A 455,164-nucleotide genomic window follows, 5' to 3' on the forward strand; every position below is an offset into this window, starting at 1 on the left:
CGACCGTCTTGTTGAGGAGGGAGACGTCGAGCGCGGTACGGAGCACGACCGCGCTCGCCTTCCCGTCGCCGCCGGCCGCGGTGGTCGTCGCAGGGGCGGCGTGGGCCGGGACCGCGACCAGGGCGGCGACGGGAGCTGCGGCGACCGCCAGGGCGGCGAGGCGGAAGGTGTTGCTGTTCAAGATGGTGGAACCCCCACAGGAGACATGGAGCCACCGGCGCGCCGTCCAATGGGGGACATCGCGGGCACCGGTGGCCTCGACTCCGTGAATCTTTACGCACAGAGGGTGAACTGGCGGACACCTGAGGCCAGTTCACTCCAAAGGGGGGTTTCCGCGCCTGTATTCGAATATTCCGGCACGTGCGTTCCTCGGGTTCACCCGTTTCACTGAGCGCCGGGGCGTTTCGGACGGCGCGAGGGCGGCCCGTACGAGGACCGTTCCGCGTACACGGAAAAGGTCCAACGAGCGGGCCGCCCCCAGGTCACTGCCGGTCAACGCGGTGCGTCAGCCGATCACGCGCCCGTTCAGGACGACCCGGCGCGGCCCGGCCAGCACCCGCACGTCCGCCCGCGGGTCCTCGTCGTACACCACGAGGTCGGCCGGTGCCCCCTCCTCAAGCCCGGGCCTGCCGAGCCAGGCCCTCGCCCCCCAGGTCGTCGCGGACAGCGCCTCCAGCGACGGGACGCCCGCCTTGACCAGCTCCGCGACCTCGTCGGCCACCAGGCCGTGCGCGAGGACCCCGCCCGCGTCGGTGCCGACGAAGACCGGCACCCCGGCGTCGTAGGCGGCGCGCACGGTGTCGTAACGGCGTTCGTGGAGCCGGCGCATATGGGCGGACCAGCGCGGGAACTTCGCCTCGCCGCTCTCCGCGAGCGAGGGGAAGGTGGCGATGTTGACCAGGGTCGGCACGATCGCCACCCCGCGCTCCGCGAACAGCGGGATGGTGTCCTCGGTGAGGCCCGTGGCGTGCTCGACGCAGTCGATCCCGGCCTCGACCAGGTCGCGCAGCGAGTCCTCCGCGAAGCAGTGCGCGGTGACGCGGGCGCCCAGCCGGTGCGCCTCCGCGATGGCCGCCGCGACCGCCTCGCGCGGCCAGAGCGCCGTCAGGTCGCCCACCTCGCGGTCGATCCAGTCACCGACGAGCTTCACCCAGCCGTCGCCCCGGCGTGCCTCCTGGGCGACATAGGCGACGAGCTCGTCCGGCTCGACCTCCCAGGCGTAGTTACGGGTGTAGCGGCGGGGCCGGGCGATGTGGCGGCCGGCCCGGATGATCTTCGGCAGGTCCTCGCGGTCGTCGATCCACCGGGTGTCGGCGGGCGAGCCCGCGTCCCGCAGGAGCAGCGCCCCGGCCTCCCGGTCGTCCAGGGCCTGCTTCTCGCTGGTCGCCGCGTCCACGGCGCCGTGGTGGTCGAGTCCGACGTGGCAGTGGGCGTCGACCAGTCCGGGCAGGGCCCAGCCGGTGACGGTGACGGCGTCGTCCGCGCCGGGCGGCCGCTCGTAGGTGATCCGGCCGCCGACCGCCCAGAGCTCGTCCCTGACCTCCTCGGGTCCGACGAGCACCCGCCCCTTCACATGCAGCACCCGCGATGCCTCGTGATCACTCATGCACAGCACTGTACGAGGGGTCCACCGCGTGCGACATGCCCTGTCCCGGCCCGGCCGGACGGTGCTGGGTAGTCTCGGAGACGCCCGGTCAGCAGGCCGGAGCCCACCGGCCGAAACCGAAGAGAGCACCGCCGTGACGCACCCCTTCCTCGACCTCGCTCCGCTGACCGCCGCGCACTTCGCGGCGATCGAGCGGCGGGTGGCCGGTCTGCTGGCCACCGAGCAGGACGTCGTCATCACGCAGGGCGAGGCGCTGCTTCCCCTGGAGGGCTGCATCCGGGGCGGCGCCCGGCCCGGTTCGACGGCGCTGAACGTGGTGACCGGACCGTACGGGCAGACCTTCGGGAACTGGCTGCGCGACTGCGGGGCCGAGGTCGTCGACCTGGCGGTGCCGTTCCACACGGCCGTCACCGCGGACCAGGTCGCCGAGGCGCTGGCCGCGCACCCGGAGATCGACTTCGTCTCGCTGGTGCACGCCGAGGCGGCGACCGGGAACACCAATCCGGTCGCGGAGATCGGCGAGGTGGTGCGGGCGCACGGCGCGCTGTTCATGCTGGACGCGGTCGCCTCGGTGGGCGCCGAACCGCTGCTGCCGGACGCCTGGGGCGTGGACCTGTGTGTGATCGGGGCGCAGAAGGCGATGGGCGGGCCCGCCGGGGTCTCGGCGGTGTCGGTGAGCGCGCGGGCCTGGGAGCGGATCGCGGCCAACCCGCAGGCGCCGCGCCGGTCCTACCTGTCGCTCCTGGACTGGAAGGAGCGCTGGATCGACGGCGGCCGCAAGGCCCTGCCGCACGCCCCGGCCCAGCTGGAGATGCTGGCCCTGGAGGCGTGCGTGGAGCGGATCGAGGCGGCGGGGCTCGAAGCGGTGATGGCCCGTCACGCGGCGGCCGCGGCGGCCACCCGGGCCGGTGCGGTGGCGCTGGGCGGCGGCCTGACCCCGTACGTCCACGAGGCCCGGGACGCGGCGCCGGTGGCGACGACGCTGCGCACGCCGGCGGGCGTGGACGCGTCCGAGGTGGTCGCGCGGGCGCTCGCGGGTGAGCCCTCGCTGCCGCTGATCGCGGGCGGGGGCGCGCTGGCCGAGGAGATGATCCGGGTCAATCACTACGGGGTGGATGCGACGCGGGGCGCGGTGCTCTCCTCGCTCGCGGCTCTGGGGGCGGCGCTGGCCGAAGCAGGCCGGCAGGTCGATCTGGAGGCTGCCCGGAAGGCCGTTTCGGAAACCTGGCCCAGCGCATAAAAGCGCATCCGATAAACAATGCGGGGAGCTGCCTGATTCAGAGCAGCTCCCCGCATTCTTATGCCCGCTTCTCCTCGGGCTAAACACCCCAGTTTTCAAGCGGTTTCCAGCACCCATTTCGGTTGTGTGTGGAGAGAGTTATGGGCTTGTGACCGACTCCACACAGTCGGGGATTTGCCCGATAAATACCGGACAGAACGCCAGAAAACGCAGGCGACTCGCGCCGGTGCGCGCACCCGCCTGATAACACAGAAGCCTGCCCCACCCAACCCCTTGCGTCGATGCAATTTAAAAACTTGCTGGGTAAATTCAATTGCCATGACCGCCGCACCAGCAGATTTTGCACGTGCCCGAAGCGAATTCCTCACGATCGACACGCCACGAGTGGAGGACGGGGCCGCGATCTGGCGCATCGCCCGCGACTCCGAGGTCCTGGACCTCAACTCCTCGTACAGCTACCTGCTGTGGTGTCGTGACTTCGCGGCGACCTCCGTGGTCGCCCGTGACGAGACCGGCTCCCCGGTCGCCTTCGTGACGGGGTACATCAGGCCGGACCGTCCCGAGACGCTCGTCGTCTGGCAGGTGGCCGTCGACCACGGCCACCGCGGTACGGGGCTGGCGGCGAAGCTGCTGGACTCGCTGACCGCGCGGGTCGCCGCCGGACAGGGCCTGGCCTCGGTCGAGACGACCGTCACCCCGGACAACACCGCGTCGGACCGCCTCTTCACCTCCTACGCGCGGCGCCACGACGTGGCCCTGGAGCGCGAGGTGCTCTTCGACGGCGGACTGTTCCCCGAAGGCACCCATCTGCCGGAAGTGCTGTACCGCATCGGCCCGTTCCACGCCTGAGCGCGCACTCCCACCACCGCAGCTTCCTTCAACGCCGCCCGTCACACCACCTCACGCAGGAGTTCCGCTGTGACCATCACCCCGCCCGCCCTCAGTGTCTTCGAGACCCTGGAGTCCGAGGTCCGAAGCTACTGCCGCGGCTGGCCCGCCGTGTTCGACCGCGCCCAGGGCGCCCGGCTGACCGACGAGGACGGCCACTCCTACCTGGACTTCTTCGCCGGCGCGGGCTCGCTCAACTACGGCCACAACAACCCGGTCCTCAAACGCGCGCTGATCGACTACATCGAACGCGACGGCATCACCCACGGCCTCGACATGGCGACCACCGCCAAACGCGCCTTCCTGGACACCTTCCAGAACGTCGTACTGCGCCCCCGCGACCTGCCGTACAAGGTGATGTTCCCCGGCCCGACGGGCACCAACGCCGTCGAGTCGGCGCTGAAGCTCGCCCGTAAGGTCAAGGGGCGCGAGTCCGTCGTCTCGTTCACCAACGCCTTCCACGGCATGTCGCTCGGCTCGCTCGCCGTGACCGGCAACGCGTTCAAGCGGGCCGGGGCCGGCATCCCGCTGGTGCACGGCACGCCGATGCCGTTCGACAACTACTTCGACGGCCAGGTCCCCGACTTCCTCTGGTTCGAGCGGCTGCTTGAGGACCAGGGCTCCGGGCTCAACCACCCGGCCGCCGTGATCGTGGAGACCGTGCAGGGCGAGGGCGGCATCAACGTCGCCCGCGCGGAGTGGCTGCGCGCGCTCCAGGACCTGTGCCACCGCCAGGACATGCTGCTGATCGTGGACGACATCCAGATGGGCTGCGGCCGCACCGGCGGCTTCTTCTCCTTCGAGGAGGCCGGCATCACGCCGGACATCGTGACGCTGTCGAAGTCCATCAGCGGCTACGGACTGCCCATGTCGCTCTGCCTGTTCAAGCCGGAGCTGGACGTCTGGGAGCCGGGCGAGCACAACGGCACCTTCCGCGGCAACAACCCCGCGTTCGTCACCGCGGCCGCCGCGCTGGACGCCTACTGGGCGGACGGCCAGATGGAGAAGCAGACGCTGGCCCGGGGCGAGCAGGTCGAGCAGACCATGCTGGCCATCTGCGGCGAGCACGACAGCGCCCGGTTCCGGGGCCGCGGCCTGGTCTGGGGCCTGGAGTTCGACGACCCGGCGCGCGCCTCCGCGGTCTGCGCCCGCGCGTTCCAGCTGGGGCTGCTCCTGGAGACCTCCGGCCCGCAGAGCGAGGTCGTGAAGCTGCTGCCGCCGCTCACCATCACGCCCGAGGAGCTGGACGAGGGCCTGCGCACGCTGGCCCGTGCCGTCCGCGAGACCGCCTGACGGTCCGGACCGCACACCTCACCCCCGTACAGAGAAAGGCATCGAACCACCGTGATCGTCCGATCGTTCGCCGACGTCGAGAACACCGACCGGCATGTCAAGGCCGCCTCCGGCACCTGGGAGAGCAAGCGCATCGTGCTCGCCCAGGAGAAGGTCGGCTTCTCGCTCCACGAGACCACGATGTACGCCGGAACCGAGACGTCGATGTGGTACGCGAACCACATCGAGGCGGTCCTGTGTGTCGAGGGCGAGGCCGAGCTGACCAACGACGAGACCGGTGAGAAGCACTGGATCACGCCGGGCACCATGTATCTGCTCGACGGCCACGAGCGCCACACGATGCGACCCAAGACGGACTTCCGTTGCGTCTGCGTCTTCAACCCGCCGGTCACCGGACGGGAGGAGCACGACGAGAACGGTGTCTATCCACTGCTGACCGAGGAGGGCTGAACCCATGACCACCGACGTACGCACCGATCTGTACCCCTCGCGCGGCGCCGCCGAGATGACCACTCCCCGCCAGGACCCGGTCATCTGGTCCGCTCCGGGCGCACCGGGTCCCATCAGCGCCAAGGAGCTCCAGGGCTACGAGCACGACGGCTTCCTGAGCGTCGGACAGCTGATCACCCCGGACGAGGTGGCCGGCTACCACGCCGAGCTGGAGCGGCTGATCGCCGACCCGGCCGTCCGCGCCGACGAGCGCTCCATCATCGAACCGAAGTCCCAGTCCGTACGGTCGGTCTTCGAGGTCCACCGGATCAGCGAGGTCTTCGCCCGGCTGGTCGCCGACGAGCGGGTGGTGGGCCGGGCCCGCCAGATCCTCGGTTCGGACGTCTACGTCCACCAGTCGCGGATCAACGTCAAGCCCGGGTTCGGGGCCTCCGGGTTCTACTGGCACTCGGACTTCGAGACCTGGCACGCGGAGGACGGTCTGCCGAACATGCGGACGGTGTCCGTGTCGATCGCGCTGACCGAGAACCACGACACCAACGGCGGGCTGATGATCATGCCCGGCTCGCACAAGTCGTTCCTCGGCTGCGCGGGTGAGACGCCGAAGGACAACTACAAGAAGTCGCTCCAGATGCAGGACGCGGGCACCCCGTCCGACGATGCGCTGACGAAGATGGCCGACCGGCACGGCATCCGGCTCTTCACCGGCAAGCCCGGTTCGGCGACCTGGTTCGACTGCAACGCGATGCACGGCTCGGGCGACAACATCACGCCGTACCCGCGCAGCAATGTGTTCATCGTGTTCAACAGCGTGGAGAACGCCGCGCAGGAGCCGTTCGCGGCGCCGGTCCGCCGCCCGGAGTTCATCGGGGCGCGCGACTTCACCCCGGTGAAGTAGGGCCTTCCGAGGGGGTGGTACGAATTTTCGTGCCGCCCCCTCCGGCGTATCCCGGTGGACCGGGAGCGGGCCCGGCGGGAACAGTGGGCGCATGACATCCCATGTGGAGCACATCACCATCGACTGCGCCGACGCTTACACCCTGGGCACCTTCTGGTCGGCGGTGCTCGGCGCCCCGCTCGCCGACGACGATCTGCCCGGCGACCCCGAGGCCCTGATCGAGATCCCGGGCACCGCCCTCCTCTTCGTCACCGTGCCCGACCGGAAGCGGACCAAGAACCGCGTCCACCTGGACCTCAAGCCCAAGGACCGCACCCGGGACGAGGAGGTCGAACGGCTGCTGGCCCTCGGCGCCACCCTGGTCGCCGACCACCGCAGGCCGAACGGACGGGGCTGGGCGACCCTGGCCGACCCGGAGGGCAACGAATTCTGCGTGGAGTGCAGCGCCGGTGAACGGGCCGCGCTCACCGGTACGCGGCTGCCGGTCACCGCGGACGATGTGACGCGGGCGGTCCGGCTCGCCGTCGACACGCTCTCCGGCGCGGCCGAGGCCGACTGGCGCGTCCCGGCCGGGACGCTGACCTGGGACTGCTGGGAGACCGCGGAGCACCTGAGCGACGACCTGTTCGCGTACGCCGTCCAACTGGGCCCGCGTACACCGTCGGTGGAGGCCGGGGTGCCGTACCACTGGAGTCCCCGGCGCGAGGGCGGCCCGTGGAACACGGTCTTCGCGGACCCGGACGCGGGTGTGCCGGGGCTGCTCCGGACCGTGGAGGCGAGCGGCGCGCTGCTGACCGCGATGGTCCGTACGGCATCCCCGGCCACCCGCTCGTACCACAGCTACGGGGTCTCCGACCCGGAGGGCTTCGCGGCCATGGGCGTCGTGGAGACCCTGGTGCACGCCCATGACATCGCCTCGGCCCTGGGCGTCGCCTGGGAGCCGCCCGCCGAGCTGTGCGACCGGGCGCTGGCCCGGCTGTTCCCCGGGGCGCCGGACGACAAGGACCGGTGGACCGTGCTGCTCTGGTCCACCGGCCGCGCCGAACTGCCCGGCCGCGAGCGGGTGACGTCCTGGAAGTGGCGGAGCGCCCCGCCGGCGTGACCCCCGCCGGCTACCGGTGGGAGAACCAGTCCGCCGCCGGCAGCAGCTTCTGGTCGTAGCCGAACAGGGCCTGGTTCTCCCAGGCGTTGCCGGAGGAGGGGTCGGCCGGGTCCCAGCCGCTGCCGCTGACGGCGGTCCAGGCCGGCTCCCAGTACACCGCGCCCAGGCCCCGGCCGCCGGGGACGGCCTCCACGACGTTCAGCACGTCCCGGAAGCTGGCCGCCTGGCCGGCCGGGGTGGCCGGGTAGCCGCTGACCAGCTGGTCCGCGGTGGCGATGTTGTTCTCCAGGCCGTCGGCGTCGGCGAGGGTGTGGGCGTAGGCGGTCTCGGCGACCAGCACCGGCTTCCCGTAGCGGGCCGCGGCGTCGTCCAGGTTGGCCTGGAGGCCGGAGAGCGGCCCGTGCCAGTAGCCGTAGTACGAGAGCGCGACGACGTCGAAGGGCACGCCGTACGCGACCGCGTTGTCGAACCACCAGCGGGTGCCCGCGTTGTCGCCGCCCTCGGCCAGGTGCAGGGCCACCTGCGTACCGGAGGAGACGGCCTTGGCCGCGTTCGCGCCGGAGGTGAGGAGTCCGGCGAGCTGGGACCAGTGGTCGGTGGAGCCCTCGGGCCAGAGCATGCCGGCGTTGATCTCGTTGCCGATCTGGACCATGTCGGCCGTGGTGCCCTGGGCCTTGAGCGCGTTCAGCACGTCGTACGTGTGGTCGTACACGTCCGTCCGCAGCTGCGCGTAGCCGTGTCCGGACCAGGCGGCGGGCTTGTTCTGCTTGCCGGGGTCGGCCCAGCTGTCGGAGTAGTGGAAGTCGACCAGCACCTTCATGCCGAGGGCCTTGGCGCGCTTGGCCATGGCCAGGACGTGGGCCTTGTCGTTGAAGCCGTCGGCCGGGTCCACCCACACCTTGAGGCGGACGTAGTTCATCCCGGCGGACTTCAGCAGGCCCATCGCGTCGCCGGCGGTGCCGCTCGCGGAGCGGTAGACGGCGCCGTGGGCCTCGTTCTTCGGGAGGGTGGAGAGGTCGCCGCCCTTGACGGTGAGGCCGGTGGCGCCGGGGGTGAAGGTGATGTCGTCGAAGTTGGCCCACTCCCCCGCGTGCGCGTCGGAGTTGAGGCTGATGGTGCAGGCTCCGCCGACCACCCGCACGGAGGTGACGAGGCGGATCCAGGCGCCGTCGGCGGTGGGCGGCAGGTCGGTGCGCTGCTCGGCGCTGCCGCAGTTGCGCAGGGCGATGTAGGCGGAGTTCTGGCCGCCGCCGGAGCGCACCCAGGCGCTCAGGGTGTAGGTGCCGTCGGTGAGGCCGGTGAGGTACTGGTACGTCTCCACCTGGTAGGCGGAGGCGGACCAGTGGCTGAGCCGGGTACTGCCGCCGTGGCCGCCGGCCTCGGTGAACGAGGCGGCGTTCTGCCCGCCCGCCGAGTAGGTCGACCAGCCGGTGGCGCCGGACTCGAAGCCGGGGTCGGTGAGGGTGGTGGCGGCGTGGGCGGACTGGGCGGGCAGGGCGGCCAGCAGGAGTCCGGAGAGCGAGGCGGCCAGCGCCGCCGCTCTCTTCCTGCCGTGCTTCGTTGCGTACATCGTCGGTGTCCCTTCGGCCGTGCGCGGGAGTTGCCTGGGGGGTGGAGCGGTGGTGCGTCCTCAGCCGCCGAGCCGGACGACGCGGACAGCTCCCGCCGGGACGGCGAGTTCGCCCGCGACGGGCTCGGCGGTGAGGAGTTCGGTGCCGGGGGCGGTGAGCGGAACCTTCGCCTCGTCCCCGGTGTGGTTGATGACGAAGAGGTACGTGCCGCTCTCGCCGGTCCGGGTGACGACCTCGACGTCGTACGGAAGCGAGGTGCGGGGCGCGATGCCGGCGTCCGCGCAGGCCCGGTCGAGGACGGCGGCCAGGTCCGCGCCGCCCAGCCGGGTGGAGATGTACCAGGCCGTGCCCGCGCCGAGGCGGTGGCGGGTGACGGCGGGACGGCCGGCCGGGATGCCGTTCGCGTAGGACCACACGGTCTCGGCGCCGCGCGGGACGACCACGTCCGACCAGAGGTCGCCGGTCAGCTCCGGGCCCTCCGGGGCGCCCTCGGGGGTGATCAGGCGGACCGTCTCCCCCTCGGCGAGGGGCGCGAACTCCTCGACGCTCAGCCCCAGCACGTCCCGGAGCGGGCCCGGGTACGCACCGGGGTGCACGGCGTCGTTCGCGTCGACGATGCCGGAGAAGTACGAGACGACGAGGGTGCCGCCGCCCTCCACGTACCGGCGCAGATTGCGGCCGGTCTCCTCGGTGGCGAGGTAGAGGGCCGGGACGACGACCAGGGGGTGGCCGGAGAGGTCGGCGTCGGGGTGGGCGAAGTCGACGGTGAGGTGGCGGTCGTAGAGCGCGGCGTAGAACGTGTCGGCGCGCTCGCGGGCGTCGTGGTCCTGGCTGGGCCGCCACTCCAGGGACTGCGCCCACCAGGACTGCCAGTCCCAGACCATGGCCGCGTCGGCGACGGTCCGGGTGGCGCGGATTCCGTCCAGCAGGCCGATGTCCGCGCCCAGCCGGGAGACCTCGCGCCAGATCCGGGAGTCGGTGCCGGCGTGCGGGACCATCGCCGAGTGGAACTTCTCGGCGCCGCGCCGGGACTGCCGCCACTGGAAGAACATCGCGCCCTCGGAGCCCCGGGCGACGTGCGAGAGGCTGTTGCGGGCCATCTCGCCGGGGCGCTTGGCGGGGTTGCGGGGCTGCCAGTTGACGCCGCCCGCGGAGTGTTCGAGGAGCAGCCAGGGGGCGCCGCCCGCCACCGAGCGGGTGAGGTCGGCGGCCATGGCGAGGTTGACGTGGGTGCGGCGGCCGTCGGTGATCAGGTAGTGGTCGTTGGTGACGAGGTCGACCTCGCGCCCCCAGGCCCAGTAGTCCACCGACTCGCACTGGCTGAGCGCGGTCATGAAGTTGGTGGTGACGGGGATGCCGGGGGCGTGCCGGTGCAGGAGGTCGCGCTCGGCGCGGAAGTTCTCGCGCATGGTGGCGTCGGCGAAGCGCGCGTAGTCCAGCTGCTGGGCGGGGTTGCCGACGGTCGGGGTGGTGCGGGGCGGGTCGATCTCGCCGAAGGCGCGGTAGCGCTGGCCCCAGAAGGCGGTCCCCCACGCCTCGTTGACGGCCTCGACGGTGCCGTGGCGGGCGGTGAGCCAGCGGCGGAAGTGGGCGGCGCAGTGGTCGCAGTAGCAGGCGCTGACCGGGACGCCGTACTCGTTGTGGACGTGCCACAGGGCGAGCGCCGGGTGGTTCCCGTACCGGCGGGCGAGCTGTTCGGTGATACGGGCCGCGGCCGCCCGGTAGTCCGGGTGGCTGTGGCAGATCGCGCCGCGTGAGCCGAAGGCGTAGCGGACCCCGTCCCTGCTGACCGGCAGGGCGTCGGGGTGTGCGCGGTAGAACCAGGCGGGCGGGGCGACAGTCGGGGTGCCGAGGTCGGCGCGGATGCCGTTGACGTGCAGTAGGTCCAGGAGCCGGTCGAGCCAGCCGAAGTCGTAGCGGCCGGGCTCGGGTTCCAGCAGGGCCCAGGAGAAGATCCCGACGCTGACCATGGTGACGCCGGCCTCCCGCATGAGGCGCATGTCCTCGTGCCAGACCTCCTCGGGCCACTGCTCGGGGTTGTAGTCGCCGCCGAAGGCCAGCCGGCGCAGACCCTTCGGGGAAGTCGCGCGAGGGGTGTGCGGCATGGGCGTCTCCTGGGCTCTTTGCTACAAATACTGGGAACGTGCACACGCCTTCTCGGCGGCGCTGACCCAACATAACCGCACAGCAACAACCATTGACAAGTGTCGGTTTCGTTTCTCTACTGTGAACGCTCACAGCGCACATCAGGCGCTGCACCCTCGCTTCTCGTCAGGGGAGACCTCCATGAAGTACCGCATCGTCGCGGCCTGTGCGGCCGCCTCGCTCGCCGCCACCGCACTGCTCACGGGCTGCGGCTCGTCGGCCGACGACGGCGAAGGACCGGCCGCGTCCGGCCCCGTCTCGCTCACCTACTGGGCCTGGGCCCCCGGCCTGGACAAGGTCGCGGACATCTGGAACAAGGGCGAGGGCAAGAAGGCCGGTATCGAGGTCACGGTGAAGAAGCAGGCGTCCGGCGACGACCTGGTCACCAAGATCATCACCGCGGCGAAGGCGCACAAGGCTCCCGACCTGGTGCAGGCGGAGTACCAGGCACTGCCCACGCTGGTCTCCAACGACGTGCTCGCCGACATATCCGACGAGGCGGGCGACGTCGAGGACCAGTTCGCCGAGGGTGTCTGGCAGCAGGCGACCGTGGGCTCGGCCGCCCTGTACGCGCTGCCGCAGGACTCCGGTCCGCTGATGTTCTACTACCGCAAGGACCTGTTCGAGAAGTACGGGCTGTCGGTGCCCACCACCTGGGACGAGTTCGCCGAGACCGCCCGCGCGCTGAAGCGGAAGGCGCCGGACAAGGACCTCACCACCTTCTCCTCCAACGACTCCGGTCTCTTCGCGGGCCTGGCCCAGCAGGCCGGCGCGCAGTGGTGGACGATCGTGGACGACGAGTGGAAGGTCGCCATCGACGACCCGGCCACCCGGAAGGTCGCGAGCTTCTGGGGCGGGCTGGTCAAGGAGGGCGCCATCGACAACCAGCCGATGTACACCCCCGCCTGGAACAAGGCGCTCAACACCGGCAAGCAGATCGCCTGGGTCAGCGCGGTCTGGGCGCCCGGCACCCTGACCACCGCGGCCCCCGACACCGCGGGCAAGTGGGCGATGGCCCCGCTCCCCCAGTGGACCGCCGGCGAGAACGTCACCGGCAGCTGGGGCGGCTCCTCCACCGCGGTCACCAACGACTCGCAGCACAAGGAGGCCGCGGCCGCCTTCGCGAAGTGGCTGAACACCGACCCGGCCGCGCTCGCCGCCCTGGTCAAGGAGAGCGGTATCTACCCCGCAGCCACCGCCGCCCAGACCGGCGGCGCGCTCGCGAAGCCGCCGGCCTACTTCGCCAACCAGCCGGACTTCTACACCGAGGCCGCCAAGATCGCCAAGGGCACCGCCCCGGCCGCCTGGGGCCCGAACGTGAACGTCGCGTACTCCTCGTTCAAGGACAACTTCGCCAAGGCCGCCAAGAACAGGTCCGACTTCGCCCCGGCCCTGACCGCGATGCAGGACGCCACGCTCGCCGACCTGAAGAAGCAGGGCTTCGGAGTCTCCGAGTGACACGCGCACGCCGCCGGAGGCCGTACGGGGTCAAGAGCGCCCCGTACGCCTTCCTGATCCCCGCCACCGTGCTGTTCCTGCTCTTCTTCGCCCTGCCCATCGGCTACGCCGTCCACCTCTCGCTGCGCCGCACCGAGGTCAGCGGACTGGGTCTCGGCAAGGGCGCGCGCAAGGAGGTCTGGGCCGGCTTCGCCAACTACCGCGCGGCGCTCGCCGACTCCGAGCTGCTGCACGGCGCGCTGCGCATCCTCGGCTACGGCGCGATCGTCGTGCCCGTGATGCTCGGTCTTGCCCTGCTCTTCGCCCTGCTCCTGGACACCGAACGGCTGCGGCTGCGCGGCTTCACCCGGCTGGCGATCTTCCTCCCGTACGCCATCCCGGGCGTGGTCGCCGCCCTGATGTGGGGCTTTCTCTACCTGCCGGACGTCAGCCCGTTCCACTTCGTGCTGGACAAGGCGGGGCTGCCCGCGCCGGACCTCCTGGACGGCGGGCCGCTCTACGGCGCGCTCGCCAACATCGCGGTCTGGGGCGGCACCGGCTTCAACATGATCGTGATCTACACCTCGCTGCGGGCCATCCCCGCCGAGATCTTCGAGGCGGCCCGCCTCGACGGCTGCTCGCAGCTGCAGATCGCGCTCCGGATCAAGATCCCGATGGTGGCGCCCTCGCTGGTGCTGACCTTCTTCTTCTCGATCATCGCGACGCTTCAGGTGTTCAACGAGCCGACCACGCTGAAGCCGCTCACCAACTCCCTCTCCACCACCTGGAGTCCGCTGATGAAGGTCTACCAGGACGCGTTCGTCAACAACGACATCTACGCGGCGGCCGCCCAGGCGGTCATCATCGCCGCCGTCACCCTGGCGCTGTCCTTCGGATTCCTCCGGGCGGCCAACTCCCGTACGAAGCAGGGGGGCTCCCGGTGACCACGACGCACCCGGGGCCCACGCCCCGTCGCCGGTTCGCTCTCGTGCCCACGGCGGCCCTGCTGCTGGGCGCCGTCTACTGCCTGCTGCCCGTCGCCTGGATTCTCGTCGCCTCGACGAAGTCCGGCAGCGAGCTGTTCTCCACGTTCACCTTCCTGCCCGGGTCCGGCTTCGCGGACAACGTCGCCGATCTGTCGGCGTACCGGGACGGGGTGTACTGGCGGTGGATGGCCAACTCGGCGCTGTACGCCGGCGTGGGGGCGCTGCTGTCCACGGCGGTCTCCGCGGTCTCCGGGTACGCCCTGGCGGTGTACCGCTTCCGGGGCCGGGAGAGCATCTTCAACATCCTGCTCGCCGGGGTGCTGATGCCGCCGGTGATCCTCGCGGTGCCGCAGTACCTGCTGATGGCAAAGGCCGACCTCACCGACTCCTACCTGTCGGTGATGCTGCCCGTGATCCTCTCCCCGTACGGGGTCTACCTCGCCCGGATCTACGCGGCGGCGGCCGTGCCGGGCGATGTGATCGAGGCCGGGCGGATGGACGGCGGCGGCGAGTGGCGGATCTTCCGCACCATCGCCCTGCCGATGATGCTGCCGGGCCTGGTGACGGTCTTCCTCTTCCAGTTCGTCGCGATCTGGAACAACTTCCTGCTGCCGTACATCATGCTCGGTGACGACGAGAAGTTCCCGGTCACGCTCGGGCTGTTCACCCTGCTCCAGCAGGGGTCCACCACCCCGGCCCTCTATACGCTGGTGATCACGGGGGCGCTGCTCGCGATCGTCCCGCTGATCGCCCTGTTCCTGGTCATCCAGCGATTCTGGAGCCTCGACCTGCTCTCCGGGGCCGTAAAGTCCTGACGGGCCCCGCCAGGACGCCACTTGATGAAAGATCACGCACCATGAGCCGCACAGAACAGACCGGTACGGGACGCCGCCGGCCGCCGACGATCCACGATGTGGCGCGGGAGGCGGGGGTCTCCCGGGGCACGGTCTCCCGGGTGCTCAACGGCGGTCACAACGTCAGCCCGGCCGCGCTCGACGCTGTCAACGCGGCCATCCGCAAGACCGGTTACACGGTGAACCGGCACGCCAGGTCGCTGATCACGGGCCGCTCGGACTCGGTGGCCTTCCTGCTCACCGAGCCGCAGGAGCGGTTCTTCGAGGACCCGAACTTCAATGTGCTGCTGCGGGGCTGCACGAGCGCGCTCGCCGCGCACGACATCCCGCTGCTGCTGATGATCGCGGGCACGGAGGCCGAGCGCCGCCGGAACATGCGGTACATCGCCGGCCATGTGGACGGGGTCCTGCTGGTCTCCAGCCACTCCGGCGACCCGGTCGCCGCCCGGCTGCACGAGGCGGGCGTCCCCCTCGTGGCGTGCGGGAAGCCGCTCGGGCAGGGCTCGAAGGTGAGCTATGTGGCGGCCGCCGACCGGGACGGCGCCCGGGACATGGTGCGCTTCCTGTACGAGTCGGGGCGCCGCCGCATCGGTACGGTCAGCGGCCCGCTGGACACCCCGGGCGGCGTCGAGCGGCTGGCCGGGTACCGCGAGATGCTGGCCGACTGCGGGCTGCCCGCCGACGACTCGCTGATCGTGCCCGGCGACTACAGCCGGGCGGGCGGCGAGACGGCGGCGGCGCTGCTCCTGGAGCGGGCCCCGGACCTGGACGCGGTGTTCGTGGCCTCGGACCTGATGGCGCAGGGCGTGCTCGCGGCCCTGGAGAAGGCCGGGCGCAGCGTGCCGCGCGATGTCGCGGTGGGCGGTTTCGACGACTCCCCCGCCGCGCTCGCCTCCCGGCCGGCGCTGACGACGATCCGTCAGCCGTGGGACCGGATCAGCGCCGAGATGGTACGGGTGCTGCTGGCGCAGATCGGCGGGGAGGACCCGGCCGCGGTGATACTGCCGACCGAGCTGGTCCGCCGCGACTCGGCATGACCGGGTGCGCGGCGGAGGCCCGTCAGCCGGCGAGCAGGTCGAGCGCGCGGTCCACGTCCGCCTCGGTGTTGTAGAGGTGGAAGGAGGCGCGCAGATTGCCGGCCCGGCCGGCGACCAGGACGCCGGCCTGCTGGAGCTCCGGTGCCCGGTCGCCGAGGCCGGGCACCGCGACGACGACGGTGTCGGAGGGGACGGTCGGGTGCCCGAGGGCCGTGACACCGGCGCGGAAGCGGTCGGCGAGCGCGAGGGCGTGGTCGTGCAGGGCGTCGATGCCGATCTCGTGGAGCAGGGCGAGGGAGTGTTCGGCGCCGTGGTACGCGAGGAAGGCCGGGGGCTCGTCGTAGCGGCGGGCCTCGGACGCCAGCTTGGTGACCGGTCCGTAGGTGCTGCCCCACCGGTCCTCGGCGGCGACCCAGCCCGCGTACACGGGTGTGACGTCCGCCTGCGCGTCCTCGGTGACGGTGAGGAACGACGTGCCGCGCGGGCAGAGCAGGTACTTGAAGCCGCCGGTGACCGTGTAGTCGTAGGCCCCCGCGTCGAGCGGCAGCCAGCCCGCCGACTGGGTGGCGTCCAGCAGGGTGCGGGCGCCGTGGGCGGCCGCGGCGGCCCGGACCTCGGCCAGGCCGGCGCGGCGGCCGTCCGCCGACTGCACCGAGGAGAAGGCGACGAGCGCGGTGGAGGGGCGCACGGCCTCGGCCAGCCCGGCCAGCGGCACATACCGCATGTCGAGGTCGCCGCGGACCGCGAAGGGGCTGACGACCGAGCTGAACTCGCCCTCGGGGGCGAGCACTTCGGCCCCCGGGGGCAGCGAGGCCGCGATCAGGCCGACGTGGGCGGCGACCGAGCCGCCGACGGCGACCCGGTCCGCCCCGACGCCGACGAGCCGCGCGAAGCCGTCCCGGGCGCGGTCCACCGCCTCGAAGTCGCCCGAGCCGGCGCGGCGGCCGGCGGCGTTCTCCTCGGCGAGCGTCTTCACCGCGTCGACGGTGCGGCGGGGCAGCAGCCCGCAGGTGGAGGTGTTGAGGTAGGTGGTCTCGGGTGCGAACTCGGCGGCGACGGCACGGCTGAGCTGAGAGATCGTCATGCGTTCAGCGTGAACCTTCACCGACCTCGGGTCAATTCACAAGAATTCACGGCCGGCCCCAAGCGATGCTTATGTTTCCAGGTGGGGTCAGGCGTTCCGGGCCGCTGCCCCTGGGACCTCGCAGGCCCCGTCGGCGTCGCAGGCCGCCGCGTCGCCGGCGGCGGTCACCGGGCGGTCCTTCCACGCCTGTTCCAGCGCCTGGGTGAACACCTCGGCGGGCTGGCCGCCGGAGATGCCGTAACGCCGGTCGAACACGAAGAACGGCACCGCGTTGGCGCCCAGCTCGGCCGCCTCCCGCTCGTCGGCGCGCACCTCCTCGGCGTACGCCCCCGGGTCGGCGAGCACCGCCCGCGCCTCCCCGGCGTCGAGTCCCGCCTCGACGGCCAGGTCCAGCAGGACGGTGTCGTCGAAGACGGACCGCCGCTCGGCGAAGTTGGCCCGGTAGGCGAGGCTCAGCAGCTCGTCCTGGCGGCCGCGGGCCCTGGCCAGGTGCAGCAGGCGGTGGATGTCGAACGTGTTGCCGTGGTCGCGGCCCTCGGTGAGGTAGCCGAGCCCTTCGGCCCGGGCGTTGGCGGCGACGTTGGCCTCCATCGAGCGGACCTCGTCGGGGGTGCGCCCGTACTTCCGCGCCAGCATGTCGGTGACCAGCTCGGTGTCGTCCTTGGCGCGGCCGGGGTCGAGCTCGAAGGAGCGGTGCACGATCTCGACGTCGTCGCGGTGGGCGAAGTCCGCGAGACCCTTCTCGAAACGGGCTTTTCCGACATAACACCAGGGGCAGGCGATGTCGCTCCAGATCTCGACGCGCATGACTCTTCTTCTCTCCGGACTCTCTCGGACGACTGCGACAGGGCGCGGAGGCTGCCTCCGCTCCCGCTCCAACGCGTGACGGGCCCGGACCATTCCCCGGCCCGGGTGTGCTCAGCCCCTCGCGGGCCCTCCCGGCACCTCTTCCCGCACCGTGAGGCGCAGCACCAGATGGTCGCCGTGCCGGGGCGTCTCCGGGTCCGCGACCCAGCCACACGCGGAGTAGAACGCCTGGGCGCGCTTATTGGGCTCGAAGACCTCCAGCCGGGCCCGCGTCACACCGCGCCGCCGCCAGTCCGCGACGCACGCGAGGTGCAGGGCGCTGCCGACGCCCTCGCGCCAGTGGGCCGGGGAGACGTGGAGCTGAGTGAGGTACGTCCATCCGTCGCGCACCGAGTGGGCGGCGATGCCGACGAGCGCGCCGTCCTCCTCGGCGACGAGCACGGTGGCGTCCTCCCGGTCCACCGCCCGCGCCCAGCCGTCCCGGCTCCGGCCCACCTCGGCCGGGCCCGCGTACTCCTCCTCGGCGAGATGGCCGCTGTAGTAGGTGGCCCTGGCCTCGGTGTGCAGGGTGACTATCGCGTCGAGGTCGTCCTGCGTCGCTGTACGAATCATGGTGGGGAGGACGTACGGGCCGGGGCGCCGGTTCCGCCGCCGGCCCGGCCCGGTCCTGTCCGGCCCCGGACGAAAGGCGTCAGCTGCCGTCGCGGAGGTCGGTCAGCCCCTCCGGCCGGAAGGCGATCCGGTCGAAGGTCACCTCGCAGCCCTCGCCCGTGGGTGACTGGGCGAGGAAGCCGACGGACGCGGTGGCCGCCTGCTCCGGGGTGCCGAGGGTGAAGACGCGGACGAAGGTCCACTTCTCGCCGTCGGCCGAGGCGTGGAAGGCGAAGGCGTGTCCCGTGCGGCTCAGGCGCAGCCAGTGGGTGTCGCCGTCCACGACGGAGGAGTTGACGTCGTCCGAGTGGCCCCGGGTGACCACCGTGCAGATGGTCGGGCGCTCCGGGGACAGCTCCAGGCAGAGCTTGGCCCACTCCCGGTCGCCGGTGTGGAGGTGGAGCACGCCCGCGTCGAAGGCGGCGGCGAAGCCCACCTTCACCCGGGCGATGAGCTGGAAGTCGCCCGCCGGGGCGGCGCCGAGCAGCCGGGGCGCGTCGCTCGCCGGGTCCAGGCTGTCGCCGCCCGGTGGGACGAAGCGGTCCTGGCGGGCGCCGGCGCGGCCGGTGAGCGTGCCGTTCTCGTACGTCCAGCCGCCCTCGGGGCCGTACGGCTGGAGCGCGAAGGGGAGTTCGGGGAGGTTCACGCGGGTCGTCCGTCCACGCGGCGGGGCAGGCCCAGCGGGTTGTCCTCGCGCAGCTCGGGCGGGAGGAGCGCTTCGGGGGTGGTCTGGTAGCTGACCGGGCGCAGCCAGCGCTCGATGGCGGTGGCGCCGACCGAGGTGGAGGTGGAGGTGGTGGCGGGGTAGGGGCCGCCGTGGTGCTGGGCGGGGGCGACGGCGACGCCGGTCGGCCAGCCGTTGACGAGGACCCGGCCGGCGAGCGGGGTGAGCGCGGCGAGGAGGTCCGCGGCGCCGCCCCCGGCCTCCTTGGCGGCGAGATGGAGGGTAGCGGTGAGGTTGCCGGGGAGGCGGGTCAGGACGGTGGTGATCTCGTCCTCGGAGGCGTAGCGGGCGACGACGGTGACGGGGCCGAAGCACTCCTCCAGGAGCGCGTCGTGCGGGCCCTCGGCGGTGAGCGCGCGGGCCGGGACGGTCAGGAAGCCGGCCGCGACGGTGTGCTCGCCGGCCGCGCCGGGGGTGACGGGCGCCTCGACCCCGGGGAGCGCGGTGCGCTCGGTGACCCCGGCGAGGAAGGCGTCGCGCATGCGGTGGTCGAGCAGGACGCCGGCCTCGGTGTCGCTGACGGCCTCGGTGAGCGCCTTGAGGAGGCGGTCGCCGCCCTCGCCCTCGGGGACCAGGACGAATCCGGGCTTGGTGCAGAACTGTCCGGCGCCCATGGTCATCGAGCCGGCCAGGCCCGCGCCGATCTCCTCGCCGCGCTCGGCGGCGGCGGCCCCGGTGACGACGACGGGGTTGAGCGAGCCCAGTTCGCCGTGGAAGGGGATGGGCGCGGGGCGGGCGGCCGCCGCGTCGAACAGGGCGCGCCCGCCGCGCACCGAGCCGGTGAATCCGGCGGCGGCGACGAGCGGGTGCCGGACGAGGGCGACGCCCGCCTCGAAGCCGTGGACGAGGGTGACGACGTCCTCGGGCAGCCCGGTGCGCGCGGCGGCCCGGCGCAGCACGGAGGCGCAGAGCTCGGAGGTCGCCGGGTGGTCCGGGTGGGCCTTGACGACGACGGGGCAGCCGGCCGCGAGGGCGCTGGCGGTGTCGCCGCCGGGCACGGAGAAGGCGAGCGGGAAGTTGCTGGCCGCGTAGACCGCGACGACGCCGAGCGGGATCTTGTAGCGGCGCAGGTCGGGCCAGGGCGGGGTGCGGGTGGCGTCCGCGTGGTCGATGTGGACGTCGAGGAAGGCGCCCTCGTCGACGACCTCCGCGAAGGCCCGCAGCTGGGCCGCGGTGCGGGCGAGTTCGCCGGTCAGCCGGGCCGGTCCGAGGGCGGTCTCGGCGTCGGCGGCCTCGATGACGTGGTCCCCGGCCTCGGTGAGCAGTTCGGCGGCCATGCGCAGGAACGCGGCGCGCGTGGTGCGGTCGGCGAGGGAGCCGCGCACCGCGTGGGCGGCGCGGACCGCGCGGTCGACCTCCTCCGCTGTGGCCTCCACCGCAACCTGCTCGCGCGGGTTCCCGGTGCGGGGGTCGACGCTCCAGACTGGTGCTGCTGCCACCGTGTTTCCTTCCGCTCCACTGCCGCACATCAGAAGTCGTCCGGTATAAGCTGTTCGGTATCCTGAACAGCGTTCCTGAACGTGAATGTGAAGCGACTCTATTTCCGGGCGTTCGGTGTTGGCAAGAAGTCGCAGGGTTTCGTCGGCGGGGTGAAAGGGGCAGGGCGATGTCGGTTCCCGAGTCGGGTGGGGCGCAGGTCAAGTCCGCGGTACGGACGGTCGAGCTGCTGGAGTTCTTCGCGGGGCGGCCCGGCATGCACTCGCTCGCCGCGGTCCAGGAGGCCGTCGGCTATCCGAAGTCCAGCCTCTATATGCTGCTGCGCACCCTGGTGGAGCTGGGCTGGGTGGAGACGGACGCGACCGGCACGCGTTACGGGATCGGCGTACGGGCCCTGCTGGTCGGCACCTCGTACATCGACGGCGACGAGGTCGTCGCCGCGGCCCGCCCCACGCTCGACCGGCTCTCCGACGACACCACGGAGACCATCCACCTGGCCCGGCTCGACGGCACCAACGTGGTCTACCTCGCCACCCGCCAGTCCCAGCACTATCTGCGCCCCTTCACCCGGGTCGGCCGCCGGCTGCCCGCGCACTCCACCTCGCTCGGCAAGGCGCTGCTCGCCACCTACAGCGACGAGCAGGTCCGCAAGATGCTGCCCGAGACGCTGCCCGCGCTCACCGAACACACCCTGACGGACCGGGAGAAGCTCATCGAGGAGCTGCACCAGATCCGCGAACAGGGGTACGCGGTGGACCGCGAGGAGAACACGCTGGGGCTGCGCTGCTTCGGCGTCGCCGTGCCGTACCGCACCCCGGCCCGGGACGCCATCAGCTGCTCGGTGCCGGTCGCCCGGCTCACGCCCGCGCACGAACAGACGGTCAAGGACGCGCTGTTCGACGCGCGCGACCGGCTGACGCTCGCCACCCGCAGGCTCTGACACCCCGGTCCGCCGACCCGGCGCGCCCACTTCCTGGGCATGCTGGGTCGGCGGGGCCGACACCGTCAGGCCAGGCCGAACCCGTCCCGCTTGACGCCCGCCACGAAGGCGGTGAAGGCGCCGGTACGGAGGTAGAGCGCGGGCCCGTCCGGGACCTTGGAGTCCCGGACGGGGATGGTGCCGGTGGAGGCGGCGAGGTTGGTGGCGACCGCGACGCATTGGCCGCCGTTCTCGCTGCACGAGGAGGTGTACCAGCGGGGGGGGGGATTCGATCGTCACTGAGTGCCCTTTCGTAACCGCTCGATCATGCGCCGACTCCGCGTAGGACATGAGCGAACGATCGGGCATCGTCAGTCGCTGGTCGGGGAGTTCCGAGGTGTCGCCGGCCCCAACTGGACGCTCCGGTCGCCGAGGGGCGGTACGGAGTGGGAGGTGCGGCCCGAGCACACCCGGGACGCGACCCCCGCCGAACGGCTCGCCGCACGCACCGCGAGGGAGAACGCCCGCAGCCGGGGCGAGGTCGCGTGAGCGCCCCGGCCCCGGAGGAACCCGAACCGTGCCGCACGTGCCAGGAGCTCGACCTCGAAGAGGCCGTCGCCCGGAGCGAGCGGGGCGGCAGCCGGGAGACGGATGCGCGGGTGCTGCGCAGGCGGAGCACGGCGAGCGCTCGTGAGGAACGCGGGACCGCCCCCGAGGGCACCACGAAGCGGCTGCACAACACCATGGCGACGGTCCCGAAGCGGGGCATCAGCACCAGCGCCCAGATCTACGGGGCCGAGGTGAGCGGCAGGACAGGCACCGCCGAGAGAGGCGTGAACAACAGCAACACCGTTCCTATTCAGTGAGCAGGGGTGGGCCTTGAGCCCAGACCTGGCCATCTGGCGCATCCCAAACGGTCGTGGATGCACTGGTTGCCCGCGTTCTCGCCGTGTCCGGTGACACGGATCGAGTCCGTGGTCCGGGGATGCGGGGGCGGGGTCCCTCACGCCCAGGGGCACCTGGTGCGGCCTGGACGGTCCGATGCCCGTGCGCATCGCTCTGGTGCGCACGGGGCGGTGTCGTCCGACGCCGGATCGGGTGTCCGAGGGCGCGTCGCCCGATCGCGATACCGGCGGCATCGTGACGGGACACCTCCCGGTGCGGGGTGGTCAGTGGCTTCTGCCAGTGCTGTCCACCCCACCGTGAGGTGTAGGCCGGGTCGACCGCGATGATCGACAGGTCCTGTTCGGCGGCCATGGAGACCAGGCGGGCCTTGAGCTTTCCGGTGGGCATACCGGAGATCAGCTGCCGGAAACGCTTCCTGCGCCCGTGCTTCTCCCGCGTCTTCTCCGCCCCGAAGTCCAGGTCCTCGATCGCGATCGCGGTGACACCGGTCCGGCGGGCCCAGTGCAGCAGGCGGGTGAGGGCGTGGCGGACCTGCGCATCACGATGTGCGGACGTTCCGCTGAGGCCGTACGGGAAGCGGCGGGGGTCGCCGACCGGGTTGCCGTGGGGGTCGAGGCGGTAGGCGGCGAAGTGGCCGGCGTTGGTGTCCACACCGATCACACCACCGGCCCTCGCAGCTTCCAACGGGACTGTCTGCACGGCGGGGCGTTGCCAGGACGCGGTCAGATACCAGCGCCCCCGGCCGGTGTCGTAGTGGATGCGGTAGGCCACAGCACGGTTGCCTTCGACACGGTCGGCCCACTCCCCACCCCGATGCGCGAACGCAACCGTCGAGGTGAGGGTGTAGCGGCCATGCGCGGCATTGGCCAGGTGGGCCAAGGGCGCGGGAAGTTTGATGCTGACCTGGCCCTCTGGGGTGACGCGGATCGTCTCGTTCCCGTACCGCTTGCCCGACTCGCCATCCGCTGCGAGGAACCACCGCTCCGCCTCCCACCGCTGACGCCACTCACCCTCGCTCAGCGCGGCCTCGGCCAGATGGTGGCGCGCGTTCAGCAGGCGCTTCCCGCCACGCACGATCCGGACCCGACCCGACCGCCAGTCAGCGACAGCAGCCGTGCGCCGATCCTCCAGAGCTTTGAGGCGGCGGGACTTCTGGAACCACTCACCCCGCGACCGGTAACCACCCGCAGCGCGCTTCGCGCCCTCCGCTCCGACGGGTAGTGACAGCCGGTGCTGCAGGGTCCTGATCCCGGCCTCCAGAGTGCGAATGTACGCAGCGAGGCCGCGCCGGGCCAGTGCCCACTGATCATGCGTGGCCTTGGTGATCGCCCCCGCAATCCGCGACGACGACACCCCCGTCAGCCCACGCTTGCGCGAAGCCCACGACTCCGCAGCGTGGTCCAGACCGACCGCACACCGGACCTTCAGATCACGCGACGCCAGCCGACCTTGGTGCGCGCCGACGGCCCGCAGCACCTCCTCGTCCTGGCCGGTCATGTGCTTGAGGCGGTCCCGCACCGCCACCCCGGACGGCCCGGAAACGACAAACGACGCCGCCACCTCCCTCACCGCGCCCACCACCACACCCCCATCGCCCCAGATCGTCACCCAGCACAACGAGTAGCCACCAACAAGGTCACCCATTCGTCCCTAGAACTCATATTCCCGCACTGGCCGTGGTCGTGGAGGACTCCGGTTCGACCGCGTCGGAGGTCAGCGGCAACGGGCTGGCGGCGCCGGTCGCCAGGAAGATGATGGAGGCGGCACTCCGGCGGTAGCCCCGGCGGCCCCCTCCTGCCGTCGAAGCGCTTGCGGTACGCTCACGCCCCGGCGGGGGCGTATCCGGACGGGCCGGGCGTGCGAGCGCAGGGGACGAGGTAGCCGTGGGCACAGCAGTCGACGATGCCGCCGCCGCCGAGTTCCATGAGTTCTTCGAGGCCCATTACGCGGAACTGGCCCGCCTCGCCCATCTGCTGACCGGTGAGGCGGACGCCGCCGACGATCTCGCGGCGGACGCCCTGCTCGCGCTCTGGCACCGCTGGGACCGGGTCCGCGAGGCCGGGCACCCGGTGGCCTATGCGCGGGGCGTCGTCGCCAATCTGGCCAGGACGCGCATCCGCAGCGCGGTCCGCGAGCGCCGCCGGATCGCGCTGTTCTGGGCGCCGCGCGGCGGCGGGGACGACGGGGCGGCGGCCGAGGGGCCCGATGTGCCGGCGGTGGTGGACGTGCGGGAGGCGCTGCGCAGGCTGCCGTTCCGCAAGCGGGCCTGTGTGGTGCTGCGGCACGCCTTCGACCTCTCGGAGCGGGACACCTCGCTGGTGCTGGGGATCTCGGTGGGTACGGTGAAGAGCCAGACCTCGCGCGCGGTGGCGGAACTGCAACGGCTGCTGGGTCCCGGGACGCCCGCCGCCGCGCGGGTCCGGGTGGCCGTCGCGGCGCAGCGCAGCGGAGGAGACCGGTGAACGACGAGGAGCTGTCCGGGCGGCTGCGGGAGGCCGCCGAGGCCCACCGCCCCGACCGGGCCCGGATGCTGGCCCGGATCGAGCGTGGGATGGCGGGCGGCCCCGCGGCCGGGGCGGTGCGCCCGCCGCGCGTGGTGCGCCCGTGGCTGCGGGTGGCCGGGGCGACGGCGGCGGTCTGCGGGGTGCTGGCGGCCGGCGCGTTCGCGGTCACCTCGGCGGGCGACGACGCCCGGGCGCGCGGCGGGCGGGTGGCGTCGGCGCCGTCCGCCACCGCGAAGACCCCGGACTCCCCGGCCCCGGACGCCCCCGCCGCGAAGACCCCGCTGCGGCCCGAGGACGGTCCGCTGTGGACCGGCGGCGTGGTCGACCCGAACAGCAACCCGTACTGGGCGCAGAGCAACGTCACCCTGCGGACCACCGAGCCGCTGTCCGCGCTCACCGTGGAGCTGCGGGTGGCCGAGACCGGCGGGGTGAACAGCACCGGCTCCTGGCGCTCGCTGCCCGAGCCGGACTTCACCGTGTCGGTGAACGAGAGCGGCGGCTATCTGGTCTACCGGTGGACGCTGCGTCCCGGCCGGACCGTGCCGGCCGGGACGCACACCTTCGCCGGGCAGTACAACCACGCGGAGGGCGACCGGGACGCCACCGGCGACTCCGTGACCGCCCACGCGGTCCGCGCCTCGGGCGGGAAGGCGGCGGTGGGCGACCGCTTCGGGCGTGCGCGGTGACCTCTACGGCCGCCAGTCGCCGAACCACGCGGCCGGGGTGTGCTCCCGCGCCTCGGCCCGAGTGAGCTGCGGCCGGTTGGCCGGGACGGTGACGCGCGCGCCGGGGCCCGTGTTGCGGTACTCCGCGAACCGCTGCTCCTGCCACGGGAAGCCGGCCGACATCGTGCCGTACGGCTCGTCCGTGTCGATGCCCGGGCCCAGGTGGCTGTCGCGGACCGTCAGCATGGGGTGCGCGGTGAGGTCCGAGGACGGCACCCAGGGGCGGGCCAGCTTGAAGTACCCGTCGGGGGCGGTACTGGTGACGCGGGAGCGCAGGACCAGGAAGCCGTGCGGGTCGGCCCCGGCGGTGCTGGGCGCGAAGACGAAGCCGTAGGGCGCACCGGCCAGGTCGGTGCGGGCCAGGGTGCGGAAGTGGCAGCGGTCCAGGACCGCCGAGGCCCGTCCGAAGACGAAGTCGACGTCCCCTTCCACGTAACAGTCGCGGTAGTACTGCCGGGCGAAGACGGTGAGCGACGCCGAGTCCGCGTACAGCGTGTCCTGGTGGCCGAGGAAGCGGCAGCCGTGGAACGCCGAGCGGTCGCCGGTCACCTTGATCGCGACGGCCTGGGTGCCGGTGTAGTCGGGGTGGCCGGCGCGCAGCCAGTCGTTGGCGAAGGTCAGGTCGCGGGCGGTGAGTCCGGCGGGCCGGGCGGTGACCGTGGCGGACCCGCTGGTGCCGTAGGTGCCCGAACCGTCCGGGCGCGGGGTGCCGTTGGCGTTGTCGTACACGATCACCGTGTCGCGCGGGTCGCCGCTCGCTCCGATCAGGGTGAGGCCGGTCCGGTCGGCGGGGATGTCGACGGTCTCCCGGTAGGTGCCGGGGGCGATGACCAGGGTGCGCCCGGTGCCGGTGGCGGCGTCCACGGCGGACTGGACGGTGGTGTGGTCGCCGCGGCCGCGCGCGTCGACGTACAGGGTGGCGCGGTCGGGGCGGCGGGCGGGCGAGCCGTGGCGGCCGAAGGGGCGGCCGTGCGCGAGGGCCGGCGAGGCGGTGGTGAGGGCGAGGGCGGAGGAGGCGAGGAGGGCCAGGGCGGTGCGTCGGGTGGGCATGGGTGCTCCTTCACGGGGGCGGGCCTCCGCCGGCGCCGCGCGGGCGCCGGCGGAGGAAGGGGCTGCTGGTCAGGCGCCGGGCAGCCGGCCCGCGCCCGCGCCGATGCCCACGACGAGCGGCACGAGCAGCGGGTGGTCGACCCGGTTGCGCAGGGTCGGGGTCCAGCCGGCGCCCGTGGTCAGCTGCTCCTCGGGGACGCCCGCGTTGTGCACGGCGACCAGGTCGGTGCGGCGGCCGTTGACCCAGTTGTCGGCGGCCGTGAGGGAGGACTCCGACCACTTCTTGAGGATCTTCGCCTTGTCGAACTCACCGCTGAGCGTGAACGCGTTGTGCTCGGCCACCAGGTGGGACTCGGCGCCGATCCCGTACGAGTAGCCGTAGACGCTGCCCTTCGTGGCGACGAAGTGGTTGTTGTACGAGTCGACCTGGCCGAAGCGGACGCGGGGCGCGCGCTCGTTGACGTCCTTGAACAGGTTGTGGTGCAGGGTGACGCGGAGCTTGCCCCGGTCGGTGGCCCCGGCGCCGTCGCTGTTGCCGAGGAGCATCGTCTTGTCGTGGTCCTTGAGGACGTTCCAGGAGACGGTGACCAGGTCGGCGCCCTTGACGATGTCGAAGAGGCCGTCGTGCTGCTGGTACAGCTCGTTGAAGTAGGAGGGCTGGTCGGCGTCCGGGCGGTCGCCGTCGCTGAAGGTGTTGTGGTCGACCCAGACGTGGTCGGAGCCGTAGACGACGAGGTTGTCGTACTCCGAGTTCCAGTGGCCGGTGTCGCCGTCGGTCGGGTCCCACTGCGGGAAACAGTCGTAGGTGTCCTCGAAGGCGAGGTTGCGGACGATGACGTTGGAAACGTTCTGGATCTGGATCGACGCGCCGATGACCGTGGCGTCCCGGCCGGTGCCGATCAGCGTGGTGTTGGACGGCACATAGACGTTGACGGCGGCTTTCTGGAGCTTGGCGGAGGCGAGCCGGGCGTCCTCCATCGGCCCGTACGGGACCTCCTCGCGGCCCCAGGTGTCGGGGTCGTAGGCGGCCAGGTAGCCGTCCAGGGTGTAGCCGTCCGTCTGGTACGCCTCGCAGTCGATCGGGTTGCCCTCGGCGTCGGCGTTGCCGTGGACGGTTCCGGCGATCTTGACGATCTTCGGCGCGTCGCCCGCGTCCTCGAAGGCGGCGATGAGTTCGGCGCGGTTGTGCACGGTGTAGACGTGGTCGGGCGTCGCTGCGGCGCCACCGGTGGTGGAGCCGTCGGCGGAGGCCCAGCCGTCGCCCTTGGCGAGGACGGCGCGCTCGACGCCCTTCGTGCCGTGGTGCCGCGGGGACGCCTGGGCGGGGAGGCTCAGGGCGAGGGCGAGCGAGGCGCAGCCCATCGCGACGGCGATGGCGCGGGCACGGTTTCTGCGTGTGGACATGACAAATCCTCGGTTCTGGTGCGGGACCTGTGGAAGGGGAAGGGAGGGGGTGGCGCGGGCGTCAGGCGGCCGGTGGCCAGCTGATCCACGTCTCGGGTACGCGTGCGCCGAGCCGGCGCAGTTCACGCGGGGCGAGCACCCGCGCGTCGAGCAGGGCGCGGGCCGTCATCCGGGCGGCCTCGATCGCACCGGCGGGCCGGAAGTGGGTGTTGTCCTGCCGCCCGTCGGGGTAGTTGGGGGACTCGCCGGGCGCCAGCCAGTTGAAGTACGCCTCGGTGCCGTCGGGGCCGAGCTCCTGCCAGCGGGCGAGGGTGCGGGCCTGCATGTCGAGCAGGGGCACCCGCTCCGCGGCGGCCAGGGCGCGCATCGCGGCCGGGTAGTCGCCGTGCGTGGGCCTGGCGGTGCCGTCGGCGGCGAACCTGCGGCGCTCGACCGGGGTGAGCAGCACGGGCCGGGCGCGCCGGGCGCGGGCCTCGGCGATGTACCGGCGCAGGCAGTCCTGGTAGGTCGTGTACGGGTCGGTGCCGCGCGCCGGGTCGTCCGTCTTCTCGTCGTTGTGCCCGAACTGGATCAGCAGGAGGTCGTCCGGGCGGACGTCCGGCAGCAGGGCGGCGAGCAGCCCTTCGTCGATGAAGCTCTTGGAACTGCGGCCGTTCATGGCGTGGTTGGCGACGGTGAGCCCGGGTCCGAGGAAGAACGGGAGGGCCATGCCCCAGCCGGTCTCGGGTGCGGCGTCGGCGTATTTCCGCGCGGCCGTCGAGTCGCCCGCGATGTGCACGGTACGGGTGCGACGGGGGGCGCCGTGCGCTGCGGCGGGGGTGGCGGCGAGTGCCGCCAGGGGCAGGGCGGCGAGGGCGGCCGCGGTCTGTCTGCGGGTGAGTGACACGGTGGTGGTACTGCCTCTCTCGTGGGTGGGTACGCAGGAGGGCAGGGGCGGCGGGGCGGGGCGGGCCGTCCGCACGACGGGCCCGCGTCCGGCCCCGCGCCGGGGGCCGGATCAGCCGTTGCTCCGCTCCTTCCACTCCTTCTGGGCCGCGTTCAGCTCGTCGGCCATCTTGTCCAGGAACGCCTTGGCCGTGATCTTGCCAAGCAGCAGCTTCTGGAACTCGGGCTCGTTGTCGGCCTTGCTGATGTTGTTCCAGTCGGGCAGGTAGTACGGCAGCTGCACGATCTTGGTGGAGCCGTCGGTGAGGGCCTTCGCGGCCAGCTCGGTGGGCGCGGCCTCGCTGATCCACGGGTCCTTGGCGGCCTCGGTGTTGGCCGGGATGGCGCCGGCGGACTCGTTCCACTTGCTGTTCGACTCGTGCGAGGCGGCGAACTCGATGAACTTCCAGGCGGCCGTCTTGTTCTTGCTCGCCTTGAACAGGCCGAGGCCGTCGACCGGGTTGGAGACCTGGACGCGGGTGCCGCCGTCGCCGACCGGGTTGGGGATGCCGGCGAACTTGTCCTTGCCGAGGGCCTTCAGATGGTCCTGGTAGGAGCCGAGGTTGTGGCTCAGCATGCCGATGGTGCCGGTGTCGAACTGGGCGACCATCTTGGTGAAGTCGTTGTTGACGTCGGCGGACGGCGTCGTCTTCTTGTAGAGGGCGACGTACTTCTCCAGCGCCGCCACGTTCTTGGGGTCGTTGAGGGTGGTCTTGTCGCCGTTCCAGAACTCGGTGATCCCGGACTGCCCGTAGGCCGCGTCGACGGCCTGGGCGATGGAGCCGGCGCCGCCTCGGATGGTGTAGCCGAACTTGTTGTTCTTGGCGTCGGTCAGCTTCTGGGCGGCCTCGTAGAACTTGGCCCAGGTGGTGGGCGCGTCGAGCCCGGCCGCCTCGAAGAGGTCGGTGCGGTACCAGAGGGCGCCGTTGTTCGCGGAGGTCGGCACGGTGTACATCTCGTCGTCCCGGCCGGCCGCGTCCTTGACGCTCTCGACCATGCCCTCCACGAGCTTGCCGTTGAGCGAGGAGTCCTTGATCCGGTCGCCCAGCGGCTCCAGGGCCTCCTGCGAGACCATGTTGGCCAGGTAGGCGGTGCCGACGCCGCCGACGTCGGGCACTCCGCCGCCCGCGATGGCCGTGTCGTACTTGGACTGCACGTCCGCGATGGGGATCGGCACGTACTTGACCTCGATGTCCGGGTACTTCTTCTCGAAGTCCTGGATGATCTCCTTCCAGACGGCGGTACGCGGACCGCCGTTGTTGTCCCAGAAGGTGATTTCGCCCTTGCCGCTGCCCTCGTCGCCGCCGCCGCTGCCGTCGTCGCCGCACGCGGTCGCCGTCAGGGCGAGCACCGCCGCGAGCGAGACGGCGGCCGCGCCGCGCCCCCGCTGCGTCTTCGAGATGTTCATGATCGGCTCTTCTCTCTCGGTTCTCTCGGGTCTCTCGGTTCGTGCGCGTGCATGGGGGGTGGTGCGCCGGACGGTGGTCCGGTCACGCGGTTACGTGGAAGCCGGTGAAGCGGGCGGTCCCGGTCGGTCCCGTCCCGGGCGGCGCGGTGGCGAACAGCCCGAGCAGCGCGCCGACCCAGCGCCACGGGGTGGCGGCGAAGACCTGTCCGGAGGGCCGGAACCCGGCCCCGTCCCCGGTGTCGGCCAGGAAGCGGCACCGGGCCCCCGCCGCCACCTCGATCCGCAGCCGCACCGTGCCCGGGGGCGCCGGCCTCGTGTGCCCGGCGTCCCGCTCGGCGGTGGCGGTCGCCTCGGCGAACCGGTGCGCCAGCAGCACCCCGCCGTCCGCCTGCCGTTCGAGCCCGATCCAGCTGAACGCGTCCCCGAGCACGGCGAACCCCGCCTTCGCCCCGGGCACCTCGCTCTCCAGGACGAGCCCGACCTCGGCGGTGAACGTCTCGGCGGGCAGCCGCTGGACCAGTACGTGGGGCAGCAGCCGCAGGTCGTGTGCGTGATCCGCCGGTACGCAGCTCAGCCGCAGCCCGTCCCCGGCGTGCTCGACGGTCCAGCCGGGGCGCGGGTTCGCCGTCCACTGCCACTGCCTGCCGTGGCGGCCGCCCGGGAAGCCGTCGTCGCAGGCCGGGGCCTCGACGGGCTGGGCGGGCAGGGCGGGCTTGCGGTGCGTGGCGACGGGTTCGCCGGCGTCGCCGATGACCGGCCAGCCGGCATCGTCCCAGCGCATCGGCTGGAGGTGCACCACCCTGCCGTACGCCCCGCGCTCCTGGAAGTGCAGGAACCAGTCCTCACCGGCCGGGGTGTCCACCCAGGCGCCCTGGTGCGGTCCGTTGACGCCGGTCCGGCCCTGGGCGAGGACGACGCGCTCCTCGTAGGGACCGAAGAAGTCCCGGGAGCGGAACGCGCCCTGCCAGCCCGTCGCGACCCCGCCCGCCGGGGCCAGAATCCAGAACTCGCCGTTGCGGCGGTGCAGCTTGGGGCCCTCCAGGGTGAACCAGCCGGGCAGCGTGTCGGCGTCGATCAGGGTCTTGCCCTCGTCCAGGAGTTCCCGCCCGTCGGGGCTCATCCGGTGTCCGGTGAGCCGGTTCTTGATCCCGGAGCGGGACTTGGCCCAGGCGTGCACGAGATACGCCTCGCCGGTCTCCTCGTCCCACAGCGGGCACGGGTCGATCAGCCCCCGCCCGGCCTTCACCAGACGCGGCGCGGTCCACGGGCCCCGGATGTCCTCGGCGCTGATCTGCCGGATGCCGTGGTCGGGGTCGCCCCAGAAGATCCAGAACCGTCCGGCGTGGTGCCGCAGCGAGGGCGCCCACACCCCGCAGTCGTGGCGGGGCACCGCGAATTCGGCAGCGGGCTCCAGACGGTCCAGGGCGTGCCCGGTCAGCGTCCAGTTGACGAGGTCGCGGGAGTGGAGCAGCGGCAGCCCGGGGGCGCGGCCGAAGCTGGAGGCGGTGAGGTAGAAGTCGTCGCCGACGCGGATCACGTCGGGGTCGGACCAGTCGGCGTCGAGGACCGGGTTGCGGTAGGTGCCATCGCCGAGGTCGGCGGTCCGGGGGCGGGTTCCGGTCACGCGGTCACCGCCCGGCGGACGAGGGCGGCGGCGCCCGCCCGGTCGAGGCGGCCGTCCGCGACGACGGTGACCACGCGGCGTACGACCGTGGCTCCTGCGGGGACGGGCAGCCGTTCGGCGGCGGCGAGGGAGGAGCCGACGCCCGGGTATTCGGTGGTGCGCACGAACCAGGGGTCGCGGCGGGTCTCCTCGGTGGCCCCGGCGAAGACCAGGGACCAGCGCTCGCCGCAGAGTGCGACCCAGTCGGCGGGCCGCCCGTGCACCGCCGCCTCGCCGTCCGCCGCCGGGCCGAACACGGCGGGCGGGGACGCCTCCTTGGGGGCGCGCCAGAAGAAGCCGCCGTATCCGGCGCCGGGGCGGCCGTTGGTGGCGGGGCTGCCGATCGACAGGTCGCCGGGGCCGGGGTTGGTGAGCGAGAAGGAGAAGTCGAGCGCCCAGGCGGTGTCGGAGAGCGCGGCGGCGGCCACCGTGCGGTGTTCGCGCAGCAGTTCGCCGCCGGCGGTCTCCCAGCCGAGCTCCTCCACGAAGCCGTCCGGGTCGCACAGCTTCCAGCCCAGGTGGCGCTGGGTGCCGTGGTTGTCGAGCGCGGTGGGCCCCTGGCCCCGGACAAAGGTGCGGCCGCCCCAGAAGTTGTGCCCGGAGACGTCCGGGACGGCGACGGAGGCGCCCAGGTGGTGGATGTGGTCGGCGGGGCGCTCCTCGGTGACGGGGATGCCGGCGAGGGTGGTGACCGGGTGGAGGTAGGGGCGGCCCGCGTCGGCGGGGAGGCAGGTGTAGCGGCCGACGGGGCGGCCGGCGCAGCTGAGCAGGACGGTGTGCGTCATGGGGAGGTCACCTCGCTGCGTGCCCAGGGGGCGCCGAGTTCGGAGAAGAGGGCGAGGGTTTCGGCGCCGGACGCGACGAGGGCGTCGATGCCGCGCACCACCCGGCGGGTGGCCCCGGTGCCGGGCACGGGGGCGGGGTGCCAGGCGCCGGACGGCAGGGGGCTCGGTTCGGGCGCGGTCCGGACGGCTTCCACGACCGCCATGAAGGCGCCGGTGCGCTCCGGCGGTACGAGGAGCGGGGCGCCGTCCGTGAGGTGGGCGGCCAGGTTCTCCAGGAGGTCGGTGCGCCCGTGCACGGTCTCCACGGGGCCGTGGCCCGCGCGCTGGACGAGGACGCGGTCCTGCTTGTACCAGAAGGTGATGCGGCCGCGGTCGCCGTGGACGATGACGTACGGCTCCCCCGGCTGTTCCGCGCAGAGGGTGACGGCGGCGGTGACGGGCGGCCCGGACGTGGTGGTGACGCGTACGCAGGAGGTGTCGTCGGCCTCGATGTCGTGGGCGCGGAAGAGCTCGGTGTCGATGGCGGTGATGTCCTCGGCGGTGGTCCCGGCGAGTTCGAGGGCCGTGGCGACGGCGTGGGCGAGGGGGTTGGTGAGGACGCCGTCGACCACCTCGGTGTCCCCGATGCGGCGCCGGCCGGCCCAGGGCGCCCGCCGGTAGTAGGCGTCGTCGCGGACCCAGGCGCCCGCCGCCGCGTATCCCCGGACGGTGCCGATGGCGCCGGTGGCGACGAGTTCCCGGATGGCGGGGACGGCGTGCGAGCCGAAGGACTGGAAGCCGACCTGGCAGGCGGTGCCCGCTTCGCGCACTCCGGCGAGGATGCGGTCGAAGTCGGCGCGGGTGGCGGCGGGCGGCTTCTCCAGGAGGAGGTGGACACCGCGCCGGGCGGCGGTCAGGGCGAGGGCGGTGTGGGTCTGGATGGGGGTGCAGACGACGGCGGCGCGGGCCCCGGTGGAGTCCAGGAGGGCGCCGAAGTCGGCGGACTGCTCAGGGGGTTCCTCCGCGAAGGCGGCCAGTTCGGTGGCGTCGAGCGGGGTGAGCTCGCAGATGCCGGCGAGGCGGACGAGCCCTTGGTGCTGGAGGCGGCGGATGTTGGCGAGGTGCCAGTGGCCGTGGCCCCGGGCGCCCGCGAGGACGATCGGGAGAGGCAGCGAGGTCATGTGCGTCACCCCTTCACGGCGCCGGCGCTGAAGCCGGTGATCAGCCACTTCTGGATGAAGGCGAAGACGATCACCACGGGCACCGCGGCGATCACCCCGCCCGCGGCGAGCGCGCCCAGGTCGACGCTGTCCGCGCCGATGAGGGTGTTCAGGCCGACCGGGATCGTCTGCTTGTCCTGCTCGCTGAGGAACATCAGCGCGAACAGGAAGTGGTTCCAGCTGTGCACGAAGGCGAAGGAGCCGACGGCGATCAGCCCGGGCCGCAGCAGCGGCAGCACGACCGCGCAGAAGGCCCGGAAGCGCGAGCAGCCGTCCACCCAGGCGGCCTCCTCCAGCGAGGGCGGCACGTTCTTGATGAATCCGCTGATCAGGATGATGGACAGCGGCAGCTGGAAGACCGTCTCGGCGATGACCACGCTCCCCAGGGAGTTGATCATCTGGAGGTTCTTGAAGATCTCGAAGAGCGGTACGAGCATCAGCGCGCCGGGGATGAACTGCGAGCAGAGCAGCGCCAGCATGAAGCCGTTCTTGATCCTGAAGTCGAACCGGGCGAGCGCGTAGCCGCCGGCCAGGGCGACGAGGGTCGTGGCGATCAGGGTGCAGACGCCGACGATCATGCTGTTCTGGAAGAAGACGGCGAAGCTGCGCTCGTTCCAGACCTTGGAGAAGTGCTCCCCGGTCATCGGCCACGGCACCAGCGAGGTGGAGCCCGCGGGCCGTACGGCGAAGAGGAACATCCAGTAGAACGGGACGAGCGTGAAGACCAGGTAGATGCCCAGCGGTACGTAGATCTGCCAGCGCGGTACGTCGTCGAAGGCGCGTTCGCGTCCTGACCTGCGGCGGGGCGCGGCGGGCGGCGGGCTCTCCGGGGCGGCCGGCCGTGCGGCACGGGTGCCGTTCTTCTCGGCGAGGGCGGCAGTCATTTGTGGTCGCCTCCGAACTTGCTCAGGCGCAGATAGACGATCGAGCAGAAGAGGAGGATCACGAAGGCGACGGTGGTGAGCGCGGAGGCGTAGCCGAAGTCGTGGCCCTCGATGCCGGTGTTGGCGACGTAGAGCGGCAGCGTGGTGGTCTCGCCGGCCGGTCCGCCGCCGGTGAGGGTGTAGAGCAGGTCGACGTTGTTGAACTCCCAGACCCCGCGCAGCAGCGTGGAGAGGATGATCGCGTCGCGCAGGTGGGGCAGGGTGATGTGGAAGAACTGCCGCAGCCGTCCGGCGCCGTCCACGGCGGCCGCCTCGTACAGCTCCTTGGAGACGGACTGGAGGTCGGCGAGGATGAGGATGGCGAAGAAGGGGACGCCGCGCCAGAGTTCGGCGACGGTCGCGGCCCAGAAGACGGTGTCGGTGTCGGAGAGCACCGAGGTGCCGTACTCGCCGATCCCGGCGTCCGCGAGGTAGCGGCTGAAGCCGGTCGAGGAGTTGTAGAGCAGAATCCAGATGGTGCTGGTCAGCACCCCGGAGACGGCCCACGGCGAGAAGACCATGGCGCGGGAGATGCCCCGGCCGATGAAGGTCTGGTTGACGATCAGGGCCAGCGCGAGCCCCAGCGTGAGCTGGAGCGCGACCTGGACGAAGACCCACTGGGCGCTGAAGCCGAGGGTGGTCCAGAACTGGTCGTCCTCGGTGAAGATCCGGGTGAAGTTGTCGAGGCCGGCGAAGCCGTTCCGCCAGGGCTTGGTGACGTTGTAGTTCTGGAGGCTGTAGTAGAAGACGCTGACCACCGGGTAGGCGATGAAGCCGAGCATCAGCAGCCCCGCGGGGGCGATCAGCAGATACGGCAGCCGGCGGGGGCTCGCGGAGCGGCGCCGGGGCACCTTGGGCGGTGTGGCCGCGGCGGAGGCTTGGGCCATGACACGTCTCCGTTCTCTGTGTACGAGGGTGTGCAAGCGCTTCCCACAGGGCGTTCGGTATGCCGAACGCGCGGGGCGCCGGAATTCCTGAGGGGCCGTTCAGCCGGCGTACGGGTCGGGCACTGCTCCCGGCCGGGCCAGGAAGGCGAAGTCGCAGCCGGTGTCGGCCTGGGTGATCTGGTCCTGGTAGAGCGCCTGGTAGCCGCGCTCGTAGCGGACGGGCGGCGGGGTCCATTCGGCGCGGCGGCGCGCCAGCTCCTCGTCGGACACGTCGAGGTTCAGCAGCCGCGCCCCGACGTCCAGGGTGACGAGGTCACCGGTGCGGACGAGGGCGAGGGGCCCGCCGACGTACGACTCGGGCGCGATGTGCAGCACGCAGGCGCCGTAGCTGGTGCCGCTCATCCGGGCGTCGGAGAGCCGGACCATGTCCCGTACCCCCTGTTTCAGCAGGTAGTCGGGGATCGGCAGCATGCCGTACTCGGGCATCCCCGGACCGCCCTTGGGCCCGGCGTTGCGCAGGACGAGCACATGGCCCGGGGTGAGCGCGAGCGCCGGGTCGTTGATGGTGCGCTGCATCTCCCGGTAGTCCTCGAAGACGACCGCGGGTCCGGTGTGGCGCAGCAGGTGCGGTTCGGCGGCGATGTGCTTGATGACGGCGCCGTCCGGGCAGAGGTTGCCGCGCAGCACCGCCACACCGCCCTCGTCCGCGAGCGGGTTGGAGCGCTCCCGTATGACGTCGTCGTCGTGCACGAGCGCCCCGTCGAGCTGGGCGCGCAGGGTGTCGTGCGAGACGGTGGGCCGGTCCAGATGCAGTACGTCGGTGAGCCGGGCCAGGAAGCCGGGGAGCCCGCCGGCGAAGTGGAAGTCCTCCATCAGGTACTTCCCGCCGGGGCGCAGGTTGGCGAGGACGGGGACGGTGCGGGCGATGCGGTCGAAGTCGTCCAGGGTGAGCCTGATCCCGGAGCGGCCGGCCATCGCGATGAGGTGGATGACGGCGTTGGTGGACCCGCCGAGCGCGAGGACGGTCGCGACGGCGTCCTCGTACGCCTCGGCCGTGAGGATCTGCGACAGCTTCCGCTGCTGCCACACCAGTTCGACGATGCGGAGCCCGGAGGCGGCGGCCATCCGGTCGTGGCCGGAGTCGACGGCGGGAATCGAGGAGGCGCCGGGGACGGTGACGCCGAGCGCCTCGGCGGCGGCGGTGAGCGTGGAGGCGGTGCCCATGGTCATGCAGTGGCCGGGCGAGCGGGCGAGGCCGTTCTCCAGCTCGCCCATCTCGCAGTCGCCGATGAGCCCGGCGCGCTTGTCGTCCCAGTACTTCCACATGTCGGTTCCGGAGCCCAGGACCTCGTTGCGCCAGTGCCCCGGCAGCATCGGCCCGGCCGGTACGAAGACGGCCGGCAGGTCCGCGGACGCGGCGCCCATCAGCAGCGCCGGGGTCGACTTGTCGCAGCCGCCGAGCAGCACCGCCCCGTCGACCGGGTAGGAGCGCAGCAGCTCCTCGGTCTCCATGGCCAGCATGTTCCGGTAGAGCATCGGGGTCGGTTTCTGGAAGGTCTCCGAGAGCGTGGAGACCGGGAACTCCAGCGGGAAGCCGCCCGCCTGCCAGACCCCGCGCTTCACGGCCTGCGCCCGGTCGCGCAGGTGTACGTGGCAGGGGTTGATGTCCGACCAGGTGTTGAGGATCGCCACGACCGGCTTGCCCAGGTGCTCCTCGGGGAGGTAGCCGAGCTGGCGGGTGCGGGCGCGGTGGCTGAACGAGCGGAGCCCGTCGGTGCCGTACCACTGGTGGCTGCGCAGCTCCTCGGGGGCGATGCGGGCGGTCATATGGACCACCCGGCGATCTGGTCGGCGACCTCGGCGCGCCGTGCCTCGGGCAGCACCCGGCTGGGCGGGCGCACCGCGCGGTCGCACAGCCCGAGGGCGGCCAGGGCCTCCTTGACGACGGTGACGTTGTCGGCGGACTGCCGGTCGGCGCGCAGTTCCTCGAAGCGGCGGATCCGCTCCCAGACCTTCATGGCCGCCGGGTGGTCACCGGCCCGCAGCGCCTCCAGCATGGCCAGCGAGACGCCGGGCGCCACATTGACGAGCCCGGAGGTGAAGCCGGTGGCGCCGGCCGAGAAGTAGGCCGGGGCGTACAGCTCGGCGAGCCCGGCGACCCAGACGAAGCGGTCAAGACCGGCGTCCCGGGCGAAGGCGGCGAAGCGGGCCGCGTCCGGCACCGCGTACTTGACGCCGATGACGTTGGGGCAGCTGTCGGCGAGCACGGCCAGGCAGGCGCCGTCCAGGTGCGGGTTGCGGATGTACGGGACGACGCCGAGCCCGGGGACGGCCTCCGCGATGGCCCGGTGGTAGTCGATCCAGCCGTCCTGTGACACATACGGGTGGACGGGCTGGTGGACCATCACCATCTCGGCCCCGGCGTCCCGGGCGTGCTCGGCGGCGGCGACGGCGGTCGGCACGTCGTGTCCGACGCCGGCCAGGACCGTAGCGCGGCCGCCGGCCTCGGCGACGGTCAGCTCGGTGACGGTGCGCCGCTCCTCGGGGGTGAGCGCGTAGAACTCCCCGGTGTTGCCGTTCGGGGTGACGATGCGCACGCCGCCGTCGAGCAGTCTCCGCAGCAGGGCGCGGTGCGCCGTCGTGTCGATGGACCCGTCCCCGGCGAACGGGGTCACCGGGATCGCCACGACATCTGCGAGGGCCGCCTTCAGCGGGGTGAGGTCCATGCGGACTGGCCTTTCGTCGGTGTGCCGGTTCACGCCGCGCCGCCCCCGTCCTCGTCGTCGGGGAAGGCGCGGCGGACGAACGACGCGATGTGGTCGTGCAGGGCCCCGGCCGCCGCGTCCGCGTCGTCGGTGAGCGCGAGCCGCAGGATCTCCCGGTGCTCGGCCGCCTCCCGCTCCCAGGACGGGATCGCCGACCAGGCGACCGTGGAGACCAGCGCCGCCTGGTCGCGGACCTCGTCCAGCATCCGGGCGAGCAGCGGGTTGCCGCAGGGCAGGTAGAGCGCCCGGTGGAAGTCCCGGTTGGCGAGCGAGCGGTCGGCCTTGTCGCCCGCCGAGTCCGCCCGCTCCAGGGCCTCCTGCGCCGCGTCGAGCGACGCCTTGCGGGTGATCGAGCGGCGCAGCGCCTCCGGTTCGAGCAGCAGCCGCACGTCGTACACCTCGCGGGCCATGGCCGCGTCGACCAGCCGCACGGTGGCGCCCTTGTACTGGCTCATGACGACGAGTCCGGTGCCGGCGAGGGTCTTCAGCGCCTCGCGGACGGGCGTCTTGGAGACCCCGAACTGCGCGGCGAGCTCGGTCTCCACGAGCGCCTGCCCCGGCCGCAGTTGTGCCGTGAGGATCGCGTGCTTGATCGCCTCCAGCACGTACTGGGTGCGGGACGGAATCGGGGTGGGCGCAAAGGTCATGGGTGAAGGGCTCTCACATCTCGCGTATCGCGTCTCATATATGACGTACGGAGTACGACGCGATGAAGCTAGGGCCGCCGCAAATGTTTCGTCAACGCTTCTGACGAAAGAAGTTCGTGGAACGGGGACATGTGCCGTACACGGATTCCGGTGCGCCGCGCGGGAGTTCCCGGGGACAGGGCATCCGCCCGATGCCGCGCCGGGGCCTCAGCCGCCAGCCTGACCGCAGGAAGAACACGCAGGTCGGAAAGGTGCGGTGGGTGTGATGGCGGTGGGCCGGGTGCTGCGGAACAGGACGGCGGGGCTGTTCCTCGCGGCGGTCGTGGTCTCCGGGTTCGGCAGTTCGGCGATGACCCTGGCGGCCGGGATCTGGGTCAAGTCGCTGACGGGTTCGGACGCGCTGGCGGCGCTCGCCCTGTTCGCGGTGTGGCTGCCGGTCCTGTCCGGCCCGCTGCTCGGGACGGTGGCGGACCGGCTGCCGCGCAAGCCGTTGCTGGTGGGCACGAACGCCGCCCTCGCGGCCTTGATGGCGATGCTCGCGGTGGTGGGCGCGGAGGGGCGGGTCCGGCTGCTGTTCGCGGTGCTGGTGCTGTACGGGTGCCTCTCGGTGCTGATGGACTCGGCGGAGTCGGCCGTGGTGGCGGGGGCGGTCCCGGCCGCGCTGCTCGGCGACTTCAACGGGCTGCGGATGATGGCGAACGAGGGCATGAAGCTGGTCGCCCCGCTGACCGGCGCGGGGCTCTACGCCCGCTTCGGGGGCGGCGCGGTGGCGCTCCTGGACGCGGTCTCCTTCGCCCTGGCGGCCGGTCTCTACGCGCTGCTGCGGGTACGCCGGACGGCCCCGGCCACCCGCATGGGCCCCGGCGGCTGGGCGGCCGGGCTGCGGCAGTTGTGGGGGTCGCCGGTGCTGCGCCCGCTGGTCCTCGCCGCTTCGGCCACCATGCTGTGCGCCGGGCTCAACGGGGCGACGCTGTACGCCGTCGTGGACGGCACCCTCGGCCACTCCCCCGCGTACGCCGGGGTGCTGTCGGTCGCCCAGGGGCTCGGGTCCGTCACGGTCGGGCTGTTCGCGGGCGCGCTGCTGCGCCGGCTGCCGGAGCGGGTCTTCGCGGCGGCCGGGATCGCGGTGTTCGGGGTCGCGGTGGGGCTGCGGGCCGTGCCGTCCGACGCGATGGCGCTCACCGCCTGCGCGCTGATCGGGGCGGGCCTGCCGTGCGTGCTGATCGCCGCGCTGACGGCGGTGCAGCGGGAGACCCCGGACGCGGTCCTGGGCCGCACGGCCGCGAGCGCCGACACGCTGATGATGTCGCCGAACGCGGTGGCGCTGGGGATCGGCGCGGGGCTGGTGGCGCGGGTGGACGTCACGGTGCTGCTGCCGGTGGTGGGCGCGGGGGCGGTCCTGACGGCGTCGGCCCTGGTGGCGGGCTGCCCGGAACGGGTGGTTCCGGGCGGCCCGGCGGTCTCACCCGAGGCGTGACAGCGCCCCCGCCACGGCCGCCAGGTCCGGGTCGGATGCCAGGCCCACGTGGTACAGGCGGAGCTGGTTCGCGCCGAGCGAGGCGGCGTGCGCGGCGTCCCGTTCCAGCGTGTCCGGGCTGCCGCCCATGCCGCGCACCACGGTGAGATTGGCGGCGAGGACCGCATCGGGAGCGCCCGCGAACGGCCCGAGCACCGCCTCCCGCGCCGCGGCCGTACCCGTGCACGGCAGGACCACCCCGTCCGCCACGGACAGGATGTGCCCGGGGTCGACGCCCGCATTGGCCCCGCAGCGGTACGGGGCGGGGTCGGCGTGCAGCAGCACCTGGAACCCGGGCGCCGCCGCGGCCCGCACCGCCCCGGCCACCGCTTCCTGGAGGCTCCGGGCCGCCCCGGTGCGCCACCGCAGCGTCGCCCCCGCGAGGTCGGCGCCGAGCAGCTTCCCGACGGCGTCCCAGCCCGCGTCCGGCGATCCGGACCCGGACCAGACCGGTGCCAGCGCGTGGCGCACGGCCGCGCCCAGCCCCTCGGGATCGAGGCCCTGACCGGCGTAACCGGCCCGGCAGACGGCGCAGAAGCAGAGCGACATCAGGTACTGCGCCGCGTCGCCGAGCCCGACGCCGGCCACCTTGTCGTGGGCGTGGAGGTGGGCGAAGCCGTACCAGCCGCACGACTCCAGCTCGGTGCCCCGCGCCCCGTCGCGTACCGCCGCCTCCGCCGCCAGGTCCACCAGGTAGGCGCGGACCTCGGGGCGCGCGATGCAGGGCGCCCACGGGTAGCGGTCCCCGTAGGCGTTGACCACCGAGGTGTCCGGGTGGTCAGCGCCCAGGCGTGAGCTGTGCGCGAGGACCACCCAGCTGTGCACGTCGAGACCGGCCCCGGCCAGCGCCTCGGCGGCCTCCGCGAAGGGGTTGTCGGAGGCCAGCCACGCCTGCCGGTACGGGCGCGGTGCCCGGCCCGCCCAGCGGCCCTCGTCCGGCGGGTACAGGACCGCCGCGTACTCGGCCGTGACGACGCGGTGGCCGGGGTGGCGGGGGGTCAGCGCCCGGGTCGAGTGGTAGGCGGCGGCGAGCGTCACCTGCTGGACTCCGAGGTCCGCGATGCGGGCGGGGGCGTCCGGGTCGCCGACGACGTCCCAGGGGTAGAGGAAGGCGGACGTCCTCATCCGCGCCCCTCCAGCAGCGCGCGCCCGGCGGCGACGATCTCCGTCAGCTCCTTGATGTGGGCGGCGGGCGGTTCGGTGAGCGGGCTGCGCACCGGCCCGACGTCCAGGCCGTGCAGCCGGACGCCCGCCTTGACGAGGGACACGGCGTAGCCGCGGCCCTGGGCGCGCAGCTCGACGAGCGGCCGGTAGAAGGAGTCGAGCAGCGCGTTGACCAGGGTGTCGTCGCCGGATTCCAGGGCGCGGTAGAAGGCGAGCGCGATGTCCGGGGCGAAGGCGAAGACGGCCGAGGAGTACAGCGTGACGCCGATGCCCCGGTAGGCGAGGCCGGTGAGTTCGGCGGTGGGCAGCCCGTTGAAGTAGAGGAAGTCCCGCCCGGGCAGCCCGGTGCGCACCGCGCTCACGATGCGCTGCATGAGGTCCAGGTCGCCGTAGCCGTCCTTCAGGCCGATGATGCCCGGGGTCTGCGCCAGGGCGAGGACCGTCTCGGGGGTGAAGACGGCGTTGTCGCGCTGGTAGACGATGGTCTCCAGGCCGGTCGCCCCGGCCAGCGCGGTGTAGTGGGCCAGCAGTCCTTCCTGGTCGGCGTGGACCAGGTACGGGGGCATGGCGAGCAGCCCGTCCGCGCCCGCCTCCTCGGCGAGCCGGGCGAACCGCACGGCCAGCGCGGTGCCGTATCCGGCGCCCGCGACGACCGGCACCTGCCCGGCGGTCTCCGCCACCGCGGCGGCGACGACGCTCCGGAACTCCTCCGGGGCCAGGGCGTGGAACTCCCCGGTGCCGCAGCACGCGAAGACGGCCGCCGCGCCCGCGTCGATGCCCTGGCGGACGTGCGCCCGGAAGACGTCCAGGTCGACGGAGCCGGACGCGTCGTACGCGGTGACGGGGAAGAAGAGCGGCCCGGCAACGGCGGTGAGCCGGGCGGCAAGCGGGTCTGAGCTCACGGGCGCCTCCTGAGGCGTGCGCATCTCTGATTGGTGTCCATATTCATGAACGATGCCTAAGCTAGGCCCGGCGGGGCTCCGGGGTCAAGGCGACGACGCCCCGGTCCGGACCAACCCGCCACGGGTTCCCTTGACGCTCCCCGAGCCCCCGCATACCTTGTCCACGCATGTGAACCTGATCCAAGAGGAGACCCCGCATGCCCGCCGAAAAGCCCCGCACCGTCCTGCTCACCGGCGCCGCCGGCGGCCTCGGCACGCTGATGCGCGAGCTGCTGCCCGCCCACGGCTACACACTGCGCCTGTTCGACATGGTGCCGATCGAGGGCGAGCCGGACGCGATCACCGCCGACCTCGGGGACCGGGAGGCGCTGCGCGCGGCCGTGACGGGGGTCGACGCGATCATCCACCTCGCGGGCATCTCCCTGGAAGCCTCCTTCGACAAGATCCTCAGGGCGAACATCGAGGGCACGTACAACCTGTACGAGGCCGCGCGCGAGGCCGGTGTCCGGCGCGTCGTGTTCGCCTCGTCCAACCACGCGGTGGGCTTCACCCCGCGCCCGCTCCCGGGCGACCCGCTGATCCCGGTGGAGACCCCGCACCGCCCGGACACCTTCTACGGCCTCTCCAAATCGTTCGGCGAGGACCTCGCCCAGCTCTACTGGGACCTGCACGGCGTGGAGACGGTCTCCGTCCGCATCGGCTCCTGCTTCCCGGAGCCGACGTCCGTACGGATGCTCTCGGTGTGGATGAGCCCGGCCGACGGCGCCCGCCTCTTCGATGCCGCGCTCACCGCCGAGGGCGTCGGGCACACCGTCGTCCACGGCTCCTCGGACAACACCCGGCTGTGGTGGGACCTCACCTCGGCGCGCGCGCTGGGCTACGAGCCGCAGGACGACTCGGAGCCGTACGCGGCGAAGCTCGTCGCGGACCAGGGCGAGCTGGACCACGCCAATCCGGACCACGCCCACCTCGGCGGCCACTTCTGCACCAACCCGCCGGTCTGGCCGCACTGAGGCCCCGGGAAAGCCGTCGCCCCGGACCGCACCGGCGCGGCATGATGCGGTCATGGCGAGACCTTCGGGATTCCGGTACGAGCAGCACGGCGACGCGAGCGTCACCATCACCCACCACGGCCGCCCGGCGGGCACCCTGCGCGGCGGCCGGGCGGCGAAGTTCCTGGCCGAGGTGGAGGCGGGCGACGCCCAGCTGGTGATGGCCCGCTGGACGGGGGCGTACAAGCACGGCAACGAGCGCACCGCACGCAACCACCCGCGCAACCGCTGACGGGAGCCGGCTCCGGGGCGCGGAACGGAAGCTTCCGCCATACGGGCGAAGCCTGCGAAAGGTAAGGGAACGGCAAAGCCGGGTCGTTCGTTCACCCGACATGACCGCTATGACACCCGGCTCGAATCTCCCGCTGAACGCCGTCCGCGTGGCGGTGGACGTCGCCGCGCCCGTGCGGCTCGACGTCTCGGGCCTGCTGCTCACCGCCGACGGCAAGGTGCGCTCCGACGACGACTTCATCTTCTACAACCAGCCCACGGGCCCCGGTGTGAGCTACCGCTCCGGCGGCGGGAGCGCGCCGGACGCCGTCGTCGTGGACACCGCCTCGGTGCCCGCCGGCATCGAGAAGATCGTCGTCACGGCGAGTCCGGACACCGCCGGCCGGACCTTCCAGGGCATCGAGCCGACCGCCACCGTGCGCAGCGCGGACGACGGCACAGTGCTCGCCTCCTTCACCCCGCCCCGGCTGGGCGCCGAGACCGCGCTCGTGATCATGGAGGTCTACCGGCGGGGCGGCGCCTGGAAGGTCCGCGCGGTCGGCCAGGGTTACGCGAACGGCCTGGCCGGGATCGCCACGGACTTCGGCGTCACGGTCGACGAACCCGCCGCCCCGCCCGCCGCCCCGCCCGCGCCGCCGGCTCCGGTCGCCGTCCCCGCTCCCCCGCCGGCCGCCCCCGCGGCCTCCGCGCCCGGCCGGATCAACCTGGACAAGGGCCGGATCAGCCTCCGGAAGAACGAGACGGTCTCGCTGGTCAAGGCAGGGCGCCCGCTGCTCTCCCGGGTCAAGATGGGCCTCGGCTGGGAGCCCGCCCACCGGGGCAAGGACATCGATCTGGACGCCTCGGTCATCGCGTACGGGCCGCAGCGCAATCACCTGGACAGCTGCTACTTCGGCAAGCTGTCCATCCTGGACGGCGCGATCAAGCACTCCGGCGACAATCTCACCGGCGAGGGCGAGGGGGACGACGAGGTGATCGTCGTGGACCTGGGCCGGATTCCGGCGGAGGCGACGGGCCTGGTGTTCACGGTCAACTCGTTCACGGGCCAGAAGTTCACCGAGGTCACCAAGGCGTACTGCCGGCTGGTGGACGCCGCCACCGACGAGGAGCTGGTCCGCTTCGACCTGGCCGGGGCCGAGCCGCAGACCGGCGTGATGATGGCCAAGCTGATCAAGCAGTTCTCCGGCGAGTGGGAGATGACCGCCATGGGCGACTTCGTGAAGTCGCGGACCGTCCGGGGCATGGTCAAACCGGCCGCCCAGGCCCTGTAGCCGCATGGCTCAGGGGCCGTCCGCGCGGCTGGCGGACGGCCCCTGGGACGGCCTCAGAGCTTGGTGAGCTTGGAGTACGGGCTCATGATGCGGCCCTGGCGGCCCGCGAAGTCGATGAGCACCGCGTCGTTGTCGCCCTCGACGGCGAGGACGCGCCCGAGACCGAACTGGTCGTGCGAGACCCGGTCACCCACATCGAACAACTCGACCGGTGGGGCCGCCTGGGCCGGGCGGTTGAAGGGACTGGACGGCAGGTGGCGGCGGGAGCCGGCTGACTGTTTCATTGCTTCGAGTATGCGCCCCCGGAGGGCCCGACGCCATGCCCCGCAGCTAAGAGCCTGTCCAGCGGACCAGGGCCGGGGTCGCGACGCCTGGCACGGCACCTCGCCGCGTTGCCGAAATGTCCTAATCGCTCCGCGATGAGGACATCCCGGCGCCTTGCGATGCACCGCACCAGACGCCGCGCCCTATCCGGCCCTGATCCGCCGGACAGGCTCTAGCGGTTGGGCTGTCGCTTCCACGGACCGGTGATCGCGACCATGATCCCCGGGGTCTGGATGTTGGCGAACAGCGTCCGTCCGTCCGGCGAGAACGTGACCCCGGTGAACTCGCTGTACTCCGGCTCCGCCGCGCTGCCGATGTTCAGCTCGTTGCGCGCGATCGGGTACGTACGGCCGCTGTCGGTGGCCCCGAAGAGGTGCTGGACGCCCTCGCCGTCCTCGGCGATGACCAGGCCGCCGTACGGCGAGACGGTGATGTTGTCCGGGCCGTCGAACGCGCCGTCCTTCGACGGGTCCGGGTTGACGCCGAGGAGCACCTTCAGGGTCAGCGTGCGGCGCTTGGGGTCGTAGAACCAGACCTGGCCGTCGTGCTGGACGGGGCTCTCGTCACGGGCGAAGGAGGACACGATGTACGTGCCGCCGTCGGCCCACCACATGCCCTCCAGCTTGCGGGCGCGGGTGACCCGGCCGTCCGCGAACTGCTTGCGCACCGAGACGGACTTGGCGTCGCGGTCCGGCACGTCCACCCAGTCCACGCCGTACACGGTGCCGGTCTTCGTGGCCCGCGAGAGGTCGTCCACGAACTTCCCGGACTTGTCGAAGCACTTGAACGCCTGGAGCACGCCCGCGTCGTCGGCGAGGGTGCGCAGCTTGCCCCGGCCGTGCCGGAAGCCGTGCGGCGGCACCCAGCGGTAGAGCAGGCCGTTGGGACCGGCCGCGTCCTCGGTGAGGTAGGCGTGGCCCTGCTTGGGGTCGATGACGACCGCCTCGTGCGCGTACCGGCCGAACGCCTTGATCGGGTGCGGCGAGCGGTTGGCGCGCCGGTCGTACGGGTCGACCTCGAAGACGTAGCCGTGATCCTTCAGGAGGCCGTTCTTGCCGGCCTTGTCCTCGGTCTCCTCGCAGGTGAGCCAGGTGTTCCACGGGGTGGCGCCGCCCGCGCAGTTGGTGGAGGTGCCGGCGATGCCGACCCACTCGGCGGTGCGGCCGTCGCGGCGGGTCTCCACGACGGTGCAGCCGCCCGCCGCGACCGGGTCGTAGACCAGGCCGTCGGTGAGGGGCACGGGGTGCTCCCAGCCCTCCCGGGTGCCGGCCAGCTCGTGGTTGTTGACCAGCAGGGTCACCCCGCGCGGGCCCTCGAAGGCGGCCGTGCCGTCGTGGTTGGAGGGGGTGTACTCACCGCTGTCCAGCCTGGTGACCCCGCAGTGCGTGATGATCCGGTACGAGAATCCGGCGGGCAGCGCGAGTATGCCCTTCGGGTCGGAGCGCAGCGGGCCGTAGCCGGGGACGTGATCGTGCCCGTGGCCGTGGCCATGCCCGTCGTGCCCGTGACCGTGGCCGTGGCCGTGGCCGTGGCCGTGGCCGTGGCCGTGGTCGTCGTGGCCGTGCCCGTGCTTCGGGCCCCCGGCGGCGAGGGCGCCGGGCGCGGTGGCCAGCGCGGCGACGGTACCGGTGAGGGCGATACCGGCCCCGGTGAGGGCGGACTGTGCGGTGAATTCCCTGCGCGTGAAGGCCATCACGTACTCCTGGTGCTGCGGGGGCGTGCTGTTGACGGCCCTCACCGTTCCGCCCGCGCCCCAACACCAGTTGAACCGGTGACGGCTTCGGGGCGACCCGTTCGGTGAACTTCGGCCGCCCCGCGCCCCGCTCCGCACCCGTCGCGGTACGCCCGCTAGTCGGCCGAACCGCCGCGCGAGCGCGCCTTGAACGCGGCCTTGCGGGCGTCCTTGGCCTGCTTCTTGTCGCTGTGCAGCCGCCCCATCGCCTCCAGGACGTCCGCCGTGGCCGGGTGGTCGACGCGCCACGCCTCCTCGAAGAAGCCGCTGTGCTGGCCGGACAGGCCCTCGACCAGGCCCTGGAGCTCTTCGAGGTCGCCGGCGGCCTCCAGCTGGGCGGCGATCGTGTCGATGGCGAGCCAGAAGATCATTTCTTCCGAGGGCGCCGGGACGCCCTCCGCGCCGCGCTCGGCGAGCCAGACCCGGGCCAGGCCGCCCAGCTCCGGGTCGCCGAGGACCACGCGCACGGCGGGCTCCGCCTCGGCGCCGACCAGGGCGAGCGCCTGCTGGCAGTGCAGCCGGCGCAGCGGGCCCAGCTCGTCCGTGCCCCGTGCGGCGTCCAGGAGTTCGGCGGCGGCGCCGTCCTGGCCCCGGCGGGTGAGCCACAGCTGGATCTCGGCGCGAGCGGCGGCCTCCGGGTAGTGGGCGACGCCGCCGAGGAGCGCGTCGGCGCCCTTGTCCGCGAGGTCGCCGATCGCCGGGGCGTCCACCCCGGCGTCCAGCATGCGGGCGCGGATGCCGTAGAGGCCGAGCGGGGTCAGCCGGACCATGCCGTAGCGGGTGACGTCCTCCTCGTCGCCCGGGGACAGGGTGTCCTCGCCCTCCTCGACCAGCAGCGCCTCGTCCACCGGCTGGTATTCGACGATGCCGATGGGTTCCAGCACCCGGAACTGGTCGTCCAGCCGCATCATCGCGTCCGAGACCTGCTCCAGGACGTCGTCGGTGGGCTCGCCCATGTCGTCGGGGACGATCATCGAGGCGGCGAGCGCGGGCAGCGGCACGGGCGACCCGTCCGCGCCCTCGCCGACGGTGAGCAGGTAGAGGTTGCCGAGGACGCCGTCCAGGAACTCCGTCTCGGTCTCCGGATCCCAGTCGAGCGCGTCGAAGTCGACCGAGCCGTCCTCGCCGATGAGGTCCGCGAAGTCGTCGAAGGCGGGCGCGGTGGCGTCGGCGTACGCGGCCTCCAGGCCGTCGAGCCAGATCGCGAGCACGTCCGCGGGTGAACCCCCGGTCAGCAGCGCCAGATTCTCGCCGGGCGTGACGGTCCCGGCCGGCTCCTCGTCCCCGGCCCCGTCGTCCTCGCCGGAGCCGTCGTCCGGGTCGCCCCTCTCACCGGCGGGGTCCTCGATGTCGACCAGCCCGGTGTCCACGGCGAGCCGCCACGCCTCGCTGGCCTCGGCCGCGCCGTCCTCGTCCGGGGTGAGCCCGAGGAGTTCGGCGGCGGCGGGCAGCTGGGCGTCGGCCAGTTCGCCACCGGCGCCGACCCTGGTGTCCGGGCCGGCCCAGCGGGCGAGCCGGGTGGCACGGGCGAGCAGCGGCGCGGCCAGCGCGTCCCGTGCCAGCTCGGCCTCGGTGTGCAGCCGGACCGGCGGCAGGGTCGGGCGCTCTGCGGACATCAGGGGGTCTCCTCGGAACATACGGGGTTCGGTCGCCGGACCGGCCGGCTCAGGACGTGTGCCGGGGCGCGTGCGACATGCGGAACACGCCCCCAGCGTAGACGTATTTCACCGCGCGCCGACCGGAATGCGGGCACCGGACCGGGCGCCGGGACCGGCCCGCCGTCCTCGCCCTGCTCGCCGGGGTTCACCGCGAGCCATGAGGGGTTCGAGCACGCCCGCCGAACGCCCGGACGCCCGCACCGCACGGGCCGCACGGGGCCGCCGCGCACTCTTGAGCATTGCTTCACCTTCACCCGCAGCAGATCTAAGTGGACCTTCACGGTCGGCCGGGCCGACACTGCTGGAATGACGCCTTCCGCCGCAGCCCGCCCGCGCCCCTTCGGCCGCGCCCTCTGTGCCATGATCACGCCGTTCACCGCCGACGGCGCCCTCGACCGGGCGGCCGCCGCCGCGCACGCCGCCGCCCTGGTCGCGGGCGGCTGCGACGGGCTGGTGCTCAGCGGCACGACCGGCGAGTCCCCGACCACCTCCGACGCCGAGAAGGCGGAGCTGGTGCGGGCGGTGCGCGAGGCGGTCGGCCCGGACGTGCCGCTGGTGGCAGGCGTCGGCACCGCGGACACCCGGCACACGATCGAGCTGGCGCACCAGGCGGAACGCGCGGGCGCGGACGGGCTCCTGGTGGTGACCCCGTACTACAGCAGGCCCCCGCAGGCGGCCGTGGAGGCGCACTTCCGGCGGATCGCGGACGCGGTGGGCCTGCCGGTGATGCTGTACGACATCCCCGGCCGCACCGGCACCCGCATCGAGCCGGAGACGATGCTCAGGCTCGCGGAGCACCCGCGCATCGTGGCCGTGAAGGACTGCTCGCAGGACCTGCTGACGGCGACCCGGGTGATCGCCGCCGGCGGCCTCGCCTACTACTCGGGCTGCGAGGAGCTGAACCTTCCGCTGTACGCGGTGGGCGGCGCCGGGTACGTCAGCACGGTCGCCAACGTGGTGCCGGGCCGGATGCGGGCGGTACTGGACGCGTTCGACGCCGGGGACACCGCGGGGGCCGCCCGGCTCAACGCGCGGCTGGCCCCGCTGACCGCGCTGATGATGGCGTCCGGGCTGCCCGGCACGGTGACCGCGAAGGCGCTGCTGGCGGCGGGCCCGGTCCGCGAACCGCTCCAGCCCGCCGGTCGCGAGGCGTCCGACGGGCTGCGTGCGGCCTACGAGGAGCTCCTCGTAGCCGCTTAGTCGTTGCTGTGCAGGACGTCGTTGAGGCCGTCCCAGACCGCGTTGTTCGGGCGGGCCTCGACGGCTCCGGTGACCGAGTTGCGGCGGAAGAGGATGTTCGAGGCGCCGGAGAGCTCACGGGCCTTGACCACCTGGCCGTCCGGCAGGGTGACCCGGGTGCCGGCGGTGACGTACAGACCGGCCTCCACGACGCACTCGTCGCCGAGCGCGATGCCGACCCCGGCCTCCGCGCCGACCAGGCAGCGCTCGCCGATCACGATGCGCTCCTTGCCGCCGCCGGAGAGCGTGCCCATCGTAGAGGCGCCGCCGCCGATGTCCGAGCCGTCACCGATGACGACGCCGGCCGAGATGCGGCCCTCGACCATGGACGTGCCGAGCGTGCCGGCGTTGAAGTTGACGAAGCCCTCGTGCATCACGGTCGTGCCGGAGGCGAGGTGCGCGCCGAGGCGCACCCGGTCGGCGTCGGCGATCCGCACGCCCTTCGGCGCCACGTAGTCCGTCATGCGCGGGAACTTGTCGACGGAGGTCACCTGGAGGTGCAGGCCCTCGGCACGGGCGTTGAGCCGCACCCTCTCCAGATCGTCCACGGCGACCGGGCCGAGCGAGGTCCAGGCGACGTTGGCGAGGTGCCCGAAGATGCCGTCCAGATTCTGCCCGTGCGGCTGGACCAGGCGGTGCGAGAGCAGGTGCAGGCGCAGGTAGACGTCGTGCGCGTCGAGCGGCTTGTCGTCCAGCGAGGCGATGACCGTACGCACGGCGACGACCTCGACCCCGCGACGGGCGTCGACGCCGATGGCCTTGGCAGCGCCCTCACCGAGCAGGTTGACGGCCTGGTCGGGGCCGAGCCGCTCGGTTCCGGCGGGCCCGGGCTCGGCGGTCAGCTCGGGGGCGGGGAACCAGGTGTCGAGGACGGCACCATCACCGGCGATGGTGGCGAGACCGGCGGCCACGGCGCCGGTGGTACGAGTGGAAGTCGTGTCGGTCATGCCCAGAAACCTAACCGGACCGGGGCCACGCGGGCGAACCCGTCCCACCGTCCGGGCGGCGCGCCACCGGCCCGGGGCCCTGCGGAACGCGGCCGGCCGCTGACCGCGCGGCCCCTCAGCCCGCGACCCGCCCCAGCATCTCGCGGGCGTACGCCTCGTCGTAGGCGCCGCCCGTGAGCAGCACCTGGATGCAGATGCCGTCCATCAGGGCGACCAGGGCGCGGGCGGTGGCCGGGTCGGTGCGGGGGTGGAGCAGGGCGGTCACACCGTCGGTCCATTCGGCGGCGACCGGGCGGAGTGCGGGTCTGCGGACGGCGGCGAGATACAGCTCGTACTCCAGCTCCGCCCGGCCGCGGCCGCCCGCGAAGAACTCCCCGAGCAAGCGGGCGAGTTCGGTGGCGAGGTCGGCGTCCGGGTCGGCGAGGGCGGGGCTGGCGCGCAGGACGGCGGCGAAGTTCTCGTTGGTGCGGCGCAGGGCGGCGATCAGCAGTTCGTCCAGCGAGGCGAAGTGGTACGTGGTCGAGCCCAGCGGCACATCGGCCTCGGCGGCGACGGAGCGGTGGCTCAGCCCGGCGATGCCCCGCTCGCCGGCCACCCGGATCGCCGCGTCGATGATCCGGTCGCGCCGCTCGGGGTCGTAACGCCGTGCCATCAGTGCGCTCCGCCCAGATTGAGCACCACCACACCGGCGATGACCAGCAGGACGCCGAGGGCCTTGAGCGGAGTGGCGGACTCGCCCAGGAAGAACATCCCGATGAGGGCCACGGCCGCGGTGCCGACGCCCGCCCAGATCGCGTAGGCGGTGCCGACGGACAGGGTCTTGAGGGTCTGGGCGAGCAGGGAGAAGGCCAGCAGATAGCCGGCGACGGTGATCAGGGAGGGCCAGAGCCGGGTGAATCCCTCGCTGTATTTCATGGCGGTCGTCCCCGCCACCTCCGCCGCGATGGCCGCGGCGAGCAGTCCGTATCCCATGTGTACGAGTGTACGCAACGACTTGCCGCTACCGTGGTCCGTTCAGCAGATGATCGAACAGACGGGCGGGAGCGGCAGTGGCGCAGGACGCAGGGTGGGGCGGCTGGGGCGGCGGGGGCTGGGCGCCGCCGAAGCCGGGGGTCATACCCCTGGGGCCGTTGAAGCTCGGGGACATATTCAACGGCGCGTTCTCGACGCTGGGCCGCTACGGCAAGCAGCTCTTCGCGGTGGGGGCGGCGCTGTACGGCGGGGCGCTGGTCCTGTTGGGCGTGGCGGTCGCCGTCGCGTACGGGGCGGTCTCGGACCATCTCGACCGGCTGTTCGATCTGGACCAGGGCGAGGGCGCCGCCTCCCGGGACGTGATCCCGGTGATCGTCGCGTTCGGCGTGGTCGTGCTGCTCGGGTTCCTCGCGATGATGATCGCCTCGGCCGTGGTCTACGCGGCGGTGCCGGCGGTCCTCCAGGACGCGGTACTGGGCCGGCCGACGACGTTCTCCGCGGTCTGGCGGCGGGCCTGGGCGCGGACGCCCGCGGTGATCGGCACGCTCCTGCTGACCGGGCTGATCACGATGGTGCCGATGGTGCTGGCGGCGGGCGCGCTCACCGCGGGCATCATCGCCGCGGTCGCCACCGACGGCGGCGGGGGCGCGGTGACGCTGATCGTCGTGGGCGCGCTCTGCTTCCTCGCCTTCATCCCGCTGATCCTCTGGCTCTGGGTGCGGATGGCGCTCGCCCCCTCGGCCGCCGTCTTCGAGAACCAGGGCCCGGTGGCCTCGCTCCGCCGCTCGGCCCTGCTGGTGCGCGGCGACTGGTGGCGGGTCTTCGGCATGATGCTCCTCGCGGGCATCATCTCCGCCGCGGTGAGCTACGTCATCCAGCTGCCGTTCAACTTCCTCGGCATGTTCACCAGCGCCATGGGCACCAGCGCCATGGACGAGAACACGCACCCGGCCGCGATCATCACCGCCCTCGGCGGCTACCTGGTCCTCGGGGTGCTCGGCCAGCTCGTGGGCCAGCTGGTCGTCGCCGTGTTCCCGCCGCTGGTGACCGGCCTGCTGTACGTGGACCGGCGCATCCGCACGGAGAACCTGGCCCCGGTACTCGCCGAGGCCGCCGGCCTGCCCCCGCAGTACACGCCCTAGGGCCTGTCGTCCCTAGTCGGTCAGCGTCTTCTTCGGGCGCAGTACGCAGAACTCGTTGCCCTCGGGGTCGGCCAGCACCACCCACGTCACGTCCGACGGCTGGCCGACCTCGATGCGCCGGGCGCCGAGCGCGGTCAGCCGCTCGACCTCGGCGGCCTGGTCGTCCGGGGAGAGGTCGATGTGCAGCCGGTTCTTGACCGCCTTGTCCTCGGGCACGGGCAGGAAGCAGATGCCGGGCAGCGCGGTCTCGTCGGCGCCGATGACGATCTCGTCCTCGTCCTCGTAGAGCACCCGCCAGTCCAGGGCGGCACACCAGAAGCGCGCCTGGGCGGGCAGGTCGTGGGCGTCGACGGCGAGTTGGTGGAAGCGAAGGGCCATGGGCGACAGTCTGCCTCGCGGCCCCCGCGCCCACAACGCCGAAACGGCCCCGGCGAGTGCCGGGGCCGTTGTCGCGCGTACGGGTGTACGCGGAGGCTCAGACGTTGAAGCCGAGCGCGCGCAGCTGCTCGCGGCCGTCGTCCGTGATCTTGTCGGGACCCCACGGCGGCATCCAGACCCAGTTGATCCGGAGCTCGTTGACGATGCCGTCCGTCGCGGACTTCGCCTGGTCCTCGATGACATCGGTCAGCGGACAGGCCGCCGACGTCAGGGTCATGTCGAGGGTGGCGATGTTGGCGTCGTCGATGTGGATGCCGTAGATCAGCCCCAGGTTGACGACGTCGATGCCCAGCTCGGGGTCGACCACGTCGTACAGCGCTTCGCGGACCTCCTCCTCGGAGGCGGGCTTGGTCGTCACGGTCTCGTTGTCGCTCATGCGGTCTTCCCTTCGGACAGCGCCTGCGCCGTCGCGTCCTTCCACGCCATCCAGCTCAGCAGCGCGCATTTCACCCGGGCCGGGTACTTGGAGACACCGGCGAACGCGATCGCGTCCTCCAGCACCTCCTCCATCGCGTCGTCGGGCTCCAGCTGCCCCTTCGACTGCATCAGTTCCAGGAACGCGGCCTGGATCTTCTGCGCCTCGCCCAGTTCCTTGCCCACCAGCAGCTCGTTCAGCACGGAGGCGCTGGCCTGGCTGATGGAGCAGCCCTGGCCCTCGTAGCTCACGTCGGCGATGGTCTCGCCGTCGTACCGCACCCGTAGCGTGATCTCGTCACCACACGTCGGATTGACGTGGTGCACCTCGGCGTCGCCGTCCCGCAGACCGCGCCCGTGCGGGTGCTTGTAGTGGTCCAGGATCACTTCCTGGTACATGGAATCCAGCTTCACGAGTTCAATCCCCAGCCGCGTCTAGGCGAAAAAATTCCGGACGTGTTCCAGGCCGTCCACCAGGGCGTCGACCTCGGCGGGCGTGGAGTACAGATAGAACGACGCTCGCGTCGTCGCAGGAATTCCGTACCGCAGGCAGACCGGGCGGGCGCAGTGGTGGCCGACCCGGACCGCGATGCCCTGTTCGTCCAGCACCTGCCCCACGTCGTGCGGATGGATGTCGCCGAGCGTGAAGGAGATCGTCGCGCCGCGGTCCTCCGCGCTGGCCGGACCGATGATCCGCAGGTCCGGCACCTCAAGGAGGCGCTTCACCGCGTAACCGGTGATGGCCTGCTCATGGCGGTGGATGTTCTCCATGCCGATCGCCGAGAGGTAGTCCACGGCCGCGCCGAGGCCGACGGCCTGGGCGATCGGGGGCGTACCGGCCTCGAACTTGTGCGGCGCGGGCGCATAGGTCGAGGAGTGCATCGACACGGTCTCGATCATCTCGCCGCCGCCCAGGAACGGCGGCAGGTCCTCCAGGAGTTCCTGCCGTCCCCAGAGCACGCCGATGCCGGTCGGGCCGACCATCTTGTGACCGGTGAAGGCCACGAAGTCGGCCTGGAGCGCCTGCACGTCGAGCACCATGTGCGGGGCCGCCTGGGAGGCGTCGATGCAGACGAGCGCACCGACCTCCTGGGCGCGGCGGACGATCTGCTCGACCGGGTTGTGCGTGCCCATGATGTTCGAGACCAGGGTGAAGGAGACGATCTTCGTCTTCTCGGTGATGATCTCGTCGATGTTGGACAGGTCGAGCCGGCCGTCGTCGGTGATGCCGAACCACTTCAGCTTCGCGCCCGTGCGCTGCGAGAGCAGCTGCCAGGGGACGATGTTGGAGTGGTGCTCCATCTCCGTGGTGACGATCTCGGTCTCGTGGTCGACCCGGTAGGGCTCGTCGGCCCAGCCGAGCATGTTGGCCACGAGGTTCAGCGACTCCGAGGCGTTCTTCGTGAAGATGACCTCGTCGCGGCTGGGCGCGTTGATGAAGGCGGCGACCTTGTCACGGGCGCCCTCGTACAGCGCCGTGGCCTCCTCCGCGATCGTGTACACGCCCCGGTGCACATTGGCGTTGTGGCGCTCGTAGTACTCGTTGAGGGCGTCGAGGACCTGGCGCGGCTTCTGCGAGGTCGCCGCGCTGTCCAGGTACACGATCTTCTTACCGTCGTGGACCGTGCGGTCCAGGAGGGGGAAGTCCTTGCGGATCGCCTCGGTGTCGAGGAGGCCCGGCAGATATGTCACGCGGCAGCGCCACCCTTCACGTAAGCCTCGTAGCCCTCGTTCTCCAGCTTGTCGGCCAGCTCGGCGCCGCCGGACTCGGCGATCCGGCCGTTGGCGAACACGTGCACGAAGTCGGGCTTGATGTACCGGAGAATCCGGGTGTAGTGCGTGATCAGCAGGGTGCCGACCTCGCCGGTCTCGCGTACTCGGTTGACGCCCTCGGAGACGATGCGCAGGGCGTCGACGTCCAGGCCGGAGTCGGTCTCGTCCAGGATGGCGACCTTCGGCTTCAGGAGCTCCAGCTGAAGGATCTCGTGGCGCTTCTTCTCACCGCCGGAGAAGCCCTCGTTGACGTTGCGCTCGGCGAAGGCCGGGTCCATCTGGAGGCCGGCCATCGTCTCCTTGACCTCCTTCACCCAGGTACGCAGCTTGGGCGCCTCGCCGCGGACGGCGGTGGCGGAGGTGCGCAGGAAGTTGGAGACCGAGACCCCGGGGATCTCGACCGGGTACTGCATGGCGAGGAACAGGCCGGCGCGGGCCCGCTCGTCCACGGACATCTCCAGGACGTCCTCGCCGTCCAGGGTCACCGTGCCGCTGGTGATCGTGTACTTGGGGTGGCCTGCGAGGGAGTACGCGAGGGTGGACTTGCCGGACCCGTTGGGGCCCATGATGGCGTGGGTCTCGCCCTGCTTCACGGTCAGGTCGACGCCCTTGAGGATCTCCTTCGTGGCGTTGTCGGCCTCGACGGAGACGTGCAGGTCGCGGATTTCAAGCGTTGCCATGGGTGACTCAGGACTCCTGGGTGACGGAGACGAGCACATCGTCCCCTTCGATCTTGACGGGGTATACGGGGACGGGGCGCGTCGCGGGAAGACCGGACGGCTTGCCGGTGCGCAGGTCGAAGCTCGATCCGTGCAGCCAGCACTCGATCGAACAGTCCTCGACCTCGCCCTCGGACAGCGAGACGTTCGCGTGCGAGCAGATGTCGTTGATCGCGAACACCTCGCCCTCGGTGCGGACGACGGAGACCGGCGTGCCGTCGAGCTCCACCCGTTTGGGGGTGTCGTCCTCCAGCTCGCTCAGCGCACAGGCTTTGACGAAGGCCATCAGACCGACGCCTCCAGCTCGGCCTCGATCTTGTCGAGCAGCCGGGCCTCGACGTCCGGCAGGCCGATCTGCTGGACCAGCTCGGCGAAGAAGCCGCGCACGACGAGGCGGCGGGCCTCCTCGGCCGGGATGCCCCGGGACTGGAGGTAGAACAGCTGCTCGTCGTCGAAGCGGCCGGTCGCGGAGGCGTGGCCGGCGCCGACGATCTCGCCGGTCTCGATCTCCAGGTTCGGCACGGAGTCGACCCGCGCGCCGTCCGTGAGGACCAGGTTGCGGTTCATCTCGTAGGTGTCGGTGCCCTCGGCGGCGGCCTGGATGAGCACGTCGCCGATCCACACCGCGTGCGCCTCGTCGCCCTGGAGCGCGCCCTTGTAGGCCACGTTGGACTTGCAGTGCGGGGTGTTGTGGTCGACCAGGAGGCGGTGCTCCTGGTGCTGGCCCTTGTCGGTGAAGTACAGGCCGAACAGCTCGGCCTCGCCGCCGGTGCCCGCGTAGGCGACCCGGGGGTGCAGCCGGACCACGTCGCCGCCGAAGGTGACGACGACGGACTTGAACGAGGCGTCCCGGCCGACCAGCGCGTTGTGCTGGCCGACGTGGACCGCGCGCTCGTCCCAGTCCTGCACGGAGACGACGGTCAGCTTGGCGCCGTCGCCCAGGACGTAGTCGACGTTGGCGGCGAGCACCGCGTCACCGGTGTGGTCGATGACGACGACGGCCTCGGCGAAGGCGCCCAGCTCCACGACCTGGTGGCCGTAGGCGACACCGCCCTCGCCGTGCACGGCGATCCGGATCGGCTCGGTCAGCACGGCCTCCTTGGGGACCGTGACGACGTGCGCCTGCTCGAAGGAGGAGTACGCCTGCGCGGCCACCCGGTCGACCGGCTTGCCGGCCTTGCCCAGCCGGGCGTCGTCGCGGCCGACGGTCTCGACCACGACGCCCTCGGGGGCCTCGATGGCGACCTTCACACCACTGCCGGTCGCGGCGGCGGTGCCGTCGTGCAGGCCGCGCAGCCGCTCCAGCGGGGTGAACCGCCACTCCTCCTCGCGGCCGTGCGGGACGGGGAAGTCCGCGACGTCGAAGGACGGGGGTGCGCTCATGCGCGTGGCGACGGTCGACTCCGCGGCCACCGCGATGGAGCCGGCGGTGGTGGACCCCGCGGGGATGTTCTGAGCCTCAGCCATGGCTGTCGTAGTGCTCGCTTTCTCAGTCAACAAGAACTTCAGGACGTGTTCGGCGGCGGGTCAGCCGACCGAACCCTCCATCTGGAGCTCGATCAGCCGGTTGAGCTCCAGGGCGTACTCCATCGGGAGCTCCTTGGCGATCGGCTCGACAAAGCCGCGCACGATCATCGCCATGGCCTCGAACTCGGTCATGCCGCGGCTCATCAGGTAGAAGAGCTGGTCCTCGGAGACCTTGGAGACGGTCGCCTCGTGGCCCATCGACACGTCGTCCTCGCGGACGTCGACGTACGGGTAGGTGTCGGACCGGGAGATCGTGTCCACGAGCAGCGCGTCGCAGAGGACGTTGGACTTCGCGCCCGGCGCGCCCTCGCCGATCTCGATCAGACCGCGGTAGGAGGTGCGGCCGCCGCCTCGCGCCACCGACTTGGAGACGATGTTGGACGAGGTGTTCGGGGCCATGTGGACCATCTTGGCGCCGGCGTCCTGGTGCTGGCCCTCGCCCGCGAAGGCGATGGACAGGGTCTCGCCCTTGGCGTGCTCGCCCATCAGGTAGACGGCCGGGTACTTCATGGTGACCTTGGAGCCGATGTTGCCGTCGACCCACTCCATGGTCGCGCCCTCGTAGGCCACGGCGCGCTTGGTGACCAGGTTGTAGACGTTGTTCGACCAGTTCTGGATCGTCGTGTAGCGGCAGCGGCCGCCCTTCTTCACGATGATCTCGACCACCGCGGAGTGCAGCGAGTCGGAGGAGTAGATCGGGGCCGTGCAGCCCTCGACGTAGTGGACGTAGGCGTCCTCGTCCACGATGATCAGCGTGCGCTCGAACTGGCCCATGTTCTCCGTGTTGATACGGAAGTACGCCTGGAGCGGGATGTCCACGTGGACACCCTTGGGCACGTAGATGAAGGAGCCGCCGGACCACACGGCCGTGTTCAGCGAGGCGAACTTGTTGTCGCCGACCGGGATGACGGTGCCGAAGTACTCCTTGAAGAGCTCCTCGTGCTCCTTCAGCGCGGTGTCGGTGTCGACGAAGATGACGCCCTGCTCCTCCAGGTCCTCACGGATCTGGTGGTAGACGACCTCGGACTCGTACTGCGCGGCGACACCGGCGACGAGGCGCTGCTTCTCCGCCTCGGGGATGCCGAGCTTGTCGTACGTGTTCTTGATGTCCTCGGGCAGGTCGTCCCAGGAGGCGGCCTGCTTCTCCGTCGAGCGGACGAAGTACTTGATGTTGTCGAAGTCGATGCCCGACAGGTCCGAGCCCCAGTTCGGCATCGGCTTCTTGCCGAAGAGCCGCAGGCCCTTGAGCCGCAGCTTCAGCATCCACTCCGGCTCGTTCTTCTTCTCCGAGATGTCGCGGACGACGGCCTCGGAGAGGCCGCGCTTGGCCGCCGCGCCTGCCGCGTCGGAGTCGGCCCAGCCGAATTCGTACGTGCCCAGGCCATCGAGCTCAGGGTGGGCAGTCTCCGTGGGGAGCGTCATTCGGGGTTCCTCCCGGCCGTGCTTGCAGATGCTGAATCGGTGGTCTGTGGGGTGGGGTGTCCGCTGCGCGGAATGTACGTCGTGCACACCCCGTCGCCGTGGGCGATGGTGGCCAGACGCTGCACATGGGTCCCCAGGAGGCTGGAGAAGATCTCCGTCTCCGCCTCGCACAGCTGCGGGTACTGCTCGGCGACGTGCGCGACCGGGCAGTGGTGCTGGCACAGCTGCTCACCCTGCTGCGGGCCCGGCGCGCTGCGCGCCGTAGCAGCGTACCCGTCGGCGGACAGCGCCTTGGCCAGCGCCTCCGTACGGGCCTCGGGAGCCGCGGCCTCGATCGCCGCGCGGTAGGCCGCCGACTGCTCGGCGGTCCTGGCCCGGGCGAACGCCATGACCGCTTCGTCGCCCGCGGTCTCGGCGATCCAGCGCAGGGCGTCCGCGGCGAGCGTGTCGTAGGACTGGTCGAAGGCGTCCCGGCCGTAGTCGGTGAGGGCGAAGACCTTGGCCGGACGGCCCCGGGTCCGCGCCCCGTACACCCGCTGCTCGCGGGCCTCGACCACGCCGTCGCAGGCGAGCGCGTCGAGATGGCGGCGTACGGCGGCCTGGGTGAGCCCCAGCCGCTTCGCCAGCTCCGCGACGGTGGACGGGCCGTGGTCCAGGATGGACCGCGCGACGCGGTTGCGCGTCGAGCGCTCACCGGTCGCGAGTTCCTCCTGAGGAGCCTCGCCCGCGTATTTCACAACGCCATTGTTGCGTAATTCATCCGGCCGGGGCAACCACGTTCCGAAACGATCAACGGTGCTTTTCATCACTTAGGGTTACCTAATCAAGCCCCGAGGCGGGGCGTTCCCGGGCCGCTGCCTACACTCGTCTGCCATGAACAGCGAGCCCCGCCCGGCCGTCCGGATCAGCGGCCTGGTGAAGCGGTACGGCGACAAGACCGCGGTGGACGGCCTCGACCTGGAGATCCCGGCCGGCGCGGTCACCGCCGTGCTCGGCCCCAACGGCGCCGGCAAGACCACCACCATCGAGACCTGCGAGGGCTACCGCCGCCCCGACGGCGGGACCGTCCGGGTCCTCGGCCTCGACCCCGTCGCCGACGCCGCGCGGCTGCGCCCCCGGATCGGCGTGATGCTCCAGTCCGGCGGGATCTACTCCGGCGCCCGCGCCGACGAGATGCTCCGCCACATGGCGAAACTGCACGCCCACCCGCTCGACGTCGACGCCCTGATCGAGCGCCTCGGCCTCGGTTCCTGCGGCCGGACCTCCTACCGCAGGCTCTCCGGCGGCCAGCAGCAGCGGCTCGCCCTGGCCATGGCGGTCGTCGGCCGGCCCGAGCTGGTCTTCCTGGACGAGCCCACCGCCGGACTCGACCCGCAGGCCCGCCGCTCCACCTGGGACCTGGTCCGGGAGCTGCGCGCCGACGGGGTGAGCGTGGTGCTCACCACCCACTTCATGGACGAGGCGGAGGAGCTGGCCGACGAGGTCGCCGTCGTCGACGCGGGCCGGATCGTCGCCCAGGGCTCCCCCGAGGCCCTGTGCCGGGGCGGCGCCGAGAACACCCTGCGCTTCACCGGCCGCCCCGGGCTCGACCTCGGTTCGCTGCTCAAGGCACTGCCCGACGGCACCCAGGCGGACGAACCGAGCTCCGGCACGTACCGCATCACGGGCGACATCGACCCGCAGCTGCTGGCCACCGTCACCTCCTGGTGCGCGCAGCACGGCGTGATGCCCGCCGGCATCTCCGTCGAGCGCCACACCCTGGAGGACGTCTTCCTCGAACTGACCGGCAAGGAGCTGCGCGCATGAGCGCCGGTACGTACACCCCCCGGCCGGGCGCCGCCCCGCTGCCGCGCATGATCGCCGCGCAGACCGCGCTGGAGACGCGGATGCTGCTGCGCAACGGCGAGCAGCTGCTGCTGACCGTGGTCATCCCGACGCTGCTGCTCGTGCTGTTCAGCTCCGTGGACATCGTGGACACCGGCGCGGGCGAGCCGGTCGACTTCCTGACGCCCGGCGTGCTGGCACTGGCCGTGATGTCGACCGCCTTCACCGGCCAGGCCATCGCCACCGGTTTCGAGCGGCGCTACGGGGTGCTCAAGCGGCTCGGCGCCTCACCGCTGCCCCGCTGGGCGCTGATGACCGCGAAGACGCTGTCCGTGCTGGTCACCGAGGTCCTTCAGGTGGTCCTGCTGACGGTGATCGCCTTCGCGCTCGGCTGGTCGCCGCACGGCAACCCGCTCGCGGTGCTGCTGCTCCTGGTGCTGGGGACGGCCGCGTTCTCCGGGCTCGGGCTGCTGATGGCCGGGACGCTGAAGGCGGAGGCGACGCTCGCCGCGGCCAACCTGGTCTTCCTGCTGCTCCTGGTGGGCGGCGGGGTGATCGTGCCGCTGGAGAAGTTCCCGGACGCGGTGCAGTCGGTGCTGGGCCTGCTGCCGATCGCGGCCCTCTCGGACGGGCTGCGCGACGTCCTCCAGCACGGCGCCGGGATGCCCTGGGGCGACCTGGCCATCCTCGCGGTCTGGACGGTGCTGGGACTCGGCGCGGCGGCCCGTTTCTTCCGCTGGGAGTGAGCCCTCAACCGCGTTCCGTCGCCGTTACGCGTAACTCGTCCCCCCAGGGGGGCGTCGCGTCGGTCAGGGAGGGGTCCGCGACGCCTGGCACGGCACCTCGCCGCGTTGCCGAAACGTCCGAATGGCTCCGCCATTAGGACGCTCCGGCGCCTTGCGATGCACCGCACCAGACGCCGCGGCCTGATCCCTCCCTGACCGGCGCGACGCCCCCTCGTGAAAGCTTGCACAAGCGGCGTCCTACCATGGTGCGCGTGCCCAAGCTGACCCGAGCCGAAGTCGCTCAAGCCCTGCGCAATCCGCTGCTGTACATCGCCGAGCGCTGGACGCCCGGGCCCCGGACGGTGCGCCGTGCGGCCCTGTCCGCGGTCGTGATGGCCGTCGTCATCGTCGTGACCGGCGGCGCCGTCCGGCTGACCGGGTCCGGCCTCGGCTGCCCGACCTGGCCGAAGTGCACCGACGAGAGCCTGACGGCGACGAGCGCGATGGGCTTCCACGGCGCCATCGAGTTCGGCAACCGGATGCTGACGTACGTCCTGTGCGCGGCCGTCGGCTGGGCGATCATCGCGGCCCGTGCCGCGAAGCCCTGGCGGCGCGGCGTCACCCGGCTCGGCTGGGTCCAGTTCTGGATCGTGATGGGCAACGCGGTGCTCGGCGGCATCGTGGTGCTCGTCGGGCTGAACCCGTACACCGTCGCAGCGCACTTCCTGCTGTCCACCGCGCTGCTCACGGTCGCCCTGATGACCTGGCAGCGGACCCGTGAGGGCGACGAGGCGCCACGCCCGCTGGTCGGCAAGGCGGTCGCGCAGCTGGCCTGGCTGCTGACCGTCGCGGCGGGGCTCCTGATCGCCGTGGGCACGGTGGTCACGGGCGCCGGGCGGCACGCGGGCGACTCCAGCGACGTCCACCGCATCCCGATCGACTGGAAGACGGTCGCCCAGCTGCACGCGGACCTGGCCTGGGTCGTGGTGGCGCTGACGGTCGCGCTCTGGTTCGTCCTGAAGGCCGTGGACGCGCCCGTCGGCCCGCTGCACCGGACGCGTGAGCTGTTCCTGATCCTGCTGAGCCAGGGGATCGTGGGCTATGTGCAGTACTTCACCGACACGCCGGAGATCCTGGTCGGCGTGCACATGCTCGGCTCGTGCCTGGTCTGGATCGGGGTCGTACGCGTCATGCTGTCGCTGCGCGAGCGGCCGGTGGCCGTCGCACAGCTGCCGGCACCGGCGGCCGGGCGGGCGGAGCCCGCGGCGGCCGGCTGACGCCGGGGCACACACGAAACGGACCGGGGCTCCCGCTCCGGCGGCGTACAGCCGTCGGGCGGGAGCCCCGGTCCGTTTCCCCGGTCTCAGGCCGCGTTGGACGGGCCGCCGACCTGGATGCCGGCCATCCGGGTCCACTCGTACGGGCCCGTGCGCACCTTCGCCGCGAACTCGCCGTCGAAGGACTCGTGGAGCGTGATCCCGGACCGCTGCGCGGCGCTCTCGGCGATCTCGTACGAGGGGGCGACCAGATCGCCCCAGTCGCCGTCCTCGCCCACCAGGACGATGCGGGCGCCCATCTGCCCGAGGTAGGCGACCTGCCCCTCGGCACCGCCGTGCGCCTTCGCGAAGGCGCCGATCTGCTTGGCCAGCCGGGCCGCCCTGCGCTCCGCGCGCGCCGCCCGCCTGCCGTCCACCTGCTGGGTCTCAGCCTCTGCCGTCTCTGCCATGGACAGGATGCTACCGGCGGGTAGATCAACCGGCGACGGGCGGGGAGCGTGGCATCGGCCACGCTCCCCGCCCGTCGGACGGAGCTGAGGTTCTACCGCAGGAAGGGGTCCACCGCCACGGCGACGAAAAGCAGCGACACATAGGTGATCGACCAGTGGAACAGCCGCATCTCCTTGAGCTTCGCGCCCGTCACCCCGGCCTTGGCCCGGCTGAGCAGCGCATGCGCCTCCCAGAGCCAGAAGCCGCCGGTCAGCAGCGCCACGGCCGTGTAGAACCAGCCGGTGTAGCCCAGCGGGGTGAGCAGCAGCGAGACGGCGACCATCACCCAGCTGTAGGCGACGATCTGGCGGGCGACCACCCGGTTGGACGCGATGACCGGGAGCATCGGGACGCCGACCCGGGCGTAGTCGTCCTTGACCTTCATCGACAGCGGCCAGTAGTGCGGCGGCGTCCAGAAGAAGATGACGGCGAAGAGAATCACCGCGGCCCAGGACATCTCGTTCGTCACGGCGGACCAGCCGATGAGGACCGGCATGCAGCCCGCGATGCCGCCCCAGACGATGTTCTGCGAGGTGCGGCGCTTCAGCAGCATCGTGTAGATCACGACGTAGAAGAGCAGGGCGCCCAGCGACAGCGCGGCGGACAGCCAGTTGACCAGCAGCCCGAACCAGACCGTCGAGACGACCGCGAGGGTGATGCCGAAGGCCAGGCACTCGCGCGGGCTCACCATGCCGGTGACCAGCGGGCGCTGCGACGTACGGTCCATCAGCGCGTCGATGTCGCGGTCGATGTACATGTTCAGTGCATTGGCACCGCCGGCGGACAGATAGCCGCCGATGGTGGTAGTGAGCACGAGCCACAGGTCGGGTACACCCTGAGCGGCCAGGAACATCACCGGAACAGTGGTGATCAGCAACAGCTCGATGATCCGAGGCTTGGTCAGTGCCACGAATGCCTTGACACGGGCCCCGAATGGGCGTTGGCCCCCTGGGCTCGGAGTCAAGGCGACCCCTGCGGGTCGGGACTCGACGGCCGTCACGCACACCCCTGACAGAGAAATCCCAGCAAGCTCCGGGCGTGAGAGCCCGGTGAAGACTTGCGCGAACCCGACCACTGTAGACGTTGGGGACAGGCCGCCCTTCGCGGGGGTGGGGTCGTGTTGATGTGGCGCGGACGGCCGTCCGGGCACCGCCGCGAGGACGGGCGCGGGCCGTCTCGTACGCACGAGTGACGCACTGGTGTCGCAGGGTCCGCGCGACCCGTTTCCGGGGCCTTCGCGACCGCGCCCGCGACCGCTCTTCGGAGCGCCCAGGAGTGGCCCTCCACGCTCATCGGAGAAGCCCATCGGTGAGCCCTTCCGCTCATACGGGAGGCGGATTCCACGGGCCGCCCGCACCCTGGTAGGAGCCGGAAAACACGGGTACGGACGGGGGTAGGCTCGACAGCATCCGGTGCGGTCGAAGTCACCGGTCTACAACAGTTGGAGAGGAGCCCTGACTCAGGGTGAGCACCAAGCCGACCACCACAGACCTCCAGTGGACCGAATTGGACCAGCGGGCCGTGGACACCGTCCGCGTCCTCGCCGCGGACGCCGTACAGAAAGTCGGAAACGGCCACCCGGGCACGGCGATGAGCCTGGCTCCCGCCGCGTACACCATCTTTCAGAAGGTGATGCGGCACGACCCGGCGGACGCGGACTGGACCGGCCGCGACCGGTTCGTGCTCTCGGCGGGGCACAGCAGCCTGACCCTGTACATCCAGCTCTACCTGGCCGGCTACGGTCTGGAGCTGGCGGACCTGGAGTCGTTCCGCACCTGGGGCTCCAAGACCCCGGGGCACCCGGAGTACGGCCACACCACCGGGGTCGAGACGACGACCGGCCCGCTGGGCCAGGGCGTCGCCAACGCCGTGGGCATGGCCATGGCCGCCCGCTACGAGCGCGGTCTGTTCGACCCGGAGGCGGCACCCGGCACCTCCCCGTTCGACCACATGGTGTGGGTCGTCGCCGGTGACGGCTGCCTCCAGGAGGGCATCTCGGCCGAGGCGTCCTCGCTGGCCGGCCACCAGAAGCTGGGCAACCTGGTCCTGCTGTGGGACGACAACCACATCTCCATCGAGGGCGACACGGAGACCGCGGTCTCCGAGGACACCGTCAAGCGCTACGAGGCGTACGGCTGGCACGTCCAGCGCGTCGACCAGCTGCCCAACGGCGACCTGGACCCGAAGGGGCTCTACGAGGCGCTGCTGGCCGCCAAGGCCGAGACGGAGCGCCCGTCGTTCATCGCGGCCCGCTCGATCATCGCCTGGCCCGCCCCGCACGCCCAGAACACCGAGGCGTCGCACGGCTCGGCGCTCGGCGCCGACGAGGTCGCCGCGACCAAGAAGGTGCTCGGCTTCGACCCGGAGAAGTCCTTCGAGGTCGCCGACGAGGTCATCGCGCACACCCGCCGCGCCCTGGACCGGGGCCGCGAGGCGAAGGCCGAGTGGGCGAAGGGCTTCGACGCCTGGCGCGCCGCCAACCCCGAGCGCGCCGCCGACTTCGACCGCATCGCCGCGGGCGAGCTGCCCAAGGGCTGGGAGGACAGCCTGCCGGTCTTCGAGACCGGCAAGGGCGTCGCCACCCGCGCCGCGTCCGGCAAGGTGCTCCAGGCGCTCGGCGGGATCATCCCCGAGCTGTGGGGCGGCTCCGCCGACCTGGCCGGTTCGAACAACACCACGATCGACAAGACGTCGTCGTTCCTCCCCGCGGGCAACCCGCTGCCGGAGGCCGACCCGTACGGCCGCACGATCCACTTCGGCATCCGCGAGCACGCCATGGCCGCCGCGATGAACGGCATCGCGCTGCACGGCAACACCCGCGTCTACGGCGGCACCTTCCTGGTGTTCTCCGACTACATGCGCAACGCCGTGCGCCTGTCCGCGCTGATGCACCTGCCGGTGACCTACGTGTGGACGCACGACTCGATCGGCCTCGGCGAGGACGGCCCGACCCACCAGCCGGTCGAGCACCTGGCCTCGCTGCGCGCCATCCCGGGCCTCAACGTCGTGCGCCCGGCCGACGCCAACGAGACCGCCATCGCCTGGCGCGAGATCCTGCGCCGCTACACCAAGGTGTTCGGCGAGGGCGCCCCGCACGGCCTGGCGCTGACCCGCCAGGGCGTGCCGACGTACGAGGCGAACGAGGACGCGGCCAAGGGCGGCTACGTGCTCTTCGAGGCCGAGGGCGGTACGCCGCAGGTCGTGCTGATCGGTACGGGCTCCGAGGTCCAGCTCGCCGTCGAGGCGCGCGAGGAGCTCCAGGCGGCCGGAATCCCGACCCGGGTGGTCTCGATGCCGTGTGTCGAGTGGTTCGAGGAGCAGGAGCAGGGTTACAAGGACTCCGTCCTGCCCCCGTCGGTCAAGGCCCGCGTGGCCGTCGAGGCCGGCATCGCCCTGACCTGGTACCGGTACGTGGGAGACGCCGGCCGGATCGTCTCGCTGGAGCACTTCGGTGCGTCGGCGGACGCGAAGGTCCTCTTCCGCGAGTTCGGCTTCACCGGCGGGAACGTCGCCGCGGCCGCCCGGGAATCCCTCGCCGCCGCCACGCGCTGACGCCGGTATACGACTAGTAGGAGATGCATTTCTCATGACAGACGCACTCAAGCGCCTCTCCGACGAGGGTGTGGCGATCTGGCTCGACGACCTCTCGCGCAAGCGGATCACCTCGGGCAACCTCGCCGAGCTGATCGACCAGAGCCACGTCGTGGGGGTCACGACCAACCCGTCGATCTTCCAGAAGGCCATCTCGCAGGGCGACGGTTACGACCAGCAGCTCGCCGACCTCGCGGCCCGCAAGGTGACCGTGGAGGAGGCGATCCGCATGATCACCACCGCGGACGTCCGGGACGCGGCCGACATCCTGCGCCCGGTCTTCGACGCGACGGACGGCCAGGACGGCCGGGTCTCCATCGAGGTCGACCCGCGCCTGGCGCACGAGACGACGGCCACGGTCGCCGAGGCCAAGCAGCTGGCCTGGCTGGTGGACCGCCCGAACACGCTGATCAAGATCCCGGCGACCAAGGCGGGCCTGCCCGCGATCACCGAGACGATCGGCCGGGGCATCAGCGTCAACGTCACGCTGATCTTCTCGCTGGAGCGCTACCGCGCGGTCATGGACGCCTACCTGGCGGGCCTGGAGAAGGCGAAGGCCGCGGGCCTGGACCTCTCCAGGATCCACTCGGTGGCGTCCTTCTTCGTGTCCCGCGTGGACACCGAGATCGACAAGCGCCTGGACGCCATCGGCGGCGACGAGGCGAAGGCCGCGAAGGGCACGTCAGCCCTGGCCAACGCCCGGCTCGCCTACGAGGCGTACGAGGAGGTCTTCGCCGGTGAGCGCTGGGCCGCCCTGGACAAGGCGCACGCCAACAAGCAGCGTCCGCTGTGGGCCTCGACCGGCGTGAAGGACCCGGCCCTCAAGGACACCCTGTACGTGGTGGACCTCGTCGCGCCGAACACGGTCAACACCATGCCGGAGGCGACTCTGGACGCGGTGGCGGACCACGGCGAGATCACCGGCGACACCGTCACCGGTGCGTACGAACAGGCGCGCGCCGACCTCGACGCGATCAAGAAGCTCGGCGTCGACTACGACGACGTCGTGCAGCTCCTTGAGGACGAGGGCGTCGAGAAGTTCGAGGCCGCCTGGAACGACCTGCTCAAGTCGACCGAGGCGGAGCTTCAGCGCCTCGCCCCCTCGAAGGGCTGACCACTTTGTCTGGTGTTCCCGGAGCCAACCCGCTCCGTGACGCCCAGGACCGACGGCTCCCGCGCATCGCGGGGCCGTCGGGCCTGGTCATCTTTGGCGTCACGGGCGATTTGTCCCGTAAAAAGCTGATGCCCGCCGTCTACGACCTGGCCAACCGCGGCCTGTTGCCGCCGGGCTTCTCACTCATCGGTTTCGCGCGCCGCGACTGGGAGGACGAGGACTTCGCCCAAGTCGTCCACGACGCCGTCAAGGAGCATTCTCGTACACCCTTCCGCGAAGAGGTCTGGCAGCAGCTCAGCCAGGGCATGCGCTTCGTGCAGGGCGACTTCGACGACGACGTGGCCTTCGAGACCCTGCGGGCCACGATCGAGGAGCTGGACAAGGCACAGGGCACGGGCGGCAACTTCGCCTTCTACCTGTCCGTCCCGCCGAAGTTCTTCCCCAAGGTCGTCCAGCAGCTCAAGAAGCACGGACTGGCCGACCAGAAGGACGGCAGCTGGCGGCGCGCCGTCATCGAGAAGCCGTTCGGCCACGACCTGAAGAGCGCGCAGGAGCTCAACCAGATCGTGCACGACGTCTTCCCGCCGAACGAGGTCTTCCGGATCGACCACTACCTCGGCAAGGAGACCGTCCAGAACATCCTGGCGCTCCGCTTCGCCAACACGATGTTCGAGCCGATCTGGAACCGCAGTTACGTGGACCACGTCCAGATCACGATGGCCGAGGACATCGGCATCGGCGGCCGGGCCGGCTACTACGACGGCATCGGCGCCGCCCGCGACGTCATCCAGAACCACCTGCTCCAGCTGCTCGCGCTGACCGCGATGGAGGAGCCCGGCTCCTTCCACCCGAAGGCCCTGGTCGCCGAGAAGCTCAAGGTGCTCACGGCGGTGGAGCTGCCCGATGACCTGGGCAAGCACACCGTGCGCGGTCAGTACACGCACGCCTGGCAGGGCGGCGAGGAGGCCGTCGGCTATCTGGAGGAGGACGGCATCGACCCCAAGTCGAAGACCGACACCTTCGCCGCGATCAAGCTGACGATCAACAACCGCCGCTGGGCGGGCGTGCCGTTCTATCTGCGCACCGGCAAGCGCCTCGGCCGCCGGGTCACGGAGATCGCGGTCGTCTTCAAGCGTGCCCCGTACCTGCCGTTCGAGTCCGGCGCCACCGAGGAGCTGGGCGGCAACGCCCTGGTCATCCGGGTGCAGCCGGACGAGGGCGTCACGGTCCGCTTCGGCTCCAAGGTGCCCGGCACCTCGATGGAGGTCCGGGACGTCACGATGGACTTCGCGTACGGCGAGTCCTTCACGGAGTCCAGCCCGGAGGCGTACGAACGGCTCATCCTCGATGTCCTGCTCGGCGACGCCAACCTCTTCCCGCGCCACCAGGAGGTCGAGCTCTCCTGGAACATCCTCGACCCGATCGAGGAGTACTGGGACAAGCACGGCAAGCCCGCCCAGTACCCGGCCGGCACCTGGGGTCCGGCCGAGGCGGACGAGATGCTCGCACGCGACGGACGGAGCTGGCGCCGGCCATGAAGATCGATCTCACCGAAACCACGTCCAGCAAGATCAATCAGGCGCTCATCTCGGCCCGGCGCGCGGTCGGCGCCCCGGCGATCGGGATGGTCCTCACCCTCGTCATCGTCACCGACGAGGAGAACGCCTACGACGCGCTGAAGGCGGCCAGCGACTCCTCGCGGGAGCACCCCTCGCGGATCATCGCGGTCATCAAGCGGCTCAGCCGTTCGCCGCGCACCCGCCGCGACGCGCGGCTCGACGCCGAGATCCGGGTCGGTTCCGACTCGGGCTCCGGCGAGACCGTGGTGCTGCGGCTCCACGGCGAGCTGGCCAACCACGCCCAGTCGGTCGTCCTGCCACTGCTGCTGCCGGACGCCCCGGTGGTGGTGTGGTGGCCGCAGGACTCCCCCGCCGATCCGGCGAAGGACGCGCTCGGGGCGCTGGCCCAGCGCCGGATCACCGACACCTACTCCGCCGAGCACCCGCTGGACGAGCTGGGGGTGCGCGCCGACACCTACCGGCCCGGTGACACGGACCTGGCGTGGACGCGCATCACGCCGTGGCGCTCCATGCTGGCCGCCGCGCTCGACCAGCAGCCGGCCGAGGTCGTCTCGGCCACGGTCGAGGGCGAATCGGACAACCCGAGCTGCGAGCTCCTTGCCATGTGGCTCGCGGACCGGCTCGGTGTCCCGGTGGAGCGCACCACGTCCGGCGGCCCCGGTCTGACGGCCGTCCGGATGGCCACCAGGAACGGCGACATCGTCCTGGACCGGGCCGACGGCTCGCTGGCCACGCTCTGCATGGCGGGCCAGCCGGACCGCGCGGTGGCGCTCAAGCGCCGCGAGACGGCGGAGCTCCTGGCGGAGGAGCTGCGGCGGCTCGACCCGGACAACATCTACGAGTCGACCGTGAAGTTCGGCGTGGACCGGCTGGAGAAGGCGGGTCCGGGCGAGCCCGCCAAGGCCCCCGCCCCGGCCGCCGGCAAGGCGCCCGACAAGGCCCCCGCCGCGAAGAAGGCCGCCCCGGCGAAGAAGGCGGCGGCCAAGTGACCGGAGTCCCGCAGCTCGTCGTGCACCGCGACAAGGAGCTGATGGCGCAGGCCGCCGCGGCCCGGCTGATCACGAAGATCGTGGACGCCCAGGCCGCGCGCGGCGAAGCCTCGGTGGTGCTCACCGGCGGGCGCAACGGCAACGGCCTGCTGGCCGCGCTCGCCGCCGCGCCCGCCCGGGACGCGGTCGACTGGTCGCGGCTCGACCTGTGGTGGGGCGACGAGCGGTTCCTGCCGGAGGGCGACCCGGAGCGCAATGTCACGCAGGCCCGCGAGGCGCTGCTGGACGCCGTGCCCCTGGACCCCTCGCGGGTGCATGTGATGCCCGCGTCGGACGGCCCGTACGGCCCGGACGCCGACGCCGCGGCCGCCGGGTACGCGGCCGAGCTGGCGGCCGCCTCGGCGCCGCAGGACCACGGCCCGGTGCCGGAGTTCGACGTGCTGATGCTGGGCGTCGGCCCGGACACGCACATCGCCTCGCTCTTCCCGGAACTGCCCGGGGTGCGGGAGACCGAGCGCACCGTCGTCGGTGTGCACGGTGCGCCCAAGCCGCCGCCGGTCCGGATCTCGCTGACGCTGCCCGCCATCCGGGCGGCGCGCGAGGTGTGGCTGCTGGCCGCGGGCGAGGACAAGGCGGAGGCGGTGGCCATCGCCCTGTCCGGGGCCGGCGAGATCCAGGCGCCGGCGGCCGGTGCGTACGGCCGTGCGCGCACGCTGTGGCTGCTGGACGCGGCGGCGGCCGCCCGGCTGCCGCGCGCCCTGTACCCGCCGGCCTCCGCCTGACCGGCCGGTTGCGCAGGCCCGGTCCGCCCTTCTGGGCGGACCGGGCCTGCGCGTTTCCGGGGCGGTACGTGAAAGGCTCGGCGCCATGCGTATCGGAACCGTGGTGATGGGCGCGTCGGACGTGGCGCGGGCGGCGGCCTTCTGGAAGGCGGCCCTGCATTACGTGGAGCGGGAACCGGCCACGGAGGACTGGGTGGTCCTGGTCCCCGCCGAGGGGCCGGGCGTCGGGCTCTCGCTGGGTCGCAGCGACTCCCCGGTGCAGGAGGTGCCCCGGGTCCACCTCGACCTGTACACGGAGGAGCAGGACGCCGAGGTGGCCCGGCTGCTCGCGCTGGGCGCGGCCGGGACCGACTGGGAGCTGTATCCGGAGGACCCGGACTTCGTGGTGCTGGCGGACCCGGAGGGCAATCGCTTCTGCGTCATCGACACGACGCACGGCTGAGGGGCCCCACCGGTCCGGCGGAGCCCCTCGGGCGGGACTCAGCGCCCGCGCAGCTCGCGGTAGGCCGAGACGAGCGCGGCGGTCGAGCTGTCCAGCTGCTCGGCGCCCTTGCCCTCGGTCAGAACGGGCTCGATCTTCTTGGCGAGGACCTTGCCGAGCTCGACGCCCCACTGGTCGAAGGAGTCGATGTTCCAGACGGCGCCCTGGACGAAGACCTTGTGCTCGTACAGGGCGATCAGCTGGCCGAGCACGGACGGGGTGAGCCGGTCGGCGAGGATCGTCGTCGTGGGGTGGTCGCCCCGGAACGTCTTGTGCGCCACCAGCTCCTCGGGGACGCCCTCGGCGCGCACCTCGTCGGGCGTCTTGCCGAAGGCGAGGGCCTGGGTCTGGGCGAAGAAGTTGGCCATCAGCAGGTCGTGCTGGGCGACAAGGCCGGGCAGCAGGTCCTCGACCGGCCGCGCGAAGCCGATGAAGTCGGCCGGGATCACCTTCGTACCCTGGTGGATCAGCTGGTAGTAGGCGTGCTGGCCGTTGGTGCCGGGGGTGCCCCAGACGACCGGTCCGGTCTGCCAGTCGACGGGGTGGCCGTCGCGGTCCACGGACTTGCCGTTGGACTCCATGTCCAGCTGCTGGAGGTACGCGGTGAACTTGGACAGATAGTGGCTGTAGGGCAGCACGGCGTGCGACTGGGCGTCGAAGAACGCGCCGTACCAGACGCCCAGCAGGCCGAGCAGCAGCGGGGCGTTCTCCTCGGCGGGCGCGGTGCGGAAGTGCTCGTCCACGAGGTGGAAGCCGTCGAGCATCTCACGGAACCGGTCCGGGCCGATGGCGATCATCAGCGAGAGGCCGATGGCGGAGTCGTACGAGTAGCGGCCGCCGACCCAGTCCCAGAACTCGAACATGTTGGCCGTGTCGATGCCGAAGTCGGCGACCTTCCCGGCGTTGGTCGACAGCGCCACGAAGTGCTTGGCGACGGCCTCCTGACCGGCCCGCAGGCCGGTGAGCAGCCAGTCGCGGGCGGAGGTGGCGTTGGTGATCGTCTCGATGGTGGTGAAGGTCTTCGAGGCGATGATGAACAGCGTCTCGGCCGGGTCGAGGTCGCGGACGGCCTCGTGCAGGTCGGCGCCGTCCACGTTGGAGACGAAGCGGAAGGTGAGCGAGCGGTCCGTGAAGGAGCGCAGCACCTCGTACGCCATGGCGGGGCCCAGGTCCGAGCCGCCGATGCCGATGTTGACGATGTTCTTGATGGGCCTGCCGGTGTGGCCGGTCCACTCCCCCGACCTGACCCGGTCGGAGAACGCCGCCATCTTGTCGAGCACCGCGTGCACGGCCGGCACCACGTTCTCGCCGTCGACCTCGATGACGGCCTCGCGCGGGGCGCGCAGCGCGGTGTGCAGGACCGCCCGGTCCTCGGTGGTGTTGATCCTGTCGCCGCGGAACATGGCGTCCCGCAGCCCGAACACGTCGGTGGCCGCGGCGAGTTCACGCAGGAGGGTCAGCGTCTCGTCGGTGACGAGGTGCTTGGAGTAGTCGAGGTAGAGGTCGCCGACCCGCAGGGTGTACCCGGTGCCGCGCTCCGGGTCGTCCGCGAACAGCCGGCGCAGACCGACCGGCCCGAGCTGCTCACGGTGCTTGCCCAGCGCCGCCCATTCCGGCGTCTGGTTGAGCCTGGTACGGCTAGTTGCGTTCATCCCGGACATCAGCCCACATTCTCTCGTAACCGCAGTTCCCCGCTGCCCCTCCAACCTAATTGATCAGGCGGCCGGACGTGACGGCGGCAGGCTGCGGCACGGAAGCATTCCGGCCGGGCACCCAGGGGGTGTCCGGCCGGTGAACGTCTTCAGATCTCGCCGCGGAGCTTCGCCAGGGCCTCGGCGAGGATGGCCTCGCCGTCCGCGTCGCTGCGGCGCTCACGTACGTACGCGAGGTGCGTCTTGTACGGTTCGGTGCGCGGCGGGTCGGGGGGGCTCTCCGGGTCCTGGCCGGCCGGGAAACCGCAGCGCGGGCAGTCCCAGGTGTCCGGTACCTGCGCGTCATGGGCGAAGCTGGGCTGCGTCTCGTGCCCGTTCGAGCACCAGAAGGAGATGCGGAGCCGTGGCGCGGACTCACCGCGCTCGGCCTCCCCCATCGGCCCCGCCCCGACCCGGCTTCCCCGGATCGCGTTGCCACTTGCCACGGTCGTAACTCCCTGCGTGATGGTGCTCGAAGATGCCCCAGTCTACGTAAGGCCCAACGCGCGTCCAGGGGAAGGAGTTACACCGTCACCGGGAAACGCGCACGACGGGTCAGTTGTCCAGCTTGATGAGCAGACCGAGCACCACGATGCACGCGAACCAGCCCAGCCCGACCACGACGGTGATGCGGTCGAGGTTGCGCTCGGCGACCGAGGAGCCGCCGACGGAGGACTGCATGCCGCCACCGAACATGTCGGAGAGACCGCCGCCCTTGCCCTTGTGCATGAGCACCAGCAGCATCAGCAGCAGGCTGAAGACGATCAGGGCGATCTCGAACCCCAGAATCACGGCTGGTCCCTACTTTCCGGAAATACCGACTGCTAGTGCGAACTACGGGGGCCGGGAGGCTGCCCTCCACGGCCCCCGCAAGGGTACGACGGATCCGCGCTACCGCATACTCACTGGTCGCGGAAGCGGACGATCTTGACGAACTCGTCCGCGTCGAGCGCCGCGCCGCCGATGAGGGCGCCGTCGACGTCGGGCTGGGCCATGATCGCGGCCACGTTGCCGGACTTCACCGAGCCGCCGTACTGGATGCGGACCGCGTCGGCCAGCTCCTGCGAGTACAGCTCGGCGAGGCGGACGCGGATCGCGCCGCAGACCTCCTGCGCGTCCTCCGGGGTGGCGACCTCACCGGTGCCGATGGCCCAGACGGGCTCGTAGGCGACCACGATGGACTCGGCCTGCTCGGCCGGGATGTCCTTCAGGGCGCCGTCGAGCTGCGCGAGGGTGTACGCGACCTGGTCGCCGGCCTTGCGGATGTCCAGGCCCTCGCCGACGCAGAGGATCGGGGTCAGGCCGTGCTTGTACGCGGCCTTCACCTTGGCGTTGCAGACCTCGTCGGTCTCGCCGTGGTACTGGCGGCGCTCGCTGTGGCCGACGGCGACGAAGGTGCACTTCAGCTTGGCGAGCATGGGGCCGGAGATCTCACCGGTGTACGCGCCGGAGTCCTGCGCCGAGATGTCCTGGGCGCCGTACTTGATCTTCAGCTTGTCGCCGTCGACCAGCGTCTGCACGGAGCGCAGGTCGGTGAAGGGCGGCAGGACGGCGACCTCTACAGCGTCGTAGTCCTTGTCGGCCAGGGCGAAGGCGAGCTTCTGGACGTGCGCGATGGCCTCAAGGTGGTTGAGGTTCATCTTCCAGTTGCCCGCCATCAGCGGGGTGCGAGTGGTCATGAAAGGTCAGTCCTCCAGAGCGGCGAGGCCGGGAAGCGTCTTGCCCTCAAGGTATTCGAGGCTGGCGCCGCCACCGGTCGAGATGTGTCCGAACGCGTTCTCGTCGAAGCCCAGGATGCGGACCGCGGCGGCGGAGTCGCCACCGCCGACCACGCTGAAGCCCGAGGAGTCGACGAGGGCCTGGGCGACGGCCCGGGTGCCCTCGGCGAAGTCGGGGTGCTCGAAGACGCCCATCGGGCCGTTCCAGAAGACGGTGGCCGCGTCGGCGAGCTTCGATGCGTAGAGCTTGTTGGTCTCCGGACCGTTGTCCAGGCCCATCTGCCCGGCCGGCATGGCGTCCGCGGGGACGGTGTCCGGGTGGGCCGGGGCCTTGGTCTTCAGGTCCGGGAAGGCGGGCGCGACGACGACGTCGACGGGGAGCACGAACTCCACGCCCTTCGCCTCGGCGCGCCGCAGGTACTCCTGGACCGCCGGGATCTGGTCCTCCTGGAGCAGCGAGCTGCCGACCTCGTGGCCCTGGGCCTTGAGGAAGGTGTACGCCATGCCGCCGCCGATGAGGATGCGGTCGGCGCGCTCAAGGAGGTGGTCGATGACGCCGAGCTTGTCGGAGACCTTGGCGCCGCCGAGGACCACCGCGTAGGGGCGCTGGACGTCGTCGGTGAGCTTCTTCAGGACGCCGACCTCGGTGGCGATGAGGTCGCCGGCCGCGTGCGGGAGGCGGGCCGGGAGGTCGAAGACCGAGGCGTGCTTGCGGTGGACGGCGCCGAAGCCGTCGCCCACGTACAGGTCGGCCAGCTCGGCCAGCTGGTCGGCGAAGGCGCCGCGCTCGGCGTCGTCCTTGGACGTCTCACCGGGGTTGAAGCGCAGGTTCTCGATGACCGCGACCTGGCCGTCGGTGAGCGCGGCGACGGTGGCGCGGGCGGACTCGCCGACCGTGTCGGTCGCGAACGCCACGTCGGCGCCGAGCAGTTCGCCGAGCCGGGTGGCGGCGGGGGCCAGCGAGAACGCCGGGTCCGGGGCGCCCTTGGGGCGGCCCAGGTGCGAGGCGACGACGACCCGGGCGCCGGCCTCGGCCAGCTTGCGGACGGTCGGGGTGACGGCGCGGATGCGGCCGTCGTCGGTGATGGTGGTGCCGCTCAGCGGCACGTTGAGGTCGGCGCGGACGAATACCCGCTTGCCGGCGACCCCTTCGGCGAGAAGTGCGTCGATCGTCTTCATCTGTCTGGACTCCTTGGAGGACGAGTGAGCATGCGAGGGGGCTCGAACAGCGCAGCGTCGCGCTGTTCGAGCCCCGTGCTCACATCGAGATGCCTGCCGGTGCGGCGGTGCTCAGAGCTGGCCGCCGACGAAGACGGTGAGGTCCACGAGACGGTTGGAGTAGCCCCACTCGTTGTCGTACCAGCCGAGGATCTTCACCGTGTTGCCCTCCTGGACCATCGTCAGGGAGGAGTCGAAGGTGCAGGACGCCGGGTCGCTGACGATGTCCGAGGACACGATCGGGTCCTCGGTGTAGTACAGGATGCCCTTGAGGTCGCCGTCGTCGGCGGCCTTCTTGAACGCGGCGTTGACCTCGTCCTTGGTGACCTCGCGCTGGAGGGTCACGACCAGGTCGGTGGCCGAGCCGGTCGGGACCGGGACGCGCATCGCGATGCCGTCGAGCTTGCCCTTGAGCTGCGGCAGGACCAGGGCGGTGGCCTTGGCGGCACCCGTCGTGGTCGGGATGATGTTCTCGGCGGCGGCGCGGGCGCGGCGCAGGTCCGAGTGCGGGAAGTCCAGGATGCGCTGGTCGTTGGTGTACGCGTGCACCGTGGTCATGAGGCCCTTGACGATGCCGAAGTTCTCGTCCAGAACCTTGGCCATCGGGGCGACACAGTTGGTCGTGCAGGACGCGTTGGAGATGACGTGGTGGCTGGCCGCGTCGTACTTGTCCTGGTTGACGCCCATCACGATGGTGATGTCCTCGTCCTTGGCCGGGGCCGAGATGAGGACCTTCTTCGCGCCACCGGCGATGTGCTTCGCGGCGTCGGCCTTCTTGGTGAAGATGCCGGTCGACTCGATGACGATGTCGACGCCCAGCTCACCCCAGGGGATGTCGGCCGGGTTGCGCTCGGAGAGCACCTTGATGGTGTGGCCGTCGACGGTGATGGTGTCGGCGGTGTGGCTGACCTCTGCCTTCAGACGACCCAGGATGGTGTCGTACTTCAGCAGGTGGGCCGTGGTCGCGGTGTCACCCAGGTCGTTGACAGCCACGATCTCGATGTCCGCACCCTGCTCCAGCAGCGCGCGGAAGTAGTTACGACCGATGCGGCCAAAGCCGTTGATGCCTACGCGGATCGTCACGAACCGATCTCCTCGTTAGGTACGCCGGTTTTCGACGCCGGCGAGTTGTATGGGATGTCCCCGACCGCCTCCGACCCTACCTCTCCGGAGCCGCCGGGGTGACATCGAGCGGTGCCGGTGGAACGCGCGAAGCCCGTACTCCCCAGTAGGAATACGGGCTTCCATGCGTCGTACGGCGCCTTCTGCGGCGATTACGCAGCGTCAACGGCCGCGGGACGGCGGGCCGTTCCCCTCGCGGGGCGCGTACCGCCGGTACGGCTCAGCCGACCAGGCCGTCGGCCAGCTCTTCGCTGAGAGTGGATTCCGTGCCGGGGATGCCCAGGTCCTGGGCCCGCTTGTCGGCCATCGCGAGGAGCCGGCGGATGCGGCCCGCGACCGCGTCCTTGGTCAGCGGCGGATCGGCGAGGGCGCCCAGCTCCTCCAGCGAAGCCTGCTTGTGCTCCATGCGCAGCCGCCCGGCCGCCGCCAGGTGCTCCGGGACCTCCTCGCCCAGGATCTCCAGGGCGCGGCCGACCCGGGCGCCCGCGGCGACCGCGGCCCGGGCGGAGCGGCGCAGGTTGGCGTCGTCGAAGTTGGCGAGGCGGTTGGCGGTGGCCCGGACCTCGCGGCGCATCCGGCGCTCCTCCCAGGCCAGCACCGACTCATGGGCGCCGAGCCGGGTGAGCAGGGCGCCGATCGCGTCGCCGTCGCGGACGACGACCCGGTCGACCCCGCGCACCTCGCGGGCCTTGGCGGCGATGGAGAGCCGGCGGGCGGCGCCGACCAGGGCGAGCGCGGCCTCCGGACCCGGGCAGGTCACCTCCAGCGAGGAGGAGCGGCCCGGCTCGGTGAGCGAGCCGTGCGCCAGGAACGCCCCGCGCCAGGCGGCCTCGGCGTCGCAGGTGGCCCCCGAGACCACCTGCGGGGGGAGGCCGCGGATGGGGCGGCCCCGGCCGTCGACCAGACCGGTCTGGCGGGCCAGCTGGTCGCCGCCGGCCACCACCCGTACGACGTAGCGCGAGCCGCGCCGCAGCCCGCCGGGGGCCATCACGATCAGCTCCGAGCTGTGCCCGAAGATCTCCAGGATGTCCCGCTTGAGCCGGCGCGCCGCCATCGCGGTGTCCAGCTCCGCCTCGATCACGATCCGGCCGCTCACCAGGTGGAGCCCGCCCGCGAACCGGAGAATCGCCGAGACCTCTGCCTTCCTGCAGCAGGTCCGGGTCACGGGAAGCCGGGAGACTTCGTCCTTCACCGCCGGCGTCATCGCCATGGGCCGATCCTTCCATGCATCCGAAAAATACGGTCGTACGCGGCGGCCAACAGCTCCGGATCATGGATCGGAACGCCGTCGGGTGAGGCCACGGGCGCCAGCTCGACCGCGGCACCGAGCCGTTTGGCTGCGTCGGCGAGGGACTCGCGGTCGGGCACGGCGGCCTCGTCGGCCAGCACCACGTCCAGGGCGAGTTTAGGGGCGTGTCGTCCCAAAACCTCCAAATGACGCTGCGGTGAGAAGCCATCTGTTTCACCGGGCTGCGGTGCGAGATTCAGCGAGAGGACCTTGCGGGCCTTCGTCTCGATCAGCGCGTCCAGCAGTTCGGGGACGAGCAGGTGCGGAATCACCGAGGAGAACCAGGAGCCCGGGCCGAGGACCACCCAGTCCGCGTCCCGGACGGCGGCGACCGCCTCGGGGACGGCCGGCGGGTCGGCCGGGACCAGGTGCACGGACTGCACCTCGCCCGGGGTGAGGGCGACGGTGGCCTGGCCGCGCACGGTGTCCACGTCCTCCGGGCGGTCCGGGTCGTGGCCCTTGACGAGAGCCTGGAGCTCCAGCGGCACGGCGGACATGGGCAGCACCCGGCCGTGCGCGCCGAGCAGCTTGCCGACCAGGTCCAGGGCCTGGACGTGGTCGCCCAGCTGTTCCCAGAGGGCGACGATCAGCAGATTGCCGACCGCGTGCTCGTGCAGGTCGCCCTTGGACTGGAAGCGGTGCTGGATGACCCGGGCCCAGGTCTGGCCCCACTCGTCGTCGCCGCACAGGGCGGCCAGCGCCTTGCGCAGGTCGCCGGGGGGCAGGACGCCCAGCTCCTCGCGCAGCCGCCCGCTGGAGCCGCCGTCGTCGGCGACGGTGACCACGGCGGTCAGATCGCCGGTGATCCGGCGCAGCGCGGTGAGGGAGGCGGACAGGCCCATGCCGCCGCCGAGGGCGACGACCTTGGGCTGGGCGCCGCGCTTGCGCACGGAGAAGGCGGGCGCCGTCCCCCGCAGCCGGCGCAGGCGCAGATTGCGACTGGTCACTCGCGCCCCATGTCCCGGTGTACGAGCACGGTCTCGATCCCCTCCGTGGCGAGCCGGGCCGCCAGCTTCTCGGACATGGCCACCGAGCGGTGCTTGCCGCCCGTGCAGCCCACCGCGATGGTCACATAGCGCTTGCCCTCGCGGCGGTAGCCCGCGGCGACGAGCTGGAGCAGTTCGGTGTACTGGTTGAGGAACTCCTTGGCGCCGGGCTGGTCGAAGACGTACGCGGACACCTCCTCGTTCAGCCCGGTGAAGGGGCGCAGCTCCGGCACCCAGTGCGGGTTCGGCAGGAAGCGGCAGTCGACCACCAGGTCGGCGTCGACCGGCAGGCCGTACTTGAAGCCGAACGACATCACCGTGGCGCGCAGCTCCGGCTCCTCGTCGCCGGCGAACTGGGCGTCCATCTTGGCGCGCAGCTCGTGGACGTTGAGGCTGGAGGTGTCGATCACCAGGTCGGCGTCGCCGCGCAGCTCGCGCAGCAGGTCGCGCTCGGCGGCGATGCCGTCGACGATGCGGCCGTCGCCCTGGAGCGGGTGGGGGCGGCGGACCGACTCGAAGCGGCGGACCAGCGCGTCGTCGGAGGACTCCAGGAAGACCACCCGGCGGGTGACGCCCTTGGCGTCCAGGTCGGCGAGGGATTCGCGCAGGTTGTCGAAGAAGCGGCGGCCCCGCACGTCGACCACGACGGCGATCCGGGCCACATTGCCCTGGGAGCGGGCGCCGAGCTCCACCATGGTGGGGATCAGCGCGGGCGGCAGGTTGTCCACGACGAACCAGCCGAGGTCCTCCAGACACTTGGCGGCGGTGCTGCGCCCGGCGCCGGACATGCCGGAGATGATCACCAGCTCCGGGATGGCCGCGGCGGCGTCGCCCGTCTCGGTCGGGGTGCCCGTACTCACGTGTGCTGCTCCGTCTGCTCGGTCCGTGCGGTCGTGCCCGTGTTCATGTTCCTGCTCGTGCTCGGTCATGTCGTGCTGCCCCCGTCGTCCTCTTCCATGATCTCTCCTGTGGCCGTGTTCACGGCGGGTGCGGCCGGGGCGGCCGCCGCGAGGGCGACGGCCACGGACTCCGCTGTCCTGCGGCCTATCCCGGGAACCTCGCAGATCTCTTCGATTGTCGCCTGCCGCAGCTTCTTGACGGAGCCGAAATGCTTGATCAGGGCCTGCTTCCGGGTGTCTCCGAGGCCGGCGACGGCGTCCAGCGGGCTGGCGCGGACGCGCTTGGCCCGCTTGGCGCGCTGGTAGGTGATGGCGAAGCGGTGCGCCTCGTCGCGGACGCGCTGGAGGAGATACAGGCCCTCGCTGGAGCGGGGCAGGACCACCGGGTCGTCGTCATCGGGCAGCCAGACCTCTTCGAGGCGCTTGGCGAGGCCGCAGACCGCGATGTCGTCGATGCCGAGCTCGTCCAGGGCCCGCTTGGCGGCGGCGACCTGCGGCTGCCCGCCGTCCACGACGAGGAGCTGCGGCGGGTACGCGAACCGCTTGGGGCGGCCGTCGTCCTCGCGGGACTCCCCGGCGGCCGGGGCGTCGCCGTCGGCCGGGGCTCCGGCGCCCGGGACCGCCGGGACGGGGCCGGTGGGCGCCGGGGTCTCCTCCCACTCCCCCGTGCGCTCCTTCTCCTGGAGGTAGCGGCGGAAGCGGCGGCTGATCACCTCGTGCATCGAGCGGACGTCGTCCTGGCCCTCGAAGCCCTTGATCTGGAAGCGGCGGTACTCCCCCTTGCGGGCGAGGCCGTCCTCGAAGACCACCATGGACGCGACGACGTCGTCGCCCTGGAGGTGCGAGATGTCGTAGCACTCGATGCGCAGCGGGGCGGTGTCCAGGTCCAGGGCTGTGGCGATCTCCTCCAGGGCCCGGGAGCGGGTGGTGAGGTCGGAGGCGCGCTTGGTCTTGTGCAGTCCGAGCGCCTGCTGCGCGTTGCGCTGGACGGTGACCATCAGGTCCTTCTTGTCGCCGCGCTGCGGGATGCGCAGGCTGACCTGGGAGCCGCGCCGGTCCGCGAGCCACTGGGAGACCGCCGCGGGGTCCTCGGGCAGGGCGGGGACCAGGACCTCCTTGGGGACGGCGTCGCCGCTCTCCTCCCCGTACAGCTGCTGGAGGGCGTGCTCCACGAGGCCGGAGGTGTCGACGTTCTCCACCTTGTCGGTGACCCAGCCGCGCTGGCCGCGGACCCGGCCGCCGCGCACGTGGAAGATCTGGACGGCGGCCTCCAGCTCGTCCTCGGCGACCGCGATGAGGTCGGCGTCGGTGGCGTCGGCGAGGACGACGGCGCTCTTCTCCATGGCGCGTTTCAACGCCTCGACGTCGTCGCGCAGCCGCGCGGCCCGCTCGTACTCCATCTCCTCGGCGGCCGCCATCATGTCCTTTTCCAGGCGGCGGATGTACGTGCCGGTGCGGCCGGCCATGAAGTCGCAGAAGTCGTCCGCCAGTTCGCGGTGTTCCTCGGGGGTGACGCGGCCGACGCAGGGGGCCGAGCACTTGCCGATGTAGCCGAGGAGGCAGGGGCGGCCGGTCCGCGCGGCGTTCTTGAAGACGCCGGCGGAGCAGGTGCGGACGGGGAAGACGCGGAGCATCAGGTCGACGGTCTCGCGGATCGCCCAGGCGTGCCCGTACGGACCGAAGTAGCGCACGCCCTTCTTCTTGGCGCCGCGCATCACCTGGACCCGGGGGAACTCCTCGTTGAGCGTGACCGCCAGGTAGGGATAGCTCTTGTCGTCGCGGTACTTGACGTTGAACCGGGGGTCGAACTCCTTGATCCAGGAGTATTCCAGCTGAAGCGCCTCGACCTCGGTGGCGACGACCGTCCACTCCACGGAGGCGGCCGTGGTCACCATCGTGCGCGTACGCGGGTGGAGGCCGGAGAGGTCCTGGAAGTAGCTGGCCAGGCGCTGGCGCAGGCTCTTGGCCTTCCCGACGTAGATCACCCGGCGGTGCTCGTCGCGGAATTTGTAGACCCCCGGGGAGTCGGGGATCTGTCCCGGCTTGGGGCGGTAGCTGGAGGGGTCTGCCATGCTCCCCACCCTACTTGCGGGCAGTGACAGCGCGGGGTGCGCGCATGGCGCCGCGCTCCGGGACGAGGGTGGGGAGCACCCGTCCCGGAGCGCGGGGTCGTGGGGGCCGGCCCGGTCGGCCGGCCCGGTGATCCGGCCCGGTCAGCCGGTCCGGCGGCGGTTCCTCAGGCGCAGGGCGGTGACGCCGCACAGGGCGAGTACGGCGACGGCTCCTCCGGCGGCCGCCGCCGAGCCCGCGGTCAGGGCGGTCCCGGTGGTGGTGGAGGCGGCGGCGGCGATGGCGGGGCCGGAGCCCTTCTTCGCCTCGGGCCCGTAGCCGCCGGCCTCGCCCTTGCGGGCGTACGCGGACCCGGGGAGCTTGTCCGCGTAGGCGGCGTGCACCCGGGTGCGGTAGGCGGAGAGCGTGGTGCCCTGCTTGCCGACCGCCCGGACGGCGTCCTGGTCGAGCGGGAGGACCCGGTCGCCCTTCTGCACGTACCAGGCGTCGATCTGGGGCTCGTGGAAGACGATGCCGCCGGGCAGCTTGCGGGCGCCGGCCGCGGTGTAGCGGGCCTCGTCGTCGCCGGTGGCGATGTTCACCACCCGCATCCCGCCGCTCCTGCCGGGCTCCGGCAGCGTCCAGAGCGATGCCTTCCGCCCGTCCGCGGAGACGGCGGTGCTGACCAGGTAGTCGAGGGCGGCGACGGGGGCGCCCGGCTCGCCCGCGACGAACTCGGCGGACAGGGTGTGCACGGGCACGGCCTGGCCCTGGATGCGGGGTGCGGCGGCCTTCTCGGTGACGGCGCCCTCGCGGGCGAAGAACCGGGACAGGGTCTTCAGGGTGGTGGCGTCGGTGGCCGCCTCGTGGGCTGCGGCCAGGGCGGCGGGACCGGCCTGCGGGCCGTCGGCGGCGGCCGCCTGCGGGGCGGCGGTGAGCAGGGCGGTGCCGGCGAGGACACCGGCGGCGGCCAGGGCGGCGGCGAGGGGGCGGCGGACGCTCCCGTTACGGGTGGTGGTCATGGCGTCACGCCCCGATCCGGTAGAGCGAGTGGGTCCAGGAGAACTCGCTGTTGTTCACGTACCAGGAGTGCGAGGCCCAGTTGTAGCGGTTGCTGGAGGGCCAGGGGTCGCCCCAGTAGACGAGGCTGTTGGCGTCGTCGTAGCCGTACAGGACGTGCATGTGGCCGCCGCCCGACGACCACTGGATGCGGGTCTCGACCGGGCGTCCGGCGGCTATCTCGGTCTGCACGGTGGAGTAGCGCAGCCAGCCGCTGACGTACGAGCCGGGGTTGATGCCCGCCCAGTACAGGGCGTTCTGCACGTTGTCGAGGGCGGCCTGCGAGTTGGGGCACTCGTAGCCCTGGGCGCGGTTGAAGGCGGCGTTGCAGAACTGGTTCTGGCTGTAGTTGCGGCCGTACCAGGTGGCGATGGTGTTGCCGGAGGCGGCCCAGCACCAGTTGTTCTTCTGCTGGGCCTGCATCGTGATGTTCAGCCGCTTGGTGGCGGCGAGGGCGGCCGTCGGGGCGGACGCGGTCCGGACCTGGGCGGTCGCGGTGGCGGTGGCGGCGGCGATGCGGGGCTGGTCGGCGGCGGTGGCGGTCGCCGTGGGGACGGCGAGCAGCAGGGCGGCCAGTACGGCTGTCACCGACAGTCCGGCCGGCCTGTTACCTGGGTTGCGCATGGCGTTCCTCCCGGGCGGGGGGCGGGGGGTGGGGGTTTCGAGGAGCGCGTCCGGACGCTGTGGAGGAGCATCAACCGTTGTCGGGGACGGGTCAACACGCTTGAATGCGGGTGAACACCGCGGTGTGAATGCCCGGGGCCGAGGTGTGAACGCGCGCCCCGGCCACCTGCGGACCGGCACCCGTCGGCGCGGCCCCGTGCCCGGCCGGCGTGAACGTTCACCTGGAGGACCCCATGCGGCACACCGAGGCCGAACTGGCGCAGGTGCTGCACACCGGCCCGTTCCACCTGGCCCTGCGCACCGCGCTGTCGGTGCGCGGGCTGCCGCTCCAGCGGGTCCGGCACCATCTGGCGCACCGGGGGATCAAGCTCGGCGTGACCAGCCTGAGTTACTGGCAGCAGGGCGCCCGCCGCCCGCAGCGTCCGGAGTCGCTGCGCGCCGTGAAGGCCCTGGAGGAGGTCCTCGCGCTGCCGGCGAACTCGCTGCTCGGCCTCCTGGACGCCGAGGAGCCCCGCCCGGACAGCGAGCGCCCGCCCGCGCGCACGTACCGCTCGCTGGTGGAGACGTCCGGGGTGGTGGAGCGGCTGCTCGCGGGGCTGGAGTCACCCGCGGACGGCGGGCTGCACACGGTGGGCCACCAGGAGCGGGTACGGATCGGGCCGGGGCGCCGGATGCAGCAGCGGGCCTCCCAGCATGTGGTGCGCGCCCACCGGGACGGCATCGACCGCTATCTCGCGGTGTACGTGGGCGACCCGGGGTGCGATCCGGCGCAGGTGGCGGTGAGCGCCCGGGAGAACTGCCGGACGGGCCGGGTCCGCTGGGACCGGGAGACGGGGGTGCTGGTCGCCGAGCTGTTGTTCGACACCCGGCTGCGGGCGGGCGACACGTACCTCTTCGGCTACGGCTTCGAGGACGGGACGGGCGGGCCGTGCGGTGAGTACATGCGCGGTTTCACCTTCGGCGGTGGGCAGTACGTGCTTCAGGTCGGGTTCGCCGAGGAGGCGCTGCCGGTACGGTGCCGGAGCTTCGCCCAGGCTTCGGCGGGCGCACCCCGGGGTGCGCGGGCGGAGCTGACACTGACCGGCCGGCACCGGACCGTGCATCTGGTGGAGCAGGGGGTGCGGCCGGGTCTGGTGGGGATCGACTGGGACTGGGAGTAGGCCGGCGGGCGGGACGTCCGGGGGGCCGGGCGGGGCCGGGCCGGGTCAGGCGTCGGGGCCCGCGATGAGCTTTCCGCCCTCGACGCGGACCGGGACGGCGGGCAGCGGCACGGTCGCGGGGCCGTGCACGGCCTTGCCGGTCGTGGTGTCGAAGCGGCTGCCGTGGCAGGGGCAGTGGCCCTCGTTCTTCTCGACCTTGTCCAGCAGGCAGCCGGCGTGGGTGCACTGGGCGCTGAACGCCTTGAACTCCCCCTTGGCCGGGCAGGCCACGACGACGCGCTGCTCGCGGTAGAGCTTGGACTCGCCGACGGGGATGTCGTCGGGCGCGCCGAGCTCGACGGGGGCGGTGGGGGTCGGCGTCTGGGCGTGGCCGAGCTTCGAGTCGGTCGAGCAGGCGGCGGCGCCCAGCCCGGCGACGCCCGCGAGAGCGGCGCCCTTCAGCACGGTGCGGCGGGCGGCGGGCTGGCCGGACATGCGGTCTCCACGGGTCGGGGCGGTCAGATCGGGAAACCGTGCCGGAGCTGCCGGGGCGGCGGCGGCATCGGTGACGTAACCGACGATACCGGCGGAGCCGGGCGCCTCCGCGCGGGGGCCGGTCATGGCTCGTCGGGGGCGGGAGCGGTGCGAGGTGGCGGCCCCTGCCGGCGGGGGCCGCCACCTCGCACCGGGTGTCCCGGTGTCAGCCCTTGCGGGCGCGGGCCGTCTTCTTGGCGGCGGTCTTCTTCGCGGCCGAGGCGGTCTTCTTCGCCGCGGCCGTCTTGGCCGTCGCCGTCTTGCGGGCGGCCGGGGCGGACTTCGCGGCCTTCTTCCCGGCCGGCTTACGCGCGGCCGGGACGGCCGCCTCGCTGACCCGGTCGGCGTCCAGGATGTCCTGGAGGAACTTCCCGGTGTGGCTGGCGGGGGCGCCCGCCACATACTCCGGGGTGCCCTCGGCGATGACCAGGCCGCCGCCGCTGCCGCCCTCGGGGCCCATGTCCACGACCCAGTCGGCGGTTTTGACGACGTCGAGGTTGTGCTCGATGACGATCACCGTGTTCCCCTTGTCGACCAGGCCGGAGAGCACCTTGATCAGCTTGGAGATGTCCTCGAAGTGCAGACCGGTGGTCGGCTCGTCCAGGACGTAGACCGTGCGGCCGGTGGAGCGCTTCTGGAGCTCGCTGGCGAGCTTGACCCGCTGGGCCTCACCGCCGGAGAGCGTCGGCGCGGACTGGCCGAGCCGCACATAACCGAGGCCCACCTCGTTGAGCGTGCGCAGATGGCGGGCGATCGTGGGGACGGCCTCGAAGAACTCCAGGCCCTCCTCGATCGGCATGTCCAGCACCTCGGCGATGGACTTGCCCTTGTAGTGGACCTCCAGGGTCTCCCGGTTGTAGCGCGCGCCGTGGCAGACCTCGCACGGGACGTACACATCGGGCAGGAAGTTCATCTCGATCTTGATCGTGCCGTCGCCGGAGCAGTTCTCGCAGCGGCCGCCCTTGACGTTGAAGGAGAACCGGCCGGGCAGATAGCCGCGGACCTTGGCCTCCATCGTCTCCGCGAACAGCTTGCGGACGTGGTCGAAGACACCGGTGTACGTGGCCGGGTTGGACCGGGGCGTACGGCCGATGGGCGACTGGTCGACGTGCACCACCTTGTCGACCAGGTCGTCCCCGTCGACCCGGGTGTGCCGGCCGGGCACCGACTTGGCGCCGTTCAGCTCGCGGGCCAGGTGGGTGTAGAGGATGTCGTTGACCAGCGTCGACTTGCCGGAGCCCGAGACGCCGGTGACGGCGGTCAGCACGCCGAGCGGGAAGGAGACGTCGATGTCCCGGAGGTTGTTCTCCCGGGCGCCGTGCACCGTGAGCAGCCGCGAGGGGTCCACGGGCCGTCGCACGTCGGGCACGGGGATCGACTTCTTGCCGGTCAGATACTGCCCGGTGACCGACTTGTCGTTGGCCAGCAGCTCCTTGAGCGAGCCGGAGTGGACGACCTTGCCGCCGTGCTCACCGGCGCCGGGGCCGATGTCGACCACCCAGTCGGCGACCTTGATGGTGTCCTCGTCGTGCTCCACGACGATGAGCGTGTTGCCCATGTCGCGGAGGCGGACCAGGGTCTCGATCAGCCGGTGGTTGTCGCGCTGGTGCAGTCCGATGGAGGGCTCGTCCAGCACATAGAGCACGCCGACGAGGCCGGAGCCGATCTGGGTGGCGAGCCGGATGCGCTGGGCCTCGCCGCCGGACAGGGTGCCCGCGGCGCGGTTCAGCGAGAGGTAGTCCAGGCCGACGTCGACCAGGAACTTCAGCCGCTCGTTGACCTCCTTGAGGACCCGCTCGGCGATCTTCTTGTCGCGGGCGTTCAGCTTGAGGCGGCCGAGGAATTCGGCACACTCGCTGATGGACATCGCGGAGACCTCGGCGATGGACCTCTCCATCACCGTGACCGCGAGGACGATCGGCTTGAGCCGGGTGCCCTCGCAGGTGGGGCAGGGGACCTCGCGCATGTACCCCTCGAAGCGCTCCCGGCTGGAATCGCTCTCGGCCTCGGAGTGCCGCCGCTTGACGAACTGGACGGCGCCCTCGAAGGACGGGGTGGTGTAGGCGCGCTCGCGCCCGTACCGGTTGCGGTAGCGGACCTCGGTCTGGATCTTGTGGCCGTGCAGCAGGGCCTTCTTGGCGCGCTGCGGCAGCCCGGCCCAGGGGATGTCCGTACGGAAGCCGAGGGCTTCGGCCAGGGCGTTGATCTGGCGGCCGAAGTACTCCTTGGTGTGGCCGTGGGACCAGGGGTGGATGGCGCCCTCGTCCAGGGACTTCTCCTCGTCCGGGACGATCAGCTCCGGGTCGACCTCCATCCGCGTACCGATGCCGGTGCAGTCGGGGCAGGCGCCGAACGGGGAGTTGAAGGAGAAGGAGCGCGGCTCCAGCTCCTCGAACGAGAGGTCGTCGTACGGGCAGTAGAGGTGCTCCGAGTACATCCGCTCGCGCTCGGGGTCGTCCTCGGGGAGGTCCACGAAGTCGAGCACGACCATGCCGCCGGAGAGGCCGAGCGCGGTCTCGACGGAGTCCGTCAGCCGGCGCTTGGCGCTGTCCTTCACGGTGAGGCGGTCGATGACGACCTCGATGGTGTGCTTCTCCTGCTTCTTGAGCGCGGGCGGCTCGGAGAGCTGGATCGTGGCGCCGTCCACCCTGGCCCGGCTGTAGCCCTTGGTCTGGAGGTCGGAGAACAGGTCCACGAACTCGCCCTTGCGCTCGCGCACCAGCGGCGAGAGCACCTGGAAGCGGCTGCCCTCGGGCAGGCCGAGGACCTTGTCCACGATGGCCTGCGGCGACTGGCGCGAGATGGGGCGGTGACACTCGGGGCAGTGCGGCTTGCCGATCCGGGCGAAGAGCAGCCGGAGGTAGTCGTAGACCTCGGTGATGGTGCCGACCGTCGAGCGCGGGTTGCGCGAGGTCGACTTCTGGTCAATGGAGACGGCGGGCGACAGGCCCTCGATGAAGTCGACGTCCGGCTTGTCCATCTGGCCGAGGAACTGCCGGGCGTACGAGGAGAGCGACTCCACATAGCGCCGCTGGCCCTCGGCGAAGATCGTGTCGAACGCGAGCGACGACTTGCCCGACCCGGAGAGCCCGGTGAAGACGATCAGGGAGTCGCGGGGAAGGTCGAGCGAGACGTTCTTGAGGTTGTGCTCGCGAGCGCCACGGACGATGAGACGGTCGGCCACGCCGGTCCGCACCTTTCTGGAGAGAAGTGGGGGAACTGAGCCCCCGGCCCAGGGTATGGGGGGCGCCACAGCGGTGTACGAAGCTTTCGACTTTGAGCGTATAGCACGCACATTCGAATTGCGGACGGCTTGAAACTCCTTCACCCGAACGAGTGGCCGAGGCTAGGCTCGGCCTCATGACTGATCATGCGCACGACCTGGCAGCACTCCGGGAAGCGACGGATCGGCTGCTCGGAGCCACCGGAAAACTGGATGACGCGGCGCTGTCCGAGCCGTCACGGCTGCCGGGCTGGAGCCGCGGCCATGTCGTCGCGCACCTCTCCCGTAACGCCGACGCGCTCGCGAACGTTCTCCGCGACCTGCCGATGTACGCAGACAGCGAAACCCGCGACCGCGAGATCGAGCGGGACGCCCCCCGGTCCCAGGCGAAGCAGCTGGCCGACCTGACGGCGAGCGCGGCCCGTTTCGTGGCGGCGGCGGCCGAGCCCGCGGACTGGTCGCGCACGGTGACCCTGCGCCGGGGCATGACGGACTCGGCGGCCAATGTGCCGTTCCGGCGCCGGGGCGAGGTGGAGCTGCACCACGTCGACCTGGGAATCGGCTATGAGCTGGAGGACCTGCCGGACGAGTTCACCGCGCGGGAGATCGACTTCCTGGCCGCACGGTTCGCCGGGCACCCGGAGGTCGTGCCGACGTCGATGGCCGACGACACCGGGCGGGTGTGGACGACCGGCGGCGGCGCGGAGGGCGGGCCGGTCGCGGTCCGGGGCACGGCGCCCGAGCTGCTGGGCTGGCTCAGCGGGCGGCGCGACGGCTCGGCGCTGACGGTCGAAGGAGGCACGCTTCCGGCGCTGCCCCCGCTATAGGCTGAGGAGCATGACGTACAGCGGAGCGGTCAGGGTCGGCGGGCCCGCGGATGTGCACGAACTGACGGATCTGATGATCTCGAAGGTCGCCGTCGGCCCGATGGACAACAACGCCTATCTGCTGCGCTGCCGGGCCACCGGCGAGCAGCTGCTGATCGACGCGGCCGACGAGGCCGGGACACTGCTGCGGCTGATCGGTGACGACTCGATCCGCTCCGTCGTCACCACCCACCGGCACCGCGACCACTGGCGGGCCCTGGCCGAGGTCGTCGCCGCGACCGGGGCCCGCACCTACGCGGGACGGTTCGACGCCGAGGGCATCGAGGTGCCGACGGAGGTCCTGGTCGAGGACGGCGACACCATCCGGGTGGGCGAGGTGGCGCTCACCGCCCGCCGCCTGACCGGCCACACCCCGGGCTCGATCTCACTCCTGTACGACGACCCGCACGGGGCCCCGCATCTGTTCACCGGGGACTGCCTCTTCCCAGGAGGCCCCGGGCGGACAACAAACCCTACGGACTTCACGTCACTCATGGACGGCCTTGAAGAAAAGATCTTCAAGAATCTGCCGGACGAGACGTGGGTCTACCCGGGTCACGGAAACGACACCACCCTCGGTGACGAACGTCCCATGCTCGGCGAGTGGCGGACGCGAGGCTGGTAGACGCCTGGGGCCTCTCCGAACAGGAGAGAGGCCCATATGAAGAACGAACCGAAGTACTTCCCCTTCAGTACATCCCGCCCTCTCACCCGGCTCCGCCAGTACAAGCGGTGGATCCACAACGGGTGGGCGCTGGACCTGAACGACGCCGTCCGGCTGAACGCGCAGCTGCGGCGGAAAGCGCACTACGAAGCGATCAACAGCGACGCCGTCGAGTACCCGGCGCGGCAAGCCATGATCACGGTGCGGCGCAGGGAGCACCTGTCCCGCATCATCCTGGACGTGGCCCAGTCCTGCACCCTGTGCTCGAAGGACTCCCCCACCCACATCACGCACATCGTTCCGCCGTCCGAGGGCGGTCAGGACACGCTGCGGAACATGGTGCCGTGCTGCCGTGAATGCCACCTGGAGCTGAGCGAGGTCCCTGCACCGTTGTCGGGGTGGGCGGCCAGTAAGACGGCGCGTGCTGTCGCGGCCCGGTTGGGGCTGTGATGTTCGCTGCCTCGGATACGAAGACGGGCATGCTGTGGTTCCGGCTGCGGGACTGTGCCGCACAGTTCGGGTCGCTGTTCTGCAACGGGTGGGAGGCGTTGGGGAGCCTCGTCCGGACGGACTGTTCGTTCCTCCCGATGACCGGGTCTCGTAAGGACTTCGATCACGCCCTGGTGCGGGATCTGGGGCTGACGATCCTCGCGGAGTGGAACGACCCCGATGTGTGGCTGTGGATGCAGGGCGAGGGGCCGGATGAACCGCCGCCGCTTCTGGGTGCCGTGTACGACGTGATCCGGGAGCCGAAGCTGGCGTTCCAAGGGGTGCTGGAGGGCCGGTCGTTCAGTCCCGTGTCGCAGGGGTGGCGGTGCTCCCGGTGCGGCCGGTTCCCTCAGCGGATGGCGATGGCGGGCAGGGTCGAGGGGGTCCCGATGTATGTGTGCTCGGGGGCGGAGGTCGACGCGTGCCTGTCCTGAAGTTCAAGTTCAATCCGGCGTTACACCGGCGTGGGTCGGTGGGCCGGGCGGGTGTGTGTTCGTGGCATGCCGGGAGCTGCGAGAAGAAGCCGCGCTGGTCTCTGTACACGCCGACGGGTTGGCAGGCGGTATGTAAGAGAGGACTGGAGCAGGTTGAGGGACGGTACGGGCCGACGGTGAAGGGCTGACCCGTACACAGGGAAGAGGGGACACACGGTGTGTCCCCTCTTCTGGTGTCAGAGGTGCTTGGTGAGGGACTCGAACACCGGGGAGTTCTCGAACGGCTGGATGTCGCCGAGCTTCTCCCACCCCCACGCGTAGTACGCGGACCGGGCCGGTGTGTTGTTCGGGTCGACGAGGATCGTGCCCAGGGCTTCGGAACGGCCGGCAAGAAGCTGGTCGTGGAGAAGGCGGGCGATTCCCTGGCGGCGGGCCTGGGGTCGGACCATCAGTTCGGAGATCGCGAAGACCTTGCTCGCCTTGGTCAGGTCGAGGACGTCGGCGGGTACGTCACCGTGGAAGCCGCCCCACCATGTGCCGGTGGGAGCTATGGCGAACCCGAAGATGTACCCCAGGAGGTCGTCTCCGTCGAGGGCCTGCACGAGTTCGAAGCCGGGCCGCTGTACGTAGGCGGAGAGCCGGTCGAGGAAGCCGTCACGGGAGCGGAACGCGCCGTCGAGTTTCTCGGCGTACGCCTCCTCGTACACGTCGGCGAGCAGTTCGCGGTTCTTGTCCGCTTGTGCTCCGTCGAGTCGCCGGAACGTCCAGTCCGCCATGGTTCTCCTTCGATCTACGCCACCAGTGCCCCGGACTCCGCGAGGAAGTCCCGGACCATGGGCTCATCCTTGTACGACTCAACGTTTTTACGGAAGGCCGCGAGGCGGGCGGTGGTGCGTTTCGAGGAAACTCCCGCGATCAGGGGAAGGGTGTCGCGGGCGATGTCGCAGGCCGCGTACAGGTCACCGCGCTGCATGTGGGTCTCGGCGAGGACGACGGAGTACCAGGCCCGGTTACGGCCGTAGCGCTGGTCCATGGTCGCAAGGGACTTCTCGGAGAGGCGGGCCGCTACCTCTGTTTCGCCGAGGTTGACGTGGCAGGTCGCGGCGAGGCCGTCGAGTTCGGCGAGGGAGTAGAAGTCGATCCAGCGGGGGTCCTCGTCGGACGGGCCGTGGTCGTAGGACTTGTACGCCCGGGTGAGGGCGTTCTGGGTTTCCTTGGAGTCTCCGAGACGTGACCAGCCGCAGGCTTCGCGCAGGTTCAGCAGCGACATGAGGCGGGGCGGTACGTAGCGGGCGGAGACCCGCTGCCCCATGCGGGCGAGTTCCACAGCGTCGCGGGGCATGCCGTTGCGGGCGGCGGCCATCGACATCTGGGCGTAGGCGTGGACTTCGACTTCGGGGTCGTCTGCCATGCGGGCCTGGTACAGGGACTGGTTGTAGTACGACCAGGCGTCGGTGGTGCGGTCGGCGTCGTAGGACAGCCAGCCGGTGAGTACTGCGAGGTCGCCGTACGCAGACCGTAGGTGGCGTCCGGTGGCTTCGGTGTACCTGGCGGTGTTGATCAGCCGGTTCAGGGCTTGGAGGGCCCTATCGGCGTCCTGGGAGAGGTTGTTTCCGCCCATGCGTTCGTCGAGCTGTTTCAGCTGGCGGACCATGGTGCGTACGGTCCGGACTTCTGCTGTGCCGATCTTGCGTGGGGTTCCGCGTTCCGGGTCGAAGCCGAGGGCGGCAAGGCCGGAGAGGAAGCTACGGCGGTCCACTGGTTGCTCCTGGTCGTCGAGCTGGTCCAACGTGATGATCGTTGGTTTGGTGCGGGCTGACGTGAAGCCGAGCACGGCCATGTTCTCGCCGGTCAGTTCCGTCAGGATCCTGCGGTAGATCGGCCTGGGGCAGGCGACGTCTCCGTCTTCCCACGTAGCGATGACGCGGGCGGTGCAGCCGGTGTTCTCTCCCATGCGTAACCCGTGCTGATTGATGAGGGCCGCGAACTCCGGCCGGCTCATTTGGTAGCGCTCTTCGCGCACGGCCCGGATCTTGTCGTTCGGTGTCTTTTCCCGGACCATTCCTACCCCCGGTGTCCAGTCGGCGTGAGCTGACCGTAGACCTACGCCCGTAGCTACGCAGACGACTTGACCGATCAACAACCCTTCCGGCGGGTTCTTGCATCGGAGTTGCATCGCTGGGGCATCGCTCATGTCATCCGTACCCCGGTTATCTGGTGGAGCCGACGCCGCCCACCTTCGAGGTCCTGATGACTGTGACCGCTACGCCGCGCCCCACAGGGCACCCCGGGTACTCCGAGACGCTGCCGTGCGCCAAGAAGAGCGCGCTGACCGCGCGCCGTCTCGTCCTGACCGCTCTCACCGTGTGGGGGCAGGACCGTCTCATCGACGACGCGGAACTCATCGTGTCCGAGATGGTCGCGAACGCGGTCCAGCACACCCGTAGCCGACTGATTCTCGTGCGGGTCTCGTACTACACCGCGCACGTACAGATCGCGGTCGTCGACAAGTCCCGTTCCGCGCCGCTTCTGACAGTGGCCGATAACGACGACGTACAGGGGCGGGGTCTGGCGCTCATCGATGCCCTGGCGACCCAGTGGGGCTGCGACCTGCTGCCCTGGGGGAAGCGTGTCTGGGCCGACCTGAAGTGTGAGGAAACGCAGTGAAGAACAACAGGCCGTGGGTTGGGGACAAGGTCCGCGACGCGGAGAACGACCGGGTCGGTGTCATCACCGACGTACGCAGCGGCGTGTACGTGCTGCGCGCCGTGTGCGGGCCCAGTCAGTGGACGAAGCCCGACGACAAGCTGCTGACGGTGATCACACCGTGCGGGGAGGACCCCGCGTGACCGAGCCGGCAGAAAGTCTCCCCGTACGCCTGGAGGGCTTGTTCACGGCCTACGAGTACAAGTTGGGGCTGTGCTTCCGGTGCTACCGCAACAACGTTCAGGTGACCCGTGTCGGGGAGATAACGAGCCCCGACGGTGAGACGCCACTGTTCGCGTGCCGGGCCTGTGTTCAGGAGCTGACCGTCATACACGCACGCGCCCACGAAGAGCCGGGCCGACCGTACGTGCAGCAGTTCCCCCGGTTCTCCCATCCTTCCTGACCTCCTGTGCCCCCTTCCCCGGGCGGTTGCCATCACCACCCAGGCACCCCCCACCGCCTGGGGAAGGGCCTTTCCTTGTGAGGATTCCCATGCGTCGACTCTTCGCTGCTCTGCTGTGCCTGCTCGTCGTTGCGTGCACCCCGACCGCCCAACCGTCGGCCCGGGACTCGTCGCCCCGCTACCGGGCGACACTGGCCCCCGTCTCCCCCAGCGGAGAGCCCCCGTGCGTGGGGGTGTCCCGAATCCTTCAGGGCATCGAGGTGCCGCTTCAGCTGATCGAGGACGGCGGTACCCCGGTCACGTTCTCCGCGGATCTCCGCCGGGCGGGGAGGGAACTGAAGGGCGTCGCGAAAGCCTCCTACGAGCCCGTGAAGTCGTACGCATCCGGGCTCGGAGGAGACCTCCTGACCCTGACGGACGCTCTCGACACGGGCCGGTCGGGTGCGGCTGTCGCGACGGGTGATGTCGTCACGAACCGGGTGAGGAACCTGCGTCACGCCTGTACCCGCTCGTAGCACCACGTTGTGGTCTGTGAGGGCTGGTGTTGGCGCTACGATCCTGCCCTCATCAACAGCCGGGGGGCGACATGGATGACGAAGCCAGCGGGATCAGAATCGTCAACAGCGGCCGCATAACCATGGCCCCTACCACAAGAGCCATGACGTGGGGGGACCTCGAAGGGGCGAGGATGCCCGTCCGGGCCTCACTCACCAGGCTCGTGGCGGTGATGACTGCGATCACGATCAGCGGCACCATCTTTCTCGTCACGATGTTCAAGGCCGACTTGGATGCGGCGGCCCATCCCCCTGCCGCCATCTGGTACATCGGCGCGGCCGGACTCCTGGGGCTAGCTGCTGCGGTTACGTGGTACCTGATTGTCCGGGCGACATACCTCCGGAATCAGAACACCCATTTCGACGAGATCATGTCGTACCAGAGGGTGTACGAACAAGAGGCGTTGGAGAAGCTGAAGAAGTCCACTGAGCTTGCGACGCTCATGGACTTGAACCAAGGGCAGATCAAGGAATACCACCGGATCGTCACCCAGCAAGCAGACAAATCATTCCGTTCCTCGCAGACAGCTATGTGGGTCGGGATCTTCATGCTCGTCGGGTGTCTCATTGCCGGGTTCTACTTCAACGCTTCCGCGATCCGGTGGTTCGCCGCCGGGGTAGCCGCCATCAGCGCCACAATGTCCGGGTACCTCACACGCACGTACCTGTTCATGTACAAGGAATCCGTTGCGCAACTGAACCGGTACTTCGACCAGCCGGTCCTGAACAGCTACTACCTGACCGCTGAACGCCTGAGTCACGGCCTGTCCGAAGAGACACGCCAGGAGATGCGGCGCCGCATCATTGACGAGGTCCTGATGACCAGCGCGTCGATGAGCGGGAAAAAGTACGAGCCGGAAGAAGCAGCGGCTGAGAAGCCGAAGGTCCCCCGGCAGAAGAAACGGAAGCAGAAGGCTCCGAAGTAGCCCTCAGGCAGTTATCCTGATCTCGGGTTCCTCCTGTTCTGGTGACCCCAAGAAGTCCCCGCAGCCCGCCCCAGGCGAGTGCGGGGACTTCTGCATTCTCCGAGAAATACAAGCCCTCATCGATGTCACCCCCGCCACCTACCATCAACAACAGGAGGTAACACCAGAACAGAAAAGAGCACCACCATGACCATAAGCATTTTCGGATGGATGGGCGACCTTCAGGGATGCGGTTATTACCGCGTCGCGCAGCCCCTCACCCGGCTCGCCGATATCGGCTACGACACACGGCACCACCTCGTCATGCCGACCAACCACGCACGGTACGACGTCATCGTCGGGCAACGGGTCGCGAATCCCGGCCCGTCCGTCACATGGCAGAAACTGGCCCGCGCCGGCCGACAGTTCCTCGCGTACGAACTCGACGACGATCTGCTGAACGTCGACCACAGCAGCGCCACACCAAGCGGCTTGGCTGTTCCCCGGCGGCATCGGCAACACGCACCAGGACCCCGAGGCGTTCGCGAGCCTGCTGCACGACGTGGAGACCAAGCTCTTCGCGCCGCTGCCGGACGAGACCTGGGTCTACCCGGGCCACGGGCGCGACACCACGCTGGGGGACGAACGGCCCCACCTGCCGGAGTGGCGCGCCCGGGGCTGGTGAGGCGGGACCGCCCGTCCCGTACCGCTGTGGCTAGACCCGGTCGCCGGTCTTCGCCTCGCGGGCCTCGGCCTCGGCCTTCTTCTTGTTGGCCATCAGACTGGTGATCGTGGTGATGACCAGCACCCCGCAGATCACGCCGAGCGAGACCGGGATGGAGATCTCGGGGACGTGCACCCCGGACTCGTGCAGGGCGTGCAGCACCAGCTTGATCCCGATGAAGCCGAGGATCACCGACAGCCCGTAGCTGAGGTGGACCAGCTTCTCCAGCAGACCGCCGATCAGGAAGTACAGCTGGCGCAGGCCCATCAGGGCGAAGGCGTTGGCGGTGAAGACGATGTACGGGTCCTGGGTGAGGCCGAAGATCGCGGGGATGGAGTCCAGCGCGAACAGCACGTCCGTGGTGCCGATGGCGAGCATGACGACCATCAGCGGGGTCATGACGCGCTTGCCGTTGTTGCGGATGAAGAGCTTGGTGCCGTGGTACCGGTCGGCGACACCGAAACGGCGCTCGATGCTCTTCAGGAGGCGGTTCTCCTCGAACTCCTCGTCCTCGTCGTCCGCCCGCGCCTCCTGGATGAGCTTCCAGGCGGTGTAGATCAGGAACGCGCCGAAGATGTAGAAGATCCACGAGAAGTTGGCGATGACCGCGGCGCCGGCCGCGATGAAGATCGCCCGCAGCACCAGGGCGATCAGCACACCGACCAGCAGAACCCGCTGCTGGAGGTGGGAGGGCACCGAGAACTTCGCCATGATCAGCACGAAGACGAAGAGGTTGTCGACGCTGAGCGACTTCTCGGTGATGTACCCGGCGAAGAACTCGCCCGATGCCTGGGTCTCGCCGAAGACGAGCAGCCCGAGGCCGAAGAGGGCCGCCAGCACGATCCAGACGATCGTCCAGATGCCGGCTTCCTTGGTCGACACGTCATGGGGCTTGCGCCCGATGAAGAAGTCGACGGCGATGAGGGCGCACAGACCAAGGATGGTCAGCGCCCAGAGGGTCCATGAAACGTCCACTGCGCCTCCGGCAGTTCGCTACGGGCTACTGATCAGCGTCGTCGCTGCCGGAGGTCTCTTCCACCCGGGCACGCGGGCTGCGCGCCTGGGCCGGCGCCCCGGGACCGGTCACGGTCCGTACTGACGGGAACGCCGCGTATGGGAGTACTCCCCTCCGCTCCATGAACGGTACAGGAAACACCAAGGAAAGGTAAAGAGAAGTCTAAAGAATATCCAAAAGGGCAGGTCAGGGGTGTTTTACCAACGGGGTTACGGGCCCGGCGGCTCAGCGGCCACCGGTGCGGCGGGCGTGCGCCACCCGCTCCAGCACCTGGTCCAGGACCGCGCTCCCCGGCGGTGTCCTGGGCGGCTCGTACGTCCACGCGTGACCGACCCAGGGGTCGGCCAGATGGTCGTCGGCGACCGGGGTGACCCGCAGCAGCGAGCGCCACAGCGGGTCCAGGATCGGGCCGTACTCGGACGCCTCCTCCCGGTCCGCGACCATCATCAGGTGGACGCCCACGGACGGCCCCTCGTCGGCGAGGTAGCGCAGCTGGGTCACCGCCCGGTCGTCGAAGCCGTGCGGGAAGTCGTTGACGATCAGCAGCTGCTCGGCCGGGTCCAGGTCCGGCGGCAGCGAGTCGGCGGCACCGGCCCGGACCGCCATCTGCACCAGGTCCACCCGCCGGGTGAGGTGGGCGAGGACCGAGGAGACGCCCTGCGCCCCGGTGGCGGGCGGCGAGGGCAGCACCCCGGAGCGGACCAGCGGGGCGAGCGCCCCGGCGGCCGATCCGGCCGGGTCGATGACATGGACCGTGAACTCGTTCGGCGGGTAGACCGCCAGCAGCCGGGCCGCGTGCAGCACGGCGGTCTCCATCGCGAGCCCGCGCAGCCGGTCCTGGCCGGTCAGCGCGGCGGCCTCGGAGGCGGTGCGCCCGCTGTCGATCCACATGCCGCGCTCCAGCGGCAGCCGGACGAGGAGTGGGATGCGCAGATCGGCCCGCTCCGGAAGGTGCAGGTCGCCGATGCGCAGCGCCATGGGGATCTCCATCGGCACCCGGTAGCCGTGCCAGACGGGGTTGTCCCAGCCCGCGTACGAGGCGGGGAGCGCGGGCTCCACGACGGCGGACTCGGCGTCGAGCTGGGCGAGGTCGCGGTCCAGGGACTCGCGGGCGCGGGCGGTCAGCTCGTCGCGCTTGGCGCGGGCCTCCTCGCGGGCCCGGTCCCCCGCGCCCCCGATGCGGCTGCGCGGGTCGGACAGGGTGCGCTCCAGCTCCTGGTCCATCCGGGACTCGGCGAAGTCGACTGCGCTGCGGTAGGCGGCGACGGCGCGGGCCAGGTCCTCGAACATGCCCCACACCTGGTTGTACAGGCGCTCGTCCATGGACCAGCCGGTGGCGTCCCCGGCGACGGGCTGGGCGGGCTGCCCCGGCCGGGCGGGCGGCGCGACCGGGGGCGGCGGGGGCGCGGTGGACTGGCGGCGCGGGTGCGCGTAGTTGATCGGGCCGCCCGCGGTGGCCGGGGCGGCCGGCTCCGCCAGGGGGCCGGGCTGCGCGGGTGCGGCCGGCGGGGGCGGCGGGACGGGCGGCCGGCCCGACTGGCCGTTGCCCGGGGCCGGGGCCGGGGTGGGCGCGTGCCTGACCCGGTCGCCCTCCGGGGTGCGGGGCGGTGGCGGGGCCACCGAGCGGGCGAGGCCGCGGGCGACCGCGTCCTGGATGGTGCCGGCCAGCTCGGCGGCCCGGTCCACGCCCTGGTCGGCGAGCATGGCCGCGAGGCCGCCCGCGTATCCCTGGCCGACCGCGCGGACCTTCCAGGCGCCCTGGCGGCGGTACAGCTCCAGGGCGGCGACCGCGGACTCGCTGTCGAGGCCGGTCAGCGTGAAGGTGGCGATCTCGGCGCCGTCGAGGCCGGTGACCGCGACGAAGGGTGAGGCGACGGCGCCGAACCGGGTCGGCCCGCCTGCGTCGAGCGGGAGGGCGAGCAGCACGGTGACCCGGTGGACGCCGTCGGGCAGGGCGTCGAGGTCGACGGCGAGGCGGTGGTCGGCGGCGGCCTGGCGGGAGACTTCGAGGCCGTGCAGCTGCGGCGATCCGGGGTGGGCGATCCACTCGACGCCGGCCACCCTGCCGGTCTCGTCACCGAGCGTGGCACCGGCCACGACGGGCGCCCCGGCCGATATCCGGATCTCCAGACGGGTCTGGGGCAAGGTGTGGTTCTGCCCCCGGACCAGCTCGGCCGTCATTGCCCTGTCCCCTCGACGTGTTACCGCTGGTGTTCGGTGAAGTATGCGGGCAGCTCCCGGTGGCCGATGCCGCCGGGAGCTGCGCGTACCGCGATGCGGACCTCGTGGTCCGGTGTGCCGTCCTACAGGTGCGGCAGGATCGCCGGCATGAGGTCCTGGAAGGTGCGGCCGTTGGCCGGGGTGCCGATGGCGGTCATCTTCCAGCCGTTGCCCGCGCGGTGCACCTTCGCCATGATCTGCGCGGTGTACTGCCCGCCGCCGTCCAGCGTGTAGCGGGCGAGCTCCTGGCCGTTGGTCTCGTCCACGATGCGGCAGAAGGCGTTCTGCACCTCCTGGAACGTCTGGCCGGTGAAGGAGTTCACCGTGAAGACGATCTGGTCGATGTGGACCGGGACCCGCTGGAGGTCCACGAGGATCGCCTCGTCGTCGCCGCCGGAGCCGGCGCCGCCCACGAGGTTGTCCCCGGTGTGCTTGACGGAGCCGTCGTCGCTGGTGAGGTGCCGGAAGAACACGACGTCGACCGGCTGCTTGTCGGCGAACAGGACGGCCGAGGCGTCCAGGTCGATCTCCCGGGTGCGCGAGCCGAACAGACCGCGGCGCGGTGCCGCCTGCCAGCCGAGCCCCATCCGTACCGCGGTCAGGGTCCCCCCGTCGCTCTTCTCCAGGCTGATGGCCTGACCCTTGGTCATATTGACCGTCACGCGCTGTCCCCTCTCCGCATTCCCCGCAACCGTCCTTGTGCGGTTTCCCAGCACCCTACGCAGTGGTGTCACCCGCGCGGAGGGCCTGGGCCGTTTTGTGTCGGTCCTGCAACATCCGGCCCGAACCGCCCCGCCCGGTGCCGCCCGGCCGGTCAGGCCAGACCGGCCTCGCGCATCTGGCGGAGCTCCTTCTTCAGCTCGCCCACCTCGTCGCGCAGCCGGGCGGCGACCTCGAACTGGAGGTCGGCCGCGGCGGCGCGCATCCGGTCCGTCATCTCCTCGATGATCCCGGCCAGTTCGGTCGCCGGGCGGTCGGTGACCGCCGCCGCGGCCCTGCCCGCCCTGCCGGCCTTCGCGGACTTCCCGGCCGTCGCCGCCTTGCCGTCGCCGGGGACGGCGTGCTTGCCGAGGGCGGGCACGGGCGCCTTGCCCTCCTTGGCCTGGCGGTAGCCGGTGCCGAGCAGCTGCTCGGTGTCGATCTCCTCGCGCGCGATGGTGGCGACGATGTCGTTGATCTTCTTGCGCAGCGGCTGCGGGTCGATGCCGCGCTCGGTGTTGTACGCGATCTGCTTCTCGCGGCGGCGGTTGGTCTCGTCGATGGCCTGCGCCATGGCCGGGGTGACCTTGTCCGCGTACATATGGACCTGGCCCGAGACGTTGCGCGCCGCGCGGCCGATGGTCTGGATCAGCGAGGTGCCCGAGCGCAGGAAGCCCTGCTTGTCGGCGTCGAGGATGGCCACCAGGGACACCTCGGGCAGGTCCAGGCCCTCGCGCAGGAGGTTGATCCCGACCAGGACGTCGTACTCGCCGGAGCGCAGCTCGCGCAGCAGCTCGATGCGGCGCAGCGTGTCGACGTCGCTGTGGAGGTAGCGGACCTGGATGCCGAGCTCCAGGAAGTAGTCGGTCAGGTCCTCCGCCATCTTCTTGGTGAGGGTGGTGACCAGGACCCGTTCGTCGCGCTCGGCGCGCGTCCGGATCTCGTGCACCAGGTCGTCGATCTGGCCCTCGGTGGGCTTGACGACGACCTCGGGGTCGACCAGGCCGGTCGGGCGGATGATCTGTTCCACGAAGCCGTCGCCGCGGGACATCTCGTACGTGCCGGGGGTGGCGGAGAGGTAGACCGTCTGGTTGATCCGCTGAAGGAACTCCTCCCACTTCAGCGGGCGGTTGTCCAGGGCGGACGGCAGCCGGAAGCCGTGGTCGACCAGGGTCCGCTTGCGGGAGGCGTCGCCCTCGTACATGGCGCCGATCTGCGGGACCGTGACATGCGACTCGTCCAGCACCAGAAGGAAGTCCTCCGGGAAGTAGTCGAGGAGGGTGTTGGGGGCGGTGCCCGGGGAACGGCCGTCGAAGTGCATCGAGTAGTTCTCGACGCCGGAGCAGGTGCCGATCTGGCGGAGCATCTCGATGTCGTACGTCGTACGCATGCGGAGCCGCTGGGCCTCCAGCATCTTGCCCTGCTTCTCCAGCTCGGCCAGCCGCTCCGCCAGCTCCCGCTCGATGCCGCTGACGGCCTTCTCCATGCGCTCGGGACCCGCCACGTAGTGGGTGGCGGGGAAGACGTGGAGGGACTGGTCCTCGCTGATGACCTCGCCGGTCAGCGGGTGCAGCGTGGACAGGGCCTCGATCTCGTCGCCGAACATCTCGATGCGGACGGCGAGCTCCTCGTAGACCGGGAAGATCTCGATGGTGTCGCCGCGCACCCGGAAGGTGCCCCGGGTGAAGGCCAGGTCGTTGCGCGTGTACTGGATCTCCACGAAGCGGCGCAGCAGCTGGTCGCGGTCGATCTCCTCGCCGACCTTGAGCTGGACCATGCGGTCCACGTACTCCTGCGGCGTACCGAGGCCGTAGATGCAGGAGACGGAGGCGACCACGACGACGTCGCGCCGGGTGAGCAGCGAGTTGGTCGCGGAGTGGCGCAGCCGCTCGACCTCCTCGTTGATCGAGGAGTCCTTCTCGATGTAGGTGTCCGACTGCGGGACGTACGCCTCGGGCTGGTAGTAGTCGTAGTACGAGACGAAGTACTCGACGGCGTTGTTGGGCAGGAGCTCGCGGAACTCGTTGGCCAGCTGGGCGGCGAGCGTCTTGTTCGGCGCCATGACCAGTGTGGGGCGCTGGAGCTTCTCGATCATCCAGGCGGTGGTCGCGGATTTGCCCGTACCGGTCGCGCCGAGGAGCACGACGTCCTTCTCACCCGCGCGGACGCGCTTCTCCAGCTCGGCGATGGCCGTGGGCTGGTCGCCGCTGGGCTGGTAGGGACTGATGACCTCGAAAGGCGCCACCGTACGTTCGATCTTCGAGACTGGCCGCATGCAACCACCGTACGACCCGCCACTGACAACGGGCCCGGTTCACCAGTCCGCGGGCCCCACGGCGTCGCGCGGGCGGGAGTGGAAGGAGGCCGGGTCGGCGTACGTCCCGAAGCGCGGGACCTGGCGCCGGGCCGGGGTGCCGGGGGTCCGCGCGGCGCGCGGGTCGTCCCAGTCGGGCGTGCCCATGACCACCAGCGGGTCGAACATGACGACGACGGCGGCCAGCAGCAGGAAGCAGACGGGGCCGAGCAGCATGGGCACGAGCAGCGAGCCCGCGCTGTCGCCGCCGGCGTGCGCGGCGGCCGAGGCGGCGGGGTGCAGATGGACCCGGAGCGCGGCCATGCCGGTGTAGTGCATGCCGCTCACGGCGATGCCCATCACGACGCTCGCGCCGAGGCTGGGCAGGAAGCCGTGGATGGAGACGGCGGCCCACAGGGCGGCGGTCGAGGCGACGACGGCGATGACCACGGAGAGGACGACGGTCACGGTGTCGTACTCGAACCGCCCATCAAGACGCATTCCCGCCATGCCGAGGTAATGCATGGAGGCCACGCCGAGTCCGGTGATCGTGCCTCCCGTCACCAGGGCCATGCGGGTGGCGCCGCGGTACCCGACCAGGAAGATCCCGATGCCGACCATGACGATCGCGACGGCGAGACCGGCGAAGATGATCGGTTTGTCGTAGTCGATCGACACCTCTTCGACGGAGAAGCCCGTCATCGCGATGAAGTGCATGGTCCAGATGCCCGAACCTATGGAGGTCGCCCCGAGAGCCAGCCAGCCGGCCCTGAAGGAACGCTCGGTACGCAGTGACCGGGTGGTGCAGCGCAGGCCCAGCGCCGCACCGAGGCACGCCATCAGGAACGCCGCCACAGGGGTCACCGCCCCGTAGCTGAACCCGTCGATTGTGCCCTGCATCCTTGTACGCCCTTCGCAGCAGCAAGCCCGGATCAGGACGATCCCAGGGCCTGTCGTCCGGGCGCAAGGCCCGGCAGACACAGCAGAAGTGCCGCATCTTATCGACCGGGCCGACGGCGGGTGACGTGGTCCCCGAGGTGCGTTCACACGGTGGCCATCCTTCGCCTGTCCCCCGTTCGGGGGCGGCTGGGACGCTCGGGCCGTCCGCAACTCTGACGCAAGGAGTTCACGTGTACGCAGGCACCGTCACCGCCTCCGTCGCCGCCGCCGCCGTCATGGGCGCCGGCACGTTGCTGATGTCGAATCCGGGCACTTCGGTCGCGGACACCCCGCTGACCCGGCACCCGGCCCAGGAGCTCGTCACGGTCCGCCGGGCCTCCGGGGTGGACGACCCGCGCGTCTACGCGCACCGGGGCGCATCGGCGTACGCCCCGGAGAACACGCTCCCGGCCGTGGACCGGGCCGACGCGCTGGGCTTCGACTGGGTGGAGAACGACGTCCAGCTGACCAGGGACGGGGTGGTGGTCGTCATCCATGACACCGATCTCCGGCGGACGACGAACGCCGAGGAGCTGTTCCCGGACCGTGCGCCCTGGGCGGTCAAGGACTTCACGGCCGCCGAGATCTCCCTGCTGGACGCGGGCGGCTGGTTCGGCCCCGGGTACGCCGGGACCCGGGTGCCGACGCTGCACCAGTATCTGCGGCGGCTCGGCCACAACGGGCAGAACCTCCTGCTGGAGATCAAGAGCCCGGAGAGCTACCCGGGGATCGAGCGGGCGACCCTCCGGGTGCTGGACGAGGAGGGCTGGCTGGACCGGAGCCATGTCCAGGGCCGCCTGGTGATCCAGAGCTTCGGTGCCGACAGCCTGCGTACGGTGCACTCCCTGCGCCCGGACCTGGTCACCGGCTTCCTCGGCACCCCAACCGTCGCCGAGCTGCCCGCGTATGCCGGGTTCGCCGACCAGATCAACCCCTCGTACACGGGCCTGTCGGGCAGCTATGTGACGGCGGTGCACGCCCTGAAGGGCCCGCACGGCAAGAGGCTCCAGGTGAACCCCTGGACGGTGAACGACGCGGCGGCCGCGCGCCGGGTGCAGGGCATGGGGGTGGACGGGATCATCACGAACACCCCGGACGTGGTGCGCGCGGCCACGCGGGGCTGAGTCCGCCGGGCCCCGTTGTCAGTGGGCCGCCGTACGGTGGTGGCATGGACAGCAACGGGGTCGTCGAGTGGGCCGTGGTCGAGAGCGACATCGGTCCGTTGATGCTGGCCGCGACGGGGACGGGGCTGGTGAGCGTCGTCTTCCACGCCCGCCCGGAGATACGGGACAGGGCGCTGGACCGGCTGCGCGGGCGGCTCGGCGCGGAGCCGGTCCAGGCCCCCGGCTCCGCCCGGCTGGCCGAGCCGGTGCGCCAGCTTGAGGCGTACTTCGCGGGGGCGCTGCGGGAGTTCTCGCTCGGCCTGGACTGGTCGCTGACCGCCGGTTTCAACCGCCAGGTGCTGCAAGAGCTGGCGCGGGGCGTGCCGTACGGGGCGGTCGCCGGTTACGGGGAGCTGGCCGAGCGGGTCGGACAGCCGGGCGCGGCCCAGGCGGTCGGCGCGGCGATGGGGTCGAACCCGCTGCCTGTGGTGGTGCCGTGCCACCGGGTGGTGGAGAGCGACGGCGGGATAGGCGGCTTCGGCGGCGGCCTGGAGACCAAGCGGCGGCTGCTGGCGCTGGAAGGGGTGCTGCCGGAGCCGCTGTTCTGAGCGGTGCCGTCAGGCGGGGTCCGGGGCCGTGTCCGGCCGGTGCGCGACCAGCACCGGCTGGAAGAAGCCCGTGGCCTCCGGCTCGTGCCAGGCGGGCTCCGTGAGGCCGGCCCGCCTGGCGAATCCGGTGAGCTGGTCCTGTCCGAGCGCCCAGTACGAGGTGCGGCGCGTGCGCACGTCCCAGCCCCCGTGCCCCTCCGCCGCGGGGTGCAGCTGGAAGTGCTCCAGGTCGTAGCGCTCGCCGTCCGGGCGCCAGTGCCACAGCTGGAAGGTGACGGCCCGGCCGCCGGTCTCGTCCCTGACCTGCGGCGGTGTGGACGCGGGCCGCTCGCGGCGCAGCCGGTCGTAGGGCCGGGTGGAGACCAGGAGTACGCCGCCGGGGCGGAGCACCCTGCGCATCTCGCCGAGCGCCGCCTCCACCGCTTCCGGGGTGAGCAGGTGCGGCAGCGAGTTGTCGGCGCACACGACGACGTCGAAGGAGCGGTCGCCGAAGGGCAGCCGCGTCATGTCGGCGGCCGTGGTGCGCAGGTCCAGGCCGCGCGCGGCCGCCTCCTTCGCGGCGCGGGCCGCGGCGGCGGGGCTCAGATCGCTGCCGGTGACCCGGTGTCCGAGCGCGGCGAGGCCGAGCGCCTGGGTGCCGATGCCGCAGGCGCAGTCCAGCACGTCGTACGGGGCGCCCGCGCCGAGCTCGGTGGTGATCAGGCCCGACAGCGCGGCGGCTTGGCGCTCGATGCTCGCCTGCCAGTCGGCGTACACGAGGTCGTAGTCGGAGGCGAGGTCGTCGTAGAAGTCACGTACGGAGGAGGCGGGTTGGCCGGTCGTGGAGGGCATGGGGCGGACCTTAGCGCCCTCGTGTGCGGCCACCGACGGACGGTTTCGCGCCACCCGCCGGGCCGGAGCGGGCCCTGCCACGTTTGAGTGCCGCCCACCCGCGACAGGGATGTGGACATGTCACTCAACGCGCCCCTCGACGCCACCCCCTACGCGCCGGTCCTCTCCGCCGAGGTGCGGGCCGCTCTCGCCGCGGACCGGCCGGTCGTCGCCCTGGAGTCGACGATCATCGCCCACGGGCTGCCCCGCCCCCGCAATCTGCGGGTCGCCGGGGAGCTGGAAGGGCTCGTGCGGTCCGCCGGGGCCGTGCCCGCGACGGTGGCGGTGCTGGACGGGCGGGCCAGGGTCGGGCTGGACAAGGCCGAGCTGGAGCGGGTGGCCGAGGACCCGGGGATGCGGAAGCTGGGCCACCGCGACCTCGCCCCGGCGCTGGCGGCCGGGGCGAGCGGGGCGACGACCGTGTCCGCGACCGCCTTCCTGGCGGCCCGGGCCGGGCTGCGGGTCTTCGCGACCGGCGGGCTGGGCGGGGTGCACCGGGGCTGGACCGAGACGCAGGACGAGTCGGCGGACCTGCGGCTGCTGGCGCACACCGGGATCACCGTGGTCTGCGCGGGCGTGAAGTCGATCCTGGACGTGCCTGCCACACTGCAACGGCTTGAGACGCTGGGCGTCGGGGTGCTCGGCTACGGCACGGACACGTTCCCCGGGTTCTACCTGAGCAGTTCGGGCGAGCCGGTCGACTGGACGGTGACCTCGCCCGGGGAGGTCGCCGAGGTGATGCGCGCCCAGGACGCGCTGGGCGGCCCCGAGGCGGCGCTGATCGTGGCCAACCCCGTACCGGAGGACGAGCAGCTGGACCCCGCTCTGCACGACCGGGTGCTCGCCGAGGCGCTGACGGCCTGCCGGGAGCAGGGGGTCACGGGGCAGGCGGTCACGCCGTTCCTGCTGGACCGGCTGGTGCGGCACACCGGGGGCGCCTCGCTGGAGGCCAATCTCGCCGCGGTCCGGGGCAATGCGGCACTCGCCGCCCGTATCGCGACGGCCTGGACGGCGCGGTGAGCGGCGGCCTCCTCGTCGTCGGGGACGTGGTCACCGATGTGGTGGCCCGGCACGGGTCGGCGCTGGCCCACGGCACGGACACGGCCGCCGTGATCCGGACCCGGGCGGGCGGCGCGGGGGCCAACGTGGCCTGCTGGGCGGCGCGCGCGGGCTGCCGGGACGTACGGCTGCTGGCCCGGGTGGGCGCCGACTCGGCGGACTGGCACCGCGGGCTGCTGCGCCGGGCGGGGGTGCGCGGGCTGCTCGCGGTGGACGAGGAGGCGCCGACCGCGACCGTGGTGGCCCTGGTGGACGCGGCCGCCGAGCGGACCTTCCTCACCGACAGCGGCGCGGTGCTGCGGCTCTCCCCCGACGACTGGTCGCCCGCGCTGCTCGACGGGGTCGCCCACCTCCACCTGTCGGGCTATCTGCTGTTCGCCGGCACAAGCCGGGCGACGGCCCTGCTCGCCCTGCGGGAGGCCGTACGGCGGAAGGTTCCGGTGAGCGTGGACCCCGCGTCGGCGGGCTTCCTGGCCGGTCTCGGCGTCGACCGGTTCCTCGCCCTGACCGAGCGGGCGGATCTGCTGCTGCCCAACGCGGACGAGGCCCGGCTGCTCACCGGTCTGCCGGAACCGGCGGACGCGGCCGCCAAGTTGAGCATGCCCGACCGCCGGGTCGTCGTGACGCTCGGCGAGGGCGGGGCGCTGCTCGCCGCCGGGGGCGCGGTGACCGGCCGGGTCCCGGCGGCGCCGGCCGGGCGGGCCGTGGACTCGACCGGGGCGGGCGACGCGTTCACCGGCGGCTTCCTCGCGGCGCGGCTGGCGGGCGCGGACGACACGGCGGCCGCGGCGGCGGGGTGCCGGGCGGGGGCGGAGGCCGTCGCGACGGTGGGCGGGCGGCCGCCGCTGCCGGGCGGGTAGGGCCGGTCGGGCATCGCGGCCCCGGACCGCCCGCACCGGACCGCCCGCACCGGACCGCCCTCCCCGCGCACCTCACCGCAGGCCGGACCCCGCCCTCACCGCCACCCCGTCCACGCCAGGTGGCCCGGATCGTCCGCGCGGACCACGGCGTCCGCGCTGTCGGCGGGCGCCGCCTCGTCCTCGTAACGTTCGAAGGCGGGCAGGGTCCACCGCTCGTCCTCCGCCGTGCGCCGCCGCAGCGCGCCCGCCGAAAGGCGCAGGTGGACGGTGAGGTCGAAGGGGAACCAGTGCCCGAACAGCAGCGGGCCGTGCAGGATCAGCACCCCGCCCTCCGGCAGCCGCTGGTACGGGCTGCGAGTGGCCCGGTCCGTCGCCGGGTCCCACAGATCGGGCAGCACCCGGCCGCTGCCGCCCGGCTCCAGGGGGCCGAACACCTCGCGCCACAGGGCGCCGGTGTCGAACCAGCTGCCGAAGTACGAGTCCGGGTCCCGCTTCCCGTACTCGTACCGCAGACTCGCCGGCCGCAGGAATCCGGCGGTGGGGACGGGGAGCACGGCGCGGCCCCGGAGCCGCAGCGCCTCGGCGACCGCATCCGCCAGGTCGCCGGGACGGGCGGCCGGGGCGCCGTCGACGGCGATCTTCAGCCAGGGCCCTCCGTCGGCCGGTTCCAGCGCGTCGGTGTGCGCGGCGAGCGCGTCCGTCAGCCGGTCCCGGGTGATCGCTTCGAATCGCACCCGTCCATCATCGCGCGTCCCGCCCGGTGGCCGGATGCCGGAATACCGCCGCCGGAATCCGCCGCGAGGATTACGGTCGTGGCCATGGATCTTGAATTCGCCCGTGAGTTCGCAGCGCGCTGGCAGGACGACTGGAACTCCCGCGATCTGGAACGCATCCTGACGCACTATGACGAGGACGTGACCTTCAGCTCCCCGATGATCGCCCGGTTCACCGGCGATCCGTCCGGGACCGTGCGCGGCAAGGACGCCCTGCGGGCGTACTGGAAGCGCGGGCTGGAGCTCATCCCGGACCTGGAGTTCGAGGTGATGGACGTCCGGGCCGGCGTCGACGCGCTGGTGATCGACTACCGGAACCAGATCGGCGGCCGGGTGTACGAGGTGCTGACCCTGCGCGACGGGCTGGTGATCGCCGGGCTCGGCGCGTACGGGGAGACGCTCGCCCGCTGACTCCGGCGGGCCGGGCGAGCGCTCCCGCGAGTCACTTCCCCGGCTTGCAGGCCACCGCGTCGGCGTCGTCGGAGAGTTCGCTGCCCTCGGGCAGCAGATACGTCACCCAGAGGACCACCGGCTCGGTGCCCAGGTTGCGGCCGATGTGGCGGTGCTTCTTCCCCGACGGTTCGATGAACGACGTGCCCGCCGGGGACACCTCGACCGAGCAGTCGTCCAGGGTGCGGGTGAGCGTGCCGGACTTGACGACGACGATCAGCTGGCCGGTGTGGGTGTGCCAGCCGGTGGAGCCGCCCGGCTCGATGGTGATGGTGCGGAAGGTGACGTCCGCCCGGCCCTTCGGCGCCTTCACCTTCAGCTTGCCCGGCGAGGTGCCCTTGGCCACGACGGTCGCGGTCACCCCGCTGCCGGGCGTGGCACCGGCCGCCGTCGGTACGAAGGCGAGCGCGGCCACGCACCCCGCGACGACGAACGCCCTGCCGCGCCGGGCCTGCCGCACCCGCTGTACGCCGTTCCCCATGGGTCTCTCCTGTCTCGGGTGTCACGGACATCTCAAATGCCCGGACGCTACCCGGAAGCGGACCGCTGGAATCACGCCATCGGCATCCGGCCCAGCCCGGCCTGGCCTGGCCTGGCCAAGGCGGTCAGGCGCCGCGCAGCTCCTCGGCCAGCGCACCGTCCCCGTACACCTCGATCCGGCCGTCCCCGACCGCCTCCGCGAACGTCGGCTCGCCGCGCCCGAGCGCCAGGCACAGCTCCGCGTCGAGCACGATGCGCGCGTCGGCGCCGGCGGCGGGCCCGTCCCCGTACACCGGCTCACCGGGCGCCACCTCGCCGGTACGGATGTGGAACTCGCCCTCGTCCAGGCGGACGTCGAGCACGCCCGTGGCCGCCGCCCCCTTCAGGGCGCTGAGCAGCGGGAGCGCGAACCAGTGCGCCCGGACCGCGTCCGTGGGGCGCCGCTCGGCCAGTGCGGGGGCGCCCCACTCGGCGAGCGCGGCGAGGACCGGCAGCAGTCCGTGGCCGCGTGCGGTGAGCGCGTACACCGTGGCGGCGGCCGGCGGCGGGAGCTTGCGGCGGGTGACGAGGCCGCCCTGCTCCATGTCCTTGAGCCGGGAGGCCAGGACATCGGTGCTGACGCCGGGCAGGTCGGCATGGAGATCGGTGTAGCGGCGGGGACCGGCCAGCAGTTCACGGACGATCAGCAGCGTCCACCGGTCGCCGACCGCGTCCAGGGCGCGGGCGCCGGCGCAGAACTGGTCGTAACTCCGGCGGCGGGCCGGGCGGGTGGCCGGCTGTGTCTGACGTGGCATGCGACGCAGTCTAGACATGTTGTTGGACTTTCCAAGCCCGAGCTTGGTAAAACCAAGTATCACAATCGGGTCGGGGAGGCACCACATGGAATTCCGCCAGTCCAGCAAGCTCAACGAGGTCTGCTACGAGATCCGGGGCCCCGTCATCGAGCACGCCAACGCCCTGGAGGAGGCGGGCCACAGCGTGCTCCGGCTCAACACGGGCAACCCGGCCCTCTTCGGCTTCGAGGCGCCCGAGGAGATCGTCCAGGACATGATCCGGATGCTCCCGCAGGCCCACGGCTACACGGACTCGCGCGGCATCCTGTCGGCCCGGCGTGCCGTGGTCCAGCGCTACCAGGCGATGGGCCTGACCGAGGTCGGCGTGGACGACGTCTTCCTCGGCAACGGCGTGTCCGAGCTGATCTCGATGGCCGTCCAGGGGCTTCTGGAGGACGGCGACGAGGTGCTGATCCCGTCCCCGGACTACCCGCTGTGGACCGCGGTCACGACGCTGGCCGGCGGGAAGGCCGTGCACTACACCTGTGACGAGGCGTCCGACTGGAATCCGGACGTCGCCGACATGGCCTCGAAGATCACCGACCGCACCCGGGCCGTGGTGATCATCAACCCCAACAACCCGACCGGGGCCGTCTATCCGCGCGAGGTCCTCTCGGACATCCTCGATCTGGCCCGCAGGCACGGTCTGATGGTGTTCGCCGACGAGATCTACGACCAGATCCTCTACGACGACGCCGAGCACCACAGCGTGGCGGCGCTCGCCCCGGACCTGGTCTGCCTCACCTTCAGCGGGCTCTCGAAGACGTACCGGGTGGCCGGATTCCGCTCCGGCTGGATGGTGGTGTCGGGCCCGAAGCAGCACGCCCGCAGCTATCTGGAGGGGCTGACCATGCTGGCCTCGATGCGGCTGTGCCCCAACGCCCCCGCCCAGTACGCCATTCAGGCCGCGCTCGGCGGCCGGCAGTCGATCCGGGACCTGGTGGTTCCCGGGGGCAGGCTGTACGAGCAGCGCGACCGGGCCTGGCGAAAGCTGAACGAGATCCCCGGCGTGTCCTGCGTGAAGCCGAAGGGCGCGCTGTACGCCTTTCCGCGCATCGACCCGAAGGTGCACCCGATCGCGGACGACGAGAAGTTCGTCCTGGACCTGCTGCTGCGCGAGAAGATCCAGGTCGTCCAGGGCACCGGCTTCAACTACCCGCGCCCCGACCACTTCCGCATCCTGACCCTGCCGCACGCGGACGACCTCGACGCCGCGATCAGCCGGATCGGGCGGTTCCTGGCAGGGTACCGGCAGTGAGGCCGCCGCCCGCCGGATGAGGAGCGGGCGGCCCATGCCCTTCCGCGCGCCGGTGCACGCCCGCCCGATCGGGTGGATTCCCGGGGACGCCCGGCTTCCGCCGCCCCGGGCCGGGGCCCGCTTGCGACAGTGAGGCCCGCGCCTGTGCGCCTCCCCGTATCCGGATCGAAGGGCTCCGCCATGCCTCTCCTGTCCCGCACCGCCGCCGCGAGCGAGCCGGCCGGCTCCCCCGACAGCCGCCGCCCGCGCCGCCGCGCCGCGCTCGTCGCCGCCACGGCGGGGCTCGCCGTCCTGGCGGTGGGCACGCCCGTCGCATACGCGACGCTCGGCTCGGGCGCCTCGCCGGAGCCGCGCCCGGCAGTGGCGGGAGCCGTGCGGGGGAAGGACTACATCGAGACCCGGCTGCTCTTCGGCACCGAACGCCCGGACGGCGGGCCGGTGGTGACCGACCGGCAGTTCCTCGCCTTCATCGACGAGGAGGTCACCCCGCGCTTCCCGAACGGGCTGACCATCCAGGACGGCCGGGGCCAGTGGCGCGACTCCCACGGCGTCATCGAGCGCGAGCGCAGCTACGAGCTGACCCTGCTCTACCCGGCCTCCGAGGCCCGGCTGCGCGGCCGCCAGATCGAGCGCATCCGCGACGCGTACGAGAAGGAGTACGCCCAGGACTCGGTGGGCCGCCTGGAGGAGCGGCTGACTGCCGACTTCTGAGGGGCGCGTCCCCGCGCCGGTCGTACGGGGACGGGCCGGCACCCTGGCCGCCGTACGCCGCCGGCTGCGCGAGGTGCGCCACCCCGTGCAGCCCGAATCCGGCCAGGACGGTACGGAAGAAGGGACTGCGGCCGCCCGTGCGGGCCCCGTCGGCGGCGGCCGCGATGAGCACGCCCATCAGGCCGATGGCCGTGTTCACCTCACGCTGCGAGAGGTCCGCCCGGTCCCACAATCGGCATCCCCGACACCGGTTCGCCGCGCGGGGACCTGATCGCGCCGACCGAGCAGGTGGCCGCCCTGGTCACCGGCGTACGAACGCGGGCGGTGGTGCGGGCCCTGACCTCGGGGACGAGCCCGTGCCGGACGGGTTCGCCGCCGGGGGCTCCTCAGCCGCCGGTCAGCGCCAGGAGCGCGCCGACCGGGTCGTGGCCGGGGGCGGCGCGCGGCCACCACTCGTCCTGGCCCGGGTCCGACTCGTAGCCGTACCAGCGGCCGTCGCGGCCGAAGCGGAGCTGGAGGGCGCCGCCGGGGTGCGTGAGGTGGTTGCGCCAGGGCTGGAAGCGGGGGAAGCCGGCGGCGGCGAGGGCCGGGCGGGCGCGGTCGAACGGGCCGGCCGGGGGGTCCCACGAGGTCTCCAGGACCGCGAGCCCCTCGGCCTCGCCCTGCCGCCAGGCGGCCACTGCGCGGGCCAGGTCCGTGGTGTTGCGGCCGGTGGCGGAGGCCAGCTCCCGGTAGAGGGCCCGGGTCATCGCGGTGAGCCCGGCGGTGGGTCCGGCGGCGGCGAGACGGACGGCGTCCTGCCAGGTGGTGAGTCCGGCGAGCGGGTCGTGGCCGGTGGTCAGCAGGGCGTGGGCGCGGGCCGCCGCGTCGGTGGCGAGCTGGTCCAGGGCGAGCGGGTCCCGGGCGCCGGGGAGGACGGGGTAGGCGGGCGGGCGGCCCGGATGCGGGTCGACGGGGAAGGGCGCGGGCAGCGGGGGCAGGAAGCGGCCGGCCAGCGCCTCTTCGGCGGGGACGGACGGGGTGTCGGGGGCGGGGGGCCGCTCCCGGGCGGAGTGCGCGGCGTTGCGCCGGGCCAGCTCGTCCAGCAGCTCGCGCTCGCCCCGGCCGCGCAGCAGGAGCAGGACGAACGGGTCGGTGTCCAGCAGGAGGGCCATCTGGTAGCTGAGGGCGGCGACGTGCTTGCAGGGCCTGCCCCGGTCGGGGCAGGTGCAGGCGGGGCCGAGGTCGCCGGGGGCGGGCAGCAGGGTCATCCCGGCCTCGGTCGCCGTGTCGGCCAGGGAGTGCGGCATCTCCTTGGCGAGGAGCGCGGCGAGGTGGCCGGGGCGGGCGGCGACCGCGTCGAGCAGGGTGTCCCAGTCGGGGTCGGTGAACGTGCGCAGCCGCAGCTCCGCGCGGTACGGGCGGGGCCGGCTGCCGTGCACATACGCGACGACGTGCCCCGGGGTGACGGTGATCGCGGCGACGTGGCCGCCGTCCGCGTAGTCCCGGCCCCGGGCGAGACGGGGGCCGTCCATCGACAGGGATTCGAGCGCCGCCACCCAGGCCCGGCCCCACCAGCTCTCCGCGAACGGCTCGCCCTCCCCGGACGTGCGCGCCGGGACGGCCTCGAAGGTGCGCCGCAAGTCGTCGGGGCCGGGGCGGGAGCGGGCGCCGGGGCGGGTGGTCTCCGGGCGGGCGGCGAGCGGTCCGGTGGTGGGGCGGGGGGCGCCGGTGCGGCGGGGGGCGGGGCTCATGACGGCCTCCGGAGGGAGACGAGGTCGGCCAGGTCGCGGTCACTCAGCTCGGTGAGCGCGCTCTCGCCGCTGCCGAGGACGGCGTCGGCGAGGGCCCGCTTGGCGAGCAGCATCTCGCCGATCCGGTCCTCCACCGTGCCCTCGGCGATCAGCCGGTGCACCTGGACGGGCTGGGTCTGACCGATGCGGTAGGCCCGGTCCGTGGCCTGCTCCTCGACCGCCGGGTTCCACCAGCGGTCGTAGTGGATGACATGGGCGGCCCGGGTGAGGTTGAGTCCGGTGCCCGCCGCCTTGAGGGAGAGCAGGAAGACGGGGACCTCACCGGACTGGAAACGGTCCACCATCCGTTCCCGCTCGGGCACCGGCGTACCGCCGTGCAGGAGCTGGGAGGGGATCGCGCGGGCGGTCAGGTGGGCGGACAGCAGCCGGGCCATCGTCACGTACTGGGTGAAGACGAGCACGGAGCCGTCCTCGGCGAGGATCGTGTCGAGCAGTTCGTCCAGGAGGGCGAGCTTGCCTGAACGTCCGGTGAGCCGGGCGGCGTCCTCCTTCAAATACTGCGCGGGGTGGTTGCAGATCTGCTTGAGCGAGGCGAGCAGCTTCATGATCAGGCCGCGCCGGGCGATGCCCTCGGACGCCTCGATGTACGCCATGGTCTCGCGCACCGTGGCCTCGTACAGCGTGGCCTGCTCGCGGGTGAGGAAGACGGGGTGGTCGGTCTCCGTCTTGGGCGGCAGCTCGGGCGCGATCCCGGGGTCGGACTTCTTGCGGCGCAGCAGGAACGGCCGCACGAGCCGGGACAGCCGCTCCACCGCCTCGTCGTTGCCGAGGCCGGCCGCCGTGCCGGTGTTCTCCACGGTCCGGGCGTGCCGGGCCCGGAACGCCTTGAGCGGGCCGAGCAGTCCCGGCGTGGTCCAGTCGAGCAGCGCCCACAGCTCGGAGAGGTTGTTCTCGACGGGGGTGCCGGTGAGGGCGACGCGCGCCGGGGACGGGATGGTGCGCAGGGCCTTCGCGGTGGAGGAGTGGGGGTTCTTGACGTGCTGCGCCTCGTCGGCGACGACCAGGCCCCAGCCGTGGGCGGCCAGCTCGGCGGCGCTGGAGCGCATCGTGCCGTACGTGGTGAGGACGAAGCCCCGGTCCGCCCCGGCGAGGGTGCGGCCGGTGCCGTGGAACCGGCGCACGGGGACGCCGGGGGCGAAGCGGTTGATCTCGCGGTGCCAGTTGCCCAGCAGGGAGGCGGGGCAGATGACCAGCGTGGGCGCGGGGTGGGCGCGGTGGAGGTGGAGGGCGATCAGGGTGATCGTCTTGCCGAGGCCCATGTCGTCGGCGAGGCAGCCGCCGAGGCCGAGGGCGGTCATCCGGTCCAGCCAGGCCAGCCCGCGCAGCTGGTAGTCCCGGAGGGTGGCGTGGAGTCCGGGCGGCGGGGCGAGCGGGGCGTCGTCGGTGAGGAGGCGGGTGCGCAGCGCCGCGAGCGCCCCGGCGGGGACCGCCTCGACCTGCTCGCCGTCCACCTCGGCGCTGCCGGTCAGGGCGACGGCCAGGGCGTCCACCGGGTCGAGCAGGCCCAGCTCCCGCTTGCGGGCCTTGCGGACCAGCGCGGGGTCCACGACGACCCACTGGTCGCGCAGCCGCACCACGGGGCGGTGGGCCTCGGCGAGCACGTCCATCTCGGCCTCGGTGAGCCGTTCGTCGCCGAGCGAGAGCTGCCAGTTGAAGGCGAAGAGCTGTTCGGCGTCGAAGAACGCGGTGCCGTCCGTGGCCGTGCCGGGCGCGGGCCTGACCACGGCCGCGGCGGTGAGGGTGCGGGCCAGCTCCCGGGGCCAGTGGACGCTGACCCCGGCGGCGGCGAGGCGGCTCCCGGCGGCGCCGAGCAGCTCGTACAGCTCGTCCTCGCCGAGGGCCAGCACATCGGGGACCGGCTGGTCCAGGAGCCGTTCGAGCGGGGCCCAGACGCGGGCGGCGCGGCGCAGGGCGAGCGCGGTGTCGACCCGCGCCCGGGGCCCGAAGGGCTCGCCGGCCTCTCCGGCCCACAGGGCGGCGGCGTCCACCACATAGGTGGGGTCGGCGAGGCTGTGCACCTGGGTGACGGCGGCCGCGGCGTGCCGCTCGGGGGTGCCCGCCGTCGTGTCGGGGCCGGTCGTGTCGAAGAGTTCGTACGCGGAGAGGTCCAGGCGCAGCGACACCCGGACCCCGGCGTCCAGGCCGGAGGCGACCTCGACGGCCCATTCCCGGGCGCCGGGCAGCTGCTGGGGCTCGGCCGCCGCGAAGGGGGCGCCCACGGCGAACGCGGCGGCGGGCGTCCGGGGCAGCGTGTCGGCCACGGCGTCGAGGAAGGCGCCGATCAGCGCCTCGGGATCGGGCAGCCGGGGCGGGGTCGGGCCGGGCAGCGGGACGGCGTGCCCCTCCCAGGGCAGGGCGGCGGCCACCGCGCGCAGGTGGGCGACGTCCCCGGCGTCGCGCGGGCCGGCCCGCCAGGCGTCGTGGTCGTCGGCGGTCAGCCCGGGGAGCATGCGGCCGCCGGCCACCAGGTGCAGCGCGTGCAGGGCGGCGGCGCCCCAGGCGCGGGTCGCCGGGTGGGCGGAGCGGAGGTGGCGGGCGCGGGCGAGCAGGGGCAGGGCGTCGGCGACGGTGAGCAGGAGCGCGGGCACGGACTGCGGGCGGACCGCGCCCTCGGCACCGTACGGCCGGACGACCGTGATCTCCTCGCTCCGGGCGCCTTCGATCTCGGGGAGCGGGGCGTCGAGCGGGTCCCAGAAGGCGACCCGGCCCCGGCGCGGCGGCGTACCGGGCAGGAAGACGGCGGCGCAGCGCGGCAGACGGCTGTCGTCCGCGTCCTGCGGCGGCGGTGCGGTGCTCACCGGTCCCTCCCCTCACGCGCTTCGTCCCTGGTCAGCACGGACGGCCCGGACTGATCCCACTGCTCCGCGAGTCTAGGCGGGAGGTCTGACAACGCCCCGGACAAGGGCCCGGCCGCCGCCGTCCCCGCAGCTCGTACGGGTCGGACGGCGGCCGGGGAGCGGCCGCGCGGAGCGGTCAGTGGTGGGCGTACGGCCGCGAAGAGGCGGCCGGACGCGGGTCCGGCGTACCGGAGTCCGAGGGCCGTGTGCCATCTGCGGCGGGCGCACCGGAGTCCCCGGCCGGCCCCGCCCGCGCACCGGAGTCCGGCGTCTGCGCGACCTCGGGGGCGGGCGCCACCGGCGCCCCCTGCTGGGCCCGTTCCAGGAAGCGCAGCAGTTCCACCGGGAACGGCAGCACCAGCGTGGAGTTCTTCTCGGCCGCGACGGCCACCACGGTCTGGAGCAGTCGCAGCTGGAGCGCGGCCGGCTGGGCGGACATCTCGGAGGCCGCCTCGGCCAGCTTCTTGGACGCCTGGAGTTCCGCGTCCGCGTTGATGACCCGGGCGCGCCGCTCACGGTCGGCCTCGGCCTGGCGGGCCATGGAGCGTTTCATGGTCTCCGGCAGCGAGACGTCCTTGATCTCGACCCGGTCGATCTGGACGCCCCAGCCGACCGCGGGGCTGTCGATCATCAGCTCCAGGCCCTGGTTCAGCTTCTCCCGGTTGGAGAGGAGGTCGTCCAGATCGCTCTTGCCGATGATGGAACGCAGGGACGTCTGGGCCATCTGCGAGACCGCGAAGCGGTAGTCCTCGACCTCCACGACCGCGCTGGCCGGGTCGACGACCTTGAAGTAGATGACGGCGTCCACCCGGACCGTGACGTTGTCCCGGGTGATCCCGTCCTGGGCCGGCACGGGCATGGTCACGATCTGCATGTTGACCTTGCGCAGCCGGTCGACGACCGGCAGCACCATCGTGAACCCCGGCGGGCGCACCTCGTCGCGGAGCCGGCCCAGTCTGAGGACCACGCCCCGTTCGTACTGCCTGACGACCCTGGCTGCCGCCGCCAGATACAGGGCGCCCGCCGCCACTGCGGCGATCACCGCGATCAAGAGGTCCTGGACCATGACGGCCCCCTGCCAGCCGGATCGACCCCGGCTCTCGGCTGCCTCGCACCCTCTTCGTGCGCTGATACCCGCTAATACCACGGTATGCCCGGTTCCGCTCCGGGGCGAGCCTCCGTGCGTACGCCGGTCGTGGCCGCGCTCCCCCGCCCGGCCGCTTCCCGGATGCCGGGGCCCGGGGAAGCGGGCAGGGTGAGCGGCACCGGCACGTACACCCGCGGTGTGCGTGGTGACGCGACAGACGAGGATCCGCCCATGCCCGTGATCGACCGCCGACGCCGCCGGCTCGGCATCGCCGCCCAGGCCGTGTTCCTGGCCCTCACCGTCGCAGGCTGTTCGGGCCTCGGCCGGACCGCGGTCGGCCCGGTCATCTACACCACCGAGCGGGACGCCGTGGTCGAGGTGAACAGCCCCTCGGTCAAGGGCTGCCACCGGCTCGCCCCGGCCGGTGCGAAGGCGGTGGCCAACGAGACGCTGGTCGACATCGTGCTGTACCGGACGCCCAACTGCACCGGCAAGGGCACGACGTACGTCGCCACGACGTTCTCGGACGTCAACGCGCCGAACGCGCGCCCCTGGCGCAGCTTCAGCACGATCCACTGACGGCCTCTCCCGGCCTCACACCGAGCGGCGCGCGACGAGGGCCGCGCTCAGGTGCTGGAGGTCGGCGGGGCGGGCCGGGGAGAGCCCGGTGAGGCGGTCGATGCGGCGGATGCGGTAGTCGACGGTGTTGGGGTGGACGTGCAGCGCCGCCGCCGCGGCCCGGCGGTCGAGGCCGTGTCCGAGGTACGTCTCCAGCGTGTGCAGCAGCTCCGGCTTGGCGTCCAGCGGGCTCAGCAGCCCCGCGAGCCCGCGCAGTGCCTCGCTGGGCCGGCTCAGCTGGTACTCCAGGAGGACATCGGCCAGCCGGTAGAGGCCGGGGACCCGGCCGGTGCGGGCCACCAGGTCCACGATCTCCCCGTTACGGGCCACCGCCGCGGGCACCCCGTCCGGTGACGCGGTCTCGGCGGCGGCCGTGACGGGGACCCCGGCCGCCCGGGTCGCCTCGGCGATCAGGTCGCACAGCCCGCCGGGCCCGTCCCAGCGCGGCGGCTCCGCGACGGGCAGCAGCACGGTGCCGCCGGACGCGTCCAGGGCGGTCAGCGCGGGCGTCCCGGCGAACCGGTCGAGGGTCGTCCGGATGCGCCGTATCTTCCGCCGGGCGGCCACGCCCGCGCCCGCCCCGGAGCCGGACGCGGGACCGGGGCCGGACGCGAAACCGGCCCCGCGCGGCAGCCCCGCCCCTGTCTCGTCCGGGTGCGGGGCCAGCGCGAGCGTCATCGTCAGATAGCGGGCGGCCGGGCGCAGGCCGGTGCGGCGGGTGAAGCCGTCCAGGTCCTCACCGGTCAGCAGCGCGGCCATCAGCGCGTGCCGGCCGCCGTGCTCCTGGCTGTCCAGGATCTGCCGGGCCTCCAGATAGGCGCCGCTCACCGCGGAGGTCAGCTGCTGCTGGAGCACGAGGATGCGGTCCATGATCTCCAGCACGGCGGGCAGGTCCCCGGGCCCGGCGTCCTGCGCGGTCTCCTCCCAGCACATCGCGACGCCCACCTGGTAGGCGGTGAGGATGGCATCCAGCGGCACGCCCTCCTCGGCGCGCTGGGCCGCCGAGTCGCGCTGCTGGGCGAGTTCGCCGTCGGTGGCGGCCCTGCGGTGTTCGAGAACGTCCGCGAAGAGCCGCAGATTGTGCTGGACGATGTCCGCGATGTCGCCCGCGATCTCCTCGTGCGGCAGCTCCGCGTAGACCGGGAGGTCACTGAGAAGACGGGCGACCACCCGGGTGGTCAGGGCGGGGACACGGGCCCGCAGCCGTATCGCCACCGGGCGTCCGGCGATGGCCAACGGCCGCTGTCCGGCGGCCCGTTCTTTGTCACGCGTCACAAAAGCCCCCGGCGAAGTCTGCGTTACCCACCAGTTAAACGACGGCGTTCGAGTCTGCATGATGACCGGCGACACCCGCCATGCCCCCACTCATAGCGCACCGGAGGTCGTCATGAACTCGTCCCGTAACAAGACGTTCTGTCGTACGGTCAGAGGAGCCGCCACCGCCGCCGCCCTGGCCTCCCTGGCCGTCGGCGCCACCGCGTCCGGCGCCTGGGCGGCGAGCGCCGACGACCCCGTGCAGTATGTGGCGCTCGGCGACTCGATGGCCTCGGGGCCGCTCATCCCGGGCATCACGGGACCGCTGGCCTGCGGCCGCTCCACCCACAACTACGCGCACGAGCTGGCGGCGAGCATCGGCGCCTCGCTGCGTGACGTCACATGCAGCGGGGCCCAGTCCAAGCACATGACGGAGAAGCAGTCGCTGTCGCTGCTCGACGTGCCGATGGGCTCGGCGGCGCCCCAGTTCGACGCGCTGCGCGCCGACACCGACCTGGTGACCCTCACCATCGGCGGCAACGACGCCGGTCTCGTCGGCATCGCGCAGGACTGCATGCAGCTCGACCCGACCGCGACCCCGTGCAAGGACAAGCTGACCGAGGGCGGGGTCGACCAGGTGGCGCAGCGGATCGACGCGTTCGCGCCGCGCCTCGGAGCCGTACTGGACGGAATCCATCAGCGGTCGCCGCAGGCCAGGGTCCTGGTGACGGGGTACGGGCTCTACATCAAGCCGGGCGGCTGCTGGCCGTTGCAGCCCGTGCTGCCGGTCGACGCGGACTTCCTCCAGGGCAGCGTGAACCGGATGAACGCGGTGATCGCCGAGCAGAGCGCCGCGCACGGCGCCGAGTACATCGACGTCGCCACGCCGAGCCAGGGCCACGACTCCTGCCAGGCCCCGTCCGACAAGTGGGTCGAGGGGTACGTGCCGACCGCCCTGGCCGCCCCGCTGCACCCGAACCAGCGGGGTGAGGCCGCCTACGCGCGCATCATCGGCGCCCACCTCCAGGGGAGCTGACCCGTGCGGCAGCGGATGCTCAGCGGACTGCCGGCGGTGGCGCTCGGCACGGCCGCGCTCCTCGCCCCGCCCGCCCACGCGGCCCCGGCGGGCTCCTCCCCGGCACGGGGGCTGCGACCCGCCGGCACCCGCCGAGTGCCTGCTGCCGTTCCCCAGCGACTGGTACACCCGGCCGGACCCGCGCACCGACACGGGCCGCCGGGTGGCCTGGACCGGATCTACGGCGACTTCGACACGTACGTACGGGAGGGGCTGAAGCTCGACGCGGCGACGGTGGCGGCGCTGCGGGCGAAGCTGCTCACCGACTGACTCAGCAGCCCGGGTAGCGGTCCTGCGGCCACTCGACGGCGTGCGCGAACTCCAGGCACAGGTCGTCGGCCACCTCGGCGATCACCCCGCGTCCCTCCGTCAGCACCAGCCAGTGCGGCGGGAGGCGGGTGTCGCCGTGGTGGGCACCCAGCAGATTGCCGCAGACCGCGCCGGTGGAGTCGCTGTCGCCGGAGTGGTTGACCGAGAGCAGCAGGGCCTCGGCGACCTGGTCCGCGCCGGGCAGGACGAGCGCGCAGTACACCGCGATGGCCAGCGCCTCCTCGGCCACCCAGCCCTGGCCCAGGGACTCCACCTTCTCGGCGCTCGGCCCGCCCCGCGCGGCCAGGTCGACGGCCGCGCGCAGGGCGGCGGTGGTCTCCTCGTGGCCCCGGTGCCGGGCGAGCAGTTCCATGGCCCGCAGTACGGCGCCGGGCAGCGAGTCGCCCTCCAGGAGGTAGCCGACGATCGCCGCGAGCGCCCCGGCCGCGTGGGCGCCGGTGGGGTGGCCGTGGGTGATCTGCGCGCACCGGGCGGCGAGCGCGAAGCCGGTGGCCGGGTCCTCGCCGGTCAGGCCGAAGGGCGCGGACCGCATGACCGTGCCGCAGCCCTTGGACCCGGTGTTGACCGGCCCGGGCTCACCGACCGGGCCCCTCGGGTCCGGGATGTGCCCGGCGGCGAGGCCGGTCAGGCAGGCGTTCCCGGGGGCGCGGCGGGCGTACAGCCAGGGCTGCTGCCGGAGCCATCCGTTGCGTACGGGATGCCCGGCCGGGGCGGCGGGCGGCGTCGGATGGTTCTGGGTGTCCAGCCAGCGCAGGTACGCGTTCCTGACGATGCCCGTCTCCGCGCCGCCGATGCCCTTGGACATGGCCCGGGAGTGCGCCCGGATCAGCCCCTCCGCGGTGAACAGCGTCATCTGGGTGTCGTCCGTGATCCGGCCGACGACCCCTTCGTCGTCCGGGGTCAGGCCGCGTACGCCCCGCTCGCCGTGCGCGCGCCGGATGCCCGCGAGCGACAGGAATTCGACCGGGTTGCCCAGGGCGTCCCCGATCGCCCCGCCCAGCAGACATCCGCGCACCCTGGCCCGGCGGACCGCCGCGCCCGCCCCTGTCGTCGTACCGGTCACCGTCGGCCCCCGCCCTCTCGTACCGCACCTGTCCGGCCGTGGGTCCATGCTGGTAGGGAGGCGATGCCATGCGTACCGGCAATGAACCGACGACCGCCCGCAGTCCGCTGCGGATGCGGCTCTGGCTGAGTCTATGGGGCCTGGCCTGGGCCGTCTTCGGCGTGACGGCCTTCGCCGTGAACGGCCGCACCGGCTGGGCGGTCGTCTGCGGGGTGCTGCTCGTCCTGGTCCTGGCGGACCTGTGCGTGGTCGTACACCGCCTGCGCCAGGGCGCGCACTATCAGCCGGGCCGCTCGATCCCGCCGTACGACCCCGACCACGGGCCGCGCGGCGGCAAGGGCCCGCCGCCGGGCACGCCCTAGCCGTCGAAGCGGGCGGCGCGCAGATACTCCGGCTTGGGGTCGAGCGCCGCCGCCAGCCGGAAGTGGCGGGTGGCGCGTTCGGGGTGGCCGGAGCGTTCGAAGGTGCGGGCGAGGGCGAAGTGCGCGAAGGCGTTGTCCGGTTCGCGCTCCAGCACCAGCTCGAATTCCAGCTCGGCGGGGCGCAGCTGCGCCGCCGCGAAGAAGGCGCGGGCGCGCAGCAGCCGGGCGGCGGTGTTCTCGGGGTGCGCGGCGATCACCGCGTCGAGCAGCCGCACGGCGCCCCGGGGATCACGCGCGGCAAGCAGCTGCTCGGCCGCGCGGAAGTCGATGACGTCGGTTTCCGGGGTCCTCTCGGGCACGCTGGCATCCTTCCCTGGTCCGTCCCGGGGTGAACACGGGGGCGGCTGAGGGTATTCCGGTACGGCTGCGGGGCAGGCCCGGGGAGGCTGCGGGTATTCCGGTACGCCTCCGGGGCAGGCCCCTGGCTCAGCCCTTCGCCGTCGCCCGGCGGCTCAGCTCCGACCAGACCTCGCGGACCCGGGCCGTCAGCTCCTCGACCGGGCCGTCGTTGTCGATGACCAGGTCGGCGACGGCGCGCCGCTGCTCGCGGGTGGCCTGGGCGGCCATCCGGGCGCGGGCGTCCTCCTCGGTCATGCCGCGCAGCCGGACGAGCCGGTCGAGCTGGGTCTCCGGAGCGGCGTCGACCACGATGACCAGGTCGTAGAGGGGGGCGAGGCCGTTCTCGGTGAGGAGGGGGACGTCGTGGACGACCACGGAGTCCGGTCCGGCGGCCTTCTCCAGTTCGGCGGAGCGCTCGCGGACCAGGGGGTGGACGATCGCGTTGAGCGCGGCGAGGCGGTCCGGGTCGGCGAAGACGATCGCGCCGAGCGCGGGCCGGTCCAGGGCGCCGTCCGGGGTCAGGATACCGGGTCCGAACTCCTCGGCCACGGCGGCGAGTCCGGGGGTGCCGGGCTCGACCACCTCGCGGGCGATGCGGTCCGAGTCGATGAGGACGGCACCATGGCCGACGAGCAGCCGGGACACTTCGCTCTTACCGGCTCCGATGCCCCCGGTCAGGCCCACGTTCAGCATGCCCGGCAGCCTAGTGCCCGCCGCCTTCACGCGGTGCGCGGGGCAGCGGGCACGAGGACGGGGCGACGCTCAGGCGTCGCCCTCGCGTTCGGCGAGGAACTTCTCGAATTCGAGGCCGATCTCGTCGGCCGACGGCAGGTCCGCCGGTTCGGCGACCAGATTGCCCCGGGTCTCCGCGCCCGCGACCGCGTCGTACTGGTGCTCAAGGCCCTCGACCAGCGAGACCAGTTCCTCGTCGCCCTGGCCGATCTGGCGGTCGATCTCCGTCTGGGTGCGGTGCGCCTCGGTGCGCAGGGCGTGCGCGACGGACGGCAGGACCAGGCCGGTCGCGGCGGTGATCGCCTCCAGCGCGGTGAGCGCCGCGTCCGGGTAGGCGGAGCGGGCGACGTAGTGCGGCACATGGGCGGCGACGCCGAGCACATCGTGGCCGGCCTCCATCAGCCGGTACTCGACCAGCGCCTCGGCGGAGCCGGGGACCTGCGCCTCCTCGAAGGGGCTGCGGTGTCCTGGCGTGAGGTCGGTGCGGTTGCCGTGCGGGGTGATGCCGACCGGGCGGGTGTGCGGGACGCCCATCGGGATGCCGTGGAAGTTGACCGCGAGGCGGACGCCCAGCCGCTCGACCACCTGCTCGACGGCGGCGGCGAACCTCTCCCACTCCACGTCGGGCTCGGGCCCGGACAGCAGCAGGAACGGCGCCCCCGTGGCGTCCTGGACGACGCGGACCTCCAGGGCGGGTGTCTCGTACGCCGCCCAGCGGTCCCGCTTGAACGTCAGCAGCGGACGCCGGGCGCGGTAGTCGATCAGGCGGTCGTGGTCGAAGCGGGCCACGACCTGGTGCGGCAGCGATTCGAGCAGGCCGTCCACGATCTGCTCGCCCGTCTCACCCGCGTCGATGTAGCCCTCGAAGTGGTAGAGCATGACCAGGCCGGCCGACTCCTGGGCGAGCGCCATGTCGACCACAGCCAGGCCCTTCGGCTCCCATTCGTACAAACTCTGCGGATCAGGCACGGTTACCGCTCCTCCTTGTGTTCCTGGAGAAGAACGCCCGGGGTACCCCGCTCATTCCCCGTACGCGCGCTTTCACGCCGGAAACACATGAGGCCCGCTCCCCGAAGGGAGCGGGCCTCACGGTCACTTACCTACCGCGGCCGATGACCGGCCGGAGGGACAGAGCGTCAGCTCTGGCCGCCCGCCAGCTTCTCGCGGAGCGCGGCCAGGGCCTCGTCCGACGCCAGGGCGCCGGAGTTGTCCGAGGACTCCGAGGAGTAGGAGCCGCCCGTGCCACCCGAGGCGGCCTGCGTGTTGCCGGCGGGGGCGGCAGCGCCCTCGGCGGCAGCGGCCTCGTCGGCCTCGCGGGACTTGATGACCTGGGCCTGGTGCTGCTCGAAGCGCTGCTGCGCCTCGGCGTACTGGGTCTCCCAGACCTCGCGCTGAGCCTCGAAGCCCTCGAGCCAGTCGTTGGTCTCGGGGTCGAAGCCCTCGGGGTAGATGTAGTTGCCCTGGTCGTCGTAGGACGCGGCCATGCCGTACAGGGTCGGGTCGAACTCGACCGAGGCCGGGTCGCCGCCGAACGCCTCGTTGGCCTGCTTCAGCGAGAGGCTGATGCGACGGCGCTCAAGGTCGATGTCGATGACCTTGACGAAGATCTCGTCGTTGACCTGGACGACCTGCTCCGGGATCTCCACGTGGCGCTCGGCCAGCTCGGAGATGTGGACCAGGCCCTCGATGCCCTCGTCCACACGGACGAACGCACCGAACGGAACGAGCTTGGTGACCTTACCGGGGACGACCTGCCCGATCTGGTGCGTACGGGCGAACTGCTGCCACGGGTCTTCCTGCGTCGCCTTGAGCGACAGCGAGACGCGCTCGCGGTCCATGTCGACGTCGAGGACCTCGACGGTGACCTCCTGGCCGACCTCGACAACCTCGGAGGGGTGGTCGATGTGCTTCCAGGACAGCTCGGAGACGTGCACCAGACCGTCGACGCCGCCCAGGTCCACGAAGGCACCGAAGTTGACGATCGAGGAGACGACGCCGGAGCGGACCTGACCCTTCTGGAGGGTCGTGAGGAACGTCTGGCGGACCTCGGACTGGGTCTGCTCAAGCCAGGCACGGCGGGACAGGACCACGTTGTTGCGGTTCTTGTCCAGCTCGATGATCTTGGCTTCGAGCTCCTTGCCCACGTACGGCTGGAGGTCGCGGACGCGACGCATCTCGACCAGCGACGCCGGGAGGAAGCCGCGGAGGCCGATGTCGAGGATGAGGCCACCCTTGACGACCTCGATGACGGTACCGGTGACGATGCCGTCCTCTTCCTTGATCTTCTCGATGGTGCCCCAGGCACGCTCGTACTGAGCGCGCTTCTTCGAGAGGATCAGGCGGCCTTCCTTGTCCTCCTTCTGGAGAACCAGGGCCTCGATCTCGTCACCGACCTTGACGACCTCGTTCGGGTCGACGTCGTGCTTGATCGAGAGCTCGCGGCTCGGGATGACACCTTCGGTCTTGTAACCGATGTCGAGGAGAACCTCGTCCCGGTCAACCTTGACGATGACACCGTCAACGATGTCGCCGTCGTTGAAGTACTTGATCGTCTCGTCGATCGCCGCGAGGAACGCGTCCGCGTCGCCGATGTCGTTGACCGCAACCTGCGGAGTGGTGGCGGTGGTCTCGGTGCTGCTCGTCATGTGGGAAAGGGCTCCGGTACGGACAGTGAGTCGTAGGTACTGCTACGCCGAAAGCCCGTATCGCCTCTGCCTAAGCCGGACAGCCCGGAAAGCGCCAATTCCGTGACCGGCTGGCGCCTCGTGAACCGAGGGGACTAGCAACAGATGCGAGCGCGGCCTGCTAGGTCTGAGGAGCGCAGGCTCGCAGCGCAACTTGTAGCATACGGGGGCAGCAGGGCACGGTCAATGCGCGAAGGCGGGCACCACGGGCGGAAAGCCCCATATCCGGCACAACTCGGGTTCACCGAGGCCAGATCGTGTCCGGCGACGTCCGGACACACCGGTGCAGCGCTGCGCAGGCCCCCTTGGTACGTACCGCGTACGACGGGGTGAAGGCAAACTACAACGACGGACACGATGAGCCAAGAGATGTACGCCGCCGAACCCGAGGCGACCCGCCGCGGCGCCGGGACCGCCGAGAGCAGCCGGGCCAGCCGGGGCTGGTGGGACCGCAACGCCGACGAGTACCAGAGCGACCACGGCGCCTTCCTCGGCGACGACCGCTTCGTCTGGGGCCCCGAGGGCCTGGACGAGGAGACCGCCGGGCTGCTCGGCCCCGCCGCCGCGCTGAAGGGGCTCGACGTCCTGGAGATCGGCGCCGGCGCGGCACAGTGCTCCCGCTGGCTGGCCGCGCAGGGCGCCCGCCCCGTCGCCCTGGACCTCTCGCACCGCCAGCTCCAGCACGCCCTGCGGATCGGCGAGGACGTCCCGCTGGTCGAGGCGGACGCCGGCCGGCTGCCGTTCCGCACCGCTTCCTTCGACCTGGCCTGCTCCGCCTACGGCGCGGTGCCGTTCGTCGCCGACCCGGTCCAGGTCTTCCGCGAGGTCCACCGGGTGCTGCGCCCCGACGGCCGCTGGGTCTTCTCCGTGACGCACCCCGTCCGCTGGGCCTTCCCGGACGAGCCGGGCCCCGAGGGCCTGTCGGTGGCCGCCTCCTACTTCGACCGCACGCCCTACGTCGAGCAGGACGAGCAGGGCGACGCGGTCTACGTCGAGCACCACCGCACGCTGGGCGACCGCATCCGGGACGTGGTCGCGGGCGGCTTCCGGCTGGTGGACCTGGTCGAGCCGGAGTGGCCCGCCTGGAACGACCAGGAGTGGGGCGGCTGGTCCCCGCTGCGCGGCAACCTGATCCCGGGGACCGCGATCTTCGTCTGCGTACGGGACTAGGGCCTGATCCAGAGGACAGTCCCTGAGCCACCGGCCGGTTCGGGACGCGGGCGGCTCCCGTACGAGACTGGGGGCGTGATCCGCACCGACGCTCTCGACCGGCTGCCCGTCCGCACCGCCGTCCCCGCCCTCCGGCAGGCGCTGGACGGCCACGGGACCGCGGTGCTCTGCGCACCCCCCGGCACCGGCAAGACCACCCTCGTCCCGCTCGCCCTGGCCGGGCTGACCGGCGGGGGCCCGGTGCGCCGGGTCGTCGTCGCCGAGCCGCGCCGGATCGCCGCCCGCGCCGCCGCCCGGCGCATGGCGTGGCTGCTGGGCGAGCGGACCGGGCAGCGCGTCGGGTTCACCGTGCGCGGCGAGCGGGTGGTGGGCCCGGACACCGTGGTGGAGGTCGTCACCACCGGGGTGCTGCTCCAGCGGTTGCAGCGCGACCAGGAGCTGGCCGGGGTGGACGCGGTGATCATCGACGAGTGCCATGAGCGCCATCTGGACGCGGACACGGTGGCCGCGTTCCTGCTGGACGTGCGCGCGGCGCTGCGCCCGGACCTGCGGCTGGTGGCGGCGTCCGCGACGACGGACGCGGAGGGCTGGGCGCGGCTGCTCGGGGACGCCCCGGTGGTGGAGGCGCAGGGCGTGTCGCATCCGGTGGAGGTGGTGTGGGCCCCGCCGTCCGTGCCGGTGCGGCCGCCGCACGGGATGAGGGTCGATCCGGCGCTGCTGAGCCATGTCGCCTCGGTGGTGCGGCGGGCGCTCGCCGAGCGGGACGGCGATGTGCTGTGCTTCCTGCCGGGGGTGGGCGAGATCGGCCGGGTGGCCGGGCAGCTGGCGGACGTGCCGGCCGAGGTGCTCCAGGTGCACGGGCGGGCCCCGGCGGCCGTGCAGGACGCGGTGCTGGCCGGGTCCTCGCAGGGGCGTCGGGTGGTTCTGGCGACCTCGGTGGCCGAGTCGTCGCTGACGGTCCCCGGGGTGCGGACGGTGGTCGACTCGGGGCTCGCCCGGGAGCCGCGCACCGATCACGCCCGGGGGCTGAGCGCGCTGGCCACCGTACGGGCCTCGCAGGCGGCGGGCCGGCAGCGCGCGGGGCGGGCGGGCCGCGAGGCGCCGGGGACGGTGTACCGCTGCTGGGACCGGGCCGAGGACGGCCGGCTCGCCCGGTTCCCGGCCCCGGAGATCAGGGTGGCCGATCTGACGGCGTTCGCCCTCCAGGCGGCCTGCTGGGGTGATCCGGACGCGTCCGGGCTCGCGCTGCTCGACGCGCCGCCGGAGGGGGCGATGGCCGCCGCGCGCGAGGTTCTCGGCGCGGTCGGCGCGGTGGGCCCGGACGGCCGGGTCACCGGGCGGGGCGTGCGGATGTCCCGGCTCGGGCTGCACCCCCGGCTGGCCCGGGCGCTGCTGGACGGGGCGGCCGAGGTGGGCGGGCGCCGGGCCGCCGAGGTGGTGGCGCTGCTGAGCGAGGAACCGCCGCGCGCGTACGGGGACGATCTGGCGGCCGCGCTGCGCACCGCGCGCCGGGGCCAGGACGCCTACGCGGGGCGCTGGCGCCAGGAGGTGCGGCGCCTGTCGTCCGCGCTCAAGGGCGACGGCGGCACCGGCCGGAGCGTCGCGGACGACGCGGCGGTGGGTCTGGTCGCGGCCCTGGCGTTCCCTGAGCGGGTGGCGCGGGCGCGGGGCGGCGGGGCGTTCCTGATGGCGTCGGGCACGGGCGCGGAGCCGGGCGAGGGCTCCGGGCTGCGCGGGGCGCCCTGGCTGGCCGTGGCGGTCGCGGACCGGCCGGCGCACGCGGCGTCGGCCCGGGTGCGTCTGGCGGCCGTGATCGACGAGGACACCGCGCTCCTGGCGGCGGGTCCGCTGCGGTTCGCGGGCGAGGAGGTCCGCTGGGACGGCCGGGACGTGGTGGCGCGCCGGGTGGAGCGGCTGGGGGCGGTCGAGCTGGCCGCGCGCCCGCTGAAGCAGCCCGATCCGGCGCTGGTCCGCGAGGCCCTGATCGAGGGGCTGCGGCGCGAGGGCCCGGGGCTGCTGCGGTGGAGCCGGGACGCGGGGCAACTGCGGGAGCGGCTGGCCTTTCTGCACCGGGTGCTGGGTGAGCCGTGGCCGGATGTGTCGGACGGGGCGCTGCTCGCGGGCCCGGGGGCCTGGCTGGAGCCCGAGCTGTCCCGGGCGCGGCGGCGCTCCGATCTGGCGGGGATCGACGCGGGGCAGGCGCTGCGGAGGCTGCTGCCGTGGGCGACGGGCGAGGCGGTCCGGCTGGACGAGCTGGCGCCGGAGCGGATCGAGGTGCCGAGCGGTTCGCGTATCCGGGTGGAGTACGGCGGGGACCAGCCGGTGCTCGCGGTGAAGCTCCAGGAGCTGTTCGGCCTCCAGGAGACCCCGCGGGTGGCGGGCGTGCCGGTACTGGTGCACCTGCTCTCGCCCGCCGGGCGGCCTGCGGCGGTGACGGCGGACCTGGCGTCGTTCTGGCGCGACGGCTACAAGGCGGTCCGGGCGGAGCTGCGCGGCCGCTACCCGAAGCACCCGTGGCCGGAGGACCCGGCGACGATGGCGGCGACCCGGTACACGAAGGCGCGGCTGAAGCGGGAGTGAGCACGCCACAGCCCCTCCGCCGGACGGAGGGGCTGTGGCGTGGTGTCAGGAGGCGGCGGTGGCCGCGCGCTCCTCGACGGTCAGGTCGATGGTGAGCGTGGCGCCGCCCTCCGTGGTGAGGCGCAGCTTGTACGTGCCGGCCGGGCCGTCCGCGTAGAACGTGGGGAGCTTCAGGCTGCCGTCGGGCGCCGTGGTGAGCTCGATGGTGCGGACGGGGTCGCCCGCGTCGTCCGTGCAGTACGGGCCCTCGTCGTTGACGGCCGGGGCGTCGCCGTCGGTGATCATGGTGGCGGTGACGGCGACCTTGCCCGCGGCCTTGCCCTTGTAGGTGGCGGCGACGGTGATGTCGTCGAAGGTCTCACCGGCGACGGCGGTCAGCTCGGTGGTGCCGGTCCTGGTGATGGCGTCGGCCTGCCGGGCGGTGACGGTCGCCTCGAAGGCGGTGGCGACCGAGGTGCCCTTCACGGTGGCCCGTACGGTGAACGCGCCGGTCTTCTCGCCCGCGCGGAGCACCGGCGAGGCCGCCTTGCCGTCGGCCCCGGTGCCGACGGTGACCGTCTTGGCGCCGCCGTCGAACGCGGCGTCGGTGTCGCCGCTGATGGTGAAGGTCACCTGCGCCTCGGCGACCGGCTTGCCGAGGCCGCTTCGCGCCAGCACCTTGACCGTGCCGTCGAACTCCTCGCCCGCGGTGGCGGTCAGCGTGCCGGTGCCGTCGTCCTGAAGCGCCGTCACCTTCGGGGACGGGGTGGGCGCCGGGGTCGGGGTGTGCGTCGGGGGCTTCGGCTTCGAGGGCTCGGGGGTGGGCTCGGACGGCTCCGTGGGCTTGGTGGAGGTGTCCGGCTTCGGCGTCTTGGACGGCGAGGGCGTCGGGGACGGGGACGGGGTGCTCGACGGGCCGTTGTCCGGCCGGCTGGCGCCCGGGTTCCGGCTGGTGGGGCCGGTCGGGAGGACGCCGGTGCCGTCGGGGACCTCGTGCGTGCCGCGGTTGTAGTACGTGAACCAGGAGCGGACCGTACGCAGATACACGTCGGAGTGGTTGTAGCTGAGGACCGCCCGGTCCAGGTCGGCGGCGGCCGACAGGTCGCGGTCGCCGGCGCAGAGGTAGCGTCCGGCGGCGAGCGCGGCGTCGTAGACGTTGTTGGGATCCTTGCGGCCGTCGCCGTTGCCGTCCTGGCCCCAGACCGCCCAGGTGGACGGGATGAACTGCATCGGGCCGACCGCCCGGTCGTGCGTCCGGTCCCCGTCGTAGGCGCCGTTGTCGGTGTCCTTGATCAGGGCGAAGCCGTTGCCGTCGAGGGCGGGGCCGAGGATCGGGGAGAGCGTGGTGCCCTGCGCGTCGACCCGGCCGCCGCGTGCCTGCCCGGACTCGACCTTGCCGATCGCGGCGAGCAGCTGCCACGGCAGCCGGCAGGCCGCGTCCGTGCCCGCGATGGTCCGCTCGGCCTTCTTGTACGCCGCCAGGACGGAGGCGGGTATGCCGGACTCGGCGGGTCCGGTCACCACCGGCAGGTCGGCCGAACCGCCGGGCTTGTCCGGGGTGTTCAGCGGCGGCAGGTCCGTGTAGTACGGCGAGTCGCCGGAGACGCCGGGGCCCTGGTCCGCGGGGGTCGAGGAGCCGGCGGCCGGCTGTTCGCCGTCCGCCGCGGCGACCGGGGAAGGGGCGCCGGGGGCCTGCGAGGCGGAGAGCGCCGCCACGGCGACGGCGGCCACGGCGGTGGTGGCCGCTCCTCTGTACAGTCGGCGACCGAATTGCGCTGCCATGGTGTGTGGGCCCTCCCCCTCGTCGCTGTCGGCGCTCCCCTGCGCCTGGACTCAGGCGACCCTACGGCAAGTCCTGCGGCGGGCACACAGCGGGAGGGGCGGTTCTTACCGCTTTCTCACCTTCCTGAACACAAGTTGTCCACGTGCGGACATCCCCGTGACGAAGCCCCTGCCCGCAGGGCCACCCCGGCCCTGCCCCACCGGGCCACGCATACTGCCCCCATGCCCTTCACCCTCAGCCATGCCGCCGCCGTGCTCCCGGGCATCCGGCGCGACGGCACGGGCCGCGGTCCGCTGCTCGCCTCGGCCCTGGTCGCCGGGTCGTTCGCCCCCGACCTGACGTACTTCGCGGACTCGGTGATTCCGGGCGCGATGGAGTTCGGCGAGGTCACCCACGCGGTGTGGGGCGTCGTCACCGTGGATGTCCTCATCACCGCGCTGGCGCTCGGCCTGTGGCTGCTGCTGCGCGACCCGCTGGTGGCGCTGCTGCCCCAGCGGTGGCGGGGGCGTGTGCACGCCTGGCTGTCGGGCGGCGGCGCGCCGACGGGCCCCGGGCGGTGGGGACTCGGGGCGCGGGACGCCCTGTGGTTCGCGGTGTCGGCGGTGATCGGGTCCGCCACCCATGTCGTGTGGGACGCCTTCACGCATCACGGCCGGTGGGGTGTACGGCTGGTGCCCGGGCTCGACGGCAGCGTGGCCGGGTATCCCGTCTTCACGCTCGTCCAGTACGGCACATCGGCCCCGGCGCTGCTGCTGCTCGCCCGGTTCACGGTGTCGGGGCTGCGGCGGACCGGGGAGCGGCCGGTGCCCGCCTCGGTGCCGGTGCTGACCGCGCGGGTTCGGGGCTGGGCGCTCGTCTCGATCGGCTTGTGCGCCGTGCTGGGCACCGCGCACCGGTGCGCCCGCTGGTACGCGTACCACGGGCGCATCGACACGCCGCTGGACATCATCCCGACGGCCTGCTTCGGCGCGGGCGCCGGTCTCGGGGTGGGGCTCCTGCTGTACGCGGCGGCGGTGCGGCTGCGCCCGGCACGGCGGGCGGCGGAGCCGGCCGGGGCTCCCGTGGGCCCCGGCCGGCGGGGGTCAGTGGGCCGCTGACTCCCAGTCGCCGCCGACGCCGATCGACACGTCCAGCGGGGCGCGCAGCCGCACCGCCGCGGACATCTCGTGGCGGAGGATGCGCTCGACCTGTTCGCGCTCGCCCGCGGCGATCTCCAGCACGATTTCGTCGTGCACCTGGAGCAGCATCCGGGACTTCAGCTCCGCCTCGGTCAGCGCCCGGTCGACGTGGAGCATGGCGACCTTGACGATGTCGGCGGCGGTGCCCTGGATCGGGGCGTTGAGCGCCATCCGCTCGGCGGTCTCGCGGCGCTGGCGGTTGTCGCTGTTGAGGTCGGGGAGATAGCGGCGGCGGCCGAAGACCGTCTCCGTGTATCCGGTGGCCCGGGCCTCCTCCACGACGCGGCGCAGATAGTCCCGGACACCGCCGAACCGCTCGAAGTAGGTGTCCATCAGGCCCCGGGCCTCGCCCGCCTCGATGTTCAGCTGCTGGGAGAGGCCGAAGGCGGACAGCCCGTAGGCCAGGCCGTAGCTCATGGCCTTGATCTTGCGCCGCATCTCCGGGTCGACCGCGGACTTCTCGACGCCGAAGACCTGCGAGGCGACCGTGGTGTGCAGGTCCTCGCCGGAGGTGAACGCCTCGATCAGGCCCGCGTCCTCGGAGAGGTGGGCCATCACGCGCAGTTCGATCTGGCTGTAGTCGGCCGTCATCAGTGTCTCGAAGCCCTCGCCTACGACGAAGCCGCGGCGGATGGCCCGGCCCTCGTCCGTGCGGACGGGGATGTTCTGCAGATTCGGGTCGGTGGAGGAGAGCCGGCCGGTCGCGGCCACCGTCTGGTTGAACGTGGTGTGGATGCGGCCGTCCGCCGCGATCGTCTTGACCAGGCCCTCGACCGTGACCCGGAGCTTCGCCTGCTCGCGGTGGCGGAGCATGAGGACCGGCAGCTCGTGCTCGGTCTGGGCGGCCAGCCAGGCCAGCGCGTCCGCGTCCGTCGTGTAACCGGTCTTGGTCTTCTTGGTCTTCGGCAGGCCCAGCTCGCCGAACAGGATCTCCTGGAGCTGCTTGGGCGAACCGAGGTTGAACTCCCGGCCCACCGACGCGTGCGCCTCCTTGACCGCCTGCTGGACGGCCCCGGCGAACTGCTGCTCCATGCCTTCCAGATGGGCCCGGTCCGCCGCGATGCCGTGCCGCTCCAGGCGGGCGAGCAGGACGGACGTCGGGAGCTCCATGTCGTGCAGCAGCTCGGCCGCGCCGACCTCCTCCAGCCGCTCCGTGAACGCGTCACCGAGATCCAGGACCGCGCGGGCCTGCGCCATCAGGGCGTCGGCCTCCGCCCGGTCGTCGGCGCCGAACGCCAGCTGGCCGTCGGCCGCGGCGGCCGGGGCCAGCTCGCGGCCCAGGTACTCCACGGCCAGCGCGTCCAGCGCGAAGGAGCGGCGGCCGGGCTTCACCAGATACGCGGCGAGCGCGGTGTCCATGGTGACGCCGTCGAGGTGCCAGCCATGCTCCGGGAAGACCCGCATCGCGCTCTTCGCGTTGTGCATGACCTTGGGCCGGGCCGGGTCCGCGGCCCAGGCGGCGAACGCCTGCTCGTCGGCCTCGTCCAGCTGCGCCGGGTCCAGCCAGGCGGCGGAGCCGTCGGCGGCGGCGAGGGCGATCTCGGTGACCGTGCCGACGCCGAGCGACCAGGTGTCGACCGTCATGACGCCGAGCGGCTGCGCGCCGTGCCCGGCCAGCCAGGGCCCCACCTCGCCGGTGGAGAGGACGGCGCCGTCCAGCTCGATGCCGGCGGCGGGCGCGGGCGGCTCGGCCTCCGCCGCGCCCGGGTCGACCGCGAGCAGCCGCTCGCGCAGGCTCGGGTTGCGGATCTCCAGGATGTCGAGGATGCCGGTGACCGCCGTGCGGTCGTACGGGGCGCGCTCCAGGCCCTCCGGGGTCTTCGGCAGCTCCACGTCGCGGACCATCTCGGTCAGCACGCGGTTCAGCTTCACCGCGTCCAGGTGGTCGCGGAGATTCTGCCCGGCGACGCCCTTGACCTCGTCGGCCCGCGCGATCAGCTCGTCGAACGAGCCGAACTGGTTGATCCACTTCGCGGCGGTCTTCTCGCCGACTTTGGGGATGCTCGGAAGGTTGTCCGACGGGTCACCGCGCAGCGCCGCGAAGTCCGGATACTGCCGGGGGGTGAGACCGTACTTCTCCACGACCTTCTCCGGGGTGAACCGGGTCAGCTCGGAGACGCCCTTGGTGGGGTAGAGCACCGTCACGTTGTCCGTGATCAGCTGGAAGGAATCGCGGTCGCCCGTGACGATCAGGACCTCGAAGCCGGCCGCCTCGGCCTGCGTCGCCAGCGTCGCGATGACGTCGTCCGCCTCGAAGCCGTCCACCGCGAACCGGTCCGCGTGCATCGCGTCCAGCAGCTCGCCGATCAGCTCGACCTGGCCCTTGAACTCGTCGGGGGTCTTCGACCGGTTCGCCTTGTACTCGGGGAACTCCTGCGCGCGCCATGTCTTGCGGGACACGTCGAACGCCACGGCGAAATGCGTCGGCGCCTCGTCACGCAGTGTGTTCGCGAGCATCGACATGAAGCCGTACACCGCGTTCGTCGGCTGGCCCGCCGCCGTCGTGAAATTCTCCGCGGGCAGCGCAAAGAACGCCCGGTACGCCAGGGAGTGCCCGTCCATGAGGAGCAGGCGCGGTCGGTTGTCTGCCGTCTTCTTCGATGCCGTCTCAGCCACACCCCGATCCTGCCACGGACCACTGACAATCCGGACCGGCCACCGCCCGCGACGCCTCACCGGGCACCCGCACCGGGCCGCGTGCCAGGATCGGGAGAGAAGGAAACACCCACGGCGGACCCGCGAGACCTCTCCCGGGGCCCGCAGCCGGCTCGAAGGGGAGCACCATGGCCAGCAAGCCGCCCGCAGGAGACCCCGTCCAGGACGCCCCCCGGGTCGGACCGGCCCAGCACTCCGCCGCCGGGCTGCCCGCCGTCGCCCAGAGCCTGCGCGTCGCCCAGCAGCAGATGGGGCTGCGCCGCACCGCTCGGACCCTTCTCAAGGTCAACCAGAAGGACGGCTTCGACTGCCCCGGCTGCGCCTGGCCCGAGGGCGACAAGCGGCACACCGCCGAGTTCTGCGAGAACGGCGTCAAGGCCGTCGCCGAGGAGGCCACGCTCCGCCGGGTCACCCCGGACTTCTTCGCCGAGCACCCCGTCTCCGACCTCGCCGGGCGCAGCGGCTACTGGCTCGGCCAGCAGGGCCGTATCACCCAGCCCGTCTACCTCCCCGAGGGCGCCGACCGCTACGAGGCCATCACCTGGGAGCGGGCCTTCGACATCATGGCCGAGGAGCTGGGCGCCCTCGCCTCCCCCGACGAGGCCGTCTTCTACACCTCCGGGCGCACCAGCAACGAGGCCGCGTTCCTGCTTCAGCTCTTCGCCCGCGAGTTCGGCACCAACAACCTGCCGGACTGCTCCAACATGTGCCACGAGTCCTCGGGCTCCGCGCTCACCGAGACGATCGGCGTCGGCAAGGGCTCGGTGTCCCTGGAGGACCTGCACCACGCCGACCTGATCATCATCGCCGGGCAAAACCCGGGCACCAACCACCCCCGGATGCTGTCCGCCCTGGAGCAGGCCAAGGCGGCCGGCGCGAAGATCATCTCGGTGAACCCGCTGCCCGAGGCCGGTCTCGAACGCTTCAAGAACCCGCAGACCCCGCAGGGCATGCTCAGGGGCACCCCGCTGAACGACCTCTTCCTCCAGATCCGGATCGGCGGCGACCAGGCCCTCTTCCGCCTCCTGAACAAGCTGATCCTGGAGACCGAGGGCGCCGTCGACCAGGCGTTCGTCGCCGAACACACCCATGGGTACGAGGAGTTCGCCGCCGCGGCGGCCGAAGCCGACTGGGACGCGACACTCGCCGCGACCGGGCTCGACCGCGCCGCCGTCGAACAGGCCCTCTCGATGGTCCTGGAATCGGAGCGCACCGTCGTCTGCTGGGCCATGGGCCTCACCCAGCACAAGCACTCCGTGCCGACCATCCGCGAGGTCGTCAACTTCCTCCTGCTGCGCGGCAACATCGGCCGCCCCGGCGCCGGGGTCTGCCCCGTGCGCGGCCACTCCAACGTGCAGGGCGACCGCACCATGGGCATCTTCGAGCGGCCCGCGCCCGCCTTCCTCGACGCCCTGGACAAGGAGTTCGGGATCACCTCACCGCGCCACCACGGCTACGACGTGGTCCGCGCGATCCGCGCCCTGCGGGACGGCGAGGCCAAGGTCTTCTTCGCGATGGGCGGGAACTTCGTCGCCGCCACCCCCGACACCGACGTCACCGAGGCCGCCATGCGCAACGCGCGCCTCACCGTCCACGTCTCCACCAAGCTCAACCGCTCCCACGCGGTCACCGGCGCCCGCGCGCTGATCCTGCCCACCCTCGGGCGTACCGACAAGGACGTCCAGGCGGGCGGCAAGCAGTTCGTCACCGTCGAGGACTCCATGAGCAAGGTCCACGCCTCGCGCGGCAACCTCACCCCCGCGAGCCCGCATCTGCTCTCCGAACCCGCCATCGTCGCCCGTCTCGCGCGCGCCGTACTCGGGCCCGAATCCGGCACGCCCTGGGAGGAGTTCGAGAAGGACTACGCGACGATCCGGGACCGCATCTCCCGGGTCGTGCCCGGCTTCGAGAACTTCAACGCGCGCATCGCCCACCCCGGCGGCTTCACCCTCCCGCACGGCCCCCGCGACTCCCGCCGCTTCCCCACCGCCACCGGGAAGGCCAACTTCACCGCCGCGCCGGTCGAGTTCCCCGAGCTGCCCGAAGGGCGGCTGCTGCTCCAGACCCTGCGCTCCCACGACCAGTACAACACCACGATCTACGGCCTGGACGACCGCTACCGGGGCATCAAGGGCGGCCGCCGCGTCGTCCTCGTACACCCCGAGGACGCGGCGGCCCTCGGGCTGGCCGACGGGTCCTACACCGACCTCGTCAGCGAGTGGCAGGACGGGGTGGAGCGGCGGGCGCCCGGCTTCCGCGTCGTCCACTACCCGACGGCCCGGGGCTGCGCCGCCGCGTACTACCCGGAGACCAATGTGCTGGTCCCCCTCGACTCCACCGCCGACACCAGCAACACACCCGCGTCCAAGTCCGTCGTGGTGCGCTTCGAGCCCGCACACTAAGCGGTCGCTCAGGCATCTGATATGAACGATGCACACGAGCACCGCACCGAGACGAAAGGCGGACCCATGGGCGAGCACACCGCACCCACGTTTCCCCAGGAGATCATCGACGAGTACGCCGCGCTCGGCGTCGACCTGCCCGCCCTCTTCTCCGCCGGCCACCTCGGCGAACGCATGGGCGTCCGCATCCTCGAAGCCTCCGCCGAGCGCGTCGTCGGCACCATGCCGGTCGAGGGCAACACCCAGCCGTACGGGCTCCTGCACGGCGGCGCCTCCGCCGTCCTCGCCGAGACCCTGGGCTCCGTCGGGTCGATGCTGCACGGCGGGCCCGCCAAGTTCGCCGTGGGCGTCGACCTGAACTGCACCCATCACCGAGGGGTACGAAGCGGCCTCGTCACCGGCACCGCCACCCCCGTACACCGGGGGCGCACCACCGCCACGTACGAGATCGCCATCACCGACGAGCAGGGCAAGCGGGTCTGCACCGCGCGCCTGACCTGCCTGCTGCGCGAGGCCCCGGCCCCCGAAGCCGCCTGACCCCGCGCCACCCGCCACCACCGCTGCCCGGCCGTCGCCCAAAACGGCCGGGCAGCGGCATATCCGGGCACAACCACCGCCATGATCAAGGAAATTGAGCGGCGCGCGACGTCAACCCCCTTGACCAGGAACCCCGTTCCATGGCCCACTCAGCTACCCACACCTCACCCACCCCCACCACCACACCCCGTCGCCGCACCCCCACCTTCGTAACACAGCGTAACCAACACCCGAGGTGGCGCGCCCCGCCACGACGCGATCAGCCCGGCCCCGCAGCCGCCGGGCCCTCCGGCATGCCCGTACGCCCCCGCACCGGGCCCCCGCCGGGCGACAGCAGCAAGATCGGCTCAAGCCCCTTAGCAGAGCTGCGCGTTCTCACATTGCGGTCACTTCACGGTCCGGTAAAAAGCCGTACATGTCCGCCCAGCCACCTCAAGCCTTGCTCAAGGGCATAACAAGACAGTCACATCCTTGGCCGGCACCCCTCCCGACCCCCACCACTGCCCTTAGAGTCACGGCCAGTCACCGCGCCGCCGGGCGCGTCTGCAAGCACGGCCCTGTACCAACCAGTACGGCCCGGCGAACGACACGGCACCTCAAGCGAGGAGGCCGCGCCAGGGAAAGGACCTTTCGTGCGACACCGTTCTTTGCTCATCCTCACCACAGTGCTCACCACCGGTGCACTGACACTCACCGCCTGCGGGTCGCGCGACGACGACAACAAGAGCGACGGCAACAGCGGCAGCGGCAACCAGACCGTCGTCATCGGCCTCGACGCACCCCTCACCGGCGACCTCTCCGCCCTCGGCCTCGGCATCAAGAACTCCGCCGACCTCGCCGCCAAAACGGCGAACAAGGAGAAGACCGTCCCGGGCATCACCTTCGAGATCCAGCCGCTCGACGACCAGGCCCAGCCCTCCGTCGGCCAGCAGAACGCCACGAAGTTCATCGACAACAAGAAGGTCCTCGGTGTCGTCGGCCCGCTGAACTCCGGCGTCGCCCAGTCGATGCAGAAGCCGCTCAACGACGCCGGCCTCACCCAGGTCTCTCCCGCCAACACCGGCACCGAGCTGACCCAGGGCAACAACTGGAAGACCGGCGACAAGAAGCGCCCCTTCAAGACCTACTTCCGCACCGCCACCACGGACCAGATCCAGGGCGCCTTCGCCGCGAAGTACCTGTACAACAACGCGAAGATCAAGAAGGTCTACCTCATCGACGACCAGAAGCCCTACGGCGTCGGTCTCGCGGCCTCCTTCAAGGCCACCTACACCGAACTCGGCGGCAAGATCGTGGGTTCCGACCACGTCAACCCCGAGGACCGCGACTTCAACGCCGTCGTCACCAAGGTCAAGAGCTCCGGTGCCAAGGCCGTCTACTACGGCGGTGAGTACCCCGCCGGCGCTCCCCTGAGCCAGCAGCTCAAGGCCCGCGTCCAGATCCCCCTCATGGGCGGCGACGGCATGTACAGCGCCGACTTCATCAAGCTCAACAAGAAGGCCCAGGGCGACATCGCGACCTCCGTCGGCAAGCCCGTCGAGGAGCTCGCCTCCGCCAAGAAGTTCATCGCGGACTACAAGACCGCCGGCTACAAGGACGCCTACGAGGCTTACGGGGGCGGCACCTACGACGCCACCTGGTCCATCATCGAGGCCGTCAAGCTCGTCGTCGCCGAGAACGACGGCAAACTCCCCGACGACGCCCGCGCCAAGGTCCTCGACGCCATGAGCAAGGTCCAGTTCGACGGCGTCACCGGTCCGGTCTCCTTCGACGAGTACGGCGACACCACCAACACCATGATGACCGCCTACCAGGTCGACGGCGGCAAGTGGATCTCCAAGATCAGCGAGGTCTACAAGCCGTAACCGGCCCCCCGAACACCCACCGACACGCACACCAGGCCGCGCGGGAGCGCTACGAGCACTCCCGCGCGGCGCCATATCCGAACCACTCCACGGAGGCCCTGCGGTGCACGAACTGCCGCAACAGCTGGCCAATGGACTCATCCTCGGCGCGATGTACGGACTCATCGCGATCGGCTACACGATGGTCTACGGAATCATCCAGCTCATCAACTTCGCCCACGGCGAGATCTTCATGATCGGAGGCTTCGGAGCTCTCACCGTGTACCTCTGGATGCCGGCCGGCTCCAACCTCCTCGCCATCGTCCCCCTCATGATCATCGGCGGCGTCATATGCTCCGTCGCCATCAGCGCCGCCGCCGAACGCTTCGCCTACCGGCCCCTGCGCAACGCCCCCCGGCTCGCCCCGCTGATCACCGCGATCGGACTCTCCCTCGCCCTCCAGCAGGCCATCTGGAAGTGGTACCCTGACGCCACCAAGGACCGCCCCTTCCCCCAGTTCAAGGGCGGCGCGTTCGACATCCTCGGCGCCCACGTCCAGCGCGGTGACCTCTTCGTCCTCATCGCCGCCCCCGTCTGCATGATCGCCCTCGGACTCTTCGTCTCCAAGACCCGGGCCGGCCGCGGCATGCAGGCCACCTCGCAGGACCCCGACACCGCCAAGCTCATGGGCATCAACACCGACCGCATCATCGTCATGGCTTTCGCCATCGGTGCCGCGTTCGCCGCCGTCGCCGCCGTCGCCTACGGGCTCAAGAACGGCCAGATCGGCTTCAAGATGGGCTTCCTCATGGGCCTCAAGGCGTTCACCGCCGCCGTGCTCGGCGGCATCGGCAACATCTACGGCGCCATGCTCGGCGGCGTCGTCCTCGGTGTCGCCGAATCCCTCGCCACCGGCTACATGAGCAACGTCCCCGGCATGGACCTCTTCGGCGGCGGCGCCTGGAAGGACGTATGGGCCTTCGTCCTCCTCATCGTCGTCCTGCTGCTGCGGCCCCAGGGCCTGCTCGGCGAACGCGTCGCGGACAGGGCGTGATACCGATGACCACCGCACTGCTCCGCCTCCCCGCCCCGGCCGCCCGCATCGCCACCCTCGCCGGCGCCGCGGCCGCCCTCGCCGGCACACTCCTCCCCTGGACCTGGACCTCCGAATTCCCCGGCGACCTCACCGTCACCGGCTACCCCGGCGGCCTCCAGGTCCTCACCCTCACCGGCGCGATCCTCACCCTGCTCTTCGCCCTCACCGGCTACGGCATCCCCGGACTGCGCTGGCTCTCCCCCGCCGGCACCAACAGCCCCGTCCGCCTCCTGGCCCTCGCCACCCTCGGCACCACCGGCTACACCATGGGCGCCATCTCCTACGAGCTCGGCGGCGTCGTCAACCTCGAACCGGGCGCCTGGGTCAGCGGCATCGGCGCACTCATCGCCGTCATCGCCTCCCTCGCCCTCCCCTACGACGTCCCGCTCGACACCGAAGGACCCGCGCAGAACGCCTGGCAGCGCTTCCGCCACAGCCTCAGCGCCCCCTCGGCCCCCCGCGCCAAGACCCTCCCGGCCTGGGCCGAGATCATCATCATCGCGGTCGCCTTCGGCCTCGCGCTCTACGTCTTCACCTACGGGATCGACATCCCCACCGAGGACTCCGAACAGTTCATCGGCTTCCTCATCACCGCGGCCTTCGCCTTCACCGCACTCACCCGCGCCGGACTCATCGCCCGGCTCACCGCGCTGACCGCCAAGCACCGCAACGTCACCCTCGCGGCCGCCCTGGTCGCCGCGCTCTGCTTCCCCTTCACCCAGGACACCGCGGAATACGCCCTCATCGGCGTCAACATCCTCATCTTCGCCACCGTCGCCCTGGGCCTCAACGTCGTCGTCGGCCTCGCCGGCCTCCTCGACCTCGGCTACGTCGCCTTCCTCGGCGTCGGCGCCTACACCGCCGCCCTGGTCTCCGGGGCCCCGCTCTCCGCGATCGGCGTCAAGTTCCCGTTCTGGGCCGCCGTCCTCACCGGAGCGGTCGTCTCGATGATCTTCGGCGTCCTCATCGGAGCCCCGACCCTGCGGCTGCGCGGCGACTACCTCGCCATCGTCACCCTCGGCTTCGGGGAGATCTTCCGCGTCACCGTGAACAACCTCAACGGCAACAGCGGCCCCGACCTCACCAACGGCTCCCAGGGCATCCCCAGCATCCCGGACCTCAACCTCTTCGGGATCGACTTCGCCCTCAGCCACGACATCGGACCCTTCACCCTCAGCAGACCGGCCAACTACTACCTGCTGATGCTCGTCGTCACCGCCGTCGTCGTCCTCGTCTTCCGCCGCTCCGGCGACTCCCGCATCGGCCGCGCCTGGGTCGCCATCCGCGAGGACGAGACCGCCGCCACCGCCATGGGCATCAACGCCTTCCGGCTCAAGCTGCTCGCCTTCGCCCTCGGCGCCACGCTGGCCGGCCTCGCCGGCACCGTACAGGCACACGTCAACTACACCGTGACGCCCGAGCAGTACCAGTTCGCCGGCTCCGTGCCGCCGAACTCCGCGTTCCTGCTCGCCGCCGTCATCCTCGGCGGCATGGGGACCCTCAGCGGACCCTTCGTCGGCGCCGCGCTGCTCTACCTCATCCCGGCCAAGCTCCAGTTCATGCAGGACTACCAGCTCTTCCTCTTCGGCATCGCGCTCGTCCTCCTGATGCGCTTCCGGCCCGAGGGCCTGATCGCCGACCGCAGGAAGCAGCTCGAATTCCACGAGACCGACCAGCTCGACGTGCCCACACCCCGGAAGTCCGACGAAACGGACGCCGGCATCGCCAAGGCGGGGGCGTAACACCATGACCACCACCACCGAGACCGCCACCGGGACGACCGTCCTGGACGCCGGCGGAGTCACCATGCGGTTCGGCGGCCTCACCGCCGTCCGAGGCGTCGACCTCCAGGTCAACAGCGGCGAGATCGTCGGGCTCATCGGCCCCAACGGCGCCGGCAAGACCACCTTCTTCAACTGCCTCACCGGCCTGTACGTCCCCACCGAGGGCAAGGTCAGCTACAAGGGCACCGTCCTGCCGCCCAAGCCCCACCTCGTCACCATGGCCGGCATCGCCCGCACCTTCCAGAACATCCGGCTCTTCGCCAACATGACCGTCCTGGAGAACGTCCTCGTCGGACGCCACACCAGGACCAAGGAAGGGCTCTGGTCGGCGCTGCTGCACCTGCCCGGCTACCGGGCCGCGGAGAAGTCCAGCCGCGAACGCGCCATGGAACTCCTGGAGTTCATCGGCCTCCAGGACAAGGCCGACCACCTCGCGCGCAACCTCCCCTACGGAGACCAGCGCAAGCTGGAGATCGCCCGCGCGCTCGCCAGCGACCCCGGACTCCTCCTCCTGGACGAGCCCACCGCCGGCATGAACCCGCAGGAGACCCGCGTCACCGAAGAGCTCATCTTCGCGATCCGGGACCAGGGCATCGCCGTCCTCGTCATCGAGCACGACATGCGCTTCATCTTCAACCTCTGCGACCGCGTCGCCTGCCTCGTCCAGGGCGAGAAGCTGGTCGAGGGCACCGCGTCCGAGGTCCAGAGCGACGAACGCGTCATCGCCGCCTACCTCGGCACCCCCTTCGAGGGCGCCCCCGGCGCGGAGGAGGTCGCCGAGGTCGAGAAGGCCGAGGCCGAGGCCCACCCGGACACGAACACCAGCACCAGCACCAGCACGGAAGAGGAGGACGACCGATGACCGCACTGCTGGAGGTCGAGGACCTCCGCGTCGCCTACGGCAAGATCGAAGCCGTCAAGGGCATCTCGTTCACCGTCGAGACCGGCCAGGTGGTCACCCTCATCGGCACCAACGGCGCCGGCAAGACCACCACCCTGCGCACCCTCTCCGGGCTGCTCAAACCGCTCAGCGGCCGCATCCTCTTCGAGGGCCGGCCGCTCAACAACATCCCCGCGCACAAGATCGTCTCGCTGGGCCTCGCCCACTCCCCCGAAGGCCGGCACATCTTCCCCCGGCTGACGATCGCGGAGAACCTGCTGCTCGGTGCGTACCTGCGCAGCGACAAGGCGGGCATCGAGAAGGACGTCCAGCGCGCCTACGACCTCTTCCCCATCCTCGGGGAACGCCGGAAGCAGGCCGCCGGGACGCTCTCCGGCGGCGAGCAGCAGATGCTCGCCATGGGCAGGGCGATGATGTCCCAGCCCAAGCTGCTCATGCTGGACGAGCCCTCCATGGGGCTCTCGCCGATCATGATGCAGAAGATCATGGAGACCATCGTGGAACTCCGTGCCTCCGGCACGACGATCCTCCTGGTCGAGCAGAACGCCCAGGCCGCGCTGTCGCTGGCGGACCAGGGCCACGTCATGGAGATCGGCAAGATCGTCCTCTCGGGCACCGGCGCGGACCTCCTCCACGACGAGTCCGTCCGCAAGGCGTACCTGGGCGAGGACTGAGCGCCTACGCGTACGAGAAAGGCCCGCGCCACGTGGCGCGGGCCTTTCTCCTGTTCTACGGGGCCTATTCGGCGGCCTTCTTCTTCTCCTCGGCGTCCTCGATCAGGGCCTCGGCGAGCTGCTGCATCGACAGCCGGCGGTCCATGGACGTCTTCTGGATCCACCGGAACGCCTCCGGCTCGGAGAGCCCGTAGTCCGTCTGGAGGATGCTCTTCGCCCGGTCCACCAGCTTCCGCGTCTCCAGCCGCTGGGCGAGGTCGGCGACCTCGTTCTCCAGAGCCTTCAGCTCGGAGAACCGCGAGACGGCCATCTCGATCGCCGGAACGACGTCGCTCTTGCTGAACGGCTTCACGAGGTACGCCATCGCCCCGGCGTCCCGGGCCCGCTCCACGAGGTCGCGCTGCGAGAACGCGGTGAGCATGAGCACCGGCGCGATGGACTCCTCGGCGATCTTCTCGGCGGCGGAGATCCCGTCGAGGACCGGCATCTTCACATCGAGGATGACCAGATCGGGCTTGTGCTCCCGCGCCAGCTCCACGGCCTGCTGCCCGTCCCCGGCCTCCCCGACGACGGAGTACCCCTCCTCTTCGAGCATCTCCTTGAGATCGAGGCGGATGAGCGCCTCGTCCTCGGCGATGACGACACGGGTCGTCAGCGGCGGAACGTGCGACTTGTCGTCATCGGCGACGGGCTGGGGCGACTCGGGGGTGGTCACGGGGCTCCTTGGTCCAGGGCAGGGACTGCTGCGAAGCAGCCTACCTACCTGCTCTCTGCTTCTGTTACCAGGTACACTGCTGCCCGGGTTACCAAGCCGGGTTGGCGCAACTGGTTGACGCGGAGGTCTCAAACACCTCTGTCCGAAAGGACGTGTGGGTTCGAATCCCATACCCGGCACATTTCCGGAAAGCGGATGTTCACGTTCTCGTGAACATCCGCTTTTTTCTGCGCGTGGCAAGCCCAGATTGCTCATCGTATTCCCATGAACTTCCACGGTACGGAATTACGACAGAAGGCCCTCACCCTTCTGCGAGGCGGCGCACGCAACGCGGATGTCGCGCGGAAGCTGAACGTGCCCGCCGGCACGATCAGCTACTGGAAACATATGGACCGAGCCAAGCGCGGCGAGCCGACAAGGACCCGCTACCACCTCTGCCCTCGATGTGATGGTGGGCTCGATCAGGCCGCCTACTCCTACCTTCTCGGTCTGTACTTGGGCGACGGGCACATCATTCAGAACAAGGCCATGAAAACGCCCAGTCTGTCCGTCTTCTGCGCCGAATCCTGGCCAGGTCTCATGGCCGAGTGCGAGAACGCGATGCGCGCCGTTCTCTCCGAGAACTCGGTGTGCCGAGTACGCAGAGAGGGGTGCCGCGAAGTGAAGGTCTACTCGAAACACCTGTGGTGCCTTTTTCCTCAGCACGGCCCCGGCATGAAGCACACCCGCCGCATCGCCCTCGAACCCTGGCAGCAGGAGATCGTCGACGCCCACCCCTGGGACTTCATCCGCGGGCTCATCCACTCCGACGGCTGTCGGACCATGAACTGGACGACCAGGGTGGTCGGGGGCGTGAAGAAGCGGTACGAGTACCCCCGGTACTGGTTCACCAACGTCTCCGACGACATCCGGCAGCTCTACACCGGCACCCTCGACAAGCTCGGCGTCCAGTGGACGCACTGCACGCGCGCGGGCAAGGAGTACAACATCTCCGTCGCCCGACGGGCATCCGTCGCTCTCATGGACGCTCACGTCGGGCCGAAATACTGAGCCGTCCCGCTACTTCGGGCTGTCGTCCTCGCCGATGTGGTGCACGCGCACCAGGTTCGTGGAGCCCGCGACGCCCGGCGGGGAGCCGGCCGTGATGACCACGATGTCGCCCTTTCGGCAGCGGCCGATCTTCAGGAGTTCCTCGTCCACCTGAGCGACCATCGCGTCCGTGGAGTCCACGTGCGGGCCCAGGAACGTTTCGACGCCCCAGGTCAGGTTGAGCTGGGAGCGCGTGGCCGGGTCCGGGGTGAAGGCCAGGAGCGGGATGGGCGAGCGGTAACGCGACAACCGCTTCACCGTGTCGCCGCTCTGGGTGAAGGCCACCAGGAACTTCGCGCCGAGGAAGTCGCCCATCTCCGCCGCCGCGCGGGCCACCGCGCCGCCCTGGGTGCGGGGCTTGTTGCGTTCCGTCAGCGGCGGGAGCCCCTTCGCGAGGATGTCCTCCTCGGCCGCCTCCACGATGCGGGCCATCGTGCGGACCGTCTCGATCGCGTACGTGCCGACGCTCGTCTCGCCGGAGAGCATCACCGCGTCCGTGCCGTCGATGACGGCGTTCGCGACGTCGGACGCCTCGGCGCGGGTGGGCCGGGAGTTGTCGATCATCGAGTCGAGCATCTGCGTCGCCACGATGACCGGCTTCGCGTTGCGCTTGGCGAGCTTGATCGCGCGCTTCTGGACGATCGGCACCTGCTCCAGCGGCATTTCGACGCCCAGGTCGCCGCGGGCGACCATGATGCCGTCGAACGCGGCGACGATGTCCTCGATGTTCTCGACGGCCTGCGGCTTCTCGACCTTGGCGATGACCGGGAGGCGGCGGCCCTCCTCGTCCATGACGCGGTGGACGTCCTCGATGTCGCGGCCGCTGCGGACGAAGGACAGGGCGATGATGTCGGCACCCGTGCGGATGGCCCAGCGCAGGTCCTCGATGTCCTTCTCGGACAGCGCGGGGACGGAGACGGCGACCCCGGGGAGGTTGAGCCCCTTGTGGTCGGAGACCATGCCGCCCTCGACCACGGTGGTGCGGACGCGGGGGCCGTCGACCTCGATGACCTCCAGGGTGACGCGGCCGTCGTCGATCAGGATGCGCTCACCAGGGGTGACGTCGGCGGCGAGGCCGTCGTACGTCGTACCGCAGCCGTTGCGGTCGCCCTCCATCGGCTCGACGGTGATGGTGAAGTCGTCGCCGCGTTCAAGGAGTACGGGTCCCTCACGGAAGCGTCCGAGGCGGATCTTCGGGCCTTGAAGGTCGGCGAGGACACCCACGCTGCGGTGCGCCTCGTCGGACGCTTTGCGCACGCGGTGATACCGCTCCTCGTGTTCGGCGTAGCTGCCGTGGCTGAGGTTGAGGCGGGCGATGTCCATTCCCGCCTCTACCAGGGCCTTGATCTGGTCGTATGAGTCGGTTGCGGGTCCCAGGGTGCAAACGATTTTGGCTCGGCGCATGGTTCGAGCCTAGACCTTACCTATGGGTAGGTAATTGGCTCCGTATGACTGTCCAACCACCTTTGCATGAAGGGTTATTGACAAGTGTTGAATTGTGCGGCGGCGTGCTCGGATGAGCACGCGCCGGTGTCCTCGTGGGCGGCGATTCAGAGTTTCGGCGGGGTCATCGTGAAGCGGGCGTTCACCTGCGCGTACACGGTCTGCTGCTGCGGTTCGAGGTCGACGGCGGGCGGCGGCGGGGCGGCGGCTCCGCCGGGGGCGGCCGGCATCGCGCCGCCGTAGCCGCCCCGGCGTGCGTACGCGACCGGGGCGGCGTTCTCCGCGCCTATGTCGGCGAGTTCGACCAGGGCGGCGAGCTCCGCGCCGAGCGCCCCGGCGTACTCGCGGGCGCGCTGTACGGCTTCGCGGACGGCCTGGCGGCGGGCCTCGCCGTGCGCGGGCGAGGTGGGGCGCAGGGCCCACCAGGGTCCGTTGACGTGCGTCATGTCCAAATTGCCGGCGCGGGTGACGAATTCGCCGAGTGCGGTGAAGTCATTGAGGACGGCGGTGATGTAGACGCGTCCGTGGTAGGCGCGGATCTTCTCGTCGCGGCCGCGCTGGACGAGTTCGGGGTGGATGGAGAGCGCGCCGGTTTCGATCTTCTCGACGGCGTCTCCGTAGGTGCGGGCGAGTTCGAGGACGGTGGCGTTGCGCCGGGTGAGGTCTTCGAGGGCGGCGCGGCGGTCCTTGCCGCGGGCGGTGACGGTGATGGAGAGGCGGGCGATCTCGGGGTCGACTTCCAGGCGGGCTTCGCCCCGGACGGCGAGGCGGGGCTGGTCCGGGGTGCCGAAGGGCTGCGTGGGCTCGGTCATGGGTCCACTGTGGCATCCGGGTGTGACAGTGGGGGCCGGTGGCCGGGTGTTCGCCGTCGGACGGTGTCCTGTCGACGCGTGGTGGTCGATGCGTGGTGGTCGATGGGTGGTCATGGAACGGAAACCTGTCGGGGGTGTTGCCGGAGGTGGTGCGCGGGTGATTATCTACGCGCGTCGCTGGACGGCGTACGACAGAACTTCGCACCAAGTGCACCGATATGTGGGAGACGAGATGCCGCTGAACCGAAGGACGTTCCTGGGGACATCGGCCGCGGCCGGCGCGGGTGCGGTGGTGGTGGGCGGCGCCGCGTCGCCCGCCCAGGCGCACGGGCGCGGGCACGGTCATGGTCACGGGCGTCCGCAGAAGCGGTACGCGTTCACCGTGATGGGGACGACGGACCTGCACGGGAACGTCTTCAACTGGGACTACTTCACGGACGCCGAGTTCGACGACAAGGACCACAACGACGTCGGTCTGGCGAAGATCTCGACGCTGGTGGAGCAGGTGCGGCGGGAGAAGGGCCGGCACAACACCCTGATGATCGACGCGGGTGACACGATTCAGGGCACGCAGCTCTCGTACTACTACGCGAAGATCGACCCGATCACGGCGAAGCGCGGCCCGGTGCACCCGATGGCGCAGGCGATGAACGCGATCGGCTATGACGCGGCGGCGCTGGGGAACCACGAGTTCAACTACGGCATTCCGGTGCTGCGGAAGTTCGAGGAGCAGTGCGACTTCCCGCTGCTCGGGGCGAACGCGCTGGACGCGAAGACGCTGCGGCCGGCGTTCGCGCCGTATGTCATCAAGAAGCTGCGGACGCCGCACGGCCGGGATGTGAAGGTGGCGGTCCTGGGGCTGACGAACCCGGGGATCGCGATCTGGGACAAGGCGAACGTGAGCGGGAAGATGGTGTTCCCGGGTCTTGAGGAGCAGGCGGCGAAGTATGTGCCGCGGCTGCGTTCGATGGGCGCGGACGTGGTGATCGTGTCGGCGCACTCGGGGAACAGCGGGACGTCGTCGTACGGGGACCAGATCCCGTACGTGGAGAACGCAGCGGGTCTGGTGGCGGAGCAGGTGCCGGGGATCGACGCGATCCTGGTGGGCCACGCGCATCTGGAGATTCCCGAGTACTTCGTGGAGAACAAGGAGACCGGGAAGAAGGTCGTGCTCTCGGAGCCGTTGAAGTGGGGGCAGCGGCTGACGCTGTTCGACTTCGAGGTGGTGTGGGAGAAGGGCCGTTGGGTGGTCGAGAAGGCCGGTTCGCGGGTGCTGAACTCGAACACGGCGGCGGAGGACCGGAAGATCACGCGGCTGCTGGCGGACGAGCACCGGAAGGTCGTGGCGTACGTCAATCAGGTGATCGGTACGGCGGCGTCGGAGATGACGACGGCGGAGGCGGCGTGGAAGGACGAGCCGATCATCGATCTGATCAACGTCGTGCAGGCGGAGACGGTGAAGGCGGCGCTGGCGGGTGGTGAGTACGCGGAGCTGCCGGTGCTTTCGCAGGCGTCGTGCTTCTCGCGTACGGCGCGGATTCCGGCCGGGGACGTGACGATCAAGGACGCGGCGGGTCTGTATCCGTTCGAGAACACGCTGGAGGCGCGTCTGGTGACGGGTGCGCAGATCCTGGAGTACCTGGAGTTCTCGGCGAAGTATTACGTGCGGACGGCGGCGGGTGCTCCGGTGGATCCGGAGAAGCTGACGAATGCGGACGACACCCCGGACTACAACTACGACGCGGTGTCGGGTCTCACGTATGACATCGACATCGCGAAGCCGGTGGGTTCGCGGATCGTGAATCCGTCGTTCGAGGGGAAGCCGCTGGACCCGAAGGCTCAGTTCGTGCTGGCGGTGAACAACTACCGGGCGAGCGGGGGCGGCAATTTCCCGCATGTTCCGGCGGCGAAGCAGCTGTGGGCGAATTCGGAGGAGATCCGGAACACGATCATCGCCTGGGTGCAGGCGAAGGGTTCGGTGGACCCGGCGGAGTTCGCTTCGGTGGACTGGAAGCTGACGCGGGACGGGGTGCCGGTGTTCTAGTGGTGTCCGGCTGAATGCGACGGCGGCCCCCTTTCCTCCCGCGGTGCGGGTGGGAAGGGGGCCGCCGTGGTGTGTCAGCGGGTGCCGAGGAGGGTGCGCCAGGTGTTGGGGCCGATGACGCCGTCGGCGGCGAGGTGGTGCTTCTTCTGGAAGGCGAGGGTCGCGGACTTGGTCTTGGCGCCGAAGCTGCCGTCGACCGTGAGGGTGTAGCCGTAGACCTTGAGCTGGTTCTGGGCTGCCTTGACGGCCTGGCCCTTGGTGCCGTACTTGACCGTGACGATGAGCTTGGCCCAGGTCTTGGGGCCGATGACGCCGTCGGCGGCGAGGGAGTGGGCCTTCTGGAAGCGGATCACGGCGGCGCGGGTCGCGGGGCCGAAGCTGCTGTCGGCGGCGATGGAGTAGCCGCGTGCGATGAGGAGTTGCTGGGCGGAGCGGACGTCGGTGCCCTTGGAGCCGTTCTTGAGGACGGGCCAGGCGGCGCTGGGGGTGGAGGGCGTGCTGCCGCCGCCACCGCTGCTGCTTCCGCTGAGCTTGAGGGGGCGGTAGGGGTCGTAGTTGTCCTTGCCGATTCCGTAGCTCAGGGTGCGGTGGGTGGTGCCGTGGGAGCCGCGCTGTTCGTAGGCCCAGTAGGAGCTGTGCGAGGAGTTGGCCCACTTCTCGAATATGACGACGTGGCGGAAGTCGCCGTCGCTGGTGCTGGCGTCGATGAGGAGGTCGCCCTTTTTCAGCTGGCTGGTGCTGCTGAGGTGCTTGGTGACGCCGTTTCGGCTGTCGGCGAGGCCGACGGTGTTGAGGCCGGGCTTGCCGAGTGCGAGTGCCATGGAGACGAACCCGGAGCAGTCCTGGCGGTAGCCGTCCTTCCAGACGCGCTGCATGCTGTACGGGACCTGGTGTCCGCCGTTGGCGGTGAGCCAGGTGCGGGCCCGGTTGATCATGGTGTCGGGTGAGATCGTGCCGGAGGCCATGGAGGTTATCTGGCCGGCCTGGGTGACGAGGCCGCTGTCGGTCTCGGGTTCGGGGCCGTAGTCCGCGTCTCTGGTGGCGGCGATGTTCTTCTGGTCGGTGGTGTCGTCGGTGAGTGACGGTACGACGCCGACGGCGGCGGCGGCGATTCCCGCGGCGACGAGGCCGGCGAGGGCGATCTGGGTGCGGCGCGTGACTGACATGGTGTCCCCCGAGGTGAGTCCAGGTGCGGCACACGGTCGGACGGCGCCCGCTGGTGCGGGGTGCTGTCGTTCCTGGTGTGCCGCCTGAGGTGGCTGACGGGGCACCACGATGGCAAGTGCGGTGGCGTTGGCCCAGCGTTGTGCGAAAGCCGCATCCGGCAGTGACGTGACCCCAACAATGTCGGCGATTGGTGGGCGGCTTGTCTCGGGGCCTGGTGGGTCAGTTGTTGTGGGTGAGGGGGACGAGGGTGGGGTGCTGGGTGGGGATGGCGGGCTGGGTGAGGCCGAAGGTGGTGAAGGCGGTGCGCTTCGGGAGGGGGTACGGGGTGGTGCCGGTGAGGTCGTTGAGGATGGTGGCGCTGCGCCAGGCGGCGAGGCCGAGGTCGGGGGCGCCGACGCCGTGGGTGTGGCGTTCGGCGTTCTGTACGTAGATGTGGCCGGTGACCGCGGGGCCGAGGTCGAGGCGGTGGTGGGCGTCGACGCGGGGGCGGCCTGCGGTGTCGCGGCGGAGGTGGGGGGCGAGGTGGTGGAGGAGGGTGTCGAGGGGGCGTTCTCGGTAGCCGGTGGCGAGGACGACGGCGTCGGTGGTGAGGCGGGTGCGGGTTCCCTGCTGGGTGTGGTCGAGGTGGAGTTCGACGCGGGTGTTGGCGACGCGTCCGGCGGTGCGGACGCTGACGCCGGGGGTGAGGGTGGCGTCGGGCCAGCCGCCGTGGAGGGTGCGGCGGTAGAGCTCGTCGTGGATGGCGGCGATGGTGTCGTGGTCGATGCCCTTGTGGAGCTGCCATTGCTGGGGGACGAGGGTGTCGCGGACGGTTTCGGGGAGGGCGTGGAAGTAGCGGGTGTAGTCGGGGGTGAAGTGTTCGAGGCCGAGTTTCGAGTACTCCATGGGTGCGAAGGCGGGGGTGCGGGCGAGCCAGTGGAGCCCTTCGTTGCCGGTGGGGCGGGCGCGGAGGAGGTCGAGGAAGATCTCGGCGCCGGACTGTCCCGAGCCGATGACCGTGATGTGGCGGGCCTGGAGGAGGCGGTCGCGGTGGTGGAGGTAGTCGGCGGAGTGGATGACGGGGGCGGTGCCGGTGTCGCTGTCGGTGAGGGGTTTGAGGGGTTCGGGGATGTGGGGTTCGGTGCCGACGCCGAGGGCGATGTGGCGGGTGTGGGTGCGGCCGAGTGATTCGGCTTCGCCGTGGGCGTCGAGCTGGGTGTGGTCGACGTCGAAGCGGGCGGTCTGGGGGTCCCAGCGGATGGCGTCGGCCTGGTGGCCGAAGTGGAGGCCGGGGAGCTGTGTGCTGACCCAGCGGCAGTAGGCGTCGTATTCGGCGCGGTGGATGTGGAAGCGCTCGGCGAAATAGAAGGGGTAGAGGCGGTCCTGGGTGCGTTGGTAGTTGAGGAAGCTCCAGGGACTGGTGGGGTCGGCGAGGGTGACCAGGTCGGCGAGGAAGGGGACTTGGAGGGTGGCGCCGTCGATGAGGAGTCCGGGGTGCCAGTGGAAGGCGGGGCGCTGTTCGTAGAAGGCGGTGGTGAGCGGGGTGGGCAGACCGTGGGCGAGGGCGGCGAGGGAGAGGTTGAAGGGGCCGATGCCGATGCCGACGAGGTCGTGGGTGCGGAGGGGGTCGGGGGTGGCCGGGGCGGCGGTCATCGGAGGGTGCTGCCTTCCTTGAGTTCGGCGGTGAGGTGGCTGACGAGGGCGAGGAGGCGGTGCAGGTCGTCGGGGGTGGTGTGGGGGTTGAGGAGGGTGGCCTTGAGCCAGAGGCGGCCGTGGGTGTGGGTGCGGCCGAGTACGGCGTGGCCGCGGGTGAGGAGGGTGCGGCGGACGGTGGCGACGGTGTGGTCGTCGGCGCCGGTGGGGCGGAAGAGCACGGTGCTGATGGTGGGGCGGTCGTGGAGTTCGAGCCCGGGGGTGCCGGTGACGAGGTCGGCGAGGGTGTGCGCGGCGGCGCAGGTGCGGTCCACCAGGTCGGCGAGTCCGGTGCGGCCGAGGGCGCGGAGGGTGACGGCGATCTTGAGTACGTCGGGGCGGCGGGTGGTGCGCAGGGAGCGGCCGAGGAGGTCGGGGAGGCCGGCTTCGGTGTCGTCGTCGGCGTTGAGGTAGGGGGCCTGGTGGTGGAGGGCGTGGAGGTGGTGCCGGTCGGGGACGGCGAGGATGCCGGCGGAGGCGGGCTGCCAGCCCAGTTTGTGGAGGTCCAGGGTGACGCTGTCGGCGCGGTCGAGTCCGTCGAGGAGGTGGCGGTGGGCGGGGCTGAAGAGGAGGGGTCCGCCGTAGGCCGCGTCGATGTGGAGTTCGGCGCCGTGGTGGGCGCAGAGGTCGGCGATGTCGGTGAGGGGGTCGATCTGCCCGGTGTCGGTGGTGCCGGCGGTGGCGGTGACGAGCAGCGGGCCCTGTCCGTGGTTGCGGGCGAGGGTGTCGTGCAGGGCGTGGAGGTCGATGGTGCCGGTGGGGGCGGGCACGGTGAGGGGTTCGGGGAGGCCGAGGAGCCAGGCGGCGCGGGTGAAGCTGTGGTGGGCGTTGGCGCCGGTGAGGGTCTGGACGGGGCCGTGGCGTTCGCGGGCGAGGAGGAGGCCGAGTTGGTTGGCCTCGGTGCCGCCGGTGGTGATGAGGGCGTCGGGTGCGGGGTGGCCGGGGTAGACCTCGGCGGCGAGCGCGGCGGTGGTGTCGGCTTCGAGGGTGGAGGCGGCGGGGGCCTGGTCCCAGGAGTCCATGGAGGGGTTGAGGGCGGAGGCGGCGAGGTCGGCGGCGGCCGCGAGGGCGAGGGGCGGGGTGTGGAGGTGGGCGGCACAGAGGGGGTCGGCCGGGTCGGCGGCGCCTTCGGTGAGGGCTTGGACGAGGGTGGCGAGGGCGTCGTGGGCGCCGGTGCCCTGGTCCGGGATGAGGGGGGTGAGGGCGGTGCGGGTGCGGGGGGTGACGGTGTCGGGCCCGCCCGCGGGGAGGGGGCCGTCGCGGCGCCGGGCGCCTTCGGCGAGGGCGGCGAGGACGGTGTCGAGGAGGGGGCGCAGGGCGTCGGGTCCGGTGGTGGACCCGGCGAGGGGCGGTACGGGCATGGGTCGGGTGGTCCTTCGGACGCGCGGGGACGGGCTGCGGGCATGGGTGTGCGTGCCAGCTTGTCCGGGTTTCGGGTGGCGCGGCCGGGGACCGGGTGATCTGAACTCGAAAGGGTGGCGGGGTGTGGATGGGGGTGCGATATCGGGGGTCGAGGTGGTATGGCCGTGCCCGGCACGCTCCTCGTGGTGAGGGGCGGGCCGGGCACGGGTGGTGCGGGTGGGGTCAGTTGGCGTTGCGTACGTTCAGGGCGCGGCGCAGGTCGTCGATCTGGTCGATGAGCTTGCGGCGGAGGGCCGGGATGAGGGCCGGGTCGTTCAGGGCCTCCTCGCCGGTGCGGAGGCTGTCGGCGTCGACGGCGTGGGCGGGGAAGCCGTGGCGCCCGGCGGCGTCGGCGATGGCGGGGCCCCGGCGGGCGGCGAGCTGGGCGGCCTCGGGGTAGAAGCGGGGCACGTATGCCCGTACGAGGTCGGTCTGTTCGGGCTGCCAGAAGCCCTGGGCGGTGGCGGTGAAGAGGTAGTTGGAGAGGCTGTCGTCGTGGAACATCGCGTCCCAGGCGGCGGCCTTGGCCTCGGGGGTGGGCAGGGCGGCGCGGCAGCGGGCGGCGCCTTCCTGGCCGGTGGCGCTGGGGTCGTCCTCCAGGGCGGCGTCGATGGCGGCTTCGTCGGTGGCGCCGAGGACGGCGAGGCGGGTGAGGATGCGCCAGCGCAGCTCGGGGTCGAGTTCGGGCCCGCCGGGGACGGTGTCGTCGGCGAGCCAGCCCTGGATGGTGTCGGGCTGGGTGGCGGCGTCGATGAGGTGGCGGACGGCGGTGAGGCGCAGTCCGGGGTGGGTGCCGTCCTCGGTGCGGCGGATGAGGTCGCGGCAGAGGGCGGTGAGGGTGGCGAGGGCGGCGGGCCGGTCCTCGGGGGCGGTGTAGCGGCCGGCGACCTGGGTGTCCGCGAAGGCCAGGACGCCCTGGAGGAGGGCGAGGTCGGTCTCGTACGGGAGGTGGGCGCGGGCGGCTTCGAGGTAGGTACTGGGGGCGAGTTCGCCGTCGCGGACCATGTCGCGGGCGGCGTTCCAGACGACGGCGCGGGTGAGGGCGTCGGGGATGCCGGAGAGGCTGTCCAGGACGGTGTTCCAGGAGTGCGGGTCGAGCCGGATCTTGGCGTAGGTGAGGTCTTCGTCGTTGAGGACGACGAGGGCGGGGCGGCGGCCGGGGCGGGTGACGGGGGCTTCCTCGGGGATGCCGGCGTCGAAGCGTTCGCGCAGGACGAGGGGGGTGGGCCCGTGCTGGGTGTCGAGGCTGTGGTCGTACACCCCGACGCTGATGCGGTGGGGGCGGGTGCCCCGGTGGCCGACGGTGAGCGACCAGGTGGTGTCGGTCTCGGTGGTGTGCGCGGTGAGGGTGTCGACTCCGGTGGTACGGAGCCACTGGTCGGCCCAGGCGTGGACGTCCCGGTCGGTGGCCGAGGCGAGGTTGTCGATGAAGTCGGCGAGGGTGGCGTTGCCGAACTTGTGGCGGGCGAAGTGGGTGTTGATGCCGGCGAGGAAGTCCTTCTCGCCGAGCCAGGCGACGAGCTGGCGCAGGGCGGAGGCGCCCTTGGCGTAGGAGATGCCGTCGAAGTTGAGGAGCGCGGAGGCGGTGTCGGGGACGTCGGCCGGGTCGGGGGCGACGGGGTGGGTGGAGGGGCGCTGGTCGGCGTCGTAGCCCCAGCCCTTGCGGGCGACGCCGAAGTCGACCCAGGTGTCGGTGAACCTGGTTGCTTCGGCGAGGGTCTGGTAGCCCATGTACTCGGCGAAGGACTCGTTGAGCCAGATGTCGTCCCACCAGGCGAGGGTGACGAGGTCGCCGAACCACATGTGGGCCATCTCGTGGGCGATGACCATGCCGCGGGTCTGGCGTTCGGTGTCGGTGACGGCCGAGCGGTAGATGAACTCGTCGCGGAAGGTGACGAGTCCGGGGTTCTCCATGGCGCCGGCGTTGAACTCGGGGACGAACGCCTGGTCGTAGGAGTCGAAGGGGTACGGCTCGGTGAACTTCTCCTGGAACCGGTCGAAGCAGGCCCGGGTGATGTCGAGGATCTCGTCGGCGTCGGCGTCGAGGTGGGGGGCGAGGGAGCGGCGGCAGTGGATGCCGAAGGGCAGTCCGGCGTGCTCGGTGGTCACGGAGTGCCAGGGGCCGGCGGCGACGGCGACGAGGTAGGTGGAGAGCGGCGGGGTGGGGGCGATGGTCCAGCGGCCGTCGCCGGTGTGCTCGGTGACGCCGTTGCCGAGGACGGTCCAGCCTTCGGGGGCGGTGACGGTGAGGGCGAAGACCGACTTGAGGTCGGGCTGGTCGAAGGCGGCGAAGACGCGCTGGACGTCCTCCATGAAGAGCTGGGTGTAGACGTATGTCTCGTTGTCGCTGGGGTCGGTGAAGCGGTGCATGCCCTCGCCGGTGCGGGAGTAGCGCATGGCGGCGTCGACGCGGATCTCGTGCGGTCCGGCCGTGAGGCCGGTGAGCGGGTACCGGTTCTCGGTGAGGTGCGCGGGGTCCAGCGGCTGCCCGTCGAGGCTGATGGAGCGCAGGGTGGCGGGCTTGAGCTCGATGAAGGTGTCACCGGCCGCCCGGGCGGTGAACTCGATCACGGCACGGGAGTCGAAGGTCTCCTCCCCCGCGGTGAGATCGAGTTCGATCGTGTATCGCTGTACGTCGAGGATCTGGGCTCGGGCCTGCGCTTCATCGCGCGTCAGTACGGACATGGGGACATGCTGCCGTATCGGCCGGGCGGTGCGCAGGCGGGTTCCGCTGGGGGCGGACGGCCGCCCGGGGTCATTTGAGGGCTAAGATTCTTACCCCATGGTGTACCTGCACGGAGGTGTGGCCGGGATGACGGAGCGGGCGGACGCGGTGGCGTCGATCGTGGCGGACTGGCGGCGGGAGCGGCCGGAGCTGGACACGGCTCCGCTGGAGGTCTTCGGCCGGCTGCACCGGGCGTTCCTGCGGTACAGCACGTCGATCTCGCGGCCCGTGGAGCGCAAGGGTCTGTCGATGGCCGGTTTCGATGTGCTGACGGCGTTGCGGAGGGCGGGGGCGCCGTTCCGGCGTACGGCGGGTGAGCTGGCGGATTCGGGGCTGATCAGCTCGGCGGGTGTGACGCTGCGGATAGACCGGCTGGAGAAGGACGGGCTGATCCGGCGGGAGCGTGATCCGCAGGACCGGCGGGTGGTGCACTCGCGGCTGACGGACGAGGGGTTGTCGCTGATCGACGCGCTGTTCTCGGAGCATCTGGAGAACGAGCGGCGGATGCTGGCGGGGCTGTCGGAGGCGGAGTGCGTGGAGCTGGCGCGGCTGCTGGGGAAGCTGGAGCGGTCGGTGCTCGACGCGGAGGGCGGGGAGTAGAGGCACCCCGCGGGCGCACCGGGGCCGCCGGGCCCCGGTGCGGGGGTGTCAGGCCGTCGCCGCCTGAGACTCCGCCTCGGTGCGGTACATGCGGCGTACGCGGACCACGCCCAGGTCGTGCTGGTAGAGGTTCTCCGCCTGGTCGGCGTCGGCGCGCAGGTCCTCCAGCATGACGCGGTCCTGTTCGAGGACTTCCCAGTGCCGGTCCTCCAGGAGCGTCTTGTAGAGGAAGCGCCAGGTGTCGCGCTGCCAGTCGGTGACCTCGCGGTAGCGCCAGAAGAAGACGGCGCAGCGGTCCTCGTCGATGGGGGTGGCCATGCCGACGATGCCGAAGGGTCCGCCGGGGCCCGCGGTCGGCGGGTAGGGGATGGTGAGGTCGACCCAGTCGACGCCGGTGCGGCAGAGCTCGACCCAGTCGAAGTTGACGCCGCTCTGGTCGGTCTTCTCGAAGAAGAAGCCGCGTTCGGTCTCGCGGATGCGGAAGCGGGCGGTGGTCTGGCCCTCGGCCATGCTGTGCGAGTCGCGGTGGAGGAACGACCCGTGCATGGGGTCGAGCAGGTTCTCCACGGCGTAGCGCCAGTTGACGTTCCACTCGGCGTAGCAGAGGAACGCCGAGGTGCCGGGGTCGGTGAGGGGTTCGGGCAGGGTGAGCGGGACGGGTTCGGCGTGGGCGTGGTCGCCGAAGTAGGCGAGGATCGCGCCGCCGGTCTCGATGAGGTGGGGGGCGGCGACGAGCTGCTTGCCCTCCAGATTGCAGCCGGGGAGGCCGGGGACGGCGGCGACGGTGCCGGTGCCGTCGACCTGGACGCCGTGGTACCAGCAGGCGATGCGGTCGCCGAGGTGTTTGCCGAGGGAGAGGCGGGCGCCGCGGTGCGGGCAGCGGTCCTCCAGCATGTGGAGGGTGCCGTCGGCGCGGCGGAACAGGAGCCATTCCTCGCCGAGGAGGGTGAGCCGTTTCATGCCGCCCGCGGGCACGAAGTCCGAGGGGCAGACGGCGTACCACTGGTTGCGGATGCCGGTGGCGAAGAGGCGGTCGGCGGTGCGGTCGCCGGGGCGGGCGACCTCGGAGGGGCGGGTGGGGGTGCCCGGGGTCACGGGGGTGGTGGCGGTGGTCATGGCTGTCTCACGCTCCCAGTCGGCGCATCTCGGCGCGGAAGGTGTCCTCGGTCCAGGGGCTGCCGTCGGGGGCGGGCAGGTCGCGGGCGTTGAGTCCGGCGACGAGTCCGGGCAGGTCGTGGGCCCCGCCGCCGAAGACCTCCTCGATCACGGCGGCGAGCTTCTTCTCGTACGGGGTGGGCTCGGCGGTGCGGGCCTGGTGCGGGTCGAGGTACTGCGGGCCGGTCATGTCGGCTCCCTTCGGACGGGTCAGAGGTCGAGTACGAGGCGGGGGGTGCGGGAGCGGGAGACGCAGAGCATCATCGAGGCGCCGGCCGCGCGTTCACCCTCGCTGAGGAGGAAGTCGCGGTGGTCGGGGGTGCCTTCGAGGACCTTGGTCTCGCAGGTGCCGCAGATCCCGTCGCGGCAGGAGGAGGCGACGGGGATGCCGGCGTTCTCCAGGGCGTCGAGCGCGGAGGTGCCGGGGGCGACCTCAACGGTGCGGCCGGTGCGGGAGCAGACGAGGTCGAAGCCGGTGTCCTCGCCGTCGCGGGGTGCGGCGGCGGGTGCGGCGAAGCGTTCGGTACGGGCGTCGGGGCAGCGTTCCTCGACGGCGGCGAGGAGGGGTTCGGGGCCGCAGCAGTAGACCTGGGTGCCGGGTGCGAGGCCGTCGAGCAGGGTGTCCAGGTCGGGGTGGCCCTGTTCGTCCTGGGGGATGAACTCGACGCTGCCGCCGGGCTGTCCGGCGAGTGCGGTGAGTTCGGCGGTGAAGGCCATGGAGGCGCGGGTGCGGCCGCCGTGGACGAGCCGCCAGGGGGTGCGGGTGCGGGCGGCCTCGCGGGCCATGGCCAGGAGCGGGGTGATGCCGATGCCGCCGGCGACGAAGAGGTAGCCGGGGGCGTCGGGGTCGAGCGCGAAGTGGTTGCGGGGGCCCTGGACGTGGACGGTCCGGCCGGGGCGGAGTTCGCTGTGGATGTGGGCGGAGCCGCCGCGGGACGCGGGTTCGCGCAGGACGCCGATGCGCCAGCGGGCGGGGTCGTCGGGGTCGGAGCACAGCGAGTACTGGCGGATGTGGCCGCCGGTGTGGACGTCGATGTGGGCGCCGGGCCGCCAGGCGGGGAGGGGTTTGCCGTCGGGGTGGGTGAGTTCGATGCTCAGGACTCCGTCGGCCTCCCAGGTCATGCGGTGGACGAGCAGGTCGAGCCGGGGCTCCTCGGCGGGTGTCATGACGGGTTGCCTCCTTCTGCGGGGGTGTCGGTGGCGGCGGCGGGGAGCTTGACGGGCGGGGTGAACGGGGTGTTCATCGGGCCGAGTGCGGTGAGGTCGATCTCGACGAGGGTGGGGCCCGGGGTCGCGACGGCTTCCTTGATGACGGGTCCGGCGTCGGCCTCGGCGGCGATCCGCGCGTACGGGATGCCGGTGGCGGCGGCGAGGAGGGCGAAGTCGGGGGTGGCGAGGTCGACGCCGGAGCGGCGGGGGAAGTGGTCGTCCTGCATGTTGCGCAGGACGCCGTAGCCGCCGTCGTTGAAGACGAGGAGGGTGAGGTCGGGCTTCTCCTGGGCGAGGGTGAGGAGTTCGCCGAGGTGGACGGCGAGGCCGCCGTCGCCGGCGATGACGACGGTGGGGGTGCCGGGGCGGCCGAGTGCGGCGCCGATGCCCATGGCGAGCCCCTGGCCGATGCCGCCGCCGCGCGGGAAGACGTTGGTGGCCGGGTCGGTGATCTCCAGGAGCCGGTTTCCCCAGGTGGAGGACGGGATGGTGACGTCCCGGGCGATGACGGACCCGGGCGGGCAGGCGTCGCGTATCGCGTCGTTGATCGCGGCCTGCGGGCCGATGGCGTGGCGCTGCGCGGCCCGGGCGGCGGTACGGGCCTCGCGTACGCGGCCGGGCCAGCTCTTCTCCGTACTGCCGCTGGTGACGCGGCCGAGGAGGGCGGCGAGTACGGCGGAGGCGTCGCCGGCGAGGGCGACGGTCGCCGGGTAGACGCGGGCGAGGGCGGCCGGGTCCAGGTCGATCTGGAGGTGTGTGGCGGGGAGTTCGAGGGCGTAGTCGGCGGTCTCGTTGGAGCGGAAGTGGGTGCCGATGGTGAGCAGCACGTCGGCCTCGGCGAGCAGGGCGCGGCCGGCCGGGGCGGTGGCGTAGTTGCCGAGGACCCGCTCGTCGGACTCGGGGACGGCGCCGCGACCGGAGTTGGAGGTGACGAGTCCGGCGTCGAGGGCGTCGAGGAGGGCCGCGACCTCGGGGCGGGCGTGGTTGGCGCCGCCGCCGGCCCAGAGGAGGGGGCGGCGGGCGGCGGACAGCAGGGCGGCCGCCTCGTCCAGGAGCGCCGGGTCGGGCAGGGCCGGGGCGGCGGGTGCGGGGACGGGGGCGCCGGTGAGCCGCTGGGGGGCGAACTGGAGGTCGATGGGCCACTCGACGCTGACCGGGCCGTGCGGGGCGGTCAGGGCGCGGGCGGCCGCGTCGCGCAGCAGGTCGCCCGCGCTTTCGGCGTCGGTGACGGTGACGGCGTGCGCGGAGACCGCGCGGAGCATGCCGAGCTGGTCCTTGGTCTCGTGGATGAAGCCGCGCCCGGAGCCGAGGTACGCGCTGTCGATCTGCCCGGTGACGTGGAGAACAGGGGTGCCGGAGCTGAGGGACTCGATGAGGGAGCCGGCCGCGTTGCCCGCCCCCGTACCGGTGCTGGTGAGGGCGCAGCCGAGCCGGCCGGTGGCGCGGGCGTAGCCGTCGGCGGCGTTGACCGCGGCGGCCTCGTGGCGGACGGGGACGAAGCGCAGGTCGCGGTCGACGGCTTCGACGAGCGGCAGGTTGTGCACGCTGACGATGCCGAACACCGTGTCGACGCCCAGTCCTCGTAGCGTCTCGACGAGCAGGTCGCCGCCGTTGGGTCGGGTCATGTCGGGTGCTCCTGGTGAGGGGGTGGCGGGTGGGGTTACGCGACGGCGCGGTTGACGCCGCCGCAGACGTCGACGGTGGTGCCGGTGATGTACGAGGCGCGGGGCGAGAGGAGGGTGGTGACGGCGTACGCGACTTCGTCGGCGTTGCCGAGGCGGCCGAGGGCGATGCCGCGGTCGGCGGCGAGTTCGGCCTGCCAGGCGGGGTAGTCCAGCGGGGAGCCGGAGGCGGCGTACCGGCGTTCCCACTGCCCGGTGTCGATGAGGCCGAGGCAGACGGAGTTGACGCGGATGCCGTCGGGGGCGAGTTCCTTGGACAGCGAGGTGGAGAGGTTGAGGATGCCGGCGCGGGCGGCGCTGGTGGTCATCAGCCGGGTCTCGGGCTGTTTGGCGAGGACCGCGTTGATGTTGACGACGGAGGCGCCGCGGGCGGCGCCGGAGGCGCGGAGGTGGGGCAGGGCGGCGTTCAGCGGGTGGAGGACGCCGAAGAACTTGAGCTCCAGCTCCTCGCGCCAGTCGGCGGCGGTGGTCTCGGCGAAGGGTTTCAGCCGGGAGGCGCCGGCGTTGTTGACGAGGCCGTCGAGTCCGCCGAAGCGGTCGGCGGCGGCGTCGGTGAAGGCGCGTACGGCGGCCTCGTCGGTGACGTCGCAGGGGGCGTGGAACAGCGTGTCGGGTCCGGCGAGGCCGTCGAGTGCGGCGGCGAGGGCGTCGGGGCGGCGGCCGCAGGTGGCGACGCGGGCGCCCTCCGCGAGGAGCGCGCGGACGGTGGCGAGTCCGACGCCGGAGCTGCCGCCGGTGACGAGGAGGCGGTGGCCTTTCAGCTGGAGGTCCATGTGCGGCTCCTTTCGGTGGGGGGGGTGCGGTGGGGCGTGGTGTGGGCGCTGCCGTCCGCAGGGCTAATGCATCGTGAAGCCGCCGTTCACGGCGAACGTCTGGCCCGTGATGTAGCCGGACTCCTCACCGATCAGGAAAGCGATGAGGCCGACCAGGTCGGACGGTTGCTGAGGGCGGGAGATGGCCCGGTTCAGCCGGTACAGCTCGTGGCGTTCGGCGGGGATGTCCACGGCGGACTCCCCCTCGGTGAGGCCGGGCGCCACCGCGTTGACGGTGATGCCGTGGTCGCCCGTCTCGCGGGCCATCGCCCGGGTCAGGGAGATCACGGCGCCCTTGGACGCGATGTAGTGGGCGAGCCGGGGCGAACCGTAGAGCGCGGCGTCCGATGCGAGGTTGACGACGCGTCCGGCGCCGTGGGCCCGCATCAGCGGAAGGAGGGCGCGGGCGACGAGCCACGGCCCGCGCGCGTTGACCGTCATGATGCGGTCCCACGCCGCGACGTCGATCTCGTGGAACGGCTTGCCGCCCACCGCGTTGGCCAGTCCGGCGTTGTTGACCAGCCCGTACAGCCGGCTGCCGTCACGGGCGAGGGTGTCGGCGAGGGCGGCGACGGAGTCCGGGTCGGCGACGTCGAGCGGGTGGTAGTCCGCGGTGATGCCGTCGGCGCGCAGCGTCCCGGCCGCCTGCCGGCCGGTGGCCTCGTCCAGTTCGGCGATGACGACGCGGTGTCCGTCGCCGCCGATCCGGCGGGCCGCGGCCAGTCCGAGGCCGCGGCCGGCGCCGGTGACGACGACCGTGCGGGGGGTGTCGTCGGCGGCCATCAGTCGCGGGTGACGCCGTGCATCGGCGAGTGCTCGGGGTAGGTCGGCACCTGCGGCTTCCGCGTGCCGATGATGACGCAGAAGAGGGCGTCGGTGTCGCCCTCGTTCTTCAGGGAGCGGGCCACTCCGGCGGGGACGACGATCATGTCCCGGTAGCCGAGGGTGCGGTATTCGGTCTCGTCGGCGCCCCGGTGGATGCCGACCCTGACCTGCCCCTCCAGGACGAAGAACGCCTCCTCCACGTCGTGGTGGGTGTGCTCGGGGCCCTCGGCGCCCGGCGGGAGCAGCATGTTGGAGAGGGTGAAGCCGCCCGAGGGCAGGATGCGGTTGTCGCTCTCGTGGTTGCCGGTGGCGCCGGAGCCGACGTACCGGATCTGGGCGCGGCGGTACTGGGCGCCGGCCTTCTCCTGGAAGGAGAGGGTGTTCCAGTCGGGTTCGCGGGAGTCCTTGGTGGCGATGAGCGAGTCGGTGAACTTCGCGAGGTCGCCGTTGTTCTCGTACGGGGTCCTGTCGATGGGCACGGGATGCTCCTGGTGTGTCGGGGTGGGTGGGGGGGCGTCGTTACGCGGGTACGCGGGCGACGACGTGGAGGTGGGCGCGGACCCAGGCGTTGAACGCCTCGGGGCGTTCCTGGTTGGCGAGGTGTCCGGCGCCGGAGAGGGTGACGTAGACGGATTTCGCCAGGCCCCCGGCGATGGCCTGGGACTCGTCGGTGCCGGTGACCGTGTCCTGTTCGCCGCAGAGCACGAGGGCCGGTGCGGTGATGGCGGGCAGGTCGTCGGTGAGGTCGGCGTCCGCCATGGCCTCGGCGGCGTATCCGTAGCCGGGGCCGCGGACGGAGCCGGCCATGGTGGCGACGACGCGGGCGACCAGCTCCGGCGGTGCGCCGTCCGAGACGAGCCGGGGCCCCCGGGCGGCGGCGAACGCCTCCGGCCCCTGGGCGGCGAGCTGTGCGGCGCGCCCGCGCATGGCCTTCGCCCTGTCCGGGTCGGTGCCGGACCCCCGGCTGGAGTCGGCGACGATCAGCGAGGCGACCAGGTCCGGGTGGCGGACGGCGAGGCGCAGGGCGATGACGCCGCCCCAGGAGACGCCGAGGACATGGGCGGGGCCGCCGCGTTCGCGGATGAGGGCGGCGGCGGTGTCGGCGTATCCGTCGAGACCGGGGGCATGGGCCGGGTCGGCGGAGTCCGCGTAGCCGGGGGCGTCCCAGGCGACGACCCGTACCTGGTCGGCGAGGCCGTCGAGCTGGGGGGCGAAGGCGGCGGAGGAGGAGCCGATGCCGTGGAGGCAGAGCAGCAGCGGGGCGTCCGGGTCGCCGGCCTCGCGGGTGTGGACGGCCCCGGGCTTGAGCATCGCGGCGGTCACAGGATCTGCCCCGCCCGGCCGACGACGGCGCCGAGGCTGCGGAGCACGGCGTGCGGGACGACCTGGCTGGTGGCGGGGTTGGCGGCGTCGGGCCGGTGGGCGACCTCGAAGCGGTAGCTGCCGTGCGGGCCCGCCGCCTCGATGACGTGCCGGGTGAGGGTGGCGGCCGGGTCGGCGACCACGACGACCTCGACCAGGTCCGGGTCGCCGGTGGCCAGGGCGACCGAGGCGGCGACGTTGGTCGACTTGGGGAACTTCACCGGGACGTCCCGGGCGGTGCCGCGCATGACCTCGACCGGTCCGGTGGTGGTGCGCAGCCGGGCGGTGAGCGCGTCGTCCATCCAGGGCTGGTGGAGGGTGGCAGGGAGCTTGGTGGTGGTGAGGGTGACGGAGGTGAGGGGGCCGAGGCCGCGGACGGCCTGGAGGAGGTCGAGCCCGCCGACGGCGCCCCCGGTGAAGTAGACGCGGCCGGGTCCGGCGGCGCGCAGCCGGGCGGTGAGTTCGGGGTCGACCAGGGCGCCGGTGGAGGCGATGAGCAGGTCCGCGCCGCTGGTGAGGACGCGCTCGGCCCATTCCCGTACAACGGCCTGACCGGCGGCTTCGACCACGAGGTCGCAGACGGCGAGGGCGTCCTCGAAGGACAGCTGGGGGGCCGGGGCGTCCACGAGCGGCCGGTTGTCGATGACACAGGCGAGTTCGGCGCCGGGGACACGGCCCTCGGCGAGGGCGGTGCCGACGACGCGCCCGATGGCGCCCCAGCCGACGAGACCGACGCGGCGCACGGTGGGGCCGGGGCGGGCGGGGGTGTCCGGGCGGGGGGTGAGGACGGCGGTCATGCGGTCACCTCCTGGGGGGTGGTGGCGAGCGGACCGGGGTCCGGGGTGCCGGCCATGTGGCGGCGGATTGCGGGGGACGGGGGTCCGGCGGTGCCCCAGAGGTCGGAGAGGTCGGGGGTGCGGCGCCAGACCTTGGCGATCCAGGCGTCCTCCACGATCTGGGCGACCTCGGAGGTGTATTCGCAGACGAGTCCGGCCGGGTCGGTGAAGTAGGAGAAGGTGTTGTTGCCGGGTCCGTGCCGGCCGGGGCCCCACTGGGGGGTGATGCCGTGGTGGCGGAGCCGGCCGAGGCCGCGCATGAAGTGGTCGACGGACGGCATCTCGTACGCGACGTGGTTGAGGGACGTCCACTCGGCCTGGTTGAAGGCGATGCAGTGGTGGTCGGCGTTGCAGCGCAGGAAGGCCATCTGGTGTTCGGACCAGTCGGAGACCCGCAGTCCGAGCACGGCGGTGTAGAAGGAGACGGCGGCGTCGATGTCCGTGGTGTTGAGCACGGTGTGGGTGACGCCGACGGGGACGGCGCCGTCCCGGCCGCGCGGGGTGACCGCGTGGGTCTGGGCGCTGAGCTCGATCAGCCGGCCCTCGGGGTCGGTGAAGCGGAGTCCGTAGCCGCCGCCGACCTGGTCGAGCGGGCCGGGCCCGGCGACGGGGACGATGCCCCTGGCGAGGAGGCGGCGGGCGGCCTCGTCGATCTCGGCGGGGGTGGCGACGGCGAAGCTGATGCGGCCGAGGCCGTTGCGCTCGGCGCGGGTGAGGTGCAGGACGTGGTGTTCTCCGCCGGTGCCGCGCAGCCAGCTGGCGTCGGTGTCGCGTTCGACGGGTTCCAGGCCCCAGACCTCGGCGTAGAAGTCGGCGGACTCGGTGAGGGCGGGCGTGTGGAGTTCGACGGAGCGCAGGGCGCGGAGCCGGGCTATCGGCCGGTCGTGGGGGTGGTCGTGGGGCATGGGGTCCTCCCGCTCGGGTGGGTGGGGCGCGTGCGGTGTCAGTGGGCGGCGGCCCAGGGCAGCGGGGTGGTGCCGGTGGCCCAGTAGAGGGACTTCTGCCGTTGGTAGCCGCGGATGAGGTCGCGGCCCTTCTCGGTGCCGATGCCGCTGTCCTTCAGCCCGCCGAACGGGGTGGAGATGCTGAACTGCTTGTACGTGTTGATCCAGACGGTGCCCGCGTCGATACGGCGGGCCAGCCGCCAGGCCCGGGCGTGGTCGCGGGTCCAGATCCCGCAGGCCAGCCCGTAGACGCTGTCGTTGGCCTGGGCGACGAGGTCGTCCTCGTCCGCGAAGGGCAGGGCGGCCAGGACCGGTCCGAAGATCTCCTCCCGGCAGACCCTGGCGGTGTTCGGCAGGCCGTCCAGGACGGTGGGCAGGTAGTAGGCGCCGTCCCGGTAGCGCTCGCCCTCGGGGGCCGCTCCCCCGCACCGGACGGTGGCGCCCTCCGCCCGGGCCAGGTCGACATAGGCGGCGACGCTGTCGCGGTGGCGGTGGTGGACCAGCGGGGCGACCTGGGTGTCCGGGTCGGTGCCGGGGCCGACGCGCAGCTTCTCCGTACGGGCCACCAGCTCGCCCAGGAACTCCTCGTAACGGGAGCGGTGCACGAAGAGGCGGGAACCGGCGATGCAGCTCTGGCCGCTGGACGAGAAGATCCCGTACATCACACCGGCGAGGGCCTGTTCGAGGTCGGCGTCCTCCAGCACGATCGTCGGCGACTTGCCGCCGAGTTCGAGGGAGACCGGCATCAGCTTGCCGGCGGCGGCGTGGGCGAGGGTGCGGCCGGTCTCCGTACCGCCGGTGAAGGTGACCTTGCCGACGGCGGGGTGGCGGACGATCGCGTCGCCGATGACGCTGCCGCGGCCCGGCAGGACGGAGAGCAGGGCCGTCGGCAGCCCGGCTTCGGTGAGTGCCTGATGGACCAGGCGGCCGAGCGCGAGGGCGACGAGCGGGGTCCACTCGGCGGGCTTGAGGAGGACGGCGTTGCCGGCGGCGAGGGCGGGGGCGAGCTTCTGGGCGTCGCTGGCGATCGGCGAGTTCCAGGGGGTGATCGCGCCGACGACGCCGATCGGTTCGTGGACGCTCATCGTGAGGTACGGGCCGCGGGCCGGGGTGAGCGCGTCCTCGGCGGTCTCCAGGGCGGCGGCGGTGTAGCGGAAGGTGCCGGCGGCGCTGAGCACGAGGGCCCGGGTCTCGGTGCGGCACTTGCCGGTGTCCGCGGTCTGGAGGGCGGAGAGCCGGTCGGCGTCCTGCTCGACGAGGTCGGCGACGCGGTGCAGCAGCCGGGCCCGGAGGTGGGCGGGCAGCTCGCGCCAGGCGGGGTCCCGGGCCGCCCGGGTGGCTGCTGCGGCGGCGGCCTCGACGTCTTCGAGGGACGCGGCGTGCACGGTGGCGATGACCTGGCCGGTGGCCGGGTCGATGGTCTCGATGGGGGCGCCCCGGCCCTGGCGCCACTGCCCTGCGACCAACACCTCGTCGGCAAGCATCGGTTGGCCTCCTGCGGTCGTGATCGGTTCCCGGTCCGGCCGGAGCCGGTACCTCAGGGCTAAAAAGCTAAGCACTTAAGTAATTGCCCGCAAGCCCCCCTGAACAAAAAGCCCGGGCAAAAAGTCTTTTGCTCCCCGGCCCTTGACGGCCGCCGCCCCCGGACCGGTAGAACTTAAGCCCTAAGAAGCTAGGTGCTTACAGAGGTTCGTGGGCGATGTCACCGCCGCACGGGCACCGCGTACCGCTCCCCCACCCGTACGCTCGGCTCACCGCGTCCTCCGCGAACACGTACACCTGGCTCCCCCAACCGCTCCGGGCCCCCGCGGAGCAGGAGGAACCCTGGATGAGCACCGACATCTCACAGGACGCCGTACCGGGCCCCTCGCCCGCCGGCACCACCCGCACCGCCATCGCGGCCCGGTTCGAGCGGCTGCCGCCGTCCCGCTGGCACATCACCGTCCGCCTGATCGTGGGCGTGGTCACCTTCTTCGAGGCGTTCGACCAGCTGCTGATCGCCTACGCCCTGCCCGAGCTCCGGGACGAGTGGCAGTTGAGCACCGGCGACGCCACGGCCGTCCTGACCGTCGGTTCGGTCGGCATGCTCGTCGGCGCCCTGCTCTCGGGACGGCTGGCCGACCGCTACGGCCGGGTGAAGGTCATCGCGTACTGCATCGCCGTATCCGGCCTGGTCAGCCTGGCCCTCACCGCCTGCACCTCGCTCACCCCGTTCCTGGCGCTCCGGTTCGTGCAGGGGCTGGCGATCGGCGGCGAGGTGCCGGTGGCGGCGGCCTTCATCAGCGAGATCACCCGCAGCTTCAAGCGCGGCCGCTTCGTTCTGCTGTACGAGCTGGTCTTCCCGGCCGGCCTCACCGTCGGCGCGCTCGTCGCGGCCTGGGTCGTCCCGGCCGCGGGCTGGCGCACGATGTTCGCGGTCGCCGCCGTCCCCGGCCTGCTGGCCTTCCTCGTGCAGCGCCGCGTCCCGGAGTCCCCGCGCTGGCTCGCGGACCGGGGCCGGCTCGCGGAGGCGGAGGCGGTGATGGCCGGGATCGAGGCGAAGGTGGCGGCGGCGACGGGGCAGCCCCTTCCGGCGCCGGGCGCGGTGCGGGCTCCGGAGAAGGCAACCGCCGCAGCCACCGAAGCGGAACGGGCCGCGACCGGCCTGCGCGGCCTGTTCACCGGCCGCTACCGGCGCCGCACCCTGGTCGTCGGCGCGATCTGGTTCACCGGCTACTTCGTGAACTACGGCGTGACGTCCTGGCTGCCCAGCATCTACAAGGACGAATACGGCCTCGGCCTCTCCGACGCCCTGCTCTACTCCACGGTGACCTCGGTCGCCGGTCTGCTCGGCTGCCTGGTCGTCGCGCTCACCGTGGACGTCCTGGGCCGCCGCAAGATCTTCGCGATCTGCCTCGGCGCCTCGGCGGCCCTGCTGCTCACCCTGGCCGCGCTCGGCGCCGGCTCCCCCGGCCAGGTGCTGATCTGGACCTCACTGGCGGCGGTCGGCTTCTTCGGCTCCAACATCTGCCTGTACCTCTACACCCCGGAGCTGTACCCGACCCGGATGCGGGCGCTCGGGTGCAGCGTCGGCGGCGCGGTCAACCGGCTGGGCGTGATCCTCGGCCCGATCCTGGTCGGCGTCGTCTACGCGGCGAACGACAGCGTGGTCGCGGTCTTCGTGATGCTCGCCGCGGTGGCGGTGCTCGGCGCGGTGGTGGCCGGCACCCTGGCGGAGGAGACCGCGAACCGGCCCCTGGAGGAGATCTCGCCCTGACGGGGGCGGAAGACGGGCGCGGAGGCGGCCGGGGCCGGGGCGAGAAGCCCTCAGCGCTCCCCGGCCGCCTCCGTGCCGTTCGCGGACTCCTCCGCGATGCGTTCGTGGTGGCGGATGACCTCCGCGACGATGAAGTTGAGCAGCTTCTCGGCGAAGGCCGGGTCGAGATGGGCGCTCTCCGCGAGCTCGCGGAGACGGGCGATCTGGCGGGCCTCGCGGGCCGGGTCGGCCGGGGGGAGCTGATGGGCGGCCTTGAGGTGGCCGACCTGCTGGGTGCACTTGAAGCGTTCGGCCAGCATATGGACGACGGCGGCGTCGATGTTGTCGATGCTCTGGCGCAGCCGGTCGAGTTCGACGCGTACGGAGGCGTCGGTGTCGTTCGTGGTCATGGGCAGCGAGCTTACGGGGCTACGAGGTGATCGTCGGCGGGTGTTCGGGGTCCGGGACGCGGTCGCTCCAGCCGCCCGGGACCGTACGCCCCTGCTGTTCGCGGAAGCGGACCGGGGCGATGCCGACGCGCCGCGCGAAGAGCCGGGAGAAGTAGGCCGGGTCGTCGTAGCCGACGCGGCGGGCGACGGCCGCGACCGGCAGGTCGCTCGTGGCGAGGAGCTCCTTCGCGCGCCCGAGCCGGATGGTCAGGAGGTAGTCCTTCGGGCTGCGTCCCGCGCTCCGGCGCACCGCCGTCCGCAGCTCGGCGGAGGTCATCCCGTGCCGGGCGGCGTGCTCCGCGACGGACAGCGGCTGGAAGGCGTCCCGGGCGAGCGCCTGGAGCACCGGATCGCCGTCCGGGCCGACGTCGGCGCGGGCCCGGCGCAGGGCGACGAGCAGTTCGTGCACGGCGGCCCCCGTCTCGACCTCCAGGAGCGGGTTGCCGTGCCGGGCCGCCCGGACCATCCGGCCGATCGCGGCGCGCGGGGCCGCGGTGTCGGTGAGCGGGACCAGCGGGCGGTCGGGCTCGATGTAGCCGAGTTCGGTGTACGTGGCGGTGGCGGGCCCGGTGAAGTCCACGAAGCTCTCGTCCCAGCCGGTCCCCGGGTCGGCGCCGTAGTGGTGCGGGGTGCCCGGGGTCAGCCAGATGAGGCTGGGCGCGGTGACCGGGACCCGCCGCCCGTCCGGCCCGGCGAACCAGCCGCTGCCCGTGTGCACGACGACGGCCACATGGTGGTCCAGGGTGCGCGGGCCGACCGTGGGCAGGGTGCCGTGCTGGAGGCCGACGCCGAGGCAGACGAGGCCCAGGCGGTGGTGGAGCGGGCTGGGCGTGAAGAAGCGCATCCAGGTGTGGTACATGGGCTCCCTCTCGCCCGGTCCGGGCCACTCGCGTCCAAACAGCCAAGATCTTTGTCCATGGACCGGCCGCACGCCAGGGCCGAGGCTGGACCGAGACATTCCGCGCATCGGGAGAACGGGCACCATGGCTGACTTCACCGTCGAGGACGACGGCTTCCGGATCGATGGGAAGCCCGTACGGCTGCTGTCCGGGGCCCTGCACTACTTCCGGGTGCACGAGGGCCAGTGGGACCACCGGCTCGCGATGCTGCGCGCGATGGGACTGAACTGTGTGGAGACGTACGTCCCGTGGAATCTCCACGAGCCCCGGCCCGGCCGCTTCCGGGACACCGGGGCGCTGGGCCGCTTCCTGGACGCGGCGCACCGGGCCGGCCTGTGGGCGATCGTGCGCCCCGGCCCGTACATCTGTGCGGAGTGGGAGAACGGCGGCCTGCCCGCGTGGGTGACCGGCCGGTTCGGGCGCCGGGTGCGGACCCGCGACGAGGGGTATCTCGACGCGGTCCGGGCCTGGTTCGCGGAGCTGCTGCCGCAGGTCGCGGAGCGGCAGATCGACCGCGGCGGCCCGGTGATCATGGTGCAGGCCGAGAACGAGTACGGGAGTTACGGCACGGACGGCGTCTATCTGCGCCGGGTGACCGAGCTGCTGCGCGCGTACGGGGTGGGCGTGCCGCTGTTCACCTCGGACGGGCCGGAGGACCATATGCTCACCGGCGGCTCGGTGCCCGGCCTGCTCGCCACCGCCAACTTCGGTTCGGGCGCCCGCGAGGCGTTCCGGGTGCTGCGCCGCCACCGGGCGTCGGGTCCGCTGATGTGCATGGAGTTCTGGTGCGGCTGGTTCGAGCACTGGGGCGCGCCGCCGGTGGTACGCGATCCGGCGCAGGCGGCCGGTGCGCTGGCGGAGATCCTGGAGTGCGGGGCGTCGGTGAACGTCTACATGGCGCACGGCGGCACGAACTTCGCGGGCTGGGCGGGCGCCAACCGGTCCGGGCCGCTCCAGGACCAGGAGCTGCTGCCGACGGTGACGTCGTACGACTACGACGCGCCGGTGGACGAGTACGGCAGGGCCACGGAGAAGTTCCGGCTGTTCCGGAAGGTCCTCGCCGCATACGCGGACGGGCCGCTGCCCCCGCTGCCGCCGGAGCCGGCCGGGCTCGCCGCCCCGGTCCGGGCGGAGCTGACCGGGTGGGCGCCGCTGGACACGGTGCTGGAGGCGCTGGGCGACGAGGAGACGGCGGAGTCCGGGGTGCCGCCGACGTTCGAGGAGCTGGGCGTCGACCGCGGCCTGGTCCGCTACCGGGTGGCCGTGCCGGGGCCGCGCCGCCCGTACCCGCTGGGCGTCTCGGGGCTGCGGGACCGTGCGGTGGTGTACGTGGACGGGGTGCGCCGGGGCGTCCTGGGCGAGGGGGCCGCCACCCTGACGGAGCCGGTGGCCGGGCCCGCCGATGTGGAGCTGTGGGTGGAGTCGCTGGGCCGGGTCAACTACGGGCCGCGCCTGGGTGAGCCGAAGGGCGTCACCGGGGGCGTGCTGCACGAGCGCCAGTATCTGCACGGGGTGCGGGCGCGGGCGCTGCGGCTGGACGCGTTCGAGGAGCCGGGCGCGGTCGCGGGCGTACCGTTCGGGCCGGTCGACGGGGCGGGCGGGACGGGTCTGTACCGGGGCACGTTCGAGCTGACGGCCGGGGCGGACCACGCGGGGCTCGAACTCCCGGGCTGGACGCGGGGCTTCGTCTGGGTGAACGGCTTCTGCCTGGGCCGGTACTGGTCGGCGGGCCCGCAGCACACGCTGTATGTGCCGGGTCCGGTGCTGCGGGACGGGGTCAACGAGGTGTGGGTGCTGGAGACGGAGGGCGCGGGCGCGCCGTTCGTCCGGCTGGGCCCGGGGCTGCCGGTCCGGACCGGGAACTGACAACCCCGGGGCGCGGTTCCCGGTCTACATTGGTGAGGAGTCGGGCCCGGAGCGAGGAGCGGGGGTACGGACGTGCCGGACAGCCCCCGCCGCAGCCCGGTCGAGCACGGGTTTCCGCATCTGGAGACGGTCCGCTCGGCGATCACCGCGCTGTACCGCAGGCTGTCGGCCGACGGCGTCCGGCGGTACGCGACGAGCCTCGCCCCGGTCGACGCCGCGTTCGCCGACGCGGACGATCTGCATCTGGGCGCGCAGCGGGTGGCGCGGGCGATGGTGCACCACTACCGGCTGCCGGACGCCCGGGTGATCGTGGCGTTCCGGTCGATGGAGCACGCGGGCAGCGTCGAACTCGCGGCGGGGCCGGAGTACTTCGTGGAGCTGAACGACCGCTTCCGCACCCATCGCCGGGACATCGGGGCGGCCCTGTCGCACGAGGTCGCGCATGTGCTGCTGCACCGGCTGGGCCTGGAGTTCCCCGGCACCCGTGACAACGAGATCCTGACCGACACGGCGGCGGCCTACCTGGGGGCGGGCTGGCTGCTCCTCGACGCGTTCCGCGAGGACGCGACGTCCAGCCAGAAGCTGGGGTATCTGACGCCGGAGGAGTTCGGGTACGTGCTGGCCGAGCGGGCGCTGGTGTTCGGCGAGGACCCCTCGCCCTGGTTCACCAGTCCGCAGGCGTACACCGCGTACACGGAGGGGCGGGCGCGGGCACTGCGGGACGCGGCGCGGCCGCCGCTGACGGCCGCGGGGTGGGCGGGGCGGCGGCGCTACGCACGGGACCGGCGGACCGGGGCGGGGGCCGGGGCCGGGGGTCCCGGGGGTTCGTACGCCTTCGAGGCGGCGGCGGACGGGTTGCGGGTGGCGTTCCCGTGCCCCGTCTGCCATCAGCGGAACCGGGTTCCGGTGCGGGGGCGGGTGCGGGTGCGGTGCGCGCTGTGCCGCGCGGTACTGGACTGCACGACGTGACCGGTCACCGTCCCGGGGGCGCTGCCCCCGGACCCCCGCTCCTCAATCGCCGGAGGGGCTTGATTTCGGCCCCTCCGGCGACGGGTGCTACGCGGCGCGGCGGGTGCGCTGTGCGCTTCCGCGAGCGGCCCCTGTGCGCGGGGCGGAGCCCCGGGACGCGCCGGCCCCCCGGCCCCGGCCCCGGCTGCCCGAGCGGGCTCCCGCCGGCCTCGGCTTCGGCTGCGTCGGCTGCGGGACCTCTATGACCACCGCGACCCCGGACGGTTCGCGGGCGCCCGTGATACGGGTCAGCTCCTCGTCGCTGGAGCGGATGCGGGTCGTGCGCGGGGCGATGCCCGCGTCGCGCATCAGCCGGGTCATGTCCCGCTTCTCGTCGGGCAGGACGAGGGTGACGACGCTGCCGGACTCACCGGCGCGGGCGGTGCGGCCGCCCCGGTGCAGGTAGTCCTTGTGGTCGGTGGGCGGGTCCACGTTGACGACGAGGTCGAGGTCGTCCACATGGATGCCCCGGGCCGCCACGTTCGTCGCGACGAGGGCCGTGACCTGGCCGTTCTTGAACTGGTCCAGGGTCCGGTTGCGCTGCGGCTGGGAGCGCCCGCCGTGCAGCGCGGCAGCGCGTACCCCACTGGCGAGCAGCCGCTTGGCGAAACGGTCCGCCGCGCGCTTGGTGTCCACGAACATGATCACGCGGCCCTCGCGGGCGGCGATCCGGGTCGCGACGGCCTTCTTGTCGGTCTCGTCCAGGACATGGAGGACGTGGTGCTCCATGGTGGTGACCGCACCGGCGGACGGGTCGACCGAGTGCACGACGGGGTCGGTCAGGAACATCTTGACCAGGCGGTCGATGTTCTTGTCCAGGGTCGCGGAGAACAGCATCCGCTGGCCGCCCGCCTCGACCTGCCGGAGCAGGGCGGTGACCTGGGGCATGAAGCCCATGTCGGCCATCTGGTCGGCCTCGTCCAGGACCGTGATCGCGACCTGGTCCAGGCGGCAGTCGCCGCGCTCGATGAGGTCCTTGAGCCGGCCCGGGGTCGCCACCAGCACCTCGGCGCCGCGCCGCAGCGTGGCGGACTGCCGGGTGATCGACATGCCGCCGACGACGGTGGCGAGCCGCAGATTGACCGAGGTGGCGTACGGGGTCAGCGCGTCGGTGACCTGCTGGGCGAGCTCGCGGGTCGGGACGAGGACGAGGGCCAGCGGTGCCTTCGGCTCGGCGCGGCGGCCGGCGGTGCGGGCCAGCAGCGCGAGCCCGAAGGCGAGGGTCTTGCCGGAGCCGGTGCGGCCCCGGCCGAGGATGTCACGGCCGGCCAGCGAGTTGGGCAACGTGGCGCCCTGGATCGGGAACGGCTCGGTCACGCCCTGCGCGGCAAGGGTCTTCAGCAGGGCTGCGGGCATGTCCAGCTCGGCGAACGCCTCGACGGCGGGCAGTGCGGGGGTGATGGTCTCGGGCAGCGCGAATTCGCCCTGCGGCGGCGTGGCCCTGCGACGGGACGACGCCTTTCCGGTTCCCTTGCCGGAACCCTGTGCGGTTGCCTGTGCCCGGTCCGTGCCGCGCGCCCTGGACGGGCGGTTGCGAGCGGGACGGTCCTGGCGTTCGGAGCGGGTCATATCGGGATTGTCCTCCTGGGACAGCACGAGCCGGGGCCCGCACCTTGACGGTGCGGGCCCCGGCTGCGAGGTACGCGTCCGGCGAAAATTAGGCCGGGACGATGTTCTCCGCCTGCGGGCCCTTCTGGCCCTGCGTGACGTCGAAGCTGACCTTCTGGCCCTCGACGAGCTCACGGAAGCCCTGGGCGTTGATGTTCGAGTAGTGGGCGAAGACGTCGGCGCCGCCGCCGTCCTGCTCGATGAAGCCGAAGCCCTTTTCAGAGTTGAACCACTTCACGGTTCCAGTAGCCATGTCGATCTCCTAAGGAGGTGCAGTGCCGGAAATTCGCACTTTACGAATTCCAAGTCGCCGCAATTGAGCCCCATCCGGAGAAAGCCGGAAAACAATAAAGCGCCTGACGAAGCATTCCCGTCAGGCGCACATAAAGTTCATGGGTACCAAAACTGCAACACGACCACCGTAGCACGACCCGCCGCCGGATGTCGGGAGGAGCCCCGATCAGCCGTCGTTGCCCCGCCGGATCACGCGCAGCGGCCGACCGGGCCGCCAGCTGCTGATGACAAGCGTGTCACCACCCTCCAGGCCGACCCGCACCACCTCGGTCGGCTCGACCCGGAACAGGTGGAAGGGCTCGGGCGGGGTGCGCTCCTCGATGAAGCGGGCGAGGACGGCGGGGTCGGTCACCTCGACGGCGCGCCCGGAGATCCGGACGTCCCCGTCGGCCATCTCGGCGTCCGGCCCGGGGTTGGCGTGCACGCAGAAGCGGGGGTCGCGGCGCAGATCGAGGGCCTTGCGGGAGTTCGGCATCATGCCGAGGTGCGGTTCGTCCTCCCAGAAGTCCACCTCCAGGCCGGTGAGCCGGGGCGACCCGTCCTCGCGGAGGGTCGCGAGGACATGGTGCTTGTACAGCGCGAACCTCCGCCGCACGGCGTCGGCGAAGTCGGGCTCGGCGGTGCGGAAGTCGGTCCAGGTGCTTGTGGTCATGGAGTCATTGTCGCGGTCTGACACGATGAGCGGATGCGGAACGATCACTTCGCGGCGCGCTCGCGCGTCCTGGTGCGGCGGTTGCATTCCCTGGACTGGCTGGCCGGCGGGCTGCTTCTGCTCGGGGTGGTCGCCGCGGCGACCGGGCTGCTGCCCGCCGGGCCCGCGCAGGACCAGCTGCGGCGCATCGGGCCGCTGCTGGCGTTCCTGGCGACGGTGATCGTGCTGGCGGAGCTGGCGGGCCGGGCGCAGGTCTTCGACGTGGTCGCGGCGTGGGTGGCGCGGGCCGGGCGGGGGCGGTATCCGCTGCTGTTCGGGCTGTGCGTGGCGTTCGCCTCGCTGACCACGATCACACTGAACCTCGACACGACGGCCGTGCTGCTCACCCCGGTGATGCTGGCGCTGGCCGGGCGGGTGGGCATCGCGGCGGTGCCGCTGGCGATGACGACGGTGTGGCTGGCCAACACGGCGAGCCTGCTGCTCCCCGTATCGAATCTGACCAATCTGCTGGCGGCGGACCGGGTGGCGCTGTCCCCGGCCGGGCTGGCCGCCGTGATGTGGCTGCCGCAGCTGGCGGCGATCGGGATGACGGCCCTGTGTCTGTGGGTCTTCTACTGGCGCCGGGGCCGGCGGGGCGCCGACACGTACACCCCGCCGCCGGTGCCGTCGCCCGACGACCGGGTGCTGCTGGGCGTCTGCTCGGTGGCGTGCGCCGGGTTCCTGCTGGCGATCCTGCTGGTGGACGTGCCGCTCTGGGCGGCCTCGCTGGCGGCGATGGCCGTCGTGGTGGTGGCGTACGCGGTGCGGCGGCGCGAGGAGCTGCGGATCTCGCTGGTCCCGTGGCGGCTGCTGGTCCTGGTGCCGGGGATGTTCCTGGTGGTGGAGACCGTCAACGCGCACGGGCTGCACGAGGTGCTGGTGCGGGCGCTCGGCTCGGACGACGGCCTCGCGGGCATGCTCCGCACCGCCGGGGTGGGCGCCGGGCTCGCCAACGTACTGAACAACCTTCCGGCGTACGTGGCGGGCGAGGCGGTCGTCCCGGCGGGCAACCACCATCAGCTGCTGGCCCTGCTGATCGGGGTCAACGCGGGCCCGCTGGTCACCCCGTGGGGGTCGCTGGCGACGCTGCTGTGGTTCGAGCGGTGCCGGTTCCAGGGGACACGGATCGGGGTACGGCGCTTCGCGCTGACCGGCCTGGTCCTCGCGGTGACGGCGACCGCGGCGGCGGCCTGCGCGCTGGCGCTGACCGCCTGAGCCGCCCCCGGGCGTCACCCGCCCCCGGACGCGCCACGGCGCCTGCCGATTCGTCCGGTCGGGGACGGGCAGGCGCCGCGTTCAGTTCCGCACGCCGTTGTGCGGGACGTCTGTGTGCCGTATCAGACCGTCAGGGCACGGTCCGTCGGGCGGATCGGGGCCGGCAGCGCGCTGGCTCCGGTCAGGAAGCGGTCCACGCCGCGTGCCGCGGAGCGGCCCTCGGCGATGGCCCACACGATGAGGGACTGGCCGCGGCCCGCGTCCCCGGCGACGAAGACGCCGTCGACGTTGGTCGCGTAGTCCTCGTCACGGGCGATGTTGCCGCGTGCGTCGAGCTCCAGACCGAACTGCTGGACCAGACCGTTGGCCTGGTCGGTGCCGGTGAAGCCCATCGCGAGCGTGACCAGCTGCGCGGGGATGACCCGCTCGGTGCCGGGCTTCTGCTCCAGCTTACCGTCCTTGAACTCCACCTCGACCAGGTGGAGGGCCTGGACGTTGCCGTCCTCGTCGCCCTCGAAGTGGGTGGTCGAGACGGAGTAGACCCGCTCGCCGCCCTCCTCGTGCGCGGAGGTGACCTTGTAGAGCATGGGGAAGGTCGGCCAGGGCTGGTTGGCGTTCCGCTCCTCGCCCGGCCGGGGCATGATCTCCAGCTGGGTGACGGACAGGGCGCCTTGGCGGTGCGCGGTGCCGACGCAGTCGGCGCCGGTGTCGCCGCCGCCGATGACGACGACGTGCTTGCCCTCGGCGGTGATCGGGGAGACCGTCAGGTCGCCCTCCTGCACCTTGTTGGCGAGCGGCAGGTACTCCATCGCGTAGTGGACGCCGTTCAGCTCCCGGCCCGGGACGGGCAGGTCGCGCGAGACGGTGGCACCGGCGGCGATGACCACGGCGTCGTAACGGCGGCGCAGCTTCGCGGCGTCGATGTCCCGGCCGATCTCGGTCTCGGTGCGGAACTTGGTGCCCTCCGCGCGCATCTGCTCGATGCGGCGGTTGATGTGCGACTTCTCCATCTTGAACTCGGGGATGCCGTACCGGAGGAGGCCCCCGATGCGGTCCGCGCGCTCGTAGACGGCGACCGTGTGACCGGCCCGGGTGAGCTGCTGGGCGGCGGCGAGGCCGGCCGGACCGGAGCCGATGACGGCGACGGTCTTGCCGGACAGGCGCTCCGGCGGCTGCGGGGTCACGTCACCGTTGCCCCACGCCTTGTCGATGATCGAGACCTCGACGTTCTTGATGGTGACGGCCGGCTGGTTGATGCCGAGCACACACGCCGACTCGCAGGGCGCCGGGCACAGCCGCCCGGTGAACTCCGGGAAGTTGTTCGTGGCGTGCAGCCGCTCGGACGCGGCGGTCCAGTCCTCGCGGTAGGCGTAGTCGTTCCACTCGGGGATGAGGTTCCCGAGCGGGCAGCCGTTGTGGCAGAACGGGATGCCGCAGTCCATGCAGCGGCCGGCCTGCTTGCTGATGATCGGGAGCAGCGAGCCCGGAACGTAGACCTCGTTCCAGTCCTTGACGCGCTCGCCGGCGGGGCGGGTCTGCGCGACCTCGCGGCCGGTGGTCAGGAAGCCCTTGGGGTCAGCCATTGGTCGCCGCCTCCATCATCTTCTCGGTGGTCTCCTGCTCGGAGAGACCGGCGAGCTCAGCGGCGTCCTTGGCGGCGAGCACTGCCTTGTAGGTGGACGGGATGATCTTGCTGAAGCGGGTCACCGCGGTGTCCCACTCGGCGAGGAGCTTCCCGGCGACGGTGGAGCCGGTCTCCTCCTGGTGGCGGCGCACGACGTCGTGCAGCCACTGCTTGTCGGTGTCGGTCAGCTCCTCGACCGCGCCGAGGTTGCCGGCGTTGACCTGGTCGCGGTTGAGGTCGATGACGTACGCGACACCGCCGGACATGCCGGCCGCGAAGTTGCGCCCGGTCTCGCCGAGCACCACGGCGTGGCCGCCGGTCATGTACTCGCAGCCGTGGTCGCCCACGCCCTCGGAGACGACGGTGGCGCCGGAGTTGCGGACGCAGAAGCGCTCGCCGGTGCGGCCGCGGAGGAACAGTTCGCCGCCGGTGGCGCCGTAGGCGATGGTGTTGCCCGCGATCGTGGAGTACTCGGCGAGGTGGTCGGCGCCGCGGTCGGGGCGGACGACGACGCGCCCGCCGGACAGGCCCTTGCCGACGTAGTCGTTGGCGTCGCCCTCCAGGCGCAGGGTGACACCGGTGGGCAGGAAGGCGCCGAAGGACTGGCCCGCGGAGCCGGTGAAGGTGATGTCGATGGTGTCCTGGGGCAGGCCCGCACCGCCGAACTTCTTCGTGACCTCGTGGCCGAGCATGGTGCCGACGGTCCGGTTGATGTTGCGGATCGCGATCTGCGCGCGGACCGGCTGGGCGGTCTCGGGGCTGTCGGCCTTGAGGGCGTCGGCGGCGAGCTTGATCAGCTCGTTGTCGAGGGCCTTGTCGAGGGCGTGGTCCTGCTCGGTGTTCCGGTACCGGACGGCGCCTTCGGGCAGCTCGGGGACGTAGAACAGCGGGGCGAGGTCCAGGCCCTGCGCCTTCCAGTGCGTGACGGCCCGGTCGGTGTCCAGCAGCTCGGCGTGGCCGACGGCCTCCTCGATCGTGCGGAAGCCGAGCTCGGCGAGGAGCTCGCGGACCTCCTGCGCGATGAACTCGAAGAAGTTGACGACGTACTCGGCCTTGCCGGAGAAGCGGTCGCGCAGCACCGGGTTCTGGGTGGCGATGCCGACGGGGCAGGTGTCGAGGTGGCAGACGCGCATCATGACGCAGCCGGAGACGACGAGCGGCGCGGTCGCGAAACCGAACTCCTCGGCGCCGAGCAGCGCGGCGATGACGACGTCGCGGCCGGTCTTGAGCTGGCCGTCGGTCTGCACGACGATGCGGTCGCGCAGGCCGTTGAGCAGCAGGGTCTGCTGGGTCTCGGCGAGGCCGAGCTCCCAGGGGCCGCCCGCGTGCTTGAGGCTGGTCAGCGGGGACGCGCCCGTGCCGCCGTCGTGGCCGGAGATGAGGACCACGTCCGCGTGCGCCTTGGAGACGCCCGCCGCGACGGTGCCGACGCCGACCTCGGAGACCAGCTTCACGTGGATGCGGGCCTGCGGGTTGGCGTTCTTGAGGTCGTGGATCAGCTGAGCCAGGTCCTCGATGGAGTAGATGTCGTGGTGCGGCGGCGGGGAGATCAGGCCGACGCCCGGGGTGGAGTGCCGGGTCTTGGCGACCCACGGGTAGACCTTGTGGCCGGGCAGCTGGCCGCCCTCACCGGGCTTGGCGCCCTGGGCCATCTTGATCTGGATGTCGTCCGCGTTGACCAGGTACTCGCTGGTGACGCCGAAGCGGCCGGAGGCGACCTGCTTGATGGACGAGCGGCGCGCCGGGTCGTAGAGCCGGTCGGCGTCCTCGCCGCCCTCACCGGTGTTGGACTTGCCGCCCAGCTGGTTCATCGCGATGGCGAGGGTCTCGTGGGCCTCGCGCGAGATGGAGCCGTAGGACATGGCGCCGGTGGAGAACCGCTTGACGATCTCCGAGACGGGCTCGACCTCGTCGATGTCGATCGAGGGGCGGTCCGAGGTGAAGCCGAACAGGCCGCGGAGCGTCATCAGCCGCTCGGACTGCTCGTTCACCCGGTCCGTGTACTTCTTGAAGATGTCGTACCGGCGGTTGCGGGTGGCGTGCTGGAGGCGGAAGACCGTCTCCGGGTCGAACAGGTGCGGCTCGCCCTCGCGGCGCCACTGGTACTCGCCGCCGATCTCCAGCGCGCGGTGTGAGGCGGAGATGCCGGAGGCGGGGTAGCCCTTGGTGTGCCGGGCGGCGACCTCCTTGGCGACGACGTCGAGACCGGCGCCGCCGATCTTGGTGGCGGTGCCGTTGAAGTACCGGTCCACGAAGGACTGGTCGAGGCCGACCGCCTCGAAGACCTGGGCGCCTCGGTAGGAGGCGACCGTGGAGATGCCCATCTTGGACATCACCTTCAGGACGCCCTTGCCCAGCGCGTAGATCAGGTTGCGGATGGCCTGCTCGGCCTCGATGCCCTCGATGAAGGTGCCGGCCCGGACCAGGTCCTCGACGGACTCCATGGCCAGGTACGGGTTGACCGCGGCGGCGCCGTAGCCGATCAGCAGCGCGACGTGGTGGACCTCGCGGACGTCACCGGCCTCGACCAGCAGGCCCACCTGGGTGCGCTGCTTGGTGCGGATGAGGTGGTGGTGGACGGCGGAGGTGAGCAGCAGCGAGGGGATCGGCGCGTGCTCGGCGTCGGAGTGCCGGTCGGACAGGACGATCAGGCGGGCGCCGTCCTCGATGGCGGCGTCGACCTCGGTGCAGATCTCCTCGATCCGGGCGGCCAGCGCGTCGCCGCCGCCGTGCACCCGGTAGAGGCCGGAGAGCGTGGCGGCCTTCATGCCCGGCATGTCGCCGTCGGCGTTGATGTGTATGAGCTTGGCCAGCTCGTCGTTGTCGATCACCGGGAAGGGCAGCGCGACGCTGCGGCAGGACGCGGCGCCCGGCTCCAGGAGGTTGCTCGACGGGCCGAGCACGGAGCGCAGCGAGGTGACGAGCTCCTCGCGGATGGCGTCCAGCGGCGGGTTGGTGACCTGCGCGAACAGCTGGGTGAAGTAGTCGAACAGCAGCCGGGGGCGGGCCGAGAGCGCGGCGATCGGCGAGTCGGTGCCCATGGAGCCCAGCGGCTCGCCGCCGGTGCGGGCCATCGGGGCGAGGATGACGCGCAGCTCCTCCTCGGTGTATCCGAAGGTCTGCTGGCGCCGGGTGACGGAGGCGTGCGTGTGGACGATGTGCTCCCGCTCGGGGAGGTCCTCCAGCTCGATCTCGCCGCTCTCCAGCCACTCCTGGTAGGGCTGCTCGGCGGCGAGGGACGCCTTGATCTCGTCGTCCTCGATGATGCGGTGCTCGGCGGTGTCCACGAGGAACATGCGGCCGGGCTGGAGGCGGCCCTTGCGGACGACCTTGGCCGGGTCGATGTCCAGGACGCCGACCTCGGAGGAGAGGACGACGAGGCCGTCGTCGGTGACCCAGTAGCGGCCGGGGCGCAGACCGTTGCGGTCGAGGACCGCGCCGACCTGGACGCCGTCGGTGAAGGTGACGCAGGCCGGGCCGTCCCAGGGCTCCATCATCGCGGAGTGGTACTGGTAGAACGCGCGGCGGGCCGGGTCCATGGAGGTGTGGTTCTCCCACGCCTCGGGGACCATCATCAGCACCGAGTGCGGCAGCGAGCGGCCGCCGAGGTGGAGCAGCTCCAGGACCTCGTCGAAGGACGCGGAGTCGGAGGCGTCCGGGGTGCAGACGGGGAAGATCCGGTCGAGCGGCGCGTCGCCGAAGAGGCCGGAGGCGAGCTGGGACTCGCGGGCCTTCATCCAGTTGCGGTTGCCCTTGACCGTGTTGATCTCGCCGTTGTGCGCGACGAAGCGGTACGGGTGGGCGAGCGGCCAGCTCGGGAAGGTGTTGGTCGAGAAGCGCGAGTGGACCAGGGCGACGGCGGTGGCGAACCGGGGGTCGGAGAGGTCCGGGAAGAAGGGCTCCAGCTGACCGGTGGTGAGCATGCCCTTGTAGACGATGGTGCGCGCGGAGAGCGACGGGAAGTAGACCCCGGCCTCGCGCTCGGCGCGCTTGCGCAGCACGAACGCCTTGCGGTCCAGGGCGATGCCGGCGCTCTCGCCGTCCGCCACGAAGAGCTGGCGGAACTCGGGCATGGTGGCGCGGGCGCCGTTGCCGAGGATGTCCGGGGTGACCGGGACCTCGCGCCAGCCGAGGACCGTCAGGCCCTCCTCGCCGGCGATCTTCTCCAGCTCGCGGACGGCGTCGCCGGAGTCGTCGGCGGGCAGGAAGGCGATGCCGACGGCGTAGCCGCCGGCCTCGGGGAGTGCGAAGGGGACCTCGGCGCGCAGGAACGTGTCCGGGACCTGGAGCAGGATGCCGGCGCCGTCACCGGAGTCGGGCTCCGAGCCGGTGGCACCGCGGTGTTCGAGGTTGCGGAGCACGGTCAGAGCCTGCTCGACCATCTCGTGGCCGGGCACACCGGTCAGAGTGGCTACGAACCCCACGCCACAGGCGTCGTGCTCGTTGCGGGGGTCGTACATCCCCTGGGGGGCGGGGCGACCGTCCATGGGCGACCAGGCGTCGGTGCGCATCGGCTCTCCCGTCGTCGTCGTGGCATATGCAGTGCCGAGGGACGACGTTGGCCCTCTGCGAAATTTGGTGCAGATTACATGATGGGGCGCTTCTCAAAAAGCGGATGAACCATTCCAACATGCGGACACCGTCGATGACGGTGGAGTGGGCCGCTGTCGGAGGATCGGCGCCCGGGAGGCGCAGGGAGCAGGCGTCGTTGCCTGCGGTGCCTACGGCTCATGCCCGGTGGCGGGGAAATCGAAACCGCCGGGTTGTGGCTACTTATGTGCAGCCCTGCATAGAGACTCATTTTACGGTGCGTGGCGCGGCCGCGCCCAGAGGGCCGGGCCAAGACGTACGTCACACGCGTGGCGTACGCGTAACGGGCCGATGGCGTGAACCGGCCCGTTACGCGTACGAAGCAGGCGGGGTCAGCCGCCGGCCGCCACGCCGAACAGTGCGCCCAGGCCGTACGTGATCGCGGCGGCCGCGCCGCCCAGCGCCAGCTGGCGCAGTCCGCTGAACCACCAGCTGCGGGCGGTCACCCGGGCCACCACCGCGCCGCAGCCGAACAGTCCGGCGAGCGCCAGCAGCACGGCCGGCCAGAGCGCGCCGGCGCCCAGCAGGAACGGCAGCACCGGCAGCAGGGCGCCCAGCGCGAAGGCACCGAACGAGGAGAAGGCGGCCACCAGGGGCGACGGCAGGTCGCCCGGGTCGATGCCCAGCTCCTCGCGGGCGTGTATTTCGAGGGCCTGCTCCGGGTCGCGCGAGAGCTGACGGGCGACCTCGCGGGCGAGCCCGGGCTCGACGCCCCGGGACTCGTAGAGCGCGGCGAGCTCCCGCTCCTCGTCCGCGGGGTGCTTGCGCAGCTCGCGCCGCTCGACGTCCAGCTCGGCCTCGACCAGCTCGCGCTGGGAGGCCACGGAGGTGTACTCGCCGGCCGCCATGGAGAAGGCGCCGGCGGCCAGTCCGGCGAGGCCGGTGATCACGATGGTGCGGTGCGAGACGTCGCCGCCGGCCACGCCGGTCATCAGGGCCAGGTTGGAGACGAGGCCGTCCATCGCACCGAAGACCGCGGGGCGCAGCCAGCCGCCGTTGACGTCACGGTGGGTGTGGTTGTCCCGGTGCGCCTCGTGCAGTACGGCGTCCGTCTCGATGATGGCCACGGCCTATCCCTCTTCCCTGGTCCGGGTTCTCCGGAGACGGGCCCGCTGCCCGCCCGCCCCCGCTCGACACCATCGAAAATACGCACGAAAAATCGCTCCTGCCAGCAAGGCAGGCCGTACTTACCACCCTGCGTAACCGGATAGGTACGGCTTGCCTTGCTGTCCGGAAGGCGTCATCCGAGTGGCCCTTTTGTGTGCGTAACCGGCCTTCTGCCGGGCTCGGCGTGGAACGGATCCCACAGGCACGAGTACTGGCTCGGTACGAGCGAAGGGTCGACGCGATGGAGACGGTCGCAGGAAATCCGACGGCGCCGCGGGCGGGCGGCACACGGACGGCACGACTTCCGGAGGACCCGGAGCCGGGCGGGCCCGTCGACCGGGCCAGGGGCGCGCTGCTCGGCCTTGCGGTCGGCGACGCGCTCGGCGCCCCGGCGGAGAACATGCGGCCCTCCGAGATCCGCCGCCGCTGGGGCCGGATCGAGGGCTTCGTCAGCGACGACCCGGCGGGCACCGACGACACGGAGTACGCGATCTTCTCCGGGCTGCTGCTGGCCCGGCACGGCTCGGAGCTGACCGTCACCGATGTCGAGCGGGCCTGGCGGCTGTGGATCGCCGACCTGGACGAGGGCCCGTTCCGGGGCGCCGGCTTCAGCGAGCGCGGCACCCTGGAGAACCTGCGCCGGGGGCTGGCCGCGCCGATCTCCGCCCAGCACCGGCACGCCTGGAGCGACGGCCTGGCGATGCGGGCCGCGCCCTTCGGCGTCTTCGCGGCCGGCCGCCCCGCCGAGGCGGCCCGGCTGGTCGCGGTCGACGGCCGGGTCAGCCACGAGGGCGAGGGCATCTACGGCGGCCAGGCGGTGGCCGCCGGGGTGGCCGCCGCGATGACCGGCGCCTCGGTCACCTCGGTGATCGCCGCCGCGCTCTCGGCCGTCCCCATGGACTCCTGGACGGCCCGCTCGCTGCGCCGCGCGGTGACGGCGGCGCGACGCCCCTACCCCGACCGCCTCACCGGCGAACGCGCGGTCCGCTCCGCCGTCGTGGTCGGCGGCTACCCCTGGACCGACCTCGCCCCCGAAGCGGTCGGCCTGGCCTTCGGCGCCTTCGCCGCGGCCCGCGGCGACTTCCGTACGGCGGTGCTCATGGCCGTCAACATGGGCCGCGACGCCGACACGACGGCCGCGGTGGCGGGCGCCCTCGCCGGCGCCCTGCACGGCGCCTCGGCGATCCCCCGCCTCTGGTCGGACGCCATCGGCCCGGTCCGCGGCAGCTGCCTGCCCTCGATGCGGGGGTACCACGTGGCGGACATCGCGGACCTGCTGGCGCCGGGCGCGGCGGACGGCGGACCCGGTGGCGAAGGGGCGGTGCGGCGATGAGCGGCACACGGCGCGCCCGCGTCGAGGGGCTGCTCGTCGGGCTGGCCGCCGGGGACGCCGCCGGGTGGCCCGCGGCCCGGCACCGGGCGGCCCGGATGCCGGAGTGGACGCGGCGGCTGACGCGGGAGCTGGACACCTTCGCCGAGCAGAACGCGACGACCACGCTCCCCGTGCCCATCGCGCTCAATCAGCCGCCCGAGCCGCTGCGGCTCGGGCCGTCCGACGACGCCGAGTGGGCGGCGTTCGCGGCGGGGACCGTGCTGGCGGCGGCCGGGCGGGCCCGGGCCGGGACGGCCGCCGGGACCGCCCCGCGCGACGCCCACGTCCGCGCCGCCGTCACCGGGGCCTGGAACTCCCTCGCCGCCGAGGTGGCCGCCGCGGCGGCCCGCGCGACCGAGGTGGAGGCGGCCGTACTGCCGTTGCGGGCACGGATCTCGGTGCGGGCCGGGCTCGGGAACCTCGCCGCCGGACTGCGGCCGCCCGCCACCGGGCACGACAACCCGCACTACTTCGACGACGCGGCGTGCGTACGGGCGGCCGTGCTGGCGGTCGTCCACCCGGGCGACCCGCACGCGGCGGCGGAGCTGGCGGAGTTCGACGCGCGCTTCACACAGGACGGCGACGGGGTGCACGGGGCGCGGGCGATGGCCGCCGCGATCGCCGGGGCGCTGGGCGGGGCGGACGTGGACACCGCGGTCGACGCCGCGCTGGCCCAGCTCCCGGACGGCACCGAGATCGCCCGCAACGCGGCCCACGCGGTCCGGATCGCCCGGGAGTTCGCCGGGGAGCGGGCCGGGGCGTTCGCGCTCGTCCCGGTCCTGGAACACCAGATCGTGGACCACGTCTACAGCTACGGGATCGCCGCCGCCGAAACCGTACCGGTCGCCCTCGCCCTGGCCACCGCGTCGAGGGGCGACATCGCACAGGCCGTGCCCGCGGCGGCCTGCCTGTCCCGGGTCGCGGACTCCGCGCCCGCCCTGGCCGGGGCGCTGACCGGGGCACTGGGCTCCATCGCCTCCGTCCCCGACGGCTGGCGGGAGACCTGCCGGACGCTGGCCGGCTGCGCGCTCCCCCGCCTCGCCGGCACGGATCTCATGGAACTCGCCGGGCTGCTGGCAGCCACGGAACCGGCCCCCACGGGTGGACAATCCGGACATGACATCCACCGTGCCGCCGGCGCCCACGACATCCCCCTCCCCGACGACAGCCACGACGCCCGCGACCCCCGGGGCGCCCACGCTCGATGACCGGATCGCCGGCGCCCTCGTCGGCGCCGCCGTCGGCGACGCGCTGGGCGGCCCGGTCGAGGGCCGCTCGCCGGAGCAGATCACGGCCCGGCACGGCGGCAGGATCACCGGGATCGTCGGCCCCTGGGACGGCGACGACTGGCGGACCGCCCGCCCGATCGCCCCGTACCACAAGGGCGACGGGCATGTCACCGACGACACCTTGATGACGCACGCGCTGGTCCGGGTGTACGGGAAGGTGCGCGGCCATCTCGACGCGTACGCGGTCGCCGACCACCTCGTACCGGAGCTGATCGGCGTACCGCGCTGGATTCCCGAGCTGGAGGCCGAGGCGCTGCCGCTCCAGCGGGTCTTCCTCGCCGAGAAGTGGATCGTCGCCCGGCTGCACTACGGGCACGTCGACCCGCGCGAGGCGGGCTCCGGAAACATCGTCAACTGCGGGGCGGCGATGTACATGGCGCCGGTCGGCCTGGTGAACGCCGCCCATCCGCGGGCGGCGTACGACGAGGCGATCGACGTCGCGGGCGCCCACCAGTCGAGTTACGGCCGGGAGGCGGCGGGTGTCTTCGCGGCCGGGGTCGCCGCCGCCTGCGCGCCCGGGGCGACGCCGGCCACGGTCGTGGAGGCGTGCCTGTCGCTCGCCAAGGACGGCACCCGCGCCGCGATCGAGGCCGTCTGCGAGGCGGCCTCCCGCCACCGGGACGTCGAGTCGGCGCTCGTCCCGCTGCGCGCGGCCGTCGCCCCCTTCGACACCGTCGGCCCGGACTACCGCGCCCCGTCGCTCGGCGCCCGCCGCCCGTCCCGGCTGCACGCGATCGAGGAACTGCCGGTCGCCCTCGGCATGCTGCTGGCCGCCGGCGGGGACTACCGGCAGGCGGTCCTCGGCTCGGTCAACTACGGCCGCGACTGCGACTCGATCGCCACCATGAGCGGCGCGCTCGCGGGCGCCCTGCACGGCGAGCGCGCCGTCCCCGCCGACTGGGCGGCCACCGTCGCCGGGGCCAGCCGCCTCGATCTGCGCGCCCCGGCCCGGACCCTGGCCGAGGTGGCCCGCGAGGTGTTCGCCCGGGACACCGCCCGCCGCCGCGCCCACGAGGCCGCCTTCGCGACGCTGGCGGGCACCCCGTGACCACGGCGGTACGGGTGACCTGGGTACAGCCGGAGGACCTGGTGGGCCACGAGCTGCGGCAGGCCGCCGAGGACGGCCGCGACGCACGCGCCCTGGCCCGCCGGTGGTACGAGGCCGGCGGCTCCCCCGCCCCGGAGCGCGCCGGCGCGTCCGACCCCGGCGCCCCACCCGGGCTGCGCGCGGTCGCCGAACGGCTGCTGGACGAACTCGCCCTGCTGGAATCCCCGCTGGCCGGTGACGAGCCGGACGGCCTGGACGCGATCCGGGCCGCCTGCCCGCAGTGGCCGCACGCCCGGGAGGTGCGGCCGGCCGGCCCGGAGCGGCTGCACGCCGCCTGGCTGGGCCGCGCCGCCGGCTGTCTGCTGGGCAAACCGGTCGAGAAGCTGCCGCTGGAAGGCATCCGCGCCCTGGCCCGGGCCACCGGCAACTGGCCGCTGGACACCTGGTTCACCGCCCGGGGTCTGCCCGCCCCGCTGGCCGCCACCTACCCGTGGAACCGGCGCTCCGCGGCCACCTCGCTCGCCGAGAACATCGACGGGATGCCCGAGGACGACGACCTCAACCACCCGTTGCTCACCCTCCTGCTGCTCCAGCGGCACGGCGCCGCGTTCACCACGGCGGACCTGGCCCGGCTGTGGCTGGACGAGCTCCCGGCGGGGCGTACGTTCACCGCCGAGCGGGTCGCGTACCGCAATCTGCTCGACGGCATCGAGCCCCCGGACACCGCCCGGCACCGCAACCCGTTCCGGGAGTGGATCGGCGCGCAGATCCGGGCCGACGTGCACGGCTGGACCCGCCCCGGCGACCCGGCGGGCGCGGCGGAACAGGCGTACCGCGACGCGGTCCTCACCCACACCGGGAACGGCGTCTACGGCGCGATGTTCACGGCGGCGGCGCTGGCCGGGGCGGCCGGCGGCGAGACCGATGTGCACGGCTGCCTGGCCACCGGACTGCGCGTGGTGCCGCCGCGCTCGCGGTTCGCGGCGGCGGTACGGGACGGCATCGAAGCCGCCCGCGAGGAGCGGGACTTCGATACGGTCGTGGACCGGCTGCACACCGCGTACGGCAGGTATCACTGGGTGCATGTGCTGCCCAACGCGGCCCTGCTGGCCGCCGCCCTCACCCATGCCGACGGCGACTTCACCGGTTCCGTCTGCAAGGCGGTGTCCGGCGGCTGGGACACCGACTCCAACGGCGCGACCGCCGGTTCGCTCGCCGGACTGCTCGCCGGCCGGCCGGACGCGCTGCCCGACCGGTGGACGACCCCGCTGAAGAACCGGCTCGCCACGTCCGTCCCCGGCTTCGACGGAACCGGCTTCGACACCCTCGCCGACCTGACCCACCGGCTCACCCACGAGGAGGCACTCCGCCCATGACCAGGATCGCGGTGCTCGGCAGCACCAATATGGATCTGGTGGCCTACGTCGACCGGGCCCCGGAGCGCGGCCGGACCGTCACCGGACGGGAGTTCCGCACCGTCCCCGGCGGCAAGGGCGCCAACCAGGCCGTCGCCGCCTCGCGCGCGGGCGGTGACGTGCTGATGATCGGCGCGGTCGGCGACGACGAGTACGGCGTACGGATGCGGGAGAACCTGGAGCACTCCGGCGTCGACACCGACCTGCTGCACACCGCCGAGGGCCCCAGCGGCATCGCCCACATCGTGGTCGACGCCAAGGGCTCCAACGCGATCGTGGTCATCCCCGGTGCCAACGGCACCATCACCGCGATCGGCCCGGGCGAGATGGCCGCCATCGCCGAGGCGGATCTGCTGCTGCTCCAGCTGGAGCTGCCGATGTCCGCCGTGATCGAGGGCGCCCGCGCCGGTCACGCCCAGGGCGTACGGACCGTGCTCACCCCCTCCCCCGTACAGGAGCTGCCCTCCGAGCTCCTGGACCATGTCGACCTGCTGATCCCCAACGAGCACGAGGCGGCCGAGCTGACCGGCTACGACGACCCGCACGCGGCGGCGGAGATCCTGCTCGGCCAGGTCCCCGCGGTGCTCATCACGCTCGGCTCGAAGGGCAGCCTGTACGCGGCCCGGGGCAGCCGCACCATCCACTTCCCGGCCCCGGACGTGACCGCCGTCGACACCACCGGCGCCGGGGACACCTTCGTCGGCACCCTGGCCGTGGCGATCGGCGAGGGCCGCCCCGTCCCGCAGGCCGTCGCCTGGGCCTCGGCCGCCGCCGCGCTCTGCGTGCAGAAGCCGGGCGCCTCGGTCTCCATGCCGTACCGCAGCGAAATCGACGGCGCGTGAGCGCCCCCGCGGCACCGCCGCTCACCGGACTGCGGGTGGTCGATCTCGCCACGCTCTTCGCGGGCCCGCTCTGCGCGACGATGCTGGGCGACTTCGGCGCCGAGGTGATCAAGGTCGAGCATCCGACGCGCCCCGACCCCTCCCGGGGCCACGGGCCCGCGAAGGACGGCGTCGGCCTGTGGTGGAAGCTCCTCGGCCGCAACAAGCGCAATCTGACGCTCGACCTGTCCGCCCCGGAGGGCCGCGATCTGCTGCTGCGGCTCGCCGCGGACACCGATGTGATCATCGAGAACTTCCGGCCGGGCACGCTGGAACGGTGGGGCCTCGGCCCCGACGAGCTGCACGCGGTCAACCCCCGGCTCGTGCTGGTGCGCGTCACGGGCTTCGGCCAGTTCGGCCCGTACGCCCACCGGCCAGGCTTCGGGACGCTCGCCGAGGCGATGAGCGGCTTCGCGGCGATCACCGGGGAGCCGGACGGGCCGCCGACCCTGCCGCCGTTCGGCCTGGCCGACTCGATCGCCGCGCTCGCCACGGCGTACGCGGTGATGGCCGCCCTCGCCGGGCGCGACCGGACCGGCGAGGGGCAGGTGGTCGACATGGCGATCATCGAGCCGATCCTGACCGTGCTCGGCCCGCAGCCGCTCTGGTACGACCAGCTCGGTTACGTACAGCCGCGCACCGGGAACCGCTCGCGCAACAACGCGCCGCGCAACACCTACCGCACCTCGGACGGGCAGTGGGTGGCCGTCTCCACCTCCGCGCAGTCCGTCGCGGAGCGGGTGATGCGGCTGGTCGGGCGGGCGGACCTGATCGAGGAGCCGTGGTTCGCCTCGGGCGCCACCCGCGCCGAGCACAGCGACGAGCTGGACGAGGCCGTGGGCCACTGGATCGCCCGGCACAGCCGGGAGGAGGCGCTGTCCGCGTTCGAGAAGGCGGAGGCCGCCATCGCCCCGATCCACGATGTACGGGATGTGATGGAGGACCCGCAGTACCGGGCGCTGGACACGGTCACCGAGGTGAACGACCCGGAGCTGGGCCCGCTGCGGATGCAGAACGTCCTCTTCCGGCTCTCCCGTACCCCGGGGGCGATCCGCTGGACGGGCCGCCCGCACGGGGCGGACACCGAGGAGATCCTGACCGGGCTGGGGCTGACCGGGCCCGAGATCTCGGCGCTGCGGGCGGAGCGGGTGCTGTGAGCGCGGCGGCCCCCCTCACCCTGCTGTACGTGCCCGGGGACCGGCCGGACGTCGTGCGCAAGGCGGCCGCCTCGGGGGCGGACGTGGTGATCGTGGACCTGGAGGACGCGGTCGCCGCCGACCGCAAGGAGTACGCCCGCGCGGCGACGGTGGAGTTGCTGTCGGAGCCGCCGTCCGGCGCGGCACCGCCGGTGCATGTGCGGGTCAACGACGAGGCGGACGTGCTGGCGCTGGCCGGGCTGCCGGGGCTCGGCGGGCTGCGGCTGCCGAAGATCACCCATGCCGCGTCCGTGCACCACATCGCGGCGCTGGCCCCCGGGGTGGCCCTGTGCCCGCTCCTGGAGTCGGCGCTCGGCATCGAGCACGCGTACTCGGTGGCCGCCGCCCACCACCAGGTGCGGGCCATCGCCCTGGGCGAGGCGGACCTCCGCGCGGATCTGGGCGTACGGGAGGACGCGGGGCTCGACTGGTCGCGCAGCCGGGTGGTGGTCGCCGCCCGGGCGGCGGGCCTGGCGCCGCCCACGCAGTCGGTCTTCACGGACGTCCGCGACCTGGACGGCCTCTGGTCCTCCTGCGCCCACGGCCGGGCCCTGGGCTTCCTGGGCCGGGCGGCGATCCACCCCCGCCAGCTCCCGGTGATCGAACGCGCCTTCCGCCCGACGCCGCAGGAGGTCGAAGCGGCCTGGGAAATCGTGGCTGCGGCCCGCGACCAGACGGGCGCCCAGGCCCTCCCGGACGGCCGCTTCGTGGACGCGGCGGTGGTTGCGCAGGCGCAACGGACACTCTCGCTGGCCGAACGAAATCGGTGAGCCGGCACCCCACCTGACCGCTTTGTCCTCAATCGCCGGACGGGCTTGGTTTCCCCCGCCACATCAAGCCCGTCCGGCGGAGCCAATTCAACGGCGAGCGGCCAAATCAAGCCCGTCCGGCGATTGAGGACACCCCACGACGGCGAAGGGGCCGCCGGAATCCCGGCGGCCCCTCACTCAGCTAGCGCGCGGCGTCAGCCCTTCGCGGCCTCCGCCGTTCCGTCCGCCTTCGGCGCGTCCGCGTCCGCATCCGCATCGGCATCCGGCTTCGCATCGGCCTCCGCCTCCGCGGCCTCCGGCTCGTCCGACTCGGACGCGTCCGCGTCCTCCGCCTCGTCCGAGGATTCCGGCGCCTCCGGCGCCCCCGGCTCCACGATCTCCTCGCGGCCCGGGCGGATCTTCGCCGAGATCACGATGTACGTCACGGCGAGCACGAACACGATGAGCGCGGTCCACACGTTGAGCCGCAGGCCCAGGATGTGGTGCGCCTCGTCCACCCGCATGTACTCGATCCACGCGCGGCCCGCGCAGTACGCCGCGACGTACAGCGCGAAGGCCCGGCCGTGGCCCATCTTGAAGCGGCGGTCGGCCCAGACCACCAGGAGCGCCACGCCGACGCACCACAGCGACTCGTACAGGAAGGTCGGGTGGTAGGTGCCGGCCAGCCGGTTCGGGCCGTCGCTGATCTTCAGCGCCCACGGGACGTCGGTCGCCCTGCCGTACAGCTCCTGGTTGAACCAGTTGCCCCAGCGGCCGCACGCCTGGGCGAGGGCGATGCCGGGGGCGAGGGCATCGGCCCAGGCGGGCAGCGGGATGCCGCGGCGGCGGCAGCCGATCCAGGCACCGACCGCGCCCAGCGCGATCGCACCCCAGATGCCGAGGCCGCCCTGCCAGATCTTGAAGGCGTCGACCCAGTCCTCACCGTCGCTGAAGTACAGCTGGTAGTCGGTGATGACGTGGTAGAGCCGGCCGCCGACAAGCCCGAAGGGCACCGCCCAGACGGCGATGTCGGCAACGGTGCCGCTGGTGCCTCCTCGGGCGACCCAGCGCTTGTTGCCGAACCAGACGGCGACGAAGACACCGATGATGATGCAGAACGCGTAGCCGCGGAGCGGGATCGGTCCGAGATCGATCACGCCGGTCGACGGGCTGGGAATGTAGGCAAGGTTCATGGCAGCGTCGACGCTACCCTGCCGGACGGGAGGGAGGACAACCCGCCCGGCAACGTCTGGGTAACGAGCGGGCCGTCGATTCCCCCGGCCGGCCCTGTGGAAACGGCCCCCGGCCCTACGGTGTGGCCGTGGGGGTGGCCGGTTCCTTGCCCTTGTTGGCCTCGGCGACCCACTTCTTCAGATTGGCCACGGTGATCGCCTCGTCGCCCTTCTTCGGGAAGATCGACTCCCCGTTGAGCAGGGCCGTCGGAGTGCCCTGGAAGCCGCCCTCGCTGAACGCCTTGTTGGACTTCTGCACCCAGGTGTCGTGCTTGCCGTCCTCGACGCAGCCGCGGAATTCGGCCGTGTCGAGGCCGTCGACCTTCTTGGCCAGCTCGATCAGCTTGTCGTTGTCGCCGAAGGCGTCGTCGGTCTCCGCCGGCTGGTTGCTGTACAGCACGTCGTGGTACGCGGAGAACTTGCCGGCGTCCTGCGCGCAGGCGGCCGCGTTGGCCGCCTTGAGGGAGCCGCTGCCGCCCATGTTGCCGTCGATGATCGTGGCGAGGTGGTAGTCGACCTTGATCTGGCCGTCGCGCTCCATCTGGTGGATCGTGTCGCGGAACGCGGTCTCGAACTGGGCGCATACCGGGCAGCGGAAGTCCTCCCAGATGGTGAGGGTGGACGGGGCGTCGTCCGCGCCGACCCGGATCGCCAGGGCGTCCTTGCCGGTCGCCCCGGACGGGGCGACGGCCGGTCCGGACGCCTTGGACTTGTCGCTCTTGCCGTCGGTGTTCGCCGCGATCACGCCGACGACGGCGGCCAGGCCCAGGACCCCCACCACGGCCGTGGACACGATCAGCGTGCGGCGCCGGCGGTCGCGCGCCTTCGCCTGCTCGCGCTGCTGGATCAGCCGGTCTCGCGCGGCCCTCTTACCCTGTTCGTTCTTCTCGCTCACACCGCGCAAACGACCCGGGGAGGCACTCGCGTGCCTCCCCGGACCGAGGTCCACCCGTTCGGGTTACCTCAGGTGTCAGCGCTTTCGAACACCCTCGGCAAGATCGGCCGCCAGCGAACGGACGCCCGCGAGCCCGGCCGCCTCGTCGGGGGCGTCCAGCATGCACTTGACGAAGGCCGAGCCGACGATGACGCCGTCGGCGAAGCCGGCGACCTCCGCGGCCTGGGTGGCGTCGGACACGCCGAGGCCGACGCAGACCGGCAGCTCGGTGGTGGCCCGGGTCCGCCGGACCAGGTCCTGGGCCTGTGCGCCGACCGAGGCGCGGGTGCCGGTGACGCCCATCAGGGACGCGGCGTAGACGAAGCCGGAGCCCGCGTCGGTGATGGTGGCGATCCGCTCGTCCTTGCTGCTGGGCGCGACGACGAAGACGGTGGCCAGGCCGTGCCGCCCCGCGTGCTCGCGCCACAGCGCGGACTCCTGGACCGGCAGGTCGGGCAGGATGCACCCGGCGCCGCCCGCCTCGGCCAGCTCGGCCGTGAACCGCTCGACGCCGTACCGGTCGATCGGATTCCAGTACGTCATGACCAGGATCGGCGCCCCGGTGGCCTCGTGGGCCTCGCGCACCGTGCGCATCACGTCGGCGATCCGCACGCCGCCGCGCAGCGCGATGTCGTCGGCGGTCTGGATGACCGGGCCGTCGAGCACCGGGTCGCTGTGCGGCAGCCCGACCTCGATGACGTCGGCGCCGCCCGCCACGGCGGCCTTGACTGCCTCGATGCCGCCGTCGACGGTCGGGAAGCCGGCCGGCAGGTACGCGATGAGCGCGGCCCGGTCCTCGGCCCGCGCGGCGGCGAGCGTGGTGTTCAGCAGTTCGATGTTGCCGCTCACAGCGCGTCCCCCTCGATCTCCGCGTTCCGGCTGCCGGCGTCCGCCTCGACCGCCGCGTCGGTGTCGTACAGCCCGAAGTAGCGGGCCGCCGTGTCCATGTCCTTGTCGCCGCGCCCGGAGAGGTTGATCAGGATCAGCCCGTCCTTGCCCAGCTCCTTGCCGACCTCCAGCGCCCCGGCCAGCGCGTGCGCGCTCTCGATGGCCGGGATGATGCCCTCGGTACGGGAGAGCAGGCGCAGCGCCCGCATGGCCGCGTCGTCGGTGACGGCGCGGTATTCGCCCCGGCCCACGTCCTTGAGGTAGGCGTGCTCGGGGCCGATGCCCGGGTAGTCCAGACCGGCCGAGATGGAGTACGGCTCGGTGATCTGGCCCTCGTCGTCCTGGAGGACGTAACTGCGCGAGCCGTGCAGGATGCCGGGCTCGCCCGCGGTCAGGGTCGCCGCGTGCTCGCCGGTCTCCACGCCGTGTCCGGCGGGCTCGCAGCCGATCAGGCGGACGTCCGCGTCGGGTACGAAGGCGTGGAAGAGGCCGATGGCGTTGGAGCCGCCGCCGACGCAGGCCACGGCGGCGTCCGGCAGCCGGCCGGCCTGCTCCAGGATCTGCCGCCTGGCCTCCACACCGATGACGCGGTGGAAGTCGCGGACCATCGCCGGGAAGGGGTGCGGGCCCGCGACCGTGCCGAAGAGGTAGTGAGTGCGGTCCACGTTGGCGACCCAGTCGCGGAACGCCTCGTTGATGGCGTCCTTGAGGGTGCGGGAGCCGGACTTCACGGCGATGACCTCGGCACCGAGGATGCGCATGCGCGCCACGTTCAGCGCCTGGCGCTCGGTGTCGATCTCGCCCATGTAGATGGTGCAGTCGAGGCCGAAGAGGGCGCAGGCGGTCGCGGTGGCGACGCCGTGCTGGCCGGCGCCGGTCTCCGCGATGACGCGGGTCTTGCCCATGCGCCGGGTCAGCAGGGCCTGCCCCAGCACGTTGTTGATCTTGTGCGATCCGGTGTGGTTGAGGTCCTCGCGCTTGAGGAAGACCCGGGCGCCGCCGGCGTGCTCGGCGAAGCGGGGGACCTCGGTGAGGGCGCTGGGCCGTCCAGTGTAGTGGACCATCAGCTCGCCGAGCTCGGCGGCGAACGCGGGGTCGGCCTTGGCCTTCTCGTACTCGACGGCGACCTCGTCCACGGCGGCGACCAGCGCCTCCGGGATGAACTTGCCGCCGTACGCGCCGAAGTAGCCCTCGGCGCTGGGGATCAGACCCTCCGGGTCCGGGATGAAGAAGTCGGAAGACATGCGGGACGTGCTCCTCGTCGTCACAGGGGTGATGGCACCGTCTGCGCCGTGGGCGGAGCGCCGCCCCGGTCCGGGACCGGGGCGGTTTCGGGCACGCGGGAAGGCGGCCCGGCTCGCTCTACGGCGCGCGTCCCGTGCGCCATCGCATGCCGTTGACCTGACCGGGCTCGGCGCCGATCACGTACCGCACCCGCCGGCCGTGCACCCGGCGCGCGGGCGCCCGGCAGCCGCGGTGCCACGAGGGCAGCGCGCAGCGCATCGGCTCGGGGTGCGGAAGGGGGGACACGTCCGGGTCAGCCCCGTCCGTGGCGCAGCGCCGGGTGGGCGCCGGCGGCGACGAGGTCGGCGACGGCGGTCCGCGGGTCGCGGCCGGTGACCAGGGACTCGCCGACCAGCACGGCGTCCGCGCCGGCGTTGGCGTAGGCGATCAGGTCGTGCGGGCCGCGGACGCCGGACTCGGCGACCTTGACGATGTGGCCGGGGATCTCGGGGGCGACGCGCTCGAAGGTGGAGCGGTCGACCTTGAGGTCCTTGAGGTTCCGCGCGTTGACGCCGATGATCCGGGCGCCGGCCTCGACGGCGCGCTCGGCCTCCTCCTCGTCGTGCGCCTCGACCAGCGGCGTGAGGCCGATGGACTCGGCGCGCTCGATCAGGGAGACCAGGGCCTCCTGTTCGAGGGCGGCGACGATCAGCAGCACGAGGTCGGCGCCGTACGCGCGTGCCTCCCACAGCTGGTACGAGGTGACGATGAAGTCCTTGCGGAGGATCGGGATGTCGACCTTGGCGCGGACGGCCTCCAGGTCGGCCAGCGAACCGCCGAAGCGGCGCTCCTCGGTGAGGACGGAGATGACGGAGGCCCCGCCGGCCTCGTAGTCCGCGGCGAGCGCGGCCGGGTCGGCGATGGCGGCCAGCGCACCCTTGGAGGGGCTGGAGCGCTTGACCTCACAGATGACGGTCACGCCCTCGCCGCGCAGGGCGGCGACACCGTCCTTGGCTTGGGGGGCGCGGGCGGCGCGTTCCTTGAGCTCGTCGAGGCTGACGCGCGCCTGCCGCTCCGCGAGGTCGGCGCGTACGCCGTCGATGATCTCGTCGAGCACACTCACGCGAGCGGCCCCCTTCCGGAACGGTGACAAAAAAATCCAACAGGCCACAGGATCAGCCACTCCGATGTTATCCGCAGGAGGGCGCCGGCCTCGCATCCACCCGGCGGCTGTCCCACTACCTGGGACTTCACGGGGCGAGCCCGGAGCCGAAGGGGAGGTTCCGGACGACCGTGAAAAGCAGCAGTACGGCGCCGATCGCCCACCAGTGCACCGGCCGCAGCGCGATCCGCAGGGGCTTTCCGCGGGCCTCGCGGATCAGCCATACGGCCCACAGCACGGCGAAGATCCCGTAGCCGACGACGGCGAGCGCGTTGGCGCCGAAGGCGGCGGCCAGGTCGCCGTGGGCGAAGGCGTGGGCGCTGCGGAGGCCGCCGCAGCCGGGGCAGTAGATCCCGGTGAACCGCAGCAGCGGGCAGACGGGGTAGTGGCCGGGCTGGTTCGGGTCGACGGTGGCGACGTATCCGAAGGCCCCGACGACGGCGGCGAGCACACCCACCGGGACGGCGGTCCGCCGCAGCCGCGAGGCGCCGGCGGGGGCCGTGGGGAAGAGGGGTGCCCGCACGGGGGCGAAGGGCGGCGGCCCGGGAGCCGGGGCGGGGTTCTGCGTTGGCGTTGCGTCCACCCGGTGATTGTCGCCGCTGACGCGGAAAGGCGCAGCCCGGTCCGGGCCGCGCCTTTCCGGCATACGTGGTGCGGGGGTCAGGAGGTCTGCGCCTGGCCGGCGCGCGCGCGGGCGGCGACCAGCTCGGCCGGCTCCTTCGGCATGCCGAGGCCCGCGGCCTTCATCGCGAGGCCGACGACACCACCGAGCAGGACGACGCCCATGCCGGCCCAGAAGCCGACCGGGTTGGCCGCGACCATGAAGACGCCCGCGACGCAGAAGCCGATGAAGGCGATGATGACACCGGTCCAGGCGGCCGGGGTGTGTCCGTGGCTGCTGCCCGCCATGAGTTGCTCCTCGTTGGTGTTGCGCTGTTGGAATCGCTCGGGTCGCTGTGCCCACGGCCCGTGCCGCTGTGCCAGCTCACCGTCATTGTCCCGTACGTGCGGGTAGGACGTGAGCTGGGGGGTCATGCCTCGCGCGTCGGGTCCTCGCCGCGGTCCAGGGCCTTCCACAGATCCTCGGGCCGGTCGGGGTCGAGCGGGCGCGGGGCCTTGCGGGGGCGGGGGGTGCCGTCGCGCTCGTAGCGCCCGGACATGGTGGGCCAGCGGCTGCCGTAGCGCAGGGCGAGCAGCCCGGCGAGCAGGATCAGCAGGCCGCCGGCCGCCGTGACGTACGGCCAGGCGGTGTGGCTGAGGGCGGTGATGGTGGCGGCGGCGTCGCCGCTGGTGCGCGCGGCCTTCTCGTCCAGCGCCCCGCTGTCGGACGCGCCGATGAAGGCGCTGAGCGCGGCACCGAGTCCGCTGAGCGCGAGGAGTCCGGCGACCACGCGCCGGCCGCCGCCGCGTACGGCGAAGACGGCGACGAGGGCGGCCAGGCCGACGATGGCGAGGGCGGCGGGGAGTCCGGTGACGTCCTGCCCGTCGGCGCTCAGCGGCAGGCTGCCGCCGCCGACGGGGGCCTTGCCCTCGGCCCAGGTCTGCCCGGAGGCGAGCAGGACGACGGTCGCGCCGGCCGCCCCGAGGAGCAGGCCGGCGGCCAGGGTGCGGCGGCTCCCCGCACTGTCGGGCGCGGCGGCGGCTTCGGTACGGGGCTGGGGTACGGGGACGGCACTCACGTACTCCACTATCCCTCACCGGCCGGGAACGCCCCACCGCGCCCCTGGCCGGGAGGCACCGGCGTACGGCTCAGGCGCCGCCGAGGCGGTTGGCGGTGTGGACGGCGCGGAGGACGGCCGCCGCCTTGTTGCGGCACTCGGTGTCCTCGGCGACCGGGTCGGAGTCGGCGACGACGCCCGCGCCCGCCTGGACGTAGGCGGTGCCGTCGCGGAGCAGGGCGGTGCGGATGGCGATGGCGGTGTCGGAGTCCCCGGCGAAGTCGAGATAGCCGACGCAGCCCCCGTACAGGCCCCGGCGGGTGGGTTCCAGCTCCTCGATGATCTGGAGGGCGCGGGGCTTGGGGGCGCCGGAGAGGGTGCCGGCGGGGAAGCAGGCGGTCAGCACGTCGAAGGCGGTGCGCCCCTCGGCGACCTTGCCGGTGACGGTGGAGACGATGTGCATCACGTGCGAGTAGCGCTCGATGGACATGAAGTCGACCACCTCGACGCTGCCCGGTTCGCAGACCCGGCCCAGGTCGTTGCGGCCGAGGTCGACGAGCATCAGGTGCTCGGCGCGCTCCTTGGGGTCGGCGAGGAGTTCGTCGGCGAGGGCCTGGTCCTCCTGCGGGGTGGCGCCGCGGTGCCGGGTGCCGGCGATGGGGTGGACCATGGCCCGGCCGTCCTCGACCTTGACCAGGGCCTCGGGGCTGGACCCGGCGACGTCGAAGCCGTCGAACCGGAAGAGGTACATGTACGGCGAGGGGTTGGTGGCGCGCAGCACCCGGTAGACGTCGAGGGCGCTCGCGGTGCACGGGGTCTCGAAGCGCTGGGAGGGCACCACCTGGAAGGCTTCGCCGGCCCGGATGCGCTCCTTCACGTCCTCGACGGCGTCCTGGTAGGCCCGGCCGCCCCAGAGCGCGGTGTACGGGGGCAGCTCGGAGGGCGGCAGGGCGGCGGGGGCGTTCTCGACGGGGCGGCGCAGGTCGCGCTCCATCGCGTCGAGCCGGACGACCGCGTCTGCGTACGCCTCGTCCACGCCGGTGGCCAGGTCGTTGTGGTTGATGGCGTTGGCGATGAGCAGGACGCTGCCGTCCCAGTGGTCCAGGACCGCGAGGTCGGAGGTGAGCAGCATGGTCAGCTCGGGCAGCCTGAGGTCGTCGCCGCCGCTCTCGCCGATCTTCTCCAGGCGGCGCACGATGTCGTAGCCGAGGTAGCCGACCATGCCGCCGGTGAAGGGCGGGAGGCCGGATTCGCGGTCGTGCGGGGTGTGCAGGGCCTCGATGGTGGCGCGCAGGGCGTGCAGCGGGTCGCCTTCGGTGGGGACGCCGACCGGCGGGGCGCCGAGCCAGTGGGCCTCGCCGTCGCGGGTGGTGAGCGTGGCGGCGCTGCGTACGCCGATGAACGAGTAGCGCGACCAGGTGCGGCCGTTCTCCGCGGATTCCAGCAGGAAGGTGCCGGTGCGCTCGCCCGCGAGCTTGCGGTAGAGCCCGACGGGGGTGTCGCCGTCCGCGAGGAGGCGGCGGGTGACGGGGATGACGCGCCGGTCGACGGCCAGCTTGCGGAAGGTGTCGAGGTCCATGGCGGCAGACCCTACTGCCCGAGAAACAGAACGTCGGCGTCGAAGCAGGTGCGGTCGCCGGTGTGGCAGGCGGCGCCGGTCTGGTCGACCTTGACGAGGACGGTGTCGGCGTCGCAGTCCAGGGCGACGGACTTGACCAGCTGGATGTGGCCCGAGGTGTCGCCCTTGACCCAGTATTCCTGGCGGCTGCGCGACCAGTAGGTGCAGCGGCCGGTGGTGAGGGTGCGGTGCAGCGCCTCGTCGTCCATCCAGCCCAGCATCAGCACCTCGCCGGTGTCGTACTGCTGGGCGACGGCCGGGACCAGTCCGTCGGTGCCGCGCTTGAGGCGGGCGGCGATGGCCGGGTCGAGGTCGCTGGCGGTCCGGGGGGTGCCGGGCGGGGGCGTGCTGCTCATGGGCCCCATTGTGCCGTGGTGGCGCGGGGTGTCCGGGCGGGCGTCCACTGGGCGGACGGGGGACGGCGGTCGTACGCTGGCGGGCATGTCGACCCATGCGAAGCGCGAACGTCTTCTGCTCGCCGACCTGTTGGAGGCGGCGGGCCCGCAGGCCCCGACCCTCTGCCACGGCTGGACGGCCCGTGATCTCGCGGCCCATGTGGTGGTGCGGGAGCGGCGGCCGGACGCGGCGGCCGGGATCGTCATCGGGCCGCTGAAGAGCCGCCGGGACCGGGTCATGGCGGAGTTCACCGAGAAGCCGTACGAGGAGCTGATCCAGCTCATCCGGACCGGCCCGCCCCGGATGTCCCCGTTCGGCCTGAAGCAGCTGGACGAGGCGGCGAACACGGTGGAGTTCTACATCCACGCGGAGGACGTGCGCCGGGCGCAGCCCGACTGGACGCCGCGTGAGCTGGACCCGGTCTTCGCGGATGTGCTGTGGTCGCGTACGGAGAAGGCGGCGCGGATGCTGGGCCGGAAGGCGCCGGTGGGCCTGGTGCTGCGCCGCCCGGACGGGCAGACCGCGGTGGCGCACCGGGGGACGCCGGTGGTGACGGTGACGGGTGAGCCGGGCGAGCTGCTGCTGTTCGCGTTCGGGCGGCAGGACGCGGCGCGGGTGGAGCTGGAGGGCGAGCCGGAGGCGATCGGGCGGGTGACGCAGGCGAAGCTCGGGATGTGACCCGCGTACGCCACGGTCAGCCCGGGAGTTCCGCCCGGCGGAGCGGGGCGAGGACGAGGCCGGTACCCGCACCGGCCACGCACAGGGCGGCGCCGGCGACGAAGACCGGGCCGGTGCCCCAGAGGGCGACGGCGGCGCCGGTGACGGGGTAGCTGAGCGGCGCGAGGGCGTGCGTGAAGAGCGTGGAGACCGAGGTGACGCGGCCCAGGTAGGCCGGGTCGGTGACGGTCTGCGTGAGCGCGCCGCACAGCGAGCCGCCGAGGCCGGCGAAGAGTCCGACGAGGACCGCGACGGCCGCGGCGAGCGGTACGGAGGGCACATAGGCCAGGGCCGCGATGGCGAAGGCCCCGACGAGGACGGTCAGGCACATGACCAGTCCGGCCCTGGGGACGCGGCCTCGTACGGCGAGGAGGAGGGCGGAGGCGCCCGCTCCGGTGCCGAAGGCGGCGACGACCCAGCCCATGCCGGAGGCGCCCCAGCCGCGTTCGTCGCTGAGCAGGATGAGGCCGAGGTTGAGGGGGCCGACGAAGCCGAGTTCGCTGACGGCGACGACGAGCGTCAGGGGCCCGAGGAGCGGGTGGCGGCGGATGTGGCGCAGGCCGTCCGCCAGCTCGTGCCGGGCGCTGCCGGTGGGGGCGGCGGCCTCGGGTGCGGGCAGCGGGTGCAGTCGTACGGCCAGCAGGAGCGGGAGCGAGACGGCGAAGAGGACGCCGGCCGCGGCGAAGGCGAGGGCCGGGCCGCCGAGGGCGACGGCGACGCCGCCGAGCGGGGCGCCGATGACGTTGGCGGTCCGGGTGGCGAGGCCGCGCAGGCCCTGGACGCGGGCGAGCTGGGACGCGGCGGTGATCCTGGGCGGCAGGGCGCCCACGGCGGGCAGGAAGAGGGCGTCGACGGCGCCGAAGACGAGCGCGACGGCGATCAGCGTCCACACCGCGGGCGAGGTGAGCAGCAGGGTCCCGGCGAGGCCGAGGATCACCAGGCAGCGGACGGTGTCACTGGCGACGACCACGCGGCGCGGGCCGAGCCGGTCGGCGAGCACTCCCCCGCCGAGCAGGAGCACCGCCCGGGGCAGGGAGCCGGCGGCGAGCACCAGGCCGGTCTGCGAGGCGCTGCCGGTGCGGGCGGCGGCCCAGGCGAGGGCCATGTAGTAGACGCTGTCGCCGATCATGGACGCGGTGTACGCGCCGAGCCAGCGCAGGACGTTGCCGTCGCGGTGGGCGGGGCGGGCGGGGGCTTCGGCGGGGAACTCGGCGGGAGCGGGCAGGGTGGCGGTCACGGTCGCGTCCTCTCGGGGGGCCGGGTCAGGTGCGGAACGGGAAGCCGTACACATGGAGCGCGACGTTCTCGCGGCTCTCGCCGTCGCCGGCCTCCTCGCGGGCACGGCCCCGCTGCTCGTAGCGCTTGATGAGGTCGTTCATCTCGGAGGCCAGCGCGGCGAGTTCGGCGGCGGTCAGCCGGGCGAGGTATTCGGAGCCGAAGGAGGCGCGGCGCCACTCGGCGGGCCAGGTGCGGTTCGCGTCGAGGTGGCGGCGGTACATCTCGACGTGCTGGTCGAAGGAGAGCCGGGTGACGGCGGAGTGCGTCGCGGCCTTCTCGGGCGCGTCGCTGAAGTCCTCGTCGTGGAAGGTCAGCCCCTCCGACGCGGGCTGCCACCAGCGCTCGCGGCCGTCCCGGCCCGGCCGGTCCGCCTCCTCGATCAGGCCGTGGTCGGCGAGCTTGCGCAGGTGGTAGCTGACGAGCGAGACCGCCTCGTCCACCTGCTCGGCGAGCTGGGACGCGGTGGCCTGCCGGGCGATGTAGAGGGCCCGGTAGAGCTTCATCCGCAGGGGGTGCCCGAACGCCTTGAGGGTGCCGAGGTCGGAGACCCGGCGGGATTCGTCGTGTGCCATGCCGGTGAGCGTAGGTAGAAAAGAAAACTTGCGCAATATTTATTGCGGAAGAAGTCTTGCGCGTTTTGGTGCGCGTACGCCGCTGGGGCGCCCTCCCGAGGAAGGGCGCCCCATGGCTGTGCACACGTGAACCGGCGGGTCAGCGCACCGGGTGACCGGCCTCCGCCAGTGCGCCCTTGACCTCGGAGATCCGCAGGTCGCCGAAGTGGAAGACGGACGCGGCCAGGACCGCGTCGGCCCCGGCGTCGATGGCCGGTGCGAAGTCCGCGAGCCGGCCGGCGCCGCCGGAGGCGATGACGGGGACGCGGACGTGCTTGCGGACGGCGGCGATCATCTCGGTGTCGTAGCCGTCCTTCGTGCCGTCGGCGTCCATCGAGTTGAGCAGGATCTCGCCGGCGCCCAGTTCCGCCGCCCGGTGGGCCCATTCGACGGCGTCGATGCCGGTGCCCCGGCGGCCGCCGTGCGTGGTGACCTCGAACGTGCCCTCGGGGGTGCGCCGGGCGTCCACCGAGAGCACCAGGACCTGGCGGCCGAAGCGCTCGGCGATCTCCCGGATCAGCTCGGGCCGGGCGATGGCCGCCGTGTTGACGCCCACCTTGTCCGCGCCGGCCCGCAGCAGCTTGTCGACGTCGTCCGGGGTGCGGACGCCGCCGCCCACCGTGAGCGGGATGAAGACCTGCTCGGCGGTGCGGCGCACCACGTCGTAGGTGGTCTCCCGGTCGCCGCTGGACGCGGTGATGTCCAGGAAGGTCAGCTCGTCGGCGCCCTCGGCGTCGTACAGCTTCGCCATCTCGACGGGGTCGCCCGCGTCCCGCAGGTTCTGGAAGTTGACGCCCTTGACGACCCGGCCGTTGTCCACGTCGAGGCAGGGGATGACGCGTACCGCGAGGCTCATCGCGCACCCGCCCGGTATGCCTCGACCTCGACCTCGACGACCAGGCTCGGGTCCACGAAGCCGGAGACCACGACCATGGTGGCGGCGGGGCGCACGGCGTCGAACAGCTCCTTGTGGGCGCGGCCGACCTCGTCGGTGTCCCGGGCGTGCATGACGTACATCCGGGTGCGGACGACGTCCTCGCGGCCGAGGCCCAGCTCCTTCAGCGCGTCGAGGGCGACGCCGAAGGCGGTGACCGTCTGGTCGTACGGGCCGCCCGCGGCGATCTCGCCGCCCACCACCGACGTACAGCCGGAGACGAGCACCAGGCCGTTCGGCAGTTCGACGGCGCGGGAGTAGCCGAACTTCTCCTCCCAGGGGGCACCGGAGGAGACGCGGCGCACGGATGCGGATTCGGTCATACGGAGACCGCCTCCAGCGCCTCTTCGAGGGTGAACGCCTTCGCGTACAGGGCCTTGCCGACGATCGCGCCCTCGACGCCCGCCGGGACCAGCGAGGCGATGGCGCGCAGGTCGTCCAGCGAGGAGACGCCGCCGGAGGCGACGACGGGCTTGTCGGTGGCGGCGCAGACGTTCTTCAGGAGCTCCAGGTTGGGGCCCTGGAGCGTGCCGTCCTTGGCGATGTCGGTGACGACGTAGCGCGCGCAGCCCTCGGAGTCGAGGCGGGCCAGCGTCTCGTACAGGTCGCCGCCGTCGCGGGTCCAGCCGCGGCCGCGCAGCGTGGTGCCGCGCACGTCGAGGCCGACGGCGATCTTGTCGCCGTGCTCGGCGATGACCTTGGCGACCCACTCGGGTGTTTCCAGGGCGGCGGTGCCGAGGTTGACGCGGCGGCAGCCGGTGGCGAGGGCGGCGGCGAGCGAGGCGTCGTCGCGGATGCCGCCGGACAGCTCGACCTTGATGTCCATGGCGCCGGCGACCTCGGCGATGAGGGCCCGGTTGTCCCCGGTGCCGAAGGCGGCGTCCAGGTCGACCAGGTGCAGCCACTCGGCGCCGGCGCGCTGCCAGGCGAGTGCGGCCTCCAGCGGGGAGCCGTAGGAGGTCTCGGAGCCGGACTCGCCGTGCACCAGGCGGACCGCCTGGCCGTCGCGGACGTCTACGGCGGGGAGCAGTTCAAGCTTCGGCATTACAGCGTCTCGATCCAGTTGGTCAGCAGCTGGGCGCCGGCATCGCCGGACTTCTCGGGGTGGAACTGGGTGGCCCACAGCGCGCCGTTCTCCACGGCCGCCACGAACCGTTCGCCGTGCGTGGCCCAGGTGACCCTGGGGGCACGGATCTTCGGGTTGGTGACTTCGAGGTCCCAGTCGTGCGCCGCGTACGAGTGCACGAAGTAGTACCGGGCCCCGGCGTCGAGTCCGGCGAACAGCTGGGAGTCCTCGGGGGCTTCGACGGTGTTCCAGCCCATGTGCGGGACGACGTCGGCCTTCAGCGGGCCGACCGTGCCGGGCCACTCGTCCAGGCCCTCGGTCTCCACACCGTGCTCGATGCCGCGCTCGAACAGGATCTGCATGCCGACGCAGATGCCCATGACGGGGCGTCCGCCGGCCAGCCTGCGGCCGATGACCCACTCGCCGCGGGCCTTCTTCAGGCCCTCCATGCACGCCGAGAACGCGCCGACGCCGGGCACCAGCAGCCCGTCCGCGTTCATCGCGGCGTCGAAGTCGCGGGTGATCTCGACGTCCGCGCCGACGTGGGCGAGGGCGCGCTCGGCGGAACGGACGTTGCCGAAGCCGTAGTCGAAGACGACGACCTTCTTCTTCGTATCCACGTGTCGCTCGTCGCTTCCTAGTCCCAGAGACCTTGAATGCGCAGGACGCCCGCCACCAGGCACATCAGCGAGGCGATGGAGAGCAGCACGATGACGCCCTTGGGCATGCCCTGCTTGGAGAAGGAGTAGACCCCGCCGGCCAGGAACAGGCCGACCAGGATCAGGATGGTGTTGAGGCCGGTCACAGGGCGCCCTTCGTGGACGGAAGGATGCCGGCCGCGCGCGGGTCGTGCTCGCTGGCGTAACGCAGGGCGCGGGCGAGCGCCTTGAACTGGCACTCCACGATGTGGTGGGCGTTGCGCCCGTACGGGACGTGGACGTGCAGGGCGATCTGCGCCTGGGCGACGAACGACTCCAGGATGTGCCGGGTCATCGTCGTGTCGTAGGCGCCGATCATCGGCGCCATGTTCTCGGGCTCGGTGTGCACCAGGTAGGGGCGGCCGGAGAGGTCGACGGTGACCTGGGCGAGCGACTCGTCCAGCGGGACGGTGCAGTTGCCGAAGCGGTAGATGCCGACCTTGTCGCCGAGCGCCTGCTTGAAGGCGGCGCCGAGCGCGAGGGCGGTGTCCTCGATGGTGTGGTGCGAGTCGATGTGCAGGTCGCCGTCGGTCTTGACGGTGAGGTCGAACAGCCCGTGCCGGCCGAGCTGGTCGAGCATGTGGTCGTAGAAGCCGACCCCGGTCGCGACGTCGACCTTGCCGGTGCCGTCGAGGTTGATCTCGACCAGCACGGACGTTTCCTTGGTGGTGCGTTCCACGCGGCCTGTGCGGGGGTTCATGCGTCGTGCTCCTTCTTCAGTCCGCGCACCGCATCGAGGAACGCGTCGTTCTCTGCCGGGGTCCCCGCGGAGACCCGCAGCCATCCCGGTACGCCGTTGTCCCGGACCAGGACGCCCCGGTCGAGGATCTGCCGCCAGGCGGTGTGGCTGTCGGCGAAGCGGCCGAACTGGACGAAGTTGGCGTCCGATTCGGTGACGTCGAAGCCGAGACCGCGCAGCTCGGTGACGATCCGGTCGCGCTCGCTCTTGAGCTGCGCGACATACCCGAGGAGCGTATCGGTGTGCTCCAGGGCGGCGAGCGCGGTGGCCTGGGTGACGGAGGACAGGTGGTACGGCAGCCGGACCAGCTGCACCGCGTCGACCACGGCGGGGTCGGCGGCCAGATAGCCGAGGCGGAGCCCGGCGGCGCCGAACGCCTTCGACATGGTCCGCGACAGCACCAGGTGGGGGCGGCCCTCGATCAGCGGGAGCAGCGAGGGGTGGTGGCTGAATTCGCCGTACGCCTCGTCCACGACGACCATCGACGGCTTGGCCGCCTGCGCCGCCTCGTACAGCGCGAGGACGGTGCCGGCGTCGACGGCGGTGCCGGTGGGGTTGTTGGGGGAGGTGATGAAGACGACGTCGGGGCGGCGCTCCGCGATGACGGCGCACGCGGCGTCGACGTCGATGGTGAAGTCCTCGTTGCGCGGCCCGGAGATCCAGCCGGTGCCGGTGCCGCGCGAGATGAGGGCGTGCATCGAGTACGAGGGCTCGAAGCCGATGGCGGTGCGGCCGGGCCCGCCGAAGGTCTGGAGCAGCTGCTGAAGGACCTCGTTGGAGCCGTTGGCGGCCCAGACGTTGGCGGCCCCGACGCGGTGTCCGGCGGTGCGGGTGAGGTAGCGGGCCAGCTCGGTGCGCAGCTCGACGGCGTCCCGGTCGGGGTAGCGGTTGAGGTCGCGGGCGGCCTCGCGGACCCGTTCGGCGATGCGGTCGACCAGGGCTTCGGGCAGCGGGTAGGGGTTCTCGTTGGTGTTGAGCCGTACGGGAACGTCGAGCTGGGGTGCGCCGTACGGGGACTGGCCGCGCAGTTCGTCGCGGATCGGCAGGGCGTCCCAGGGGTTGGCCTCGGGACCGCCCGCGTTGCTGTTCGTCACTGCTGGGGAACCTTCCACCCGAACCTGGCCTTGAGCGCGGCGCCGTGGGCGGGGAGGTCCTCCGCCTCGGCGAGGGTGACCACGTGGTGGGTGACCTCGGCGAGCGCGTCGCGCGTGTAGTCGACGATGTGGATGCCGCGCAGGAAGGACTGCACGGACAGGCCCGAGGAGTGGCAGGCGCAGCCGCCGGTGGGCAGCACGTGGTTGGAGCCGGCGCAGTAGTCGCCGAGCGAGACGGGCGACCAGGGGCCGACGAAGACCGCCCCGGCGTTGCGGACCCGGCCGGCGAGCGCGGCGGCACCGGCGGTCTGGATCTCCAGGTGCTCGGCGGCGTACGCGTTGACGACGGTGAGGCCGTCCTCCAGGTCGTTGACGAGGACGATCGCGGACTGCCGGCCGGCCAGGGCGGGCGCGATGCGCTCCTCGACGTGCTTGGTCGCGGCGACCTGGGTGGCCAGCTCGGCCTCGGTGGCGTCGGCCAGTTCCGCGGAGTCGGTGACGAGGACGGCGGCGGCCATCGGGTCGTGCTCGGCCTGGCTGATCAGGTCGGCGGCGACGTGCACCGGGTCGGCGGTGGCGTCGGCCAGGATCGCGATCTCGGTGGGTCCGGCCTCGGCGTCGATGCCGATCCGGCCCTTGAGGAGGCGCTTGGCGGCGGCGACGTAGATGTTGCCGGGGCCGGTGACCAGGTCGACGGGGCGGCAGTCCGCGGTGCCGTACGCGAACATCGCGACGGCCTGGGCACCGCCGGCCGCGTAGACCTCGTCCACGCCGAGGAGGGCGCAGGCGGCCAGGATCGTGGGGTGCGGCAGTCCGCCGAACTCGCGCTGGGGCGGCGAGGCGACGGCGAGGCCGGGGACGCCCGCCTCCTGGGCCGGGACGACGTTCATCACGACGGAGGACGGGTAGACCGCGCGGCCGCCCGGCACGTAGAGCCCGACGCGGTCGACGGGCACCCACTTCTCGGTGACCGTGCCGCCGGGGACGACCTGGGTGGTGTGCGTGGTGCGGCGCTGGGCGCGGTGGACGAGGCGGGCGCGGCGGACGGACTCGTCGAGGGCGGCGCGGACGGCCGGGTCGAGCTCGGCCAGGGCGCGGGCGAGGGTATCGGCGGGCACCCGGACCGATTCCAGCCGGACGCCGTCGAACTTCTCCCCCCAGTCGATCACTGCCGCCGAGCCACGATGGCGTACGTCCTCGCAGATGGGCCGCACCGTCTCCAGGGCGGCTTCCACGTCGAACTCGGCACGGGGCAGCAGGTCGCGCAGGGCGCCACCCTCGGGGAGGGCATCGCCGCGCAGATCGATTCGAGAGATCACACCGCAATTCTCGCAGACCGCCGCGCACGGCCGGACGGCCGTATCACTGGCTGATACATGCCTGCCCTGTGACGGCTGACTATGTGCGTTCATCCCGTCACTCAGAGGGAATAACGGGATCACTCCTCCGGACGAAAGGGGCACCGGTGACGGAGCGGTACGACGATGATCTCCCGGACGGCCTCAGCGCGGCGGAGCTGGGCATGTGGCAGTCCTTCCGGAACGGCACCACCTACGACCTACGGGCCCGCGACCGGGCCCGCGACGATCCGTTCGCCCCGCACGAGTGGGGCCCCGAGCGCAGCGTGGCGGCCCGGGTGGTCGCCCGGCTGCTGCTGAGCGGCCCGCCGGCCCGGCCGGGCCGGGTGACGGCGCTGAAGCTCCGGGGCATCCGGATCACGGGGAGGCTGGACCTGGCGGGCGGCCGCGTCGATCCCTATGTGGAGCTGACCGGCTGCCGGTTCGACGAGGAGGTGGCGTTCCCGGAGTGCCACTTCACGACCCTGCGCCTGGTGGAGTGCGCGGTGCCCCGCTTAGAGGCGGCCCGGCTGCGCACCGAGGGCGATCTGCATCTGCCGCGCTGCCGGGTGGAGCGCGGGGTCCGGCTCACGGACGCCCAGATCGGCACGGATCTGCTGGTCAACCAGATCGAGGTCGGCCCGGACCGGCAGGGGCGGTCGCTGCTCGCGGACGGGCTGACGGTCGCCCAGGATCTCCAGGCCGAGATGACCGACATGCTGGGCGAGCTGAGTCTGCGCGGGGCGAAGGTGGGCGGTTCGCTGAGCCTGCGCGGCAGCCGGCTGCGGGCGGCCCGGGGCCGCCGCGCGCTGAACGCCCCGCAGCTCAGCGTCGAGCGGACGCTGTACATGAGCGAGGCGTGGGTCAGCGTCGACACGGGGAACCAGGGCACCACTCCCCCGTACGGCATCTCGACCTCGCCGACCCCGGCGCACGGCACCCGCTCGCAGGTGTTCCGCTGCCGGGGCGGGGTGCGGCTGGACGACGGCAGGTTCGGTGACGCGGTGGACCTGCACAAGGCGGTGTTCGTGCTGGACACGCACGAGGAGCTGTCGTTGCGCCGGACGGTCACGCCGGAGCTGCGGTTCAACCCGGAGCGGCCGGTGCGCGGCCGGGTGGTGCTCAACGGCGCGAAGGTCGTCACGCTGATCGACGTGTCGTCCAGCTGGCCGGGCCCGGGCGGGCTCGCGATGGGCGGCTTCGTGTACGAGAACCTCGTCCCGTACGGACATTTCCCGCTGTCCCGGCGCCTGGAGTGGGTGGCGGCGGCGACCCCGGAGTACGTACCGGAGCCGTACGAGCGGCTGGCGGCGGTGCTGCGCAACTGCGGGGAGGACGCGGACGCCCGGGAGGTGCTGCTCGCCAAGCAGCGCCGCCGCCGGGAGACCCTGCCGCCGGCCGGGAAGCTGTGGGGCTTCCTCCAGGACTGGACGGTGGCGTACGGCTACCGGCCGGGGCGGGCCGCGGTGTGGATGGCGGTGCTGTGGGCGGCGGGCACGCTGGCGTTCTCGCGGTACGACCCGGCCGCGATCAAGGGCGAGGAGCATCCGCAGTGGAACGCGCCGCTGTACGCGCTGGATCTGCTCATCCCGGTGATCGATCTCGGCCAGGACGGCTACTGGCGGATGGACGGCGGCTGGCAGTGGCTGGCGGCCGGGCTGATCCTGGTGGGGTGGATACTGGCCACCACGGTCGCGGCGGGCGCCTCCCGGCTGCTGCGCCGGGGCTGACCGCCGGCCGTCGGGGCGCGGGCGGTACTCGCCGGTGACGGCGGGCCGCGCGGCGCCCGGTCGCGGGCGGGGCAGACCACGGGCCTTCTGCCCAGGACCGACGAGAATCAGCCAGAGTCCCGGCATTCCTTTACCGCTCCTTGACCGATGCCGGGGCAACCCATCCACTCGGCACAAATGCTTCACAGCGCTCCCCTTGGCGCCGCCTCCACCAGCGCTTTTCAATGGTCTGCACCATGCCTTTCCTCCGCGCTCTGCTCCGAACCGCGCGCGTGATCCGGCACACCCCGGCGCTCTCCACCGGGCTGCCCGCGGACCACGCCGTGCTGCTCGACGCCCCCGACGAACGGCTGTCCCCCGCGCTGGTGGCCGCCGCGGCCGGGGAGTACGAACCGGCCGCGAAGCTCCTGGCGACCACCCGGGACGCGGCCGAGTGGGAGAGCCGGGACCGCTATCTGAGACGGCTCGTCGCGTTCGCCCGCGGCCGGGACGGCTGGCTCGGGGACTGGCTGGCCGCCGCGCCGCGCGATCCGGACGCGCTGCTCGTCAAGGCGCAGCTCTCGGTCGACCGCGGCTGGGAGTCCCCGGCGCGCGCGGAGCGGCTGCGCGAGGTGGGGCCGCTGATCACGGCGGCCGCGGCGGGTGATCCGCGCGATCCGGTGCCCTGGCGCCTCGCGCTGGACCACGCCCGGGGCACCCAGGCCACGCACACCACGTTCGAGGCGCTGTGGGGGGAGGCCCTTCAGCGCTCCACGCACCACTACGGCTGCCATGTCGCCGCCCTCCAGTACCTGTCGGCCGCCTGGTACGGCTCGCACCGCGAGTGCTTCGACTTCGCGGAGCGGGCCGCCGAGGACTCGGTGCCCAGCTCCCTGGTGCAGGCGCTGCCGTTGCGGGCCGCGTTCGCGATGCTCACCGAGGGCCCCTGGGACACCCGGTCGACCTCGGTGCAGGTGGAGCGGATCGACGCGGCGGCGGACCTGGCGATCTCGCTGTCGGCCTCCTTCGCCCCGGGCGACCCGTGGCCGTCCGAGGTGCGCAATCTGCTCGCGTACGTCCTGGTGGTACGGGGCCGGTGGGCCGAGGCGCTGGAGCAGTTCGGCCGGATCGGCCCGCACGCGTCCTCGTTCCCGTGGGCCTCGGTGTCCGGCGATCCGCTGGGCCGGTTCCTGGACACGCGGGACGGCGCACGGCTCCGGGTGGCCTCCGCGACCCCGCTGTGGCAAGGCTCCGGGCGAGGGCGGGCGCGCGGCCATTACGCTTGACCGCTGTGACCACCGCTCGCCTGCCCCTGTTCCCGCTGAACGCGGTGCTGTTCCCGGGCCTCGTGCTGCCCCTCAACGTCTTCGAGGAGCGATATCGCGCCATGATGCGGGAGCTCCTGACCATCGACGAGGACGAACCGCGCCGGTTCGCCGTGGTCGCCATCCGCGACGGCCGGGAGACCGCCGTCACGGGTCTCGGCATGCCGGAGGCGGTCCGCAAGCCCGTCGAACGCGGCCCGGCCGACGGCTTCGGCCCCGATCCCCTCCAGTCGCTGCACCGGGTGGGCTGCGTCGCCGACGCCGCGACCGTCCGGGAGCGCGCGGACGGCAGCTTCGAGGTGCTGGCCACCGGCACCACCCGGGTCCGGCTCCTGTCCGTGGACGCGACCGGCCCCTTCCTCACCGCCGAGCTGGAGGAGCTGGAGGAGGACCCGGGCGACGAGGCGGGCCCGCTCGCCGAGGGCGTCCTGCGGGCCTTCCGCGGCTACCAGAAGCGCCTGGCCGGCGCGAGCGAACGCTCCCTCACCACGGGCGCGGACCTGCCGGACGACCCGTCGGTCGTCTCGTATCTGGTCGCCTCCACGGTGGTCCTGGACGTCCCCGCCAAGCAGCGGCTCCTCCAGGCCCCGGACACCGCGACCCGGCTCCGCGAGGAGCTGCGCATCCTGCGCGCGGAGACCGCGGTCATCCGGCACCTGCCCTCCCTCCCGGCGGTGGACCTGACCGTCGCCCCGACACACCCGAACTGACGCCATGGCCAAGAAGCAGAAGAAGTCCCCGTCCGGCGGCACCCCCGCCACGGTCGCCCTGACGGCGGCGGGCACGGAGTTCACCGTGCACGCGTACGAGCACGACCCGGCGTCCCCCTCCTACGGCGAGGAGGCGGCCGAGGCCCTGGGCGTCTCCCCCGACCGCGTCTTCAAGACCCTGATCGCCGACGTGGACGGCCGCCTGACGGTCGCGGTCGTCCCGGTCGCCGGCTCCCTGGACCTGAAGGCCCTGGCCGCGGCGGCCGGCGGCAAACGCGCCACGATGGCGGACCCGGCCGCGGCGGAACGCACCACGGGCTACGTCCGCGGCGGCATCTCCCCCCTGGGCCAGCGCAAACGCCTCCCCACGGTCCTGGACGCGTCGTCCCGCACCCACCCCACGATCTGCGTCTCGGCGGGCCGCCGGGGCCTGGAGGTGGAACTGTCCCCGGAGGACCTGGCGACGCTGACGGGGGCGGTGTTCGCGGACATCGGCCGACAACCCAGCCCCTCCGGCGTTTGAGGAGCGGGGTCCGGGGCAGAGCCCCGGTTTAGGGAAGGGGCGGGGAGGGGAAAGGCCCCGCGCAGCGCCCCCCCTACGCCCCGTCGGACGACGACGCGTCGGACCCGGAAGACGGCACCCCGGACGACGGCGCCGAAGGCGCCCCTGGCGCCCCGGGTCCCCACCCCCCGTAAGACCCCCACTCCCCCTCGAAATCCCGCGGCCCCCAAACCGCGGTCACCCCCAGATGCACCACCATCGCCGCCAGCCCCCAAGCCAGCAGCACCCCATGCGCGTGCATCTCCAGCGGCGCGTCGAACACGACCCCCTTGCCGGCCTCCCGCGCATGCGCGACCACATCGGACGTCGGCCCCAGCCGCGTCCCGAGCTGCCACGCCAGCAGCGACCCGAGGACGCTGCCCACCCCGAGACCCACGGTCAGCCAGATCCCGCCGCGCCGGTGGTACCAGAAGACGAGCCCCGCCGAGACCGCCCCGAACGCCAGCCCGAGCAGGGCGAACGTGCCGTCGGCCCCGATCGCCTCCTCGCCCTCGCTGTCGTTGAGGAACACCGCGGTGCTGTCGGAGATCAGCGGCACCCGGGGCGCCAGCCACAGCCAGAGGAGCCCCATCAGGACACCGGCGACGGTCACCACGGCGGCCACGATCCCCGCCCGCCGCAGATCCGCCCGCAGCTCCTCCCGGTCCACCCCCGGCGAGGACGCCGGATGGGAGCCGTACACGGCGGCGGGACCGCCCGGCTCACCCCCCGGACCCGGCTTCCGCCAGTCGTGGTGGTCGTCGGACGAGGGCCGGTTCGGCGGCGTCAGAGGTGCGGTCACCGTGCCATCGTGCCAGGCGCCCGTGAGCCGCGCCTCACCGGACCGCCGCCCTGCGGTACGCCCAGGTCGCGACGGCCAGCGAGACGACCCCGACGACGGCGCAGACCGCGAGGTCGAGCGCGACGACCGCCCAGTCGGGATGGGCGTCGAAGGACCGGGCCAGCGCCTCCACCCCGTACGTGGACGGCAGCAGATCACGCGCCCAGCCCACCGGCTCCGGCAGCCGGTCGGCCGGCAGGACGCCCAGCAGGAGCGCGGCGGACATGCCGAGCTGCCCGAGGAGCGTGGCGAGCTCCTGGCGCGGCGCGAGGAGCCCCAGCGCGGCGCCGAGGCCCGAGAGCGCCGCGCCGGAGAGCGGCACGACGGCCACGAGCACCCACAGATGCGCCATCGGCAGCCCGAACAGCACGCTGCCGGTCACTGCGGTGGCTACGGTCCCGGGCACGGTGAAGGAGGCGTACGCCCCCGCCGCGCCGAGCACCACGGCGGCGGGCGGCACGGGCAGCGTGGCGTAGTGGTCGAGCCCGCCGCCCGCCCGGAGCTGCCCGAAGTACTGGGCGAGGAGGTTCAGCGCGACGAAGGCGACGACCAGGACGCTGGACCCGGCGACGACGGCCCGCGCCTCGGAGCCGCCGTCCACCACCCCGCGCATCAGGATCATGATGCCGACGGACTGGAAGGTCGCCACGAAGAGCAGCGGGATGCGGGCCACCCGGGCCCGGGAGAGCTGGGCGCGGTAGACGGCCGCGAGGGAGGGGAACAGCCGGGCCCGGGGGGCGAGCGTCGCGGCCGCCCCGGCCACCGCACCGATTCCGCTCATGCCTTCACCAGTCCCTTGGTCGCGCCGCCGCCGAGCGCGAGGTAGACGTCCTCCAGGCTAGGCGTCGCCAGGCTGAAGTCGTCCAGCGCCGCGAAGGCCGCGCCCCCGGTCACCGCGGCGACCGCCACCCGCGCCTCGTCGGGCGCGAGCCGCAGCGCCCAGCGCCGCCCGGACTCCTGCGCACGCGCGCGCAGGGCCGCGACCTCGGGGATCTCCAGGGGGGCGCGATCCCGCCACACCAGCTCGACCCGGACCTCCCCGGCGACGCGCTCCTTGAGCCCGGCGGGGGTGTCGCAGGCGATGACCTTGCCGCGTTCGATGACGGCGACCCGGTCGAGGACGGTCTCGGCCTCGATGACGTTGTGGGTGACGAGCAGGACCGTGGCGCCGCGCTCCGCGCGCCGCCGGTCGACGGCGGCCCAGACGGCGCGCCGGGCCACCGGGTCCATGCCGGTCGTGGGCTCGTCCAGGACGAGCACGGGGCGCTCCCCGACGAGCGCGGCGGCGAAGCAGGCGAGGCGCCGCTGGCCGCCGGAGAGCTTCTTCAGCGGCCGGCCGGCGAGGCCGGCGAGGCCGAGCTCGTCCAGGACCGCGTCCCGCTCGGCGCGGGCCGCGCGCACCGGGAGGCCGCGCAGCCGCCCGGTGGTCTCGGCGGCGAGAGCGACGGTCAGCTCGTCCAGGGCGGTGGACTCCTGCCCGAGGTAGCCGATCAGCCGGGCGGCCCGCTCGGGGTGGCGCACCAGGTCGTGGCCGAGGATGTCGACGCTGCCGGAGTCGGGCCGCATCAGCCCGGTGAGCTGGCGTACGAGGGTGGACTTGCCGGCTCCGTTGGGCCCGAGCAGTCCGAAGATCTCACCGCGCCGGACGTCGAGGCTGATGCCGTCGGTGGCGCGTACTTCGGGGGTCGCGGGCGTGCCGCGGCGGCCCCGGGCCGGGGGGTAGGTCTTCACCAGATCGCGCACCGCGCACACGGTGCCGCTCGCCGTCGGCGCCTGCACTGTCCCCGTACTCACGAGGTACGAGGGTACGGGGTCCGGGGACCGGCATTACGCCCGGGGCCGCACCGATCGGACATCAACGCCGGCGGCGGCCGGGTTGAGCGGCCCTGGCGCGAATGTGGCCTCAGTCTCCGGCGGGCCCGGTTTTCCCGGCCTTCTCCACGGCCCGCTCGGCCGCCGGGGCATGGTCGGCGGCGGTCCGTACGTCGATCTCGCGCCAGAAGCCCGCCCGGATCGCATACCGGTCGTGCTCGTCGATCTGGTCGTCCTTGTGGGCGAGGAGGCCGAAGCGGGCCGCGTACCGGAGAAGTTCGCCGTCGATGCGGTGCGGGATGCGCGGGTAGAGGGTGGAGAGCTTCTGGAGGTGGCCGGTCTCCGGGAGCCGTTCCATCCAGCGCCGGGCGAAGACCTGGCCCACCTCGAAGGGGTCGCCGCCGACCGTGGTGATGTCCTCCTCGCGGTCGGCCCAGCGCTGTTCGGCGCTGGTGAGCTGAGCGAGCGTCGGCAGGGACGCGGTCTCCGCGGGTTCGCCGAGCGGACCGCCGCGCTCCACCCAGCCCCGGTCCGAGGACCAGCGCAGGGTCGCCGCGGGCTGCGGGGCCGGCGGCCGCTCGGCCGGTCCGGCGGCGGGCCCGCGCAGGGTGCCGGCCAGGTCCTTCGGGGTGGGCACGCCCTTGGCGCCGTGCCCGTGCGCGGGCTGGGCGGGGGCCTCACCGGGCGCGGGCGGCGCTGCCGCCGCCTCGTCCTCGTGGGCCGGGGCGGCCTGCGCGGCGGCCCGGGACGCCCGCTCGGCGGAGGCGGCGAGCGCCGATTCGGGCAGCGGGGCGGAGAGGATCGCGGCGATCTCGGTGCGCGGCACGGGCGGCGGGGCGCAGAGGCCGCCGGTCTCCTTGGCCCGGACGGCCTGGGTGATCCAGGCGCGGTCCAGGACGCGGCGCTCGTCGGCCTCGGCGACCAGGTCCTCGGACTGGTTGTAGTCGCCGTCGGCGGCCTGGACGGCCCAGAGGTGGACGGCGACGCCGTGCTCCTTGGCGGACATCAGGCCGGGGAGCAGGTCGCCGTCGCCGGTCACCAGGACCACGTCGGAGCAGGCGCGGTTGCGGGCCAGCTCGGTCAGCTCGGCGTGCATCGCGGCGTCGACGCCCTTCTGCGCCCAGCGCCCGTCACTGCGGGTGAGGGCGCCGAGCCGGACGGTGACCCGGGGCATCACGCGCAGCCTGCGGTGCTCGGGCTGCGGGACGCGGTCGGGCGCGCCGTCGAACCAGTAGATCCGCAGCAGCGGCTGCGCGGTGTCGGCCTCGGCGCGCTCGCGCAGCTGCTGGATGAGCGCCGCGTGGTCGACGGTGATGCGGGACCGGGCGGGCTCTCCTGCCAGCAGACTCGCGGCTGCGCCCAGCAAGTAGCCGGCGTCCACCAGGACGACGCAACGGTCCACGCGTTCCACCCTCTTCCAGGCATTCGGGATCGGGTTTTCTCAGGGTTCCTTCGAGTCTGCCCGACCACGCCGGGGTTAACGGCCGGAACTCGATCATCGGCGTGGCGGATCGCGAAAAGCGCGCATCATACCCCGTCACTACGCACGGTAATGATCCGACATGCGATGTTTATCCGATTATGTGAATCTGAGGTGGTCCTGGCCCCGAGAGTCCTTATAGGAGGAACACCATGGCCAAGAACAAGAACCGCAAGCAGGGCAGCCAGCAGGACCGCGCTTCGCAGGCGGAGCGCGGTGCTCAGGAGGCACGCTCGACGGCCACCGAGGCGCGGAGCTCGATGGAGTCGCAGGCTCAGGGCAGCCCTGCCGATGTTGCGCGCAAGCATCAGCGGCGCTTCGGCCACAACTGACCGGACTCCCGGTAAGGCAGGCACACCGAGAGGGGCGACCCCGCGCAAGCGGAGCCGCCCCTCTCGTACGCGTACCGGAACTCAGCCGGCCAGGCAGGACGGCCCGAGCAGCACCTTCAGGTCGCCGAAGAGCGCCGGGTCCGGCTTCACCCGGTGCCGGTCCAGCCGGAGCACCGTGGTCTTGCGGGGGCCCTGGAGCCGGATGCGTACCTCGGTGTCGCCCCGGTGGCTGTTCAGCACCTCACCGAGCCGGCTGACCATGGGCGGGGTGACCCGGACGGTCGGGATGGTCAGGACGACGGGCGCGTTGGTCCCCGCGTTGGAGATGTCGGGGACCTGCATCTCCATGGCGACCAGGCGCGGCACGTCCTCGCGCTTGTCGAGGCGTCCCTTGACGAAGACGACGGTGTCCTCGACCAGCTGGGTGGAGACCAGCTGATAGGTGGCGGGGAAGAACATGCACTCGATGGAGCCGGCCAGGTCCTCCACGGTGGCGATGGCCCAGGCGTTGCCCTGCTTGGTCATCTTGCGCTGGAGGCCCGAGATGATGCCGCCCACGGTGACGATCGCGCCGTCGGCGTGCTCGCCGCCGGTGAGCTGCGAGATCGACGCGTCCGACTTGTCGGACAGCACGTGCTCCAGGCCGAACAGCGGGTGGTCGGAGACGTAGAGCCCGAGCATCTCGCGCTCCTGGGCCAGCAGATAGGACTTCTCCCACTCGACGTCGGAGAACTCCACATCGAGCCCGAAGCCCGGCTCGTCGCTGTCCTCCTCGCCGCCGCCGAAGAGGTCGAACTGCCCCTCGGCCTCCTTGCGCTTGACCTGCACCACGTTGTCGATCATGGGCTCGTGGTGGGCGACGAGCCCCTTGCGGGTGTGGCCCATCTCGTCGAAGGCGCCGGCCTTGATGAGCGATTCCACGGTCCGCTTGTTGCAGACGACCGCCTCGACCTTGTCCAGGAAGTCGGGGAAGGTGCTGTACTTCCCCTTCGCCTTGCGGCACCGGATGATCGAGTCCACGACGTTCTGGCCGACGTTGCGGACGGCGGTGAGCCCGAAGAGGATCACGTCGTCGCCCTGGGCGGCGAAGTTGGACTCCGACTCGTTGACGTTCGGCGGGAGCACCTTGATGCCCATGCGCCGGCACTCGTTTAGGTAGACCGCGGACTTGTCCTTGTCGTCCTTGACCGAGGTCAGCAGGGCGGCCATGTACTCGGCGGGGTAGTTCGCCTTGAGGTACGCGGTCCAGTAGGTGACGAGCCCGTACGCGGAGGAGTGCGCCTTGTTGAACGCGTACCCGGCGAACGGGACCAAGACGTCCCAGAGCGCCTTGATCGCCGCGTCCGAGAAGCCCTTCTCCTTGGCGCCGGCCTCGAAGAGGACGAAGTTCTTCGCCAGCTCCTCGGGCTTCTTCTTGCCCATCACGCGGCGCAGGATGTCGGCCTCGCCGAGCGAGTAGCCGGCGACGATCTGGGCGGCCTTCTGCACCTGCTCCTGGTACACGATCAGGCCGTAGGTGAGGCCCAGGACCTCCTTGAGCGGCTCCTCCAGCTCAGGGTGGATCGGGGTGATCTCCTGGCGGCCGTTCTTGCGCTCGGCGTAGTTCGTGTGCGAGTTCATGCCCATCGGGCCCGGCCGGTAGAGGGCCGAGACGGCGGAGATGTCCTCGAAGTTGTCGGGCTGCATCTGGCGCAGCAGGGAGCGCATCGGCCCGCCGTCGAACTGGAACACGCCGAGCGTGTCACCGCGGCACAGCAGCTCGTACGTCTTGGGGTCGTCCAGCGGGAGGGCGAGCATCTCCAGGTCGATGCCCTTGTTGGACTTCACCATCTTGATGGCGTCGTCCATGATCGTCAGGTTGCGCAGCCCCAGGAAGTCCATCTTGAGGAGGCCGAGCGATTCGCACTGCGGGTAGTCCCACTGCGTGATGGTGACGCCGTCGGTGTGCCGCACCCAGACCGGGGCGTGGTCCACGATCGGCTCGCTGGACATGATGACGCCCGCGGCGTGCACGCCCATCTGCCGGACCAGGCCCTCGACGCCCTTGGCGGTGTCGATGACCTTCTTGACGTCCGGCTCGTTCTCGTACATCCCCCGGATCTCGCCGGCCTCGCTGTAGCGCGGGTGGCTGGAGTCGGTGATGCCGTTGAGGTCGATGCCCTTACCGAGGACGTCGGCGGGCATGGCCTTGGTGAGGCGGTCGCCCATGGCGTACGGATAGCCGAGGACGCGGGCGGAGTCCTTGATCGCGTTCTTGGCCTTGATCTTGCCGTAGGTGCCGATCATGGCGACCTTGTCGGCGCCGTACTTCTCCGTCACGTACCGGATGACCTCGACGCGCCTGCGCTCGTCGAAGTCGATGTCGACGTCGGGCATGGAGACGCGCTCGGGGTTGAGGAACCGCTCGAAGATCAGTCCGTGCTCGATCGGGTCGAGGTCGGTGATGCCCATCGCGTACGAGACGATCGAGCCGGCCGCGGAGCCCCGGCCGGGGCCGACCGCGATGCCGTTGTTCTTGGCCCACATGATGAAGTCGGCGACGACCAGGAAGTACCCCGGGAACCCCATCTGGATGATGATGTCCATCTCGTACTCGACCTGCTTCTGCCGGTCCTCGGGGACGCCGTTCGGGAAACGGCGGTTCATCCCGGTCCGGACCTCCTCCTGGAACCAGGTGATCTCCGTGTAGCCCTCGGGGATCTCGAACTTCGGCATCAGGTCGCGCTTCTCGAACATCCCGGAGGTGTCGATCTGCTCGGCGACCAGGAGAGTGTTGGCGCACCCCTCCTGCCAGGCGTCGGACGAGTCGACGCCGTACATCTCGTCCGTGGTCTTCAGGTAGTAACCGGTGCCGTCGAAGCGGAAGCGGTCCGGGTCGGAGAGGTTCTTGCCGGTCTGGATGCAGAGCAGGGCGTCGTGCGCGGTCGCCTCGGAGGCGTAGGTGTAGTGCGAGTCGTTCGTCACGAGCGGCGGGATGGAGAGCTTCTTGCCGATCTCCAGGAGCCCGTCGCGGACCCGGCGCTCGATCTCGATGCCGTGGTCCATCAGCTCCAGGAAGTAGCGCCCCTCGCCGAAGATGTCCTTGTAGTCGGAGGCCGCCTTGACCGCCTCGTCGAACTGGCCGAGCCGCAGCCGGGTCTGGACCTCGCCGGAGGGGCAGCCGGTGGACGCGATCAGGCCCTCGGACCACTGGGCGATGGTCTCCTTGTCCATCCGCGGCCACTTCTGGAGCCAGCCCTCGGCGTAGGCGTCGGAGGACAGCTTGAAGAGGTTGTGCAGCCCCTTCGCGTTGGCCGCCCAGATCGTCTTGTGGGTGTAACCACCCGAACCGGAGACGTCGTCGCGCTTCTGGTGCGGCTGCCCCCACTGGATCTTCCGCTTGTGCTTGCGCGACTCGGGCGCGACATACGCCTCGATCCCGATGATCGGCGTCACGTCCGCCTTCTTCGCCGAGTGGAAGAAGTCGTACGCCCCGTGCAGGTTGCCGTGGTCCGTCATGGCGATATGGGTCATGCCCATCTCGTTGCACGCGTTGAACATGTCCTTGAGCCGCGCGGCACCGTCCAGCAGCGAGTACTGGGTGTGGACGTGAAGGTGCGTGAAGGGCGGCTTGGTCACGGCGCTGTGCCTCCGGGGAAATGTGGATGACGGGACGGGTGACGTCTCGGGATGTCTGGGGGGACAGCGTGGAAGTCTACGTCTCCGAGGAGCGCGGCGGCGGGCACTCCGGGAGACGGCCGCGCGTTGGAAAGGCGGGATCACCCGTCCCTTTTGTCATGCACGCCATCACCCGGGCCAGATACCAGGAGGCAGTCACAGATGTCGGACACGCAGACCGGCGCGGAGCGGCGCGGGGAGCAGATTCTCCAGGTCTTCGACACCACCTTCGGGGAGCTCCTGGCGGCCGATCCGGCCGCGTTCCGGGTCAAGTTCCGGAAGATGGCGGGCTCCGCCTTCGCGTTCTACCGGGGCACGGCCTGCCTGTTCTACAGCGACCTGGAGCGCGAGCGGCACGGCGGCCCGTATCTGGACGAGCGCACCGGCCGGGTCTGGATCCACGGCGACCTGCACGCGGAGAACTTCGGCACCTACATGGACGCCAACGGCCGTCTGGTCTTCAATGTGAACGACTTCGACGAGGCGTACGTGGGCCCCTTCACCTGGGACCTCAAGCGCTTCGCTGCCTCGGTCGCCCTGCTGGGGTACGCGAAGGCGCTGGGCGACGAGCAGATCACCGAGCTGGTCCGGATCTACGCGGCGGCCTACCGCGAGCGCATCCGTGCCCTGGCCACGGGCGCCGGGAGCGGCGATATATCCGAGCTGCCTCCCTTCACGCTGGACACCGCCGAGGGGCCGCTGCTCGGCGCGCTGCGCACCGCCCGCTCGCTGACCCGGTTCTCGCTGCTGGACTCGATGACCGAGATCCGCGACTTCGAGCGCCGGTTCGCCGAGGGCGGCGGCGCGATCGACCTGGACGCGGCGACGCGGTACAAGGTGCTGGCCGCGTTCGACGGCTATCTGGAGACGCTGCCGGAGTCGAGCCTGACCCGGCCGGACTCCTACCGGGTCAAGGACGTCGTGGGGCGGCGCGGCATCGGCATCGGCTCGGCGGGCCTGCCCTCGTACAACATCCTCCTGGAGGGCAACAGCGACGCCCTGGAGAACGACGTCGTGATCTACCTCAAGCAGGCCCAGACCCCGGCCGTCTCCCGGCACATCACGGACCCGGCCGTGCGCGGCTACTTCCAGCACGAGGGCCACCGCACGGTGATCTCGCAACGCGCCCTCCAGGCCCACGCCGACCCGTGGCTCGGCTGGACCGAGCTGGACGGCGCCGGCCAGCTCGTCGCCGAGGTCTCGCCGTACGCGGTGGACCTGGACTGGTCCGACATCGACGAGCCCGACGAGATCGCGGCGCTCGTCGCCGACCTCGGCCGGGCCACGGCCACGATGCACTCGGCGGCGGACGACGAGAGCGGCCACTCGCTGGTCCCGTTCTCCACGGAGCGCGCGATCGACGCCGCCATCGCGGCCGACGAGGAGGGCTTCGGGGACCTCCTCGTGGACTTCGCCCACAGCTACGGCGCCCGGGCCCGCGCGGACCACCAGATCTTCGTGGACCTGTTCCGCAACGGGCGCATCCCGGGCCTGTAGCCGGTGGAGCAGCCGGCGATACGGCACCTTTAGGGGTCGCTTACAGGTTCGCATGCGACACTCCTGGGCGATGGACATATCCGGGACGCAGCTCAGAGCGGCACGCGCGGCGCTTTTCACGGCGCTCGTCGTGACGCTCTCCGCCGCGTCGCACGTCCTGCTCTCCCAGGTCGCGCTGCCCCTGGTCCCCGTCGCCGTGCTGGCCGTGGCCGTCTTCGCGGCGGCCTACGCCCTGGCCGGCCGCCAGCGCGGCTTCGGGGCCATCGCCGGGCTGCTCGTCCCCCTGGAGCTGGCCGCCGACACCTTCTTCACCACCGGCCAGCACCTCTGTTACGGGGCGGCGGGCGGTCCGATAGCGGGCCCCCTGCGCTCGGTGGGCGTCGACGTCCTGTGCGGCGGCGACCTCGGCCCGGGCACGGCCCAGTTCGGCGACGTCGGCACCCCGCTCGCCTCGGTGACCGCGGGCGGCCAGGGCGCCGCCGCGCTGCTCGCCTCGCCCGGCCCACTGGTCCCCTGGCTGCTGCTGGCCGCCCATGTCACGGTCGGGCTGCTCGCCGCCGCCTGGCTGCACCGCGGGGAGCTGGCGCTCGCCGGGCTGCTCCGGGCGGGCGCGCTGCTGGCGTTCCGGCCGCTGCTGATCGCGGTGGCCGTGGTGCGCACGGCGGGCCGCCCGTCGCGGACCGGGGCACGCGCCGCCGCCTCCGGGCCGCTGCTGCCGGGCCGCGTCCGCCTCCTCGTGCACTCCGTGGGCCGCCGGGGTCCGCCGCTCGTTGCCTGTGCCCTCTGAGCAACGCGAACCCCGGACCGTACGACCCACATCCCACGGAGAACACCACCATGAGCAAGCGCAACAGCCAGGCCAGCAAGTCCGCCGCCCGCGAGCGGCTGCGCGCGGAGCGCGAGCGCCAGGCGAAGAAGGACAAGACCCGCCGGCAGGTCGTCGTCGGCGTCTCGGTCGTCGCCGGCCTCGCCGTCGTCGCGGGCATCAGCTACGCGGTGATGGAGCTGAACAAGCCGTCCCACTGGGATTCCCTCAAGGACGAGAAGACGGTCGTCGCGCCCAAGAACACCTCGGGCACCAACGGCACCACCGTCGTCATCGGCAAGGACAGCGCCAAGAAGACCCTGAAGCTGTACGAGGACTCCCGCTGCCCGATCTGCGCCTCCTTCGAGCAGACCGTCGGCCCGACCGTCGCCAAGGACGTCGCGGACGGCAAGTACAAGATCCAGTACATAGGCGCGTCGTTCATCGACGGCGACAGCCTCGGCGGCGACAACCCGTCCGTCGGCACCCGAGGCGAGGGCTCCAAGAACGCCCTGAGCGCGCTGGGCGCGGCGCTCAACGTGAGCACCGACGCCTTCCTGGAGTACAAGAGCGCGCTGTACTCGGCGGAGTACCACCCGGACGAGGCGGACGACAAGTTCAAGGACGACAGCTACCTGATCAAGGTCGCCGACTCGGTGAAGGAGCTCAAGGGCAACAAGGAGTTCCAGAAGGCCGTCGAGGACGGCACGTACGACGCCTGGGCCCTGAAGATGTCCAAGAGCTTCGACGAGAACAAGGACGACGTGGACGGCACGCCGACCCTGATCATGGACGGCAAGAGGGTCACCGGCAGCGACGGCAAGAACGCGCCGATGACCGTGGACGACTACAACACGGCGATCGCGGCGGCCCTGAAGGGCTGACCCGCTCCGCGAGGGGCTCCGCGCGGAGCCCCTCGCGCGTCACAGCGTGGCGAGGAACCCGATCGCGACCTTCCAGGCCAGCTCCGCCGCCTCCCGGTCGAAGTCGGGCAGCTCCGGGTCGGTGAAGAGGTGCCCGGCGCCGGGGTAGCGGTAGACCTCCACGTCCGCCCCGGTCCGCTGCATGTCCAGGTACCAGGAGTTCAGCCAGTCGCCCGTTTCGTACGGGTCGGGGTCGGCGACGTGCAGCTGTACGGGCAGCTCGTCCACCGAGGCGTTCTCGGCGATGTCCGAGGTGCCGTGCAGGAGCAGCAGTCCGCGCGCCTTCTCGTCGCCGAGCGCCAGCGTCTGGGCGACCGAGGCGCCGAGCGAGAAGCCTGCGTAGACGAGGCCCTGGTCCGAGTAGGGCGCGGCAGCCAGCACGGCCCGCTTCAGCAGCTCCTCCTTGCCGGTCTCCTCGCGGAACGCCTCCGCTTCCTCCACCGATTCAAAGGTGTGCCCCTCGAACAGATCGGGCACGCGCACCTCGTGCCCCGCGGCACGCAGCCGGTCGGCTGCGGCGTGCACGGCGGGGCGCAGACCGTACATCGAGTGGAAAAGCATGATGTTCATGACGCCCATGGTGCCAGTTGCGTTCGAAAGGATGGAGAGCGACAGCATGGAGAGTGTTCTGCGGCCGCTGATCGTCCTCGGCGGCTCGGTGGTGATCACCCTGGCCGCGGGCTGGCTGTTCGACTTCCTGCTGCGGCGCGCCGACGCCCGGCACAACGAAACCCCGCTGTGGGGCCTGCTGCGGCGCTGCGGCATACCGTTCCAGCTGGTCATGTGCGCGGCACTGCTGCGCGGTACGTACGCGAGGACCGGTCTCGGCCCGGTCCAGGACCACCGGGTGGGCATCGGCCGGCTGCTGACGCTGGTGCTGATCGGCGCGTCGGCCTGGCTGGTGGTGCGGATCGCCATCGCGGTCGTGGACTCGGTGTACGCGCGCTACGCGGCGGCCCACGACCGGGACCCGGCGCGGGTGCGGCGGGTGCGGACGCAGGTGACGCTGATCCAGCGGGTGGTCATCGCCGTGGCGACGACCCTGGCGGTCGCGGCGATGCTGCTGACGTTCCCCGAGATGCGGGCGGTGGGCACCTCGATGCTGGCGTCGGCCGGGGTCCTCGGCATCGTCGCCGGTGTCGCCGCCCAGTCCACGCTGGGCAACCTCTTCGCGGGTCTCCAGATCGCGTTCGGCGACATGGTCCGCATCGGCGACACCGTGGTGGTGGACGGCGAGTGGGGCACGATCGAGGAGATCACGCTGACCTTCCTCGCGGTGCGTACGTGGGACGAGCGGCGGATCACCATGCCGGTCTCGTACTTCACCGGCAAGCCGTTCGAGAACTGGTCGCGCGGCGGGGCGCAGATGACCGGCTCGGTCTTCTTCCACCTCGACCACTCGGCGCCGATCGAGGCGATGCGCGACAAGCTGCGGGACATCCTCGGCGAGTGCGCCGCCTGGGACGGCCGGAACTGGTCGCTGGCGGTCACGGACACCACCCCGACGACGATCCAGGTACGCGCGGTGGTCACGGCGAAGGACGCGGCCGACATCTGGACGGCGCGCTGCGCGGTCCGGGAGCAGCTGATCGGCTGGCTGCGCGACCACCACCCGTACGCGCTGCCGCGCATCGCGACGGGCCCCGCGGCGCTCCCGCCCGGCGACGCCCGGCCCTCGGTGAACGGGACCGGCAGGGACGAGAAGCCCGCGGGCAGCTGGAACCGGACCCCGCGCACCGGCCAGGGCTGAGCGTCCTCGGAACAAGCCCTCAGCGCAGGCTGCGTACGTCCAGCTGGCGCAGCACCCGGTCCACGACCTCCGGGTCGGAGCCGGGTTCGCTGCGCGCGGACAGCACGGCGTGGCGGGCGGCCGACATCATCTCGCGCTGGATCCGGCTGATCGCCTGGAACCGTTCGACGCGCTTGGCGTAGGCGTCGCGCCGTTCGTCGTCCACCATCTCCGGGCTGATCCGCGCCCCCACCTCGTATGCGAGCCGGTGCAGCCGCTCGACCACGTCCTCGGGCAGGTCCTCGGCCGCCTCGATCTTCTTCAGCCGCTCCCGGGCCGCCCTGGCCGCCCGGACCGCGAGGTCCTTCTCCAGGGCCGCCTCGGCGTCCGTGTCCGCGCGCACCCCGAGCCGCCGCACCAGCCAGGGCAGCGTCAGCCCCTGGAAGACCAGGGTCACCATGATCACGGAGAACGCGATGAAGACGATCTCGTCGCGGCCGGGGAACGGCTGCCCGTCGTCCGTCTCCAGCGGGATCGCGAGGGCCAGCGCGACGGAGGCCACTCCGCGCATCCCGGCCCACCACATGATCACGGTCTCCCGCCAGCTGGTGGGGATCTCCTCGCTGACGTCCCGCCGGGTGTGCAGCCGTTTGGCGAGCCAGGTGGCCGGCAGCAGATACAGCAGCCGTACGCCGACGACGACCGCGACGACCGCGAGGCCCCAGCCGGCCATTTCCAGTTCGCGGCCGTTCGCCGTGCCGAACACGTTGTGCAGTTCGAGCCCGATGAGCCCGAAGGCGATTCCGGTGACGAGGGTGTCCACGATCTCCCAGAAGGTGCGTCCGGTGAGCCGGCCGAGGACGTCGTCGGCGTCCGCGGTGTGCTCCGCGAGGAAGATCGCGGTCATCAGGACGGCGAGCACCCCGGAGCCCATCAGCTCCTCGGCGAGCACATAGCTGACGAACGGCACCAGCAGGGTCAGGCCGACCTGGAGGGTGGCGTCGCCGAGCAGCCCCATCAGCTTGATGGTGAGCCAGCCGAGCGCGACGCCCACCGCGACGGCGACCACCGCGGACAGCACGAGCAGCCCGAACGCCTCGGGCCAGGAGAAGGTCCCGCTGACGGCCGCCGCGATGGCCACGTGGTAGAGCACGATCGCGGTGACGTCGTTGAACAGCCCCTCGCCCTCCAGGATGGAGACGAGCCGCCGGGGCAGCCCGACGGCCCCGGCGACGGCGGTGGCGGCGACCGGGTCGGGCGGGGCGACGAGCGCGCCGAGGGCGACGGCGGCGGCGAGCGGCAGCCCCGGCACGACCGCGTCGGCGACCGCGGCGACGGCGGCGGTGGTGAGGAAGACCAGGGCGACGGCCAGCAGGAAGATGGGCCGCTTGTTCGCGGCGAACTGCCGCCAGGAGGTGCGCTGCACCGAGGCGTAGAGCAGCGGCGGCAGCAGCGCGGGAAGGATGATCTCCGGCGGGATGTCCACGTTCGGTACGAAGCTGAGGAAGGCCAGCACCACGCCGAAGAGGGTCATCAGCACCGGCGCCGGCAGCTTCAGCCGGTCCCCCAGCGGAACCGTGACCACGGCTCCGAGCAGCAGCACGAGCAGCAGTGACATCTGGTCCACGGGGTGCCTTCCGAAGCGCTCCGGCCGGGGCCCGGTGCACGCCCGGCCGATGTCCCTCACCCTGCCATGCGTTCCCCGCCCGCCGAGATCAGGGGGTGCGGCGGGGCGTCAGATCGTCCGGCGCATCGCCCGGTGCGAGATGCCCGCGTCCATGAACTCGGGGCCGTACGGCTCGTAGCCGAGGCGCTCGTAGAAGGGCAGGGCGTGCGTCTGGGCGTGCAGGTCGACGGCGGTGAGACCGTGACCGCGGGCCGCGTCCTCGATGGCCCGCACGAGCGCGGCACCGACGCCTAGGCCCCGGGCCTCCCGGCTCACCGCGAGCCGGCCGAGCGAGCCGACGGCGGGGTCGCCGCCGGTGTGCGAGGCGGCGGCGGGGCCGTGCAGCAGCCGGCCGGTGCCGAGCGCGGTGCCGTCGGCGGCGACGGCGATGACGTGCACCGCGTCCGCGTCGTGGGCGTCGTACTCGATCTCCTCGGGCACGTTCTGTTCACCGACGAAGACCTCCTTGCGCACCTGGAAGCACGCGGCGCGGTCCTGCTCGTCGGCGACGGTCCGGGTGGTGTACGTGAGGGGCCCGGCCGTCACTGGCTCTCCGCCGCGATGCGGTCCAGGGCCTGCTGGAGGTCGTCGGGATAGGTGCTGGTGAATTCGGCCCAGCTCCCGTCGGCGGGGTGCTCGAAGCCCAGCTTCACCGCGTGCAGCCACTGCCGGGTCAGGCCGAGGCGCTTGGCCATGGTGGGGTCGGCGCCATAGGTGAGGTCGCCGACGCAGGGGTGGCGGTGGGCGGACATGTGCACCCGGATCTGGTGGGTGCGCCCGGTCTCCAGCTTGATGTCGAGGAGGCTGGCGGCCCGGTACGCCTCGATGAGGTCGTAGTGGGTCACCGAGGGCTTGCCGTCCGCGACGACCGCCCACTTGTAGTCGTGGTTCGGGTGGCGGCCGATGGGGGCGTCGATGGTGCCGCTCATCGGGTCCGGGTGGCCCTGGACCAGCGCGTTGTACTTCTTCTCCACGACCCGGTCGCGGAACTGGGCCTTCAGCAGGGTGTAGGCGCGCTCGGACTTGGCGACGACCATCAGCCCGGAGGTGCCGACGTCGAGGCGGTGCACGATGCCCTGGCGCTCGGCGGCGCCGGAGGTCGAGATCCGGTACCCGGCGGCGGCGAGGCCGCCGATGACGGTGGTGCCGGTCCAGCCGGGGCTGGGGTGGGCGGCGACGCCGACCGGCTTGACGATCACCACGATGTCGTCGTCGTCGTGGACGATCTCCATGCCCTCGACGGGCTCGGCGACGATCCGCACGGGCGCGGGCGCCTGCGGCATCTCCACTTCGAGCCAGGCACCGCCGTGCACCCGCTCGGACTTCCCGACCACCGAGCCGTCCACCTGCACCTTCCCGGCGGCGGCCAGATCGGCGGCCTTGGTACGGGAGAAGCCGAACATCCGGGAGATGACGGCGTCGACGCGCTCGCCCTCCAGACCATCGGGGACGGGCAGGGTGCGGACCTCGGGTTGCGTACTCACCAGTCGAGTATGCCTTGCGTCCCTCAGTCCTTGTGCACGGTGCCGTCGGGGTCCAGACCCTTGAAGGAGAGGAACACGATCAGGATGCCGCCGCAGACGATCGCGGAGTCGGCCAGGTTGAACACGGCGAAGTGGGCGGGGGCGATGAAGTCCACCACCGCGCCCTCGAAGACGCCCGGCGCGCGGAAGATGCGGTCGGTGAGGTTCCCGAGGGCCCCGCCGAGCAGCAGGCCGAGCGCGATGGCCCACGGCAGGCTGTACAGCTTGCGGGCGAGCCGGGCGATCACCACGATGACGGTCGCCGCGATGATCGTGAAGATGATCGTGAACGCCTCGCCGAAGCCGAACGCGGCCCCCGAGTTGCGCAGGGCGTCCAGCTTGAGCCAGTCGCCGATCAGCTCGACCGGCTCCTGGTGCTCCAGCTTCGCCACGACGAGCATCTTGCTGCCGAGGTCGAGCAGATACGCGACGACGGCGACGCAGAACAGCAGGATGACCCGGCGCCGGCGGGTGGCCGGCGAGCGGTCGACATCCGCGTCCGCGTCCGCCGCGGTGGCCCCGGTTTCCCGGGCCTCCGGCACGCCCTGGTCCGGGGAAGCGGCCGCGCCGTCCGGCCCGGTCTCTCCGCTTCCCTCAGCCCCGGTGATGTCCGGCGTACCGATGATGCGCTCCGCCTCTGCCACGTGAGTCCCTCAACCTAGTTCCCGACTGAGGACGAGGGTACGGCACGCCCGTGCGAATCAGCCTCGTCGCTCCTGCTTCTGCTTGTCCTCGACACACAGCGTGGCCCGGGGGAACGCCTGCATCCGCGCCTTCCCGATCGGCTTGCCGCAGACCTCGCACAGCCCGTACGTGCCGGCTTCGAGCCGGGCCAGGGCGCGCTCGGTCTGGTCCAGCATCTCCTGGGCGTTCGCGGCGAGCTGCATCTCGTGCTCGCGGGTGATGTTCTTGGTGCCGGTGTCGGCCTCGTCGTCGCCCGCCCCGTCGCCGGAGTCCCGCATCAGCCCGGCCAGCGCGAGACCGGACGCCTCCAGCTCGTTGCGCAGCCGGGTCGCCTCACCGGTCAGCCCGTCCCGCGCGGCGGTGACCTCCTCAGGGGTCCAGGGGTCCTCGCCCGGCCGTACGGCCAGCTCTCCCGGCGCCGTGGCGCCCCGGGCGGGCGGTACGGGTGCCGTGTCCTCGCCCGCGGTCCGGGTACCGGCCGCGCTCTTCTTGGCTACCACCGTGTGGGCTCCCGTCTGATCGGCGGCCTCGGCCGCCCCCGTGGCCGGGGCCGCGGTGGCCCCGGTCTTCTTCGGCGTGGTCTTCTTCGGCGCGGTCTTGCGGGCCGCCGCCTTCTTGGCGGAGGTCTTCTTGCCGGGCGCCTTCTTCTCCACCATGGCCGCGGCCCCTTCACACACAGTGATCTTGCTCGCCGGTCGTGCTGGGACGATAAGTCGACCCAGGTCCCGCGGCAACGGGGCACGCCGCCGCATCGCGCCACCCCCCGTCCGGATCACCGTGTGCCTGCATCCGTTGTGCCCAGCTGCCCGCCGGGTAATCCGGCTTTACGCCGCGCGCCGGGCCGCGCTCCGGCCGCGTACCCCTCGTATGGCCATTCGGGTCACCCCCGGCCCCTCCGTAAACCGGTCGGACGCCGTGCCCCGGGCCCGTACACTGGCCTCAGCGAGAGGCGTGGATGGGACGAGTAGCGTCGTACGCAGCCAGCAGCGACCCGGGGACGGTGGGAGCCCGGGGGCGAGCGCGTCGTGAAGATCACCCCGGAGCCGCCGGAAGAAAGCCCCCGAGGGGCCAGTAGAACCGGCATCGCACCCCAATGAGGGGGCCCGGGGCGCACGCCCGGGGCCAAGGAGGGTGGTACCGCGGGGACCGGCTCGGTTCTCGTCCCTCCGACGGAAGTGGAAGACGTCCGCCGGAGGAAGCCCGCACATGACATCGCCGCAGTACCGCCAGGTACCCGCCCAGGTCGACCTGCCCGCCCTTGAGCACGCCGTGCTCGACTTCTGGCGCGAGAACAAGGTCTTCGACAAGAGCCTCGACCAGTCCGAGGGCCGCCCCGAGTGGGTGTTCTACGAGGGCCCGCCGACCGCCAACGGCATGCCCGGCGCCCACCACATCGAGGCCCGCGTCTTCAAGGACGTCTTCCCCCGCTTCCGGACCATGCAGGGCTACCACGTGGGCCGCAAGGCCGGCTGGGACTGCCACGGCCTGCCGGTCGAGCTGGCGGTCGAGAAGGAGCTGGGCTTCAACGGCAAGAAGGACATCGAGGCGTACGGCATCGCCGAGTTCAACGCCAAGTGCCGCGAGTCCGTGACCCGGCACACCGACGCCTTCGCCGAGCTCACGACCCGTATGGGCTACTGGGTCGACCTGGACGACGCGTACCGCACGATGGACCCCGAGTACGTCGAGTCCGTGTGGTGGTCGCTGAAGGAGATCTTCGGCAAGGGCCTGCTGGTCCAGGACCACCGCGTCGCCCCCTGGTGCCCGCGCTGCGGCACCGGCCTGTCCGACCACGAGCTGGCGCAGGGCTACGAGACGGTCGTCGACCCCTCGGTCTTCGTGCGCTTCCCGCTCACCTCCGGCCCGCTGGCCGGCGAGGCGGCGCTGCTGGTCTGGACGACGACCCCGTGGACCCTGGTCTCCAACACCGCGGTCGCCGCGCACCCGGACGTCACCTATGTCGTCGCGACGAACGGCGAGGAGAAGCTGGTCGTCGCCCAGCCGCTGGTCGAGAAGGCGCTGGGCGAGGGCTGGCAGCTCACCGGCCAGTCGTTCACGGGCCGCGACATGGAGCGCTGGACGTACGAGCGCCCGTTCGCCCTGGTCGACTTCCCGGCGCCCGCGCACTACGTCGTCAACGCCGAGTACGTGACGACCGAGGACGGTACGGGTCTGGTCCACCAGTCCCCCGCGTTCGGCGCCGACGACCTCCTGGTCTGCAAGGCGTACGGCCTGCCGGTGGTCAACCCGGTCCGCCCCGACGGCACCTTCGAGGAGGACCTGCCGCTGGTCGGCGGGGTCTTCTTCAAGAAGGCCGACGAGGCGCTGACCGAGGACCTGAAGGACCGCGGCCTGCTCTTCCGCCACGTCCCGTACGAGCACAGCTACCCGCACTGCTGGCGCTGCCACACCGCGCTGCTGTACTACGCGCAGCCGTCCTGGTACATCCGCACCACGGCGGTCAAGGAGCGGCTGCTCCAGGAGAACGAGAAGACCAACTGGTTCCCGGACTCCGTCAAGCACGGCCGCTTCGGCGACTGGCTGACCAACAACGTCGACTGGGCGCTGTCCCGCAACCGCTACTGGGGCACCCCGCTGCCCATCTGGCGCTGCGAGGAGGGCCACCTCACCTGCGTCGGCTCGCGCGCCGAGCTGGGCGAGCTGTCCGGCACGGACCTCTCGGACCTCGACCCGCACCGCCCGTTCATCGACGACGTCACCTTCGGCTGTACGCACGAGGGCTGCGGCCTGGAGGCGCGCCGCGTGCCGGAGGTCATCGACGCCTGGTACGACTCGGGCTCGATGCCGTTCGCGCAGTGGGGCTACCCGTACAAGAACAAGGAGATCTTCGAGAGCCGCTACCCGGCGCAGTTCATCTCGGAGGCCATCGACCAGACCCGCGGCTGGTTCTACACGCTGATGGCCGTCGGTACGCTGGTCTTCGACAAGTCGTCGTACGAGAACGTCGTCTGCCTGGGCCACATCCTCGCCGAGGACGGCCGGAAGATGTCCAAGCACCTGGGCAACATCCTCCAGCCGATCCCGCTCATGGACCAGCACGGCGCGGACGCGGTGCGCTGGTTCATGGCGGCGGGCGGCTCCCCCTGGGCGGCCCGGCGGGTGGGCCACGGCACGATCCAGGAGGTCGTCCGCAAGACGCTCCTCACGTACTGGAACACGGTGGCCTTCCAGGCGCTGTACGCCCGTACGTCGAGCTGGGCGCCCTCGGCCGCGGACCCGGCGCCCGCCGACCGCACGGTCCTGGACCGCTGGCTGCTCGGCGAGCTGAACACGCTGGTCGACCAGGTCACCCGGGCGCTGGAGGGCTTCGACACGCAGCGTGCCGGAAAGCTGCTCTCCGCGTTCGTTGACGACCTGTCCAACTGGTACGTGCGCCGCTCCCGGCGCCGCTTCTGGCAGGGCGACAAGGCGGCGCTGCGCACGCTGCACGAGGTGGTCGAGACGGTGACCCGGCTGATGGCCCCGCTGACCCCGTTCATCACCGAGCGGGTCTGGCAGGACCTGGTCGTGCCGGTCGCCCCGGACGCGCCGGAGTCGGTCCACCTGTCGTCCTGGCCGAAGGCGGACCCGGCGGCGACCGACCCCGCGCTCTCGACGCAGATGGCGCTGGTGCGGCGCCTGGTCGAGCTGGGCCGGGCCACGCGTGCGGAGTCGGGCGTCAAGACCCGCCAGCCGCTGTCCCGGGCACTGGTCGCGGCCTCGGGCTTCGACGCCCTGTCCGCGGAGCTGCGCGCCCAGATCACGGAGGAGCTGAACGTCTCCTCGCTCGCCTCGCTCTCCGAGGTGGGCGGCTCGCTGGTCGACACCACGGCCAAGGCGAACTTCCGGGCGCTCGGCAAGCGCTTCGGCAAGGGCGTCCAGGCGGTGGCCAAGGCGGTCGCGAACGCGGACGCGGCGGCCCTGTCGCTCGCCCTGCGCGAGGGCACGGCCTCGGTGGAGGTGGACGGCGAGACGGTCACCCTCTCCCCCGACGAGGTCATCATCACGGAGACCCCGCGCGAGGGCTGGTCCGTCGCCTCCGACTCGGGCGCGACGGTCGCCCTCGACCTGGAGATCACCCCGGAGCTGCGGCGCGCGGGCCTGGCCCGTGACGCGATCCGCCTGATCCAGGAGGCCCGCAAGAACAGCGGCCTGGACGTCGCGGACCGCATCGCCGTCCGCTGGACCTCCACGTCCCCCGCGACGACGGAGGCCCTCACCGAGCACGCGCCCCTGATCGCGGACGAGGTGCTGGCGGTGGACTACGCGGAGGGCGAGGCGGACACCACGTACGGCACCCCGTTCGAGGACGAGGGCCTGAACCTGACGTTCCGTCTCCGCAAGGCGTAGCCGTGACCCGAGGGGCCCGGCCGGAGAACGTTCCGGCCGGGCCCTTTCCTGTTCCGGCCGCGCCGCGGCCTTCAGCCTCGCCGGCGTTTGAGGCGCGGGGTCCGAGGCGGAGCCCCGGTTTCGGGAGGGGGCGGGTGGGGGACAGCCGCGCGCAGCGCCCCCGCACGCACGCAAAAGGGCCGGGCCCCGGGGAAACCCCGGGGCCCGGCCCTCAGCCTGCCGACGGCTACGCGCTCAACGAGCGCGCCCCGCTCAGTTGTCGTCCTCGTCGATCAGAAACCCGCGCATCGGCGACGGCGCCTGCTGCATCGGCTGCGGCGCCTGCGGCCGCACCGGCGCCATCGGCTGCGTCATCGCCGGCGACATCTGCTGCTGACCGCCGTACGACGGGGCACCGCCCATGGACGGGTTTCCGCCGCCCATCGGCTGACCGCCGTGGTTGCCGCCCATCGTGTGCCCCATGGCACCCGCACCGGCCGGAGCCAGCGAGGGCGACGGCGGCAGCGACGCGGCGGCCGGGGTACGCGGCGGAGCCAGCGAGTCGTCCGCCTGGGTCTCCAGCTGACGCAGCTGGCTCTCCAGGTAGGACTTCAGCCGCGTCCGGTACTCGCGCTCGAAGCCCCGCAGGTCCTCGACCTTGCGCTCCAGCGTCGCCCGGGCCGACTCCAGCGAGCCCATCGCCACGCGGTGCTTCTCCTGCGCGTCCCGCTCCAGCGCGTCCGCCTTGGCGCGGGCGTCCCGCTCCAGGCCCTCGGCGCGGCTGCGGGCCTCGCCGACGATCTTGTTGGCCTCGGAACGGGCCTCCGCGATCGCCTGGTCGGCGGTCTGCTGGGCCAGGGACAGGACACGGGCGGCGCTGTCGCCGCCGGGGCCCTGCTGCTGCATCTGCGGCGGGGGCTGCATCTGCTGCATCTGCTGCTGCGGGTTGTGACCGCCCATGGGACCGCCCATCGGGCCGCCCATGGGACCACCCTGCATCGGGCCGGGGCCGTGCGGGCCCTGCGGACCGGGGCCGTGCGGGCCCTGGGGGCCGTGACCGCTGGGACCGGCGGGCAGCTGCGGAGCGCCACCGGGCAGCTGGGGGGGACCCATCTGCGGGGGCTGCTGCTGCTGGACCGGCGGGCCCGATATGGCGGCGGGCACCGGGGCACCGGGCCGGTCCTGCTGCTCAGGCGGCTTGCGCATGCCCTGCTGCTGGTTCTGCGCGGCGGCACGCGTGGCGGCGGCCAGCTTGGCGCGCAGGTCCTCGTTCTCACGGAGCAGGCGGGTCAGCTCCGACTCGACCTCGTCGAGGAAGGCATCGACCTCGTCCTCGTCGTAGCCCTCTCGGAGGCGGACCGTCGTGAACTGCTTGTTCCGCACATCCTCGGGAGTCAGCGGCATCTCTTCTTCACCTCTACGTAGTCGTCGGCAGTCGGCAGGACCGTATCGCTCACAGCCTGACCACGATGCTGATCAGGATGGAAACGATGATCATCAGAACGAAGAAGGACAGGTCTAGTGCCACGCCCCCGAGACGCAGCGGCGGGATGAACCGCCGCAGGAGCTTGAGCGGTGGATCGGTGACCGTGTAGGTCGTCTCCAGGACGACCACCATCGGCTTGCCCGGCTGCCATGAACGTGCGAACTGGAAGACGTAGTCCATGACGAGCCGGAAGATCAGCACGATGAGGAAACACATCAACGCGATGTAGACAACACTTTGTGCGACGCCCATCTCTCGCGCTTCCCTCTCCCCTGGCTCTCGTAGCACCGGCCTCCCGGCCGGGTTGTTCCCGGTGTCGTGTTCTCAGCTCTGGTTGAAGAATCCGCCCTCTGCGATGCGGGCCTTGTCCTCCGCCGTGACATCGACGTTAGCAGGCGACAACAGGAACACCTTCTGTGTCACTCGCTCAATGCTGCCATGGAGACCGAAGACGAGTCCCGCGGCAAAGTCGACAAGTCGCTTTGCGTCCGTATCGTCCATCTCCGTGAGATTCATGATCACCGGAGTGCCCTCACGGAAGTGTTCCCCGATGGTACGGGCCTCGTTGTACGTCCTGGGGTGCAGCGTCGTGATCCGGTAGGGCTCGCGCTCGGACACGACCTTGGGCATGATCACCGGTGCGTTCTTCTCCATGTTCGGACGTTCAGGTGTGATGGATGCCACGGGTGCGATCCGGGCGGGTCGCTCGCGCTCCGCGGGGATCTGGACCGGCTCCCGCTGCGCCGGCGGCTGGACCGCGCGGACCGGTTCGTCGCGCTCCCGGTCCCGCTCCACCTGATGCGCGGGCTGGTGCCGGCGCCGGTCGCGCTCGGGCTCCGGCTCGGGTTCGAATTCGTCGTCGGGGTCGAACCCCGGGCCGTCGTACCCATCGTCCTCCACGAGGCCGAGGTAGACCGCCATCTTGCGCATCGCGCCGGCCATGCTCTGAGTCCTCCGCTCTGTGGTGGATCGGCATCTGTCACCAAGTGCCCGCGATCCACTCCGGCCTGCCCGCCCTGGGCGGTAATGACCATATTTTCTGCTGTGGTCCGACTTGCTTGGCGACGTTACCCGAGCCCGGCACGGACTCCGAGTACCGCAGTACCGACGCGCACATGTGTCGCCCCGGCCTCAATCGCGTCCTCAAGGTCCGCACTCATCCCCGCTGAGACCATGTTCGCAGCCGGATGGTTCCCGCGCAGCCGGGATGAGAATTCCATCAGCCGGTCGAACGCGGCCCGTTGCCGCCCGGCGAAGGGCCCGGCGAGCGGTGCGACGGTCATCAGCCCGTCCAGCCGGAGCCCGGGCGCGGCGGCGACCGCGTCCGCCAACTCCGCGATCCCGTCCGGCGCGACGCCCCCGCGGGCCCCCCGCTCACCGCTCTCCGCGTCGAGCGCGACCTGGATGAGGCAGCCGAGTTCACGCTCGCGGCGCTCGGCGGCCGTCGAGAGGGCGGTCACCAGCTTCGTACGGTCCACGGACTGCACGACATCGGCATAACCGACCACGGAACGGACCTTGTTGGTCTGCAACTGGCCGACAAAGTGCCAGGAGAGAGACAGATCCGCGCACTCGGCGGCCTTGGGGGCGGCGTCCTGGTCGCGGTTCTCCGCGACCTGACGCACACCGAGTCCATGCAGAATCCGCACATCGCTCGCGGGGTAGGTCTTGGTGACCACGAGCAGGGTCACCTCCTCCCGCTTGCGACCGGCCGCGAGGCAGGCCGAAGCGATCCGCTCCTCCACCCGCGCCAGATTCGCGGCGAGTTGTTCCTTGCGTTCCGTCATGCCCTATCAGTCCAGCCAGACATATCCGGCGAGCCGCCCGGTGGTGCGGTCGCGTCGGTACGAGAAGTGGTCGCCCGATTCCAGGGTGCAGAACGGGGACGCCTGCCGGTCGGTGACGCCGAGCTCCGCGAGCTGGGCGTGCACCCCGCCGGTGACGTCCACCGCCGGGGTGCCCCAGCTGGTTTCGGACCAGGTGCCCGGCACGCTCGCGGCGACCTCGTCCCGCATCGCCGCCGGCACCTCGTAGCACCGGCCGCAGACGGCCGGCCCGGTCCGGGCGGTGATCCGGGAGACCTCCGCGCCCAGCCGGACCATGGCCTCGACCGCGGCCGGCACGACTCCGGCGACCAGCCCCGGCCGCCCGGCGTGCGCCGCGGCGACGACACCGGCCGCCGGGTCGGCGAGCAGGACGGGCGTGCAGTCGGCGGTCAGCACGGCGAGCGCGAGTCCGCGCCGCGCGGTGACCACCGCGTCCACGGCGGGGATCTCCGCCGCCTCGCCCCAGGGTCCGTCGACCACGGCCACGTCCCGGCCGTGGACCTGGTTCATCCAGACGACCCGGGCCGGATCGAGCCCCCGGGCGCGCGCGGCCCGCTCGCGGTTGGCGAGAACGGCGGCGGGGTCGTCGCCGACCGCGCCGCCGAGATTCAGCTCCGCGTACGGGGCGGCGCTCACTCCGCCCCACCGGTCGGTGAAGGAGAAATGAGCGCCGCCCCGCGAAAAGACAGAGACCGTCGGGTTCACTGCGTCATGCGGACCTATCACTTCAAGAAGTCCGGTACGTCCAGCTCTTCGGCCTGGGAGTCCGAGTAGGGACGGGCCGGCGGGACGTGCGGCGGCGAGACGACCGGCGGAAGGTGGGTCTCACCCGACACCGGAACCGGCTCGGCCTGCACCGGCGGCTCCTCGCGCGGCGGCACCGAACCGAGCCCGCCGGACTGACGCACCGGCTCGGGCGCGGACCGGACCGGCGTCGGGGCCGGCTCCTCGCGCTTGGCGCTGTTGCCCGTGCCCTCCAGGCCGAAGTCCGCCCGGCGGGCCGGCGGCTGTCCGCCGTCGAAGCCCGCCGCGATGACGGTGACCCGCACCTCGTCGCCGAGGGCGTCGTCGATGACCGCGCCGAAGATGATGTTCGCCTCCGGGTGGGCCGCCTCGCTCACCAGCTGGGCGGCCTCGTTGATCTCGAAGAGACCGAGGTCGCTGCCGCCGGAGATGGAGAGCAGGACACCGCGGGCGCCGTCGATGGACGCTTCCAGGAGCGGCGAGGAGATCGCCATCTCCGCGGCGGCCACCGCGCGGTCGTCGCCGCGGGCGGAGCCGATGCCCATCAGCGCGGACCCGGCCTCGGACATGACCGACTTGACGTCGGCGAAGTCGAGGTTGATCAGGCCCGGCGTGGTGATGAGGTCGGTGATGCCCTGGACACCCGAAAGCAGGACCTGGTCGGCCGACTTGAACGCGTCGAGCACGCTGACCTGGCGGTCCGAGATGGACAGCAGCCGGTCGTTGGGGATGACGATAAGGGTGTCGACCTCTTCGCGGAGCTCGGCGATGCCGTCCTCCGCCTGATTGGCGCGGCGCCGGCCCTCGAAGGTGAACGGGCGGGTGACCACACCGATCGTCAGGGCGCCGAGCGAGCGCGCGATGTTGGCGACGACGGGTGCGCCACCGGTGCCGGTGCCGCCGCCTTCGCCTGCGGTGACGAAGACCATGTCGGCCCCCTTGAGGACCTCCTCGATCTCCTCACGGTGGTCCTCTGCCGCCTTACGACCGACGGCCGGGTTCGCCCCGGCGCCGAGGCCGCGGGTGAGTTCGCGGCCGACGTCGAGCTTGACGTCGGCGTCGCTCATCAACAGGGCTTGCGCATCCGTGTTGATCGCGATGAACTCGACGCCCTTGAGACCGACCTCGATCATTCGGTTGATGGCATTGACACCACCGCCGCCGACACCGATGACCTTGATGACTGCGAGGTAGTTCTGCGGTGCTGCCACGTCGAAGGCCTCTCGCCTCGAGTTACGTGTCGTCGCTTCGCGGTGATCCCGCCGCGACGACGGATGCCGATTGGGACGGTCCGAACGCCGACCCAAACCCTAACGTTCAAGTTTAGGGTTACCAGTGTGTCTGCTTCATGGACTCTTCCGAACAGGACACTAAGTCGACAAGTGGCGCACGTTCAACGAACACGCCGAACCTCCCGTTTTTCTTTTCACCCTATGTGATCACCCGTAGCGCTGACCAACCAGGGTGCTGGCCAGGCCAAATGTGCGTCAACCACCCGACACCGCCGGGGCGGTGGGGGCACTCACGTCGAAGTGTCCCGCTTTGGGGGCGGCCTTCATGAGAGCGGTGAGGACTTTCGCCTTCACCGCGCCCGCTCCGCCGCTTCCCCACATCACCGTGCGATCCCCGCCGAGTTCCAGGGAGATGGCGTCGTACGAGTCGACCCGGACGACCCGGGTGTCCTCGGCGACGCCGTCCGGGAGGTCACCCGCGACCCGGACCGCCTCCCGCACCAGCCGGTCGCTGCCGAAGCGGCGCAGGCTCGCGGAACGGCCCTTGGCCACTTCCAGCAGGGGTACGTGCCCGGGCGCCTTGCCCACCGTCGCGAAGTGCACGCCCTCATCGTCCACTTCGATGAACTTTCCGCCCTTTTTCACCAACAGGACGGGCTGCCGTTCGGTCACCTTAAGTCCGATGCCGTGCGGCCATGACCGAACGACATCCACCTTGTCGATACGAGGCAACTTCTGGCGCAACCGCCGCTCGATGGCGCCGGTGTCCACGGAGACGAGCGGGGCGTTCATCGGCACCGCCGCGGCGCGCTCCACCTCGGCCGGGGTCAGCACCCGGACCCCGGTGATCCTGACCTGTTCGACCCGCAGCCAGGAGGAGCCGTACAGCGCCCAGACGGCGCCGGAGCCGAGCAGCAGCACGGCTCCGGCGATCAGGAGCAGCAGCCGGCGCCGGGAGACGCGGCGCCCCTCGGGGCGTGGGCGCGGCGGCCGGTCCGGGGCGTCCTCCTGCTTCCCTGCACCGCGCTGGGCGGTCGTCGGTCCGGCCACGCTCGCTCCTTATGCCGGGTCCGGGGGCCACCGCCCCCGGACCCGTCCGCCTCACGCGTTACGGCGTGCGGCAATCGCCTCGTACACCATGCCGACCAGCAGATCGTCGGCGTCCCGGCGGCCGAACTCGGCGGCGGACCGGGACATTTCATACAACCGGTGCGGATCGGACAGTACCGGGAGGACGTTGCCCTGCACCCACTCCGGGGTGAGCGCGGCGTCGTCCACCAGCAGACCGCCGCCGGCGTTGACCACCGGCTGGGCGTTGAGCCGCTGTTCGCCGTTGCCGATGGGCAACGGGACGTAGGCGGCGGGCAGTCCGACGGCGGAGAGTTCGGCGACGGTCATCGCGCCCGCGCGGCAGAGCATCATGTCGGCCGCGGCGTACGCGAGATCCATCCGGTCCACGTACGGTACCGGGATATAAGGGGGCATCCCGGGCATGTTGTCCACGCGCGGCAATTCGTTCTTCGGTCCGACCACGTGCAGGATCTGGATGCCGGAGCGCTGGAGCAGCGGAGCGACGCGCTGCACCACCTCGTTGAGATGGCGGGCGCCCTGCGAGCCGCCGGAGACCAGCAGCGTCGGCAGGTTGGGGTCGAGGCCGAACGCCGCGCGCGCCTCGGGGCGGACGCGGGCCCGGTCGAGGGTGGCGATGGTGCGGCGGAGCGGGATGCCGATGTAGCGGGCGCCGCGCAGCTTGCTGTCGGGGGTGGAGACGGCGACGCCGTGCGCGTACCGCGAACCGATCTTGTTGGCCAGGCCGGGGCGGGCGTTGGCCTCGTGGACCACGATCGGGACGCCCGCGCGCTTGGCGGCGAGATAGCCCGGCAGGGCCACGTAACCGCCGAAGCCGGCCACGCAGTCGGCCCCGGTGCGCTCCAGGATCTGTTCGGCGGCCTTGATGGTGCCGCGCAGCCGGCCCGGGACGGTGATGAGTTCGGGGGTGGGCTTGCGCGGCAGCGGTACGGCCGGGATCAGCGCCAGTTCGTACCCCCGCTCGGGTACGAGTCTGGTCTCAAGTCCGCGCTCCGTGCCGAGAGCGGTGATCCCCACGCTCGGGTCCTGCCTGCGCAGGGCGTCCGCGAGGGCGAGCGCGGGCTCGATGTGGCCGGCGGTCCCCCCGCCGGCGAGTACGACATGCACCGAATTTCACCGCTCTCCGGACGGCCGCCTCTTGACGCGCCGTCTCATCGTCTTCCATCTCACCCCGGGCCTCCGCACGGCCAGGGCCGCCTTCGCGGCGGGCTCGTCCCGCGCGAACGCGATCAGCAGCCCGACGGCGAACATGGTCGGCAGCAGGGCCGACCCCCCGTACGAGAACAGCGGAAGCGGGACACCGGCGATCGGCAGCAGGCCGAGCACCGCACCGATGTTGATCACGGCCTGCGCCGTGATCCAGGTGGTCACACCTCCCGCTGCGTACCTCACGAAGGGGTCCTCCGTGCGTCCGGCCACGCGGATACCCGCATAGCCTAGAGCCGCGAAGAGGGCGAGCACCGACAGCGTCCCCGCCAGCCCCAGTTCCTCCCCGGTGATGGCGAAGATGAAGTCGGTGTGCGGTTCGGGAAGTTGGCCCCATTTTTCCACACTCGCACCGAGGCCGGAACCGAACCATCCGCCTGACGCCAGAGCATAGATGCCGTGCACGGCCTGCCAGCAGGAGCCTCCCGGCCCCGGCTCGCTGGCCCCCATGCAGTCCAGCCTGGACATGCGGTTGGGGCTGGTCTTGATCAGCAGGAAGCCGATGAACCCGGCGGTGGCGAGCACTCCGGCGAACAGCCGGGTGGGCGCCCCGGCCAGCCAGAGCAGGCCGAACAGGATGGCCGTGAGAATGATCGCAGTGCCCATGTCGCCGCCGAGCATGATGAGCCCGAGCAGCATGAAGGCGACCGGCACCAGCGGCACCAGCATGTGCTTCCACTGGGTCAGCAGCCGCTTGTCCTGTTTACGGGCGAGCAGGTCGGCGCCCCACAGCACGAGCGCCAGCTTGCCGAACTCGCTGGGCTGGAGCTGGAAGGGCCCGCCCAGATAGAGCCAGTTGCGGTTGCCGTTGACCGACATCCCTATCCCCGGCACCTGCACCAGGACCATCAGGAAGACGGAGCCCATCAGCAGCGGGTAGGACAGCGCGCGGTGCAGCTTCACCGGCATCCGGGCGGCGGCCGCCATCAGCCCGGCCCCGATCACGGCGGCCAGGAACTGCTTGCGGAAGAAGTAGGTGCCGGGCTTGCCCAGCTCCAGCGCCTTGATCATCGAGGCGGAGTAGACCATCACCAGGCCGAGCACGGTGATCAGCAGTCCGGCGCCCAGGATCACGTAGTACGCCGTCAGCGGCCGGTCCCAGGCCCGCCGTGCCCGCTCGTACAGCCGTCGCACACCGCCGCCGCGCGGACTGCGGGGGCCGCCGGTGCTCCGGGCCCGCACCGCCGCGGGCCGCCGGGCCTTGGCAGCGGGCCTGACCCGCACGCTCTCTTCGGCCGGCATGTCCCTGTCCCCTCCACTGCTCGTGCCCGGGGCGCGGCGGCCGGGCCCGTCAGACGCTCTCGGCGGCGCGTGCGCGGACGGCGTCCGCGAATGCCTCGCCCCGCTTGTTGTAGTTGACGAACATGTCCATGGAGGCGCAGGCCGGGGCCATCAGTACGGTGTCTCCCGGCCGGGCGAGCCGCGCGGCCTCGCGGACCGCCTCGGACATCGCCCCAGTGTCGGTCCGGTCGAGGTCGACCACGGGTACCTCGGGGGCGTGTCGCGCCAGGGCTTCGCGGATCAGGGCCCGGTCCGCGCCCATGAGCACGACGCCCCGCAGCCGCTTGGCGCAGCCGGTCACCAGCTCGTCGAAGGTGGCGCCCTTGGCCAGGCCGCCGGCGATCCAGACGATGGAGTCGTAGGCGGCGAGCGAGGCTTCGGCGGCGTGCGTGTTGGTGGCCTTGGAGTCGTCCACGTAGGCGACCCCGGCCAGGTCCGCGACGTGCTCGATGCGGTGCGGGTCGGGGCGGAAGTCGCGCAGCCCGTCGCGGACGGCGGCCGGTTCGACGCCGAAGGCACGGGCCAGCGCCGCGGCGGCCAGGGCGTTGGCGATGTTGTGCGGGGCCGGCGGCCTGACGTCGGCGACCTCGGCCAGCTCCTGAGCCTGCTTCTGGCGGTTCCGCACGAACGCCCGGTCGACCAGGATGCCGTCCACCACGCCGAGTTGCGAGGGCCCCGGCGTACCGAGGGTGAAGCCGATGGCGCGGCAGCCCTCCTCGACGTCGGCCTCGCGCACCAGGTCCTCGGTCGCCGGGTCGGCCGCGTTGTAGACGCAGGCGACGCGGTTGCCCTCGTAGATCCGGCCCTTGTCGGCGGCGTACGCCGCCATGGAGCCGTGCCAGTCGAGGTGGTCGGGGGCCAGGTTGAGCACGGCGGCGGAGTGGGCGCGCAGCGAGGGCGCCCAGTGCAGCTGGTAGCTGGAGAGTTCGACGGCGAGCACGTCGTACGTCTCCTCGCCGAGTACGGCGTCCAGCAGGGAGACGCCGATGTTGCCGACGGCGGCGGTGCGCAGCCCGGCGGCCTCCAGGATGGCGGCGAGCATCCGTACGGTCGTGGTCTTGCCGTTGGTGCCGGTGACCGCGAGCCAGGGGGCCGGTTCCCGGCCGTCCCGGCCGCGCAGCCGCCAGGCGAGTTCGACGTCGCCCCAGACCGGGACGCCCGCCTCGGCGGCCGCGGCGAACAGCGGCTTGCCGGGCTTCCAGCCGGGGGCGGTGACGATCAGCTCGGTGGACTCGGGCAGGGTGTCGCCGTCGCCGAGGCGCACGGCGATGCCCTGCGCCTCCAGCTCGGCGGCCTGGGCGCGGGAGCGTTCGTCGGCGCCGTCGTTGACCACGGTGACGACGGCGCCGAGGCCGTGCAGGGCGCGGGCCGCCGGGATTCCGGAGACTCCGAGTCCGGCGACCGTGACGTGCTTGCCCTGCCAGTCCACGTTGCTCACTTCTTGGCTGCCCATCCTGCGTAGAAGAGGCCGAGTCCGACGATCACGCACATGCCCTGGATGATCCAGAAGCGGACCACGACAAGGACTTCGGACCACCCCTTGAGTTCGAAGTGGTGCTGGAGCGGGGCCATCCGGAAGACGCGCTTGCCGGTCATCTTGAACGAGCCGACCTGGATGACGACGGACATCGTGATCATCACGAAGAGGCCGCCGAGGATGGCCATCAGGAATTCGGTGCGGGAGCAGATCGCGAGGCCGGCGAGCGCGCCGCCGAGGGCGAGCGAGCCGGTGTCCCCCATGAAGATCTTGGCCGGTGAGGTGTTCCACCACAGGAAGCCGAAGCAGGAGCCCATCAGCGCGGAGGCCACGACCGCGAGGTCGAGCGGGTCGCGCACTTCGAAACAGGCGCTCGGGTTCGTGAGGGTCGCCGCGTTGGCGCAGGACTCCTGGAACTGCCAGAGCCCGATGAAGGTGTAGGCGCCGAAGACCATCACCGACGCGCCGGTGGCCAGACCGTCCAGACCGTCCGTCAGGTTCACGCCGTTGGACATGGCGAGGATCATGAACAGCGCCCAGACGACGAAGAGCACCGGGCCGATCGTCCAGCCGAAGTCCTCGACGAACGAGAGCTTGTCGGACGCCGGGGTGTTGCCGCGGGCGTCGGCGAACTGGAGCGAGAGCACCGCGAAGGCGATCCCGACTATCAGCTGGCCGGCCATCTTCGCCTTGGCGCGCAGACCGAGCGAGCGCTGCTTGACGATCTTGATGTAGTCGTCCAGGAAGCCGACGACTCCCATGCCGGCCATCAGGAAGAGGACCAGCACACCGGAGAAGCGCATCTCCTCGCCGGTGATCACCTTCGCCAGGAAGTACGCGATGAGGGTCGCCAGGATGAAGGCGATGCCGCCCATCGTGGGCGTGCCCTTCTTGGACCCGTGGGTGCGCGGGCCGTCGTCGCGGATGAACTGCCCGTATCCCTTGCGGGCCAGGAGCTTGATCAGCAGCGGTGTGCCGACCAGGGTCAGGAAGAGCCCGATGGCTCCCGCGAAGAGGATCTGCCTCATCGGCCCGCGACCTCGCCCTCGGTCACGTTCTCCAGCAGTGCCGTGACGACCTGCTCAAGACCGACCGACCGGGACGCCTTCACCAGCACCACGTCGCCCGGGCGCAGTTCCCTGCGCAACAGGTCGACGGCAGCCTGTGCGTCGGACACGTGCACCGACTCCTCACCCCACGAACCCTCGTTGTATGCGCCCAGTTGCAGCCAGGAGGCTTCTCTGCCCCCGACCGCGACGAGCTTGCTGACGTTGAGCCGGACGGCGAGCCGTCCGACCGCGTCGTGCTCGGCGAGCGAGGCGTCGCCGAGCTCGGCCATCAGGCCGAGCACCGCCCACGTACGACGCCCCTTCCCCATGGCGGCCAGCGCGCGGAGCGCTGCCTTCATGGATTCGGGGTTGGCGTTGTAGGCGTCATTGACGAACGTCACGCCGTCCGGACGCTCGGTGACCTCCATGCGCCAGCGGGAGAGGGTGCCCGCCTCGGAGAGCCCTTCGGCGATCTCGTCTGCGGACAGGCCCAGCTCATGGGCGACGGCGGCCGCGGCGAGCGCGTTCGACACGTGGTGCTCACCGTACAGGCGCATGGTCACCTCGCTGCACCCGGTGGGTGTGTGGAGGCGGAACGCGGGGCGTCCGTCGTCGGTGAGGTGGACGGCTTCGCCCCGTACGTCCGCATCCGCGCCCTCACCGAAGAGGACGACGCGGGCCTTGGTACGGGAGGACATGGCGCGTACGAGAGGGTCGTCGGCGTTGAGCACGGCGATGCCGTCCTCGGGAAGCGACTCGACCATCTCGCCCTTCGCCCGGGCGATCTGCTCCTTGCCGCCGAACTCACCGATGTGCGCGCTGCCGACGTTGAGCACGAGGCCGATGCGCGGCGGAACGAGTCCGGTGAGGTAGCGGATGTCCCCGATGTAGCGGGCGCCCATTTCGAGGACCAGGTGCCTGGTCTCGTCGGTGGCGCGCAGCGCGGTGAGCGGCAGGCCGATCTCGTTGTTGAGGTTGCCCTCCGGGTAGACGGTGGGCCCCTTGCGCTCCAGGAGCTGCGCGATGAGGTCCTTGGTGGAGGTCTTGCCCGCGGAGCCGGTGAGGGCGACGACGGTGGCGCCGAGGCGGCCGACGACGGCGCGGGAGAGCGCGCCGAGGGCGGCCACGACGTCGTCCACGACGATCGCGGGCACACCGACGGGGCGGGTGGCCAGGACGAGGGCCGCGCCCGCCGCGACGGCGCGCTCGGCGTAGTCGTGGCCGTCGGCCCGTTCGCCGGCGAAGGCGACGAAGAGGCTGCCGGGGGTCACCTTGCGGGAGTCGATGACGACCGGTCCGCCGACGGTTGCCGACGGATCCGGTATGTCGTGCGTCTGCCCGCCGACGATTTCGGCGATCTCGGCGAGGGAAAGGGCGATCACTTGGTCATCCCTGACTGTTGTTCTCGTGGTGGGAGGCACGGGGTCCGGCGCCCTCGTGCCCCAGGGAGTGCTCGATGGCCTCGCGCAGGACGATCCGGTCGTCGAAGGGGCGGACGACGCCGTGGACGTCCTGGCCCTGTTCGTGGCCCTTGCCGGCGATGAGCACGGTGTCGCCGGGCTCGGCCCGGGCCACCGCGGCGGCGACGGCCGCGGCGCGGTCGGCGTCGACCAGGACGTCGCCGCGCTCGTGGACGGGCACCTCGGCGGCGCCCGCGAGCATGGCCGCGAGGATGCCGAGGGGGTCCTCGGAGCGGGGGTTGTCGGAGGTCAGTACGGCGGTGTCGGCGAGCCGGGCGGCCGCCGCGCCCATCGGGCCGCGCTTGGTGGTGTCGCGGTCGCCGCCGCAGCCGAGGACGATGTGCAGCCGGCCCTTGGTGACCTTGCGCAGGGACCGCAGCACGGACTCGACGGCGTCGGTCTTGTGCGCGTAGTCGACCAGGGCGAGGTAGGGCTGTCCGGCGTCGATCCGCTCCAGCCGGCCGGGCACCCCGGGCACGGTCGCGATGCCGTCCGCCGCGGTCTGCGGGTCGATGCCGGCGACGGCGAGGGCGACGATCGCGGCCAGCGTGTTGGCGACGTTGAACGGGCCGGGCAGCGGGGCCTTGGCGGTGGCCCGCCTGCCGTTCGGCCCGACGGCGGTGAAGGTGGAGCCGAGCTGGCCGACGACGACGTCCTCGGCGCGCCAGTCGGCGTCCGGGTGGCCCTCGGCGGAGAAGGTCGTGACGGGCACCGTGGCCTCGGTGACGAGCCTGCGGCCGTACTCGTCGTCGTAGTTGACGACGCCCTGCCTGCTGCGGCGCGGGGTGAACAGCTGGGCCTTGGCCTGGAAGTAGTCCTCCATGCCGGAGTGGAACTCCATGTGCTCCGGGCTGAGGTTGTTGAAGACGGCGACGTCGAAGACGCAGCCGTCGACCCGGCCGAGGACCAGCGCGTGGCTGGAGACCTCCATGGTGACGGCGTCGGCGCCGCGTTCGCGCATGACGGCGAACAGGGCCTGGAGGTCGGTGGCTTCGGGCGTGGTGCGCTCGGACTTGATGCGCTCGTCGCCGATCCGCATCTCCACCGTGCCGATGAGCCCGGTGGCGCGTCCGGCGCCGCGGAAGCCGCCCTCGACCAGATAGGCGGTGGTGGTCTTGCCGGAGGTGCCGGTGATGCCGATCTGGAGGAGGCCGGTGCCGGGGTGGCCGTAGATCTCGGCGGCGAGTTCGCCCATCCGGCCGCGCGGGTCCTCGGTGACCAGGACCGGCACGCCGGTGGCCCGGGCGCGGTCGGCGCCGGAGGGGTCGGTCAGGATGGCCGCGGCGCCGAGACCGGCCGCCTGGGTGGCGAAGTCGGCGCCGTGCAGGCGGGCGCCCGGCAGGGCCGCGTACAGGTCTCCGGGGCGCACCGCGCGGGAGTCGTGGGTGATGCCGGTGATGTCGCCGGTGCCCGGCGGTTCAAGTCCCAGCCGTCCTGCCAGCGTGACCAGGGAAGTGGGCCGCAGGCGGTCCGGGCGAGGCGCTCCCGGGTAGTTCACAGGCGCGTCCTTCTGGGTCGTTCGGGACTGTTCGGCGTGGGGCACGGCGGTGAGCGTACCGGGCCCACCCGGCCTCTCGCGAAGTGAGGGGCCGACGGAGCGGACGTTCTCGTTCCGGTTCCCTGGGTCGGGGGTGATGGTCGTCACTGCTGGCCTCCGCGCGTTCACTCGCCGGTTCCGAAGAACACCGGCAGGTCGGCCGGCGCGTGGCCGGACGGGGGTGTCTGGAGCGTCTTGAGGGCGAATTCCATGACCTGCTTGTAGATCGGTCCACAGGTCTGGCCGCCGAAGTGGCTGCCCTTGGTGGGGTTCTGGATCGCGCAGTAGACGGTGATCTGGGGGTCGTCGGCGGGCGCGAACCCGGCGAAGGACGCGGTGTAGCCGTGGTAGCCGCCGCGCACCGGGTCGACGCGGTTGGCGGTGCCGGTCTTGCCGGCGACCCGGTAGCCGGGGATCTGGGCCGCGGTGCCGGTGCCCTCCTGGTCGGCGACCACCGATTCGAGCATGGAGGCGAGTGTCTTCGCGGTCTTCTCGCTGACCACGCGCGACTGTTCGGGCGCCTCGGCCGGGGTGAAGCGGCCGTCCGGGCCCCTGGTGCCGCGTACCAGCGTCGGCTCGATCCGTACGCCTCCGTTGGCGATGGTCGAGTAGATCGAGGCGGCCTGCATGGCGTTGAGGGAGAGGCCCTGGCCGAACGGGATCGTGTACTGCTGCGAGGTGGACCAGTCCTGCGGCTTGGCGAGGAGGCCGGCCGTCTCGCCGGGGTAGTCGAGCCCGGTGGGCGATCCGATGCCGAACTTCCGCAGATAGGAATACAGCACCTTGTTCGCCTGGGCCTGCGTCTTGCCGAGCTGGCCGGTGGCCATGATGGTGCCGATGTTGCTGGACTTGGCGAGCACGCCGTTGAGCGTCAGCTGCCAGGTGGCGTGGTCGATGTCGTCCTTGAAGAGGCGGTCGCCCCGGTGCAGCCGGTTGGGGACCGTGACGTGTGTGAGGGGCGTGGCGACGTCCTCTTCGAGGACGGCGGCCATGGACATCACCTTGCTGGTGGAGCCGGGCTCGTAGACGTCCTGAAGGGCCGCGTTGCCGAGGGTGGCGGCGTCGGCCCGGGAGAGGTCGTTGGGGTCGAAGCCGGGGGCGTTGGCCATGGCGAGGACCTCGCCGGTGCGGGTGTTCTGCACGATGACGTAACCGCGGTCGGCCCTGGACTTCGTCACCTGTTCGGAGATGGCCTTCTGAGCCGCCCACTGGATGTCGCGGTCGATGGTCAGCTCGATGTCGGAGCCGGGGACCGCGGGGACCTCCTTGGTGCCCGCGGTGGGCACCCTGCGGCCGCCGGACTGGGCGTACTTGATGGTGCCGTCCTCGCCCGCGAGCTCCTTGTCCAGCTGGGATTCGAGGCCGCCGGCGCCCTTGCCCTCGGCGTTGACGTAACCCAGTATCCCGGCGGCCAGGGTGCCGTTGGGGTAGACCCGCTTGGTGGTGGCCTCCTGGAAGACGCCCGCGAGCACGTTGGCGCCGGGCCCGCCGGCCGCCTTGTCCTTGGCGGCCTTCTCGGCGAAGACGGACTTGAGGTCCTTGATCTGCTTCCAGACCTGCGGGGTCTGCCTGCGCGCCAGGACCGCGTACCGGCTCCTGGGCTTGGAGAGCTTCTCGACCAGCCCGTCCGCGTCGACGCCGAGGATCGGCGCGAGCAGGGCGGCGGCCTGCTGGGGGGCGTCGGGCGCCTTGCTGTCGGCCGGCGTGAACATCTTGGGGTCGGCCGTGATGTCGTACGCGTCCACGCTGGTGGCCAGCGCGATGCCGCTGCGGTCGGTGATCTCACCGCGCTCCGCCGCGACCGTGTAGCTCAGGTAGCGGTTCGTCTCGGCCTTCGCGGCGTACGCGTGCGCGTCGACGGCCTGGACCTGGAGGAGCCGTACGACGAACGCGAGCATGACGAGCGTCAGTGCGAGGCTGACCAGCCGCAGCCGGGGACGCGGGCTGCCCAGCCGCAGCGGCCGCGCGGACCGGGCGCGCGGCGCTCTGCCGCGCTGGGCGGCGGCCGGCGGCCGGCGGCGCCGCTGGGGGCGGGGGCGGCCGGACGGCGCGGAGGCGTTACGGGGACGCGCGGGGCCGGGTACCCGGCGGCGCGGCGGTTCCTTGGGGGGCACTGCGTCACCTGCCGGGGCTCGTGGAGGGCTGGGCTGCCGGTGTGCCGAAGGGCGTGGACCCGGTGGGCGTGGGCGCCGGGGTGGCGGCGGCCGTACCGGTGGGGGTGGGTGTCGGCGTGGGGGCCGGGGTGCTCGGCGGGGGCGCGACGACCGGGGCCGGAGCGGCCTTGGACGGGACGCCCCGGACCTTTCCGTCCGGGTCGAGGAAGGCGGGGCTGCCGCCGGGGACCATGCCCAGCTCACGGGCGCGGCGGGCCAGGGCCTCGGGCTCGAAGGAGGCGTCGACGTCGTGCTGGAGGGCCTGCTGTTCGTCGGTGAGTTCGGTGGTCCGCTTCTTCAGCTTGCTCAGCTCGAAGGAGCCCTCGTTGAGCGCGGAGTTGAGCAGCAGCAGCGTGATCAGGCCGCCGCCGAGGAGCACCACGACCAGCAGGACGAACGGGGTCCGGGCCGCGGTGCTCGGCCCGGCGGGCATCAGCCGGGTGAGCCGTGCGACGCGTCCTTGCCGCTGCCCGGCCGGTTTGCTCACCGCGCCGCTCCGTCCCCGGCGCGCACGGCCGTCCGCCGGCTCACCGCTCGTCCTCGCGGATGCGCTGGGCGCCGCGCAGCCGGGCGGGGGCGGCGCGGCGGTTCTCCGCGACCTCCTCCTCGGTGGGGAGTTCGGCGCCCCGGGTGAGGAGTTTCAGCCGGGGCTGGTAGCGCTCGGGGACGACGGGCAGGCCGGGCGGGGCGGTGTTGGCGGCGCCCGCCGCGAGGACCTGCTTCACGAGCCGGTCCTCCAGGGACTGGTACGAGAGGACCGCGATGCGCCCGCCGACGGCGAGGGCGGCCACGGCGGCCGGAATGGCCCGCTCCAGGACGGTGAGCTCTCCGTTGACCTCGATGCGCAGGGCCTGGAAGGTGCGCTTGGCGGGGTTGCCGCCGGTGCGCATGGCGGCCTGCGGCAGGGCCTCGCGGATGAGCTCGACCAGCCGGGCGCTGTTGGCGAAGGGCTCCTTCTCGCGCTCGCGCACGACGGCGGAGACGATGCGCTTGGCCTGCTTCTCCTCGCCGTACGCGCGCAGGATGCGCACCAGTTCGCCCGGCGGGTAGGTGTTGAGGACCTCGGCTGCGCTCACCCCGGTCGTCTGGTCCATGCGCATGTCGAGCGGTGCGTCGCGGGCGTAGGCGAAGCCCCGGTCGGACTCGTCCAGCTGCATCGAGGAGACGCCGAGGTCGAACAGGATGCCCTGCACCTCGGGGATGCCGAGCCGGTCGAGCACCTCGGGCAGTTCGTCGTAGACGGCGTGCACCAGGGTCGCGCGGTCGCCGTAGGGGGCGAGCCGTTCGCCGGAGAGCCGCAGCGCCTCCTTGTCCCGGTCGAGGGCGATCAGCCGGGCGGTGGGGAAGGCGGAGAGCAGCGCCTCGCTGTGGCCGCCGAGGCCGAGGGTGCAGTCGACGACCACGGGAGGCTGCGGGCCCGGGGCCTCCAGAGCCGGTGCCAACAGGTCCAGGCATCGCTGGAGCATCACCGGGACGTGTCGGGTCTGGCTCATGCCGCCCTCTCAGGCTCAGCTCCCGGGTGGCGGGACGTACGGCCTGGTCCCCGCCCGCTCGCGAAGGGGAGGTCCGCCGGCGCCGGGGAAGGGGCGTCAGCCGACCGGCGAGCGGGAGAGGGCCGGGCCGTACGTACGCCGCGCACACGGGTAAAAGTTCGAAATGTGCAGGGTGTCGGTAACTTCCCGTCACTTTAGTCCACCCTGCCACTCGATCGATTCCCGATCAATCAGCCCGACAGCGCGTCGGCCGTCGCGCGTTCACCCGCACGGGTGGACCGGAGGCAGGCTTGTGGATTACCTCACAACAAGCACCGTTGACGTTTTTTGTCCGCTTCCCTCTCGCCCGGGGGCGGCCGGTGAGGGCTAACGTCTTGAGCATGTCGACTTCCGCGCACTCCCCCGCCCCCGCGTCCACCGTCACCGACCGCCTGGTCGAGGCGAACGGCCGTTACGCAGCAGACTTCAAGGACCCGGGCATGGACGCCAAGCCGGTGCTCCAGGTCGCCGTGGTCGCCTGCATGGACGCCCGTCTCGACCTGCACAAGGCCCTCGGCCTCGCGCTGGGCGACTGCCACACCATCCGCAACGCGGGCGGCGTGGTCACCGACGACGTCATCCGGTCGCTGGCGATCAGTCAGCGGGCGCTGGGCACCCGCAGCATCGTCCTGATCCACCACACGGGCTGCGGCATGGAGTCGATCACGGAAGAATTCCGCCAGGAACTGGAGCACGAGGTCGGCCAGCGGCCCTCCTGGGCCGTCGAGGCGTACACCGACGCCGACCAGGACGTGCGGCAGTCGATGCAGCGGGCCCGCACCTCGCCGTTCCTCAAGCACACCGACGACGTGCGCGGCTTCGTCTTCGACGTGACCACCGGCAAGCTGCGCGAGGTCCTGCCCGTCTCCTGACCGAAGGTCCGAGTGGTCCCGGACCACCACCTTCCGGTGATGAAATCATCACCCAATCCGACATATCGCCCCTGGTTGTCCACAGGCGAGTGACACGAAGCGGTAACGGCAACAAGAATGCGTGAGTGACACCCGCCGGACCCCGTCCGGCGCGGTGTCCGCAATTCGGGGTGGGCCGGGCCGCACGAGAGCGCCGGCCCGTGACTGGGGAATCCCATGCTCCTGGTGAGCGTGGGGCGGGGCCGAGGAGGGCCGGGGTGACGACCTATGACGATCGAGCGAGCCTCACGGATCTGACCACCACCGTGGATCGGGTGCGCAGGTCGATGGAGGCCGTGATCGAGGGCAAGCCCGAGGTCGTGCGGCTCTCGCTGACGGTGCTGCTGGCGGAGGGACACCTCCTGATCGAGGACGTCCCGGGCGTGGGCAAGACCATGCTGGCCAAGGCGCTGGCCCGGTCCGTCGACTGCTCGGTGCGGCGCATCCAGTTCACGCCCGACCTGCTGCCCTCGGACATCACCGGTGTGTCGGTCTACGACCAGCAGCGCCGGGACTTCGAGTTCAAGCCCGGCGCGATCTTCGCGCAGGTCGTGATCGGCGACGAGATCAACCGCGCGTCCCCGAAGACCCAGTCCGCGCTGCTGGAGTCGATGGAGGAGCGCCAGGTCACCATCGACGGGCACAGCTACGAGCTGCCCGACCCGTTCATGGTCGTGGCGACGCAGAACCCGGTGGAGATGGAGGGCACGTATCCGCTGCCCGAGGCCCAGCGGGACCGGTTCATGGCCCGGGTGTCGATCGGCTATCCCAGCGCGGAGGCCGAGCTCCGGATGCTCGACGTGCACGGCGGCGTCTCGCCGCTGGACGGCCTCCAGCCCGTGGCGCACGCGCACGACATCGTGAAGCTGATCGAGGCGGTCCGCGCGGTGCACGTCGCCGAGGCCGTCCGCAGATACGCGGTCCAGCTCGTCGCGGCCACCCGCGGCCACCTCGATCTCCGGCTCGGCGCCTCGCCGCGCGCCACGCTGCATCTGCTGCGCGCCGCCAAGGCGTCCGCCGCGCTGGCCGGCCGGGACTACTGCCTGCCGGACGATGTGCAGGCCCTGGCCGTCGCGGTGCTCGCCCACCGGCTGCTGCCCACCGCGCAGGCCCAGCTCAACCGCCGCACCGCCGAGCAGGTGGTGCTGGAGATCCTTCAGCAGACCCCGGTGCCCACGGCCGCCGGCGGGTCCGGTGCCCACGCCCCCGCGTATCCGGCGGGCCAGGCGTACGGCGGAGGGCAGCAGCCCGGCGCGCGGCGTCCGTGATGGCCGCGTCGGGGCCCGTCGCGATGGACGGCGGCGACGACAAGGGCGGGGTGCGGACCGCGCTCGGCGGCCTGACGACCCGGGGGCGGTCCTTCCTGGCGGCCGGGATCGCGGCGGCGGTCTGCGCCTATGTGCTGGGCCAGGGCGACCTGCTGCGGGTCGGACTGCTGCTCGCCGTGCTGCCGCTGGTGTCGGTGACGGTGCTCTACCGGACCCGCTACCGGGTCACGGGCACCCGCAGGCTCTCCCCCTCGCGCGTCCCGGCCGGCTCCGAGGCCCGTGTCCACCTGCGCATGGACAACGTCTCGCGGCTGCCCACGGGTCTGCTGATGCTTCAGGACCGGGTGCCTTACGTGCTCGGGCCCCGGCCCCGGTTCGTGCTGGACCGGGTGGAGGCGGGCGGGCGCCGCGAGGTGTCCTACCGGGTCCGGTCCGACCTGCGCGGCCGCTACCCGCTCGGCCCGCTGCAACTGCGGCTGAGCGACCCCTTCGGCATGTGCGAGCTGACCCGCTCGTTCAGCGCCTACGACACCCTGGTGGTGGTCCCCCGCACCGAACCGCTTCCCCCGGTGCCGCTGGCCGGTGAGTCCTCCGGATACGGCGAGGGGCGCCAGCGGTCCCTGGCACTGGCCGGTGACGACGACGTGATCCCGCGCGGTTACCGCCACGGGGACGATCTGCGCCGGGTCCACTGGCGTTCCACCGCGCGTTACGGGGAGCTGATGGTGCGCCGCGAGGAGCAGCCGCAGCGCGCCCGGTGCACGGTCCTGCTGGACACCCGCCGGACCGCCTACCGGGGGGCGGGGCCGGACTCCGCGTTCGAGTGGGCGGTCTCCGGGGCGGCGTCCGCGCTGGTGCACATGCTGGAGCGCGGCTTCGCGGTCCGGCTGCTGACGGACGCGGGGAACGCGGTGCCGGGCGAGGGCGAGGGCGGTTTCGCCGGTGCCACGCAGGCCACGGCGGACGCGGCGGGGCTGATGATGGACACCCTCGCGGAGATCGGGCACTCCGACGGCGGGGGCCTGTCCCGCGCCCACGACGTGCTGCGCGGGGGCGGCGAGGGGCTGCTGATCGCCTTCCTCGGCGATCTGGACGAGGAGCAGACGGGGATGGCCGCCCGGATGCGGCAGCGCAGCGGCGGGGCCGTGGCCTTCGTCCTGGACGGCGCCGCCTGGGTGAACGACGAGTCGCCCGCCACCCGGGAGGCGGCGGAGCGGCGGCTGCGGCTGCTGCGCGAGGCGGGGTGGACGGTGGTGCCGGTGGAGCCCGGCGCGCGGCTGGCCGAGCTGTGGCAGCTGGCCGGCCGGCACGGTGCGGTGGCCGGGCCCGGTGGGGCGGCCGGTCCGGCGGGATTCGGGAGTTGGTCATGAGGGGGCGGTCATGAGCGGTCGGGGCAGGCTGGCGCTTGCCGCCTTCGCGGCGACGCTGATGGCGTCCTGTTCGATGCTGCCGCTGGTGGACCCGGTGAGCTGGATCGTGCAGGCGGCGTTCCTGCTGGCCGTGCAGTGCGGGGTGGGGGTGCTGGGCCGCCGGGTGCCGTTGCCCCGGCTGGTGACGGCTGCCGCCCAGGCGCTGGTCATGGGGGTGCTGCTGACCGTGGCGTTCGCCCGGGAGCAGGCGGTGGCGGGCGTGCTGCCCGGACCGCAGGCCGTGCGGCAGCTCATGGACCTGCTGACGGCCGGCGCGGACGATGTCGGGCAGTACGCGATTCCGGCGCCGGCGACCCCGGGCATCCGGCTGATGCTGGTGGGCGGTGTCCTGCTGGTCGGGCTGCTGGTGGACACGCTGGCGGTGACGTTCCGCAGCGCCGCGCCCGCCGGGCTGCCGCTGCTGGCGCTGTATTCGGTGGCCGCCGGGCTGGCGGAGGGCGGTGCGGGCCGGCTGTGGTTCCTCCTGGCCGCCTGCGGTTATCTGCTGCTCCTGCTGGCCGAGGGGCGCGACCGGCTCTCCCAGTGGGGCCGGGTCTTCGCGGGGGCCGCGCGGCCCCGGGGTGCCTCGTCCGCCGGGCTCGACACCACGGGCGGCGGCCGGGCGCTCGCGCCGGTGCGCACGGGGCGCCGGATCGGGGCGGTGGCCCTCGGGATCGCGCTGGTGGTGCCCGCGGCGCTGCCCGCGCTCGACGGCGGGCTGCTGGGCGGTTCGGGCGGCGGGGGCGGCAAGGGGCGCGGGGGCGGCACGATCTCCGCGGTGAACCCGCTGGTCTCGCTCCAGGACAACCTCAACCAGCCGGAGAACCGGCAGGTGATGTCGTACCGCACCAGCGCGAGCAGTCCGGGCGACTTCTATCTGCGCATCCTGGCCCTGGACCAGTTCAACGGGAACGAGTGGCGGGCCTCGACGCGCCGGCTCCAGGACGTGCCGAAGCGGCTGCCGGCGCCGGCCGGGCTCTCCTCGTCCGTCGCGGTCGCGGAGATCAGGTCGACCGTCTCGGCGTCGGCCTCCTACAAACAGACGTATCTGCCGCTGCCCTATCCGGCGTCCGAGGTGCGGGTCGGCGGCCGGTGGCGCTTCGAACCGGAGGGGCGCACCCTCGTCGGCGACGACGGCGAGACCACCGGCGGCGCGCAGTACACGGTGACCAGCCTCGATGTGCAGCCGACGTCCGACCAGCTGGCCCACGCGGGCGCGGTTCCGCCGGAGCTGCTGCGCGAGTACACGCAGGTGCCCGATTCGCTGCCGAAGGTGGTCGCGCGGACGGCCGACGAGGTCACGAAGGGGGCCGCCAACTCCTACGAGCGGGCGGTGAAGCTCCAGGACTACTTCGCCACGGACGGCGGGTTCACGTACGACACCTCGGTGGAATCCGGTACGGGCAGCGCGGCGATCGCCCGCTTCCTGAAGGACAAGCAGGGGTTCTGCGTCCACTTCTCGTTCACGATGGCGGCGATGGCGCGGACACTGGGCATCCCGGCCCGGGTCGCGGTGGGCTTCACGCCGGGCAGCGCGCAGGCGGACGGTTCGTACTCGGTGGGTCTGCGCGACGCGCACGCCTGGCCCGAGCTGTACTTCGAGGGGATCGGCTGGACTCGCTTCGAGCCGACGCCGACGCGGGGCTCCGTCCCGTCGTACACCCTGCCCGACGCGCCGTCCGGTGACACGGCGGACCCGGCCCGGCCGGAGGCGGACGCCTCGGCGCCGGTCGCGGCCACGCCGTCCGCGTCGGAGAGCTGCCCGGCGCAGATGCGCAAGCAGGGCGAGTGCGGGCAGTCGGCGGCGCCCGGCGCGGCCGCGCCGACGGACCCGGGGGCGCCGAAGGGCACCCTGCTGGGCGCGGCGATCGCGGTGGTGCTCGTCCTGGTGCTGCCCCTGCTGCCGATGTGCTGGCGACTGCGGGCGCGGGCCCGCCGGCTGGGTTCCTCGGGCGGCCGCACCCCCGCCGACGCGACCGCGCGGACGCTGGCGGTGTGGCGGGAGGTCACCGACACGGCGTGGGACCACGGCATTCCCCCGGACGAGGCGCTGACCCCGCGCCGGGCCGCCGAGCGGCTGGTACGGCTGGGCCGGCTGGACACGGAGGCGGCGGACGCGGTGCACCGGGTCGCGGGAGCGGTGGAGCAGGCGCTCTACGCCCGTGAGCCGCGCCCGGCGTCCGGCCTCACCGAGGACGCCCACGCGGTACGGACCGGCCTGGGCCTCTCAGCCGGCCGCCCGGCCCGCCTCCGCGCACTCCTGGCCCCCCGCTCGTCCGTACGGGTGGCCTGGTCCCTCTCAAAACGCCGAGCCACCCTGTCCGCCCGCTTCCGCCGCCCGTCCCGCCCGGCGTGGACCCGCCGCCCGTCCCGCCAGGAGGGCTGAGGAAGCCACCGGCCCCGGAACGGGCGGCGAGCGCCCCGGCCCGGTACGGCGCGCAGGGCATCGGCCCCGCCCGCGCTGCCCCCGTGCAGACGCCTCGTCCGCACGGGGGCCGAGTGCCCAGGAGCCACACGCGGCCCGGGGCCGGCGGCCGGCCAGGCCGGCACGGAGGCTGTACGGACGCCCGTCCCCACGGGCACCGACCACCCGGGCGTCGCACGGCCCACGGACAGACGGGGCACGCCCCGGCCCGGGCCAGCCGTCCGGCACGGCTGTGCGGCTGGCCGCCGCGCGGGGCGGGCGGGGCGGCCGCGCGGGGACCGCCCGGCCGGCGGGGCCGGCGCGCAGGGGGCCCGGGCCGCAACGGCCCGCGTTCGTGTGGGCGCCCCGGCCCGCCGGTGCCGGCCGCCCAAGGCCCACGCGTGAAGGGGCGGCCGCGTCGCGGCCGCCCCTTCAGGTGAGGTGTTCGGTGTCTACTGTCCCTGCTCGTCGCGGCGGCGCTGCCAGCGTTGTTCGATCCGGTTCATCACGGACCGGCGCTGGCGGGACTGCCTGCGGTCTCCCGCGCCACCGGCGCGCACCGACTGCTGTTCGCCCGGCTTGGGCGCCTTGCGCCATCCCGTGACCGCGAGGACCGCGCAGCCCAGCATGACGAGGAAGCCCACCACGCTGATCCAGATCTGCTGAGCGACCATTCCGGCCATGAGGAGCGCGATACCCACCAGAAAGCCAGCGACCGCCTGGTAGACCCGTCGCCGGGTGTACGTACGCAGCCCACTTCCCTCGAGCGCTGTCGCGAACTTGGGATCTTCGGCGTACAGCGCTCGCTCCATTTGCTCGAGCATTCGCTGCTCGTGCTCCGAGAGCGGCACGGGAGTCCTCCTCGTCGTCGGCCGCGGGGGGCGGCCGGTTTGCGGCCCTTCCAGGATAGGCAGGGAATCGCCCCCGTGAAACCCGCCCTCATTGCCAAACAGCCAGTCCGGGCCGCCACGACGGCTCAGTTGCTGAGTTGATTCCCCAACCTCCGATCCGTCATGCCGGATGGTGTCCCCCGATCATACGGGGCCGGAGCGCCGAACGGGGTGGTCGATGCGTACTCCGTCTGCCGCTGCGTCGCTGATCAGCCGCACTCCCGCCGGTAACCCCCCGGGGGTTCAGCCCCGCTTGGTGCCCAGGACGTGCAGCTGGGTGGCCACGGAGTGGAACGCGGGCAGTTCGGCGGCGGCGGCCTCCAGCCGGAGCAGGGCCTCCATCGCGCCCGGCTCGGTGTCCACCAGGACCCCGGGGACGAGGTCGGCGAAGACCCGGACCCCGTGCACGGCGCCCACCTCGACATCGGCGGCGGTGACCAGCTCGGCCAGCTGCTCGGCCGTGTACCGCCGGGGCATCGGGTCCGCCTCGCCCCAGCGGCCGTCCGGGTCGCCCAGCGCGTGCCGTGCCTCGTTGAAGTGGCCGGCCAGCGCGCGGGCCAGGACGGCGCCGCCGAGCCCGGCGGCGAGCAGGCTCAGCGCACCGGCCGGACGGAGGGCCTCCACCGCGTGCCGGACGCCCTCGGCGGGGTCGTCCACGTACTCCAGGACGCCGTGGCAGAGCACCGCGTCGTAGCCCCCGCGCTCGACCACGTCGAACAGGCCGAGGATGTCGCCCTGCACCCCGCGCACCCGGTCGGCGACCCCGGCCTCGGCGGCGCGGCGCTCCAGCGCGAAGAGCGCGTTGGGGCTGGGGTCGACCACGGTGACCCGGTGGCCGAGACGGGCGGCGGGCACCGCGAAGTTGCCCGTGCCGCCGCCGGTGTCCAGCACGTCCAGGGCGTCCCGGCCGGTCGCCTTGACCCGGCGGTCGAGGGCGTCCTTCAGGACCTCCCAGACCACGGCGGTACGGAGGGAGGCACGGGGGCGCAGCGGGTCGGACACGGCAGTTGACTCCTCGGCACGGGCCGCCCGGGGGCGGAGCGTGAACAGCGCAGGTAACGGGTACCGCCCACCCTATGGCCTGGCGCCGCCCACGCGGTCACCCCGCGTCGGGCCGCTCCCCGCGTGGCTGCGGCAGCACCGGCTGGAGCACGAGCAGCCGTTCCACGAGGCGCAGGAACATGGCGGCGTCGCGCAGCAGGTCGTCGGCCTGCCGCCGGCTGGCCGCGCCGGGTATGCCCGCCTCGGCGCGGGCCCGCCGGGCGGCGCCGGAGGCGAAGAGGGCGCTCCACTCGGCGAGCTCGGGGGCCAGCTCGGGAAGGATCTCCCAGGCGCTGCGGATCGGTTCCCGGCGGCGGCGCACGGGCTCGGGGCGGGCCCGTGCGGCGAGGACGGCGGCCGCGGTGCGCAGGGCGGCGAGGTGTGCGGTGGCGTACCGCTCGTTGGGCACGGAGAGGACAGCTGCCTCGTCCAGGCCGGTGCGGGCCTGGGTGAGGAGATCGAGGGCGGCGGGCGGTGCGGTGGTGCGCCGGACGACGGGGTGGACATCGCGGGCCGGGCCGGTCGGTGAGGGAGCAGGGCCGTCTGCGCGGCGTCGCGGAGCGGCGGCTGCGGACGAGTGGGCCATGACAGAACCTCCTGTCTCGGTGACGGCTCTGTGGCCGTCTGTATCCATCGTGACGGCCCCCACTGACAATCGACCCTGGCGCGCCTCTGACCTGGGCTTTTGCTTCGATCGCAAGTTCGGGCTACTTTTTGAACTGACCAGTCAGTTCAAAAAAGAGGGGTGGGGTGCGTGGAGAGTCCGCACGGGGCGGCCGTCACCGCCGAGAACCTGGGGCTCGAAGGGCCGCGCGGCTGGGCCTTCCGGGGGGTGGGCCTCCGCGCGGAGCCCGGCGCCCTGATCGCCGTGGAGGGCCCGTCCGGCTCCGGCCGCACCTGCCTGCTGCTCGCCCTCACCGGCCGGATGCGCCCGACCGAGGGCAAGGCCGCGGCCGCCGGCCTCGCCCTGCCGCGCCGGGCCGCCGCCGTCCGCCGTATCGCGGCCCTGGGCCCGGTGCCCGGGGTCAGCGAGCTGGACCCGGCGTTCACGGTCGCCGAGCACCTGCGCGAGCGGGCCCTGCTCCTGCGCCGCTACGACGGCTCCCCGCGCGCCCTGCTGCGCCGGCCCCGGGAGCGGGCCGCCGCCGCACAGGCCCGGATCGACGCCGCCCTGGAAGCCGCCGGGCTCGACCCCGCCACGCTGCCCAAGGCCGAGCGCACCGCCGTACGGGATCTGGAGCGGACCGAGGCGCTGCGGCTGTCCGTGGCCCTCGCGCTGATGGGCCGGCCCCGGCTGCTCGCGGTGGACGACGCCGATCTGAAGCTGTCCGGCGACGAGCGGGCCGAGGTGTGGGAGCTGCTGCGCTCCGTGGCCGCCGCCGGCACCACCGTCCTGGCCGTATGCAGCGAGGCCCCCGAGGACGCCGTCACCGTACGCACGGGCACCGTCCCGGAGACCACCGAAGCCACCACGCACGAGGAGGAACCGGCCGATGCGTTCGCCGAGACTGGCCGCTCTTGAGCTGAGGCGCTTCGGCAGGGGGCGGCTGCCGCGCGCCGCCCTCGCCGCGCTCCTGCTGCTCCCCCTGCTCTACGGCGCCCTGTACCTGTGGTCCTTCTGGGACCCGTACGGACGCCTCGACCGCATCCCGGTCGCCCTGGTCAACGAGGACAAGGGCGCCACCGCCGACGGCGAGCGGATCGCGGCCGGTGACCGGATCACCGGCAAGCTCCTCGAATCCAAGGTCTTCGACTGGCACGAGGTGAGCGCCGGGGAGGCGGACCGGGGCGTCGAGAACGGCACGTACTACCTCTCGCTGCGCATGCCCGCCGACTTCAGCGCGCGCATCGCCTCCAGCGCCGGTGACTCGCCGGAGACCGGTGCGCTCCAGGTGCGTACCAACGACGCGAACAACTACATCGTCGGGCAGATATCCCGCGCGGTGTTCTCCGAGGTCCGCACGGCCGCGTCCGCCAACGCCTCGCGCGGGTTCCTCGACCGGATCTTCATCGGCTTCTCCGATCTGCACGACCAGACGGCGAAGGCGGCGAAGGGCGCGGCCGACCTCAGGGACGGGGTCGGCAAGGCGAAGAAGGGCTCGAAGGACCTGGCGGACGGGCTGAAGGACGCGAAGAGCGGCAGCAAGAAGCTGTCCGGGGGGATCGTGAAGCTCGACAAGGGCGCGGGCGACCTGAAGACCGGTTCGCGGCAGGTCGCCGACGGCACCCAGCTCCTCGTCGACCAGGTCAACGGGGTCGCCGCCGACGTGCGCCCGTTCCTGAAGGACAACGGGAAGGCCATCGGCGACACCGCCCGGCTGGTCGCCGACGGGTCGAAGACCGTACGGGACAATCTGGACCTGCTCGTGAAGGCGGCGCCCACCGCCGCCACCGCCGCGCACACCGCCGCCGACGACCTCACCGAGATCCACCGCACCCGCTGCGCGGAGCAGCCGGTCCCCGACCCCACCGTCTGCCCGCCGCTGAAGCGGGCCGTGACGGCGGCGGACGACGTCGCCGCCGTGGCCGACGACGTCAACGCCCTGGTCGAGAACCAGAACGGGGACCTGGCGAAGCTGCGCACCCAGCTGACCACCCTGGAGAAGCAGGCGAAGGCACTCGCCGCCCGCTCCCCGCACCTGGACGAGGACCTGGAAGCCGCGGTCAGGAAGATCAACGCGCTGAACACCGGCGCGCACAAGGTCGCCACCGGCGCGGACCGGCTGCGCACCGGGCTGGGCACGGCGAAGACCGGCTCGGCCGACCTGGACACCGGCGTCGGCAAGCTCAAGAAGGGCGCCACCGGGCTCGACAACGGGCTGGTCCGCCTGAAGGACGGGTCCACCACGCTCGCCCAGGGGCTCGGCGACGGCGTCGACAAGATCCCCGACTACGGGAAGGAGGACCGCGACGCCCGTACGGAGGTCATGGCCGACCCCGTACGACTGGCCTCGCAGTCGCTGCACTCCGCCCCGAACTACGGCACCGGCTTCGCGCCCTACTTCATCCCGCTGTCCCTGTGGGTCGGCGCGATGGTGGCGTACATGCTGATCCAGCCGCTCAGCAGGCGCGCCCTGGCCGCCGGGGCACCGGCCTGGCGGATCGCCCTCGCGGGCTGGCTGCCGGTGGCCGGGATCGGGCTGCTCCAGACGGCCGCGCTGATGTCCGTCCTGCACTGGGGCCCCGGCCTGGACATGGCGCACACCGCCGGGACTCTCGGCTTCCTGGCGCTGGTCACCTGCTGCTTCGCGGCGATCGTGCAGTGGCTGAACGCCTGCTTCGGCGCGGCCGGGCGCATCCTCGTCCTCGCGCTGCTGATGCTCCAGCTGACCTCGGCCGGCGGCACCTACCCCGTACAGACCAGTCCCGGCTTCTTCAACGCGATCCACCCGTATCTGCCGATGAGCTACATCGTGGAGGGGCTGCGCCGGCTCATCACGGGCGGCGGGCTCGGCCCGGTCTGGCAGGGCTGCGCGGTGCTCGCGGCCTTCACCGCCGGGGCACTCGCGCTGACCGCCCTGTCGGCCCGCCGCAAGCAGATGTGGACACTGGATCGGCTGCATCCGGAGCTGAGCCTGTGACCGGGCCGGGACCTGTGAGAATCAGTTCCATGGAAAGCAGTAGCAGCACCCGCCGCCGGGCCACCCGGCAGAGGCTCTACGAAGCGGCCGTCACCCTGATCGCAGAGAAGGGCTTCTCGGCGACCACGGTGGACGAGATCGCCGACCGGGCCGGGGTCGCCAAGGGCACGGTCTACTACAACTTCAAGAGCAAGACCGAGCTGTTCGAGGAGCTGCTGCGGCACGGCGTCGGGCTGCTCACCGCCTCGCTGCGCGCGGCGGCCGAGGAGACCGGCGCCCGCGGCGGCAGCCGGGTGGAGGCGCTGGACGCCATGATCCGGGCCGGTCTGGTCTTCATCGACCGCTACCCGGCCTTCACCCAGCTGTACGTGGCGGAGCTGTGGCGCACCAACCGCGCCTGGCAGTCCACCCTGCTGGTGGTGCGCCGCGATGCGGTCGCCGTGGTGGAGGGCGTCATCGCGGAGGGCGTGGCGAACGGCGAGCTGAGCGAGGAGATCGATGTGCCGCTGACGGCGGCGGCGCTGGTCGGGATGGTGCTGGTGGCGGCGCTCGACTGGCAGGCGTTCCAGCCGGAGCGCTCGATCGACGACGTGCACTCGGCGCTGTCCCTGCTGCTGCGCGGCCGCGTCAGCGGACACTGAGGGCGCGCGGCCCCGCACCCGTACCCACGAAGGCGCCGGTCGTGCGTGGCTCGTCCCCCGAGCCCGCCCGACCGGCGCCTTCCGTACCCCCGCTGGGAAGGGAGGTGCCGTCCCGCCACCGCCGCCCCGTGCCGGCGGTGGCGGGGCGGCGCCCCTTCCGTGGACACCCACTCTGCCGTCGCGGCAGGTCACGGCCCATCCGTGCGGGTACTCATCCGGCGCTCTGAGTACGGGTACTCAGAGCCGGGTATCGCACGCCCTGCCGGAATGTCGGACGTGCTGGCTACGATCGCCTGCGTGTCGGTACTCCCTCTGGTGTTCACAAGCGGCTGGGCGAGCGGGATCAACGCGTACGCGGTGGTTCTCCTGCTCGGCATATTCGGCGCGACCGGTGTCAGCGACGAGGTGCCCGCCTCGTTGCAGCGCACCGATGTGCTCGTCGTCGTCGCGGTCCTCTTCCTCTGCGAGGTGGTCGCCGACAAGGTCCCCTATGTCGACACCGCGTGGGACGCGGTGCACACGGTCGTCAGGCCGGTGGCGGGCGCGGTCGTCGCGGCCCTGCTGGCCGGCGAGAGCGGTTCGCTCCCGGAGCTCGCGGCCGGTGCCATCGGGGGCTCGGCCGCCCTGGTGAGCCATCTGGTGAAGGCCGGGACGCGGATGGCGGTCAACACCTCCCCCGAGCCCTTCAGCAACATCGCGCTGAGCGCCGCCGAGGACCTGGGCGTCGCGGGCGTCATCACCTTCGCGATCTTCCATCCGTGGATAGCCGCCACCCTCGCCGGGACACTCCTGGTCGTGGGGCTCGCCATCGTGATCTTCCTGGCCTCCCGCATCCGCCGCTTCTGGCGCCGCAGAGCGCAGCGCCGGGCGGAGAGACGCGGGGTGCGGCAGCCCGCCGTCCCTCCCGCCGGTGCTCCCTGGGGCTGACGGCGGGGGTGTCGGCGGCGGCCGTTAAGGTCGGCTGCATGGCACGAATTGCGGTGATCGGCGCCGGGATGGGCGCGCTGGCGGCGGCGGCCCGGCTGGCCGTGGCAGGCCACCGGGTGACGGTGTACGAGCGGTCGCGGACGTACGGCGGCGCGCTCGGGCAGTACGCCGACGAGGGCTTCACCTTCGACACCGGCCCCGGGCTCCTCCACCTCCCCGCGGTCTACCGCGACCTGTTCGTGAAGACCGGCAAGGAGCCGCTGGAGCGGTGCGTCACGCTGAGCCAGGTGGACCCGGCGAGCCGGCACCTCTTCGCGGACGGCACCTCCGTCTCCCTGCCGAACGCCTCGCGGGCCGGGACCGTCGCCGCCCTGGACACCGCGCTCGGCGGCGGGGCGGGCGCGAAGTGGGGAGCCTTCCTCGACCGGGCCAGGGACGCCTGGGACCGCTCGCGGCGGCCGCTGCTCGAGGAGCCCCTGCGCCCCGACTGGCAGGTCCTCGGCCGTGATCCGTATCCGGCCGAGGAGCGCCGGCGGCTGCTGCGCCCGGCGCGGCGGGCCGGGACGGTGGCGGAGGTCGGCGCCCTGGAGCTGGCGGACCCCCGGCTGGCGGCCCTCCTCGACGGATACGCCCTCGGGTACGGTCTGGACCCCGCGCGCGCCCCGGCGGGCGCGGCCCTCCTGCCGTACATGGAGGAGACCTTCGGCACCTGGTACGTGAGCGGCGGCATGCGGGCGCTGGCCCGGGCGGTGTACGAGCGGTGCCTGGCCCGGAAGGTGGAGTTCGTCTTCGGTGCCGAGGTGGCCCGGGTCGTCGAGAAGGACGGCCGCGCGGCGGGCGTGGAGCTGGCGGACGGGACGGTCGCGGAGGCCGCCCATGTGGTGCTCGGGGCCCGGCCGTGGCCCGGTCTGGTGCCGGGTCAGGAGCTGTGGGCCGACGGGGATGTGCGGGTGCCCGCGGACGGGGCGGGGGCGAGCGGCCGGTTCATGGTGATGCTGTCGCTGCGCGGCGGGCGGCCCGCGGACGCCGTGCACCGGACCGTGGTGCATCCGGCGGACGGGGCGGCCGAGCGCGCGGCGGTGTTCGGGGGCCGGATCGCCGCGCACCCGACGGTGACCGTGCTGCGCCCCGACGACTCCTCGACCCGCCCCGACGCGGAGCACGAGGCGGTGACGCTGGTGGCGACGGTGGCCCCGCACGGCCCGGTCGACTGGACGGACGAGGCGCTGCGGGCCCGGTTCGCCGAGACGCTGACCGGGGCGGCGGGTGCGGGGGTGCCGGGGCTGCGGGACCGGGTGCTGCGGACGCGGGTGCGGACGCCCGCCGAGACCGCCGCGGACACGGGCGCCGAGGGCGGTGCCGTGCCGCCGCCGGCGCTGGGCGGTGCCGGGGGCGCGTTCCTGCACGCCGCCAACCGGACCCGGCTGCCGGGCCTGCTGCTGGCCGGCGGCTGGTCGCATCCGGGCGGCGGACTGGCGCACGCGGGCATGTCCGGGGCGCTGGTCGCGGGGACCGTGGTGGAGGGGGAGGACTTCCGCGGCTCGCGGTGAGCGGGGGGGGCGTCTCAGTAGCGGTACTGCTCGTTGTAGCCGGTGTCGTAGCCGTCCGGGTACGGGGCCGGCTGGGCGGCGGGCTGCTGCTGGTACTGCTCGGCCTCGCGCTGCTGCGGCACCCAGACGCCGCCCGGCGGGGTCTCCGAGCCGTAGCCGTCGCCCTGCGCGTACGGGTCGGCGTACTGCTGCCGGCCGCCGTAGCCGTCGTAGTTCCCGTAGCCGTCGTACGTGCCGTACTGCGGGGTGCTCGCGGTGGTGCCGATGTACGGGTCGGAGTAGGCGGCGTAGCTCTGCGGATCGGTGCCGTAGTCATACTGCCCGGCTCCGGCGTGGGGGTCCTGGGGCTGGTGGGCCGGGTAGCCGTACGGGTCGTACGCCTCGTGGCTCTGCGCGGTCTGGGGCTCCTGGGCCGGGCGGGGCGGCACAGGGTTGGTGTAGACGCCGTACTGGCCGGTGTCCTCGGGCATCGGTTCGGTCGCGTAGACGGCGGCGGGGCCGGGGGCGGACGGCGGGGCGGCCGGGGCGTCGGGGGCGCCGTCCTCGTACTCCACCTCCAGGTCCGAGACCTCCAGGGTGGGCTTGCTTCCGGCCGCGCCGCGCCGGCGGCGGCTCTCGCCGGGCTTGCCCCCTATCGCCCAGCCGGTGGAGAAGCCCTTGCGGAACGAGAGCGTGACGAAGGTCTGGCCGGTGGCGAAAGCGACCGCGCCGAGGGCGATGACGGGCACGGACGGCATCAGGACGCCGATCACCACGCAGAGGAAGCCGGTGAAGGCGAGGAGGCGCCAGCGCAGCCGCGCCTTGTACTGCAACAGCACTTCGCCGAGCAGCCACAGCGCGACGACACCGAACGCGATGTAGAGGACCGTCCAGCCCATGCCCGCCCCCTTCTACGGCCACCGCCCCGGGTGGTGGCGGGTACGGCCGGTCACGACTGCTTGTGCAGTCCGAGATTCTCGTAGATCTCAAGCGTCGCAGTCGAGTTGTTCAGCGTGATGAAGTGCAGTCCGGGCACACCCTCGGAGAGCAGCTTCGCGCTGAACCGCGTTGCGAAGTCGATGCCAATGGAGCGTACAGCGGCGGGGTCGTCCTTGGCGGCGAGGATGCGCTCTTTCAGCCCGTCGGGCAGCTTCGCGTCGCTGAGCTGGGAGAACCGTTCCAATTGCCGGACGTTGGTGACCGGCATGACCTCGGGGATGATCGGGGTCTCGCAACCCGCCGCGACCACCCGGTCACGCATCCGGAGATATGCCTCGGGATCGAAGAACATCTGCGTGATCGCGTAGTCGGCGCCGGCGCGGCACTTGTCCACGAAGTGGCGGACGTCGGTGTCCCAGTCCTCCGAGCGCGGGTGCCGCTCGGGGAAGGCCGCGACGCCCACGCAGAAGTCGCCGGCCTCCTTGATCAGCCGGACCAGGTCGGCCGCGTACTTCACGCCCCGCGGGTGCTCGACCCAGGGGCCCATCGGGTCGCCCGGCGGGTCGCCGCGCAGGGCGAGGATGTTCCGGATGCCGACGTCCGCGAACTGGCCGACCATGTTGCGCAGTTCGGCGATCGAGTGGTCGACGGCCGTGAGGTGCGCGACCGGGGTGAGCGTGGACTCGGCGGCGATGTCCTGGGTGGCCTTCACCGTGCCGGAGCGGGTGGAGCCACCGGCTCCGTACGTCACCGAGACGAAGCTCGGCGCGACGGCCTCGACCCGGCGCAGCGCGTTCCACAGGTTGCGCTCGCCCTTCTCGGTCTTGGGCGCCCAGAACTCGAACGAGTACGAGGTCGCGCCGGACGCGAGCATCTCACGCACGGTGCGTGCGTGATCTGTCCTGGTGGAAGGTGTGCCAAGGGCCATACGGGCAGGTTAACCAGGGCGGGGCGGGCCCCCAACCGAACCGGAGTCATTTGCCGGAATTGACCGATTCTTGTCCACCCTTCGGACAGATTCGTCCCAGACCGGCCCCGGACGGGTCCCGGGCCGCCGCTCCGGCGGCACCCGTCCCGGGTCAGGCTCCGGCGCGCTCGCGGACCCGTCGCGCCAGCTCAGCGGCGGCGGCACCCGGGTCGGACGCCTCGGTCAGGGCCCGTACGACGACGATCCGGCGGGCCCCGGCGTCCAGCACCTGGTCGAGATTGTCCGCGTCGATGCCCCCGATGGCGAACCAGGGACGGGCCGGGGCGAGCGAGGCGGCGTAGCGCACGAGGTCCAGGCCGGGGGCGTGACGGCCGGGCTTGGTGGGAGTGGGCCAGCAGGGGCCGGTGCAGAAGTAGTCCACGCCGGGCTCGGCGACGGCGGCGTCGACCTCGGCCTCGGCGTGCGTGGAGCGGCCGATGACCGGCTCGGCGCCGATGATCGCGCGGGCCGCGGGCACCGGCAGGTCGCCCTGGCCCAGGTGCAGCACGTCGGCGCCGATGGCGTGGGCCACGTCGGCCCGGTCGTTGACGGCGAGGAGCTTGCCGTGCCGCTTGCAGGCGTCCGCGAAAACCGCGAGGTGGCCGAGCTCCTCGCCGGCCTCCATGCCCTTGTCGCGGAGCTGGACGATGTCCACCCCGCCGGCGAGGACCGCGTCGAGGAAGCCGGGCAGATCGCCCTGACGCCTGCGCGCGTCCGTGCACAGGTAGAGCCGGGCGTCGGACAGCTGTGCGCGAGGCGTGGACATGGTGCGGTTCCCCCCGGGGAAGACGGTGACGGCGGATCAGAGTACGGCGCGGGGAAGCGGGCCGCCCGCTCGCGCGGTGCGGCCCGCTTCCCGGTCGGTCAGACGGCGAGCGCCTGGGCGCGGCGCTTCACCTCCGTGCCGCGATTCTCACTCAGCGCCTGCGCGGGCGTGCCCGGCAGGGACGGGTCGGGGGTGAAGAGCCATTCGAGCATTTCCTCGTCGGAATACCCGTCGTCCTTCAGGAGGGTCAGGGTCCCGGAGAGGCCCTTGACCACCTTGTCGCCGTCGATGAAGGCGGCGGGCACCTGGAGCGCCCGGTTCTCCCCACGGCGTACGGCGATGAGCTGGCCCTCCTTGACCAGCTGCCGCACACGCGTCACCTCGACGTCGAGCATTTCCGCGATGTCGGGCAGGTGGAGCCAGGCGGGGACGAGTGCATCGGTCTTTGCGTCAATCTGGGTCACGGGACAAGCCTGCCATCCCGGACTGACAGCCGAAACCCGGACTCGGCCCTTCAGGTCCACGCCGCCGGGACAGGCCCTACGGCAGGACCGCCGCCTTCAGCGGTACGGAGGGGTCCGCCGCCCGGTCCGCGTCGAGCCGCGCCCCCGCCTCGATGAGCCGGCGCCCCTGGGCCAGGTCGCGCGGGCGGCTCACCGCGAGCACCGCGACCAGGGCACCGTCGCGCAGCCAGCACACCGACCAGGCGGGCTCCGCCGGGTCGCCGCGCCACAGCAGGGTGTCCGCGTCCGCGTGGTGCCCGGCGTACTGCACGAACCGGCCGAACTGCTCGGACCAGAAGTAGGGCACGGGGTCGTACGGCGGGATGCCGGCGCCCTCCGCCGCGATGTGGGCGGCGGCGGTCCTGGGCCCCTGGAGGGCGTTGTCCCAGTGGTGGACGACCAGGCGGGTGCCGTAGCGGGCCGAAGGGAAGGAAGCGCAGTCGCCGACCGCGTACACATCGGGGAGCGAGGTGCGCAGCGCCGCGTCGGCGGTCACCGAGCCCTCGGGCCCCAGCGCGATGCCGGAGCCGGCGAGCCAGCCGGTGGCGGGGCGGGCGCCGATGCCGACGACGACAGCTCCGGCCGCGATGGTGCGCCCGTCGGCGAGGACCACCGTGCCGGGCCCGACGCGGGCGACCCGGGCGCCGGTGAGGAGCCGGGCGCCGTTCTCCGCGTACCAGGCGGCCATCGGGGCGGCGACCTCGGCGGGCAGGGCGCCGGCCAGCGGGCGGTCCGCGGCCTCCACGACGGTGACCTCGCAGCCGGCGGCACGGGCGGCGGTGGCGAACTCGGCGCCGATCCAGCCGGCGCCGACGACCACGACGGGATGCCCGGCCTCCAGGACGGGGCGCAGCCGGGCCGCGTCGTCCAGGGTGCGCAGCAGATGGACGCCGGGGACCCCGGCGGAGCCGGGCAGGGCGACGGGTTCGGCGCCGGTGGCGAGGACCAGGACGTCGTAGCGGACCGGGCCCTCGGAGGTGTCCAGTTCGTGGTCGCCCGCGCGGACCCCGGTGACCTCGCAGCCCAGGCGCAGGGCGATGTCCAGCGCCTCGAAGTCGATGTCGAAGGCGGACTCCTCGGCCTTGCCGAGCAGCACCGCCTTGGACAGCGGGGGCCGGTCGTAGGGCTGGTGGGGTTCGGCTCCGATCAGCGTGACGGGGCCGGTGAAGCCCTGTTCCCGCAGGGCGACGGCGGTCTGCACGCCCGCCATGCCCGCGCCCGCGACGACGACCCGGCGTTCCGTCCGCTCTGCCCGCTGCTGCTCGCTCACCCGTCCACCTTACGTAGCTGACGAGACGTCAGGAAGGGGCGGGCCCCGGCGGCGGCATCGGGGCGGGGTTTAGGGTGGCCACCGTAAGACACGCGGGAGCCCGGGCGTACCGGGCTGAGAGGGAGGCTGGCGGCCTCCGACCGTACGAACCTGATCCGGGTCATGCCGGCGAAGGGAGGGGCTGGACGCCCATGCGCACCCATCCCACCGAAGGGTCCGACGTCCTCGTCATCGGGGGCGGCATCATCGGTCTGGTGACCGCCTGGCGGGCCGCGCGGCGCGGTCTGGCCGTCGCGCTCGCCGACCCCGAGCCGGGTGGCGGGGCGGCCCGGGTCGCGGCCGGGATGCTGGCCGCCGTCACCGAACTGCACTACGGCGAGGAGACCCTGCTCGGGCTCAACCTCGCGTCCGCCCGGCGCTATCCGTCGTTCACGGCCGAGCTGGAGGAGGCGAGCGGGCAGGACATCGGCTTCCGCGCCTGCGGCACCCTGGCCGTCGCGCTGGACGCGGACGACCGCGCCCATCTGCGCGAGCTCCACGAGCTGCAACGCCGCTCGGGCCTGGAGTCGGAGTGGCTGACCGGGCGCGAGTGCCGCCGCCTGGAACCGATGCTCGCCCCGGGCGTGCGCGGCGGTCTCCGGGTGGACGGCGACCACCAGGTCGACCCGCGCCGCCTCGCCGCCGCGCTGCTCACCGCCTGCGAGCGGGCCGGAGTGGTCTTCCACCGCCGCCGCGCCGGCCGCCTCTCGGTGGTCGCGGACCGGGCCGTGGGCGCCGTGCTCGACAACGGTACGGAGGTGGCCGCCGGCCAGGTCGTGCTCGCCGGGGGCAGCCTCAGCGGGCGGCTCGCCGGGGTCCCCGCCCACGCCCTGCCTCCGGTGCGCCCGGTCAAGGGCCAGGTGCTGCGCCTCACCGTGCCCCCGGCGTACGCCCCCTTCCTCTCGCGCACCGTGCGCGCGGTGGTCCGGGGCAGCCACATCTATCTCGTACCGCGTGAGAACGGTGAGCTGGTCGTCGGCGCCACCACCGAGGAGATGGGCTGGGACACCACCGTCACGGCGGGCGGGGTCTACGAGCTGCTGCGCGACGCGCATGAGCTGGTGCCCGGCATCACCGAGCTGCCGCTGACCGAGACCCGCGCCGGACTGCGCCCCGCGTCCCCCGACAACGCCCCGCTGCTCGGCCGCACCGCGCTGCCCGGCCTCCACCTCGCCACCGGCCACGGCCGCAACGGCGTGCTGCTCACCCCCGTCACCGGGGACGCCATGGCGTCGCTGCTGGCCGACGGCGAGCTGCCCGAGGCGGTCCGTCCCTTCTCCCCCGGCCGGTTCGCCCCGGTCCCCGCACCCCAGGAGCAGCCCGCATGACCGAGCCCACCCCGCTCACCGTGTCCGTGAACGGCGCCCCGGCCGCCGTCGCGCCGGGCACCACCCTGGACGCCCTCGTCGCGACGCTGACCGACGCGACGGCGGGGGTGGCCGCCGCGCTCAACGAGACCGTGGTGCCGCGCGGCCAGTGGCCCGCCGCCGCGCTCGCCGACGGCGACCGGGTCGAGGTCCTGACCGCAGTCCAGGGAGGCTGACGATGTCCGACGACCTGTTCACCCTGGGCGGCACTGACTTCACCTCGCGGCTGATCATGGGCACGGGCGGGGCGCCCAGCCTGGACGTGCTGGAGCGGTCGCTGATCGCGTCCGGCACCGAGCTGACCACCGTCGCGATGCGCCGCCTCGACCCGACCGTGCAGGGCTCGGTGCTCTCCGTACTGCGGAAGCTGTCCATCCGGGTGCTGCCGAACACCGCCGGCTGCTACACCGCCGGGGAGGCCGTGCTCACCGCCCGGCTGGCCCGTGAGGCGCTGGGCACGGACTGGGTGAAGCTGGAGGTGGTGGCCGACGAGCGGACGCTGCTGCCCGACCCGGTCGAGCTGCTGGACGCCGCCGAGATCCTGGTGGACGACGGATTCACGGTGCTGCCGTACACCAACGACGACCCGGTCCTGGCCCGGAAGCTGGAGGACGTGGGGTGCGCGGCGGTCATGCCGCTCGGCTCCCCCATCGGCTCGGGCCTGGGCATCCGCAACCCGCACAACTTCCAGCTGATCACCGAGCGGGCCGGGGTGCCGGTGATCCTGGACGCCGGTGCCGGGACCGCCTCGGACGCGGCGCTCGCGATGGAGCTGGGCTGCTCGGCGGTGATGCTCGCCTCGGCGGTGACCCGGGCCCAGGAGCCGGAGCTGATGGCCGCCGCGATGCGGCACGCGGTGGAGGGCGGGCGGCTCGCGCACCGGGCCGGGCGCATCCCACGCCGCCACTTCGCGGAGGCGTCCTCGCCGGCGGCCGGGCGGGCGGTGCTCGATCCGGAGCGGCCGGCTTTCTGACACGCGCCTGTCACGGCTCGGCTTCAGTCCTGCGCCGGGTTCGCCCCACCGCGGCGGGCCTGTCCGTGGCGGCTCGTAGACTCGCATGGTGGATACGACCCTCCAGGACCCCCTCGTCGGGCAGCTGCTCGACGGCCGCTACCGCGTCGATGCCCGCATCGCCGTGGGCGGCATGGCCACGGTCTACCGGGCCATGGACATGCGGCTCGACCGGGTGCTCGCCCTCAAGGTGATGCACCCGGCGCTGGCGACCGACGCCTCGTTCGTCGAGCGCTTCATCCGCGAGGCCAAGTCGGTGGCCCATCTCGCCCACCCCAATGTGGTCGGGGTCTTCGACCAGGGCGCCCAGGGGCAGTACGTCTACCTGGCGATGGAGTACGTCGCCGGCTGCACGCTGCGCGATGTGCTGAGCGAGCGCGGCGCGCTCCGGCCCCGGGCGGCGCTGGACATCCTGGAATCGATCCTCGCCGCCCTCGGCGCGGCGCACCGGGCGGGCTTCGTGCACCGCGACATGAAGCCGGAGAACGTGCTGATCGGGGACGACGGCCGGGTCAAGGTCGCCGACTTCGGCCTGGTCCGGGCCGTGGACACGGTGACGAACACCACCGGGACGATCCTCGGCACCGTCTCGTATCTGGCCCCGGAGCAGATCGAGCACGGCACGGCGGACACCCGCGCCGACGTGTACGCCTGCGGGGTCGTGCTGTACGAGATGCTGACCGGCGACAAGCCGCGGGACGGGGAGTCCCCCGCCCAGGTCATCTACCAGCACCTGCACGAGGACGTGCCGCCCCCGTCCGCCGTCGTCCCCGGTCTCGCGCCCGAGCTGGACGCGCTGGTGGCGAGCGCCACCGCCCGGGACCCGGAGGCCCGCCCGTTCGACGCGGTGGCGCTGCTCGCCGGGGCCCGCCGGACGCGCGCCGCCCTCACGGACGCGCAGCTCGACGCCGTACCGCCGCAGGCCCTGCCGGAGCCCGGCCCGGACGCCGGGTCGGCCGGGTCCGACGCGCGGACGACGGTGATCCCCCGGGTCCTGCCCCAGGACCAGGGCACCGCCCACCACACCAGCCGGCTGGAGATGCCGCCGCCCCCGCCTCCGCGGCAGCCGCGCCGGACCGGGCCGCTCGGCGGCGCCCGGCGCGGGCTGATCGCGGCGGTCCTGGCAGTCCTCGTCGTCCTGGGCGTCGGCGGCGGCATCTGGTACATCAACTCCGGGCAGTTCACGAAGGTCCCCTCGCTGCTGGGGCAGACCGAGAAGACGGCCGAGGAGCGGCTGTCCGGTGCCGGCCTGGAGCTGAAGGGCGTGGAGCGGGCCTTCAGCGACACCGTCGACCGGGGCAAGGTCATCAGCAGCAGTCCCGAGTCCGGCGCCCGGATCAGGGGCAACGGCTCGGTGTCGCTCGTCGTCTCGCGCGGCCCCGAGATCATCCAGGTGCCCGATGTCGCGGGCGACCGGCTCTCCGACGCCAGGCAGCGGCTGAAGAAGGCGGGCCTGCTCCCGGGCATGGTCACCAAGGAGTTCAGCGAGGACGTGGCGGCCGGCGAGGTGCTGCGTACGGAGCCCGCCGCCGGCACCGACCGCCACCCGGACTCGGCGGTCGCGATCGTCGTCTCCCAGGGCAGCCCCGTCGACGTCCCCGATGTCACCGGGCTCTCCGTCGACGACGCCACCGACGCGCTGGCCGACGAGGGCCTGAAGGTGAAGGTGAAGCCCGGCCGGGTGCACTCGCCGGAGGACGAGGGCGACGTCGCCGTCCAGTCACCGGAGGAGGGCGCCGAGGCGGCCGAGGGCGACACCGTGACGGTGACGGTCTCCTCCGGTCCGCGCATGATCGGCGTGCCGGACGTGGTCGGCAAGGACGTGGACGACGCCCGCGACGAGCTGGAGGCGGCGGGCTTCGAGGTCAAGGTCGACCGCGGCTTCCTCTCCTTCAGCGACAAGGTCGCCGGCCAGTCCGTGGCCGGCGGCGACCGGGCTCCCGAGGGCAGCACCATCACCATCAAGACCAAGGGACTGTAGAGATCCGTATGCGCAACCCCGTCGGCGGCCATGTCCCCGTGGCCGGCGGTCTCGCCAAGGCCGGCCTCCCCTATGCCCGCGAGATGGGCGCCGAGGCCGTCCAGGTCTTCGTCGCCAACCCGCGCGGCTGGGCCACCCCGGCCGGGAATCCGGTGCAGGACGAACTGTTCCGCGAGCAGTGCGCCGCCGGGGCGATACCGGCGTACGTGCACGCCCCGTATCTGATCAACTTCGGCTCGCACACCCCGGCGACGGTGGAGCGGTCCGTGGAGTCGCTGCGCCACTCGTTGCGCCGGGCCCGGGAGATCGGGGCGCTGGGCGTCGTGGTGCACACGGGGTCGGCGACCGGCGGGCGGCCTCGCGAGGAGGCGCTGGCCCAGGTGCGGACGCACATGCGGCCGCTGCTGGACGAGCTGACCCACGACGACGACCCGTTCCTGCTGCTGGAGTCCACCGCCGGGCAGGGTTTCTCGCTCTGCTCACGGACCTGGGACTTCGGTCCGTACTTCGCGGCGCTGGACGCCCACCCGAAGCTCGGAGTCTGTCTGGACACCTGCCACATCTTCGCGGCGGGGCACGATCTGGCCGGTCCCGGCGGGATGAAGGAGACGCTGGACCTGCTGGTGGAGACGGTCGGCGAGGGCCGGCTGAAGCTCATCCACGCCAATGACTCCAAGGACGTCTCCGGTGCGCACAAGGACCGGCACGAGAACATCGGCTCGGGCCACATCGGGGAGGAGCCGTTCCGCGAGCTGTTCACGCACCCGGCCACCGAGGGCGTGCCGCTGGTCATCGAGACACCGGGCGGCAAGGAGGGCCATGCGGCGGACGTGGCCCGGCTCCAGGCGCTGCGCGACGGCGGTTTCTGACGCGGGCGGCCCGGCGGCCGGTTCAAAAGCCGGTTCCGGTTCAGTCCCGGTCCAGCGCCCGGTTCAGAGCTCCGGGCCGTCGCCCGGCTCCTCCTGGTAGGAGTAGCGCTGTTCGCTCCAGGGGTCGCCGATGTTGTGGTAGCCGCGCTCCTCCCAGAAGCCGCGGCGGTCGGCGGTCATGTACTCGATGCCCCGGACCCACTTGGGGCCCTTCCACGCGTACAGATGGGGGACGACGAGCCGGAGCGGGAAGCCGTGTTCGGCGGTGAGCAGTTCGCCGCCCTTGTGGGTGGCGAACAGGGTCCGGTCGGTGAGGAAGTCGTCCAGCCGGAGGTTGGAGCTGAAGCCGTATTCGGCCCAGACCATCACATGCGTGACCTGAGGGGCGGGCGGCGCGAGGGCGACCACGTCGCGGGCGAGCACACCGCCCCACTCGGCGCCCAGCATGCTGAATTTCGTGACGCAGTGGAGATCGGCGACGACCGAGGAGAAGGGCAGTGCCGAGAATTCCTCGTGGTTCCAGCAGTGCTTCTCGCCGTCGGCGGTCGCACCGAAGACACGGAATTCCCAGCGTTCCGGTTTGAACTTGGGGACGGGCCCGTAGTGGGTCACCGGCCACCCACGCTGCAACCGCTGGCCCGGCGGAAGCTCGGACTGCTCTGACGCGCGGTGTTCCCGGCTTTCCGGCTGACCCATGACTCCATGGTGACAGACAGGCGGGGGTGGTCGTGACCAGGGCGGAGCCGATTCGGGCAACTCGTACTAAGCGTGCACTTACTGGACGGTTAACGGGTCCGATGCAAGGATGCCGCCAACGTGCCGGTTCACCGTTGGAAGGAGCCTCTGCGATGCAGGGCGACCCCGAGGTCATCGAGTTCCTGAATGAACAGCTGACCGCCGAATTGACTGCCATCAACCAGTACTTCCTGCACGCGAAGATGCAGGACAACTTCGGCTGGACGAAGCTGGCGAAATACACGCGTGCCGAGTCCTTTGACGAGATGAAGCACGCGGAGATCCTGACCGACCGCATTCTCTTCCTCGACGGTCTGCCGAACTACCAACGGCTGTTCCATGTACGGGTCGGCCAGACGGTCACCGAGATGTTCCAGGCCGACCGGCAGGTCGAGGTGGAGGCGATCGACCGCCTCAAGCGCGGGATCGAGCTGATGCGCAACAAGGGCGACATCACGTCGGCGAACATCTTCGAGTCGATCCTCGCGGACGAGGAGCACCACATCGACTATCTCGACACCCAGCTCGACCTGGTCGAGAAGCTGGGCGAGCCGCTGTACATCGCGCAGCTCATCGAGCAGCCGGACAGCTGACCGCGCTCAGGCGGCTTCGGGAAGCCCTTCCACCTGGGCGGTGACGCCGGCGGCGGCGGGGGCCTGCTTACGCTCCAGGAGCTCGCGGCGCGGGCAGCCGCCCCGGCCGAGCATCGCCTGGATGGTGCGGACACAGCCGCCGCAGTCCGTGCCGGCCTTGGAGGCGGAGGCGATCTGCCGGGGCGTGCAGGCTCCGGCCGCCGCATGGTCCTTGACCTGCTGCTCCGTAACGCCGAAGCACGAGCAGACGTACATGCGGTTCACCTCCCGGGCGGGGACGGGTCGTGGGCGCCGCCCCGATGATCGGTGAGGCTAACCTAACCTTACCCGTCGCGCGCGGGCGGTGAAAGCCCCGGAACGCCCTGTGGGGCACGGATCACATCGATCCGTGCCCCACAGTCGTACGGTGCCGCCTGCCGCGGTCCTTACTGGTCGCGGTACATCTCGGCGACGAGGAAGGCCAGGTCGAGCGACTGGCTGCGGTTGAGCCGGGGGTCGCAGGCCGTCTCGTAGCGCTGGTGGAGGTCGTCCACGAAGATCTCGTGGCCGCCGCCGACGCACTCGGTGACGTCGTCACCGGTCAGCTCGACGTGGATGCCGCCGGGGTGCGTGCCGAGGCCCTTGTGCACCTCGAAGAAGCCCTTGACCTCGTCCAGGACGTCGTCGAAGCGGCGCGTCTTGTGGCCGGAGGCGGCCTCGAAGGTGTTGCCGTGCATCGGGTCGGTCACCCAGGCGACGGTGGCGCCGGAGGCGGTGACCTTCTCGACCAGCTCGGGCAGCTTGTCGCGGACCTTGTCGGCGCCCATCCGGACGATGAAGGTCAGCCGGCCGGGCTCGCGCTCGGGGTCGAGGCGCTCGATGTAGCCCAGGGCCTCGTCCACGGTGGTCGTCGGGCCGAGCTTGATCCCGATCGGGTTGCGGACCCTGGCGGCGAACTCGATGTGCGCCCCGTCCATCTGGCGGGTGCGCTCACCGATCCACACCATGTGGCCCGAGGTGTCGTACAGGTGGCCGGTGCGCGAGTCGGTGCGGGTCAGCGCCGTCTCGTAGTCCAGCAGCAGGGCCTCGTGCGAGGCGTAGAACTCGACGGCCTTGAACTCGGCGGGGTCGGTGCCGCACGCCTTCATGAAGTTCAGCGCGTTGTCGATCTCGCGGGCCAGGGCCTCGTAGCGCTGGCCGGACGGGGACGACTTCACGAAGTCCTGGTTCCACGCGTGCACCTGGCGCAGGTCGGCGTAACCGCCGGTGGTGAAGGCGCGCACCAGGTTCAGCGTGGAGGCGGACGCGTGGTACATCCGCTTCAGGCGCTCGGGGTCGGGGACGCGGTCGGCCTCGGTGAAGGCGAAGCCGTTGACGGAGTCGCCGCGGTAGGTCGGCAGGGTCACGCCGTCGCGGGTCTCGGTCGGCTTGGAGCGCGGCTTGGAGTACTGGCCGGCGATCCGGCCGACCTTGACGACGGGCACGGAGGCCGCGTAGGTGAGGACGGCGCTCATCTGGAGCAGCGTCTTCAGCTTGGCGCGGATGTGCTCGGCCGACACGGCGTCGAATGCCTCGGCACAGTCTCCGCCCTGCAACAGGAACGCCTCGCCCTTGGCGACGGCTCCCATACGGGCACGCAGCTGGTCGCACTCGCCCGCGAAGACGAGCGGCGGATACGACGCGAGGTCCGCGAGTACATCGCGCAGCGCCTCGGAGTCGGGGTACTCGGGCTGCTGCGCCGCGGGAAGGTCTCGCCAGGTGTTGCCACCGGCGACGGAGGTATTGGCGTTCACGGTCACGGCGTCCACATTACGGGGTCGCACCCGCTCCCCTTCCCGGTTGCCCAGTCACTGAGACGCACATCTCGCCACGGTCGGTGCCGGGGCCTTCCCGGCGGCCTGCTAGCCTCACGGCTTTCGGCGTTGCACAACGTTGGACAAGTGGACATCGAGGGTGGGGACTTGAAGCGGAATCACCGTAGGGACCTCAAGAAGAGACGGCTCCTGTTCGGCGCCGGCGCCGCCGTGGTCGCGACCGCGACGATCGGCACCCTGGCCATGGCCTCGCAGGACCCGGACACCGGGACCGCCGCGGCGGCCTCGCCGTCCGCCGTGCTCCAGGCCCAGTTCGAGGACGCGGCCCGTGAGTTCGACGTACCCCAGAGCGTGCTGATGGCGGTCTCGTACCGGCAGACGCGCTGGGAGAGCCACGACGGCGCGCCGAGCACGAGCGGTGCGTACAACGTCATGGGGCTGACCAGTGTGTCGGCCGATGACGTGGAGCAGCCGGACGACAAGGAACGTCTGGCGCACATGAACATGTCCGGGCGGCCGGACATCGAGAAGACCTTCGACGCCGCGAAGGCGCTGCGCGACCTGCCGAAGAAGACGGTCGACACCTCCGACCCCCGGCTGCACACGCTGGACGAGGCCGCCGAGCTGATCGACACGGACACGGCGTCGGTGCGCGACGACACCGAGGACAGCATCCGCGCGGGCGCGGCCCTGCTCGCCGAGTACCAGCGCGACGCGAAGGGCTCCCTGTCCGACGATGCCTCGCAGTGGTATCCGGCGGTGGCGCGGTTCAGCCAGTCGCCGGACAAGAAGGGGGCCGACCTCTTCGCCAAGCGCGTCTTCGACTCCATCCGTACGGGCGAGAGCGCGCTCACCCAGGACGGCCAGCGGGTCTCGCTGCCCGCCGAGCCGTCGGTCCAGCCGGTCAAGCCGGCGAAGGTGCCGCTGGCCGCGTCCTTCGCGAGCACCGCCGCGGCCCCCACCCCGGAGTGCCCGTCCGGTCTGAACTGCGACTTCGTGCCGGCCAAGACGTCCAGCTCGGGCCAGCGCAGTTACACCCCGGCCGCACGCCCCGGCAAGGGCGTCGACATCCGGCGGATCGTGATCCACGACACCGAGGGCGACTACGCGAGCTCGCTCGCCACGCTCATCAGCCCGAGCGCGGCCGCGAGCGCGAACTACCTGATCCGCGCCTCGGACGGGCTGGTCACGCAGATGGTCGAGAACAAGGACCTGGCGTGGCACGCGGGCAACTGGTCGGTCAACATGCACTCGATCGGCGTGGAGCACGAGGGCTACGCGATCAAGGAGGGCAAGTGGTACTCGGAGCCGCAGTACGAGTCCTCCGCCGCCCTTGTGAAGTTCCTGGCCGACAAGTACGGCATCCCGCTGGACCGTGAGCACATCATCGGCCACGACGCGGTGCCCGTCTTCCTGGACGAGAAGTCCGACGAAACCCACTGGGACCCGGGCCCGTTCTGGGACTGGAACCACTTCATGGGCCTGATGGGCGCCCCGACGGGCGCGGGCGGCGCCGGCGGTCCGGTCGAGGCGGGGCAGCTGGTGCGGGTGGTGCCGCCGTTCACCACCGCCAACCAGCCGAAGCTGACGTACGGCACGAACGCGGTCACCAAACGGCCGACGAACTTCGGTTACCTGTACACCTCGCCGTCCACCAGCGCGTCCACGCTGACCGACCCCTACTTCTCCGCGCTGTGGAGCGAGGGCTCCAACTGGGGCAACAAGGTCCGCGCGGGCGACACCTATGTGGTGGCGGAGTCCAGGACCAACTGGACGGCGATCTGGTACGCGGGGAAGAAGGCGTGGTTCTACAACCCCGGCGGCCAGTACACCGTGCCGCTGGAGGCTGCCCCGCGCGTGGTGAAGGCCAAGGCCGGGGTGACCGTCCGGATCTACGGGCGCGCCTACCCGGAGACCGCCGCCTATGACGCGGCGGGCCTGGAGGCCCCGACGGACGACCCGGACTACCTGACGAAGTACAAGCTGCCCTCGGGCCAGTCGTACGCGCTGGCGGGTGCCGAGGTGAAGGGCGACGACTGGTTCGGTTCCGCCCAGACGGACGTCGTCGGTGCCACCTCCTACCTGCCGATCCACTACAACCACCGGCTGGCGTGGGTAAAGGCGAGCGACGTCCAGACCTCCAACAGCGTCGCCCCGGTGTCCGCCACCGACCGCTACAACATGATCGGCCGCGACAGCGCCGGCCGGATCTGGCAGTACCAGGGCACCGGCAGCGCCTCCGCCCCGTACTACCGCCGCTACCAGGCGGGCTACGGCTGGGGCGGCTACACGGCGATCACCGCGATGACCGCGCTGCGCGCCGACGGTACGGGCGACTTCGTGGCCCGCGACAGGGACGGCGTCCTCTGGTACTACCGGGGCAGCGGCAACCCGGACAAGGCGTATCGGGCCCGGCTCAAGATCGGCAGCGGCTGGAACCAGTACAGCAGCCTCAACGGCATGCGCGACCTCGACGGTGACGGCAAGGCCGACCTGATCGCCCGCAACAGCGCCGGTGACATCTACTTCTACAAGGGCACCGGCGAGCCCGCCCGCCCCTTCGAGCCCAAGGCGAAGATCGGGTACGGCTGGCAGATCTACGACGCGATCGTCTCCACCGGCGACCTGAACGGCGACGGCAAGGCGGACTTCGTGGCCCGGGACAAGTCCGGGGTGCTGTGGATCTACACGGGCACCGGCTCGGCCGCCAAGCCGTACGACAAGCGGGTCAAGATCGGTTCGGGCTGGGGCAAGTACAAGCTGCTGCTCGGCCCGAGCGACCTGGACCGTGACGGCCGGGGCGACCTGGTCGCCGTGGACTCGGCCGGGGATTTCTGGTTCTACCGCTCCACCGGCAAGGTGACGGCCCCGTTCGCGAAGAAGTCGCAGGTCGGGGACGGCTGGCAGATCTACGACACCCTGTTCTGACCGACCGGGCGTCGCCTGCGCGCGGGGCCCTTTCCCATCCGGCCGGGTGGGAAAGGGCCCCGCCGCCGTCCGGGGTGGGCTAAGGTACGGGGCATGTTCGCGCACTCGACCCGTAACTGGTGGTGGACCGCTCATCCGGCGGCCCGCTGATCGCGCGTACACACTGACGCAGAGGCCGCCCGAGGGGCGGCCTTTTCCGTGTCCACGGGCCGTTCCTCCCAGCTGATTCCCTGGAAGGAACCGACCCATGAGCTTCGACCGACTCCTGCGCGACGACTGCCCGCCGTTCGCCCTGCTGCGCCGCCGCACCCCCGGCCACGACCACGACACCGTCGAGGTGCTGATCGGCCGGGTGCACGAGGCGGACCGGCTCGCCGGCATCCCCGTCGGTGACCTGCCGTCGCTGGCGCTCGTGCCGTTCCGGCAGATCGCGGAGCGCGGCTTCGACGTGCGCGACGACGGCACCCCGCTGTCGGTCCTGGTCGCGGACGAGACGTACACGATGTCCCTGGACGAGGCGCTGGACGCGCTCCCCCGCCACGAAGTCCGGGTGGACGACGGGGCGTTCGACGTCAGCGACGAGGAGTACGCCGACACCGTGCGGCGGGTCATCGAGGACGAGATCGGCCGGGGCGAGGGCGCGAACTTCGTGATCCGGCGGACGTTCCGGGGCCGGATCGAGGGCTTCGGCCGGGCGGACGCGCTGGCCCTGTTCCGGCGGCTGCTGGCCGGCGAGCGGGGAGCGTACTGGACGTTCGTCGTGCACACCGGCGACCGTGTGCTCGTCGGTGCCAGCCCCGAGGTGCATGTGCGGATGTCCGGCGGGACCGTCGTGATGAACCCGATCAGCGGCACCTACCGCTACCCCGCCGAGGGCCCCACCCCCGAGAGCCTGCTCGCCTTCCTCGGGGACCGCAAGGAGACCGAGGAGCTCTCCATGGTGGTCGACGAGGAGCTGAAGATGATGTGCACCGTCGGCGACATGGGCGGGGTGGTGATCGGCCCGCGCCTCAAGGAGATGGCCCATCTCGCGCACACCGAGTACGAGTTGCGCGGACGTTCCTCGCTGGACGTACGGGAGGTGCTCAAGGAGACCATGTTCGCGGCGACCGTCACCGGCTCCCCCGTGCAGAACGCCTGCCGGGTCATCGAGCGGTACGAGGACGGCGGGCGCGGCTACTACGCGGGCGCGCTGGCCCTGCTGCGCCGGGAGCCCGACGGCACCCAGACCCTGGACTCGCCGATCCTGATCCGGACCGCCGACATCGACGCGGACGGCACGCTGCGGGTGCCGGTCGGGGCGACCCTGGTCCGCCACTCCGACCCGGCGGGCGAGGTCGCCGAGACGCACGCCAAGGCGGCCGGTGTCCTCGCCGCCCTCGGCGTCCGCCCGGCCCGCCCGGAGGCGGAGCGGGAGCGGCCCCGGCTGGCCGACGACCCCCGGGTGCGGGCGGCCCTGGACGCCCGGCGGGACGGGCTCGCCCCGTTCTGGCTGCGGATGCAGGAGCGCACCGCCGACCGCGCCGGCCACGCCCTGGTGGTGGACGGCGAGGACACGTTCACCGCGATGCTCGGGCACCTGCTGCGCGCCTCGGGGCTCGATGTCACCGTGCGCCGCTACGACGAGCCGGGGCTTCGGGAGGCGGTGCGGGCGCACGAGGGGCCCGTGGTGCTCGGCCCCGGCCCGGGGAATCCGGCGGACGCGGCCGACCCGAAGATGCGGCTCCTTCGCGCGCTGGCCGCCGAGCTGGTCCGGGACCACCGGCACGGGCTGCTCGGGGTGTGCCTGGGCCATGAGCTGATCGCGGCCGAGCTGGGCCTGGAGATCGTCCGCAAGGCGGTGCCGTACCAGGGGGCGCAGACCCGTATCGACCTGTTCGGGCGGCCCGAGACGGTCGGCTTCTACAACAGCTTCACCGCGCGCTGCGACGACTCCGGGGCGGCGGAGCTGGCGGCGCACGGCGTCGAGGCGAGCCGGGACGAGGTGTCCGGGGAGCTGCACGCGCTGCGCGGGGCCGGGTTCGCCTCGGTGCAGTTCCACCCGGAGTCGGTGCTGACGCTGCGCGGTGCGGCGATCGTGTCCGAGCTGCTGGCGGGGCTGCCGGTGCGCGGCTGAGGCGCTTCCCCGGCCCCGGGGTCTCAGGTCCCGGGGCGGGCCGGGACCAGGACGTTGTCGCTGTGCCGGCCGGCCAGGTAGTCGCCGATGTTCTCGACGGTGGCGTCGATGATCTGGCCGACCGCGTCCTCGGTGTAGTACGCCTGGTGCGAGGTGACGATGACGTTCGGGAAGGTCACGAGCCGGGCCAGGGTGTCGTCGTCCACGCCCTCCAGGGACTTGTCCAGGAAGAACAGCCCGGCCTCCGCCTCGTACACGTCGAGTCCGACGCCGAGGAAGCGGCCCGCGCGCAGCTCGCCGACCAGGGCCGAGGTGTCGATGAGGCCGCCCCGGCTGGAGTTGACGAGGATCGCGTCGTCCTTCATCAGGGCGAGGGCGCCCTTGTCGATGAGGTGGTGCGTCGACGGGAGCAGCGGTACGTGCAGGCTGACCAGGTCGGATTCGGCGAGCAGCCGCTCCTTGTCGACGTAAGCCATGCCCAGCTCGGCGCAGGCCGGGTTCTCGGCGACGTCCCAGCCGAGCAGCTTCATGCCGAAGCCGTGGGCGATCCGGGTGAACGCCTCGCCGATCTTGCCGGTGCCGATGACGCCCACCGTGCGGCCGTGCATGTCGCGGCCGAGGAGCCCGTCGAGCCGGAAGTCGAAGTCGCGGGTGCGGCCGGCCGCCCGGATCACCCGGCGGTTGACGGCCATGGCGAGGGTCCAGGCGAATTCCGCGACCGAGTACGGCGAGTAGTACGAGACCCGGGCGACGCGCAGGGCCAGCCGCTCGGCGACGTCCAGGTCGATGTTGTTGAAGCCGGTGGAGCGCTGGGCGATCAGCTGGGTGCCGCCGGCCGCGAGGGTCTGGAGGACCGCACTGCCCAGGTCGGCGTTGACGCTGGTGGAGATGACCTCGTAGCCGGCCGCGATGGGGGCAGTGTCGCGGTTCAGGAAGACGTCCAGGCAGCGGACTTCGTGCTTCCCGGCGAACGCCTTCTCGATCAGCGGCTTCTCGTCGGACTGCACTCCGAAGGCCAGGATCTCCACGACGTCTCCCCTGTCTGCGTGCTGGGCGCGGCCGGTCCTGGCGAATATACGGCCGGGTGCCCCGCCGCGCCGCTCAGGCGTCGTCGAGTCCGCGCTCTATGGCGTAGCGCACCAGCTCGACCCGGTTGTGCAGCTGGAGCTTGCCCAGGGTGTTCTGGACGTGGTTCTGCACGGTCCGGTGCGAGATGACGAGCCGTTCCGCGATCTGCTTGTACGAGAGGCCCTTGGCCACGAGCCGCAGCACCTCGGTCTCCCGGTCGGTCAGCTCCGGGGCCTTGGGCTCGTCGGACGCGGCCGGTGCGGGCTCCGAGGCCAGTCGGCGGTACTCGCCGAGGACCAGGCCGGCCAGGCCCGGGGTGAAGACGGCGTCGCCTGCGGCGGTGCGGCGGACGGCCTCGGTCAGCTCCTGGGTGCTCGCCGACTTCATCAGATAGCCGGTGGCGCCGGACTTGACCGCTTCCAGGACGTCGGCGTGCTCGCCGCTCGCGGAGAGCACGAGGACCCGCAGCCCGGGCTGGCTGCCGACCAGCTCCTTGCAGACCCGCACCCCGGGCATGCCGGGCAGATTGAGGTCGAGGACCAGGACGTCCGGGGTGACGGCGCCGGCCCGGCGTACCGCCTGCGGCCCGTCGCCGGCGGTGGCCACCACGTCGAAGCCGGCCTCGGCGAGGTCGCGGGCCACGGCGTCGCGCCACATCGGGTGGTCGTCCACCACCATCACCCTGATCGCCCGCTGCCCGGTGCCCTCTTCGTGTGTCGCGCTCATCGGACCGAACCCGCCTTCCCCCGTGAAACCTTAGGAACCTTCAATTCGACCTCGGTGCCCTGTCCGGGCACCGAGATCAGCTCTGCCGTACCGCCCAGATCGCGCAGCCGGCCGCGAATCGACAGGGCGACCCCGAGCCGCCCCTCCCCCTCGGCCTGCGCGAGCCGCCCCTCGGGGATGCCGGGCCCGTCGTCCCGGACCGTGACGACGACCTCGTCCGGCCAGTCCTCCAGCAGAATCCACGCCTGGGCGCCCTCGCCCGCGTGCACCCTGACATTGTCCAGGGCGGCGCCCACCGCGGCCGCCAGCTCCGCCGCCGCGGCGGACGGCAGCGGCACCGGGGCGCCGGGCTCCGCAAAGCTGGTCCGCGATCCGGCGTGCGGGGCGAGCAGCGTACGCAGATCGGTCTCGCCGCCGTCCCCGGCGCCCGGTTCGTCGTCGTCCGTCTCGACGGTCCGGACGACGGCGCCCTCGGAGGCGTCCTCGGAGAGCCGGGTGGGCGGCACCAGGCCGCTGGAGACCAGGGTGCGCAGGGCGACCTCCTGCTCCCCGGCCATCCGGCCGAGCTCCGCGGCCTCGCCGCCGATCGCGGCGCCGCGCCGCTGGACCATCGCGAGGACCTGGAGGACGCCGTCGTGGATGTCCCGGGCGAGGCGTTCGCGTTCGCGGGTGGCGGCCTCGATCTCCAGGGCGCGGGCCAGGGTGCGCTCACTGGCCCGGGCGACCTCCACCACGTAACCGATGGCGATGGAGGCGACCCAGACCAGCATCACGTTGTGCAGGGTGTCGCGGCTGGGCTCGCCGCGCTCGATGAGGTTGGCGACGGCGACCAGGCTGGAGGCGAAGCCCGCCCAGCGCCAGCCTCCCTTGATCGCGAAGGCCAGGACCGAACCGGCGGTCCAGATGGACGGCAGGGTCGGTCCGTCGACGTGCTGCGCCTGGAGGTCGGCGAGCGGGGTGACCATGATCCCGGTGAGGGCGATGGCCAGGTCCGCGCCCAGGAAGCGCTTGGTGCAGGCGGCGGCGCTGCCCGTCTTCGGCAGGGTGGCGAGCGTCCACACGCCCATCAGCGACAGGAAGGTGACCGCTATCCAGGCCCGCTCGTAGTCGTGCCGGGCGAAGGCGGCGAGCAGGATCGCGTAGACCATCGTCAGTACGCGGTACGCCGTCAGGGCGCGCCACAGCGGCTGCTCCACCGACATCCGGACCACGCGTACGCGTTTGACCATGCTGTTCTCCCCCGTCACCCGTCCCCCGTCGGACCGCCGCGCCGCTCAGGCGCTGTCGCCGTCCGTCTTCTTCGCGGCCTCGGACCGGTGCTTGGCCTCGTCGGCGAGCTGCCGCTTGGCGGCGGTCGCGTAGATGTCGACGTACTCCTGGCCCGAGAGCTTCATGATCTCGTACATCACCTCGTCGGTGACCGAGCGCAGGATGAAGCGGTCGCCGTCCATGCCGTGATAGCGGCTGAAGTCGAGCGGCTTGCCGATCCGGATGCCGGGCCGCATCAGCTTCGGGATCACCTGGCCGGGCGGCTGGATCTTCTCCGTGTCGATCATCGCGACGGGGATGACCGGCGCCCCGGTGGCCAGCGCGACCCGGGCCAGACCGCCGGGCTTGCCCCGGTAGAGCCGGCCGTCCGGCGACCGGGTGCCTTCGGGGTAGATGCCGAAGAGGCCGCCGCTCTCGACCACCTCGATGCCCGCCCGGATCGCAGCTTCACCGGCGCCGCGCGCGCCGGAGCGGTCGACGGGGAGCTGGCCGACGCCCTTGAAGAACGCGGCGGTGAGCCTGCCCTTCACCCCGGGGGCCGTGAAGTACTCGGCCTTCGCGATGAAGGTCACCTTCCGGTCCAGGACGGCCGGCAGGAAGAAGGAGTCGGAGAACGACAGGTGATTGCTGGCGAGGATCGCGGGCCCGCGCGCGGGGATGTTCTCCAGGCCCTCCACCCACGGCCTGAAGGCGAGCTTCAGCGACCCGCCGATGGAGAACTTCATAGCGCCGTAGATCAACTCGGATGCCTCCTGTGTGCTGTCCGACAGACCTTAACCCGCCGTGTCCCGCTTCCTCCCGCCCGGCGCGGAAGGGTGTGCGCGGCCCGGGCCGTGACGGCCCTGGTCGGTGTCGGCCCGGTCGCGTACGGTGAAGTAATCCTCGGGTACCCCGTACATCCTTACGAACCCCCCTTCCGCTCCCCGCTCGCTCCCCCGCGAGCCTCATGAACAGGAGACCCCGGTGCCGGTCCTTCCCGGAGCCGAGCCGTTCCGCCACGAGGGCGGAGAGGTCGGCGTCCTCCTCTGTCACGGATTCACCGGTTCCCCGCAGTCGCTGCGCCCCTGGGCCGAATATCTGGCCGAGCGCGGCCTCACGGTCTCGCTGCCGCTGCTCCCCGGGCACGGCACGCGCTGGCAGGACATGCAGGTGACCGGCTGGCAGGACTGGTACGCGGAGGTGGACCGGGAGCTCCGCGGGCTGCTGGAGCGCTGCGCGCGGGTGTTCGTCTTCGGGCTCTCGATGGGCGGGGCGCTGGCGCTGCGGCTGGCCGCGAAGCACGGGGACGCGGTCAGCGGTCTGGTGCTCGTCAATCCGGCCAACAAGGTGCACGGCCTCGCGGCGCACGCGCTGCCGGTGGTCCGCCATCTGGTGCCGACGACGAAGGGCCTGGTCAGCGACATCGCCCTGGAGGGCGCCGCGGAGGTGGGCTACGACCGGGTGCCGCTGCACGCGGCGCATTCGGTGCGCCGGTTCTTCCGGCTGGTCGACGGCGACCTGCCCCAGGTCACCCAGCCGCTCCTGCTGCTGCACAGCCCGCAGGACCATGTCGTGCCGCCCGCCGACACGGCCCGCATCCTGAGCCGCGTCTCCTCGACGGACGTCCGGGAGATCCTGCTGGAACAGAGCTACCACGTGGCGACGTTGGACCATGATGCGAAGCGGATCTTCGACGAGAGTCATGCGTTCATCGGCCGCCTCGCTCCGAGCGGGCAGGATCAGGGCGAGAAGAAGGGGAGCACGTCCGGTGGCTGAGCACGACGCGGAGCGCGCGGGCAGCGAGGACGAGCGCGAGCCGGTCCCCGTGGAGGGGGCGGCCGTGGCCGACGACGACGGACAGGGCGACGACGGAAAGGGCGCGGCACCCGACGCACCGGCCGGTGCGGAGGACGGGCAGCTGGACGAGGAAGCCGTCTGGCGGGCCATCGTGGAGGGTTACGGGGAGGAGCCGCCGGACCCGCCGGGCGCGCGGCCCTTCCGGTCGGTCGAGGATCTGGCGCTGCCGGACGACGGTCCGCTGACCGCCCCGGCCTCGGACAAGGGGCTCGGCAAGCGGCCGCCCAAGCCGAAGCCGGAGGAGGACAGGCCGCTCGGCGGCTCGGTGGTCTTCGCGCCGGGCGTGGGCCCGCGCGACTACGAGCCGGCCGACCCCGACGCGCCGGGTCCGGGTGGCGCGGACGACGACGAGGGGCACTTCGTGCCGCCGGAGCCGCCGCCGCTGCCGGAGGCCGACGTCACGGCGAAGTTCGCCTGGCTCGCGGTGGTCGGCGGCCCGGTGCTGATGCTGCTCGCGGTGCTGCTGTCCTGGGAGATGACCTGGTGGCTGACGACGGTCTGCGTCGGCGGCTTCCTGGGCGGTTTCGTGACGCTGGTGGCGCGGATGGACTCCGACGACGACGGTGACGACGACCCGGGCCGGGGCGCGGTGGTCTAGGTCGCTTCGGCGGGCACCCGGAGCGCGGCGAGTACCGGGCGGTGGTCGGTCGCCGCGCGCAGGTCTGCTTCGTGTACGCCGGGCAGCCCGGCCGGGACCCCGCAGCCGAGGACCTCGATGCCGCCGGTGGCGAAGACGGCGTCGATCCGGCGGCGCGGCTCGTGCGCCGGGAAGGTGTACTCACCGCCCTGCGGCTCGGTCTCCCAGCAGTCCTGGTAGCGCCCGGCCAGCAGCCGGAAGGCCCGCCCGCTCGGTACGTCGTTGAGGTCACCGGCGACGACGGTGTGCGCCGCGCCCAGCGCGTCCACGGTCCGCGTCAGCCGCTCCGCCTGGGCCAGCCGCTCCTGCCGCTGGAGGCTCAGGTGGCAGCTGACCACCCCGACCCGGGCGCCCGCGAACCGGACCACGGCGGTGGCGAAACCCCGGCGGTGCAGGCCCGGGGTGCGGGGCAGCAGGATGTCCTCGGTGCGCTCGACCGTGGCGCGCAGCGAGCACAGCAGCAGCGGCCCGGCCGCGGTGGCGCCCCCGCCGAGGATCACCAGGTCGGTGGCGGCGGCGAGCCGGGCGGCGTACTTGCGCCAGCGGAAGAAGCGCGGCGCCTCCTGGACGAGGACCAGATCGGGGGCGCAGCCGCGGATGACCCGGGCGAGAGCCGCGCGGTCGTCGCGCATCGAACGGATGTTGTAGCTGAGCACGCGGATGACGGCCGAGCCGTCCGGCTCGGTGCGCGAATCGGGCAGCGACATCGTGGCCATGCCCTCACGATACGGCGGACGCCCGCCGCGTCCCCAGGGGGCGCGACGGGCGTCCGGCGTTTCGGTGTGCGGGTCGGCTCAGCCCTGGCGGGCCAGGTCCGCGGCTCCCACGAGCCCTGCCTTGCCGCCGAGTTGGGCGGCGAGCACCTGCGCGTGCGGGCGCCATTCGCCGCCGATCAGCCAGCGCCGGAACGACTTGCGGATCGGGTCGAGGACGAGCTCGCCCTCGTCCGAGACGCCGCCGCCGACGATGAAGGCCGACGGGTCGAACAGCGAGGCCAGGTCGGCGAGTCCGGCGCCGGCCCAGCGGGCCAGCTCGCGGAACGAGTCGATGGCCACCGGGCAGCCCTGGCGGGCCGCCTCGCTGATGTGCTTGCCCTCGATGCCGTCGACGGTGCCGTCGCCGAGCGCCAGCAGGATCGCGGCGTTCTCCGGGGTGGCGTTGGCGCGCTGCTTCGCGTACCGCACGAGGGCGCGGCCGGAGGCGTACTGCTCCCAGCAGCCCTGGCTGCCGCAGCCGCAGAGCAGACCGTCCGGGACGACCCGGATGTGGCCGAACTCGGCGGCCACGCCGAAGCGTCCGCGGCGCAGCTTGTTGCCGATGATGATGCCGCCGCCGAGGCCGGTGCCCAGCGTGATGCAGATGACGTCGTCGTGGCCCTGGCCGGCGCCGAAGCGGTATTCGCCCCAGGCGGCGGCGTTGGCGTCGTTCTCCACGACGACGGGGAGGCCGACGCGCTGCTCGACCTTGTCCTTGAGCGGTTCGTGGCGCCAGTTGATGTTGGGGGCGAACAGCACGGTGGCCCGCTTGTCGTCCACGTATCCGGCCGCGCCGATGCCGACCGCGTCGACCTGGTGCCCGGCGCTCGCGCCGGAGACCGCCGCCGCGATGGCGTCCACGATGGCTTCGGCCGTCGGCGGGGTCGGCACCTTGAAGGTCGAGAGGATGTGGCCCTCTTCGTCGACCACTCCAGCTGCGATCTTCGTGCCGCCGATATCGACGCCGATGGTGAGTCCCATGAATCCCTCAGTTCCGGTCGAGCCCCGCTGAGGCAACCGTACCCGAGGCCGGGCCCCGTCCTGTCCGGCGCCGGTCAGTCGAGGTCGATGTGCTCGCCGGCGCCGGACCCCTCGTCCCGGGGGCCTCCGGGGTCTTCCGCCTTCTTTTCGGTGCCCGCGGGGTCCCCCGCCCCCCGGGTCCAGCGGCCTTCCTGGCCCTGGACCGCGGAGCGGTAGGCGGCCAGCAGTTCGTTACCGGCCGCCGCGATGTGATCGAAAACGTCTGGATTGCGCTCGATCACGGGCTCCACGGCCGCCTTGGCCTGCTGGATGACCTGCTGCACGGCACCCTGCGCGGCCAGTCCGAGCAGCGGCGCCTGGAGCGAGCCGAGCTTGTCGGACACCGCGTCCATCAGCTTGCGCAGCTCCTCGGCGGCGGAACCGGGCGGCGGGCCGTAGGCGGCGCGGCGGCGGGCCTGCTCGGCGGCGAGGTCCTCGGCGCACGCGTCGGCCCAGGCGTTGTCGTCGGCGGGGCGATCGGTGGCTTCGCTCATGGCGGACTCCTGGGGGCTTCGTGGCCGGCGGCCCGGCATACCGGACACGTACCTTCGACGGTACCCGAACGGTGGTATGCCGTTCAGTCCGTCCGGGGCCAGAGCGCGGGATCGGGCGTGAAGCGGACCCGGAGCACGCCGTCGGTGAGGGCCGCGCCGGAGACGGTGCAGCGGCGCAGGGCGGGTTCCAGGGGGACGATGCGGTGGAACGGGCCGACGGTGAGCAGGAGTTCGCCGCCGCGCCGGACGAGCTGGAGGTCCTTCTTGACGGCGCCGGGGAGCCGCAGGCACCAGACGATGATCCCGTCGCCGTCCGGCCCGCCGGCCTCCTCGGTCCACCAGGGGTCCGGGGCCCGGCCGCGCTCCTCGCCGGTGCCGGGCACGGCGAGCGCGTTGCCCTCGCCGGCCTCGCCGGCCAGGGCCAGCAGGTCGTCGGGGCCCTGCGGGTCGCGGCCGAGGTGGGCGACGCGGACCGGGGCCGCGCCCTCGTCCGCCCAGTCGCCGAGTGCCTTCTCCTGCTGGGCGGCGAGCGCGGCGAAGAACGGGTCCGGGGAGTGGCCGGGCAGCATCCGGTTGGCGACCGGCGCCTCGGCGCGCAGTCCGTGCAGGGCGAGGCCGGTACGGGCGGTGCGCAGGGCCTCGCCGGCGGCCGGGCCGGGCTCGGCGACGAGCCGGAGGGTGGTGGCGCGGTCCTCGATCAGCGCCTGGACCTCGGCCAGTTCGGCGTCGCGCCGGGCGGCGGCCTCGTACAGCCACTGGGCGGGCATGGGCACCCCGGCCAGCTGGGCGAGCATCGGGCGCAGGGCGCGGGCGGCCTGGCGTTCCTGGGGCAGCAGCCGGCGCAGATAGCGGCGCAGCCGCTCGGGAAGGGCGAGCAGGCGGAGGGCGTCGCGCAGGGGTGGCAGGTCCACGACGAGGAGGTCGTACGCCTCGGCCGACCAGTCGCCGTGGGCGGCCCGGCGCAGGGCGTGGAGCAGGGCGAGTTCGCCGCTGCCGGGGAGTTCGGTCAGTTCCTCGCCGTCCAGCGGGTTGCCGCCGAGCAGTTCGAGGACGGACGACAACTGCTCCTGGAGGGCGAGGAGTTCGCCGCGGAAGTGGGCGGCGGAGTCGATCCGGACGGACCGGAGCCCGGCGGTGACCGGGGTGGGCTCGGTGGCGTCGGGAAAGCCGGGTATGGGGTCGGCGGAGATCAGCAGGGCGCGGGCGCCGTCGCGGGCCGCGGCAAGCGCGGTGGCCGCCGCGACGGTCGTACGGCCGGCTCCGCCGGGTCCGGTGACCAGGACCGTACGCACGCGCTCAGCCCTTCGGAATGGACTCGACGCGCTTCTTCAGACCGGCGAGGGCGCGGTCGATGATGACCTTCTCGGCCTTGCGCTTGATCATGCCGAGCATGGGGATCTTGACGTCGACGGTCAGCCGGTAGGTGACCTCGGTGCGGTCGCCGTCGCCGAGCGGGGCGAGCGCGTAGGAGCCGTCGATGGCGCGGAGCATCTGGGACTTGACCAGGGTCCAGCTGACCTCGTAGGCGCCGATCCAGGTGTAGGCGAGGGTGTGGTCGTCCTTGATCGCGCCGGCGTCCAGGACCAGGCGGACCTTCTCGGCGCGGCCCTGCTCGTCGGTGCCGAGGACCTCGGCCTCCTTGACCTCGCCGGTCCACTCCGGGTAGCGCGCGAAGTCGGCGATCACACCCATGACGTCGGCCGGCGCCGCCTCGATCGTGATGGTCGAGCTGGTGTGTTCAGCCATCGCTGTGGCCCTCCAGTGCGGTGTACCGGTACGTCGGCAGGAGCCTGCCGCCAGAAGGCTATCGCGTGCGCCCGGCGGCCCGTCCGAGGGTGGGGCGGTTCACCACTCCAGTGCCCAGGGGCGGCCGGTGGAGGCGAAGTGGCCGACGTTCACGCACTCGGTGGCGCCGATCCGCATCCGGCGGGCCAGCGGCTGGTGGACGTGGCCGAAGAGGGAGTAGCGGGGGCGGGTGCGGCGGATGGCGTCGAGCAGGGCCCGGCTGCCGCGCTCGAAGCGTCGCGCCACGGTGTCGTAGACCAGCTCGGGCACCTCGGGCGGGATGTGGGTGCAGAGCACGTCGACCTCGCCGACCGCCTCGATCTTGGCGGCGTACTCCTCGTCGTCGATCTCGTACGGGGTGCGCATCGGCGTACGCAGGCCGCCGCCGACGAAACCGAAGACGCGGCCACCGATCTCGACGCGTTCGCCGTCCAGGACGGTGGTGCCGGGTGCGGCGTACTCGGGCCACAGGGCGGGGATGTCGACGTTGCCGTAGGTGGCGTACGTCGGGTCGGGCAGCGCGGCGAACATCTCGGCGTACTGCCGGCGCACCGCTTCGGTGATCGCGGCGTTGCGGTCCATGCCCTGCCACAGCCCCCGGCCGAAGTCGCGGGCCTCATCGAAGCGGCGGGCGGTGCGCAGGGCGACGATCCGGTCGGCGTTCTCGACGCCGAAGAGGTCGGGGAAGATGCCGCGCGAATGGTCGGCGTAGTCGAGGAAGAGGACCAGGTCACCGAGGCAGATCAGGGCGTCGGCACCGTCCCCCGCCCGGGCCAGCGCCTCGGTGTTGCCGTGCACGTCGCTCACCACATGGACGCGGGTGTTCGCTCCTGCTCGCATGAAAACAGCCTAGAGCCTGTGCGGAGGGCCTGGACCTGCGGTTACTTCCTGGTGTGTGCGCGGGTGGACTACTGTGCGCGAAAGGACGTCCCGATATGTGTGACGCATAAGACATCTGGCCGGGACCCCCTATCCGGAACCGAGTACTGGTGGGTAACGTCCGGGCAGTCCAGTCGTGCTCACCCCACTGAGCACCCGCCATCTTGGACCGCGCCGGTGCGTCACACAGAGCCGTGGCACCGGAGCCCGATGAGGAGCAGCAGTCTTGCGCGAGTTCAGCCTTCCGGCCCTGTACGAGGTCCCCTCGGACGGCAACCTGACGGATCTCATCCGCCGCAATGCCGCTCAGCATCCCGATGTCGCGGTGATGAGCCGCAAAGTGGCGGGTGTCTGGACGGACGTCACCGCCACGCAGTTCCTGGCCGAGGTCCGGTCGGCCGCCAAGGGCCTGATCGCGGCGGGCGTCGAGCCCGGCGACCGGGTGGCCCTGATGTCGCGCACCCGGTACGAGTGGGTGCTGCTGGACTTCGCGATCTGGAGCGCGGGCGCGGTCACCGTGCCGGTGTACGAGACCAGCTCGCCCGAGCAGGTGCAGTGGATCCTGGGTGACTCGGGGGCCGTCGCGGTCCTGGTCGAGAGCGATGCCCACGCCGATGCCGTCGCCTCCGTGCGCGACCGGCTCCCCGGGCTGCGCCACGTCTGGCAGATCGAGAAGGGTGCCGTCGACACGCTCCGGGCCGGGGGCGAGGGGGTCTCCGAGAAGACCGTGGACCTGCGCAGCGCGGCGGCCCGGGCGGACGACCCGGCCACCATCGTCTACACCTCGGGCACCACGGGCCGCCCGAAGGGCTGCGTGCTGACGCACCGCAGCTTCTTCGCGGAGTGCGGCAACGTGGTGGAGCGTCTGAAGCCCCTCTTCCGTACCGGCGAGTGCTCGGTCCTGCTGTTCCTGCCCGCCGCGCATGTCTTCGGACGGCTGGTCGAGGTCGCCTCGGTGATGGCGCCGATCAAGCTCGGCTGCGTCCCGGACATCAAGAACCTCACCGACGAGCTGGCCGCGTTCCGCCCGACGCTGATCCTCGGTGTGCCGCGCGTCTTCGAGAAGGTCTACAACGCGGCGCGCGCCAAGGCGCAGGCCGACGGCAAGGGCAAGATCTTCGACAGGGCCGCCGACACGGCCATCGCCTACAGCCGCGCGCTGGGCACCCCGCGGGGCCCCTCGCTGGGCCTGAAGTTCCGGCACAAGGTCTTCGACCGCCTGGTCTACGGCAAGCTGCGCGCGGTGCTCGGCGGGCGCGGCGAGCACGCGATCTCCGGCGGCGCCCCGCTCGGCGAGCGCCTGGGCCACTTCTACCGGGGCATCGGCTTCACCGTGCTGGAGGGCTACGGCCTGACCGAGTCCTGCGCGGCCACCGCCTTCAACCCGTGGGACCGGCAGAAGATCGGCACGGTCGGCCAGCCGCTCCCCGGTTCCGTGGTGCGCATCGCGGACGACGGCGAGGTGCTGCTCCACGGCGAGCACCTGTTCTCCGGCTACTGGAACAACGAGGCGGCGACGGCCGAGGCGCTGGCGGACGGCTGGTTCCACACCGGGGACATCGGCACGCTGGACGAGGACGGCTATCTCGCGATCACCGGCCGCAAGAAGGAGATCATCGTCACGGCCGGCGGCAAGAACGTCGCGCCCGCCGTCATCGAGGACCGCATCCGGGGCCACGCCCTGGTGGCGGAGTGCATGGTGGTCGGCGACGGGCGGCCCTTCGTGGGCGCGCTGGTGACGCTGGACGAGGAGTTCCTGGGCCGCTGGGCCGAGGAGCACGGCAAGCCGGCCGGCTCGACCGCGCTGTCGCTGCGCGACGACCCGGAGCTGATCGCCGAGGTGCAGCGCGCGGTGGACGACGGCAACGCGGCGGTCTCCAAGGCCGAGTCCGTCCGCAAGTTCCGCATCCTGGGCGCCCAGTTCACCGAGGAGGCGGGCCACATCACGCCCTCGCTGAAGCTGAAGCGGAATGTGGTGGCGAAGGACTTCGCGGACGAGGTGGAGTCGCTCTACCGCTCGTGAGACGTACGTGGACGAGGGGCCCGCACCGGTGTGGTGCGGGCCCCTCGTCGTCGTATCAGAGCAATTCGCGCAGCCGCTCCGCGAGCAGGTCCCAGCGCCACTTGTCCTCGACCCAGGCCCGGCCCCGCTCCCCCATGCGCCGCCGCAGCTCCGCGTCGCCCAGCAGCGCGGTGATCCGCTCCGCCGCCTCGCCGGGCTCGCCGCCGCGCACCACCCAGCCGGTCTCGCCGTCCAGCACCGCGTCCGGGGCGCCGCCGGAGTCGCCGGCCACCACCGGCAGCCCGGTCGCGGACGCCTCCAGGTAGACGATGCCCAGGCCCTCCACGTCGAGGCCGCCGCGCCGGGTCCGGCAGGGCATCGCGAAGACGTCCCCGGCCCCGTAGTGCGCGGGCAGCTCGGACCAGGGCACCGGCCCGGTGAACCGCACGGAGTCCGCGACCCCGATGCGCGCGGCGAGCCCCCGCAGGTCGTCCTCGTAGGGCCCGCCGCCCACGATCAGCAGGACCGCGTCCGGCTGGGCGGCCAGGATCGCGGGCATCGCGAGGATCAGGGTGTCCTGGCCCTTGCGGGGCACCAGCCGGGACACGCAGACCACGACCGGCCGCTCGGTGAGCCCGAGCCGGGCCCGGACCTCGTCGCCGCCGGAGTCCGGGCGGAACGTCTTCTCGTCCACCCCGGGCGGCAGCCGCACCATACGGGCGGCGGCGGCCGGGCTCAGCGCGGCGGCGATCCGGGAGCGGGTGTACTCGCCGAGGTAGGTCAGCGTGTCGGTGCCCTCGCCGATCCGGCGCAGCAGCTGCCGGGACGCGGGCAGCTGCGCCCAGGCCGCCTCGTGGCCGTGCGTCGTGGCGACGAGCCGCCGGGCGCCCGCCGCGCGCAGCGCCGGGCCCATCAGGCCGAGCGGGGCGGCGGCGCCGAACCAGACGGACGAGCAGCCGTGCGCGCGCAGCAGCTCGGTGGCGCGCCGGGTCACCCGCGGGGTGGGCAGCAGCATCGTCGTACGGTCGCGGACGACGGTGAAGGGCTGCTCGGCGTCGAAGGCGGCGGTGGCGGCCGCGCCCTCGGCCCCGCGCTTCCAGGTGGAGGCGTAGACGACGACCCGGCCGGGGTCGAGCCGCAGCGCCATGTTGTGCAGGAACGCCTGGATGCCTCCCGGGCGGGGCGGGAAGTCGTTGGTCACGATCAAGGTCTTGTCCATCGCCGCCGACAGTACCGGGCCCCGGCGGCCGTGCCTGATGGCCCGCGCACGGGGCGTACGGGCATCATGGCTGTTTCGTACGGCGTACAGGACGGATGAGGGCAGGTCATGACGGGTTCCAGCGGCACGCGTCCGGCGGCCTTCGTGGTGTGGGCGCTGACCAGGGCGGTGCTGCTGCTCTGGGTGACCAAGGTGGTCGTCCCGCCCGGGCTCGATGTGACGAGCGACGTGTCGGTGATCTACCACGGCTGGTCCGAGGTGCTGCGCTCCGGCAGCTATCCGGAGTCCGATGTCACCTGGCAGTACCCGCCGGTGGCGGCCCTGGCGATCCTCTCCCCCGCCCTGCTGCCGTTCCTGGACTACGCCACGGCCTTCTTCGTGCTGGCGTTCCTGTGCGACGCGCTGGTGCTGGGGATGCTGCTGCGCGCGAGCGACGGTCCGGGCCGCCGGGCGGCCGGGGTGTGGGTGTGGGTGGCGGGCGTCCCGCTGCTCGGCACGACCGCGTACGCCCGGTACGACGTGATGGTGACGGCCGTGGCGGTGGCGGCGCTGCTGGCCGGGCTGCGGCACCCCCGGGTGCTGGGGGCGCTGGCCGCGTTCGGGGCGCTGCTGAAGGTGTGGCCGGCGCTGCTGCTGGCCGGGACGGCCCGGGGGCGCGCGACCCGGCTGGCCTGGGCGACGGCGGCGGCGGTGGCGGCCGGGCTGCTGCTGGTGTGCGTGGCGGCGGCGCCGGGCGCGCTGGCGTTCCTCGGCTTCCAGCGGGACCGGGGCACCGAGGTCGAGTCGCTGGGGGCGCTGGTCTTCCATGTGTGGCGGCAGTTCGGCTGGGAGGGCCGGGTGGAGCTGCACTACGGCTCGCTGGAGTTCCTGGGGCCGCAGGTGCCGCTGGTGAGCACGCTGGCGCTGGGGCTGAGTGTGGCCGCGTTCGGCTGGCTGCTGGTGTGGCGGCTGCGGGCGAGGACGTTCGGGGTGAGTACGCCGGCGGACGCGGCGTTCACCGCGGTGCTGCTGTTCACCACGACGAGCCGGGTGATCAGCCCGCAGTACATGTTGTGGCTGGTCGGTCTGGCGGCGGTGTGCCTGGTGCTGCGGGAGAGCCGGATGGGGTGGCCGGCCGTGCTGGTGGTGGCGGCCACGGGCGTCACCCAGCTGGAGTTCCCGATCGGCTTCGTCCATGTGGTGTCGAGCGACGCGCAGGGCCTGACGCTGATGTTCCTGCGCAACGGGCTGCTGGTCGCCGCGTGTGTGCTGGCGGCCGTGCGGCTGTGGCGGGACACGGTGCGCGAGCCGGTGGGGGAGGCGGTGGCGGAGCCCGCGCTCAGCCGAGCCGGTCGCGCAGATACACCCGCCAGCGCGCGGTGAAGTCCTGCGGGGTGGTGCCCAGGACCTCGTGCAGGGCGTCCTCGACCGCCCCGTCGCGCCCGTGGTGGGCGCCGACGGCCCGGTAGAAGGCGAACAGCTTCGCCTCGCCCCAGCGGTCCGCGATGAGCTCGCAGGCCAGCCAGCCGCCCTCGTACGCCTTCGCCAGCCGGCCCGCCTCCCCGGCGAAGGCGAAGTCCTCGTCCTCGGGCAGCCCGGCCGGTACGTCACCGGCCCGGACCGCGTCGGCCAGCTCGGGGGCGATCTCCTCGGCGGTGCGGTCCCGGCCGCGGTAGGCCGCCCAGTCCGCGAAGCCCTCGGAGAGCCAGGTCGGGGTGGCCGACGAGGTCCGTTTCCGGGTGGCCACATGGGCGGTCTCGTGGGTGAGGACGACGCGCTGCCCGAACCCGCCGAGCAGGGCGTACGCCTCCGGGTTGACGATCACCCGGTCGGCGGGGGCCTTCCCGGTGGTGCCGGTCTCGCCGGTGGTGACGGCCGCTATGCCCTTGTAGTTCGCGGCGGGCGACCCGAGCAGCCGGCCCATCTCCGTCACGCTGTCCGGCACCAGCACCACCACGCGCCCCGCCCACCGCTCCGGCCAGGCGGCGGAGACCGCGGGCACCGCCTCGTCCGCCGTCGCCGCGATGGCGTCCAGCTCGTCCCGGGAGCGGCCGACGCCCAGGACCAGGCTGTGCTTGCCGTGCACCACCTCGATGTCGCCCTGCTCCCACAGCTGCCCGGCGCTGCCGTCGGCGGCCCGGTCCGCGGTGACGTACCAGCGGCCGTCCGCCGGGTCCCGGGCAAGGTCCACGACCCGGTCGACGGAGACGGGGGCGGCGTCGTAGCCGGCGATCCGGTAGCCGAGCGTGACGTCGGCGGTGACCCGGTCCGCCCCGTGCGGGGTGAGGTGGCTCAGCCGGTAGGCCCAGGAGCCGAGCGGCACCTGGGCCAGCCGGGCGATCTCCCGGCGCTGGGCGGTGCGCAGCGCGCCGGCGTCCGGGTCGACGACGGCGGCGTAGGCGGCCGGGTCGTGGGCCAGCACAGCGGCGGCGCGCCGGTCCAGGGTGGCCCGGACCCCCCGGGAGGTGCCGTCGGGCGCCCGGTCGGCCGGAGCGGAGCAGCCGGCGGCGCACAGCAGCGCGGCGAGGACGGCACCCGCCGCCCGCCGCCGCCCGCCACGTATGCGCACCCGTTCGACCACATGACGAGCGTACGGGCCGGCGCCGGGCTCAGACCCGGGTGACCGAGGAGACGGGCATCATCCCGACCGGGTCGTAGCGGACCGGGGCGCCGGGGTACGGAGCGTGGATGACCTGGCCGTTCCCGACGTACATCGCGATGTGGCTGGCGTCCGCCCGGTAGGCGACGAGGTCCCCGGGGCGGGCCTCGGAGAGCGGCACCATGTGTCCGGCGTACCGCTGGGCCTGCGAGGTCCGGGGCAGGCTCACCCCGGCCCGGGCCCAGGCCCACTGCATCAGTCCGGAGCAGTCGAAGCCGGAGGGCCCGTTGGCGCCCCACACATAGGGCCGGCCGAGGGCCTGCTGGGCGGCCAGGACGGCCGCGGCGGCGCGCGAGGAGCCCGCGGGGAGCCCGTCCAGGAGCCCGGTGCCCGGGTCGCGGCCGTCGCGCGAGGCGCGGGCCAGGGCGGCCCGCTCGGAGGCCGGCAGCGACTTCAGCAGCTGCCTGGCGCGGGCGAGCTTGCTTTCGACGGTCCGCTTGTGGTGGCCGACCGCCTCCCGGCGGCGCTCCAGGCCGGCCAGCGAGCGGGTGGCCTCGGCCCGGGTCTGGGCGAGCGCCCGCTGGGCCTTGCGCAGTTCGGCGAGGGCGGTGGCCCGGTGGGCGTCGGCCATGGTGACGGCGGCGGCCCGGTCGAGGTAGCTGTCCGGGTCCGAGGTGAGCAGCAGGGCCAGCGAGGGGTCGATGCCGCCCGCCCGGTATTCCGCCCGGGCCGCGGAGCCCAGCTCCTCGCGCATCCGGTTGATGCGTTCCTGGCCCCGGGCGGCCCGGTCCTGGGCCCGGCTGAATTCGCCGCGCAGCCGGGTCACGTCCTCGCCGGCCCGGTTGTACTGCTCGGTGGCGCGCTCGGCCTCGGCGTAGAGGCGGTCGACGCGGGCCCCGGCGGACTGCGGGGTGTCGTGCGGCTCGGCGTGCGCGGAGGCGGCGCCGAGCGCGGCGGCCGCGGTGGCGGCCGCCGCCGTCAGGACGGTGGCCCGGGCACCGCGACCGGTACCTGGCTGTGTGGAACGGCGATGGGATCCCACCGGACGCCGCACTCCCTTCCGCTGTACGCAGACGCGCGCGGCCCCTGCCACCCGGACGGGCGGACCGACGTACGGGAGCCGCGACAGCAGGCAGACAGTAGCCGCGTGATCACGGAGCGGACAAAGACACGCCGGACCGGCGGGCGCCACACACAGTGACGCCCCGCCGGTGACCTGTGGTCTCCGGCGGGGCAGGCGTCAGTACGGGGCGCGGGAATTCGCCCGTTCGGGCGCGGTTCAGATGCGCACGGCGGCGTAGATGCTGCCGATGGTGCTCATCGACTCGTAACGGACGTAAGCGCCGGGGTACGGGGCGTGCAGGACCTGGCCGTTGCCCGCGTAGAGGCCGACGTGCTCGTTGCCGTTGAAGAAGACCAGGTCGCCGGGGGCGAGCTGGCTGACGCCTATCCGGTGACCCTGGTTGACCTGGGTGTACGTGGTACGGGTGATGTTGACGCCGGCCTGGGCGTAGGCCCACATGGTCAGGCCCGAGCAGTCGAAGGAGTTGGGGCCGGTGGCCGCGGGGACGTACGGCTTGCCCAGGCGGGTGGCGGCGGCGTTGAGCGCGGCGGCGCCGAGGCCGGAGGCGGGGACCTCGTTGCCGAGTTCGACCCGGCTGCCGGCGTCACGGCTCGCGCGGGCCTCGTCCTGTCGCAGCTTCTCGCGCTCGGCGGCGGTGAGGGAGTTGAGCAGGCGGCGGGCCTCGGCCAGCTTCTCCTGCTGCTTCTTCTTCTTCTCGCCGAGCGTCTTGCGGACGGAGGCGAGGTCGCTCAGTTTGTCCTGGGCCTCCTTGCGCTGCTGCGCCAGGGCCCGCTGCTTCTCCTGGACCTTGGACAGCGACTCGGTCTGCTTGGCCGTCAGCTGATCGAGTGCGGACGCCTGGTCCAGGAAGCTGTCCGGGTCGGAGGAGAGGAAGAGCTGCACGGAGGGGTCGATGCCTCCGGAGCGGTACTGCGCGGCGGCGAGGGAGCCGAGGCCGGACCGGAGCTGGTTGAGGTCCTCCTGGCCGCGGGCCACCTTGTCCTGGATCGCGCCGATCTGCTTTTCGAGCTTCTCCTGCTTCTCCTTGGCCCCGTTGTACTGCTCGGTGGCGGCTCCGGCCTCGTGGTAGAGCTTGTCGACCTTCGCCTTGACCTCGCTCTTGGTCGGCTTGGGGTCGGCGTGGGCGGCCTGGGAGGACAGGGCGACGGCCGCGGCCGCGGTCGCGGTGAGCACGGTCACACGAGTGCGGCTCGGCTGCTTGGGACGACGGTGGGACGCCACGAAGGCGAGCTCCTTCTTCCTGAGCCGCCTACCGGATCTGTGGGGAGGAGATCCCCGGCTCCGTGCACGTCACGGACTCGGCGGTTCCTTCGCTGCCACCCCGGATGAGTGATCGACCGCGCGAAGGTTCGAGGCCCGACCCTAGTGACCATCTTGTGATCAGTTCAAATCCTCACAGGAAAAATCTCGTCACACACGGCACTTCTTTACCCACGCCCCACGGCGCGTAGCGGCGACTTGACGGTCCGTTCCCTGATCTCGGGCGAACTCCCCGCAAGGAGCGCTAAACCCGCGAAAGCCGCTTCAGGAGCAAGGCGGACGCAACGGGCCTGGCCCCCGCCTTCGCCACTCCGTCGGCCACCTCGCGGTCGGTGGAGACCACCACCACGGGCCGGCCCGGCGGCTCCGCGCGCGCCAGTTGACGGATCAGCTCGTCGGCGGTGACCCCCGGCTTGCTGAACAGCACCCGCACCCCGCGCGGCGGCGCGAGCAGCACCGGCGCGGCCAGCTCCGCCCCGTCGAACACACATGTCATCTCCGCGCCCGTGCGCGCCGCGAGGACCGAGAGCCCGCCGAGCAGCCGCAGCCGCTGCTTCTCCAACGGCATCTGCGGATAACCCGTCTTGGTGACGTTGTAGCCGTCCACGATCAGATGGGCCTGCGGCAGCGCCAGGAGCTGGTCGAGCAGCGCCGGGTCGGTCTCCGAAAGGGCCCTGGCCGCGATGTCCTTGGGTGACATCCGGCCGGGCTCCACCGCGTCCACACTGTCCGCCGGCCGCATCGAGGAGGGCGGCAGCGCCAGTTCGCGCCGCAGTCCGCCGGCCGCTTCGAGCACCGTGTCCAGCAGCAGCCGCAGCCGCATGTCCTCGACCGAGCGCCCCTCCCGGGCCGCCCGGCGACCCGCCTCGACGGACGCCTCCGCCTCCCCGAGCCGCGCCCGCAGCCGCCGGGTCTCGCTCTCCGCCGCGGACACCTGGGCGGCCGCCTCGGCGCGTACGGTCTCGGTCTCGGCCCTGGCCCGGCGCAGCGCCGCCTCACCGCGCTTGACCTCGCTGACCGCACTGCGCAGTTTGCGCTGGAGGGAGTCCGTCTCCTTGCGGGCGGCGTCCAGTTCGGCGCGGAGCCGTTCCGTCTCGCTCTTCGTGTGGCCCCGGGCCTCGGCCAGCTCCTCGCGCAGCCGCGCCACTTCGCGCCGGCTCTCCTCGCCGGCCCGCTCGGCGTCCGCGCGCTGGACCTCCTCGCCGGCCGCCGCCACCAGCTTCACCCAGCCGTCCGGACGCAGCACATACGCCGCCGCCGCCACGTCCACCGGGTCGGCGGCGGCGGGCGGCGCGCCGGACTCCAGGGCGCCCGCCAGCTCCGGCTGGGTCTCCCGGAGCCGGTCGGCGATGCGGCGGCGGAACCGGTCGTCGCTCGCGACGGCGGCCGCCATGGCGTTCCCGGCGAACTTGGCGCGCCGGGAGGCCGTGAAGCGGGCGTACTGCCTCAGCTGGGCGGGCAGTTCGGCGACAGTGAGGCCGCCGAACGCGTCGGAGACCAGTGCGACGACCCGGCGCCGTACCCCTTCGGGCAGCGGGCGGTCGAGCGCCTCCACGGCGTCGCCGGCCCCGTCGGCCGACGCGGCGCCGCCCTCGGGCTGCTCCACCATCCGTCACCCCATTGTGTTGTCTCCGCACGGCCCCGTCAGGAGTCGGCACCCGGCCTGTCGACGAGCTCGATCTGGTCCACCGCGTTGCACCAACGACAACGGACCGACTCGATGGTCTCACTGACCACCTCGCGTTCCTCGACGCTCGACTCACCGGCCAGGTCGAGGTGCACGTACTCCACGACCTTCGAGGACCGCGTCACGTCGAAGCGCGTGAGGTTCCCGCAGAGCGTGCAGCGCCAGCGGGTCGTGTCGGTCGGCTGGGGAACGGTCGTCATCGTGCGTCCTCTTTCGTCGAGCCGTGAGCTGCCGGACAAGGGTCTCGCGGTGCGCCGTCGAACTGCGGATGCCCACCCGTCACCCTACGGCCTCGGCGCTTCCCGTCGGCACGGCGAGGCGGTCTGTCCCGTTCGCTCCGTTTGCGTCATGCTCTGTTCATGATCGATCGGCGGGCCGCGGCGGGCAGGCTCCTGCGCGCGGCGACTTCGGGCGGGCCACCGGTGACGTACGCCCTCATCGCCCTGTGCTGCGCGGTCTTCGTGATCAGCCCGCTCTCCGGCCTCGTCCCGGTGCGCGGCGGGGCCGACGCGCTGCTCGCCGCCCAGGCGGGCTACTTCGAGCGGTGGGGGGTGATCCCGAGCGAGCTGTGGGACGGCTCGGCGCACGCCCTGCTCACCCCGTTCACCGCGCTGTTCGTGCACGGCAGCTGGCTGCACCTGCTGGGCAACGTGCTGTTCCTGTACGTGTTCGGCGCGATGGCCGAGGAACGCATGGGGCACACCGAGTTCGCCCTGTTCTACCTGGGCTGCGGCTATCTGGCGCTGCTCGCGTACGCCGCCGCGCACGCCACGTCCGACCAGACGCTGGTGGGCGCGTCCGGGGCGATCTCGGCGGTGCTCGGGGCGTTCCTCTACCTCTTCCCCCGGGCCCGGGTGACCAGCGTCTTCCCGTTCCTGCTGTTCCTGCCGCTGCGCTTCCCCGCGTGGGTGGTGCTGATCTTCTGGTTCGTGCTCCAGTGGCTGGCCGCCGAGGGCGCGGGAAGCGGCCCGGGCGTGGCGTACCTGGCCCATGTCGTCGGCTTCGCGACCGGGTTCTGCTACGCCTGGGGCCGCTACAGGCGCGGCACCGGAGGCCCTAGAGTGAAGTCTTCAGCCACGGCCACCGAGGGAGAAACACAGCCGTGATCACCGCGATCGTGCTCATCAAAACCAGCGTGGACCGGATTCCCGAGATCGCCGAGGCCATCGCCGCGCTGGACAGCGTCAGCGAGGTCTTCTCGGTCACCGGCACCTACGACCTGATCGCCATGGTCCGGGTGGCCAGGCACGACGACCTGGCCGAGGTCATCCCCGGCCGGATCAGCAAGATCCCGGGCGTCGAGGCGACCGACACCCACGTGGCCTTCCGCACGTACTCGCAGCACGACCTGGAGGCCGCGTTCTCCATCGGCCTGGACGCGTAGGGCCCCCGCGCCGCCCGGCCCTCAGACCTGGGCGGCGCCCCGGTCCGGCACGCAACGGCCGTCCTCGGTGCGGTACTTCCAGCGCGCCCCGTCGCTCACCAGCTCCCGGACCGCGCGCAGGAAGCGGTCGACGTGCTCGTCCGGGGTCCCGGCGCCGAAGCTGACCCGGATCGCGTTCAGCGACCGTTCGCCCGGCTCCGCCTCCGGGGCGCCGCACTCCCCCGCCTCGCCCGGGTCGCCGCCGAGCAGGGTGCGCACGAGCGGGTGGGCGCAGAAGAGGCCGTCGCGCACCCCGATGCCGTACTCGGCGGAGAGCGCCGCGGCGAAGTGCGAGCTGTTCCAGCCCTCCACCACGAACGAGATCACGCCGACCCTCGGCGCTTCGTCGCCGAACAGCGAGAGCACCTTCACCTCGGGGACCCCGGCGAGCCCCGCCAGGACCTCGCCGACGAGACCCTGCTCGCGGGCGACCAGCCGGTCGAATCCGGCCTCGGTGAGCGCCTTGCAGGCGGAGGCGATGGAGTAGACCCCGATGACGTTGGGCGAGCCGGCCTCGTGGCGGGCGGCCGTGGTGTGCCACTCGACGTCCACGCCGCCGTCCACCCGCCGGGCCACGGTGCGGGACGCGCCGCCGCCGGCCAGGTACGGCTCGGCCTCGCGCAGCCAGTCGGCCCGGCCGGCCAGGACGCCGGAGCCGAACGGCGCGTACAGCTTGTGCCCGGAGAAGGCGACCCAGTCCACGTCCAGCCCGGCGATGTCCACGGGGTGGTGGGGGGCGAGCTGGGCGGCGTCCAGGACGATCCGGGCTCCCTGGGCATGGGCGGCGGCGGCCAGCTCCCGTACGGGCCACAGCTCGCCGGTCACGTTGGAGGCGCCGGTGACGCAGACCAGCGCGGGGCCGTGGGGCTCACGGTCGGCGAGGGCGTGTTCCAGGGTCGCGACGGCCTGGGCGGGGGTGCGCGGGGCGTTCAGGTAGGTCACGCGGGCGTCGCGCCAGGGCAGCAGCGAGGCGTGGTGCTCGGTCTCGAACACGAAGACCTGGCAGTCGGCGGGCAGCGCGGCGGCCAGCAGATTCAGCGAGTCCGTGGTGGACCGGGTGAAGACCACCTGGTCCTCGGGACGGCAGCCCAGGAACTCCGCCACGGTGGCCCGGCTCGACTCGAAGAGGTCCGTGGACAGCTGCGAGAGGTACCCGGCACCCCGGTGCACGCTGCCGTAGTACGGGGCGTACGCGGCCACGTCGTCCCAGACCCGCTTCAGCGCCGGGGCGCTCGCGGCGTAGTCCAGCGCGGCGTAGCCGACCTCACCGCCGGTGACCAGCGGGACGAGGACATCCTCGCCCAGAACCGGCAGCGGGGCACAAAGCGACTGGTCGGCGGCAGCGGTGAAGACAGACATGGCGAACTCCCGTAACAGGCAGGCGAATTCCGCGTACCGGCACAGACACGGCAGCACGGAGTGAAGAAAAGAGGGGGGTGCGGAACAGGGCCTGAGGCCCTAACGCATTCGCTTGCTCACAAGAGGCTCCCTGAGGACCAAGGACCCCACGGGTGGACGTCACGCGACGTCGAGGGGTCCGCGCTTGCCGCAGACCTCGCTGCCTGCGGCCCGGTCTTCACCCGGGGCACCCCGCCACGGACGGAGGGTTGCCGGACAGCGGGCCGGGGCCGTAGTCGCTGTCACTCATGACCTGCGCAGCATCTTGCCATACGTACGGGAACGCGCAAGGCGCAGTCCGCGATCCGGACTGCGCCCCTCCGTACACCGGCGCGCTCACGCGTTGCTGGCGACGACCCATCTCTCCAGCGCCCGCCCGGCCGCACCCGAGTCGATGGACTCGGCGGCCTTCGCCATACCGGCCCGGATCCGCTCGGTCAGCGGCCCCTCGCCCGGGTCCAGCGCGACCAGCGCCGCCGCCGAGTTGAGCAGCACGGCGTCCCGTACCGGCCCGGTCTCCCCGGCCAGCAGCCGGCGCGCCACATCCGCGTTGTACGAGGCGTCGGCGCCCCGCAGCGCTTCCACCGGGACCAGCTCGACGCCCACGTCGCGCGGGTCGAAGGTCTCCTCGCGGACCACGCCGTCCCGGGCCACCCAGACCCGCGAGGTCGCCGTGGTGGTCAGCTCGTCCAGCCCGTCGTCGCCGCGGAAGACCAGGGCGGAGTTGCCGCGCTCGGCGAGGACGCCCGCGACGATGGGGGCCATGCGCAGATCGGCCACCCCGATCGCCTGGGAGCGCACCCGGGCCGGGTTGGTGAGCGGGCCCAGGATGTTGAACGTGGTGGGCGCGCCCAGCTCCGCACGCGCCTTGGCCGCGTGGCGCAGGGCGGGGTGGAACTTCACCGCGAAGCAGAAGGTGATGCCCGCCTCCTCGGCCACCTCCACGACGCGCCGGGGAGTCAGCTCCAGGTTGACGCCGAGCTTGCCGAGCACGTCGGACGAGCCGCTGGCCGACGAGGAGGCGCGGCTGCCGTGCTTGACGACCTTCGCACCGGCGCCGGCCACGACGATCGCGGACATCGTGGAGATGTTGACGGTCTTCGCCATGTCGCCGCCGGTGCCGACGATGTCGACGGTGCGGCCGGGCACCTCGATGGTCGCGGCGTGCTCGTACATCGCGCGGACCAGACCGGAGACCTCGGTGACCGTCTCGCCCTTGGCGCGCAGGGCGACCGCGAATCCGGCGATCTGCACATCGGTCGCCTCGCCGCTCATGATGCGGTCCATGGCCCAGGCGGTGGCGTCGGAGCTCAGGTCCTCGCCGCGCAGCAGGGGGGTCAGCACGCCGGGCCAGGAGAAGGCCGCCACGCTGTCGCCGCCGTCCGGGGTCACAACGTTCATGGTCCGCTCCTGGGGTCCACAGCCGATAAGGAATCGGCTCCACCCTATCGAGCCCCGGGGACGGCAAAGAGCCCCGTCCAGCGAATGGACGGGGCTCTCGCCGTGGCGATCAGAACGGGTGATCAGTGGTGGCCGTGGCCGCTGGTGATCTCCTTGTACTCCTCGGCGGTGGGCTTGGCGATCTGGCTGTCCTCGCCGTACAGGCTCTTGCTGAGCCGCGCCCGGACCTTGGTGATCCTGGAGACCTTGCGCTCCACACCGTTCTCGTCGACCGTCGGGCCGATTTCGAGCGGCTGGTACTGCTCGTGCGCGGTGAGCTTGTACCGGGCCTCCGGCGACAGCGGCTCGTGGACCTCCACGAACTCACCGTGCGGCAGACGCTTGATGAGCCCGGACTCGCGGCCGTGCAGCACCTTCTCCTTGTCGCGGCGCTGGAGACCGAGGCAGATCCGCCGGGTCGCGATGAACGCGATGACCGGGCCGACGAAGAAGGCGATACGGACGAACCAGCTGATCGAGTTCAGCGAGAGGCTGAAGTGCGTCGCCCAGATGTCGTTGCCGCCGCCGACCAGCATGACGAAGTAGATCGTCACCCAGGCGACACCGAGGGCCGTCCGGGTCGGCGCGTTGCGCGGCTTGTCGAGGATGTGGTGCTCGCGCTTGTCGCCGGTGATCCAGGACTCGATGAACGGCCACATGGCCAGCGCACCGAGCACCACACCGAACAGGACGAGCGGGATGAAGACGCCCAGGACCAGCGTGTGGCCCCAGAGGTTGATCTCCCAGCCCGGCATCACACGGACGAAGCCCTCGGCGAAGCCCATGTACCAGTCCGGCTGGGCGCCCGTGGACACCTGGTCGGGGCGGTACGGGCCGATGGCCCAGATCGGGTTGATCGAGGCGATCGCCGCGATGATCGCGATGAAGCCGAAGACCAGGAAGAAGAACCCGCCGGCCTTCGCCATGTACACCGGCAGCAGGGGCATGCCGACGACGTTCTTGTTCGTCTTTCCGGGACCCGCGAACTGGGTGTGCTTGTGGTAGAAGACCAGGATGAGGTGGCCGACCACGAGCCCGAGCATGATGCCCGGCAGCAGCAGGATGTGGATCGAGTAGAACCTCGCGATGATGTCGCCGCCGGGGAACTCCCCGCCGAACAGGAACATCGAGATGTACGTACCCACGACCGGCGTCGCCAGGATCGCGCCCTGGGTGAAGCGGACACCGGTACCGGAGAGCAGGTCGTCCGGCAGCGAGTAACCGGTGAACCCGGTGAACATGCCGAGGACGAACAGCAGGAAGCCGAACAGCCAGTTGATCTCGCGCGGCTTGCGGTACGCGCCGGTGAAGAAGACGCGCATCATGTGCACGAACATGCCGGCCAGGAAGATGACCGCGGCCCAGTGGTGGATCTGCCGGACCAGCAGACCACCGCGGACGTCGAAGCTGATGTTCAGCGTCGAGGCGTACGCCTCCGACATCCGGATGCCCTGCATGGGCTCGTACGGGCCGTGGTAGACGACCTCGTTCATGCTCGGGTGGAAGAACAGCGTCAGATACACACCCGTGAGGATGATGATGATGAAGCTGTAGAGGCAGATCTCACCGAGCATGAAGGACCAGTGGTCCGGGAAGATCTTGCGCATGTTGGCCTTGGCGAGGGAGTAGATCCCCAGCCGGCCGTCCGCCCAGTCGGCCACCCGCTCACCGGCGGGCGCCTTGCGGTTGCCCGGCGCCGCCGCGCCGGGAGTGTTCGTCGCAGTACTCATCCGCGCTCCCAGAATGCAGGACCGACGGGCTCTTCGAAGTCACCGAGCGCCTGGAGGTTGCCCTCGCTGTTCACGCCGATCCGCAGCTGCGGGAGAGCGTGGCCGGCCGGACCGAAGATGACGCGGGCGCCGTCGGAGAGGTCGAAGGTGGACTGGTGGCACGGGCAGAGCACGTGGTGCGTCTGCTGCTCGTACAGGCTGATCGGGCAGCCGACGTGCGTGCAGATCTTCGAGAAGGCCACGATGCCCTCGTGCGCCCACTCGCGCTCGCGCTTGTCCTTGATGTCGTCCGGCTCGATGCGGATGATCATCAGGGCGGCCTTGGCGATCTGCGTCTGGAAGTCCTCGTCGTGCTCCTCCAGGCCCTCGGGCATGGCGAAGGTCAGCGAACCGACGACCACGTCCTCGGGACGCAGCGGCTCCATCGTGTTCATGTTGACGAGCTGCTTGCCCTCGGCCCACAGCGTCTTGCGGAGCTTCTTCTCCGGCAGCGGGCCCAGGTCGCGCAGCAGCACCACGCCGGAGAGCGGCACCAGGGCCAGCGCGCCGAACATGGTGTTGCGGATCAGCTTGCGCCGGCCCAGCGCGGACTCCCGGGCGCCGTCCGCGAAGTCGGACAGCACCTTCGCCTTGACCTCGGGCGTCGCCTCGATGGCGTGCCGGTCGTCGGCGACCTCCACGTCGGACATCAGGGTGCGCGCCCAGTGGACGGCGCCCGCGCCGATCAGGAAGAGCGCCAGACCCAGGGTCAGGCCCAGGGAGAAGTTGAGCGCGCTGACATGACCGAACGGGAAGATGAAGACGATCTTGTCGACCGGGAAGATGACGTAGGAGGCGATGAAGCCCACCGTCGCCAGCATGGACAACAGGAACATGGTCGCGACGGTGCGCTCGGAGCGCTTCGCGGCCCGCTCGTCGATGTCCTGGATGCGCGGCTTGTGGGCCGGCAGCCCCGGGTCGGCGAACGGGTCTTCGTGCGCCTGGTCTACCGCGCCGTGCGCGGCGCCCTGCTCGTCGGGCAGGTTCTCTTCTGGAATCTCTTGGCTACTCATGACTTCTTGGCCTTAGCGGTGTGGGCCGCGACCCAAATGGCAACTGCGATCAGACCGCCCAGCCCGAAGATCCAGCCGAACAGGCCCTCGCTGACCGGACCCAGGCCGCCGAGAGCGAGGCCGCCGGGCGACTCCGTTTCGGAGCCGTTCACGGTCTTGACGTAGGCGATGATGTCCCGCTTCTGCTGCTCGGGCATCGTCGAGTCCGGGAAGGACGGCATGCTCTGCGGGCCGGTCAGCATGGCCTCGTAGATGTGCTTCTCGCTCACGCCCTCCAGGTCGGGCGCGTACTTGCCGTTCGTCAGCGCGCCACCCTTGCCGGTGAAGTTGTGGCACTGCGCGCAGTTGGTACGGAACAGGTCGCCACCCTTGGCGATGTCCGCACCCTCAGGGCTGACCTGGCTCTTGGTCGGGACGACCGGACCGGCGCCGAGCGACGCGACGTAGGCCGCGAGCTGGTCGATCTCGGCCTGGCTGTAGATGACCTTCTTCTTCGGTACCTGGGCGCCCGGCTGTTGTGCGGGCATGCGGCCCGTACCGACCTGGAAGTCCACGGCGGCGGAGCCCACGCCGACAAGCTGCGGCCCGTCGGTGGTGCCCTGACCGCCGGTTCCGTGGCAGCTGGCGCAACCGACGGAGTACAGCTTCTTGCCCTCGTCGATGGCGAGGGACTGGGCGGTGTCGTCGGCCTGCGCCTTACTCGCGGGCGCGAACGCGGCGTACAGCCCCCCGGTGGCCGCCAGCGCGAGGAGTAGTACGACGACCGCCGCCAACGGATGGCGTCGTCGTGCGGAGAGCTTTTTCACGGATTACCCCGGTGTCAGGATCTTCTGCGTCGATGCTGGATGTGGTTCGGGCTCGGGCCCGGTTACTTGATCATGTAGATCGTGGCGAAGAGGCCGATCCACACGACATCGACGAAGTGCCAGTAATAGGACACGACGATGGCGGCGGTCGCCTGTTCATGGGTGAACCTCTTGGCCGCGTACGTCCTGCCCAGAACGAGCAGGAAGGCGATGAGACCGCCTGTCACATGCAGACCGTGGAAGCCGGTGGTCAGGTAGAACACCGAGCCGTACGGGTCGGAGGACAGCGAGAGGCCGTCCTTCTTCACCAGCTCGGTGTACTCGAAGACCTGGCCTCCGATGAAGATCGAACCCATCACGAAAGTGATCACGAACCAGGCACGGAGCTTCTTCACATCGCCCCGCTCCGCGGCGAAGACGCCGAGCTGGCAGGTGAGTGAGGAGAGCACCAGGATCGTGGTGTTCGTCGCCGAGAACGGGAAGTTCAGGGCGGACGCCATTTCCTTCCAGTGTTCCGGTCCGGTCACCGATCGCAGGGTGAAGTACATCGCGAAGAGGGCCGCGAAGAACATCAGCTCGGAGCTCAACCAGATGATGGTTCCGACGCTGGTGAGGTTCGGCCGATTGACCGACGGGTGCGCGTGCCCGGTTTCTACTGTCGTTGCTGTCGCCACGACCGACATTATGTCGGTCGCTTATCCCGCCCTCACTCCGGGGGGTGCCGTTCGGTGTGTCAGAGGGGTGTGTCCTGCCCGAACGGCCCAGGGAAGCCCGGTGCGAACCGCTACTGACACGCTGTCGGGCGGAGTACGATCCGCGCATCGGACGGCTCTCGCCCACCGAGCGCCCCGAGTGCCCCGAAGACACGGATGTCACGGAGGAACCATGCAGCCGACCGCCACGGTCCTGGTCTACAGCGACAACGCGCACACCCGTGAGCAGGTGAGGCTGGCAGCAGGGCGCAGGCCCGCGGCCGACGTACCGCCGGTGGAGTTCCTGGAGTGCGCCACCCTGCCCGCCGTTCTGGACGCCTTGGAGCACGGGGGCGTCGACGTCTGCGTGCTGGACGGCGAGACCGCTCCGGCGGGCGGGATGGGCGTCTGCCGGCAGATCAAGGACGAGATCTTCCGCTGCCCGCCGGTCCTGGTCCTCATCGGGCGCCCGCAGGACGCCTGGCTGGCCACCTGGAGCCGTGCGGACGCCGCGGTGACGCTGCCGGTGGAGCCGGTGGAGTTCGCGGACTCCCTGGCCGCCCTGCTGCGTACGCGGCTGTCCGTGGGGGCCTGAGCCCCCACGGACGGGTCCCACGGTCAGACCTGGGGGCGCAGCCGCGCCGCCCGGACCGTGTCGACCCGCGGTGCGGTGGTGTCGTTGTTCAGCGCACTGCCCTTCTGCCACTTGGCCCAGGACAGGTTCCAGTCGCCGTAGCCGTTGTCGAAGGGCGTCATCGTCTCGCCGTCGCTGCCGACGACGCTGACGATGTCGCCCTCGCGCACGGTGTTGAAGAACCACTCGGCCTCGCTGGTGCTCATGCCGGTGCAGCCGTGGCTGACGTTGGCGTACCCCTGCGAGCCGGTGGACCAGGGCGCCGCGTGTACGTATTCGCCGCTCCACGTCACCCGGGTGGCCCAGTAGACGTCGAGGTCGTACGAGTCGGAGGACCCGGCGGCGATGCCGATGGATTCCCCGCGCATACGTACGTACTGCTCCTTTCCGAGCACGACCTTGACGCCGTTGCGCGTGTCGAACCCGGGTTTGCCCGTGGTGACTGGGATGGTGTTGATCACTTCGCCGTTGCGGAGCACCGTCATGGAGTGCTCCGAGGCGTCCGTGACGGCCTCGATGCGGTCCCCTGTGGTGATCTTCAGCGCCTTGGCGGGCGCCCCGTAGAGCGAGTTGGTGACCTTTATGCCGGTCAGGTTGGAGCTGACTTCGATGCTGGCCTTCGCCGGCCAGTACTCCTTGGGCCGGTAGTGCAGCGTCTTGTCGTCGACCCAGTACCAGGAGCCGGTGACCGAGGGCGTGGAGCGGACCCGCAGGCCGCGTTCGACCGTGGCGCGTGAGGCGTTGTCCTTGACGGGGGCGCTGAGCGTGGCGACGAGGGGCTGGCCGACGCCGTAGGTGCCCGCCTGGGGGCCGAAGGCGACCTTGAGGAACTTGGTGGCCTTGGCGGTGTCGAAGGACATCGTGCGACTGCCGGGGGCACCGTCGTCGTCCTCCATACGGACCCTGACGGTGTAACGGGTCCCTGCGGCCAGCGGGGCGGTGGAGTGCCACCGGTGTCCGTCGGCGTCGAGTTCGCCCGCCAGATGGCGCCCTGCGGCGTCCACGGCCGTCACGTCGGTGATCCGGCCGTCGTCTGCGTCGACCCGGATCTCCAGGGGCTTGTCGGGGTCGACCTTCTTGCCGCCGTCGGGCGTGTTGAAGGAGACCTCGTCGGCCGCGTCGAACGGCTGCGACGACAGGGGGTGACCATCGGAACTCCCGCAGGCCGCCGCCCCGGCGACCAAGGTCGCGGCCAGCAGAGTGCAGCTCACTACGGGACGGATGCGCGGCGTCTGGTTCATGGACTCACGCTAAGAACATTCGTCCGTTTCAGCGCGCGGGACGACTGCAAACGGGGGGCCGGCCACTTCGTGTCGAAGTGTCGGCCCCCCGTCAGGTGGAGCGGTGTGCTACCGGCGTACCGGTCTCACTGAGTGCGGTTCTCACCGTGGTAGTACTCGAACACCCAGCCGAAGAGGCCGACCAGGAGGAGCGGCGCCGAGAAGAACAGCAGCCACCAGCCGAAGACGACGCCCATGAAGGCGAAGGCACCGCCGATCGCCAGCGAGAGCGGCTGCCAGCTGTGCGGGGAGAAGAACCCCACCTCGCCGGCCTCGTCCGCGACGTCGGCCTCCTTGTTGTCCTGCGCCATCGCGTCGACCCGCCGGGCCGTGAAGGCCAGGTAGAAGCCGATCATGACGCTCAGACCGAACCCCAGGAAAAGCGCGGTGGTGCCGACGGGCTCCTTCGACCACACGCCGTACGTGATGGCCATGATGAGGATGAACAGCGCCAGACCGAGGAACATCTTGCCCTGGATCTTCACTTGCCGGCCTCCTTGCCGCCCGCGAGGGCCTTGTCACCCTCGGAGGCGTGGTCCAGCTGCTCCAGCGCGGTGATCTCCGGGTGGTGCAGGTCGAACGCCGGGGATTCGGAGCGGATACGGGGCAGCGTGAGGAAGTTGTGCCGCGGCGGCGGGCAGGACGTCGCCCACTCCAGCGAACGGCCGTAGCCCCACGGGTCGTCCACCTCGATCTTCTTGCCGTACTTGGCGGTCTTCCAGACGTTGTAGAAGAACGGCAGGATCGACAGGCCGAGCAGGAACGAGGAGATGGTCGAGATGGTGTTCAGCGCGGTGAAGCCGTCCGCGGCGAGGTAGTCCGCGTAACGCCGCGGCATGCCCTCCGCACCCAGCCAGTGCTGCACCAGGAACGTGCCGTGGAAGCCCACGAACAGCGTCCAGAAGGTGATCTTGCCGAGCCGCTCGTCCAGCATCTTGCCGGTGAACTTCGGCCACCAGAAGTGGAAGCCGGAGAACATCGCGAACACCACGGTGCCGAACACGACGTAGTGGAAGTGCGCGACCACGAAGTACGAGTCCGAGACGTGGAAGTCCATCGGCGGCGAGGCCAGGATGACACCGGTCAGACCACCGAAGGTGAAGGTGATCAGGAAGCCGATCGCCCAGAGCATCGGTGTCTCGAAGGACAGCGAGCCCTTCCACATCGTGCCGATCCAGTTGAAGAACTTCACCCCGGTGGGCACCGCGATGAGGAACGTCATGAAGGAGAAGAACGGCAGCAGCACCCCGCCGGTGACGTACATGTGGTGCGCCCACACGGTCACCGAGAGGCCGGCGATGGAGATCGTCGCGGCCACCAAGCCGATGTAACCGAACATCGGCTTGCGGCTGAACACCGGGATCACTTCGGAGATGATCCCGAAGAACGGCAAGGCGATGATGTACACCTCTGGATGCCCGAAGAACCAGAAGAGGTGTTGCCACAGCAACGCGCCGCCGTTGGACGCGTCGAAGACATGGGCACCGAACTTGCGGTCCGCCTCCAGGGCGAACAGCGCGGCCGCCAGGACCGGGAAGGCCAGCAGGACCAGCACACCGGTCAGCAGGACGTTCCAGACGAAGATCGGCATGCGGAACATCGTCATGCCGGGCGCGCGCATGCAGATGATCGTGGTGATGAAGTTGACCGAACCGAGGATCGTGCCGAAGCCGGAGAAGGCCAGACCCATGATCCACATGTCGGCGCCGACACCCGGCGAACGGACGGCGTCCGAGAGCGGGGAGTAGGCGAACCACCCGAAGTCGGCCGCACCCTGCGGGGTGAGGAAGCCGGCCACCGCGAGGATCGAGCCGAAGAGGTACAGCCAGTACGCGAACATGTTCAGCCGCGGGAACGCCACGTCGGGCGCGCCGATCTGAAGCGGCATGATCCAGTTCGCGAAGCCGGCGAACAGGGGCGTCGCGAACATCAGCAGCATGATCGTGCCGTGCATCGTGAACGCCTGGTTGAACTGCTCGTTCGACATGATCTGCGTGCCCGGCCGGGCCAGCTCGGCGCGCATGAAGAGCGCCATCAGGCCGCCGATGCAGAAGAAGGCGAACGATGTGACCAGGTACATCGTGCCGATCGTCTTGTGGTCAGTGGTGGTCAGCCACTTGATGACGACGTTTCCCGGCTGCTTGCGCCGGACCGGCAGCTCGTCCTCGTACGAGTCGTCTGCTGCCGCGGCACCCTGAGGTTCGTTGAGGATGCTCACAGTTTGTTCGTCTCCGCATTCCTGGCCGGGTCAGTCTGCTCGATGCCGGCCGGCACGTAGCCCGTCTGGCCCTTCTTCGCCAGCTCCTTGAGGTGCGCCTGATAGCGCTCCGGGGAGACGACCTTGACGTTGAAGAGCATCCGGGAGTGGTCGACGCCGCAGAGCTCGGCGCACTTGCCGAGGAAGGTGCCCTCCTCGGTGGGGGTCACCTCGAAGGCATTGGTGTGGCCCGGAATGACGTCCTGCTTCATGAGGAACGGCACCACCCAGAAGGAGTGGATGACGTCACGCGAAGTCAGGATGAAACGGACCTTCTCGCCCTTGGGCAGCCACAGGGTCGGCCCCGGGTTGCCGGTCTGCGGGTTCCGGTCGCCCGGGATGCCGACGTCGTAGACGCCGTCCGCACCCTTGGGGAAGTCCTTGCGGAACCTGTCCGGGATGGCGTCGAGCTCCTTGGGGACCTCGTTGCCCGTGGCGGCGGAGCCGTCCACGTTCTCGATGTAGTTGAAGCCCCAGCTCCACTGGTAGCCGACCACGTTGATGGTGTGGGCGGGCTTCGGGGAGAGCGTGAGGAGCTTCGTCTCGTCCCGTGCGGTGAAGTAGAACAACACCGAGACGATGATCAGGGGGACCACGGTGTACAGCGCCTCGATGGGCATGTTGTACCGGGTCTGCGGAGGTACCTCCACCTTGGTGCGGCTGCGCCGGTGGAAGATGACGCTCCACAGGATCAGGCCCCAGACCAGCACGCCCGTGGCGAGCGCTGCCGCCCACGAGCCCTGCCAGAGGGAAAGGATCCGGGGGGCCTCTTCCGTTACCGGCGTAGGCATACCAAGGCGGGGGAAGTCCTTGTACGTGCAACCGGTGGCGGTCGCCAGGATCAGGCCCGCAGTCAGCACCTGCGGCAGCTTCCGCCGCATCGGGCGCCGCGACGAGCGGTCGGAGCCGTTGGGACTCACGTAGCGCCTTCCCGAGAGTCTCGCCCGCACGGTCGGCGCGGCCGTCTCGCTGGTCGGTCGCCGGCCCTGTGCGGGCAGGGGTTTGGATGTTTATGCGGACCAAACCCTACTGGACGCTATTTGGGGTCGCGCGGGGAGGGTGCCCAACGCGCCGCCCGACTCCCCGAAGGGGTGGAATTCGCGCCTCCGGCCGCCATCTGACGCCCCCTCCACCGGGCGGGACAGCCGGTGGAGGGCGGCGGGGCCGGTCCCGGCTAGCGTGGCCGGGTGCCCTACTTCGACGCGGCGTCCGCCGCCCCCCTGCACCCCGTCGCCCGCCAGGCGCTGCTTGCCGCACTGGACGAGGGCTGGGCCGATCCGGCCCGGCTGTACCGCGAGGGACGCCGTGCCCGGCTGCTGCTCGACGCGGCCCGGGAGGCGGCGGCCGAGGCCGTCGGGTGCCGCCCCGACGAGCTCACCTTCACCTCGTCGGGCACCCGGGCGGTGTATTCCGGAATTTCCGGCGCGCTCGCGGGGCGTCGGCGTGTCGGACGCCGTCTGGTGGTGTCGGCGGTCGAACACTCGTCGGTCCTGCACGCGGCGACGGACCACGAGGACCGGGGCGGCACGGTCGCCCGGGTCCCGGTGGAGCGGACCGGCGCGGTGGACGCGGAGACGTTCGGGCGGGCGCTCACCGAGGACACCGCGCTGGCCTGCCTCCAGTCCGCCAGCCATGAGGTGGGCACCGAACAGCCGGTGGCCGAGGCGGCCGGGCTGTGCCGGGCGGCCGGGGTGCCGCTCCTGGTGGACGCCGCGCAGTCGCTGGCCTGGGGCCCGGTGCCGGGGGGCTGGTCGCTGCTGGCGGGCAGCGCGCACAAGTGGGGCGGGCCTGCCGGGGTCGGGCTGCTCGCGGTGCGCAAGGGGGTCCGGTTCGCACCCCAGGGGCCCGCGGACGAGCGGGAGTCGGGGCGGGCGCCGGGGTTCGAGAACCTGCCGGCGATCGTCGCGGCGGCCGCGTCGCTGCGCGCGGTGCGGGCGGAGGCGGACGCGGAGGGGGCCCGGCTGCGGGCGCTGGTGGACCGGATCCGGGCCCGGGTGCCCGCACTGGTGCCCGATGTGGAGGTGGTCGGCGATCCGGTGCGGCGGCTGCCGCATCTGGTGACCTTCTCCTGTCTCTATGTCGACGGGGAGACTCTGCTCGGGGAGCTGGACCGGGCCGGTTTCTCCGTGTCGTCCGGTTCGTCCTGCACCAGCAGCACGCTGACGCCGAGCCATGTGCTCAAGGCGATGGGCGTCCTGTCGGAGGGGAACGTCCGCGTGTCGCTGCCCCGGGGCACCGCGGAGGAGGATGTCGACCGCTTCCTGGAGGTGCTGCCGGGCCTGGTCGCCGGGGTCCGCGAGAAGCTGGACGCACCGGCGGCCGCGGCCTCCTCGCCCGTCCCGGACGACTCACTGGTGGTCGACGCGCTGGGCAAGCGGTGCCCGATTCCGGTGATCGAGCTCGCAAAGGCGATCGAAGGGGTGCCGGTGGGCGGCACGGTGACGGTGCTCTCCGACGACGAGGCGGCCCGGCTGGACATCCCGGCCTGGTGTGCGATGCGCGAGCAGGAGTACGTGGGCGAGGAGCCGGCGGACCGGGGCGCGGCCCATGTGGTCCGCCGGCTCTCCTGACGGGGTGCTCAGGCGAGGTGCGCGTGGACCTCTGCGGCGGCCTCGTGGCCGTACGCCTTGGTGAAGCGGTCCATGAAGTGGGTGCGGTGCAGGGTGTACTCCTGGGTGCCCACGGTCTCGATGACGAGCGTGGCGAGCATGCAGCCGATCTGGGCGGCGCGCTCCAGGCCGACGCCCCAGGCGAGGCCGGAGAGGAAGCCGGCACGGAAGGCGTCGCCGACGCCGGTCGGGTCGGCCTTGGCGTTCTCCTCGGGGCAGCCGACCTCGATGGCCGCCTCGCCGGCCCGCTCGATGCGCACGCCCTGGGCGCCGAGCGTGGTGACCCGGTGGCCGACCTTGCCGAGGATCTCCTCGTCGGTCCAGCCGGTCTTGGACTCGATGAGCCCCTTCTCGTACTCGTTGGAGAAGAGGTACGTGGCGCCTTCGAGGAGGATGCGGATCTCGTCGCCGTCCATGCGGGCGATCTGCTGCGAGAAGTCGGCGGCGAACGGGATGCCGCGGGTCCGGCACTCCTCCGTGTGGCGGAGCATGCCCTCCGGGTCGTCGGCGCCGATGGAGACGAGGTCGAGGCCGCCCACCCGGTCGGCGACGGCCTTGAGCTCGATGAGGCGGGCCTCGCTCATGGCGCCGGTGTAGAAGGAGCCGATCTGGTTGTGGTCGGCGTCCGTCGTGCAGACGAAGCGGGCGGTGTGCAGGACCTCGGAGATCCGCACCGAGCCGGTGTCGACGCCGTGCCGGTCGAGCCAGGCGCGGTACTCGTCGAAGTCGGAGCCGGCCGCGCCGACCAGGATCGGCTTGGTGCCGAGCAGGCCCATGCCGAAGCAGATGTTCGCGGCGACCCCTCCCCGGCGTACGTCCAGATTGTCGACCAGGAAGGAGAGCGAGACCGTGTGCAGCTGGTCGGCGACCAGCTGGTCGGCGAAGCGGCCGGGGAAGGTCATGAGGTGGTCGGTGGCGATGGAGCCGGTGACTGCGATACGCACGGGGAGACGTCTCCTGTGGAGTCGAAGGGGAACGGATGTCCGCGTCCCAGGGGTGACGTGACAGTTCACGCTACCCGCTCCCGTCCGGGCCCGAAGCGGAAAAACTACCCGATAGTAGGGCTTTCTTCGCGGGCTCCGCGGTGCCTACGGTGCCGTATGCCGAATCACATCGCCCCGCGCGAGTACGAGACCGGTCTGGCCGAGCTGCGCGGAGACTGCGCACGGATGGCTCCGCACTGGGTGGCCCCCACGAGGATCACCCCTGCCCGCGTCGCACCCGCCCTGATCCACGGGATCACCGTGCCGCCCGCCTCCGCCCGGCTGCTCGACGCGATGGAGGACAGGCCCTAGGGACCCCGGGGGAACCAGGCGCCTCGCTGATCCGTCCCAACGCTGTCCGCCCCACACGGCGGGCCGTGCGCCGGCCGGGCGCATGACGGCGATGCAGGCGAAGGAGCGATCCGGTGAGCACCGAGCGACCCGACAACGACGTGACCACCACCCGGCGGCGTTCCCCGCTGGTCGCGGCCTCGGTGGCGGCCGCCGTCCTGCTGGCCGGTGGCGGCGGAGCGTACTGGGCCGCGACCGCGGCGGACGGCGGCGACGACACGCGGAGCACCGCGTCCGGCGGGGGCTCCACTCCCCCGCCCCTGGCCCTGGACGACGCCGGTACGCCGACCGCCCCGCCCCGCGAGGGCATCGCCCCCGGCGAGCCCGATCCGCACGGCGGGCGGCTGGTCTACCGCGCGTCCGGGAAGCTGCCGGACGGGCCGGAGAAGGCCGCCGTCCAGCGCGCCGGGGGCACGGTCACGGCCGCCGAGGTCACCCGGCTGGCGAAGGCGCTCGGGCTCTCCGGCATCCCGCAGTCCGAGGCCACCTACTGGAAGGTCGGCTCCGACGGGGACGGCTCGGGTCCGGTGCTGCGGGTGAACAAGCAGGCGCCGGGGAGCTGGACCTTCACCCGGTACGGCTCCGGCTCCACGGACAACTGCAAGAAGGGGGCCGTCTGCTCGGTGGCCCCGGACGGCTCGGGGCAGCCGGTGGACGAGAAGACCGCGAAGGCCGCCGCCGCACCGGTGCTGAAGGCGGCGGGCCAGGGCGACGCGGCGCTCGACGCGCACCAGCTGATGGGCTCGGCCCGGGTGGTCAACGCCGATCCGGTGGTGGACGGGCTGCCCACGTACGGCTGGGCAACCGGCATCCAGGTCGGGCCGGACGGCCAGGTGACCGGGGGCGCCGGAAAGCTGAAGGCCCTGGAGAAGGGCGCCGCCTATCCGGTGATCGGCGCGGCCGAGGCGCTGAAGCGGCTCAACGCGGCGCAGCCGCCGGCCGGGGAGATCGGCGGGTGCGCCTCACCGGCCCCGCTGTCGGACGGGGTGAGCTGCGGGGCGAAGACCGGTGCGGAGCGGCCCGCGACGACGGTGACGGTGACGAAGGCGGTCTTCGGGCTCGCGGTGCACACGACGGGCGGCGAGCAGCTGCTCGTACCGTCGTGGATCTTCTCGGTGCGGCCGGCCGGCGGCACCGGTGACACGGTGACGCAGGTGGCGGTGGATCCGGAGTATCTGAAGCGGGAGCCGGTGCCGGGCACCTCCCCGGACGGCGGCGGTACGGCGAGGGCCCGGGCGGTCCAGTCGTACAGCGCGGACGGGCGGACGCTCGCGGTGACCTTCTGGGGCGGGGTGTGCAGCACGTACACGGCGAGCGCGCGTGCGGACGGGGACACGGTCCGGGTGGCCGTGGAGGAGCGGAGGGCCGAGCCGGGCAAGGTCTGCGTGATGATCGCGAAGGAGCTGACCCGTACGGTCACGCTGGAACGGCCGCTGGACGGCCGGAAGGTCGTGGACGAGGCGTCGGGCTCCGTGGTGCCGCGCGCCTGAGCACCCTCGTACGACGAACGGCGGCCCCGGGACCGGAGTCCCGGGGCCGCCGTCCCGACGCTGTGGCGCGGCTCAGCTGAAGGAGTCGCCGCAGGCGCAGGAACCCGTGGCGTTCGGGTTGTCGATGGTGAAGCCCTGCTTCTCGATGGTGTCGACGAAGTCGACCGAGGCACCGCCCAGGTACGGGGCGCTCATGCGGTCGGTGACGACCTTCACACCGTCGAAGTCCTTGACGACGTCGCCGTCGAGGGAGCGCTCGTCGAAGAAGAGCTGGTAGCGCAGGCCCGAGCAGCCGCCGGGCTGGACGGCGACGCGAAGCGCCAGGTCGTCACGGCCTTCCTGCTCCAGCAGGGCCTTGACCTTGGCTGCGGCGGCGTCGGACAGGAGGATGCCGTCGCTCACGGTGGTGGTCTCGTCCGATACGGACATCTGCTTCTCTCCCGGGTTGTACGGAGACTGCTTGCCGACGTTGCAACCGTCGGGGCCGCGGATTCATTCCGGGCCGAGCGCTTGCCTGTTCCCTTCATGCTCGCACACCCGTCCTGTGGGCGGATGCGTCACATTGACACTTTCGGCATCGTCAAAGTGACGTGAAGCGGCTATGATAGATAGCGTCAATTAGACGAAAAGGCTTTCTCCGCAGAGAAGTACGCAGAAGAAAGGGTGCGAGACGTGACCACGGCCCACCCCCTCCAGGATCTCGATGTCCAGCCGACGCCGCTCGCCCTGCTCCTGCTGGGCCGCGACGCCGACCCCAGGAGCGAGCGCGGTGTCGAGTGCCCCGGCGACCTGCCCTCCCCGTCCGACCCGGACCTGGTGGCCCGCGCCCGCGCGGCCAAGGAGAAGCTGGGCGAGAAGGTCTTCGTCCTCGGCCACCACTACCAGCGTGACGAGGTCATCCAGTTCGCCGACGTGACCGGTGACTCCTTCAAGCTCGCCCGGGACGCCGCGGCCCGCCCGGAGGCGGAGTACATCGTGTTCTGCGGTGTGCACTTCATGGCCGAGTCGGCGGACATCCTCACCACCGACGACCAGAAGGTCGTGCTGCCGGACCTGGCGGCGGGCTGCTCGATGGCCGACATGGCCACCGCCGAGCAGGTCGCCGAGTGCTGGGACGTGCTGACCGAGGCCGGTGTCGCCGAGCAGGTCGTGCCCGTCTCGTACATGAACTCGTCCGCCGACATCAAGGCGTTCACCGGCCGGCACGGCGGCACGATCTGCACCTCGTCCAACGCCGAGCGGGCCCTGGAGTGGGCCTTCGAGCAGGGGGAGCCCTCGGCAGCCAAGGTGCTCTTCCTGCCGGACCAGCACCTGGGCCGCAACACCGCCGTGCGGGACATGGGCATGTCCCTGGAGGACTGCGTCCTCTACAACCCGCACAAGCCGAACGGCGGCCTGACCGCCGAGGAGCTGCGGAACGCGAAAATGATCCTGTGGCGCGGCCACTGCTCGGTGCACGGCCGCTTCTCGGTCGACTCGGTCAACGACGTGCGCGAGCGCATACCCGGCGTCAATGTGCTGGTGCACCCCGAGTGCAAGCACGAGGTCGTGGCCGCCGCGGACTACGTCGGCTCGACGGAGTACATCATCAAGGCCCTGGAGGCGGCCCCGGCCGGCTCGAAGTGGGCGATCGGTACCGAGCTGAACCTCGTCCGCCGCCTGGCGAACCGTTTCGCTCCCGAGGGCAAGGAGATCGTCTTCCTCGACAAGACGGTCTGCTTCTGCTCCACGATGAACCGCATCGACCTGCCGCACCTGGTGTGGACGCTGGAGTCCCTGGCCGAGGGCAAGCAGGTCAACCGGATCGTGGTGGACCCGGAGACGGAGAAGTACGCGAAGCTGGCGCTGGAGCGGATGCTGGCGCTGCCGTAACGGCTCTTTACGCGGAAGGTCCGGACGCGGCCGATTTTGTCCGGACCGGCCCGGAACCCCGTCCCCCGTATCTACGCTGCTGTCCTCATTCGGCGGTGCGGATACGGGGGACAGTCATATGGCGCAGCGCAGCAGGGCCGAGGACCTGGTGGTCGTCGTACCGGGAATCCTCGGCAGCACGCTGGCGGACGCGGACGGGCACGAGGTCTGGGCGGCCTCCGGGAAGGCCCTGGTGCGGGGCATCCGCACCTTCGGGAGCTCGGTCAAGCGCCTGACGCTCCCGGCCGGCCTGGGCGACGGGCATCCCGGCGACGGCGTACGGCCCACCGGGCTCATGTCCGATGTGCACGCCCTGCCGGGTGTGTGGAACCCCGTGGACGGGTACAGCGGTCTGCTGCACTGGCTCGAAGCCGGCTTCACCCTCCGGCGCCGTCTGCCGGGCGAGCCGGCCGACGTCCCGGCGAACCTGGTCGCCTTCGCGTACGACTGGCGGCTCTCCTGCCGCTACAACGCGGAGCGGCTGGCCGAACGCGTGGACGAGGAGCTGGGCCGCTGGCGCGCCTCCCGGCCCGACCGGCGGGACGCGAAGGTGGTCTTCCTCTGCCACTCGATGGGCGGCCTGGTCACCCGGAGCTACGTCGAGAGTTGCGGGGGCGCGGAGGTCACGCGCCGGGTGGTCACGCTGGGGACGCCGTACCGGGGGTCGCTGGACGCGCTGCTGTACCTGGTCAACGGCATGCGGTACGGGATCGGCCCGGTCGGCCTCGACCTCACGGCGTTCGCCCGGAGCCTCCCGTCGCTGCACCAGCTCACCCCGGACTACGCCTGCCTGACGACGGCCGGGGGTTCGGCGCTGCGGTATGCGCGGGAGGTCACGGGGCTGCCCGGGGCCGACGGGGAGCTGCTGAGCCACGCGGGCAGGTTCCACGCGGAGCTGCGGGCCGCCGAGGCCGGTGCGCGGTACGGGGTGGAGTACGTCCCGGTCGGCGGGGTGCGCCAGCCGACGCCGACGACCGCCGAGGCGGAGGGCGGGACACTGCGCGCGCTGCTCACCATCGACGGGGTGGACGAGGGGGGCGACGGGCGGGTGCCCTTTCTCTCCAGCCGCCCTCCGGGGGCGAGGAGGCTCGCGTACACCCCGTGGGAGAAGCACGGCTCCCTCCAGAACAACAAGGCCGTCCGCCAGGCTCTCTACAACTGGCTCACCCCGGAGCCGCCGGTGCACCGGGGCTCGGAGGACGACGATGTGCCGCTCTCGGTGGACGCGCCGGAAGTCCTGGTGGAGGGCGAGCCGTACGAGATCCGGGCCACCGCTTCCCCGGATGTGCCGGGGCACGACCGGGTGGCCGTCTTCGCGGGGGTGGAGGGCGGTCCGACGCGCACGATGACCAACCGGGGCGGCGGGCTGTACACCCTCCGGATCAACGGCCTTCCGGCGGGCGGGCATCGGGTGCGGATCGGGACGCGTGTTCCGGCCAATGTCGTGATGACGGCCCTGGTGCTGGTCCTGGAGCGGGGCCGACGATGACGGGTGCGGCGGGGACGGCGCTCTGCGTGGTGTGCGAGACGTACGCCGGTGACGGGTTTCCCCCGCTCGTGGGGGCGGTGGCCCAGATGGACGAGATCGTGGGGCTGCTGGAAGGACTGGGGTACGAGGCGCGGAAGGTGGGGGGCGGGAATCCTTCGGCGCAGGCGTTCGATGACGAAAGCGAGGAGTGGTCCTCGGGCTGGCTCGCCACGGGTGACTCAAAACCGGCTCTGATCATCTGGTCGGGGCACGGGGTGCGTGTGGACGGCCAGACACGGCTGGTGCTCTCGGACCTGAGGCGCGCCGCCGGATCCGAGCGGTGGCGGACACGCGCGAGGCGGCAGGCGGTCACCGCCGACGATCTGGTCAGCACGGCCCTGGACTCCGGTGCCGAACACGTACTGCTGATCATCGATACCTGTTACGCGGGCGGCGGCGCGGTTCCGGCCCTGGGCCTGGCTCTCAGCCGCTGGGAGGAGGAGTCCGCGCCGCCCGGGCACGCCAAGTGGCTGGGTTTCCTGGCGAGTTGCCGGAGCCATGAGACCTCGGACGGCAGCGGGCCGCTGCTGGCCGCGTTGACGCGGGTGCTGAAGGAGGGGCCCGCGGGCGACGCGTACCGCTCCGCGTGGAGCGCCCGCAACGCGCTCGTCGGCGGCCCCGATCTGCTGGACGCCATCGCCACGCGGTGGGAGGGCGAGGGCCAGACACCGGTCCCCGCGACCGCCGGTGAGTGGCGCCCCGCCTTCCCCAACCCCCTGCACTCCCCCGGCGCCCCGGCCCGGCTGGTGGAGCACCTGGTGCAGGCGGCACGCGGGGTCGGCCACCTGGAGGAGGGCTGGTTCTTCACCGGCCGTACGAGGGTGCTGGGCCGGATCGTGGAGTGGCTGGACACGGACGCGCCCGGCCTGTTCCTGGTGACCGGCCCCGCCGGCTGCGGGAAGTCCGCCGTGCTGGGCCGGATCGCCACGCTCTCGGACCCGGAACAGCGCGCGCGGGCCGTCGAGAACGGGGCGCTGCGCGACGGCGACCCGGACCCGGGCGTCCGGCCGGAACGCACCCTCGCGGCGGTGCACCTGCGCGACCTGACCCCGTCGCAGGCGGCGGTGCGGCTGGCCCGCGCGCTGGGGCTGCCCCGGCCGCGCGGCACGGACGACTTCCGGGCGGAGGTACGGGAGTTGGCGCCGCCGCCGGTCCTGGTCATGGACGGCCTGGACGAGGTGCCGGCCGAGCACACCCAAAGCATGATCGAGGAGCTGGTGTTCCCGTTGAGCCGGTCAGTGCCGGTGCTGCTCGGCTCCCGGGAGCGGGTGTTCCGCAACAGGCTGAAGGACAACGAGACGCTGGTGCAGGCGCTGGCCCGGCACATCGGGGCCGGGGTCACGACGGTCGACCTCGAAGCCGAGCCGCATACACGGGAGGACATCGGCGAGTACGTGCGGCGCCGGTGCGAGGCGGCACCGGTCGCGGAGAGCCTGGCCCGGGAGGCCGGCGCGGCGATCGCGGAACGGGCCACCGATGTCGGCGGCGGCTTCCTGTTCGCCCGCCTGGTCACGAGCACGGTCCTGGCGCGGGTCGCGTCAGGGGAGGACGGGTCGCTGCTGACGGAGCTGCCCGACTCCATCGACGCCGCGTTCGCGAACGAGCTGCGGGCGGTGCCGGCGCGGGTGCGGGACGACGGCACGGTCCTTCCCTCGGCGGCCTGGGACCTGCTGACCGCGCTCGCCTGGACGGTGGGCCAGGGGATGCCGGCCGGCGGCGTGTGGGAGGCGGTGGCCGGGGCGCTGGGCGGGGGCGTGGTCTACGACGAGACCGACGTGGACTGGGCGCTGTCGGCGTTCGGCCGGTACATCGTGGAGGACGCGGAGGAGGGGCAGGCGGTGTATCGCCTGTACCACCGGGAGTTCGTGGCCTACCTCAAACGGCGGAAGGGGCCGGGCGGGGCGGCGGGCGAGGTGGTGTTGCGCACGCTGGTGGACCTGGTGAAGCGGCAGGGGCTGGTGGGTGACTGGTCGGGGGTGGATCCGTATGTGACGCGGGGGCTGGTGGAGCACGCGGTGCGGTGTGGTGAGGCGGGGGTGGCGGTGCTGCGGGGGGTGGCGGACCGAGATGCGGAGTGTGGGCTGCCCTTTCTGGCAAACGCCCTGCACACGTTCTCGGGAAGGCTGGCCAAGGCGGGGCAGCGCGAAAAGGCCCTGCTCCGCTGCCGCGAGGCGGTCCTCCTGTACGAGGATCTCGCCGACCGCCGGCCGGCCGTCCACCTCCCGGATCTCGCCAGTGCCTGCAACAGCCTCTCCAGCCGCCTTGCCGACACCGGGGACCGCCCGGGTGCCCTGGCCCCTGTCCGGAGGGCCGTACACATCCGCCGCACCCTCGCCGCCCAGCACCCCGACGCCTACCTCCCCAACCTCGCGGGCACCCTCACCAACCTCGCCAGCAGGCTCTCGGACACCGGGGACCGCGACGGCGCTCTCACCGCCGCGCGCGAGGCAGTCGCACTCAACCGCACCCTCGCCGCACAACACCCCACCGCATACCTCCACAACAACCTCGCCGGGGCCCTCAACAACCTGGCCGTCCACCTCGCGGGCGCCGGAGACCGCGAGGGCGCGCTCAGCCCCGCACGCGAGTCGGTCACCCTTCACCGCACCCTCGCCGCGCAACACCCCACCACATACCTCCCCGGCCTCGCGAGCGCCCTCACCAACCTCGCCAACCGCCTTTCCGACGTGGGCGGTACGCGCGACGCGCTCACCGCCGCCCACGAAGCCGTACGTATCCACCGCGCCCTTGCCGCGCAACACCCCACCGCGTATCTCCCCGAACTCGCCGGCGCGCTGACGAACCTCGCCAACCACCGCGACAGCGCCGGCGACCCGCACGGCGCCGTCCCACCCGCCCGCGAATCGGTGGAGCACTACCGCACGCTGGCCGCCCAGCATCCGGGCGCCTTCCTCCCCGGCCTCGCCACCGCCCTGAACAACCTCGCGATCTGTCTCGCCGGAACCGGGGACCGCATGGGAGCGCTCGCGACCGCCCGGGAAACGACGGACCTCTACCGCACTCTCGCCGCCCAGAGCCCCGACGCGTTCCTCCCCAACCTCGCCGGCTCCCTCACCAACCTGGCCACCCACCTCGCGAACACCGGCGACCGCCGGGCCGCGCTCGCACCCGCCCGGGAGGCCACCGGCCTCTACCGCAACCTGACCGCGCGACATCCCGATGTCTTCCGTCCCGAACTCGCGGGCGCCCTCAACAGCCTCGCCTCCCGGCAGGCGGACACCGGCGACTCGGGCGGCGCGCTCACCACCGCCCGGGAAACGACGGACCTCTACCGCGACCTCGCCGCCCAGCACCCCGACGCCCACCTCCCTGACCTCGCGGGCGCCCTCAACAACCTCTCCGTCAGGCTGGCCCGCGCCGGGGACCAGGCAGGCGCGCTCACCGCCGCCCACGAATCCGTACGCATCCGCCGCACCCTCGCCGCCCAGCACCCCGACGCCTATCTCCCCGACCTCGCCGCCGCCCTCAACAACCTCGGCAACCACCTCTCCCGGGCCGACGACCCACACGGCGCGCTCGACGCGGCCCACGAATCCGTACGCATCCGCCGCACCCTCGCCGCCAAGCACCCGGACACCTACCTCCCCGACCTCACCGGCGCGCTGCACAACCTCGGCAACCACCTCGCCCAGGCCGGCGACCTACGCGGCGCACTGACCGCCACCCGCGAAGCGGCGGACCACTACCGCCTCCTCGCCGCCCGACACCCCGTCGTCTTCCGCCCCGAACTCGCGAGCACTCTCAACAACTTCTCCGTCGTGCTGGCCGACAGCGGCGACTTGCAAGGCGCGCTCGACGCGGCCCACGAATCCGTACGCATCCGTCGCGCCCTCGCCGCCCAGCACCCCGACGCCCACCTCCGTGACTTCGCCAAATCCCTCCTGAATCTCGCCAACCACCTTGCCGACACGGGGGACCCCTCGGCCGCTGCCCAGGCGTACGAACAGGCCATCGCCGAGCTCCCGGCGGTCGGGCGGCGGGCTCTCGCCCTGGACCGGGACATGTTTCTGCTCAGCCGGGAGGAATGTTCCACCGCGGCCGGCCTGCGAGGTCTCGCCCGGCTGGCGACCGAGCCGGCCGCCGAACCGCCGGACCCGGTGACGTTCGAAGCCCGGCACATCCTCCGTAAATACGTGCGGGAGAACGCTGATCACCTTGCCGCACTGGCAGCCGTCTGGCCCGGCGAAGCCCCCACACCGCTCCCGGCCTGGCTGTCGCTCCCTCCTCAGGCACTGGCCGCGGTCGCCGAATGGCTGGCCGCACCCACCTGGCCCGAGTCGTACGCCTTCTGGGCCCGCAACACCGAGCTGCTGAGCAGCCCCGAAACCACGGTCGCCCTCAGCGAATACGCCCTCCTCGGCCCCGATTCCGCGGCCGACCACCAAGCGCTCCGCGAGGAGATCCTGGCCCGGGGCGCATCCTCCGCCTACCGCCCCCGCATCCTCGGCGAGCAGTTCACCGACTGGGTGGAATCCAGCACCTGGGAGGAGTCCGAGCAGTTCCTCCGCGACCACCCCGGCCTCCTCGGCCTCACCCCGCCCCGTTCCGTACCGGCCGCCCTCCTCCACGCGGCCCGCACCCACGACATCCCCACCGCCTACGCCCTCGTACGCGACCGCGCCGCCCTCCAGCGGTACGTCGACGGCGCCCTCACCACCGGCGACGCCGAAGCACTCCACCACGCGGCCGCCATCGAGGACGAGGTGTACGCCGACCGGCTCTCCGCCCGCACCCACCACCAGGCCGCCCTGCTCCTCGCGGACACCCCCGAGGACGCCGGCCCGGACAGCCTCGCCCCCCTCGTCGCCGACGCGTCGCCCGACGTACGACACCGGCTGATCTCCGAGACCGCCGCGCTGAGCGCGGCCCACGCACCGCGGCACGCCGCGCACTGGGCGCGGATCATTCAGGTGCTGGCCGCCACCGGGTGACGGCCGGGGTTTCCCGGACTCGTCCCCGTACACGGGTGCGGGACAGGCCGTTTCCTTATCACCCGGGGACCGGAAAGGGTCGACTTTGTCCGGACCGGCCCCTCGGCGTCCGATCCGTGCATACGCTGCTGTCCACTTCAGCGGCGTGTGTACGGAAGGCGGAGCGCCCGATGGCGGATGAGGCGGATGTGGTGGGCGGCGGGACCGTGGGGACGGCGTTGTGTGTGGTGTGTGAGACGTACGCCGACGAGCGAACCTTTCCGCGGCTGACCGGTGCGACGGTCCAGATGGAGGGGATCGTCAACCGCCTTGAGGCGCTGGGTATCGCGACGCGGGTGGCGGGTGGGGGCAGCCCGTCGTGGGACGCCTTCGACCGGGATCTCACCGCGTGGAGCGAGGGGTGGAACGCGTCCGGCGCGGGGAAGCCCGCGATCATCGTGTGGTCCGGGCACGGCGTGCTGGTGGACGACGAACTGCGCCTGGTGCTCAGCGATCTGGACCTGGACGCCGAGCCGGTGACCCGGGACGCGCGGGTCCTGCGGCGGGGGGTGTCGCCGGAGACGCTGGTCAACGAGGCGGTGGCGTCGGGGGCCGACCAGATTCTGGTGATCATCGACGCCTGCCATGCCGGGGACGCCGTGGGCCGGGGTCTGGAAAAGGCGCTGCGGCGCTGGGAGACCACGTCCGCGCCGCCCGGCCGGGTCCAGTGGTTCGGGATGATGACGAGCTGCCGGCGCGGGGAGACCTCGGACGGGGCCGGTCCGTTGCTCGACGCGCTGGCCGAGGTGCTGCGGGAGGGCCCGGCCACCAGCGAGTACCGCTCGGCGTGGAGCGCCCACAACGCGTGGGTCAGCGGCCCGGACGTGCTGGCCGCGCTCGGCGAGCGGTGGCGCGGCGAGGGGCAGACGCCGGTCCCGGCCGCCCTCGGCACCGGGCGGCCGGTCTTCCCGAACCCGCGCCATGTGCCCGGGGCGCCCGCGCGGCTGGTGGAGCATCTGGTGCACGCGGCCCGGGGCGTCGGGTTCCGCGAGGAGGGCTCGTTCTTCACGGGCCGGAAGCAGGTCCTGGGCCGGATCACCGACTGGCTGGAGGCGGATGCGGCCGGGCTCTTCCTGGTGACCGGCCCGGCGGGCTCCGGCAAGTCGGCGGTGCTCGGCCGGATCGCGACGCTCACCGACCCGGTGCGGCGCGCGGAGACCGAGGCACAGGGCGGCCTGCGTGCGGGCGACCCGGACCCCGGCCCGGGACACGCGCTCGCTGCGGTGCATCTGCGGGGCCTCAGCCCGCTTCAGGCGGCCGTGGAGCTGGCCGCGCGGCTCGGGCTGCCGGAGCCGCGCAACACGGACGACTTCCGGGGTGAGCTGCGCGAGCTGGGCCGGCGTCCGGTGCTGGTCCTGGACGGCTTGGACGAAGTGCCCGTCGAGCATCTGCAAGCCATGACCGAGGAGCTGGTCTTCCCACTCAGCCGGGCGGTCCCGGTGCTGCTGGGCTCGCGGGAGCGGGCGTTCCGCGCCCGGCTGGCGGACGACGACGGGCACCCGGACGAGACCCTGCCGGACGCGCTGGCCCGGCTGATCGGGGCGGCCGTCACCACGGCGGACCTGGAGGAGGAGCCGGACACCGAGGAGGACATCGCCGCGTATGTGGTCCGCCGGTGCGAGGCGGGCGGTTTCCCGGCGGACCGGGCGCGGGAGGCGGGCGAGGCGGTCGCCGCGCGGGCCACCGCGGTGGGCGGCGGGTTCCTGTTCGCCCGGCTGGTGACGGGCTCGCTGCTGTCGCGGGGGCAGGCCGCCGGGGACGCCTGGCGGGCCGGTCTGCCGGAGTCCATCGAGGCCGCGTTCGAGGACGACCTGCGGGCGGGCCCGGTCCGGGTCCTGGCGGACGGCGCCGAACTCCCTTCCGCCGCGCGCGATCTGCTGACCGCGCTGGCCTGGACAGCGGGGCGCGGGATGCCCGCCGGGGGCGTCTGGGAGGAGGTCGCCGGGGCGCTGGGCGGCCGGGAGACGCCGTACGACGAGAGCGACGTGGACTGGGTGCTGTCCGCGTACGGGCGTTACATCGTGGAGGACGCGGAGGACGGGCAGGCGGTCTACCGGCTGTACCACCGGGAGTTCGTGTCGCACCTCGCGTCCCGGCCGGTGGCGGGCGGGGCCGAGGCCGCCGAGGTGGTGCTCGCGGCGCTCGTCGCGCACGCCGAGCGGGAGGTGCCGGGCGGCGGCTGGGGGGCGGTGGACCCGTATGTGGTGCGGGCGCTCGCGTGGCATGCGGTACGGGCGGGTGCGCCGGGGATCGAGGCGTTGCGGGTGCTGGCGCGGCGGCTCGGGCCGGTCGTGGTGCCGCTGCTGGCCCACGCGTTGCACGGCTTCTCGGAGCGCCTGGGGACGGAAGGGGACCTGGAGGAGGCGTTGCGTACGGCCCAGGAGGCGGTCGGCCTCCTGCGGACGCTGGAGGAGGCCGAGCCCGGCTCCCGTACACCGGCACTGGTCCGCCCCCTCATCAACCTCGCCAAGCGGTACGCCGAACTCGGGGACCGGGAGGCGGCGCTGGCCCCGGCCCGGGAGGCGGCCGCGCTCCAGCAAGCCGTCACCGCGGCGGGGGGCGACGCATCCGGGGGCGACCTCGCCGTGGCCCTCGCCACGCTCGCGCGCAGGCTCGCCGAAACCGGTGACCACCAGGGTGCGCTGACGCTCACACGGGACGTCGTCGGCGCCTTCAGGGGGCTGGCCGAGAAGGACCCGGCGGCCTTCCGCCCGCACCTCGCCGCCACCCTGAACAACCTGTCGGTGGAGCTGGCGGAGGCCGGGGAGCGCCGGGCCGCCGTCTCCCCCGCGCAGGAGGCCGTCGAGATCTACACCGAACTGACCGCCGCGCGCCCGGGCGAGTTCCTGGGTCCGCTCGCCGGTTCCCAGAGCAACCTGGCCTACACCCTCAGGTCCGTCGGACGCCACGCGGACGCCCTGCCGCACGCGGAGGCGGCGGTCGAGGGGAACCGGGGACTGGCGGAACGCCGTCCCACCGCCCTGCGGGCAGCCCTGGCGGGGTCCCTGACCCATCTGTCCGTGCACCGGCATGACGTGGGCGACCTCGCGGGGTCCCTGGAGCCCGCGAGGGAGGCCGTGGAGATCTGCCGGGAGCTCGTCGAACGCCACCCGGCCGCCTTCCGGCCGAACCTGGCCACGGCCCTCCACAACCTGGCGGACCTGCTCTCCGCCAGCGGGGACCACGAGGGAGCCCTTGCTTCCGCCCGTGAGGCCGCGCGTACCTTCGCCGCGCTTTCGACAGAGCACCCGGAGATCTTCCGCCCCGATCTTGCCCGGGCCCTGACGTCCATGGCCAACAAGACCGCCGCGACCGGGGACCGCACCACGGCGGTGCTGTTCGCGCGCCAGGCCCTTCAGCTCCAGCGCGAAGTGGTCAAGAGCGCGCCCCTGGCCGGCCTGCCCGGGCTGGCCGCGATGGTCAACAACCTGGCGACGCACCTGGCCGCCGACGGGGAGCCCGCGGAGGCCATGACGCATGCCGAGGAAGCCGCCGAACTCTACGAACGCCTCGTCGCCGGGGACCGGGAGGCGTTCCTCCCGGAGTACGCGACGGTCCTCAGCAACGTCGGCAACCACTGCGCGACCCTGGGCGATCTGTCGGGGGCGGTCTCGGCGGGCCTGAAGGCGGTCGCGTTCCGCCGGGAACTGGCCCTGCTGCAACCCGCCGTCTACCGCCCGGACCTGGCCACCGCCCTCACCAACCTCGCCGGCCATCTGAACCGGGCCGGGGAACCGGACGAAGGGCTGACGGTCGCGGCGGAGGCCGTCGCGCTCCTGCGTGAACTCGTCCCGGACTCACCTGTCCTGCGCCCCACCCTCGCGGGAGCCCTCGGCACCCTGGCCCAGAATCTCGCCGACACCGGAAGCCCGGCGGAGGTGCTGCCGGTGGCCCGGGAAGGGGTGGAGCTCTGGCGCCTGCTCGTGGCGGAGCACGGCGGCGCCCGCCTTCCCGATCTGGCGCGCGCCCTGCGAAGCCTCGGCAAGCTGCGGGGGATGAACGGCGACCCCGAAGGCTCCGTGGAGACGGCGCGGGAGGCCGTCGCCACCTACCGTGCGCCGGCCATGGAGAACCCGCGCGCCCTCGCCGACGACCTGACACACGCGGTCGGTGACCTGGCCCGCGCGCTCGCCCGTACCGGCGACCACGCCTCGGCGGCCGAGGCATACGCGACCACCGCGGCCGAGTTCGCCGAGGCCCATCCCGTGACCGCCCGGCGGCTCGGTGTCGAGCGGAGCATCTTCCTGCTGGACTGCCCCGACCCGCTGCCCTCGGAGGGCGTACGCGCACTCGCGTCGTTCCTCGGGCGGGACGCCGGCCTCGAACCGGAGGACGGCCCCGACCTGGTGACCGTACGGGCGCGGCGGGCCCTGCGCGCCCATGACGACCGGCAGGAGGTGCGTGAGGCGTGGGAGGCGGAGACCCATGGCCCCGCGCCCGACTGGCTCTCGCTCTCGGCCGCCACGCTGGAAGCGGTCGGCACCTGGATGTTCGCGCCCGACTGGCCCGCGTCGCGCGACCTCTGGTCCCGGTACGCCGACACGCTCGGCAGCGAGGCGGCCGCGACGGCGCTCGAAGAACTGGCGCTGCTCGATCCGGCCACCGCGCAGCAGCACGCCGCGCTCCGCGCGTTCGTGCTCGACCACGGGGTGACCTCCGCCTACGATCCGCTGATCCTCTCGGGGCAGCTGACCGAGTGGGTGGGCTGCGCGTCCTGGGCCGATTCGCGGGCCTACCTGGAGGACCATCCGCGCCTCCTTCAGGTCCGGCCGTCCCCGGACACCCCGCTCTCGCACGTCGCCGTCCTGGACATCTCCCGTACGGAGGGGATGGACGCCGCCTACGCGCTGGTGGAGGACCGGGACACGCTCCAGGCTTATGTGGAACGGGCGTTGGAAGCCGGTGACGGCACCTCCCTGATGCACGCGGCCGCCATCGAGGGGCAGGTCTTCGAGGACCGGCTGTCCTCCTTCACCCACGCCCAGGTGAGCATGGTCCTCTCGGGAGTCGCCCAGGGCATCGAACCGGAGGAGCTGGCCGACCTGATCCCGCGGGCTCCGGAGGAGATCCGCGCCCGGCTGCTGCGGGAGATCGCGGGCCTCAGTGTCCAGTACGCCGAGCCGTACGGGGAGCTGTGGCTCCGCATGATCAAGGCGCTCAGCTGGGCCGCCTGACCACACCCGTACACACGAAGGGGCCCGGTCCGCACGAGCGTGCGGGCCGGGCCCCTGGTGTTGCCGGATCAATCAGGCCGGGCCGGTCAGGCCCGCGTCGGCTCCGGTTCGCCGGACTCCCGCGCCTCCGCCGGGGCCGGGGTGCCGGCCTTCGCGGCCCGCTTGGCGGCCTTCTTGTTCCGGCGGCGTTCCTTGCGGAGCTCCACCATCGCGTACAGCGTCGGCACCAGGAGGAGCGTCAGCAGCGTCGAGGTGATCAGACCACCGATGACGACGACGGCCAGCGGCTGCGAGATGAAGCCGCCCTCGCCGGTTACGCCGAGCGCCATCGGGAGCAGGGCGAAGATCGTCGCCAGGGCCGTCATCAGGATCGGGCGCAGACGGTGGCGCCCGCCCTCCACGACCGCTTCGACCACGCCCAGGCCCTGGGCCCGGTACTGGTTGATGAGGTCGATCAGCACGATCGCGTTGGTCACCACGATGCCGATCAGCATCAGCATGCCGATCATCGCCGGGACGCCCATCGGGGTGCCGGTAACGAGCAGCAGACCGATCGCGCCGGTGGCGGCGAACGGGATCGAGACCAGCAGGATCAGCGGCTGGATCAGCGACCGGAAGGTGGCGACCAGCAGCATGAAGACGATCGCGATGGCCGCCAGCATGGCCAGGCCCAGGTTCTTGAAGGCGTCGTCCTGGTCCTCGGAGACACCGCCGATGGTGGCGGTGGCACCCTCCGGGAGGTCCAGGGCCTTGATCTTCGTCTGGAGCGTGGAGCTGACCGCGCCGGTGTTGTCGCCGGTGGGCCGGGCGGTGATGGTCGCGGCGCGCTGGCCGTCGATCCGGGTCATGGAGACCGGTCCGGGAACCAGCTTCACATCAGCGATGGTGCCGAGCTTCACCTTGCCGAGCGGAAGGTCCTTCAGCTCCTGCATGGTGGTGGCCGGGTGGGCCGACTTCACGACGACGTCACGCTCGGTGTCGTCCATGATCGCCTTGCCGGACGGGGTGCCCCGCACCGCTCCGGCGACGGCCGCGCCGAGCGTGGCCTGGGAGTAACCGGCGTCGGCGGCCTTCTCGTTGGCCTTCACCGAGATCCGCGGGACGCTCTGCGCCAGGTCGCTCTGGACGTCGGTGACGTCCTTGAGCTTGGCGACCTCGGCGCGGACCTGCTCGGACGCCTTCTTCAGGGTGTCCGCGTCGGCGGCCTTCACCACGACGCTCAGGTCCTGGCTGCCGAAGCCGTCGCCCGCGCTGATGGTGGTGTCACCGATGCCGTCGAGCTTGGCGAGACCCTTCTCGATGCGGTCCTGGGTGGCCTCGAACCCGGCGGAGTCCTTCAGGGTGACCTGGTAGGACGCCTGGTTGGAACCGGTGCCGCCGCCGAAGGCGGCCATGAAGCCGGACGAGCCGACGGTGACCTGGTAGTCCTTGACGCCGTCGTCGTCGGCGAGGAGCTTCTCGACCTTCTTCGCCGCCTCGTCGGAGGCCGCGAGGCTGGTGCCCGGGTCCATCTTCTGCTTGATGGACAGGACTTCCTGCTCGCCCTGGTCGAAGAAGTTGGTCTTCAGCAGGGGCGCCATGCCGAAGGTGCCGAAGAGGACGGCGACGGCGATGACGACACTGGTGACGCGGCGCCGGGTGGCGAACCGCAGCACCGGGACGTAGATCCGCTGGAGGCGGCTGCGCGCCTCCTTCTCCTCGGCCTCGCGGCGCGCCTTGTCCGGGTCCTCGGCGGTGCCCTTGGGGGCGCGCAGGAACCAGTACGACAGGACGGGGACCACGGTCAGCGAGACCAGCAGCGAGGCCAGCAGGGCCGCGGTGACGGTCAGCGAGAACGAGCCGAACAGCTCGCCGACCATGCCGCCGACGAGACCGATCGGCAGGAAGACGGCGACGGTGGTGAGGGTGGACGAGGTGACCGCTCCGGCCACCTCCCTGACCGCGGTGATGATCGCGGACTGGCGCTCCTCGCCGTAGCCGAGGTGGCGCTTGATGTTCTCCAGGACGACGATCGAGTCGTCCACGACCCGGCCGATCGCGATGGTGAGCGCGCCCAGCGTCAGCATGTTGAGCGACAGGTCGCGGGTCCAGAGCACGATCAGCGCGAGGACCACGGAGAGCGGGATGGAGACCGCGGTGACCAGGGTGGAGCGCAGCGAGGCCAGGAAGACCAGGATCACGATGACCGCGAAGAGCAGGCCGAGCGCGCCCTCGGTCGTCAGGCCGGAGATCGCCTTGGAGACGGCCGGGCCCTGGTCCGAGACGACGGTCAGCTCGGCGCCGGAGCCGAGGTCCTTGCGCAGGTCCGGGAGCTTGTCCTTGACGGCGTCCGAGATGGCGACGGCGCTGCCGTCCTTGTCCATCGTGGCCATGACGGCGAGGCTCGGGCGGCCGTTGGTGCGGGTGATGGAGTCCGCGGTGGCGGCCTCCTGCTTCACGGTCGCGATGTCACCGAGGCGGACCGGCTTGCCGGGCTTGCCGGTGGCCGGGTCCTGACCGGTGACCCGCAGGTCCTCGATCTGCTTCAGCGAGGTGAAGGCGCCGCCGACCTGAATGGTGCGGCTCTTGCCGGACTCCGAGAAGGCACCGGCCGGGACGGTCGCGCCGCCCGACTGGAGGGCCTGGGAGAGCGCGGCCGCGTTGAGTCCGGCGGCGGCGAGCTTCTTGTCGTCCGGGGTGACGGAGACCTGGAGGTCGCGCACACCGTCGACGGAGACCTGGCCGACGCCGTCGATGTCCTCCAGGGCGGGGACGACGGTGCGGTCCAGCTGGTCGGCCAGGGCCTGCTGGTCCTTGTCCGAGGTGACGGCGAGGACGACGGTCGGGATGTCGTCCGTCGAGCCGGCGATGACCTGCGGGTCGACGTCCTGGGGCAGCTGGACGCGGGCCCGGTTCACCGCCTGCTGGATGTCGGCGACGAGCTGCTTGGTGCCCTCGTCCCCGAAGTCGAAGGACGCCATGATGACGGCGTTGCCCTCGCTGGCGGTCGATGTGACGCCGGTGACGCCGTCGACGGCCTTGATGGAGTTCTCGAGCGGTTCCACGACCTGCTTCTCGACCACATCGGGGGACGCACCCTGGTACGGGGCGAGCACCGACACCATCGGCAGTTCGATGGTGGGCAGCAGCTGCTGCTTGAGCTGCGGGATCGCGATCGCTCCGAACACGAGCGCGACGATCGAGATCAGACCGATCAGGGCCCTTTGCGCGAGGCTGAATCTGGACAGCCAGGACATGGGTGGGTCTCTTTCTGTGGCTTACGCGGCAGGTGGGCGGGATGCCGGGGCGTGCCCGGGGGACAGATCCAGCCCACCTATACGATCGCCGATCACCGGGACGAAAGTCCTCGGCCCCAGGGTCGCTTTCTCACGCCGCGCATACCGCAGGTGGAGTACGCCCCGGCTGCACCCTCACTCCACCCGTGGGCGCACCAGGCCCGATTCGTACGCGATTACCACGAGTTGTGCCCGGTCCCGGGCGCCCAGCTTCGCCATCGCCCGGTTCACATGCGTCTTGACGGTGAGCGGGCTGACGACCAGGCGTTCCGCGATCTCGTCGTTGGACAGCCCGCCCGCGACCAGGACCAGCACCTCGCGTTCCCTCGTGGTGAGGGCCGCCAGCCGCTCCGAGTACGCGGCCGCCCCCGGCCCGTCCGCCACCCCGCTGCCGCCCTGCGCGAGGAACGTGGCGATCAGGCCCTTGGTCGCGGCCGGCGAGAGCAGCGCCTCGCCCCCCGCGGCGATCCGGATCGCGTTGAGGAGTTCGTCCGGCTCGGCGCCCTTGCCGAGGAAGCCCGAGGCCCCGGCGCGCAGCGACTGCACCACGTACTCGTCCACCTCGAAGGTGGTGAGCATGACCACCCGGACGTCCGCGAGATCCGGGTCGGCGCTGATCATGCGGGTGGCGGTGAGTCCGTCGGTACCGGGCATCCGGATGTCCATCAGCACCACGTCGGGCCGCTCGGCGCGGGCCACCTCCACGGCCTGCGCCCCGTCCGCCGCCTCGCCCACCACCAGCATGTCGGGCTCCGAGTCGACCAGCACCCGGAACGCGCTGCGCAGCAGCGCCTGGTCGTCGGCGAGCAGGACCTTGATGGCCGGTGTCATGCGTTCTCCCCCGTCCGGCCCGGCGCGCCCGGCCGACCGGGCTCCTGCGCGCGGGCCTCGACGGGCAGGATCGCATGGACCCGGAAGCCGCCCCCGTAGCGGGGACCCGCGGTGAGGGTGCCGCCCAGGGCGGTGACGCGTTCGCGCATCCCGAGCAGGCCGTGGCCGCCGCCGGACGCGGAGTCGGCGCCCCCGGCGTTCCCGCGGCCGTTGTCCAGGACCATGACCTCGGTCGTGGCCCCGACCCGTACGACGCTCACCTCGGCCCTGGCGCCCGGGCCCGCGTGCTTGCGGACGTTGGTCAGCGCCTCCTGGATCACCCGGTAGGCGGCCAGGTCGACGGCGGAGGGCAGCGGCGGCTCGCCCTCGGCCGCGCAGGCCACCTCGACGGGCAGCCCCGCCTGGCGCACGCTCTCCACCAGCTGGCCGAGGACCGCGAGGCCGGGGGCCGGTTCGGTGGGCGCCTCCGGGTCGCCGGACTGGCGGAGCAGGCCGACGGTGGCCCGTAGCTCGTTGAGCGCGGACCGGCTGGCCTCGCGGACATGGGCGAGGGCCTGTTTCGCCTGGTCGGGGCGCTTGTCCATGACGTGGGCTGCGACCCCGGCCTGCACGTTGACCAGGGCGATGTGGTGGGCGACGACGTCGTGCAGATCGCGGGCGATGCGCAGCCGTTCCTCGGCGACCCGGCGGCGGGCCTCCTCCTCGCGGGTGCGTTCGGCGCGTTCGGCTCGCTCCCGGATCGCGTCGACGAAGGCGCGCCGGGAGCGGACCGCGTCGCCCGCGGCCGCCGCCATCCCGGTCCAGGCGAAGACGCCCAGGTTCTCCTGGCTGTACCAGGGCGGCGAGCCGAAGAGCATGGCGGCGGCGGTGAGCGCGGCCATGGTGAGCAGCCCGACCCGCCAGGTGGTGGGCCGGTCGGTGCGGGCGGCGACGGTGCAGAGCGCGATGACGGCGCTCATCACGACGGGGGCCGGCGGGTCCGCGGTGACCAGCTCCACGACGGTCAGCGCCCCGGTGGCGGCGAGCACCGCCATCGGTTCGCGGCGGCGCCGGATCAGGGCCAGCGCGCTGAGCAGCATCAGCAGCAGGCTGCTCGCGGCGGGGGTGCGGGCGCCGAAGGTGGGCCCGTCGTGCCCGCCGGGGTCCACGAACGAGGCGAAGACCATGGCCACGAGCACGCCCAGGGCGAGCGCGCCGTCCAGCGCGAGGGGGTGGGCGCGCAGCCAGTGGCGGATGCGCAGGGCCCCGGTTCCGAGGGTGGTCACGTCGGGCTACGTTACGGCGTGCCGCTCGCGGCCCGGTCCGGCCCCGACCGGCAGGACGCACCCGTGCCCCGCGTCCGTCGGGCGGGCGCGGGGCACGGGTGCGGGTGCTGGAGGGCGGTCGGCGTCAGCCGGGGATCAGACCGTCGTCGCTGAGCATGGCGCGTACCTCTTCGAGGGTCGCTTCCGGCGACGGCAGGATCAGCTCGGACGGCTCCAGGGAGTCGTCCGGCAGGGGTGAGCCGAGCTCGCGCACCCGGGCCAGGAGCGCGTGGAGCGTGGAGCGGAAGCCTGGTCCGTCACCGCGCTCCATCTCGGCCAGCAGGGCGTCGTCGAGCTTGTCGAGCTCGGCGAGATGGCTGTCGGCCAGGACCACCTGGCCCTCCCCCATGATCCGTACGATCATGACGCCGCCTCAGTTCTTGTCGAATTTGTGCGACTGGCTGTTCTGCTGCTGGGCGTCCTGCGGGCCGCCCTCGATCGCCTGCTGCGAGGAGGAGCCGCCGGCCAGTTCGGCCTTCATGCGCTGAAGCTCCAGCTCCACATCCGTACCACCGGAGATCCGGTCCAGCTCGGCGGCGATGTCGTCCTTCGCCGTGCCGGTCGGGTCGTCCAGGGCGCCGGAGGCCAGCAGCTCGTCGATGGCACCGGCGCGGGCCTGGAGCTGCTGCGTCTTGTCCTCGGCCCGCTGGATCGCCAGGCCGACGTCGCCCATCTCCTCGGAGATGCCGGAGAACGCCTCGCCGATCCGGGTCTGTGCCTGGGCCGCCGTGTAGGTGGCCTTGATGGTCTCCTTCTTCGTCCGGAAGGCGTCCACCTTGGCCTGAAGGCGCTGGGCCGCGAGAGTGAGCTTCTCCTCCTCGCCCTGGAGCGTGGTGTGCTGCGTCTCCAGGTCGGTGACCTGCTGCTGGAGGGCGGCGCGGCGCGACAGCGCCTCGCGGGCCAGGTCCTCGCGACCGAGCGCGAGCGCCTTGCGGCCCTGGTCCTCCAGCTTCGAGGACTGGCCCTGCAACTGGTTCAGCTGCAATTCCAGCCGCTTGCGCGAGGTCGCCACGTCGGCGACTCCGCGACGCACCTTCTGAAGCAGCTCCAGCTGCTTCTGGTACGAGTAATCAAGGGTCTCGCGCGGGTCCTCGGCCCGGTCAAGGGCCTTGTTCGCTTTCGCGCGGAAGATCATCCCCATACGCTTCATGACACCGCTCATGGGCTTCGCGCGCCCCCTTCTGACTCAACTGGGCTCCAGCACTCCAACAGAACCCACAGTACGGGCCCTGTCTCTATTACCGCACTGTTCGAGCATGGATGGGCTCCTCCCCAAGGACGACTGTGCCCTCGTCGCGCTCCGGCCCAGGGAGTAGGTGAGGCCCGTATCGGCCGCTCTCACACGGTCAAGGACGCAGGCCGTTGCCGGATCGTTCCCGGGCGGCCCGCGGGGATCCGCGAGCGACCCCGTACCCTTGGGCCTTGTGTTCCGTAGCCGCTCCAAGGAAGAGAAGGCCCCCACCGACAAGGTGCCGGCGGACCTCTCCAAGACGCCCCGCGACCCGCAGGCCCCCAAGGGTCGCCCCACCCCCAAGCGCAGCGAGGCCCAGACGCAGCGCCGTCGCGCCTCCAGTGGTGCGCCGCTCGACCGCAAGGAGGCCGCGAAGCGGCAGCGCGAGGCGCGCCGTGTGGACCTGGCCAAGCAGCGGGAGGCGCTCGCCAGTGGTGACGAGCGCTATCTGCCCGCGCGTGACAAGGGGCCGGTGCGCCGCTTCGTCCGCGACTTCGTGGACTCCCGCTTCTGCATCGCGGAATATTTCCTGCCGCTGGCCGTGGTCATCCTGATCCTCAGCGTGATCCAGGTGCAGGGCATCCAGAACATCTCGCTGCTGCTCTGGCTGATCGTGATCGTGCTGATCGTGATCGACTCGATCGGGCTCGCGTTCCGGCTGCGCAAGCAGCTGAACACGCGGTTCCCGGACACGCCGAAGCGCGGCGCGGTCGCCTACGGCCTGATGCGTACGCTCCAGATGCGTCGGCTGCGTCTGCCGAAGCCGCAGGTCAAGCGCGGGGAGCGGCCCTGAGCACCGAGCCGTCCGGCCAGGTCGACGGGGTGTCCGCCGACCGGCCGTCCGGTGTCGTCTCCGGCTTCGCCGGGGCCTCGGCGGCCTGGACCAAGGGCCTGACCTGCCTGCGCAACACCGTGCGCCAGGAGCTGGTCGCCCGGCAGCTGGACGAGCAGATCGCGGCCCGCTTCCCGGTCGGGCAGCGGCTGCGCATCCTGGACGTCGGCATGGGCCAGGGCACTCAGGCGCTGCGGCTGGCCCGGGCCGGGCACACCGTGACCGGTCTGGAGTCCGACGCGGAGATGCTGCGGCTCGCCCGTGAGGCGCTGGGCGGCGAACCGGCCGGCATCCGCGAGCGGGTGCGGCTGATCGAGGGCAACGGCCAGGACACCGGGGTCCACTTCCTGCCCGGCAGCTTCGACGTGGTCCTCTGCCACGGTGTGCTGATGTACGTCCAGGAGCCGGACGCCATGGTGGCGGGCCTGGCCCGGATGCTGGCGCCGGGCGGGCTGCTGTCCCTGCTCGTGCGGAACGCCGACGCGCTGGCGATGCGGCCGGGGATGACCGGGGACTTCGCGGGGGCGCTGGCCGCGTTCGACTCCGACCGGTATACGAACCGGCTCGGCCTGTCCGTACGCGCGGACCGGCTGGAGGCGCTGACGGCGACGCTGGCCTCGATCGCGGCGCCGCTGCACGCCTGGTACGGGGTGCGGCTCTTCACGGACAACGTGAGCAACGATGTGGAGCTGCCGCCGGCGGCCGAGCTGGAACGGGTGCTCGCGGCGGAGGACCGGGCGGGCCGGACGGACCCGTATCGCGGGGTCGCGGCGCTGTTGCATCTGTGTGGCGTACGGGGTTGATGTGTGGCGTACGGGGCTGAAATCGCCCTCGATCGCCGGGCGGGCTTGATACTCCCCCTCTGGCCGCGCTCAACGGGCCACCCCTGGGAGCAAAAGTAATAATCCGGACATGGATGCCATTCACTCCCGCCGCCGTGCGCGGCGGCTGTTGCTGCCCCTGTCCGCGGGTGTCTGCGCGATCGCGCTGGTGAGCGGTTGTTCCGGTTCGAGCGCTCCCGCCGCGGGGCCGGACGCGACGGCGTCCGGCTCGGCGCAGCCCGGTCCGGCCGCGAAGGCCGACGGTGACTTGCAGAGCGCGTACCAGTCGGCCATCAACGACGTGCTGCCGTCGGTCGTGCAGATCGACGCCTCCGAGAGCCTGGGTTCCGGGGTCGTCTACGACACCAAGGGCCATATCGTCACCAACGCGCACGTCGTCGGCGACGAGAAGACGTTCAAGGTCACCGTGGCCACCGGCGAGAAGGTGATGAAGGCGTCGCTGGTCGCCGCCTACCCCCAGCAGGATCTGGCCGTCATCAAGCTGGACGACGTGCCCGACGGGCTGCGGCCCGCGAAGTTCGGGGACTCGGAGAAGGTCGCGGTCGGGCAGATCGTGCTGGCGATGGGCTCGCCGCTCGGCCTGTCCAGCAGCGTCACCCAGGGCATCGTGTCGGCCCTCGGCCGGACCGTGAGCGAGAGCCGCTCGGGCGGCGGCACCGGGGCGACCATCGCCAACATGGTGCAGACCTCGGCGGCGATCAACCCGGGCAACAGCGGCGGGGCCCTGGTGAACCTGGACAGCCAGGTCATCGGCATCCCGACGCTCGCCGCCTCCGACCCCCAGATGGGCGACAGCGCGGCGCCCGGCATCGGCTTCGCGATCCCGGCCTCGATGGTGCGTACGGTCGCCGACCAGATCATCAAGAACGGCAAGGTCACCGACTCGGGCCGGGCGGCGCTCGACATCACCGGCCGCACGGTCGTCAACGACGACTACCGTCCGGCGGGCGTCGCGATCGTCAGCGTGCAGAACGGCGGCGCGGCCGAGAAGGCGGGGCTGCGGGCCGGCGACATCATCGTGAAGGTGGACGACACCAAGGTCACCACGATCACCTCGCTCTCCGAGGCACTGGCCGGCCACAAGCCGGGCCAGCGGGCGAAGGTGACGTACACGCGGGGCAGCTCGCAGAAGACGGCCGAGGTCACGCTCGGCGAGATCTGATCCGCGCTTCGCACGAATCCGTACGAAGACGGCTGCCCGCCGGACGGGTCCGTGAGGGCCCGCCCGGCGGCAGTCGTGCGGCGTCAGCCCGCCGCGTCCGCCTGGAGGCTCATCGGGCCGTAGATCTTCGTACCGTCGTCGAAGAGCGTGACCTGATCCGCCCCGCCGTCCAGGAGTTCCTTCCAGTACTCACCGATCCAGGACTCCGCGTCGCCCTGGGTCGTGAACTCCTCCGGCCTCAGGGCCGGCTCCGTCTCCGTACCGTCGGACTTCTCGAACCGCCACGTCCACGCCATGTGCGCCTCCCGGGTAGGTCGTTCCCGTCGGGAAGCCTATGGCCTGGGCGGCGGATCTTCGAGGGCCCACGTCGCGCACCGCGCGCGGCGACGCGGGAGGATCGGAGCGTGGAACTGACTCTGCTCGGCACCGGAGCCCCCGACGGGCTGCCGCGGCCCGACTGCCCCTGCGCCGCCTGCGCCCTCGCCCGCGGCACCGGCAGCCGGGCCGCGACCGCCCTCCTGGTCGACGACGCGCTGCTGCTCGACCTCACGCCCGGGGCGGTGTTCGCCGCCGCCCGCGCCGGCCGCTCGCTCACCGGCGTACGCCAGGTCCTGCTGACCCACCCCCACGACGGCCCCGCCGTCGAGCTGCCCGTCGGGCTCCCCCCGGCGGGCCGGGTCCCGGACGGGCGGGTGCTGACGCTGATCAGCGGCCACCGGGTGCGGGCCGTGCCGATGGACGCGCCCGGCACGGGATACGAGGTGACCTCGCCGGAGGGCGCCCGGCTGCTGTATCTCCCGCCGGGCGGTGCGCCGGCCGGGCTGACCGACCCGGTGGCGCAGCCGTACGACCTGGTCGCCGGGGACGTCACCGGGCGGCCCGACGCGGTGGCACGGCTGCGGGCCGTCGAGGCGATCGGGCCCGCCACCGAGCTGATCGCCGTCCATCTGGGCCACGACGCGCCGCCCGCCCCCGAGCTGGCACGCCGGCTCGCCGCCGCCGGGGCCCGGGCGGTGCCGGACGGCACGACGCTGACGGTCGGCGGCTTCCGCGCCCCGGCCCCGGCAACCCCCCGGCGCACCCTGGTCACCGGCGGCGCCCGCTCGGGCAAGTCCGTCGAGGCGGAACGGCGCCTGGAGACGTATCCGGAGGTCGTGTACGTGGCGACGGGCGGTGCCCGGGACGGGGACGCGGACTGGGCGGCCCGGGTCGGGCTGCACCGGGAGCGCCGCCCGGCCGCCTGGCGTACCGAGGAGACGTGTGAGCTCGCGGAGCCGCTGTCGTCGGACGGGCCGCCGCTGCTCATCGACTGCCTGTCGCTGTGGCTGACGGACGCGATGGACCGGGTGGACGCCTGGGACGACGCGGCGTGGGCGGAGGGCGGTGAGCGGGCGCTGAGGGACAGGACGGCGGAGCTGGTCGCGGCGGTGCGCGGGACGCGGCGCACGGTGGTCCTGGTGACCAACGAGACCGGCTCCGGGGTGGTGCCGGCGACGGCGGCCGGGCGGCGCTTCCGGGACGAGCTGGGCCGGCTGAACGCGGCGGTGGCCGAGGAGTGCGAGCAGGTGCTGCTGGTGGTGGCGGGCCAGGTGCTGGCGCTGCGCGGCTGAAGGGGCGCGGGGGCGGGGGCTTGGGGGCAAGGGGCTTGGGGCTTGGGGCGCCGGGCCGTACCGGCCGGGTCCGGAAAACGCGGCGGGTACTGTTCCGCGGGGAGCCCGCCGCCGGGCTCCCCGGACCACTCCCCGTATCGACCCGCGAGGCAGACCCCCGTGAATCTGGACGACTTCTCCGACCTGATCGAACGCCCCGACGGGGGCGTACGGCGCGATGCCGAGGAACGCCGGGAGCGGTTCCTCGTGCCCCCGGGCGCCCTCGGCCGGCTGGACGAGCTGGGCGAGTGGCTGTCGACCGCGCAGCAGGCCGCGCCGGTGCGGCCGGTCGAGCAGCCGCGTGTGGTGCTGTTCGCGGGTGACCACGGGATCGCCGGGCTCGATGTGTCCGGCCGGGCGGCCTCCACCGCGCACGAGCTGGTCCGGGCCACGCTGGACGGTTCGACCCCGCTGGCGGTCCTGGCCCGCCGGTTCTCGGTGCCGGTGCGGATCGTGGACGCCGGTCTGGACTGCGACCCGGAGCTGCTGCCGGAGGCCGTCGTACGGACCCGGGTGCGGCGCGGCAGCGGCCGTATCGACGTCGAGGACGCGCTGACGGCCGAGGAGGCCGAGGCCGCGGTGCGGCTCGGGATCGCGGTGGCCGACGAGGAGGCCGACTCGGGCACCGATCTGGTGGTGCTCGGCGACCTCAGCGTGGGCGGCACGACGGCGGCGGCCACGCTGATCGCGGCGCTGTGCGGCACGGACGCCTCGGTGGTGACCGGGCGCGGCGGTGCCGGGATCGACGACCTGGCGTGGATGCGCAAGTGCGCGGCGATCCGTGACGCGCTGCGCCGGGCTCGCCCGGTCCTGGGCGACCAGCTGGCGCTGCTGGCCACCGTGGGCGGCGCGGACCTGGCGGCGATGACCGGCTTCCTGCTCCAGTGCGCGGTCCGGCGGCTGCCCGTGGTCCTGGACGGGGTGGTCGGCGCGGCGGCGGCGCTGGTCGGCCAGCGGGCCGCGTTCCGGGCGCCGGACTGGTGGCTGGCGGGCCAGCTGAGCGGTGAGCCGGCGCAGTCGAAGGCCCTGGACCGGATGGCGCTCAACCCGCTGCTCGATCACGGCGTCATCGTGGGCGAGGGATGCGGGGCGCTGCTCGCCCTTCCCTTCGTCCAGGCCGCCGCCGCGCTGGCCGCCGAGCTGCCCGAGCGGGAGCCGGAGCCGGCGGAGGACGGCACGGACGACGAGAAGGACGGGAAGGACGAGCCGACGGACTGACGCCGGCCCCGCTCCGCGTCCGGCCGACACCGGCCGCGGAGCACCCCCTCATGCAGCGCGATGCCCCATATGATCGCTTTTCATGGGAGAGGTCGGTATGACCGTCGAGGAGTCCGGGCGGGGTACCGTCCGCAGGCCCGGCACCCCGCGCTCACGGCGCGGCGCCGCGTTCGCGATCTGGTATCTGCGCGTGGTGTCGTTCCTCAACCTCCTCAGCGCGGTCTGGGTCACCTTCGGCCAGGATCTGCGCCGCCACAACACGGACGACTACTTCACCCCGTATCTGCTCACGGCGGGCTTCTCCTCGGGGGTGGTGGCGCTCTTCCTGGCCGTGACGATGCGCCGCCGCAAGCGGGCCGCCTGGATCGTCAATCTGGCGCTCAGCGGGCTGACGCTGCTGCTGTCCGCCGCCCTGATCGTCTTCCCCGAGGTCCGCCGCTATCCGCAGAACTGGATCTCGCTGGCACTGTCCGCGGGCTTCGTGCTCGCGCTGGTGCTCGGCAGGCGCGAGTTCTACGCGAAGGGCGACCGGTCCAATCCGAAGCTGGCCGCGCTGGTGGCGGCGGGCGGGCTGCTGGTCACCTCGCTGATCGCGGCGGGCCTGGTCACGGTCACCAACACCGCGCACGACGAGTACCGCTCGACGTTCCTGGACCGCTGGGCGTACGGGGCGCTGCGGCTGGTATCCGTCGCCGCGTCCGATTCGCGGTTCCCCGGGATCACCGCGCCGGGCTGGGTCAACGTCGTCATCAACATCCTGTCCACGCTGCTGCTCGTCGCGGTCGTCTGGGCGGCCTTCCGCGCCCGCCGGGCGGTCGACCCGATCACCCCGGAGGACGAGGAGGCGCTGCGGGCACTGCTCGACAAGCACGGCGAGCGGGACTCGCTGGGCTACTTCGCGCTGCGCCGCGAGAAGAGCGCGGTGTGGTCGCCGACCCGGAAGGCGGCCGTCGCCTACCGGGTGGTCGGCGGGGTGTCGCTGGCGTCCGGCGACCCGATCGGCGATCCGGAAGCCTGGCCGGGGGCGATCGTGCCCTGGCTGGCCGAGGCCCGCGAGCACGGCTGGATCCCGGCGGTGATGGGCGCGGGCGAGGAGGCCGGCACGGTCTACGCGCGGCACGGCCTGGACGCCCTGGAGCTGGGCGACGAGGCGATCGTGGAGACGGCCGACTTCACCCTGGAGGGCCGCGCGATGCGGACCGTGCGGCAGGCGTACAACCGGGTGCGGCGGGCGGGTTACGAGGTGGTGGTGCGCCGGCACGCGGAGATCCCGGAGGCCGAGATGGCCGAGCTGGTGCGCCGGGCCGACGACTGGCGCGACGGGGCGACGGAGCGCGGTTTCTCGATGGCGCTGGGCCGGCTCGGCGACCCGGCCGACGGGCAGTGCGTGATGCTGGAGTGCCGTGACGCCCCGTCCGCCGAGGGTGCCCCGGGCGAGCTGCGGGCGCTGCTGAGCTTCGTGCCGTGGGGCCCGAACGGTCTGTCGCTGGACCTGATGCGGCGTGACCGGGACGCGGAGAACGGGCTGATGGAGTTCATGGTCATCGAACTTCTGCGACGGGCCGGGAAGCTGGGCGTCACGCAGGTGTCGCTGAACTTCGCGATGTTCCGCTCGGTCTTCGAGCGCGGTTCGCGGCTGGGCGCCGGCCCGGTGCTCCGGATGTGGCGTTCGCTGCTCAGCTTCTTCTCGCGGTGGTGGCAGATCGAGTCGCTGTACCGGGCCAACGCGAAGTACCGCCCGATCTGGGAGCCCCGGTTCCTGCTCTTCGAGAAGAGCGCGGACCTGCTGCGCATCGGGGTCGCGGCCGGCCGGGCCGAAGGCTTCCTGGAGGCGCCGGGGCTGCCCAAGTGGCTGCACCGCTCGCGGCTGGCCCGGGGCCGCGGCGTACCGCCCGGACCGCGTGGATGAGAGCCGTACGCGCCCTGCGCCGGGCGGCCCGCCGGGAGTGGGGGCCGCTCCGGTCGGCCGTACGGGCGCCGCTCGCCGCCCGCGGCCCGCTCGCCGTGCCCCTGACCCTGGCCTCGGTGGCCCTGACGGGGCTGCTCCAGGTGGTGCAGAACCGGCCCTGGGGCTACGGCCCGGTGCAGACGCTGGGCGCGGTCCGGGCCGACGATCCGCTCTGGGCGGCCCTGCTGCGTACCCCGTTGTCGCTGTTCGTACCCGCGCTGGACCTGCCGGTGTGGGGCGCGCTGGCGCAGATGCTGGTGGTGTTCGGGGCCGCGGAGATCTGCCTCGGCCGGTGGCGGACGCTGCTGATCGCGTACGCGGCGACCCTGGCCGGGACGATGTACGCGCGGATCGGCATCGCGGCCGGGCCGGACGCCTTCCTCGGGCTGCCCGCGTCCGACGCGCGGATCGTGGACACCGGGCCCTCGGCGGCGGTCGTCGCGCTGGCGGTCTGCGTCTGCTGCGCCTACCGGGCGCGGGTCACCGGGGCGGTGGTGATCGTGGCGATGGTGGCCGAGGCCGTGCTCAAGGACAACCTGGCGGGCCGGGAGCATCTGGCGGCCATCGTGGCGGCGCTCGCCCTGTGCGCGGCCCGGGCGCTGCGCGGTCGGCGACGGCGGGGCGGTCAGGGCTTGGAGGGCGGCAGGGGGACCCGGTCCGGTGCCCCGCCGATCAGGTCCTGAAACCTGCGGCGCGGGCCGGCCCAGCGCACATCGTGGTGGTAGGCCCGCAGCACCGCACGGGAGCGGGCCCGGTGCCGGCTGCGGTAGAACCGGCGCGCCCACAGCGAGGTCGGCCGGGCCAGCCGGATCGCGCCGATGAGGGCCACGAACGGGACCAGGGTGCCGACCACCGCCATCCGCGCCTTGCCCTTGAACAGGGTGATCAGCACGAAGCAGAAGTTGACGACGACGGTGAGCACGGCCCCCAGCCGGCCCTGCTGCTGATCGTCGCTCAGGTCGTCGACGCCGAGCGGCGAGAAGCCGCCGAGCACCAGCAGCACCAGGGCCGCCGTGAGCACGACGACCTCCACGCTCTGGCGCCCCTCCTCGGTCCAGTACACGTCGTCCAGGTGCAGGATCAGGGCGAACTCGTCCAGCACCAGTCCTGCGCCGACGCCGAAGACGACCGCGCAGACCGACGCCGTGACGCCGTGCCGCCCGCTGCCCACCGCGCCGAAGCCGCCGACGACGCTCAGCACCACCCCGGGAACCACATGGTGGATGTGGACCCCGCCGGGCGTGATGTTCCGGAACGGTCCCTTCCCGGCCCGGATCATCCGGGTGATGACCCGGGTGATCGCGAACGTCAGCACGAAGGCGGTCAGGGCCAGCAGCAGGGGCAGCTTGCCCGGCTCCACGAAGTTCTGGTCGAACCAGTGACCCATGCCACCCACTCCCACTCGCCCACCTGTGCCCCGTTATGCGGCATTCGGTCAATCTAGCGGCCGCCCGCACCGATTAGCCTGCGCGCCGTGACCTCCCTGAACAGCCACGGCCTGCGTTTCGCCTTCGGCACCCTGACCGTGCTCCCCGTCCGCGTCACCCGCTGGGACCGGGAGACCGCCCGGGCCGGGATGCTGTGCGCCCCCCTGGCCGGGCTGGTCGTCGGCGCCCTCGCGGCGGTGCCCGGCGGCCTGCTGCTGTGGGGCGGGGCGGGCCCGCTGCTCGCCGCGGTCGCCTCGGCCGCCGTGCCCGCCGCGCTCACCCGGGGCCTCCATCTGGACGGGCTCGCGGACACCGCCGACGGACTGGGCAGCGGCAAACCGGCCGACGACGCGCTGCGGATCATGAAGCAGTCGGACATCGGCCCGTTCGGCGTGATCACCCTGCTCTTCGTGCTGCTGGCCCAGGTGGCGGCCCTTCAGCGGCTGTACGCGGACGGCTGGGCGCAGGGCGCGGTGGCGGCCGTCGCCTCCGCCGTCGTCGCCCGGCTCGCCCTCACCCTGGCCTCCCGGCGCGGCGTCCCGGCGGCCCGCCCGGAGGGCCTGGGCGCGGCCGTCGCCGGTACGGTCCCGGCGGCCGTTGCCTGGGCGGTGGCGCTCGTGGTGGTGGCGGGGTGCGCGGGGGCGGGGGCGCTGCTCGGCGGGTACGGGGCGCTGCGGTACGCCTTGGCCGCCGTGGCCGCGCCGGTGGCGGCCGGGCTGCTGCTGCGCCACTGCGTGCGGCGGTTCGGCGGGGTGACCGGGGACGTGTTCGGGGCGCTGGCGGAGACGGCGGCGACGGTGACGCTGGTGGGCCTGGCGCTGGGCTGAGGAGCCCCGTCAGCCCTCCGCGCAGCTCTCGCGCCCGGCGTCCAGCTCGTACTCCTTGCGCAGCGAGCTGAGGCCCAGCTTCCGGGACTGTGCGCAGAACTCCGCCGCCGGCAGCTCGTACTCCACGTGGAAGACCGCCTTGCCCGCCTTCACGAACGGGGTCAGCTCCTCGCACTCCTCGTACTGCGCGCACTGCTCGTTGACCGCGAAGTCGAAGTCCCCGACCAGCTCCGGGATCTGCGGCAGGTCGTTCTTCAGGCCGACGGACATGCCGTGGCGGTGGACCAGGCGGGCGATCAGGCGGTTGTAGCGCAGCTGGTCGGCGGCGGTCAGCGGGAAGCCGCTCTCGTTGCGGTAGCCGTCCATGTTGTCCGGTTCGACCGCGTCGAAACCCTTCTTCGCGCACATCGCGATCCGGGTCTCCATCAGCGGTTCCAGGACCTCGGTGCGCCGGATGTCGAGCCAGCGCTCGCCCTTCCAGCCGTTGCCCTTCCCGAGGACGGCGGTGGGGAAACGGGCCGCGTCCGGGCGGAAGTCCTCCCAGGCGCCGGTGGACAGGTAGCAGATGACCTTGCGCCCCTTCCGGTGCAGCTCGGCGACCTGGGCCGCGGTCCGGTCGAAGCCGTCGATGTCGTACACCGGGGCGTCCACGGAGGTGTCGAGCTTCCCGGACAGCTGCCACTGCCAGTCGGTGCCGGGCGCCGGCTGCCAGCGCGCCTGCGAGGGCCGCGCGGAGCCGGCCGCCTTCCCCGCCGGCGCCTTCCCGGCCCCTGGCGAGCAGGCCGCCGCCATCGCGGTCAGCGCCAGTGCGGCGAGGACGCCGCGCACCCCGCTCACCTGTGCGGCCGTGCGGTCGCGCATCGTTCCCCCTGTCCGGACGATCTTCCCGGGCCCACCACCGTACGACGGCCGCACAGCGCGCACGCACCGGCTACGGCCCGCCGCCGTGAGCGGGCAGCAAAGGCGCGCGTAGGCTCATTCCCGGCACATTGCGGCCGCGTCCACGATGCGCCGGGCCCGGTCGGCCACCCCTCCCGACCGGCGCATGCCGAAAAGAACTCAACGGAAGCGAGATTTCACCACCGTGACTGCTCTCACTCTCAGCACTGCCGGTGCGGCGACGCTGCGCGCCGACGCCCTTGTCGTGGGCGTCGCCAAGGGCGCTGGATCCAAGCCTGGGGACCTGGTCCTCGCACCGGGCGCCGAGGCCGTGGACAAGGCGTTCGGCGGGAAGCTCGCCGCCGTCCTGGCGACCCTGGGCGCCTCGGGTGCCGAGGGCGAGCTGACGAAGGTCCCCGCCCCCGAGGGCCTGAAGGTCCCCGTCGTCATCGCGGCCGGTCTCGGCAAGGCCCCGGAGAAGGACGCCGCGTACGACGCCGAGACGCTGCGCCGGGCCGCCGGTGCCGCCGCCCGCTCGCTGGCCGGTGCGAAGAAGGCCGGCTTCGCGCTGCCCGTCGGCTCCGTCGAGGACGCCGAGGCCGTCGCGGAGGGCGCCCTGCTCGGCGCGTACGCCTTCACCGCCTACCAGGCCGGTGAGAACAAGCTGGCGCCCAAGGACGCGAAGCCCGCCGGCGCCAAGCAGGCGCTGGCCGAGGTCGCCGTGCTCGGTGCCAAGCCGCGCGACAAGGCGTTCAAGGCCGCCGCCGAGCGCGCGATCGCCCTCGCCGAGGAGATCAACCGCGCCCGCGACCTGGTCAACACCCCGCCCAACGACCTGTACCCCGAGTCCTTCGCCGCCGTGGCCACCGCCGCCGGCAAGGAGCACGGCATCAAGGTGCAGGTGCTGGACGAGAAGGCGCTCGTCAAGGGCGGCTACGGCGGCATCCTGGGCGTCGGCCAGGGCGCGGAGCGCGGCCCGCGCCTGGTGAAGCTCGCCTACACGCACCCGAAGGCGGAGAAGACCCTGGCCCTCGTCGGCAAGGGCATCACCTACGACTCGGGCGGCATCTCGCTGAAGCCGGCCGGTCACAACGAGACGATGAAGTGCGACATGGCCGGCGCCGCCGCCGTGTTCGCGACCGTCGTCTCGGCCGCCCGTCTGGGCCTGCGCGTCAACGTCACCGCCTGGCTGGCGCTCGCCGAGAACATGCCGTCGGGCAGCGCCACCCGCCCGGGTGACGTCCTGCGCATGTACAGCGGCAAGACCGTCGAGGTCCTGAACACCGACGCCGAGGGGCGGCTCGTCATGGCCGACGCGCTGACCCGCGCCTCGGAGGAGAAGCCGGACGCGCTCGTGGACGTGGCGACCCTGACCGGCGCGATGGTGCTGGCCCTGGGCAACCGCACCTTCGGCATCATGTCCAACGACGACGCCTTCCGTACCTCGATCCACGAGATCGCGGACGAGGTCGGTGAGGCGTCCTGGCCGATGCCGCTCCCGGCCGACCTGCGCAAGGGCATGGACTCCTCGACCGCCGACATCGCCAACATGGGCGAGCGGATGGGCGGCGGCCTGGTGGCCGGCATCTTCCTGAAGGAGTTCGTGGGCGAGGGCATCGCCTGGGCGCACCTGGACATCGCCGGTCCGGCCTTCCACGAGGGCGCCCCGTACGGCTACACGCCCAAGGGCGGCACCGGCTCGGCCGTCCGCACGCTGGTGAAGCTGGCGGAGCGCACCGCCGCCGGCGACCTCGGCTGACCGGGCCGCGGCACCCCCGTACGGCCCCGGGCATACGTCCGGGGCCGTAGGTGTTTGCCACCCGGGAGGGCTGATCGACCGTCCCGGACCCGGGCCCCGCGTCCCGCCCACCGTCAACAAGTGCGAAGATGGGTTCTCGGCAGGACAGGGCCCCCACCACAGGGCCGAAGACAAAGCGGCCGCACACCAGCCGACCGGCCGGTAACACCCCGAGGACGGGGCCCGGCGTACGGCGCACATGCATGGAGGACGTGACGTGGCGAACGACGCCAGCACCGTTTTCGACCTAGTGATCCTCGGCGGTGGCAGCGGCGGGTATGCCGCGGCCCTGCGCGGAGCGCAGCTGGGCCTGGACGTCGCTCTGATCGAGAAGGGCAAGGTCGGCGGCACCTGCCTGCACAACGGCTGCATCCCCACGAAGGCCCTGCTGCACGCCGGCGAGATCGCGGACCAGGCCCGCGAGTCCGCCCAGTTCGGCGTCAAGGCCACCTTCGAGGGCATCGACATGGCGGCCGTCCACAAGTACAAGGACGACGTGATCTCCGGCCTGTACAAGGGCCTCCAGGGTCTCGTCGCCTCCCGCAAGGTGCACTACATCGAGGGTGAGGGCAGGCTCTCGTCCCCCACCTCGGTGGATGTGAACGGCCAGCGCGTCCAGGGCCGCCACGTGCTCCTGGCGACCGGCTCCGTGCCGAAGTCGCTGCCGGGCCTGGAGATCGACGGCAACCGCATCATCTCCTCGGACCACGCGCTGAAGCTGGACCGCGTCCCGAAGTCCGCGATCGTGCTGGGCGGCGGCGTCATCGGCGTCGAGTTCGCCTCGGCGTGGACCTCCTTCGGCTCCGACGTGACGATCGTCGAGGGTCTGAAGCACCTCGTCCCGGTCGAGGACGAGAACAGCTCGAAGCTTCTTGAGCGCGCCTTCCGCAAGCGCGGCATCAAGTTCAACCTCGGCACGTTCTTCCAGAGCGCCGAGTACACGCAGGACGGCGTCCGCGTGACCCTTGCCGACGGCAAGACCTTCGAGGCGGAGGTGCTGCTGGTCGCGATCGGCCGCGGCCCGGTCTCGCAGGGCCTCGGTTACGAGGAGGCCGGGGTCGCCATGGACCGCGGCTACGTCCTGGTGGACGAGTACATGCGTACCAACGTTCCGACGATCTCGGCCGTGGGCGACCTGGTCCCGACGCTCCAGCTGGCGCACGTCGGCTTCGCCGAGGGCATCCTCGTCGCGGAGCGGCTGGCCGGGCTCAAGACCGTCCCGATCGACTACGACGGTGTGCCCCGGGTCACGTACTGCCACCCCGAGGTCGCCTCCGTCGGCATCACCGAGGCCAAGGCCAAGGAGCTCTACGGCGCGGACAAGGTCGTCGCGCTGAAGTACAACCTCGCGGGCAACGGCAAGAGCAAGATCCTCAAGACCGCGGGCGAGATCAAGCTCGTCCAGGTCAAGGACGGTGCCGTGGTCGGCGTCCACATGGTCGGTGACCGTATGGGCGAGCAGGTCGGCGAAGCCCAGCTGATCTACAACTGGGAAGCGCTGCCGGCCGAGGTGGCCCAGCTCATCCACGCCCACCCGACGCAGAACGAGGCGATGGGCGAGGCGCACCTGGCGCTCGCCGGCAAGCCGCTGCACTCCCACGACTGACCGTCGACCGGGCGCGACGACCGACCACTTCCGCATTTTCGTAAGGAGCAACTGAAACCATGTCGGTTTCCGTAACCCTTCCGGCGCTCGGCGAGAGCGTCACCGAGGGCACTGTCACCCGCTGGCTGAAGGCCGAGGGCGAGCGCGTCGAGGCCGACGAGCCGCTGCTCGAAGTCTCGACCGACAAGGTCGACACCGAGATCCCCGCCCCCGCGTCCGGCGTCCTGGCGTCCATCAAGGTCGCCGAGGACGAGACCGTCGAGGTCGGCGCCGAGCTGGCCATCATCGACGACGGCACGGGCGCCCCGGCCGCTGCGGCCGCTCCGGCGGCCGAGCCGGCCGAGACCCCCGCCCCGGCCGCCGCCGAGGCCCCCGCCGCCCCGGCCCCCGCGGCCGAGGCTCCGGCCGCCGCCCCGGCCGGTGGCGCCTCCGGCACCGACGTCACCCTCCCCGCGCTCGGCGAGAGCGTCACCGAGGGCACCGTCACCCGCTGGCTGAAGGAGGTCGGCGAGGAGGTCGCGGAGGACGAGCCGCTGCTTGAGGTCTCCACGGACAAGGTCGACACCGAGATCCCCGCCCCGGTCGCCGGTGTGCTGCTGGAGATCGTGGTCGGCGAGGACGAGACCGCCGAGGTCGGCGCCAAGCTCGCCGTCATCGGCGCGCCCGGTGCCGCTCCGGCCCAGGCCCCGGCCCCGGCGGCCCCCGCCCCGGCACCGGCCGCCCCGGCTCCGGCGCCCACCCCGGCACCGGCCCCCGCCGCGCCCGCTCCGGCTCCGGCTCCGGCCGCTCCGGCCCCGGCGCCCGCCGCCCAGGCCCCGGCTCCGGCGGCTCCCGCCCCGGCTCCGGCCGCCCCGGCGCAGGCCCCGGCCGCCGCCCCGGCCGCGACCTCCGGTGACGACGGCGCGTACGTCACGCCGCTGGTCCGCAAGCTCGCCGCCGAGAACGGCGTCGACCTGGGCGCGGTCAAGGGCACCGGCGTCGGTGGCCGTATCCGCAAGCAGGATGTCGTCGCCGCCGCGGAGGCCGCCAAGGCCGCCGCCGCTGCCCCGGCGCCCGCCGCCGCCGCTCCGAGCGCCTCCAAGGCTCCGAAGCTGGAGGCGTCCCCGCTGCGCGGCCAGACCGTCAAGATGACCCGCATGCGCAAGGTCATCGGCGACAACATGATGAAGGCGCTGCACTCGCAGGCCCAGCTGACCTCGGTCGTCGAGGTCGACGTCACCAAGCTGATGAAGCTGCGCGCCAAGGCGAAGGACGGCTTCGCGGCCCGTGAGGGCGTCAAGCTCTCCCCGATGCCGTTCTACGTGAAGGCCGCCGCCCAGGCGCTGAAGGCCCACCCGGTCGTCAACGCCCGGATCAACGAGGACGAAGGCACCATCACGTACTTCGACTCGGAGAACATCGGCATCGCCGTGGACGCCGAGAAGGGCCTGATGACCCCGGTCATCAAGGGCGCGGGCGACCTCAACATCGCCGGTATCTCGAAGAAGACCGCCGAGCTGGCCGGCAAGGCCCGCGGTGGTGGCCTGACCCCGGACGACATGTCCGGTGCCACCTTCACCATCAGCAACACCGGCTCGCGCGGTGCGCTGTTCGACACGGTCATCGTGCCGCCGAACCAGGCGGCCATCCTGGGCATCGGTGCCACCGTGAAGCGTCCCGCGGTCATCGAGACCGAGGAGGGCACCGTGATCGGTGTCCGCGACATGACGTACCTGTCGCTCTCCTACGACCACCGTCTGGTGGACGGCGCGGACGCCGCCCGCTACCTGACCGCGGTCAAGGCGATCCTGGAGGCCGGCGAGTTCGAGGTCGAGCTCGGCCTGTAAACGGCTCGGCCTGTAACCAGCCTCACGATCGGCGCCCCCGCCCGGAACACTTCCGGGCGGGGGCGCCGCCGTATTGTCTAGACACCACCGGTCGCCCCGGCCACCGAGCCCGGTGCAGGCGTACCGGTCTGTCCGAAGGAGCCCGTCATGACCCCGCCCGTCGTCCACTCGCTGCGCGAACAGATCCGCGAGCACATCGTGGAGGGGATCGTCAGCGGGCGCTGGAAGCCGGGCGAGCGGATCGTGGAGCGGCGCATCGCCACCGAGCTGGAGGTCAGCCAGACGCCCGTGCGCGAGGCGCTGCGGGAGCTGGAGACGCTGCGGCTGATCGAGTCGGCGCCCAACAAGGGCGTCCGGGTCCGCAATCTCACCGCGGCGGACCTGGAGGAGAGCTACCCCGTGCGGGCGGGCCTGGAGCAGATCGCGGCCGAGCTGGCCGCTCCGGGGCTCGGCGAGGACTGCTCGCTGCTGGCCCCGCATGTGACGGCGCTGTACGAGGCGGACCGGCTGGCGGACGGCGAGGCCCAGGTCCGGCACACGGTCGGCTTCCACCGCGAGATGGTGCGGGCGGCGGGGAACGCGGTGCTGCTGCACACCTGGGAGGGGCTGGGCATCGAGGTGTTCACGGCGCTGTCGATCCGCTGGCTGGGGACGGTCCAGAAGTCGTACGCGGAGGAGCACGAGGCTCTCATCGACGCGTTCCTGCGCAAGGACCCGGACATCGGGACCCTGGTCAAGGCCCATGTCCTGGGGTGCGCGCCGCGCGCCTGACGGCGGAGGCGCCGCGCAGGTGTCGGCCCTGCCGCTCTTCCGTGCAGGTCAGCGCCCGTTTTGACGGGTAAATCCCGTCACTCGGTGCCCCGTTTCATGGCACCGCATGCCATTTTCTTCATATCGAGAAGTTTTGCCTTTCATCCTTTGATCGATCATCGATCGGCGACTTACAGTTCACTCCGCGGGCCCACCGGCCCCATCGCCCTGTCCTGCCAGTCAGGGACTTCTCCACCCCCCTCCTCACCGGAAGGCGGCGATCATGACCGACCCCGTAGGAAAGCTTCCGAGCGAGCTCGACCAGCTCCCGGACCGCGACCCGGAGGAGACCGCTGAATGGGCGGCCTCCCTGGATGCCGTCACCAAGGCCGCGGGCCCGCACCGTGCCGCGTACCTCATGCGGCGCTCGCTCCAGCACGCCGAGGGCGCCGGTCTCGCGCTGCCCAAGCTGCTGGAGACCGATTACGTCAACTCCATCCCGACCGCCGCGGAGCCCGACTTCGACGGTGACCTGGAGATGGAGTCGAGGATCACCGCGTGGAACCGCTGGAACGCGGCCGCGATGGTCACCCGTGGCGCGCGCTTCGGCGTCGGCGGCCACATCGCCACCTTCGCCTCGGCGGCCTGGCTGTACGAGACCGGCTTCAACCACTTCTTCCGCGGCAAGGAGGGGGACGGCTCCGGCGACCAGCTGTATGTGCAGGGCCACGCCTCCCCCGGCATCTATGCCCGCGCCTTCCTCGACGGCCGGCTCAGCGAGCAGCAGCTCGACAACTTCCGCCAGGAGGCGGGCGGCGACGGACTGCCCTCCTACCCGCACCCGCGGCGGCTGCCCTGGCTGTGGGAGTTCCCCACGGTCTCCATGGGCCTCGGCCCGCTCTCGGCGATCTACCAGGCGCGCTTCAACCGCTACCTCGCCAACCGCAACATCAAGGACACGTCGAACTCGCACGTCTGGGCCTTCCTGGGCGACGGCGAGATGGACGAGCCCGAGTCGACCGCCGCCCTCGCCCTCGCGGCCCGCGAGCGGCTCGACAACCTGACCTTCGTCATCAACTGCAACCTCCAGCGGCTCGACGGCCCGGTCCGCGCCAACTTCCGCGTCGTGCAGGAGCTGGAGGGCGCCTTCCGGGGCGCCGGCTGGAACGTCATCAAGACGCTCTGGGGCAACGCCTGGGACGAGCTGTTCCAGCTCGACACCACGGGCGCGCTGGTACGCCGGCTGCGCGAGGTCCCGGACGCGCAGTTCCAGACGTACGCCACCCGCGACGTCGCGTACATCCGCGAGCACTTCTTCGGCGCCGAGCCCGCCCTCGCCGAGCTGGCGAAACTGCTCACCGACGCGAAGATCGCCGAGTGCTTCTACACCTCGCGCGGCGGCCACGAGGCCCGCAAGGTGTACGCGGCCTACCGCGCGGCCGTCGAGCACAAGGGCGCGCCGACCGTGATCCTCGCCCAGACGGTGAAGGGCTACACGCTCGGCAAGGGCTTCGAGTCCAAGAACGCCAACCACCAGATGAAGAAGCTGTCGATCGACGAGTTCAAGGGCATGCGCGAGCTGCTCGGCCTCCCGATCCCGGACAGCGCCTTCGCCGACGGCCTGGTGCCCTACGGCCACCCGGGCGCCGACTCCCCCGAGGTCCGCTACCTCCAGGAGCGCCGCGCCGCCCTCGGCGGCCCGGCCCCGGCCCGCCGGGTGCACGCGGTGGCGCTGCCGCAGCCCGAGGAGCGCGCGTTCGCGGCGCTCAAGAAGGGCTCCGGCAAGCAGGAGATGGCCACCACCATGGCCTTCGTCCGCCTGGTCAAGGACCTGATGCGGGACAAGCAGACCGGCAAGCGCTGGGTGCCGATCGTCCCGGACGAGGCCCGCACCTTCGGCATGGAGTCGCTGTTCCCCTCGGCCGGCATCTACTCGCCGCTGGGCCAGACGTACGAGCCGGTCGACCGCGACCAGCTGATGTACTACAAGGAGGCCAAGGACGGCCAGATCCTCAACGAGGGGATCACCGAGGCCGGCGCCATGGCCGACTTCATCGCCGCCGCCACGTCGTACGCGACGCACGGCGAGACGATGATCCCGTTCTACATCTTCTACTCGATGTTCGGCTGGCAGCGGACGGGCGACCAGTTCTGGCAGCTCGCCGACCAGCTCGGCAAGGGCTTCATCGTCGGCGCCACCGCCGGCCGTACGACCCTGACGGGCGAGGGCCTCCAGCACGCGGACGGCCACTCGCACCTGATCGCCGCCACGAACCCGGCGTCGCTCAACTACGACCCGGCGTTCGCGTACGAGATCGCGGTGATCGTCAAGGACGGTCTGCGGCGGATGTACGGCCCCGACGCCGAAAACGTCTTCTACTACCTGACGGTCTACAACGAGCCGAAGCAGCAGCCCGCGATGCCGGAAGGCGTCGAGGAGGGCATCGTCAAGGGCCTGTACCGCTTCAAGGAGGGCACGTCCGCCGCGGCGGACGCCCCGCGCGCCCAGCTGCTGGCCTCCGGCACCGCGATCCACTGGGCCCTGGAGGCCCAGGAGCTGCTTGCCGCCGACTGGGGTGTCACGGCCGACGTCTGGTCCGCCACCTCCTGGGGCGAGCTGCGCCGCGAGGCGCTGGAGTGCGACGAGGCACTGCTCCACGGTGAGCAGCGGGTGCCGTACGTGACGCAGGCACTGGAGGGCGCTCCGGGCCCGGTCGTCGCGGTCAGCGACTGGATGCGCGGGGTCCCGGACCAGATCAGCCAGTGGGTCGAGCAGGACTGGACCTCGCTCGGCACGGACGGCTTCGGTCTCTCCGACACGCGTGACGCGGCCCGCCGCCACTTCGGCGTCGACGCCCCGTCCGTCGTGGTCGCCACGCTGGCCCAGCTGGCCCGGCGCGGCGAGGTGCCGGCGACCGCCGTCAAGGAGGCGCGGGACCGGTACGGTCTCTGAGCCCGATCGGGCCCGTCCGGCATCGAGGCCGTGTCCTCGATGCCGGACGGGCCCGTTCTTTCGTTCAGATGTCTGGGCGTGCATCCGCGGCTCTCAGGGCAGATGCTGGACCCGTGATGGACGAGACCGAGTTCTGGGAGCTGATCGACAGCACGCGCGAGGCCGCCGACGGCGACCCCGAGGACCATGCCGATCTGCTGGTCGACAAGCTGGTGCTGCTCGACCCCGAGGCGGTGCTGGACTTCGCCCGGCACTTCGAGGCCCGCTTCAACCGCGCCTACCGCTGGGACCTGTGGGGCGCCGCCGCGATCCTGCTCGGCGGCGCGGGCGACGACGCCTTCGACTACTTCCGCTGCTGGCTGATCGGCCGGGGCCGGGAGGTCTTCGAGGGCGCCGTGCACGACCCGGACGCCCTGGCCGAGCTGCTCGGCTCCTTCGACGAGGAGCTGGACGGCGACGGCGAGGAGCTGGGGTACGCGGCCGACGAGGCGTACGAACAGCTCACCGGCGTCGTCGCGCCCGACCTCGGCCTCCCCCCGCAGCCCGACGAGCCGGAGGGCACCCGGCTGGACCCGGACGACGACGCGGCCCTGGCGGCCCGGCTGCCCGCGCTGTGGGAGCGGTTCGGCGTCACGGGGTGAGAGCCCCGCCCCGTCACGGGGTGAGCGGGTGGCCCATCATCATGTCGTCCACGTACCGTCCGTTCAGGAAGAACTCGCCCGGCAGCATGCCCTCGACGGTGAAGCCCTCCGCCTCGTACAGCGCGCGGGCGGGCGCGTTGTGGCCGAGGACCCGCAGGGTGATCCGGTTCGCCCCCTCGCCGTGTGCCGTCGCGCAGGCCGCGCGGATCAGGGCCCGCCCGATGCCCCGGCCGCGCGCCCAGTGGGCCACGGCGAGGCCCTGGATCTGCCGGACGTGCGCGTTGCAGGCCAGCGGGGTCGGCGGCACGACGCGTATGTAACCGGCCGGCGCCCGCTCCCCGGCCTCGTTCACGGCCTCCGCCACCAGGATGCCCTGGGGCGTGTGCCGCTCGTTGAAGAACGGCGCGTACGGGGGCTGCGGGCGCGGCTGCACCGAGTGCAGCGTCGACCAGGTGGCGCGGTCCAGCTCGCCGAGAGCGGAGTCGTCGGCGAGAACGGCGCGGCGGACGACGGGTGCGGCGGATGCGGTGGAATCGGTCATGGCCGCCACTGTGCCACGGCCGTGTACGGCGGCCCGGGTGGGGCAGGATGGACGCCATGCCGCACTCCCGTATCGCCGTCAGCGGATCGACCGGACTCATCGGAGCGGCGCTGGTGCGCTCGCTGCGGGCCGACGGGCACGAGGTGGTGCGCCTGGTGCGCCGCCCGGCCCGGGCCGGCGACGAGGTGGAGTGGGACCCGAAGCGGGGTTACGTGGACGTGGCCGGTCTTGTGGGCTGCGACGCGGTCGTCCATCTCGCCGGGGCGGGGGTCGGCGACCACCGCTGGACCGAGGCGTACAAGAAGGAGATCCGGGACAGCCGGGTGCTGGGCACCGCCGCGATCGCGGACGCCGTCGCCTCGCTGGACACCCCGCCCGCCGTGCTGCTTTCCGGGTCCGCGATCGGCTTCTACGGGGACACCGGCGACCGCCCGGTGGACGAGGAGGCGCCGCCCGGGGACGGGTTCCTGCCGTCGGTCTGCGTGGAGTGGGAGGAGGCCACGGCGGCGGCCGAGGAGGCGGGGGCGCGTACGGTGCACGCCCGCACCGGCCTGGTGGTCGCCCGGGAGGGCGGCGCCTGGGGGCGGCTCTTCCCGCTGTTCCGGGCCGGGCTGGGCGGCCGGATGGGCGACGGGCGGCAGTTCTGGAGCTTCATCGCGCTGCACGACCACATCGCGGCGCTGCGGCACGTCCTGGACACCCCGGAGCTGTCCGGTCCGGTGAACCTGACCGCCCCGACGCCCGTCACCAACGCCGAGGTGACCGCCGCGATGGGCCGGGTGCTGCGGCGGCCGACCCTCCTCACGGCGCCCGCGCCGGCCCTGCGGCTCGCGCTCGGCGAGTTCGCCGGGGATGTGCTGGGCAGTCAGCGGGTGCTGCCCGCGCGGCTGCTGGGCTCCGGCTTCTCGTTCGCCTTCCCGTCCGTCGACGCCGCCATCCGCGCCGCCCTGCGCTGACGGACCGTCCGGGCGGCCCGGTTCCTTTCGGACGGGCGTGCGACCCCGTGCATCGGTGCTCCGGTCCGCGCGCGACTGCGCACGATCGGGCCACTCTCCTAGCCTCGTGGCGAACTCACGCATTCCGGTGGGCGGTTGAGGGCATGAGCCCCCCACCACTTGCGCCGAACCGGGGAGGGCACGTGCTCAGCACGGCACACCACGCGGACGTCGTCATCATCGGGGCCGGGATCGCCGGCCTGTCGGCGGCCCACCGACTGACCAGCGCCGGGGTCAGTGTCAGCGTCCTGGAGGCCGGCCCCGGCGTCGGCGGCCGGATGGCCACCGACGAGGTGGACGGCTTCCGCCTCGACCGGGTCGGCCCGCTCCTCAACACCGCGTATCCGGAGCTCCGCACCACACCGGGGCTCGACGGGCTCGTCCTGCGCACCTTCGATCCCGGGGTCCTCGTGCACAGCGAGGGCCGCCGCCACCGGACCGGCGAGACCCGCCGCGTGCCGGGCGCACGCAGCGCACGGGGCGCGCTCAAGGCGGCGCGCGCCCTCGCGCACGCCCCCCGGCCGCCACGCGCGGGCGCCCTCACCGGGGCGATGGGCGGCGCGATCGACCACGCCCGGCTCGGCGCGGCCCTGGCCCGCCTCGCCGCGACGCCGCCGGCCCGCATCCTCGCCCGGCCCGAACGCCCCGCGCTCGACGCCCTGGCCGGCCGGCTCTCCACCCGTACGCTGGACGGCTTCGTACGTCCGCTGCTCACCGCCCTGCTCAGCGACCCGGACCTCACCACGTCCAGCCGGTGCGCCGACCTCGCCCTGCGGACGTACGCGAGCGGACGGCTGGGTGTGCCGGAGGGCGGGGCGGGTACGCTGCCGGCGCTCCTCGCCGCTTCCCTGCCGCCGGGCACCATACGCACCGGGGTGCACGTCACTTCCGCCGACATCACCTCCGTACGCACCAAGGAGCACGGCGAGCTGGGCTGCCGCTCGCTGCTCGTGGCCACCGGGGCGAGCGCCGCCGCCGAGCTGCTGCCGGGCCTGCGGCTGCCGTCCTTCCACCCCGTGACGGTGCTCCACCACACCGCGCCCGCTCCCCCGCCCACCGGCGCCTCGCTCCTCCTGGACGCCGACCGGTCGGGGCCCGTCTCCCACACCGCCGTGATGAGCGAGGTCGACCCGGCCCGCGCCCCGCACGGCCGGACCCTGATCAGCTCCACGGTCCTCGGCACCCCGCCCGACGACCTGGACCGCACGGTCCGCGCCCACCTGGCCACGCTCTACGGCGTGTCCACCGACGACTGGGAGCTGCTGGCCGCCCACCACGACCCGGAGGCGGTCCCCGCGATGCCCGCCCCGCACGACCCGCACCGCCCGGTCCGGGTCCTCGCCGGCCTCTATGTGTGCGGCGACCACCGCGACACCGGCACCGTCCAGGGCGCCCTGGCCTCCGGCGCCCGCGCCGCCGCCTCGATCCTCCACGACCTCGGCATCCACCCGGCCGCCGGGGACACGGCGCTCCCCGAGGCGGCGTAAGGGAGCTCAGCCCAGCGCGGCAACCCGCTCCCGGTAGCCGCGCACGGCGGCGGCGTCCCGGTAGGGCTCCAGCCGCCGTTCGAAGTCCCGTACGTACTCCGTGGCCCGCGCCGAGCGCATCTCGGCCGCCTGCTGGGCGGCCTCCGCGCCCAGCCGGCACGCCTGGTCCAGCTCACCGAGCCCGAGCCGGGCGGACGCCAGCACCACCCGGCAGAACAGCCTGCTCCGGGCGTACGCGGGGGCGCGCAGCTGGAGCGCGCGCTCCGCGTACTGCGCGGCGGACCGGTACTGCTGGAGGTCGCGGTGGCAGTGCCCGAACTCGTCGGCCAGCTGCGCCTCGTCGAAGTGGCGCGCCCAGTGCGGGACCTCGTCGCCGGGGCGGGCCGTCTCCAGCGCGCGTTCCGCCCGGGCGAGGGAGGCCGTGCACGCCTTGGAGTCCCCGAGCACCGCGTGTCCGCGCGCCTCCACCGCGTGCAGCAGGGCCATGCCGGTGTGCGGCGCGGCCGCGCCGATGCCCTGCTGTGCCACCCGGGCCAGCTGCACCGCTTCCCGGCCGTGGGCGAGATAAACCGCCTGGCGGCTCATGGTGATCAGCACATAGCTGCCGTACGCCCGGTCACCGGCCGCCTGGGAGAGCCGGAGCGCCTGCACGAAGTAGCGCTGCGCGAGCCCGTGCGCCGCGATGTCGTACGAGGTCCAGCCGGCCAGCCTGGTCAGGTCGGCGGCCGCCGCGAAGAGCCGCCGGCCGGTCGCCTCGCCGTATGTGCCGCGCAGCATCGGCTCCGTCTCGTGCTCCAGGTACCGCACGAGGGCCTGCCGGGCGTGCCCGCCGCCATAGGCGTGGTCGAGCGTACGGAAGAGCTCGGCCACCGAGCGCAGCGCGGCCACGTCCCCCTCGCCGACCCGGAGCCCGGAGCCCCGCTCGGTCTGCCGCTGCCGGGGCACCCCGGGGCTGCCCGTCGCGCCGCCGGCCGGGGCGCCGGGCGGTGCGGGCACCCCGCCGGGGCGCGAGGGCACCGGCCCGCGCACGCTGTGCCGCCCACCCTGCTCGGGCACGGCGGTCAGGGCCCCGGCAGCGGGGAGCTGGGCGCCGCCCGGCCGCGAGGCGCCGGCTCTGGCGGGCGCCGGCCGGCCGACCCACTCGTCGGCCCGGCCGATCAGCCAGTCCCGGCTGGGCACGACGAGACCGGCCGGGGTGAACGCGATCTTCCGCAGCTCGGCGTGGCTGCCGGAGTCCTTGCGCCAGAGCCCGCTGACGATGTCGACCGCCTCGGCGGGCGTGGCGGCGAACTCCAGGCCCGCGTAGACCGGGGCGCAGGCGTCCAGGCCGAGGTCCTGCGCGGAGAGCCGGCGGCCGAGGCGCCGGGTGAAGACCTCGGCGATCAGCGCGGGGGTGGTGCCCCGGGGCTGCTGGCCGCGCAGCCAGCGGGTCACGGAGGTCTTGTCGTACCGCAGGTCGAGTCCGTGTTCGAGGCCGAGCTGGTCCACCCGGCGGGCGAGGCCGGCGTTGGAGAACCCGGCCTCGGTGATGAGCGAGGCGAGCCGGCGGTTGGGCGTGCGCTGCGGAGGTCGTTCCGACATCAGCTCTAGGGTCTCCTGCCTTCGGGGCCGGGCAGCCCTCTGACGAACGGCGCGAATTTAACTGCCTGCGGAGCAGCCTCAGCACCCTTCGCTCCACATTCATCCGATCGTGTGAGGATTGTGGACGGCGCTGACGGGAAGACCTGCCCGGCTCACGCGCCGACGCCGGTCGTACAGTGGCCGGGGCGATTCGTGCAGGGTGACGCGGTTCCGGGAAACCCCCGGGCCCCGGTGCCGCGAGGAGAAAGGCTGCTGCCGTGAGTGAGCTCCGGTTCGTCCGCATGGGATTCGGCGAGAACGCCGTCGACTACCAGGAGGCGTGGCAGAAGCAGCGCGAGGTGCACGCGGCACGGTTCGAGGACACCGTCCCGGACACCTGTCTGCTCCTGGAGCACCCGCCCGTATACACCGCGGGCCGGCGCACGGCGGACAGCGAGCGCCCCCTCGACGGCACCCCCGTCATCGACGTGGACCGCGGCGGCAAGATCACCTGGCACGGCCCCGGCCAGCTCGTCGGCTACCCGATCCAGAAGCTCCCGCGCCCCGTGGACGTCGTCGCCCATGTCCGCCGCCTGGAGGAAGCCCTCATCCGCACCGCCGCCGAGTTCGGCGTCGAGACCAGCCGGGTCGAGGGCCGCAGCGGTGTCTGGGTCCTGGGCGACCCGGTCGAGCAGCGCCCCGCGCCGGGCGGCCTGACGCTCGACTTCGACCCGCGCCTCGCGGACGAGGAGTTCGACCCGCGGCTCAACGGTCCGGAGTACGCCCCGTCCAACGCCGGGCAGCGCCGCGAGGACCGCAAGCTCGCCGCGATCGGCATCCGCGTCGCCAAGGGCGTCACGATGCACGGCTTCGCGCTCAACGTGAACCCCGACAACACCTGGTTCGACCGCATCGTGCCCTGCGGCATCCGGGACGCCGGCGTCACCTCGCTCAGCTACGAGCTGGGCCGCGAGATCACCATCGCGGATGTCCTCCCGGTCGCCGAGAAGCACCTCCGGGACATCCTGGAGAACGCCGAGCTCGCCCCCCGTACGATCGAACGCACCGGCGACGCCATGGCCACGGCGTGACGCACGGAACGCGCTTCCGGGAATAGGCCCTGCCTGCCCCAGGTTGGGTGGACGTACAACCGAATGAACCACGGGCGTACCCTGGTGTTCGCCGAAGAATCCAATGCAGTGAAAGCAAAGGGGAGTGCCGGAGTGTCTGTCGCACCCGACGGGCGCAAGATGCTGCGCCTTGAGGTCCGGAACAGCCAGACCCCCATCGAGCGCAAGCCCGAGTGGATCAAAACCCGGGCGAAGATGGGCCCCGAGTACAACCAGCTGCAGAAACTCGTCAAGAGCGAGGGTCTGCACACGGTGTGCCAGGAGGCCGGCTGCCCCAACATCTTCGAGTGCTGGGAGGACCGCGAGGCCACGTTCCTCATCGGCGGTGACCAGTGCACCCGGCGCTGTGACTTCTGCCAGATCGACACGGGCAAGCCGCAGGCGCTGGACCGGGACGAACCCCGCCGCGTCGGCGAGTCGGTCGTCACGATGGACCTGAACTACGCCACCATCACCGGCGTCGCCCGCGACGACCTGGAGGACGGCGGCTCCTGGCTGTACGCGGAGACCGTGCGCCAGATCCACGCGCAGACGGCGGACCGGGAGGCCGGCCGCACCAAGGTCGAGCTGCTGATCCCCGACTTCAACGCCGAGCCCGCCCAGCTCGCGGAGGTCTTCTCCTCGCGCCCCGAGGTGCTGGCGCACAACGTGGAGACGGTGCCGCGCATCTTCAAGCGCATCCGCCCGGGCTTCCGCTACGAGCGGTCCCTGGAGGTCATCACCCGCGCCCGCGAGGCCGGCCTGGTGACCAAGTCGAACCTGATCCTCGGCATGGGCGAGACCCGCGAAGAGGTCAGCGAGGCGCTTCAGGACCTGTACGACGCGGGCTGCGAGCTCATCACGATCACGCAGTACCTGCGGCCGTCGGTGCGCCACCACCCGGTCGAGCGCTGGGTGAAGCCCAACGAGTTCGTGGAGCTGAAGGACGAGGCCGACGCGATCGGGTACTCCGGCGTCATGTCCGGACCGCTCGTCCGCTCCTCGTACCGCGCGGGCCGCCTCTTCCAGCAGGCGATGGACCGGCGCGAGGCCGAGGCCGCGGTGCCGTCCGCGTAACCCCCGCTCCACCCCGCGCGGTCCGTCCGCCGCCCCGCAGGTCCGAGAGGGCCGGGGCGCGGACGGACCGCGTCGGCGTGCGCGGGGCCCGTATCGAGGTTTCATTGGTGTTTGACCGACCGGTCACGCGCCGGTAACACCGAACGGTGACCCTGGATGCACGCGCGGCGCGGTGCCGCACACCGCCACCGCCCTTCCCGCGCCCCGTCTCCAGTCCGCGCAGCACACCTAGATCGTTTCCGAGGGGACTTGCCACGATGCAGGCCGCGCCGGTACGCGCCAACGTCATCCCGACCGTCACCAACACCCTCCGCGCCGTGGAGTCGCTGCTGCTCGGCAGCGGCCAGCGGACCGCCCGCCGCAACGCCTGGACGGCCGTCCTGGCGGACCGCCGCCGGGCGAAGGACCGGGCCGAGTCCGGCTACCTGCCGGAACGGGAGGCCGTGGCCGCCCGTCGTTCGCGGGCCACGTAAACTTCATTGCATGGCGAGGAAGGCAAACACCACTGAAGGCGCGGACAGCGCCGAGAACGCGGGGCGGCTCAAGCAGATCGCTCTGACCTACAAGATGACCAAGCGGACCGATTCCAAGATCGGTCTTGTGGTCGCGGGTGTGGGAATCGTCACCTTCGGTGTCATCCTCGCGATCGGTTTTCTGATCGATCACCCGATCTACCTGGGCATCCTGGGCTTCGTGCTCGCGCTCCTCGCGATGGCGATCGTCTTCGGACGCCGCGCCGAGCGCGCCGCCTTCGGGCAGATGGAGGGCCAGCCGGGCGCTGCGGCGGCCGTCCTGGACCGCGTGGGCCGCGGCTGGACGACGACCCCGGCGGTCGCGATGAACCGCAGCCAGGACGTCGTGCACCGCGCCGTGGGCAAGGCGGGCATCGTACTGGTCGCCGAGGGCAACCCGAACCGGGTGAAGAGCCTGCTCGCGGCCGAGAAGAAGAAGATGGCCCGCATCGTGGTGGACGTCCCGGTCCACGACATCATCGTCGGCAACGGCGAGGGCCAGGTGCCCCTGAAGAAGGTCCGCACCAAGATGCTCAAGCTCCCCCGCGTCCTGACCGGCCCCCAGGTGACGGCCGCCAACGACCGCCTCCGCGCGATGGGCGACCTGATGAGCAACATGCCACTCCCGAAGGGGCCCATGCCGAAGGGCATGCGGATGCCGCGCGGCAAGATGCGCTGAGACGTGGAGAACGCGAAGAGGGCGGGCCGTTCTCGGCCCGCCCTCTTCGCGTTCTCGTTTGCGTTCTCGCTTGTGTCCTCCACGCCTCAGACGCGGATCTGCACCGCGCGGGACAGGCGGTCGTGGAGGCCGCGGCCGTCTCGGTCCCAGACGAGGGCCGGGATCGCCAGGCAGAGCAGGACGCTGCGGATGAGGACCCGGACGAGGCCGAGGCGGCCGCCGTCCTCGGCGACGACCCGGGTGCCCAGGAGGCGCTTGCCGGGGGTGCAGCCGATCGTGCCGACGGTGAGCACGCTCATCACGAGGAAGATGCCGAGCGCCCAGTTCCCCGCCGCCTGCTGGTCACCGCGAGCGAACAGTCCGTATGCGATCAGCATGCACAGGGCCCAGTCGATGAAGAGGGCCCCGAAGCGCCGGCCGAGCGGGGCGATGGCCCCGGGGCCCTGCTCGGGGAGGCCGAGCCGCTTGCCCCGGTAGCCGAAGTCGGCGCCCATGTCCTCGGCGGCCGCGCGCGGCCCGGAGAGCCACGATCCGATTGCTTGCCTATTGTCCACCCGACCACGGTACTGCGCCCGGCCGAGCGCCTTCCCCCGCGGGTGCCGTCCCACACGTCGTCCCACTCCTCGGACGCCCTTTTGATACGGCCGTGAGGCCCGTAAGACCACGCCGAAGGGGCGGTTCGGTGCCCGTACGACCGCACCTCGCAGCCGCGCCGGTTAACTTCGGCGAAACAAATGGGTCATGCTTGAGAAATCCGGTCTGCCTATGGTCGGGTCCAGCGTGTGCCACCGCACTGGCCACAACGAGCTGCAACCCCGTCCCCTCCCGGGCCGGGAGTAGGAGGAGTTGGATGTTCCAGAACGCCGACGACGCGAAGAAGTTCATCGCCGACAATGACGTCAAGTTCATCGATGTCCGGTTCTGTGACCTGCCCGGCGTGATGCAGCACGTCACCGTCCCGGCGGCGACCTTCAACCCGGCCGACGAGCTTGCCTTCGACGGCTCGTCGATCCGCGGCTTCCAGGCCATCCACGAGTCCGACATGTCGCTCCGCGCGGACCTGTCGACCGCCCGGGTCGACCCCTTCCGCCGTGACAAGACCGTAAACATCAACTTCTTCATCCACGACCCGATCACCGGCGAGCAGTACAGCCGTGACCCGCGCAACGTGGCCAAGAAGGCGGAGGCGTACCTCGCCTCCACCGGCATCGCGGACACCGCGTACTTCGGTCCCGAGGCCGAGTTCTACGTCTTCGACAACGTCCGCTTCCAGACGTCGGCGAACGAGAGCTTCTACCACATCGACTCCGAGGCCGGCGCCTGGAACACCGGTGCGGTCGAGAACAACCGCGGTTACAAGGTCCGCTACAAGGGCGGTTACTTCCCGGTCTCCCCGGTCGACCACTTCGCGGACCTGCGCGCCGAGATGTCCCTGGAGCTCCAGAACAGCGGCCTGGAGATCGAGCGCCAGCACCACGAGGTCGGCACCGGCGGCCAGGCGGAGATCAACTACAAGTTCAACACGCTGCTCGCCGCGGCCGACGACCTGATGCTCTTCAAGTACATCGTGAAGAACGTCGCCTGGCGCAACGGCAAGACCGCGACCTTCATGCCGAAGCCGATCTTCGGCGACAACGGCTCGGGCATGCACGTCCACCAGTCCCTGTGGGCCGGCGGCGACCCGCTGTTCTACGACGAGCAGGGCTACGCGGGCCTGTCGGACACCGCCCGCTACTACATCGGCGGCATCCTCAAGCACGCCCCGTCGCTGCTGGCCTTCACCAACCCGACGGTGAACTCCTACCACCGCCTGGTGCCCGGCTTCGAGGCCCCGGTCAACATGGTGTACTCGCAGCGCAACCGCTCCGCCGCGATGCGCATCCCGATCACGGGCTCCAACCCGAAGGCCAAGCGCGTCGAGTTCCGCGCCCCGGACCCGTCGTCCAACCCGTACCTGGCCTTCTCGGCGCTCCTGATGGCCGGCCTGGACGGCATCAAGAACAAGATCGAGCCCGCCGAGCCGATCGACAAGGACCTGTACGAGCTGGCTCCCGAGGAGCACGCCAACGTCCAGCAGGTCCCGACGTCCCTCCCGGCCGTCCTGGACGCCCTTGAGGCCGACAACGAGTACCTCCAGGCCGGCGGCGTCTTCACGTCCGACCTGATCGAGACGTGGATCGACTACAAGCGCACCCACGAGATCGCCCCGATCCAGCTGCGGCCGCACCCGCACGAGTTCGAGCTGTACTTCGACCTCTAAATCGCGGATCGCGCACACGTACGGGCCGGGCCCGCTCCTCCTCGACGGAGGGGCGGGCCCGGCCCGTGTGTGTGCGGGGGCATGTGTCAGGTGCGGTGCCGGTGGAAGCCGGTGTACGCGTAGCTCTCCCCCTCGCGCGGGGCGCGGGTCCAGGAGCGGGTGGGAAAGGTGTGGAGGGCGCCGCGGGAGAGGGCGAAGCGGGGCAGGGAGAGGTTCAGTTCGGTGTGGAGGGCGGTCAGGAAGCGGAGTTCGTTGGCGAGGGGGGTGTCCTCGGGGCGGATGAGCCGGTCGGGGTCCAGGGCCTCGGGTATCGCTCCGAAGCGCCGGCTCCCGGCGCCCCGGACGGTGAACGCGTAAAGCTCGCGGCCCTGTTCGGCGACGGAGAGGTGGAAGGCGGAGCGGGCGGGATCGGGGTCCTCGCGTCGGGGGTCGTTCCAGACCACGACCGCCCGGCCGGTGGCGGAGGCGGCTGCGGCGGGGGGAGCGAGGCGGTCGCCCGGCAGGTGGGACTCGCCGTCGAAGGCGAAGGCCCAGCCCTCGGCGGTGCGGCCGACGCTCACCGTGGCCCGGCTCTCCCACGGCTCGGCGTCGTCGAGACCGCGTGGGTCGCGCCGGTGGTGGGGGGTCCTGCGCAGGTTCAGGGGGGCGCCGAGGGTGGCGCCCTCCCCGCCCAGCAGCGCGGGCAGCCGGTCCGGGGACACGTCCTCCACCCAGACGCAGCGGTAGCCGGAGAAGGAGGGCTGGAAGCCGTCGGGCTCGGTGAGCCAGAGGAGGCCGGGCGGGTCGGAATCGGGGGCGGGGGCGGGGGCGGGGCCGCGCTCGCCGGAGCGGGGGGTGGCGAGGAGTTCGGCGCCGCGCTCCGGGGTCAGCAGCGGGCCGAGGTACGGGTCGGCGACCAGGCCGACCGGGGCGATCAGCGAGGGGCCGGTGGTCTCCCACTCCGGAAGGCCGGTGCGCAGTGTGCGCCAGGCGGCGTCCGTCGCACCCCAGCGGGCCTCGTCCCGGGCGCGGGAGACGGCCCGGCCCCAGGCGCCGTCGGGTGCGTAGCGGTGGGTGCCGTTCCGGACAGCGCCGAGGAGGGCCTCGGCCGTCTCCCGGGGGACGCCCCGTGCGGCCATCATCCCCAGCCAGCGGTCGTCCCCGTCCAGCCGCCAGGCACCGCGGCCGGGCTCCAGGGCCTGCACGGGCAGGAACTCGGACAGATAGCGGGGGTCGCCGACCAGCATGCCGTAGTCCTGGTGGCCGCTCGGGGCGAGGAACTGCCGGATCTGCTGGAGCAGCACACGGCTGTGCGGCCGGCCGAAGGACTGCGCGTCCTCCAGCAGCGGCACGGCCTCCTCGTACCGCCCGCGCAGCGCCAGCCGCCTGGCCTCCTCGACACGGGCGTCCTGGGCGCGCGTGGTCGCGTTCACGAAGCCGGGCTGTGCGGCGCGGTCGCTGTGGAAGCCCCGGTACATGGCCTCCATGTACGCGTGGAACGAGGCGTAGCGCGTCGGGTACTCACCGCCCCAGCCCTGGTAGACGTACAGGGCCCATTCGCCGTCCTCGTCCGTGTCACCCGGGTCGAGGAGGGCGTACGACATGTCGGAGTCGGTCTCCAGGCGCAGCGCGCGGGTCCACATCCCGGCCATCAGGACGTCCTCCGGGCGCGGGTTCCCGCCCAGGTTCTCCTCGTACACCGGGGTCATGCCGAAGAGGTCCCCGAACCACTCGATGTCCTCGGCGCCGCCGAGCCGGTAGATCCCGGCGGTCTGGTCCACCTGCCATCCGTTGCTCGCGGCGAGGAACTGCCGGTACGAGGACGGCAGCCGCTGTCCGAGGCGGGCCTCGGCGGCGGCGATCACGGCCTCGGCCGCCCCCGGTACACCTAGCGGGCGCGGCCCCTCTTCGCCCGTCTCCTCGTCGTCCTCGTCTTCGGCCGGGGTCCACTCGTCCTGCCAACGCCCCAGGAATTCGTGCCAGTCAAAAGATCCTCTGCTCATGGCCGGATGGTGTCATCCGGCACCGACAGCGACACCGCCGCGCCCCGTCAAGCGCGGCAGCGCTCGCGCCGGCTCTCTCGCAGCGTCCTGACCATGACCGCGTACAGCGGGGAGTCGTCGGAGGGCTTGGCCTCGTCGCGCTTTTCGTAGCCCCACTTCTCGTACAGGGCTTGCACCCTCGGGTGGGTGGAGTCGACCAGGAGCGTCACGAAGTCGGCCTCGACCGATCGGATCAGCGCGTCATGGAGCTGCTGCGCCCGGCCGGTCCCCTGCCACCGGGGTACCACCATCAGCTCGGACAGGGCGAAGATGCGGCCGCGCACATCCCTGGGCCGGTCCGCCCCCTTCCACCAGCCGCCCGGCTTGAACCTCGAACCGTACGCGTACCCGACCGCTCCGCCGTCCTCCCAGCCCGAGACGCACAGCCAGTCCTCGCGCCCGGACCACAGATCGACGTAGTACGAGAACCGCTCGCGCGAGTGGAACGGGTCGGGCTGGTCCGCGTAGACCTCGTCGTGTATGTCCAGGAGCAGGGAGCGCACGTCCGGGGCGTCGGCGCGCCTGTACGTTTTCAGATCCATCGGCGTGACTCCTCGATCCAGCTCACGACCTCGGGCGCCTTCGTGCCCGTCGCCTCGATGACTTGGCGAGTGACGGTGAGCGTCCTCGTCGTGCGCAGCGATCCGGCCGCCGGCAACAGCATCTCGTACGCGCGGCGTCCTGTTCCGGCGGCGAGCTCCACCTCTCCCTGCCGCGCCTGGGCGAGCGACAGGTGCGCCGTGTAGAGGGCCTTGTTGCGGGCCATGTCGTCGGGGATCGCCGCAAGAGTGCGGTGGAGGCAGGACTCGGCCCGCTCGTGGTCCCCCAGTGCGGTCCAGACGTACGACGACAGGGCGTCGAATTCGGCTCGGTTGTAGAACGAGATCCACTCGGAGGGCTGTACGCCGTCGGCGCGTCCGAACGTCCTCTCGGCGAAGCTCATGGCACGCAGGGATTCGGTGGGCTGATGCAACCTGGCCAGGGCGTTGGCGTGCCTCATGTGTCCCAGCGATGCGTACAGCGGGTCACGCCGAGCGGTCGAGGACCGCTTCATGACCTCGGCACCGGCTGCCGCCTCCGCGTGGTTCTCGCGTTGGCTGGAGGTGAGCATCAGGTGGTCCCACACCCGGTACATGGCTTCCCCATCATGCGCCAGGCCCGCCAGAGGGAGGGCCTGGTCGAGGTGGGAGCGGGCACGCCGTGGAGCACGGGCGTCGATGGCGGCGAAGGCCGCCAGACACGTGGCATCGGAGGCGAGCCGGTACAGCCGGCGCCTCACACGGTCCGAGGCGCCACCGCCGGCTAGCGACGACTGGATGCGCGACGCGAGTTCGATGGCCTTGTTCTCGGTCTTCCCCGCCCCGCCGAGCCGCGCGTCACCGCGCAGCAGCTCGGTGTACTCCAGATGAAACCGGTCGGCGTCGGCCTGTCCCAGCCGCGAGAGGCGTGGCGGGGCAGCGGCGGCGACGGCGGTTCCGGTCGCCGCGACAAGGAAGTTACGGCGGTGCACTGGGTCCTCCGCTCGTACGGCGGTGCGTGGTGGGACGAACCCTAGATCCGCTGCGGGGCACCCGAATACCGCTTCGAGTGCGGCGCATGTGCGGCCGATCGGCCTGCGGGTGCTGCCGTTGAGAAGATTGCGCACCGTCCGCGCGGACACATCCCCCGGCCTCCCCCCGATTTCTTCGAGCGCGACATTCATCTGACGTGCTAATTCGTCCTGCGTCAGGCCGAGTTCATCCATCCGGCCTCTCAGGATGACGTTCGCTCCCATGCGACAGAACGTAGCCGGGCCGGTACGTCCGGAAAAGCCGCCGGGTCATGCGAACGTAAAGTTTTCCGCTTGGTCTTGGGCGAATCGACTGCGACCTTTCCTGTCCACAGCCGCCTGACGGTCGTTGACTGATCACACGCCCCGGAAGTCGAAGAACGCTCCGGGCCGCTCTCCCTCAGCAGCGACCACGCCCTGTCCGTAGTGCGGCCCGCTGTACCGACCCCACCCGTAGGAGTGCGCGATGACCACGCCCCTCCCCTCCGAGGAGCAGCCGGAGTACGGCGTTCCGAGCTCAGACCTGACGGCCCGTGCCCAGGAAGGGTTCGCGGCGTTCCTCGCCCGGTTCGAGAACGACGACCTGCTCGAAGAGGAGGCCACACGATGACCGCTGTCGGCCTCGGATCATTCCTCCACGAGGACGATCACCCCTGGCTGCACCGGCAGGTCCGCGACATCGCGAGCCGGGGCGAAGGCGAACTCACCGCGATCGTCCACGAGAGGACCAACGGAAGGACTGTCCGCGTCGCGCATGTGCGGCCCGCATCCGGGGTCGAGTGGACGACGTCGGCGGACAACCTTCAGCTCATCCCGTGAGACAGCGACAGCCCACCAACTTCCGCCCCGCTGGATCACCGGCTCCGGGTGGAGGCACCACCAGCCAACACTCGCGCATCCACCTAAGGAGCATCACCATGATCGACACCCGCAACGAGAACGGCATCACCACTCCCGAGAGGAAGCCGGTGGCGGTCGACCTCGGCGATGTCGCCGAGCTGACCGAGGGCCAAGGCGGCGGGCAGTCGGAGGACAAGCGCCGCGCGTACAACTGCTGACCCCTGTCGCACGGGTGCGGCCCCGGCCTTCGGGTCGGGGCCGCACTCCCTTCGCAGGATCTGGAGGACACGTTGCCCATCGGCGGATTCAGCACCACCCGCCCCGGCCTTCCTCGCCCACTCGGCGCGGAGAGCTTCACCACGTCATCTCTGTGGCGGCTCGGCAACACCCCCGTCCGCACAGCGCGGCGGCCCGGCCGCCACGTCCATGTCATCGGCTTGTGCGGAGCCACCGCCGCGGAGGTACAGACCCTCGCCGATTGCCCCGTGCCCACCCGCGCGACGTGGCAGTGGCCGGGCACCTACGCGGTCCTGGAGGAACTGGCACACGGGCTGGTCCTCCACACCGACCCGGCCGCCGCACTGCCCCTGTACGCAGTCGCCTGGCAGGGGACCTGGGCGTGGTCGACGTCGGCCCGCTACCTCGGCGCCCTGGCGGGCACTCACGTCGACACCAAGCGTCTGGCATGCGCGTTCCTCGCTCCATCCGTGCCCGTATTGGCCTCTGGCCGTACGTATTTCGCCGGAGTCGAACAGCTCCCGCCCGGCAGCCGCATCGAACTGCCCGCCACCGGAGACCGGTACACGTACAGCACCACGTGGTGCCCCGACCCCCTCGACGGGCCGCCACCGCACCTGCGCCTGCGTAACGCCCTCGCTGCCGCCGTACGTCTCCGCGCCGACACCGACCCGGCCCTGTCGAGCGACCTTTCCGGTGGTCTCGACTCCTCCACGGTCGCCATCCTCGCTTCCCGCACCGCGCCGGATCCGGTGAACGCTGTCACCATCCACCCCCGTGGTGTTCTCGACGGCGCCGACCTCCATTACGCCCGGCTCACCGCTGCGGCCTCCGACGGCCGACTCCGCCACCGCCTCCTCCCCCTCGGCGATGAACACCGGCCGTACACCGACCTCACCGACGTCCCCGTGACCGACGAACCCGCGCCTTCCACGCTCACGCAGATCCGACTCCTGGCCCAATTCCGCTGGATGCGCCGCGAACTCGGCACCCGTACTCATCTGACCGGCGACGGCGGGGACAGCGTCCTCTTCCAGCCGCCGGCCCAGCTCGCCGATCTCCTGCGCCATCGTCGCTGCACCCGCGCGGTCCGCGAGGCATTCGGGTGGGCTCGGCTTCGGCACATCGCCGTCGTCCCACTGCTTCGCTCCGCATCGATGATGACGGCCACCACCCGCGAGGGGGCCTCGACAGCACTCGCCATCGAGCTGACCAGAGGGGTCAGGCCGACTCGGGGTGATGTCAGGTGGTTCTCCACCCTGCCCGTAACGGTATGGGCGGACTCATCCGCCGTACGTCTCCTCATCGAGGCCGCCGAGGACTACGCTGCCGAGCCCGACCCTCTACCGGGCCTGGACGCCTCGGTACGCATCCTCGTTGACGAGATCCGCGAGGTGGCACGTACGGCGGTGGCCGACGCCGAGCTGGCAGACGCCTGCGGAATCGATCTGCACAATCCGTTCCTGGATGCCTCCGTGATCGACGCGGTGCTGAGGACCCCGGTCGGTCTGCGTCCCCCTCTCTACGCCTACAAGCCGGTGCTGAAGCGGGCGTTCGCCGATCTCCTCCCCGCCGAACTGGTGGCCCGCACCACGAAGGGCGCCTTCGAGGCAGACCACTACGGCGGACTGCGCGCCGCCCTTCCCCAACTCCTCGACACCGGAGGCATGAACCTGGCGGCGCTCGGCCTGATCGACGCGAAGCGATTCCGTGAGCAGATCCGCCACGCCGCCGCCGGGGTCCCGATGCCGCTCGCGCACATCGAGCAGGCCCTGGCTGCCGATGCCTGGTTGCACACCATCACCCACACCCCTGATCCCGTGTGGGTCGCCCTTGCCCCCGGAAAGGTGGAGTAATGGAGCGGTCCGTCGACTTCGGGCATGTGCAGGTCGTCATCGACTACGACACCGGTGGTGTGCGCTGCCTGATTCCCGCAGAGCCCGCCCCGTCGACCGCGCCGAAGGCGAGCTGGGGCAGCGCGGAGCATCCCGCCGGCCTCACCGTCCCTCGCGATACGTGGAGCTCCACCGCAGCCGCCGCCCTCTCCGGTGTCGTGGCGGTGAAAGCGGCGGGGAGGAAGGAATCCGCCATGAGACGTATCACCGACGCCATCCGCGCGGCCACGTCGACAACCACCCACCCCGCCACCCCCGAGCAGGCCGAGCGTGCCGTCCTCGCCGTGCGCCGGGCCGCCTGGTATTCACCTGCCCGCACCGCCTGTCTGGAGGAGTCGGCCGCCGCCGTGCTCCTGCTCGCCCTGCGGCGCCGGTCCGTCGTCTGGTGTCACGGAGTCGCGCCGGACCCCGTACGCCTGCACGCGTGGGTCCAGACTGGCGACGGAGCCCTCGCGGCCGAATCGGCGTCCACGCTCCTCTACACGCCCGTCCTGATGATCGGAGACACCCATGACTGAGCCGGCTCTGTGGCTGGCCACCGAAGCGTGTGGCCTGGGCTCCTACCGTGCGGATCTGGTCGAGATGTACTGGAAGTGGGAGCAGGACCCCTCCCTGATGATCGGCTACGGCCGCCAGGTCCCCGAATCCTTGGAGGCGCGTGCAGAGGGCATGCAGCACCAGCTCCGGGGGGCCAACATCCGCTTCACCGTTTACGACCTGACCGGCGCCGAGCCCGTCCCGGTCGGCGTCACCACCCTGCTGCCCGACGAATCCGTACGCACCGCCGAGTTCGTCGTCATGCTGGCGCGCGAAGCCCGTGGGCGCGGGCTCGGTGTCGAGGCGACTCGGCTGACCCTCGACTACGCGTTCCACGTGGCCAGTCTGCGCATGGTGTGGCTCAAGGTGCTGGCCCCGAACGCGGCCGGGATCAAGGCGTACGAGCGTGCCGGGTTCCAGCACGCGGGGCGGCTGCGGGAGGCCGGTTACTGGCTCGGGCAGGTTTGCGACGAGGTGCTGATGGATGCCCTGGCAGAGGACTTCAGCGGGCATTCGGCGGTGCGGGCGCTCCTGGGGCGGGGCTGACGAAGGGCCCCGGGCAGAGCGGAGTGAGTCCTCACTCATTGACGGAGTGAGGACTCACTCCGTATGGTCGAGGTATGACCGAAGCCAAGGAGAACCCGGCCACCCGCCGTCGCGCCCCGGGCATGTCGCCGGAGCAGCGGCGCGCGATGATCATTCAGACGGCGATCCCGCTGATCGCCGAGTACGGCTCCGCCGTCACGACCGCGAAGATCGCCCGGGCCGCGGGCATCGGGGAGGGCACGATCTTCCGGGTCTTCGCGGACAAGGACGCGCTGATGCAGGCGTGTGTGGCCGAGGCGCTGTCCCCCGAGCACGCGATCCGTGAGCTCGACGCGATCGATCTGACCCAGCCGCTGTCCGACCGGCTCGTGGAGGCGGCCGAGGCGCTCCAGGCGCACACGGCCAGGATGGGCGTGATCCTCGGGTCGCTGGGGCATGGCGGCGGGAAGCACCCCGGACCGGTGCGCGGTGCGGGGCGCAATGAGTCGTCGGCCCGGATCCGCGCGGCCGTGGCGGAGTTGCTGGAACCCGACCGGGGCGCCCTGCGCCGGACCCCGGAGCAGATCGCGGCGCTCTTCTTCGGGCTGCTGTTCACTCAGCCGCGTACGGAGGACGAGCCGGACCTGACCTCGCGGGAGCTGGTCGACGTCTTCCTGAACGGGGCAGTCGCGGGGTGAGCGGCCCCTCAGTGCCCGCCCGTCAGCCCGCCGCTCAGCGTGCCGTGCAGGGCGGCGCTCGGCTGGTTGAGGCCCACTATCTCGACCGTCTTGCCGCGTTCCGCGTACTTCGTTTCGATCGCGTCCAGGGCCGCGACCGATGAGGCGTCCCAGATGTGGGTGGCCGTGAGGTCGATGACGATCCTGTCGGGGTCGGTGGCGTACGCGAAGCGGGTGACCAGGTCGTTGGAGGAGGCGAAGAAGAGCTCGCCGGTGACGGAGTAGACGACCTGGCCGCCGTCCGGGTCCAGGACCGCTGTGACGTCGGCCAGGCGGGCGACGCGGCGGGCGAAGATCACCATCGCGGTGACCGAGCCGACGACGACGCCGATCGCCAGGTTGGACGTGGCGACGACGATGGCGACGGTGATGACCATCACCGCGGTCTCCCCCACCGGCATGCGGCGCAGGGTCTTCGGGGCGATGGAGTGCCAGTCGAACGTGGCGAAGGAGACCATCACCATCACGGCGACCAGCGCCGCCATCGGGATGTCGGAGACGACCGGGCCGAAGACGATGCAGAGGACCATCAGGAAGGCGCCCGCGAGGAAGGTGGAGAGGCGGGTGCGGGCTCCGGAGACGCGGACGTTGATCATCGTCTGGCCGATCATGGCGCAGCCGCCCATGCCGCCGAAGAAGCCGGTGACGATGTTGGCGATGCCCTGGCCGACCGATTCGCGGGTCTTGTCGGAGCGGGTGTCCGTGATGTCGTCCACCAGCTGCGCGGTCATCAGGGACTCCATGAGGCCGACCAGCGCCATCGCCAGGGCGTACGGGGCGATGGTGGTCAGGGTGTCCAGCGTGAACGGCACGTCGGGCAGGCCGGGCACGGGGAGCGAGGAGGGCAGCTCGCCCTTGTCCCCGACGGCCGGGACCGCGATCCCGGCCGCCAGGGTGATCGTGGTGAGCACGACGATGGAGACCAGGGGCGCCGGGATCACCCGGGTGACCTTCGGGAAGAACACCATCAGCAGCAGGCCCCCGGCGATCAGCGGGTAGACCGGCCACGGCACGTCGTGCATCTCGGGCACCTGGGCCATGAAGATCAGGATCGCCAGGGCGTTGACGAAGCCGGTCATCACGGAGCGCGGCACGAACCGCATCAGCCTGGCGACGCCCAGGGCGCCCAGCAGGATCTGGAAGAAGCCCGCCAGGATCACGGTGGCGACCAGATAGCCGAAGCCGTGCTCCCGGTTGACCGGGGCGATCACCAGGGCGACCGCGCCGGTCGCGGCGGAGATCATCGCGCGGCGCCCGCCGACGACCGAGATCGTGACCGCCATCGTGAAGGCGGCGAAGAGGCCGATCGCGGGGTCCACCCCGGCGATGACCGAGAAGGAGATCGCCTCCGGGATCAGGGCGAGGGCGACGACCAGTCCGGCCAGGACCTCGGTGCGCCACACCTTGGGGTCGGAGATCCAGTCGGGCTTGAGGGCACTCAGGCGGAACGGGGACGCGGGCGCGGCGGAGGGCGGTGCGGAGGACAAGAGGGCGTGCCTGTCGGTCGGGGGGCGTCCACCGGGTCCGCGGTGGCCGGGCGTGGAAGCTGCACACGCGTACGCGCACGTCCTCGGGCGACAAACAACTGTACCCGGCCGCCGATCGCCCGTAGGGTCGTGCCCGTGAACACCGGACCGGCGATACGCCATGCACGGAACGGCTATCCGGTGGTGGGCTGAGCCCCCGCCGTAGCCCCGCCGGGTGTTCCGTACACCTGGCGCGGGGGCCTCCCTCGGCTCGTACACCGTACGAAATCACTGTGTCGAGCCGAAGAGATCACGAGGTCGTCAACCATGCCCGTTTCGTTCAACCACACCATCGTCGCCGCCGTGGACCGCCATGCGTCCGCGCGGTTCTTCCGGGAGCTGCTGGAGCTGGACGAGGCCCCGTCCTGGGGGCCGTTCGTCAACATCCAGCTGGAGGGCGGCGTACTGCTCCAGTTCGCGGAGCCGCCGGTGGAGATCCAGATGCAGCATTACGCGTTCCTCGTGGACGAGGAACTGTTCGACCGGGCCTACGGGCGGCTGGTCGAGGGCGGGGTCGAGCACTGGGCCGATCCGCAGATGAAGCGTCCCGGGGAGACCAACACCGGGCACGGCGGACGGGGGGTCTATTTCAAGGACCCGGCCGGGCACGCGATCGAGCTGATCACCCAGCCGTATCTGTAGCCGGAAAGGCCCTACGGGTCGCGCCGCGGGGCCGGAGCGCGGAGGCTGGGGGGATGAGTGAGCAGGTTCCGCCCGGCGGTCCGGTCCCGCCGCCGCCACGGCGGCGGATGTGGCCGTGGGTGCTGCTGCTGGTCACCGTGCTGCTGGCGCTCGCCGCGGGGGCGGTGATGGCGGTGCTGTCGGACGTCCTCCACTCGGAGGGCTCGCGGAAGGTGCACATCCGGTACGAGGTGACGGGGACCGCCCGCGATGTGGTGCTGACGTACAGCACCTGGCGGGGCGAGGAGCTGTCGACCGGGCGGCTGGCGCTGCGGTCGCTGCCGTGGGCCGGGGAGCTCGACTCCAAGGGCTTCATGAGCGGCGGCTCGTTCGTGGTGAGCGTGGGCCGGGGCGGCGGCGATGTGTCGTGCTCGGTGACCGTGGACGACGGCACGCGGCGTACGGACTCGGCCTCGGGTGCGTACGCGACGGCGACCTGCGACGGGTACTGAGAGGGCGGTCCTCCCGGAAGGATTCCAGGAGGATTCCGGGAGGACCGCCCCGCGTCGGTCAGCGGCCGTAGCGGATGAGCGCGCGGACCATGCGGCAGGTGATGTCGGACGGCGGGTGGATGCCGAGGCGCGCGGCGGTCGCGCGTATCCGGGCGTTGTTCGCGCTGGACGGGAGGTAGACGCCGGTGTCGAGCAGAGCGATCGCGAGGCGCATCGCCTTCAGGCGACGGTTGTGCGAGACATACCACTCGCGGGGGCGGCCGGCGGGGAGCGGTTTCTTGGTCAGGGGCTGGTGCAGGGGCTTGTCGAGCGGCTTGGTCGTGACTGCGGCAACGGCCATGGGCTACCTCCTGGCACGGTGGCGGAACTCTTCGGAAACCCTCACGAACTGACTCCCATTCTACCGGCCCCCACTGACAATCGCCCCTGGCCAGAGGGGCTTTCGGCCCCTGCGGCGAGGTCCGTCCCGTACCTTTGGCCCCATGGAGATCTGGATCAATCCCGCGTGTTCCAAGTGCCGCAGCGCGGTGCGGCTGCTCGACGCGGAGGGGGCCGACTACACGGTCCGCCGTTATCTGGAGGACGTGCCGTCGCCGGACGAGATCCGGGCGGTGCTCGACCGGCTCGGCCTCGAACCGTGGGACATCACGCGGACCCAGGAGGCGGCCGCGAAGGAGCTGGGCCTGAAGGACTGGCCGCGTGAGGCGGCGGACCGGGAGCGCTGGATCACCGCGCTCGCGGAGCACCCGAAGCTGATCCAGCGGCCGATCATCACGGCGGAGGACGGCACGGCGGTCGTCGGCCGGTCGGAGGAGGCGGTACGGGACGCGCTGGGACGCGGGGCGTCCTGAACCGTCGTCCTGCGGCCCGCCCCCGCCCGGTGCCTACGCCCCGTGGGCCTGGGCCTGGGCCTCCGCCTCTGCCAGGAGCTCCGTCAGCCGGAGGCCGAAGCGTACGTCGCAGGGGTGGGGCTCGCCCGTGCGTACCGAGGTGATCAGGGCGTCGACCGCCGCCGCGAAGGCGTCCACCGCGCCGTCCCACCGAGGCAGCTCCGCGACGCCGTGCTCGCCGCGGAGGACGACCTCGACCCCGGCGGCGGCCGCCGGCGCGCCCAGGGCCAGGGTGACCGTGCTGGACGCCCCGGAGGTGTGGCGCAGGACCAGGTGGTGGGCGTCGGCGGGGCCGCGGGCCGCGGTCAGTCCGGTGACGTCGCCCAGGACCGGGAGCAGGACCGAGAGGGCGTGCGGGCCGACGTCCCAGAGGCCGCCCCGTTCGCGGCGCCAGGGTGACGCGGCGTACTCGCTGTCGCTGCCGGGGGCCCAGAGCGCGCCGATCCACTCGGCGCGGGCGGTGAACCAGTCGCCCCGCGCGGCCTGTTCGGCGACCCAGGCGGCGGGGCGCGGGGCGAACCTGAGCGTGCAGAACACGACGGACGCGACCCGGGCCTGCTCGGCGGCCTCGGCGACCTCGCGGGCGCCGGCGACCGTGGTGGCGACCGGCTTGTCCAGGATCAGGTGGCAGCCGGCCTCGGCGGCCCGCGCGGCCAGCGGGGCCTGTACGTCGGGCGGCAGTGCGAAGGCGACGGCGTCGCTCGTGGCGAACAGCTCGTCGAGCCCCGCGTCGCCGGAGAAGGCCGGGGCATCGTGTACGGCGGCCAGCTCACCGGCGGCCTCGGCCCGGCGGCCCCACACCCCGCTGAGCACGGCGCCGGGGTGTGCGGCGAGGGCGGGTGCCTGGGTGTTGCGGGCCCAGGGTCCGGTGCCGGCCAGGCCGATGCGCAGAGGGGTGCCGGGTGTCGTCATGGGTCCAGTGTGCCGGGTGGCGGTCCGGGGCGTGTCCGCGTGGTCCCGGTGACTGCCGGGAAACCTCGGTAACACGGGGTTCACATGAGGGCAACGGTCGGGAAATCGCGGCTTGCCAAGCTGCGGCGCATAGACCGCAGCACCCGCAAAGGATGGCTTCCGTGACGTTCAAGGCTGAGTACATCTGGATCGACGGCACCGAGCCGACCGCCAAGCTCCGCTCCAAGACGAAGATCATGTCCGGCAGCCCGTCGACCGACGTGGCCTCGCTGCCGATCTGGGGCTTCGACGGGTCGAGCACCAACCAGGCCGAGGGCCACGCCTCGGACCGGGTGCTGAAGCCGGTCTTCAGCTGCCCGGACCCGATCCGCGGCGGTGACGACATCCTGGTCCTGTGCGAGGTCTTCGACATCGACATGACCCCGCACGCGTCGAACACCCGGGCGCTGCTGCGCCCGGTCTCCGAGCAGTTCGCCGGGCAGGAGGCGATCTTCGGCATCGAGCAGGAGTACACCTTCTTCGACGGCCACCGGCCGCTCGGCTTCCCCGAGGGCGGCTTCCCGGCCGCGCAGGGCGGCTACTACTGCGGCGTCGGCTCGGACGAGATCTTCGGCCGGGAGATCGTGGAGAAGCACCTCGACAACTGCCTGAAGGCGGGCCTGGGCATCTCCGGCATCAACGCCGAGGTCATGCCGGGCCAGTGGGAGTTCCAGGTGGGCCCGCTGTCCCCGCTGGAGGTCTCCGACCAGCTGTGGATCGCCCGCTGGCTGCTCTACCGCACCGCCGAGGACTTCAACGTCTCCGCGACCCTCGACCCGAAGCCGGTCAAGGGCGACTGGAACGGCGCGGGCGCGCACACCAACTTCTCCACGAAGGCGATGCGCGAGGGCTACGACGCGATCATCACGGCCTGCGAGTCGCTGGGCGAGGGCTCGAAGCCGATGGACCACGTCAAGAACTACGGCGCGGGCATCGACGACCGCCTGACCGGTCTGCACGAGACCGCCCCGTGGAACGAGTACAGCTACGGCGTCTCGGACCGCGGCGCCTCGGTGCGCATCCCGTGGCAGGTCGAGCAGGACCGCAAGGGCTACATCGAGGACCGCCGCCCGAACGCCAACGTCGACCCGTACGTCGTCACGCGGCTGATCGTGGACACCTGCTGCTCGGCCCTGGAGAAGGCCGGCCAGGTCTGATCCGCCCCCGCGCACGGAGAGGCGCCCACCGCACGTCGCGGTGGGCGCCTCTCGTTGTCAGTGCCGTGTGCCAGGCTTTCCCCATGCTCAGCGTGAAGGTCGAGACCGAGAACCAGCAGACCCACACCCGTGTTTCCGCCCAGAAGCTCGGGGACCTCGTGCACCGCATCGGCGGGCGCGGGGACAATTTCCTGGTCGTCCAGCGGGTCCCGGACATCCCGGGCACCTTCATCCAGGTATGGCACGAGGCGGGCGGGGCGTACGAGTTGGAGCACCGTACGGGCACGGCGGCGAGCCATGTCCGTACCGTCGTCGGCGACGCCGGCCGGGTCCTCGCGCTGATGACGCGCTGGGCCCGCGAGGAGCCCGGCTGGGACGCGGGCACCGACTGGCGGAGCGCCGGGATACCGGAGCCGGAGCCCGTGCCCGAGCTCGCCGAGGAGATCCGGAAGCAGCTGGAGCCCCGGGTCCGGGAGCTGCTGCGCGGCGGTTACGGGACCGTGCGGACGTTCACCGAGGCGGCCGAGGACTATCTGGTGAAGGACGGGGTGCGGCCGGTCTCCCGGGCCCAGGCGCAGGAGTTGGTGGAGCGGCTGTGGCTGGAGCGGGTCGCGGAGCAGCGGGGCTGGGCGGACGAGGTGACGGACGCGGACCGGCTGGAGCAGGCGTTCGCCCGGCTGGACCGGGGCGGCATCACGGCCCGGGAGAATTTCGCCTGCTGCCGCTCGTGCGGGATGGACGAGATCCGGGCGGCCGGGCGTGAGGACGCCCAGGGCTTCGTCTTCTTCCACAGCCAGGGTACGGAGAGCGCGGGTGCGGGGCACGGCCTCGCGCTGTACTACGGCGGCTTCGGACGCTCCGCCGAGCGGACGGCCGAGGTGGGCCGCGAGGTGGTGGCCGCGCTGAGCGAGGCGGGGCTGACGGTGGAGTGGGACGGTTCGCCGGACAGGGCGATCCAGCTGACGGACCTGGACTGGCGGAAGCGGCTGGTGGGTTAGGGGCTGATGGGACGGGGGGCAGGAGCTGGTGGGTGAGGGGCTGTCGGCTTGCTCACCTCGTTGTACGAAGGGGCGCGGCGCCACGCGTTCTCTGCTTCAATGGGGCCATGGCCAGCTTCCCGCACACCTCGACCGGTCGCAGCGACCTCGAACCGTTCTGGCCCTCCCGTCAGCACCACGACTTCGACCGGGTGTGTTGCCGCGCGCTGAACGCGCCGGCCCTCTGACGCCCTCACCCGGCCTCCGGTCCGCGCGCACGCAGCAAGTCCGTCCACCGACGACTCCCTCGCGCGAAAGAGCTGACCCCTCATGGCGAACACCCGTACCTTCTCCGCTGCCGCTGCGACCACTTCCGCCCCGGCCCTCTCCCCCAACCGGCACCGGCTGCGCGCCGTCGCCCCCGACGAGGCCGTCCAGCAGGCCGACGTCTCGGCGCTCCTGACGCCGGGTGCGACCTGGCTGCCCGCGCCCCAGCACACCCTGCCCAGCCTGCCGGGCCGTCCGCCGATGGTCGGCTACCTGGTGCTGGTGCCCGCCGACCAGCAGCCCGCCTTCGCCGCGGCGGCCGGACCGGGCGCGGCGGGTCCGGTGACCATCGACTCCGTGCGGCGCTCCGCTTCCGTCGACGGGCGCCCGCTGGACCTCACCTACCTGGAATTCGAGCTCCTGGCCCATCTGGTGGCCCACCCCCACCGCGTCCACACCCGCGACCAGCTGGTGACCACGGTCTGGGGTTACGGGCATGTGGGCGACGGCCGCACGGTCGACGTCCACATCGCCCGGCTGCGCCGCAAGCTGGGCGCCGAGCACCGTCACTCGATCCAGACGGTGCGCCGGGTCGGGTACAAGTACACGCCCTGACCGGCAGCCAAAGGGGGCGGGCCCCGGTTCCGGTAAGCACTACCGGAACCGGGGCCCGTCCTCGTACGCCCTGCTCAGCGCAGTCCCGAAGCGGCCGGTGTCGCCACCGCCGCCGGCTCCGGTTCGCCGTGGTCCAGGCTCGGGAGCCGGCCGAGGCCGCGCGGGGTGCGCCAGTTGCGCTCGCCGAGCAGCGCCATCACGGAGGGCAGCAGCACCATCCGTACGAGTGTGGCGTCCAGCAGGACCGCGACCGCGAGGCCGACGCCCATCTGTTGCATGTCCTGCATGGACAGGGTCGCGAAGACCGAGAACACCGCCACCATGATCACGGCCGCGCCGGTCACCGCGCCGGCCGTGCGGCGGATGCCCTCGTCGATCGCGGCCCGGTTGCCGATCCCCCGGCCGTGCGCCTCGCGGATGCGGGAGACGACGAAGACGTGGTAGTCCATCGAGAGCCCGAACAGGACGACGAGGACGAACAGCGGCATCCAGGACTCGACCGCGCCGACGCCCTCCGAGCCGATGAGCCCGGCGCCCCAGCCGTGCTGGAAGACCGCGGTCATCACCCCGTACGCGGCGGCCACGGAGAGCAGGTTGAGGACGATGGACGTCACGGCGATCACGTACGACCGGAAGCAGAACAGCATCAGCAGGAACGTCACGGCGGTGATGAAGAGGAAGACGGGGGCGATCCCGCGCTTCAGCTGGTCGTTGAAGTCGACGGACCCGGCCACCTCGCCGGTGACGTAGGCGTGGGCTCCGGTGGCGTCGAAGGCGGCGGGCAGGCGGTCGTCGCGCAGGGCGGTGAGGTCCTTCTCGCCGCCGGGGAGCGGGACCTCGAACTCGGCGATGTTCCGCGCCCGGTGCACGGTGACGTGGTCGAAGCCGGCGAGGGCCTCGCGGACGGCCGGGGCGGTGATGTCGTCGGCCGCCACGACGACCTGGGCCGGGGCGGGGCCGCCGGGGAAGGTCTCGCTGATGTGGCGGTAGGCGACGGACAGCGTGGAGTCGGAGCCGAACTGCTTGTCCAGGCCCAGGGATTCGGTCTTCATGCCGAGCGCGGGCGCGGCGAGCACCAGCAGGACGGCGACGGAGGCGACGGCGAAGAGCTTCGGGCGGTCGAGTACGGGGCGCAGCACCCGGCCCGCGATACGGCCGCTCTCTCCCTTCCCGCGCTTGCCGCGCCGGTTCAGCAGCGGTACCCGGCCGGCGTCGATGCGGTCGCCAAGCCAGGCGAGCAGGGCGGGCAGCACGGTGACGGAGCCCAGCATGGCGATGCACACGACGGTGATGGTGGCGAGGGCGAAGCCCTTGAAGAGCATCAGGCCGGACAGGAACATGCCGGCCATGGCGACCATCACGGTGAGTCCGGAGACCAGGACGGCCCGGCCACTGGTGGCGGCGGCGATGCGCAGGGCGGTGCCGGCGTCGCGTCCGGCGGCCCGCTCGTCGCGTTCGCGGCGCAGATAGAACAGGCAGTAGTCGACGCCGACGGCGAAGCCCATCAGGAACATCACGGAGTACGTGGTCTGGAACAGGTGGAGCTGGTGGCTGGCGAGCGAGAGCAGGCCGAAGGCGGCCATGCACGCGGTGAGCGCGAGCCCGACGGGCAGCAGGGCGGCGACGACGGCGCCGAAGGCGACCAGCAGGATGCCGAGGGCCAGCGGTACGGCGGTGAACTCGGCCTTCTTGAAGTCGTCCGCGAGCAGGTCACCGAGCCACTTGCCGGCGCTGGCGTCCCCGAACTGGCTGACGGTGACGCCGGGCTGCCGCTTCCCGACCCCGGCGACGGCGTCCAGCACGGGCTGCACCCGGTCGGGGGCGGTGTCCGGGTCGCCCTTCATCTCGAAGGTGATCAGCGCGTCCTTGCGGTCCTTCGACTCGACCGGGTCCGCGAGGCCGGTGACCTCGCCGGTGTCCCGGAGGGCGGTGGCGAGGTCACCGGCGGCGGCCTTCCAGCCGTCCGGTTCGGCGGCGGACACCATGACAAGTTCGCCGGCCCGGTGGCCGAGCCCCGCGTCGGAGAGGATCTGTTCGGCGCGGGCCGAGTCGCCCGCGCCGTTCTCCGCGTCGGTCATCTCGACCATGCCCGAGGCGCCGCCGATGCCCGCGGCGAGTACGACGAAGAGCAGCCAGCCGAGAATGGCCGTCTTGCGGTGGTGTGCGCTCCACACACCGATACGTGCCGCGAGGTTACGCCTCATGGCGGGTTCGCCCCCTGTTGGTGGAAGTCCGACGATGCCCCTCGAATCTAGGAACGGCGGATCGTGCGCCCCAGCCGGTGGAACACCCGGTCGCGCGGCGCGTAGGGCGAGGTGGCGGGGTGGTGCTGGGTACACCCCCACCGGGTGGCGAACCGGCTGCCCGGCGCCGGGTGCGCCGGGTCAGACTGGGTGCGACACGGGGCCGGCACAGGGACCCGGCGAGGGGAACGAGGGACCGGGATGGACGCGAAGCGGGGACGGATCGGGGCGGCGCTGCTGGCCGCGTGGCGCGGGCTGGTGGTGTCGTTCGCCGCCCTCGCGGGGTCGTGCACGCTGTTCGTACTGGCGGTGGTGTCCATCGCGATGATCCCGCTGGGCATCGGCCTGATCACCACGCCGTACATCCTGGAGGCGGTCCGTAAGCACGCCAACCAGCGCCGGCTGCTCGCGATCACCTGGTCGGACGTGCGCATCCCGGTGCCGTACCGGCCGTTCCCGAAGGATGTGCGGAGCGGGTTCACCGGGCAGGTGGAGCGGACCACGCTGCTGCTGAAGGACCCGGCGACCTGGCGGGACATGCGGTGGATGCTGGTCGACATGACGGCCGGCTACACGGTGGCGATCCTGGCGGCGGCGCTGATGGTGTACCCGGTGGAGGGGTTCGTGCTGGCGGCGGGGCTGTGGCGGGTCTTCACGGACGACCGGTACTGGTACGCGTTCGTCCCGGTCGACAGCCAGGCGACGGGGCTGCTGGCCGCGGCGCTCGGTGTGGCGTTCTTCGCCTTCGCGGTGCTGGTGAGCGAGCGGCTGCTGCGGGCGCACTTCGTGCTCGCCCGGTCGGTGCTCGCCCCCACCCAGGAACAGGAACTCGCGCTGCGCATCGACCGGTTGACCGAGACCCGGCACGAGGCGGTCGACACGGCCGCCTCCGAGCTGCGGCGCATCGAGCGGGATCTGCACGACGGGGCGCAGGCCCGGCTGGTCGCGATGGGGATGAACCTCGGCACCGTGGAGGCGCTGATCGAGAAGGACCCGGCGCAGGCGAAGCAGCTCCTGGCGATGGCCCGGGAGTCCTCGGCCGAGGCGCTGACCGAGCTGCGCGACCTGGTCCGGGGCATCCACCCGCCGGTCCTCGCCGAGCGGGGGCTCGGGGACGCGGTGAAGGCGCTGGCGCTGCGGCTGCCGATCCCGTGCGACGTGGACGTGGAGCTGGCCGGCCGGGCGGACGCGCCGGTGGAGTCGGCGGCGTACTTCGCGATCAGCGAGGCGCTGACGAACGCGGCGAAGCACTCGGGGGCCGACCGGATCTGGGTGGACCTGCGGCACGACGACGGGGCGCTCCGGTTCTCGGTGACGGACAACGGGAAGGGCGGCGCCTCGGTCGGGGCGGGCTCGGGGCTGAGCGGAATCGAACGGCGGCTCGGTACATTCGACGGCATCATGGCCGTCAGCAGCCCCGCGGGCGGTCCCACCATGGTGACCATGGAGATCCCTTGCGAGTTGTCCTAGCCGAAGATCTCTTCCTGCTGCGCGACGGCCTGGTGCGGATGCTGGAGGCGTACGACTTCGAGATCGCGGCCGCCGTCGAGACCGGGCCGGAACTCACCAGGGCCCTCGCCGAGTTGGAGCCGGACGTCGCCGTGGTCGACGTCCGGCTCCCGCCGTCCCACACGGACGAGGGGCTTCAGTGCGCGCTGGCGGCCCGGCGGGCGCGGCCCGGGCTGCCCGTCCTCGTACTCTCCCAGCACGTCGAGCAGTTGTACGCGCGCGAGCTGCTGGCGGACGGCAACGGCGGGATCGGGTATCTGCTCAAGGACCGGGTGTTCGACGCGGACCAGTTCATCGACGCGGTGCGCCGGGTCGCGGCGGGCGGCACGGCGATGGACCCGCAGGTCATCTCGCAGCTGCTGACGCGGCGTTCGCAGGACAAGCCGATGGGCGGGCTGACGCCGCGCGAGCGGGAGGTCATGGAGCTGATGGCCCAGGGCCGGTCGAACGCGGCGATCGCCTCGCAGATGGTGATCACGGAGCGGGCGGTGGCCAAGCACACCTCGAACATCTTCGGGAAGCTGGGCCTGCCGCCGTCCGACGACGACAACCGCCGCGTCCTGGCGGTACTGGCGTATCTGGACCGGGGCTGACGCCCGCCGGCCGCCAGGCCGCGGTCAGCCGTTGAACCAGGCCGCCACATCGAGCCGGAAGGCGCCGTCCGGGGCCATCGTGCGCAGGTCGTCCTCCAGGGCGCGGACCCGTTCGGCGCCGAGGACCCGGGCCCACTCGGCGCGCAGCCGGTCGAAGCCCTCGGCGGACCGCCGGAGCACGTCGACGCCCCGCGCGGTCAGCAGGACCAGCTTGCGGCGCCCGTCGGCCGGATCGTCGGCGCGCTCCACGTAACCGAGGCTTTCCAGCCGGTCGACGGTCTTGCCCGCGGCTTGTTTGGAGACGCCGAGGCGGCGGCCGATCTCACTGGCCGTCGCCCCCTCGGCGCCCACGGCCTGGAGGGCGTAGCCGTACGCGGGCCGCATGTCCGGGTGCCCCTGCTCCGCGAGATCGCGGTGGAGCGCGTCGATGACCGTACGGAAGCCCGCAAACAGCAGAAGAGGCAGTTCGAAGCCCCTGCCGGCCTCCTCCGGGCGCGCTTCTCCGCGCCCGCCCGCACGCTCAGCCATTGCGAAACTCGACAACCTGGTTTACGTTTTTTTCGTCAATCACATTGTCGAGTTTAGCCGAGGGGTCCCGCCATGCCCGCGACCGTCTTCCCCGACCACACCCTGGAATCCGCCCCCGCCGCCCGGTCCGGTCTCGCCGCCATCGAGCGGAAGCAGGGCTTCCTGCCGTCCGCCGCCGCCCGCATGGCCACCTCCCCCGAGGCGCTGAGCGGCTTCCTCCGGATGAACGCGCTGTTCGAGGCCACCACCCTGGACCGGCTCTCGCGCGAGGTCCTGAGCATGACCATGGCCACCCGGAACGGCTGCCACGTCTGCGTGGCGGTCCACACCGGGATACTCACCGCCCTGGACGCCGCGCCCGCCGTCCTCGCCGCCCTCCGCGCGGGCACCCCGCTCCCGGACGAACGGCTCGAAGCCATGCGGCAGTTCGTCCTGGCCGTCCTCGCCGCGAACGGGGCCGTGGACGACGCGGCGATCGAGGCGTTCACCGCCCACGGCTACACCGCGCGCAACGCGCTGGAGGTCACCCTCGGCATCGCCACCTACACCCTGTCCACCTTCGCCAACCGGATGACGGGCGCGCCCGTCGACGGCCCTCTGGCCCGGTTCGCCTGACGCCCGCGGGGTCTCCGACGGAGGGGTCCGGAGTGACCATCGCACCATTCGCTCGTTCAGCTGAATGTGCGCCCACCGTCAGAGCTACCGCCGCCCGTCGCCCCGGCCGACGCGGAACAGGCCGAGGCCGCGCTGGTCGAGCACTACCCGCGGCTGGTGCGGATCGGCTACCTCCTGCTGCCGCCCTCGCCGGGCCGCACCCGGCGGGTGTTCGCCGCCCACGCCCTCGCCCAGCGCTCCCTCCAGGCCGCCCACCGCGCCGGCCCCGCCGCCGTCCCCCTCCCCCGCCGCACCGGCGACGCCGACCCCTCGTACACCTACGTGCGGCGCCAAGTGCTGCGCCGGGCGCTGGCGGCGGGGTGTACCCGGCGCCCCGGGTGGCGGCCGCGCCGCGCCGCGCTGCCGCCCGTCCTGCCGTCGGCGTGGGGCCTGCGCCTGCTCCCGCACCCGGGCGGCGCCGGTGAACTCGCCCTGGAACGGGAGCTGGCGGCGCTCACCGCCCCCGCCCGGGCCGCCTTCGTCCTGCGCGGCCTGGAGGGGCTCGCGGACGGGGAGGTCCGGCGGGAGCTGGCCGCCGCCGGGGTCACCGATCCGCACGCGGCGCTGACCGAGGCGGACGGGGTGCGGGCGGGCCACGCGCTTCTCGGCTCCCCGGAGTTCGACCCCTGCTCGCTCCAGGCCCGGCCGCCCGATCTGCCGGGCCGCCGCAGACGCGCCCGCACCGCGCTCGCGGCCGTCGCCGCGCTCCTGGTGTGCGGGGCGCTGCTCGGGCTGCCCGGCGGCGGCTGGGGGCACGGCGGCCTGACCGCCCCGCCGTACGCGCGCAATCCGGCGTCCGAAGCGGCCCTGGACCCGGGGGCGTTGCACCGGGTGCCCGCGACGTACTGGCGCCACTCGGCGCGTACGGACTTCACCTCCTGGCCCACCCGCGGCGACCGCACCCAGGACACCCGGCTGCTGCGGCGCGCCCTCGCCGTGTGGGCCAGGCCCGGCGCCGGCATCCGGACGTCGGCGACACCCGGCACCCCCACCGGCCCGCCGATGGGTGCTCCGCAGCTGCTGTACGCGGGTGAGGTGGGGGACTCCGCGGTGGTGCTGTTCCACGACGGGCTGCGCGTCGTGCGGTACGCCGAACCGCGCAACGCCGACCCCGCGCTGGGCGCCGCCCTCGACTTCGCCCGGGTGGACGGGGCGGACGAGGCGTCGTCGGGCGCGCTGCTGGTGGCCAGGACCGGGGACGGGGTGCGGTATCTGACGGCGCCCTGGGTCCGGGAGGCCCGGGTGCGGGACCTGCTCACGCCGGACCGGGCGCCCCGCCCGCTGGACCGCTCCCCGGACGGGGTGACCGGCCCGCTGGCCGACCCGGCGGCGGGCTCCGACTGCCGGTCCTGGGAGGCCGTCGAGCTGACCGGGGCCACATCGGTCCGGCTGGTCACGGACCTGGGCGAGCTGGCCCCGGCCCGGCTGACCTCGGGCGCCCCGGGCAGCCCGCACGACGTCACCGGACGGGCCGAGCGGGAGAGCTGGGCGCACACCGCGTGTCTGCTGCGGGAGGTCCGCGCGCACGGGGTGCGGTCGGTCAACTCCTGGGCCTACGCCCGGCAGCCGCTGCCCGAGGACGGGGGCACGGCGCGCTGGCTGTGCACCCGGGCGGAGACCTGGCGGGGGGCGGGAAGCAGGGTCATCGCGCAGTTCCAGGCCCCGTCCGCCCGTCCGGCGGCGCCGGGCGCGGTCGCGGCGCGGGGCGAGGACGTGCCGGAGTGCGGGGCGCGGACGCCCAGGGTGCTGGCGGGCGTGCTGTGGCAGTCGCCGGGCGGGCGGTGGTACGTCCTGGCGGCGGGCAGCGGGCAGTTCGCGTCGCTGTCCACCTCGGGCGGGGTGACCGGGAGCGCCCCGGGGCGGCTGCTCGCGGTGCCCGCCGCGGAGGGGGTCCGGCCCCGGCTCGGCGGCCGGCTGAAGGACGGCAGCCGGGTGGTCGCGCTGCACTGAGGGGTCACCGCGGCTTCCGAAGCCGGGAATTCCGCGCAGGTGGGGCCGGGAATTCGGCGCACACCCCTGTTCCCCGGGCTTACCGCTCAGTATTTTGACAACATGTCTAACACGCAGCCAGCAGCGGTCGCGGCGGAGCGGACCGCCCTCAAGGCCCGCCGGGTCAGCTTCGCCTGGGACCGGACACCCCTGCACTGGGTGCCGGGCGACCCGTTCACCACGCACACCATCAATGTGCTCCACCTCCTGCTGCCCGCCGGGGAGCGCTGGTTCATCCACGTCTACCGCCAGGTGCTCCCGTACATCCACGACGAGGAGCTGCGCCAGGACGTCATCGGCTTCATCGGCCAGGAGGCGATGCACTCCCAGGCCCACGACGACGTGCTCCCGCACCTCAAGGAGCTGGGGCTCGACCCGACCCCGTACACCGCGCAGGTCGACTGGCTCTTCGAGAAGCTGCTCGGCGACCGGACGCTGCCGCCGGGCCGGGCCCGCAAGTGGTGGCTGATGGAGCGGGTGGCGACGATCGCGGCGATCGAGCACTACACCGCCTTCCTGGGCGACTGGATACTCAACGCCGACGAGCTGGACCGGCGCGGGGCCGACCCGACCATGCTGGATCTGCTGCGCTGGCACGGCGCCGAGGAGGTCGAGCACCGCTCGGTCGCCTTCGACGTGTTCATGCATGTCGACGGCGGGTACCGGCGGCGGGTGCGGACCTGGGCGACGGCGTTCTCCGCGCTGCTGTTCCTCTGGCAGCGCGGCGCCCGGTTCTTCATGGAGAACGACCCGAGCCTGCTGGACGGCAAGGCGTCGTTCGGGCAGTTCTACCGCGGCGGCCGGCACGGCACCCTGCCCAGCACCCCGGCGATCCTGCGCTCCGTCCCGCGCTATCTGAGCCGTACGTACCACCCCTCGCAGGAGGGCAGCACGGCCCAGGCCGTCGACTATCTCACCCGCTCGCCCGCCGCCGTCGCGGCCGAGGCCCGTACGACGGAAGCCCGCTGACCATGCCGCGTCCCCTGCCCCTCCCCCGCCCGCTCACGGCCGTCGTGGCGGCCGGCGCCGTGCTGCTCGCCCGGCGGGCGATGCGCCGGCGCATCCGGAAGTCCCCGCTGTGGCCGATGCCCGCGCTGGACGAGCCCATATCGGGCCGCAACACGCGCCGTTCGACCACCGGCCGGCGGCTGCTGGTCACCGGCCGGACCAGTCCCGCCGACGGTGTCGTCCAACTCCGCCTGGAGGGGCCGGACCTGCCCGCCTGGGAGCCCGGCGCCCATCTGGACCTGGTGCTGCCCTCCGGCCTGGTCCGGCAGTACTCGCTGTGCGGGGACCCCGCCGACACCGGCTCGTACACAGTGGCCGCCCGGCTCGTCGAGGACGGGCGCGGCGGCTCCCGCGAGGTGCACACTGCGCTCCACGAGGGCATGGAGGTCGAGGTGCGCGGCCCCCGCAACCGCTTCCCGCTCACCGAAGCCCCCGCCCACCTCCTGATCGCCGGCGGCATCGGCATCACCCCGGTCCTGCCGATGGTCCGCCGCCTCGCCGCCGAGGGCGCCGACTGGCGGCTGCTGTACGGGGGCCGGAGCCGGGCCACCATGCCGTTCCTGGCGGAGGTCGAGAAGCTGGGCGCCGACGGGGGCCGGGTCACGGTCGTCCCGCAGGACGAGGCGGGGCATCCGGATCTCGCCGCCGCCCTCGCGGACGCGGCCGAGGGCACGGCGGTGCGCTGCTGCGGCCCGCAGCCCCTGATGGACGCGGTGGCCGCCGCCCTGCCGCCCGGCCGCACCCTGCACCTGGAACGCTTCACGGCGGCGGGCCCGGACCCGGCCGGTGCGGCCCCGTTCGTGGTGGAGCTGCACCGCTCGGGGCGTACGGTGCCGGTCGCGGCGGACCAGTCGGTGCTGGCCGCCGTGCGCGCCGAACTGCCGCATGTCGCGTACTCCTGCGAGCAGGGCTTCTGCGGTACGTGCCAACAGCGCGTCCTGGCGGGCGAGGTGGAGCACCACGACGACCTGCTCACGGACGACGAGCGCGCGGACTCCATGCTGATCTGCGTCTCCCGGTGCCGGGGCGGGCAGCGGCTGGTGCTGGACCTCTGATCCGGCCGGACCCACCGGTCGGTACGCTGGGGGTATGACGACCGGGGTGCGGCGCAGGATGGGCGTCGAGGAGCGCAGGCAGCAGCTGATCGGCGTCGCGCTGGAGTTGTTCAGCCGCCGGGCGCCGGACGAGGTGTCGATCGATGAGATCGCGGCGGCGGCCGGGATCTCGCGGCCCCTGGTCTACCACTACTTCCCGGGCAAACAGAGCCTGTACGAGGCGGCGTTGCGCCGGGCCGCCGACGAGTTGGCGGCCCGGTTCATGGAGCCGCACGAAGGGCCGCTCGGCGCCCGGCTGCTGCGCGTGATGGGCCGGTTCTTCGACTTCGTGGACGAGCACGGGCCCGGGTTCGCCGCGCTGATGCGGGGCGGTCCGGCGGTGGGCTCGTCCACGACGAACGCCATGATCGACGGGGTGCGCCAGGCCGCCTGCGATCAGATCGTGGCCCATCTGGACGCCGGGGAGCCCCCGGCCCGGCTGGAGCTGGTCGTACGGTCCTGGGTGTCGCTCGCCGAGTCGACGGCGCTGCTCTGGCTGGACGGGCGCCGGGTGCCCCGGGCGGAGCTGGAATTGCAGCTCGTGCACGACTTCGCCGCGCTGGCCGCCGTGAGCGCGGCGTACGACGAGGAGATGGCGGGGATCGTGCTGCGGGTGCTGGCGCGGGAGCCGGCGGACGGCCCGTTCGGGGACCTGCTGACCCGGCTCTCCGCGCTGGCACCGGCCATTCCGGCGGTGCCCGCGCAGCGGCTGCCGTAGCCCCGGCTCAGACCTTGCGGTAGGACGCGTCGAGGTCCCGGGCCTCTGCCGAAAGGTGCAGTGCCGGGCCGGTGACCGTGCCGAGGTGGGCGCGCAGCAGCTCCAGGACGGCCTCGGTGAGCCGGGCCTTGGTCTCCGGGGTGCGGCCGGGCAGCAGCGAGATGTCCACGTGCACCAGCGCGTCGCCGTCCGGTGCGTCCGCGACCACCGTCTCCTCGGCCCGCCGGAACCGGGTCTTGCAGGCGGCGATCTTGGTGTCGACGGTCGCGGCGACGACCGGGTGCAGCGCGAGGGCGAAGGCGGGGCGGTCGAAGGCGTCGGTCAGCTCGGCGGAGTAGTCGACGGTGATCTGCGGCATGACGGGCTCCCGGGCGGGCGGAGGGTGCAGGGCTGCGCCCAGCCTTCACCGGCTCCACGCGGGCACACAACAGGCATTCACTATGTGAGCAGTTCGCCGTGGAGCGCGAGGGCGAGCCCCGCCTCCGCGCTGTCCGCCCGGCCCTGTTCGAAGGCGCGTCGGTAGGCCGCGTCGCCGACCGCCTCCCGGGCGCGCCGTTCGCAGGTCTCGCGGACCGGGCCCAGCTCGGGGGTGCCGCGCTGGGGGTGGCCGACCATGCGCCAGTAGACCTGTCCGGTGCCGTAGACGCGGGCGGCCCTGGCGCCCTCGCCCTGGGCGGCGATGGCGGCGGCCAGGATGTCCAGGCCGAGCGCGATGCCGAAGCGGTCGCGGAGCCGGTGCTTGCCGGCGAGCATGGCCCGGGCGTGCGCGGCGGCGGGTGCGGCGCGGCCCTGGAGCAGGGCGATCAGGGCGAGTTGGTAGTCGACGTAGGACCGGGTCCAGCACTCGTCCTGGGCCTCGCAGGCCGCCCGGAGCACCACGGCGGCCGACGCGGCCTCCTCAAGGCGGCCGAGCCCGGTGAGGGCGAAGACGGTGATGAGGTGGCAGCGCAGCCGGTAGGCCGCTTCGAGCCTGGTCCCGGACGCGGTGGTCCGGAGCACCCGCCGTGAGGCGCGCAGCCCCTTCTCGGGGTCGCCGGTCATCAGGTGGGTGAGGCCGCGCAGATAGGCGGCGGCCAGGATGCCCTCGTCGGTGCCGTCGGCGGCGGCCTCGCGGACGCACTCGCGGCCGATGCGTTCGGCGGCCGGGTAGTCGCCCTGGAGCAGCACGCAGATGCCGAGCACCCACAGCGCCCGGGTGCGGTGGGGGCCGCCGGCCGGTCCGTCGTCCAGGGCGCGCTGGGCGTAACCCCGGGTCTGCGGGAGGTGGCCGCAGCAGCACCAGAAGAAGCCGATGCGGCCCGCCATCTCCTGGGCGGCGGCCGGGTCGTGTTCGAGGAGATGGTCGAGCGCGGCGCACAGGTCGGCGTGCGCGTCGGCGATGCGGTGGTACCAGAGGATCTGGTCGTCGCCGGTCCAGCCGGCGTGGGCGTTGCGGGCGAGGCCGAGGAAGCAGGCGGCGTGCCGGTCGGCGGCCTCCCGGTCCTCGCCCAGCTCCACGAGCCACATCCGGCCGTACTCGCGCAGGGTGTCGAGCATGCGGTGGCGGGTGCCCTCGCGGCTGACGACGGACTTGGCGGCCAGGCCGCGCAGGGCGGTGCGGACGCCGTCCTCGGTGAGGGGGCCGCCGGTGCAGACGGTGACGGCGGTGTCCTCGTCGAAGTCGCCGCGCAGCACGGTGAGCCGGGCCCACAGGAGCCGTTCGAGCGGGGTGCACAGCTCGTGGGACCAGCCGATGGTGGTGCGCAGGGTGCGGTGGCGGACCGGGCGGAGGGCGGTGTCGGCGAAGACGTCGAGCCGGGAGCCGAGGCGCTGGGCGATCTCCTGGACGCTCTGCCGGCCGACCGCGGCGGCGGCGAGCTCGATGGCGAGCGGGATGCCGTCGAGGCGGCGGCAGATGTCGGCGGCGGCCTCGGCGGTGCCCGGTTCCCGGAAGGGGGTGGTCGGGGCGGCGGCGGTGGCGCGTTCCCGGAAGAGGGTGAGGGCGTCGGCGGCGCCGTCGACGGGCAACGGGTCGACCTCCACGAGCTGTTCGCCCCGCAGGTTCAGGGGCTGGCGGCTGGTGGCGAGGACGGTGAGCCCGGGCGAGGTGGTGAGGATCTCGCCGAGGAGGTGGGCGCAGGCGGGGAGCAGGTGCTCGCAGGAGTCCAGGACGAGCAGGAGCTGTTTGTCGGCGAGCCATTCGCACAGCACGTCGATGGGCGGGCGCAGTGTGTGGTCGCTGAGGCCGACCGCGTCGGAGACGGTGGCGAGGAGGAGTTCGTCGTCGTGCAGCGGGGCGAGGTCGGCCCACCGGACGCCGTCGCGGTGGCCGGGGGCGGCGCGGCGGGCGGCGCGGAGGGCGAGCCGGGTCTTGCCGACGCCTCCGGTGCCGGTGAGGGTGGTCAGCCGGCCGGTGGCGAGGGCGTGTTCGAGCCCGGTGAGCTCGGCCGTCCGTCCGACAAAGCTGGTGGTCTCCTCGGGGAGGTTGCTGGCCATCGTCACCGTCGCTGCACAGGTGGAGTGAAAGGCATGCCCGGGGGTGTCTGGAGCGACACCCCCGGGCGGCTGCCCATACGGTAGTCCCGTGGCGGTCAGCGCAGGGTGAACACCGCCACCGTGCGTCCCGGGACGGTGAAGCTGCCCGAACTCCGCTTGTACGAGGACTTCTTGACGGTAGAATCCGCGCCCTTCGCCTGGACGGGGTGCAGGGCGTAGTGCTTGCCGGCGAGCGCGGTCACCCGCTGGGTGGTGGTGCCGGGGGCCGCGTTGAAGACGACGACGAGTTTGCCGAGGCGCATGGTGATCACGCCGGGGGTCTCGTCCTCACCGGACAGCGGGAAGGTGAGCCGGGACTGCACCTGCGCGGTGCTCGCCAGGCCGAAGTCCTTCTCGGTGGTGCGGATGGTGAGCAGGTCGCGGTACGCGGCCGAGGCGCCGTTGATCTGTGCGCAGCCCGGGTTGACCGTGGCGTTGGTCAGCAGGGGCTTCGCGTACGGCCACTTGTCCTCGTTGTCCGCGGCCGGCGGCAGTCCGCGCCCGAAGCCGTTGCCGGCCCGGCAGTCCCAGTGCAGGGCGTTGAACCAGTCGCCGCTGTCGAAGGAGTTGCGGTCCAGCGACTTGGAGCGCAGCAGGTCCGTGCCGGCCTGGGAGAGCGCGGGGCCCTGCGAGAGGGTCGCCGTCGCCATGGCCAGGACCTGCATGCGGGCCCGGTCGGCGGCCGGGGTGCCGGCCGGGAGCTTGAACGCGAGCGCGTCGTACAGGGTCTCGTTGTCGTGGGCGTCGGCGTAGGCGAGGGCGTCACCGGGTGCGGCGGCGTAGCCGGCCGGGGCGCCGTTGTAGTCGACGCCGGAGCCCTTGACGGTGTTCCCGGAGGTGTCGGTGAAGGTGTAGTCGGCGAGGTTGCCGGTGAGGCCGACCTTGATCAGGTCCTGGTAGTGCAGCAGGCGGGCCTTCTGCTCGGCCCGCGTGCCGTTGGCGGTGGAGGTGTTGGGGTCGGTGTAGAGGCCGGTGGCGAAGCCCTGGACGCCGGGGTCCTCGTCGAACGGGGAGCCGCCGCGTACGGCGTCGCGGGCCCGGTCGGAGAAGGTGGCGATGCCGGTGCCGGCCATGTTCTTCTGGGTGGCCTGGACGAAGCGGGCGTCGTCGGCGATCTCGCCGAAGTTCCAGCCCTCCCCGTACAGGATGATCTTCTTGCCGTCCACGCCGTCCTTGGCGGGGGTCAGGGCGTCGAGGGCCTTGCGGACGGCCAGGATGTTGGCCTTGGGGTGGTGGCCCATCAGGTCGAAGCGGAAGCCGTCGACCTTGTACTCCTTGGCCCAGGTGACGACCGAGTCCACGACGAGCTTGCCCATCATGGTGTTCTCGGGGGCGGTGTTGGCGCAGCAGGTGGAGGTGGCGACGGTGCCGTCCTCCAGGAGCCGCTGGTAGTAGCCGGGCACGATCCGGTCGAGGACGGACTTGTCGTCCTGGCCGGAGGCGACGGTGTGGTTGTAGACGACGTCCATGACGGTCCGCAGTCCGGCGTTGTTGATGCCCTGGACCATCTGCCGGAATTCGACGGTGCGCTCGGTGCCGTCCGGGTCGGAGGCGTAGCTGCCCTCGGGGACGGTGTAGTGCAGCGGGTCGTATCCCCAGTTGAAGGCGTCCTCCGCGGCGGCCTTCGCGACGCACGCCTGCTGTTCGGCGGAGTCGGGGGCGTAGACGGACAGCTCGCAGGCGGGCTTGGCCTGGTCCTTCTTCTTCTCGGGGATGGTGCCGATGTCGAAGGCGGGCAGCAGGTGGACATAGCTGGTGCCTGCGTCGGCGAGCTTCGTCAGGTGCTTCATCCCGTCGGAGCGGGTGTCGGTGAAGGCCAGGTACTCGCCGGGGTGCTTGGAGGTGGGGTCCGCGATGGAGAAGTCGCGGATCTGGAGCTCCTGGATCTGCGCGTCGCGCAGCGGCACGGCGGCGGGCTTGCGCAGGGTGTTCCAGCCCTTGGGGGCGAGCTTCCGGTCCTCCAGGTCCACGATGAGGCTGCGGGCGGAGTCGGTGGTGAGGGCGGTGGAGTAGGGGTCGGTGACCTTGTTGGTGACGAGCTTCTGGACGGTGGGCGCCCAGACGTTCACGACGTACCGGTAGGGCTTGCCGGTCCAGTTCTTCTTCCCGGTGACGGACCAGACGCCGGTGCGGTCGTCGCGCCGCATGCGGACGGTCTTCCCGTCGAGTTCGAGGGCGACGGTACGGGCGGTGGGCGCCCAGACCGACAGGGTGGGGGTGCCGTGGCGGAAGACCGGGCCGAGCGCGGCGTTCTTCGCCTTCGCGCCGTAGAGGTCGTCCAGGACTCCGGCGCTCTGCACCCCGGTGGCGGCGAGCAGGGCCCCGTTGGCGGCGCGCTGCGTGGCGATGAGCTGGCCGCGCAGGGCCTCGCGGACGCGGTCGCGGTCCCGGGCGTCGACGGTGAAGGCGGGGTAGTCCTTGAGGTGCGGGTACTTCGCCTTCTGGGCGTCGGTGAGCGCGGCCGGGGTGAGGCGCAGCCACTGGCCCTCGTCGCTGAGGGCGCCGTCCTCGACGGTGATGCCGCCGCGCGGGGCGTACACGAGCTGCTGGCTGGTGGCCTCGGTGGCCTTCACCTTCCAGACGACGGTGTCGGCGTCGATCCACTGCGCCTCGGCCTTGGTGAGGTCGGGCGTCGGGACGCCGCCGGCCTGCGGGAGCAGATAGCCCGCCCGGCCGCCGAGCAGCCACACCTCGTGGCCGTACGTGGCGAGGTCGAGCGCCTGGTCGCTGGGGAGGTCCTTCTCGTCGCCCCGGTGCAGGATGTAGCTGAGCGAGGTGGCCCCGTCGGTGAGCGGGACCTCGAAGGTGAGCCCGGAGGCGTCCTTCTTCACGGGCTGGAGCGGCTTGGCCCAGTCCGTGGGCTCCTTGGCGCCGGTCCAGGTGTGCAGCCCCCAGCCGTCGTAGTCGCCGTCGGCCCGGTAGTAGTGCAGGACCGCCTTGGTGGGGTCCTGGTCCGGGTAGGCCCCGTCGGGCGCGGTGCCGGTCTGGCCGTCCTCGCCCTGCGCGATCCACACCTCACCGGTCTTCGCGAGGTCGACGCTGCGCTCGGGCCCGTCCGCCGTGCCGCTCTTCTCGACGGTGTACGGGACGGTGGCGGCGCCCTCGGGCACCTCGACCCAGGCGAACGCGCCGTAGGCGTCGCGCCCGGCGAAGTCGGCCGTGGTCCCGCCGGACTTGATCTGCCAGCCGTCGTAGTCGGCGTCGGCGCGCCGGTAGTGGACGACGGCGTAGTCCCGCTCGACGGCGACGGGCTTGGCGGGGGCGGGCGCCTGTCCGGCGGTGGAGGAGGCGGTGGCGCTCGCGGTGCGGCCGGTGCGGTCCACCACGACGGCCTTGTAGCGCAGCGGTGTTCCGGCGGCGGTCTTGTCGCTCAGCGTCTGGGTGACCTTGTACGGGGCGTGGTCGGCGGTGCCGAGGGTGGTCCACTTGCCGTTGCCGGTCTGGGCGGCGAAGACGACCCGGTTGAGCGAGCCGCCGGCCACGTCGGCGGTCAGCTCGACGGTGCCGGTGGCGCCCGCGGCGGGGGCCTTCAGGGTGACGGAGGGCTTGGCGGTGGGGGCCGCGAGGGGCCTGGCCGCGTGGAGCACGAGGCTCGACAGGGCCGGGACGGTGACCTTCACGGTCTTGTCGGCGCCGCTGCGGACCGTGCCCTTGCCGCCGTACAGCGTACGGAAGTCCATGCGGGCGGATCCGGTGGGCAGCTCGACGGTCTTCGCGGAGGTGCCGTTGTTGACGGCGACCAGGTACTCGTCGCCGCGCTTGGCGTCGGTGCGCGAGAAGGCGTACACCGACCCCTCGGCGTACCGCTCGGTCTGGACTCCGTCGCGGAGCGCCGGGTTGTCCCGGGTCAGCTCGGAGAGGGCGGCGATGTTGCGGTAGAGCGGGTGGGTCCTGTCGTACGCGTCGGAGGCGTGCGTACGGTCGGTGCCCAGCTCGTCGTCGTCCAGATAGTCGGCGGTCTTCGAGGCGAACATCGTCTGGCGGGCGTCCTTGTCGCCGCCGGCGCCCGTGAAGCCCTGCTCGTCGCCGTAATAGACGACGGGGTTGCCCCGGCTGAGGAACATCAGCTCGTTGGCCAGCTCCGCGCGCTTCACCAGCTCCGCGTCACCGGCCTCCGGGTTGTCCTGCTTGAGGAAGGTCCCGATGCGGCCCATGTCGTGGTTGCCGAGGAAGGTCACCTGCTCATAGGCGTTGGCCTTGTCGGTGGTGTACCGGTAGTCGTCGCCGAAGACGGCGGCGAGCTTCGAGGCCGGGGCGCCCTGCGAGGCGTACTGGCGGGCCGCCTCCTGGAACGGGAAGTCGAGCGTGGCGTCCAGCCGGCCCCGGGTGACGTACGGCGAGGTGACGGCGGTGTCCGAGGAGTAGACCTCGCCGAACATGAAGAAGTCCTTGCGCCCGTGCTTGGCCGCGTACGCGTCGAGCGCGGTGGCCCACTGGGTCCAGAAGTCCATGTCGACGTGTTTGACGGTGTCGATCCGGAACCCGTCGATGTCGAAGTCCCGGACCCACTTCTCGTAGATCTTCTCCATGCCGGAGACGACCTCGGGCCGCTCCGTCCACAGGTCGTCCAGACCGGAGAAGTCGCCGTACGTGGTGGACTCCCCGGCGTACGTCGAGTCGCCCCGGTTGTGGTACATCGTCGGGTCGTTGAGCCAGGACGGCGTTTTGCCGCCGCCGCTCACCGGCTTGTACGGGAAGGAGTCGGCGTCCACCTTCGCCATGCCGGCGGCGTCGTCGAAGGGGCGGCCGTCGCGGTCCAGGTAGGGGTAGGCGCCCTTGGACTTGTAGCCGTAGGTCTTCTCGGCGTAGTCGACGGTGTCGGCGGTGTGGTTGGTGATGACGTCGAAGAAGACCTTCATGCCCTTGCGGTGGGCCTTGTCGATCAGCTTCGTCAGGTCGGCGTTGGTGCCGAAGTGCGGGTCGACCTGGGTGAAGTCGGTGATCCAGTAGCCGTGGTAGCCGGCCGAAGCGTCCTTGCCGGTGCCCTGGACGGGCCGGTTCTTGAAGATCGGCGCGAGCCAGATGGCGGTGGTGCCGAGCCCCTTGATGTAGTCGAGCCGGTCGGTCAGCCCCTTGAGGTCGCCGCCCTGGTAGAACCCCTTGTCGGTGGGGTCGTAGCCGGTCTCCAGGCGCGAACCGGTGAGCCCGCCCCGGTCGTTGCGGGTGTCCCCGTTGGCGAACCGGTCGGGCATCACGAAGTAGAACTGCTCGCGGGTCAGGTCGTGCCGGGTGGCCTGGGCGGCCAGCTTGGCGTCCGAGGGCGCGGCGGGCGGGCGGGCCGCGGCGGCGGGCAGCGCGGGCACCAGGGCCGCGCACAGGGCGGCCGCGACGACGGCGGTCGCCGTTCTGCGTGCGGGCACGCGCGGGTACGGACGTTTCACTCGGACTCCTCGCAGGGGTACGTACGGGGGTGTGCGGGGCCGGACGGGCCGCTGGGGGACGGCCCGTCCGGCGGGTGGGGGGTGGAGGCGGGGTGGGGGTCAGCCGCGCCAGACGTCCGTGGTCAGCGTGACCTTGCCGGAGGACGGCACCGTGGCCGTGCGGTTGGCACCGCTCTCCCAGGTCACGTTGCCGCTCGCGTCCTTGCGGATGTACTTGTACTCGAACGTGGTGCCGGCGGGCATGTCCACGTCGAGCTTCCAGACCGGGTACGTCGCCGGGTCCAGCTTCAGCGCGCTGCCGGTGTTCCAGTTGCCGAGGGCGGACTGGTTGCCGGTGACGTAGATGTTCTGGCCGAGCTGGGTGGTGGCGTTGACGCCGAAGGAGGCGCCGGAGGTGCCGGTCCCCGTGCCGGGGTCGGTCGGGTCCGTCGGGTCGGTGGTGCCGCCGCCGCAGGTGCGGGCGCCGGTGTGCAGGGCGAGCGCGGTGTTGGCGCCGAGGGTCGCGGTGAACTGACCGGAGCCGTTGACCGTGACGCCCTTGCCGGACTGGACGTCGCAGTAGTCGCCGGCGGGCAGCGAGGTCTGGTACGTACGCGTCAGCGAGGAGCCCTCGTGGTTGATCGCCACGTACGCCTTGGAGCCGCGGCCGAAGGCGATCTGGTCGCCGCCGTTGTCCCACCAGTCGGTGACGGCCTCACCGCGCGCGGTGTTGCGGAAGCCGACCATGGAGGAGATCTCGCGCCAGGCGTGCTGGCACTTCCAGCCGTCGCTGTAGCAGGCGTTCACCGTGCCGCCGTTGGGCGGGCCCGCGTCCTTGTCGGACCACTCGTAGCCGGAGTGGACGTCGGGCGAGCCGTAGGGCCAGGCCAGCATGAACACGCTGGCGAGCGTGTAGTTCGCGCCGTCCTTGTAGTTCAGCGTCTCGCCGTTGCGCTCGGTGTCGTGGTTGTCGACGAACACCGCGGCCTTCGAGGAGGACATGAATCCCCAGCCCTCGCCGAAGTTCTTCAGGTTGGCGAGGTTCTCGTTGTTGAAGACCTGCTTGAGGCTCCGGGCGTAGCGGAACTCCTGGACGTCGCCGTTCCCGGCGTACTCGTCGGGCGAGACGGCCTCGCCGGCCCCGTAGATCGCCTCCTGCTTCCAGTAGACGCCCGGATTGCTGAGCCGGGACTTGATGTTGGCGAGGTCACCGGCGGGCATGTGCTTGGCGGCGTCGATGCGGAATCCGTCGACGCCGAGCGAGAGCAGGTCGTTGAGGTAGCCGGCGATCTTCCCACGTACGTAGTCCTCACCGGTGTCCAGGTCGGCGAGCCCGACGAGCTCGCAGTTCTGGACGTTGGCGCGGTCGCCGTAGTTGCTGATCTGCGACTGGCAGTCGTTCATGTCGTTGACCGAGTACAGGCCGGGGTAGTCGTACTTGGTGTACGAGGACCCGCCGGTGCCGGTGCCGGAGCCGGCGGACATGTGGTTGATCACCGAGTCCGCGACGACCTTGACGCCGGCGCTGTGACAGGTGCTGACCATGTTGGCGAAGGACGTACGGTCCCCGAGCCGCCCGGCGATCTTGTAGCTGACCGGCTGGTACGAGGTCCACCACTGGCCGCCCTGGATGTGCTCCTGGGGCGGCGAGACCTGGACGAAGCCGTATCCGGCCGGCCCGAGGGTGTCCGTACACGCCTGGGCGACGGAGTCGAACTTCCACTCGAAGAGGACGGCGGTGACGTCCTTGGTGCCCGGGGCGGACGCCTCGGCCGTCGTGGCGGGGACCACGAAGGCGGCGGCTCCCGCGACGAGGGCGAGCGCGGCAGACAGCGGTCTGCTGGCCATGTTTTCCTCCTGCTGTGGGGGAAATGCGGGTGACGGTTCGGAGCCTCATCGGCAACGCGCCCTGCCCTCAAGGCTTTCTGAAGGTTCTTGCTGCAAGAATGCAAACCTTGCCGCAGCGAGACCGTACGAGTCCGACAGGTCCCGGTCAACCCTTTGGACACCACCCGCTCACATCCACGAAATACCGCAGATTTCTTTCTGCAAGGTCTTACGCAAGACATTGCAGCCCTGTTACGTTTCTCCCGACTCCGGTCCGGTCGGCCGGGGGTCCCGTTACCCCGGGCCCCACGCGCCCGGCCGGCCGGGCCGGTCAGGACATGAGAGGCACCGGCGGTCACACCTCCCCGCCGGCCCAATCCGGGTCGACCTCCGGTGCCTCTCCTGTATCGGCCCGCCCGGGCCACGGCACCCCACGGACCGGACGAGCCACGTCATGGAAAACGACGACGACAGGGCGACGGCGACGACTGCCCCAGGGCCTGTCGCCCAGGATCGGCTCCCATGCGCAGCACCGGCCGCCCTGCGTGACGGGCCCGTCGGCTCGCTGGCGCCCGCCGACCGCACGTGCGGCAAGGAGTCCTGCGCCTGGATCGGCACCTTCACCAGCGACGACGGCTCCGTCACCGCGCGGGACGTGGAGCTGAGGGACGCCGTCGACGTACGGCGCGGCGTCTCCGCGCCCGCCCGGATAGACGGCGTCCGGCTCGCCGAGGACGCGGAGACCGCCTACACCGCCGACTACGGCTGGCTCGGGCCCGTCGTGAAGGGCTCCGTCGTCGCCCTCGTGGGCCTCGCCGTCGCGACCGGCATCGTCCTGATGCTCCGCCGGCACCGCACCGCCGGAGCCCCCGGGTACGTCTGAGGGCCGGGTCCCCCCTCCGGACCCGGCCCTCCACCCGCCCGCTCAGGCGCTGCGCAGCGCCGCCGTCGAGCCCCGGACCACCAGTTCCGGCTGGAACACGTACTCCGTGCGCTGTACGGGGCTGCCGCCGATCTCTTCGAGCAGCGCGCCCACCGCGGCCGCCGCCATCGCCTGCACCGGCTGGCGCACCGTGGTCAGCGGCGGGTCGGTGAACGCGATGAGCTGCGAGTCGTCGAAGCCCACCACGGACACGTCGCGCGGCACGTCGAGCCCCCGGTCCCGGGCCGCGCGGACCACCCCCAGCGCCATCAGGTCGCTGCCGCAGACGATCCCGGTGCAGCCCCGGTCGAGCAGCGCGCCCGCCGCGACCTGGCCGCCCTCGACGCTGAACAGCGTGGAGCAGACCAGGAGTTCGGCGTCCTCGCGGTCCAGGCCGAGCACCGAGACCGCGGCGTCCACGAAGCCGTCCCGCTTCCGGCGCGAGGGCACATAGCGCTGCGGCCCTATGGCCAGGCCCACCCGGCGGTGGCCGAGTTCGGCGAGATGGCTCACGGCCATCCGCACGGCGGCGGTGTCGTCGGGCGAGACGAATGGGGCGCTGATCCGCTCGTTGTACCCGTTGATCAGGACGAACGGCACCCCGCGCTCGGTCAGCGCGGCATAGCGCGCCGGGTCGGCCGAGGTGTCGGCGTGCAGCCCGGACAGGAAGACGATGCCGCCGACGCCGCGCTCGACCAGCTGCTCGACCAGCTCGTCCTCGGTGGCGCCGCCGGGCAGCTGGGTGCAGAGCACCGGCGTGTAGCCGTGCCCGGCGAGCACCTGTTCCACGGACTGGGCGAACGCCGGGAAGATCGGGTTGGTCAGCTCGGGGGTGACCAGACCGATCAGCCCGGCGCTGCGCTGCCGCAGCCGCACGGGCCGTTCGTAGCCCAGGATGTCGAGCGCCGCGAGCACCCGCTGACGCGTGGTGTCCGCGACGCCCGGCTTGCCGTTGAGCACCCGGCTGACGGTCGCCTCGCTGACGGACGCCTGACCGGCGATGTCCGACAGCCGCAGCGCACCGCCCGCGCCGGGGCCCCTCGGCTGGGGGACGGTCGTCACACCGTCCACCACACCGTGGTGTCGGCGGGCAGCTCGACCGTCTCACCGTCGGCCTCGGCCGGCGCGCTGGACAGCAGGGCCGTGCCCGGTACGGGGATGCGGACCGGGGCGCCCGTGGTGTTGACGGTGCAGACGAACCCGGGGCGGGCGAAGGCCAGCAGCCCTTCCGGGGCGTCCAGCCAGCGCACCTCGGCGCCCGCGCCGAGCCCGGGGTGCGCCCGGCGGGCGGCGATGGCGGCCCGGTACAGCTCCAGGGTGGAGCCGGCCGCGCCGGTCTGCGCCTCGACGCTCAGCTCGCCCCAGCCGGTGGGCTGCGGGAGCCAGCTGCCGCCCGCGCCGAAGCCGTACGAGGAGCCCTCGCGGGTCCACGGGATCGGGACGCGGCAGCCGTCGCGGAAGCCGTCCTGGCCGTCGGCCCGGAAGAACGAGGGGTCCTGGCGGGCCTCGTCGGGCAGGTCGGTGACGTCGGGCAGGCCGAGCTCCTCGCCCTGGTAGACGTAGGCGGAGCCGGGCAGCGCCAGCATCAGCAGGCTCGCCGCGCGGGCCCGGCGCAGGCCGAGTTCACGGTCGCCGGGGGTGCGGATCTGGGTACCGAGGCCCGCCGGGTTGGCGAACCGGGTGGCGTGCCGGGTGACGTCGTGGTTGGAGAGCACCCAGGTGGTGGGAGCGCCGACCGGGCGCATGGCGTCGAGCGAGGTGTCGATGACCTCGCGGAGCGCGGCGGCGTCCCAGGCGGTGGCCAGGTACTGGAAGTTGAACGCCTGGTGCATCTCGTCGGGGCGCACGTAGTTGGCGGTGCGCTCGACGGTCGGCGTCCACGCCTCGGCGACGGCGATGCGGTCGCCCGGGTACTCGTCCAGGATGGTGCGCCAGCTGCGGTAGATCTCGTGCACCCCGTCCTGGTCGAAGAACGGCATGACATCGTTTCCGAGGAGCTTCAGCTGGTCATGGGTGCCCAGGTCCGGCAGCCCCTCCGCCTTGACCAGGCCGTGCGCGACGTCCACCCGGAAGCCGTCGACGCCCATGTCGAGCCAGAAGCGCAGGATCGAGCGGAACTCGTCGGCGACGGCCGGGTGTTCCCAGTTGAAGTCGGGCTGCTCGGGCGCGAAGAGGTGCAGGTACCAGTCGCCGGGGGTGCCGTCCGGGTTGGCCGTGCGGGTCCAGGCGGGGCCGCCGAAGATGGACTCCCAGTCGTTGGGCGGGAGTTCGCCGTCGGCGCCCTTGCCGGGGCGGAAGTGGTAGCGGTCGCGCAGCGCGGAACCGGGGCCCTCGGTGAGCGCGCGCTTGAACCACTCGTGCTGGTCGGAGGAGTGGTTGGGCACCAGGTCCACGATGATCCGCAGGCCCAGGTCGTGGGCGTCGCGGATGAGCGCGTCGGCGTCCAGCAGGCTGCCGAACATGGGGTCGATGGCCCGGTAGTCGGCGACGTCGTAGCCGGCGTCGGCCTGCGGGGACGCGTAGAAGGGGCTGAGCCAGACCGCGTCGACGCCGAGCTCCCTGAGATACGGAAGTCTGCCGCGTACGCCTGCGAGATCGCCCATGCCGTCACCGTTGCCGTCGGCGAAGCTGCGCGGATAGACCTGGTAGATCACCGCGTCCTGCCACCAGCCGGTGCGGTGGCCGGCGGCGTCGTCGGACGTGCCGGTGGAGGGGGCAGCGAGGTGCTGGGTCATGTCGTCCCTGGGGTGTCTGGGTGGGGGGTGGCGCCGGGACCGGGTCGGGATTCCGGCGCCACCGTGACTGGTGCGTGCGTGCGTGCGGTCGTACGGGCGTAGCTCAGCCCTTGACGGCTCCGGCGGACATGCCGGTGACCAGGTGCTTCTGCGCGAACAGGAAGACCAGGGCCGCGGGTATCGCGATCAGTACGGACGCGGCGGTCATCGGGCCCCACTGGGCGCCGTACTGGTTGACGAACTTCTGGAGGCCGCCCGCGAGGGTCAGGTTCTCGTCGCCGACCATGAAGGCGGAGGCGTAGGCCACCTCGCCCCAGGCGGTGATGAACGAGTAGAACGCGGTGACGGCGAGGCCGGGCTTGGCCAGCGGGAGGATGAGCCGCCAGAAGGTGCCGAACGGAGTGAGGCCGTCGACCATCCCCGACTCGTCGATCTCGCGCGGGATGGTGTCGAAGAAGCCCTTCATCATCCAGGCGCAGAACGGCACCGAGATCGTCAGGTAGGTGATCACCAGGCCGGCGGGCTGGTTGATCAGGCCCAACGAGGACATGATGTTGTAGATCGGCACGATGAGGACCGCGACCGGGAACATCTGGGTCACCAGCAGGGTCCACATCAGGCCGCGCTTGCCGGGGAACCGGTAGCGGCTGACGGCGTAGCCCGTGGTGGCGGAGACGAAGACGCCGAGGACCGTGGTGAGCCCCGCGATCATCACGGAGTTGCCGAACCAGGTCAGGAACTCCGTGTCCTTGATCAGGTGCGTGTAGTTCTCGAACGTCGTGTCCCGGAAGAAGTCCGTGGTGGTGGCGTACTTCGCGGGCTTGAGCGAGGTCAGCAGGACCCACAGCACCGGAAAGACGGCGATCACCGAGGCGACGATCAGCGTGATGTGCAGGGCCACGGAGGCGGCCGGTGACCGCTCGCCGCGCTTGCGGGGTGTCGGACGGCCGGCGTGCCGGGCGGTGGCGGAGGTGTGCGCGGCAGTGGTCACCAGTTGTCTCCCTGCGTGCGGAGCACTCGCCGGTAGACCACGGCGAAGAGCATCAGGAGTACGAGGATCAGTACACCCCAGGTGGACGACTGCGCGAAGTCGCGCGGGCTGATCTCGAAGGAGAACTTGTACGCCTGGGTGACGAGGATCTGGGTGGACTCACCGGGACCGCCCCGGGTGAGCAGGAAGATCACCGGGAACATGTTGAAGGTCCAGATGGTGGAGAGCAGGACCACCGTCGTGGAGACCGGGCGCAGTCCGGGCAGCGTGACGTGGCGGAAGCGCTGCCAGGCCGTCGCGCCGTCCATCTCCGCGGCCTCGTACTGCTCCGACGGGATGGACTGCAGACCGCCCAGCAGGGCGACCATGATGAAGGGGATGCCAAGCCACACGTTGACGGCGATGACGGAGAACTTCGCCCACGTGGGGTCGTTCAGCCACGGAATGCCGTCGATACCGGCGCCGCCGAGGATCTTGTTGAGCAGACCGCGCTCGTCGTTGTACAGGAAGCGCCAGGCGAAGACCGAGACGAAGCCGGGGATGGCCCAGGGCAGGATCAGCGCCATGCGGTAGAAGGAACGGCCGGCGATCCTTCGGTTGAGGATGTTGGCCAGGGCCATGCCCAGGACGAAGGTGATGCCTACGCAGGAGACCGTCCACACCAGGGTCCAGACCAGGGTGTCGAGGAACTGGCCGCCGGTGAGGGCGTCCGCGTAGTTGTCCAGTCCCACGAACTTGTAGGTGGCCGGCATCTCGTTGACGCCGATGGACCGGGCCACGTTGCGCTCGTTGGCGTCGGTCATCGACAGCCAGATACCACGGACCAGCGGGTACCCGATGATCACGCCGATCACGATCACCACGGGGGCGACCATGGTCCAGGCGTACCAGTGGACGGAGAGGGCCCGCCGGAGCCTGCCCGGCCGCGGGGGGGTGCCAGTACCGCGGCTCCGGCCGCGGGCGACGTCGTCGCCCGCGGCCTTCGCCACCGACTGGCTGGTGTGGACAGCCATCAGTCGGCCTGCCTTCCTGGTTACTTCCAGCCCTTGAGGAGCTTGCGGTAGGAGTCACCGGTGGCCTTGGCGGCCTTCTCCGGCGTGGTCTGGCCGGTGAGCACCTTGGTGTACTCGACGTTCAGCGGGGCGAAGAGGCTGCCGGTCTCCGGGATCCAGGGCCGCTCGACAGCGGTCTCGACGACCGGCTTGAAGAACTGGACGATGTCGCTGCCCACGGCCTGCTCCTTGGCGTACGCCGAGGTGCGGGTGGGAAGCAGGTTCAGCTCACCGGCGGTCTGCGCCTGGGTCTCGACCGACGTCATGTAGTCGACGAAGGCATAGGAGGCGTCCAGGTTCTTGGAGCCCGCGTAGACGGCCAGGTTGTGACCGCCCTGCGGGGCACCCTGCGCGGCGGAGCCCGACGGGACCGGGGCGACGCCCAGGTTCTCCTTGTCGGTGAACTGGTCACCGGTCAGCGTGTCGGCAACCGCCCAGGGGCCGTTGATCATCATCGCGACGTCGCCGTTCTTGAACGACTGCATCATGTTCTCCCAGCCGTCCGTGGCGTCGGTCTTCGCCGCCCCGGAGTCGACCAGGTCCTTGACGACCTCGAACGCCTTGACGCCCTCGGGCTTGTCGATGGTCACCGTCTTCGCGTCGGCGTCGACCAGGTCCCCGCCCTCGCCGTAGAGGAAGGAGAGGAAGTAGTACGAGTCGTCGCCGCGCAGGTAGAGGCCGGTCTTGCCGGTCTTCGACTTGATCTTCTTGGCGACCGACTTCAGCTCCGAGATGGTGTTCGGCGGCTTCACGCCCGCCTTCTCGAACATCTTCTTGTTGTAGAAGATGCCCATGGAGTCGATGACCTGCGGAACGGCGTAGGTCTTGCCGTTGTACTTCGTGGAGGCCACGGCCTGCTTCAGGAAGTCGTCCTGGTCCTTCAGCGCGGGCGTGCCGTCCAGCGGCGCGAGGTAGCCGAGGTCGGCGAACTCGGGGGTCCACGCGACCTCGGAACGGATCACGTCGGGGGCGCCGGAGCCGGCCTGCGCCGCGTTCTTGAACTTGTTCTGCGCATCGCCGAAGGGCACGTTGACGTACTTGACGTCGACCTTCGGGTGCTGCTTCTCGAAGCCTTCGGCGATCTTCTTGAAGACCTTGTCCTCCGTACCGGCACTGGACGTGTCCCACCACGTCACGGTGCCGGAGAGCTCGCCCGAGCTCTTGGAACCGCTGTCGGACTTGTCGTCATCGCTGCCGCAGGCGGTCGCCGCGAGCGCCAGGGCCGCGACCAGGGCGGTGGCCGTTATGCCACGTCGCATCTGAACTCCTTCAACTGCCGTACCGCTCCGTCGCGGCGCCGGTTCGACGTGAACGTAACAAGGATGAAAGACGACCGAAAGACCTTGCGGAAGATTTCTGCAAGCTCCGGCGATCGTTACATTGGCGTGTCCTCAAGGTTGCCGTCAAGCCACTTGACGAAACTCCCCGATCCCTGGCACACCAGGCCCACCAGGCCCGATTCCGCAGTGCGACGATCTGACCGCAGCCGGCAAACCGGGCCCGCAAGACCTTGCAAGACGTTGCCGCCGGATGCGCCGGGGCGTCGCTCGGGGCGGTCCGGGGCCGCCGGTCCCGCCCGATTCCTGTGCATGGTGGGCAATCCGACCCGCTCCCGGTACAGTCCAATGCCATGACCGCACGGCTTGCCGATATCGCAACTCAGGCGGGGGTCAGCGAAGCGACGGTCAGCCGTGTACTGAACGGCAAGCCCGGGGTAGCCGCTGCCACCCGCGAATCCGTCCTCGCGGCGCTCGACGTACTCGGCTACGAGCGGCCGGTACGGCTGCGCAGGCGCAGCGCGGGGCTCGTCGGCCTGATCACGCCCGAGCTGGAGAACCCGATCTTCCCGGCGCTCGCCCAGGTCATCGGGCAGGCGCTGACCCGGCAGGGCTACACCCCGGTCCTCGCGACCCAGACCCCGGGCGGCTCCACCGAGGACGAGCTGACCGAGATGCTGGTCGACCGGGGCGTCTCCGGGATCATCTTCGTCTCCGGGCTGCACGCCGACACCTCCGCCGACATGGGGCGTTACGAGCAACTGCGCGCCCAGGGCGTCCCCTTCGTCCTGGTGAACGGCTTCTCGCCCAAGGTGCAGGCACCTTTCATCTCGCCGGACGACCGGGCGGCGATGCGGCTGGCGGTGACGCATCTGGTGTCGCTCGGCCACACCCGGATCGGGCTCGCGGTCGGCCCGAAGCGCTTCGTGCCGGTGCTCCGCAAGATCGAGGGCTTTCACGCCACGATGCGCGAGCAGTTGAACCTGACGGCGGACGAGGTCGAGGAGCTGATCCAGCACTCCCTCTACACGCTGGAGGGCGGCCAGGCCGCCGCGTCCGCGCTGATGGAGCGGGGCTGCACGGCGGTGGTGTGCGCCAGCGACATGATGGCGCTCGGCGCGATCAGGGCCGCCCGCCGGCTCGCCCGCGAGGTCCCGCGCGAGCTGTCGGTGGTGGGCTACGACGACTCGCCGCTCATAGCGTTCACCGATCCGCCGCTGACCACGATCCGCCAGCCGGTCACGGCGATGGGCCAGGCCGCGGTGCGCACGCTGCTGGAGGAGATCGGCGGCACGCCCGCCCCGCACAGCGAGTTCGTCTTCATGCCGGAGCTGGTGGTACGCGGCTCCACCGCGGCGGGCCCCGGCCAGGACGGCGCGGCCCCCGCCTCTCTCCCAGGGTCTCACGCGGGGGCGTAACCGGCCCGTCGCGCACACCTGACGCTCCCCGCCGGACGTGCAACTCGCGCTCCACCGGAGGATCATCGGGCAGAGAAGGCAAATCTGGCAGACTCTGTGCCTATGGGTGAATTGAGCGTGAAACGACAGGAAGGCCGCACGGAGGCCACCCCGTCACCCATCGTGAACGAGGCGGCTCCCGAGGCGAACACGAAGCAGTCCGGTCGCACACACGGGCTCGGCAGAGCGCTCGACAGACCACTCGATCACGTCGTGTCCCGGCTGCGCTCCCCGCGGTCGCCCCGGCGGCCCCGGCTCTGGTTCGAAATCCTGCTCGTCGCGGCGAGTTACTGGGTGTACTCGCTGGTGCGCAACGCGGTCCCGGAGCAGAAGGCCGCCGCCCTCGCCAACGCGGACTGGCTGTGGTCGGTCGAACACTTCCTCGGGATCTCCGTCGAGCGGTCGGTCAACCACGCGGTGAACTCGGTGACATGGCTCATCGTCTCGATGAACTACTACTACGCGACACTGCACTTCATCGTCACGATCAGTGTGCTCGTATGGTTGTTCCGCCGGCATCCGGGCCGTTACGCGGCAGCCAGGCTGGCCCTGTTCGCGACCACGGCGGTCGCGCTCCTCGGCTACTACCTGTACCCGTTGGCGCCGCCCCGCCTGATGAACGGCGGCCACTTCATCGACACGGTCCTGGTCCACCAGACCTGGGGTTCGATGGCGTCGGGCAACTTCAAGAACATGTCCAACCAGTACGCGGCGATGCCGTCGATGCACATCGGCTGGTCCCTCTGGTGCGGCCTCACCGTCTTCGCGCTGGCCTCCGCCCCCTGGGCCCGCATCCTGGGCCTGCTGTACCCCACGGTCACCCTGATGGTGATCGTCTCCACGGCGAACCACTTCTGGCTGGACGCGGTGGGCGGCGTGGCGTGCCTGGCCTTCGGCTACGCGGTGTCGTACGCGTGGTACGGGGCGCTACCGCACCGGCTGCCGAGGTGGATCCCGCGCAAGGCGGGCAGGCGCCCGCGCCTCACCGCCCTCGGAGCGCAGCCCCACCGCGAACCGGCGGCAACCCGCCACTGACCCCCGGGGCGCTGCCCCGGCCCCCGCTCACCCCCCGTAGAACCGCTCCTCGACAACGCCCCGCGCCCGCCGCGTCACCCGGCGGTAGTCGTCCAGCATGTCGCCCACATGCCCCTCCTCGTACCCCAGGTACCGCCCCACGGCGGTCAGCTCGCGCGGGACCGAGGGGAACGTGTCGCCCGGGCGACCCCGTACGAGCATCACCGCGTTGCGGACGCGGGTCGCCAGGACCCACGCCTCGTCCAGGGTCTGGGCGTCCTCCTCGGAGATCAGGTCCGCCGCACACGCCGCGGCCAGCGCGGTGCGGGTGCGGGTGGTGCGCAGGCCGGGGACCTCGTGGCCGTGGCGCATCTGCATCAGCTGGACCGTCCACTCGACGTCGCTCAGCCCGCCGCGCCCCAGCTTCGTGTGGAGCGTCGGGTCCGCCCCGCGCGGCAGCCGCTCCGACTCCATCCGGGCCTTGAGCCGCCGGATCTCGCGGACCGCGTCCTCGCCCAGCCCGTCCGCCGGATACCGCAGGGGGTCGATCAGCGCCACGAACTCCGCGCCCAGGTCCAGGTCCCCGGCCATCGGCTCGGCGCGCAGCAGGGCCTGGCTCTCCCAGCCCAGGGACCAGCGCCGGTAGTACGCGTCGTACGACTTCAGGGTGCGTACGAGGGGCCCGTTCTTGCCCTCGGGGCGCAGGTCCGGGTCGATGAGGAGCGGCGGGTCCGCGGTGGGCAGCTGAAGAAGGCGCCGCATCTCGGCGACCACGCGGTTCGCCGCCCGGCCCGCCTCCTGCTCGTCCACGCCCGCGCGCGGCTCGTGCACGAAGAGGACGTCCGCGTCGGAGCCGTATCCCAGCTCGTGCCCGCCGAACCGCCCCATGCCGATGACGGCGAACCGGGTCGGCAGGGTGTCGCCCCACTCCGCGCGGACGGCGGCGCGCAGCGCACCGGCGATGGTGACGGCGTTCAGGTCCGTGACGGCGTTGCCGACCCGGTCCACGAGGGCCCCGGGGTCGGGCTCGGCGGGGCTGTCCTCCGTACCGTACGAGCCGATGAGGTCGGCGGCCGCCGTGCGGAACAGCTCGCGCCTGCGCACCCCGCGCACCACCGCGACGGCCGTCTCCGCGTCGTCCGCGCGGCCGACGGCGGCCAGCACCTCCTGCTCCAGATGGACCCGGCTGCGCGGGGCGAGGCCCTGCGGGTCGCCGAGGATGGAGACGGCCTCGGGGGCGCGCAGCAGCAGGTCCGGGGCGAGCCGGCCGGCCGACAGGACCCGGGCGAGGTTCTCGGCGGCGGCCCCCTCGTCGCGCAGGAGCCGCAGATACCAGGGGGTCTTGCCGAGCGCGTCGGACACCTTGCGGAAGCCGAGGAGCCCGGCGTCCGGGTCGGCGGAGTCCGCGAACCAGCCGAGCAGCACGGGGAGCAGGGTGCGCTGGATGGCGGCCTTGCGGGAGACCCCGGAGGACAGGGCCTCCAGATGGCGGAGGGCGGCGGCCGGGTCCTCGTAACCGAGGGCGACGAGCCGGGCGGTGGCGGCCTTGGTGCTCAGCCGGGACTCGCCGGGCGCGAGCTGCGCGACGGCGTCGAGCAGCGGCCGGTAGAACAGCTTCTCGTGCAGCCGCCGGACCACGGACGCGTGCCGCCGCCACGCCTGGTTCAGCTCGGCGATGGGGTCGGTGCGCAGTCCCAGCGAGCGGCCGAGGCGCCTCAGGTCGGGCTCCTCGTCGGGGACGAGGTGGGTGCGGCGCAGCCGGTAGAGCTGGATGCGGTGTTCCATGGCGCGCAGGAAGCGGTAGGCGTCGTCCAGCTGTACGGCGTCGACGCGCCCCACGTAACCGCCCTCGGCGAGCGCCCCCAGCGCCTCCAGGGTCGATCCGCTGCGCAGGGCGGGGTCGCTGCGGCCGTGCACGAGCTGGAGGAGCTGTACGGCGAACTCGACGTCCCGCAGCCCGCCGGGGCCGAGCTTCAGTTCCCGGTCGACGCGGTCGGCGGGGATGGTGTCCACGACGCGGCGGCGCATCTTCTGGACGTCGGGGACGAAGTTCTCCCGGTCCGCGGCCTGCCAGACGAGCGGCGAGACGGCCTCGACGTAGTCCTCGCCGAGCGCCCGGTCCCCGGCCACCGGCCGGGCCTTCAGCAGTGCCTGGAACTCCCAGGTCTTGGCCCAGCGCTGGTAGTACGCGAGGTGCGAGGAGAGCGTGCGGACGAGGGGGCCGTTGCGGCCCTCGGGGCGGAGGTTGGCGTCGACGGGCCAGATGGTGCCCTCGACGGTGGTGTCGGAGCAGATCCGCATGAGGTGCGCGGCGAGCCGGGTCGCGGCCTGCATGGCCTTGCTCTCCTCGGCGCCGTCGGCGGGCTCGGCGACGAAGATGACGTCCACGTCGGAGACGTAGTTCAGCTCGTGGCCGCCGCACTTGCCCATCGCGATGACCGCGAGCCTGCACTGCGCGGCGTCGTCGGGGGCGGCGGCCGAGGCGATACGGAGGGCCGCGCGCAGGGTCGCGGTGGCGAGGTCGGCCAGCTCGGCGGCGGTCTCGGCGACGTCGGTGGTGCCGCAGACGTCCCGCGCCGCGATGGACAGCAGGCAGCGCCGGTAGCCGACGCGCAGGGCGTCCGGCCCGTCCGCCCCGGCCAGCTCCTGCTCGAACTCGGCGATCCCGGGGTGCAGGTCGGCGGCCTCGTACGTGACGAGCACCTGCCAGTCGCGCGGGTGCCGGGCCAGGTGGTCGCCGAGCGCCTCGGACGCGCCGAGCACCCCCAGCAGCCGGTCCCGCAGCGGCTTGGCGCTGACGAGGGTGTCCAGCAAGATCTGCCGCTCCCCCGCCTCCTCCGCCTCGACCAGCCGGACGAGGCCGCGCAGCGCGAGGTCGGGGTCGGCGGTGGCCCCGAGCGCGTCGAGGAGCACCGAGTCGGTGCGTACGGACGAGAAGTCCGGCAGGTCCAGCAGCCGTTCGGCGGCGGACGGGTCGGTGAATCCGTGCCGCAGCAGTCGGGTGAACGTACTGCTTCTGCGCCCCGGCACCATGGTCATCCCGCGCTCTCCCGCTCGCCGCCCGATCAGCTCCCAGCCTTCGGAGTTTAGGCGGTACGGGCGCGGGGTGCGGGGAGCGTCCCGGTGAGGACGGTCGCGTACCGCTCCTCGCAGGAGTCGACGCGCGTCATGAGCCCGCTGTCCGCGAGCACCCCCGCGGCGGCCTCCGCCTGCCGCTCGCTCGTCTCGACCAGGAGGCTGCCGCCCGGGGCGAGCCAGCGCGGCGCCTCGGCGGCGACCCGGCGCAGGACGTCGAGGCCGTCGCCGCCGCCGTCGAGCGCGACGAGCGGTTCATGGACGCGGGCCTCGGCGGGGAGGAGGGCGACGTCGCCGGTCGGTACGTACGGCACGTTGGCGAGGAGTACGTCGACGCGCCCGCGCAGGGCGCCGGGCAGGGGTGCGAAGAGGTCGCCCTCGTACACCCGCCCCCGGTCCCCGACGTTGCGCCGGGCGCAGCGTACGGCGGCGGGCTCGACGTCGGCTGCGTGCAGCTCGACGCGGTCCAGGGCGGCGGCGAGGGCGGCGCCGAGCGCGCCGGAGCCGCAGCACAGGTCGACCACGACGGCCGGGTCCGGGGCGAGGGCGACGGCCCGGTCGATCAGGAACTCGGTGCGGCGGCGGGGGACGAAGACGCCGGGGTCGACGGTGATCCGCAGCCCGGCGAACTCGGCCCAGCCGAGCACGTGTTCCAGGGGGTGCCCGGCGGCGCGCCGGGCGGCCATGGCGGCTATGTCGGCGGGGTGGGCGGCGGTGGCGGCGATGAGCCCGGCCTCGTCCTCGGCGAAGACGCAGCCGGCGGCGCGGAGGGTGGCGGCGAGGGAGGAGAGGTCGGACGGTGACAGCGGGACCGGCATGGTGCGGAGCCTTTCGGGTGAACGCCGAGGGTGCTCCGCGGCCGGTTCAGATCCGGTCGGCCACGTGTTCACTGGAGGGGAGCACCCGGGTCGATACAGCGGTAATGGGTCCCACCTCCTTGGTCATGTCCCCGTGCGGGGATGCGAAAGACTACCCCACGTTTCAGCCCCGCCTGGGCCGGTACTCGTTGCCGCCGTTGACGAAGCCGTTGTGGACGGCGTTCGACCGGTTCGCGGCGCGGATGTGGCGTATCTCCGCGCTGTGGTGCCGCTCGATCTCCTGGCCGTCGAAGTTGTGCGTACGCCGCCGCTGGCGCAGGCTCACCCTCACGATCAGGAACACGATGGCGCTCAGGAGCAGCCCGAACACAATGAGAACCGCGTACATGGTGTCCCCCCATTCCCCGTGGTCCGGTCCATTGTCCGGTACGGAAGAAGGATGGTCCAGGCTTACGCGGATGCCCCGAGCAGCCGGCACGCCAGGGCCTGTTCCCGTACGCCTCCACGCCCATCGGCCTCGACGCGGTACACCCGCGCCCCTTCCGTACCCGCCACGGCCTCGTCCACCCGCCCGTCGGGGAGATACGTCAGCGGCCCGAACGAGTCGGTATGCGAGCCCTCGGCCCAGCAGTTGGCGCCCGCGCCGATCCCGCACAACAGCACGCCGCGCTCGTACGCCTCCCTCATGAGCCGGTCCACGCCGTGCACCCGCCAGACGGGAGAGCACGCTCGCCTCGTAGGCGCCCCGTCCCTGACTGACTCGTGGGTCACTTCGATCCCGGCCTCGAAGCGGGTCACGTAACCGACGCCGTTGTGCAGTTCCTCGGGGCCCGTGGGGCGTCACAGGGTGGTTGTCGCCCGTCGGCCGGTCATCGGCAGGACCTTACCGGGCGGGAGGTGTGTCGGCCGGGGCGTCCGGCGCGGCCAGCTCCCAGTCCAGCTGCCACACCCGCAGGACGCCGTCCATGCTGCGGACCACCGCGAGCCGGGCGTCCGGGGTCATCGCCAGATCCTCCACGCCCGAGGTCCCGGCGTGGGCGTCGAAGGCCCGCAGCCGGCGGCCGGTCCGCACGTCCCAGGCCAGCGCCTGCGAGGTGTAGCCGGCGGAAAGGGCGAAGCCGCCGTCGGCGCTGACGGCGAGCTGCCGGCAGGCGTTGGGGGCGCCGAACTCCCGTACCGCCGTTCCGGTGGCGACGTCCCAGACCCGTACGGTGTCGGCGTCCACGCCCATTCCTCCTGCGACGAGCAGGCGCCGTCCCCCTTCCGTGAAGCGCAGTCGAGCCGCGTGCCAGCGCTGGATGGACCGGTGGGCCCGCGGATCGGTCAGCCTGTGCAGGACTGTGCCATCGGTGGCGAGCAGGTCCACTCCGGCCTGGCCGGCGACCGCGAGAGTGCGGCCGTCGGGTGCGACGGCGACGGTCTTCTCCCCGCGCAGGTCTCTCGCGAGCTCCGTCGTCCTCTCGATCCCGCCGTCGTGCGGGTTCCACCACAGCACGGCGTTCGCCTTGCCGATGAGCGCGCGGCGGCTCCCGGGCAGAAAGCAGACGGAGAGGGGTCGGTGGACTCCGAGCGGAACGCGCTCGTCGGACGTCAGCGTGCGCAGGCATTCCCCCGTGTCCGTCCGCCACAGGCGTGCCGTCCCCGCGCTGTCGGCGGTCAGCAGCCTGCTGCGGTCCTCGCTGAGATGAACGTCGAGCACGTGCCTCGTGTGGCCGGCGAACTCCCGTATCAAAGAACCGGTTTCGACGTCCCACAGCCGCGCCGTCTCGTCCCAGCTGCCGGTGGCGGCCAGCCGTCCGTCGGCGGACAGGTCCACGGACCCGCTCTTCGCGCCGGGATGGGTGAACTCCCTTACGGGCCAGGCCGCCCGCAGCCGGGTCCGGCGGGTGTGCCGGGCGAGTTCCCCCCAGGCGGCCATCACCCGGGGCGCCCGCTCGTACCCCGTCGTCGCCCGCGCCGCTTCGAGACGGGCGAGGGCGAGGTCGTACCGGCCGGCCGTCCGCGCCTGCTCCGCCTCCGTCAGCAGGAGGTCCACCCGGGTCCCGAGCCGGCTCACCTCCGCGTGCCGGCGCGGCTCGCTGAGCCGGGGCGGGCCGGCGTAACCGCCCGGCAGTGTCCAGGTGCGGACCGTCCGGTCGGCCGAGGCGGACACCAGGGTCCGGCCGCCGTCGGTGAACGCGACCGTGCCGGCCTCGCGTTCGTACCCCCGATAGGTACGCAGACAGCGGCCCGTGTCCGTCTCCCAGAGCTGGACCCCGGTGTACGCGCGGCCGGACGAGGCCAGCAGCCGGCCGTCCGGCGAGAGGACGGCGACGGCGGTCCCCGGAGCGCCGGTGAACGTCCGCAGACGGCGTCCGGTGTCCAGGTCCCACAGCGTCAGCGTGTCGAAGGTGCTCGTCACGGCCCGCCGGCCGTCGGCCGACACGCACAGCACCCTCGGCATGGTCCTGTGCCCGGTCAGCGCGTGCAGCCGCCGGCCCGAGGGCACGTCCCGGACAAGGGCGGCGAAGTCCCTGCGCTCCTCCGGTACGGAGACGGCGTCCTCCTCCCGGAACGCGGCGATCACCCGGTTCCCGTCCGGGGTCACCGCCACTCCGCCGCCGTCCAGATGGCCGGGAAGAGTCGCCCGCAGCCGGCCGCCACGTGTGTCCCACACCCGGACCGTGCCGTGCCGGTCGACGGCCACGGCGGTGCGCCCGTCCGGGGTGAGGCGGACGGAGTGCCGGTCCGGCGTCCGGGGCACCCGCGGGGGCCGCGCCGTGTCCCGGGACCTCGGCTCGCCCCGGTGCAGCGGGGTGCCGATGACCGGGCGGGCCAGGAAGCCTTTGGCCAGGTTCCAGAAGCGGACCACCCCGTCGGCGCCCTGCGACAGGGCGTGCCGGCCGTCCGGGGTGAGGTCGACGGCCTCCACCTCGCGGCGGTGTCCCCTGAGCGTCTTCACGCACCGTTCGTTCCGTACGTCCCAGAGGCGCAGCGCCCCGTCCGGGCAGCCGGTGAGAGCGAGCCGGGCATCCTTGGCGAGCGCCGTGGGCAGGGATTCCTGCCGCCAGCTCCTCGGGGGCAGGCCGGCGAATGTGTCCAGCAGACGGACCGGCACGGGCAGGTGCCGGACCCCGGCCGGTCCGGCGTGCGCGACGGCCCCGGACCGGGCGGCGTCGAGCGCCGCCGCGGCCTCCCGGTCGTCCGGCCGCTCCCGGACCAGCGGCTCCAGCAGCGCGCGGGCCTCGGACAGGGCGCCGCGCTCCAGCTGGACCTGGGCGAGGAGCCGGCGGGCCTCCGCGGGATCGCCGGCGTCCTGCCGGACCCGTTCGATGCGGGCGAGCACGCCTTCGTCGGTGCGCCGGCCGCGCCGCCAGCGCAGCAGCTCGTCGTTGTAGAGGGCGGGCACATGGCGGGGGTCGGCGTCCAGGGCGGCCGCGAACGCCCCGGCCGCCTCGTCCTCGCGGCCCAGGTCGAGCAGGGACAGCGCCCGGTTGTTCAGCTCGTCGGCCCGCAGCTCCGCCGCCTCGGGCAGGGGCCGGGGGTACGGGGAGCCGGTCCGCGTCTCGTGGATGTCGGTGAGCACGTCCGCGATGTCCGCCATGGACGGCGGCCGCCCCGAGGCGTGCGGGCGCAGGCAGCGCCGGAGGAGATGGGCGAGTTCCCGCGGAGCGGCGACCCGGTTCGTGGTGTCGGCCAGGAAGTCGTCCAGGGCGAAGCCCGCGATCGACCCGAACTGCCAGCGCACACCGCCGGTGACCATCTCAAGGACGGAGACCCCGAAGCTGTGGACATCGCTGCGCCGCCCCACCGCCCGGCCGGAGAGCTGTTCCGGGGAGGCGTACGCGAGGGTCATCCCGCCCGTCGGGACGAGGACGCTGCCCTCGGGCTCCCAGCCGAGCACGGGCCTGCCTCCCGTGGGAACGGCGTGCTTGGACCGGGCGAGACCGAAATCGGTGATCTTCGCGGTGCCGGCCCGGTCGAGCAGGACGTTGGCCGGCTTCACGTCCTGGTGGACCAGGCCCGCGCGGTGGGCGTGATCGAGGCCCCGGGCCATCTGCACCGCGATGTCGAGCACCCGGGCCAGGGCCTCGTCGGCGCCCCCGGCGTAGAGGCGGCCGTCCCGTATCCATGCGGCGAGGCTGCCCCCGTCCACGTACTCGGCGAACACCCGGGGCACGCCGTCGATCAGGCGCACGTAGTGACAGGCGCAGATGTTGGGGTGCAGCCCGAGGGAGACCCAGGTCTCGGCCTCCCTGACGAACAGCTCCTCGTCCCCCGCGTCCCGGACGGCCTCGGGCCGCGGGCTCTTCACCGCCATGTCGATGCCCCACCCCAGGTGCCGGACCCGGTGGACGACCCCCATGCCGCCACGCCCCAACTCCCCGAGCACCCGGTACCGCCCGTCGACGGTCGCACCGAGTTCCCACGCTTCCGGCGCACTCATCCGACCCCCCGGGTCCGGCCCCGCCGCTACACCGCGAACGGCGACGCCTCGACAGCCTCGAAGATGTCAGCATCGGTCGCCCGCTGCCACTCCGGCAAGCCGTCCCAGTCCGCGACGTACCCGGGCTTCGGCTCCTCGAAGTGCTTGTACATCTGGGCCGTCCAGCACAACGCGACGAACCGCCCCTTCTGCTCCCGCGAAAGCCGCGCCACGTGCCCGCCGCTCACCTCGACGAACTGCCGCACCTGCGCGTACACCGCCCCGGCCGCCTCCCGCTCCCACTGGGGAGTGTCCTCCCACGGCGTGACGTACCCGGCCTTCGGCTCCCCGGGAAAGTGCCGCCGCACCCCGGCGATCCAGCTCTCCCGGAACAGACGCGCACCTTCGGTCTGCGACATGACTACCCCTTCTTCGCGATGTGTTCGCCACGCTGGGCGAACGCCCTGCCGTCGTGCGTACGCACCTGCGGCGCACCGTCGAGCAGGGCGTCGGCCACCCGGACCGCGTAGACCTCGGCCATCCGGGCCGCGGCCTCGTCCGGGGTCAGCCACTCGACTGCGGTTGATTCGTCGGACAGTTGCTCACAACCTCCCTCGGTGCGGCAGCGGAAGACCAGGGCGACGATGCCTCGCGAGGTGTTCTTGTAAACCCCGGTCAGCCGGTCGACCCGCACCTTGAGACCGGTCTCCTCATAGACCTCACGCCGGACGCCGTCCTCCGGGGCCTCGGCCAGTTCGAGCACACCACCGGGCGGTTCCCAGGTCCCGTTGTCGGCTCGTCTGATCGCGAGTACGCGGCCGTCCTCCCGGACGACGACTCCGGCCACGGACACGGAGTGAAGCGGCGTTGACGGTCCCTCCCGGCGGATGTTGCTCACGTGCATGAGGATAGGAGCCGGTGGCCTCGGAAACCGCACGCAAAGCCGTCGCTGACAATGAGCTGGATCCGCCGCGCCGGCCGGAGCCGGGCGTCGGCGGAACTCCCGGAAAGGCGGGGCTACGTGGTGTCCGGGGCAGGGCGGCGGATGTGGCCCGTTTCGATGATCTCCGACGTTCCGTCGCGGTAGTAGTCCGTGTGCCTGGTCGCGTAGGCGTCGTCGAACACCAGCACCACCAACGGGACCGAGGTGTCCTCGCGGCAGCAGCCGCACGCCTTCACGAAGGAGAGGCGCAGCTTCTTGTAGACGGGGGCGCTCTCGATGTGGCGGGACTTCACATAGTTCTCCGCCGGGTCCGACGACTCCTCGGGAAGCCGATACGTCTCCTCCGTCGACGCCGTGGCCGTCGTCTCGGTCGTCCGGGCCTTCTTCACGATCCGGGTGACCGCCGCCTCGATGCGTGCGCCGGCCTTCGTTTTCCTCGCGACGTCCGCCGCCAGGCTTCCCTTGGCGTTGTACTGCTGGGACGTCTCCACGATGAACGTCTCTTTGACGGATGTGCTGTACGTGTACTTCTTCTCCTGGCCCGCGTTGATCTGCTGGACCGTCACCCAGCCGCCCGGAAGCACATACGCCTCGTCAAGGACCTGGACGCCGGCCAGGTAGTACCTGACCCTGTCGCCGAAGAGCAGGTATCTCCTCCGCTCGGAATGGAGGAGTTCAGGGGCGCCGACTCGCCATTGGGCCGCCCGGTCGACCTCGTACTGGGTGTGCAATTTGAGGACGACACCGGAGAGCCTCGCGATCTCGCCCTTGGCGAGGTAATCCGAGAACCCGAGAGTCATCGCCTGACCGACCTCGTGCGAGCTCGCCTCTCCGGTGACCATGACGGCCTTGAGCGCGGGGTTCACCTGCCGGAGCTCGCGGTAGAGCTCGGTGCCGCTCTTGAGCGGCATCCGCTGGTCCAGCAGAGCGACCCGGATCGGATACTCCTGGACGGCCGCGAGAGCGTCTTCCGGCCGGCTGCAGGCCAGCACGCGGAAGCCGGTCTGCACGGTGATCAGTTCGGCGAGCTGATCGGCCATGCTGCGCGAGTCATCGACCACCAGTACCGAGTACATCGCCGTCCTCCTCTCTCCGGAAAGGCAACGACACGGTGAACGTCACCTCGTCACCGTCCACATCCATCGTGATCTCGCCGCCCGCATAGCCCTCGATCAGGCCCCTGCTCACGGACAGGCCCACGCCCTGATGCCCGTCCTTGGTGGTGTATCCCCGGTCGAACACGTCGCCGCCCGGCGGTCCGCTCGCGCACAGGTTGGAGATGGTGAAGGAAATGGCGTCCGGCCTTCTCGCGAAGTTCACCGCGATCCGTCCATGCTCCGGGGACGCGTCGACGGAGTTTTCGAGGAGCGGCAGAAGCGCGGCGATGACGAAGTCGTTCGAGTATCCGACGAAGGACTCCGGGATTTCACCGACCTCCGCTTCGATCGGTTTGCCGGCCGCGCCCGAGTAGAAATCGAGCGCCATGATCAGTGCGTCCGCACCCGCGCCCGCGAAGGACTCCCCCACACCCTTCTGAAGGGTTCCGTAGTTCCTGTACGCGTTGATGAAGCACTTGCATATCTCGACGCCCTCCCGGATGCGCCGGACAGCGCGCTCCGCGGTCTCGTCCCCACCCGCCGAGAGGGACTCCATGGACAGCGCCGCGGCCTCGATCTGGGCCAGCGGGGTGCCGAGCGAGTGGGCGATCTCCTGTGTCAGCCTGGCCCGTTCGCCGCTCACGTCGGCCGAGCCGAGGTGGACGACGTCGGCTGTCACGTTGGTGACGCGCTGCACCCGGCGTTTCGTGTCCTGCCACACCCGGAAGGCGATCTCATCGGGGAGGCGTTCAAGTAGCTGCGGCACCAGGCGCTGAGAGCGGGCCGCCTCCGACGCCTCGTACTCCTGGAGGCGCAGCGCCTCCCGTAACTCCTGGATCGAACTCGCGAGTTCGTGCGTGTTGTCATCGGCCCGTCTGGACTGCCTGGTGGCAAACCCCGACAGCACGGCGGCGGCACCCACGGCCACCGCTGACGAGACTGCGGCGATGATGTCGTTCATGGCCCCCCTCGGCGATGCGCCCAGATTAGGCCGCGCTGCCGGGCCCCGTCACCGCTCCGCCGGAACGGAACGGGAAGTGTGCGCTCCCGCCACGGGTTCCCGCACCCGGGCGTGCAGATGCATGTCGTGCCAGCCGTCGGCGTGCAGCAAGGCGCGCCGGCGTACTCCTTCGAGGGTGTATCCGGCATCCGCGGCGCCACTGTTCGATCCATTCGCGGGCCTCGTCCTCCGAATCGGCTCTGCGCAGGTGCCAGTGCTGGATCGCCGGGTCCTGGAACACTCGCGCGACGGCGGCCGCGTCGGACGGCGACCAGGGCCGCAGCATGACCGACATCATGGCAATACGGGCTTCGGCTCGCGCTGCCGGGACTTCCCCGACGTGGGCGGTGAACGGCCCGGCCGCGCCCGCCGTCTCGGCGGCCCAACGCGCGGGCGGGGCACCTTGGTTGCGCCAGGTGCCCCGCCCGCGTTGCGCTCCTCAAGCCGCCCCGTCTACAACACCGGCAGCAGCGCCTTCAGCTCGAACGCCGTGACCTCGCTGCGGTACTCCTCCCACTCGCGCTTCTTGTTGCGGAGGAAGAAGTCGAAGACGTGCTCGCCCAGGGTTTCCGCGACCAGTTCGCTCTTCTCCATCAGGGAGATCGCCTCGCCCAGGTTCTGCGGGAGGGGTTCGATGCCCATCGCGCGGCGTTCCGCGTCGGAGAGGGCCCAGACGTCGTCGTCGGCGCCGGCGGGGAGTTCGTAGCCTTCCTCGATGCCCTTGAGGCCGGCGGCGAGGAGGACTGCGTACGTCAGGTACGGGTTGGCGCCGGAGTCGATGGAGCGGACCTCTACGCGGGCCGAGCCGGTCTTGCCGGGCTTGTACATCGGGACGCGGATGAGGGCGGAGCGGTTGTTGTGGCCCCAGCAGATGTACGAGGGGGCCTCGCCGCCGGCGCCCGCGGCACGGGAGGAGCCGCCCCAGATGCGCTTGTAGGAGTTGACCCACTGGTTGGTGACGGCGGAGATCTCCGCGGCGTGCCGGAGCAGGCCCGCGATGAAGGAGCGGCCGACCTTGGAGAGCTGGTACTCCGCGCCGGACTCGTAGAACGCGTTGCGGTCGCCCTCGAAGAGGGAGAGGTGCGTGTGCATGCCCGAGCCGGGGTACTCCGAGAACGGCTTCGGCATGAACGTCGCCTGTACGCCCTGCTCCAGCGCCACCTGCTTCATGACCAGGCGGAACGTCATGATGTTGTCGGCCGTCGACAGCGCGTCCGCGTATCGGAGGTCGATCTCCTGCTGGCCCGGCGCGCCCTCATGGTGGCTGAACTCGACCGAGATGCCCATGGATTCGAGCATCGTGATCGCCTGGCGGCGGAAGTCCATGCCGACGTTCTGCGGGGTGTGGTCGAAGTAGCCGGAGCTGTCGGCCGGGGTCGGCCGGGTGCCGTCGACCGGCTTGTCCTTCAGCAGGAAGAACTCGATCTCCGGGTGGGTGTAGAAGGTGAAGCCCAGGTCCGAGGTCTTGGCCAGGATACGCTTGAGCACGAAGCGCGGGTCCGCGAAGGACGGTGAGCCGTCCGGCATGAGGATGTCGCAGAACATCCGCGCCGTGCCCGGCGCCTCCGCGCGCCACGGCAGGATCTGGAACGTCCCCGGGTCCGGCTTGGCGATCATGTCCGACTCGTAGACGCGCGCGAAGCCCTCGATCGCGGAGCCGTCGAAGCCGATGCCCTCGTCAAACGCCTGCTCAAGCTCGGCCGGGGCGACGGCCACGGACTTCAGATATCCGAGGACATCGGTGAACCACAGCCGTACGAACCGGATGTCGCGCTCCTCAAGGGTCCTGAGGACGAATTCCTGCTGCTTGTCCATAGCCACATCCTTGCAGTTCAGACGGTCCGTGCTCCACCTCCCGGGGCTGGGGAGAGACTCCAGTATCACGACCCCGGATTTCCCCCAGATTACGCACCCGACGTGACATGGAGCACTCGGCCACCCACTACGATCGGCGCCCGTGGTGCGCACGGGCGGGAACCGCCCCGTCACCCGCCCAAAGCCGCCCGGTCCCCGTCCCCCTTCGCAGAAGGACCACACACGACATGAGCTACGACCGCAGGGCCCGAATAGAGCAGATGCGCAACGCCGACCGCGCGCGGGACCGGCGCAACCGGATCCTGGCCGTGAGCCTCGGCGCCGTCGTCGTCGCGGGGCTCGTCGCCTTCGGTTCGTACACGATCCTCAACAAGTCGGACTCCGACCGCTCGGGCGGTTCGATGACCGCCGACGGGAAGGGCGGTACGCCCTCCGCCGGGGAGACCGACGAGAACCTGGCCACCGGGCCGATCAAGGGCGAGAAGTCCTGGGACGCGAAGAAGCTCACCCGTAACCATGTGACCGAGACCGTCGACTACCCCATGAAGCCCCCGGTCGGCGGGGACCACAACCCGGTCTGGATGAACTGCGACGGCGAGGTCTACAAGAAGGCCATCCCGGATGTGAACGCCGTGCACGCCCTGGAGCACGGTTCGGTCTGGGTGACGTACAACGACGACGCCCCCGCCGCCGATGTGACGAAGCTCGCGGAACGGGTCGCCAGGACGCCGTACTCGCTCATGAGCCCGTACAAGGACCAGGCCGGGGCCATCATGCTGACCGCCTGGGGCAAGCAGGTCACCGTCGACGGCGCGGACGACCCGCGCGTGGCGCAGTTCTTCGCGCATTACGTGCAGGGCCCGCAGACCCCCGAGCCGGGCGCCGCCTGCACGGGCGGCCTCGACGGCTCCTGAACCGGGGTGCCGAAACAGCGCGCCCGGAAAGTTCCCTCGTACCGTAAATACACCCGAATGGGCTACAGCGGTCGCGTCCCCCGAACGGGCCCATGACGATGGGTTCGCTCGGGGATGTACGTACGGCCGCCCCTCGGTACGCAGGAGGAATCCCCCATGACCACCGCCAAGGACATCATGCACACCGGCGCCACCTGGATTCCGGCGCACGAGACGCTCGACCGCGCCGCCCAGCTGATGCGCGAGCACCACGTCGGCGCGCTGCCCATCTCGGCCAGCGGTGAGGAGGACCGGATGATCGGCATCCTCACGGACCGCGACATCGTGGTCGGCTGCGTGGCGGAGGGGCGGAATCCGGCCAAGGTGACCGCGGGTGACCTCGCTCAGGGGACGCCCCGCTGGATCGACGCGGACGCGGATGTGGAAGCGGTGCTGGAGGAGATGCAGAACCACCAGATCCGCCGGCTTCCGGTCATCGAGAACAAGAAGCTCGTCGGCATGATCAGCGAGGCGGATCTGGCCCGGCACCTCTCCGACGACCAGATCGCCGACTGGGCGGAGCAGGTCTACTCGCGGACCGCCGCCGGCTGACCGGCCGCGCGGATCGCCCTTTCGCGCGGATCGTCCTTTCGCGCGGCCCGCCGGGACATCGCGTCAGTCAGACGATTAGAGTGGGGCGCGTGCCTCAACTACGCCTCGCACTGAATCAGATCGACTCGACCGTCGGCGACCTCGCCGGCAACACCGAGGCGATCGTCCACTGGACCCGGCACTCCGCCGAACAGGGCGCCCACTTCGTGGCGTTCCCCGAGATGGTGCTGACCGGCTACCCCGTCGAGGACCTGGCCCTGCGGTCGTCCTTCGTCGAGGCGTCGCGTGCGGCGCTGCGCGCGCTCGCCGCCCGCCTCGACGCGGAGGGCTTCGGGGAGATCCCGGTCCTCGTCGGCTATCTCGACCGCTCGGAGTTCGCGGCGGAGCGCTACGGACAGCCGGCCGGGTCCCCGCGCAACGCGGCCGCGGTGCTGCACCGCGGCGGGATCGCGCTGAACTTCGCCAAGCACCACCTGCCGAACTACGGCGTCTTCGACGAGTTCCGGTACTTCGTGCCGGGCGACTCGATGCCGGTCGTACGGGTGCACGGTGTCGATGTCGCCCTCGCGATCTGCGAGGACCTGTGGCAGGACGGCGGCCGCGTCCCGGCCGCGCGCGCCGCCGGGGCCGGGCTGCTGCTGTCGGTCAACGCCTCGCCGTACGAGCGGGACAAGGACGACACCCGGCTGGAGCTGGTCCGCAAGCGGGCCCGGGAGGCCGGCTGCACGACCGCGTACCTCGCGATGATCGGCGGCCAGGACGAGCTGGTCTTCGACGGCGACTCGATCGTGGTCGACCGGGAGGGCGAGGTCATCGCCCGCGCCCCGCAGTTCGCCGAGGGCAGCGTGATCCTGGACCTCGACCTGCCCTCCGCCGCGGCCGAGGCACCGTCCGGCGTGGTCGCCGACGGACTGCGGATCGATCATGTGGTCCTCTCCGACGAGCCGCTGCCGCCGTACGAGGCGGAGCTGGCCGGCGGTTACGCGGACCGGCTGGACGACGACGAGGAGCTGTACACGGCCCTCGTGGTGGGCCTGCGGGCCTACGCCGCGAAGAACGGCTTCAGCAGCGTGCTCATCGGGCTCTCCGGCGGGATCGACTCGGCGCTCGTCGCCGCGATCGCCTGCGACGCGCTCGGCGCGCAGCAGGTGTACGGGGTCTCGATGCCGTCCAAGTACTCCTCGGACCACTCCAAGGGCGACGCGGCCGAGCTGGCGCGGCGCACCGGGCTCAACTTCCGGACCGTGCCGATCGAGCCGATGTTCGACGCGTACATGGGTTCGCTGGGGCTCACCGGGCTCGCGGAGGAGAACCTCCAGTCGCGGCTGCGCGGCACGATGCTGATGGCCATCTCCAACCAGGAGGGCCAGATCGTGCTGGCCCCCGGCAACAAGTCGGAGCTGGCCGTCGGGTACTCGACGCTGTACGGGGACTCCGTCGGGGCGTACGGGCCGATCAAGGACGTGTACAAGACCGCGGTGTTCCGGCTGGCCAGGTGGCGCAACCGGGCCGCCGAGGAGCGCGGGCAGACCCCGCCGATCCCGGAGGCGTCCATCACGAAGCCGCCGAGCGCGGAGCTGCGGCCGGGTCAGGTGGACACGGATTCGCTGCCGGACTACGACGTGCTCGACCGCATCCTTGAGCTGTACGTGGACCGGGACCAGGGGCTCGAAGCGATCGTGGCGGCCGGGTTCGACCGGGCGCTGGTGGCGAAGACGCTGCGGATGGTGGATACGGCGGAGTACAAGCGGCGGCAGTACCCGCCGGGGACGAAGATCTCGCCGAAGGGGTTCGGGAAGGACCGCCGGTTGCCGATCACGAACCGCTGGCGCGAGGCGGTCTGACGCGCCCGTGGCCTCAGGGACGCACGAGCCCGTCCGGGGCTGAGGGTTTGCCCTCAAGCGCCGGACGGGCTCGTTCTTGGCCGGTCGCCGCTGAGGCGTAGACAAAGAACAGGCTCAGAGCAGAGTCGAGCGGGCCACGAAGTCCTCACCGCCGTAGAGGGACTCGTACCGGATCTCGATGAGCAGTCTCGTGGAGATGAGCTCCCAGAACCATGCGGATTCCCGCCCGTCCCGCTCTTCGAGATGCAGCAGGTAGCTCCTCTCGCCCGGGATGAGGGCCGCCCCCGTGACGAACGTCTTCACTTTCGGCATCAGGGGGAGGTCCTGGGCCATCCGGCGATACGTGGGCAGATCCCACTGGCCGATGACCTCCCTGTCGAGAGTGACCGACGTCCGCGTCACGACCGCCGGCCCGATCCCCGCGTTGATCACCTCCAGGCCGGCCACGTCGTCCCGGTATCCCGCACGAACTGTGCGGATCAGCAGCAACGGCCGCACCGACTGCCGGTTGTGTGCCCTGGATGCCCGCGCCTGCCCCCAGCTGATCCAGAAGGATCCCAACGCTATGGCGGTCGCGCACACGCCGACACCGGTTTCGATGTTCATCCAGGTCCTCCCGCGACTGGTCCCGTAGAACAGTGAAGACGCGTCGGCCCGTCAGTCGGTTCTGCCGTGTCGCGGTCTCCGACGGACCGTCCCGGACTCCGGCCACTCGCTGCCCGCGTCCGGCGAATCCCCAGGGGGCGACTCAGTCCCGAACATCGTTCGAGGCCGGAAGGGAAGAACAGGCCGAGGTCTTGTCCTCGCGCGCCGGACGGGCCGGGTTCTGGCTCGCCACCACCTTCGATGTGCCGTGCTCGCGGTCCAGTGCGCCCGCCGTGACCGCGATGGCCAGGCCCGCCAGGGCCAGGGCCGCGCCCACCAGGGCCGGGGACGTCCAGCCCCAGCCGGCCGCGATCGCCGTGCCGCCGAGCCACGCGCCGCCCGCGTTGGCGAGGTTGAAGGCGGAGTGGTTGGAGGCGGAGGCGAGGGTGGGGGCGTCCTTGGCCTTGTTCATGACCAGGATCTGGAGGGGCGTGGTCGTCATGAAGCCCACCGCGCCGAGCAGCACCACCATCAGCAGGGCCGCCCACTTCACCTGGGCGGCGAGGGGGAAGACCGCCAGGACTACGGCGAGGGCGCCCAGGGAGCCGTACAGCGTCGGGCGCGGGGCCCGGTCCGTGAGGGGGCCTGCGGCCAGGGCGCCGAGGGTCATGCCGATACCGAAGAGCGCCAGGACCGGGGTGACCGCGGACTCGCCGAAGCCCATGGCCTTCGTGGTCATCGCCGAGAGGTAGGAGTAGACGGCGAACACGCCGGCGAAGCCGAAGACGGCGGTGAGGAGGCCGAGCAGGACCTGTCGGTTGCCGAGCGCCCGCAGCTCGTGGCGCATGTTCTGCCGGGCCTCGACGGGGATCTGCGGGACCAGCCGGGCGAGGGCCGCCATCGCGCAGACGCCGATGGCCGCGACGACCAGGAAGGTCGCCCGCCAGCCGAGGTGCCGGCCGAGCAGCGTGGCGGCAGGTACGCCGACGATGTTGGCGACCGTCAGGCCGAGGAACATCGTCGCGACGGCCCGCGCCCGGCGCCCCTCGGCCACGAGGCGGGAGGCGACGACGGCCCCGACGCCGAAGAACGCGCCGTGCGGCAGACCGGCCAGCAGCCGGCCCGCGATCAGCCAGCCGAAGCCGGGGGCGAGCGCGGAGGCGAGGTTGCCGACGGTGAAGAGGGCCATCAGGAGCAGCAGCATCCGCTTGCGCGGGACGCGGGAGCCGATGGCGGTGAGCAGCGGGGCGCCGATCACCACGCCGATCGCGTACGCCGACACGAGGTAGCCGGCGGTGGGGACGGAAGTGCCGAGGTCGTCCGCGACGTCGGGCAGCAGGCCCATCATCACGAACTCGGTGGTGCCGATGCCGAAGGCGCTCACGGCCAGCGCGAGCAGGGCCAGGGGCATGAGGAGAGACCTTTCCGCTTCAGGGCGCACGGCGGCGGACCGGCTCGTCCACCGGCGACCTTGTTCCCGTACGGAACAAAGTGTCGCAGAGAAGTGGCACCAGCCGGTAAACGGCTCGTTGCGTCAGAGTTTGACGCGGGCGGCAATCGGGAGGTGGTCGCTGCCGGTGGCGGGAAGCGTCCAGGAGGACATCGGCTCGACGCCCTTGACCATGATCTGGTCGATCCGGGCCATCGGGAACTTCGCGGGCCAGCTGAACCCGAAGCCGTCGCCCGCCGCGCCCTGCGTGGACCGCATCTGCGAGGTGACCGCCTTGAGCGCGCGGTCGTTCATCGTGCCGTTGAGGTCGCCGAGCAGGGCGACCCGGGCGAGCGGTTCGTGGGAGATGGCCTTGCCGAGGGCGTCCGCGCTCTGGTCCCGCTGGTTGGCGGTGAAGCCGGCGTGGAGCTTGACGCGTACGGACGGCAGGTGCGCCACGTAGACCGCGAGGGGGCCCTCCGGCGTCGCGACGGTGGTCCGCATGGCGCGGACCCAGCCCATCCTGAGGTCCACCGGGCGGGTGTCGCTCAGCGGGTACTTGCTCCAGAGGCCCACGGTGCCCTGCACCGAGTGGTACCGGAAGCGGCCGGCGAGCGCCTTCTCGTACGCCGCCACCTTGCCGGCCGGCAGCTCCTGGAGGGCGACGACATCCGCGCCGGAGCCCGCCACCTGGTCGGCGGTGGCGGCCGGGTCGGGGTTGTCGGCGTTGACGTTGTGCGTGGCGACGGTCAGGTCGCCGCCGGTGCCGGACTTGTCCGTGAACAGGCCGCCGAACATGTTGAGCCAGACCACGACCGGCAGCACCAGCGCCACCAGCGCGGTGCCCGAGCGGCGCACCAGGCCGAGCACGAGCAGCACCGGGAAGAACACGCCGGTCCAGGGCAGGAACGTCTCGGAGAGGCTGCCCAGGTTGCCGATGGTGTTCGGGATCTGGGCGTGGAAGGCCATCACGAGGGTCAGCAGGACCGCGCAGCAGGCCAGGACGATCCCGCGCCGCCAGGTCCCCCGGTCCCGCAGACGCCGGACGAGTCTGTCGCGCAGGTCCCGGAAACGGGAGCCGGTGCGCTGCGGTCCCACGCCGTTCCCGGTGTCCGCCCTGTACGCCTGCACCATCGCGCTGTCCTCACTGCCTTGCCGTGCACATCGCCGCGCCCCCGACCCTAGGGGATGCGCGATGCCTTTCCTGCCGCCCGTGGCGGTCGTACTGCCACGAGGACGTGGGAGGCGGCTCCGGCAGTTCCTCGGGAGCGGGGAATCGGGGTGTTCTGTGACGTAACGATCACATCCGTCCGCGCCGGGGCGCCAGGCCCTCCATCACCAGGGCGATGATGCGGTCGGCGAGATCCTCCGGCAGCGGCGCGTCGGGCCGGTGGATGGTCCGTACGAGCATGGGGCCGAGGAAGAGGTCGTCCATCAGCTCCACGTCCGTGTCGTCCCGCAGCTCGCCCGCCTCGACGGCGCGCCGGACGGCGGCGACCATGGCGACGCGGCGGGGGGCGATCACGGTGCACTGGTACTCGTGCCAGAGCTTGGGGTGGCTCTTCATCTGCGCGAACACGTTGTGCAGCAGTACGGAGGAGCGCTGCGCGAGGCCGCGTTTGCGCATCGACTCCAGCAGGACGCGCAGGTCCCCGAGGCCGCCGGTGCCGGAGACCTCGGGTTCCGGGGGCTCGATGGCGCGGAGCACGTCGACGAAGAGCTCCTCCTTGCCGGCCCAGCGCCGGTAGATGGTGGCCTTGCCGACCCCGGCGGTGCGGGCGATGCGCTCGATGGAGAGCGCGGCGAGGGGTTCACCGGCCTCCAGCAGCTCCAGGACGGCGTCCAGGATGGCCGCCTCGGCCGCGGCGCTGCGGGGCCGCCCCCGGCGCGGCTCGGAGTCGTCGCCGGGTCCCGGGGGGCCGGAAGCCTCGCCGGACCGCTCGTCCGGTGCCTGAGCCTGCACGTGAAACCACCTTTCGCCGCCCCTGATTCTCGCCGACGCGGGAGAGGGGCCGGTCCCCACGGGTCAACCTGGCCGGGTGAACCGGGCCGCGTGACACGGCCCGGTTCACCCGGAAGGTTCAGCCGGACGCCGCCGGGAACGTCATCGTTCGGCGCCCGCCGGAGCGGGGCGCTCCTCCTCGCGTACGGCTCCGGGCGCGGCCGGCTCGCGGCCCGGCAGCCACAGCGCGACGACGACCGTGCCGATGAGGGCGACGGCGGCCGAGCCGAGGGCCGTGACGTGCATGGCGCTCATGAAGGCGTCGTGCGCGGCGGTGACCAGCGGGGCGCCCTTGGGGCCCAGCCGCTCCGCGAAGGCGAGGGTCGCCTCGATGGACTCCCCGGCCGCGTCCCGGGTCCCGGAGGACAGCGCGCCGAGGTGGTCCTCGATGTCGCTCCGGTAGACGGTGGACAGCACCGAGCCGAGCACGGCGATCCCGAGCGCGCCGCCGACCTGGCGGAACGTGTTGTTGACGGCCGAGCCGGAGCCGGCCTTCTCGCGCGGCAGGGCCTGCATGATGGCGACGGTGACCGGCGGCATGACGTGGGCCATGCCGGTGCCCTGGACGAAGAAGACGACGCACATCAGCCAGACGGGCGTGTCGGCGTCGAAGAGGGCGAAGGCGGCCAGGCCGAGGGCGACGGCCAGCATGCCCGCCGTACAGACGGCGCGGGCGCCGAAGCGGGCGACGACGATCCGGGCGCGGGGTGCGAACAGCATCTGGGCCACTGCCAGCGGCAGGATCAGCAGCCCGGACTGGAGGGCGCTCCAGCCGCGGACGCTCTGCATGTAGAAGGCGGAGAAGAAGGTGACGCCCATCAGCGCGAAGAAGATCAGCGCGATCGCGGCGACGGCGGCGGAGAACGCGGGCTTCTTGAAGTACGAGACGTCGATCGCCGGGCTGGCGCTGCGCTTCTCGTGGAGGACGAAGACCACCAGGACGACGAGGCCGCCGATGACCGGAAGGAGGACGGAGACATCGGTGAAGTCGGCGAGCTCACCGCCCCGGATGATGCCGTACACCAGCAGCACCAGGCCGATGATGGAGAGCACCACACCGAGCGGGTCCAGCCGGCCCGGCTTCGGGTCCTTCGAGTCCGGCACCAGCCAGACCATGGCGGCCAGTGCGACGATCACCACGGGGACGTTGACCAGGAAGATCGAGCCCCACCAGAAGTGTTCCAGGAGGAGGCCGCCGGTGATCGGGCCGATCGCGATGCCGAGGCCGACGCTGCCGGCCCAGATGCCGATCGCCTTGGGCTGCTCGTCGCGCTCGAAGACGTTCATCAGGACGGCGAGCGTGGCCGGCATGACGAAGGCGGCGCCGAAGCCCATCAGGGCGCGCCAGGTGATGAGCTGGCCGGGCGAGTCGGACATGGCGGCGAGGGCGGAGCCGATGCCGAAGAGGGTGATACCGAAGAGCAGGACCTTCTTGCGGCCGAGGCGGTCGCCGAGCAGACCGGCGGTGAAGAGCAGGCCGGCGAAGACGAGCGTGTAGGAGTTGATCGCCCACTCCAGCTCGCTCTGGGTGGCGCCGATGCCCGTGGGCGAAGGGGAGGCGATCGTCTTGACGGCGACGTTCAGGATCGAGTTGTCCAGCACCACGATGAGCAGGCTGAACATCAGGACCACGAGAATCGCCCAGCGGCGGCGGTGGACCGCCTCCGGTATCTGGGACACGGCGGGGGTGCCGGAGGGTGTGGACATGAGGAGCAGCCTAAACGCATTGCGATACGAGACCGTCTCGTATTGTAAATTCTTTACCGAGGACAGGCCCGATGGCCCGGCCGTGCGGCCCACTTCCCGCGACCGGCTCCGGGATGCCACCATGGAAGAGATCCGGGGACGCCGTCAGGGCGCCTCGAGATGACGAAGGAGTCACCTGCCATGTCGCTCCAGGCTGCGCAGAACCAGTCCGCCACCCCCGCGGGTGCCCCCTCCGACAGCAGCAAGGCGCTGTACGGGGGCAAGAGCAACCGCCGGGTCACCGTCCACGACATCGCCGCCGCCACCGCGCGCGGCGAGAAGTGGCCCATGCTCACCGCCTACGACGCGATGACCGCGTCCGTCTTCGACGAGGCCGGCATCCCGGTCATGCTCGTCGGCGACTCCATGGGCAACTGTCACCTCGGCTACGAGACCACCGTGCCCGTCACGATGGACGAGATCGCCATCCTGTCCGCCGCCGTCGTCCGGGGCACCCAGCGTGCCCTGATCGTCGCCGACCTCCCCTTCGGGGCGTACCAGGAGAGCCCGGTCCAGGCCCTGCGCAACGCCACCCGGCTCATCAAGGAGTCCGGTGTCGGCGCGGTGAAGCTGGAGGGCGGCGAGCGCAGCCACGAGCAGATCAAGCTGCTGGTCGACGCCGGCATCCCGGTCATGGCCCACATCGGCCTGACCCCGCAGTCCGTGAACGCGATGGGCTACCGGGTGCAGGGCCGCGGTGAGGAGGCCGCCCAGCAGATGCTGCGCGACGCCAAGGCCGTGCAGGACGCGGGCGCGTTCGCCGTCGTCCTGGAGCTCGTACCGGCCGAGCTGGCCGCCGAGGTCACCCGCACCCTGCACATCCCGACCATCGGGATCGGCGCCGGTCCGGACACCGACGCGCAGGTGCTGGTCTACACCGACATGGTCGGGCTGACCGGCGGCAAGGTGCCGCGCTTCACCAAGCAGTACGCCGACCTGCGGCAGATCCTCGGCGACGCCGCGAAGGCGTACGCGGAGGAGGTCGTCGGCGGCACGTTCCCGGCCCCGGAACACACCTTCCACTGAGCCTGCGGGGGCACACCCCCGACGACCACCACCGGTAACGACGACAGCCCGCCGACTTCCCCCATCGGCGGGCTGTCGGCCGTTGTCGGTGGGTGCGAGGGGGCTGTCGGCCGGCTGTCGGCGGCCTGTCGGTGGCGGCTGGTCTGATAGTCGGCATGACGCGAATCGACAAGAACCCCCAGCACGGCGGAAACGCCGTAGAGGTGCGGGGACTGGTCAAGCACTACGGCGAGACCAAGGCCCTGGACGGCGTGGACCTCGATGTGCGCGAGGGCACCGTCCTCGGCGTGCTCGGCCCCAACGGCGCCGGCAAGACCACCCTCGTACGCTGCCTCTCCACGCTCATCACACCCGACGCCGGGACCGCGGTCGTCGCCGGCTTCGACGTGGTGAAACAGCCCCGCGCACTGCGCCGCACCATCGGCCTCACCGGCCAGTACGCCTCGGTCGACGAGAAGCTCTCCGGCTGGGAGAACCTCTACATGATCGGGCGGCTGCTCGACCTGCCCCGCAAGAAGGCGCGGGCCCGGGCCGACGAGCTGCTGGAGCGCTTCTCGCTCACCGACGCGGCGAAGAAGGCCGCGATGGAGTACTCCGGCGGGATGCGCCGCCGGCTCGACCTGGCCGCCTCCATGATCGGCAGCCCGGCCGTCCTCTACCTGGACGAGCCCACGACGGGGCTCGACCCCCGGACCCGTAACGAGGTCTGGGACGAGGTGCAGCGCATGGTCGCGGAGGGGGCGACCGTGCTCCTCACCACCCAGTACATGGAAGAGGCCGAGCAGCTGGCCAACGAGCTGACCGTCATCGACAAGGGCCGGATCATCGCCCGCGGCGGTGTGGACGAGCTCAAGGCCAAGGTCGGCGGCCGCACCCTCCAGATCCGCCCCTCGGACCCGGCCGAGCTGGCCCCGATGGCGCAGGCGCTGCGGGAGACCGGTCTCGACGGTGTCGCGGGCGCGCAGGCCGTCCCGGACGAGGGCCTGCTCTACGTACCGATCCTCAGCGACGAGCAGCTGACCGCCGTCATCGGGCTGCTCGGCACCCGGGGCTTCTCGCTGGCCCACGTCGCCACCGCACTGCCCAGCCTGGACGAGGTGTTCCTCGCCATCACCGGCGACAAGGCCACCGTCACCGACACGATTCCCGAGGAGGTCGCGGCATGAGCACGACGACTCTGACGCCCACCCCCACCAGCACACCCGTCTCCGCGCCGGCCGCCAAGCTCCACGACGAGGGCGGCATCGGACTGCGGAACAACCTGCGCCACATCGGGGCCCTGGTCCGGCGCAATCTGCTCCAGATCAAGAAGGATCCGGAGTCGATGTTCGACGCGCTGCTGATGCCCGTCATCTTCGTGCTGCTGTTCGTGTACGTCTTCGGCGGCTCGGTCGGCGGCAGCATGGGCGGCGGCCGGCAGGAGTATCTGAACTACCTGATCCCCGGCCTGATGGCGATGATGGGCATGAACATCGCCATGGCCGTCGGCAGCGGTGTCAACGACGACTTCCGCAAGGGGGTCATGGACCGCTTCCGTACGATGCCGATCGCGCGCTCCTCGGTGCTCATCGCCAAGATCGTGGTCGAGCTCGGCCGGATGATGGTCGCCACGCTCATCCTGCTGGGCATGGGCTTCGCCCTCGGCATGGAGCTCCACGGCTCGGTACTCGGCCTGATCGGGGCGATCGGCCTGTCGGCCGCGTTCGGCGCCGCGATCATGTGGATCTTCATCCTGCTCGGCCTGGCCATGAAGACGTCCCAGGCGGTTCAGGGAATGGGGATGCTGGTCATGATGCCGCTCCAGTTCGGCTCCTCGATCTTCGCCCCGCCGACGACGATGCCCGGCTGGCTCCAGACCTTCACCGACTACAACCCGCTGTCGAATCTGGCGGACGCGGCGCGCGGCCTCATGATGGGCACCCCGCTCGGCCACTCGGTCTGGCTGACGCTCGGCTGGGCCGTGGTCATCACGGCGGCCGTGGCCCCGCTCGCCGTCTCCAAGTTCCGCAAGAAGTCCTGACGTCACGGGTCCGGCTCGGCATCCGCGTCCACGAGGGCGGCGGCCTCCTCCAGGGAGAGGCCGCCGCCCTCGGCGTACGCGGCCTCATAGGCGGCGTCCCCGAGCCGGCTGCGGACCAGGTCCTCGGCGCGGGCCAGGTTCTCGCGTTCCATCGCGTTCATGAAGTGGCCCTTGGGCAGGTGCGCCCGGCCGGCGCCCAGCAGCCGCGCCGCGATCGCGGCCCGCTCCTCGCCGCCGAGCCCGCCGAGCGCCCAGGCCACGATGACCAGATTGATCACCGCCATCTGCGGCGCGACCATCTGCGTCAGCGGGTCCCGCAGGCCCTTCAGGGACCGCCGGCTCCGCTCCAGGGCACGGGCGTACTCACCGTCCTGGTTGTCCAGCCAGGCCAGGCCGCCGAGGACGAAGCCCTCGAACACCGCCATGGTCTCGGACGCGAACTCCTCCTTGAGGTACGTGAACTGCTCGCGCGCCTCGTCGGTCCGGCCGCACCGGCCCAGCCACATCGCCAGGAACAGCCGGGCCGCCGGGCGGGCCTCGTGCCCGGTCTGGCGCTCGTCGGCCAGCACCTCGCGCATCCGTGCCTCGCCCTCCTCGCCCCGGCCCAGCTCGGTGAGCACGGCGGCGTGCCGGATGCGGAGCACGGAGACCTGGGCCAGGGCGCCCAGTCGCTCGGCGGAGCGGATGGCGGCCTGGAAGTCCTCGGCGGCCTGCTCGTACGCGCCCTGCTTCTCATTGGCCTCGCCGCGCGAGGAAAGCGCCTCGGCCATCCCCCAGTCGTCGCCGAGCCGGCTGAAGACCGCCAGGCTCTCGTCGGCGTCCCGGTGCGCCTCACCGGCCCAGTCGGGGCGGTTGGCCAGCACGTTGGCCCGCATCTGGAGGGCGGCGGCCAGCTCCCACTCGTAACCGAACTCCCGCGCGCCGCGCACCGTCTCGTCCAGCAGGTGGCGCAGGTCCGAGACGCCGCCGGTGAGCATCACGGCGTAGAACCAGAGCGAGGCGGGACTGCGGCAGGTCTGCGGCTGGCCGGCCCGGTAGGTCGCGACGATGGCCCGCAGCCGGGCCATGCTGGCCTCGTTCGTCCACTCGTCCATCGCGTGGTCCATGCTGACCAGCTGCACCAGGGTCACCTGCCGGCGCGCCTCCTCCAGCAGCTCCCGGCGCATCGGCGGGGGCGCGTCCGTGCAGCGCTCGTGGATGGAGGGCGCGAGCTGTACGGGCTCCGCGAACGGGTCGGGGCCGAGGGCGGCGACCGCGTCGGCCCAGTGCAGGGCGTCGCCGCGCAGATTGCGGATCTGCCAGTACCAGGACAGGGACAGCACCATGCACAGCGCCTCCTGCTCGTCGCGGGCGGCGACGGCGTGGCGCAGGGCGATGCGCAGATTCTCGTACTCGCGTTGCAGGAGGCGGATGGCGGCGAGCTGTCCGGAGCCGCGCAGCAGGGGGTCGGTCGTACGGGCCAGCTCGCGGTAGAACACGAGGTGCCGGTGCTCGACGGCGTCCCGCTCGCCCGACTCCGCCAGGCGCTCCGCCGCGTACTCGCCGACGGTCTCCAGGAGCCGGTAGCGCATCCGGCCGTCGTCCGCCGGGGCGGCGACCACCAGCGACTTGTCGACCAGCGAGCCGAGGAGGAGGGCCACCTCGCCGGAGCGGCCGTCCTGGTCGGCGCAGACGGCCTCGGCGGCCTCCAGGGTGCAGCCGCCGGCGAAGACGGCGAGGCGGCGCAGCACGACGCGTTCGTCGTCGTCCAGCAGCTCCCAGGACCAGTCCACGACCGCGCGCAGGGTCTGCTGGCGGGGCAGCACGGTCCGGCTGCCGCTGGTCAGCAGGCGGAAGCGGTCGTCCAGCCGGTCCGCGATCTGCTGCGGCGTGAGCATCCGCAGCCGGGCCGCGGCCAGCTCGATGGCGAGCGGCAGGCCGTCCAGGCGGCGGCAGATCTCGGCGGCGGCCGCAGCCGTCACCTCGTCCGCGTCCACCCGGAAGCCGGGGCGGGCGGCGGCGCCGCGCTCCGCGAGCAGCCGCAGCGCGGTCGGATCCGGCAGCGGATCGACCGGCCGGACCGCCTCGCCCGGCACGCCGAGGGGTTCCCGGCTGGTCGCGAGGACGGTGAGCCGGGGGCAGCGGGCCAGCAGATGGTCGGCGAGGGCGGCGGCGGCCCCGATGACGTGCTCGCAGTTGTCGAGGAGGAGCAGCATGCGGCGGCGGGAGCAGTATTCGGTGAGCCGGGCCAGCGACTCACCGGCCACACGCTCCTCGCCGGAGGCCCGTTCGGCGGCCCGGAGCTCCCCGGAGCCGGCCCCGCTCAGCACGGTCTCCCGGGCCCCGAGCGCGGCCAGCACCGCTTCCGGCACGGCCTCCGGGTCGTCCACGGGGGCCAGCTCGGCGAGCCAGACGCCGTCCGGCCAGGTGCCGGCGTCGACGGTGTCCGCGACCTCCTGCGAGAGCCGGGTCTTCCCGGCACCGCCGGGGCCGAGCAGGGTGACAAGCCGGCCCCGGGAGAGGTCGCCGCGCAGGGCCTCCATCTCCCGCTCCCGGCCGACGAAGCTGGTGAGCCGGGCCCGGAGGTTGCCCAGCGGGGCGGCGGGGGCAGGGGGCTGCGGGCGGGGCGCGGGCTCCTGCCGCAGCAGCTCCCCGTGCAGGGCGGCCAGCTCGGGACCCGGGTCGGTGCCGAGGCGGTCGGCGAGGAGACTGCGCACCTCGTCGTAAGCGGCCAGCGCCTGGGCGGTGCGCCCGGCGTCGCGCAGGGCGCGCAGGCGGAGCGCCTGGAGGGGTTCGTCCAGGGGGTGTTCACCGCAGAGCGCGGTCAGCTCCGGCAGCACCTCGGCGGCCCGGCCGAGCGCCAGCTCCGCGGCGAGCCGGTCCCGGCGGGCGTCGAGCCGGCGGGCGGTCCAGCGCGCGGCGGCGGCGTGCCGGTCGGGGAGGTCGGCGAGGGCGGGGCCCCGCCAGAGGGCGAGGGCGTCGCCCAGGAGGGCCGTCGCACCGGCCGGGTCGCCCTCCGCGAGGGCCCGCGCGCCTTCGCCGGCGAGCCGTTCGAAGCGGAAGAGGTCGACGGCCTCCGGTTCGGCGGCCAGCCGGTAGCCGCTCTCCGCCGAGGCGACCGCGTCGTGCCCGATGGCCCGCCGCAGCCGCCCGACCAGGGCCTGGAGGGCGCCGGCCGCGTCGGCGGGCGGTTCGCCGTCCCACACCTCGTCCACGAGCACGGCCACCGGGACCGTCCGGCCGGGCCGCAGCGCCAGCACGGTGAGCAGCGCGCGCAGCCGCGCCCCGCCGACGGAGAGGGCCGAGCCGTCGTCGCGGAGTGCCTGGGTCGTACCGAGGATGCCGTAGCGCACGCGCCCATTCTCCGCGACCCGCCCCGGTGTCCGCACAGCCGCCCCGCCCCTGCTCGTCATGGCCCCACCTTTTCCGGTCCGGGGACGGGAAGCGAACCGTTTCCGCCGTGCCGCCGTCAGCGCTCCGGCGTCCCGGACGCCTTCGGCTCGACCGCGTAACCCGGTACGGACGGCCAGCGGACGGTGAGCACCACGGACTCCTCCTCGGCGAGCCAGGAGTGGTCGGTGCCGACGCCCCACACCACGTAGTCGCCCTGCTCCTCCAGGAGCACGCTGCGGCCGGGCAGCTCCACCCGGAACCGCCCGCTGATGAGCACCAGCAACGCGGTCCGGCTCTCCCCCCGCACCCACTGCGCCCGCTCGTCGCCCACCGGGTGGACGCCCCACTTGATCTCGACGTCCTCGCTGTGCCGGGGATCGCCCGCGTCCTTGAAGTGCCCGAGAATCCATCCCCGGTCGAGCGCGGCGTCCTTGCCGGCGTTGCCCACGTATACGTTGTCGTTCACGTGGGGGGACGCTAGCAGGGGGGCTTTGCCGCCCGGCGGGGGCGGCTACGCTCGGGTCCCATGTCAAGCGCAGCGCACCAGCGGATCAGTCCGGTCTTCCTCGGGATCGCCGCCGTGACGGCCGTGGCCGGGTGGGGGGTGTGGTCGGGGTACGCGGCGCAGCCGGGGTTCGCGACGTTTCTGTTCGTGACCGGGGCCTGGGTCGTGTCGCTGTGTCTGCACGAGTACGCGCACGCGAGGACCGCGCTGCACAGCGGGGACATCTCGATCGGGGCCAAGGGCTATCTGACACTGAATCCGCTGAAGTACACGCACGCGCTGCTCAGCATCGTGCTGCCGGTGCTGTTCGTGATCATGGGCGGGATCGGGCTGCCCGGTGGGGCGGTGTTCATCGAGCGGGGCCGGATTCGCGGCCGGTGGCGGCACAGCCTGATCTCGGCGGCCGGGCCGCTGACCAACGTGCTGTTCGCGGTGGTGTGCACCGCGCCGTTCTGGCTGGACGGCCTGGACGGGGTGCCGCCCGCCTTCCGGAACGCGCTGGCGTTCCTGGCGCTGCTCCAGGTGACGGCCGCCATCCTGAACTTCCTGCCCGTGCCGGGGCTCGACGGCTACGGGGTCATCGAACCGTGGCTCTCGCGCTCGGCCCGTCGCGCGGTGGAGCCGTTCGCCCCCTTCGGCCTGATCGCGGTCTTCGCCCTGCTGTGGGTCCCCGAACTGAACCGGGCCTTCTTCGACGCGGTGTACGCGATCCTGAGGGGCCTGGGCGTGCACGGGTTCTGGACGGACTGCGGCCTGGACGCGTACCGCTTCTGGCAGGAGGCGGACCCGTGGTGCGCGGTGGGCGGGTGAGACGGCCGGGCTTCCGGCGGTCTTGACTCCGGTGCCCGGCGGCGGGCGGCCATGGGCCATGGACCGTGCCCTGTAGACACCGCCCGCCCGCGTCCGAGGGTCAGGTCCTGGAGTGGTTCGACGCCTACCGGGACCGGTGAGCCCGGCGGTTCGGACTACTCCGCGGACGCGGTCTCCGCGCGGCGGCGGCGCAGGTAGTACCAGGCCATGTTCGAGGAGAGGCCGACCAGCAGGACCCAGACGATGCCGATGAGCACGCTGCCCTGAACGAAGGCCGTCACGGCCGCGGCGAGGGCCAGGACGCAGACGACGAGGGCGTAGAGGGCGAGGCGGGGCATGGGGGCTCCTGTCGGGGGTGGTGCGTGGTCCCGTCCAGTGTCCCCCATGCCCCGGGCGGTCCCGGGCCCGGCTCAGACGTCCGTCGTACGCAGTCCCGCGTGGGCCTTGTAACGGCGGTTGACCGAGATGAGGTTGGCGACCAGGGACTCGACCTGGTGGGCGTTGCGCAGGCGGCCCGCGAAGATGCCGCGCATGCCGGCGATGCGGCCGGCCAGGGCCTGGACGATGTCCGTGTCGGCGCGGGCCTCGCCGAGGACCAGGACGTCGGTGTCGATCTCCTCGATGGACTCGTCCTGGAGGAGGACCGCCGAGAGGTGGTGGAAGGCGGCGGTGACGCGGGAGTCCGGCAGCAGGGCGGCGGCCTGTTCGGCGGCGCTGCCCTCCTCCGGCTTCAGGGCGTAGGCGCCCTTCTTGTCGAAGCCGAGCGGGTTGACGCAGTCGACGACGATCTTCCCGGCCAGCTCCTCGCGCAGCGACTCCAGCGTCTTGGCGTGCCCGTCCCACGGCACCGCCACGATCACCACGTCGCTCTCCCGCGCGCAGGTCGCGTTGTCCGCGCCGCGCACGCCGTTGCCCAGCTCCCCGGCCGCCGCCTCCGCGCGGTCCGCCGCCCGGGAGCCGATGATCACCCGCTGTCCGGCGCGGGCGAAGCGGTACGCGAGACCGCGGCCCTGCGGTCCGGTGCCGCCGAGCACGCCGACGGTCAGGCCGGACACGTCCGGCAGGTCCCAGGGGTCCTTGGCGGGGGGCTTGGGCGCGCTGCCGCTGTCATTGGTAGTCATGGCCCCGACACTACTGCCAGGGCCACCACCCGTACGGATGGTGCTTGGGCCTTTCGCCGGTGCCGGGCCCCCCGCATGGTGCAGGATGCCGGGCCATGGATGCCGTACGTGTGGCGCTGCTGCGTGAAGTGCTCGCCAGGACCCAGTGGCCCGCCGCCGCCCGGCGGTTCGCCGGCGCGCTCCGCTCCTCCGTGGTCCCGCACGGCGGCGGG

Annotated in this window: 403 protein-coding genes, 1 tRNA gene, 5 pseudogenes and 2 riboswitches (2 of these 411 cut by a window edge); of the genes and pseudogenes, 169 read left to right on the top strand and 240 right to left on the bottom strand. The window is 72.1% G+C overall.

What is annotated here, in order from left to right; translation table 11 throughout:
* Positions 1-181: the 5' portion of an SCO1860 family LAETG-anchored protein gene (locus tag OG338_RS05055; RefSeq protein WP_405936162.1), read on the bottom strand. 911 nt of this gene lie to the left of the window's left edge; only the first 181 of its 1,092 coding nucleotides appear in the window; the start codon lies at positions 179-181; the stop codon falls past the left edge of the window.
* Between the two features lie 324 nt (positions 182-505).
* Positions 506-1,606: an amidohydrolase family protein gene (locus tag OG338_RS05060; protein WP_405936163.1), complete on the bottom strand. Its 1,101-nt coding sequence runs from the start codon at positions 1,604-1,606 to the stop codon at positions 506-508.
* A 133-nt stretch (positions 1,607-1,739) separates the two neighbouring features.
* Between OG338_RS05060 and OG338_RS05065 the strand changes: the two genes are divergently transcribed.
* The 6 genes from OG338_RS05065 (at position 1,740) to OG338_RS05090 (ending at position 7,477) form a co-directional block, all read left to right on the top strand.
* A complete protein-coding gene (locus OG338_RS05065) occupies positions 1,740-2,846 on the top strand; it encodes a pyridoxal-phosphate-dependent aminotransferase family protein (protein WP_405936164.1) in 1,107 nt (368 codons plus the stop codon).
* A 318-nt stretch (positions 2,847-3,164) separates the two neighbouring features.
* The gene (gene ectA, locus OG338_RS05070; RefSeq protein WP_405936165.1) at positions 3,165-3,695 is read left to right on the top strand and encodes a diaminobutyrate acetyltransferase; all 531 of its coding nucleotides are present in this window, start codon (positions 3,165-3,167) and stop codon (positions 3,693-3,695) included.
* A 69-nt stretch (positions 3,696-3,764) separates the two neighbouring features.
* Positions 3,765-5,027, top strand: a complete 1,263-nt coding sequence (ectB, locus tag OG338_RS05075; protein WP_405936166.1) for a diaminobutyrate--2-oxoglutarate transaminase — start codon at positions 3,765-3,767, stop codon at positions 5,025-5,027.
* A gap of 51 nt (positions 5,028-5,078) precedes the next feature.
* Positions 5,079-5,477: an ectoine synthase gene (locus tag OG338_RS05080; protein WP_093709407.1), complete on the top strand. Its 399-nt coding sequence runs from the start codon at positions 5,079-5,081 to the stop codon at positions 5,475-5,477.
* Positions 5,478-5,481: 4 nt separating this feature from the next.
* Entirely contained in the window at positions 5,482-6,375 is an 894-nt protein-coding gene (gene thpD / locus OG338_RS05085) for an ectoine hydroxylase (RefSeq protein WP_405936167.1), read from the top strand.
* 91 nt (positions 6,376-6,466) lie between these two features.
* Positions 6,467-7,477, top strand: coding sequence for a VOC family protein (locus OG338_RS05090; protein WP_405936168.1), 1,011 nt, complete (start codon positions 6,467-6,469; stop codon positions 7,475-7,477).
* 10 nt (positions 7,478-7,487) lie between these two features.
* On the opposite strand, the gene OG338_RS05095 is transcribed toward OG338_RS05090, so the two are convergent.
* Positions 7,488-9,047, bottom strand: coding sequence for an arabinogalactan endo-beta-1,4-galactanase (locus tag OG338_RS05095; RefSeq protein ID WP_405936169.1), 1,560 nt, complete (start codon positions 9,045-9,047; stop codon positions 7,488-7,490).
* A 60-nt stretch (positions 9,048-9,107) separates the two neighbouring features.
* Positions 9,108-11,153: a beta-galactosidase gene (locus OG338_RS05100; RefSeq protein ID WP_405936170.1), complete on the bottom strand. Its 2,046-nt coding sequence runs from the start codon at positions 11,151-11,153 to the stop codon at positions 9,108-9,110.
* Between the two features lie 181 nt (positions 11,154-11,334).
* Between OG338_RS05100 and OG338_RS05105 the strand changes: the two genes are divergently transcribed.
* From OG338_RS05105 to OG338_RS05120, 4 genes are read left to right on the top strand one after another with little or no spacing between them, the layout of a single operon-like run.
* Positions 11,335-12,651 (top strand): extracellular solute-binding protein, encoded by a 1,317-nt coding sequence (locus OG338_RS05105; RefSeq protein WP_405936171.1) that lies wholly within the window; start codon positions 11,335-11,337, stop codon positions 12,649-12,651.
* A complete protein-coding gene (locus OG338_RS05110) occupies positions 12,648-13,574 on the top strand; it encodes a carbohydrate ABC transporter permease (protein WP_405936172.1) in 927 nt (308 codons plus the stop codon). Before OG338_RS05105 ends, OG338_RS05110 begins: the two co-directional genes overlap by 4 nt.
* The gene (locus OG338_RS05115; protein ID WP_405936173.1) at positions 13,571-14,431 is read left to right on the top strand and encodes a carbohydrate ABC transporter permease; all 861 of its coding nucleotides are present in this window, start codon (positions 13,571-13,573) and stop codon (positions 14,429-14,431) included. The genes OG338_RS05110 and OG338_RS05115 overlap by 4 nt, the downstream gene beginning before the upstream one ends.
* Positions 14,432-14,472: 41 nt before the next feature.
* A complete protein-coding gene (locus OG338_RS05120; RefSeq protein ID WP_405936174.1) occupies positions 14,473-15,507 on the top strand; it encodes a LacI family DNA-binding transcriptional regulator in 1,035 nt (344 codons plus the stop codon).
* Between the two features lie 22 nt (positions 15,508-15,529).
* Here the strand turns inward: OG338_RS05120 and OG338_RS05125 are convergent, their stop codons facing one another.
* The 5 genes and pseudogenes from OG338_RS05125 to OG338_RS05145 form a co-directional block, all read right to left on the bottom strand.
* Positions 15,530-16,591 (bottom strand): aminotransferase class V-fold PLP-dependent enzyme, encoded by a 1,062-nt coding sequence (locus OG338_RS05125; protein ID WP_405936175.1) that lies wholly within the window; start codon positions 16,589-16,591, stop codon positions 15,530-15,532.
* A gap of 87 nt (positions 16,592-16,678) precedes the next feature.
* Positions 16,679-17,398 (bottom strand): DsbA family oxidoreductase, encoded by a 720-nt coding sequence (locus OG338_RS05130; RefSeq protein ID WP_405936176.1) that lies wholly within the window; start codon positions 17,396-17,398, stop codon positions 16,679-16,681.
* A gap of 111 nt (positions 17,399-17,509) precedes the next feature.
* A pseudogene (locus tag OG338_RS05135) lies at positions 17,510-18,037 on the bottom strand (GNAT family N-acetyltransferase); the annotation flags it as partial.
* A 52-nt stretch (positions 18,038-18,089) separates the two neighbouring features.
* Entirely contained in the window at positions 18,090-18,695 is a 606-nt protein-coding gene (locus tag OG338_RS05140; RefSeq protein WP_405936177.1) for a DUF1349 domain-containing protein, read from the bottom strand.
* The gene (locus OG338_RS05145) at positions 18,692-20,212 is read right to left on the bottom strand and encodes an aldehyde dehydrogenase (NADP(+)) (protein WP_405936178.1); all 1,521 of its coding nucleotides are present in this window, start codon (positions 20,210-20,212) and stop codon (positions 18,692-18,694) included. Before OG338_RS05145 ends, OG338_RS05140 begins: the two co-directional genes overlap by 4 nt.
* A gap of 167 nt (positions 20,213-20,379) precedes the next feature.
* Between OG338_RS05145 and OG338_RS05150 the strand changes: the two genes are divergently transcribed.
* The gene (locus OG338_RS05150) at positions 20,380-21,150 is read left to right on the top strand and encodes an IclR family transcriptional regulator (protein WP_405936179.1); all 771 of its coding nucleotides are present in this window, start codon (positions 20,380-20,382) and stop codon (positions 21,148-21,150) included.
* 65 nt (positions 21,151-21,215) lie between these two features.
* On the opposite strand, the pseudogene OG338_RS05155 reads toward OG338_RS05150, so the two are convergent.
* Positions 21,216-21,410: pseudogene (locus OG338_RS05155) on the bottom strand (DUF397 domain-containing protein); the annotation flags it as partial.
* 264 nt (positions 21,411-21,674) lie between these two features.
* Between OG338_RS05155 and OG338_RS05160 the strand changes: the two are divergent.
* Entirely contained in the window at positions 21,675-21,995 is a 321-nt protein-coding gene (locus tag OG338_RS05160; RefSeq protein ID WP_405936180.1) for a hypothetical protein, read from the top strand.
* Here OG338_RS05160 and OG338_RS05165 read toward each other — a convergent pair.
* Positions 21,985-23,613 (bottom strand): IS200/IS605 family accessory protein TnpB-related protein, encoded by a 1,629-nt coding sequence (locus tag OG338_RS05165; RefSeq protein ID WP_405940322.1) that lies wholly within the window; start codon positions 23,611-23,613, stop codon positions 21,985-21,987. The genes OG338_RS05160 and OG338_RS05165 overlap by 11 nt on opposite strands.
* Positions 23,614-23,918: 305 nt before the next feature.
* Here OG338_RS05165 and OG338_RS05170 point away from each other — a divergent pair, with 305 nt between their 5' ends.
* Entirely contained in the window at positions 23,919-24,497 is a 579-nt protein-coding gene (locus tag OG338_RS05170; protein ID WP_405936181.1) for a SigE family RNA polymerase sigma factor, read from the top strand.
* Positions 24,494-25,225: a hypothetical protein gene (locus OG338_RS05175; protein WP_405936182.1), complete on the top strand. Its 732-nt coding sequence runs from the start codon at positions 24,494-24,496 to the stop codon at positions 25,223-25,225. The genes OG338_RS05170 and OG338_RS05175 overlap by 4 nt, the downstream gene beginning before the upstream one ends.
* A gap of 3 nt (positions 25,226-25,228) precedes the next feature.
* Here the strand turns inward: OG338_RS05175 and OG338_RS05180 are convergent, their stop codons facing one another.
* The 12 genes from OG338_RS05180 to OG338_RS05235 all read right to left on the bottom strand — a co-directional run bounded on the left by OG338_RS05180 (position 25,229) and on the right by OG338_RS05235 (position 38,919).
* The gene (locus OG338_RS05180; protein ID WP_405936183.1) at positions 25,229-26,314 is read right to left on the bottom strand and encodes a pectinesterase family protein; all 1,086 of its coding nucleotides are present in this window, start codon (positions 26,312-26,314) and stop codon (positions 25,229-25,231) included.
* A gap of 69 nt (positions 26,315-26,383) precedes the next feature.
* Positions 26,384-27,718, bottom strand: coding sequence for a polysaccharide lyase family 1 protein (locus OG338_RS05185; RefSeq protein WP_405936184.1), 1,335 nt, complete (start codon positions 27,716-27,718; stop codon positions 26,384-26,386).
* Positions 27,719-27,779: 61 nt separating this feature from the next.
* Positions 27,780-28,604 (bottom strand): rhamnogalacturonan acetylesterase, encoded by an 825-nt coding sequence (locus OG338_RS05190; protein WP_405936185.1) that lies wholly within the window; start codon positions 28,602-28,604, stop codon positions 27,780-27,782.
* A gap of 111 nt (positions 28,605-28,715) precedes the next feature.
* Positions 28,716-30,050 carry an ABC transporter substrate-binding protein gene (locus OG338_RS05195; protein WP_405936186.1) on the bottom strand — a complete coding sequence of 445 codons (1,335 nt, stop codon included), beginning with the start codon at positions 30,048-30,050 and terminating at the stop codon, positions 28,716-28,718.
* A gap of 82 nt (positions 30,051-30,132) precedes the next feature.
* Positions 30,133-31,674 (bottom strand): family 43 glycosylhydrolase, encoded by a 1,542-nt coding sequence (locus OG338_RS05200; protein ID WP_405936187.1) that lies wholly within the window; start codon positions 31,672-31,674, stop codon positions 30,133-30,135.
* Positions 31,671-32,498, bottom strand: a complete 828-nt coding sequence (locus tag OG338_RS05205; RefSeq protein ID WP_405936188.1) for a PmoA family protein — start codon at positions 32,496-32,498, stop codon at positions 31,671-31,673. Before OG338_RS05205 ends, OG338_RS05200 begins: the two co-directional genes overlap by 4 nt.
* Positions 32,495-33,658 carry a Gfo/Idh/MocA family protein gene (locus tag OG338_RS05210; RefSeq protein WP_405936189.1) on the bottom strand — a complete coding sequence of 388 codons (1,164 nt, stop codon included), beginning with the start codon at positions 33,656-33,658 and terminating at the stop codon, positions 32,495-32,497. Before OG338_RS05210 ends, OG338_RS05205 begins: the two co-directional genes overlap by 4 nt.
* A gap of 5 nt (positions 33,659-33,663) precedes the next feature.
* The gene (locus OG338_RS05215) at positions 33,664-34,581 is read right to left on the bottom strand and encodes a carbohydrate ABC transporter permease (RefSeq protein ID WP_405936190.1); all 918 of its coding nucleotides are present in this window, start codon (positions 34,579-34,581) and stop codon (positions 33,664-33,666) included.
* Positions 34,578-35,507 carry a carbohydrate ABC transporter permease gene (locus OG338_RS05220; RefSeq protein ID WP_405936191.1) on the bottom strand — a complete coding sequence of 310 codons (930 nt, stop codon included), beginning with the start codon at positions 35,505-35,507 and terminating at the stop codon, positions 34,578-34,580. Before OG338_RS05220 ends, OG338_RS05215 begins: the two co-directional genes overlap by 4 nt.
* A gap of 99 nt (positions 35,508-35,606) precedes the next feature.
* Positions 35,607-37,334 carry an L-arabinonate dehydratase gene (gene araD, locus OG338_RS05225; protein ID WP_405936192.1) on the bottom strand — a complete coding sequence of 576 codons (1,728 nt, stop codon included), beginning with the start codon at positions 37,332-37,334 and terminating at the stop codon, positions 35,607-35,609.
* A complete protein-coding gene (locus OG338_RS05230; RefSeq protein WP_405936193.1) occupies positions 37,331-38,233 on the bottom strand; it encodes a dihydrodipicolinate synthase family protein in 903 nt (300 codons plus the stop codon). Before OG338_RS05230 ends, araD begins: the two co-directional genes overlap by 4 nt.
* 29 nt (positions 38,234-38,262) lie before the next feature.
* Positions 38,263-38,919, bottom strand: a complete 657-nt coding sequence (locus OG338_RS05235) for a GntR family transcriptional regulator (protein ID WP_405936194.1) — start codon at positions 38,917-38,919, stop codon at positions 38,263-38,265.
* 265 nt (positions 38,920-39,184) lie between these two features.
* Here OG338_RS05235 and OG338_RS05240 point away from each other — a divergent pair, with 265 nt between their 5' ends.
* The gene (locus OG338_RS05240) at positions 39,185-40,396 is read left to right on the top strand and encodes an MFS transporter (RefSeq protein WP_405936195.1); all 1,212 of its coding nucleotides are present in this window, start codon (positions 39,185-39,187) and stop codon (positions 40,394-40,396) included.
* On the opposite strand, the gene OG338_RS05245 is transcribed toward OG338_RS05240, so the two are convergent.
* Complete coding sequence (locus tag OG338_RS05245) at positions 40,382-41,560, bottom strand: hypothetical protein (RefSeq protein ID WP_405936196.1); 1,179 nt, start codon at positions 41,558-41,560, stop codon at positions 40,382-40,384. The genes OG338_RS05240 and OG338_RS05245 overlap by 15 nt on opposite strands.
* Complete coding sequence (locus OG338_RS05250) at positions 41,557-42,501, bottom strand: 5-dehydro-4-deoxyglucarate dehydratase (RefSeq protein WP_405936197.1); 945 nt, start codon at positions 42,499-42,501, stop codon at positions 41,557-41,559. The genes OG338_RS05245 and OG338_RS05250 overlap by 4 nt, the downstream gene beginning before the upstream one ends.
* A gap of 197 nt (positions 42,502-42,698) precedes the next feature.
* Here OG338_RS05250 and OG338_RS05255 point away from each other — a divergent pair, with 197 nt between their 5' ends.
* From OG338_RS05255 to OG338_RS05265, 3 genes are all read left to right on the top strand, one after another.
* A complete protein-coding gene (locus OG338_RS05255) occupies positions 42,699-43,514 on the top strand; it encodes an NAD-dependent epimerase/dehydratase family protein (RefSeq protein WP_405936198.1) in 816 nt (271 codons plus the stop codon).
* A gap of 52 nt (positions 43,515-43,566) precedes the next feature.
* Entirely contained in the window at positions 43,567-43,785 is a 219-nt protein-coding gene (locus OG338_RS05260; protein WP_405936199.1) for a hypothetical protein, read from the top strand.
* 109 nt (positions 43,786-43,894) lie between these two features.
* Entirely contained in the window at positions 43,895-45,055 is a 1,161-nt protein-coding gene (locus OG338_RS05265; protein WP_405940323.1) for a TerD family protein, read from the top strand.
* A 53-nt stretch (positions 45,056-45,108) separates the two neighbouring features.
* Here OG338_RS05265 and OG338_RS05270 read toward each other — a convergent pair whose 3' ends face one another.
* From OG338_RS05270 to OG338_RS05280, 3 genes are all read right to left on the bottom strand, one after another.
* Entirely contained in the window at positions 45,109-45,339 is a 231-nt protein-coding gene (locus tag OG338_RS05270) for a CarD family transcriptional regulator (RefSeq protein ID WP_018104640.1), read from the bottom strand.
* A 212-nt stretch (positions 45,340-45,551) separates the two neighbouring features.
* The gene (locus OG338_RS05275) at positions 45,552-47,072 is read right to left on the bottom strand and encodes an alkaline phosphatase PhoX (RefSeq protein ID WP_405936200.1); all 1,521 of its coding nucleotides are present in this window, start codon (positions 47,070-47,072) and stop codon (positions 45,552-45,554) included.
* A 155-nt stretch (positions 47,073-47,227) separates the two neighbouring features.
* A complete protein-coding gene (locus OG338_RS05280) occupies positions 47,228-48,727 on the bottom strand; it encodes a hypothetical protein (RefSeq protein WP_405936201.1) in 1,500 nt (499 codons plus the stop codon).
* Positions 48,728-49,075: 348 nt separating this feature from the next.
* Between OG338_RS05280 and dapA the strand changes: the two genes are divergently transcribed.
* Positions 49,076-49,969 carry a 4-hydroxy-tetrahydrodipicolinate synthase gene (gene dapA, locus OG338_RS05285; protein WP_405936202.1) on the top strand — a complete coding sequence of 298 codons (894 nt, stop codon included), beginning with the start codon at positions 49,076-49,078 and terminating at the stop codon, positions 49,967-49,969.
* Here the strand turns inward: dapA and dapD are convergent.
* The 3 genes from dapD to OG338_RS05300 form a co-directional block, all read right to left on the bottom strand.
* The gene (dapD, locus tag OG338_RS05290; protein WP_405936203.1) at positions 49,966-50,955 is read right to left on the bottom strand and encodes a 2,3,4,5-tetrahydropyridine-2,6-dicarboxylate N-succinyltransferase; all 990 of its coding nucleotides are present in this window, start codon (positions 50,953-50,955) and stop codon (positions 49,966-49,968) included. The two genes, dapA and dapD, sit on opposite strands and share 4 nt — an antisense overlap.
* A gap of 115 nt (positions 50,956-51,070) precedes the next feature.
* Entirely contained in the window at positions 51,071-51,607 is a 537-nt protein-coding gene (locus OG338_RS05295; protein ID WP_405936204.1) for a TetR/AcrR family transcriptional regulator, read from the bottom strand.
* Positions 51,607-51,927 (bottom strand): multidrug efflux SMR transporter, encoded by a 321-nt coding sequence (locus tag OG338_RS05300; RefSeq protein ID WP_018104631.1) that lies wholly within the window; start codon positions 51,925-51,927, stop codon positions 51,607-51,609. The genes OG338_RS05295 and OG338_RS05300 overlap by 1 nt, the downstream gene beginning before the upstream one ends.
* Before the next feature lie 77 nt (positions 51,928-52,004).
* Between OG338_RS05300 and OG338_RS05305 the strand changes: the two genes are divergently transcribed.
* Positions 52,005-53,069, top strand: a complete 1,065-nt coding sequence (locus OG338_RS05305; protein ID WP_405936205.1) for a hypothetical protein — start codon at positions 52,005-52,007, stop codon at positions 53,067-53,069.
* Positions 53,070-53,081: 12 nt separating this feature from the next.
* Here OG338_RS05305 and OG338_RS05310 read toward each other — a convergent pair whose 3' ends face one another.
* From OG338_RS05310 to OG338_RS05350, 9 genes are all read right to left on the bottom strand, one after another.
* Positions 53,082-53,447 (bottom strand): VOC family protein, encoded by a 366-nt coding sequence (locus tag OG338_RS05310; protein ID WP_405936206.1) that lies wholly within the window; start codon positions 53,445-53,447, stop codon positions 53,082-53,084.
* A gap of 97 nt (positions 53,448-53,544) precedes the next feature.
* A complete protein-coding gene (locus OG338_RS05315) occupies positions 53,545-53,883 on the bottom strand; it encodes a metal-sulfur cluster assembly factor (protein ID WP_018104628.1) in 339 nt (112 codons plus the stop codon).
* A complete protein-coding gene (gene sufU, locus OG338_RS05320) occupies positions 53,880-54,335 on the bottom strand; it encodes a Fe-S cluster assembly sulfur transfer protein SufU (protein ID WP_026242753.1) in 456 nt (151 codons plus the stop codon). Before sufU ends, OG338_RS05315 begins: the two co-directional genes overlap by 4 nt.
* Positions 54,336-54,356: 21 nt before the next feature.
* Positions 54,357-55,613, bottom strand: coding sequence for a cysteine desulfurase (locus tag OG338_RS05325; protein ID WP_405936207.1), 1,257 nt, complete (start codon positions 55,611-55,613; stop codon positions 54,357-54,359).
* Positions 55,610-56,374 (bottom strand): Fe-S cluster assembly ATPase SufC, encoded by a 765-nt coding sequence (sufC, locus tag OG338_RS05330; RefSeq protein ID WP_405936208.1) that lies wholly within the window; start codon positions 56,372-56,374, stop codon positions 55,610-55,612. The genes OG338_RS05325 and sufC overlap by 4 nt, the downstream gene beginning before the upstream one ends.
* Positions 56,375-56,381: 7 nt before the next feature.
* A complete protein-coding gene (locus tag OG338_RS05335; protein ID WP_018555702.1) occupies positions 56,382-56,699 on the bottom strand; it encodes a bifunctional 3-phenylpropionate/cinnamic acid dioxygenase ferredoxin subunit in 318 nt (105 codons plus the stop codon).
* Positions 56,699-57,880 carry a Fe-S cluster assembly protein SufD gene (sufD, locus tag OG338_RS05340; protein ID WP_391261349.1) on the bottom strand — a complete coding sequence of 394 codons (1,182 nt, stop codon included), beginning with the start codon at positions 57,878-57,880 and terminating at the stop codon, positions 56,699-56,701. The genes OG338_RS05335 and sufD overlap by 1 nt, the downstream gene beginning before the upstream one ends.
* Positions 57,881-57,940: 60 nt before the next feature.
* Entirely contained in the window at positions 57,941-59,362 is a 1,422-nt protein-coding gene (sufB, locus tag OG338_RS05345; RefSeq protein ID WP_405936209.1) for a Fe-S cluster assembly protein SufB, read from the bottom strand.
* On the bottom strand, positions 59,359-60,099 hold the full coding sequence (locus OG338_RS05350; RefSeq protein WP_405936210.1) for a helix-turn-helix transcriptional regulator: 741 nt from the start codon (positions 60,097-60,099) through the stop codon (positions 59,359-59,361). The genes sufB and OG338_RS05350 overlap by 4 nt, the downstream gene beginning before the upstream one ends.
* A 136-nt stretch (positions 60,100-60,235) precedes the next feature.
* On the opposite strand from OG338_RS05350, the gene OG338_RS05355 reads away from it, so the two are divergent.
* The 3 genes from OG338_RS05355 to OG338_RS05365 all read left to right on the top strand — a co-directional run bounded on the left by OG338_RS05355 (position 60,236) and on the right by OG338_RS05365 (position 63,188).
* Positions 60,236-61,168 carry an ABC transporter ATP-binding protein gene (locus tag OG338_RS05355; RefSeq protein ID WP_405936211.1) on the top strand — a complete coding sequence of 311 codons (933 nt, stop codon included), beginning with the start codon at positions 60,236-60,238 and terminating at the stop codon, positions 61,166-61,168.
* Positions 61,165-61,932 (top strand): ABC transporter permease, encoded by a 768-nt coding sequence (locus OG338_RS05360; protein WP_405936212.1) that lies wholly within the window; start codon positions 61,165-61,167, stop codon positions 61,930-61,932. Before OG338_RS05355 ends, OG338_RS05360 begins: the two co-directional genes overlap by 4 nt.
* A gap of 242 nt (positions 61,933-62,174) precedes the next feature.
* Positions 62,175-63,188, top strand: a complete 1,014-nt coding sequence (locus OG338_RS05365) for a COX15/CtaA family protein (RefSeq protein WP_405936213.1) — start codon at positions 62,175-62,177, stop codon at positions 63,186-63,188.
* Positions 63,189-63,274: 86 nt separating this feature from the next.
* Here OG338_RS05365 and OG338_RS05370 read toward each other — a convergent pair whose 3' ends face one another.
* Positions 63,275-63,637 carry a hypothetical protein gene (locus OG338_RS05370; protein WP_405936214.1) on the bottom strand — a complete coding sequence of 121 codons (363 nt, stop codon included), beginning with the start codon at positions 63,635-63,637 and terminating at the stop codon, positions 63,275-63,277.
* Positions 63,638-63,729: 92 nt separating this feature from the next.
* Positions 63,730-64,677: a heme o synthase gene (locus OG338_RS05375; protein ID WP_026171723.1), complete on the bottom strand. Its 948-nt coding sequence runs from the start codon at positions 64,675-64,677 to the stop codon at positions 63,730-63,732.
* A 464-nt stretch (positions 64,678-65,141) separates the two neighbouring features.
* Between OG338_RS05375 and tkt the strand changes: the two genes are divergently transcribed.
* The 6 genes from tkt to OG338_RS05405 all read left to right on the top strand — a co-directional run bounded on the left by tkt (position 65,142) and on the right by OG338_RS05405 (position 72,175).
* A complete protein-coding gene (gene tkt, locus OG338_RS05380; protein ID WP_405936215.1) occupies positions 65,142-67,229 on the top strand; it encodes a transketolase in 2,088 nt (695 codons plus the stop codon).
* Positions 67,230-67,263: 34 nt separating this feature from the next.
* On the top strand, positions 67,264-68,382 hold the full coding sequence (gene tal, locus OG338_RS05385; protein WP_405936216.1) for a transaldolase: 1,119 nt from the start codon (positions 67,264-67,266) through the stop codon (positions 68,380-68,382).
* 5 nt (positions 68,383-68,387) lie between these two features.
* Positions 68,388-69,920 (top strand): glucose-6-phosphate dehydrogenase, encoded by a 1,533-nt coding sequence (gene zwf, locus OG338_RS05390; RefSeq protein WP_405936217.1) that lies wholly within the window; start codon positions 68,388-68,390, stop codon positions 69,918-69,920.
* Complete coding sequence (gene opcA, locus OG338_RS05395) at positions 69,917-70,951, top strand: glucose-6-phosphate dehydrogenase assembly protein OpcA (protein WP_405936218.1); 1,035 nt, start codon at positions 69,917-69,919, stop codon at positions 70,949-70,951. The genes zwf and opcA overlap by 4 nt, the downstream gene beginning before the upstream one ends.
* Entirely contained in the window at positions 70,948-71,733 is a 786-nt protein-coding gene (gene pgl, locus OG338_RS05400; RefSeq protein ID WP_405936219.1) for a 6-phosphogluconolactonase, read from the top strand. The genes opcA and pgl overlap by 4 nt, the downstream gene beginning before the upstream one ends.
* 85 nt (positions 71,734-71,818) lie before the next feature.
* The gene (locus tag OG338_RS05405; RefSeq protein WP_405936220.1) at positions 71,819-72,175 is read left to right on the top strand and encodes a VOC family protein; all 357 of its coding nucleotides are present in this window, start codon (positions 71,819-71,821) and stop codon (positions 72,173-72,175) included.
* Between the two features lie 38 nt (positions 72,176-72,213).
* Here the strand turns inward: OG338_RS05405 and pgi are convergent, their stop codons facing one another.
* From pgi to OG338_RS05465, 12 genes are all read right to left on the bottom strand, one after another.
* On the bottom strand, positions 72,214-73,866 hold the full coding sequence (pgi, locus tag OG338_RS05410; protein ID WP_405936221.1) for a glucose-6-phosphate isomerase: 1,653 nt from the start codon (positions 73,864-73,866) through the stop codon (positions 72,214-72,216).
* A gap of 149 nt (positions 73,867-74,015) precedes the next feature.
* Positions 74,016-74,351 (bottom strand): RNA polymerase-binding protein RbpA, encoded by a 336-nt coding sequence (locus OG338_RS05415; protein WP_073864697.1) that lies wholly within the window; start codon positions 74,349-74,351, stop codon positions 74,016-74,018.
* A gap of 109 nt (positions 74,352-74,460) precedes the next feature.
* Positions 74,461-74,697 carry a preprotein translocase subunit SecG gene (secG, locus tag OG338_RS05420; RefSeq protein WP_018104607.1) on the bottom strand — a complete coding sequence of 79 codons (237 nt, stop codon included), beginning with the start codon at positions 74,695-74,697 and terminating at the stop codon, positions 74,461-74,463.
* A 110-nt stretch (positions 74,698-74,807) separates the two neighbouring features.
* Positions 74,808-75,584 (bottom strand): triose-phosphate isomerase, encoded by a 777-nt coding sequence (tpiA, locus tag OG338_RS05425; protein ID WP_405936222.1) that lies wholly within the window; start codon positions 75,582-75,584, stop codon positions 74,808-74,810.
* 6 nt (positions 75,585-75,590) lie between these two features.
* Positions 75,591-76,802: a phosphoglycerate kinase gene (locus tag OG338_RS05430; protein WP_405936223.1), complete on the bottom strand. Its 1,212-nt coding sequence runs from the start codon at positions 76,800-76,802 to the stop codon at positions 75,591-75,593.
* A 111-nt stretch (positions 76,803-76,913) separates the two neighbouring features.
* Positions 76,914-77,924, bottom strand: coding sequence for a type I glyceraldehyde-3-phosphate dehydrogenase (gap, locus tag OG338_RS05435; protein ID WP_405936224.1), 1,011 nt, complete (start codon positions 77,922-77,924; stop codon positions 76,914-76,916).
* Between the two features lie 259 nt (positions 77,925-78,183).
* Entirely contained in the window at positions 78,184-79,173 is a 990-nt protein-coding gene (whiA, locus tag OG338_RS05440) for a DNA-binding protein WhiA (RefSeq protein WP_018104603.1), read from the bottom strand.
* The gene (yvcK, locus tag OG338_RS05445) at positions 79,164-80,198 is read right to left on the bottom strand and encodes a uridine diphosphate-N-acetylglucosamine-binding protein YvcK (protein ID WP_405936225.1); all 1,035 of its coding nucleotides are present in this window, start codon (positions 80,196-80,198) and stop codon (positions 79,164-79,166) included. The genes whiA and yvcK overlap by 10 nt, the downstream gene beginning before the upstream one ends.
* Positions 80,195-81,166 carry an RNase adapter RapZ gene (rapZ, locus tag OG338_RS05450; protein ID WP_405936226.1) on the bottom strand — a complete coding sequence of 324 codons (972 nt, stop codon included), beginning with the start codon at positions 81,164-81,166 and terminating at the stop codon, positions 80,195-80,197. Before rapZ ends, yvcK begins: the two co-directional genes overlap by 4 nt.
* The gene (gene uvrC, locus OG338_RS05455) at positions 81,163-83,208 is read right to left on the bottom strand and encodes an excinuclease ABC subunit UvrC (RefSeq protein ID WP_405936227.1); all 2,046 of its coding nucleotides are present in this window, start codon (positions 83,206-83,208) and stop codon (positions 81,163-81,165) included. The genes rapZ and uvrC overlap by 4 nt, the downstream gene beginning before the upstream one ends.
* A 141-nt stretch (positions 83,209-83,349) precedes the next feature.
* On the bottom strand, positions 83,350-84,207 hold the full coding sequence (locus tag OG338_RS05460) for a hypothetical protein (RefSeq protein WP_405936228.1): 858 nt from the start codon (positions 84,205-84,207) through the stop codon (positions 83,350-83,352).
* A 4-nt stretch (positions 84,208-84,211) separates the two neighbouring features.
* Positions 84,212-84,868, bottom strand: a complete 657-nt coding sequence (locus OG338_RS05465; protein ID WP_405936229.1) for a papain-like cysteine protease family protein — start codon at positions 84,866-84,868, stop codon at positions 84,212-84,214.
* 233 nt (positions 84,869-85,101) lie between these two features.
* On the opposite strand from OG338_RS05465, the gene OG338_RS05470 reads away from it, so the two are divergent.
* Complete coding sequence (locus OG338_RS05470) at positions 85,102-86,028, top strand: hypothetical protein (RefSeq protein WP_405936230.1); 927 nt, start codon at positions 85,102-85,104, stop codon at positions 86,026-86,028.
* Between the two features lie 45 nt (positions 86,029-86,073).
* On the opposite strand, the gene OG338_RS05475 is transcribed toward OG338_RS05470, so the two are convergent.
* On the bottom strand, positions 86,074-86,502 hold the full coding sequence (locus OG338_RS05475; protein WP_405940324.1) for a Rieske (2Fe-2S) protein: 429 nt from the start codon (positions 86,500-86,502) through the stop codon (positions 86,074-86,076).
* Positions 86,503-86,707: 205 nt separating this feature from the next.
* Positions 86,708-89,725 carry an excinuclease ABC subunit UvrA gene (uvrA, locus tag OG338_RS05480; protein ID WP_405936231.1) on the bottom strand — a complete coding sequence of 1,006 codons (3,018 nt, stop codon included), beginning with the start codon at positions 89,723-89,725 and terminating at the stop codon, positions 86,708-86,710.
* A 176-nt stretch (positions 89,726-89,901) separates the two neighbouring features.
* On the opposite strand from uvrA, the gene OG338_RS05485 reads away from it, so the two are divergent.
* From OG338_RS05485 to OG338_RS05500, 4 genes are all read left to right on the top strand, one after another.
* On the top strand, positions 89,902-90,591 hold the full coding sequence (locus OG338_RS05485) for a maleylpyruvate isomerase family mycothiol-dependent enzyme (RefSeq protein ID WP_405936232.1): 690 nt from the start codon (positions 89,902-89,904) through the stop codon (positions 90,589-90,591).
* Positions 90,592-90,601: 10 nt separating this feature from the next.
* A complete protein-coding gene (locus tag OG338_RS05490; RefSeq protein ID WP_405936233.1) occupies positions 90,602-91,255 on the top strand; it encodes an MBL fold metallo-hydrolase in 654 nt (217 codons plus the stop codon).
* Between the two features lie 36 nt (positions 91,256-91,291).
* A complete protein-coding gene (locus OG338_RS05495; RefSeq protein WP_405936234.1) occupies positions 91,292-91,744 on the top strand; it encodes an HNH endonuclease in 453 nt (150 codons plus the stop codon).
* Positions 91,745-91,881: 137 nt separating this feature from the next.
* Entirely contained in the window at positions 91,882-92,217 is a 336-nt protein-coding gene (locus OG338_RS05500; protein WP_405936235.1) for a hypothetical protein, read from the top strand.
* Between the two features lie 236 nt (positions 92,218-92,453).
* Here OG338_RS05500 and OG338_RS05505 read toward each other — a convergent pair whose 3' ends face one another.
* Together OG338_RS05505 and OG338_RS05510 are read right to left on the bottom strand one after the other, a co-directional pair.
* Positions 92,454-92,993 (bottom strand): GNAT family N-acetyltransferase, encoded by a 540-nt coding sequence (locus OG338_RS05505; RefSeq protein WP_405936236.1) that lies wholly within the window; start codon positions 92,991-92,993, stop codon positions 92,454-92,456.
* 14 nt (positions 92,994-93,007) lie between these two features.
* Positions 93,008-94,171: a hypothetical protein gene (locus OG338_RS05510; protein WP_405936237.1), complete on the bottom strand. Its 1,164-nt coding sequence runs from the start codon at positions 94,169-94,171 to the stop codon at positions 93,008-93,010.
* 296 nt (positions 94,172-94,467) lie between these two features.
* On the opposite strand from OG338_RS05510, the gene OG338_RS05515 reads away from it, so the two are divergent.
* From OG338_RS05515 to OG338_RS05525, 3 genes are all read left to right on the top strand, one after another.
* Complete coding sequence (locus tag OG338_RS05515) at positions 94,468-94,884, top strand: ATP-binding protein (RefSeq protein WP_405936238.1); 417 nt, start codon at positions 94,468-94,470, stop codon at positions 94,882-94,884.
* Complete coding sequence (locus tag OG338_RS05520) at positions 94,881-95,066, top strand: hypothetical protein (protein ID WP_405936239.1); 186 nt, start codon at positions 94,881-94,883, stop codon at positions 95,064-95,066. Before OG338_RS05515 ends, OG338_RS05520 begins: the two co-directional genes overlap by 4 nt.
* A gap of 846 nt (positions 95,067-95,912) precedes the next feature.
* Positions 95,913-96,806, top strand: a complete 894-nt coding sequence (locus tag OG338_RS05525) for a hypothetical protein (RefSeq protein ID WP_405936240.1) — start codon at positions 95,913-95,915, stop codon at positions 96,804-96,806.
* A gap of 144 nt (positions 96,807-96,950) precedes the next feature.
* On the opposite strand, the gene OG338_RS05530 is transcribed toward OG338_RS05525, so the two are convergent.
* A complete protein-coding gene (locus OG338_RS05530; RefSeq protein WP_405936241.1) occupies positions 96,951-97,256 on the bottom strand; it encodes a hypothetical protein in 306 nt (101 codons plus the stop codon).
* A gap of 22 nt (positions 97,257-97,278) precedes the next feature.
* Between OG338_RS05530 and OG338_RS05535 the strand changes: the two are divergent.
* Positions 97,279-97,470: pseudogene (locus tag OG338_RS05535) on the top strand (MBL fold metallo-hydrolase); the annotation flags it as partial.
* A 30-nt stretch (positions 97,471-97,500) separates the two neighbouring features.
* Here OG338_RS05535 and OG338_RS05540 read toward each other — a convergent pair.
* From OG338_RS05540 to OG338_RS05560, 5 genes are all read right to left on the bottom strand, one after another.
* Positions 97,501-98,484, bottom strand: coding sequence for a TerC family protein (locus tag OG338_RS05540; RefSeq protein ID WP_405936242.1), 984 nt, complete (start codon positions 98,482-98,484; stop codon positions 97,501-97,503).
* A gap of 265 nt (positions 98,485-98,749) precedes the next feature.
* Complete coding sequence (locus tag OG338_RS05545) at positions 98,750-100,705, bottom strand: TerD family protein (protein WP_405936243.1); 1,956 nt, start codon at positions 100,703-100,705, stop codon at positions 98,750-98,752.
* Between the two features lie 122 nt (positions 100,706-100,827).
* Entirely contained in the window at positions 100,828-101,406 is a 579-nt protein-coding gene (locus OG338_RS05550) for a TerD family protein (protein ID WP_405936244.1), read from the bottom strand.
* A gap of 152 nt (positions 101,407-101,558) precedes the next feature.
* Entirely contained in the window at positions 101,559-103,718 is a 2,160-nt protein-coding gene (gene uvrB / locus OG338_RS05555) for an excinuclease ABC subunit UvrB (RefSeq protein WP_405936245.1), read from the bottom strand.
* 39 nt (positions 103,719-103,757) lie between these two features.
* Positions 103,758-104,636 (bottom strand): MHYT domain-containing protein, encoded by an 879-nt coding sequence (locus OG338_RS05560; RefSeq protein ID WP_405936246.1) that lies wholly within the window; start codon positions 104,634-104,636, stop codon positions 103,758-103,760.
* Positions 104,637-104,866: 230 nt separating this feature from the next.
* Between OG338_RS05560 and OG338_RS05565 the strand changes: the two genes are divergently transcribed.
* Together OG338_RS05565 and OG338_RS05570 are read left to right on the top strand one after the other, a co-directional pair.
* Positions 104,867-105,799 (top strand): glycerophosphodiester phosphodiesterase, encoded by a 933-nt coding sequence (locus OG338_RS05565; protein WP_405936247.1) that lies wholly within the window; start codon positions 104,867-104,869, stop codon positions 105,797-105,799.
* Positions 105,800-105,843: 44 nt separating this feature from the next.
* Entirely contained in the window at positions 105,844-106,386 is a 543-nt protein-coding gene (locus OG338_RS05570) for a methylated-DNA--[protein]-cysteine S-methyltransferase (RefSeq protein ID WP_405936248.1), read from the top strand.
* Between the two features lie 9 nt (positions 106,387-106,395).
* On the opposite strand, the gene OG338_RS05575 is transcribed toward OG338_RS05570, so the two are convergent.
* On the bottom strand, positions 106,396-107,217 hold the full coding sequence (locus OG338_RS05575; RefSeq protein ID WP_405936249.1) for a class I SAM-dependent methyltransferase: 822 nt from the start codon (positions 107,215-107,217) through the stop codon (positions 106,396-106,398).
* A gap of 117 nt (positions 107,218-107,334) precedes the next feature.
* On the opposite strand from OG338_RS05575, the gene OG338_RS05580 reads away from it, so the two are divergent.
* Both OG338_RS05580 and OG338_RS05585 read left to right on the top strand, forming a co-directional pair.
* Positions 107,335-108,276, top strand: coding sequence for a pseudouridine-5'-phosphate glycosidase (locus OG338_RS05580; RefSeq protein ID WP_405936250.1), 942 nt, complete (start codon positions 107,335-107,337; stop codon positions 108,274-108,276).
* Entirely contained in the window at positions 108,273-109,175 is a 903-nt protein-coding gene (locus OG338_RS05585) for a carbohydrate kinase family protein (protein WP_405936251.1), read from the top strand. The genes OG338_RS05580 and OG338_RS05585 overlap by 4 nt, the downstream gene beginning before the upstream one ends.
* A gap of 95 nt (positions 109,176-109,270) precedes the next feature.
* Here OG338_RS05585 and OG338_RS05590 read toward each other — a convergent pair whose 3' ends face one another.
* Positions 109,271-109,909 (bottom strand): uridine kinase, encoded by a 639-nt coding sequence (locus OG338_RS05590; protein WP_405936252.1) that lies wholly within the window; start codon positions 109,907-109,909, stop codon positions 109,271-109,273.
* Positions 109,910-109,993: 84 nt separating this feature from the next.
* On the opposite strand from OG338_RS05590, the gene OG338_RS05595 reads away from it, so the two are divergent.
* Positions 109,994-110,359 (top strand): nuclear transport factor 2 family protein, encoded by a 366-nt coding sequence (locus OG338_RS05595; RefSeq protein ID WP_405936253.1) that lies wholly within the window; start codon positions 109,994-109,996, stop codon positions 110,357-110,359.
* Positions 110,360-110,390: 31 nt separating this feature from the next.
* Here OG338_RS05595 and OG338_RS05600 read toward each other — a convergent pair whose 3' ends face one another.
* Entirely contained in the window at positions 110,391-110,879 is a 489-nt protein-coding gene (locus OG338_RS05600) for a cupin domain-containing protein (RefSeq protein WP_405936254.1), read from the bottom strand.
* A gap of 124 nt (positions 110,880-111,003) precedes the next feature.
* Positions 111,004-111,672, bottom strand: a complete 669-nt coding sequence (locus OG338_RS05605) for a winged helix-turn-helix transcriptional regulator (RefSeq protein ID WP_405936255.1) — start codon at positions 111,670-111,672, stop codon at positions 111,004-111,006.
* 85 nt (positions 111,673-111,757) lie between these two features.
* On the opposite strand from OG338_RS05605, the gene OG338_RS05610 reads away from it, so the two are divergent.
* Both OG338_RS05610 and OG338_RS05615 read left to right on the top strand, forming a co-directional pair.
* Positions 111,758-112,969: a pyridoxal phosphate-dependent aminotransferase gene (locus OG338_RS05610; protein ID WP_405936256.1), complete on the top strand. Its 1,212-nt coding sequence runs from the start codon at positions 111,758-111,760 to the stop codon at positions 112,967-112,969.
* 180 nt (positions 112,970-113,149) lie between these two features.
* A complete protein-coding gene (locus OG338_RS05615; RefSeq protein WP_405936257.1) occupies positions 113,150-113,680 on the top strand; it encodes a DUF3574 domain-containing protein in 531 nt (176 codons plus the stop codon).
* A 386-nt stretch (positions 113,681-114,066) separates the two neighbouring features.
* On the opposite strand, the gene OG338_RS05620 is transcribed toward OG338_RS05615, so the two are convergent.
* The 3 genes from OG338_RS05620 to OG338_RS05630 form a co-directional block, all read right to left on the bottom strand.
* Positions 114,067-115,413: an SWIM zinc finger family protein gene (locus OG338_RS05620; RefSeq protein ID WP_405936258.1), complete on the bottom strand. Its 1,347-nt coding sequence runs from the start codon at positions 115,411-115,413 to the stop codon at positions 114,067-114,069.
* Positions 115,410-118,271, bottom strand: a complete 2,862-nt coding sequence (locus OG338_RS05625) for an SNF2-related protein (protein ID WP_405936259.1) — start codon at positions 118,269-118,271, stop codon at positions 115,410-115,412. Before OG338_RS05625 ends, OG338_RS05620 begins: the two co-directional genes overlap by 4 nt.
* 175 nt (positions 118,272-118,446) lie before the next feature.
* Complete coding sequence (locus tag OG338_RS05630) at positions 118,447-119,376, bottom strand: slipin family protein (protein ID WP_405936260.1); 930 nt, start codon at positions 119,374-119,376, stop codon at positions 118,447-118,449.
* A gap of 252 nt (positions 119,377-119,628) precedes the next feature.
* Between OG338_RS05630 and OG338_RS05635 the strand changes: the two genes are divergently transcribed.
* Positions 119,629-119,976 (top strand): hypothetical protein, encoded by a 348-nt coding sequence (locus tag OG338_RS05635; protein ID WP_405936261.1) that lies wholly within the window; start codon positions 119,629-119,631, stop codon positions 119,974-119,976.
* Positions 119,977-119,991: 15 nt separating this feature from the next.
* On the opposite strand, the gene OG338_RS05640 is transcribed toward OG338_RS05635, so the two are convergent.
* Positions 119,992-121,251 carry a PucR family transcriptional regulator gene (locus OG338_RS05640; RefSeq protein WP_405940325.1) on the bottom strand — a complete coding sequence of 420 codons (1,260 nt, stop codon included), beginning with the start codon at positions 121,249-121,251 and terminating at the stop codon, positions 119,992-119,994.
* Positions 121,252-121,402: 151 nt separating this feature from the next.
* On the opposite strand from OG338_RS05640, the gene OG338_RS05645 reads away from it, so the two are divergent.
* On the top strand, positions 121,403-122,305 hold the full coding sequence (locus OG338_RS05645; RefSeq protein ID WP_405936262.1) for an SGNH/GDSL hydrolase family protein: 903 nt from the start codon (positions 121,403-121,405) through the stop codon (positions 122,303-122,305).
* A 3-nt stretch (positions 122,306-122,308) separates the two neighbouring features.
* Entirely contained in the window at positions 122,309-122,614 is a 306-nt protein-coding gene (locus OG338_RS05650) for a hypothetical protein (protein WP_405936263.1), read from the top strand.
* Between the two features lies 1 nt (position 122,615).
* On the opposite strand, the gene OG338_RS05655 is transcribed toward OG338_RS05650, so the two are convergent.
* Positions 122,616-123,785 (bottom strand): ADP-ribosylglycohydrolase family protein, encoded by a 1,170-nt coding sequence (locus tag OG338_RS05655; protein ID WP_405936264.1) that lies wholly within the window; start codon positions 123,783-123,785, stop codon positions 122,616-122,618.
* A 20-nt stretch (positions 123,786-123,805) separates the two neighbouring features.
* On the opposite strand from OG338_RS05655, the gene OG338_RS05660 reads away from it, so the two are divergent.
* Complete coding sequence (locus OG338_RS05660; protein WP_405936265.1) at positions 123,806-124,099, top strand: DUF6343 family protein; 294 nt, start codon at positions 123,806-123,808, stop codon at positions 124,097-124,099.
* On the opposite strand, the gene OG338_RS05665 is transcribed toward OG338_RS05660, so the two are convergent.
* From OG338_RS05665 to rpsA, 4 genes are all read right to left on the bottom strand, one after another.
* Positions 124,096-124,458, bottom strand: a complete 363-nt coding sequence (locus OG338_RS05665; protein ID WP_405936266.1) for a tetratricopeptide repeat protein — start codon at positions 124,456-124,458, stop codon at positions 124,096-124,098. The genes OG338_RS05660 and OG338_RS05665 overlap by 4 nt on opposite strands.
* Positions 124,459-124,585: 127 nt before the next feature.
* A complete protein-coding gene (gene coaE / locus OG338_RS05670) occupies positions 124,586-125,191 on the bottom strand; it encodes a dephospho-CoA kinase (protein ID WP_405936267.1) in 606 nt (201 codons plus the stop codon).
* Between the two features lie 69 nt (positions 125,192-125,260).
* Positions 125,261-126,199, bottom strand: coding sequence for a PAC2 family protein (locus OG338_RS05675; protein ID WP_405936268.1), 939 nt, complete (start codon positions 126,197-126,199; stop codon positions 125,261-125,263).
* A gap of 167 nt (positions 126,200-126,366) precedes the next feature.
* Positions 126,367-127,875 (bottom strand): 30S ribosomal protein S1, encoded by a 1,509-nt coding sequence (gene rpsA, locus OG338_RS05680; RefSeq protein WP_361029416.1) that lies wholly within the window; start codon positions 127,873-127,875, stop codon positions 126,367-126,369.
* A 408-nt stretch (positions 127,876-128,283) separates the two neighbouring features.
* On the opposite strand from rpsA, the gene OG338_RS05685 reads away from it, so the two are divergent.
* A complete protein-coding gene (locus OG338_RS05685) occupies positions 128,284-129,084 on the top strand; it encodes a class I SAM-dependent methyltransferase (RefSeq protein WP_405940326.1) in 801 nt (266 codons plus the stop codon).
* Positions 129,085-129,159: 75 nt separating this feature from the next.
* On the top strand, positions 129,160-131,664 hold the full coding sequence (hrpB, locus tag OG338_RS05690; protein WP_405936269.1) for an ATP-dependent helicase HrpB: 2,505 nt from the start codon (positions 129,160-129,162) through the stop codon (positions 131,662-131,664).
* Between the two features lie 45 nt (positions 131,665-131,709).
* Here the strand turns inward: hrpB and OG338_RS05695 are convergent, their stop codons facing one another.
* Positions 131,710-133,425, bottom strand: coding sequence for a lytic murein transglycosylase (locus OG338_RS05695; protein WP_405936270.1), 1,716 nt, complete (start codon positions 133,423-133,425; stop codon positions 131,710-131,712).
* 222 nt (positions 133,426-133,647) lie between these two features.
* Here OG338_RS05695 and OG338_RS05700 point away from each other — a divergent pair, with 222 nt between their 5' ends.
* Positions 133,648-134,523: a DUF4184 family protein gene (locus OG338_RS05700; protein ID WP_405936271.1), complete on the top strand. Its 876-nt coding sequence runs from the start codon at positions 133,648-133,650 to the stop codon at positions 134,521-134,523.
* Here OG338_RS05700 and polA read toward each other — a convergent pair.
* The gene (gene polA, locus OG338_RS05705; protein WP_405936272.1) at positions 134,509-137,220 is read right to left on the bottom strand and encodes a DNA polymerase I; all 2,712 of its coding nucleotides are present in this window, start codon (positions 137,218-137,220) and stop codon (positions 134,509-134,511) included. The two genes, OG338_RS05700 and polA, sit on opposite strands and share 15 nt — an antisense overlap.
* A 167-nt stretch (positions 137,221-137,387) precedes the next feature.
* On the opposite strand from polA, the gene OG338_RS05710 reads away from it, so the two are divergent.
* From OG338_RS05710 to OG338_RS05740, 7 genes are all read left to right on the top strand, one after another.
* Positions 137,388-139,661: an FdhF/YdeP family oxidoreductase gene (locus OG338_RS05710; RefSeq protein WP_405936273.1), complete on the top strand. Its 2,274-nt coding sequence runs from the start codon at positions 137,388-137,390 to the stop codon at positions 139,659-139,661.
* 66 nt (positions 139,662-139,727) lie between these two features.
* Positions 139,728-140,198 carry a PaaI family thioesterase gene (locus tag OG338_RS05715; protein ID WP_405940327.1) on the top strand — a complete coding sequence of 157 codons (471 nt, stop codon included), beginning with the start codon at positions 139,728-139,730 and terminating at the stop codon, positions 140,196-140,198.
* 647 nt (positions 140,199-140,845) lie between these two features.
* Positions 140,846-142,063 carry a branched-chain amino acid ABC transporter substrate-binding protein gene (locus OG338_RS05720; RefSeq protein ID WP_405940328.1) on the top strand — a complete coding sequence of 406 codons (1,218 nt, stop codon included), beginning with the start codon at positions 140,846-140,848 and terminating at the stop codon, positions 142,061-142,063.
* Positions 142,064-142,166: 103 nt separating this feature from the next.
* Positions 142,167-143,096: a branched-chain amino acid ABC transporter permease gene (locus OG338_RS05725; protein ID WP_405936274.1), complete on the top strand. Its 930-nt coding sequence runs from the start codon at positions 142,167-142,169 to the stop codon at positions 143,094-143,096.
* 5 nt (positions 143,097-143,101) lie between these two features.
* On the top strand, positions 143,102-144,880 hold the full coding sequence (locus tag OG338_RS05730) for a branched-chain amino acid ABC transporter permease (RefSeq protein WP_405936275.1): 1,779 nt from the start codon (positions 143,102-143,104) through the stop codon (positions 144,878-144,880).
* 4 nt (positions 144,881-144,884) lie between these two features.
* On the top strand, positions 144,885-145,784 hold the full coding sequence (locus OG338_RS05735; protein WP_405936276.1) for an ABC transporter ATP-binding protein: 900 nt from the start codon (positions 144,885-144,887) through the stop codon (positions 145,782-145,784).
* Positions 145,781-146,497 (top strand): ABC transporter ATP-binding protein, encoded by a 717-nt coding sequence (locus tag OG338_RS05740; protein ID WP_405936277.1) that lies wholly within the window; start codon positions 145,781-145,783, stop codon positions 146,495-146,497. Before OG338_RS05735 ends, OG338_RS05740 begins: the two co-directional genes overlap by 4 nt.
* Before the next feature lie 64 nt (positions 146,498-146,561).
* Here the strand turns inward: OG338_RS05740 and OG338_RS05745 are convergent, their stop codons facing one another.
* Entirely contained in the window at positions 146,562-147,212 is a 651-nt protein-coding gene (locus OG338_RS05745; protein ID WP_018104545.1) for an ANTAR domain-containing response regulator, read from the bottom strand.
* A 95-nt stretch (positions 147,213-147,307) separates the two neighbouring features.
* Here OG338_RS05745 and OG338_RS05750 point away from each other — a divergent pair.
* A tRNA-Leu gene (locus OG338_RS05750) sits at positions 147,308-147,391 on the top strand.
* Between the two features lie 85 nt (positions 147,392-147,476).
* Positions 147,477-148,262, top strand: a complete 786-nt coding sequence (locus OG338_RS05755; RefSeq protein WP_405936278.1) for a helix-turn-helix domain-containing protein — start codon at positions 147,477-147,479, stop codon at positions 148,260-148,262.
* 9 nt (positions 148,263-148,271) lie between these two features.
* Here OG338_RS05755 and pyk read toward each other — a convergent pair whose 3' ends face one another.
* Both pyk and OG338_RS05765 read right to left on the bottom strand, forming a co-directional pair.
* Positions 148,272-149,705 carry a pyruvate kinase gene (gene pyk / locus OG338_RS05760; RefSeq protein WP_405936279.1) on the bottom strand — a complete coding sequence of 478 codons (1,434 nt, stop codon included), beginning with the start codon at positions 149,703-149,705 and terminating at the stop codon, positions 148,272-148,274.
* Between the two features lie 146 nt (positions 149,706-149,851).
* Positions 149,852-150,556: an SIMPL domain-containing protein gene (locus tag OG338_RS05765; RefSeq protein WP_405936280.1), complete on the bottom strand. Its 705-nt coding sequence runs from the start codon at positions 150,554-150,556 to the stop codon at positions 149,852-149,854.
* A 232-nt stretch (positions 150,557-150,788) separates the two neighbouring features.
* Between OG338_RS05765 and OG338_RS05770 the strand changes: the two genes are divergently transcribed.
* Positions 150,789-152,600: a bifunctional metallophosphatase/5'-nucleotidase gene (locus OG338_RS05770; RefSeq protein WP_405936281.1), complete on the top strand. Its 1,812-nt coding sequence runs from the start codon at positions 150,789-150,791 to the stop codon at positions 152,598-152,600.
* A 74-nt stretch (positions 152,601-152,674) separates the two neighbouring features.
* Here the strand turns inward: OG338_RS05770 and OG338_RS05775 are convergent, their stop codons facing one another.
* From OG338_RS05775 to pepN, 4 genes are all read right to left on the bottom strand, one after another.
* A complete protein-coding gene (locus tag OG338_RS05775) occupies positions 152,675-153,766 on the bottom strand; it encodes a peptidoglycan-binding protein (protein WP_405936282.1) in 1,092 nt (363 codons plus the stop codon).
* A gap of 220 nt (positions 153,767-153,986) precedes the next feature.
* Entirely contained in the window at positions 153,987-155,399 is a 1,413-nt protein-coding gene (locus OG338_RS05780) for a lysine N(6)-hydroxylase/L-ornithine N(5)-oxygenase family protein (protein ID WP_405936283.1), read from the bottom strand.
* The gene (locus tag OG338_RS05785) at positions 155,396-156,799 is read right to left on the bottom strand and encodes a pyridoxal phosphate-dependent decarboxylase family protein (RefSeq protein ID WP_405936284.1); all 1,404 of its coding nucleotides are present in this window, start codon (positions 156,797-156,799) and stop codon (positions 155,396-155,398) included. Before OG338_RS05785 ends, OG338_RS05780 begins: the two co-directional genes overlap by 4 nt.
* A gap of 223 nt (positions 156,800-157,022) precedes the next feature.
* The gene (gene pepN, locus OG338_RS05790; protein ID WP_405936285.1) at positions 157,023-159,524 is read right to left on the bottom strand and encodes an aminopeptidase N; all 2,502 of its coding nucleotides are present in this window, start codon (positions 159,522-159,524) and stop codon (positions 157,023-157,025) included.
* Between the two features lie 127 nt (positions 159,525-159,651).
* Between pepN and OG338_RS05795 the strand changes: the two genes are divergently transcribed.
* Positions 159,652-160,164: a MarR family winged helix-turn-helix transcriptional regulator gene (locus OG338_RS05795; protein ID WP_405940329.1), complete on the top strand. Its 513-nt coding sequence runs from the start codon at positions 159,652-159,654 to the stop codon at positions 160,162-160,164.
* Positions 160,165-160,212: 48 nt separating this feature from the next.
* Here OG338_RS05795 and OG338_RS05800 read toward each other — a convergent pair whose 3' ends face one another.
* The 11 genes from OG338_RS05800 to OG338_RS05850 form a co-directional block, all read right to left on the bottom strand.
* The gene (locus tag OG338_RS05800) at positions 160,213-161,280 is read right to left on the bottom strand and encodes a Rieske 2Fe-2S domain-containing protein (protein ID WP_405936286.1); all 1,068 of its coding nucleotides are present in this window, start codon (positions 161,278-161,280) and stop codon (positions 160,213-160,215) included.
* 7 nt (positions 161,281-161,287) lie between these two features.
* Positions 161,288-161,509, bottom strand: coding sequence for a recombinase-like helix-turn-helix domain-containing protein (locus tag OG338_RS05805; protein WP_018104535.1), 222 nt, complete (start codon positions 161,507-161,509; stop codon positions 161,288-161,290).
* A gap of 20 nt (positions 161,510-161,529) precedes the next feature.
* The gene (locus OG338_RS05810) at positions 161,530-162,486 is read right to left on the bottom strand and encodes a PDR/VanB family oxidoreductase (RefSeq protein WP_405936287.1); all 957 of its coding nucleotides are present in this window, start codon (positions 162,484-162,486) and stop codon (positions 161,530-161,532) included.
* The gene (locus tag OG338_RS05815) at positions 162,483-164,153 is read right to left on the bottom strand and encodes a thiamine pyrophosphate-binding protein (protein WP_405936288.1); all 1,671 of its coding nucleotides are present in this window, start codon (positions 164,151-164,153) and stop codon (positions 162,483-162,485) included. The genes OG338_RS05810 and OG338_RS05815 overlap by 4 nt, the downstream gene beginning before the upstream one ends.
* A 35-nt stretch (positions 164,154-164,188) precedes the next feature.
* Positions 164,189-164,983, bottom strand: a complete 795-nt coding sequence (locus tag OG338_RS05820) for an SDR family oxidoreductase (RefSeq protein ID WP_405936289.1) — start codon at positions 164,981-164,983, stop codon at positions 164,189-164,191.
* A gap of 63 nt (positions 164,984-165,046) precedes the next feature.
* Entirely contained in the window at positions 165,047-165,805 is a 759-nt protein-coding gene (locus OG338_RS05825) for an SDR family oxidoreductase (protein ID WP_405936290.1), read from the bottom strand.
* On the bottom strand, positions 165,805-166,326 hold the full coding sequence (locus tag OG338_RS05830) for a cupin domain-containing protein (RefSeq protein WP_405936291.1): 522 nt from the start codon (positions 166,324-166,326) through the stop codon (positions 165,805-165,807). Before OG338_RS05830 ends, OG338_RS05825 begins: the two co-directional genes overlap by 1 nt.
* A gap of 40 nt (positions 166,327-166,366) precedes the next feature.
* Positions 166,367-167,158 carry an alpha/beta fold hydrolase gene (locus tag OG338_RS05835; RefSeq protein ID WP_405940330.1) on the bottom strand — a complete coding sequence of 264 codons (792 nt, stop codon included), beginning with the start codon at positions 167,156-167,158 and terminating at the stop codon, positions 166,367-166,369.
* Between the two features lie 8 nt (positions 167,159-167,166).
* The gene (locus OG338_RS05840) at positions 167,167-168,006 is read right to left on the bottom strand and encodes an aspartate dehydrogenase domain-containing protein (RefSeq protein ID WP_405936292.1); all 840 of its coding nucleotides are present in this window, start codon (positions 168,004-168,006) and stop codon (positions 167,167-167,169) included.
* Positions 168,003-168,950, bottom strand: a complete 948-nt coding sequence (locus OG338_RS05845) for a VOC family protein (protein WP_405936293.1) — start codon at positions 168,948-168,950, stop codon at positions 168,003-168,005. The genes OG338_RS05840 and OG338_RS05845 overlap by 4 nt, the downstream gene beginning before the upstream one ends.
* Before the next feature lie 38 nt (positions 168,951-168,988).
* Positions 168,989-170,473, bottom strand: a complete 1,485-nt coding sequence (locus tag OG338_RS05850; RefSeq protein WP_405936294.1) for an aldehyde dehydrogenase — start codon at positions 170,471-170,473, stop codon at positions 168,989-168,991.
* Positions 170,474-170,817: 344 nt separating this feature from the next.
* Here OG338_RS05850 and OG338_RS05855 point away from each other — a divergent pair, with 344 nt between their 5' ends.
* Positions 170,818-172,245 carry an MFS transporter gene (locus tag OG338_RS05855; RefSeq protein WP_405936295.1) on the top strand — a complete coding sequence of 476 codons (1,428 nt, stop codon included), beginning with the start codon at positions 170,818-170,820 and terminating at the stop codon, positions 172,243-172,245.
* A 50-nt stretch (positions 172,246-172,295) separates the two neighbouring features.
* On the opposite strand, the gene OG338_RS05860 is transcribed toward OG338_RS05855, so the two are convergent.
* Together OG338_RS05860 and OG338_RS05865 are read right to left on the bottom strand one after the other, a co-directional pair.
* Complete coding sequence (locus OG338_RS05860) at positions 172,296-172,634, bottom strand: chorismate mutase (protein ID WP_405936296.1); 339 nt, start codon at positions 172,632-172,634, stop codon at positions 172,296-172,298.
* Positions 172,635-172,653: 19 nt separating this feature from the next.
* Complete coding sequence (locus OG338_RS05865) at positions 172,654-173,532, bottom strand: helix-turn-helix domain-containing protein (protein WP_405936297.1); 879 nt, start codon at positions 173,530-173,532, stop codon at positions 172,654-172,656.
* Positions 173,533-173,656: 124 nt separating this feature from the next.
* Here OG338_RS05865 and OG338_RS05870 point away from each other — a divergent pair, with 124 nt between their 5' ends.
* Together OG338_RS05870 and OG338_RS05875 are read left to right on the top strand one after the other, a co-directional pair.
* The gene (locus tag OG338_RS05870; protein ID WP_405936298.1) at positions 173,657-175,438 is read left to right on the top strand and encodes a beta-galactosidase; all 1,782 of its coding nucleotides are present in this window, start codon (positions 173,657-173,659) and stop codon (positions 175,436-175,438) included.
* A 72-nt stretch (positions 175,439-175,510) separates the two neighbouring features.
* Positions 175,511-176,407 (top strand): hypothetical protein, encoded by an 897-nt coding sequence (locus OG338_RS05875; protein WP_405936299.1) that lies wholly within the window; start codon positions 175,511-175,513, stop codon positions 176,405-176,407.
* Positions 176,408-176,494: 87 nt separating this feature from the next.
* Here the strand turns inward: OG338_RS05875 and OG338_RS05880 are convergent, their stop codons facing one another.
* The 3 genes from OG338_RS05880 to OG338_RS05890 form a co-directional block, all read right to left on the bottom strand.
* Positions 176,495-178,015, bottom strand: a complete 1,521-nt coding sequence (locus OG338_RS05880; RefSeq protein WP_405936300.1) for a DEAD/DEAH box helicase — start codon at positions 178,013-178,015, stop codon at positions 176,495-176,497.
* Positions 178,016-178,103: 88 nt separating this feature from the next.
* Positions 178,104-178,307 carry a cold-shock protein gene (locus OG338_RS05885; protein WP_018104519.1) on the bottom strand — a complete coding sequence of 68 codons (204 nt, stop codon included), beginning with the start codon at positions 178,305-178,307 and terminating at the stop codon, positions 178,104-178,106.
* Positions 178,308-178,514: 207 nt separating this feature from the next.
* Entirely contained in the window at positions 178,515-179,000 is a 486-nt protein-coding gene (locus OG338_RS05890) for a pyridoxamine 5'-phosphate oxidase family protein (protein ID WP_405936301.1), read from the bottom strand.
* A 33-nt stretch (positions 179,001-179,033) separates the two neighbouring features.
* Between OG338_RS05890 and OG338_RS05895 the strand changes: the two genes are divergently transcribed.
* On the top strand, positions 179,034-180,254 hold the full coding sequence (locus OG338_RS05895) for an SLC13 family permease (protein WP_405936302.1): 1,221 nt from the start codon (positions 179,034-179,036) through the stop codon (positions 180,252-180,254).
* A gap of 122 nt (positions 180,255-180,376) precedes the next feature.
* Here the strand turns inward: OG338_RS05895 and OG338_RS05900 are convergent, their stop codons facing one another.
* The 3 genes from OG338_RS05900 to OG338_RS05910 all read right to left on the bottom strand — a co-directional run bounded on the left by OG338_RS05900 (position 180,377) and on the right by OG338_RS05910 (position 187,535).
* Positions 180,377-181,837: a glutamate synthase subunit beta gene (locus OG338_RS05900; RefSeq protein ID WP_405936303.1), complete on the bottom strand. Its 1,461-nt coding sequence runs from the start codon at positions 181,835-181,837 to the stop codon at positions 180,377-180,379.
* On the bottom strand, positions 181,830-186,389 hold the full coding sequence (gene gltB / locus OG338_RS05905; protein WP_405936304.1) for a glutamate synthase large subunit: 4,560 nt from the start codon (positions 186,387-186,389) through the stop codon (positions 181,830-181,832). The genes OG338_RS05900 and gltB overlap by 8 nt, the downstream gene beginning before the upstream one ends.
* Positions 186,390-186,800: 411 nt before the next feature.
* Complete coding sequence (locus OG338_RS05910) at positions 186,801-187,535, bottom strand: VIT1/CCC1 transporter family protein (protein ID WP_405936305.1); 735 nt, start codon at positions 187,533-187,535, stop codon at positions 186,801-186,803.
* Between the two features lie 281 nt (positions 187,536-187,816).
* Between OG338_RS05910 and OG338_RS05915 the strand changes: the two genes are divergently transcribed.
* Genes OG338_RS05915 through OG338_RS05945 form a run of 7 tightly spaced genes read left to right on the top strand, consistent with a single transcriptional unit; the run spans position 187,817 to position 195,546 of the window.
* Positions 187,817-188,908: an ADP-ribosylglycohydrolase family protein gene (locus tag OG338_RS05915; protein WP_405936306.1), complete on the top strand. Its 1,092-nt coding sequence runs from the start codon at positions 187,817-187,819 to the stop codon at positions 188,906-188,908.
* Positions 188,905-190,155 (top strand): ADP-ribosylglycohydrolase family protein, encoded by a 1,251-nt coding sequence (locus OG338_RS05920; protein ID WP_405936307.1) that lies wholly within the window; start codon positions 188,905-188,907, stop codon positions 190,153-190,155. Before OG338_RS05915 ends, OG338_RS05920 begins: the two co-directional genes overlap by 4 nt.
* Positions 190,064-191,284 carry an ADP-ribosylglycohydrolase family protein gene (locus OG338_RS05925; protein ID WP_405936308.1) on the top strand — a complete coding sequence of 407 codons (1,221 nt, stop codon included), beginning with the start codon at positions 190,064-190,066 and terminating at the stop codon, positions 191,282-191,284. The genes OG338_RS05920 and OG338_RS05925 overlap by 92 nt, the downstream gene beginning before the upstream one ends.
* Entirely contained in the window at positions 191,281-192,660 is a 1,380-nt protein-coding gene (locus OG338_RS05930; RefSeq protein WP_405936309.1) for an ADP-ribosylglycohydrolase family protein, read from the top strand. The genes OG338_RS05925 and OG338_RS05930 overlap by 4 nt, the downstream gene beginning before the upstream one ends.
* Positions 192,657-193,541 carry a ribokinase gene (rbsK, locus tag OG338_RS05935; RefSeq protein ID WP_405936310.1) on the top strand — a complete coding sequence of 295 codons (885 nt, stop codon included), beginning with the start codon at positions 192,657-192,659 and terminating at the stop codon, positions 193,539-193,541. The genes OG338_RS05930 and rbsK overlap by 4 nt, the downstream gene beginning before the upstream one ends.
* A complete protein-coding gene (locus OG338_RS05940) occupies positions 193,538-194,737 on the top strand; it encodes a CaiB/BaiF CoA transferase family protein (RefSeq protein WP_405936311.1) in 1,200 nt (399 codons plus the stop codon). Before rbsK ends, OG338_RS05940 begins: the two co-directional genes overlap by 4 nt.
* Positions 194,734-195,546 carry an HpcH/HpaI aldolase/citrate lyase family protein gene (locus tag OG338_RS05945; protein WP_405936312.1) on the top strand — a complete coding sequence of 271 codons (813 nt, stop codon included), beginning with the start codon at positions 194,734-194,736 and terminating at the stop codon, positions 195,544-195,546. The genes OG338_RS05940 and OG338_RS05945 overlap by 4 nt, the downstream gene beginning before the upstream one ends.
* Positions 195,547-195,740: 194 nt before the next feature.
* Here the strand turns inward: OG338_RS05945 and lgt are convergent, their stop codons facing one another.
* The 11 genes from lgt to hisI all read right to left on the bottom strand — a co-directional run bounded on the left by lgt (position 195,741) and on the right by hisI (position 204,597).
* Positions 195,741-196,718 carry a prolipoprotein diacylglyceryl transferase gene (gene lgt / locus OG338_RS05950; RefSeq protein WP_405936313.1) on the bottom strand — a complete coding sequence of 326 codons (978 nt, stop codon included), beginning with the start codon at positions 196,716-196,718 and terminating at the stop codon, positions 195,741-195,743.
* Positions 196,719-196,833: 115 nt separating this feature from the next.
* Positions 196,834-197,652: a thioredoxin domain-containing protein gene (locus OG338_RS05955; protein WP_405936314.1), complete on the bottom strand. Its 819-nt coding sequence runs from the start codon at positions 197,650-197,652 to the stop codon at positions 196,834-196,836.
* 75 nt (positions 197,653-197,727) lie between these two features.
* Positions 197,728-198,540: a tryptophan synthase subunit alpha gene (trpA, locus tag OG338_RS05960; RefSeq protein ID WP_405936315.1), complete on the bottom strand. Its 813-nt coding sequence runs from the start codon at positions 198,538-198,540 to the stop codon at positions 197,728-197,730.
* Positions 198,537-199,823, bottom strand: a complete 1,287-nt coding sequence (gene trpB / locus OG338_RS05965; RefSeq protein WP_405936316.1) for a tryptophan synthase subunit beta — start codon at positions 199,821-199,823, stop codon at positions 198,537-198,539. The genes trpA and trpB overlap by 4 nt, the downstream gene beginning before the upstream one ends.
* A gap of 118 nt (positions 199,824-199,941) precedes the next feature.
* Complete coding sequence (gene trpM, locus OG338_RS05970) at positions 199,942-200,109, bottom strand: tryptophan biosynthesis modulator TrpM (protein ID WP_405936317.1); 168 nt, start codon at positions 200,107-200,109, stop codon at positions 199,942-199,944.
* Between the two features lie 7 nt (positions 200,110-200,116).
* Positions 200,117-200,926, bottom strand: coding sequence for an indole-3-glycerol phosphate synthase TrpC (gene trpC / locus OG338_RS05975; protein ID WP_405936318.1), 810 nt, complete (start codon positions 200,924-200,926; stop codon positions 200,117-200,119).
* Between the two features lie 127 nt (positions 200,927-201,053).
* Complete coding sequence (locus tag OG338_RS05980; protein WP_405940331.1) at positions 201,054-201,488, bottom strand: DUF2752 domain-containing protein; 435 nt, start codon at positions 201,486-201,488, stop codon at positions 201,054-201,056.
* 137 nt (positions 201,489-201,625) lie between these two features.
* On the bottom strand, positions 201,626-201,874 hold the full coding sequence (locus OG338_RS05985; protein ID WP_405940332.1) for an HGxxPAAW family protein: 249 nt from the start codon (positions 201,872-201,874) through the stop codon (positions 201,626-201,628).
* A 122-nt stretch (positions 201,875-201,996) separates the two neighbouring features.
* The gene (locus tag OG338_RS05990) at positions 201,997-202,653 is read right to left on the bottom strand and encodes a TIGR02234 family membrane protein (RefSeq protein WP_405936319.1); all 657 of its coding nucleotides are present in this window, start codon (positions 202,651-202,653) and stop codon (positions 201,997-201,999) included.
* 61 nt (positions 202,654-202,714) lie between these two features.
* Positions 202,715-204,202: an anthranilate synthase component I gene (locus OG338_RS05995; RefSeq protein WP_405936320.1), complete on the bottom strand. Its 1,488-nt coding sequence runs from the start codon at positions 204,200-204,202 to the stop codon at positions 202,715-202,717.
* Positions 204,203-204,213: 11 nt separating this feature from the next.
* The gene (gene hisI, locus OG338_RS06000) at positions 204,214-204,597 is read right to left on the bottom strand and encodes a phosphoribosyl-AMP cyclohydrolase (protein ID WP_405936321.1); all 384 of its coding nucleotides are present in this window, start codon (positions 204,595-204,597) and stop codon (positions 204,214-204,216) included.
* 85 nt (positions 204,598-204,682) lie between these two features.
* Between hisI and OG338_RS06005 the strand changes: the two genes are divergently transcribed.
* Positions 204,683-205,315, top strand: coding sequence for a TIGR03085 family metal-binding protein (locus tag OG338_RS06005; protein ID WP_405936322.1), 633 nt, complete (start codon positions 204,683-204,685; stop codon positions 205,313-205,315).
* A gap of 16 nt (positions 205,316-205,331) precedes the next feature.
* On the opposite strand, the gene OG338_RS06010 is transcribed toward OG338_RS06005, so the two are convergent.
* The 10 genes from OG338_RS06010 to hisD form a co-directional block, all read right to left on the bottom strand.
* Complete coding sequence (locus OG338_RS06010) at positions 205,332-206,591, bottom strand: MFS transporter (protein WP_405936323.1); 1,260 nt, start codon at positions 206,589-206,591, stop codon at positions 205,332-205,334.
* Between the two features lie 25 nt (positions 206,592-206,616).
* A complete protein-coding gene (locus OG338_RS06015) occupies positions 206,617-207,204 on the bottom strand; it encodes an ArsR/SmtB family transcription factor (protein WP_405936324.1) in 588 nt (195 codons plus the stop codon).
* Positions 207,205-207,343: 139 nt separating this feature from the next.
* Positions 207,344-208,099, bottom strand: a complete 756-nt coding sequence (gene hisF, locus OG338_RS06020) for an imidazole glycerol phosphate synthase subunit HisF (RefSeq protein ID WP_073968225.1) — start codon at positions 208,097-208,099, stop codon at positions 207,344-207,346.
* Positions 208,096-208,500 (bottom strand): RidA family protein, encoded by a 405-nt coding sequence (locus tag OG338_RS06025; RefSeq protein WP_405936325.1) that lies wholly within the window; start codon positions 208,498-208,500, stop codon positions 208,096-208,098. Before OG338_RS06025 ends, hisF begins: the two co-directional genes overlap by 4 nt.
* Positions 208,497-209,222 (bottom strand): bifunctional 1-(5-phosphoribosyl)-5-((5-phosphoribosylamino)methylideneamino)imidazole-4-carboxamide isomerase/phosphoribosylanthranilate isomerase PriA, encoded by a 726-nt coding sequence (priA, locus tag OG338_RS06030; RefSeq protein WP_147972921.1) that lies wholly within the window; start codon positions 209,220-209,222, stop codon positions 208,497-208,499. The genes OG338_RS06025 and priA overlap by 4 nt, the downstream gene beginning before the upstream one ends.
* Positions 209,222-209,863 (bottom strand): imidazole glycerol phosphate synthase subunit HisH, encoded by a 642-nt coding sequence (gene hisH, locus OG338_RS06035; RefSeq protein WP_073864622.1) that lies wholly within the window; start codon positions 209,861-209,863, stop codon positions 209,222-209,224. Before hisH ends, priA begins: the two co-directional genes overlap by 1 nt.
* A gap of 17 nt (positions 209,864-209,880) precedes the next feature.
* Positions 209,881-210,048 (bottom strand): hypothetical protein, encoded by a 168-nt coding sequence (locus OG338_RS06040; RefSeq protein ID WP_018104487.1) that lies wholly within the window; start codon positions 210,046-210,048, stop codon positions 209,881-209,883.
* Positions 210,045-210,641, bottom strand: coding sequence for an imidazoleglycerol-phosphate dehydratase HisB (gene hisB, locus OG338_RS06045; protein WP_328899728.1), 597 nt, complete (start codon positions 210,639-210,641; stop codon positions 210,045-210,047). The genes OG338_RS06040 and hisB overlap by 4 nt, the downstream gene beginning before the upstream one ends.
* Complete coding sequence (locus OG338_RS06050; protein ID WP_405936326.1) at positions 210,638-211,774, bottom strand: histidinol-phosphate transaminase; 1,137 nt, start codon at positions 211,772-211,774, stop codon at positions 210,638-210,640. Before OG338_RS06050 ends, hisB begins: the two co-directional genes overlap by 4 nt.
* Positions 211,771-213,093, bottom strand: a complete 1,323-nt coding sequence (gene hisD / locus OG338_RS06055) for a histidinol dehydrogenase (RefSeq protein WP_405936327.1) — start codon at positions 213,091-213,093, stop codon at positions 211,771-211,773. Before hisD ends, OG338_RS06050 begins: the two co-directional genes overlap by 4 nt.
* Positions 213,094-213,296: 203 nt before the next feature.
* Here hisD and OG338_RS06060 point away from each other — a divergent pair, with 203 nt between their 5' ends.
* From OG338_RS06060 to ybaK, 4 genes are all read left to right on the top strand, one after another.
* Positions 213,297-214,841, top strand: coding sequence for an oxidoreductase (locus OG338_RS06060; protein WP_405940333.1), 1,545 nt, complete (start codon positions 213,297-213,299; stop codon positions 214,839-214,841).
* A 224-nt stretch (positions 214,842-215,065) separates the two neighbouring features.
* A complete protein-coding gene (locus OG338_RS06065; protein WP_405936328.1) occupies positions 215,066-216,106 on the top strand; it encodes a hypothetical protein in 1,041 nt (346 codons plus the stop codon).
* 5 nt (positions 216,107-216,111) lie between these two features.
* Positions 216,112-216,855, top strand: a complete 744-nt coding sequence (locus OG338_RS06070) for an LON peptidase substrate-binding domain-containing protein (protein WP_405936329.1) — start codon at positions 216,112-216,114, stop codon at positions 216,853-216,855.
* 4 nt (positions 216,856-216,859) lie between these two features.
* On the top strand, positions 216,860-217,378 hold the full coding sequence (ybaK, locus tag OG338_RS06075) for a Cys-tRNA(Pro) deacylase (protein WP_405936330.1): 519 nt from the start codon (positions 216,860-216,862) through the stop codon (positions 217,376-217,378).
* Positions 217,379-217,451: 73 nt separating this feature from the next.
* On the opposite strand, the gene OG338_RS06080 is transcribed toward ybaK, so the two are convergent.
* The 4 genes from OG338_RS06080 to OG338_RS06095 all read right to left on the bottom strand — a co-directional run bounded on the left by OG338_RS06080 (position 217,452) and on the right by OG338_RS06095 (position 221,460).
* Positions 217,452-218,198 (bottom strand): ABC transporter permease, encoded by a 747-nt coding sequence (locus tag OG338_RS06080; RefSeq protein ID WP_405936331.1) that lies wholly within the window; start codon positions 218,196-218,198, stop codon positions 217,452-217,454.
* 34 nt (positions 218,199-218,232) lie between these two features.
* Positions 218,233-219,018 carry an ABC transporter permease gene (locus OG338_RS06085; protein ID WP_405936332.1) on the bottom strand — a complete coding sequence of 262 codons (786 nt, stop codon included), beginning with the start codon at positions 219,016-219,018 and terminating at the stop codon, positions 218,233-218,235.
* The gene (locus tag OG338_RS06090) at positions 219,015-219,989 is read right to left on the bottom strand and encodes an ABC transporter ATP-binding protein (protein ID WP_405940334.1); all 975 of its coding nucleotides are present in this window, start codon (positions 219,987-219,989) and stop codon (positions 219,015-219,017) included. Before OG338_RS06090 ends, OG338_RS06085 begins: the two co-directional genes overlap by 4 nt.
* 151 nt (positions 219,990-220,140) lie before the next feature.
* The gene (locus OG338_RS06095; protein WP_405936333.1) at positions 220,141-221,460 is read right to left on the bottom strand and encodes an NYN domain-containing protein; all 1,320 of its coding nucleotides are present in this window, start codon (positions 221,458-221,460) and stop codon (positions 220,141-220,143) included.
* A gap of 221 nt (positions 221,461-221,681) precedes the next feature.
* Between OG338_RS06095 and OG338_RS06100 the strand changes: the two genes are divergently transcribed.
* A complete protein-coding gene (locus tag OG338_RS06100) occupies positions 221,682-221,861 on the top strand; it encodes a hypothetical protein (RefSeq protein ID WP_161206519.1) in 180 nt (59 codons plus the stop codon).
* Between the two features lie 81 nt (positions 221,862-221,942).
* Here OG338_RS06100 and dnaE read toward each other — a convergent pair whose 3' ends face one another.
* Positions 221,943-225,479 carry a DNA polymerase III subunit alpha gene (dnaE, locus tag OG338_RS06105; RefSeq protein WP_405936334.1) on the bottom strand — a complete coding sequence of 1,179 codons (3,537 nt, stop codon included), beginning with the start codon at positions 225,477-225,479 and terminating at the stop codon, positions 221,943-221,945.
* Between the two features lie 201 nt (positions 225,480-225,680).
* Between dnaE and OG338_RS06110 the strand changes: the two genes are divergently transcribed.
* The 3 genes from OG338_RS06110 to OG338_RS06120 all read left to right on the top strand — a co-directional run bounded on the left by OG338_RS06110 (position 225,681) and on the right by OG338_RS06120 (position 228,704).
* Positions 225,681-227,015, top strand: a complete 1,335-nt coding sequence (locus OG338_RS06110; protein WP_405936335.1) for a DUF2252 domain-containing protein — start codon at positions 225,681-225,683, stop codon at positions 227,013-227,015.
* A 70-nt stretch (positions 227,016-227,085) separates the two neighbouring features.
* Positions 227,086-227,802 carry a hypothetical protein gene (locus tag OG338_RS06115; RefSeq protein WP_405936336.1) on the top strand — a complete coding sequence of 239 codons (717 nt, stop codon included), beginning with the start codon at positions 227,086-227,088 and terminating at the stop codon, positions 227,800-227,802.
* Positions 227,803-227,852: 50 nt separating this feature from the next.
* Positions 227,853-228,704, top strand: coding sequence for a thioredoxin domain-containing protein (locus tag OG338_RS06120; protein WP_405936337.1), 852 nt, complete (start codon positions 227,853-227,855; stop codon positions 228,702-228,704).
* 39 nt (positions 228,705-228,743) lie between these two features.
* Here OG338_RS06120 and OG338_RS06125 read toward each other — a convergent pair whose 3' ends face one another.
* Positions 228,744-229,322 carry a dienelactone hydrolase family protein gene (locus OG338_RS06125; protein ID WP_405936338.1) on the bottom strand — a complete coding sequence of 193 codons (579 nt, stop codon included), beginning with the start codon at positions 229,320-229,322 and terminating at the stop codon, positions 228,744-228,746.
* A gap of 37 nt (positions 229,323-229,359) precedes the next feature.
* On the opposite strand from OG338_RS06125, the gene OG338_RS06130 reads away from it, so the two are divergent.
* Complete coding sequence (locus tag OG338_RS06130; protein ID WP_405936339.1) at positions 229,360-230,493, top strand: mechanosensitive ion channel family protein; 1,134 nt, start codon at positions 229,360-229,362, stop codon at positions 230,491-230,493.
* A 19-nt stretch (positions 230,494-230,512) separates the two neighbouring features.
* On the opposite strand, the gene OG338_RS06135 is transcribed toward OG338_RS06130, so the two are convergent.
* The 5 genes from OG338_RS06135 to OG338_RS06155 all read right to left on the bottom strand — a co-directional run bounded on the left by OG338_RS06135 (position 230,513) and on the right by OG338_RS06155 (position 235,001).
* Positions 230,513-232,099, bottom strand: coding sequence for a Na+/H+ antiporter (locus OG338_RS06135; protein WP_405936340.1), 1,587 nt, complete (start codon positions 232,097-232,099; stop codon positions 230,513-230,515).
* Between the two features lie 108 nt (positions 232,100-232,207).
* A complete protein-coding gene (locus OG338_RS06140; protein ID WP_405936341.1) occupies positions 232,208-232,684 on the bottom strand; it encodes a GNAT family N-acetyltransferase in 477 nt (158 codons plus the stop codon).
* Positions 232,681-233,622, bottom strand: coding sequence for an RluA family pseudouridine synthase (locus tag OG338_RS06145; RefSeq protein WP_405936342.1), 942 nt, complete (start codon positions 233,620-233,622; stop codon positions 232,681-232,683). The genes OG338_RS06140 and OG338_RS06145 overlap by 4 nt, the downstream gene beginning before the upstream one ends.
* Before the next feature lie 23 nt (positions 233,623-233,645).
* Positions 233,646-234,305, bottom strand: coding sequence for a signal peptidase II (lspA, locus tag OG338_RS06150; RefSeq protein ID WP_405936343.1), 660 nt, complete (start codon positions 234,303-234,305; stop codon positions 233,646-233,648).
* Between the two features lie 57 nt (positions 234,306-234,362).
* Positions 234,363-235,001, bottom strand: coding sequence for a TraR/DksA family transcriptional regulator (locus OG338_RS06155; RefSeq protein WP_405936344.1), 639 nt, complete (start codon positions 234,999-235,001; stop codon positions 234,363-234,365).
* Between the two features lie 550 nt (positions 235,002-235,551).
* Here OG338_RS06155 and ileS point away from each other — a divergent pair.
* On the top strand, positions 235,552-238,695 hold the full coding sequence (gene ileS / locus OG338_RS06160; protein WP_405936345.1) for an isoleucine--tRNA ligase: 3,144 nt from the start codon (positions 235,552-235,554) through the stop codon (positions 238,693-238,695).
* A 252-nt stretch (positions 238,696-238,947) separates the two neighbouring features.
* Here ileS and OG338_RS06165 read toward each other — a convergent pair whose 3' ends face one another.
* The 16 genes from OG338_RS06165 to rsmH all read right to left on the bottom strand — a co-directional run bounded on the left by OG338_RS06165 (position 238,948) and on the right by rsmH (position 256,707).
* Positions 238,948-240,078 carry a DivIVA domain-containing protein gene (locus tag OG338_RS06165; protein WP_405936346.1) on the bottom strand — a complete coding sequence of 377 codons (1,131 nt, stop codon included), beginning with the start codon at positions 240,076-240,078 and terminating at the stop codon, positions 238,948-238,950.
* 49 nt (positions 240,079-240,127) lie between these two features.
* Complete coding sequence (locus OG338_RS06170; RefSeq protein WP_018104460.1) at positions 240,128-240,412, bottom strand: YggT family protein; 285 nt, start codon at positions 240,410-240,412, stop codon at positions 240,128-240,130.
* 72 nt (positions 240,413-240,484) lie between these two features.
* A complete protein-coding gene (locus tag OG338_RS06175) occupies positions 240,485-241,102 on the bottom strand; it encodes a cell division protein SepF (protein ID WP_018104459.1) in 618 nt (205 codons plus the stop codon).
* Between the two features lie 125 nt (positions 241,103-241,227).
* Positions 241,228-241,947: a YggS family pyridoxal phosphate-dependent enzyme gene (locus OG338_RS06180; RefSeq protein ID WP_405936347.1), complete on the bottom strand. Its 720-nt coding sequence runs from the start codon at positions 241,945-241,947 to the stop codon at positions 241,228-241,230.
* A gap of 6 nt (positions 241,948-241,953) precedes the next feature.
* Complete coding sequence (pgeF, locus tag OG338_RS06185; RefSeq protein ID WP_405936348.1) at positions 241,954-242,712, bottom strand: peptidoglycan editing factor PgeF; 759 nt, start codon at positions 242,710-242,712, stop codon at positions 241,954-241,956.
* Positions 242,709-243,941 (bottom strand): cell division protein FtsZ, encoded by a 1,233-nt coding sequence (ftsZ, locus tag OG338_RS06190; RefSeq protein ID WP_405936349.1) that lies wholly within the window; start codon positions 243,939-243,941, stop codon positions 242,709-242,711. Before ftsZ ends, pgeF begins: the two co-directional genes overlap by 4 nt.
* 276 nt (positions 243,942-244,217) lie before the next feature.
* Positions 244,218-245,012 carry a cell division protein FtsQ/DivIB gene (locus OG338_RS06195; RefSeq protein ID WP_405936350.1) on the bottom strand — a complete coding sequence of 265 codons (795 nt, stop codon included), beginning with the start codon at positions 245,010-245,012 and terminating at the stop codon, positions 244,218-244,220.
* Positions 245,013-245,063: 51 nt separating this feature from the next.
* On the bottom strand, positions 245,064-246,158 hold the full coding sequence (gene murG, locus OG338_RS06200) for an undecaprenyldiphospho-muramoylpentapeptide beta-N-acetylglucosaminyltransferase (RefSeq protein ID WP_405936351.1): 1,095 nt from the start codon (positions 246,156-246,158) through the stop codon (positions 245,064-245,066).
* Between the two features lie 6 nt (positions 246,159-246,164).
* Complete coding sequence (gene ftsW / locus OG338_RS06205; RefSeq protein ID WP_405936352.1) at positions 246,165-247,499, bottom strand: putative lipid II flippase FtsW; 1,335 nt, start codon at positions 247,497-247,499, stop codon at positions 246,165-246,167.
* A 49-nt stretch (positions 247,500-247,548) separates the two neighbouring features.
* Positions 247,549-248,976 (bottom strand): UDP-N-acetylmuramoyl-L-alanine--D-glutamate ligase, encoded by a 1,428-nt coding sequence (gene murD, locus OG338_RS06210; protein WP_405940335.1) that lies wholly within the window; start codon positions 248,974-248,976, stop codon positions 247,549-247,551.
* Entirely contained in the window at positions 248,973-250,043 is a 1,071-nt protein-coding gene (gene mraY / locus OG338_RS06215) for a phospho-N-acetylmuramoyl-pentapeptide-transferase (RefSeq protein ID WP_405936353.1), read from the bottom strand. Before mraY ends, murD begins: the two co-directional genes overlap by 4 nt.
* Entirely contained in the window at positions 250,040-251,446 is a 1,407-nt protein-coding gene (murF, locus tag OG338_RS06220) for a UDP-N-acetylmuramoyl-tripeptide--D-alanyl-D-alanine ligase (protein ID WP_405936354.1), read from the bottom strand. The genes mraY and murF overlap by 4 nt, the downstream gene beginning before the upstream one ends.
* A gap of 4 nt (positions 251,447-251,450) precedes the next feature.
* On the bottom strand, positions 251,451-253,169 hold the full coding sequence (locus tag OG338_RS06225) for a UDP-N-acetylmuramoyl-L-alanyl-D-glutamate--2,6-diaminopimelate ligase (RefSeq protein WP_405936355.1): 1,719 nt from the start codon (positions 253,167-253,169) through the stop codon (positions 251,451-251,453).
* A gap of 17 nt (positions 253,170-253,186) precedes the next feature.
* Positions 253,187-255,175 (bottom strand): peptidoglycan D,D-transpeptidase FtsI family protein, encoded by a 1,989-nt coding sequence (locus OG338_RS06230; RefSeq protein WP_405936356.1) that lies wholly within the window; start codon positions 255,173-255,175, stop codon positions 253,187-253,189.
* 4 nt (positions 255,176-255,179) lie between these two features.
* Positions 255,180-255,647 (bottom strand): cell division protein FtsL, encoded by a 468-nt coding sequence (locus OG338_RS06235; RefSeq protein ID WP_405940336.1) that lies wholly within the window; start codon positions 255,645-255,647, stop codon positions 255,180-255,182.
* 94 nt (positions 255,648-255,741) lie between these two features.
* Positions 255,742-256,707: a 16S rRNA (cytosine(1402)-N(4))-methyltransferase RsmH gene (rsmH, locus tag OG338_RS06240; protein WP_405936357.1), complete on the bottom strand. Its 966-nt coding sequence runs from the start codon at positions 256,705-256,707 to the stop codon at positions 255,742-255,744.
* Between the two features lie 380 nt (positions 256,708-257,087).
* On the opposite strand from rsmH, the gene OG338_RS06245 reads away from it, so the two are divergent.
* The 4 genes from OG338_RS06245 to OG338_RS06260 all read left to right on the top strand — a co-directional run bounded on the left by OG338_RS06245 (position 257,088) and on the right by OG338_RS06260 (position 262,720).
* A complete protein-coding gene (locus OG338_RS06245) occupies positions 257,088-257,618 on the top strand; it encodes a beta-class carbonic anhydrase (protein ID WP_405936358.1) in 531 nt (176 codons plus the stop codon).
* A 257-nt stretch (positions 257,619-257,875) separates the two neighbouring features.
* Positions 257,876-258,925, top strand: a complete 1,050-nt coding sequence (locus OG338_RS06250) for an AAA family ATPase (protein ID WP_405936359.1) — start codon at positions 257,876-257,878, stop codon at positions 258,923-258,925.
* Entirely contained in the window at positions 258,925-260,295 is a 1,371-nt protein-coding gene (locus tag OG338_RS06255) for a DUF58 domain-containing protein (protein ID WP_405936360.1), read from the top strand. The genes OG338_RS06250 and OG338_RS06255 overlap by 1 nt, the downstream gene beginning before the upstream one ends.
* Before the next feature lie 10 nt (positions 260,296-260,305).
* The gene (locus OG338_RS06260; RefSeq protein WP_405936361.1) at positions 260,306-262,720 is read left to right on the top strand and encodes a DUF3488 and DUF4129 domain-containing transglutaminase family protein; all 2,415 of its coding nucleotides are present in this window, start codon (positions 260,306-260,308) and stop codon (positions 262,718-262,720) included.
* 470 nt (positions 262,721-263,190) lie between these two features.
* Here OG338_RS06260 and OG338_RS06265 read toward each other — a convergent pair whose 3' ends face one another.
* The 3 genes from OG338_RS06265 to OG338_RS06275 form a co-directional block, all read right to left on the bottom strand.
* Positions 263,191-263,589, bottom strand: coding sequence for a DUF3040 domain-containing protein (locus OG338_RS06265; RefSeq protein WP_073968182.1), 399 nt, complete (start codon positions 263,587-263,589; stop codon positions 263,191-263,193).
* A 282-nt stretch (positions 263,590-263,871) separates the two neighbouring features.
* Positions 263,872-264,630, bottom strand: coding sequence for a class I SAM-dependent methyltransferase (locus OG338_RS06270; RefSeq protein ID WP_405936362.1), 759 nt, complete (start codon positions 264,628-264,630; stop codon positions 263,872-263,874).
* Between the two features lie 97 nt (positions 264,631-264,727).
* The gene (locus OG338_RS06275; protein WP_405936363.1) at positions 264,728-265,255 is read right to left on the bottom strand and encodes an SAV_6107 family HEPN domain-containing protein; all 528 of its coding nucleotides are present in this window, start codon (positions 265,253-265,255) and stop codon (positions 264,728-264,730) included.
* Positions 265,256-265,423: 168 nt separating this feature from the next.
* Here OG338_RS06275 and OG338_RS06280 point away from each other — a divergent pair, with 168 nt between their 5' ends.
* The 5 genes from OG338_RS06280 to OG338_RS06300 all read left to right on the top strand — a co-directional run bounded on the left by OG338_RS06280 (position 265,424) and on the right by OG338_RS06300 (position 271,368).
* On the top strand, positions 265,424-266,191 hold the full coding sequence (locus OG338_RS06280; protein ID WP_405936364.1) for an ATP-binding cassette domain-containing protein: 768 nt from the start codon (positions 265,424-265,426) through the stop codon (positions 266,189-266,191).
* Positions 266,163-268,250: a YhgE/Pip family protein gene (locus OG338_RS06285; RefSeq protein WP_405936365.1), complete on the top strand. Its 2,088-nt coding sequence runs from the start codon at positions 266,163-266,165 to the stop codon at positions 268,248-268,250. Before OG338_RS06280 ends, OG338_RS06285 begins: the two co-directional genes overlap by 29 nt.
* A gap of 29 nt (positions 268,251-268,279) precedes the next feature.
* Positions 268,280-268,891, top strand: a complete 612-nt coding sequence (locus OG338_RS06290; RefSeq protein WP_405936366.1) for a TetR/AcrR family transcriptional regulator — start codon at positions 268,280-268,282, stop codon at positions 268,889-268,891.
* Between the two features lie 297 nt (positions 268,892-269,188).
* Positions 269,189-269,818, top strand: coding sequence for a DUF4126 domain-containing protein (locus OG338_RS06295; RefSeq protein ID WP_405936367.1), 630 nt, complete (start codon positions 269,189-269,191; stop codon positions 269,816-269,818).
* 38 nt (positions 269,819-269,856) lie between these two features.
* Positions 269,857-271,368: a phytoene desaturase family protein gene (locus tag OG338_RS06300; protein ID WP_405936368.1), complete on the top strand. Its 1,512-nt coding sequence runs from the start codon at positions 269,857-269,859 to the stop codon at positions 271,366-271,368.
* A 14-nt stretch (positions 271,369-271,382) separates the two neighbouring features.
* Here the strand turns inward: OG338_RS06300 and OG338_RS06305 are convergent, their stop codons facing one another.
* From OG338_RS06305 to OG338_RS06325, 5 genes are all read right to left on the bottom strand, one after another.
* Positions 271,383-272,246 carry a hypothetical protein gene (locus tag OG338_RS06305; protein ID WP_405936369.1) on the bottom strand — a complete coding sequence of 288 codons (864 nt, stop codon included), beginning with the start codon at positions 272,244-272,246 and terminating at the stop codon, positions 271,383-271,385.
* Between the two features lie 50 nt (positions 272,247-272,296).
* Positions 272,297-273,214 (bottom strand): methylenetetrahydrofolate reductase [NAD(P)H], encoded by a 918-nt coding sequence (gene metF / locus OG338_RS06310; protein ID WP_405936370.1) that lies wholly within the window; start codon positions 273,212-273,214, stop codon positions 272,297-272,299.
* 151 nt (positions 273,215-273,365) lie between these two features.
* Positions 273,366-274,019: a thiamine phosphate synthase gene (gene thiE / locus OG338_RS06315; protein ID WP_405936371.1), complete on the bottom strand. Its 654-nt coding sequence runs from the start codon at positions 274,017-274,019 to the stop codon at positions 273,366-273,368.
* A 98-nt stretch (positions 274,020-274,117) separates the two neighbouring features.
* Positions 274,118-274,483 carry an Rv2175c family DNA-binding protein gene (locus OG338_RS06320; protein WP_405936372.1) on the bottom strand — a complete coding sequence of 122 codons (366 nt, stop codon included), beginning with the start codon at positions 274,481-274,483 and terminating at the stop codon, positions 274,118-274,120.
* A 76-nt stretch (positions 274,484-274,559) separates the two neighbouring features.
* Positions 274,560-275,792 (bottom strand): NAD(P)/FAD-dependent oxidoreductase, encoded by a 1,233-nt coding sequence (locus tag OG338_RS06325; RefSeq protein ID WP_405936373.1) that lies wholly within the window; start codon positions 275,790-275,792, stop codon positions 274,560-274,562.
* An 82-nt stretch (positions 275,793-275,874) separates the two neighbouring features.
* Positions 275,875-275,986: riboswitch (TPP riboswitch) on the top strand.
* Between OG338_RS06325 and thiO the strand changes: the two genes are divergently transcribed.
* The 5 genes from thiO (at position 275,984) to OG338_RS06350 (ending at position 281,060) form a co-directional block, all read left to right on the top strand.
* On the top strand, positions 275,984-277,159 hold the full coding sequence (gene thiO / locus OG338_RS06330; protein ID WP_405936374.1) for a glycine oxidase ThiO: 1,176 nt from the start codon (positions 275,984-275,986) through the stop codon (positions 277,157-277,159). Its footprint overlaps the riboswitch before it by 3 nt.
* Entirely contained in the window at positions 277,156-277,374 is a 219-nt protein-coding gene (thiS, locus tag OG338_RS06335) for a sulfur carrier protein ThiS (protein ID WP_405936375.1), read from the top strand. The genes thiO and thiS overlap by 4 nt, the downstream gene beginning before the upstream one ends.
* Before the next feature lie 2 nt (positions 277,375-277,376).
* Positions 277,377-278,171 carry a thiazole synthase gene (locus tag OG338_RS06340; RefSeq protein WP_405936376.1) on the top strand — a complete coding sequence of 265 codons (795 nt, stop codon included), beginning with the start codon at positions 277,377-277,379 and terminating at the stop codon, positions 278,169-278,171.
* A gap of 88 nt (positions 278,172-278,259) precedes the next feature.
* On the top strand, positions 278,260-280,191 hold the full coding sequence (pknB, locus tag OG338_RS06345) for a Stk1 family PASTA domain-containing Ser/Thr kinase (RefSeq protein ID WP_405936377.1): 1,932 nt from the start codon (positions 278,260-278,262) through the stop codon (positions 280,189-280,191).
* 8 nt (positions 280,192-280,199) lie between these two features.
* Positions 280,200-281,060 carry a deoxyribonuclease IV gene (locus OG338_RS06350; protein WP_405936378.1) on the top strand — a complete coding sequence of 287 codons (861 nt, stop codon included), beginning with the start codon at positions 280,200-280,202 and terminating at the stop codon, positions 281,058-281,060.
* Between the two features lie 63 nt (positions 281,061-281,123).
* On the opposite strand, the gene OG338_RS06355 is transcribed toward OG338_RS06350, so the two are convergent.
* The gene (locus tag OG338_RS06355; RefSeq protein ID WP_405936379.1) at positions 281,124-281,756 is read right to left on the bottom strand and encodes a sulfite oxidase-like oxidoreductase; all 633 of its coding nucleotides are present in this window, start codon (positions 281,754-281,756) and stop codon (positions 281,124-281,126) included.
* Positions 281,757-281,908: 152 nt separating this feature from the next.
* Here OG338_RS06355 and bfr point away from each other — a divergent pair, with 152 nt between their 5' ends.
* Positions 281,909-282,388, top strand: a complete 480-nt coding sequence (gene bfr, locus OG338_RS06360; RefSeq protein WP_111332591.1) for a bacterioferritin — start codon at positions 281,909-281,911, stop codon at positions 282,386-282,388.
* A 6-nt stretch (positions 282,389-282,394) separates the two neighbouring features.
* On the opposite strand, the gene OG338_RS06365 is transcribed toward bfr, so the two are convergent.
* Positions 282,395-282,643 (bottom strand): bacterioferritin-associated ferredoxin, encoded by a 249-nt coding sequence (locus tag OG338_RS06365; protein ID WP_405936380.1) that lies wholly within the window; start codon positions 282,641-282,643, stop codon positions 282,395-282,397.
* Positions 282,644-282,813: 170 nt separating this feature from the next.
* Positions 282,814-284,160: a class II 3-deoxy-7-phosphoheptulonate synthase gene (locus OG338_RS06370; RefSeq protein WP_026171698.1), complete on the bottom strand. Its 1,347-nt coding sequence runs from the start codon at positions 284,158-284,160 to the stop codon at positions 282,814-282,816.
* A 168-nt stretch (positions 284,161-284,328) separates the two neighbouring features.
* On the opposite strand from OG338_RS06370, the gene OG338_RS06375 reads away from it, so the two are divergent.
* The 3 genes from OG338_RS06375 (at position 284,329) to OG338_RS06385 (ending at position 289,225) form a co-directional block, all read left to right on the top strand.
* Complete coding sequence (locus tag OG338_RS06375) at positions 284,329-287,109, top strand: N-acetylmuramoyl-L-alanine amidase (RefSeq protein ID WP_405936381.1); 2,781 nt, start codon at positions 284,329-284,331, stop codon at positions 287,107-287,109.
* A gap of 93 nt (positions 287,110-287,202) precedes the next feature.
* Positions 287,203-287,259 carry a trp operon leader peptide gene (locus tag OG338_RS06380; protein WP_073968448.1) on the top strand — a complete coding sequence of 19 codons (57 nt, stop codon included), beginning with the start codon at positions 287,203-287,205 and terminating at the stop codon, positions 287,257-287,259.
* Between the two features lie 97 nt (positions 287,260-287,356).
* Positions 287,357-289,225 carry an anthranilate synthase family protein gene (locus tag OG338_RS06385; protein ID WP_405936382.1) on the top strand — a complete coding sequence of 623 codons (1,869 nt, stop codon included), beginning with the start codon at positions 287,357-287,359 and terminating at the stop codon, positions 289,223-289,225.
* 23 nt (positions 289,226-289,248) lie between these two features.
* On the opposite strand, the gene OG338_RS06390 is transcribed toward OG338_RS06385, so the two are convergent.
* The 4 genes from OG338_RS06390 to OG338_RS06405 all read right to left on the bottom strand — a co-directional run bounded on the left by OG338_RS06390 (position 289,249) and on the right by OG338_RS06405 (position 293,028).
* Complete coding sequence (locus OG338_RS06390) at positions 289,249-290,253, bottom strand: 2-hydroxyacid dehydrogenase (RefSeq protein ID WP_405936383.1); 1,005 nt, start codon at positions 290,251-290,253, stop codon at positions 289,249-289,251.
* 73 nt (positions 290,254-290,326) lie between these two features.
* Positions 290,327-291,019 (bottom strand): response regulator, encoded by a 693-nt coding sequence (locus OG338_RS06395; RefSeq protein WP_405936384.1) that lies wholly within the window; start codon positions 291,017-291,019, stop codon positions 290,327-290,329.
* A complete protein-coding gene (gene macS, locus OG338_RS06400) occupies positions 291,016-292,248 on the bottom strand; it encodes a MacS family sensor histidine kinase (RefSeq protein WP_405936385.1) in 1,233 nt (410 codons plus the stop codon). The genes OG338_RS06395 and macS overlap by 4 nt, the downstream gene beginning before the upstream one ends.
* A 45-nt stretch (positions 292,249-292,293) precedes the next feature.
* The gene (locus OG338_RS06405) at positions 292,294-293,028 is read right to left on the bottom strand and encodes a lysophospholipid acyltransferase family protein (RefSeq protein ID WP_405936386.1); all 735 of its coding nucleotides are present in this window, start codon (positions 293,026-293,028) and stop codon (positions 292,294-292,296) included.
* Positions 293,029-293,251: 223 nt separating this feature from the next.
* On the opposite strand from OG338_RS06405, the gene OG338_RS06410 reads away from it, so the two are divergent.
* Together OG338_RS06410 and OG338_RS06415 are read left to right on the top strand one after the other, a co-directional pair.
* Complete coding sequence (locus OG338_RS06410) at positions 293,252-294,043, top strand: alpha/beta hydrolase (RefSeq protein WP_405936387.1); 792 nt, start codon at positions 293,252-293,254, stop codon at positions 294,041-294,043.
* Positions 294,036-294,722 carry a hypothetical protein gene (locus OG338_RS06415; RefSeq protein ID WP_405936388.1) on the top strand — a complete coding sequence of 229 codons (687 nt, stop codon included), beginning with the start codon at positions 294,036-294,038 and terminating at the stop codon, positions 294,720-294,722. The genes OG338_RS06410 and OG338_RS06415 overlap by 8 nt, the downstream gene beginning before the upstream one ends.
* On the opposite strand, the gene OG338_RS06420 is transcribed toward OG338_RS06415, so the two are convergent.
* The 6 genes from OG338_RS06420 to OG338_RS06445 form a co-directional block, all read right to left on the bottom strand.
* Positions 294,719-295,477 (bottom strand): endonuclease/exonuclease/phosphatase family protein, encoded by a 759-nt coding sequence (locus OG338_RS06420; RefSeq protein WP_405936389.1) that lies wholly within the window; start codon positions 295,475-295,477, stop codon positions 294,719-294,721. The two genes, OG338_RS06415 and OG338_RS06420, sit on opposite strands and share 4 nt — an antisense overlap.
* Positions 295,478-295,555: 78 nt before the next feature.
* The gene (locus tag OG338_RS06425) at positions 295,556-296,497 is read right to left on the bottom strand and encodes an ROK family glucokinase (protein ID WP_405936390.1); all 942 of its coding nucleotides are present in this window, start codon (positions 296,495-296,497) and stop codon (positions 295,556-295,558) included.
* Between the two features lie 74 nt (positions 296,498-296,571).
* Positions 296,572-297,030: a DUF5304 domain-containing protein gene (locus OG338_RS06430; RefSeq protein WP_405936391.1), complete on the bottom strand. Its 459-nt coding sequence runs from the start codon at positions 297,028-297,030 to the stop codon at positions 296,572-296,574.
* Positions 297,031-297,113: 83 nt separating this feature from the next.
* Positions 297,114-298,322, bottom strand: coding sequence for an ArsA-related P-loop ATPase (locus OG338_RS06435; protein ID WP_405936392.1), 1,209 nt, complete (start codon positions 298,320-298,322; stop codon positions 297,114-297,116).
* 4 nt (positions 298,323-298,326) lie between these two features.
* The gene (locus OG338_RS06440; RefSeq protein ID WP_405936393.1) at positions 298,327-298,776 is read right to left on the bottom strand and encodes an SRPBCC family protein; all 450 of its coding nucleotides are present in this window, start codon (positions 298,774-298,776) and stop codon (positions 298,327-298,329) included.
* Positions 298,777-298,875: 99 nt separating this feature from the next.
* Positions 298,876-299,655, bottom strand: a complete 780-nt coding sequence (locus OG338_RS06445; RefSeq protein ID WP_405936394.1) for a metallophosphoesterase — start codon at positions 299,653-299,655, stop codon at positions 298,876-298,878.
* Positions 299,656-299,920: 265 nt separating this feature from the next.
* On the opposite strand from OG338_RS06445, the gene OG338_RS06450 reads away from it, so the two are divergent.
* A complete protein-coding gene (locus OG338_RS06450) occupies positions 299,921-301,717 on the top strand; it encodes an AMP-dependent synthetase/ligase (protein WP_405936395.1) in 1,797 nt (598 codons plus the stop codon).
* A gap of 55 nt (positions 301,718-301,772) precedes the next feature.
* Here OG338_RS06450 and OG338_RS06455 read toward each other — a convergent pair whose 3' ends face one another.
* Positions 301,773-302,915 carry a glycosyltransferase family 4 protein gene (locus OG338_RS06455; RefSeq protein WP_405936396.1) on the bottom strand — a complete coding sequence of 381 codons (1,143 nt, stop codon included), beginning with the start codon at positions 302,913-302,915 and terminating at the stop codon, positions 301,773-301,775.
* Between the two features lie 108 nt (positions 302,916-303,023).
* On the opposite strand from OG338_RS06455, the gene OG338_RS06460 reads away from it, so the two are divergent.
* A complete protein-coding gene (locus OG338_RS06460) occupies positions 303,024-304,277 on the top strand; it encodes a glycosyltransferase 87 family protein (protein WP_405936397.1) in 1,254 nt (417 codons plus the stop codon).
* Here OG338_RS06460 and OG338_RS06465 read toward each other — a convergent pair.
* From OG338_RS06465 to OG338_RS06485, 5 genes are all read right to left on the bottom strand, one after another.
* Positions 304,234-305,475 carry a hypothetical protein gene (locus OG338_RS06465; protein ID WP_405936398.1) on the bottom strand — a complete coding sequence of 414 codons (1,242 nt, stop codon included), beginning with the start codon at positions 305,473-305,475 and terminating at the stop codon, positions 304,234-304,236. The genes OG338_RS06460 and OG338_RS06465 overlap by 44 nt on opposite strands.
* Positions 305,476-305,503: 28 nt before the next feature.
* Positions 305,504-306,535, bottom strand: a complete 1,032-nt coding sequence (locus OG338_RS06470; RefSeq protein WP_405936399.1) for an NlpC/P60 family protein — start codon at positions 306,533-306,535, stop codon at positions 305,504-305,506.
* Positions 306,536-306,772: 237 nt separating this feature from the next.
* The gene (locus OG338_RS06475) at positions 306,773-307,798 is read right to left on the bottom strand and encodes an NlpC/P60 family protein (RefSeq protein ID WP_405936400.1); all 1,026 of its coding nucleotides are present in this window, start codon (positions 307,796-307,798) and stop codon (positions 306,773-306,775) included.
* Between the two features lie 283 nt (positions 307,799-308,081).
* Positions 308,082-309,446 (bottom strand): NYN domain-containing protein, encoded by a 1,365-nt coding sequence (locus tag OG338_RS06480; RefSeq protein WP_405936401.1) that lies wholly within the window; start codon positions 309,444-309,446, stop codon positions 308,082-308,084.
* Positions 309,447-309,481: 35 nt separating this feature from the next.
* Positions 309,482-309,724, bottom strand: coding sequence for a hypothetical protein (locus tag OG338_RS06485; protein ID WP_018104398.1), 243 nt, complete (start codon positions 309,722-309,724; stop codon positions 309,482-309,484).
* A gap of 159 nt (positions 309,725-309,883) precedes the next feature.
* Between OG338_RS06485 and OG338_RS06490 the strand changes: the two genes are divergently transcribed.
* A complete protein-coding gene (locus OG338_RS06490) occupies positions 309,884-310,630 on the top strand; it encodes a rhomboid family intramembrane serine protease (RefSeq protein ID WP_405936402.1) in 747 nt (248 codons plus the stop codon).
* The gene (locus OG338_RS06495) at positions 310,627-310,908 is read left to right on the top strand and encodes an Lrp/AsnC ligand binding domain-containing protein (protein ID WP_360848437.1); all 282 of its coding nucleotides are present in this window, start codon (positions 310,627-310,629) and stop codon (positions 310,906-310,908) included. Before OG338_RS06490 ends, OG338_RS06495 begins: the two co-directional genes overlap by 4 nt.
* Before the next feature lie 21 nt (positions 310,909-310,929).
* Here the strand turns inward: OG338_RS06495 and OG338_RS06500 are convergent, their stop codons facing one another.
* From OG338_RS06500 to OG338_RS06525, 6 genes are all read right to left on the bottom strand, one after another.
* On the bottom strand, positions 310,930-312,306 hold the full coding sequence (locus OG338_RS06500) for an aminotransferase class V-fold PLP-dependent enzyme (protein ID WP_405936403.1): 1,377 nt from the start codon (positions 312,304-312,306) through the stop codon (positions 310,930-310,932).
* Between the two features lie 175 nt (positions 312,307-312,481).
* A riboswitch (SAM riboswitch) is annotated at positions 312,482-312,599 on the bottom strand.
* A gap of 82 nt (positions 312,600-312,681) precedes the next feature.
* Positions 312,682-313,746 (bottom strand): anthranilate phosphoribosyltransferase, encoded by a 1,065-nt coding sequence (gene trpD, locus OG338_RS06505; protein WP_405936404.1) that lies wholly within the window; start codon positions 313,744-313,746, stop codon positions 312,682-312,684.
* 122 nt (positions 313,747-313,868) lie between these two features.
* Complete coding sequence (locus tag OG338_RS06510) at positions 313,869-315,515, bottom strand: cytochrome bc complex cytochrome b subunit (RefSeq protein WP_405936405.1); 1,647 nt, start codon at positions 315,513-315,515, stop codon at positions 313,869-313,871.
* Positions 315,512-316,567, bottom strand: coding sequence for a Rieske 2Fe-2S domain-containing protein (locus OG338_RS06515; RefSeq protein ID WP_405936406.1), 1,056 nt, complete (start codon positions 316,565-316,567; stop codon positions 315,512-315,514). Before OG338_RS06515 ends, OG338_RS06510 begins: the two co-directional genes overlap by 4 nt.
* A complete protein-coding gene (locus OG338_RS06520) occupies positions 316,564-317,373 on the bottom strand; it encodes a c-type cytochrome (protein ID WP_405936407.1) in 810 nt (269 codons plus the stop codon). The genes OG338_RS06515 and OG338_RS06520 overlap by 4 nt, the downstream gene beginning before the upstream one ends.
* 62 nt (positions 317,374-317,435) lie before the next feature.
* On the bottom strand, positions 317,436-318,056 hold the full coding sequence (locus OG338_RS06525; RefSeq protein ID WP_026171689.1) for a heme-copper oxidase subunit III: 621 nt from the start codon (positions 318,054-318,056) through the stop codon (positions 317,436-317,438).
* A gap of 202 nt (positions 318,057-318,258) precedes the next feature.
* Here OG338_RS06525 and OG338_RS06530 point away from each other — a divergent pair, with 202 nt between their 5' ends.
* Positions 318,259-318,660, top strand: coding sequence for a hypothetical protein (locus tag OG338_RS06530; RefSeq protein ID WP_018104389.1), 402 nt, complete (start codon positions 318,259-318,261; stop codon positions 318,658-318,660).
* A 23-nt stretch (positions 318,661-318,683) separates the two neighbouring features.
* On the opposite strand, the gene OG338_RS06535 is transcribed toward OG338_RS06530, so the two are convergent.
* The 4 genes from OG338_RS06535 to coxB all read right to left on the bottom strand — a co-directional run bounded on the left by OG338_RS06535 (position 318,684) and on the right by coxB (position 323,156).
* Positions 318,684-319,940 carry an Ig-like domain-containing protein gene (locus tag OG338_RS06535; protein WP_405936408.1) on the bottom strand — a complete coding sequence of 419 codons (1,257 nt, stop codon included), beginning with the start codon at positions 319,938-319,940 and terminating at the stop codon, positions 318,684-318,686.
* A gap of 125 nt (positions 319,941-320,065) precedes the next feature.
* On the bottom strand, positions 320,066-320,464 hold the full coding sequence (locus OG338_RS06540; RefSeq protein WP_405936409.1) for a cytochrome c oxidase subunit 4: 399 nt from the start codon (positions 320,462-320,464) through the stop codon (positions 320,066-320,068).
* On the bottom strand, positions 320,461-322,197 hold the full coding sequence (gene ctaD, locus OG338_RS06545; RefSeq protein WP_330311707.1) for a cytochrome c oxidase subunit I: 1,737 nt from the start codon (positions 322,195-322,197) through the stop codon (positions 320,461-320,463). Before ctaD ends, OG338_RS06540 begins: the two co-directional genes overlap by 4 nt.
* On the bottom strand, positions 322,194-323,156 hold the full coding sequence (coxB, locus tag OG338_RS06550; RefSeq protein ID WP_405936410.1) for a cytochrome c oxidase subunit II: 963 nt from the start codon (positions 323,154-323,156) through the stop codon (positions 322,194-322,196). The genes ctaD and coxB overlap by 4 nt, the downstream gene beginning before the upstream one ends.
* Before the next feature lie 267 nt (positions 323,157-323,423).
* Between coxB and OG338_RS06555 the strand changes: the two genes are divergently transcribed.
* Entirely contained in the window at positions 323,424-324,806 is a 1,383-nt protein-coding gene (locus OG338_RS06555) for a cysteine desulfurase/sulfurtransferase TusA family protein (RefSeq protein WP_405936411.1), read from the top strand.
* Positions 324,807-324,814: 8 nt separating this feature from the next.
* Here the strand turns inward: OG338_RS06555 and OG338_RS06560 are convergent, their stop codons facing one another.
* Positions 324,815-325,789: a carbohydrate kinase family protein gene (locus OG338_RS06560; RefSeq protein ID WP_405936412.1), complete on the bottom strand. Its 975-nt coding sequence runs from the start codon at positions 325,787-325,789 to the stop codon at positions 324,815-324,817.
* A 156-nt stretch (positions 325,790-325,945) separates the two neighbouring features.
* Between OG338_RS06560 and OG338_RS06565 the strand changes: the two genes are divergently transcribed.
* Positions 325,946-326,140, top strand: coding sequence for a hypothetical protein (locus OG338_RS06565; protein WP_405936413.1), 195 nt, complete (start codon positions 325,946-325,948; stop codon positions 326,138-326,140).
* 113 nt (positions 326,141-326,253) lie between these two features.
* The gene (locus OG338_RS06570; protein WP_405936414.1) at positions 326,254-327,669 is read left to right on the top strand and encodes a hypothetical protein; all 1,416 of its coding nucleotides are present in this window, start codon (positions 326,254-326,256) and stop codon (positions 327,667-327,669) included.
* A gap of 72 nt (positions 327,670-327,741) precedes the next feature.
* On the opposite strand, the gene OG338_RS06575 is transcribed toward OG338_RS06570, so the two are convergent.
* Entirely contained in the window at positions 327,742-328,098 is a 357-nt protein-coding gene (locus tag OG338_RS06575; RefSeq protein ID WP_018103583.1) for an iron-sulfur cluster assembly accessory protein, read from the bottom strand.
* Between the two features lie 234 nt (positions 328,099-328,332).
* Between OG338_RS06575 and nadA the strand changes: the two genes are divergently transcribed.
* The 4 genes from nadA to OG338_RS06595 all read left to right on the top strand — a co-directional run bounded on the left by nadA (position 328,333) and on the right by OG338_RS06595 (position 341,273).
* The gene (gene nadA, locus OG338_RS06580) at positions 328,333-329,541 is read left to right on the top strand and encodes a quinolinate synthase NadA (protein WP_405936415.1); all 1,209 of its coding nucleotides are present in this window, start codon (positions 328,333-328,335) and stop codon (positions 329,539-329,541) included.
* Between the two features lie 118 nt (positions 329,542-329,659).
* Entirely contained in the window at positions 329,660-331,069 is a 1,410-nt protein-coding gene (locus tag OG338_RS06585; RefSeq protein ID WP_405936416.1) for a lipase/acyltransferase domain-containing protein, read from the top strand.
* The gene (locus tag OG338_RS06590) at positions 331,066-336,060 is read left to right on the top strand and encodes a tetratricopeptide repeat protein (RefSeq protein WP_405936417.1); all 4,995 of its coding nucleotides are present in this window, start codon (positions 331,066-331,068) and stop codon (positions 336,058-336,060) included. The genes OG338_RS06585 and OG338_RS06590 overlap by 4 nt, the downstream gene beginning before the upstream one ends.
* A gap of 170 nt (positions 336,061-336,230) precedes the next feature.
* On the top strand, positions 336,231-341,273 hold the full coding sequence (locus OG338_RS06595) for a tetratricopeptide repeat protein (protein ID WP_405936418.1): 5,043 nt from the start codon (positions 336,231-336,233) through the stop codon (positions 341,271-341,273).
* 86 nt (positions 341,274-341,359) lie between these two features.
* Here OG338_RS06595 and OG338_RS06600 read toward each other — a convergent pair whose 3' ends face one another.
* From OG338_RS06600 to OG338_RS06620, 5 genes are all read right to left on the bottom strand, one after another.
* The gene (locus OG338_RS06600; protein WP_405936419.1) at positions 341,360-344,509 is read right to left on the bottom strand and encodes an efflux RND transporter permease subunit; all 3,150 of its coding nucleotides are present in this window, start codon (positions 344,507-344,509) and stop codon (positions 341,360-341,362) included.
* Positions 344,510-344,683: 174 nt separating this feature from the next.
* Positions 344,684-345,379, bottom strand: a complete 696-nt coding sequence (locus tag OG338_RS06605; protein WP_405936420.1) for a response regulator — start codon at positions 345,377-345,379, stop codon at positions 344,684-344,686.
* The gene (locus tag OG338_RS06610; RefSeq protein WP_405936421.1) at positions 345,376-346,644 is read right to left on the bottom strand and encodes a sensor histidine kinase; all 1,269 of its coding nucleotides are present in this window, start codon (positions 346,642-346,644) and stop codon (positions 345,376-345,378) included. Before OG338_RS06610 ends, OG338_RS06605 begins: the two co-directional genes overlap by 4 nt.
* A 124-nt stretch (positions 346,645-346,768) precedes the next feature.
* On the bottom strand, positions 346,769-347,047 hold the full coding sequence (pspAA, locus tag OG338_RS06615; protein WP_405936422.1) for a PspA-associated protein PspAA: 279 nt from the start codon (positions 347,045-347,047) through the stop codon (positions 346,769-346,771).
* A 9-nt stretch (positions 347,048-347,056) separates the two neighbouring features.
* Positions 347,057-347,833 carry a PspA/IM30 family protein gene (locus tag OG338_RS06620; RefSeq protein ID WP_073965547.1) on the bottom strand — a complete coding sequence of 259 codons (777 nt, stop codon included), beginning with the start codon at positions 347,831-347,833 and terminating at the stop codon, positions 347,057-347,059.
* 274 nt (positions 347,834-348,107) lie between these two features.
* Between OG338_RS06620 and OG338_RS06625 the strand changes: the two genes are divergently transcribed.
* The 3 genes from OG338_RS06625 (at position 348,108) to OG338_RS06635 (ending at position 350,750) form a co-directional block, all read left to right on the top strand.
* Positions 348,108-348,707 (top strand): DUF3043 domain-containing protein, encoded by a 600-nt coding sequence (locus OG338_RS06625; RefSeq protein ID WP_405936423.1) that lies wholly within the window; start codon positions 348,108-348,110, stop codon positions 348,705-348,707.
* 107 nt (positions 348,708-348,814) lie between these two features.
* Positions 348,815-349,549 carry a class I SAM-dependent methyltransferase gene (locus OG338_RS06630; protein WP_405940337.1) on the top strand — a complete coding sequence of 245 codons (735 nt, stop codon included), beginning with the start codon at positions 348,815-348,817 and terminating at the stop codon, positions 349,547-349,549.
* A 109-nt stretch (positions 349,550-349,658) separates the two neighbouring features.
* Positions 349,659-350,750 carry a S1C family serine protease gene (locus OG338_RS06635; protein WP_405936424.1) on the top strand — a complete coding sequence of 364 codons (1,092 nt, stop codon included), beginning with the start codon at positions 349,659-349,661 and terminating at the stop codon, positions 350,748-350,750.
* Positions 350,751-350,833: 83 nt separating this feature from the next.
* On the opposite strand, the gene OG338_RS06640 is transcribed toward OG338_RS06635, so the two are convergent.
* Positions 350,834-351,046 (bottom strand): hypothetical protein, encoded by a 213-nt coding sequence (locus OG338_RS06640; protein ID WP_073863269.1) that lies wholly within the window; start codon positions 351,044-351,046, stop codon positions 350,834-350,836.
* 108 nt (positions 351,047-351,154) lie between these two features.
* Between OG338_RS06640 and OG338_RS06645 the strand changes: the two genes are divergently transcribed.
* From OG338_RS06645 to OG338_RS06660, 4 genes are all read left to right on the top strand, one after another.
* Positions 351,155-352,360 (top strand): bifunctional adenosylcobinamide kinase/adenosylcobinamide-phosphate guanylyltransferase, encoded by a 1,206-nt coding sequence (locus OG338_RS06645; protein ID WP_405936425.1) that lies wholly within the window; start codon positions 351,155-351,157, stop codon positions 352,358-352,360.
* Between the two features lie 159 nt (positions 352,361-352,519).
* Positions 352,520-353,617: a nicotinate-nucleotide--dimethylbenzimidazole phosphoribosyltransferase gene (locus OG338_RS06650; RefSeq protein WP_405936426.1), complete on the top strand. Its 1,098-nt coding sequence runs from the start codon at positions 352,520-352,522 to the stop codon at positions 353,615-353,617.
* A gap of 97 nt (positions 353,618-353,714) precedes the next feature.
* Positions 353,715-355,526 (top strand): phosphatidylglycerol lysyltransferase domain-containing protein, encoded by a 1,812-nt coding sequence (locus OG338_RS06655; protein WP_405940338.1) that lies wholly within the window; start codon positions 353,715-353,717, stop codon positions 355,524-355,526.
* On the top strand, positions 355,523-356,248 hold the full coding sequence (locus tag OG338_RS06660; protein ID WP_405936427.1) for a hypothetical protein: 726 nt from the start codon (positions 355,523-355,525) through the stop codon (positions 356,246-356,248). The genes OG338_RS06655 and OG338_RS06660 overlap by 4 nt, the downstream gene beginning before the upstream one ends.
* Here the strand turns inward: OG338_RS06660 and OG338_RS06665 are convergent.
* Positions 356,191-356,952, bottom strand: a complete 762-nt coding sequence (locus tag OG338_RS06665; protein ID WP_405936428.1) for a hypothetical protein — start codon at positions 356,950-356,952, stop codon at positions 356,191-356,193. The genes OG338_RS06660 and OG338_RS06665 overlap by 58 nt on opposite strands.
* An 87-nt stretch (positions 356,953-357,039) precedes the next feature.
* Here OG338_RS06665 and OG338_RS06670 point away from each other — a divergent pair, with 87 nt between their 5' ends.
* Entirely contained in the window at positions 357,040-357,819 is a 780-nt protein-coding gene (locus tag OG338_RS06670; RefSeq protein WP_405936429.1) for an adenosylcobinamide-GDP ribazoletransferase, read from the top strand.
* A gap of 9 nt (positions 357,820-357,828) precedes the next feature.
* Here the strand turns inward: OG338_RS06670 and OG338_RS06675 are convergent, their stop codons facing one another.
* On the bottom strand, positions 357,829-358,680 hold the full coding sequence (locus tag OG338_RS06675; protein ID WP_405936430.1) for an endo alpha-1,4 polygalactosaminidase: 852 nt from the start codon (positions 358,678-358,680) through the stop codon (positions 357,829-357,831).
* A 223-nt stretch (positions 358,681-358,903) separates the two neighbouring features.
* Here OG338_RS06675 and OG338_RS06680 point away from each other — a divergent pair, with 223 nt between their 5' ends.
* The 6 genes from OG338_RS06680 (at position 358,904) to OG338_RS06705 (ending at position 368,272) form a co-directional block, all read left to right on the top strand.
* Positions 358,904-360,457, top strand: a complete 1,554-nt coding sequence (locus tag OG338_RS06680; protein WP_405936431.1) for a leucyl aminopeptidase — start codon at positions 358,904-358,906, stop codon at positions 360,455-360,457.
* A gap of 256 nt (positions 360,458-360,713) precedes the next feature.
* The gene (gene lpdA, locus OG338_RS06685) at positions 360,714-362,102 is read left to right on the top strand and encodes a dihydrolipoyl dehydrogenase (protein ID WP_405936432.1); all 1,389 of its coding nucleotides are present in this window, start codon (positions 360,714-360,716) and stop codon (positions 362,100-362,102) included.
* 59 nt (positions 362,103-362,161) lie between these two features.
* The gene (sucB, locus tag OG338_RS06690; RefSeq protein ID WP_405936433.1) at positions 362,162-363,928 is read left to right on the top strand and encodes a 2-oxoglutarate dehydrogenase, E2 component, dihydrolipoamide succinyltransferase; all 1,767 of its coding nucleotides are present in this window, start codon (positions 362,162-362,164) and stop codon (positions 363,926-363,928) included.
* Between the two features lie 147 nt (positions 363,929-364,075).
* Positions 364,076-364,699 (top strand): GntR family transcriptional regulator, encoded by a 624-nt coding sequence (locus OG338_RS06695; protein WP_328899839.1) that lies wholly within the window; start codon positions 364,076-364,078, stop codon positions 364,697-364,699.
* Between the two features lie 262 nt (positions 364,700-364,961).
* Positions 364,962-367,631, top strand: a complete 2,670-nt coding sequence (aceE, locus tag OG338_RS06700; RefSeq protein WP_405936434.1) for a pyruvate dehydrogenase (acetyl-transferring), homodimeric type — start codon at positions 364,962-364,964, stop codon at positions 367,629-367,631.
* Between the two features lie 116 nt (positions 367,632-367,747).
* A complete protein-coding gene (locus OG338_RS06705; RefSeq protein WP_405940339.1) occupies positions 367,748-368,272 on the top strand; it encodes a DUF4240 domain-containing protein in 525 nt (174 codons plus the stop codon).
* A 13-nt stretch (positions 368,273-368,285) separates the two neighbouring features.
* Here OG338_RS06705 and OG338_RS06710 read toward each other — a convergent pair whose 3' ends face one another.
* Positions 368,286-368,813, bottom strand: a complete 528-nt coding sequence (locus OG338_RS06710; protein ID WP_405936435.1) for a GNAT family N-acetyltransferase — start codon at positions 368,811-368,813, stop codon at positions 368,286-368,288.
* 56 nt (positions 368,814-368,869) lie between these two features.
* On the opposite strand from OG338_RS06710, the gene OG338_RS06715 reads away from it, so the two are divergent.
* Positions 368,870-369,769: a TIGR01777 family oxidoreductase gene (locus OG338_RS06715; protein WP_405936436.1), complete on the top strand. Its 900-nt coding sequence runs from the start codon at positions 368,870-368,872 to the stop codon at positions 369,767-369,769.
* A gap of 182 nt (positions 369,770-369,951) precedes the next feature.
* The gene (locus OG338_RS06720; RefSeq protein ID WP_405936437.1) at positions 369,952-371,295 is read left to right on the top strand and encodes an NAD(P)/FAD-dependent oxidoreductase; all 1,344 of its coding nucleotides are present in this window, start codon (positions 369,952-369,954) and stop codon (positions 371,293-371,295) included.
* 6 nt (positions 371,296-371,301) lie between these two features.
* On the opposite strand, the gene OG338_RS06725 is transcribed toward OG338_RS06720, so the two are convergent.
* Entirely contained in the window at positions 371,302-372,876 is a 1,575-nt protein-coding gene (locus OG338_RS06725; RefSeq protein WP_405936438.1) for a regulator, read from the bottom strand.
* Between the two features lie 257 nt (positions 372,877-373,133).
* Between OG338_RS06725 and lipB the strand changes: the two genes are divergently transcribed.
* The 4 genes from lipB to OG338_RS06745 all read left to right on the top strand — a co-directional run bounded on the left by lipB (position 373,134) and on the right by OG338_RS06745 (position 376,232).
* The gene (gene lipB / locus OG338_RS06730; RefSeq protein WP_405936439.1) at positions 373,134-373,946 is read left to right on the top strand and encodes a lipoyl(octanoyl) transferase LipB; all 813 of its coding nucleotides are present in this window, start codon (positions 373,134-373,136) and stop codon (positions 373,944-373,946) included.
* Between the two features lie 159 nt (positions 373,947-374,105).
* Positions 374,106-375,041 (top strand): lipoyl synthase, encoded by a 936-nt coding sequence (gene lipA, locus OG338_RS06735; protein ID WP_405940340.1) that lies wholly within the window; start codon positions 374,106-374,108, stop codon positions 375,039-375,041.
* A gap of 257 nt (positions 375,042-375,298) precedes the next feature.
* Positions 375,299-375,514 carry a hypothetical protein gene (locus OG338_RS06740; RefSeq protein ID WP_405936440.1) on the top strand — a complete coding sequence of 72 codons (216 nt, stop codon included), beginning with the start codon at positions 375,299-375,301 and terminating at the stop codon, positions 375,512-375,514.
* A gap of 10 nt (positions 375,515-375,524) precedes the next feature.
* A complete protein-coding gene (locus OG338_RS06745; protein WP_018103545.1) occupies positions 375,525-376,232 on the top strand; it encodes a DUF4191 domain-containing protein in 708 nt (235 codons plus the stop codon).
* An 86-nt stretch (positions 376,233-376,318) separates the two neighbouring features.
* On the opposite strand, the gene OG338_RS06750 is transcribed toward OG338_RS06745, so the two are convergent.
* Positions 376,319-376,786 (bottom strand): RDD family protein, encoded by a 468-nt coding sequence (locus OG338_RS06750; protein WP_405936441.1) that lies wholly within the window; start codon positions 376,784-376,786, stop codon positions 376,319-376,321.
* A gap of 296 nt (positions 376,787-377,082) precedes the next feature.
* Between OG338_RS06750 and glnA (OG338_RS06755) the strand changes: the two genes are divergently transcribed.
* On the top strand, positions 377,083-378,492 hold the full coding sequence (gene glnA / locus OG338_RS06755) for a type I glutamate--ammonia ligase (RefSeq protein WP_383632251.1): 1,410 nt from the start codon (positions 377,083-377,085) through the stop codon (positions 378,490-378,492).
* 86 nt (positions 378,493-378,578) lie between these two features.
* On the opposite strand, the gene OG338_RS06760 is transcribed toward glnA (OG338_RS06755), so the two are convergent.
* The 3 genes from OG338_RS06760 to OG338_RS06770 are packed head-to-tail and all read right to left on the bottom strand — an operon-like array spanning position 378,579 to position 382,287.
* Positions 378,579-380,474 carry an SMI1/KNR4 family protein gene (locus OG338_RS06760; protein WP_405936442.1) on the bottom strand — a complete coding sequence of 632 codons (1,896 nt, stop codon included), beginning with the start codon at positions 380,472-380,474 and terminating at the stop codon, positions 378,579-378,581.
* 47 nt (positions 380,475-380,521) lie between these two features.
* A complete protein-coding gene (locus OG338_RS06765; RefSeq protein ID WP_405936443.1) occupies positions 380,522-381,055 on the bottom strand; it encodes a GNAT family N-acetyltransferase in 534 nt (177 codons plus the stop codon).
* Positions 381,046-382,287 carry a helix-turn-helix domain-containing protein gene (locus OG338_RS06770; RefSeq protein WP_405936444.1) on the bottom strand — a complete coding sequence of 414 codons (1,242 nt, stop codon included), beginning with the start codon at positions 382,285-382,287 and terminating at the stop codon, positions 381,046-381,048. Before OG338_RS06770 ends, OG338_RS06765 begins: the two co-directional genes overlap by 10 nt.
* 241 nt (positions 382,288-382,528) lie before the next feature.
* Between OG338_RS06770 and OG338_RS06775 the strand changes: the two genes are divergently transcribed.
* From OG338_RS06775 to OG338_RS06805, 7 genes are all read left to right on the top strand, one after another.
* Positions 382,529-382,672: a hypothetical protein gene (locus OG338_RS06775; RefSeq protein WP_405936445.1), complete on the top strand. Its 144-nt coding sequence runs from the start codon at positions 382,529-382,531 to the stop codon at positions 382,670-382,672.
* Positions 382,669-382,881: a hypothetical protein gene (locus OG338_RS06780; RefSeq protein ID WP_405936446.1), complete on the top strand. Its 213-nt coding sequence runs from the start codon at positions 382,669-382,671 to the stop codon at positions 382,879-382,881. The genes OG338_RS06775 and OG338_RS06780 overlap by 4 nt, the downstream gene beginning before the upstream one ends.
* 98 nt (positions 382,882-382,979) lie before the next feature.
* Positions 382,980-383,120, top strand: coding sequence for an albusnodin family lasso peptide (locus OG338_RS06785; RefSeq protein ID WP_405936447.1), 141 nt, complete (start codon positions 382,980-382,982; stop codon positions 383,118-383,120).
* 72 nt (positions 383,121-383,192) lie between these two features.
* The gene (locus tag OG338_RS06790; RefSeq protein ID WP_405936448.1) at positions 383,193-384,995 is read left to right on the top strand and encodes an albusnodin/ikarugamycin family macrolactam cyclase; all 1,803 of its coding nucleotides are present in this window, start codon (positions 383,193-383,195) and stop codon (positions 384,993-384,995) included.
* Positions 384,995-385,552: a lasso peptide biosynthesis B2 protein gene (locus OG338_RS06795; RefSeq protein WP_405936449.1), complete on the top strand. Its 558-nt coding sequence runs from the start codon at positions 384,995-384,997 to the stop codon at positions 385,550-385,552. Before OG338_RS06790 ends, OG338_RS06795 begins: the two co-directional genes overlap by 1 nt.
* The gene (locus OG338_RS06800; protein WP_405936450.1) at positions 385,545-386,117 is read left to right on the top strand and encodes a GNAT family N-acetyltransferase; all 573 of its coding nucleotides are present in this window, start codon (positions 385,545-385,547) and stop codon (positions 386,115-386,117) included. The genes OG338_RS06795 and OG338_RS06800 overlap by 8 nt, the downstream gene beginning before the upstream one ends.
* Positions 386,118-386,191: 74 nt before the next feature.
* Positions 386,192-386,794, top strand: a complete 603-nt coding sequence (locus tag OG338_RS06805) for a TetR/AcrR family transcriptional regulator (RefSeq protein WP_405936451.1) — start codon at positions 386,192-386,194, stop codon at positions 386,792-386,794.
* 8 nt (positions 386,795-386,802) lie between these two features.
* Here OG338_RS06805 and OG338_RS06810 read toward each other — a convergent pair whose 3' ends face one another.
* A complete protein-coding gene (locus tag OG338_RS06810) occupies positions 386,803-388,320 on the bottom strand; it encodes a SulP family inorganic anion transporter (RefSeq protein ID WP_405936452.1) in 1,518 nt (505 codons plus the stop codon).
* 306 nt (positions 388,321-388,626) lie between these two features.
* Here OG338_RS06810 and OG338_RS06815 point away from each other — a divergent pair, with 306 nt between their 5' ends.
* Together OG338_RS06815 and OG338_RS06820 are read left to right on the top strand one after the other, a co-directional pair.
* The gene (locus OG338_RS06815) at positions 388,627-389,001 is read left to right on the top strand and encodes a VOC family protein (RefSeq protein WP_405936453.1); all 375 of its coding nucleotides are present in this window, start codon (positions 388,627-388,629) and stop codon (positions 388,999-389,001) included.
* Positions 389,002-389,054: 53 nt separating this feature from the next.
* Positions 389,055-389,492 carry a hypothetical protein gene (locus OG338_RS06820; protein WP_405936454.1) on the top strand — a complete coding sequence of 146 codons (438 nt, stop codon included), beginning with the start codon at positions 389,055-389,057 and terminating at the stop codon, positions 389,490-389,492.
* Positions 389,493-389,550: 58 nt separating this feature from the next.
* Here the strand turns inward: OG338_RS06820 and OG338_RS06825 are convergent, their stop codons facing one another.
* The gene (locus OG338_RS06825; protein ID WP_405936455.1) at positions 389,551-389,832 is read right to left on the bottom strand and encodes a hypothetical protein; all 282 of its coding nucleotides are present in this window, start codon (positions 389,830-389,832) and stop codon (positions 389,551-389,553) included.
* A 142-nt stretch (positions 389,833-389,974) separates the two neighbouring features.
* On the opposite strand from OG338_RS06825, the gene OG338_RS06830 reads away from it, so the two are divergent.
* Complete coding sequence (locus OG338_RS06830) at positions 389,975-390,343, top strand: arsenate reductase family protein (RefSeq protein ID WP_405936456.1); 369 nt, start codon at positions 389,975-389,977, stop codon at positions 390,341-390,343.
* A 33-nt stretch (positions 390,344-390,376) separates the two neighbouring features.
* Here OG338_RS06830 and OG338_RS06835 read toward each other — a convergent pair whose 3' ends face one another.
* The gene (locus OG338_RS06835; RefSeq protein WP_405936457.1) at positions 390,377-391,294 is read right to left on the bottom strand and encodes a Gfo/Idh/MocA family protein; all 918 of its coding nucleotides are present in this window, start codon (positions 391,292-391,294) and stop codon (positions 390,377-390,379) included.
* A 161-nt stretch (positions 391,295-391,455) separates the two neighbouring features.
* Between OG338_RS06835 and glnII the strand changes: the two genes are divergently transcribed.
* From glnII to OG338_RS06850, 3 genes are all read left to right on the top strand, one after another.
* Positions 391,456-392,490 (top strand): glutamine synthetase, encoded by a 1,035-nt coding sequence (gene glnII, locus OG338_RS06840; RefSeq protein WP_405936458.1) that lies wholly within the window; start codon positions 391,456-391,458, stop codon positions 392,488-392,490.
* A gap of 83 nt (positions 392,491-392,573) precedes the next feature.
* Complete coding sequence (locus tag OG338_RS06845) at positions 392,574-393,488, top strand: DUF6891 domain-containing protein (protein ID WP_405936459.1); 915 nt, start codon at positions 392,574-392,576, stop codon at positions 393,486-393,488.
* 309 nt (positions 393,489-393,797) lie between these two features.
* Positions 393,798-394,349, top strand: a complete 552-nt coding sequence (locus tag OG338_RS06850) for a winged helix-turn-helix domain-containing protein (RefSeq protein WP_405936460.1) — start codon at positions 393,798-393,800, stop codon at positions 394,347-394,349.
* Positions 394,350-394,423: 74 nt separating this feature from the next.
* On the opposite strand, the gene OG338_RS06855 is transcribed toward OG338_RS06850, so the two are convergent.
* Positions 394,424-396,553, bottom strand: a complete 2,130-nt coding sequence (locus tag OG338_RS06855) for an MMPL family transporter (protein WP_405936461.1) — start codon at positions 396,551-396,553, stop codon at positions 394,424-394,426.
* 240 nt (positions 396,554-396,793) lie between these two features.
* Here OG338_RS06855 and OG338_RS06860 point away from each other — a divergent pair, with 240 nt between their 5' ends.
* Entirely contained in the window at positions 396,794-398,062 is a 1,269-nt protein-coding gene (locus OG338_RS06860) for a sensor histidine kinase (RefSeq protein WP_405936462.1), read from the top strand.
* Positions 398,047-398,694: a LuxR C-terminal-related transcriptional regulator gene (locus tag OG338_RS06865; RefSeq protein WP_405936463.1), complete on the top strand. Its 648-nt coding sequence runs from the start codon at positions 398,047-398,049 to the stop codon at positions 398,692-398,694. Before OG338_RS06860 ends, OG338_RS06865 begins: the two co-directional genes overlap by 16 nt.
* Positions 398,695-398,718: 24 nt before the next feature.
* Here the strand turns inward: OG338_RS06865 and OG338_RS06870 are convergent, their stop codons facing one another.
* Positions 398,719-399,222, bottom strand: a complete 504-nt coding sequence (locus tag OG338_RS06870) for a MarR family winged helix-turn-helix transcriptional regulator (RefSeq protein ID WP_405936464.1) — start codon at positions 399,220-399,222, stop codon at positions 398,719-398,721.
* 72 nt (positions 399,223-399,294) lie between these two features.
* Here OG338_RS06870 and OG338_RS06875 point away from each other — a divergent pair, with 72 nt between their 5' ends.
* The 5 genes from OG338_RS06875 (at position 399,295) to OG338_RS06895 (ending at position 404,685) form a co-directional block, all read left to right on the top strand.
* On the top strand, positions 399,295-399,837 hold the full coding sequence (locus OG338_RS06875) for a carboxymuconolactone decarboxylase family protein (RefSeq protein WP_405936465.1): 543 nt from the start codon (positions 399,295-399,297) through the stop codon (positions 399,835-399,837).
* A 66-nt stretch (positions 399,838-399,903) separates the two neighbouring features.
* Positions 399,904-401,826: a hypothetical protein gene (locus OG338_RS06880; protein ID WP_405936466.1), complete on the top strand. Its 1,923-nt coding sequence runs from the start codon at positions 399,904-399,906 to the stop codon at positions 401,824-401,826.
* Positions 401,827-401,928: 102 nt separating this feature from the next.
* Positions 401,929-402,834 (top strand): metal-dependent hydrolase, encoded by a 906-nt coding sequence (locus OG338_RS06885; protein ID WP_405936467.1) that lies wholly within the window; start codon positions 401,929-401,931, stop codon positions 402,832-402,834.
* 2 nt (positions 402,835-402,836) lie between these two features.
* Positions 402,837-403,928 carry a PDR/VanB family oxidoreductase gene (locus OG338_RS06890; RefSeq protein ID WP_405936468.1) on the top strand — a complete coding sequence of 364 codons (1,092 nt, stop codon included), beginning with the start codon at positions 402,837-402,839 and terminating at the stop codon, positions 403,926-403,928.
* Between the two features lie 34 nt (positions 403,929-403,962).
* On the top strand, positions 403,963-404,685 hold the full coding sequence (locus OG338_RS06895; protein WP_405936469.1) for a TetR/AcrR family transcriptional regulator: 723 nt from the start codon (positions 403,963-403,965) through the stop codon (positions 404,683-404,685).
* A gap of 7 nt (positions 404,686-404,692) precedes the next feature.
* On the opposite strand, the gene OG338_RS06900 is transcribed toward OG338_RS06895, so the two are convergent.
* The 4 genes from OG338_RS06900 to OG338_RS06915 form a co-directional block, all read right to left on the bottom strand.
* Positions 404,693-405,043 (bottom strand): 5-carboxymethyl-2-hydroxymuconate Delta-isomerase, encoded by a 351-nt coding sequence (locus tag OG338_RS06900; protein ID WP_405936470.1) that lies wholly within the window; start codon positions 405,041-405,043, stop codon positions 404,693-404,695.
* Positions 405,044-405,123: 80 nt separating this feature from the next.
* Positions 405,124-407,160 carry an ATP-binding protein gene (locus OG338_RS06905; protein ID WP_405936471.1) on the bottom strand — a complete coding sequence of 679 codons (2,037 nt, stop codon included), beginning with the start codon at positions 407,158-407,160 and terminating at the stop codon, positions 405,124-405,126.
* Positions 407,161-407,255: 95 nt separating this feature from the next.
* Positions 407,256-412,580, bottom strand: coding sequence for a pullulanase-type alpha-1,6-glucosidase (gene pulA, locus OG338_RS06910; protein ID WP_405936472.1), 5,325 nt, complete (start codon positions 412,578-412,580; stop codon positions 407,256-407,258).
* Positions 412,581-412,679: 99 nt separating this feature from the next.
* Entirely contained in the window at positions 412,680-414,407 is a 1,728-nt protein-coding gene (locus OG338_RS06915; protein WP_405936473.1) for a carbohydrate-binding module family 20 domain-containing protein, read from the bottom strand.
* A 433-nt stretch (positions 414,408-414,840) separates the two neighbouring features.
* Between OG338_RS06915 and OG338_RS06920 the strand changes: the two genes are divergently transcribed.
* Positions 414,841-415,269 carry a hypothetical protein gene (locus OG338_RS06920; protein WP_405936474.1) on the top strand — a complete coding sequence of 143 codons (429 nt, stop codon included), beginning with the start codon at positions 414,841-414,843 and terminating at the stop codon, positions 415,267-415,269.
* A gap of 42 nt (positions 415,270-415,311) precedes the next feature.
* On the opposite strand, the gene OG338_RS06925 is transcribed toward OG338_RS06920, so the two are convergent.
* The 5 genes from OG338_RS06925 to OG338_RS06945 all read right to left on the bottom strand — a co-directional run bounded on the left by OG338_RS06925 (position 415,312) and on the right by OG338_RS06945 (position 421,345).
* Complete coding sequence (locus OG338_RS06925; RefSeq protein WP_405936475.1) at positions 415,312-416,382, bottom strand: LacI family DNA-binding transcriptional regulator; 1,071 nt, start codon at positions 416,380-416,382, stop codon at positions 415,312-415,314.
* Complete coding sequence (locus tag OG338_RS06930; RefSeq protein ID WP_405936476.1) at positions 416,367-418,043, bottom strand: alpha-amylase family glycosyl hydrolase; 1,677 nt, start codon at positions 418,041-418,043, stop codon at positions 416,367-416,369. The genes OG338_RS06925 and OG338_RS06930 overlap by 16 nt, the downstream gene beginning before the upstream one ends.
* A 103-nt stretch (positions 418,044-418,146) precedes the next feature.
* Positions 418,147-419,034, bottom strand: coding sequence for a sugar ABC transporter permease (locus OG338_RS06935; protein WP_405936477.1), 888 nt, complete (start codon positions 419,032-419,034; stop codon positions 418,147-418,149).
* Positions 419,031-420,047, bottom strand: a complete 1,017-nt coding sequence (locus OG338_RS06940) for a carbohydrate ABC transporter permease (protein WP_405936478.1) — start codon at positions 420,045-420,047, stop codon at positions 419,031-419,033. Before OG338_RS06940 ends, OG338_RS06935 begins: the two co-directional genes overlap by 4 nt.
* 20 nt (positions 420,048-420,067) lie before the next feature.
* Entirely contained in the window at positions 420,068-421,345 is a 1,278-nt protein-coding gene (locus OG338_RS06945) for an extracellular solute-binding protein (RefSeq protein ID WP_405936479.1), read from the bottom strand.
* Positions 421,346-421,716: 371 nt separating this feature from the next.
* Between OG338_RS06945 and OG338_RS06950 the strand changes: the two genes are divergently transcribed.
* Complete coding sequence (locus OG338_RS06950) at positions 421,717-422,781, top strand: LacI family DNA-binding transcriptional regulator (RefSeq protein ID WP_405936480.1); 1,065 nt, start codon at positions 421,717-421,719, stop codon at positions 422,779-422,781.
* A 162-nt stretch (positions 422,782-422,943) separates the two neighbouring features.
* Positions 422,944-423,855, top strand: coding sequence for a phosphatase PAP2 family protein (locus OG338_RS06955; protein ID WP_405940341.1), 912 nt, complete (start codon positions 422,944-422,946; stop codon positions 423,853-423,855).
* Positions 423,856-423,882: 27 nt separating this feature from the next.
* On the opposite strand, the gene OG338_RS06960 is transcribed toward OG338_RS06955, so the two are convergent.
* The 11 genes and pseudogenes from OG338_RS06960 to glnA (OG338_RS07010) form a co-directional block, all read right to left on the bottom strand.
* Positions 423,883-426,873 (bottom strand): bifunctional [glutamine synthetase] adenylyltransferase/[glutamine synthetase]-adenylyl-L-tyrosine phosphorylase, encoded by a 2,991-nt coding sequence (locus tag OG338_RS06960; protein ID WP_405936481.1) that lies wholly within the window; start codon positions 426,871-426,873, stop codon positions 423,883-423,885.
* A gap of 47 nt (positions 426,874-426,920) precedes the next feature.
* Positions 426,921-427,727 (bottom strand): putative protein N(5)-glutamine methyltransferase, encoded by an 807-nt coding sequence (locus OG338_RS06965; protein ID WP_405936482.1) that lies wholly within the window; start codon positions 427,725-427,727, stop codon positions 426,921-426,923.
* Between the two features lie 163 nt (positions 427,728-427,890).
* Positions 427,891-428,115: a hypothetical protein gene (locus tag OG338_RS06970; RefSeq protein ID WP_405936483.1), complete on the bottom strand. Its 225-nt coding sequence runs from the start codon at positions 428,113-428,115 to the stop codon at positions 427,891-427,893.
* Positions 428,116-428,177: 62 nt separating this feature from the next.
* Positions 428,178-428,444 (bottom strand): annotated as a pseudogene (locus OG338_RS06975) (Type 1 glutamine amidotransferase-like domain-containing protein); the annotation flags it as partial.
* Positions 428,445-428,610: 166 nt separating this feature from the next.
* Positions 428,611-432,153 carry a protein kinase domain-containing protein gene (locus OG338_RS06980; protein WP_405936484.1) on the bottom strand — a complete coding sequence of 1,181 codons (3,543 nt, stop codon included), beginning with the start codon at positions 432,151-432,153 and terminating at the stop codon, positions 428,611-428,613.
* Positions 432,154-432,179: 26 nt separating this feature from the next.
* Positions 432,180-432,551: a hypothetical protein gene (locus tag OG338_RS06985; protein ID WP_405936485.1), complete on the bottom strand. Its 372-nt coding sequence runs from the start codon at positions 432,549-432,551 to the stop codon at positions 432,180-432,182.
* A gap of 2 nt (positions 432,552-432,553) precedes the next feature.
* Entirely contained in the window at positions 432,554-433,036 is a 483-nt protein-coding gene (locus OG338_RS06990) for an NUDIX domain-containing protein (protein ID WP_405936486.1), read from the bottom strand.
* Between the two features lie 113 nt (positions 433,037-433,149).
* Positions 433,150-434,151: a response regulator gene (locus OG338_RS06995; RefSeq protein WP_405936487.1), complete on the bottom strand. Its 1,002-nt coding sequence runs from the start codon at positions 434,149-434,151 to the stop codon at positions 433,150-433,152.
* A complete protein-coding gene (locus OG338_RS07000) occupies positions 434,126-435,133 on the bottom strand; it encodes a sensor histidine kinase (RefSeq protein ID WP_405936488.1) in 1,008 nt (335 codons plus the stop codon). The genes OG338_RS06995 and OG338_RS07000 overlap by 26 nt, the downstream gene beginning before the upstream one ends.
* A gap of 48 nt (positions 435,134-435,181) precedes the next feature.
* Positions 435,182-435,470 (bottom strand): annotated as a pseudogene (locus OG338_RS07005) (GNAT family N-acetyltransferase).
* A 155-nt stretch (positions 435,471-435,625) separates the two neighbouring features.
* On the bottom strand, positions 435,626-436,987 hold the full coding sequence (gene glnA, locus OG338_RS07010; protein WP_018103490.1) for a type I glutamate--ammonia ligase: 1,362 nt from the start codon (positions 436,985-436,987) through the stop codon (positions 435,626-435,628).
* 227 nt (positions 436,988-437,214) lie between these two features.
* Between glnA (OG338_RS07010) and OG338_RS07015 the strand changes: the two genes are divergently transcribed.
* The 3 genes from OG338_RS07015 (at position 437,215) to OG338_RS07025 (ending at position 440,336) form a co-directional block, all read left to right on the top strand.
* Positions 437,215-437,901 (top strand): DUF3105 domain-containing protein, encoded by a 687-nt coding sequence (locus OG338_RS07015; protein WP_405936489.1) that lies wholly within the window; start codon positions 437,215-437,217, stop codon positions 437,899-437,901.
* Between the two features lie 156 nt (positions 437,902-438,057).
* A complete protein-coding gene (locus tag OG338_RS07020) occupies positions 438,058-438,492 on the top strand; it encodes a CBS domain-containing protein (protein ID WP_405936490.1) in 435 nt (144 codons plus the stop codon).
* Positions 438,493-438,581: 89 nt separating this feature from the next.
* Complete coding sequence (locus tag OG338_RS07025; protein WP_405936491.1) at positions 438,582-440,336, top strand: NAD+ synthase; 1,755 nt, start codon at positions 438,582-438,584, stop codon at positions 440,334-440,336.
* Between the two features lie 114 nt (positions 440,337-440,450).
* On the opposite strand, the gene OG338_RS07030 is transcribed toward OG338_RS07025, so the two are convergent.
* From OG338_RS07030 to OG338_RS07050, 5 genes are all read right to left on the bottom strand, one after another.
* Positions 440,451-440,942 (bottom strand): hypothetical protein, encoded by a 492-nt coding sequence (locus OG338_RS07030; protein ID WP_405936492.1) that lies wholly within the window; start codon positions 440,940-440,942, stop codon positions 440,451-440,453.
* Positions 440,943-441,084: 142 nt separating this feature from the next.
* Complete coding sequence (locus OG338_RS07035) at positions 441,085-442,332, bottom strand: MFS transporter (protein ID WP_405936493.1); 1,248 nt, start codon at positions 442,330-442,332, stop codon at positions 441,085-441,087.
* Positions 442,333-442,455: 123 nt separating this feature from the next.
* Positions 442,456-443,484: an endonuclease/exonuclease/phosphatase family protein gene (locus OG338_RS07040; RefSeq protein ID WP_405936494.1), complete on the bottom strand. Its 1,029-nt coding sequence runs from the start codon at positions 443,482-443,484 to the stop codon at positions 442,456-442,458.
* Positions 443,485-443,650: 166 nt separating this feature from the next.
* The gene (locus tag OG338_RS07045) at positions 443,651-444,313 is read right to left on the bottom strand and encodes a TetR/AcrR family transcriptional regulator (RefSeq protein WP_405936495.1); all 663 of its coding nucleotides are present in this window, start codon (positions 444,311-444,313) and stop codon (positions 443,651-443,653) included.
* Positions 444,314-444,454: 141 nt separating this feature from the next.
* Positions 444,455-446,059 (bottom strand): MFS transporter, encoded by a 1,605-nt coding sequence (locus tag OG338_RS07050; protein WP_405936496.1) that lies wholly within the window; start codon positions 446,057-446,059, stop codon positions 444,455-444,457.
* Between the two features lie 180 nt (positions 446,060-446,239).
* Here OG338_RS07050 and panB point away from each other — a divergent pair, with 180 nt between their 5' ends.
* The 3 genes from panB to OG338_RS07065 all read left to right on the top strand — a co-directional run bounded on the left by panB (position 446,240) and on the right by OG338_RS07065 (position 449,144).
* Positions 446,240-447,124, top strand: a complete 885-nt coding sequence (gene panB, locus OG338_RS07055) for a 3-methyl-2-oxobutanoate hydroxymethyltransferase (protein WP_018518520.1) — start codon at positions 446,240-446,242, stop codon at positions 447,122-447,124.
* Between the two features lie 155 nt (positions 447,125-447,279).
* Positions 447,280-448,290, top strand: a complete 1,011-nt coding sequence (locus OG338_RS07060; protein ID WP_405936497.1) for an ATP-binding cassette domain-containing protein — start codon at positions 447,280-447,282, stop codon at positions 448,288-448,290.
* Positions 448,287-449,144 carry an ABC transporter permease gene (locus OG338_RS07065; protein WP_405936498.1) on the top strand — a complete coding sequence of 286 codons (858 nt, stop codon included), beginning with the start codon at positions 448,287-448,289 and terminating at the stop codon, positions 449,142-449,144. Before OG338_RS07060 ends, OG338_RS07065 begins: the two co-directional genes overlap by 4 nt.
* A gap of 2 nt (positions 449,145-449,146) precedes the next feature.
* On the opposite strand, the gene OG338_RS07070 is transcribed toward OG338_RS07065, so the two are convergent.
* Both OG338_RS07070 and OG338_RS07075 read right to left on the bottom strand, forming a co-directional pair.
* Positions 449,147-452,476 (bottom strand): BTAD domain-containing putative transcriptional regulator, encoded by a 3,330-nt coding sequence (locus tag OG338_RS07070; protein WP_405936499.1) that lies wholly within the window; start codon positions 452,474-452,476, stop codon positions 449,147-449,149.
* 116 nt (positions 452,477-452,592) lie between these two features.
* A complete protein-coding gene (locus tag OG338_RS07075) occupies positions 452,593-452,982 on the bottom strand; it encodes a signal peptidase I (RefSeq protein ID WP_405936500.1) in 390 nt (129 codons plus the stop codon).
* A 60-nt stretch (positions 452,983-453,042) separates the two neighbouring features.
* Between OG338_RS07075 and OG338_RS07080 the strand changes: the two genes are divergently transcribed.
* Positions 453,043-453,831, top strand: coding sequence for a site-2 protease family protein (locus OG338_RS07080; RefSeq protein WP_405936501.1), 789 nt, complete (start codon positions 453,043-453,045; stop codon positions 453,829-453,831).
* A gap of 155 nt (positions 453,832-453,986) precedes the next feature.
* Here the strand turns inward: OG338_RS07080 and OG338_RS07085 are convergent, their stop codons facing one another.
* Positions 453,987-454,169 carry a hypothetical protein gene (locus OG338_RS07085; protein WP_018103475.1) on the bottom strand — a complete coding sequence of 61 codons (183 nt, stop codon included), beginning with the start codon at positions 454,167-454,169 and terminating at the stop codon, positions 453,987-453,989.
* Between the two features lie 72 nt (positions 454,170-454,241).
* Entirely contained in the window at positions 454,242-454,952 is a 711-nt protein-coding gene (gene npdG / locus OG338_RS07090) for an NADPH-dependent F420 reductase (protein WP_405936502.1), read from the bottom strand.
* Positions 454,953-455,047: 95 nt separating this feature from the next.
* On the opposite strand from npdG, the gene OG338_RS07095 reads away from it, so the two are divergent.
* Positions 455,048-455,164, top strand: the 5' end (the start) of a protein-coding gene (locus tag OG338_RS07095; protein ID WP_405936503.1) for a hypothetical protein. Its footprint extends 489 nt past the window's final position; only the first 117 of its 606 coding nucleotides appear in the window; its start codon is at positions 455,048-455,050; its stop codon lies beyond the right edge, outside the window.

Source organism: Streptomyces sp. NBC_00726 (assembly GCF_045161735.1).
GTDB lineage: Bacteria > Actinomycetota > Actinomycetes > Streptomycetales > Streptomycetaceae > Streptomyces.

Coding starts and splice junctions, on each gene's coding strand:
- coaE (WP_405936267.1), bottom strand. CDS start 125,191: ATGCTGAACGTGGGCCTGACCGGGGGCATCGGAGCCGGTAAGAGCGAA.
- OG338_RS05580 (WP_405936250.1), top strand. CDS start 107,335: ATGTCACTCAACGCGCCCCTCGACGCCACCCCCTACGCGCCGGTCCTC.
- OG338_RS06940 (WP_405936478.1), bottom strand. CDS start 420,047: ATGGCTGTCCACACCAGCCAGTCGGTGGCGAAGGCCGCGGGCGACGAC.
- OG338_RS06825 (WP_405936455.1), bottom strand. CDS start 389,832: ATGGCCGTTGCCGCAGTCACGACCAAGCCGCTCGACAAGCCCCTGCAC.
- OG338_RS07085 (WP_018103475.1), bottom strand. CDS start 454,169: ATGCCCCGCCTCGCCCTCTACGCCCTCGTCGTCTGCGTCCTGGCCCTC.
- OG338_RS05815 (WP_405936288.1), bottom strand. CDS start 164,153: ATGACCCGACCCAACGGCGGCGACCTGCTCGTCGAGACGCTACGAGGA.
- OG338_RS05810 (WP_405936287.1), bottom strand. CDS start 162,486: ATGACACCCGCCGAGGAGCCCCGGCTCGACCTGCTCGTCCACCGCATG.
- lipA (WP_405940340.1), top strand. CDS start 374,106: ATGCTGCGCCTTGAGGTCCGGAACAGCCAGACCCCCATCGAGCGCAAG.
- whiA (WP_018104603.1), bottom strand. CDS start 79,173: ATGGCGATGACGCCGGCGGTGAAGGACGAAGTCTCCCGGCTTCCCGTG.
- OG338_RS07050 (WP_405936496.1), bottom strand. CDS start 446,059: ATGTCCACACCCTCCGGCACCCCCGCCGTGTCCCAGATACCGGAGGCG.
- OG338_RS05275 (WP_405936200.1), bottom strand. CDS start 47,072: ATGGCCTTCACGCGCAGGGAATTCACCGCACAGTCCGCCCTCACCGGG.
- OG338_RS05700 (WP_405936271.1), top strand. CDS start 133,648: ATGCCCTTCACCCTCAGCCATGCCGCCGCCGTGCTCCCGGGCATCCGG.
- OG338_RS05260 (WP_405936199.1), top strand. CDS start 43,567: ATGGCGAGACCTTCGGGATTCCGGTACGAGCAGCACGGCGACGCGAGC.
- OG338_RS06300 (WP_405936368.1), top strand. CDS start 269,857: ATGGCACGAATTGCGGTGATCGGCGCCGGGATGGGCGCGCTGGCGGCG.
- OG338_RS06165 (WP_405936346.1), bottom strand. CDS start 240,078: ATGCCGCTGACTCCCGAGGATGTGCGGAACAAGCAGTTCACGACGGTC.
- OG338_RS05855 (WP_405936295.1), top strand. CDS start 170,818: ATGAGCACCGACATCTCACAGGACGCCGTACCGGGCCCCTCGCCCGCC.
- pepN (WP_405936285.1), bottom strand. CDS start 159,524: ATGTCCGTACTGACGCGCGATGAAGCGCAGGCCCGAGCCCAGATCCTC.
- sufB (WP_405936209.1), bottom strand. CDS start 59,362: ATGACGCTCCCCACGGAGACTGCCCACCCTGAGCTCGATGGCCTGGGC.
- tal (WP_405936216.1), top strand. CDS start 67,264: ATGACAGACGCACTCAAGCGCCTCTCCGACGAGGGTGTGGCGATCTGG.
- OG338_RS05470 (WP_405936230.1), top strand. CDS start 85,102: ATGCGGCACACCGAGGCCGAACTGGCGCAGGTGCTGCACACCGGCCCG.
- OG338_RS06835 (WP_405936457.1), bottom strand. CDS start 391,294: ATGACGACACCCGGCACCCCTCTGCGCATCGGCCTGGCCGGCACCGGA.
- OG338_RS06595 (WP_405936418.1), top strand. CDS start 336,231: ATGGCGGATGAGGCGGATGTGGTGGGCGGCGGGACCGTGGGGACGGCG.
- OG338_RS06420 (WP_405936389.1), bottom strand. CDS start 295,477: ATGGCCACGATGTCGCTGCCCGATTCGCGCACCGAGCCGGACGGCTCG.
- OG338_RS05850 (WP_405936294.1), bottom strand. CDS start 170,473: ATGCTTGCCGACGAGGTGTTGGTCGCAGGGCAGTGGCGCCAGGGCCGG.
- OG338_RS06130 (WP_405936339.1), top strand. CDS start 229,360: ATGGAGAGTGTTCTGCGGCCGCTGATCGTCCTCGGCGGCTCGGTGGTG.
- OG338_RS05880 (WP_405936300.1), bottom strand. CDS start 178,015: ATGACCCGCTCCGAACGCCAGGACCGTCCCGCTCGCAACCGCCCGTCC.
- OG338_RS06355 (WP_405936379.1), bottom strand. CDS start 281,756: ATGGGTCAGCCGGAAAGCCGGGAACACCGCGCGTCAGAGCAGTCCGAG.
- pspAA (WP_405936422.1), bottom strand. CDS start 347,047: ATGATCGTACGGATCATGGGGGAGGGCCAGGTGGTCCTGGCCGACAGC.
- OG338_RS05605 (WP_405936255.1), bottom strand. CDS start 111,672: ATGCCACGTCAGACACAGCCGGCCACCCGCCCGGCCCGCCGCCGGAGT.
- OG338_RS06965 (WP_405936482.1), bottom strand. CDS start 427,727: ATGCCGGTCCCGCTGTCACCGTCCGACCTCTCCTCCCTCGCCGCCACC.
- OG338_RS06275 (WP_405936363.1), bottom strand. CDS start 265,255: ATGGCCCACTCGTCCGCAGCCGCCGCTCCGCGACGCCGCGCAGACGGC.
- OG338_RS06155 (WP_405936344.1), bottom strand. CDS start 235,001: ATGGTGGAGAAGAAGGCGCCCGGCAAGAAGACCTCCGCCAAGAAGGCG.
- OG338_RS05265 (WP_405940323.1), top strand. CDS start 43,895: ATGACACCCGGCTCGAATCTCCCGCTGAACGCCGTCCGCGTGGCGGTG.
- OG338_RS05735 (WP_405936276.1), top strand. CDS start 144,885: ATGACCACCACCACCGAGACCGCCACCGGGACGACCGTCCTGGACGCC.
- OG338_RS06620 (WP_073965547.1), bottom strand. CDS start 347,833: ATGAAGCGTATGGGGATGATCTTCCGCGCGAAAGCGAACAAGGCCCTT.
- OG338_RS06340 (WP_405936376.1), top strand. CDS start 277,377: ATGTCCGACGACCTGTTCACCCTGGGCGGCACTGACTTCACCTCGCGG.
- ileS (WP_405936345.1), top strand. CDS start 235,552: ATGACATCGCCGCAGTACCGCCAGGTACCCGCCCAGGTCGACCTGCCC.
- OG338_RS06170 (WP_018104460.1), bottom strand. CDS start 240,412: ATGGGCGTCGCACAAAGTGTTGTCTACATCGCGTTGATGTGTTTCCTC.
- hisI (WP_405936321.1), bottom strand. CDS start 204,597: ATGAGCAGCACGCCCCCGCCCGGCACCCCCCGGACCGCCAGCGACCTC.
- OG338_RS06845 (WP_405936459.1), top strand. CDS start 392,574: ATGCTCAGCGTGAAGGTCGAGACCGAGAACCAGCAGACCCACACCCGT.
- OG338_RS05655 (WP_405936264.1), bottom strand. CDS start 123,785: ATGGACCCACGGCCGGACAGGTGCGGTACGAGAGGGCGGGGGCCGACG.
- OG338_RS06895 (WP_405936469.1), top strand. CDS start 403,963: ATGACGACCGGGGTGCGGCGCAGGATGGGCGTCGAGGAGCGCAGGCAG.
- OG338_RS05090 (WP_405936168.1), top strand. CDS start 6,467: ATGACATCCCATGTGGAGCACATCACCATCGACTGCGCCGACGCTTAC.
- OG338_RS07020 (WP_405936490.1), top strand. CDS start 438,058: ATGACCACCGCCAAGGACATCATGCACACCGGCGCCACCTGGATTCCG.
- OG338_RS05405 (WP_405936220.1), top strand. CDS start 71,819: ATGCGTATCGGAACCGTGGTGATGGGCGCGTCGGACGTGGCGCGGGCG.
- OG338_RS05130 (WP_405936176.1), bottom strand. CDS start 17,398: ATGCGCGTCGAGATCTGGAGCGACATCGCCTGCCCCTGGTGTTATGTC.
- OG338_RS06025 (WP_405936325.1), bottom strand. CDS start 208,500: ATGACCGAATCCGCATCCGTGCGCCGCGTCTCCTCCGGTGCCCCCTGG.
- thiE (WP_405936371.1), bottom strand. CDS start 274,019: ATGTCCACGCCTCGCGCACAGCTGTCCGACGCCCGGCTCTACCTGTGC.
- metF (WP_405936370.1), bottom strand. CDS start 273,214: ATGGCCCTTGGCACACCTTCCACCAGGACAGATCACGCACGCACCGTG.
- aceE (WP_405936434.1), top strand. CDS start 364,962: ATGACCGACCCCGTAGGAAAGCTTCCGAGCGAGCTCGACCAGCTCCCG.
- OG338_RS06640 (WP_073863269.1), bottom strand. CDS start 351,046: ATGGCGTGGACGTGGCGGTTCGAGAAGTCCGACGGTACGGAGACGGAG.
- OG338_RS06930 (WP_405936476.1), bottom strand. CDS start 418,043: ATGACCCAGCACCTCGCTGCCCCCTCCACCGGCACGTCCGACGACGCC.
- OG338_RS06395 (WP_405936384.1), bottom strand. CDS start 291,019: ATGAGCGCGACACACGAAGAGGGCACCGGGCAGCGGGCGATCAGGGTG.
- OG338_RS06445 (WP_405936394.1), bottom strand. CDS start 299,655: ATGCGAGCAGGAGCGAACACCCGCGTCCATGTGGTGAGCGACGTGCAC.
- OG338_RS05635 (WP_405936261.1), top strand. CDS start 119,629: ATGCCCGTGATCGACCGCCGACGCCGCCGGCTCGGCATCGCCGCCCAG.
- OG338_RS06440 (WP_405936393.1), bottom strand. CDS start 298,776: ATGGCTGAACACACCAGCTCGACCATCACGATCGAGGCGGCGCCGGCC.
- OG338_RS06600 (WP_405936419.1), bottom strand. CDS start 344,509: ATGTCCTGGCTGTCCAGATTCAGCCTCGCGCAAAGGGCCCTGATCGGT.
- OG338_RS05575 (WP_405936249.1), bottom strand. CDS start 107,217: ATGCCCTCCACGACCGGCCAACCCGCCTCCTCCGTACGTGACTTCTAC.
- OG338_RS05600 (WP_405936254.1), bottom strand. CDS start 110,879: ATGGGGAACGGCGTACAGCGGGTGCGGCAGGCCCGGCGCGGCAGGGCG.
- bfr (WP_111332591.1), top strand. CDS start 281,909: ATGCAGGGCGACCCCGAGGTCATCGAGTTCCTGAATGAACAGCTGACC.
- OG338_RS06725 (WP_405936438.1), bottom strand. CDS start 372,876: ATGTCGGAACGACCTCCGCAGCGCACGCCCAACCGCCGGCTCGCCTCG.
- gltB (WP_405936304.1), bottom strand. CDS start 186,389: ATGCGCACCGACGCCTGGTCGCCCATGGACGGTCGCCCCGCCCCCCAG.
- OG338_RS06890 (WP_405936468.1), top strand. CDS start 402,837: ATGCCGCGTCCCCTGCCCCTCCCCCGCCCGCTCACGGCCGTCGTGGCG.
- OG338_RS06085 (WP_405936332.1), bottom strand. CDS start 219,018: ATGAGCGGAATCGGTGCGGTGGCCGGGGCGGCCGCGACGCTCGCCCCC.
- OG338_RS05500 (WP_405936235.1), top strand. CDS start 91,882: ATGACCGGGTCTCGTAAGGACTTCGATCACGCCCTGGTGCGGGATCTG.
- OG338_RS05210 (WP_405936189.1), bottom strand. CDS start 33,658: ATGACCTCGCTGCCTCTCCCGATCGTCCTCGCGGGCGCCCGGGGCCAC.
- rpsA (WP_361029416.1), bottom strand. CDS start 127,875: ATGACGAGCAGCACCGAGACCACCGCCACCACTCCGCAGGTTGCGGTC.
- OG338_RS06480 (WP_405936401.1), bottom strand. CDS start 309,446: ATGGTGGAGCAGCCCGAGGGCGGCGCCGCGTCGGCCGACGGGGCCGGC.
- OG338_RS06590 (WP_405936417.1), top strand. CDS start 331,066: ATGACGGGTGCGGCGGGGACGGCGCTCTGCGTGGTGTGCGAGACGTAC.
- OG338_RS07030 (WP_405936492.1), bottom strand. CDS start 440,942: ATGAACATCGAAACCGGTGTCGGCGTGTGCGCGACCGCCATAGCGTTG.
- OG338_RS05860 (WP_405936296.1), bottom strand. CDS start 172,634: ATGACCACGAACGACACCGACGCCTCCGTACGCGTCGAACTCGACCGG.
- OG338_RS06260 (WP_405936361.1), top strand. CDS start 260,306: ATGAGCGGTCGGGGCAGGCTGGCGCTTGCCGCCTTCGCGGCGACGCTG.
- OG338_RS06515 (WP_405936406.1), bottom strand. CDS start 316,567: ATGAGTAGCCAAGAGATTCCAGAAGAGAACCTGCCCGACGAGCAGGGC.
- OG338_RS06455 (WP_405936396.1), bottom strand. CDS start 302,915: ATGGACAAGACCTTGATCGTGACCAACGACTTCCCGCCCCGCCCGGGA.
- opcA (WP_405936218.1), top strand. CDS start 69,917: ATGAAGATCGATCTCACCGAAACCACGTCCAGCAAGATCAATCAGGCG.
- OG338_RS06990 (WP_405936486.1), bottom strand. CDS start 433,036: ATGCACGTGAGCAACATCCGCCGGGAGGGACCGTCAACGCCGCTTCAC.
- OG338_RS06305 (WP_405936369.1), bottom strand. CDS start 272,246: ATGGGCTGGACGGTCCTCTACATCGCGTTCGGTGTCGTCGCGCTGTGG.
- OG338_RS06705 (WP_405940339.1), top strand. CDS start 367,748: ATGGACGAGACCGAGTTCTGGGAGCTGATCGACAGCACGCGCGAGGCC.
- OG338_RS06655 (WP_405940338.1), top strand. CDS start 353,715: ATGACCGTCGAGGAGTCCGGGCGGGGTACCGTCCGCAGGCCCGGCACC.
- OG338_RS05460 (WP_405936228.1), bottom strand. CDS start 84,207: ATGACCACCACCCGTAACGGGAGCGTCCGCCGCCCCCTCGCCGCCGCC.
- OG338_RS06175 (WP_018104459.1), bottom strand. CDS start 241,102: ATGGCCGGCGCGATGCGCAAGATGGCGGTCTACCTCGGCCTCGTGGAG.
- OG338_RS05920 (WP_405936307.1), top strand. CDS start 188,905: ATGAGCGGCACACGGCGCGCCCGCGTCGAGGGGCTGCTCGTCGGGCTG.
- OG338_RS06180 (WP_405936347.1), bottom strand. CDS start 241,947: ATGACGGAACGCAAGGAACAACTCGCCGCGAATCTGGCGCGGGTGGAG.
- OG338_RS05150 (WP_405936179.1), top strand. CDS start 20,380: ATGTCGGTTCCCGAGTCGGGTGGGGCGCAGGTCAAGTCCGCGGTACGG.
- OG338_RS06985 (WP_405936485.1), bottom strand. CDS start 432,551: ATGTCGCAGACCGAAGGTGCGCGTCTGTTCCGGGAGAGCTGGATCGCC.
- OG338_RS06950 (WP_405936480.1), top strand. CDS start 421,717: ATGACCGCACGGCTTGCCGATATCGCAACTCAGGCGGGGGTCAGCGAA.
- pyk (WP_405936279.1), bottom strand. CDS start 149,705: ATGCGCCGAGCCAAAATCGTTTGCACCCTGGGACCCGCAACCGACTCA.
- OG338_RS05710 (WP_405936273.1), top strand. CDS start 137,388: ATGGCCAGCAAGCCGCCCGCAGGAGACCCCGTCCAGGACGCCCCCCGG.
- OG338_RS06760 (WP_405936442.1), bottom strand. CDS start 380,474: ATGAGCAGAGGATCTTTTGACTGGCACGAATTCCTGGGGCGTTGGCAG.
- OG338_RS05245 (WP_405936196.1), bottom strand. CDS start 41,560: ATGAGGACGTCCGCCTTCCTCTACCCCTGGGACGTCGTCGGCGACCCG.
- OG338_RS05800 (WP_405936286.1), bottom strand. CDS start 161,280: ATGACCACCGCCACCACCCCCGTGACCCCGGGCACCCCCACCCGCCCC.
- OG338_RS05235 (WP_405936194.1), bottom strand. CDS start 38,919: ATGACCTTTGCGCCCACCCCGATTCCGTCCCGCACCCAGTACGTGCTG.
- OG338_RS06775 (WP_405936445.1), top strand. CDS start 382,529: ATGACCACGCCCCTCCCCTCCGAGGAGCAGCCGGAGTACGGCGTTCCG.
- OG338_RS05985 (WP_405940332.1), bottom strand. CDS start 201,874: ATGGCGGGCAGCAGCCACGGACACACCCCGGCCGCCTGGACCGGTGTC.
- OG338_RS05095 (WP_405936169.1), bottom strand. CDS start 9,047: ATGTACGCAACGAAGCACGGCAGGAAGAGAGCGGCGGCGCTGGCCGCC.
- OG338_RS06425 (WP_405936390.1), bottom strand. CDS start 296,497: ATGGGACTCACCATCGGCGTCGATATCGGCGGCACGAAGATCGCAGCT.
- OG338_RS06510 (WP_405936405.1), bottom strand. CDS start 315,515: ATGAGTACTGCGACGAACACTCCCGGCGCGGCGGCGCCGGGCAACCGC.
- OG338_RS06915 (WP_405936473.1), bottom strand. CDS start 414,407: ATGGCCAGCAGACCGCTGTCTGCCGCGCTCGCCCTCGTCGCGGGAGCC.
- OG338_RS05915 (WP_405936306.1), top strand. CDS start 187,817: ATGGAGACGGTCGCAGGAAATCCGACGGCGCCGCGGGCGGGCGGCACA.
- OG338_RS05820 (WP_405936289.1), bottom strand. CDS start 164,983: ATGGACCTCCAGCTGAAAGGCCACCGCCTCCTCGTCACCGGCGGCAGC.
- OG338_RS06245 (WP_405936358.1), top strand. CDS start 257,088: ATGTCGACTTCCGCGCACTCCCCCGCCCCCGCGTCCACCGTCACCGAC.
- OG338_RS05840 (WP_405936292.1), bottom strand. CDS start 168,006: ATGACCGCCGTCCTCACCCCCCGCCCGGACACCCCCGCCCGCCCCGGC.
- hisB (WP_328899728.1), bottom strand. CDS start 210,641: ATGAACCCCCGCACAGGCCGCGTGGAACGCACCACCAAGGAAACGTCC.
- OG338_RS05230 (WP_405936193.1), bottom strand. CDS start 38,233: ATGGACCTCACCCCGCTGAAGGCGGCCCTCGCAGATGTCGTGGCGATC.
- OG338_RS05240 (WP_405936195.1), top strand. CDS start 39,185: ATGGCGGTGGGCCGGGTGCTGCGGAACAGGACGGCGGGGCTGTTCCTC.
- OG338_RS05300 (WP_018104631.1), bottom strand. CDS start 51,927: ATGGGATACGGACTGCTCGCCGCGGCCATCGCGGCGGAGGTGGCGGGG.
- OG338_RS06255 (WP_405936360.1), top strand. CDS start 258,925: ATGGCCGCGTCGGGGCCCGTCGCGATGGACGGCGGCGACGACAAGGGC.
- OG338_RS06635 (WP_405936424.1), top strand. CDS start 349,659: ATGGATGCCATTCACTCCCGCCGCCGTGCGCGGCGGCTGTTGCTGCCC.
- OG338_RS06740 (WP_405936440.1), top strand. CDS start 375,299: ATGCAGGCCGCGCCGGTACGCGCCAACGTCATCCCGACCGTCACCAAC.
- OG338_RS07080 (WP_405936501.1), top strand. CDS start 453,043: ATGTCAAGCGCAGCGCACCAGCGGATCAGTCCGGTCTTCCTCGGGATC.
- OG338_RS06490 (WP_405936402.1), top strand. CDS start 309,884: ATGATCGATCGGCGGGCCGCGGCGGGCAGGCTCCTGCGCGCGGCGACT.
- OG338_RS06945 (WP_405936479.1), bottom strand. CDS start 421,345: ATGCGACGTGGCATAACGGCCACCGCCCTGGTCGCGGCCCTGGCGCTC.
- OG338_RS05120 (WP_405936174.1), top strand. CDS start 14,473: ATGAGCCGCACAGAACAGACCGGTACGGGACGCCGCCGGCCGCCGACG.
- uvrB (WP_405936245.1), bottom strand. CDS start 103,718: ATGCGGCCAGTCTCGAAGATCGAACGTACGGTGGCGCCTTTCGAGGTC.
- OG338_RS07060 (WP_405936497.1), top strand. CDS start 447,280: ATGACGCGAATCGACAAGAACCCCCAGCACGGCGGAAACGCCGTAGAG.
- OG338_RS06100 (WP_161206519.1), top strand. CDS start 221,682: ATGGCCAAGAACAAGAACCGCAAGCAGGGCAGCCAGCAGGACCGCGCT.
- OG338_RS05715 (WP_405940327.1), top strand. CDS start 139,728: ATGGGCGAGCACACCGCACCCACGTTTCCCCAGGAGATCATCGACGAG.
- OG338_RS05755 (WP_405936278.1), top strand. CDS start 147,477: ATGAACTTCCACGGTACGGAATTACGACAGAAGGCCCTCACCCTTCTG.
- OG338_RS05775 (WP_405936282.1), bottom strand. CDS start 153,766: ATGTCAGTCACGCGCCGCACCCAGATCGCCCTCGCCGGCCTCGTCGCC.
- OG338_RS06820 (WP_405936454.1), top strand. CDS start 389,055: ATGAGTGAGCAGGTTCCGCCCGGCGGTCCGGTCCCGCCGCCGCCACGG.
- OG338_RS05865 (WP_405936297.1), bottom strand. CDS start 173,532: ATGTACCACACCTGGATGCGCTTCTTCACGCCCAGCCCGCTCCACCAC.
- OG338_RS06350 (WP_405936378.1), top strand. CDS start 280,200: ATGCGCAACCCCGTCGGCGGCCATGTCCCCGTGGCCGGCGGTCTCGCC.
- rsmH (WP_405936357.1), bottom strand. CDS start 256,707: ATGAGCCAGACCCGACACGTCCCGGTGATGCTCCAGCGATGCCTGGAC.
- macS (WP_405936385.1), bottom strand. CDS start 292,248: ATGGTCAAACGCGTACGCGTGGTCCGGATGTCGGTGGAGCAGCCGCTG.
- glnA (WP_018103490.1), bottom strand. CDS start 436,987: ATGGACAAGCAGCAGGAATTCGTCCTCAGGACCCTTGAGGAGCGCGAC.
- OG338_RS05280 (WP_405936201.1), bottom strand. CDS start 48,727: ATGTCCGCAGAGCGCCCGACCCTGCCGCCGGTCCGGCTGCACACCGAG.
- OG338_RS06485 (WP_018104398.1), bottom strand. CDS start 309,724: ATGACGACCGTTCCCCAGCCGACCGACACGACCCGCTGGCGCTGCACG.
- OG338_RS05220 (WP_405936191.1), bottom strand. CDS start 35,507: ATGGCCCAAGCCTCCGCCGCGGCCACACCGCCCAAGGTGCCCCGGCGC.
- OG338_RS05845 (WP_405936293.1), bottom strand. CDS start 168,950: ATGCCCCACGACCACCCCCACGACCGGCCGATAGCCCGGCTCCGCGCC.
- OG338_RS06780 (WP_405936446.1), top strand. CDS start 382,669: ATGACCGCTGTCGGCCTCGGATCATTCCTCCACGAGGACGATCACCCC.
- OG338_RS05060 (WP_405936163.1), bottom strand. CDS start 1,606: ATGAGTGATCACGAGGCATCGCGGGTGCTGCATGTGAAGGGGCGGGTG.
- OG338_RS05780 (WP_405936283.1), bottom strand. CDS start 155,399: ATGACCGCCGCCCCGGCCACCCCCGACCCCCTCCGCACCCACGACCTC.
- sufC (WP_405936208.1), bottom strand. CDS start 56,374: ATGGCAACGCTTGAAATCCGCGACCTGCACGTCTCCGTCGAGGCCGAC.
- OG338_RS05610 (WP_405936256.1), top strand. CDS start 111,758: ATGGAATTCCGCCAGTCCAGCAAGCTCAACGAGGTCTGCTACGAGATC.
- ybaK (WP_405936330.1), top strand. CDS start 216,860: ATGGCCAAGAAGCAGAAGAAGTCCCCGTCCGGCGGCACCCCCGCCACG.
- OG338_RS05545 (WP_405936243.1), bottom strand. CDS start 100,705: ATGACGGCCGAGCTGGTCCGGGGGCAGAACCACACCTTGCCCCAGACC.
- OG338_RS05900 (WP_405936303.1), bottom strand. CDS start 181,837: ATGGCTGACCCCAAGGGCTTCCTGACCACCGGCCGCGAGGTCGCGCAG.
- OG338_RS05510 (WP_405936237.1), bottom strand. CDS start 94,171: ATGGGAGAGAACACCGGCTGCACCGCCCGCGTCATCGCTACGTGGGAA.
- OG338_RS05770 (WP_405936281.1), top strand. CDS start 150,789: ATGCCGCTGAACCGAAGGACGTTCCTGGGGACATCGGCCGCGGCCGGC.
- OG338_RS06665 (WP_405936428.1), bottom strand. CDS start 356,952: ATGGGTCACTGGTTCGACCAGAACTTCGTGGAGCCGGGCAAGCTGCCC.
- OG338_RS05360 (WP_405936212.1), top strand. CDS start 61,165: ATGAGCGCCGGTACGTACACCCCCCGGCCGGGCGCCGCCCCGCTGCCG.
- OG338_RS06980 (WP_405936484.1), bottom strand. CDS start 432,153: ATGAGTGCGCCGGAAGCGTGGGAACTCGGTGCGACCGTCGACGGGCGG.
- OG338_RS05885 (WP_018104519.1), bottom strand. CDS start 178,307: ATGGCTACTGGAACCGTGAAGTGGTTCAACTCTGAAAAGGGCTTCGGC.
- OG338_RS06065 (WP_405936328.1), top strand. CDS start 215,066: ATGGTCTGCACCATGCCTTTCCTCCGCGCTCTGCTCCGAACCGCGCGC.
- OG338_RS06960 (WP_405936481.1), bottom strand. CDS start 426,873: ATGACCATGGTGCCGGGGCGCAGAAGCAGTACGTTCACCCGACTGCTG.
- OG338_RS05870 (WP_405936298.1), top strand. CDS start 173,657: ATGGCTGACTTCACCGTCGAGGACGACGGCTTCCGGATCGATGGGAAG.
- OG338_RS05825 (WP_405936290.1), bottom strand. CDS start 165,805: ATGGCCGCCGACGACACCCCCCGCACGGTCGTCGTCACCGGCGCCGGC.
- OG338_RS05310 (WP_405936206.1), bottom strand. CDS start 53,447: ATGGCCCTTCGCTTCCACCAACTCGCCGTCGACGCCCACGACCTGCCC.
- OG338_RS06110 (WP_405936335.1), top strand. CDS start 225,681: ATGTCGGACACGCAGACCGGCGCGGAGCGGCGCGGGGAGCAGATTCTC.
- OG338_RS06875 (WP_405936465.1), top strand. CDS start 399,295: ATGCCCGCGACCGTCTTCCCCGACCACACCCTGGAATCCGCCCCCGCC.
- OG338_RS05765 (WP_405936280.1), bottom strand. CDS start 150,556: ATGACCGAGCCCACGCAGCCCTTCGGCACCCCGGACCAGCCCCGCCTC.
- OG338_RS05795 (WP_405940329.1), top strand. CDS start 159,652: ATGACGGAGCGGGCGGACGCGGTGGCGTCGATCGTGGCGGACTGGCGG.
- OG338_RS07065 (WP_405936498.1), top strand. CDS start 448,287: ATGAGCACGACGACTCTGACGCCCACCCCCACCAGCACACCCGTCTCC.
- OG338_RS06290 (WP_405936366.1), top strand. CDS start 268,280: ATGGAAAGCAGTAGCAGCACCCGCCGCCGGGCCACCCGGCAGAGGCTC.
- OG338_RS06770 (WP_405936444.1), bottom strand. CDS start 382,287: ATGGGAGCGAACGTCATCCTGAGAGGCCGGATGGATGAACTCGGCCTG.
- OG338_RS05365 (WP_405936213.1), top strand. CDS start 62,175: ATGGTGCGCGTGCCCAAGCTGACCCGAGCCGAAGTCGCTCAAGCCCTG.
- thiS (WP_405936375.1), top strand. CDS start 277,156: ATGACCGAGCCCACCCCGCTCACCGTGTCCGTGAACGGCGCCCCGGCC.
- OG338_RS05475 (WP_405940324.1), bottom strand. CDS start 86,502: ATGTCCGGCCAGCCCGCCGCCCGCCGCACCGTGCTGAAGGGCGCCGCT.
- OG338_RS05105 (WP_405936171.1), top strand. CDS start 11,335: ATGAAGTACCGCATCGTCGCGGCCTGTGCGGCCGCCTCGCTCGCCGCC.
- rbsK (WP_405936310.1), top strand. CDS start 192,657: ATGACCAGGATCGCGGTGCTCGGCAGCACCAATATGGATCTGGTGGCC.
- hisF (WP_073968225.1), bottom strand. CDS start 208,099: ATGAGCCTCGCGGTACGCGTCATCCCCTGCCTCGACGTGGACAACGGC.
- OG338_RS06800 (WP_405936450.1), top strand. CDS start 385,545: ATGACTGAGCCGGCTCTGTGGCTGGCCACCGAAGCGTGTGGCCTGGGC.
- OG338_RS05835 (WP_405940330.1), bottom strand. CDS start 167,158: ATGCTCAAGCCCGGGGCCGTCCACACCCGCGAGGCCGGCGACCCGGAC.
- OG338_RS05430 (WP_405936223.1), bottom strand. CDS start 76,802: ATGAAGACGATCGACGCACTTCTCGCCGAAGGGGTCGCCGGCAAGCGG.
- OG338_RS06605 (WP_405936420.1), bottom strand. CDS start 345,379: ATGACACCGGCCATCAAGGTCCTGCTCGCCGACGACCAGGCGCTGCTG.
- OG338_RS05100 (WP_405936170.1), bottom strand. CDS start 11,153: ATGCCGCACACCCCTCGCGCGACTTCCCCGAAGGGTCTGCGCCGGCTG.
- OG338_RS06710 (WP_405936435.1), bottom strand. CDS start 368,813: ATGACCGATTCCACCGCATCCGCCGCACCCGTCGTCCGCCGCGCCGTT.
- ftsW (WP_405936352.1), bottom strand. CDS start 247,499: ATGCCGGCCGAAGAGAGCGTGCGGGTCAGGCCCGCTGCCAAGGCCCGG.
- glnA (WP_383632251.1), top strand. CDS start 377,083: ATGTTCCAGAACGCCGACGACGCGAAGAAGTTCATCGCCGACAATGAC.
- OG338_RS06585 (WP_405936416.1), top strand. CDS start 329,660: ATGGCGCAGCGCAGCAGGGCCGAGGACCTGGTGGTCGTCGTACCGGGA.
- OG338_RS06500 (WP_405936403.1), bottom strand. CDS start 312,306: ATGTCTGTCTTCACCGCTGCCGCCGACCAGTCGCTTTGTGCCCCGCTG.
- OG338_RS05890 (WP_405936301.1), bottom strand. CDS start 179,000: ATGACCACAAGCACCTGGACCGACTTCCGCACCGCCGAGCCCGACTTC.
- OG338_RS06575 (WP_018103583.1), bottom strand. CDS start 328,098: ATGTCCGTATCGGACGAGACCACCACCGTGAGCGACGGCATCCTCCTG.
- OG338_RS07015 (WP_405936489.1), top strand. CDS start 437,215: ATGAGCTACGACCGCAGGGCCCGAATAGAGCAGATGCGCAACGCCGAC.
- OG338_RS05925 (WP_405936308.1), top strand. CDS start 190,064: ATGACATCCACCGTGCCGCCGGCGCCCACGACATCCCCCTCCCCGACG.
- thpD (WP_405936167.1), top strand. CDS start 5,482: ATGACCACCGACGTACGCACCGATCTGTACCCCTCGCGCGGCGCCGCC.
- mraY (WP_405936353.1), bottom strand. CDS start 250,043: ATGAGGCAGATCCTCTTCGCGGGAGCCATCGGGCTCTTCCTGACCCTG.
- OG338_RS06850 (WP_405936460.1), top strand. CDS start 393,798: ATGGCGAACACCCGTACCTTCTCCGCTGCCGCTGCGACCACTTCCGCC.
- OG338_RS05645 (WP_405936262.1), top strand. CDS start 121,403: ATGAACTCGTCCCGTAACAAGACGTTCTGTCGTACGGTCAGAGGAGCC.
- OG338_RS05505 (WP_405936236.1), bottom strand. CDS start 92,993: ATGGCGGACTGGACGTTCCGGCGACTCGACGGAGCACAAGCGGACAAG.
- OG338_RS05525 (WP_405936240.1), top strand. CDS start 95,913: ATGGATGACGAAGCCAGCGGGATCAGAATCGTCAACAGCGGCCGCATA.
- npdG (WP_405936502.1), bottom strand. CDS start 454,952: ATGACTACCAATGACAGCGGCAGCGCGCCCAAGCCCCCCGCCAAGGAC.
- araD (WP_405936192.1), bottom strand. CDS start 37,334: ATGACCGCCCGCATCGCCCCCGAGGAGCTGCGCAGCCACCAGTGGTAC.
- lgt (WP_405936313.1), bottom strand. CDS start 196,718: ATGAACCTTGCCTACATTCCCAGCCCGTCGACCGGCGTGATCGATCTC.
- OG338_RS05695 (WP_405936270.1), bottom strand. CDS start 133,425: ATGGCAGCGCAATTCGGTCGCCGACTGTACAGAGGAGCGGCCACCACC.
- tpiA (WP_405936222.1), bottom strand. CDS start 75,584: ATGACCACTCGCACCCCGCTGATGGCGGGCAACTGGAAGATGAACCTC.
- uvrC (WP_405936227.1), bottom strand. CDS start 83,208: ATGGCAGACCCCTCCAGCTACCGCCCCAAGCCGGGACAGATCCCCGAC.
- OG338_RS05995 (WP_405936320.1), bottom strand. CDS start 204,202: ATGGACCTCGACACCTTCCGCAAGCTGGCCGTCGACCGGCGCGTCATC.
- OG338_RS07040 (WP_405936494.1), bottom strand. CDS start 443,484: ATGGTGCAGGCGTACAGGGCGGACACCGGGAACGGCGTGGGACCGCAG.
- OG338_RS05370 (WP_405936214.1), bottom strand. CDS start 63,637: ATGGCAGAGACGGCAGAGGCTGAGACCCAGCAGGTGGACGGCAGGCGG.
- OG338_RS05315 (WP_018104628.1), bottom strand. CDS start 53,883: ATGAGCGACAACGAGACCGTGACGACCAAGCCCGCCTCCGAGGAGGAG.
- OG338_RS05270 (WP_018104640.1), bottom strand. CDS start 45,339: ATGAAACAGTCAGCCGGCTCCCGCCGCCACCTGCCGTCCAGTCCCTTC.
- OG338_RS05355 (WP_405936211.1), top strand. CDS start 60,236: ATGAACAGCGAGCCCCGCCCGGCCGTCCGGATCAGCGGCCTGGTGAAG.
- OG338_RS06535 (WP_405936408.1), bottom strand. CDS start 319,940: ATGAACCAGACGCCGCGCATCCGTCCCGTAGTGAGCTGCACTCTGCTG.
- OG338_RS06675 (WP_405936430.1), bottom strand. CDS start 358,680: ATGCGCGACCGCACGGCCGCACAGGTGAGCGGGGTGCGCGGCGTCCTC.
- OG338_RS06530 (WP_018104389.1), top strand. CDS start 318,259: ATGCAGCCGACCGCCACGGTCCTGGTCTACAGCGACAACGCGCACACC.
- OG338_RS05255 (WP_405936198.1), top strand. CDS start 42,699: ATGCCCGCCGAAAAGCCCCGCACCGTCCTGCTCACCGGCGCCGCCGGC.
- OG338_RS05595 (WP_405936253.1), top strand. CDS start 109,994: ATGGATCTTGAATTCGCCCGTGAGTTCGCAGCGCGCTGGCAGGACGAC.
- OG338_RS05335 (WP_018555702.1), bottom strand. CDS start 56,699: ATGGCCTTCGTCAAAGCCTGTGCGCTGAGCGAGCTGGAGGACGACACC.
- OG338_RS06115 (WP_405936336.1), top strand. CDS start 227,086: ATGGACATATCCGGGACGCAGCTCAGAGCGGCACGCGCGGCGCTTTTC.
- OG338_RS05740 (WP_405936277.1), top strand. CDS start 145,781: ATGACCGCACTGCTGGAGGTCGAGGACCTCCGCGTCGCCTACGGCAAG.
- OG338_RS05205 (WP_405936188.1), bottom strand. CDS start 32,498: ATGACGCACACCGTCCTGCTCAGCTGCGCCGGCCGCCCCGTCGGCCGC.
- OG338_RS07035 (WP_405936493.1), bottom strand. CDS start 442,332: ATGCCCCTGGCCCTGCTCGCGCTGGCCGTGAGCGCCTTCGGCATCGGC.
- OG338_RS06795 (WP_405936449.1), top strand. CDS start 384,995: ATGGAGCGGTCCGTCGACTTCGGGCATGTGCAGGTCGTCATCGACTAC.
- OG338_RS05195 (WP_405936186.1), bottom strand. CDS start 30,050: ATGAACATCTCGAAGACGCAGCGGGGGCGCGGCGCGGCCGCCGTCTCG.
- OG338_RS05485 (WP_405936232.1), top strand. CDS start 89,902: ATGACTGATCATGCGCACGACCTGGCAGCACTCCGGGAAGCGACGGAT.
- thiO (WP_405936374.1), top strand. CDS start 275,984: ATGCGCACCCATCCCACCGAAGGGTCCGACGTCCTCGTCATCGGGGGC.
- OG338_RS06565 (WP_405936413.1), top strand. CDS start 325,946: ATGCCGAATCACATCGCCCCGCGCGAGTACGAGACCGGTCTGGCCGAG.
- OG338_RS05515 (WP_405936238.1), top strand. CDS start 94,468: ATGACTGTGACCGCTACGCCGCGCCCCACAGGGCACCCCGGGTACTCC.
- OG338_RS05180 (WP_405936183.1), bottom strand. CDS start 26,314: ATGCCCACCCGACGCACCGCCCTGGCCCTCCTCGCCTCCTCCGCCCTC.
- trpD (WP_405936404.1), bottom strand. CDS start 313,746: ATGAACGTTGTGACCCCGGACGGCGGCGACAGCGTGGCGGCCTTCTCC.
- OG338_RS06365 (WP_405936380.1), bottom strand. CDS start 282,643: ATGTACGTCTGCTCGTGCTTCGGCGTTACGGAGCAGCAGGTCAAGGAC.
- OG338_RS06430 (WP_405936391.1), bottom strand. CDS start 297,030: ATGAGCGAAGCCACCGATCGCCCCGCCGACGACAACGCCTGGGCCGAC.
- ectA (WP_405936165.1), top strand. CDS start 3,165: ATGACCGCCGCACCAGCAGATTTTGCACGTGCCCGAAGCGAATTCCTC.
- OG338_RS06870 (WP_405936464.1), bottom strand. CDS start 399,222: ATGGCTGAGCGTGCGGGCGGGCGCGGAGAAGCGCGCCCGGAGGAGGCC.
- OG338_RS05630 (WP_405936260.1), bottom strand. CDS start 119,376: ATGGTCCAGGACCTCTTGATCGCGGTGATCGCCGCAGTGGCGGCGGGC.
- OG338_RS06860 (WP_405936462.1), top strand. CDS start 396,794: ATGGACGCGAAGCGGGGACGGATCGGGGCGGCGCTGCTGGCCGCGTGG.
- OG338_RS07000 (WP_405936488.1), bottom strand. CDS start 435,133: ATGAACGACATCATCGCCGCAGTCTCGTCAGCGGTGGCCGTGGGTGCC.
- OG338_RS06855 (WP_405936461.1), bottom strand. CDS start 396,553: ATGAGGCGTAACCTCGCGGCACGTATCGGTGTGTGGAGCGCACACCAC.
- OG338_RS05615 (WP_405936257.1), top strand. CDS start 113,150: ATGCCTCTCCTGTCCCGCACCGCCGCCGCGAGCGAGCCGGCCGGCTCC.
- OG338_RS06995 (WP_405936487.1), bottom strand. CDS start 434,151: ATGTACTCGGTACTGGTGGTCGATGACTCGCGCAGCATGGCCGATCAG.
- dapA (WP_405936202.1), top strand. CDS start 49,076: ATGACGCCTTCCGCCGCAGCCCGCCCGCGCCCCTTCGGCCGCGCCCTC.
- OG338_RS06970 (WP_405936483.1), bottom strand. CDS start 428,115: ATGTACGCGGTTCTCATTGTGTTCGGGCTGCTCCTGAGCGCCATCGTG.
- OG338_RS05495 (WP_405936234.1), top strand. CDS start 91,292: ATGAAGAACGAACCGAAGTACTTCCCCTTCAGTACATCCCGCCCTCTC.
- OG338_RS05465 (WP_405936229.1), bottom strand. CDS start 84,868: ATGCGCAACCCAGGTAACAGGCCGGCCGGACTGTCGGTGACAGCCGTA.
- pgi (WP_405936221.1), bottom strand. CDS start 73,866: ATGAACGCAACTAGCCGTACCAGGCTCAACCAGACGCCGGAATGGGCG.
- rapZ (WP_405936226.1), bottom strand. CDS start 81,166: ATGACCGAGCACGAGCAGGAACATGAACACGGGCACGACCGCACGGAC.
- dapD (WP_405936203.1), bottom strand. CDS start 50,955: ATGACCGACACGACTTCCACTCGTACCACCGGCGCCGTGGCCGCCGGT.
- OG338_RS05490 (WP_405936233.1), top strand. CDS start 90,602: ATGACGTACAGCGGAGCGGTCAGGGTCGGCGGGCCCGCGGATGTGCAC.
- OG338_RS06830 (WP_405936456.1), top strand. CDS start 389,975: ATGGAGATCTGGATCAATCCCGCGTGTTCCAAGTGCCGCAGCGCGGTG.
- OG338_RS05570 (WP_405936248.1), top strand. CDS start 105,844: ATGGACAGCAACGGGGTCGTCGAGTGGGCCGTGGTCGAGAGCGACATC.
- OG338_RS06525 (WP_026171689.1), bottom strand. CDS start 318,056: ATGTCGGTCGTGGCGACAGCAACGACAGTAGAAACCGGGCACGCGCAC.
- OG338_RS06285 (WP_405936365.1), top strand. CDS start 266,163: ATGCGTTCGCCGAGACTGGCCGCTCTTGAGCTGAGGCGCTTCGGCAGG.
- OG338_RS06745 (WP_018103545.1), top strand. CDS start 375,525: ATGGCGAGGAAGGCAAACACCACTGAAGGCGCGGACAGCGCCGAGAAC.
- OG338_RS05805 (WP_018104535.1), bottom strand. CDS start 161,509: ATGACCGGCCCGCAGTACCTCGACCCGCACCAGGCCCGCACCGCCGAG.
- trpB (WP_405936316.1), bottom strand. CDS start 199,823: ATGTCTTCCGACTTCTTCATCCCGGACCCGGAGGGTCTGATCCCCAGC.
- OG338_RS06900 (WP_405936470.1), bottom strand. CDS start 405,043: ATGCCGCAGATCACCGTCGACTACTCCGCCGAGCTGACCGACGCCTTC.
- OG338_RS06005 (WP_405936322.1), top strand. CDS start 204,683: ATGTCGACCCATGCGAAGCGCGAACGTCTTCTGCTCGCCGACCTGTTG.
- OG338_RS06125 (WP_405936338.1), bottom strand. CDS start 229,322: ATGGGCGTCATGAACATCATGCTTTTCCACTCGATGTACGGTCTGCGC.
- OG338_RS06905 (WP_405936471.1), bottom strand. CDS start 407,160: ATGGCCAGCAACCTCCCCGAGGAGACCACCAGCTTTGTCGGACGGACG.
- OG338_RS06715 (WP_405936436.1), top strand. CDS start 368,870: ATGCCGCACTCCCGTATCGCCGTCAGCGGATCGACCGGACTCATCGGA.
- OG338_RS05620 (WP_405936258.1), bottom strand. CDS start 115,413: ATGAGCCCCGCCCCCCGCCGCACCGGCGCCCCCCGCCCCACCACCGGA.
- OG338_RS06805 (WP_405936451.1), top strand. CDS start 386,192: ATGACCGAAGCCAAGGAGAACCCGGCCACCCGCCGTCGCGCCCCGGGC.
- OG338_RS05185 (WP_405936184.1), bottom strand. CDS start 27,718: ATGTCCACACGCAGAAACCGTGCCCGCGCCATCGCCGTCGCGATGGGC.
- OG338_RS06660 (WP_405936427.1), top strand. CDS start 355,523: ATGAGAGCCGTACGCGCCCTGCGCCGGGCGGCCCGCCGGGAGTGGGGG.
- OG338_RS05895 (WP_405936302.1), top strand. CDS start 179,034: ATGCGGAACGATCACTTCGCGGCGCGCTCGCGCGTCCTGGTGCGGCGG.
- panB (WP_018518520.1), top strand. CDS start 446,240: ATGTCGCTCCAGGCTGCGCAGAACCAGTCCGCCACCCCCGCGGGTGCC.
- OG338_RS06235 (WP_405940336.1), bottom strand. CDS start 255,647: ATGCCCGCCGGGCCGAGCACCGCGGCCCGGACCCCGTTCGTCCTGCTG.
- OG338_RS06120 (WP_405936337.1), top strand. CDS start 227,853: ATGAGCAAGCGCAACAGCCAGGCCAGCAAGTCCGCCGCCCGCGAGCGG.
- OG338_RS05215 (WP_405936190.1), bottom strand. CDS start 34,581: ATGACTGCCGCCCTCGCCGAGAAGAACGGCACCCGTGCCGCACGGCCG.
- OG338_RS05560 (WP_405936246.1), bottom strand. CDS start 104,636: ATGCAGGGCACAATCGACGGGTTCAGCTACGGGGCGGTGACCCCTGTG.
- sufD (WP_391261349.1), bottom strand. CDS start 57,880: ATGGCTGAGGCTCAGAACATCCCCGCGGGGTCCACCACCGCCGGCTCC.
- OG338_RS06765 (WP_405936443.1), bottom strand. CDS start 381,055: ATGGATCTGAAAACGTACAGGCGCGCCGACGCCCCGGACGTGCGCTCC.
- OG338_RS05295 (WP_405936204.1), bottom strand. CDS start 51,607: ATGGCACGGCGTTACGACCCCGAGCGGCGCGACCGGATCATCGACGCG.
- OG338_RS06885 (WP_405936467.1), top strand. CDS start 401,929: ATGTCTAACACGCAGCCAGCAGCGGTCGCGGCGGAGCGGACCGCCCTC.
- OG338_RS06460 (WP_405936397.1), top strand. CDS start 303,024: ATGACGGGTTCCAGCGGCACGCGTCCGGCGGCCTTCGTGGTGTGGGCG.
- OG338_RS06385 (WP_405936382.1), top strand. CDS start 287,357: ATGAGCTTCGACCGACTCCTGCGCGACGACTGCCCGCCGTTCGCCCTG.
- OG338_RS06815 (WP_405936453.1), top strand. CDS start 388,627: ATGCCCGTTTCGTTCAACCACACCATCGTCGCCGCCGTGGACCGCCAT.
- sucB (WP_405936433.1), top strand. CDS start 362,162: ATGTCGGTTTCCGTAACCCTTCCGGCGCTCGGCGAGAGCGTCACCGAG.
- OG338_RS06920 (WP_405936474.1), top strand. CDS start 414,841: ATGGAAAACGACGACGACAGGGCGACGGCGACGACTGCCCCAGGGCCT.
- OG338_RS05685 (WP_405940326.1), top strand. CDS start 128,284: ATGTACGCCGCCGAACCCGAGGCGACCCGCCGCGGCGCCGGGACCGCC.
- OG338_RS06785 (WP_405936447.1), top strand. CDS start 382,980: ATGATCGACACCCGCAACGAGAACGGCATCACCACTCCCGAGAGGAAG.
- OG338_RS05730 (WP_405936275.1), top strand. CDS start 143,102: ATGACCACCGCACTGCTCCGCCTCCCCGCCCCGGCCGCCCGCATCGCC.
- OG338_RS06060 (WP_405940333.1), top strand. CDS start 213,297: ATGTGGCAGTCCTTCCGGAACGGCACCACCTACGACCTACGGGCCCGC.
- OG338_RS05125 (WP_405936175.1), bottom strand. CDS start 16,591: ATGACGATCTCTCAGCTCAGCCGTGCCGTCGCCGCCGAGTTCGCACCC.
- OG338_RS06015 (WP_405936324.1), bottom strand. CDS start 207,204: ATGGCACACGACGAATCCCGCCGGGTCTCCGACCTCGGCACCCTCAAG.
- OG338_RS05785 (WP_405936284.1), bottom strand. CDS start 156,799: ATGCCCGTACCGCCCCTCGCCGGGTCCACCACCGGACCCGACGCCCTG.
- OG338_RS06695 (WP_328899839.1), top strand. CDS start 364,076: ATGACCCCGCCCGTCGTCCACTCGCTGCGCGAACAGATCCGCGAGCAC.
- OG338_RS05660 (WP_405936265.1), top strand. CDS start 123,806: ATGCGTACCGGCAATGAACCGACGACCGCCCGCAGTCCGCTGCGGATG.
- priA (WP_147972921.1), bottom strand. CDS start 209,222: ATGCCGAAGCTTGAACTGCTCCCCGCCGTAGACGTCCGCGACGGCCAG.